This window comes from Pseudovibrio sp. SCP20, assembly GCF_057774105.1.
In genome coordinates, this window is record NZ_JBYMDH010000001.1 from 975,460 (window position 1) to 1,436,832 (window position 461,373).

Here is a 461,373-nt window from a genome sequence, read left to right on the forward strand (position 1 = left end):
GGTGGCCAACGCCAGCGTGTCATGATTGCCATGGCATTGGCTAATGAGCCGGACCTTCTGATTGCAGATGAGCCAACCACGGCGCTGGATGTTACTGTACAGGCCGAAATCCTGAAGCTCTTGAAAGAGCTGCAGCAACGCCACAACATGGCAATCATCCTCATTACCCACGACCTCAATGTGGTGCGTCAGGTGAGTGATCGTGTCTGCGTTATGCGGGCAGGGAAACTGGTGGAGACCGGAACGACCAAAGAGGTCTTTGAAACGCCATCCCACCCGTACACCCGGCACCTGATCGCCAGTGAGCCAACAGGCTCGCCGGATGAGTTGGAAGAGGGGCTGTATGACCTGCTGCAGGCAGATAAAGTGCGGGTCACGTTCAAGTCCAAGCACGGCAGCTTCTTCAGCCGCAAGACCAAGGAACTGGTGGCGGTCAATGACATCTCCCTTAAAATCAAATCAGGTGAAACGCTTGGGATCGTAGGGGAGTCTGGATCAGGCAAATCCACTTTGGGCATGTCGATCCTACAGCTTCTTAAAGCTGATGCAGGGGCCATCACCTTTGATGGGGATCGGATCGATAACCTGACTAAGAAGGAACTGAAGCCGCTCAGAACAGACCTGCAAGTGGTGTTTCAGGACCCGTTCTCTTCGCTCAACCCGCGTATGGTTGTCGGTGAGATCGTGGGCGAGGGGCTGAAGGTCAATGGCATCGGCGGCAGTCATAAAGAGCGGCAGTCCATGGTCGCAGAAGCTCTGGATGCCGTGCAGATGCCGCGCAGCACCATGGATCGTTTTCCCCATGAGTTCTCCGGCGGACAGCGCCAGAGGATCGCCATTGCGCGCTCCATCGTTTTAAAGCCCAAGTTCATCTTGCTGGATGAGCCAACGTCTGCTCTGGATTTGTCCATTCAGGCGCAAATCATCGACCTGCTGAAAGACCTGCGCGACAAGCTGAAGCTGAGCTATCTCTTCATCAGTCATGATCTCAAGGTCGTTAAAGCCTTGTGCCATAACGTGATGGTTATGCAGCACGGCAATGTGGTGGAAGCTGGCAAAACACTGGATGTACTTCACAGACCGCAAACAGAGTACACGCAGCGGCTGGTTTCTGCGGCTTATCTCTAACAGTTCCGATGGCGGCGGTCATCGTCGCCATCACTGTCCCTTCAGTGCGCTGCTTTGAGTTTTCTCAGGAAGTACCAAAGCACTCCAACCACCAATGGCACAGATGCAGCCATGCCCACAGCGGGATCAATCGGCGACCCAAACGTCTTGGCACCTTTCAGCGCATACCCAATCAGACTGATCACATAATACGAGATCGCCGCGATGGAGAGACCTTCCACGGTCTGCTGCAAGCGCAACTGATACTTGGCACGCTGATCCATCGAGCTCAACAGATCCCGGTTCTGCCGTTCCAGTTCCACATCCACCCGGGCCCGTAGCAAACCCACTGCGCGTGTTAACTTGCGAGACAGATTGGCTTGTCGTTCTTCAATGGCCCGGCACGTCTGCATGGCAGGGGCGAGCCGCCGGTTCAAGAAACGCCCGATCATGTCGTAACCGGAAACGCTGGCCTCTCCCAGTGTCTCAAGTCGGCGCCTGACAATGTCAGAATAAGCCCGCGTCGCACCAAACCGGAAAAGGCTTTCCATGGCAGAGGCCTCCAGATCAGCGGCCAGCGAGGAAAGATCTGACAAAAGCTCTTCGTTTTGAGCCAATGACTGTGGTTTGCCGCTACCAGAGTTGCGAAGCTGTGAAGTGATCTGCACCAAATCACTCTCAATCCGGCTGACGATGACCTGCTGCTTGCGCGCTTCATAAAGCCCTAGCAGAGAGAGTGTCTTGTAGGTCTCCAACTCCAACACTCGTCGCACCGTTGCTCCGAGCTCCAATGGAGAGAGCCCATGATCCAGCAGCAGAAAAGAAACAATGCCCTCATCGTTGGCCTGAAAGTCAGTCACCAACGTCGCGCGCCCTTCAATCACCTCAGAGACAGTGAGACTTGCTGCGTCAAACTCTTCAAGCAGTTCTTCTGAGAGTGGAGAGACTGCGGTTTTTACGGTGAGCTGAACGGCAGCAATCAGCTCGCCGGGAGGAGAGAGTTTGCCACTGGCGAACAAAGAGGAGCTGATAGACTGATCATAACTGAGAGCTGCTTTCAGAGGCTTTTCAATGGCATAGGTGGAGAACTCGCTGTGTTGCTCCCAACGCAGTGAGTAGCCCTCAAAGGCATGATGCAAATAATGCTCTGAAGCCTCATCAGAATGCTCACCAGTAAAGGTGGAAAGCGCTTGTCGCTCTGCGTGTTTCCGGTCCTGATCCACCATGAAGGCATACTGCAAAATCTGCCATTCACCTTGGATCGGCACAAAGGGGCGTGCATGGACTTCCGCAAGAATAGCTTGCCGAAGCGGGTGTTCAGCAAATGGCTGAGCTTCAGGTGTCGCTTCCAACAGATCGTCTAGTTCACTCAATGCGCCCCTCATGATCTTCATGCCCGAAAGGTTGAGTGTGAAGCAGACTGCATTTGTGATCTACATAAAACTACGTATTGCGCGCGATTGTCGCAGGGTGGTCGTTGCAATCAATGCGAAATCTAAGTCGAATTCTCAGGGTTCATCACAGTGAACTCTAAGACTTGTAAACTAAACACAGCGCCCAAAACATCACCTGTTGAGGGCTGAATATGAGAGTGCCACTTGCTGCGGTCCTGTTGACCTGTTCCACCGCTCTGGCTTGGGCAGAGCCTGATTTTCCTCAAAAAAACAATCGATGGTTTGAAGCTGCGGAAGCTGAAATCCAGAATAAGCTGGCTCAACAACCCATCACAAAGCCTGCCAAAAACATCATCCTGATGATCGCGGATGGCAATGGCATCGCAACCAACTACGCCACGCGCATCTTTCAGGGCCAGCAAAACGGATTGCTGGGGGAGGAAAACGTTCTGCCTCAGGAGGCCTTTCCTCACAGCGCCTTGGTCAAGACCTACAACGTCAATGCGCAAACACCAGATTCTGCAGGAACCGGCACGGCTTTTCACTCAGGGGTCAAAACCAAATCCGGTGTGCTGGGTGTCGATGAAACAGTGAACTTTGCCGATTGCTCGGCAGTGAAAGCGGGCAGTGTCGCGACAATTGCAGAGGTTCTGGCTGCCCAAGGCAAAGCTGTCGGCATCATCACAACAGCCAGCCTGACAGACGCAACACCAGCCTCCGCTTACGCTCACGTGGCCTCAAGGCGCTATGAGGATGATGCCAGCGTGCCGGACGGCTGTGATGTTCCGGATATCGCTGTACAGCTGCTGGATCAGATCAAAAACAGCACCATCGACATTGCTATGGGAGGAGGGCGTCGCCACATGCTCCCTGAAACGGCGACAGACAAAGACAGCAAAGACCGAAACCGAAGGGATGGCCGTAATCTCATTGACGAAGCCAAAGAGTTTGGCGCCACCTATGTGTGGGATGAGAAATCCTTCAGCGAACTTGATCCGTCCGCAGGCAAGCCAGTGCTTGGTGTGTTCAGTTCAGGTCACATGGATTACGACTATGACCGAAAAGACCAGCCATCCCTCGCAGAAATGGTGAAACTGACCATTGAATCGCTTCAGACTAATGAAAACGGCTTCTATATGCTGGTGGAAGGAGGTCGTGTTGACCACGCCAACCATGCCGGAAACTTGTTCCGTGCCCTGACGGATGGCGTTGCATTTGCTGAAGCTGTCGCCATGGCAGAGCAGATGACCAGTGATCAGGATACGCTGATCATCGTGACAGCAGACCACGCCCACACGCTCTCTTTTAATGGCTATTGTGGTCGCGGGTCACCCATCAACGGCCTGTGCATGGGCATCGACAACAACGGCGTCAAACACACTGATGAAATGCTTCTGGGGCTGGATGGCAAGCCCTTCACTGTTGCAGGTTACTTGAACGGCACAGGCTCCATTCTGACAGAAGAAAACAACTGGTTTGGCACACGTCCTGTTGTCTCTCAGGAAGAAGCGCTGGATCCGGACTACAAACAGCAATCGCTGCTTCCGCTGGACAAGGAAACGCATGCGGGAACGGATGTTGCTGTCTATGCCAAAGGCCCATGGGCGCACCTGTTTGATGGCACGATTGAGCAGAACTACATCTTCAACGTCATGAACTACGCCGCCAACGCCAAAGAAGAGGAGTAATGGCGCTTGGTACCTTGTTGTATCATACGCAAAAACGACTTTGGCGTTTCTCGGACCTCGTGAAAATTTGTCGGGGGATCAGGCCAGTTTAGCCTCGAAATGCACACTGACCTGACGTAGGTTTCGGGCTCATTTTGCAAAAGTGAGTTCCGATGATTGATTTCGAAAAGAAGTTGGAAGCCGCGCTGAAAGCGCATGATCAGAGCGATGATGCCAGTCATGACCTCTACCACGCCCGCCGCGTAAAATTGGCTGCGCTGGATATTGCCACCCGTCGCGGTGAAGGGGATGAGGAAGTACTTGTCGCTGCTGCCTATTTGCATGATCTGGTCAACGTTCCCAAGAACTCCCCGGACCGCGCAAAAGCCTCCAAGCTCTCTGCAGATGCAGCTGAACCGATCCTACAGGAACTTGGTGTTTCTGCGGATAAAATCGAGCGCATCAAACACGCCATTGAAGCGCACAGCTTCTCAGCTGAAATCGAGCCACAAACCATCGAAGCCAAGATCCTGCAGGATGCAGATCGTCTGGAATCCCTCGGTGCTATTGGTATTGCCCGCACGTTCTACATCGCCAAAACCATGAACTCTAACCTGTTCCATGGTGGTGACTTGTTCGCCAGCGAGCGTGAGCTTGATGACAAAGCCTTCGGTGTCGATCACTTCGCTCTGAAGCTATTGAAACTGCACAAAACTATGCAGACCAAGGAAGGCCGTGAAGTCGCCCGCGAACGCACCGACTACATGATAGGCTTCCTGAAGCAACTGGCCGCTGAAACAGGCTTCACCTATCCAGAACATCACGATCTCTGGATCGAAGAAGAAGCGCCGAAAGTCGCCTCCTGAACCTCAGTCCTGAAAGGACTTGAGAGACGGGAAAGTGATATCCGGATCCTGGATGGTCTGCTCAAATGGGCCATCCGGATGTTCCATGGTTTTCAGCAGATTAGTACCCAGCAGAACGCCAGCCTCTTGAATGTCTTCACTGATATTGTCGATATGCGGATCAATCTGATGCAGCGTCTGCGAACTTGATTTCACCACTGCATCAAAATCCAGCCCACGCGCTTTTCCAGCCTGACGGTAGCCGTTTGCAATCGCAAGGAAAGATGTTTCACCCGGACAGATGAACCCATCCGGTGCTTCTGGTGAGCTGGCGATGTTTTTCGCCCATTCAAACACCTCCGGCATATCCGAATCCAGACTGATACCACCCGGAATATAGCTCTGCAGCCCTTCCTGACGAATGGCGCGCATATAGCCGTAGTTCAGATGCTGGTGGAATGTGAACTGGTTAGGAGGCAGGATAATGCAAATCCGTCGCCGCCCTTTCTGCATCAATCGCAGCACAGACTCGTAGGCAAACTTCTCGTTGTCATAGTCAACGTAGGAGTGCTGATAGCCGAACTCCGTCCGCCCATGGGTGGTGAACGGAAAGCTGCGCTCCCTCAGGAAACGTACCCGCTCATCAAAAGGCCTTGTCCGCGAGAAGATGATTCCGTCCGCCAGTTTATTGCGCACGATGTACTGAACCGGCTCAATCGGATCACCACCAAGAAACTGCGGTGTCACGTTCAAATGATAATCCGTCCCCGCCAAAGCATGGGCCACACCGGTGATCAGGGAGTTTCCAAACCCAAGGATTTCGTTGTGTGGATCGAGAATCAACGAAACAACTTTGGTCTTGCCCGTACGCAACCTTTGAGCGGCACGGTCAGGAACATAGCCGATTTCTTCAGCAACTTTACTTACGCGCAGGCGGGTTGCCTGTGCAATCTTTTCATCCCCCTGAAGCGCCCGCGAGACAGTTGTCACCGCAAGACCGGTGATTTCCGCAATTGTCTTCTGCGTCGGTTTTGAAGCGGAGTGAGAGGAGGAAATTGTTGGTTTTTTCGTCGGCATATGAAACCAGTTTACCTCCCGTAAGTCAGTCAGATCTTCATTATAACGATGCAACAAATTCAGTGAGTAGCATTTGATACAAAAAAGATCATTCAAGTCAATGGCTTCACTTTTGGCATTGACAGATCCGATATTTGTAACGTTATAAGTACTATGTTAGTCGTATTTTTGTGTAGAAATTTTAAGTTGTGATCGGGAGGCAACACATGCACAAACTACTAGTGAAAACCACATCCGCTCTGGCACTGCTGGCTGCAACAGCAACCACATCCGTAGCGGCAGACGTGGAAGTTCTGCACTGGTGGACTTCAGGCGGTGAAGCGGCTGCGCTGAACGTACTGAAGAAAGACTTGGAATCTCAGGGCATCGGTTGGGCTGATATGCCTGTAGCAGGCGGCGGCGGTGAATCCGCAATGACCGTTCTGCGTGCACGCGTAACAGCTGGCAACGCGCCAACTGCAGTTCAGATGCTCGGTTTCGACATCCAGGACTGGGCGAAAGAAGGCGCTCTGGCTGACCTGAACGCAGTTGCTGCAAAAGAAGGCTGGGACAAAGTTGTTCCTGCTGCTCTTCAGCGTTTTGCGAAGTACGATGGCAAGTGGATCTCCGCGCCAGTAAACGTACACTCCACCAACTGGGTATGGGCAAACAAAGCAGTGCTGGACAAGCACGGCATTGCAGCTCCAACCACTTGGGAAGAGTTCACCGCAGCGCTTGATAAGCTGAAAGCAGCTGGCGTAACACCACTCGCACACGGCGGTCAGGCTTGGCAGGACGCAACCCTGTTCGACGCAATCGTCATGAGCACCGGTGGCGCAGACTTCTATAAAGCTGCATTCATCGATCTGGACGAAGCTGCTCTTGGTTCTGACACCATGAAAGAAGCGTTTGACCGCATGGCAGTCCTGCGCGCAAACGTTGACGAAAACTTCTCCGGTCGTGACTGGAACCTTGCAACTGCAATGGTCATCAACGGCGAAGCTGGTTTCCAGATGATGGGTGACTGGGCAAAAGGTGAGTTCCTCGGCGCTGGCAAAAAGCCAGGCGAAGACTTCCTCTGCTTCCGCTTCCCAGGCACGCAGAACCAGGTCACCTTCAACGCTGACCAGTTCGCAATGTTCGATCAGGGCGGTGAAGTGTCCAAAGAGCAAGCTGCTCTGGCAAGCGCGATCCTTTCTCCAACCTTCCAGTCTGCGTTCAACGTAGTGAAGGGTTCTGTTCCTGCACGTACCGACGTTTCCGACGAAGCGTTTGATGCATGTGCAAAGCAGGGCATGAAAGATCTGGCAGCAGCTGCAGCAAGCGGCAACCTCTTCGGTTCCATGGCGCATGGCCACTCTGCACCAGCATCCGTGAAAAACGCCATTTATGACGTTGTAACTGCACACTTTAACGGTGAGTACGACTCCGCTACCGCTGTTGAAGAGCTGGTAGACGCTGTCTCCATCGCGAAGTAATTTTAAGTGGGGCCGATGCGTCGGCCCCATTTTTCCCAAAACAACATAAAATCTGGGGGCAGGGATCATGGTCGACCAGACCACTTCATCCGTTGCCATGGCCGCTGACTATCAAGCGCCAACGGCAGTAAAACCGGACCTGCGGACAAGACTCCAAAATCTCATTCCAAAACTGGTGCTATCACCCTCCTTGGCTCTGATCTTGGTCTTTGTCTATGGATTTATCATTTTCTCCGTATATCTCTCCTTTACAGGAAGCCGCATCCTGCCGGTTTATGACTGGGTAGGGCTGGAGAACTATGAAAAGCTATTCCGGCTGCGGCATTGGTCCATTGCCATCAAAAACCTCGGCATCTTCGCCGGTCTGTACATCGCAATCTGTACAGCTATCGGCTTGAGCCTTGCGATTTTTCTGGACCAGAAGATCCGCGGCGAAGGCTTCTTGCGTCCAATCTTCCTGTATCCGATGGCGCTCAGCTTCATCGTGACAGGTACAGCATGGAAATGGTTCCTCGATCCGGGCATCGGCCTTGAGCACACCATGCACCTGTGGGGCTGGGAAAGCTTTGAGTTTGACTGGATCAAAAACCGCGACTTTGCAATCTACACCGTTGTGATTGCTGCGGTCTGGCAAACATCTGGCTTCGTAATGGCCATGTTCCTTGCTGGTCTGCGCGGCATCGATAATGAGATTCTCAAAGCAGCTCAGATCGACGGTGCGTCCAACTGGAACATGTACCGCCGCATCATCATTCCGCAGCTGCGTCCGGCATTCCTGTCAGCCTTCGTGATCCTGTCGCACCTCGCCATCAAGTCCTACGACCTTGTCGTGGCATTGACTGGTGGTGGACCGGGCCGCGCTACTGAGGTGCCAGCGACCTTCATGTACTCGTACACCTTCACGCGCAACCAGATGGGTATTGGTGCCAGTTCCGCTGTTATCATGCTCATGACCATTGCCGCGATCATGGTGCCGTATCTTTATGCCGAACTGCGGGAGAAGAAGTAATGTCCGTAGCCTCGACAGATAATGCCATCAACACAGGGCGCATCACGCGCGCGTTCATCTACCTGATGTTGATCCTGTTCGCCACGTTCTACCTGCTGCCATTTGGCATTATGGTCATCAACTCCGTGAAGCCGCTCTCTGAAATCACAGGCGGCAACATGATGGCGCTGCCTCAGGTCTTCACGCTGGAACCATGGCTGAAAGCCTGGAACAGCGCGCAGATCGGCGTTGAGCCAACAGGTCTGAAGCCGTACTTCTGGAATTCCCTGAAAATGGTGTTCCCGGCTGTTGCGATCTCAACCGTTCTGGGTGCTTTGAATGGTTACGTGCTGACCAAGTGGCGCTTTAAGGGTGATACCATCCTGTTCGGTCTGATGCTGTTTGCCTGCTTCATTCCGTTCCAGATCGTGCTGATCCCAATGGCGCGTGTACTTGGTTTTCTCGGCATTGCGGGCTCTACACCGGGTCTTGTTCTGGTGCATGTGGTTTACGGCCTTGGCTTCACCACGCTGTACTTCAGAAACTACTATCAGGTGTTCCCAACAGAGCTGATCCGCGCAGCGCAGATTGATGGGGCAGGGTTCTTCCGTATCTTCTGGCGCATCATGCTGCCAAGTTCAGGTCCAATCATCGTGGTTTCCGTCATCTGGCAGTTCACCAACATCTGGAATGACTTCCTGTTTGGTGCGTCCTTTGCGGATCTTGATAGTCAGCCAATGACCGTGGCTCTGAACAACCTCGTCAGCTCTTCAACGGGCGTCAAAGAATATAACGTTCATTTTGCCGGAGCGATCCTCGCCGCATTACCGACACTGCTCGTGTACATCGTGGCTGGCCGCTACTTCGTAAGAGGCCTGATGGCCGGATCGGTGAAGGGATAAGTACTATGAGCTTTCTGAAAATCAACAATGCGACCAAGTCTTACGGCTCTACAAAGGTGCTTCACAACATCGATATCGACGTAGAAGAAGGGGAGTTCCTCGTTCTCGTCGGGCCGTCTGGTTGCGGTAAGTCTACTCTGCTCAACATGATCGCGGGTCTAGAGGACATCACCTCCGGCACCATCGACATCAAAGGGCAGACCATGAACGGGGTCCACCCGTCCAAGCGTAACATCGCCATGGTGTTCCAGTCCTACGCGCTGTATCCAAACATGACCGTAGGCCAGAACATCACGTTCGGTCTGGAAATGCACGGCGTTGCCAAGGCTGAGCGCGACAAGTCCATGAACGAAGTCGCTGAGATGCTGCAGATCAAGCAGTTGCTGAACCGCAAGCCGGGACAGCTCTCAGGTGGTCAGCGTCAGCGTGTGGCCATGGGCCGTGCGCTTGTGCGTGACCCGGATGTGTTCCTGTTCGATGAGCCGCTCTCCAACCTTGATGCAAAGCTGCGTGTGGACATGCGCACTGAGATCAAGAAGCTGCACCAGAAGCTTGGCACCACAATCGTTTACGTGACACACGACCAGATCGAAGCAATGACGCTGTCCACGCGCATTGCTGTGATGAACGGCGGTTACGTGCAGCAGTTGGGCACGCCAAAAGAGATCTATGACACGCCTGCGAACCTGTTTGTGGCAAGCTTCATGGGTTCTCCAAGCATGAACCTGGTGCCTGCAAAGGTTGTTGCCAACGGCGATGGTATCTTCGCGCAGCTGCCAACCGGATTGAGCGATCAGGTGAACCTCAAGTTCTCCAACCCGACAGAAGCTTTGAAAGGCTTTGATCAGAAGGAAATCGTACTGGGCATCCGTCCGGAAGCGATCACCGATCCTGAAGGGGCGGACCGCAAGGCTAAGCACATTGAGCAGATCACCAACCGTGTCATCGTCACTGAGCCAGCAGGCTCAGACACCTACGTGATGTCTTCTCTGGGGGGCAAAGACTGCAACGCACGTATGCGGGCTGATGCGCAGGTAACTGCTGGTCAGGACGTCCCGTTTGCGATCAACATGGATAAAGCAATCCCGTTTGATCCATCCTCTGAAATGCGCATCGCGTAATTTCAAAGATAAGAGCACTTTCAAAAGCCGGAGTGGTTCACTCCGGCTTTTTTTATTAATCCAAGATCTCCCAGATTTTCTCATCTATCAGGTCGTGCCATTCAGACTGTGTGACCTCAACGATCTCATAGTGGCCCATGGCAACGCTGCAAAGGATCACATCCACGGGCAGCTCTCTCAGTCTGCGCAATGTTGCCACCAGTTCTTGCCTGTTTCCCCCATCACTGGTCATCACCAGCGTTTTGAAACGGCCATTATCCAGATAGATCGTATCGCCGGTAAACAGGTAGTTCCTTCCAGTGGGAGAGGCATAATAGAAGCACAGATTGTTGTCCGTATGCCCCGGCGTATAAAGCGCCTGAAATCCGTCGTCTCCGGCAAATGGCCCGTTGCCTTTAAGAAGTCGATCTGGAGCGACATCACCAGAAAAGAACTTGGCAATGTTTTCATGCCCGATGAGCTTTGAGCCAAGCACGAAACGCAATTCTCCCAGACTCTCTGAGATTTCGTGATTGTGAGTCAGATACTGCTCATCAACGCCGCCCATCTCACGTAACTGATGTGCGACATCCTGATTTTCAAAATGTGAAATCAGGATGTTCCGATCCGGTGTTTTCAGAAAATATGCATGGGAGAGCAATGTCGTAAATCGCTTCTCCAGAGGGACCTGCCACAGATCATCGTAAATCTTCTTCATCAGTTATTCCTTATTGGCTCTTGATTACTGCCATGATCTCTTCTAATTCCTCAAGTAATGTTGAGGTCAAGGCATAAAAATGAAGGAATGACAATGGTCTCCTTGCAAGGGCTAACCGTCGGGCAGGTCGCTGAGCGCAGCGGCATCGCCGTCTCAGCGGTACATTTTTACGAAGAAAAAGGGCTCATCAGCTCCTGGCGCAACAATGCGAACCACAGAAGATACTCCGCTGCCGTCCTGCGCAAGATCGCAGTGATCAAGGCCGCGCAGAAGCTGGGCGTACCGCTTAAGGAGATCAAAGCGGCCATGGATCAGCTGCCCAACGAGAAGAAGATCTCAGCGGGTGACTGGGCCAAACTTTCCACGTGGTGGCAGGATGATCTAGATAAGCGCATTGCTGAACTGCAAGACCTGCGCGAAGGCCTCAACGAGTGCATTGGCTGCGGCTGCCTCTCCATGACAGACTGCCATCTCCTCAACCCGGAAGATAAAATGAAAAGCCAGGGGGCAGGCGCACACCTGCTGGGATGGCGCAGAAAGCCATACACTGAGAACGCCTGACTCAGCGGAATCAAACAGCTACACGCATGACCTGAATCTGATTCAGAACTTTAAGTGAGACGCTTAGAGCAGAGCTGTCCCCACGCTCATCCCGCCACAGACAAACAGCGTCTGCCCGGTGATGAAGCTGGACTTGGGATCTGCAAAGAACATAAAGGCATTGGTGATGTCTTCCACCGTACCAATGCGGCCAACCGGAATACCATCAGCCAGCTTCTGCTCTTGCTCGCTACCTTTAGGAATAATGCCCCAGAAGTTGTCGGTCTTCACCGGACCGGGCGCAACCACATTCACCGTAATCTGATGCTGCGCCAGCTCCAGTGCCCATGTCCGCGCCATACCAATCATACCCGCTTTGGAAGCACTGTAGGCCGTCCGCGTCTTGGCCCCCAAAGCCGCACGAGAACCATTAAACAAAACCCGCCCAAACTGCCGCTCTTTCATGCTCGGCAAGAAAGCCTTGAGCAGCGTCAGAGCTGAGCCCAGATGAAGCTGGGCCAGACCCGAAATGTCATCCGCTTCAGCCTCTTCAATCAGGTTGGGAAAGATCAGCCCTGCATTGTGAATGAGATGTGTCACCTCATGCTCAACCGCAATTGCCTCAGCTGCTGTGCTCACTTGGCCCTGATCCAGCAGGTCTGTCTGATGGAAGTGGAGCTTTGGGTGCTCAAACTCAGGCGCCCGGCGCGACAGGCAAATCACCGTATAGCCAGCCTCCAGCATCTCCTTCGCCAAAGCCGCACCAATGCCCTTGTTGCCGCCAGTGATGACCGCAGTGAACTGTTCAGACATCAACGTCTCTCCTTTGGCACAAGCGCCAGCACGCGCAAGGGGCTGCCAGTCCCGCCCTTAATCTTCAGAGGTGCACATAGGATCATGGCACCTGTTGCTGGCAGTTGATCCAGATTGCACATGCACTGCAGTCCATATTTGCCAGCGCCATGCAGATAAAAGTGAGCCGGATAGGGCGGCGTATAATGCGCACCTTGGCCAGCATCCGTCCCCACAGTCTCTGTGCCAAAGCCGCGGATACCGCGCTCATCAATCAGAAACCGGATCGCCTCTGGCGTTGGTCCCGGTGAATGCGGCCCGTCATCACGCATATTCAGGTAAGCCGCCCCACTGCGCTTACTCCAGTCCGTGCGCATGAACACCCAGCTGTCCGCTGGAATACGCCCGTGCTCAGCCTCCCATGCCGCAATGATCTCTGGCGTCAGCTCAAAGTCATCATCCTGCGCAGATCCTTGCGAGCAATCGATCACCACAACCGGCCCAACAAAGTGCTCAGGCGGAATGGAATCCACCGTGTTGTTGGGCAGATCCTTGCCGGAAATCCAATGGATCGGTGCATCAAAGTGCGTGCCTGTATGCTCCGAGCAGGTGAAGGTGTTCCATTTCCACGCCGGACCGCGATGATCATAGGCAGAAATCTCTTCCATCCGAAAGCGCGCGCACTGTCCAAACTCGGGCGGCAGGATGATCACCGGAAAGTCCGGATCAAGCGTGTGCGTTAGGTCCACCACCTCGACGTCACCGGAGAGCAAAGCAGAGCTAAGCAACTCGACCGGATTTGCCAGTTTTTCTTTCAAGGCTTCCATGGTCACAGCGCCTCCAGACTTGTCATTTCTTTTTCAAGCACCTTCGGGCTTTCCATGAATTTGCGACGGATGTCCTTGGCAATGTCGCCCACATACACATCCTCCAGCCCCGCTTGCAGCGCCTTCACTAACTCCCGTGCCAGCGTGGCTTCTGGCACCTTGGGCGGCGGCAAAGGCTGATGCCACTCATCCTCAGTCGGCCCGCAATACACATTCACCACCCGCACACCAGACGCCGCCATCTCTGCCCGCAGGCACTGCGAGAGGGAATGCGCGGCGGCATTGGAGGCGGAGAAACTGCCGAAGCCAGGATTGCTCACAAACGAGTAAACTGAGAGCACATTCACCCACGCCACCGCACTGTTCACCCCATCTGCACTGCGTCCTGCCATCGCTGGAGCAAAGGCCTGCGCCAGACGCATCATGCCGAAATAGTTGACCTGCATCTCGTCCATAGCAAAGCCCACATCCCCGCGACCCTGAATGCCACCGGGGCGCACAAAGCGGGCGTTGTTGATCAGGATATCGACCTTGCCGCCAAACTCGCCTGCAAGTTCCTGAACGGAGGACGTGTCAGTCACATCTAAAGAAACCAGCTCAACACCTTGAAGAGACTCCAGTTTGGAGCGGTCAGGGTAGGGACGCCAACTCTCAGCCTCTCCAACAAATACCGCAGAAGCTCCAGCCTCCAGCAGGCTCTTTGCCAATGCATAGGCATTTGGATTGCGTGCGTCCGTAATCAGAATGCGTCGGAACTTCGGATCACAGGTAAGCTCACGAAGCTGCATATCATCCTCCTGCAAAGGGGCTTTCTCCATTGACAAAGCAAGCAAAACGCTTTGCCCGGATTTATCCAGCCGATTGATTAGCTGAACCTCATCACCAACCGCCACTTCGCTGTGCAGATGGCACATAACGGAAGGCCCAATATCCAGATGCACTGTCCCCAGCCGCCACGGCGTACGTTCGCGGAAATAGGTGTTCGTGCTCGTGCGCACCGTGGATGTCGCAATCAGCTTCCCGCGCGGCGAAACATCCTGCCAGACCAGCTTCTCCGATAAACAACAGGCACAAGCATCTCGTGCAGGGTATTGAACGGATTCACAATCTGGCTCCGCACAGACCTGCAGCATAAACCGGCCCTCAGCAGCGGCTGCGGCCATAAACAGAGCAGATCTGCTGCGATAATGGGAAGGCAACGTCGGCACGCGGGTGCGCACCTGCGGGTTCTTTTTCGGCGGTTTTTGAAGCGGTATCACCATCAGCTCGCACCCTCCAGAAGTGCCGCACTGGTGCAAACGCCGCGGTCGTAGTTGATCACCCCAAAGCCAGAGACCAGCGCGCGCTTGGCATCCGCAACTTGTGTCGCCCCAGCCGTGCCCGTCACCTGCCTTATCGCTTCCACTAAACCGATAAACCCACCAGCAGCCCCGGCCTGACCAGCTGAAAGCTGCCCGCCGGAGGTGTTGTGCGGAAAGTCGCCGGAAACCGTCAGGTCTTTGTCTGCGATGAACCGCGCCGCTTCGCCTTTTGCGCAAAAGCCAAGGTCTTCCATCTGCATCATCACGATGACCGGATAATCATCATAGGTCTGCAATAGATCGACGCTTTCAGGACCATGCCCCGCCATGCCATAAAACTCATCAACATCCATCGCCCAGCCACCGCGCATCTGGATCGGGTCTTCAGGAAACGCATTGTGCCGTTCAATGGTTGCGCTGATGTGGGCGTAAGGAATGCCAGCAGCTACTGCATCTTCCTCCCGCATCACCAAAAACGCCTCGGCCCCAGCCACCGGCATCACGCAATCAAACAGGGTGATCGGATCACTGATCTCACGGCCCGCCAAATAGGCGTCCATAGTCAGTGGCTTCTTCATCACCGCATTCTCATTGCGCAAAGCATTGTCCCGCTGAGAAACGCAGATCCGCCCAAAGTCCTCGCGGCTTACCCCAAACTCGCGCATGTAATAGTCGGTCAGCAGCGCAAAGCAGGCATTCGGCCCGCCAGAGCCATAAGGGTAGGAGGCATCCTGCGCGAACCGCGAAAAGCTGGAAAGCATACGGCGGAAACTGTCCACGTGATTGGTATCGCCCGCAACGCACGCCACCACAGAGGCATCCCCACATTGTACTGCTCGGGCAGCCCGGCGCAGCGCACTCGGCCCACTGGCACCGCCCTGCGGAATGTGATCCAACCACCGCGGAACCAGCCCCAGATGCTGGGTTAGCCCCACAGCGGTATCCGGAAACAGTGAAAAGCTGGCGACAGAAAATCCATCAATATCGCGCGGTGTTAATCCGGCAGTTTTAATGGATTGCCGCAGCGCCTTGGCAATCCACCAATGAGCCGTTTCAGTAGAATAGCGCTCATAAGGCGTGCTGGCTGGTGCCGCCACCACAACCCCGTCATACCCCATGCGTTTGCGTGGCTTGATCATGAAACCAACTGCCTCCGCTTCAGGTGGATGGTGTCGAATGCCTCAGATTTCTCCAGCAACTCCAATGCCATCTGCTTTTGTGCAGCCCGCTGGATTTTCTGCGTCCCCGTCAGCTTCAGTGAGCTGCAAAACGCGATGTAGCCGGGCACTTTGTAATAAGCCATGCGCTCCAGCCCCCAGCGCACAATCGCTTCTGCAGCGTCCTTGGTTTGATCACCACGCCAGACGATGGAGGCGAACACCTCATCACCGCGAATGGCATCCGGCACCGGACAAACAGCCACCGCTTCAATGTCCGGATGCTGCATAAGAACGGACTCCACATCCACCGCAGCAATGTTCTCACCACTGCGCCGGATCACGTTCTTTTTGCGGTCCACAAAAAAGAAGTCACCATCTTCATCCCGGCGAACAATATCACCCGTATGGAACCAGCCGCCGTCCCATGCCTCATTCGTGGCAGCATCATCCTTAAAGTAATGGGAGAAGAACCCAACCTGTGGATCATCTCCCTTGCGGCGCACCAGCAACTCTCCGGGCTCGGTGCCTTCAATCGGCACACCATCATCACCCATGATGCACACATCCATCTTTGGGCCGGGCTTGCCAAGGCAGTTCATGCCACGCTTGCGCGGCTCCTGATTGGCGGCAATCACAGAGCCAGCACCCGTTTCTGTCATGGCCCAGGCTTCCACCAGAGGAATGCCGAAGCGCTCTTCAAACGGAATGTGCAGCTTGGCATCAATGCCAGCGCCAAAGCCAAAACGAGCGGAATGAATCTTATCTTCCGGCGCTTCCGGCAAGCTCATCAGAATAGACGGCATCACACCCAGATAATGCAGGCAAGTTGCATGGCTATCGCGCACATTCTGCCACCAGGATCGTGGATGGAAACGGTCCAGAACTGTCAGGCAACCACCAACCGCCACCATAGCCATAGCTGAGTACGCCATCGCATTCATATGAAAGATCGGCAGCGGCGTTATCATCCGCTCACCATCTTCTTTCAGCATGCACGTGCCGCCTGCTTTGGCGTACCAGTGACCCGCCTCCAGAAAATACCGATTAGCCAACACGCACCCCTTTGGGCTGCCCGTTGTGCCCGAAGTGTAAAGCATTGCCGCTGGATCATCCTGCGCAGCCGAATAGCTTGCAGTGTCAGGAGCGCGCAGAACGGGCAGGGCATCTGCCAGTGTCACGCAGGCAAAGCCTTGCCCACTGTCGCGCGCAGCCTGTTCCATATCAGCTTTACGTTCAGGCGTAGAGACCGCCAGAACGGGCTCAGCATGTCTGCCGATATACTCAAGCTCAGAGCTTTGCAGATCCGGATTGATCGGCACGATCACCACGCCGAGCGCATTAAGCGCCAGCCAATGCAGGAAGAAGGCAGGGCGGTTCTCAAGCAACACCAGTACCCTGTCACCAGCCTGCAAACCAGCTTGCCGATAACGCTCCTGAGATTCCCGCGCCTGCGCCAACGCCTCAGCGTAAGACGTTTCACCCGATGCAATGCCGTAGACCTTTGCGGTTTCCGGCAAAACATTCAAAAAAGGTCGCTCCTGCCACTTTTCAGCAGCGGCACGAAACGCGCCGAAAACAGATTTATGCTCAATCATTCAAAAAACCTGTTTTCTTAAATGAACAGCTGAATGTTGCCAAAGGCAGCATCGCAGTTGAGCAGATCAACCCGCTTCAGTTTGATCTTCAGCTCATCCTCAACCATCTCAAAATGATGGTGAACGGTCGCTGCCAGCAAAAACTGGTCATCCAGCCGCGTCTCCACATAATGAACGGCTGTACGGGTCACGAACTCCCCCGCCTTTGGATCAAATGCCTCAACACTCGGGCGGTTGAGAACATGAGAACAGCGGCTCTTTGGTTTTTGAGAGAAGGTGCGCAGGCCCTTGAGGCGCTCAACACGAAGCTTCCGCAAAAACGCATCCTCATACATAAGAGAGGTCATGTTTTTCGGGTCTTCCTGCTGATAATCCAGCGGCATCCAGTAGTAGCTGTCCGCAGCCCACAGCTCCAGCCACTCGTCAAAGCGGCCTTCATCAATCACTCGGGCTTCATGGTAGACAAGGTCGATCAAATCATCACGCGTCGGCAAGGTCACGAGCTTCGGCCTCCATGCTTTCAACGGTAAACTTCTTCCAGGCGTGGAACTGATTGCGCATCTGCCGTTCCGTGGTGCCGTTCTCTACGGCCTCAAGGTCGAGGTCTTCGCCTTCCTCATAAAGGCGCTGCACATTCACCCATTCAAGCTCCTGACAATGCAGGCCTTCCTGCGCGCGCTCATACATCTCCAGATCATCGTGCCCCACAATGGAGGTCGGCGCGTTGATCAGGCGGTTGTACATGGCCGTGCGCTCCAGCAGCATGTCCGGAGCGCCAACAAGACGGAAGATATAGCTCTCAACCAGCGTCTTGTTGGCAGCCAGCGGAATGAACACACGTAGCTGCTGGATAGGGCCTTTGATCATGATGTTTGGGAAATAAACCGTGTTGTGCCGGTTCTCACCCAAAATGGCCTTGGCCCGTTTTTTGCCATAAGCTTCTTCCATCATCTCCAGATAACCCGGAATAGCGGAGTAATCTGAGTGAATGGAGTGATGCACACCCGTATGACCGTGTCCATTCGGCCAGGTGCGAATACCCATATCTTCAAAAAACTCATAGGGAGACATGAATGGCGCAATCACCTCCATCGCCATGGGCGTTTTGGTGTTCTCGTCCTTCTCTAGGGATTCCCAGATTTCAACGGCAGTACCCGCTGAGCTTTCATGAGCAACCATTGGGTGGCAAGTGTCCGTCTGGTTGTCGACCAGCATCTTCCAGTTACAGTTGTGCATGTAGCGCAGTGGCGGGCCTGCCACCTCAAGCTTTCCAACCGGAGAGCGGTCAATCATGTTATCGAGTGAGGAGAGGGAGCCGCCGAAGAAGTCTTCGAAGCTGATGCCGTCCTGCTTCATGCGTACAAAGATAAAGCCGCGATAGTTCTTCACCGCACCGACAGGCGGCAGACCGCTTTGTCCAGCCTCACTCTGCTCAAAACCGGTGTCTTTGTAGCCCTTCTTCAAAGGGATCGCGAGCAGCTTGCCATTGGTACGGAACGACCACGCATGATACGGGCAGCGGAAAAACTTGCCCGTGTTGCCAGCACGATCAATGACGATCTTGGTACCTTTGTGCGGGCAGCGATTGTGCAGAACATACACCTCGCCATCCGTGTGACGCGCCAACAAAATAGGCTGAGCAGCCACTTCAGTCGCAAAGTAATCACCCGTATTCGGCACCTGACTTTCATGCCCCACATAAACCCACGTGGAGGCAAACAGGTGCTTCATTTCAAGGTCAAAAACTTCATCGTCAATATAAAGGTCACGATGAACCTCAGCAGGGCGCACAAGATCGGCCACCGCCTGCGGGTTATCTTTGTATTTCATGGTCATAAGCTTCCCTCCCAAAAAGCTTAAATCACAGACCCCAGAGCTAAAATCGCGTCCCACCAGAGCCTGCGAGAATAAAGGCCTTCTATAAATCCAGCACCAATCGTTTGGACTTGGCCCGCGACACGCAAATATGCATCACGTCACCAGCCGCTTTTTCATCATCTGTCAGCACTACATCCCGGTGGTCCGGCTCACCTTCCAGCACATCCACCTGACAAATCCCGCAGTCCCCGCGCTGACAATCGTAGACAAGGTCAACCCCGCCATCCTCCAGCACGTCCACAATGGATTTATCCTGCGGCACCCAGAAAACCTCACCAGAGGACTTCACCTCCACCTCAAACCCATCTCCACCATCATCACCGGAAGGGGCAGGGCTTGCAAACAGCTCAAAGTGGATCTGTTCTTTGCCAAACCCGGCGCTCAGGGCTTGCTCGCGTACTGCTTCAATCATGCCTTTAGGGCCACACACATATATACGGCTGGAAGTATCGAGCGTTGGAATGAGAGCGCCAAGGTCAAGGCAACGTGCAGGATCATCATCGTGGTGGAGCGTCAAAGCCTTACCGCACAGCTCGGAGAGTTCCTCCTTAAACGCCATGGTTTCAAGCGAGCGGCCAGAGTAGTGCAGGGCGTAAGGTTTGCCCGCGCGCTTCAGCGCTGCTGCCATGCTGACGATCGGCGTTACACCAATACCGCCTGCCATCAGAACAACCGGTCTGTCGTCCTTAATCAACGGAAAATCGTTCTTTGGGGCCTCCACCTGAATCGCATCGCCCACCTGCAAAGAGTGCATGAAAGCCGAACCGCCACTTCCGTCTTGCTCCAAAAGTATACCAAGAGTGTATCGTTGATTCTCGTAGGGTAAGTTTTCACCAAAATCGATCAGCGAATATTGGCGTGAGGAGCCATCCTTAAGTTGAACTGCGATATGTGCACCAGCTTCAAATTGTATGAGCGGCCCATTATCTTCGGCTTTTAAATCAAATCTTTTGATTTTCGGGGCGACCGTCCGAACCCCCTCAATAATAAGTGTTTTCATGCTTTTTGGCATCCTCCCTCAGAGCCAAAACAAGGAGAGTCTCCTCTCGCATAAATGATAAATATAATATGCGATATCATATAAAACGATGTCAATGCATGAATCGGAATTAGTTTCCATTTCATATTTGTGCTTGATTAACGTACGGTATGTGTGCACATTTTTCTCATTCATCCTGTATTCTCTGGGGAGGGAGAACATGAATAAGAAGTTCAAGATATTTGCAGCTGCAACTATTGCCGCGCTCTCCGTCAGCGCATCTGCCATGGCGCAGGAAACCGTATTGCGTATGTCCAGCTGGCTGCCGCCGGCACACCCAATCGTAAAAGGCATGATGGTGCCTTGGGCTGCCAAAGTAAAGGAAGTGACAGAGGGGCGCGTCTCTGTTCAGATCCTCGACGCACCGCTTGGCCCGCCACCAGCTCACTTTGATCTTGCCGCCAATGGCATTGCAGATCTCACTTACGGCGTGCACGGCTACACACCGGGCCGCTTCAAGCTCACACAGATTGCCGAGCTGCCATTCCTCGCAAAAGATGCCACCAGCCTGTCCGTGGCATACTGGCGTCTCTATGAGAGTACGCTGGCAAAAGCCAATGAGCACCGTGGTGCGAAAGTGCTGGGCGTCTTCACCCATGGCCCGGGCCTGCTGTACACCACTGATCGTGCCGTCTCACCTCTGAGTGAGCTGAAAGGCGCAAAAATCCGCGTGGCGGGCAGCATCACCAACCAACTTGTGCAAGCCATGAACATGGTCGCCATTCAGGCACCAGCGCCGCAGTCCTATGAGATCCTCTCAGGCGGCATTGCGGACGGTATCGTGTTCCCGACAGAATCCATCCCGTTCTTCAAGCTGGATGGCCTGCTCAGCAACGGCCTGCGCGTTGACGGTGGCCTGTACAACGTCTCCTTCTTCTTCATCGCCAACAACGCCAAGTTCTCCAGCCTATCTGAGGCAGACCAGAAGGCCATCGAGGCCATCTCTGGTGAAGCATTCTCCCGCCTAGCTGGCGCGGCCTGGGATGCAGCAGATGCATGGGGTCTTGAGCAGATGCAGGGCAAAGTGACCATTCACGACGCCACCGCAGAAGAGCGTGCTCAGTTGGAAGAAGCCACCCGTCCAATGTTTGACGGTGTTGCCAAATCCTACGGCGAAAAAGGCATCGACTTCGAAGTTGCCATGGACATGCTCCAGAAAGAAGTTGCAGCGGTTGCCTCTGAAAAATGAGTGGGAATCTGGTTGATATAGCAGCGCGCGCCCGGCGAAAACTTCGCTCGGGCGCCTCTGTTCTCTGCGGACTACTGCTTCTGGCGCTGGTTGCTGTAACAGTGGTCGACGTAATCGGTCGGTACCTGTTTGCAAGCCCATTGCCCGGAGCGCCGGAATACACCGAGCTGCTGCTCATGGCGGTGATCTTCACCGGACTGCCTGCGGTTTGTCTGGATGACGGTCACATCACAGTGGACCTGTTCACCTCCAAGTTCAGAGGCGGCCTGGCCTCTCTGCAGCTGTTCTTCTCCCGCATCTTCGTTGCCATCGTGCTAGCGGTGGTGGCGTGGGAGCTGTGGAAGCATGGAAACCAGCTGTCGAGCTATCAGGAAGTCACAGTCTATCTGCGCGTGCCGCTGGCACCGTTTTCCAAAGCAGCCGGTGTCATCAGTGCCTTTTGCGCATTCATCACATTTGTGCTGGCAGTTCTAAGAATTCCAAGAGGTGTTGGGGGCGGTTCCTGATGGAATGGTATTTGGGTCTTGCCATCCTGATGGCATTGATTTTTGTGGGTGTGCCCATTGCCTTTGCAATGGCAGCCGTTGGTTTCTTCGGAGTGGCCTCCATTATTGGCCTTCCTCCGGCATTTCACCTTGTCGGGCAGGTCTATTTTGACAGTGGCCGTAGCTACACCTTGTCTGTGGTGCCGCTGTTCCTGCTCATGGGCAATCTCATCGTACAGTCCGGCATTGCCAGCGACATGTATACGGCAGCGAACGCGTGGCTGCGTCACCGCAAAGGCGGTCTGGCCATGGCAACAATCGTGGCCTGTGGTGGCTTTTCATCCGTTTGCGGATCATCTTTGGCAACCACCGCGACCATGGCCCGCGTCTCGCTGCCCGCCATGCGCCGCTTCGGCTACTCTGACCGTCTGGCTGCTTCGTCAATCGCAGCAGGTGGAACACTGGGTATTCTGATCCCGCCTTCCGTCATTCTCGTCATCTACGGCATTCTCACACAGCAAAACATCGGCGCGTTGTTCCTGGCAGGCATCCTGCCGGGCCTTGTCGGTGTCATCGGCTACATGCTTGCCGTGCGCCTGTCCCTTGTCATGTACAAGGAAGAGCTGGAGGTTCAGAGCAAACTGCCATTGATAGAACGCATCATCGCACTGCGTGGCGTCTCCTGGGCTCTGCTGCTGTTCATCTGTGTGCTTGGTGGTATCTATCTGGGTGTCTTTACCGCAACCGAAGCTGCTGGCATCGGAGCAGGGGGCGCACTGGTGCTTACCGCTGCGCGAGGCAAGCTGACATATCGTGACACGCTCAACACCCTGTTTGAGACAGCAAAAACCACCGCAGTGATGTTCTTCATTCTGTTTGGAGCGCTGTACTTCCTCAACTACGTCAACATTTCCGGCCTCACCACCGATCTGCGGGGCTGGGTTAATGCGTTGGGTGTGGGGCCATATGCCATTATCACCATGATCGTGCTGATCTATCTGGTGCTGGGGTGCCTGCTGGAAAGCCTGTCTATGGTGACACTCACCGTGCCGATTCTCTTTCCAATCGTGACAGGGCTGGGGTTTGACCCGATCTGGTTCGGCATCTTTGTCATCATCGTTACGGAAATGAGCTTCATCACCCCGCCAATTGGCATGAATGTCTTCGTTATGCGCTCAGTTGCCCCTGAAGTGCCGGTCGAAAAGATATTTGTCGGTGTAGTTCCATTTGTAGCTATGGATGTTGTGCGCTTGATCCTGCTAATTGCAGTTCCGGGACTCGCACTTATTATTCCGTACTCAATGTAGCGCGGCGCAAAAACAAAAGAAGAGGTAGGCCGGTGGACGCAGACCTGAAAGAGATCGAAGCTCACGAAAAGGAGCCCGGCTTTGTTGATGGATACCTTTTGTATCTGTTGGCATCTGCAAGCCATCTGGCTTCCGGGCAATTTCATGAAGAACTCCGGGGCGCAGGCATACGCGTCCCGGAATGGCGTGTACTGGCCTGTCTGCGGGACGAAGACGGGCAGATGGTCACCCAGCTCGCACGCTTTGCTCTGATGGAGCAATCTCACCTGACCAAAACCATTGATCAGATGACGGAGCGCGGACTGGTCACAAGACGCTCTGATGAGGTGGACCGCCGCCGCGTGCGCATCTTCCTCAGTGATAAGGGCAGGGAGCTGGCCAACGGGCTGGTGTCACAGGCCAAGGCCCATGAGGACCGGTTGGTCCGGCAACTGGGTGCCAGCGACATTGCTCAGATCAAAAGTTTTCTCTCTCATATGGTTGAGACTCTCGAAAACAATGAATGATCACATATTTAAGCTATAATCTACAGGATTGCAGTTGCTATAAATATGTAAATGCATATAATCACTTTCAGGCTTCATGAAACAGATGGAGCTTGTTCAAAAAAGAAAGAGTGCACCTCATGAACGAGATTCTCGGTGATCAAGCTCCCGAAACTGAACAGGACGGACAGCACGCAAAACCGGTAACTGCGCCAAGAACTCTGGGCGAGGTCGGGCTCAATCATTTTGCGCCTTATCTGATGAACCGGATCATGGGCAGGTACAATGAGAGTTTGCGTGAAAAACTGACACGATCAGGGTTGTCGGTCGCCAAAATGAGAGCCTTGGCTGTGTTGTCAGTAGTGGACGGACTGATGATCAACGAGCTCTCTGTCTATTCGGTGATTGAGCAATCAACCCTGAGCCGGACACTGGATGCCATGGAAAAGGAAGGCCTGATCCATCGCAAAGCCAGTGAGCAGGACAACCGCGTGCGCCATATCTTCCTGACGGAAGCTGGACGCGCTGCGTTTGCGCAGATGTGGCCGCATATGCGCGACGAGTACACCGCAATGTTCGAGGGCGTCTCGCAAGCCGAGCATGATGCCTTTCTGATGACACTGCGCAAGGTACTGACAAACATTCGAAAGCACGACTTCTAGGGCGCTGAACTCCTAACAAAGTTCGCGTTCACGGGATTTGTCATGCTTTCACGGGAGGGAGTATGGCAGAAAGATCCTTTGTAAAAGAGGTCGAGAAACTTCGCGCAGGCGAGGGCGAAGTATTCCGCGGTGAGGGCATTCTGGCCATCACCAAAGCACTGCTGGAAAATGGCGTAGGCTATGTGGGCGGCTATCAGGGCTCTCCCATCAGTCACCTTATGGATGTTCTGGCCGACGCGCAGGATATTCTGGGCGAGCTCGGCGTGCATTATGAAGCCAGCGCCAGTGAAGCGGCTGCGGCTGCCATGCTGGCCGCCTCGGTTCATTATCCCATCCGCGGCGCCGTCACTTTCAAATCAACAGTTGGCACCAATGTGGCTTCCGATGCTTTGGCCAACCTTTCATCAGGCGGCGTCACCGGCGGTTCGCTTGTGATTGTGGGTGAGGACTACGGCGAAGGCTCCTCCATCATGCAGGAGCGCAGCCACGCTTTTGCCATGAAAAGCCAGATCTGGCTGCTCGATCCGCGCCCCAACCTGCCATCCATCGTGAAAGCCGTGGGCGATGGGTTTGAACTCTCCGAAGCCTCAAACACCCCCGTCATGCTTCAGGTCCGCATCCGCAGCTGCCATGTGCATGGGGAGTTCACCACCAAAGACAATGTGCGCCCATCCATGACAGTGGCTGACGCACTGGAAAATCCGCGACGTGACCTCAATCGTATCGTCTTGCCACCAGCTTCCTTCCTTCATGAGCAGGAGAAGGTGACCAAACGCCTGCCAGCAGCGCTGAACTACATTCAAAAGCACAAGCTGAATGAACTCTTCGGGCCTCAAGACCGTAAGGTTGGCATTGTGCTGCAAGGCGGCATGTACAATGGCGTGATCCGCGCCCTGCAACGCCTTGGGCTGGCAGACATCAACGGCGAAACCCAGATCCCGCTTTACGTCATGAACGTGACCTATCCGCTGGTTCCCGCAGAACTCATGGATTTCTGCAAGGGCAAAGATGCGGTGCTTGTGGTGGAAGAGGGTTATCCGGATTATCTGGAACAAGCTGTCGGTGCCATGCTGCAAAAAGAGGGTCTCAGCACCAAACTGGAAGGCAAAGGCCCATTCCCGGAAGCTGGAGAGTATACAGGGCAGGTGATGCTGGACAGCATCCAGAGCTTCCTTGCCACTCATTCAGATTCACTGCCCGGCAAAGGTCGCGCCCCAAACACGCCGGGACCGCTGCCAGATGTGGAACAGCTGAAAGAAGTCGTCCCCATGCGTCCGCCGGGGTTCTGCGTCGGATGCCCGGAACGCCCAATCTTCGCCGCCACGAAACTGGTGGAAGAGGAACTTGGCCCGCATCACATCGCCTCTGATATTGGCTGCCACCTGTTCTCTATCATGCCGCCGTTTGGCATCGGCTCAACGACCATGGGGTACGGATTGGGGCCAGCGTCTGCCTCAGCCTTCAATATCGATGAAACAGATCGCCGCTCCATTTCCTTCATCGGTGACGGCGGTTTCTGGCACAACGGCCTGACCACCTCCATCGGCAATGCGGTCTTCAACCAGAATGATGGCGTGATTGTTGTCGTCGATAACTACTACTCCGCAGCCACCGGCGGGCAGGACATCCTGTCTTCACGGGCTAACAACAAGAGCAAATCCACCAAGCATCCAATCACAGAAGCGGTGAAAGGCATTGGCGTCAAATGGGTCCGCCAGATAGATCGTACCTACGATGTCACTCAGATGCAGTCTGTTCTGAAAGAGGCACTGACCACGGACGTCAAAGGCCCGAAGGTGATCGTTGCTTCCTCTGAATGTATGCTCAACCGTCAGCGCCGCGAGAAGCCGATCATCAATCAGGCCGTCAAAGAGCAAAAACGCGTGGTGAAAACCCGCTTCGGCGTCGATGAAGACGTCTGTACCGGCGACCATGCCTGTATGCGCCTGTCCGGTTGCCCATCTCTGACCGTCAAAGAGCTGGATGACCCGCTACGCGATGATCCGGTCGCCCACATCGACCAGAACTGTGTCGGCTGCGGCAACTGCGGGGAGGTGGCAGACGCCGCCATCCTTTGCCCTTCGTTCTATCAGGCCGACACCATCCATAACCCGAGCAGTTCTGAGCGGTTCTTCCGCAAGATACGCGACCGTATCATCAGCTCGCTGCAAAACTGGCGCGAACGCCGTACCCTGATCATTGAGGAGGTAAACTGATGGAAATCGACACTCAATGGCAGGCCTTGGGCACAGGCGAAGACGCAACCCGCACCATCACCAAGGTCGCCATCTTCGCCGTCGGTGGACAGGGCGGCGGTGTGCTCACAGACTGGATAGTCAATCTGGCCGAAGCCAACGGCTACAAAGCCCAGTCCACCTCCGTCGCAGGGGTCGCCCAGCGCACCGGGGCCACCATCTACTACGTGGAAATGACACCTGATAACAGCAAAGCACCGGTCTTCTCTCTCAGCCCGTCACAAGGCGATGTCGACATCGTCATCTGCGCAGAACTCATGGAAGCAGGCCGCGCTGTCATCCGTGGTTTCGTGACCGCTGACAAGACAACACTCATCGCGTCTTCCCATCGTATCCTCGCGGTGTCAGAAAAGATCGTGCCGGGCAAAGGCGAGCAGGACAGCAACGCCGTTCTCTCCCGTCTTAGCAGCGCCTCACAAAAGCTGGTCGCCTTCAACATGGAAGACGTCGCCGCAGAAAACGGCAGCGTCATTTCCTCCAGCCTCTTCGGCGCACTCGCTGGTTCAGGCGCACTGCCGTTCCCAAAAAGCACTTATGAAGAAACAATCCGCAAAGGTGGCAAAGGCGTCAACGCCAGCCTAACCTCTTTCAACGCCAGTTTCGATCATGCTCAATCTGCTGGAGCTGCCGGATCGCCTGTTACCAAGAAACCAGAACAATCAAAGCCAGCAACTTCGCTCACGGCACGCGGACCAGCTCGAAAACTGGCAGCCTGGCAACTGCTTTTATCCCGCATCGAAGCGCTTCCGGAACAGACCCGCGACATGGCTCTGGCCGGTCTGCGCAAGACGGTTGAGTTTCAGGATCTGGAGTACGGCGAAGAGTATCTCAACCACCTCGAAATCATGCTCGCCAGTGATACTGAAAATGAGAGTTGGGAACTGACCCGAACAGCAGCCAAGTATATCGCAAATGCTATGTGTTATGACGACACAATCCGGGTCGCCGACATAAAAACGCAAAAAACACGCTTTCAACGCGTTCATCGGGAAGTGGGCCCAGCGGCGGGTAGTCAACTGGAGCTGACTGAGTATCTTCACCCCCGCATGGAGGAAATCTGCGGCACACTGCCAACACGGCTTGGCAGATGGATCGAAGCGCGGCCCGCAGTCTTCAATTGGCTGGACAGGCGCGTCAACAAAGGCCGGCGTATCAGGACCCGATCCATTCGCGGGTTCCTAAGTCTTTGGCTCATCAGCAGCTTAAAGCCGTGGCGACGTAGCTTTCTGCGACATCAGATTGAGACAGCCCACCTGCAAAGCTGGCGCGATCTTGCGCTCAAAACAGTCCATTCAGACTACCAGCTTGCCGTAGAAATCCTCAAATGCCGCCGTCTCATCAAGGGGTATTCAGATACACATATCCGCGGTCACTCCAAATTTGACCGGGTTTTATCCTCTCTTGCCCTGCTCAAAGGGCGAAAAGACGCTTCAGACTGGCTCAGACGCCTTCGGGAAGCTGCTTTGCTGGATGAAAAAGGGGATGCTTTGGAAGGTGCATTGAAGACAGTTCAAACCCTCTGATTGAAATCAGGGGGAAAGAATGACGCATTTGAAATTTTTCCTCCGATTATAATTAATGTATGCATTTGTGTGCCTTAGCGAATTTTGACGATTTTGCCGAGCGCACAAAATGCGCATGCAAGAGGCATATTGTCGTCATTTGAAGGAAAGTAAGCGCGCTCGTTTAAAGCATACAGCAGCATGCAATACTACGTAGTTTCAATACTACAGATGCCTTAAAGTACCTCTAGGTCAGTGATATACCGTTGTGAAACAGTATGTTGACTGCATATATTAGCGGAGCGTCATGTTTAAGTAATGTGAAGTCTTCGGTGACGCAAACGGCAATTAATAGGGTTTCCCTGAAAAATACTATTTAATCGCGTGATTTACGCGTCCGCGGCAGATTGTTGCACACTTCGTGGTGCTACGCGCTATTAAACGGAAGTCGTATCTTGTATCGCTGCGTTATTATGGCGCGCATGATGTGTATTTAAACGTATGGTCTTAAAATTTTAACATAAGTATATCAGGTCCCCGTCCTAGAGAGACTGGGAAATTCTCCTAGGGCACATGAGTGGCACATGGGGATATAAAAGAAATGTCAAGCATTAATGCGACCGAAGTCGAAGTCGCCCCTAAAGAAACGGTAAAATTTACAAAAGAAGATCTTACCTGGTCTTTGTCCATGTTCGGTACTGCAGTAGGTGCCGGCGTACTGTTTCTTCCAATCCGTGCAGGTCTTGAAGGCTTCTGGCCACTGATCCTGATCGCAGCTCTCGTAGGTCCAATGACCTACTTCTCTCACCGCGCACTGGCTCGCTTTGTTCTCTCCTCCAAGAACAAAGACGCAGACATCACTGATGTGGTTGAAGAGCACTTCGGTAAAACAGCAGGTCTGCTGATTACCTTCTTCTATTTCTTCGCGATTTACCCAATCGTGTTGATCTACGGTAACGCGATTACCAACACCATCGACAGCTTCATCGTCAACCAGCTCGCAATGCCTGCAATCCCACGCTGGCTCCTGTCTGGTATTCTTGTTGCAATGATGATGGGCGTGATGATCCTGGGCCGTCGTCTGATGCTCGTAGCAACTGAGCTTCTGGTATACCCACTGGTTCTCATCCTGTTCGGTATGTCCGTTTACCTGATCCCATCCTGGTCTTTTGAAGCAATGAGCTTCGACAACATTCCAGAAGTTGGAACTCTGCTGACTGTGGTGTACCTCACCATTCCAATGCTTATCTTCTCCTTCAACCACAGCCCAGCCGTTTCCTCCATGGCTCTGGCTCAGCGTGAAGCACATGGTGATAATGCAGTTGCAAAGTCCGACATCATCCTGAAGCGCGCTTCTGTGATGCTCCTTGGCTTCGTTATGTTCTTCGTATTCAGCTGCGTTCTCGCACTGTCTCCTGAACAGCTAATGGAAGCAAAACAGCAGAACCTCCCAGTCCTGTCTTACCTTGCAAACGTGTTTGACAGCCCACTGATCTCCTTCATGGGTCCACTGGTTGCGTTCCTGGCAATCTTCTCTTCCTTCTTCGGCCACTACCTCGGTGCAAAAGAAGGTCTTGCAGGTATTGCGAAAAAAGCTGCTCCAAAGGCTGTTGAAGGCCTCGGCGAAAAGAAGTTCAACACTCTCCTCGTTGCATTCTTCTTCTTCTCCGTCTGGGGTGTTGCAATCATCAACCCATCCGTTCTTGGCATGATTGAATCTCTGGGTGCTCCGTTCATCGCAGCAATCCTGTTCCTGATGCCAATGTACGCAATCAAAAAAGTCCCAAGCATGAAGAAGTACGATGGTGCGCTGTCCAACATCTTCATCACCGTAATGGGCGTCATCGCAATCTCCGCGATCGTAAAAGGCCTCTTCTAAGAAGGTCGACCAACAAAATTGAACCGGTGTCTTCGGACACCGGTTTTTCTCTCCCACTGAGGTTCACGTTATGTTCAGCGTTTTTGACATCTTCAAAATCGGTGTAGGTCCATCCAGCTCCCACACAGTCGGGCCTATGAAAGCGGCAAAGCAGTTCATTGATAGTCTGCGTGCTCAGGATAAACTACGTGATGTGACGCGTATTGCAGTCGACATTTATGGCTCGCTGTCTTTGACAGGTAAAGGTCACCATACAGACACAGCAATCATTATGGGACTTGGTGGAAACTCTCCCGAAACCGTTGATATTGACAGTATTCCAGAGTTCATCCAGCGCGTAGAACAGACAGGACGCCTTCCGGTTGGCATGCATTGCCACGTGGTTGACTTCCCAAATGATGCAATCACATTCCACCGTCCAGCGCTGGAACTGCACGAAAACGGCATGCGCATTCATGCCTTTGCAGGTGGAGAAAAGATCTTCTCCAAAACTTACTATTCCATCGGCGGTGGCTTCATTGTTGATGAAGAGAATTTCGGCAAGGAAGCAACCAACGAAGTTGCTGTCCCTTACCCTTACAAGTACGCGGCTGAATTGCTTGACCACTGCCGCCAGAACGGCATGAGCATCTCTGCTCTGGTTCTGGAAAACGAAAAGGCATTTCGCAGCGAAACAGAACTGCGTGAAAGCTTCGGTCGTGTCTGGAACGTCATGCGCGATGGCATCGAGCGCGGCAGCAACACGGAAGGTCTTCTGGCAGGCCCTCTCAAGGTACCACGCCGCGCCGCTGCATTGCGCCGTCAGCTCACAGCGACAGAGCGCAGCAGCAACGACCCAATGGCGACTGTCGACTGGGTCAACATGTTCGCATTGGCTGTGTCTGAAGAAAACGCTGCCGGTGGCCGTGTTGTAACAGCCCCAACCAACGGCGCAGCAGGTATCATTCCTGCGGTTCTCGCGTACTATGACAAGTTTATCGAACGCCTTGAGCCAGAGCACTATACAAAGTTCTTCCTCGCTGCTGGCGCTATTGGAGCGCTGTACAAGACCAATGCCTCCATCTCTGGTGCTGAAGTCGGCTGTCAGGGTGAAGTTGGCGTTGCCTGTTCCATGGCAGCAGCAGGCCTTGCAGAGCTTCTGGGTGCAAGCCCGGCGCAGGTCTGCATCGCAGCTGAAATCGGCATGGAACACAATCTGGGCCTCACATGTGACCCGGTTCTGGGGCAGGTGCAGGTGCCATGTATTGAGCGCAATGCAATCGCCTCGGTCAAAGCGATCAACGCGACCCGCATGGCAATGCGCAGAAACTCTGACCCATGCGTCTCCCTCGATAAGGTCATCGCGACCATGTACGAAACCGGCAAGGACATGCTGGCCAAGTACCGCGAAACCTCGCAGGGCGGTCTGGCACTGAAAGTGGTGCCGATTGCAGCCGAGTAAACACGGCAGTCAAACCTATGAAGAAAGCTGGCCCTCGGGTCAGCTTTTTTGTGTCTGAGCCTTCAAATTCCTGAAACATTTAAAACTGCACGGGCACTCGGAACCGGCCACTAACTCCTGTTTGGTACTCCCAAAAGAAAAAAGGGAGAAACCCATGAAATCCTTGTTACTGGGCGCAACGATCCTGGGGCTGGCGATGCCGGCAGCTTATGCCCAAGACAAACCCGTCACGGTCGTCAGCTACAATGTCCAAAATCTCTTCGACACGATCGATGACGAGAACAACCCACAAGATGACACTTATCTCTCCAAGGAAGAGAAAGAAGCTCGTGGCAAGGAACATGAGGAAGCTTGTGAAAGCTATAATGAAAAGGGCTCCCACTATTACAAACAATGCATCGAGCTAAACTGGGGTGAAGAGAGCTACTCAAAAAAACTGATGACACTTGGTGAAGTTATCCGCTCGTTCCCGGAAACGCCTGATATTCTCGTTTTACCTGAAACAGAAAACAAACAAGTGCTGAATGATCTGGTCAATAAGGCTCTTTCGGGATTGGACTACAAGTCCGTCATTCAGCTCGACACCTCCAACAACGAGCATAACCGCGGAATCGATGTCGGCATCATCTCTCGTCTTCCGCTGAAGGGAGAACCGGAAACCATCACCGTGTTTGGGGAGGGGGATGAGAACACTCATGATTGTAAGCCAACCCGAGACATCGTGAAGGCAGAGTTTGAAATGCCGGACGGTGAAAGCATGTATGTCTTCGGTGTCCACTTCCCATCTGGTGCTGCTTATCAATGCCGCAAAGATGCGATGGAAGTGCTCAACAAAGAGCGTGCAAAGCTTCCTGAAGATGCCAATGTGGTGGCAGCAGGTGATTTCAACTTCAACTGTACTGATGTGCAAAATGGTGAGTTTCAAGCCTTGGCGCGGGAAGGGCACTGGAGTTACCCGCCTGAGATCGTAGGCTGTGCAGCACCCGGCAGTGCGTTCTACTACAGGGACCAGAGCTGGTCATTCCTGGACATGATCCTCGTCTCCAGCGCTTTGCGTCCTGATCAGGACAGCAACAGCACATGGTTTGCAGATCTGGGTAGCTTCCACACAGTCGTTACCCACCCAAGCCAATATGCGCAGGATGCCCGCAATAAGGTGCGTCCTAAGCGTTTCGATGCCGACAACAATCAAGGTGCCAGCGACCACTGGCCAGTCCTCATGCGGTTCCTGAGGCGCTTCTGAAAGTGTCTCTCAATCGATACAGACAAAAAAGAACCGGCCTGAAAGTTCAGGCCGGTTTTTACATGCCAAGTTTTTGAGTTCTATGCGGTGCTATAGAGCTTCAGATCAGCAGTGATCTCACGGTGCACCAGCTCAATCTGTGCTGACATCGCATCCACAACAGCTTCCATCTCTGAATGGCGCTCACCAGCAGTCCATTTCTCGACCTTCGGATCAGTAGGTTTATCAGCCACAGGTGAGTAAGCATCCAGGGCCTTCTTCAGATTTTCCAGTTCGGTGTCCACCTGAGTGGCATACTCAACAACAGCCTTCATGCCATCAGGCTTACTGAGCTGCTCATCACGCACTTCTGGGTACTTGAATGGATCGCCATTACAAAGCTTGTGAAGCTCTTTGATGGACCGGTCGATGTTTGGTGTCAGACAGCTGTCCCGTGACATCCGCGGATAAGCCCGCACTGTCGCTGCTTTCTTGAACAGGAACCAGGACTTCAGTGTCAGGTCCGGCGTGCAAGGATGCCAGTTTTCGACCTTTGGAACACGGCGTAGGACCACAGGGTCATCGCTGTAAAGTGTCTCAAAATACCGGACAACAGCGGAGCAAACATCAGTGCTGGAGACCAGAACCTCTGGTGTCAGACCGCAGTTACGGCCAACCTGCCGGGCGATTGGGTCTTTTTCCTCCACGATGCCATAGGCGAGCACACACTTGGCGAGGGTAGAGTTACCAGCAATCGCGGCACGGGCTGCCTTACGGTTGGCAGGGTCTTTGCGGGCTTCCTGATACTTCTTCCAACCATAAATGATCTTCGCGCGGCCATAAGTCTTGTAGCCGAAGTCAGAAAGTGCACGGCCCATGTTCATACCGGCAGAAATACCGGCTGAAGCTTGTGTCGCGTCAGCCAGACGCGCGATCTCGGCAGCCACACCAACAACAGAGAAGAACGTATTGAGCGTCTTTTGGCTCACCTGAATGGCCGCCTGCGTGTGGCGTTCTTTGATCGCATGGTAGTAAACCGAGTTACTGGCTTCCGCGAGATTGACGTTCTTCCGCCATTTCTCAACTTCTGCTGACTTTTTAGCCAGTGCAATCGCATCCATGGTCAGCTTGCGAATGGCCTCTGCAAGACCTGTGACCGGGAAGATGGTCGTGACCGCTTTCACACCGCCATTGGCAATGGTCTCGATCATTTTCATCTTCATCTGAGAAGCCTTGATATCTGCAAGCAGAATATCGATAGCTTTCAGAGATTTCTCGACGGCCTTCGCATCATTGGGATCTTCAGGAGACGAAGCTTCTTCGATTAGCTGTTGAAGCGCTTTATGCTCTTCTTCCGCTTCCTTCTCGATCTTATCCATATACTCTTTGCGTTCTTTTGGATCAGCGAGTTTCGTCTTCAGGTCAGCAAGAGCGTTGCCTGTCTTTTGTTCTTCGATCTTTTTCAGCGCAGCAGCCGTATTCTTTTTGACGATCTCTGCGTCTTTCTCATCGCGGCCCGGCTTCTGCAACTTGCCGATACCGCCAGTCAGCAGGGCATTGACGTTTGCCATGATGTCATCGTCAGAAAGCAGCGCCATGCTCTTTTCAACGCTCTGAACACCGGCACTTGGACCTGCCAACTTCAGCTTTTTCTCAAGAATTTGCTGTGGGGTCAGACCTTCAGTCTCCGCTTCACCTTCTTCTGTCAGCTCACCTTGATCGGGCTGGATTTTCCCTGAGATCGCATCACCGATCGCATCAGACCCAGTTGCACTGGCAAGGTTCGCAAGACCACCCGTCAGCGCCTCGGCAAAGGCCTGATAGTCACCATCAATCAATGCTTTCGTCGCTGCTCCGGCATCCGTCGTGGCAATCATCGCGGCTTTAAGAGCCTCACCAACAATCTCAGGTGTTGAGGATTCTGTTCCACTCAATTGGGCACCGGATGAAATTGTCGTGCTCAAGGAATCTGCTAGTGTTCCAATAATGGACATAACAGCTTCCTGCGCACCTTCCTTATCCGGTGCCTGAGTGGCTTGCAGGATCTTTTCAGATACACGGCCACCAGCCATTGCAACGTCAATCAGGCCGGAAACGCCTTCAAAAATGTTGCCGTGATCGTCTTCGCCTTTTCTGTCTGAGGCAGATTTGTCAAAGGCAGCACCTGCAGAAAGAACATTCTTGATCTGCTCACCAATCAGCTCTCCCGCTTCATTGGCAAAGCTCAGCTTATCCGCCGCGGTCTTACCTTTCTGTTCGGAAAACACGATGCCTTTCTCAGCTGCTGCCAGACCTGTATCAAGCAGAGTGGTTGTTGCAGTGAACAGGGCACGTTGCTCGGCGACCCAGTTGGCGTCTTTGGAAAGGTTATCACTTAGCGAATTCAAGGCATTGTCGATATTGGAAACCTTCTGAAGCTGATCTCCGTAAGATCCGGCTTCCTTCGCAGCCTTTAACACATCTTCCGAACTCGCATTCGCATCCATATTGAGCGACTTGCGCAGGTCTCCGGTCACCTGACCTTTCTGATTGTTCAGAACTTCCTGCTTGGCAGAAATCTGGTCTTTATCTGGTGCACCTTCTGCCACTGTGTTCAGGTTGGCCAGAGTGATGGCATTGGAGCCGATGGCTGTCGCAAGGGTAACCACATCACGCGCAAATCCGATTGCCTCGAGCGCATTCTCATGTTTGGAGGCTGTCTCACTATGCTCTTCAAGCTTTTGCTCGTAGATCTTGGAGCCGCCTTTGAACATCTTCTCAAACTGGCTGTATCTGGAAGGAACCAGATTGGACGGAATAATCCCTTCACGTACGAGGGGGGTCCAAAGCTCTCGTGTAATGTCCTCTTCAGAGAACATATCGTTACCGTCTTTGTCTTTTGCGGCGATCATCTCAGCCTGACGAGCCAGAATGCGCTCGAAAGCGGCATTCAGCTTCTTCAGTGTTTCAGCATTGATTTCACCGCTGTCAGCGCGAATGTCAGCACGGGTATCGATTTCCGTCTGCATATCCCCGGTCATCCAAGGCATTTTGGTGCCAGAGCCGGGAAGCTTGAACCACTTCTCATTTCGCGCCAGCGTGACTTCAAAATTCTGGGCCTCGCGAATGGTTTCCTTATCCCCATCCAGCTTGGTCATAATGTCATTCAATCGGCCTGCTTTGGCGGCAACACGCTCAGAGTTTTGTTCAAACTCGCCGGCGCCTTGTTGCGCTGTTTTGAGCCAATCAAGCTGCTTTGAGGTAAAAGTCATGACAAACTCCAAATCACAGAGGAGAACGGGTTAAGCTGTGTAGGTTTTCAGATCTGAATTCACATCTCGAAGGATTAACGTTGCCTGCGCTTTCAAAGCATCAGCAACTTCCGACATTTCGACATGCAATTTTCCACCTTGCCACGCCTGAGTTTTAGGATCTTTCGGCTCAGCGTTGACCGGCCGGAATCCTTTGAACTCTTTCTCAAGGGTTTCCAGATGCTTTTTCACGTTGGTGGCCAAAGTGACGATCTTTGCCTGCCACGCTTCATCGGACATCAGATCATCACGTACGGATGGATAATTGAAAGGGTCACCACCACACAGCGTGTGAAGTCCCTTCAGGGCCTGATCAATGGCCGGTGTCTTACAAGAAGCCTTCGCCATCAGCGGGTAAGCCTTTGTGGAGGCCGCACGCTTGAAGCTGAACCAGCTCTTGAGGGTAAGATCAGGCGTACCTGGATGCCAATTGGTGACCTTCGGAACACGGCGAAGAACAACAGGGTCTTCGCTATAAAGTGTCTCGAAGTAGCGGACCACCGCCGCACAAACATCCGAGTTGGAAACCAATACTTCAGGCGTCAGGCCGCAGTTCCGACCAACCTGTTGTGCAATCGGATCGCGCTCCTCAACAATGCCATAGGCCAGCACGCACTTGGCAAGCGTGGAGTTCCACGCAATAGCTTCACGAGCCTTCTTGCGGTTCTCAGGGTTTTTGCGCGCATCAAGATACTTCCGCCAACCAAAGACAATCTTTGCACGACCATAGGTCTTGTAACCGAAGTCAGAAAGAGCCTGACCCATGTTCTTGACCATGGACATACCGGTGGCGGCCTGTGTTGAGTCAGCAAGACGAGCAGCTTCAGTTGCAACACCAATCATGGACAAGAACGTATTGATCGTCTTCTGGCTCACCTGAACAGCTGCTTGCGTATGGCGTTCTTTACAAGCGTGGTAGTAGGGTGAGTTTGAGGTTTGTGCCATCTTCACATTGCGGCGCCATTTCTCAACCTCAGCCGCCTTCTTACCAAGGGCGATTGCATCAAAAGCAAGCTTTCTACAAGCCTCGACCATCCCTGTAGCTGGCACAACGCGCACAAGCACTTGAACGCCGCCCTTGGCGATCTTCTCAATCAGCTTGTACTGCATCTCAGAAGCTTTGATGTCTGCAATCAGCTTCTCAACGGCTTCCATCGATTTGGCAAGCGCCTCGCCATCCTTCGGATCGGGTGGAGGAGAGGCTTGTTCGATCAGGTTCTTGAGAGCCTTGGTTTCGGCTTCTACGTCCGCTTCGAGTTGCGCCATAAACTCTTCACGGTCTTTCTTTTTTGATTGTTTCTTTTTGAAGTCAGCAAGAGCATCCCATGATTTCTTGGCTTCAAGTTTCTGGATTGCGGCATTGGTGCGCTTCAGCGTTTCCGCATCCATCTTCTTCTTTTCATTCGCCTCGCGAAAAGCGTCCTGCATCTCACGCATATTGTTGGTGATTGTGTGCAGGTAGCTTGGATCCTGAAATCCATCGAGAAACTTTTCTCGCTCCGTTCGCACAAAGGCACAGCCAGACCGATCCAGTTTCCGTGCCATCAGTTCACGGGGAGTGAGATTGCCGAGCTCTTCTTTTTCTTCTTCAGTGTTAAGCGCAAGGTCAGGCTTAGCCATAGCGGCGAGGGGGCCTGTAGTCGCAGATGAGGCTGCTTGCATGAGCCCCAGAACAAGAGATTCTCCGAAGGCTTTGTAATCTTTATCTTTTATCGCCTTGACGGCTGTGCCGACATTAACGCCTGCTACAAAAAATGCCTTGATTGAAACACCGATAAGCTCGGTCTGGTCAGCTGCATTTCCAGGACCTGGACCGGCATCGGGATCACCATAGGCGAAAGTCTTACTCTCATCTTTGAGAGTGTTTTTGGAATCTTCTTTGCCGGTGTCGACGTATCCCTGAACATCACCTGCTGCAAAAAGCGCTTCAGCGATTGTATCGGCAACTGAACCAGCAATCTGCAAAACAGCATTTTCTATTTCCTTAGTGGTTTTTGCTTGTGTTGCTAATACAATTTTCCGCGCAACCTGATTGGCCTCAATAGCTGCAGTGATAGCACCAGATGCGTAAGACAGGTTCTGGAGCGTTTCCTTATCAGCTGTGCCTGCAAACTCAATTTTGTCTGTTGTTTGATGTTCCTCGTGCTCATAGGTCTTGCTGGTTGCTTCCAACGCAAGTTTCACCTGACTGGCAACGACGTCTGCCGCATCTTGTGCAAATGCAAGAGTGTTCCTTGCATTCTTTTCCCTATCTGCGAACTTGATTCCTTTCTCAGCCATCGCCAGACCACCATCCAATAATGAGGTGGACATGGTCAGCAAAGCCTTCTCTTCTTCGAAGAGCTTGGTTTGCCCCATCAGCTGTTCAACCAGCTGTGTTTGAGCGAGTTCAACATTCTTATAGCTTTGGATTTCACAGGCGTACTTGCCATCTGGGGCCGCTGCAGCAGCATCCAGGACTTCTCCGTCTGTCGTATTCGGTCCAAGTTTCAGTTTAGTGCGAAGATCACCTGCGATCTGATCCTGCTTGCTTTTGAGAACCTGACGCTTGGCGGCAATCTCGCGCTTTTCTGCCAATGACTGAGATTGGTCCTCAAAGTTTGCAATTGTAATCGCAGTGCTGCCAACGGTACCGGCCAGTGAGACCACATCCCGCGCAAAGCCAATGGCCTCGAGGGTATTTTCATATCTGGAAGCTGTTTCACTGTGCTGTTCAAGCTTGTTCTCGTAAATCTCCGAAGCGCCCTGAAACATCTGCACAAACTGGCTGTACTTATCCGGAACCAGGTTGGAAGGAATGATCCCTTGACGAACCAAAGGAGTCCAAAGTTCACGGGTGATGTCCTCATCCGTGAAAAGTCGTGTTTTTCCATCCTTCTTTTTGGCAGCAAGCATTTCTGCCTGCCTCTGAAGGATTTTGTCGAATGCTATGTTTAGTGCATCAACATTTTCGGCAGGGATCAGGGGTGTTTCGGAGGTCACATCGGCATAGGAGTCGACCTCTGTCTGCATGTCACCCGTCATAAAATCCATTTTGGTTTTCTGCAGCTTCCGCTTGAAGAAACCAGGATCACGAGCCAGTTCAATCTGGAAATCCTGAGCCTTTTGGATGACTGCTTTGTCTGCATCCAATTTGGCTAAAATATTGGTCAGTTCCGCAGATTTCTTCTCGTCGTTTTCACTATCTGCTTCGAAGCTTTCAACACCGCCCTGGGCTTGAGAAAGCCATTCGATCTGGGAGGGAGTTAAAGACATAACAAACTCCACGATGGGGTCGTTTTCGACCCTTCTTGGTTATATTTTAGCCGCCAAGCGACAGAAGTTTTACTTCAAGCTGAACCAGCTCAGGACGCAGAATGTTCAGATCATTCGGGAGGTCACTGAACGGATGCCGCATATAGAGCTGTATAGCCTTACTGTTATCGAGCTGCGCAATCAGTGGACGAACCTGCCTAAGGGCGTTCTCACGCGCCTTTTTGCGTTCTTTCAGATCTTTTGACTTGTCTGCGATCACTGCAACATTCTTAGGTAGTTCAGCAAGGGCCAGAGGCTGAGAGATGCTTGAGGCGAACTTACGCAAAGCCGCCACATCCACGGCTTCTTCACCTGCATCCTGCTTGTCCTTCACCGCATTCACAAATGTGCCGTCGATGTATTTCTTGGCCTTATCAAGACGCGCGAGACAGTTGTCTGAGAACTTGGAAATGTCCTTGGCAATGTCTTCACGGAAACCGGTGATTTCACCGCGCATTGCATCCAGAGCACTTTCCAGCTCTTTCAGCTTGGCAAGGTTCTCTTTATGCGAATGAGATGCATCTGAGTTCTCTTCAAGATCCGCAATTTCGAGCCGAAGTTCCTTCAGCCGTGAGGTATCGAACTTGCTGGGATCAACACGTTCAACACCCTTGTAGTAAGCAAGGATACGCTTGATGGAGATGTCTTTCGACGTCATCATGTCCAGCTCGTCTTTGAGCGGGCCAGACTTGGCGAGGAAGGCTTCCTTCGCTTCCTTCTGCTCTTTCTTGCGGGCAACACCCTTCTTGTAATCGTCTTCCAGTTTCTTGAAGTGTTTCAACTCTTCAGCGCTGAAACGATCTGCATCGGTGATCTTTTCACCTTTGGCTTCCATTTCGGCAAGCTTATGCAGGTGGCTCAACTGGCCTTCCAACTCAAGCACGAAACGGTCAACACGGAAGATTAGGCGGTTTGCAAGATCCAGTGAGTGAGCGAGTTCATCGTTCGTGGTTGCGTTATAAGCAAGGTCTTTCGCCTGATCGAAGAAAAGATCCAGTTCACCGTGATACTGCTTGACCTCATCAGGGGCGAAGAGGGAACCAATCATCTTGGCCAGCTTAGGATCAGCCTTGCCCATCTGAGCCAGAAGCTTAGGGATCTCCGTAAACTGGTTCTCGATAATCTTGACCTTTGTATCGAACAGCTCGCGGTTCTTCACGGCTTTCCGAACACCTTCCTCAAGTGGATGAAGCTGCTTGGTTTCCATTTCGGTACAAGCCGTCAAAGCCTTTTCAATGTTCATGGAAAGGGCTTCATCCTCCAGCTCGTCGATGTCATCTTTCAGGCGCAGGCGTTCCTCAATGTAGTAGGCGCCTTCTTTGCCTTTCGAGATTTTGTCGATCTTTTCGCGAAGCTTATCGAGGTTTTTCGTGAGCTTCTTGTAGCCGCCAGGATCTTTCTGAATGCCAGAAAGTATGGCCTCAGCTCTCAAAAACTCCTCAACGGCGATGTCTTCCACACCGGTAACGCCAGAGGCTTTCAGCTCATCCAGGAAGTCAAAGGTTTCAAGCAGACTATCAATGGTCTTGCGAGGAATTTCCTTGGCATCTTTGGGCCGGCGCGGGATCTGGATCATCACATCCTTATCCAGACCGGGCACATCACCCGCCCGCTTAACTGCGCGGCGCTCATCCGGTTTCGTGACGAGATTGCCGTCCTTGTCGTAAAGAACCAACTTCTTCAGGTCATCACGGAACCGTTCAGTCCGTTCGCTCAGTTGGGCCGCATCCCACTTTTCTTCCTTCCGCATGCTGTTTTTGTGTGCTGCAGAAGCTTTGAGGGACGTCAACAGACTACGAATAGTTGGAACTGTATGCGCAGAGTCAGCCATGTACTTGTCGAGGTCAGACTCAACATTCCCCGCGGCATCCGTCAAACCTGAGTTTCTCAAGCTGGTCGAAAGCTTCTGAATATGAGTTTTAAGCTGATTGAACTCAACAACAGCTGCAACCGCCATCTCTGTCTCATAAAGCAAGATTTCCCATGCAGGGTCATCTTTTCCGAGTTGGGCAGCTCTCACATCCTTCAGGGTCTTGCCCAGTCGTTCTGCCGGACCGGAAAAGCCGATAGCGGTCATGGCCTTGATGCCATGGCCAACTTCCATCACATTTTGCTTCAGCTCTGCTGGAACTGGCGGCTCTGTAGGCTGGCTCTTGGCAGCTGCGACGACGCCTTGCCAGAGCGTCTGCATGTCATCAATGGTAGATTCTGCATCCAGCAGGCTGTTGTGCGCACCATCTGTATCTTTGGTTTTGATTTCCAAAGCAGCAGTCTGGATAAGTGCTTTAGCGTTCTCATAGCTCTTATCAAATGCAATCGCTTCACTTGGATACTTCTCAAAATCCTTCTTATGTCCATAAACAGAGTTCAGTCGTTCTAGAAGCTGCTTGCTTTGAGTTGCAAGCGCCGCCATTGCGTCTGAATCTGTGTCTTCATTCTCATGGACAAAGTGATCTTTGACGTCTGCTTTCAGGTCGGTGAGCTGAGCCGTAACGTCTTTGAGTTTTTCGTCACTCTCTTGCTTAATGCGTTCAGCAGTTGCTTCAGTAACTGCTGCGCCAATCTTCTTGTCGTCTTCAGCTTTGGTTTTGGCAGTGGCCTGTGCAATCTCTTTTTCTTCTTTTTCTTTGATTGCGGCAGCTGTCTCACGTTCAGCCTCTTCCTTTTCCTTAAAGGTCCAGCCAAGAGCTTTATAAACCGCTTGCACCCATTGGAGTTGTTCGGGTGTTAGTTGATCGTCAGACATTCGAGGCTCCACTTAGTATTGTTATTTTAGAGAACCACTTAACCCGGTGTTCTATGCGTCGAGCTCCTTGGGGCAGGTGAAATTCTGAAGTAGCCTTGCGGAGAATGGATTGTTCACGCTGTTCGCGATGAGATTGAAGGTGGCAAAACGATTTCCAAGCGAAAATCTCACCTTGTATTGATCTGGTATCTCAGTCTTCGTTACGCGTGCCTTTTCCAATAATCTAAAGAGGGACCAGGGTCCGCTGAGATTGATGGAGTTAGCTTCTCCGGCAACCTCAGGAAAAAATGCCAGGCTAGCAGAGGGGACGCCATCGCCGGGCCAACTCAGTTCAACGGGGCGAGACGGGCCATGTGCATAGCTTACTGTCGTCCCATCCACGGTGAGCGCGACACGGGTAGATCCGATATCCAGATCCAGTGGGGTCATCGTGAATGCAACAGATGGTTTATCCCCCCCATTTGCGAAATATGCGTTGCGAATATCGTTAGCTTTTTCGAAGACTTGAAGGCTGTCTTTGGAGACCCCAATCCGTGCGTTCTCGCCATCTCTCCATTTCCATGGTGTGCTGGATGTATCGACGAAGGATTTGATGTTGGTATTGAAAAACGCTTCAATCTTACCGCCGGGTTTAAACAGGGTCGAAAAGTCATCAAGCATGACAGATGCTTTTTGCCCATCAGCCACCGGATACCGATTGGTCAATGCAGTGCTGCAAAGTGGCAAAACCTCAGAATCCCAGGCTGCGTTGATTGCTTTTTGCGCATCGTTGGAAGTCACCTGAGATGAAAACTGAAGCATCTCCTGTATCCAGCTCTGCAACGGCATCGGCAGGTTTGGAGCCTCGTCCTTAAGCGTCTTAACCGCATCACTACCGCCACCAAGAATGTAGCTAAGCGCATCCTGCTGACTGTTGTTGGCAAGCAGAATTCGGTTCAATTCACGATAAAGATCAGTGACCTGCATCAACAAGGCATCCAGAGGTGTCGTGCCACTGCCACTGCCCAATGTGTAGTTATCAAGCGCCTCAAAACGGGCCTGAACGGATGATCCGGGAGGTGCCGTTCTCGGACCACCTTCACTAGTCGGAACAGCTTCACCAAGTACTTCAACCAGCTGCTGCTGCCTCAGGTTGGTTGTTGCACGGGCTTCTTCCTGTGCAATACGCGCAGCACCACCAGCCACGTTTTGAGCAATGCCAGTCGCACTGGAGGGGGCTTCAGTACGAGTCAGCTGAGTTTGCTCTGCAACAGAAACAAGCATGTTTCGGATTGGGGAATTGGGACCTGAGGCGGTGTTAATGACGTCAGTGGCTTGTGCCAAACTACCGAATTTTACGATCCGCAGGTCTGCCAGCATCGCATCCCACATACGGGCGTAGTCATCCAGATAAAGCCCAAGGACACCGCGTTCGATCCGAGTAACCGTCTCTTCTTTGTTCTCAAGCTGGCCATTGGGACCCAGCACCCAGCTTTCTCGAACGAAGCTCTGAATGCTGTCCACCAGTTGAGGCAGGAAGACACCGTGGAAGCCATCGTAGGTGTAAAGCCCAGGTATTCCTTCGGTTAACGGTTTCCCGGAGGAGCGGGTAAAGACGCGCGTCGTGGCGGAACCGCCAGCTTCATCAGGCCGCCATTCAGGCAAGTTCTGAGCAGCTTGACCGGCCTTGATAAAAGAATAGGCAAGTTCTGCAATTGGCTGCGCGTTCAGGATTTCCCGAACTTGGCTAACCAATTGTGTGTTCACATCAATCCGAACCTTGAAAGGTTGTTGAAGTAATGCGGCAAGGTGGTTGGAGAGTTGCTCACGTTCTGTGACCTGGCGTGGATCACTGTAGAGCGTTTGCCAGTCTGTTTCTTCCCAACGTTGAATGATCTCAGGTTCAATCGGTCCTTTATCAGCAAGCTCAAGATAGATGCGCAAAGCCTCGAACAGGAACTCAGGGTTATCGATGTTCGCAACCATCTGCTGCTCAAGACGCAACATCATGCGAGGACGGAGATAGCGTTCCAGCCCATTGTGATAGAGCGCATCAGCATCCTCAGCAACAATCGGAATCTGGTTAAGACCCCAACGCTCATTCTGAGGTGGTTTCTCCTGCTGATCAGAGTATCCCCCGGGCAGATCACGAAGATAGTTCAGCAATGGCAACACAGCCAGATAGTTCGCATCATTCACACGCACCGCATCAATACGATCTGCAAATTTTGGAAACTCTTTCAGGTCCGCATTCGCGCGATTGATGATGTTTTCCTGATTAAGCTCATAGCTGATAACCCAGACGGTCGTCAGGAATGCCAGAGCTATAAAACAAGCGGCCAGTGAAAGACGTTTCCTGATCTTTTGCTTGCGCATCACCTGCTTGCTTTCGCCTGCAAGGTTGCCCTCACCAAAGATCAGGTCAAAGAATAAACGCTCAAGAAAGTAAGCATGCCGCTCATATGGGGCGGAGGGAAGGGCTTGCCGGCCAACCCCATAAGCCTGCGCAATAGAACCCGCCAACAGATCGACAGGCTGCCCTTCTTGAGTTGCTGAGGTGAAGTATACACCACGCAGGAAACTACGGTCCTCATAGCGATTAGGCCGGAACATCTCAGTAAGGAAATCGTTCAGCACCGTCTGCAAAGATGCCATCTGCTGCGGGAAGCTGAAGATGAGGCTTCTGTGCTGAATGTCGGTTTCTTTATTGAGATAGTCGTACACACGCGAGTTAAGCTGCTCCATAAGCAGCTCGTATTCCTCGTCAAAGTGACTGATCGCATTCTCTGAGGACTTGCCGTCATCAACAGGGAAGGTCATACCCCAAACCTGATGCCGTTCATCACGCCCAAGGATCTGGAAGTAATCCGTAAAGCCAGCGATCAAGTCCAGCTTGGTGAACATCACATAGATCGGAAATCTAAGCCCCAGCTGTTTCTCAGCTTCTTTGACGCGTTGTTTGACTGTCCGGGCCATATCAAGACGCTGGTCGGACCTCAACGTCACCAGTTTGGCAAGATTGATCGCAATGATCATGCCGTTGAGTGGCTGGCGACGACGATTTTTCTTGATTAAAGTGAGAAGAGTATTCCAGCCAGAAGCATCAATGATCTCGTCCTGATCCTGCATCGTGTAACGACCAGCACTGTCTACGATGATCGCGTTGTTGCTGAACCAGTACTCACATTCTGCCGTCGGCTCCACGGTCGCAGCATCCACTTTCTGACCCAGCTTGTGAGCCAATGGAAACTTCATGCCAGAGCGGAGCAGGGCAGTGGTCTTGCCGGATTCTTCCGGACCAATCATCAGATACCAAGGAAGCTGGTAGATAACGCGGCGCCCGAGCTTCCCATCAACACTGGCTGTTTTAAGAATGTTTAGGCTCTTTTCTACCTTGGTGGTGACAAGAGCAGCCTCGTTCTTTGCCAGCTCGTCTGGGTCGACCTCAGGCTCTTCTTCCTCTTCTTCCTCTTCGTTTTTCGCCTCAGCTTCCCGCGCGCGGCGAGATAAGCGCGCAATATTGATGGCCGCCCAAATCATGAGCAGACCCATCACGACCAGCATACGCACTACAGCCATTGCAAATGGCTTGGCGCCGAAAATGGAAAGGCTTGGACCATAGATCCAAACAACTGCACACAGGATCAGTGTGATGAGGAGCGTAACGAACCAGAAGGGGAAAAAGCGTTTGAGTCTACTCATTGCTGACCTCCCTGGCCAGTGCTAGGGATCAGCGTAATATCAATGCGCCTGTTCTGCGCACGCCCTTCAGCCGTTGCATTGGAAGCAATTGGATCAGCAGAACCTCTACCTATGGCTCTCACACGGTTCTTGTCAGTCAGACGAACCTTGATCAGATCAGCCACGGTCTGCGCGCGCGCTTTGGAAAGCGCCACATTATTTCTGAACTGGGCGTTCCGGATCGGGATGTTGTCAGAGTATCCAACCACATTGATCCTGCCTGGGCGTGTATTCAGCGCCTCTGCCACACGGTTTACAACTGGAATAAACCGAGCTGTCAACGTATCGCGTGCTGTCGCAAACATGCCTGAACCTGTCAGGCGGATAACAACATTCCCGTTGGCATTCATCACGACCACCAGGCCCTGCTGGATCTCTGTGGCAAGGAAGGCACTGATTTGCTGATACGCCGTTGAACTGCGAACAACCTGTGGTGATGAAGGACTACCCGGCGCGCCGGGAGTGACCTGCTGTTGAGGCAGATTAGGCAATGCTGCGCGTGGTGGTGCCGGTTGATGCGTCAGATCGATCGGGCTGGTGTTGATGAGAGATTCATATTGAAATGCAATACGCTCACTCTTCTCACCAAGCCAGAACAACAATATGCCGTAAATCAGCAGTCCGAGAACAGCAGCACCGAAGAAGATACCCCAGACTGGAATAGACCACTTCAGCGGCCTGTAGGCGTCCTCTACACCGCGCCAATGCGGGGAAAGATCTGTTTCCTGATCACCACGTAAGGAGCGAATAAGACGAGAGATACCATAGCGCAACCGCGACATGGTGTTGGTGCCTTGCGGCATGATCCGCAAGCGACCTTCAAACCCGAGTGAAATACAAAGATACAACAATTCCAGAAGATCTTTGTCACGACTTGGATTGGCCTGCGTCTTCCTCAATAGATCATAAAATCTGTCACCACCGGACACGTCCTTATGGAAGTTGCTCACAAGGCTCTGCGTTGCCCAGATACTGCGGCTCCCCCAGGGAGTGTTGAGAATGATGTCATCAAGCGTGGCACAGAGAACGTAGCGTGCAATGCGAATGGTCTTGGACGAGAGGCCACCCAGCATCGAGTTATGTTCAAAAGCACGAATTTCAGAGATAACGTGAGACCGAAGAGCATTCACATCCCGGTGCTGTGCGTGGTTCCGCAGACGTGCAGCAAGCGCAAGCAAACTGCTTGCCGCTTTCACGAGAGCATTGTTGCCAAGGGGCACGAACTGAATGTCATCCGCGCCAAGGAACCAGTAGCCCGCAGGCGTTTGAGCCGGAAGGTTGGTGGCACCCGGCTCCATATGATCCGGATTAGGGGCATCAGTAGAGATGACAGTGTCGATCGAATCCACCGAAAGGGCAGTGAAATCCTTCTTTGCCATAATCTCAGCTCCTCTGTCCGTTCATCGCCTACTGCTCTCTGATCGCCCAGAGTTCCATCACAAGTTTCGGGAAGTCGCCCGCAACATGCAGCGCAAGGCCGCCTGAGACGCGGATTTCGTCCCAATGTGATGAGGCCGGATCCAGTTCGAAATATGCTGTGCCCGTGTGATACGGGATCTGTCGTGGTGCGACTGGCAACTGCTTCACCGCAATGCCTGCCAGCGCCGAGTTCACAAAGTCGCGGATTTGCTCCACTGAGCCGATCGTGATCTGACCCGGGAAGTGACGATTGATCACCTCAGATGGCAGATCAGCACTAACAGCAAGCACAAAGCGCGCTGACTTGATCAGGCTGCGATCGAGTAACATACCAACCCGCACACCGTACTTGCGCTCCTCCAGTGGGATAGGAACAGCTGTCTGCTCCAGAACCGCTGAAAGATGTTGCCTCAAATGGGCAATAACCGGCGCAAACGACTCTGTCAGAGCCTCATGGCGATAGGGTTGAAGCGTTGAAGGTCGCCGTGCCGCTGCCGTGAATGTTGCTAGTTCACCCACCAGCTGAATGGAGATGCGATAGAGCGCTTCCGGATGAAGAGAGGGCGTCTGTGCAAAGTGTGCGTAGAGAGGCTCATACCGGTTGACCGTCTGCAAAAGCAGGAAGTCTGAAATCTCTGCGACGCCCTTGCTGCCAGAGTTTGAAACACGGCCCGCCAAAGCATCTGCACGGTGGCTCAACATGCCCCAGATTTCGCGAATATAGCCATAAAGCACTGAAGAGGAATGCGAGGCGAGGCAAGTGGAGATGTACTCGTCATCCAAAATCACTTGCTTATCAGCCCGCACCTCAATCACACGTGCAATTGGCAGGCAGATCCAGCCATCCAGATCCTCAAAGTCAAACTTGAACGTGAAGCGCAGACGTCCGGTTTCCATCTGCACGCTGGCATCACTGCCAGTAATGGCATCCCGCGCTTCAGATTCATGCACCACATAACGCGCTGCAGTTTCTTGAACGCCCGGATACTCGTACTCATAAGCGCCGGGTTGCCGAATGGGCAGAGCCAAGTAGATGACAGAGTTTTTAACGCTCTCAGGTACTGGAATGGACGCAGGAGCGTCACATTCCTGTGGCATCTTAAAGGGAGTTCCATCCGGCATGACACCGCTGGCGAAATTGAGAGCAAATTGTCCTAGTTTTAGAGCTTCCTGATTGATTTTCAGCTCTGTATGCCCCCATGGGTGAGGGCGAATGCTCGAGATACTGTCACTGACCAGCTGTTCCAGATAGCGATCATGCTGCTGGAAATGCTGCGGCTGTAGAAACAGGCCTTCTGACCAGACAACTTTGTTATGAGTGGTCATTAATAGAACCATCCTTCTTTTACTGTCTTGTCGGGCAGCAGAGTAATTTCAAGCTTGCTTAAATAGGCGATGAGGCTCGATGGTTTGTTGTTTGGAACCGTAATCACCGAGCTCCAGGTCCCTGTATCCACTTTCCGAAAGGCACCAAGCACAGCAACGAAAGCCACACTTGGATCAACCTTGACTGCTACCTTCATGATCTTTCCGGGAGCTATGAAAACTTCCTTCATATCCAGCAGGTTTTTGCCGAGAACCTGGTCTCCTTTTTCAAACAGAGTGAAAAAGTCATGAGTTTTAAACTCGGCATCAGAAGTAAGATAAAAGATCTTGACCTGAACAGGTGTCGACATGCCTTCTGCGTTCTGGTTCAGTTCCTTGTCCGCGATGACGGTTGTCGTGATCATGACAGGCATCGGCATCTCGGCGGAGCAGGAAGCCAGGCCGATACTCAAAAGCAAAATGTACGCAATGCGTTTGATGTGGCTAATCGTCATGTGGTTTACGAGCTTTGTTCTCAATGTCTTTTTTCGGTTCTACATCCCAGTCCTCCGGAATGGTCTGGTGATGCGTTCGAGGTAATTTAAACGCGTCAGATTCAGTACGATTGTGGTCCCAGGCACTTGCACCTTCTTCACTGGAAATGCCGCTGTCGCTTTCAAAAGGTACAGAGCTTGAGTACTTGTAACCTTCAAAGCCATAACTCACTGGTGGAATTGGTTCTTTTCCTTCGCTGGCAGGATAGGAATCCAGCGTTTCAGTGGCTTTGCGAAGGATGGACTCAGGAGACTCAAGCGGGTCATTTAGAACTTCAGAGAGTTCGTCTTCAGAAGAAACGATCTGGTCATCAACCCAGTCATCATCTTCACTCTCAAGTTCTTTGGGAAGCAGGTCTGCAAGCGGATCAGGATTTTCTGGAGCATCCAGGAAGTCATCGGTCTTCAGCCGTGCATCGGCACCTTCGGGCAGAAACTGGGTGCTGATGTAATAGCCGCCTATGCGGATGATATCGCCTTCTTCCAAACCACAAGCCTCGCCGTTCGGAATAGGCTCATCCCAGTCATTGACGAAGGTTCCGTTGGAGCTGGTGTCAACAACGCGATACCCGCCTTCATGCCATTCAACAATGCAATGACGGCGTGATAATTGGTTTGCAGGATCGGGAAGTATCCAATCCGCAGTACTGCCACGTCCTATAACGCAGCGTTCCTGTCGCAATATGCGCGTGCATTTCCCTGTATCGACCAACTCATGCCCCTTGGTCAAAATGAGTACTAAAACGATGCTCGTGTTATCAGCCATATCCTCAGCCCCCGATAAGTACTGTGGGCCAGCCAAGGATGATGGTGCCGCCATGGGCAGTGACATCCAGCATACGCGCCGCCGGCAATCCGACGATCAAAGTGGTGACACTGCCTTTCATTATCGTGTCTGGAGGCCCAACGCAGACGCACATATCCGACATGCGTGCTGCCGGAAGATTCCCGATTAAGACGGTTGGCGCTCCTAGGGATATCGGGCCTCCAACGTGAGGAACGATACCGTTCACCATTGGACAGACATGCATGTCTGTCATACGTGCTGCCGGGAAACTCATAGGGCCTCTATTTCATTATCTGCGAGTGCTCGTCCCAACTTGAAAGCTTTGACTAAGAACTCTTTGGGGTCCTCCACGTTGCTGTCATATACAGACAAAACTATAGATGACCCTACGGCAATACTAGTTAGGTTTTCTGGGGGAGGCGCAGGATCAAACTCGGGGGAACCCATACTTCCACCGCTCCATCCCGCTGCAGCAGCAGCCAGACAAGCGGCAGTTTTATATCCTCCATCATCAGCAATTTTCATTGCTGCACGACGCAGGTCTTCTTCAGGCTTACGGACCCAGTCTTCCGCAGCTTTCAGCGCTATTTCCTCATCATCCGTAGGCACAGTGCCTTCCGGAAAGGACGCTCTGCTGACTTGACTGGCCCACCACACTGCACGTGGTTTACTCAGAGCGTGAGCAAGTACCTTTACGGCATCTGACAGGAGTTCTGCATCCGCCAGGGTATCCACAACTTCGATAGAAGATTTGTTATCTTCTACAAGTGGTGTTGCCTCATCTCCAAGTTCTAAAGGTCTCTTTTCGAGTAGTTCCTTGTAGGAATTGAGGAGCAATGTAGTATTTGTCACGCTATTTTCCATAATGCGCCTCAATTAATCTTGACGAGGGCACCTTGTACCGTCGTGATGCCAGCACCTTTCAAGGTGGTCAGAGTCCCGTCGACGGTCGCCTGAACATCACCCTTAACGGTCACCATCAAACCTTTCAGCTCTGCCTGAGCTGCTTCCAGTTTGAGAGAGCTTGGGCCAGCTGTCAGAGTGATCGACATGGGATCCATTTTGATTGAGCTGCCGCCGCACGTCAGTTCGATGGCCTGTGTGCCAGACACTTTGACCGAACCAGCTGAAGCATCGACCTTCACATCGCCTGTTTGCGAGGTGACACCGATGTCTTTCATTGCTTCAACGGTCTGCGCGCCTTGCTTCATGGAGATCGACTGATCGCCGCTCTCAACCGTGATGGTGTGATTGCCGGATTTGACGGACAGGGCGTCATCTTTTTCAACCGTGGTCGTACGGCCACCGGTCTTGATGGTGTAGGTCTCGTCACCTTGATCAACGGTCAGACTACGGTTGTTGTAGACCTCAATGGTCTGATCACCATCTTCCTGCTTGTCGAACCCTATCTTGACCGTCTCGTTGTTCTTGACGGTTCGCTCGTAGTCCTTCTCGGCAGTAAGCTGCACGAGTTCCTCGTCCTTCTTGTCTTCAAACAGGAACTCGTTGTTACCGCCACCTTCTTTGGAGGTTTCACTTTTGATGGTGGATTTGGTTGCTTCACTAGGCAGATCATAGGGAACAGTCTGCTCGCCATTGTAGACGCTACCGACAACAATAGGCCGATCGGGATTGCCATCGAGGAAGTCGATAAGCACTTCCTGTCCAACGCGTGGAATATGCAATCCGCCCCAGCTCTTACCGGCCCACATTTGAGCGACGCGTACCCAGCAGGATGACTTGTCGTCTTTCTGTCCGTCGCGGTCCCAGTGGAATTGCACCTTGATCCGGCCATACTCATCGGTCCAGATCTCTTCACCATCGGCGCCTGTAACAACAGCAGACTGCAGGCCGCTCATGTTCGGCCAGGGTGTCGTTGAGGCTCTGCGGTACTGAACACTGGAGTCAATCGCTTCAATCTCGTAGGTGATCGCGTCGTAGAACTCTTGTTCCTCATCGCGCGCGACCTCAATGGAGATCTCGCAGACCGCTTTGGTGATCAGGTATTCTTTTTCCTGACTTGGATCATCCGGGAACTGGTCCAGCTTGAAGAGATAGCCGGGGCGCATGCCTCGCACGTTGCCGCGCGCATAAACCTTGGCGTAGGCGGCTGATGCTTCTTCCACGCGGATTTTCGCCCGCTTTTCACCAACGCTGACTTCTTCATAAATGCCGGGATACATGTAGCGTGTGCGACCAGAAAGCTGATGTGATTTCTTATCACTTGCATTGGCTTTCAGGTCACTGGTTGGCTTGGTGAAGTCATAATCGTTGATCTCGACTTCATCCGTCTGAATCTCTTCATTATGCCGCCAATCCCAAAGGTGGTCTGCTGCACGGCGGAAGTGATCTTCCTCTGAGTAGAACGGAAGACTGGATTCTCCCTTGATGTTCTCGTGAGCACTATAAGCATCCGCAAGAACCATGGTGTGCTGGCCGTCCTCATGTTCGAAGTAGTAGTAAATCCCTTCCTGCTCCATGAGGCGGCAGACAAAATTGAAATCACTCTCCTGAAACTGCACGCAGTAAGGGCGAGGATCGTAACTGTCGCTCAGTTTGTTCTTGAAGTCAGTAAACCCAGCCTCCTGGAACACTTCCTTCAAGATATCGGGTGTCGATTTTTCCTGAAAAATTCGGCAGTTGCTGGTCAGCGTCAAAAACCACAGCCAGGGACGCACGATGAGACGATACGTCGAGTATCCGTGATCCTGACCCGTATAGATCGCTTTGGTCACAAATCCGTTCAGATACTGATCAGAAGACAAACTGGTGCCAGAGACCTTTTTCATCTCCAAAGTGAGGGACTGCCCGAGCATTTTGTCGAGGGGCAGGTCGTGCTCAAATGATCGGCAATCGACGACCATTTCATAAAGCTCACTCATTTCGCTGGTCATTTTCATCTTCCAAAGATGGAAGCTGTCATCTCCGCCATCGAAATTGATCGTGAACAGCCGGTTCTCAGTTACTTTGCTTGCACACATTCCAGGACCTGCCTATCTCAAAATCGGGTTACAGTCGGGTCTCAGGCGTTGAAGCTGTCTGAGGTCAGTTTGCGATTGTCACGTTCCATCCGTTCAACGATGCCCGGATTAAGAATCCAGGGCATGGAGCCGCCGGAGTTCTCCCAGTTCAGGAGAACTTCGTCCCAGGTTTTGACGGATTTGATCAGCACGGGGAAACCCAATGGCTCTTTGCCAAACAGGATCTGATCCAGATACTGGGCACCACGTACAAGGTAGTAGTTGCCGCCGAATTCCATGACGTAAATTTCAGGAAGATTATCTATTTCAACGACTTCAGCCATCTCGAACTCCAATATTTATTGTTATAGGTCGGCAAGCAGCGCTTCGAGCTCTGGGTCCATACCTTCTTCGTCCGCCTCTTCCTCATCATCTGCAGAAAGATCAGCTAGAAGGTTGTCCAGCTCAGATGTGTCATGGGCAGGTTCAGGTGGAGCAGCCGCTGCTGCAGGTTTTGGTGCAGGAGCCGAAGCTGCTTCTTCGACGTCTTCGTCCTCGTCTTCTGCAGCCGCGGGTTCTGTAACTTGAGGTTCAGGTGTTTCTGTTTCGATCCTGAAGACGGTTTCCGGGGTCTTTTTAGGATCTACGATGGTTTCAACAACCACAGCACCCTTCGTTGCCTGAATGGCAGGGTTATAGCCGTCACCGCCAGCAATGCTGACGCGCGCACCAGCACTTGCGCTCGGGGTTTCTGCTGCTTTGGAAACAGCAATCTGATCACACCAGCGACCGGAAACAATATCTCCGGCAAGGCCGCTCAGAGAGGCGATCCGGACTTCCGGCTGTCCCTTCATGGAAACAATCGGCATGAACCTCTGTCGCATCAAAGGTTCAACGCTACGGTGACTGATCATACGGTCAGTACAGGGCAGGGCGACTTGATCACCGTACTGGTCATGCACGTAGTGGAACGGCATATCGTTGATCGTCAGGATCGAACCTGGCCGCATGCCGCCGCCATTGGTCTCGTAGTCTTTTGCGAGCACAAGGCCAACTAGTGCTGCCGGGTTACCCCACAACATGGCTTTCAGGCCAATTTTCTCGTCAAACTCTTCAAAGTCGAATGCATCAATCGGATCGGTTTTCGCTCCATAGGGCATCCGAAGCATGAAGCGTGGCAAACTCAGACCAATGTAATTGCTCTCTGGCATAGCTTTAAGACTCTGCCACGTCTTTTCGGTAATCTTAGGAAGCTCATCAAATTTTCTATTTGCGTTGTTGCGATCCAGAGACGTTAGGAACGGAGCATGAGCATGCGCACAGATTTTGGACATGCGACCAAGCAGCTCTGCATGCGGTGGTGTCATGTCGAATGTGTAAAGGCCCACGATAGCACTTGGCGTGCCAACCCCTTCATCCTGCAACGCATTTTCCACGAATAGGCGATACAGGCCTGTTTCTTCCAGCTTGTTGGTCGCGCTCAGGTCACGAGCAAAATCTTCCGCAGAAATGTCGTAGAGCGTGATCTTTAAGGATGTGGAAGTCTCAATCCGGCGTGACAACATATCAATGACCCGCCAGACACTCTCAAGTGCCTGAAAATCCGCATTTTGCAGGATCTTGCGAAGCGTCGTCGTCATCACTTCCTCGACGATCTCAAGATAGTCGTCGAGCTGCGGATTGTCGGCAGGCTTGATGTAAGGCGAGACCATCTTGCCAATAAGCTCAGAAAGATCGTCTGCTTCTTCATGTTCTTCGACCGGTCGATCGATCAGAGCAGAGAAATCACTCAGTTTCTTATCAACGGCAATCACAGAACCGCGCGAATTCCGCTGAGAAACAGGTTTCTCACCTTTGTTTTCCAACCATTCATCAATGGTGGCAGCTGCACCGCTGAAAGTGCCAGGGTTCTTCAGGGAAGACCGCAGCGCTTTCAGTTCATCAAAGATTTCAAACTCCTCGACGATCTCATCGGGATGGAAGTCTTCAATGCAGCGTGGCTCAAACCGGATGACCTTGTCGTCACCAGCTAGGTCCAATTCAATGTTTATCTTGAAACGGGCAGGGAGATCTTCAGCCGTGTCAACATCAACATTATGGCCCTTAAGCACAGCAAGCTCATCTGCCGTGTAAAGTGCCATCCGATTGGCACGGCCTGAGAAATCGCCGATGACCGCCAGATGGAAGGGGCTCTCTAGAGTAATGTCCAGCTTCGGCGCTTCACAGTCGATCTCGCCAAAATCTGGTTCAAACACGCTGGCAGAAGCACTCTCGGCACTTCCACCTTCGGCAGGGGCGTCACTTTCCTCGATGATGTCGTTAAGCAGCGAGTCAAGGTCATCGTCTTTTTCAGCGTCACTCATCACGATCTCTCTTGTTATTTTCTATTTGTTCTTCAAGACGTTCGAGGGTTTTGATCACTTGCAGCTGAGCAGCCTCCAGCTGGTGGGCAATCGCGCGGTTTTCTGCGGAAACGAGGAGGCGAAGACGTTCAACATCTTCGCTGTGTTCTTCCTGATAGATGCCCTGCATGGAGCTGACGATCAGACCGATGAAAAGGTTGAGCACCGCGAAGGCTGTCAGGAAGATGAAGGGTATGAACAGGGCCCAAGCATATGGGTAGATCTTCATCACCGGTCGCACGATCCCCATGGACCAGCTCTCCAGTGTCATGATCTGGAAGAGCGAGTAGAGCGACCGGCCAATATCGCCAAACCAATCCGGGAAGCTTGCCCCAAATAAGCCTGTCGCCATCACGGCAAACACGTAATAAATCAGCGCCAGTACGATCATTACGGAGAACATGCCGGGCAGAGCATCAAGCAGCGCCTGCATCACCTGCCGGTACTGCGGCAGGAAGGAAAGCACGCGCATGGCCCGCATGACACGAAGGGCACGCAATACGCTCAGGTAGCCGGATTGTGGGAGGAGCGAGAAACTGACAACCGAAATGTCGAAAATGTTCCACCAGCTTTTGAAGAAGCGAACGCCAAAAGCCATGATCTTCAGGACAAACTCCAGAATGAAGAGCCCGATGATCACGTCATCAAAGATCACCTGACCATCACCAGTGATCCGGCGCACAGAAGGGGAGGTTGCCAAGCCAAGACTGATCGCATTGACAATAATCAGGAAGAGAAAAGTGTACTGAAATGCATCAGAACGAACAATACGGCGCAGAGTGAGGCGCCACGCAGGAATGCGCGTCGACCGTCTCCTCGCCGATTGCTTGACTTTCTGCATCGTTGGACTCCTCGTCACTTGGAAAAGTAGTTCCGACGTGTTTTGTTTCAGTTAGTTTCTGTGGTAAAAAAACTGATAAGCCTATGTTCCTATTTTTCTTTTAGGTTTATTAGGTTTGTCAGGTCAGGCTCTTACTTCTTCTTATGCTTATCCTTTTTCGCCACAGGTGATTTCTTGAACTTGTAGTCAAAGGCATCGCCATCTGTATGCACTTTGAGTTCTGTGATCTTCTTGTCTTCGCTCATGTTCTTGAGGAACTCGGTGCTGATATCAGGCAGCAGCGTGTTGGTCAGGATCGCATCAATCATGCGGCCACCACTCTCAATCTCAGCACATCTGCTCTCAATCAGTTTCACAACAGAGTCATCCCAAGTGAACTTCACATTGTGGTTCTCAAGAATACGATCACCAATGCGGCCAAGCTGCAGGTTGATGATCTTATGAATAACTGGTGAGCTGAGTGGGTAGTAAGGCACAGTCACAAGACGACCGAGCAGTGCGGCTGGAAAGGCCTTCAGAAGCGGTGGTCTCAAAGCCTTAGCAATGCCATCCGGATCCGGTACCAGATCTTCGTCAGCACACATATCCAGTATGAGGTCACTGCCCACGTTCGCGGTGAGAAGGATCAGAGTGTTCTTGAAGTTGATCTTCCGCCCTTCACCATCTTCCATCATGCCTTTGTCAAAGACCTGGAAGAACAGCTCATGCACGTCTGGGTGAGCCTTCTCAACCTCATCAAGCAGCACGATGCTATAAGGTCTGCGGCGCACAGCTTCAGTCAGAACGCCGCCTTCACCATACCCCACATAACCCGGAGGTGAGCCCTTTAGGGTCGAGACCGTGTGGCTCTCCTGAAACTCACTCATGTTGATTGTAATGAGGTTCTGTTCTCCGCCATAGAGCGTTTCGGCCAGCGCCAGAGCGGTTTCTGTCTTACCGACACCACTTGGGCCCACAAGCAGGAAAACACCAATTGGGCGGCTTGGGTTATCCAGATTGGCGCGTGAAGTCTTCACACGGCGGGCAATCACTTCCATCGCATGGTCCTGACCAATAATTCGCTTGCGCAGAATATCGCTCAGATGAAGGACTGTGTTGATTTCATTGGAAACCATCCGACCTGTTGGAATGCCAGTCCAGTCAGAAACAATGGTGGCGACCGCCTGAGCGTCTACCTCTGGCAAAATGAGCGGATGCTCGCCTTGAAGCTCCGTCAGCTCTTCCAGTTTCTCGTCGAGCTCTTTCTTAACTGGCGCAGTATCGGCATTCTCATCGCCATTGGTTTGGCGGAATACCTCACGCAGTTTCAGAATGTCCCCAACGAGCGTTTGCTCTTTGATCCACTCAGCTTCTAGACCTTCGCGTTCTTTCTCAAGTTCGGTCAGTTTCTTTTTAACGTCGGTGAGCTTCTCACCTACATCAAAACCAGATTGAGACTCGCGTTCCAGAATGTCTCGCTCTGTCTCCACCATCACTTGCCTCTTCCGGCAGTCATCCACTGCTGCAGGTGTGGCGTGTTGGGAAAGGGCAACGCGGGCACAGGCCGTATCAATCAAACTGATCGCTTTGTCGGGCAGTTGCCGAGCCGGAATAAAGCGCATGGAGAGATGAACTGCAGCTTCCAATGCTTCATCAAGGATCTGCACCTGATGGTGCTTTTCAAGCATGGCTGCCACACCGCGCATAATGGCAACAGCTTTATCCGGATCTGGCTCTTCAACCAGAATGTTCTGGAACCGCCGGGCAAGAGCAGGGTCTTTCTCAATATGCTTCTTGTACTCTGACCATGTGGTGGCCGCGATCGTCCGCAACTCACCACGTGCCAGAGCTGGTTTAAGCAGGTTCGCGGCATCACCGGTACCAGCGGCGCCACCAGCACCAATCAGTGTATGGGCTTCGTCGATGAACAGAATAATCGGCTGTACAGAGGAGCGAACCGCATCCAAAATCTTGCGCAGACGATCTTCAAACTCGCCTTTAACTCCAGCACCGGCCTGCAGCAGACCTACATCCAGCAGCAGAACCCGTACGTCTTTGATGGACGGTGGCACATCACCTTCAGCAATGCGGATCGCCAGACCTTCAACAACAGCGGTCTTACCAACTCCGGCTTCACCCGTCAGGATAGGGTTGTTCTGGCGGCGGCGCATCAAGGTATCAATGATCTGACGGATTTCTTCTTCGCGGCCGATCACAGGATCTAACTGACCTTCTTTTGCTTTGGCTGTCACATCCGTGCAGTAAGCATCAAGAGCTTCATCTGCAGTCTTTAATCCAGGGGCTGCAGCATGCTGTTCACCTGCATCCAGCTGCGTGCCATCCTTGGCTTTACCTTCTTCAGGAGAGCCTTCCGTAATCTTCTTGTAACGGGCCGCAGTATCGTCTGCGGAAATGTTCTCGAACAATCGGGAGATGCCAAAGAGCGTGTTGCGCAGGCCAGGGGTCTTGAGAATACCAATCAAGAGATAGCCACTGCGTATGGCGTTATCACCAAACATCAGCGTGGCATAAACCCAGCCACGTTCAACCGCTTCCTCCACATGTTGGGAAAGGTCGCTAACGGAACTTGCGCCGCGAGGGAGTTTGTCCAGAGCCTTGGTGAGATCCGACGCAAGTCGGGCCTCGTCGATACCCGCATCACGAATGATACGGTGTAAATCTGAATCCTGCGCACTCAGCAGCTGCTGGAACCAATGTTCCAACTCCACATAGGGATTGCCGCGCATCTTACAAAAAGTCGTAGCGCTGTCGATTGCCTGATAACAGGTCGGATTTAATTTACCGAAGAGGGACGCTCGTTTGATATCACTCATGGGAACTCCTAGGCAGCCTTCGCACTACCGTTGCTATGAACAGACGCTTTTTTTGATTTTTCAGTGACTTGACGGGGGCGCAAATTAAGATCTCGAACCGGGCCGCCCTGTTTCTTGGGCGAGAGCCACGTGGTCCAACCAAGTTTTCCGTATTGTCCCAGACGAGTTGTGGGCACCTGGTTACGCTTCAGCACCAAAGCCACATCCCATTCCAGCTCATCACCACAATAGGCACGAACAGCAGAAAGCAGCCGCGGCATGGAAATGCCATCAGGCAACAAACCCTCATAATCGCGCAGAGAAAGCGGTCCAAATGCAACGCGGAACTTGGTGTCGCTGGACCAGACACGACCACCCAAAGCTGCACCAACTCCAAGAAGGCCAGCGTTGCGGAAACCATTGAGCGCAGTCACCTGCTTCTTAGGCAAGTAGAGCCACTCACCAATAAACTCTTCAAGCTCAACGGGGAGGTTGAAGTAACAGCTGAGGATCGCCAATAGGCCATCTGCACCACGTGTTTGAAGGGCGAGCCGTCCCGCAAAATGGTACTTCACCACGTCTGGCAAATCATCTCGATGCCGGAACTCTGTCGGCCCAAAGCCAGCCAATGCTCCCGTATAGATTGAGTATCGATCTTGCTCAGGTCGATCAAAGCTAAAGGCAGGTTCACCAGTGATCGCGGCCCGATAAAACAAACTGAGAATGCGATGATGGAACACATCCGCAAACGCCCGCATGGTCGTATCGCGGTGCTGATGCTCTCGCTTGAACGCGTACTCGGTCAGATGGAGGGGCATTGGTCCATTCGGGCCAAAGAGACCGAGAAAACGGCTGGTCATTCGACTTGGATTTGTGCCGACGCCCTGCTTAAAAGCAGTGATCGTCGAAGCTTCAAACTGCAAATGCGGCTCATGAGAGAACCGGACAGGATCATCCTGACATCGGCGGGATGTCCCGATGCGAGGCATATTGGGATTGGCACATTCAATAAGCCGGACCAGAGGCAAAAACTCGTAGTCGAGAAAGTCTTTCTCAGCCGAACGCAAACGCCCCCTCCAGCGCGCTTCCTGTGTTGGAGGCTGCTGTGTAACCGCAGGGGCCTTGTTTGCACCATTGGAAGGTGTCGGTTTTGGCGGCGGACCAATAGAGGGAGGAGGTGTCTGGGAACCGGTCATAGCCTATGACGCCTCCCAATCTGACATGGCCAGCGCATCACTTCACCGCGAACGTTCGATCTCACAACAGTCTCGGTGAAGCTGTTGATCGATACGTAGCGCGCAAAGAACTCGTTGAGCACGGCGCCCAGCAGGAACACACCCGTGCCTTCAAATGCGGCTTCATCGAGCGTTATATTCAGCTCCAGACCACGGGCAACTGAAGAGAGGCCACGCCCAGGAAGACGCCGCACTGCTCGGGTCGATTTGATTGATCGAACACCATCAATCTGTTGCGTCGTAGAGGTATCTCCCAGCGGCGCATAAAGGTGCAGAATGGATCGCAGGGCCTGCGCACCATCGGTATCGTTGTTATCCGCAATGCTGAGGTAGTTCAGTGACAAATGGTTGATGAACCGCCACGCCGTTTCACCAAAGATGTTGGAGGGGCGAGGGCGGCTTGGTCCGTCAATGCACTTCACCGCGTTGACTGGACCACCTTCTGGAAGTGAAAAGTCAGACTTGCCCGCACCAATCGGCATCATCAATGGCAGATCGCGGTTCGTGCAAAGTGCACGAATGCCCAGCTGATTGAGTGACAGATTATACGGCGCATCTTTCGCATCTACGAGACTGATGAAGATCTCGGTGCCCAGGTAGTTACTGCGACCACCCGTAATTTTCCGCTTTGCCGTCGCTAAGCGTTGCTTGCGATGAACTGTGTAATAGGCGCTCTCACTGCGAATATCCTGAGAACTTGAGAGGCTGTAAAACGGTTTGAAGATCTGCGGTGCATCACCTTGAGAACTGAACCCTTCCACTTCCTCTAGCTGATAGATCTCATAGTCCAGCGGTTTGGAACGATCCGGTACCACATGGTGATCGCTGCGTCTGTCGTTGATGTGTAAGCGATCCAGCCGCGTCGAGAACAGATTGATGGCTGGCGTACAAAACAACGCAATATTAGCGCGATCAACGGCGCGCTCCAGATCCCTGTCAACCCGATTGAAGAGCAGGAAAACATCCATCTCATCGGTTTCACATTGGCGAACAGCTGGTTGTAGGTTCGTCAGTTCGGCAAACAGGAATCTATGGGGGAAAGCAAAGTACTCCTGCAGCAAACGATACCCGCTGAAGGATTGCGGGCCGTAGGGGAGCAGAGCATCCTCATCTCCATAACCGCGTGTGTTCACGATCTCAGAGGGGAGATTGATTTCCCATGGCGTCGGCAGGCTTGTCGGACGAATAGCGACGCCCGCACAGTTACCAATGATCTGCTCGTAGAGCTTCACCGGCTGAGAACCGCCGCCTCGCAAATAGAGAGGGAGCTCATCCAGCGCCAACTCATTGAAGGGAATATTGCCAACGGTCTTCAGCCGTATGCGAAGTCCAGCCTTCGCGCCATTGCGAACTTCAACCTTTTGTGCGGCCAGCTCACTCGGGCTTGCAAGATAGTCGACAGCTTCTACGCTAACGGGCCATAAGGTCGTGTCGTGAGCAGTCTTGTAGGTACAAGGCGTTGCCCCGCGTGCACTTTTCCGGCTCCGCAATTGAGTTCCACGAGGAACCAGATAGCCTTCCTTCAGTGAGCCCTGTGTCATGTCCGGTTCAAGGTTGGCAATCAACATGGACGGCACGGGCGCAAGAAAATGCGGGTACACCATCTCCAAAAGATGCTGCGTGAATTGAGGAAACTGGGCATCCAGTTTGTACTGAACACGCGCTGTCAAAAACGCGAAGCCCTCTAGTAACCGCTCCACGTAAGGGTCTGCGCAGTCAAAGCCACTCAACCCGAGGCGGCCTGCAACCTTGGGATATGCCTCTGCAAATTCTGAGGCACTTTCGCGTATGTGCTGTAATTCTCTGTTGTAATAAGGAAGCAGCCAAGGCTTCATGTCAGGAACCTCGCTGGCGCGGTTTAGCTATCTGCACTGCATGCACATCAAGATCGAACTCAGTGCGCAGATACAAAGCTTGTGGCAAAGGTTGAGACCACAGCTGCCCTTCAATCTGAAAATCCAGACGGTTGGAACGACGTGGTTTATTTGGTTCAACGATCGAAACCAGCAGACTTTCTTCGATAACGCGGGGCTCGAAGTTGACGATGGCTTCGTGCAGGATGTCTTCAATTTCCTCGGCGCTTTTAGTTGTCATCGCACCAAGGTCTGGAATTCCAAAGTTTAAGACGGAGGATTGGACTTCAGGGTAAGGTGTAAGATCGATGTCAGAGCCAAGCCGTGTTGTGTTAAAAAGCCACTCCAAATCACGCTGAATGGAATACCGAAGATTAACCGAGCTGGTGACGCGGGCTTCACGGGGCTCTACCTGCTGAAACGGGTTGTCATCTGTTAGACGGTCCAGCAAAGACGGGACCAACCGATCAGCAAGTGGCCGTTCAGCCATGGCCGCCCTCCGTTGAAGTAGTAGTATCGCCGCTACCCACGACAGGACCAATGTCCTTGTGAACGTCTACTTGAGTGTCAAAGTTGATTGAACGGACCTCAAGAAGGGGGATTTCGGATGTTTCATGCGCAAACATGCGCTGCCCAATTGGTCTGTCTCCGTCCCATGAGGTAAGGCGAGAAAGTTTCAGATTGGCATCATCGGAATGCACGGTTTCCACGTAACGTGTTGGAATGAAACCATTTGCAGGTCCGCCGTTGACCCAAAGGAGATTGACTGGTGTCCAGCACATATCTCTTAAGTCACGTGGCTCTGGAATTCGGATGGATTTGATGGCTGAGTAGGGAACCCAATAATAGGCATTGCTCATCATGAGCTCTAAAACTGGACCTAAACGGGGATCGGCGTCAGCGAGCCATTCAAACTTCTCGCCATTGATGGTCCCTGAGATCGCTTCTGCTTCCTCAAAAGCCTGATCACGAAGCTCTACGGCGGCTTGTTCGTTCTTTTCAACGTCGAATTTCAGCGCCTGGATAAGAAAGGAAAGCCACTCTTTGGGTTCGCCAAACAGAAGAGGGGTCTTTACACCTGCAAAGACTTCCTCACGCAGTTGCTCCATATCAAGCAAGCGAGAATATGTCTCCACCATGGGAATGGCGCCATCATCAAACTGTCGAATGATTGGAAGTTGCTTCTTGGCTTTCAACCAGTCTCCATTCACACAATAGAGCTGGAAGAGGAGGATACGCTCTTTAACGTCCTCAGGATTTTTTCGCACTTGCTCCTGAGTGATTTCGAGTGCTTCTTTCAGGTTACCTGTGGCTAGATGTTCCTTCGCAGGCATACGGGATCACTCCGGACTAGGGCGCATTGAAAGTTTGCCGGGGGAGCCCCGGCAAACACACACAGGGGGGGAAGAAAAATACTCGGTTTATTTGACGACCAAATCGCGAGTATTCTTGATGCGGCTCCACTTTTCGGTAAGTGTTTTGCCCATCGCACCAGTGGTATCCATCATGGTGTAATCAATCTGAACTGCACCATATTCCATCTGGATGGATTCTTTACATTCTTCGTCGTTGCCTTCCCAGCTGATTTCTTTGATAGCAACCAGCTTCATGGTGAAGGTGAGGAAGATCACACCCGCTTTGCCAGATGCACCACCTGAGCGGCGTAGTAAGAGCGTCACTGTTTCGTAAATACCGCCGTTACAACAAGCAAGGAAGAGGCCTGGTGAACCACGGTCACTCTTCTTTTCAATCTGGAACTCTTTAAACTTCACGCGGCCGGCACCAGAACCGCCACGCATGGAACCGATGTCCATGGTGTTTTCAGCACCCATGCTGAAAGTCGCGATTTCGAAGGCTTTTTTCGCTGCCATTTCATCATCTTGTGTTTCGCCTTCAATGGCGATAGCACCGGCACCGGGCCCCTCGAAGATTACATATGCATCAATTGCCATGACGCTTGCTCCACTTTAGGTTTCTTTTTTGTTGTGGCACTAAACGGCTTGCCGCATGAGGCGTAGTGCCGATGAACAGCGTTTTGGATGGGTACTTTGAAAAACGCTGTCGTCCTTCGCGTCAGCCTAGGACTTAGCCTCCCTTGGCTGACGGAAGTTTTGAAACCAGTCGCAAGGACACAGTCAGTCCCTCCAGCTGGTAATGCGGACGCAGGAAGAACTTCGCGCTGTAGTAGCCTGGGTTTGAATCGTCTGCTTCAACGACTACTTCAGCCGAGGCCAAGGGTTTTTCTGCCTTGGTCTGTTCACTGGAACCAGCAGGATCGCCATCTACGTAACGCATGATCCAATCCTGAAGCCAGTTCTGCAAATCCTGACGTTCTTTGAACGAGCCAATCTTGTCTCGAACAATACATTTTAGATAGTGAGCGAACCGACAACTTGCAAATAAGTAAGGTAACCTAGCTGCAAGGTTGGCGTTTGCTGTCGCATCCGGGTCTGTATACTCAGCAGGTTTCTGCAAAGACTGTGCTCCAATAAAGGCAGCCAGATCCGAATTCTTGCGGTGTAACAATGGCATCATGCCATTCTTTGCAAGCTCTGCTTCGCGCCGGTCGGTGATCGCAATCTCGGTCGGACACTTCATGTCCACGCCGCCATCATCCGTTGGGAAGGTGTGAGCAGGCAGTCCTTCAACAGCACCACCAGATTCAACACCGCGGATACGGGAACACCAGCCATACATCTTGAAGGAACGGGTGATGTTAGTCGCCATCGCAAACGCTGAGTTGGACCAGACGTATTTCTTTGAATCGGCACCTGAGGTGTCTTCTTCAAAGTCGAACTCTTCCACTGGCTCCGTGTTAGGACCATAAGGCAAACGAGCTAGGAAGCGCGGCATTGCGAGACCAATATAGCGGGAGTCTTCTGCTTCACGCAGGGACCGCCATGCTGCATATTCTGGTGTCTGGAAGATTTTGGTGAGATCGCGAGGGTTGGAAAGTTCTTGCCAAGATTCCATCTGGAAGAGAGTAGGGCTAGCACCCGCAATGAAGGGAGCATGTGCCGCCGCAGCAATCTCTGCCATCTCGTTGAGAAGAGCTACATCCGGTGGGGTATGATCGAAGTAGTAATCACCGATCAGCACACCATAGGGTTCGCCACCAAACTGGCCATATTCTTCTTCGTAGATCTTCTTGAAGACCGGGCTCTGATCCCAAGCAGTACCCTTATACTTCTTCAGGGTTTTGCTGAGGTCTTTCTTAGAGATGTTCATCACCCGGATCTTCAGCATCTCGTCGGTTTCAGTGTTGTTGACGAGATAATGCAGACCACGCCATGTACCTTCCAGACTCTGGAAATCTTCGTGGTGGAGGATCTGCTGCATCTGCTCGGAGAGTTTCTTGTCAATCTCAGCAACGATTGCCTCAATCGACTTAAGCGTATCATCCGAAATCAGGGTCGTGTTTGCCAAAGCCTGTTCGGCGAGTGTTGCCACTGCACCTTCTACTGCTTCTTTTGCACTGTCTGATTTTGGCTTGAATTCTTGTTTGAGAAGAGATTCAAAGTTATTGGGATCAATAGCTTCAACCTGCGCCTCTTCGGCTTCGACTTCCGGTTGTTTTTCAGCTTCAGCCATTATTCTCGTCCTTCTCTTCAGCAGCAGCATCACCTTCCTTCGGTGCGGCAGCTAGTGTTTGCAAAAGGGCAGGATCATTCAAAACCTTGCCGATCAATTCCTCGGCGCCGGACTTGCCGTCCATGTAGGTCATCAGGTTTGCGAGCTGGGTGCGGGCTTCTAGCAAGGTGCGTAGGGCATCAACCTTGCGGGCAACCGCTGCAGGCGAGAAATCGTCCATGCTCTCGAATGTCAGATCAACGCTGAGGTTGCCTTCACCTGTAAGTGTGTTGGGAACACGGAACGCAACACGCGGCTTCATAGACTTCATGCGTTCATCAAAATTGTCGACGTCAATTTCGAGAGCTTTTCGATCTCCTACAGGAGGAAGCGGATCCTCTGGCTTGCCTGAAAGGTCAGCCATAACACCAGCCACAAATGGAAGCTGGATTGTTTTTTCCGCGCCATACAGTTCAACATCGTATTCAATCTGAACTCGAGGGGCTCTGTTCCTCGCTATAAATTTCTGACTACTTTGTTTTGCCATGTGATCGTGTTCCCGGTACTTTTGTTCTTATTCGGACCTGGGTTAGTCGATTGAACCGTGTTCGTCATCGTCCTCGGGGCGTGACCCTCGGATATTCAAAACTTGTGCCTCCCCATCAGGAGCGAGGTCCTTGATGATGGAATAGAAGTCGAGATCAACGAGACGTCGGGCCCGACCCAGTAGAAGAGGAACCGGACTTGAAGGTTCACTACGCTTGTAATACGCACAAACTTCATCAAGAGCCCTTAACACGTCAGTTCGGTTTATAACTGTTCCGGTAAAACTTGCGCTTTTCTTGCCGGAACGGGCTTTAACTGCACCTTCTTCCTCAGAGGAATCCTCTTCCTCTTCTTCGTCTTCCTCCTCTTCCAACTCCAAGGCTGGAGCCAATAAAAACTGGGCCTGCCGCAGTTCGCGAAGCAGATCATCAAGGATCAGGCCACCATGTTGGGCAAAGAAGTCGCGAACGTGCTCGGATGTTTTGATCGCGGTTTCGATTGCATTAACGACCTCTGCAATGTTTTCGCGATCTGTCTCCCTGAGGGCTGCATCGTAGGAAGCGATGTCTGGTCGGTCGCGACCTTCAGGCAGTTCTGCCTCACCGCGGGCGATAGCAATCTCGTTGAGAGACCATGCTCCGAAGATGCGCGACTGCACCAGGGCAGTGTTTCGGAGCAAGGTGAGGGTAGTGCGTCTGTCATTGAGAGCGGACAAGACATTGGCACGCATGATGGGGTCATGCCCCTCTGCCGGATCCAGTTCCGGGTGCAGAGTATCCCAGAAGGTGTCCAGCATTTGTGCAATGAATTCCAGGCCTTTGGTGAAACCTGGAAAGCCTTCAATTGCAATCAGTGCTTGTGCATGGATTATGGCAACCCGAAGATCATAGGTTCTTGTGAGAAGCTGTGTTGAAAGGCGGAGAGCTTCCTTCCAGTCGGGTTCTTCACCCTTGATAATGGCTTCCCCGATCTGGTGATCTTGGGTGCCACTGGCAGCAGTTTCCATCGTCAGGAAGTCAGGATCGTACTCAAGATCCGGCCCGCAAGGTGCGTTCTCCTCAATAGGTTGAAGGGAAGCCGTTGGATCCATTCGAAATCTATCCCGCTCTGCTACTGCTTAATGGGACTGGAAGTCCTAAAACTACCAAGTATTTGCGCATAATATTGGTAGAGGTTGCCAAAAGAGTGGTTAGCCCACTCCAGATGAAATCATAATATTCCGCAAGGTCATTTCATTGTGTGTACGGCATCGGAGGAACTGGTAATATCGTTATTAACTGGTTGACTTGATGGAGAAAAATAATCCTGCAACCAGAAGGTCTTGAGGCATAAGAGGATATCGTGAACGAGCCTGCAAAGCGCACATCAACCAGCACTGTCAGGTTTTACAAGTGTCCCACGTCAAATCGCATGTTGGCGGAAAAGAAACTCATCTCAAAAACGGCGCCACAGCAACTTTTAATGCGTGAAGCAAAGGCGTTACAGCACCTCGCCGGCTCGATTGCACCAACGTTTGTTGAGCTAAAAGAAGAGGGGGGTGAAATCAGTCTGATCATGGAGAAGATAGAAGGTGAAACCTTGTCCCATGTGCTGAAGGAAGCATCACTTTCTTCTGGCGAGATGGCCAGACTTTGTCGCTGCCTGATCAAGACAATCAATCAGCTTCACAAGAATGGAGTTGCGCATCTGGATCTGGCTCCGAACAACATCTTACTCAGCAACCAGAGCGCGTATGGTATCGTTCTCTTGGATTTTGCCTACTGCGCTTTCGCTGAGGAGCTGCCTTTCATGCGCCCATGCAGCAGCTTTGCCGGTCATTTGAACTATGCCGCACCGGAGCAGCTGGGATTAGGGTCCAACATGATTTCTGATAAGGCTGATCTGTATGCTTTGGGTCTGATCATTCGAGAAATCTTCGGATATCAGAACCACGTAAAAGACAATTACGATGATGCAATCGAGTTTCGCCGGAGCCGCCCTGATCTCAGCAAATTGCCGCCTGACTGGCGGCAAATGGTTACTCAGCTACTGAAATTTGCACCAGGTGAACGCGTCAGAATATTAACGCACAGCGACTACAGCACCGGGTCGTCGGCTTAATGTTAAGGGCAGCTGAAAGGGCATAGGCAAGTCCGATTGCGGCCTCTGTTTTGGCAAACAGTCCGGCATTCAACCGAGCGGACGCCCGCAGTGATGCGCGTGCGGATGCTCTGACAGAAATGCGGTTAGCATTTCGCAACCAGTCTGCCTGACCGATGTTCAGATCCAGATCACTCAAGTCAACTTTCGCGGTTGGAAGTTTCAGGTTGAGCTGAGGAAGCAATCTGGAGAAGAGGGCCAGTTTTGCGGTGATGCGTGCCCAAGCCTTGACGTTTCCTGAGAAAAGACTTTCACCAAATGCCAGCTGAAGAAGGCCGATAATGTTTAGTGCTGCCAGAATTTTGAAAGCGGCTTTCAGATCGAACTTGAAACCAAGATTCCAACGACCAAAATCTGCGAGCATCTTGGCAAGAGCTTTCACATCAGCCTGAGCGTGCATGTTCAGGTTCTGCTTCAGCCCAAGATCAACGAGCCCAAGCAGTGGCAAGTTTATCCGAGCTTTCGGAAGAATGAGGTTCAGCCGCCCAAGGTTCAGATTGAACGGGTTCAGTCCCAGTCCTTTGATCTGCAAAATAAGCTGAGCAGCAAGCCCTAGTCTTGCAAGGATGTGCCCAGGCAGCTTTCCAAGCTGCAAAGCAAGCGGGAGTGCAAATTTCGCAGTCGTCTGTGCTAGCTTTTTTAGCTTTATCTTGGCCGCGGGCAGAGTAGCAGATTCAGTAACACGAAGCGCCAGATCAGCTGCAGCAGTCAGGCGATGATTAATGCTAGCGTTCAGGGCCAGTAACTGCGCAAGGCTGAGGAAGTTGAAGGGGCGAAACCGCATGAAGAGATGAGCGGGAGTAACGCGAAGGGAGGGCCCTTTGATACGAGGGAGCGCTGTTGCCTCACCTGCTTTCAAGACCAGCGGCAGCAACAGGTTTAGATTTATGTCTGGAATAATGTCTGGGCAAAAACAGAAGCAAGGCAATGGGGTGTGCTCCTTCAGCTTGTTCCCGAAAACAAAGGTCGCCCCATGTCACATGACTTGCAACATGGGGCTGTTTATTAGACAGACATTTTCTGTTCGATATCTTTGAGAGCAGCTTCAATAGGTTTCTTGATTGAAACTGAGACCCCAAGAGGGTTCTTCTCAAGCAAATCGATCAGCTTGTCTGAGTTCATGTGATTGTTGAGCGTTGCGATACTTGCAGAGAGCTTCTTGGCGATAGCATCTTTCTGCTTTGCATCAGCTGCACCCCATTCCTTCAGGTTCCCAATTACTGAGTCCAGGTTCCCTTGCAGGACACTGGCAGCACCGGTGAGGGCCTGAGATGGGCCTTTTGCTTTGATGAGACGCATGCGCGGATCGTCATGAGCTCCCAGTTTTGCAAGAAGACTACCGATTTCCGCTTCAACATTCGCACGTTGAACTGTAAAGGCTTTGATCGCAGCAAACACTTCTTGCTGGTCAACCTTAGGTGCTTTGGGCGCCTGTGCCAGCAGTGTCAGAACGGCCTTCACTCCAGCCTGTGTACCTGGATCATCTAGTGCTTTGACTGATGCCTGAACGGCAGCAAGTTGCTGTTTCAGGTTGTTGTCGTACTCTTCGTCCACACCAAGAGCGCGCTCAACCTTGTGGGTGAGTGCTGCCAGAATGGCCGTGAGCTTGTCGCGAAGAATTTCTTCCTGAGCTGCATCTTCAGCCGCGGCTGCCGCTGCATCTTCTGCAGAAGTATCCTCATCGTCTTCGGTATCTTCCAGATTTTCGCCACTGGCAGCCAGCTCTTCATCGGTGAAGGCTTCATCACTGCCTGTATCTTGAACCTCATCTGTTTCATGAGAGAAAGTATCCAGCAGATGATCTGGGGTCTCCGCACCTTCTTCCTCAGCATAATCATTATGAACCGTATTGCCGTCTTCATCCTTCACGTGGATTTTGAAGTTCAGCTTCTGGCTGATAAGGAACTTACGCATCATCTTGATAAGGCCTTGGGTTGGCGGCTTACCAATACATTCGATGGTCATTTCCTTACTTTTAATGGTCACAACCCCACACATACTCTTGGGGTTCTGAGTTTGCTTCTTCACCGCGACCAAAAGCATCTTTGGCTTTTTGCGCGGATGAATAATCAATGCATCGTCTTCCTTTGGATTCTTGTTTGGAGAATACGCAAAGTTGACTTCTTGCTTGCGAGCCTTCTGAATGCCTGCTTTGAGCTGTTGTAGTTCTTTAGCGTCCATTGGGTGACCTCGGTGTTTGACCTTCCGACCTACTTACTAAACTTCCTTTTGTGTACTTTACATAAAACTGGTCTCGACGGTTTTAAATAAAGAGTACTGTCCGGACGTACTTCATCTGTATTGACCGTTTCAAAATCAAACATACTACACAATCTCGCGATTACTTTGATGCCCAGGAAGGTGACGTAGCTGGCACCCGTACACATCCTTGGACCTAATCCGAACGGAAAATAACTTCCCAGTGTCGCCTTCGCTTCTCCGCGAGAAAAGCGATCGGGATCAAACATATCCGGGTTTTCCCAGAAGGAGCGGTGGCGATGGACAACCCATGGACTGATAATCACCATGGATTCCTTAGGGATGAGTGTGTCCCCTAGCGTGGTGTCTTCGCGAGCGATACGTGAGAGATACAGAACAGGCGGATAAAGACGCAGAACCTCTTTAAACACATCACGTGTGAAACGAAGGCGCGGCAAATGCTCGTAGGAGATGCGACCACAAGCGGTTACCAGCTGCACTTCGGTTCGGATGCGCTCCACAATCTCCGGACATTGCGCAAGAATATAAACTGACCAACACAGCGCAGCGGACGTTGTTTCGTGGCTGGAGAGGAAAATGCTCGCGACCTGATCAACAAGTTGTGACTTCGTAAAACGCTTACCAGTGGAAGGAACACGTGCTTCTTGGAAGATCTGAAAGAAGTTTTGAGTGTTGGGCGGCTTGTTGTACATGTGCTCGTCGATGATCTGAGAAATCACCGCACGAACGTTCTCAGCAGTCTTCAAAGCAGCCTCAGTAAAGGCCGGCTGACCACCGCCAGAAAAGCGTTTCAGATCCAACGCAGTCCCTGCAACTTCCTCCTCATACTTCATTATGGAATTGAAGCACTGATGCTCCAGCTGAATCTCAATGGGCTTGGAGAACACGCAGCGAAAATTGACGTCAGCCACGAGGAAATTGATTTCTTCAGCCAGTTTGATGGTTTGGCCGGTTTCAGAATAAGTCAGGAGCCGTTCCACAAAGGAACTCAGGGCTTCCTGCAAATAGCCAAATGAAATCCGAACGCTGGAGTTGGAGAAAATCGGCGCAACCATCTCATGCTGATCCTGCCAGTCAACACCTTCAGCTGAAACAAGACCGTTATGCAGGATAGGCTTCAAAAGCTCAGCAATTCCGCCGCCTTTTGGGAAAATAGCTTGTTGTTCTTCTAAAACTCTGGACAGCAGCTTAGGCTCGTTCACAAGGAACTTGCGTGGATCATCATCATCGAACTGAAAAATCGCGCACTCGTAGAGCTCCTTAGGAATGACGCCAAGAGGGTCTGAGCTCAAATAATTGCTGAAGTTTCTCCAGCCTTCTGCGGCTTCTCCCGGATAGGGTGCTGGTGGTCGATATAATGAAATCTTGTTTTCCATTATCTACATTCATGTTGCGGCGGAAATTGGAATACTTCCGCACATTTCCCAACATCATCAGCGCGAGCCGACAGGAGAAGTAGGTGAGAACCCATGCGCAATAGTGCTTTGCGGGAATATAGAACAGCCCCCTTAGAGATTTGCTTTCGGGACTCTGCAAATTTTGTTTGATTACTAATCAAGAGAAAATACTCTGAGTAACCAATGGGTTTGGCCCTCTGAGCTGCACCCGTAAAAGCAAGCACCATAGGGCTTTAGCACTGTTGGAAAGAGCACGAATGAACAGTGAAAACCGCTCGTAGGTGACGCTAGGAAATGTCTTGTAGCCTTACCTGAATCTAAAAGCAGGCAGCAAAAGCACTGGGTTACTCGGAATATGCAGGGTTTGGAGCTGCGGTGCTATTCCGTAAAATCAGACGGCAGCCGAGCTCGACGCGCCGCGCACTTCGCTCCCCATCTGGTAGGGTCAGAGCTTCTTCCAGAAGGTTTAGCGCGACGTGTCCGATCTCTTCCATAGGTACATGGATGGTTGAAAGAGATGGGCTTGAAAGCTCTCCGAACAACGCGTTGTCAAAGCCCATAACAGACACATCATTGGGAATGGAATACCCAAGGTTCTGTAAGGCCTTCATCGCCCCAAGCGCAACGTTATCAGCTGAACAAAAGAAGGCAGAGTAGGGGGCTGGGCCTTTGTGTTCACTCAGCCAACGGCTGAAGTTTTCTTCCACCACATCCTGCTGATAATCGCCCACATCAATGATGTCTGAAAGGGGGGCTTCAAGCCCGGCCTGACGGTAAGCGTCCAGAAATCCTTCCATACGCTGCTTGGCTACACGCCGGTTGCCCCAGGTCAGCAAAGCAATCCGTTTGTGACCCAGCTGAAGCAGATGATCTGTAGCAAGCTTAGCGCCAAAGCGGTTGCTTGGTGCCACAGTGTCCACGCGCATAGACTGGTCCTGACCACTAAGGATCACGGCAGCTGATGGCAGTTTGTACAGCATATCGATCAGGCACTGCCGGTCATCCTGCATCACTGCGATGCCTTGAGGTCTGTGCTTGGCGACAGCCTGAACAATGTTGTCCGGATTGATCTCATCCTCTTCTTCAATCTGAGGAATAAGCCGAATGCCGCGGCTTTGGCACTCCTTCCTGAACGCGTTCAGCATGGTCCAGGCCACGAAGTTGCGGTCAGATTTTGGGAAAGCCTTTTTGGTCCCCACAAGCAGAACGGTTGAGAGCAGGGAGATGGAAGCTTTGCGTCGTCTCTTCGCCAGATATCCTGTCTCACGAGCAATGCTCAGCACACGTTCCTGCACCTCACTGCCAATGGGAGCAGAGGCGTTTAAAACATGAGACACAGTGCTGATTGAGACGTTTGCGAGTTTCGCAATCTGCTTGATACCCGTTGTCACGAGACTTCCACCATACATCAATAGGACGGGCAATTATTGAATGAAAAACTTTTCATGTGCAACGCCTACGTGCGCGCTGTTGTGTATCACTGACACCAAGCAATTGATGAATCTGCCTTATCCAATAAATCAATTTTGGCTCAGAACTGAAGTGATATCACGACCTGTTAAGTCATAACTAATTGAAAATAAAAAATATAAATACGATTAATCTACTTTGTGCTGAGGTTGAGGCAGATTGGGCTATCACCTAAATGCAGTCACGAGAGCTAATCATGAAAAAATTTTCATAAAGTCGTCTTGTTGTCAAACGGCGCTCCTGTCATCTTCGCCGGGTAACTGATTGTCAACAAAGGCTGTATTCGGGCTGCCAAGCGCAGTGGTGCGGGCTTGTTGCATATATGGAAGTAACTCGTTTTGCCAGGGAGGATCTGGGAAGGCGAGTTGGGGGAGAATTTGATGAAGAGCGTTACACTCACGTCGATTGCTGCTTTGACGCTGCCGTTTCTGGCCGCCAATGGTTGGGCCTATAATGAGGCGCCAATGCTTAAGCAGCTGGTCGAAGCCGGTCAATTACCACCGGTTGAAGAGCGCCTGCCGAAAAATCCACGCGTCATCCCGGTCTACGACAGCATCGGCACCTATGGTGGTGTCCTGAAGCGCGCCTTCAAAGGCCCAAGCGACCGTTGGGGACCAACCAAGCTCATGGAAGAGCGTGTGGTTGAAACCTACATGGACGGCGAGAAGAACCTGTCTCTGGTTCCGGGTTGGATCGGTGAGTATTCCGTGAGTGAAGACGCCCGCGAGTTCACCTTCACAATCCGCGAAGGCCTGCGCTGGTCTGATGGGGCTCCTGTCACTACCCGTGACGTGCGTTTCTGGTATGAGGATGTGTTCCTCAACGAAGACCTGATGCCATCAATCAAGGCGCTGTACACCTCCAACGGTGTGCCAATGAAGTTGTCTTTCGCCGACGATTACACCTTCACCGTTTCCTTTGAAAAACCATATCCGCTGTTCCTGACCGTTCTGGCCAAAGAAAGCACCGGTCGTCCGGGCCTCGATCGTCCAGGCTTCATCGAGCCATTCCATTACCTCAAAGACTATCACCTAACTTATGCTGATCCAGCTAAGCTGGAGGCGGCTATTGCCAAACATGGCGCCAAGAAATGGACTGATCTCTGGGATTCCAAAGGCCAGATCCAGGCATGGTGGTTCAACCCTGATATGCCAGTGCTAACTGCATGGCGCGTGAAAACACCGCCACCATCCGACACCGTGGTCATGGAGCGTAACCCTTACTATTACGGCGTGGACGCGGAAGGAAACCAGCTTCCTTATATCGACCAGATCGAGCACCGCTTGTTCCAGGACCCGGAAGCCATCAACTTCATGGCGATCCAAGGCGAAATCGACCTGCAGAACCGTCACATCAACGTGGCCGACTTCACACTCCTGAAAGAGAACGAAGCCAAGGGCGATTACACCATTGAGAAATGGACTAAAGCGCTCACATGGTCGATCATCCCGAACCTCAACTCCGCCGATAAGGTGAAGCAAGCACTGTTCGAGGATATCCGTTTCCGTGAAGCTCTGAACATCTCCGTAGATCGTGAAACCATCAACGAACTGGCGTTCTCAGGTCTTGGTGAATCTCGGCAGGCTTCCCCAATTTCTGGCTCACCGTTCTACGATGAAGAAGCGGAGACACGCTGGACTGAGTACGATCCGGATAAAGCCGCTGAACTTCTTGACGCAATCGGTCTCACAGAACGTGACGATGATGGGTTCCGCTTAATGTCTGATGGTCGCCGTCTCAGCCTCGTACTGGAAACGCGCTGGGACATTCAGGGCGAGCTTTTGGAAGTGGTTCGCACTTACTGGCAGGACGTTGGTATCGAAGTGCTGGTGCGCATCATTGACCGCACGCTCTACCAGCAGCACGTTGATACCGCTGACTTCGACATGGTGCTCGACACGTTCGATCGCTCTTCTGTCATCACCGCTGATCCGCTTCGCTTCCTTGGTCGTTATGGCTTCGCACCAAGCTACTTCAACTGGTGGAGCACCAACGGCAAATCAGGTGAGGAGCCACCAAAAGATCACCCGATCCGTGATGTCTGGAAAGCATGGGAGAATGCACAGACCGCGCACAGCCTGGAAGAGGCAAATGCCTACGCTCAGGAGATGGTGACCTTGCATAAACAGTACGGCTGGCATGTGGGACTCGTGGGTGAAACCCCAGCGGTCTACGTGCGCAAGAACAGCTTGAAAAACTTCCCTGCGGGGTTCGTCCACGACGACGCGTTACGCGGCGTTGGCCTCGCATATCCGCAGCAGCTCTATTTCTCCCAAGATTAAACTGCCTTGCGGTTGAGTTGGTGGCGGCGCTCCCGATGCCGCCACCGGCTCAATACTTCAAAGCTTCCTTGCAAGTACAACAAAACGGAAAAGGGAAATGGCAGGTTATATTGCGCATCGCCTTTTGTGGTCGATCCCGACATTGATCGTTATTACGATTGCCACATTCGTTATCATTCAGCTTCCACCTGGAGATTATGTAACGGCATACATTGCTGAACTGGTGGAAACTGGCGAAGTTATTGATGCGGAAACAGCTGCTCACATTCGTCATGAGTTTGGTCTGGATCGCCCAATGTACGAGCAGTTCCTGACCTGGATTGGCGGTATTCTGCTCCATGGTGACTTCGGACTGTCTCTTGACTGGAAACTCCCGGTTTCCGAACTGATCTGGGACCGTATCGGCCTCACACTGATGATCTCCGTGCTTTCATTGCTGATGACATGGGCGATCGCTATTCCGATCGGCGTCTATTCTGCAACCCGTCAGTACTCTTTCTTTGATCACCTCTTCACGGTTCTCGGCTTCCTTGGTCGCGGTATTCCGGACTTCCTGCTGGCCTTGGTGCTGATGTGGATGGGCTTCCTCTACTTCAACTTCCATGTCGGTGGCTTGTTCTCTCCGGAGTTTGAAAACGCCCCGTGGTCTATCGCCAAGTTTGTTGATCTGCTCTCCCACCTCTGGGTGCCGGTTCTGGTGCTCTCCACCGGTGGTGCTGCTGGCCTGCTGCGTATCATGCGCGCCAACATGCTCGAAGAGCTCGGCAAACCTTACGTTGAAACCGCCTATGCGCAGGGCCTCAGCGAGCGACAGGTTGTCTGGCGCTATCCGGTTCGTGTTGCGCTCAACCCGTTCATCTCAACCGTTGGCTGGGCATTGCCAGCACTCATTTCCGGCGATGTGATCACCGCTGTGGTGCTGAACCTGCCGACAACTGGTCCACTTCTTCTGCGTTCTTTGCAGAACCAGGACATGTATCTGGCCGGTGGCTTCATTCTCATACTTAGCGTCTTCACCATCATTGGCACGTTGCTTTCAGACATCCTGCTGGTGCTGACCGATCCACGCATTCGTCATTCGTGAGGCACTATGTCAGAGCAAACTCTTAGCGATACCGCTTTTGAACCTACTGTAGAGGTGAAGGAAAATTCCTCTTACACCGCCAAGCCGCTGACGTTGATGTGGTGGCGCTTCAAAAAGCACAAACTGGCCCTGTGGTCTCTGGGTGTCATCATCGTGCTGTATCTGGTCGCCGCATTTGCAGGCTTCCTGGCACCGTATGATCCATTCAAGCACAACCGACTGCATCCGTTCGTTCCACCGCAGTCCATCCACTTCTTCAGTGAAGATGGCACGTTTCAGGGCCCGTTTGTTTATGGCCTCAAGCGTCAGCGCGATCCGAACACCGCTCGTCTGTCCTTTGAGGAGGACACCAGCAAGATCAACCGCATCCGCTTCTTCGTGGAAGGTGATAAGTATAACTTCTGGGGCTTCATCCCAACCAAGCGGCACTTGTTTGGCGTAGAAGGGAAGCGCAATCGCATCTACATCCTTGGCACGGACAAGCTTGGACGTGATCTGTTCTCCCGTCTGGTCTACGGTGCACGTGTCACGCTTTCTGTTGGTCTGATCGGTGTATTCTTCTCCTTCGTGATCGGCATTACGCTTGGCAGTCTTGCAGGTCTCATTGGCGGAACTGTCGACACCATCATCCAGCGCATGGCAGAGCTTGTCCGCTCTATCCCAACCATCCCGCTCTGGCTTGGTCTGGCTGCTGCGCTGCCTGTGAACTGGGATCCGATCCTCGTCTACCTGCTCATTACGGTCATTCTGGCGCTGATCGGTTGGACCAACCTGGCGCGTGTTGTCCGCGGTCACTTCATGACTATCCGCAATCAGGACTTCGTGCTGGCGGCCCGCCTATCTGGCGCAACCAAAACTCGCATCGTGACCCGTCACATGCTGCCATCCATGACATCCTATGTGATCGCAGCGATCTCTCTGGCGATCCCTGAGATGATCCTGGGTGAGACAGCCCTAAGCTTCCTTGGTCTGGGTCTGCGTCCTCCAGTCATCAGTTGGGGTGTGTTGCTTCAGGATGCTCAAAACCTGCGCTCAATCGCACTGGCTCCGTGGCTCCTCATTCCGGGCGTGGCGATTGTTGTGACAATCCTTGCTTTCAACTTCCTTGGCGATGGCTTGCGTGATGCTGCCGATCCCTACCAAAAATAAGGAGAACGGATCATGCAGGATGAAACCATTCTCGAAATCAATGATCTCAATATCTGCTTTGAGATGCGTGAGGGAACCGTCAATGCCGTTAATGGCGTCACCTTCTCGGTAAAACCGGGTGAAGTGCTTGGCATCGTTGGTGAAAGTGGCAGTGGCAAGTCTTTGAGTGCACGCTCCATCATGAACCTGCTGCCCCGCAACGCAACGGTCACCAACGGTTCCGTGAAGTTCCGCAAAAATGATGGCGAAGTCGTTGATATTCTTGCGGAGAAGCGCGAAAGCCGCAAAATGCGTGAGCTGCGTGGCGGTCACATAGGTATGATTTTTCAGGAGCCTATGACAGCCCTCAGCCCGGTGCATTCCATCGGCAAGCAGATCATGACAACGCTGAACCTGCACACTGACCTTTCTAAGAAAGCGCAAGTGGAACGGGCAGCAGAACTGCTGGCTATGGTGCAGATGCCAAAGCCAATGGAGATGCTGAAGAAGTACCCACACCAGCTCTCTGGCGGCATGCGTCAGCGTGCCATGATTGCCATGGCGCTCTCCTGTAATCCTAGCCTGCTGCTGGCGGATGAGCCTACGACAGCGCTGGATGTAACCACAGAAGCGCAGATCCTCGATCTCATCATGTCCTTGCAGGATGAGCTGAATATGGCGGTGATCTTCATCACCCATAACTTCGGTGTGGTGGCAGAAATCGCAGATCGCGTCTCGGTTATGTATCTGGGCAATGCGGTGGAAACGGCAGCCGTGGATGACATCTTCTATCATCCGAAGCACCCATACACCCGTGCGCTACTGCAATCCATTCCGCGTCTGGATGGGCAAAAACGCCGCCGTCTGCAAACCATCGAAGGCATGGTGCCCGATCCGTTCAACCTGCCAACAGGCTGCGTGTTCCATACCCGCTGCGCTGAGAAAATGGCAGGCAAATGCACAAGCCAGATCCCTGAGTTGACGCATTTCGAAAACGATCAGATGGCCCGCTGTCATCTCCATCAGGCATAAGAGCGATACTCCCATGACTAATTTTCATATACCTGATGATGCTCTGATCAGCGTTGAAAAGCTGCAGATGCACTTTCCTATCAAAAAGGGCTTTCTGGGCCGTGAGCTGGGCGCTGTCAAAGCCGTTGATGATGTGTCGTTTTACATCAGAAAAGGCGAGACCCTGGGCATCGTGGGCGAAAGTGGCTCCGGCAAATCCACCACGGCACGCGCCTTGCTACGAGCCTACGAGCCAACCGGCGGCACAATCCGCTTCAAGGACCCTGAAGGAAATTGGCATGACCTGACCCACAAGAGTGAAGCAGAAATGCGCCAGCTCCGTCAGTACATGCAGATGATCTTTCAGGATCCGTACGCCTCACTCAATCCGCGCATGACGCTGTTGCAGCTGGTCAGTGAACCGCTGGTCAACAACGGCATCACCAATAAGAGTGAGCTGGAAGATCGCGTTGCCGACTTGCTCATCAAAGTGGGCCTGCGTCCGGAAAATATGACCCGTTATCCGCACGCGTTCAGTGGCGGTCAGCGTCAGCGTATCGGTATTGCCCGTGCTTTGGCTCTGAACCCAACCTTCATCGCGGCAGATGAGTCTGTATCCGCGCTGGATGTATCCATCGCCGCGCAAACCATAAACCTGCTGCAGGATCTGCAAGAGCAGATGGGACTGACCTATCTCTTTATCACCCACGATTTGAGTATGGTGGAGCACATCAGTGATCGCATCGGCGTGATGTATGCAGGACGATTGGTGGAAGTGGCAGATACCGCCAGCTTCTTTGAGCAGCCATTGCATCCATACTCTGAAGCGCTATTGTCTGCGATCCCGATCCCTGACCCAAAACGCGCCCGCGCCAAGAAGCGTGGTCTCGTCAAAGGGGAGGTGGCCGATCCGGCAAACCTGCCAGTGGGCTGCGCATTTGCAAGCCGGTGTCCGCACGAATCTGAGCTCTGCCACATGTCCAATCCGGAATTGACTGAAACAGCAGAAGGCCGGTTCGTCCGCTGCCATCACTCTGCTGACCTGAAGCTACAAGGGGCCAACTATGACCAATAAAAACGGAAGCCTCATTGCCTTGAGGCAGGGTCTTCAGGAAACTGACGAACTCAAACTTGCGCGTAAGTTTGCACCTGTCCTGCGACTGGACAGATCCGAACCATGGCGTCCAACCGCGATAGGCTTCACTGTTTTCGCTGAAGCGGGCAAATCCCCAAGTAGCAAGTTCGAAATTGCACCCAAAGCTGACCGCGTCATCGAGTATGCGATCTTCTGGGACTACGACATCCAGCATTTGTATGATCTAGAGCACGTCTGGGTTCATCTGAACGCAGAAGATCAGGTTATCTCTGTTGAAGCATCTCAGCACGGCAAGCGTGTTGAAATGAAAAACGGTGATGCTTTGCCGCTTGAAAATGGCCGCGTCACGCTATGGGCAGAACCTGGCAAACACGCCCATTTTGCATCCCGTGATACCATGAAGGAACGTGAAGCACACACCCGTTACGAGTGCTCGTTGGGGGCGGGGTTACATGGTGTTCATATGGGGAATCCGTTCTCGCAGGAGTTTGGTGAGGTCACTCCATATGAACACCGCCTCGCACGCCTGCAAATGCAGCGCTTGGTGCTGGAACCATCCTACGGTGAAACACTGCGCTGGGATTGTGCTGAAGGCGATCTGCTGCCGTGGGCTCGTGTTGAAAGCTGGATTCCCGAGCGTGTAAAGCACCTCATCAGCGATCTGCGTGAAACCCTTCCGCACTTCAAAGCGATCTTCCTGGATTGCGGTGATACCCTCATCGATGAAGGCACTGAAATCAAAAAGGAAGGCAGCGATGTCGCTTATGGTGCTGAGCTGTTGCCACATGCTCGCGAAGCGCTGAATACGTTAGTCTCACGCGGCTATCGCCTAGCCCTCGTGGCAGATGGCCCACGAGCAACCTTCGAGAACATTCTGGGACAGCACGACCTTTGGGATCACTTCGAAAGCCACACCATTTCAGGTGATGTAGGTGTGCTGAAGCCTGATTTTAAAATGTTTGGAACAGCAATGACATCACTCGGACTGAGTGAAGCTGATGCGCCGAACATCGTCATGGTGGGCAACAACCTTGAGCGCGACATCAAAGGTGCGAACGGAGCAGGCCACAAGAGCATCTTCCACAAGTGGACGCAGCGCCGCAACGTTGTGCCGGCGGATGCCAGTGAAGAGCCAACACGCACCATCGCCTCCCTTCATGAGTTGGTGAGCTGTATCGAGCAGATCGAACTGTCGCTCTCCTGAAATCCTGAGAAATACCCCATTTACAAGGAGTGGTTTTGTGCCAAAGACACAATTCCCCTGGCAAATCAAAAAGGGTGAGCCCTTAAGCTATTGGGAGGTCTCTGGACTGACGGAGACACCCTTTGCTGGTGAGGCAGATACCCTGCCGGATAAGGTGAACTACACCTACATCAATGGCTTTACGGATGTGGGCGATCTGCCATGCCGTATTGCCTTCTGGAATGACATGAAGGGCAGGGAAGTGCCATGCCCGGTGGGTGTTGAACTCACTGAAACCCGCATTCAGCCTTCCCAATCCGTACTGGATTTCAGCGGCTTCTGGTTCTGCCCAACCCACCTGCAACGTGTTTTGCGCTGTGTGATCAATGCCCCGGTTGCGGGCAACTATCAGTTCCGCGTCCGCACCGCTGGTGGTGCGCGTGTCTGGGCCAATGGGAAGCTCGGCTTCGCGTTTGAGCCTTTGGTGCGCAACAAGCCGCGGGAGAGTATCGAAGCGCTGACCCTGTCTGAAGGTGCTAACGAGATCCTCGTGCATCTGGAAGACATCGCTGAGCGCGATACCGTCTACTCCCTGGAGCTTATCTATGAAGGCTCTGAGGCAACAGAAGCTGACCTTCAGGTCGGTCTCAGCGCCTCCTATGATGCAAAGGCGCTCAAAGCAGCAGAAGCGTTCATCTCCAGCGTCCAGCCGGATAAGCTCTACTACTCTCAAGGCCACGTGGAGCTTCAGTTTGACGGCGCCTTGCCGGAAGACGCACAGATCCACGTTGAAACGTTGCCACTGCTCAAGCCAACGCTGGCCGGAAGCAAGAACGCCTATACCCTGCTAAAAGGCTCCAATCGCCTGATTGGTCCAAGCGTTGATGAGCTGGCTCCAGCCACCAACCTGGTGCGGGTGACTCTTGTCACGCAAGGGCTTGGCGTTGCCCGTGAGGTCGGCGTTGTCTGTCTGAAAGATCTACAGCAAGGCTCTGGTGCAACGCTGGAAGAACGCCGTGCAGGGCTCTTGGCCTCCAGCGCCCAGACAGGGGAAAGCCATCTCTCCCACGCTCTGTCAAAGCTGCATATGGGTACTGATCTGGCAACCTCTGAGAGACTGCTTTTAGAAGCTCTGAGCAAGATCTCCCGCCGTGAAGATTGTGCTGATTTTGCCTTCCTGCCACTGCTATGGATCTGGAAAGACCATGCTTGGACAAAGCTTTCAGAGCAAACCTGGCGCCGTGTCCGCTCCACCATCCTTGGCTTCCGCTATTGGTTCGATGAGCCGGGCAATGATGCCATGTGGTTCTGGAGTGAAAACCATACACTCTGCTTCCACGCATCTCAGTATCTGGCGGGATCAATATTCCCGGAAGATCTGTTCCTCTGCTCCGGTCGCAAAGGCCAGCAACAAAAGCAAGTTGGCTATGAGCGTCTGTTGAAGTGGTTTGAAACCGTTGAGCGGGATGGTTTGGCGGAATGGAACTCCATTCCATACTACCCAATCGACTTCATCGGTCTGACAGCCCTGTATCATCTGGCACCAGATGCCGACATTCGTGATCGCTCCAAAGCACTGATGGATTCCATCTTCCAGATGATGGCACTGCACACCCAGTCCGGTCTGCCAGCCGGCACCATGGGGCGGTGTTACGACAAGGATATCTTTGCCGGTCCAGCCAGTGAACTGGCCACGCTCTGCCACTTTGCGTGGGGCAACGGTTTTGTCTCCTCCGGCAACTTCGCCTCAACCATGATTGCGTTGAGCGATTATACGCCGCCGGAAGAAACAAGCGCCTACGCATCTGTTCCGCAAGGCCGCGCGCTGGAAACCAGCTACACGCAGGGCCATGAACATGCAGGCAAGCTGAAGCTCTACAAAACGTCAGAGGCGCAGCTTTCAACCGTGGTGGATCACAAAACCGGTCAGCACGGCCATCAGCAACATGTTCAAGATGTGATGCTCGCAGGCAATCCGTATGCGCGGTTCTGGGTTAATCACCCCGGAGAAACGCAAGTTTGGGGCAGCGGGCGTCCGTCTTACTGGTCTGGCAACGGAACGCTTCCGCGCGCCGATCAATCAGGCCCGGCTGGTCTAATGATTTTCAACGGAGCTGAAGAAGAGGCGGACTTCACCCACCTCTATGCACCATTGCATGTATGTGATGAGCATGAACTCACTGGCAACTGGCTCTTTGCCCGCGTCAAAGACGGCTTCATCGCCTTCTTCGTCGCAAACGGTATTGAACCACTGCAAACCGGCTGTTTCGCAGGTGTCGAGTTCCGCAGTGATGGCCGCCGCAACGCGTGGCTGACCGTAACCGGCTCAGCACAAACAGAGACCTTCACAGAGTTCAAGGCTCGTCTGATTGCCAGTAAAATCAGCTGGAATGCAGAGGCTTTGACCCTGAGCGCTGAGATCGAAGGACAAGGCTCTCTTTCGCTTAACTGGGAAGGGGATCTGAAAGCCAACGGTGAGTGCATTAGCTTCGAAAACCTCAGCCCCGTTCCTCGTATCGGCCTCAAACGATTGGATCAATCTTGCTCAACTCAGGAGGCAGCTCATGTTTGAAGCATCCAGACTTGAAGAAGCGCTGGCCCTGACAGCAGATGGGTTCCGCAGCCTGAAGGGCATCAATGATGCGCCTTCAGAGCTTGATGGCGATGGATCCATTCATTTCGATGAGTGGGACTGGGAAGTCGGCGTTGGCCTCTACGGCTTTTATAAGCACGCCTGCAAAACAGGTGATGAGCGCATGAAGCGCAATTTGGCCAACTGGTACGACATGCAGATCGCACGCGGCCTGCCACCGCGCCAGATCAACTCCACAGCGCCCATGTTGTGCCTGGCCTTGCTGGCACGGGAAACCAACAACGAACGCTGGAAGCAGATCGTGACCGACTGGGCCGAATGGCTGGTCAACGATATGCCGAAGACCGTTGATGAGGGCTTCCAGCATCTGGTCAAGGAACGTGAAAACGACGGTCAGCTCTGGGATGACACGCTCTTCATGGCAGGTCTGTTTATGGGCGTGGCTGGGGATTGGTTGGATCGCCCGGACTGGGTGGAAGAAGCCTACTACCAGTTTCTGGTCCATGGCCGGTATCTGTCAGATCCGGTGAGTGGCCTCTGGTATCATGGTTGGACGTTCCTCGGAAACCACAACTATGCCGAAGCCTTTTGGGCGCGCGGCAATGCGTGGATCACCATCGCTGTGCCGGAACTGTTTGAGCTCGTCGGCGAACGCTACGGCCCGGCAGCTCGACAGATTAAAGCGCTCTATCGCCGTCAGGTGGAAGCTCTGCTGCCGCTTCAGCTGGAAGATGGCATGTGGCCAACTCTGCTGGATCAGCCAGACTCTCCACCGGAAACATCCGCAACTGCAGGCTTTGCCTATGGTCTGCTGCGCGGCATGAGAACGGGAATTCTGCCAGAAAGCTATCTGCAACCTGCGCTCAAAGCAGCTTCTGCCGTGCTGGAGCGGATTGATGGGACTGGGATTGTTCAGGAAGTCTCTGACGGGACGGCCATGGGGCATGATTTTGAGTTCTACCGGAACATTCCGAACACCCCCACACCATACGGACAGGCTCTGGCAAGCCTTCTTTTGATTGAACTTCTTGCTGCTAAGGAAATTTTGCAAGATGTCGCTTAATACACACCATGTCACTGTCACAGACGGCGAAAAAGACATAACGCAGGCCGTCCAGCAAGCGATTGACGCAGTTCATGCTGCTGGTGGTGGTCAAGTTGTGCTGCCAAGAGGGCAGTGGGTCTCAAAGGCCTTAAAACTCAAGTCCTTTGTCGATCTGCACCTGCCAACCGGCTGCGAACTTTCCTGTTCAACCGACTACGCAGACTATGAAGCTGGTAAGGTCTCCGTCATTGCGGAAGATTCTGACCGTGCTTTCATCACAGCGCGTGACCAGCAAGGCATCTCCATTTCCGGCAGCGGAACCATCCACGGTCACAGCGATAAATGGTGTGGTCGTGACGGCCTCTTTGAAGGCACGTTCTGGCCGAAGATGCTACGCCCGCGTATCGTCGTCTTCGAAAACTGCAAAGACATCAGCCTTTCCGGCATTTCCATTGTAGAAGCGCCCATGTGGACCATCCACCTGATCGCCTGCCATCAGGTGAAGGTGGAAAGCCTGCGCATTCTCAATGATATGCGCATGCCAAACACCGACGGCGTCAACTTTGACAGCTGCACCGATGCCTCCATCTTCAATTGTGTGATCCGCGCCGCAGATGATGCGGTCTGCGTGAAAACCTGCCGCAAGGAAGATGAGAGCCTCAACGGTCCGGCAGAGCGGATCATTGTCAGCAACTCCATCCTGTCCTCCAAGTCCTGCGCCCTGAAAATCGGCACAGAAACCTATCAGGATGTGCGCGACGTTCTGTTCACCACCTGCACAATCACAGAATCCAACCGTGCATTCGGTATCTTCTCCCGCGATGGTGGTGATATCGAACGCATCCGCTTCTCCAACTGCACAGTCCAGTGTGAGCAAACGCCGGATGGGTTCTGGGGCAGTGGTGAAGCAATCACCATCAACGCTCTGCCACGCGTGGCGGGTGATGTGCCGGGCTATGTGCGCGATGTAGCAGCAGACGGCATCACAGGCCGCGCGCAAGGGGCGATCAACATTGTTGGACACGAAACCCAGCAGATTGAGAACGTCACACTCAGCAACATCCAGCTTTCATTAGAAGCAGGCAAGTTCCCGGATGCTTACTATCTGGATCTGCGCCCAAGCCCTCATGACGTAAACCTGCTTGATAACCCGGAGCAGGGGCGCCGTAACGCGTGGGTCAAAAACGAAGCTGGTCAGATCCTCGGCCTGGAGCCGTACCCGAATGGATTGCCGGGTCTCTGGCTGGATCAGGCCAACAACATCACGTGCAACGATGTTGTGATCCATCGGCCTGCAACGCTGCCGAAAGGCTGGTCTGAACAGGAGACCGAGCTCGGCCACGTAACCAACGTTTGCTTCAGCAAACCTGCAAGTTCTCTTAGTGCTGTTTAGGAATAAGACATATGCTGAATCAGTTTGATTTGAATGGAAAAACTGCAATCGTAACGGGCTGTGACACTGGCTTGGGTCAGGCGATGGCCGTTGGGCTCGCCAAAGCTGGCTGCGATATCGTTGGCGTTAATGTGGTAGAGCCCGTAGACACCATCGCCGTCATGGCTGATACAGGCCGCAAGTTCTTTGATCTGCGCGCAGACCTGAGCAATAAAGAGGCTCTTCCGGGTGTTGTCGCTGACGCTGTTGCAGCCACAGGTAAGGTCGATATTCTGGTCAACAACGCTGGCATTATCCGCCGTGAAGATGCACTGGACTTCTCTGAGGACGACTGGGATGCGGTGATGAACCTCAATATCCGTTCGCTCTTCTTCCTCTCCCAGCTGGTGGCAAAGCAGTTCGTTAAGCAGGGCAACGGCGGCAAAATCATCAACGTGGCTTCCATGCTCTCATATCAGGGCGGCATTCGCGTTCCATCTTACACCGCCTCCAAAAGCGCTGTTCTGGGCCTGACCCGTGCGCTGGCAAACGAGTGGGCAAAGCACGGCATCAACGTCAATGCGATTGCACCGGGCTACATGGCAACCAACAACACCGCAGCGCTGCGTGCCGATGCCGACCGCAATCAGGCCATTCTGGAACGTATTCCAGCAGAACGTTGGGGTGAACCTGGTGACGTGGCTGGCCCGTGCGTCTTTCTGGCCTCTGAAGCGGCGTCCTACGTCAACGGCTTCACACTGGCTGTCGATGGTGGCTGGCTCGCCCGCTAACTGAACTACAAAACCAAAAACGAAGAACGCGCAGTTGAACAACTGGGCGCACGGAGATCTGCGCCCAATCGCCGAATTTTAGGAGATTATCATGGAAGTCAGACAGGCAATTCACAGCGAGCATGCCAAGACACTGGACACAGAAGGCCTGCGCCGCGAGTTCCTCATCGAAAGCATTTTTGCTGCCGATGAAATCACCATGACCTACAGCCACGTAGACCGCATCATTGTAGGCGGTGTCATGCCGGTGAACACGGAAGTGGTACTGGAAGCAGACTACGGCAAGAAACTGGGTGTTTCCTACTTCCTGGAACGCCGTGAAATTGGCTTCATCAACGTAGGTGGCCCCGCTGTCATCACCGTTGATGGTGAAAGCTATGAAGTCGCTCAGGAAGAGGCACTTTACGTCGGCATGGGCGCTAAAGACGTCTCCTTTAAGAGCGTCGATAAGCAGAACCCGGCCAAGCTTTACTACAACTGCGCTCCAGCTCACAAAACCTACCCAAACAAGAAGGTGACACTGGCAGAAGCTTCTCCGGTCACTCTGGGTGATGCTGAAAACTGCAATGAGCGCACCATCAACAAGTACTTCGTGCCGGATGTGCTACCAACCTGCCAGCTGCTTATGGGCATGACCAAATTGCATCAGGGGTCCATCTGGAACACCATGCCGGCCCACACTCATGATCGTCGTATGGAGGTGTATTTCTACTTCAACATGAACGACGATGCAGCCGTTGTGCACCTGATGGGGGAACCGCAGGAAACCCGCCATCTGTTCGTTCACAACGAGCAGGCCGTGATTTCTCCAAGCTGGTCCATTCATAGCGGTGTTGGTACCCAGTCCTACACCTTCATCTGGGGCATGACCGGCGAAAATCAGGAGTTCACCGACATGGATCACATCGCGGTGCCTGACCTGAAGTAATCATCGCCAGATCCGATGAAAACCAGTGAGCCTCGCTTCAAAAGAAGCGGGGCTTTTTGCTGTGTGGGCAGGTGAGGGACCACATATCCCCAAAAACTCAGAGTGATAAAACAGGCGCAAATTGTCTCAGTGGTACATCTGAGAGCTGCCGTCACAGTCATCTGCAGACCGAAATCTGATCCGCAATAAATCCATATAACCTCTGATATTTTTACTACTCGAGCTGAACGGGCAGGGCGCCCATGCATTCAGTATGCCTGAAATGAGCTGGAATAATTCCAGAAAATGACTCACGCAAACGTTTGCGCAAACGGTTGCGTAACTCATGCGCGCCTGTTAACGTCTCTTCAATCGAGACAACGCGGAGGACTTGCTGCAATGAAGAAGGGCGTACTTTTAAACGCTCCGGTCTCTAGCATTATCTCTCATATGGGCCATGGGGATGGTCTTTGTGTTGGAGATGCCGGGCTCCCAATTTCCAAGGATGTCGAGCGCATCGACCTTGCAATTACAAAGGGCCTGCCGGGCATGCTGGAAACAGCAAGCGCGATCACAGCTGAAATGCAGGTGGAGCGGGTAGTAATTGCTGAAGAGCTGATCGAACAGCAACCAGCCTATCATTTGCGTTTGCGCTCACTGATTGCCGAAATCGCTAAATGTCAGGGCACCAACGTAGAGACCACAACTGTCTCTCATGAGGAATTTAAGGCATTAACGGGCAAATGCCGGGCAGTGGTGCGCACGGGAGAATGCACACCCTACGCCAATGTGATTTTCTATTCAGGCGTGACGTTCTGAGGAAAGTCTACAAAACCATTCGGGCTTTGGGAGAGGACACCCAGTGACAACCCTTCTTCAACTTCAGGGAATTGAAAAATCCTTCTCCGGGATCAACGTGCTCAAATCCGTTGATCTGACCATCCGTGCCGGGCGTGTTGTGGCTCTGGCAGGTGAAAACGGTGCGGGCAAATCAACCCTGATGAAAATCATATCGGGCATCTATCAGCGCGATGCGGGTAAAGTGGTCTACAAGGGCAAGGAAGTAGAGTTCACCACCGCGCGTCAGTCCATGGATGCCGGAATTGGCATTATCCACCAAGAACTTAATCTGCTTCCTGAACTCTCCGTCGCTGAGAATATCTATCTGGGCCGCGAACCGACCAAACTGGGCAAGATCCAGTGGGATGTGATTGAACGGGAAAGCAAAAAATACCTCGCACAGCTGAAGCAGGATATTGATCCCAAAACCCCGTTGGGTAGACTTTCTATCGCGCAGCAGCAGATGGTTGAGATCGCAAAAGCGCTCTCGCTGAATGCTGAAGTGATCATCATGGATGAGCCGACCGATGCTCTCACCGATGTTGAGACAGCAATCCTGTTCGAAGTCGTCGATGAGCTGCGCGCCCAGGGAAAAGGCCTCGTCTTCATCTCACACCGTCTGGGCGAAATCTTCCAGATGTGTGACGACATCGCAATTCTGCGCGACGGTGAAATGGTCCATCAGGGCCCGGTCTCTGAAATCACCGAGGACGACCTGATCCGCCACATGGTGGGCCGCGAGCTTTCTGATCAGTATCCATTCGTACCCGCTGTTCCAGGCGATGTGCGCATTGAAGTTGAAAAGCTCACCGCACACGGCGCCAAGGAAATCTCGTTCACAGCCCATGCCGGTGAAGTGGTTGGTTTTGCTGGCCTCGTCGGGGCAGGGCGAACAGAGCTGGCAAAGGCCATTTTTGGCGCCAACCCGATTAAAAGCGGTGCAGTCAAAATCGACGGTAAGGAGATCCGCCTCAGATCTCCGCAGGACGGCGTGAAAGCACAGATCGGCTACGTCACCGAAGACCGCAAGCAGGAAGGCCTTGTTCAATCTCAGGAGCTGGGCACCAACATGTCCCTCACAGGACTGGACCGTTTTTGCAACGCATTCGGTTTCGTCAACAAAGCCTCTGAAGCGGTCACCATCAGCGAATACATCGAAGCCTTCGCCATCAAGACCAGAGATGCAAACACCATCATCTCCAACCTGTCCGGTGGCAACCAGCAGAAGGTCTCCATCGCCAAGTCCCTGGTGCCGGAGCCAAAGGTTCTCATCCTCGATGAACCAACTCGCGGGGTGGATGTTGGCGCAAAGCGCGAAATCTACACGCTGATCAACAAGCTGAAGGCAGAGGGCCTTTGCATCCTGCTGATCTCCTCCGACATGCCAGAGCTTCTGGGCATCTCTGATCGCATCCTCGTCTTGTCCAGTGGCAAGCTGACCGGATCGTTCGACAGAGACGAAGCCACACAAGAAAACATTATGCGCTGCGCCGTTGCAGGCCAAACAAACGGGTAAAACAGATGAAGCTCAACGACTTTATCAGTGAAAATAAGTCTCTGATTGGCCTGATTATCCTGATGGCCGCAGTGTCCTTCGCCAACGCCAACTTCCTCGGCGTTGACAACATGCTCAACATCCTGCGTCAAACCTCGATCAACGCCGTCATCGCCATGGGCATGACCTTCGTGATCCTGACAGCGGGTATCGATCTGGCGGTCGGCTCCATTCTGGCCTTTGCAGGCGCGATCTGCGCAAGCCTTATCGGTATGGATACACCACTTGTCATCGCGCTGTTCATCACCATCATGGTGGGTGCAGGTCTCGGTGCCACCAGCGGCGTGATTATCAGTTATTTCAACGTCCAGCCATTCATAGCAACTCTGGTCGGCATGACCATGATCCGCGGCGCGACGCTGGTCTACACACAAGGCCGCCCGATCTCCACCGGTTACTTTGATGTGGCTGAAAGCTTCTACCAGTTTGGCGGCGGTTACATCTTCGGCATTCCGAACCCGGTGATCCTGATGGTCGTTATCTTCGCGATCTGCTGGTTCATCCTCAGCCAGACCCGTTTCGGTCGTTACGTTTACGCCATTGGCGGCAACGAGAACGTGGCGCGCCTGTCCGGCATCAACGTCAAAAAAGTCAAAATTCTTGTCTACGCCCTCAGCGGTGCGCTCGCAGCACTGGCAGGCATCATCCTGACAGCACGTCTTGAATCTGCACAGCCAACAGCTGGTCTTGGTTACGAGCTCGACGCGATTGCAGCGGTGGTTCTTGGTGGCACCAGCCTCGCTGGCGGCAAAGGCCGGATTTTCGGCACCATTATTGGTGCCCTTATCATCGGTGTGTTGAATAACGCACTGAATATTATGGATGTTTCATCCTACTACCAGATGATCGCAAAAGGTGCGGTTATCCTTCTGGCGGTTGTCGTCGACAGCCGTGGCAAATCAAACGCGTGAGCAAACAAACTGAACCTCGGGAGGTTTCTATGAAAAAACTAGTGAGTTTGGCAGCAGGTGCTGCTCTTCTTCTCGGCTCCACAGCAGTTTCCATGGCACAGGACACATTGGCTCTGGTCGTGTCCACACTGAACAATCCGTTCTTTGTGACCCTGAAAGAAGGTGCAGAAGCTCGCGCAAATGAGCTTGGCTACAAAATCGTTGTTCTCGACAGCCAGAACGATCCGGCTAAAGAGCTGGCAAACGTGGAAGATGTTCTCAGCAAAAACGTTGCTCTGCTGATGATCAACCCAACTGACTCCGACGCAGTTTCCAGCTCCATCCGCGCTGCAAACCGCAAGGACGTTCCGGTTGTTACCCTCGACCGTGGTGCAGCACGCGGCAAAGTGGTTTCCCACGTTGCGTCTGACAACATCCTCGGCGGTGAAATGGCTGGTGAGCTGATCGTTGAAACCCTGCGCGGCAGCGGCAAAATCGTTGAGCTGGAAGGTGTTCCAGGCACTTCCGCAGCGCGTGACCGTGGCACAGGCTTCAAAAAAGCAATGCACGGCGCATCCGGCATCGAACTGGTTGCAGTTCAGCCAGCTGACTTTGACCGCACCAAAGGCCTGAACGTGATGGAAAATATCCTGCAGGCACAGCCAGAAATCGATGCAGTGTTCGCACACAACGATGAAATGGCTCTGGGTGCAATCAAGGCAATTGAAGCTGCAAACCGCGACATCATCGTCGTTGGCTTCGACGGCACCGACGACGGCGTAAAAGCTGTTGAAGAAGGCGCAATGCTGGCAACTGTTGCTCAGCAGGCTGGCATGATCGGTTCCATCGGCGTAGACACTGCGGATAAAGTCCTTAAAGGTGAAAAAGTCGACGCGTACACTCCAGTTGCGCTGAAACTTGTAACCAAGTAAGTGCAAGTAATCTGAATAAAATCGGGTTTGGCGCAAGCGCCAGACCCGACTCTTTGAACCGGAGCGGAAATGGTCAGTATCAAGGATGTTGCACAAGCTGCGGGGGTCTCCGCATCTACAGTGTCTCACGTGATCAACGAGACACGCCATGTTGCTCCCCTGACCAAGCAAAAAGTGGAGGAAGCCATCCAGTCCCTTGGTTTCCAGCCAAGTATGATGGCCCGCGCGCTCAAGGTTAAACGCACCAACATCATCGGCATGTTGGTCTCCAGCAGCTCCAACCCATTCTTCGCAGACGTTGTTCGCGGCGTGGAAGAGGGCTGCTACCAACACAATTTCAGTCTCATCCTGTGTAACTCAGGGCATCAGTCCGACAGGCAGCTGGCAAATCTCAACACCTTGCTTCAGCGCCGCATTGATGCCCTCATGGTGATGACCACCAAAACAGACCCGGCGCTTTACGAGCAGCTCAGCAAGCTGGGCAAACTGCCAAAAGCCATTCTGGATTCCGCCCCGCATCCAAACGCCTGCACCCTGCAGGATGACTCCGTTCTGGGCGGCAGGCTGGCAACAGAACACCTGATCAATCGTGGCCTGACCAAAATCGGCTGCCTCATGGGCCCGCAGGATCATCCGCGTTCTATTGAACGTTACAAAGGCTACAAAACGGCTATGGAAGCTGCGGGCTTGCCCGTGGAAGAAAAGTGGCAATCTGCCGGTCTTCTCACCGCATCCGGCGGTTATGAAGGCATGAAGCAAATTCTGGAAGCGGACAGCCAGCCAGAAGCGATCTTCGCCTTCAACGACCTCATGGCCATGGGCGCCTACCGGGCCATTCAGGAGCGCGGCCTGCGCATTCCCGAAGACATCTCCGTTATCGGATACGATGACGTGGAGTATGCCTCCTACATGGCGCCTACGCTGACAACCATCAAACAGCCCAGCTTTGAGCTTGGGCTAAGCGCTGCAGAAGCGCTGATCAATCATCTGGAAGAGAAGACAGAGATGCCACCCGTGATCAAACTGGTGCCAGAACTCGTCGTCCGCAGCTCCGTTATTAACTAGGAATAACTCATGTCCATCGCCATTGTCGGTTCCATCAATGTTGATATCACAACCCGTTCTGACCGCTTGCCTCAGCCGGGCGAAACGCTGCATGGACAAAGCTATGCCATCAACCTGGGCGGAAAGGGCTGCAATCAGGCCGTTGCCGCTTCTAAACTGGGTGGTGACGCAAAGCTGGTCGGCCGCATCGGCAAGGATGGCTTTGGTGACATCGCAGCCCAGCATCTGGCAGATATGGGCGTTTCAACCGAGCATGTTCATCTGGATGAAACCCACGGCACCGGCATCGCCGTCATCGGCGTAGACGCAAACTCTGAAAACAGCATCATTGTCATCGGCGGTGCAAACCTGGCCGTTGATGAAAGCGATCTGGAACGCTCTGCAGAAGTGCTGGAAACCGCCAAGATCATGCTCATGCAGCTGGAGATCCCGGTTGAAACCTGCCTGAGCGCAGCGAAGAAAGTCCGTGCCTCTGGCGGTAAGGTGATCTTCGATCCAGCCCCAGCACCAGTCCATGGTCTGCCGGAAGGCTTCCTGCAAAACGTGGATGTTGTCACACCAAACGAGACTGAAACCGAAATCCTCACAGGCTTCCGCCCAACCAACGCAGAAGAAGCAGCCCATGCTGCGAACCTGCTGAGAGAGCAGGGCGTTGCTGCGGCTGTCGTGAAACTGGGTGCACGCGGCGTCTACTTTAAAGATGAGACAAGCGAAGGGTTCGTAGAGCCGTTCAAAGTGAATGCGATTGACACTGTGGCAGCCGGAGATTGCTTCAACGGCGGTCTGGCCTATGCGTTGGCTGGCGGTAAAACTCTGGCAGAAGCTGTCCGCTTCGCTGCTGCTTGCGGCGCGCTCTCCACCACCAAACACGGCGCAGCCACATCTGCACCAACACTAGCTGAAGTCGAAGCCCTGATGGGCGCCTAAGGCTGATCAGAACAAGCAAAGTTGGGGTTGGCAGCCTTTTCGCAACCCCAACTGATACTGCATGCGGCGCCTCGTTAGATAAGAAGACGCCGCAAAATAATGCTTAGCCGCGGCCACGATAGGTCGGCACGCCCTGTTCTGGAATCCAGACGCCTTTTGGCTCTTCACCGGTCTGGTAGAACACATCAATCGGAATACCACCACGCGGATACCAGTAACCGCCAATGCGCAGCCAGATCGGGTTCAGCGTGTCCACCAGACGCTTGCCAATGGAAACGGTGCAGTCTTCGTGGAACGCACCGTGGTTGCGGAAGGATGTCAGGAACAGTTTCAGAGACTTGCTCTCAACCAGCCACTGGTCTGGGACATAATCAATCACCAGATGCGCAAAGTCAGGCTGGTTGGTGATCGGGCACAGTGAGGTGAACTCCGGCGCAGTAAAGCGGATCGCATAAGGCGTACCCTGCTGAGGGTTTGGAACCTTCTCCAGAACAGCTTCTTCAGGGGACTGCGGCTGAACAGTGTCACCGCCCAGCATGGTCAGATTTTTATAGATATCGTCTTTGCTCATTGCTCTCTCGAACTCATTTGTCGGTTCAAAGGATTATGCGTTAAACGCCGCGCTTGTTGCCCCACAGCAGCACATGCAGCTGCGGCAGAATGCGTGGCTTGAACCATTGATCGGAAACAGTTTTGTCCACCAGCCAGTGCATACGGTCCATGATGCCGTCCATGTCGATGGCCGCATCATCATCCTCAGGCGGAGGAGGGGTGTGGTTGCCCGGCTGCAGGTACATCGGCAGATAAGGGTAGCGCTCGCTAACGTCTTTGGCCCAGTCGTAGTCCACATCATCAAACACCACCACTTTGATCACACAGGTGGCGGTGTTGAGCGCAGCATCCAGACAAGCGTCAAACTTGTCCCAGTTCACGACCTCACCAGAAGAAGGTGGCTTAGGGCTCAGCACCAGCGTATCCAGATCCGCAAACCAGTCCCGTGCAACAGAGCCTTGCGTCTCGATCGCGAACTTGTAGCCTTTGGCTTTGCCAAGCGCGATCAGCTTTGAGAAGTCCTGAATGGCAGGATTGCCGCCGGATAGAGAAACGGTGATCGGCTGTCCGCAGGAAAGCTCCTCAACCTTCTTCCAAACGTCCTCACTGTCCATCTGGTCCCAGGTATGACGATAGGCACTGTCCACCGCATGCAAGGTGTCACACCAGCTGCATCGGTAGTCACAGCCACCAGCCCGCACAAAAACGGTCGGCTCGCCAATCAAAGCACCTTCGCCCTGGATGGTTGGCCCAAAGATCTCGCTGATACTGAGTTTGCTCATGGTCGGTATTCCGCCCATGTTTTTGGAGTTTCACTCACACGTACCGCGCAGGTCTCCACCCAGTGGCCTTTACAGAACTCGTAAATGGTCTTGGCCAGAAATTCGGAAGTGACCTGATCATGCCCAAACACCTCGTTCAGGTGCCGGTGGTCCAGCTCATCATCAATGAAACGCTTGAGCGGTTTCAGCTCGGTGAAGTCCACCACGAAGCCGTATTCATTGAGAAACTCGCTGGCGAGCTCAACCACCACGATGTAGTTGTGCCCATGCAGACGCGCGCAAGGATGTCCCTCCGGCATTTCGCAGAGTTGGTGCGAAGCCGAGAAGTGAAATTCCTTTGTGATTTTGTACATTATGGTTCCGCTCGTTCCACCGCGGATTTCCAGTAGTCCGGATCCGCGTATTCCGTTGGGTCCTCAACACCCGCAATATCAAAGGCTTCACGCCGTTCAACACAGGTGCCGCACCGCCCGCAGTGTTTCTCTCCGCCTTTGTAGCAAGACCATGTGTCCTCAAACGGCACGTTGATCCGGGCACCTTCTGCAACGATGGCACCTTTGGAAATTTCTACAAATGGTGTGTAAAGGCTCACGTTGGCATAGCCGTCCAAAGCCAGCTTCTGCATGGCTTCAAAGCTTTTGATAAAGCCAGGGCGACAGTCCGGGTAGATGAAGTGATCACCCCCGTGCACCGCCGCAGCCACAGCATCGGCCTGCTGCGCAGCCGCAATGCCAAAGCCGATGGACAGCATGATTGCGTTTCGGTTGGGAACCACAGTGACCTTCATGTTCTCTTCGGCATAGTGCCCGTCAGGAACATCAACATCATCTGTAAGAGCGGAGCCGCTCAAATGCGCTCCAATCTGGCTCATGTCCAGAATATGATGCGGCACGCCCAGCTGTTTTGCAGCATGCGCCGCATAATCCAGCTCTTTCTTGTGCCGCTGACCGTAGTCAAAAGAGACGAGGCCGAGCAATTCGTGTTCACGCGCAACCTTGTAGGCAAGCGTGACCGAATCCAATCCGCCGGAGCAGATTACGATAGTCTTCATAAGGTTTAGTCCTTGTTTTCGCTGTTGCCGGGTAGGCTGCGACCGGCACTCATTGCTGAGCAAGCCGGTACCTAGCAGACTAAATGGGCAAGGAAAAGGACTATTTCGCACTCAGCATATATCTCATGGATAACCTGCTGAGTATAAATGCAAATAACACTTCAGGGTTGTGGGTGCGTGCTTCTGCGACCTCATCCAGAGGCCGCAAAAGCAGTGCGTGTCTATGCTGCCAGCGTCAGCAGTTTAACTTCCAGCTGCACCAGAACAGGTCGCAAGACATTGACGTCATTATCCAAACCGAATGGATGGCGGCGGTACAGCTTGATCGCCTTGTCCCCATCCAGACGCGCCAGCAAAGGCCGTACAATGCGCAAAGCCTCTTCTCGTGCTTTCTTACGTTCCTCAAGCGACTTCTTTTTATCGCCAATGATCTGCGCTTGAGCCCGCAAGTCGCCAGGTATGATCGGCTTGGTAACGCACGCAGCGAACCGCTTCAAAGTGCTGGTATCCACGATGTTTTCACCAGCGTCCTGCTTGCCAGCCACACCGGTGATAAAACCACCTTCAGCAAAGGTCTTTGCTGTCTCCATGCGGGCAATGGCCTTTTCTGTGGCTTTCACAACATCCTTGGCGATGTCTTCCCGGAAGCCAGTCAGCTCACCGCGCATGGCGTCGTACATGCCTTTCAGCTCGTTCAGTCGGCCCATGTTCTCTTCATAGGAAGAGTTCACCGCACATTCCTGTTCCAGCAGCTTCACTTCCGCCAGCAGATCCTTGAAACGGGTCGGATCATAGTTGGCCGTATCAATGCGGGGGAAGCCTTTTAGAGCTGCCTTGGCACCTTTCCAGCTCTTGGCTTTCGCCGTGAGCATTTCCAACTCATCCTTCATCGGACCAGACGTTTCATTAAACTTGCCTTTGGCGAGCTTCCGGTCAATCTCCAGCTGAACACCCTCTTTGTAGTCCGCCTCGATCTTGGCGAAAAACTCATCCTGGTCAGGTGTGGTGTGAGGTCCATCTGTTTCTTCCGCGAATATATAAGCGCGGGCTTTGAGCTCCTCCAGGTATTTGTCAGCCTTTACTTTGACTTCATTCACCTGAGAAATTGCTTCTTTCAGGTCTTCAATGGTCGCAGCGTTATGGGCAGTCACTTTGGCTTGTTTCAGCTCCATTTCCAGCTGACCGTGATAGACCTTCTCCTGCTTGGGCTGCAAAAGACGCTTGAACTTTTTGGCAAGCTCGGGACGGGCTGCACCCAGTTTGGCGAGTAATGGGGGAATCTGCTTGAAAATCTTTTCGATCGGTTCAAGCTTCATATCAAAGACTGTTCTGAAACCGACGGCCTCATCAAGTTGCCTCAAAAGAGGCTGCAAACGCGCACCGTTCAACTTGCTGCACCGACCTAAAGCCTTGTTGATGTTCATCTCCGGCGCTTGCTCGCGCAAAAGTCGAACATCTTCCTCAAGGTTCATCTTGGCTTCAACGTAATAGATTGCCTTCTTACCCGTCTTCGTGTCAGCGACTTTATCGAGGATCTTTTGGGTGTTTGTCTGGAGATCGTCATAACCCGTTGGATTTGAGTTGATGCCTTCCAGAATGTCTTCCGTCTTGATGAACTCCTCAAGGGCAATGGATTCCATGCCGGTGACGCCAGAAGAGCGCAACTCATCCAAAAATTCCAAAGACTCCAAAAGCTTGTTGATCGTTGCACGAGGAACGGCTTTCACATCCTTACCACCGGGGCGCTTCGGAATCTGAGCCATCACATCTTTGTCCAGCCCTGCAGTATCAACGGCACGGGCACGCGCTTCAGACTTACTCTCTTTGGTCACCACCTGATGGTCTGCGTCGAACACAACAAACTTTTCAAGCTGCTTTCGATAGTCCTGAGTACGCGAGTCCAGATTTTTGCTCGCCCATTCGTCTTGCTTGATCCACCGTTCACGGCGTTCAGCCTTCGCACTTAAACTGGCGATGACGCGTTTGGTTGCGGTCAGATCGCGTGAGCTGTCACTTTGATACTCACGAAGTTCGTCAAGCGTGTCTGAAGCAGCAGTCGTTGGTCCTGCCGTTGTCATGCTCTCGCACAGTGTTTCAATATATTTGGCTGTCTTACTCAGTTCAGGAATGGCTTTTTTGCAGGCGTCTGCATCGGACAAAACTTCCGTCCAGCGAGGGTCCTCTGCACGTGAGATAACCGCCTGATATTGGTTCATTTCAAAAAGCAGACCATTCCCCAAACCAGAAAAATTGGCATCTTGAAGTTCAAGGATAATTTCCTTGATCCTCTTGATATCCTGAGCGATCAGAACCTGTTCTTCGCCAATGACATAGGTTGCTGGATGGATTTGCGCATCCATCAGCAGTTTTTTCATGTCTTTGAGCTTGTTGTCCACTTCATCAAGTGTCACCTCGCAAGCTGCGAAGTTGTAAACGCTGCTTTGCTTGTGTGCTTTATCTAAAAGCAGCCCCACCAAGTCGTTAGCATTTGTGAATGCCTGACTTTCTTCTTCTAGGCCAGTTAAGAGACGTACATCCAGAAAAAGCTGTTCTTTTCTCAGTTTCAAAGCGGCGATTTGCTCGGCAAGTACTTTGCCGTAACTTGGATCTGGTGCATCAGGCATATCAATCGCATCAGTTGAACTATCTTCCGTGAGCCTTAGCTCGTCTTGGAGTTCATACAGCCGCTGGCTGTCGTAAAAGAACATCGTTGAGGCAGCATCACGGCGGGCATCTTTTTCGGCCTGAACACGGTCATGTTCACTCATACGGGCAGTGGCTTCTGCAAGTTCTCTCTGTTCTCGTTCCCGTTCCGCTTCATAAAGTACGGTGAAAGCCTGTTCCATACTAGGAACCGTTTGACCAAGCAGCTTATACATCTGCTGAAGCCAGGTTTCCTCCGTCGGGGTCGTTTGGGTTTCAGTCGTTGTAACAATGGTTTCAGTCGGTGTACTGGTGGTTTCTGGTTCAGGCATCGGAGGTTTCACTCAGCTATCGTATGTGAGACATCAAACAGGAAAACCCACGTTCAGACGCATCCGGCATCTCCGCGGGGCTCCACTCCAACAAACATCGCGCACACGCGCACCAGACCGTTATGACGGACCTTCATGAAATATGCGTTGTAATAAATGGTTCGGTTTTCTCTTATTATTGATCTATTTTCGAGCGTCTCGGCACGCCAAAAGTAACCCCACTCAGATCGCAGGATTCTCATGAGCCAAGACCGTGTAATCTGCTCTCAATCATTGCCATGAGCGAAAAGGAGAATGCCGCGTGAAAGCCATGGTCCTGACCGAGATTGGAAAACCGCTCACTCTGCAACAGCGCGATGCCTCACCCGCACCGCAAGCTGGCGAAATCCTTGTTGAGATAGAAGCCTGCGCCGTATGCCGGACAGACCTGCATGTGGTTGATGGGGATCTCAAACACCCCAAGCTTCCGCTGATCCCCGGCCACGAAATCGTTGGCAGAGTGAAAGCCTGTGGGGCAGATGTCAGTGATCTGAAACCGGGAGTGAGAGTAGGTATTCCGTGGCTCGGGCACACCTGCGGCTGCTGCTCATATTGCCAAAACCATCAGGAGAACCTCTGCGATCATCCCATCTTCACTGGTTACACAAGAGACGGTGGCTTTGCCACGCACACCATCGCCGATCGACATTATGCATTTGAACTGGATGAGGACGCTGACCCGGTTGCGCTCGCACCTTTGCTATGTGCCGGATTGATCGGCTGGAGGTCACTGAAGAAAGCAGGCGAGGGCAGGACAATCGGCATCTACGGCTTTGGCGCCGCCGCCCATATCATCGCGCAAATCTGCATCTGGCAGGGCCGGGAGGTCTACGCCTTCACCAGAAGCGGCGATACACATGCTCAGGCCTTTGCCCGGGAACTAGGCGCCACATGGGCTGGAAGCTCTGAAGAAGACCCACCCACAAAGCTGGATGCCGCGATCATCTTCGCCCCGGTCGGAGCGCTCGTTCCAGCGGCGCTCAAAGCGCTGCGTAAAGGTGGGCGGATCGTCTGTGGTGGCATTCACATGAGCGACATCCCGCAAATGCCTTACTCATTGCTATGGGAAGAACGCGAAGTTGTCTCCGTTGCCAACCTCACCAGAGAAGATGCACTGGAGTTCTTCCCCATCGCCAAACAAGCAGGCGTGAAAACCCACTGCATTCCTTACAAATTGGAGGACGCCAACACGGCGCTGGAAGATCTGCGCCACGGCAGATTATCCGGTGCAGCCGTCCTCATCCCATGAGCCCTAACTGCACCAGTCTCGTCAGGTTCGGTTAGGCCTTGTGCCCACCCGCATATCCACTGCGTTTGGCAGGTGACCAACCTTTTAGTGATCCCTCTGCTGGCTTGAAGATCTCCACCAGAAGTGGGTAGCACGGCGTCTTGTCATCGGAATGGCTGCTGCCACAGTCCCCACCCGGACAGGTGGAAAGCGCACCCAACAGATCGATCTCAGCAAAGAACTCGATAAAGTCACCCGGACGCACCGGGCTCGCCTTCATGAAATACTGGTGCGTGTCACGGGTGAAGCCGGTGCACATGAACACATTCATCACATCATGCACATGCGGCTCAGCGCCATCCAGTGACAATCCGCGGGCATCGGCCAATGCACGGGTCAGATTGGAATGACAGCAGTGGTTGTAATCCACGTTCTTGAGCATGTGGTTGGTATAAGGATCACAGCGCGTACCAATCACATCATGAACGCCAGCACCATCCTCATCCCAGCCATACCAGTCCAGCGTATCCTGCGTGATCGTCGCCATCGGGCGCAGATAAGGCATGTTGCTCCACAGACGGTCACCAGTGGAAAGGTGAGAGGCATGCAGTTGGCGTGTTTTGCCGCTGAAGAAGCGCTCGTTCAGGTCGTTGGCATTCCAGAGGTTCAGATCTCCCACCTGCGGGCCTTCAACACTCACAATGCGGAAGAAATGCCCAGCTGGCACATGAAAATGGCCCCCATCACGCGGTGGCACAACAACCTCATCCACCTTCTCTAGGCTCTCCTTAGCCTGCTGATAAAGCTCGGCATCAAAAGCGGGCAGGTGGTCCACTTCGTAACAGACAATCGGATTTTTTGACCGGCGGTCATCAGATGGGGCAGGAACATCTGTAGAGATCGAGCGGGAGGCAAGTTTTGTCATAAGCCAATGTCCTAAAAACGAGTAGGAATTATTGGTCTGATTGAACCCTCCGGAGCTCAATTAATATATTGATTTAATTTCATTGATCCCTTCAGTCCTAAACCTTTCGAAGGGGGGGCGGCACCACAAAAAAAGATAGCTGCACCGGCAGACAGTGCAGCTATCCTCTAGGATGGCCAAGTTTACTTGGCCGGGGCGAACTTTCCAGAATACTGAGTGAGGCGCTCAAACAGAAATCTGAAAAGCTTTCGAAAACCAAGGCCGGAGCGCATCTGAAACTCCTCGTAATGGAATTGGCGCAACGGGTACTTCAGCGCTTTCAGATCGCGCATCAGGGTCTTGCGCATCACTTCCGGCCCACAGAACGCAATCGGCATCACATCGAAATAACTACCCTGCAGAATTTTCAGCAACCGCCCGTCGATGTACTCACCCATATCCGACTCAAACCACTGGATGTGCAGGTTCGGCAGACGGTTTTGCAGCTCTTCCAGTTCTTCCTCAAACGGGCTCTCAAGCCGGTTGCGAACACCGTAGTAAAGGTAGATCTGGCCGGTCTCTTCGCCTGTCAGCGTCTGTGCCCAGGCAAGGAATGGGGTGATGCCTACGCCACCAGCAATCCAGATCTGATCTCGGTTTGATGCCATCTTACGGAACCCGCCATACCCTTTGCTGAGCTGCGCTTTGGTGCCAACCTGAAGCTGGTGAACACGGGAGGTGTAATCGCCCAGCGCGGAGATGCAGAACCGGATCTTGCCATCTTCGCGCGGTGCAGAGGCAATCGTGTATGGGTGCACTTCGCCCATGCTAGCCTGATCAAAGGAAACGTAGGCAAACTGTCCTGCATCGTGAGAGATTGGTTTGCCTTCCGGCTTCAGGGTCACACTGGTGATGCGTCCGTAAATCTGAACATCTTCCACCTCATAGGTCTTGGTGCGACCGACCATGCCTTTGTAGGTCAGGTAAGCGAAGGACGCGATGCCGGCAAAACAGAAGCCAGCCACATAAAGCCCAACCGGGTCACTCCACGAAAACACATTCGGGATCATCAGGTAGTGTGCAGCAGCAAGGGCAAAGAAGATGCCGATCAGACGGTGTGTCCAGCGCCAGATGTTATAGGGAATAAACGTCGCCAGAGAACCAAGGCCCAGGATCAGAATGCCGTAAAAGCCAATCTCACCCAGCTCCTTGGCCAATCCATCCGTTTCACCACCTTTGGAAATCGCATCTGCATCAATGCTGTCATGAAGAAAAGCAGCTGCAATTGCTAAGATAGCCAGCCATTTGTGCAGCACATAAACCCGGTCGAGCGGCCCAAACACAGCCTCAACACCTTTCATGCGTGTGGCCATCACCTGCAAAAGCCCCATGAAAATCAGGGAGACCATGCCAAGGTATTGGCTCAGCAAAACACCATACTCAACCTGTCCGCCAAACTGAGAGAAGATCATCAGGGGAGGCAGGATACTGGCAAAGATGAAGAAGAGGCCAAAGGGTTTCATTCGGGTACGCTCGATCTGTATTGACGATGCGCACTCAGAAGAAACGAGCTATGAAAGATGACTGATATCGTTGGGGGACATCACGCACCTTTCATAGCCCAAAAACTCCGCCGTTGTTTGTAAACGCAGCCTCGGAGTAGGTTTCTTTCTGAGTGCACCCCCTAAAATCACTAGGAAGCTGAAACCTACCTGAAGTTTGCGACACTACTTTTTCAGCTTGAGCACAAAACGTGCTCCGCCAAGGCGTTCACTCTTGCCGAGGGAGATCTCGATCCCATTGCGGCGACACAGAGTTTGCGTAATAGACAAGCCAAGACCGGCCCCAGAGCTGGATTGCCCCGGCATGCGGAAGAACCGCTCAAACACCTTCTCACGATAGTCTTCAGGAACGCCCGGCCCACTGTCTTCCACACTCAGTTGAATATGGTCTTCCGTGCGGTCCAACACCACAATCACTTGCCCGTCACTTGGCGTATGGCGGATGGCATTGCCGATCAGGTTGTTCAGCACAGCCGCCAGATCCTCAGGGTCAACCACAGCCTCCACATGTTCAGACTGAAGCAGCTGAAGCTCCACGTTCTTGTCATGGGCAGCATGGGCCTGCTGGGCAAGGCTTTCCTGCAGCACCGGCAGCAGATCTTGTTCTTTCAGCTCCTTCGCGTCCTGACCCGCCCGTGCATGCTCCAACAGCTTGGCCGCCAGATGGGTGGCACGGTCAACACCCTCAATGATGTTGTCAAAACGCAGCTTGGTCGGTTCATCCAGCTTGTCCCGCTCAATCACCTGACACTGCGCTTTCACCACCGTCAGCGGTGTTCGGATCTCATGGGCCGCATCATCAATGAACCGCTGTTCCCGGGCCAGATACTCTTCAATCCGGTCAAACAGCATGTTCAGGGAATCCACAATCGGCACAAGCTCATCCGCCTGCTTCTTCGTGGTGATTTTGCCGAGGTTCTCCGGCTCGCGTTCCGAGAGAGTTTCGGAGAGTGCGGTGAGGGGGCGTAGACCGCGTTTGACGATAAACACCGTCGCAATAATGGAAAAAACCAGCACCAGTGCCAGCGGAATGGAAACCGTGGCCACCGTCTGGTCTGCCAGCTCAAGGGCCTCATCAAACACGACGCCGATAATGTACTGCTTGTCGCTCTTGAGTCCGGGAAAACTCCAGACCACCCAGCTGTCACCATCGTACTCGATTTCCTGCCCACCGGGCCTCAGGTACTTGGGCAACTCTACTTTGTCGGATGATCTGTAAATGTCGTTGCCGTCTCCATCGCGGATGATCACGAAGTAATCATTCAGTTCATGATGATCATCCAGAAGATTAGGAGATATGGCGTCTCCCTCCAGCTGCGCAATCGCGCTGACAAGCTGAAAGGCCTGTGCATCATGGGTCTCGTAAAGCTCTTCCTCTGTCAAATTATAGACAATGGCGGAAAAGACGCCCCAGACCACAAACAAAAGCGGGATCAGAAAGACGAGGATGCGACTGCGGATGGAGGAAAGTTTCATGCCGGTATGTCCTCATCAACGATATAGCCCACACCGCGGATCGTCCGGATCAACTTGGACGTGGTTTTGCGGCGGATCTGCGAGACATAAACCTCAAGCACATTGCTCTCCGCATTCTCTTCCCAGCCATAAAGCTTTTCCATGAGATCAGACTTGGAAACAACGCGGCCCCGCCGTTCCAAAAGGATGGTCAGCAGGCGAAAGGCGAGGGGCTGCAGCACCACCTCAGTCCCGTTGTAACAGGCTTTCTTCTGGTCCAGATCCAACGTCAACGCACCATGCTGCAACAACATGCGCGTACGACCCACAGAACGGCGCACCAGCGCACGGCAGCGGGCCAGAAGCTCTTCCATATCAAAAGGCTTGGTCAGATAATCATCGGCACCCAGATTGAGGCCATCAATACGGTTTTTAGTGGTCTCACGAGCGGACAGGATCAAGATCGGCACGTCAGCCTTGTCATCGCGCACAGCGCGCAAAAACTCCAGTCCATCCTGACCGGGCAATCCCAGATCCAGAATAACCAGGTCGAACTCTCCGGTTCTCAGAGCGTCTTCTGCCAAAAGACCATCATCGACCCAGTCCACTATAAATTCATGACGTTCCAGAAACGCTTTGATTGCGTCGGCGATCAGCCGCTCGTCCTCAACCAGCAATACGCGCATGTGTTCCTTCCAGCACGGTAATGTGCACCCTGTAATTGCCTCAACTCTTTCACATCTACAAAAAACATGAAACTGAATTGTGCCTGAAGAAACCGCATAGGCTGTTACAATGCCAAGGTAATGGAGAAGTGCCGCTGAGCTGACGTGAGTCAGACGCTAAACACTCAAAGCTGACTGTGCGCACAACACTTCCCGGATGAACCGGTCTATGCCCCGCGGCGGGTGCCCGCACATCTGCTCTACCGTGTCCGTGGTGAAATCACCCCAGCCACTGCGATAGGCCTGCGCATAATCCCGTGAGATCCCGGCGATCCACTCATCCCACCCGGCACTAACAATACCCTCGTAAACATCCTGCGGTGAAACCGGAACATAAGAAATGGTGCGGTTCAGCTCCGCACTTAACGCCTGTGCCACATCAAAGTAGGAGAGGCTTTGAGGCCCCGTCACTTCATAGATAGCCCCATCAAACTGATCACTGAGAACACACTGCGCCGCACATTCAGCCACATCACGGGTATCAACCATCCCCATCTGAGCACCGCCCGTTCCAAAGAAGAAGCTATCTTGCTCGGATATGGTTTGAGCGGCCAGAAACATGTTCTGCATGAAAAGGTTAGGCCGCAGGATCACATAGTCCAGACCAGAACTGATGATCTCCTGTTCAGTTTCCCCGTGAAGCACCGTGTTGGCCGTCGGTCCATCAGGAGCCGCTTTGATTGCCGAAACACGCACCACCTTGCGCACACCGCAATCCTTGGCCACCCGCAAGGCATTGGATGCCTGTACCGCTGCATCAGGATTGGCTGAGGTGATCAGCACCAGCGTATCCACGCCCGTCATGGCCTCACCAAGAGAAGCCTGATCCATAAAGTCACCGTAAAAGGCCTGCGCCCCCAGCGAGGTGACCAGACGTTCATTCTCAGCACTGCGAATGAGCGCCCGCACGTCCCATGGGGCGGACCGCAACACTCTGAGCAGATGTGTGCCAATGGTACCATTGGCGCCTGTGACTAAAACGCTGTTGCTCATGACGACGCCTCCGTCCAAACGGCCAGTTCATTGCCATTGGGGTCAGCAAAGTGAAAGCGCTGCCCACCGGGGAAGGAATAGATCTCTTGTAAGATCTTTCCGCCAGCCTCGCGTACCGTTGCCAAAGTGCCAGCAAGATCCTTTGCATACAGCACCACAAGCACACCGGGCGCTTGAACTGGAGTGCCGCTTTCGCCATTAAACCCGCCTTCAACACCAGCACCTGAAAAGCTGATGTAGTTCGGTCCCCAATCCTCAAAGAACCAGCCAAACACTGAGCCATAGAAGCTCTTGGTCTCCTCACTCTTGAGCAGAGGAAACTCGATGTAATTGATGGATTTGTCCTGATGTTCCATCTCATAAGTCCTTTCATCCTGTGAGTGGACCTATTCTATTATTCTTGGCCATTTGGTAGTATCGCCCCAATTGGAAAGCATATTTTCAAATGTGGGAATATAATGCAGGATCTGAACGCCATCGCCATCTTTGCAGAAGTCGCCAAAGCAGGCAGCTTTTCTGCCGCTGCAAAGAACTTGCACGTGCCCCTTTCTACGGTCAGTCGCAAAGTCTCAGAGCTGGAGGCGCAGCTTGGCACCAAGCTGCTGGAACGCACCACGCGCCGCATGCGCCTGACCGAAATTGGCGAGCAGTTCTATAAAACCTGCCTGCCGGGTCTGGAGGCTTTCAAGGCTGCTGACAGAGTGGTCGAGCAACGCCAGACCGCTTTGTCCGGTGATCTTAAGGTGACGATCCCACCCAATCTGGCTGAAGCGCTCTTCATCCCCGTCATCGGCCAGTTCCGCCTGCAATATCCTGATGTCCGCGTGCAGATGATTGTCTCAGAGCGCAATCTCGATTTCATTGAGGATGATGTGGATCTGTCGTTCCGCGTTGGACCCAAACCGGATTCTGGTCTCACCCTTACCAAACTGGCCACCTACCGCCATGTGCTGGTAGCATCACCCACCTACATCGCAGAGCATGGCGTGCCAGATCATCCCGATAAGCTGCCGGAACACGCGCTGATCGGGTTTGGCTTCTGGCAAAAGCCTGAAGTTTCCTGGAGTCTGAGCCGCAAAAATGAGGAACGGGTGATCAGGTTCACCCCGGAAATCGGCATCAACGATTACGCAGCCATGCAATCCGCCATCAAGGCAGGTTTGGGTATAGGGGAGCTGCCATCCATCCTCTGTCAGGACGCCTTGGCAAAACGTGCGCTGGTTGAAGTACTGCCAGATTGGACATTCCCGGAAATCGACCTGCACGCCATGCATACCGGCAAAGAAAACCAGTCTCGCATCGCCCGCCTGTTTCTGGAAGCCTGCATCAACAGGATCCGGCCTAAACTGCGGCAGTTCTCTTAGGAATAGACCCTAGTATGAGCCGTAGCGCACCAGCTGGCTGAAGGCTTCGACAATCTCATCAACGCTGTCATCGACGGGTTTTTCAAAGGTATCAATCACAAGCCGATGTTTCTTCCAAGGCTCATAGCGCCGCCGCTTCACCGCATCCCAGGTGGGCAAGGTCATCGCAGAAATATCGTTGGGCCGGTTCTCTACGCGCTTCTTGTGTTCCGCGTCATCAGAGCAGATCACCTCGATGTTCATGGCTTTCACTCTGGCGCCCAGCGCAGCTTCCATCCAGATGTTGCGGGTGATCTCAATCGGGTTCACCGCATCCGCAATCACGTTGTTGCCAAGGAGCAGATTGTCTTTGGCAATGGCCGCTGCCACCACGTACCCAGCGTCTTCCGCAGGCGAAATGGCGAGAACCGAGGTCTTGAGCGCAGCCTCAATGGAATCGATACGAAGATGAACAGCCTGCAGGCGGGGTGCCAGAGCCTTTGCCAGTGTTGTCTTTCCAACGCCCGGCAGCCCTGAAAATACGAATAAGATAGCCATGGCAGGCTCTTAACAGCCTAAGGTTTCACGAGGCTTTCCTCATAACCCCTGTGCGGATTGGCCTCAGGCGATCCCGCGCACCTCCATCGGCGTCTTGCCCGTCCAGCTCTGAAACGCCCGGAAAAATGAGCCTGTATCCTTGTACCCCAGCAGATAGGAGATCTCCGGAATACTCAGATCACTGCGCACCAGATAGTGCTGGGAAAGCTCGGAACGAGTCTCGCTCAGGATATCCTGAAAGCTCTTGCCTTCTTCCTTCAGCTTACGCTGCAACGTCCGCTTGCTGGCATTCAGGCGCTGACTGATCACCTCAATGGTGTTTTGCCCCGCAGGCAAACTTTCCAGCAGCGCATTCTTCACACGGCGGGACATCTCATCAGAAGAACCGGAGCTTTTCAGCTTCTGACGCAAGCCGTCCTCAAACGTATCCCACATACCTTCCATCTGTGTGATCAGCGGGCGGGTCGCGTCCTCCAGCGAAAGGGTGATGTGAGCCACGGGAGCAGGGGTGGCTTTCACGCCGCACTCCGCCTCAACCGCAGACCAGTCCAACTTACCCACCGGACCACCCACACTCAGCGGCACAATAGGCTCGCCGGTAAAGGTACGGCTGCAATTGGTGAAGTAGATAATCTCAAACTGCGCCAGAATTTCAGGAAACGGCTCGCTCGGATCGCTGGAGGTGAACAGAATGGAGACCGTACTGTCCGTCCGCTCAACCTCCAATCGGATAGGCGCAATCAGCGGTTTGAACAGCGCCAGACGCTTGACGCCTTCCTCAATGTTGGGGCTGCAGGAAAACGCAAACAGGTGCGGCACAAACGAGCCTTGCTTGACCGTGCTGCCCAGCTTTACTGCAAGATCATTGCCACCATATTCCTGATAAAGGGCCTCCCAAAGCGCGAAATACTGCGCCTGCGTGATGCCCTTGGCCGTCGGGCCAAGCTGCTCAATGGAAACGCCGGCACGACGCATCACCCGGTCCACAGGCAGATCAAGATATTGGATCACTTGCGCCATCATGGCAGCGCCAGGGTAGAGGTGTGCGTATTTCGTCATGTTCGGCTCGGTCTTATTGATTGTTGCCACTCTTTCATCTCGAAATTTTGCTAGCTAGGCCAGTGCTAAATTCAATAGTGGCGCGAAATGGCAGTACTTTGGCGTGATTTGGCACTATTTTGGCGTGATCCGCTAATGAAAGCCAACAGAGCCGATGCTAGGGATTAATACCGATCATTCGTTTCAGGCGTAAAAAGCAGAAAAAGCGCACGCGCACATAACACTGCCCCATTCAAAAAGTGCCTGAGATTATTGCTGAACCCAGCCAACCGCTACGGATCAAAAAAGGAAATTTTTTGATGGCAATTTCTTTAAAACTCAATGGCCAGACTCATAGTGTTGAAGCCGAACCGGGCACCCCGCTTCTTTGGGTGATCCGCGACGAACTCAAGCTCACCGGCACAAAATTCGGGTGTGGTGTTGCCTCCTGTGGGGCGTGCACCGTTCACATGGATGGCGAACCGGTTCGCTCCTGCCAAACCTTTATTGAAGATGTTGAAGACGCAGAGATCACCACAATCGAGGGCCTGAAGTCCACCCCGGCGCAGGCAGTGCAGCAGGCCTGGACGGAACTTGATGTGGTTCAGTGCGGTTACTGCCAATCCGGCCAGATCATGTCCGCCGTTGGTCTTCTCAGCGAAAACGCCAAGCCGACCTTGGAAGAAATTGACGATTACATGGATGGCAACGCCTGCCGCTGCGCTACTTACCAGCGCATCCGTGCTGCCATCGTTCGTGCATCAGAAATCATGGAGGCTTGATATGAGCGTTTTGACCTCTCGTCGTGGCTTCCTCAAAGGCGCAGCAGCGTCTACTGCCGCCGTTCTCGTCATCGGTGTTGCACCATCCGGCGCCATGGCCGCTGGCAGTGCAGCTGACACCACCATGCTCAACCCGTTCGTGAAGATTGCAGCTGACGGCACCGTCACCGCCATCGTCAAGCACTTCGAAAAAGGGCAGGGACCGGCAACCGGCCTCACCACCCTGATTGCCGAAGAGCTAGGCGTCAGCATGGATGCGATTCACTATGAGTTCGCGCCGTCCAACCCAAAGCTTTACAACAACACCGCGTTTGGACCTATTCAGGGCACTGGCGGTTCCACCGCCATGTTCAACAGCTTCCAGCAGTACCGCAAAGCAGGCGCAGCCGCCCGTGAAGTTCTGCTTCAGGCAGCCTCCCACGCATGGGATGTGCCGGTTGCTCAGCTGAAGCTGGAAGATGGTGTGGTCTCTGGGGCAGGCAACAAAGCGCCGATTGGTGAGTTCGTTGCGGCAGCAAGCACGCTGACAGCGCCTGAAGAACCACGCCTGAAAGATCCATCCGAATTCAAGCTGATTGGCAACGCCAATGTCCGTCGCAAGGATACGCCGCCAAAGATCAACGGCACGGCCATGTACGCCATGGACATGCAGCTCGACAATCAGATGGTCGTGGTCATCAAGCGCCCAACCCGCCGCGGTGGTACGGTTGCCTCCTTTGATGACAGCGCAGCCAAGGACGTCAAAGGCTTCATCCGCGCAGCCACTCTGCCAAACAAAGCAGGTGTAGCGGTTTATGCCGAAAATACATGGGCAGCTCTGCAGGCCCGTGAAGCGCTGGACGTCACCTTCGACAACGCCGCCGCTGAGCGCCGCAGTTCTGAAGACGTCTACAAAGAGCTGATGGCCGCAGTAAACACGGTGCCGGAATACAACCTGACCAAAAACGATCAGGCAGAAGTTGCCGGTGCCATCGACAAAGCCGACAAGGTGGTGGAAGAGACCTTCTACTTCCCACTTTTGGCTCATGCTCCAATGGAACCGCTGACCTGTACCATTGAAGCAACGGAAGATGGTGGTGTGATCCTGCACGATGGCGCGCAGATGCCAACATCACCGCACGCAGCACTGGCTCAGATCTTCCAGCTGCCGATGGAAAAAGTGCAGATCAAAACCATGTTCGCAGGTGGCTCCTTCGGTCGCCGCGCAACACCAACGGTTGACTATCAGGTGGAAGCCGCGCTGGCCTTCGTCATGACCGATCGCACCCGTCCGGTGAAACTGGTCTGGTCTCGCGAAGATGACATCACCGGCGGCTACTACCGCCCAGCCTTCGCACACAAGGTCCGTGTGGGTCTGGATGCTGACGGCAACATCGTCGGCTGGGATCACCGCGTTGCAGGCCAGTCCATCTCCAAGGGTACACCGTTTGAGGCGTTCTCCGTTCATGATGGCGTCGATCATCTCTCCGTAGAGGGTGTCACACCAACGCCGTACTCTATCCCGGGCATGTTCGCCGGTCTGACAGACAACAAACCAGCAACAACCGTGCTCTGGTGGCGCTCCGTGGGTCACACCCACACCGCCTATGTGATGGAAAGCATGATGGATGCTGCAGCCGTTGCCGCTGGCCGTGATCCAGTCGAGTTCCGCCTCGCTCATCTGGCGGGCGACACAGCAGATCAAAAACGCCTGACTGGCGTTCTGAAACTGGCTGCTGAAAAAGCGGGCTGGGGCAAGGCAGCTGATGGACGTGCTCAAGGCGTCGCGGTACACAAATCCTTTGGTAGCTATGTAGCAGAAGTGGTCGAGATTTCCGGCGATACTGAAAACGGTGTGAAGATCGAAAAAGTCACCTGCGCTGTCGATTGCGGCATCCCGGTCAACCCTGACGTGATCAAGGCACAGATGGAAGGCGGCATCGGCTACGGCCTCGGCCACGCCATGCGCGATGAGATCACGCTGGAGGACGGAGAAGTTATCCAACAAAACTTCCCGGACTACGAGCCGCTCCGCATCGGGGATATCGGTGAGATCGAAACGCACATTGTTCTCTCTACTGAGGCCCCAACCGGCGTCGGTGAACCGGGCACACCACCATCCGCTCCGGCACTGGCAAACGCCATCGCTGCAAAGGGCCCACGTGTGACCGAGTTACCAATGAACAAGGCTGGCGTCACCTTCGCTTAAAAGCCAAAACAATCAGGAAAGGCGGGCTCAAAGTGTTTGGGCCCGCCTTTTGCATTTCAGCGCAGAAAAAACGAAAAAAACGCAGATCAACGCAAGTTGCGCACATAGCAACGCAAACGCCAGCCTGATCATTTTTCACCTCACAAAATCAAAAATGTGAGCTGTGCATCTGTTGATCCCGTTTCTTCAAATAAATCAGCGCCCATTCATTTTGTGAGAAATGATTTTGCCCAACCCATGAAACCTCTTCAGCTCACACTGTGAACCATCAATTGTCCCAGTTTGAAAGCTGACCGCGCTCTATGTTCCCCTTAAACGCGTGGGGCAATGCTCCCGATTTCTGTCCTTAACACTGTAATGGACAAGGCTTTTGGGAGCTGCGCAATGGACTTCGAACAACAGGCCTGCAAGAGCCTCTATCTGGCGCCAAATACGGGCGATAATGCCGGTGGTTTCGCATTTGTCGTCAGTAAGATAGCTCCCCGTAAAGCGAAACTTCCCAAACGTATCTCACTAAAAGACGCACTCACCAATAAAGCTTACTCAGGTTCATTCATCTACTGCCCTGACTCATTGGACTGCGATCATAAAAAAGATCAGCAGCAAACACTGGTTTCCAGTTTGCATGAATACCTTGAAGCTATGCGCGTCCCACGCGGTTTCATGTGGCTGCCCAAAGCCACAACACCGCTCCCCATTCCTGAAGACTATCAGCACCAACGCCCAGCGTTTTTCTCCATCAACACCACTGGTACCGAGACAACAAGCAGCCTCTCTTACCCACTCGCCCCAAACCTCACCATCGAGTTCTACTCCGCCGCCTATATCAAGGTCTCCGAGGATGAAGAGAACTTGCAGCTCTCAGAAGCCGCCATTCAGTTAGGGGGATATCTAAGCCCCGACACAGGCTCCGTAAGCAAGGCCGACATACGCTGCTCCGGCCCAGATCGCGGGGCCATCGTCTTTGATGCTGATTTTGATCGCGATGCGCTACACGACCAATGGAACTTTGGATTTCAATGGGTTGCAAGCGATCCCAACACCAAAACCGGCCTCAATGGCCAGCGTTTTGCTCTGGGAACAGGCGACAACGGCACACGCGAACCACTCCCCATGCGGCTGGTGGTGGATGTCACCGATGCGTTGAACAACTGTCCTACCCATAACCGCAGCGATCCCAACCGCTGCGCCTTCTACTTCCGCCCGGAAGCAGAAACGGGCCATGGCCCAACCCTAAACAGCTTCTATAGAAGCACCTATGGCGCCACCGTCGCCCTGATGGCGATCACCGGGGATAGCCTTGAAAGCACAGGCCATCCGGCAGGTATTATCCTCACACCCAGCTATGAAGATCCTTCGACACTTCATAGTTTTATCGCCAGCCCACTGGGAGATTTCCTCATCTGTGCTCCAGCCGGTGAGGGGACAACCAAAGCCCGCATCATGTGCGGCCTCGGCGGAACCGAGTTTCTGGAAGTGCCGGGGAATGATGAAGACCTTGCATCTGCCGCACGCCTGCGTTTCATCCCAAACCAGCCCGCTTATGCTCCTGTTTTCCCACTGCCCAAATCCTCCCCAACTGGCCGCCCAGCCCCCAGAGGGGCTCCTCTGAAGGGAAGCTACAAAACATCCTACGTGGAGGTCTTCCCAGCAGGTTCTGCTGTAGAGAGTTCAGGGGAACCTATCACATACGTCGCCCAGCCCCACGGCAGTGCACTGCATGGGTATGATGACGAAATCTGGCAGGAAAACAAAAGCTTGCTGGGCACTGTCAGCCCTGCCTACACCTTGCCTCCAGATGATACGCAAGCATTTCCCATGTTCCCTTACAGCGGCACGGATGAGGGTGATCCAACTTACTCCCAATGCGATGTAGCGCTCTTTGAAAAGAGCATCATTGCCCCTACAAGGCGAAAGGTGATCGCTGCACTTACCAACGGCCAATCCAACACCAGCGCATCGGAGGCACAAGGCACAGAGACTGAAGCCACCTTAACGACCCCGCTCGGCGTCATTGCAACGCTGCAATCACCAACAGATGCAAACCACTGGAAAGAGGTCAAACTCGCTCAGATCAAAACGCCTGTAAGTTCTGAGTTTGCATTCAAAGAGCTCAGCCCAAAGTTGATTGAAGCCCTTCAAACCAATCAGCTTTTTCTGGTTGCCGCAAATCCGTCAGAGTTGGGAGAGGCGGGGACAACGTTCCTCAATACCCTCAACATTGAAGACTGGCAGATCGAAGCCGACGTCGGCAACTCTCCTGACTTCGGAGACTACGCCAACATATTGATCATTAAAGGCATTCGCGGCCCGCTCTACGATCCAAAGGGTGATCCCAAAGACAACCTGATCTCCAACCCACAAAAATGGACCCAAAAGGAAACCTTCGCCGCCCCAACGACAAAACGAGACGCAACACTAAACCCAGCCCAGCTGGTCAACGTCTCCTCCTGGCTGCAGGACTACTTCAAAGCCGCTCAGGATAACCCCGCCACAGAGTACTTTGAGGACTTCAACCAACTTGCTGCCGATCCCAACTGGACCGGTGTGCTTATGCTACGCGCGCGTATCAAATCGCCACCTGAACAGCTTGCTGGTATCGTCGCTGGTGTGCGGGATCCGGCAAAGTTTTATGCCCACCACCTCGCCATTCGCATCAACCAGATCAAGGCTGGGACGGACGGTGAGAAGATCGCAATAAAGAAGCAAAGCTCAGTGTTTGGTTTGATTTACTACGAGGACCCCGACCTCGTCGTGCCAAAGGGGGCAGCAAGCCCGGAGCCAGTTGTTCCCTCTGCAACGCGTACCTATGACTTCATCCTGCTCTCGCTGAAAGTGCTTTTTGAGAACTCTGCCATCAAAAAGTTCTCCTCCTTCGCTCAGCTCTCACTGAACAAGGTGTTCGGCAGTGAGGTCATCAGCTCGCAGCCGGTTATCCCCGCAGGCAAAGCCAAGCCCAAGGGCAGTCAGTACAAATCCCTGATCATGAAAGCCAGCTATCAGGACAACAACGGCCACCCATCCTACACCATGGCCGCCCCACAGCCTTACCGCTTCAAAGTCGACAACAATATCCTCCAGCAAACCGAGTTCACTTCCGCCAGAATGAACACCATCACTGGCCACGATAAGGAGCAGGAAACCCAAACCGAACCGCTTATCCGCTTCGCATTTACTGGATTTCTAGACTTTGCGATCTTGAAAATCGATAAAAATCAGCAAGTTGATCTATTTTCCTATGGAGTGGAGGGCGGCCAGCAATCAACGCAGACAGGCCTCGGCTTTGGCAATCTGGCCCTGCAAATGAGCTTTGCACAAACCAATCCCTATGAAAGCCAAAAAATCATCTGGGTCAGCGACCAACTGACGTTCGACACCAAAAACAGCACCCCGCGCAGCCGCAGTCTGGTTGAGACTATGCCATTGCAATTGAAAGGTTTTGTCAGCTCAACCAATGCAGACAAAACGCCTGCGTCTCTTGGTTATCTGGATGTGATCACCAACGCAAACCAGCAAGGCCTTTCAAAAGAATGGAACGCTTTGCAGTTCGAAGTCAGCCTCGGCACCGCAGGCGACCTTGCCGGAAAACTGGGCCTTTCTGCAGATTTCCTGCTCGCTTGGTCACCCGACTCCACAGGCGACACCTACAAATCCCAGAGCGCCATCCATATGCCGGGCTCTTCCAACGGCGCGTCGCTCATCAGCCTGCAGAACGTTCTGTCCATGTCCTACGGCCCAATCCAGCTGCTTTATACGAACAAACCCAAGGAACATGAGAGCGATCGCGACAAGCAATATATGTTTGTTCTCAACGAGATCGCCCTGAAGTTCCTCGGCCTCGCCAAAATCCCACCTAGCGGTGCCACGTCCTTCTATCTGTTCTCTGAATCTGATGAGAACAGCAAGAGCTCTGATGAGAACAGCAAGAGCTCCGATGAGACCACAGGTCTGGCCTGGTACGCGGTCTACAACAACGAGCCGCCCGAAAACTGCAAAACACCCGCAGAGAAATAGCCTGAAACGTCAATCATCAGTGGTGCAGGAAGATGAATGAGCACAGCCCAATCGAACCCTTCGAGCCCGCCGTCCTGCCGCAGGACGAAGCCCTGTCTTCCGATCTCACCAGCCTGATCCAGCAGTTCATGTCGGCCGCCGATGACCTGAACACCTCACTTTCCAGCAATATCATCAGCAAACTCATAGGAGTTCTGAAGGGCAAGAAGCTACGATATTTCGTATGGCAGGATGAGAGATCCGGCAGCGTCGCAAACACAATCAACATGCTACGCTCAATGATTTCCCTTGGATTTCAAATGGATGTCGAGCTGATCTACAACAGCGCCCAGAAAACACTGCTGCAAGAACTTGCCGAACTGCTCCCTGGTTTTGACCCTGCAACCCGCGCCCCCTACACATTAAACGGCATCACAATCACATTCTTCGCCTATGAAGAAACAACCGTCGGTGAGATCACCCATCGCCAGGTGCGCGGCCTGACCGGCAAAATGCCTCTCTGCCTGTGCGGCGGAGGTGACATTCCCAACATAGACAACACCAGCATCGCAACAGCCGTAAAATGCGACTACTTCGTCCTGCTGCAACCCTATCTCTGGACAGCCGAAAACAGCGCAAGCAACTCAAAAATCATCCTTCCGGGCCTGAAACGCTCCATAAATCTGGATGACCAGCTCGTCCTACAAGGCGATCAGTTCGCTTATCGCAGTTTCAAACAGGATCTGTCTGCCAAACCCAACTGGACAGTACTTCAGAAAATCCCGAATGCCAACAAAAAGGCCTTAAGTGCTGCTCAGAACATCGCAAATGCCATTGGGAAGTCTGCACAAAGCGGCATTGAGTTTTTCCCAGTCGCAAGTTTGCCCAGCTCCTCAAGAGATAAAACCTCTCTAGTTGGCAGCGCAGAAGGGATCGCGTTTGAGCTCATCGCTGCCGCGACTTTACTGCAAAAGCAAAAGGCATTTTCTAAAAAGCCAGTTGTCATCGCCATTCTGGATGATCTCTCCAGCTCCACATGGCAAACACTGGTGCGATACTTTCCGGAAAAAAGCACGTCCAATCAAAGCACAACGAGCAAAACCGATGAGCTGACAAAGAATGTGAGTGCTTACTGCAAAGCGCAACAACTCTTCAAAAATACCTCAGGCTCAGGCACCGGGATCTATTTGAACAAGGATCTATCCGGCGCAGCTGGTAAAGCGTTCCTGAGCAAGTTGAAGCCCGGTTCTACTGTCGTCACCACGCTGCAAGGCTTGCCGCCGGAAGCGCTCAATCATCTGTATGCCGTAGCCACTTTGCCCGGCGTTTTGCAGGGTACCAAGACTGCCAACCTTGCAGTAAATCTGGGCAAGCCTTTCTTCAAGCTGACTGGTTTCGCTGTAAACCCGTACCCTAGCACCTTCGGAAACGGCAGCGGAAAAGCAGCCAGCAGCACCACACCAACCACTGCAGCGCTACTCGATATCTCTAAGAACCAGATCGCCCTGGGACTTTCTGCGTTTCAGGAGGGCTTCAAAGCCTCCATGCCGCCAAACGAGCTCGCCCAATCGATTGCTGAGATCACCACACAGTTCAGATCCGGAAAAGGCGCGTATTTCGAATACTTTGGCGGCCTCAAACAGTACTATATCGCGCCGCAAAATGATAAGCTGCTGCAAGCACTTGGCTTTCTTACTGCCAGAATTGCGCTCATAAAAATGAAAGAGAGCATCTTCTCCGATCTGAGCCAGCTGAAAGAAACTCTTCATGAGGCTACGAAGGACGGCAAGCTATCGCTCATCCCTGACGTTGTGAAAGAGGGCCCATTTCACCAGTTCCTCATGAGCATCTTAGGGGGAGGCGCTCTCAATATAGGCTCTGCAAAAGATCCGGTCTCCATAAAACCGGTCTATCGGGCAAAAAAGCTCAGCCAAATCATCGTCACAGGAAAGACCTCCGATTTTCTCGGCACAGAACTCACAGTCAGGCTCACCGTCTCCAGCGTAGGCCGTGCCACGAAGAAAGCTGGCCAAAACTACAAGGTCCGCCTGGAAGTCGACCTGCAAAAACTCTCGCTGCCCGGTGTGGAATGGTTCGCGCTGGAAAATACAGGCTTGTTCGCGGAGTTCTCAAGCAATGGTGCAAGACTGACTGGCGGCGTGCAAACATCTGTAGAACTTGGTGAAACGCTGGTTCCGTTCCAGATGAACTTCCCAAGCTCAGCCAGCAACAAGATGGTGGTGCAGGGGGCGTTCGCCAACGAAGCCGCACCATCTTTGAATGCTGTGTTCACTCTCATTGGGGGCATGAACTTTGCTAACTCAATCCCGTCAGAACTCGCCGATCTGAACCAGCTAAACATCGACGGACTGCGGTTCAACTACGATTCAACCAAGAAGACCATCGAGAGTTTCCAGATTTCTCTGAAAGATAACAAGGAATGGGACTTGTTTGGTGGGCTGAGCATCAAGGATCTGAGCTTTGATGTGACCGCACAGCAACCGACAGGAAGTCGCAAGGTCAGTTGGGGCGCCTCTACACAAGCCGTGATTGGAACAAGCAAGAACCCGCCAACGCTCAATGTTTCCGCCACCTATCCGCAAACCACAGTCACTGCAACATTGAATCCGGAGGGGCCAAGCTTACCGGTCGAAGATCTTGTCGATGCACTGCTGCCGAAAGGCTATCACCTCAACGTGGGGGCGGATATCGCGAACCTGTCTCTGGAGTACACCCCGGGACAAAGCAAAAGCAGCAGCACATACGCGGTACAGGTTGGGGTGGATCTGGAAAGCTGGAAGATCTCTCTGGCCCCGGCAAACTTTCAGCTGAAGGACATCTATATTGATGTCAAAGGCATCGGAAACAACTCCACAGGCACCATAAAAGCCTCCACAATGCTGTTTGAGGGGCTGTCAGGCGTAAAGCCAGTGCCGGTGAGTGTCTCAGCAACCTTCGATACGCAAAACCATCTCTGGACCTTTACAGGAGAGCAGGGCGACACATCCATAAAGGTCAGCCAGATCATTGCAGCCTATCTCGGTAGTGGCTGGGCAACCGATAAGTTCGATCTGGATGTTACTGGCCTGAATGTTACGTTCTCAACGGGTAGCGGAAAAACTGCTTCCAGCTACGAGTTTGGCGGCACAGTCAACTTTTTAAATAAAGGCAAGAAAAAAGTCAGTTGGCTGCCTGAAAACGTCACTTTCACCGCAAAGATCGGCAACTCTGGTGGTAATGAACTATCGCTAGCCGTCAACAAAGCTCGCATTCCTGTGTTGAACGAACAGGATGAGATCGTTTTTCTGGAATCTGCTCGTTCACTAGCCTGCTTCGAAAAAACCTCCAACGACAATCAGTATGCCTTGCTGACAGCTGATATTGTCTGGAACAAAATCGACCTGACAGCCTTCTACCAGTACGGAAAAAAGAAGTCCTCCTTTGGCATTCAATGGGGCGCCTTGAGGGCTGAGGTCAACGAGCAGCAGATTGCCAAGATTAAGTTCACGCAGGCAACCACTCTTGGTGGCATTATTGAAACCTTTGTCGAATGGATGACAGGCGCCAGATTTGGCCTTGCCGCACCGTTTGACCTGCTCAATGACGTAAAACTCTCTGACCTTGAACTCACCTGGGATCTCAAGAACGAGAAAGTGTGCTTCAAGATTGATATCGGACCTATCGATCTGGTATTTGCCTCAGTTAAAGGTATCTCTCTGAGTTATAATAGGAATTCTGGTGTCTGGGTCGAGTTGGATGGTGATTTCCTTTGGTCGGTTCACAGTTTGGAAAAAAGTGCGAAACCTAAGTGGCGCGCCGACCAACCCTCAACAACCCCAAGCCCCGGCGGAGCAGGAAACAAGTATCTGGATCTGAGGCTTCTGGCAGGTGGTCAGCATATGAATGTCAAAGGGCTGCAGCAGGTCAATACGGTGCAGCAAGCTGTTGATATTCTTGGCTGCCTTCCTGAACCATCTGCAGACAAGGTCCCGGATATTGGCTTTGACGGCAATATCAACTGGCTGTTCGCCACGGACTTTGGTGTTTTACGTATCGACTCCAGCAAAGAGCTTGGGCAGGAGCATTGGGGAGAGTTGGAGAAGGGCGGTGCTCAGTATGCGTTCACGCTGCAAGTTGTCCTGACTGACCCTAGTCTCTACGCCTTGCGTATCGCGTGCAGCGGCAAAGCAGCCAAAGTGTTCTCTGGCCTCGACTTTCAGGTGATCTACAAGAAGGTCTCAGAAGGGCTTGGCAAGTTCTCTGCCTCCATCGAACTGCCGGAGATTATGCGCCGCATTGATGTGGGGGCCGTCACCATCACGCTGCCCACGTTTGGCATTGAAGTCTACACCAACGGAGACTTCCAGATCGATGTGGGCTTTCCGTGGAACAACAATTTCTCGCAGTCTTTTTCCGTTGAGGCCATCGTGCCTCCGGGCATCCCGGTCAAAGGCGGTGGTGGGTTCTATTTCGGTAAGCTGCCAGCCGCCTCCGTGAAAGGCTTGCCTGTATCGAAAAATGGATTTTTCAATCCCAATCTGGTCTTCGGTTTCGGAGCACAGCTGGGGCTCGGGAAGTCCTTCGAGATGGGCATTTTGAAAGCAGGTTTCAGTCTCACTGCTTTCGGCATTCTGCAAGGCATTCTGGCCAAATGGAATGCGTATGATGACAAACACACCGACAGCAGCAACGCATTGTCCTTGCAGGGGGAGTACTTCTTCTCGCTCACCGGTACCTTTGGCATTATCGGCAAACTCTACGGTTCCATTGACTTCGCCGTCATCAAAGCCTCTGTGAACATCAGGATTGAGGTCAGCGCGCAGATCAAGCTTGCGTCCTACGAGCCAATCCCGATCACCGTCGCAGCTAAAGTGGACGTTAGTGCCTCTGCAAGCATCGATCTCGGCCTGTTCACCATCAAAGTAAGCTTCAGCTTCTCCGCCCATGTGCACACCACCTTCACATTAGGCGCACTTCAGAACCCAAAAGACGCACCGTGGCTGGATCATTCAGAAAGCCACGAAGGTCTGTTAGCATCACCGCTGGCAGAGCGTCTGGCTCTTTACAGTCGCTTCCCGATGCTACCAGCTGGCTATGAAGCCGTACCCATAGAGTTCAATTGGTCCAATCTGAGAGCAGCCTCAGATCCTTCAAAGAACCCTCTGGAGATCCATCTGGGCTACGGTTTGACGCTGGCCAAAGATGAAAACTGGTCGTCAGCAGAGCAAGGTCGCCCACCACAACTGCCATGCTACGTGGCCAATCTGTTCATTGAAGCGCCAGCACCAGCAAAACCACAGGACACCGAGCTCTTTGAGAAAGCCTCTGGTGCGCAGCCCGATACGGCCTTTGAAGCTCTGGCAAAGATGACCACGCGGTGGCTGATCGCAGCCACGATGGGTGATGAAGAGGTGACGGCAAAAGAGGTCGATAGTCACCCCATCAGCGCGGTTGAGATCAACTTTATTCTGGATGGCCTGAGCACTCTGGAAACCTCATCTGATGCGCTCACCGAAAGCGATATCTCGAAGTTCCTTCAGCAACAGTTCCAGTTGGATATTGCGGTGCCAGCAAGGACTGGTGAGGCACAGGCCACTTATTTCCCGATGGTGCCGGACCTCAGTCTTGCTCTGAAAGTGGGCGACAAAACCACGCTCTCTTACAGCTTTGCCGAGTTCAACAAAATCAGCCCCAACTATCTGCAGGACTTAACAAATTACTTTAACCAATTAGCCGTTCAGGTGGAGAAAGAGAGCCGGAAAGATCCTTCTGAAACCAAATCAGAAAACGTGCAAATATCAATTGCATCATACATTTATCAGAACTACTTCATGCTGCTCATGAAGCAGATGATGCAAAGTCTTCTGGATGGTTTGCGCGACTTCAACTATCCGCTTGCTTCAGGCGAAACACCAGACGGCATCGTGGCTTGGGTGAAAGGCAAAAGTGGAAGCGGTTACACGCTTGCGGATCTTTTCAAGACCAACGGAACCCACCCGCTGACAAGCAATGTTGAGCTTACAATCCCAACCGCATCATTGGTGGTGCCTGCAGGCAAAACCCTCAAAGAGCTTGCTGAAAAGAACCAGCTGAACGCGGTGGTCAAAATCGCTGACCTCATCTGTAAAAACAAAAAAGTCGCTGGTCTGCTGATCAATGGTGAGAAGATCACCTACACTGCATCTGATGGCACCAAAACCACCCACACAACCTCAGGCGCTGAAACCTTCTGTTCAGTTGCCAAGGCTCTGGGAATTTCACTGGAAGAGCTGAGCACCAACAGCTCAATCCCCACCCAGCAGAACCTGCTTGTGGCTGGCACAACATTGCAACTGCCTGAGTTCACGCATAAGACAGGCGACGCCGATACGCTCTCTTCAGTCGCTCAGAAGTTTGAGACAAAGGCCGAAGCACTCGCTCTGCCAGCAAATGGAACCATCACAGACCTGTTCGTCGTACCTTCTAGTGGCTCTTCAAGCAGCCTCAGCATCGCGCATCTGCCGCAGTTCTGTGTGGGCGAACTCATCAAGGAAGTGCAGCGCACAGGCGGCATAACCCATCTATCGGGAATGGCTTCGCGCTATTACTTCCACGGCATGCGTCTGCCCACAAAAAACATCGCATCGCTAAAAGAAGGCATCACACCACTGACAGAAGGCATGTGGGTTCAAATGGATAAGGCCGGAAAACTCACCCTGCCTGCAGAAGCTGGTTTGTTTGCCCTTTCAGGGCAGCAGATCCCCATCCCAACACCGCTCACCACCTCATTCTCCATGCTGCTCGGCAAGCCTGAGGATGCCGATTGGATCACACTCGGCAACGATACAAACCCGCTGAAGTATCCGGTGGTAGTGCCGAAGGATGAAGAAAAACCCAGCAAAGACTATGAGCGCATTGAAGCGATAATCAAATGCGGTGCAAAAGGGTATCTGCCAGCAGGACCCTGTCAGCTTTCTCTGCTTGCAAGTGTTGATCAGCAGCCAAGCGCATTCCCAATCCCGCATTACATCAACTGGCAGAGCGCAGAGCCAATCCCGGTTCCTTCCAGCTCCAGCACACAGAAATCCAACTCCCAGTACCTACGCCTCTGGACACTCTCAGGAGCATTGACAGCACTGGGAGCGCAGGATGGTGATGCGCTACCACCGCGCATGATCGTCGAGCAGGCCGCTCAGGATGCGGCCACTGGTAAGACAATCAAAACACCACTGGTGAACTTCGGCTGGACATCAACCATCGAGTTCTCCATCAAAAAACTGCCTCAACAGCACAAGAAGTCGGGCAATGAAGCTAACGGGGCATCAGACAATGCGCTGAAAACAACCTATGAACTGAACGGTGTCAGCTCATCTGGCACTGTAGTGCTGGAGCGCATGCTGCAATCGCTGCCTGATGACCACAGCTTCACCTCCATCACCCTCGGCTACACCACAGGCTCTCAAAGCAGCGGAACACATTTTGTCGGCGAGGGCGGCAGCAACGTCACCTTTGGCGTCTCGAAGACGAACCTTTCAACTGTCACAAACCCGGGCGGCGAGCTTTTCCTCCAAGAGAGCAGGCAAACCACAGGCCCAACGCTGCTCAACACACCCATGAACCTTGTAAAACTGCTGTGGGAAGCAGGCATCACCAACTCAGGCGGGTTCTACCTCTACTACACCGCTGATGATGGAGAGTCGGGCCTCCCGTCAAGCATCTTCAACGAAAAGGGCGAGGCCACGCTAACGCTCGTGATCATTCACGAGGACCAGCAACACCTGCATCCGTACATCAACGGCCTGGCAACAGCACAGCCGCTGGCTAGTTCTGAGGCTTCACTGACAGCTTCGGCCAAAGGGGAACTGGTTGAACATACCGTGCAACAGGGCGATACACTGGCAAGCATCGTTCGGCTCTACCACTCCAACCTCAATTCACTCATCGCCAATTCTCTATCGTCAGAAAGCGCTGAGATTAAGCTAGTCCAAGGCAAAACAATCCTCATAGAGCAGGGCACTTACATGGTCCCGCAAAGCACCAGTGCGCCCGGAGTCTCCTTTGCCAGCATTGCCCTGCGCTTTGGCACAACCGTCGATCAACTCAAGCAAATCAACCTGAGCCTGAAAGACGAAAATCTACTCGCAGGCACACCTTTGCGACTGCCCGCCATTGAACTGACCATTGCCGCGAAAACCCTCAGCAACGATCTGATCAAACTGACAGACCTAAAGAAAATCGCAAAATACTTTGGCACAGAGCCAATTGTGATTGCCGTCAGCAATGCAGAGCAGAAAGATCTTCTGGTAACAGGCCAAACCCTCACCACCCGTGCGGGCCCACTGTCGGTGCAGCCGGGCGAGCATCCCGGTGTTCAGTCCCTCAACGCAAAGCGAGCCAAACCGCAGCCAATCCCATCAGGTGACACCGGCTCGGACTACGCCAAGGCTCTGCTCCTCAACAACTACAGCCTGCTGGCTTATCGGGTGACAGAAAATCAGGACTTTAAATCGAGCAATATGGGACTTCCCATCGGTGCCTCTGGCAAGTCCACATCACCGGATGAAAACAAAGTCAGGTGTGTACTGGAAGCATCAACTGGCGATGCAGAACAGTATCATGGCGCAATTTCTTATCTAGGGCTTGTGAAAGATAAAGGAAAGGACAAGCCGCTCAATCCCTACATTGCAAACGGCAGACTGCTGCAAACCAAACTTGGCTGGAACGATTATTACGGCAACACCATCCTTTCCACCCTAGATGATTACGCCGATCCAGCCGGAAAGCTCAGCAACAAGCCCGCTCTGCAAGGCTACACAGATCAGATCATCCCGCTCTCCCAATGGCCTTCCACATCTGCCAGTTGGACTGTTGCCGTGAGCAAAGATCCTGAAAAGACCTTCACGCTCATGGTCTCTTTCAGCTTCGATACCAGCCCCTTCATTCCACACAAGGGTCAGAACCCTTCCATTGCCCAGCAACGTGCACGCTCAGCTCTGATCATCGTGGAAGATTTGCTGGCTCAGTTTGAAGACCCCAACGGGTTTGAAGTGGAGGTCGACACGTCACTGGTAAGCGAAACTTATGCGCTGACAGCCAGCGAACTGAAGCAACTCATAGGCTGGTGGCAGCATATTCAAAAGTTCCTTCAGGAACACAGTGCTGCGGAAGGGAGCGAAGCAGACCCCAAACCAATCATTCCATCTTTGAAACTTCCGGTCACAATGGCGCTTGCGGATGTCCGTACTGATCAGGTTTTCGAGCTGGTGACAAAGCTCATATTCAAACGCACCCATGGCATCGCGGTTGGAGACTATGCAGCGGACCCGCTGGCGCGTTCAGTGGCTAACACAATCGCCATTAAAACCAATGTCTCCGCGCCCAAACGGTCTGATACAGAGCCGAAGAAACCCAAACCGGATATCCTTGCAGAGTTCGCAGAATGTGTTGCAAAAGCTATTCAGGGGTCAGGCTTCCAGATGATGGTCGCGTCCGGCATCAACCGCTACGCCCCGTCTGCGGGCCTGTCTTCCAACGTCACATGGGCGGTCAGAGTAGGGCGTCAGGAGGGTGATCCAATCTCATTCCGGATCACTGATGAGTGCCAGCCTGAACTCTACGCGCCACTGCCAGTCAGCAACACACTGATCTCCCGCAGTGCCACCGTCTATCCGTACACCGGCCTTGATGACTTTGATCACGAAACCGGCAAGTTTACAGGCACGCCAGTCAAAAGCACATTCTCCAACGTGGAAATGGATGTATGGCTCAAGCAATACTTCGACTTCTTCGACGGTCTGCTCTCGCCAAAGTATTCATCCTCCATCCTGTTCATCGACCATCATCTGCAGTCTCAGGCCGTAAAAGATGGAACGTCGAAGCCCGCTGGCTTTATGGAGCAACTGGCAGAACAGAAGGAAAGCCTTGCCGGGATCACGGCCAACATGCTCGCGCCGATCTATCAGGACGGAGCGAGTACTCGCCTGATCTCAGCGCAAGAAACCTTCCGCCAGTCCTTGTTAAATGAGCTTTCCAATCTCTACACAACACAGGCAGCCATCTCTTTTGGTGCGGATGTGAACGCGAGCATCCCATTGCAAGGAAATGAGGAAACACCGCAGCTTTACGGCAACATAAACCTCAACAGCATCAAAAACTGCCCGCCGCAAGATGAGGAAAAAGCAAGCCCTGCAACCAGCAAGACACTCTCCAGCCTGATCTCCATGACCTCGCCAAAACTGAAGCTTCAGCATGGCGAGGAACAGCCCCTCACATTCCTGCTGGAAGCCTCTGAGAAACTGGGGGAGACCACAGAGTGCCTCTGTCTGGATCTTTGCTACAAGGTCACGGCTCTGGAACACCAGATCAGCCCGGTCAAAAACATCGAGGGTTATAAGGCGTCCAGTTGGTTGTCGCCAATCACAGCCGAAGACACGCCGGTGCTGGAAAAGTCTCTGGGCACCTTCAAACTGCCAATCCTGCTGCGCAGCTTCCCCGAAACCCCGCGCATGGTCTCCCAAGCTGGTCCGGCCTTCGATAAAAAGGCCACGCAGCTGAGCAAAATCACCAGATGGGATTATGAGTACACCTACGGTCTGAACTTCCACTATTTGCAGGACAAAGCCCACGGTCAGATCCAGTTCAACATCAAAGATAAACCCGCAAACGAACTCGCCGGTTTCCTCGATGCATTTGCGCAGCTGGCCCAGTTCATTTCCGTTGCAAACAATCTCTACGCCATACTGGACCAGTACGTGCCCGTCATCAGCGCGGCAAAGCAGGACGACGCGGCCATTGAGGACGCAGCAAGCGTCCTATCCGCGATCATCAAGCTCAACGAGGACATCATAGATGCAGCCTCAGCCGCTGGAAACTTGAGCATGCTGGCAGCCCCGGTAACAAAGGAAGGGGCTGAGAGCTACAAGTTCAGCATTCTGGAGGAAAATCAGGCCTACACCTCAAACAACGAAGACACAGCAGAGCGATGGGTGGTCAAACTCATTCTGGAAGACTGCAACAGCCTCAAAGGCCTCACCGGAGAGCTTTCCGTTGAAATCCCCGAATGGACCAGCCATCTGGCCTCGAAAGCCTGCGAAAAGGGCAAGAAAACCTACACCTACTATTACACGCAGGAGAAAAAGAAGAAGACCACCTACCTGACGCAGGACATCGCCCAGTCCATCAATGACCGGCAGGTGATCCTACCGGGGATGCAGGTGCTGGCGCGACAGGATGCCATCGCCTCCATGTACATGACCCGAAACAACAACATTTATGGCAAGATCAACGAGAGCTTTGTCTTCAGAACGCCGACAGCTACTTTCAAAAACCCGTTCCACCCAACTCTCTCCAGCTATCAGCCGCTTAACATCGCGTGGCTGGATGAGCCGAAGGGAGAGCCGAGCAAATGCAGCCTGACAGAGCATCTGAACAATCTGTTCTGCAAGCTGTTCAAAGGTGAGTTCGTCGGGGATGTCACCCTACAGCTCAACATCGGCTATGCCTATCACCTGGCTGAGGGACTGACTGAAGAGCCGATTGATCTGCCAATCGCACTCCTGCCACCAACCCCGATCACCATAACCACGAAAGGCAAGCCGAAAGGGAACATCATCAAGAACCTTGCCAAATCCATTACAACCTGGGCAGAGATACACAAACCGTCCTGCAACAATGCCAGACTAACCTTCGTGCTCAACATCATGTCCAACCTGACGGAAAACCCGATGCCCTTGCTCAACCTGCAGGATCTTTACCTCTGCACCGATGACATCGAACCGCCACTCCCGTCCTATGAAGATCAGTTGGAAGAGGCTAGATGAAGCCGGGAAAGGCCATGCGATGGGATGTGGCGTGCACCATGCTCGCAAGGGTGATGATGTCAAACACGGGCCGCTTGACCTTCGCCTGCAGCTGATGCGCATAGGGTGGCAGGTCTGTACATTCCAGCACGATCGCACCAATCTCCGGTGAGCGTTCCACCATGCTTTCGGCAGCAGCCAACAACTCGCCCGTCACTTTGCCTAGATCCATCTGCGTGCGTTCACCGCGTAGGATTACAGAGGAGAACTCCGGCGCCTCATCCAGACCTTGCACCACAATCGGCACATCAGAGGCACCAACACCTTCCAGATGCTTGTCTGTCAAAGAAGAAGCCGAGGCCGTGATAACGCCAACAGGGGCCTTGGTCATGTGATAGGCCAGAGGCACCTGAATGAGAGATGACACAAACACGGGGATGGAAACCGCTTCAGCTATCTCTTTTTGAAAGATCGCCAGAAACCCGCAGGAGCCGGTGATCGCATGGACACCCTGATCCTCCAACCGCTTCGCCGCGCTGATAATCGGTTCCAGCAGCTCAGGAGAGGGATCAGCCAGCAGCTTCTGCACGGTCAAACCATGAAGGATCTCATAGGTCGTCGTAAACGGCAGGCTGGAGGGATTCTTGATATGTCCCGGAGGTTTCGGAAAATAGCTCTCTAAGGAAAGAACGCCAATTGAAACGCCGCAGATGTTTTGGCCGCCACTATGAATGGTCATAGATTTTCCTTCAGTAGCGCGTCACGCGATAAGGTGACATGTCGATGTTTGGAGTAAGTCCGGCAATCAGGTCCGCAACCAGACCTCCGGTTTTAGGGGCCATCATCAGGCCGTAATGGCTGTGCCCGAAGGCGCCAATGAGGTTCTGAAAACCATCAATCTGTCCGATGCACGGCAAACTGTCTGGCAGGCTGGGCCGCTGACCGGACCATGTGCTGATCTGTGTTGTGTTCAGATCAGGCAGCAGCTTGCTCGCCAGGGTAACCAAGGCATCCAATCGCTTTTGGTTGATCGGCGCATCCAGTCCGGCAAACTCAGCCGTTCCCGCAACTCGGATGGCCTCTTCCATGGATGAGGCGACGAATTTCATGTCCATGTCCATCACGGAATGGCTCAGAAAAACGCCGGGATTATCGAATGAAACGTGATACCCGCGTTCTGCTTCCATGGGAATCTTAATCCCGAGGGGCTTCAAAAGCTCCGCAGACCAAACCCCCATGGAAAGCACAAGCTTGGGCGTGGATTGCTCGCCTTGCTCAGTCACATAGGTCCAGCTGCCGTCCTCTTGCGGACTGATTTTAAGCACCTTGGCCTGCTCAATGGTTCCACCCATCGATAGAAGCTTTTCTGCTAGCACTTCGCCAATCTTGCCGGGAGAAATAGCCCGTGCTTGCCCCTTGATCAAAACCGCAGCTTCGAAGTCGTGAGTGAGGGCTGGCTCCAGCTCACGCAGATCAGAAGCGCCAATCTGCTCAATCTCCGCCCCAACCGCCTTGCGCATGGCAAAATCAGGCGACGACAGGTTGACCTGAGAAGCATCGCGGAACGCATGCACATACCAACTGTCCTGTAGCAGATGCTCATGGCCAGTGCCCGCCAGATGATGCCGGTAAAGCTCAACGCAGTCATGATTGAGCGCATACATGGCATCGCTGATGGGCTGAATGCGATCCTGTCGACCCTCATAAAGAAACCTCAGACCCCAGGCCGCCACACGGGGCAGATAGCTGGGCTTGATGCTCACCGGCCCTTGTGGGTCCAGCAACCAGCCAGGCACCTTCTTCCAGATACCCGGCATGGATTGAGGCACCACGGACCACGGTGAGATTATGCCCGCATTTCCCGCAGAGGTGGCCTGACCGGGAGCATCCCGGTCAACCATATGCACGCGAAAGCCTTTTTCAGCCAGCGACAGTGCAGAGCAGATGCCGACAAGGCCGGCACCCAGAACAGTTACATTAGGTGCTGTCATTGCGTGGCTTCCTGCAAAGTGCGTTGGCTGGCAAACTGTTGGATCAACACCGGCGCGATCACCAGAAGGGAGGCCATGTCGGAGCCCAGGCTCGGCGCTACCAGCATCAGACCACCAATTGCCATCAGGACACGCCAGATGCCATTGAGCGGAGCAATGAAGTAACCCGAAACCGCAGTGGCAATGGCAAACACACCCAGCGCGCAGGTCAGTGTCACTTGCAGGAATGACATCAACGTGAAGTACTCCGGCAGTACGATGAGCATGGTCGGTGCATAAACAAACACCATCGGCACCATCAGCTTGCCCAATCCCAGCGTGAACGCATTCACACCGGTCCGGAACGGATTAGCGCCCGCAATCCCAGCCGCCGCGTAGGCCGAGGCGCACACTGGTGGTGTGATCTCCGAGATAACGCCGTAATAGAGCACGAACATATGCGTGGCGAGGGCAGGTACGCCGAGCTGCGCTAGCGCAGGTTGCGCCACCGCCACCAGCATGATGTAAAGCGCTGTCGTTGGCAGTCCGGCACCCATCAGGATGCAGGCAATGGCAATCAGCACCAGCGACAGGAACTGCTGAATGGAAGACTGCTCGAACACCTCAAGAGAGGTCCAGTCCAGCAGCGGCGCCAGAGAAGCGGCCATGTCAGCAGCCCCGTTGGTGACCATGAAGCCCAGACGGAACCCAACGCCGGTGGTGTTGATCACACCAACCACAATCCCAACCGCGGCAGAGGCCGCGCCAACGGCCAGAGCGTACTGAACACCCACGTGACAGCTGTCGAACAGGTCCTTGAAGCTCTGACGCTCATTGCGATGCAGACATCCCAGCAGGGTCAGAGCACCCAAAACGCCAGCCATGGTCGGGGAGAACCCTTCGCCGGAGTAAGGCGAAGCCTTCCAGAAGATAAACCCAAGCAGCATCAACGGCACAGCCAAGGACAGCGGTTTATCGATTGCGCAAAAGCCCACCACGATACACAGCGAGATGCCGATGAATGCTGCCATGTTGGGCGAGTAGCCTGAGAACAGCACCACCAGAAGCCCGATCAGCGGCAGAACCGTGAACCAACCCTCACGCCAGACCTGAATAAACTGCGGAATCTGATCCTTAGGATAGGCTTCCAGCCCAAGGCGTTTTGCAGTGAAGTGCACGATGGAAATGACGCCGATATAGTGCATCAGGGCAGGGACAATCGCAGCAATCACGATTGTTGTGTAAGGAACCTCCAGATACTCCGCCATCAGGAAGCTCGCAGCGCCCATGATCGGAGGCGTAATCTGCCCACCCGCACTGGCCGCTGCTTCCACACCACCCGCAAAATGGCCCGGATAACCCAGCTTCTTCATGTTCGGGATGGTGAGAGAGCCAGTTGAAACCGTATTGGCGATGGAAGAGCCGGAAATCGTGCCAAAGAAGGCAGAGGAAACAACGGAAACCTTCGCCGGACCGCCGGTGTAACGGCCGGCAAGGATCATGGCATTGTCGACAAAGAACTGCCCAAGCCCCATGCGCTGCGCCACAACACCAAACAGAACGAAGTGGAAGACAACAGTGGAGACGACCCAGAGCGTCACCCCAAAGATGCCTTCAAATGGGAAGTACATGTTGTTGACGAACTGGCGCCAATCCACACCCGGGTGTTTCAGGATCTGGATCGGAATGTAAGGCCCGAGCAGTGCGTAGCCAATAAACACCAGAATGATCAGCGGCAACACGATGCCGATAGTCCGCCGCGCGATCTCCAGAACCGACAGGATTATGATCGTCCCGAAGAAGATGTCTGGCCCGGCAGGATTGCCCTGTCGCAAAGCCTGCTCGGACACATTGAAGCCAAACAAGTCAAACCCGCGCCAGCTGAACCACAGATAGAGCGATCCCATCATGGCGAAAACCATGATCACCCAATCAAACAGCGGCACATTGCCAAAGCTCAGAAACTTGCCAGGCATATTGGCATAGGCCCTATCTGATTTGAGAAACGGAAAGGCGAGGAAGATAAAGAAATAGAGCCCGGCAAGGTGAATGCCCATGTGAACGTAGTCAACCGGCGTGCCGAACCCAGCAGTCCAGAAGTGATAGAGCGCATACGCAATGGTCGCCCAATAAACCACTTTGGTCAGGAAAGGTCCGTTGTCACGGGTGTGCAGAGCCGAGTCGTACTTTTTCTCCAGCTCTTCCAGAGCCTTGTTATCAAGGTGCGATTGCAGGGGCATGAAACCCTCCGGGATATGGGGATGTGTCATGCGGTGGCACATGGCAGGCAGCGCTCAACTGCTCAAAAGCAAAAGGCGCGCATCAAAGCCATAGGAAGACCCACCGGTGGCAACAAACAACAGCGGAAGAAAGCTCCCGCTGCTGCTCAGAGTATTGCTGCTGTTAGTCGAGCAGACCAACTTCCTTGTAGAAGCGCTCAGCGCCCGGATGCAGCGGCACACCAATGCCATCAATGCCGTCCAGAGCGGTCTTCATGGTGATCACTTTGCCCTTTGGATGGCCGTTATCCAGCAGCTTGCGAGCTGTTTTGGACCACAGCGCCTTGGTGATCTCGTAGACCAGCTCTTCATCAATATTGGCATTGGTCACAAACATGCCGCTCACCGCCACCGTGTTGGTGTCATGCGTCACGCCCGGATAGGTGCCAGCCGGAATAGTGGACGGAATGTAGTAGGGAACAGTCTTGTTGGCCTGCGCGACCTCTTCATCGGTAAAGGAATAAAGGTCCATGCCCTTGGTGTTGTCCAATTGGATCATCGCTGCAACCGGAGTACCCGCTGCATAAAAATATGCATCCAGCTGACCATCAGCCGTTCGTTCTGCACTTTGTGCATTGTTCAGCTCGGCTTCATCAATATTGTCACGGTTGACGCCGTGGTCTGCAAGGATCAGCTCAACAGCAATCTGAGTGCCGGACCCAGCCTGCGCAATACCAACGCGTTTGCCCTTCAGGTCCGCAAGGCTCGCCAGTTCACCGCCTTTAGGCAGCACAAGATGCAGATCCTCAGGATAAAGGTTTGCAATCACGCGCAGGTCTGGCTTGGCATTGCCCTCATATTTGCCGCTGCCGTGATAAGCAAAGTGCAGGGTCGCAGCACCCGTCAGACCAGCTTCCATCTGACCCGCTTGAATTGCATTCACATTGTGCGCTGATGCGTTGGTGGACTGAGCAATCGCCACCAGATTTGGCACACCGCAGTTACCGCCTTGATCACACGGACGAGAACCCGGTGGGTTGGAAATGGCGTTGGCAATGATGCCGCCAATCGGGAAGTAGGTGCCGCCAGCACCGCCCGTGCCGATGCGGAAAAACTTGATGTCCTGCGCAACCGCAGCCCCACTCATCATTGTGCAGGCCAGTGCTACGCCCGCGAACTTACTGAAAAATCCCATGATATCCCCCCTCTAACAAATGTAGATGTTCCCAAATAAAGATGATCCGTATTTCTGATTATTTGTGTCATGGTGGGATAGCCTTATGCATAAAAGCAAATTCGAAATATTATGGTTATGATAGATTTTGTTTATATATTGAGGGGCGCATGAATCTGCAGCAATTGGCGGTTTTCCGCGAGATTATGAAAACGGGTTCCGTCAGCCATGCCGCGCGCAACCTACACCGCACCCAGCCCGCGGTGAGTGCCTCGCTCAAAGCACTGGAAGATGATCTGGATATGCCGCTGTTCATCCGCGAAGGCCGGCGACTGATTCCTGTGCCCGAAGCTCACTATCTTCTCTCAGAAGCCTCCGGCATTCTCGACCGCCTTAAAACCGTCGAACAGAACCTCGGCAACATGCGAGATCAGATGCAGGGTTCTCTGGGCATCGTCGCCATGCCGGGCCCATCCTCTTATCTGCTGCCAGAGTTCATCAGCCAGTTCACTGCAGACAAGCCGCAGGTAAAAGTCACACTCGCGACCCGCAGCTCACCGCAGATTCTCAACCTCATCGCCGCCCAAAGCTTTCAAGTCGGCTTCTGCGATGCCGCTGTCGGCTCAGAGCAGGAAAAGCTGTTCCACAACACCACAATCCCGTGTACCTGTGTCTGCGCTGTTCCCAAATCATCTCCTCTGGCAGAGAAAAAAGTCATTCAGGCCAAGGATCTGGACGGCATGCCTATGGGTGTGCTGCAGCCAAGCCATTCCACTTATGAAGCCACAAAGGTAGCGTTTCAGGCGCAGGGCGCACGCCTCAACATCCGCATCGACACCCAATACTTCCTACCCCTCTTTCATTTCGTCGAGGCAGGACAGATCTGCTCCATCGTCGATGTGCTTAGCGCCGTCAGTTACCAGCGCAGCCGGGGAGATGCCTCAAAAATCGTCTTCCTGCCGTTTGAGCCCGCAGTCCCGTTCGGATATTCCATCGTGGTGCCGCACCAGCGCCCGCTCTCACGCCTTGCCAGCTCCTTTGTCAGTTCCTGGCAAAGCTGGGTAGAAGAGACCATTGCCCAGCCCATCAAATAGCCGAGACATCACACTGTTAGCGCTCGGACAAGGAAGACAGCTGCAAATCATTCTAAGCTGCAGAAAACTGGAATTTCCGCTGGAAGGGTGTAATGGACGAGATCTGCCAGAACGAAGAAGAGAGCACGGAGCGGGTCTACCGCCAGCCAGTCTCTCCATGGGCACTAGAAAACCTGCCGGGCGATCCCATGATGTGGATCCTGATTGTCAGCGAAATCCTCGTGTTCGGCGGCGCGCTCTGGGCATTTGCGGGCAATGAACTGCTCAATGTCGAGATCTACCGCGAGGCTCGCACCCACCTGAATGTGCCACTGGCAACCCTCAACACCATCATCCTGCTCACCTCCGGCCTGTTTGCAGCCATTGCGGTTCGCTTTGGCAAGGTCAAAGAGGTGGCAAAGGCACGCCTGTCTCTGCTGGCTGCAGGGGCTTTAGGCGTCGTGTTCATGGCGCTCAAGATCTATGAGTATAAAGAAAAGCTCGCCCTCGGCCTCAATGTTGAGACCAACACTTTCTACACGCTCTACTATCTGGTCACAGGGTTCCACTTGGCCCATGTCATCTTCGGCCTGATCATCCTTGGCATAATTGCCTTGTGGCCCACGGAAGACAATCTGGAATCGGGCACGGCCTTCTGGCACATGGTGGATCTGATCTGGGTGATCATCTTCCCAATCTTCTATCTCATGGGGCAGGGAGTGTAATCATGCAGAATGAGAAAACCACATCCCGCAGTGTTCCCATGAACGATCTCTTCAAAGCATGGGTCGTGCTGGTCGCTCTCACAGTGCTGGGATATGTCCTGAGCCTGATCAACAACGAGCTGCTGGTTTATGTCGGCCCGCTCATCATCGCCACGCTGATCCTGTTCAAGGCCCGCATCATCCTCACCCAATATCTGGGCCTGACCAGATGCCCCGCATGGCTTTCCATGCTCTCCAGCATGATCGTCGCCATAACAGTCATCTGTGCCGGATTGCTCACCTTTGTTTCAGCTGGCCTGATGCAATAGAGCGTATCTCCGAAAAGTGGGAACCGGTTTTCGGAGATACGCATAAATAGGAGCTCATAGGCATATAAAAAAGAAAACCCTCACGGCCTGAGCGGGCAGCGAGGGTTTCTTTCAAAGCCTCTCTCCAAACCGTGGGTTCTGGTTCTAGGAAAGAGAGAGGCCTCGGGGGTAATCGTTAGCTCGGCAGGAACTCCTTGCCCCAGCCGGTGCCCGCAATGCGGCGCTCGATCATGTCGCTCACCTGCTCATCACTGTAACCAACGCTGGTCAGCACTTCGCGGGTGGAGTTGCCGTAAGCCTCTGTGCTTGGCAATGCCTTGATCGCTGCTTCTTCCGGACGGATGGAGTAGTGATCAATCAGCGTCACACGGTGTCCGCTTGGATGGTCCTCATAAGTGGAGAACGCATAGCTGCCGCGATCAATACCAACAGTGCCATCGGCAGTGCGTGTGTAAGAACCACGCAAGTGTTCGATGCCAAGTGGTTGGGCCGCAGCAATATCCGCAGCTCTCAATTTCTCACACCAGCTCTCTGCGGTGTCCTGCGCAAAGGCAACGCGAAGGAACTCAGCGGTGTCATTGGCTTCATCAACACCAGCAAGACCTTCCACACCTGCCAACTTGGCAAGCTCATGCTCTTCAGCATCCATGAACAGCCAGCCATCAGAGGCTTTGTAGAAGTGAGAAAGCGCGTGGTTGCCAAGTGCATCACGGCCAGAGGCTTCGTCAAATGCAGCGCGACCTTCATAATCAAACGCAAACTTCACCTGCGCCAAATTGGTTACGGCAGACAGAGACGTACGGGCACGAGAGGTCTCGCCAGTCTTGTGCTTGTGGTAAAGCGCCAGCGCCATACCCAGACCAGCTGCAAAGCCACAGTTCACGTCCAGCGTACCAAGGTGTGCGTGCTCTTCTGGTGTATCCGGACCACCGAAACGGCTCATGATACCGCTGTTCGCCTGAATGATGTCATCATAACCAATGTAATTGGTCTTTGGACCCGGCTTAGGGCCACCCAGACAGTCAAGGCGGCAGAACAGAACGCCCGGATTGATCGCCTGCAGGCTGTCATGATCCAGCCCAAGCGGCTTCATCTGACGGTCCGGCGCGTTGATCACCACAAGGTCTACGGATTTCACGAGACGCTCAAACGCTTCACGGCCTTCGCCGGTGGTGATGTCCACCAGAGCGCTCTTCTTGCCGATGTTAGTCTGGAAGGTGAAGAGCGTACCGATCAGCGGATCATAAAGCGGTGTCACTGGATCCAGCTTCACCACCTCAGCACCAAAACGGCCAAGGAATGCGGTGGAATGCGGGCCTGCAATCACGTTGGTCAGGTCCAGAATGCGCAGGTCTTTCAACCAGCCAGCTTTATCGGCAGACTGAGCGGAAGGGGCTGGCAGATTATCATTGTTGCCAACAGCTTTCAGCGCAGCAAGTGCCTCATCATAGCTCACGTTCTCACGGGCTTTTGGGGTGAGGAGATAATCAGCAATCTCTTCAAACCAAACGATTGGACCCGGCTGCTTCATCACACCGTATTCCGGATCGTTCACTTCCACGATCAGACCGGAGGTGTTGGTGTGCTCGCTGTTCACCCATTCCTGTGTGGTGCGGTGTGGTGCACCCGGAATCTGGCCTTCACCAAAGATCACGCCCCATTCTTCAGAAGTTTTGGTCAGGAACACCTTCTTCATTTTGGCTGAAATGATATCCGCCCACTTCTTCGGCAGCGGATAAACGCCAATGGAGGTTTCACCGTCCCACTCTTTGATTGGCAGGTGCAGATCGTTCACCTCAGGCAGACCTTCTGCCAGCAGCTCCTCATAGATGCCAAGCGCCTGCAGACAGCGGCGGGCATGGTTTCTGTGAGACGGGCAAACCGCATAGAAGTAACGGCCATCCGCACACTCATAGGTGCGGTAGAACGGATCAAGATATTCCTGCAGATCCTCGTAGGACAGGTCCATCTCGATGTCATTGTCGCGGCGATGGGAAATTTCGTGCTCGCGCATGGTCATATAGCGCTCTGGCATGCCTTCAATCACAACAGAGTTGTAAGAAAGGCCTTCCATCAGAGCAGCTGCAATCGGCACCTCAATGGTGTCACCACGGCCAGTCTTTTCGCGGGCAAGCAGTGCCATAACCACAGAGCTCGCGGCCATAGTGGTGGCGTAGGAAGAACCGAGCGGGAGCGGGGAGAAGCTAGGGTTCAGCCCCATCAGTACACGGTTGAAGCCCATATCGGTAAATGCACCGGATGTGGCCGCAACAATCGCTTCAGTTGCTTTCCATTCACGGCGCAGCTCGTCATTGCTGGCAAAACCCGGCACAGAAAGGGTCACCAGTTCAGGGCGCTCAGCACGCAGCGCAGCGAAATCAACGCCGAGTGCTTTCATTTTGCCTGGGCGGAAGCTTTCCACCACCACATCAGCGTTGGCGATCAGCTCAAAAGCCTGCTGCAAACCATCCTCAGACTTCAGGTCCAGCCGGATGCATTTCTTATTGCGGTTCAAAATCGCATTAGCTGGATGATCCCATTGTGGCCCCTGAGGCGGATCAACGTGAATAACGGTTGCGCCCATATCCGCAAGGATCATGGCAACAGCCGGACCTGCAATTTGCTGACCGAAGTCGACAACTCTGACACCTTCAAGGGGAAGTCTTTTTTCCATGCAACATCATCCTCAGAAACCGTCCATCAACGGATCTCAGTTTATTCCAGACATAATTCGTCTTTTATTTCAGATTGTTATGAGTGAAATGGTTCGCAGCTGCGGGTCATTTCATTGAAAAAACAATAGGCAGGCACATACGTAGAAACCAGCAATTTAAATTTCGGTGCAGACATAAAATTATTTGTAGCTCGACTAATTCTGAACTGACTGCACGGGTCTTGGAAGGGCTGGTGGAAGATGAATTTCCTTCCACCATTCCCGAAAATTGATCTTTGGATTGAAATAGGCCGCTACCGGCAAAAAGGCTGTTTAGTCTTCATGTATCTCGTTCAAAATCCAGTTTCTGAAGGCCACCGCATGGGGGTGCTCAAGACTGTTGTTGGAGTAAACAAGGTAAAACGCTTCTTCTGTCGGAACCCTTTGTTCCAATGGCGCAACCAGCTGCCCGGACTTGAGTGCATTTTCCACAAGGCTGGTTCTCCCCAGCGCAACGCCTTCTCCCAGAGCGGCCATTTCCAATGCAGTTACAAGGGTATCAAACTGATAGCTCTGGCCCAACTCCAGATCGCTATGCTTGGTCTGCTTCAGCCAGTAGCCCCAACCTTCCTGATAACCGATCACATGCAAAATCGTGTGGTCTGGCAGATCCTTAGGTGAGGTGAGTGGCCCGTTCTCTTCCAGGTAACACGGGCTGCAGACAGGAAACAGTTCATCTCGTGTCAACCGATCACACTGCAGGGACGGCCACTTGCCCCGGCCATACCGCACCTCCATATCGCAATCGCCGGAGCTTTCCTTGTTGTCCAGCCAGATGTTGGAGGTGATGCGCAGGTTGATCTTCGGATGCAAACGGCGGAACTCCTTCATACGCGGCGCAAGCCAGCGCATGAAGAACACCATATTGATCTTCACTGTCAGCAGATTGTTTTGCCCCTGACCGAAGATTTCTTCGGTCGCCGCCTTCAAGCGCTCAACGGACTCATGAACCGCAGGAAGATAGGCAGCCCCGGCGTCTGTCAACTCCAACCCACGTGGCAGACGCTTAAACAATACACACCCCAGCTGACACTCCAGTCCCTTGATCTGGTGACTGATCGCAGCCTGCGTAAGGTTGAGCTCGGTTGAGGCATGCGTGAAGCTCAAATGTCGCGCGGACGCTTCAAATGCCCTGAGCCAATTGAGCGGGGGTAAATTCTTCTTCATTTGGTTCTCCCATTCGTATGGGTAGAATTCCATATTATACGTAAAACTATTCATAAATATTTTTATATCATTGGGTCTTTTTTTGTTGATTGATAACAATTTAACCCTCCGGCAAAAATTCAAGCTTCAATCAGGACAGCAAAAATAAAGCTTGAGGGGGACAAATGTATAATAACAGCAATACTGGAAGAAGGACGGGGGAGGGCCTGTTTACAGGTGTTAATCCTGTTATGGCCGTCGGGTCTACTGTACTCGTTGTTGCGTTTGTTTTGTTTACTGTAATGGTTCCTGAGACCGCTAGCTCGATTTACAATTCAGCTAAAGGTTTCATCGCGGATAATCTATCTTGGTACTACATCGGCCTGGTCAGCTTTTTCCTGTTCCTAGCCTTTGCAATGACCATGAGCCGCTATGGCAACATCCGCTTGGGGAAGGATGACGAGAAGCCGGAATACAGCTTCTTTTCTTGGTTTTCGATGCTTTTTGGAGCAGGCATCGGCATCGGTATCCTGTTCTGGAGTATCGCAGAACCAATTTACCACTTCCAAAGTAATCCGTTCATTGCAGAAGGGCAGGAAAGTTCCGTAGAGGCAGCCCAGATCGCAATGCGTATTAGTATTTTCCACTGGGGACTGCATGGTTGGGCACTGTTTGCACTCTCTGGTCTGGGTCTCGCTTATTTCCACTATCGCAAGGGCCTGCCGCTGTCCGTTCGTTCAGGGCTCTACCCGATTTTTGGTGATAAGATTTATGGCCCAATCGGTCATGCTGCTGACTTGCTTGCAGTTTTCGGCACCGTCTTCGGTATTGCTACATCTCTTGGTTTGGGAGCCCAGCAGATGAATACCGGCCTGAACTACCTGTTCGGTATTGAAGTCAGCACCACCAGCAAAATCGTCATCATCGCAATCATCTCCGTTCTGGCAACCATGTCCGTTCTGAGTGGCGTAAACAAGGGCATTAAGCTGCTGAGTGAGTTCAACATGCACCTGACCATGGTCATGCTTGTGTTCTTCCTCATCTTTGGCCCAACCGTTTACATTCTTGGCTCTTTCGCAACCAACCTGGGTGACTACCTGACCAATGCCATCCCACTTGGCTTCTGGGTGGAAACTGATCCAAACAACAGCTGGCAGGGTGGCTGGACCATCTTCTACTGGGGCTGGTGGATTGCGTGGGCACCATTCGTAGGCATCTTCATTGCTCGCATCTCCAGAGGCCGCACCGTAAAAGAGTTCCTGCTTGGCGTTCTTCTGGCACCAACACTGCTCTCCGCATTCTGGATCACCACCTTCGGCAACACCGCAATGTTCCTGGAACTGTTCGGCGCTGGCGGTGTAACGGAAGCAGTGAACAAGGACATCACGTCAGCTCTCTACACCACCATCGAGCTGATGAACCTGGGCACCACGCTCACCATCCTTGGTGCAGCCATGTGTACCGTCCTGCTGGTGACCTACTTCGTCACCTCTGCAGACTCCGCAACACTCGTCATCTGTACCCTTCTGTCCATGGGTGATGAGAACCCTGCAAACCGCTACCGCATCTTCTGGGGCCTTTCCATTGGCGCAGTTTCCGCGGTGCTGTTGTTCGCAGGTGGCCTGCGAGCCTTGCAGACAGCCTCAATCGTTGCAGCACTTCCGTATTCCTTCGTGTTGATCCTCACCACGTGGGGCCTGCTGAAGTCTCTGCACCTTGAGGTCTCTGAAATCATCTCCACCGTCGATGATGAAGAGCATTCCTACTCCGCAGACGGCGCAGCCTCCGCTGCAACTCCGGCTGAGTAAGAAGCTCGCCCCCTAAGTCATCTGGGATGTTCCCGGCATCCCAGATGACAACCACAACTAAAGGTTCATTCTAATGACATCTCAGATCATTCTGCCGCGCATCATGCAAGTTGGTGCGGGAGCCAGCCTCCAATTGCCTGCAGTTCTGGCAAAAATCGGCTGCAAAAAGCCTCTCATCGTCACAGACCCAATGATGGTTCAGCTGGGATACTCCGAATCTATTCAGGACAGCCTCAAGGCTGAGGGCATCGAAAGTGATGTTTTTGCTGATACCCTGCCTGAACCAACAGTTGCCTCCATCCTTCCGGGTGTGGAAAAGGCAACTGCTGACAGCTATGACTGCATCGTGGCTCTCGGCGGTGGCAGCCCGATCGACAGCGCAAAGGCAATTTCGATTCTGGCAAAGTTCGGCGGCGAAATGCGGGACTATCGTTTCCCAAGAGACGTCACAGAGCAGGGCCTGCCAGTCATCGCAGTGCCAACCACAGCCGGCACCGGCACCGAAGTCACCCGCTTCACCATCATCACTGATGAAGAGCGCGGCGAGAAGATGCTGTGCGTTGGCATCGGCTTCATGCCTGTCGCGGCGCTGGTGGACTACAAACTCACCATGAGCCTGCCACCACGCATCACCGCAGACACCGGCATCGATGCCATGACCCACGCACTGGAAGCCTACGTCAGCAAGAAGGCAAATCCGTACAGCGACAGTCAGGCTCTGGCAGCGCTCAAGCTGATCGGCCCGAACCTGCGTGAGGTCTACCACAACGGCACAAACGAAAAGGCCCGTGAAGAAATGATGCTCGGCTCAACGCTAGCCGGTGTCGCATTCTCCGCCGCTTCTGTTGCGCTCGTTCATGGCATGAGCCGCCCGATTGGCGCGTTCTTCCATGTGCCGCATGGCCTGTCCAACGCCATGCTGCTGCCGGATGTCACAGCCTTCTCAATTCCAGCGGCACCTGAGCGTTACGCCCAAGCGGCTCGCGCGCTTGGTTTCGCTTCTGAGCAAGATGATGATGCCATGGCAAACCGCAAGCTCCTGATCGAGCTGCGCGCACTCAATGATGAGCTCTCCGTACCGACACCGGAAGAGTTTGGCATTGAACGTCAGGTCTTCATGGATCGCTGCGAGACTATGGCTGAACAGGCGCTGGCCTCTGGGTCTCCGGGCAACAACCCGATCACCCCAACCATCGCGGAAATGGTCGAAATCTATCAGGGCCTGTGGGATGCCCGTGGCTCTGACAGCGAGTCAGTCACAGCTGAATAAGCTGAAATTCCCGCTCTCCCGAGAGGCCAGCTCGCGACCAATGCCGTGAGCTGGCTTTTTTGTTGGATAAACAGGCTAGGAGTGGGCTAGTCGCCCAGCTCCAGTACAAAGCGAGCGCAGAAATCACCTTCCCACCACATCGGGAAGTTGGTGCCCCACTTGTTGTTGTAGATGTTAAACCGCAGGCCCTCACCATAAGCCGATGCCTGATGCTGGAATGGCATAAACGGCAACTCAGCAGGCGCCACAAGCGGTGTATCCAGCGGTGCAATGCGGATCTCCTGATCAGCGATAGCCCTCGCACCAAAGATCGCCTGCAACTGACCACCACTCATGTCCGGCACGTCATGAGCATCCACCCAGAAGCCGGTTTTGTTGAACTGCCAGGTCTTGGCACCATCTGGTGCAAACCGCAGGAAACCCGCCTCCGGCATCCGGTTTGCAATCTTGCCGTAAAGCCGAAGCGTTATCTCAAGCTTGTCGCTTTCCCCGTTCAGAACCAGCTGAATGTTATGGATCGCACCGGGAATGTCAGAGGCCATCACATAGGACAGAATGGCCCGATCATCCGCAATCGCCAGCCCTTCAAACATCGGGCGATGGCTCTTGGAAACAGCTGTCGCTGCCTTATTCAGCCCCGGCTTGATGTGATCCAGAATAGCCCACTCTTCCTCATGGGTGAGGTAAGCATCCATATGCGCTTTCACATCCGCCGCATCATAGGTCTCATGAGCAAACGAGATCAGATTGTCATCCAACCCAAACAGCTCTTTGCCATCTGGCGATTTGAGGTGTTTGATCGCGCCGCTGTCCCGGTCAATCTTGATGGACCAACCGCCAAACTCAGCTTCGCTGTCGATCTCAAACGGCCCCACATGGGGAAGCGGACAGCAGATTTCAGAAAGCGCTGCCTTGGCAACAGCCTGATCATCCCCGTCAAGGGCGGCAACCGCATCATCACAATAAGCGCGCTGCTCCTGCCAGGAGGCTTCTGCGTACTGGAAGCGAGGATCGTTCTCACGCGCCGCTTCAAAGTCATCCCGGTTCCACGCCTGCTCATCGCGCAAGTATGTTTTGATATCCACTCCGCACGTATGCTCAGCCACCATGGAAAGCTTGCGGCCAAAGGAAAGGCGGGACGGCGTGATTTTATCTTCAGCGAAACGATCATAAACCCGCTGCAAAGCACGATATCGCGCGGACTTTACTGGATCCGTAGCAGAGCCATGGATCCAGCTGTCGCCAATCTCCTGCGTCACAATCGGGAAGCTCTCGCGATGTGGCCACAGCACCTCAGCAAACTCATCCAGTGTTGCTGCCTTGATCCGATAATCCGGATACTGCCGCTCCATGGCGCGGTAGACGTTTACGGTCTGGCCGGTGTTCTGCGGGCCAATATTGTCTTCCGTATGCGCAAAGCTCAGGCCATCCGCCACACCCGGAATGAACTGCGTCGCACCATAGGAGTTCTGATAGAGCACCAGAATCTCTTCACCTGTTGGCGCCTGCCAGCGGAACACCTCCGGCAGCTTCGGCGTTGGAGAGGCGGTGTTCACACCAAGATGCAGGAACTTGATGCCCGCTTTCGCCATCAACGGCACGATACCCAAAGTGTGACCTGGAACATCCGTCATCTTGGCTGCAATAGTCTGCACCCCAAACCGCTCATCCAGCTCTTTGGAATAAGATAGACCCGCCTCAAACAGAGCCGGAGACATCAGTTCAGAATGCGTGGTGAATGGCAGGCCATGCCAGCGGATCAGGCCCTTTTCAATGGCAGCTTCCAGACGTTTGACGTCGTCTGCGCCAGCCTCATTCAGATAGTCCCAGATCAACCATGCACCCGTGGTCCAGCGAAACTTGGGATCCTGCGGATTTTCAAAGTAGAAATGCTCTGCCGTATCAAGCGCCTGCGGCAGGAAGTACTTGTGATAGCGTTGGCGAACCTTTTCTGCATGATCAGTGAAACCGATATCCAGATGGGTTTTGAAAATCAGGTGAATAGTATTTGGGGACATATTTCTTTGCTTATTTATGAGCCCACAGTACCGCGCACAATCAGGCGGGTCTGCAGTGTCTCGATCATGGCAGGGGCATTGGGGTCTTTCAGGCGCCGCAAAATCAGGCGCACAAGCGCACGCACACGGTCTTCCAGATCAATCTTCACGGTGGTGAGGTTGTAGCTCAGCCAACCGGACTGAGCGATGTCATCGAAGCCGACCACTTTCACATCTTCCGGTACCCGCAGGCCCAGCTTGAAGCGAAGTGCATCAATCACCCCGAAGGCGCCAACGTCGTTGGCTGAAAAGATGCCGTCAACACCTTCACCAACCTGAAACAGATCAAGCGTGGAGGCGAGGGCGCTCTCATAGGTATAATCGCCTTGCAGCACCAGCGGTTCCGGCAAGCCGCGCTCGTTCATCACGCATTTGAAGGCGCGCTCACGCTCTGTGTTTGCAAGGGAAGTTGTTGTGCCGCCCAGATAGGCAAATCGTTTGCAGCCATAAGCCTGCATCAAAGCAACCGCCTGATCGATCCCGTTTTTCTGATCCACGATCAATCGGTCAAACACAGACGTGGACTTCGGCTGGTTCGGCAGGCTGCCATCTTCAGAATAGCTCACATAAATCGGCACCGCACGGCCAAGGGAATGGGCGAGGGTGTCCGGTGTCACGTTCTCCGCAAAGGCGATGATGCTGTCCAGATTGAAGCCCTTCATATAGGTCAGCAACCGCTCATCCATGCTCTGATCAGTACGGGTTTTGAAGAGCAGTGTCGCAAATCCTTCCGCCTGCAGGGCGGTGGTCAGCGCATCAATCTCCTGCGATTCCCAGGGGCTGCACACATCCGGCACAATCACGCCCACCAGATGCGAGCGCCGTGTCACCAATGCGCGGGCCGCCATGTCCGGCGTGTAGCCCACATCCTTCGCGATTTTGAGAATCAGTTCGCGCTTTTCCTTTTTCAAAGAGGCATGCGGGTTGAAGGCGCGTGAAACAGCGACTCGCGAAACACCGGCAAGCTTGGCAACTGTATCTGCCGTAGCGCGTTCCGGGCGTTTTACCTCTTGGATGCTTGATTGATCAGACACTCAAAATTACTCGATAAGTGAAAACGTGTTCACTATTAATGCCGTATCTAACCCTAGGATGTCAATCGAACAATCTTTATGCACGACGAAAATATGACAGTTTTGTGCCGTTTATATAATATATCTGCTCTCAGCCATTTTCAGAATCCTCTTGATTTTTTCAATAGTATTGACGGATAGTGAAAACGTGTTCATTCTAATTTCACTGATCGATTTCTCATGATTAGTGACAAGGCACACCAACACAGGATGCCCTGGGGGGATTTTTTAGATGAGTAAATTGCGTAGTTATGCATTGGGTCTTGCAGCTGCCACAGCGCTTGCTGGGCCAGCGATGGCAACCGACGTAACCATCACTTGCCGTTGTGTGGAAGGCGGCGTGAACAGTGCAGCCGCTGTCTGGCTGAAAACAAGCGTCATTCCTGGCTTCGAAAAGATGATGAAAGCCACCGGCAAGGACGTAACAGTGAACTTCAAGGAGTTCGCAGGCAAAGATGAGCAGCTGACCCAGCAGCTCGCATTGGACTTCTCAACCGGGGCAGGTGCAGACGTTTCCTCGTTTGACGGCTTCCTCATTCCAAACTTTGTGGACGCAGGTCTTCTGAAGCCATTGGAAGATGTTGCAGGCGCAGAAGTGAACAACTGGGAAGGGTGGTCCCACATTTCTGAGGGCTCCAAGGAGCTGATGTCTTACGGCGGCAAAGCCTACGGCATTGCACTGGGCACCGACAGCCGCATGATCTTCGTGCGCAAAGACATCTTCGCACAGGCCGGTCTTGATGCAGACACATGGCAGCCAACGTCATGGGAAGACGTTCTGGATGCTGCGCGTACCATCAAAAAAGCGATGCCAAAGTCCGCACCACTTCAGCTGAACGCTGGTGTGTCCATGGGCGAAGCAACCACCATGCAGGGCTACTGGATGGCGATCCTCGGCACCGGCGAAGGCATGCTGGACGACAATGGCAAGTGGATCGTGTCCTCACAAGGCATTCTGGATACGCTGAACCTGTACAAGACCATCTACATTGACGAAAAGCTTGGCGACAAACGCGCTCAGCTGCTCGGTGATGGCCGCAACCGCACCTTTGCGAACTTCCGTGATGGCAAAACAGCCATGTTGGTGGAAGGCGACTGGTTCTATCGCTCAGTTACCAAGCCGGGCGCAGAGTTTGAAGTCAAAGACCGTGACGTCAACATGACATGGAAGAAGATGCCAGCTCAGGAACCGGGCAAGGGCTTCCGCGGTCAGGACTTCGTGACCATGTCTGGCGGTACTGGTTTTGTGATCAATCCAAACACCAAAGCTCCAAAAGAGTCTTGGGCACTTCTGTCCTACATGAACTCCAAAGAGCAGTTGGATGCCTTCCAGGCGATCAACCCACGCGTTCGTATTCGTGACGATGTCTGGATTCCAAACTCTGACTTCCTGACAGAGACCTCACAGACACTTCTGCCTCTGACCACAGCGCGTCCAAACAACGCTCACTACAACAAAGTCTCTGTTGCAGTTCAGCGTATGACCGAAGCGGTTGTTTCCGGTGAACAGACACCTGAAGAAGCAATGGCACAGTACAAGTCTGACGTGACCGCCATCGTTGGCGAAGAAAACACAGTCAGCAAGCTGTAATCAGCCGAAAAAAGGACAACAGAGCATCCATCGCTCTGTTGTATCCGGGAGGGCGCGCTCCTGCGCCCTCTGATCTTCCAATAAGAAGAATGTTTCCCTCCCGGGAAGGTGTAATTTGAAGAACTTCTCATTGTTGTCTGCGCGCGCGGGAGCGCTGTTTTTCTCCCCTGCAGCAGCCCTTGTCGGAGCGTTTGTGATTGTCCCGTTTTTCTGGGTCATCTTTGTCTCCTTCACCAACAGAACTCTGCTCGGAAAAACGGCTCTCAATCCTGAATTTGTCGGGTTTGATAACTACATAGCCCTGTTCAACATGAGCACGTTCTTCACTCGTGGTCAGTTTGGCTTCTCCCTCATCCTGACCATCCAGTTCGTGCTGCTCTCCGCTCTTGTCGGTCAGGCGCTGCTCGGCATGGTGCTCGCATGGCTGCTCCAGTCCACGCCTAAATATGTGAAGGTCTTCTCAGAATCCGCCGTAATCGTTGCCTGGATCCTGCCGGAAGTGGTCATCGGCTTTGCGTGGTTCGCCTTCCTTGATTACGACAACGGCACGCTCAATATGCTGGTCACGTCGCTAGGGTTGGAACCCGGAGACTGGCTGCTGGAAAATCCGTTCTGGGTGATCGTCTTCTTCAACACCTGGCGCGGTGCAGCGTTCTCCATGATGCTGTTCAACTCCGCGTTCTCCTCCATTCCGCCAAGCTATTTCCAGGCCGCAGATGTTGCAGGCGCAACCTCCTTCCAGAAGTTCAAGGACATCGCGCTGCCGCTGATCAAAGGCCATGTGGTTACCGATCTGATCCTGATCACCATGTGGACCTTCAACGTGTTCACACCGTTCCTGCTCACCAACGGTGGCCCGTCCTACCGTACAGAGTTGCTGTCCATCTACACTTACCGCGTGGCCTTTAAAGACTTCGAGTTCGGTAAAGGTGCAGCCGTGGGCGTGGTGATCATGCTGATCAATCTGGCCTTTGCGCTTGTTTATCTGCGCATTGCTAAGCAGAAGAACAAAGGAACAGCATAATGACACTCTCATTCCATCAAATGCTGTCCCGCATCAGCTTCTCTGTTCTCACCGCCATCATCGGCATCGCCTTCGCTTTGCCTCTGCTGTGGTTCCTGTTTGCACCATTCAATGCGCGTGCAGAGCTTGGTCTTGAGATCCCGGCGGCCTTCACGCTGCAGAACTTCTATACGGTGTTTGAAAACAAATTCGCCATGCGCGGACTGCTCAACTCCTTCATTCAGAGTGTGGGCGGCGTGGTTCTTGTCGGCATCTCCGCAACGCTGGCTGCATATGCGCTGTCACGTTCTGACGTGCCGGGTAAGAAGAGCATCACCTACATCCTCCTGTTGTTCTCCTCCGTGGTGTCCGGCAGTGCGGCCATGGTGCCGATCTTCCTGATCATCTCCAGCCTCGGCCTGATTGACACCCACATCGCCGTTATTCTGGTGTTTGCAGGTGGCCTTCTGCCAACCGCCATGTTCATCCTGCGCGATTTCATCGATGGTATCCCGAAATCCTACGAGGAAAGCGCCATGGTCGCCGGAGCCTCCTCCATGCAGGCCTTCCGCGATGTGGCATTGCCAGTCATCCGTCCGGGCATCGTGGTTGTGGTGGTCTGGGCCTTCGTGAACATCTGGGGCAGCTTCCTGATCCCGTTCATCCTGCTGCGCTCTGATGAGCTGATGCCAGCCTCTGTCGCGATCTACTCCTTCTACTCAGAAGCAGGCACCCCAATCGTGACGCTGCTTGCAGCTTATGCGCTGATCTACTCGTTCCCGGTCATCTCTCTCTATCTGTTCGTAAACTGGAAGTTCGGTTTCCGGTTCTTTGGCGGCATCAAGGCATAATCGAAAGAACAAAAATGGCTTCTATTTCATTCCAAAACGTCACCAAATCTTTCGGCGACTTCAATGCTGTCTCCAACGCGTCATTTGAGATCAACGACGGCGAGTTCATCTGCCTGCTCGGCCCATCCGGTTGCGGTAAAACCACCAGCCTGCGCATGATCGCCGGTCTGGAAACCCCAACCTCAGGCCGCATTTATATCGGCGACAGAGACGTCACAGCCCTGCATCCCCGTGATCGTAAGATCTCCATGGTGTTTCAGGACTATGCCCTCTATCCGCACATGAACATCTCCGACAACATCTCGTACCCACTCAAAGTGCGCGGTGAAAACGAGGCAACGCGTGGCGAACGCGCACAGGAAGTGGCAGATGTGCTGAAAATCGGCCACCTGCTGGATCGCCTGCCAGCCCAGATCTCCGGTGGTCAGCAGCAGCGTACCTCTCTGGCACGCGCACTGGTCAACCCTAGCCAGGTCTACCTGTTTGACGAGCCGCTCTCCAACCTGGACGCCAAACTGCGTCTGGAAGCTCGTGGCTTCCTGCATCACCTGCAGCACAGCATGGGCATGACCTCCGTCTACGTGACCCACGATCAGGCCGAAGCCATGGCGCTGGCAACCCGTGTGGCCGTGATGGATCAGGGTCGTATCGTGCAGTTTGCCACCCCGATGGAGATTTACCGCAAACCAGCAACCACCTTCGTGGCAAACTTCGTCGGCAACCCGCCCATGAACCTGCTGCCAGTAGAAGCAATGGTTGCTGACAATGTGCTCAAAGTCCGCGCAGACGGTCTGGAAGTTGCTGACATTCCAATGCAGCGCTCCTTCGCAGAAGCCGTCGCAGTCAATCCGAAAATCACCATGGGCGTGCGTCCGGAGCACCTGCGTGCAACGGCAGAAGCGGAAAACGTGGTGCGCGGCAAGCTGTTTGCCAACGAGAACATGGGCGCTGAAAAGCTCGTCACCATCGAGCGTCCTGATGCAGCTCGCTTCACCGCACGCATCTTCACAGATGACGACATCATTCTGACCGAAGACGTCGCGCTTGGCTTCTCAAGCAAGCACATCACCCTGTTTGATGCAGACGGAAACAGACTGGCGCTTGATGATGAGTGAAACGCTGGACCACCTCAAGCTCCACAAGCACATCACGAAGGCGGATCAGGCAGCTGATCCGTACTTCTATCTGGATTTTGAGGTGCCCGAAGGCGCGACACGCTTTGACGTGTCACTGGAATATCCCAAGGCTGAAGATTGCATCATTGATCTTGGATGCCTTGACCCTGACATCACGCCGTTTCCGGCAAGCTTGGGGTTTCGTGGCTGGAGCGGGGGCGCCCGCGACAGCTTCTTTATTGCGCTGGATGATGCCACGCCGGGCTATGTGCATGGCAAGATAGAGCCGGGCACCTGGCAAATCATCCTAGGCCTCTACAAACTGCCGGAAACCGGCGCGGATGTAGACCTCACCATTTCCTTTGATCAGACACCCAGAAAGATTGCGCCACAACCCGTCACGCCAAATCCGGTGCGGCAAGGGGCAGGGTGGTACAAGGGAGATCTGCACTGTCATACCTTCCATTCCGATGCACGCGGCGGACCTGAGCTGCTCCATGCAGCTGCTAAACAGGCGGGATTGGATTTTCTGGCAGTTGCAGATCACAACACCACGACCCAGCGCAGATACTTCCATCCGCACTCCTCTGAGGATCTGGTGTTCGTACGCGGCATGGAAGTCACCACAGCCGTTGGCCATGCCAATGTGTTCGGCATAGATGACTGGCTCGACTTCCGCATGACGCAGCCAGACCACGCCCATATCGTCGCCAAAGCGGCCCACGATCGCGGTGGTCTGTTCTCCATCAATCATGACAAGCCGCCCATCGACTGGACCTATGAGCTGCCGGAAACCGATTGCATGGAAGTCTGGCAATCTGCATGGCTCATGTACAACTGGGTGTCTCTGGCTCGCTACCAAAAACGCCTGAGCGACGGCCACCGCATCTCGCTGATTGGTGGCAGCGACTTCCACCAGCCAGACAGACTGCTGCCAGAAGGCCCGCTGGTGCTGGCTCGCCCGACAACAGTGCTCTGGCTGGAAGAACTCAGCGAGAAAGCTGTGCTGAATGCCATGAAAACTGGCCTCGGCTACGTGACAGAAGGCCCGGATGGCCCGCACCTGTCTCTCACCTCCGGCATGGCCCGCATGGGCGAGGAGGTCCCGGTAGACACGGCAAACTTCTCCGTTCATGTGGAAGGCGCCAATGGCGATCTGCTGCGTTGGGTGGATGCGAGCGGATGCCGTCAGGAAGTACTCATTTCCGGCGATACAGCGCAGCTCTCTTTCAATGAACCGGTAACAGGGTTCCTGCGCGCCGAGATCATCGCCAGAGCGAGCCATCAGGGTTTACTTGAAGAGTTTCTGGGCGCCTTCAAAGGCAAGAAACTTCCTCTGGGATTGTCTGAGGAAGAGATACGGGAACAGCCCATCATCCGGGCTCTTTCCAATCCAATATACATAAAAACGGAATAGGACAGCACGGCATGTTGATTGGGAATGCACCGTGTTCATGGGGAATTTGCTACCCGACTGGCAACGCATACACGCCGGATGAATATTTAGATCAGGTCGCAAGCGCGGGTTACCGAGGGACCGAACTCGGGCCATTGGGATACCTGCCAAAGGAAGCAGACCAGCTGAAGACCATGCTGGCAAAGCGCAACCTGACCCTGATCGGTGCCACCCACGTGCACACGTTCTCTCTAATTGAGACCAGTGACAAGTTCCATGCGGATATGCAAGCGCAGGGCGAGCTTCTGGCATCACTGGGTGCCAAGCATCTTGTGGTGATGGACGAAAGCAACGTCTACTCATCTGGCCAACTGGGCATGATCACATCTGACGCGCGTCAGCAGATGTATGCAGACCTCACTAAATCCCACGCCATGTTGGCTGAAGACTTCGGCATCGCACTGAGCTTCCACCCACACATCGGCACATGCGTTGAGCTGGAAGCACAGATCGACGACCTGCTCAAAAACACGCCGCTGAACCTGTGCCTCGACACCGGCCATCATGCGTTCTGGGATCAGGATCCTCTGGCCTACATGCAACGTGTCTGGGATCGCATCGACTACATGCATCTGAAGAACGTAGACCCAAATGTATGTGCCCGCGTTCTTTCCGGCGAAATCAGCGTTCAGGAGTCTCTGGCCGCTGGCGTCATGTGCCCGCTTGCAGAAGGGGTCGTTGAAATAGCGGCAGTTATGGATTTCCTACGGGCAAGGGATTTTCAGGGGCCAGTTGTTGTGGAGCAAGACGTTGCAGAGGATGCAACGGAAACACCGCTGGAACTGGCCCGCCGCAATTACTCCTATATCGCTGCAATGAGCCAAGCCTAAGGAAAACAACAATGTCACTGTCCGTTGGAATTATTGGGCTGGGCGAAGTCGCTCAGCTGATGCACCTGCCATTGCTGGCTGACGATCAACGCTTCACCATTGCAGCCATCAGCGATGTTTCTGAGGAGCTGATGGAGTATGTGGGCCAGCGCTACAACGTCGAGAAACGCTACGTTACCGCCTCTGATCTGATCGCCGATCCGTCACTGGATGTGGTTTTCATCCTGACGCCCGATCACCTGCACGCAGACCTGCTGACCGAAGCGATGAAAGCTGGCAAGCACGTCTTCATTGAAAAGCCGGTCTGCCTCAACAAGCATCAGATCCCGGCACTGCTGGAAGAGCAGAAGCAGTGCAGCAGCGTCGTGTTCGTTGGCTACATGCGCCGTTACTCCCGCAGCTTCCTGGCTCTGAAAGAGCGCATGCCAGACCTGGAGAACATTCGCCACGTCCGCATCCGCGACATCATCCGCGAAGCGCCATACTTCACCCGCCAGACACGACCTGTGGTCCGAGGCAAGGACGTGCCGCAAGAGGTGATTGCGGACGGCCAGCACCGCACCACAGCCATGCTCCGCGAGATAATGGGAGAGGACGCCACAAAGGATCAGCTCCGCGCCTATCAGGTGCTCACCGGCCTGTCCTCCCACAGCTTCTCCGCCATGCGCGAGTTGCTCGGCCTGCCAAAGTCCGTCAGCTACGCCAAGCAGCACGGCGGCGAGACGGTTATGGTCCTGTTTGACTACGGTCACTTCACAGCAATGTACGAAGCTGTCATTTCCGACATAGCTGAATTTGATGCAGGGATCGAAGTACTCACACAGAGTGAGCGGTACCACGCCACCTATGACACGCCGTACATCCGTAACCTGCCGACACAGCTCAGTATCACCCGCTCATCCGATGAGCAGACCACCACAGAGGTGATAGGCCCATCCTATGAGGATCCATTCCGCATTGAGCTGGATGCCTTCTACAAAGCAGTCACGGATGGAGCGTCTTACAAAACAACGCTAACCGACGCATCAAACGACCTGAACCTTTTTGCTCAAGTTGGGCAAAAATTCTTAGGTGCAGATTGAATATATAAGGCGCTATATCAATGAGTTATATGACATTCCTGATTCAATTTATCAGGAATGTCAGCTCTTCTCTGGAGCGAAGCATTCACATTTCAACGCAAACCAACGCAAACTCATTTTTCTATCAGTTTCTGATGTAAATCATGACACGATCTGCGTATTTAAATCTTGCCTCAAATACAGATTCACACTGGATCTAAACTTACCTTAACTTAATCAAGTATCAGCAACGCATTTTTCAGCGAAAGACTTGAATTTTCCCATATCCGAAGTGCAGCAACGCATAATTATGCGCAGCGCGACTAGAGTGTGAAACAGCAGTTTCCCCGAACTTCGGAGTTTCCAAATGCCTGAGAATGATCTCCCTCAAGAGCACGAAAACTGGGCACATGAAGTCCTGAAAGCAATCAAAGTTGGATACAATGTCGAGTTTGATGTGCCCGAAGACGAGCAGGTATCAGACAGCGAAAACGGGCACGACAAAACCGCTGCCCCCGAATCTCAGGAAACCCCTCCAAAGGCTGCTGCAGAGCAGCCGGATCTAAAAGATCTTGCAGTACAAAAAGCGCTTCACCAGAAGGAATTGTCTAAAGCAAGCAGGAACTTGAAGTCACTTGCTAAAGCAGTGCATATAGCTGGCAAGCGCAGTGACGTGTTCATTGAAGACATCACCAAAAAAGTCCTTGATGACGCCAAACAGCTGGCGCAAGCCAACATCAGGCAAGCCAATGAGATCATGAACAAGCCGAGCAAAAAAGGCTTCGTCGATCTCGATAAAATGCAGGCCTTCATGGATCGCGGAGAAGAGTACCTCCGGATCATGCAGACCAACTTCAAAGAAGGTCAGGAGATCAGCGTTGAAGGCATGAAGGGACTATCTGCTGAACTGCAGAAGAAAGCAGATGACCTGCACAAGCAGCGTACACCGGTAGAAGCCTGGGGTGTCGATCTAGCAAGGTTGGACACTGTCCATGAGCAAACCTGTGACCGCTTAACAGAGCTGAACAAGGCACTGAATGGCGGCAGCGTCGCGACCGCGAAGCAAAATATGCTTGCTGCCTCCAACAATCTTGCAATCCTCAGAGAGGTGCTCGCCAAAGCGCAAACGCAGGCCGAAACAGCGAAAAAGGACGTCGAAGACAGGGTTCAGGCGACAGAAACTGCAACTGCCGAACTCAGTGCGCGCAAAGTTGAAATCGAACATGATCCCAAAGTGTTGGCCGACTTTGAAAAAGAGTATGACGCTGTAGTGGCGGACTGTAAGCAGGCTTCTGCCGCGGCCTCTGCTGGCAAGGGTATTGAGGCTGTAAAAGCCATTGAAAGCGCTGAGGCGCACTTCAGTGCGCTCCAACAGGTTATGCTACAAAGCTTGGCATCCTCACCTGAAACCTCTCAGGATGAAGGCGGCAACCAAAGTGAAGTGAAGGTGCTTTTGGGGGATGCCATTGAGCTGACCAGAAAAGCAGATGAACTGCTCACTCAGGAAGACCTCATCAAGGGAAGCAATGGCCTGCTGCCGCAGTTTAAAGACGCGGATAAGTCTACTCGTGCCGCCATTGCAGAAGCGCAAAATGATCTCCTTACAGGAGATGTCACGGCGGCTGAAACCAAGCTCATACGCGCCCAACATAACCTCTCTGCCATGCGTGGTCTTACCATAGAGGCCCAGTCTGCCATTGATATCGCAGCAGAACAGCTTTCCCTCCTGCAAAGACAAGTGGCACCCATGATTGCCCGCCGTCAGGAGTATGTGAAACTCGCTGAGACAGATGACAGAAACATTCGGTATTTGGAGAAGTTTGATCTGGTCGTCGGTGAGGTGGAAAATCACATCAGTCAGGCGGAAACGGCCATCGGAAAGGAAAACCTGAGCGAAGCCAATCAGGAAATCGCCTATGGGCAGGCAGCTGTGCCCGAGCTGCAGAGAGAAGTGAAGAAACTTCAATACCTTAATACGGTCAAAACCGCTGCCACCAAGGAAGAAAACGCAGAGCTGTTCGCCCAGACACTGGACAAGCTGCGCGAAGATATCGCCTACTTTAATAATCGCGATGACGTCTTTAAGGACAAAGAAGAAGAAGCAATTTTCGATAATCTATACGAAAAAGCAGCCAACTACGCCAATCAGGCCGAAATCCTCTTCAAACGTAAGAAATTTGAGGAAGCTGATGATGCGATCGACAACTCCAACATCGCCCTGAGCGGTCTCGAAATAGCCTACGAAAGAGGCGTTCAAACCGCAGCAAAAGTTGAGCAGCTTAAGCTGGAGGTAAAAGAGGCAGCTGATAAGGTCCAATCCTTTGAAAACGTTGCCAAAGCTATCGTAAATGAAGAGCTCCGCGGGGAGTTCCTCAGCTACAAAATGGTGGCCACAGACTACGTAAACGAAGCGCTGGATTACATCAATCAAGGCCGCATCACCAATGCCTTAAGTGCGCTTGCCGACCTGAAGCAAGCCATGACCAACCTCAACGGCTTCCTCACCAACCCACCACAACCAATGCAGGCAGAAGGCACAGAGCTAGATGAATCTGAATGGGTAATCATCGAGGACAACCCCACCGAAGAGCAACTGGCGAAAAAGCAGGATCACGAAGATCTTGTGTTGTTTGCCAGTGAGTTGAAGTTGCTGCTCGATGAAATCAAGCAGATGAAAACCGCGGTTAAGGAGGGGCATAAAGTTTGGGAACGCTTCTGCACCGGCGACTACCTGCAACGCTTCCAGACCGCTTTTGAACAAGCCAATTCCAGCCTCAGCAACGCAACCGACTGGACACTCAACGCAGGCAAGATGACAACACCTGGTCCGAAAATGAGAGAAAACCAGGAACTCTTCCTCGCCAGCGCAAGAGAACCTCTCTCAGAAGCCAAAAAAGCCTACCGGGAAATGCAAAACGCTTTTGATGTCAGCAAGCAAATCATGACATCCGAGCTCTCCGGTCTTTCAGCAGGTGCCAAATACTATCTTGCTGCAGTTGAAGGCATTTACAAAATCCACGAGTACGTCCGCGGATGGGATGTTGATCTCACCACCTTTGATGCCGCTTACCTTGCAGCAATGGATAACATCGCTGAACTTAAGGTTGCCATTGAAAGTCAAGATGTTGCGACCGGTCGAGAGTGTCTGGATAAAGCCGAAACCTATCGTCAGGACTTCCTCAAGAGTGGAGATCTGGCGTTGACCCAAAGGGAAATCGAGCACAACGCACTCGTACTTCTATATGCAGATGTTCAATCCGATTATATGAGCGCGTCCAATAAAAGGGAAAATGTAGCAAACTTCCCGGATCTGAAGAAACTCTATGATGGCTTAGAGGCTGATATCCTCAACAGATTCAAGACAGTCGATGAACTTGTCAAATCAGAAGCCGGCAAAGCTGCGACAGCTGAACTCTTAATAATCAGGGAGGTCAACAACAAGCTGTTAGATGTTCTTGCCGATGCAGGCATCGCTCTGGCCAACGCAGAACTGGAAGATCAAGCACAAGGTCTTGCCGAGATGACTGTTTTCCAGATGCGAAGGGATAAGATTTTAGAGGACGCCGACAAACTAGCCAAAGTTGCTCCCGCATCCTACGAAAAATGGCTTCCTTTCTGTAGGGGGGAATATGAGGACATATTCAACCAGTATTTTGAAGGCTTAAAGCAAAGCGTAGAAGAGTTACACAAGATCCCCAAAGGCGTGGACCGCGCGGATATCGAAGCGGTCACTGAAAAGATGAGGGCGCTGCTAACGGAGGCGCAGAATTACTATAAGTCAATGGAGGGGATCCGTACTGTCAGTGAGCAGCTCATCAATTCTCAGCTGAAGGGCCTGAACCAAAGGGCCGATTTGCATGAGAAGCGCATCGATAACTTGAGTCTCAGCCTTGACAAATATGCAGATTGGGGCCTGGATTTTGCCGATTTCGACACAAGCTACAATGAAGCTAAGGGTTTGATTGAGCAAATGAGAGGAGCTCTTCAAAGAAAAGATCACCTCGAAGCTCGGGACCTCAACGTTTTGGTAGGCACCGCAGTGAAAGCGGTTGAAGACGAGCAGGAACGTTACGCTGGCTTGTTTGAAGATGCGAAAGCTAGCTTTGCAGAGGGATTTGAACTCTATCGACAGCAGATTGCAGAGACTGTGAAGCGGCGCCCGGAACTGGAGAACATCAAACATCTTGCCGCAGATTTTGATGACTGTGAGCGTTCAGCAATTCAGGCGATCGAACGAGCACTTGATCTTATAAATCTAGGTGATCGTTTCGGACCTGATAAGGAAAGTGCATACATTCTGCGACAGCAGGATCGTTTGCTTGAACTCCTTCAGGAGGCTGTCCCTCTATCTAAGGATCCTGAAAAACTTGGCACTGCAGTCAAGCAGAACAAGGAAAAACTGGCCGAGTTTGAGGCCATGAAAGAAGACATCAAGGACGGCATGGACAAGGAAGTCTTTGCTGCCATGCAAGTGCGGGGCGAAGAACACGCCGAAGCAGCACAGCGGTTGATGGACGAGGGTGACTACGAAAAAGCCGAGTTTGAGTTGTTTGCTCTTCGGGTTATCAACGATGCTCTGCAGACAAGGCATGATTCCGGTGTAGCGATCGCAGATCAAGTTCCTGAGCTTGAACAGGAAGTTGAGGATGTCACGACTGACCTCGCCGATATGGAAAAACTGCGCGATACCATCAAAAATGAAGAGGATGCCGCAAACTACGGCAAGTATCATTCCATTGGTATTCGGACCGCTTTGGAAGCGAAAGACTTCCTTCTCAAAGGTGAAATCAGACGCGCTCAGGCCTCACTGAACGCGCTGCAATACTTCCTTGATAAGATGGAGGAAATTCTCGACAAACAAGGCGCAAAAGGACCGAAGCGTAAGTCCGGAAAGAAAAAGTCTGGCCCTGAAAACGAAGCGGGCAACGCAGGTGAAGTGACCGTCAAGCCATCAGAAGAGCTGGAGCTGGAACGTGAGAACAGCTTTGATCCGACCGATGATGAAGAGCGTAAAGACAAGCTTGAGGAAGCCATTGCGATTACTGATGGTCTTCTGGAGACAGCCAAAGCCAATGTGAAGGACATACTTGATGTCTCTGAGGTTGAGTATTACGGCCTGATCCTCCAAAAAGCAGAGGAGCATGCAGCCGCTGCGAAGGACCATCTCGAAAACAATAAGCTTGACGAAGGCGAAGAAAGCATTGAGTTGCTTAAGATGGCCTTGGACACACTACAGGACGCTCACAAGGTAGGTGTGGCGACGTCGAAAAAAGCGCCGGACTATCAGAAAGAGATTGATGAAATCGGACAGACACTCATCCTGCTCAATCTCAAACGCAACACAATTGGCGATGCAAGTGAGCAGAACGAGTTCGATACCGTCCGCAATGCAGCAAGCGCTTCAGTGTACCAGATTGTCCGCATGCTGAACGAAAAGAATATCCGTAAAGTCAAATACGAAATGGACACTCTGCGGTCTCACGTAGGCAACCTGGAAAAAATCCTAGGCCGCCACGTCTCCAGACGCCAGAAACTGAAGGACATGCTGAAGCGGAAGAAGAAGTAAGCTGGATTGAGTTAGAAACGCAGCTTGTCTCTAGTAATTATCAGGCTGCTCAATTCTGGCTTCAGCGGTCAGGCAATCCAGATCTGGCGACGTCAAACTTCGCAAAAACGCCTCAAGATCTGTTCTCTCAACACCCGTCAGCTTGAGAGGACGTATCCGTGGATCCTGTCCGGGCAGGCCTGATCCGCCTTGGTCGTAAAACCTGATGACCTCAGTCAGTGTACTGAAGTGCCCATCATGCATGTAAGGTGGGGTGATGGTGAGGTTGCGCAGAGTAGGGGTGCGGAACTTCCAACGGTCTGATGGGACTTCAGTGACTTCATAACGTCCCAGATCCGCCTCCCGCTTTGCACTAACGGAAAGCACCTTAGAAAAGTCCATCTGATGCACAACGCCCGGTGCAACCTGTACAGGGATGCTTGATGGTGGGTTTTGCCGCTCATTTTCGCGCATTTGGCCATAGCCGGTGTCGTGAAACTGATCATCTGTGAAAAGCGCGTGCTCCTCCTCAATCAAATGACAACCGCTGCAGCCGCCTTTGCCTTTAAAAATTTCGTAGCCGCGTTTAGCTGCGTCAGATACAGCTGCCTCGTTTCCTCCAAAGTGCCATTGGTCAAAGGGACTGTTTCCGGCCATTACAGACCGCTGGTAGGCCCCAAGAGCCATTCCAATGCGGTCGAGAGAAGCATGTGCGCCAAAGGCGTCATCAAACAACGACTGATACTCAGGCAAGCTGTTTAGCAGCGAGACCACATGACCTGCCGATGGGTTGGCCATTTCATTTCGTGCCGTAAGAGGGCCGATGAACTGAGTTTCCAGCGAAGGATCTCGTCCGTCATGGAAGAGGGTGCTGAGATACCCAACATTGAGAATACTGGGTGAATTTCGCTTGATGCTGCGCCCTTCAACGCCGATCGCCGTGCTCAGTTCCCAGTTGGTGAACCCTTGCTCGGGCACATGGCACATGGCGCAGGACATGGTACGGTTGATGGATAAACGCCGGTCAAAAAACAACTTCCGGCCCAGCTCAATCTTCGTGCGCGTGGGTGGATTGTCTGCCGGATGAGGAATGGGCGGAAGTCCGAGCGGAGTGGAGAGAGACCGTTGTAAAGCGGCCTCAGACCAGCTTTCCGGGTCAGTCTCACAGCTCGGTTGCGCGATTACCTCACTCGAGGAAATCAGAAAACCAAGCATGATGCATGAAAATGAGAAGCGCCGCATCAGGACCTGCTTTCTTCCATCATGAGAGTCTCAACGTCCGTGATCAGCAGGCGTGGATCAATCGTCCCCAATCCATAAACGTTGCGGATGTTCCCTTGGCGATCAACCAGATACATCCGCAGCAAATGATTGATCACATCCTGATCGTTAGAACGGTCAACCACCTGACCATATCCATCCAGAATAGGCTGCAAGGCTTCCATGCCAGATGTCGTCAACACATGCCAGGGGAGCTTTTTCTTTGCGTGTTCATCAATCTGCATGGGGTAGGCGAAGGAGTTGATCGCCTCCACCGTATCGCGTGAGGGATCAAAGCTAATTGTCAGCAGTTGAACATCCTCGCGAAGGCTTGGAAGCTTCTCGCTGGTCTCGTAAATCTCAAAGAGCGTCGACATGGCAATCGGGCAACCGTTGACATCACCGCACATGAGATAAACGAAACTCACCAGACTGATCTTGCCACCCGTGAGCTCACTCAGGTTCTTGGATGCTCCATGAACATCGAGCACTTGTCCATCAGGAGCAGCTTTGAATGTGTTCAGGCGATAAGAGCCCGGTGCAGGTGGTTCAAACTGGAATTCTTCACTGGCACTGAAGGCCGCTGCGAAGGGGCGTGAGGCAGCTGCCTGACTAGTCACCATCGCATACCAAAGCACAGGCACAACCGCAGCAAGACAACTCACTGCAAGGATTTTCTTGAGTAAACGCATATCACCGACCAGCTTCATGAAACAAACACGGGACAGCAATCAAGCCGCCCCGTGCTGAACCGGATTTAGCTTGAGTAAAGCTCTGAGCTGCCAAAACGCATGATGTGCGCGCGCCCAAGGCCAAGCTTGTAAAAGTCGATGTTGAAGTCTTCGACAAGCTCTTTGCCATCCCAGCTAAAGGCCCGCAGATACTGGACGTCATCATCACCTTTCTTGTCCCAGTTGGCGAGCAGAGAGGATGAGAAGTAAACGCGTTTGCCGTCCCAGCTCTGGCTGACCATGTTGACCTGCCGATCGATGGTTTTCTCGTAAATCTGAAAAGGCTTATGCGGATCTGAGATATCAAAGAGGCGGGTCTTGCCATCCATGAAACTGTTGACCCAAAGCGTCTGGTCATCCGCTGCGATGGAAATGTCGACCGGCAGTGGAATGTCTGCGGGATTGCCAATATCCGCCACATCCTTGGCCTGCCACTCGCCATCCTCGTCCTCGTAGATCAGCCAGAGTTTGGAGGTCAGCGCTGTGGTTGAGAAGGCATAGTTCGCGTTCGGTCCCCACGGGAAACGGATCTCCAATGGAGCTCCCGGCACATTGAATACTTTGCGTGGCTGGCGTGTATGTAAGTCCCACTGCACGATGGTGTTCCCAAACCGCTTCATGGCATCTGCATCCTGCAGCATTTGGCCAAAGTCCATCATGTAGTTGGACCAGCCAGTGAAAGAGGAGGTCAGCATGACGTTCTTGCGGATCAGCGCGCGGATGTCATACCCATACCCATCAGCAACAGCATCCCCAACGGCAACCGCTCCCTGCATGTTGGCTGTCGTCGGCATCCAGTAGGTCGCCACATAGTCGCCAGCATCATTGTACTCTACCAGCGCCGTACGCCCTCCATGATCATCATCATTGGAAAGTCCGGTGATCATCATACTGCCGGGCAGGGCGAAGAAGGTATGTGGGCCAACAACACCGCCAGAATCCTTAACGAACGTCTCAATGGTCTTGTGCAGGGTCGGTTTTGAAGGATCTGTATGCACATCGAAGATAAAGATGCGGTTGGTGTCCAGCCCACCTGTCCAGAAGTAACGACGGTCCGCTGAAAACCCTCCATGATGTGCTTCATTGCGACCGCCAACAGACAGGCTGTTGATCACCTGACCACGCGTTGGCGAGTCCGGGCGCAAGTCAACTGTGACCAGTTTATCTTGTTCATCGCCCATACCTTCCACGCCCAGTGTCCAGACATAAACGAACTCTTCCTGACCCGTAATCTTTGGCATGTACGGAGACTGGCAGGTCTCATCCGCAAAGGCTCTGAATGGAGCCGTCATGGCCGCAGAAGCTGCAACCAACGCAACAAATTCTCGTCTATTCATAATATCCTCCCCAAAATCAATAAATGAGTATTCCGTTGTGCCTCCGGTTAGTTTGCAATAGCTTCTGAATGCACTCTTTCTGCATCTACAATTGAACAATGTTGTATTGCTGCCGCCGCCCGGATGTTCTCTTCCATCAAAATCGGCAGAGTACGGCTGTGAAGGTGCGTTTTGATCCGGTTTGTCGGGCCCACAACACCCATGCTGAAGATGGACCCAAGCCGGTCCACATTGATGGGAACGGCAACGCTGGTAACACCTTCCTCGATCTCACCATCGCACAGCGCATACCCTGAGCGCCGGACGCGCTCCAGTTCAGCTGCGATTTGAGAGGCGTCTATCAACGTGTTTGCGGTAAAACCGTGTGGCTCGCCAGCCAACAACTCCTCGCGCAGCTCTGGCAATATGAAAGCTGCAATGGCTTTGGCTGAGGAGCACGCATGGGCTGGCCTGATGCCAAGGCCCGGATAGATGTAGGGGATTGCTGGATCGCTCGGCGTTTCAATGTGAATGAGATCAACCCGGCCTCCGCGATAACGGGCCAGAAAGGCTGTCTCGCCAATATCAATGACCAGCCGATGGATCATAGCCATCACAGCTTTGATAACATGAGAATCCGATTTGCCGGTCAGGGCGATTTTGACAAAGCGGATGCCAAGAACATACCGCTTGCCATCCTCCACTTCATCCAGAAAACCACAGTCCAGCAGGGACGAGAGATTCCGATAAATCGTTGCTCGTGGCAGCTTCGTCATCTGCGCAAGGTCATTCGCACTGACAGGCTTGGCAGACCCCGCGACAGATTCCAGAAGCTGTATCAATCGTTCCTGCATAGAAATCTCACAATTCGGACGCTTTGAGCGTAATCTGAGAAAACTTTTTGCAGCAATCCATAAGAAATAATGGGTCCAGTTCGCTCGCACTAGGCGAGGGAAGCTGGAGGTCACGTGAAACGATGTTTCAATTGCGCGCAGCTTCAACTGGCAGATAAGCTGGAAAAATCTGAGGAGCTAGTCTGTAAGCGTGGGGAGTAATCTGCATGTCATTTCGCTCAGCGATTAAATCCAGAATTGCGGAATACATTACAAGTGAAACCAGATTACGCCGAAAACGTGAGGCCTTTGAGAAGCAGCGAAAGCGTCTGGGGCGTTCTCATGAAGTTCATTACTTCCATCATGTGTCTGACCCATACTCACATCTGACACTTCAAAAACTGTCAGGGTTCCAACAGAATTATGCGGTCAAACTGACGTTCCACCTTATCTCAGGTCCTCCTGCATGGGCAACGCCAGATCGGACCGGCTTGGATGCATATGCGCTTAAGGATGCCAACCAGCTCGCGGTGCATTTGGGATTATCTGGAGTCTCTCAAAAAACGCCCAGTACGGAACGTATCGCCCAAGCTGAAGCTGCAATGGCAGCTTACCTCAATGCGGGCATGGATATCGGGAAGCTGCAGGACATCAGTAACGCGTTGTGGTCAAACAAAGAAATTGCACCGGTCTCTGAAGTGAATGTAGAAGCTGTAAAGGCGCAGGGAGATGCCTTGCTTGAAAAACTCGGCCATTACCTCGGCGCCACATTCTATTATGGAGGAGAATGGTACTGGGGCGTTGATCGACTCCATTATCTGGAAGAGCGCCTGCAACAGCTCGGCTTAGGGCCAGCGCCTTCCAGTGACCGAAGAAACGGTCCGGATCAAGGCGTGAGTGATACCAGGGTTTCCTGCGGTGAAACCGACCTCTTTCTGTCCTTCCGAAGCCCATACTCTTATCTCGCCTTCAACAGAACATGCGAACTCAGCGATCGGTTGGGCGTCAAACTCAACATCCGCCCCGTACTGCCCATGGTCATGCGTGGCCTGCCAGTACCACCGGCCAAACGAAAGTACATCCTTATGGATGCTGCACGCGAAGCCCGTTACCACAGCATCCCGTTCGGTCGAATATGCGATCCGTTAGGACGCCCGATCGAACGCGGATACTCTCTGTTGCAGTATGCTGAAGAAGAGGGACGCCTCAGAGAATATTGTGGTGCCTTCATGACAAGTGTTTGGTCCAAAGGAGTGGATGCGAGCACAGACAACGGACTAGCGAAGATTGTTGAAGCTGCTGGACTGGATTGGAGCAAAGCCCGCACAATTGTCGACAACGGTGACTGGCGTGTGCAGATAGAAAAGAACCGGGAAGATCTGACCGCTCTCGGCCTCTGGGGCGTGCCGAGCTATCGTTTCGGCACCACCGCAATATGGGGGCAAGATCGCCTGTGGGCAGTCGAGGCCGCCTTGCAGCACACCACGACACCCATCATTAGCTAATTGACTTAGCTGAGGTAATCCTTGAACGCATTGATGCGTACGGCAAGATCACGTGGATTTGCAGAGTGTTGGCTCAACTTAGCAAGCAGCTCCACGACCGTCTCACAACGCGTGCGCAGTGCTTTGTCTTCTACAGTGGGCTCGTAGCCATCTAGCTTCTCATTTTCCTGCAAAGCAGAAACAGCATGTTCTGTGCGGGCGATTGCTTGCGCCAGAACCTTATCCAGGATCACCTGTGCCCGACCTTCAAATTCTTTCTGCTCAGTCATGTTCGAAAGGTGAGGGCACATGAAGGTGATGTCCTCAGTAATAGCGCTCTTCATCGCAAATGAAACACGCTTCAAAGCTTTGGAAACCACCGGAGGCATGCGCCCGACAGAGATATCATATCCCGCCATCAGCAGTGAGTTTGGCAGGTTCTCAGAGTACTGCATCAATGCAAGGTAAAAGAAACCTGAGCACTGGAACAAATCAATTGCAGCGCCTTGCACCGCATCGGTTTTCTCGCTCTCACCGTTCAGCAAAACAGTCAGCTCACTCAGCGCATTAAAGCGCTCTTCAATAAGCTTCCGCGCTTCATCCAACCCATTCGCAAATGCTTTAGGAGACCCACTCGCCACTGGCAAAAGCGGGCTGGAAGTATCAAAAAGATCAGCCAGCGTCCTGGCAGCGATTTCGATTTGTTCAGACAAGGTGCGTTTCCTGATCATAAGAGCCGAGCATGCCGCTTCCTACCCTACGATCAACCGCTGACGCAATGCGCAACATCGCACAGGTGCTCAGGATCGCTGAGTAACGCACTGATAAATCGACACCCCAAAATGAAAAAGCCTCCATGATCATTCTCAGGAAGATCATGGAGGCATCTCTCAAAAATCAAGGCTTACCGAACTATCACTTGTAATAGCCATACCCATAGGAAGCCTGATGCTTGTTGAGCCGTGCTTTGCTGACGTCAAAGTTGTTTAACACCACGCCGAGCGTCTTACCCGGTGTCTGATCAAGCAACTCCTTCGCCTGCTCAACAAGCCCACCATCCGTGTGGTTCCACGAAGCAACCAGAACAGTGCCGTCGACAACATGAGACAATACGCGGCTGTCGATGAGCGGGATGACGGGCGGGCTATCAATCACAATGAGGTCAAAGCTCTTACGAGCACCTTCCAAAAGTGTTTTCATCGCTTGAGAGGATAGAAGCTCAGCTGTTTCCCAAAGCTCGCGGTGATTTGGAGCTGGAAGGGCGTAGAAGTTTGACCCTTCCTCGTGTTTTACGGCATCCGCAATAGTCACTTTGCCTGTCAGTACATCAGCCAGATTCTTCTCGTTGGAATCTCCCTGAGTTTCGGAGGCCAGCTGTCTGCGCATATCTGCATCAATAAACAGCACCCGTTCTCCAGCTTTTGCCGCGTAGTGAGCCAGATTGCGGGAGATCGTAGACTTTCCTTCACCCGGGATCGCTGAGGTGATCAGCAGTGTCTTGATAGGATCATCCATCCTCGCAAACTTAACAGAGGATCGCAGAGCGCGAATTGACTCAGCGTAGTGGCTCAAAGGGTTTGCAGAAGCGAATTGCGCAACTTCAGACCGCGTGGCGTCATCATTACCGGTAGTTTTTGATCTCACCAAACCTTTTCCAAACAGCAATCCGAAAAATGATCGGAGCGATGAAGTCGACGCATAACCTTCAATCAGCGGCACCTGAGAGTAGAGAGGAAGGCCGAGACGGCGTTCGACATCTCTTTTAGATTTCAGTGTGTTGTCAAACTGCTCGATCAGAAGGGCAAGAGCGGTCCCCAGAATGAGGCCCACAACAGCAGAGACCAGCAGGAAAAGTTTCTTGTTCGGGAAGCTTGCAATGCTTGGAACCTCAGCCGGGCTGAGCACGCGGCTGCTGACAGAGTTCATTTTCTCAAACTCTTGGGTTTCCTTCAGACGTGCTAGGAAGGATTCATAAAGAGTTCTGTTCGCATGGGCTTCACGGATCAACTCGCGCAGGTAAACCTGAGCATGGTTCTCTGAGTTGGTAACATCACGCAGCTGCTCAAGACTGTCAGAAATAGAGGCTTCACGTCGTTTAGCAACAGCCAGCTCATTCTGCGCCGTATCAACAATACGCTGGAGCTCTTTTTCGATTTGATCTCGAAGGTCCTTCAGCTGCGAGCGGACGCTGACCACAGATGGATGCTTATGGCTGTATTTCACTGTCAGCGCTGCTTCCTTCCGTTCAACTTCAGAAGCTTTTGCGCGCAGTTGTGTAATAACGGCTGACTGAGCTGCATCGGCAAAGGAAGAGGTGGAACCGCCACGCACCAGCACTTTGTCAATTTGATCAACTCGTGCCTGTGCTTCGGCAGTTTTTGTTCGGGCAAAGACGAGTTGCTGGTTCAATGCAGCAATCTGTTTTTCGTTGATAGTGCCGCCGCCTGCAACCTGAAGGTTAAATTCATTTCTGAACTGCTCAACGGCCTGTTCAGAGCTGCGAACCTTAACACCCAGCTCGGACAAACGAATGCTAAGCCATTCACTGGCCTGACGAATGGCATCGTATTTGGTAGCAAGACGATCCGCCAGGTAAGCTTCAGCAAACGCGTTGGCAAGCTGAGCGGCCATCTCTGGAGAATGTGCCCGGTAGGAAAGATCAACCACGGTTGTATTACGGTTCAAAGTCACGTGAAGACCATCAAGTACACGCTGTTCAAGACTGACCGTAGCTGGCGGCTCGCCTGTCACTTTCGTAAAGACTTCCGACAACAAAGAAGGCTTTGATTGGAAGGCAGGGGAGTTTTCAAGATCGTTTTCTGCAATCACACGCTTGGCAACCGCATTCGATCCGATAATCTCAATCTGGCTTTGCAGCAACTTGTTGTCAGAGCCAAAGCCGCTAAGAACAGCTTTCACGTCAACCACATTAGACGCGCGCGTTTCGATGTAAACGGAGGTCACAGCTGTATACTTAGGCGCTGCAAGAAACGCAAAGGTGAGGCCGAGCACTGTCACAAACCCGGTAACACCAAGGATCAGTGACCAATACTTGCGTACATACTGAAAGGCCAGGCGAAGATTGATAATATCTTCTGTCGGGGCATTCGATGCCAGGGAGTTTTGCATGACTCTCAATACTCTACTTTTGCGGTTATCCCTATCAGATGCCGGTCGTAGCTGTTGTCAGCTTCAGATGACTTGCGTGTTTCAAAGTCATAGTAGGCACCGAATTTCAGGTTGCGATTGATAAGATGTTTTGCTTCCAGTCGTGCACGGAAGGTGTTGTCGCGGCGATCCGAGCCGGCGTAATCTTCGCGTTTGAAGGAAAGAAACGGTGAAAGGATGAGGTTGCGACGGAGTTCGTAATCCAATGACAGCCTGGCATTCGAAGTGAGCTTGCTAACCTGTCCATCAAGTGAGCTTTCTTCGACGGCTTGTCTCCCTTTGACTTTTACAACCAAAAGCGGAGAGGGCATCCACTGCATGTCCACATTGAAGGAGTAGGTGGAGATATCTCCGCGGCTACCCAACTGATAATTTTGATTGAGATACCCAATACCTGCAGCGCCATGGAAATTGCCGCGCTTATCAACTTCTAGCCCTGCCAGAACCTCAAAACCGCTTGAATCTCGATTATCTTCCCCAGAAGCTTTCCAGTTGCGTGCGTTGTATTCCGCACTCACAAAAGTGCTCAGTCCGGGCGAGAAAGCGTAGTTCACTTTGCCAATCAGACTATATCGCGTGCCATCGCGCGTATCCTGATCAATGCTGCTGCCGTCTCTTGCTTCAACGTCATGATAATTAAAGTGACTGACAGTACCTCCGCCGATGAACCTCAGCCGATTGAAAACTTTGGATATACGAGCCGTCGCAGAGTAAGCTTCCCGTCGAATGCCGTGTTTGGCATCCGAAGACGTATCGGCTTCGCCCAGTTCATACTGCCTGGCTTCCATGCCTGCGCCCAGATCCAACGTAAAGTCTCTGAGAACTTCCAATCTTGCACCTGTAGAGACGCGGCCAGACAAGGTGGAGGCGTTCGGTTTTGAAAAAGCATGCTTTTTCTGGCCGGATAGGTTTACACGAAACCGATGACGGGAGATCTCTGAACTGATGGACAGCGAAGGAGCAAATAGACCAACCATGCTGCTATCCGCAGAACTTCTGGTCTTATAGAGATTGCTGTCAAAGTAGAGGCCGGAGGTGAGGGAGGGCAAAAAAATCCAGTTGGCGTGCCGAATGCCTTTGGCGTTGTATTCTGGATGAGACTTAAGGCCATATCCTCCGGCGTTTTGCAGCAAAGCCTCCGAAAGGTCCGAAGCGGTTGCCGGCTCGAAAGCAGAACCGACCATGCAAGTTGCCAAAATGAACTTTAAGCTGCGCATTGGGAGAAACTCATTTTCCGTGACTGTTTCAAACTCTGTGTCAAAAGGGAGGAACGCAGTCTTGACTGTCGTGCTCAGGAAGTTTGATGCTTGAGAGATTGCTGAATGTCTTGAGAACTTCGAAAATGGTTTGCTGCCATCTACACAATGTGCAGTGGCAGCATCTCTCGGTTTTCGAACAGCTCTGCTTCAGCTCATGCGTCGAAGCCTAGTCCTTTTGCTGCACTGAGAGTTGGCTTCCTCGAAACTCTGGCATGGTCGCATGCCCCGCAGCGCTGATGCCTTCGCGCTTTAGAACGATGACCATAGTCATGAAGATGATTTTCATATCGAGCCAGAAGCTCTTGTTCTCCACGTACCAGACATCCAGTTCAAAGCGAGAATCCCAGTCGATGCTGTTACGTCCATTCACTTGAGCCCAGCCGGTGATGCCTGGCTTCACAAAATGACGCATCATCTGACGCTTGGAATAATGCTTCAGAAAACCAGCATGCTGTGGGCGAGGACCAACAACAGACATCTCACCTTTGAGAACATTCAAGAAACCTGGCAACTCATCGACACTTGTCGCCCGCAAAATGCGTCCAAATGTTGTGAGGCGTTGATCGTCTGGCAGAAGGTTTCCATGTGCATCGCGCGCATCGGACATGCTGCGAAACTTGTAGATCTGGAACACGTCGCCGTTCAGCCCTGCACGGTCTTGCTTGAAGATAATAGGGCTTCCTAGTCTCGTGCGCACCAAAATAGCTGCGATAATCATCAGAGGTGATACAAGCAGCAAGACAGCAAAACTAAAGACTATATCGAATATTCTAATCATGGTGCATTTCAACTACTGTCACTCACGGCGCGAGTTACTTCGCTCCGTCATGGTCTCAATTTGAGCAAGCCCTCAACACCCTCAGAAGAGCCACCTCACGAACAGGTTGCGAACTAACGCAACAGAAATCCTATGTGGCAGTGTATTGATTAGATTTTTCATAGAAATCTCACCAATGCCAATCTGATTTCAGTTGGGCTAGGTATTTGATTCCAAGTAATAAAGTCAATGAAATAAATATAGATAGTCACATAACTTAATTTATAAAACTACATATAATAGTTTAGCTATCTTAATTCGGGATTATATGAATATTTTAACTAATATATACTTTAATGAAAGCGCGTAGTGTTTCATTAAAATTCACTAAAATTATTTATATCTATAACTGTCTATTATTGGCTGATTTCTGCCAATAATGGCTTTGAGAAATTTGATTTCTCAACTTGACTTTGGGGAGAGATGGCTGTGCAGCTGAAGTTTTAGTTGATGTGTAGTTGCATGTAGTTAACTTGAATTTGCATTGCTGATGGTATTTATAGATATGAAATTGAATATAATTATAATGAAATAGTAATGGCAATTTATTAAGTTAGATATAAATTCCAATAATCCTCATAATACTTATTATTTTTGCTTTATTGATTTGACTTGCTTGTGTGTGTCGAAATATTACGCTTCGGGTTGCTTTGAATGTTAGATGGTCACTGGGGTAAGTGAGTAAAAGTTTAAACTAAAGGCAACAATAGCGGAGGCTGTTCACCAGTCTCAATTGGATCACGTCTCATTGCTGTGAGAGAGGCCGCTGACTCGAGAGAGTGCGGTATTATGGCAATTGAGTTCGATCACCATATCTAGTTTACTTGATCGACCAAGACAAATGCGAATACTTCTTGTTGCTAATAGTAGCTTTAAACTAATCAACTTCCGGCGTTCATTACTTCAACAACTACAGCGAGAAGGGCATGAGCTTGTCGCTGCCACTCCGCGCGATGAGTACACGCCTGAATTTCAAAAAATGGGAGTGACCTATGTTGAGCTTCCTATGGATGCCACAGGGACTTCTGTTGTTGCAGAGCTAAAGTTGTTGCTGCGGATTTTTGAAATTACAAGAAAGCATAAGCCTGATGCTGCGCTTGGCTTCACGATTAAGCCGAACATCTATGGCGCAATGTCTTCTCGTTTGCTTGGTGTGCCCTTCATTCCCAATATTACGGGAATGGGTAGTGTTTTCGATCGTGATGACTTGTTCGCGCGTCTGATCAAGACACTTTACAAAACCGCCTTCCGGCGCTGCCCTCGTGTTTTCCTTCAAAACCCTGAGGACTTGGCTTACTTCGTGAGAAGCGGTCTCATTACAGAGCAACAAGCCTGCCTGTTACCCGGTTCCGGTGTGGATCTCACAAACTTCCAGATCACAGCATTGCCTGGCACCGGCAGTCAAAGAACGTTCACCCTTGTCGCTAGAATGTTGAAAGAGAAGGGGGTCTTGGAGTTTGTTGAAGCTGCACGTGCGTTAGCGCCCAACTTCCCAGACGCCCGTTTCGTCCTGCTAGGTCCGTCAGGTTCCGGTAAGGCAGGTGGATTAGATGAAGCTGACATAAAGAGGCTAACAGCCGATGGCGTAGTTGAGTATCGCGGGCCAGTTAAAGATGTGCGGCCTGTTGTGGCCGACGCTGATTGTGTGGTGCTACCCTCCTATTATCGGGAAGGCACTCCCAGGTCATTGCTTGAAGCTGCTGCAATGGGACGCCCGATCATAACCACAACCATGCCGGGATGTAAGGATGTGGTCGATGAGGGAGAAAACGGTTTTCTTTGCAAGCCAAGAAGCGGCCAGTCAATTGAAACCGCCATGCGGCAATTTCTTCTGATGAGTGAAGCCGCTGTGAATGAAATGGGCACGGCCTCACGAAGAAAAGCTGAGCAAACGTTTGATGAGCGGATCGTTATCAATCACTACACCTCGGTTCTGCAGCAAGCCTCATAAAGCAGGCTGAACTGTACAGGGTCAGATCACATAGAAAATTCATAGAGTTACTCTTCACAAAATGCGTTGATCGCACGTTCGATGATCACTTCAGTGAAGAAGGATGGGACAAAAGAAAAGGGAAATGGCGTGAAGCAAAAATGGCTCAATGGCTTAACAAGTCTCTTTATCCTCGGTCTCTTGCAGGGATGCGCTTCAGGTGAGTTTGCAGGGCAGGAGGCGCAAAACCAGATAACTTCCGACCGCATCTTTTCTCAGCCCGAAGCTTATCGCCTTGGCCCAAGTGACAAGTTACGCGTCATGGTGTTTGGGGAGCCAGACCTGTCAGGTGAGTTTGTGGTTGATGATCAGGGCAAACTCGATCTGCCACTCATCGGCGACATTTCGGCCAATAACAGCAGTGTGAAAGAGCTGGAAAGCCGCATCGTAGCCGCCCTTAAGGATGGATATCTCAAAGAGCCGCGTGTGAGCCTGGAGGTGCTGAGTTCCCGTCCGTTCTTTATCCAGGGTGAGGTGGCTCGCCCGGGTGAATACTCCTACAAAAACGGACTAACACTACAAGATGCAATTGCTGTTGCTGGCGGCTACTCCTACCGCGCAAATACATCGAGCATTTTCATCCGTCCGGTGGGAAGCAATTACGAGGTTCCCGTAAAGCTAACGGGTGCCCGCCTTTACCTGCGTCCAGGTGATAGCATCCGCATTCCAGAGAGATACTTCTAGTTTCGTGCAAGCTTCAATGAACTATCAGAAAAGCCGTAAAGGGATGTATCTATGATTTCGCGTCTGCTCAGACATGCTGCTGGCATTAAAGTACTCGTTCTTAAAGGAACTGAGGCACTGGCAGGCGCGGCCATGACGATCTATCTAGCGCGTATTCTTGGGCCCGCAGAGTTTGGCGTGTTCGCCTTTGGTTTGGCAACAATCATGTTATTGGCGATTCCGATTAAGAATGGCGCTTCAACATTGATCACCAAACACGTGGCAATCGCTCGGGAAGGTAATGGGGCAGAAAAAGCCTCACCACTCTTGAAGACAGGCATACGCCTATCATTGATCTACGCATCTGCAATCATCATGGCTCTTTGGGGTGCCGTGATGATGAGCGATAGCGAGAACGTGTTTATTGCGAGCGTTGCAGTATTCTCTTTGGTACTGCCATTCCTGTGCGTGACAGGCCTGATGGAAGGTGTTTTACGCGGTAGTTTTCGCCCAAATGCAGCTATCCTTGTCGGCACTGTTCTCGTGCCGCTCTTGGTACTCGGTGTCGCGTTTCTATTAACAGAGCAAATGCGCGCTGAGGGATGGGCCTACGCTGTATATCTTTACATCGGAGCCGGTGCAGCAATCACTGTTTTGAGCATCACACTCGCATGGCCTTACCTTCGCTCTCTGTTCTCTCAGCACGACGGTTCATCAATGAATGGCACCGAATGGCTCAGCCTTGTTGCACCATTTGCCGTTGTAAGCGGACTTCTGATCTTCAACCGGCAAATCGACACCATCCTTCTGGGAACGCTTGCTGGCGAAACGGAAGCCGGTATCTACCGCATAGCAGCTCAAGCCTCAGTGCTCGTCACATTTGGGGTACAAGCGATTGGTCACCTCTATGCTCCGTACTTAGCTACAGCTGACAAAACGACAGCTACCCCGCAGATCTCGGGATACCTGCGCAAAAGCGTGATCTTTTCATTAGGATTTGGAGTGTTGTCTTTAGTCCTGCTGGCTATCGGGGGGGAGCAAATTATCAGGTTACTGGCGGGCCTGGAGTACCTGCCAGCCTATCCGGTAATGCTGATTTTATGCTCTGCAAATCTGGTGGTCGCAGCAAATGGAGCGACTATGCAGGCGCTTTACATGCAGGGTCACCAAAAGCAAACCGCCTGGATCTTTTTTTGTGCCGGTATTTTCTCAGTTGCAGCAAACTCAGCATTGATCCCATATCTGGGCATAACTGGAGCGGCAATCGCGTCATTCACCGCAATTCTGACGTGGTCCTTGGGCTTGCGTTGGTTAGCTTGCCGAGTATGGCAGCTTTCGTTTCTAACACTTTTACCTCGCGGCCAGGAGTGAAATTCATGAAGTTACAAAACTTCCTTCCAACCGGACATTTCTGGGACAACGCCTTATCAGTTTTGAACGCACGCAAGCGACTGGGTTACTTCCCGAATCCACGTAACCCGCGCAGCTTTAACGAGCACATCCTCGCGCAGAAATGGGCGTTTAGAGGTGATTTGTCGTTGGCTACACGAGTTACCGACAAGGCTGAGGTTAAGGCGTGGCTTTCTGAAATCGGGATGGATCACCTCATAGTTCCATCTCTCGGTGTTTTTGAAAACACTTGGGAAATAGAGGCATTTCATTTTTCTGGTGAACTCATCGCCAAATCGACACATGGTAGTGGTGAAGCGCTGATCCGAACTGCGAAGGATGGCCGGGCATTCTCTTTGGAAGATTTGGAGATCTTTCGTAGCTGGTTCTCTGAAGACTATTACAAGCGTAGCCGGGAGCCCAATTACAAAGGACTGCGTAAGCGCATAATTGTAGAGCCATTACTACGGGATGAAACGGGTAATCCTCCGAAAGATTTCAAATTTTTTTGTGCGGATGGTGAGCCATTCGCCATTCAGGTAGATCATGGTCGGTACACACGTCACACACGTCAGCTTTACGATACCGATTGGCAACTTCTGCCATACTCAATGTGCTACGAGCGTAACCCGTCGCCGATGACAAAACCTGCTCTGATGGACGAAGCGTTAGAAGCAGCACGACAGCTTTCAAAAGGTTTTGGTTTCGTGAGGGTTGATTTCTACTTCATGCCATCGGGCTTAAAGCTTGGGGAGATGACGTTCTTTCCGGGTAATGGTGCCGAAAAATTCTCCCCACTGGAGGGAGACGCTGAGATGGGTAGGCGAATTAGGAATATTCGCGGTGGCGGCACCATGCAGGCAGGACGGCTTGCTCAAGGGACGTAGAACCAATGTTGCCATATGTTATCATCAGTGGTGTTGTCTACTCGGGAAGCATGTTGTCTGTATTTGACAGGCGCACTTCTTTTATGAGTTGGACAGTTCTGGCATCCTTCGCCATTGCCTTGAGTGTGTTCATCGGTTTTCGTTTTGAAGTTGGGAAAGACTGGTTACAGTATAACTACATCTTCAAGTTGATCACTGAGATGCCTTTCATCAACGCAATGGCTTTTACTGATGCGGGCTATGGCTTTCTGAATTGGCTTTCGTTTCAGCTTGGGTTCGGGATATCAGCTGTCTTCTTCTTTTGTGCTGTGATCCTAGTAGTTGGGCTGGTGATGTTTGCCGCCTTAACACCTTATCCTTGGCTGGCTATGGCAGTTGCAATGCCGCACATTGTGACAATCATGGCCATGGACCATGTCAGGCAAACGACCGCTTTGGGTTTTATCCTGATCGGTCTCGCACTTCTGGCGCATAACCGGGTCAGAATGTTCCTGGTTTGCATTTTACTTGGGGCACTGTTTCACCGAACTGCAATTTTATGCCTGATATTTTGGCTTGTACTCACCCAAAAAAACCGTCTCCTACTATACCCGGCAATCCTTGGGATTTGTGCGCTTTTGGTGGAGTTTCTGCTTGCAGATCGCATTGGTGTTTACGTGTTGCGCTATGTGGAGACCTCCGCAGGATCAAGAGGAGCACTGGTCAGACTAACATTCAACGCTTTACCTGCCATTGGTTTCCTGATTTACGGGAAGCACGCAAATCTTCCTGAGCGGCTCTATAAAGTTATGAGGATGATGGCATGGGCCGCGGTATTTTCTTTGATCCTTCTGCCACTGCTTCCGTCTGCTGTCATCATTGATCGCATCGGAAAATACTTCCTCCCGGTTCAAATCCTGTTCTTTCCTCTGATTGTATCGGTGTTTAGAGGGTACGCCCTTCGCTTTGTGACAACGTCGCTAATATGTGCCTATTTGTTCCTCACGCAGTTTTATTGGCTCTATACAAGTGAACTGGCGGACTACTGGGTGCCTTATAAAATGACACAGTTTTGAGGACGGCTCCGAATCCAACAAATAACCCGGCCCAAACCGGCAAAATCTGTTGCGCCGCGGGTGAGGTGATATAGGTTTCCTCAAAACACTTTGAGCAGATGCTCGGGTTTGGGAAGGATGTTTTTATGTTGGATGCAGCTGTTAAGGCTCTGACGGAGGATCAGCTGGAGGAACTTACGAAGGTTCGCCAGACGTTGCATATGTCGCCGGAAGCCTCTGGGGAAGAAGAGCAGACGGCGCGGTTTGTGGTGGAGCAGCTGGAGCAGATTGGTGCTGACCGTGTTGTCAGCGGGATTGGCGGCTTTGGTGTCATTGCCGAATATCAAGGGGCTGCAGACGGGCCAACGGTGATGATCCGGTGTGAGCTGGATGGCCTGCCGATCGAGGAGATCTCTGAGGTTCCTTATCGGTCGCAAGTTCCGGGTAGGGGGCATCTATGCGGTCATGATGGGCATATGGTGATGGTACTGGGCGTCGCGTATATGCTGGCAAAATATCCACCGCAAAAGGGACGTGTGCTGCTCATGTTCCAGCCAGCGGAAGAAACCGGGGCAGGTGCGCCAGCCGTCATTGCGGATCCAAAGTTCGCAGAGTTCCGCCCAGATTTTGCATTCTCATTACATAACCTGCCGGGCCGCCCGATGGGAGAGGTGAGCATATGCCGTGAATATGCCAACTGTGCCTCTCGCGGCATGCAGATCAACCTGCGTGGCAAGAGTTCTCACGCGGCAGCGCCGGAAGATGGCCTGTCTCCAGCTGCTGCAATGGCGACACTCATGGGTGAGCTGGCTGCACTGGGTGCTGGCAGGGAAATGAATGATCAGTTTGCGCTCAGCACCTTAACCCATGCTCGTTTGGGAGAACCGACCTTTGGCATTGCGCCGGGCTTTGGCGAGCTGCGCGTCACGCTGCGCTCCATTAGTGATGCTTTGATGGATGATATGGTCGCGAGGGCAGAGCAAGCTGTTGCGAGTGTAACGAAAGATCTGGAAGTCTCCATCTCCTGGCACGACATCTTTCTGGCTTGCGTCAACCATCCTGAAAGCCGCGATCACATCATTAAAGCTGCAATGCACAATGGTGCGGTGCTGAAGGAGCTGGATTTTCCAATGCGATGGTCGGAAGATTTTGGTCGGTTCGGATTGGATGGAGCCAAATCAGCCATGTTCTTTTTAGGCTCAGGCGAAAACCAACCTCAGCTGCATAATCCGGACTATGACTTCCCGGATGAGCTGACCCCAATAGGTACTGCAATGTTCACCACATTGATCGACCAGCTGCTTGGGTTAAATGATTGATCTTTAAAGCTCATGCCCGCCGAGGTTTAGCGCGGCGGGCATGAAAATTCATATCAGTGGCGTGGTGACAAATGCAGTCCCGCAATCGTGCAGCGCACGGAACCTCCGGCCAGTTCCAGTGTCGGAATAGCGAGCGGCAGCAATGTTGCAGAAGCTGAGATCCGCTCTCGTTGCTCTTCGGTGAGAACATCATATGCGGTCTGCGAAAGTGCAAGCAGTGGGCCGTCCTTGCCCATCAGCTCGATTGCATTGCCTGCAAAAGAGGACACCTGCGCATTGCTCAGCTCAATCACGTCACGTCCAGTCGATTGCAGACGAGAAACTACTTCAGCTCGCCGTGCAGTGTCCGTGATCATCTCGGTGCCGATAAGCGCAAAGTTGGTTCCAACACACATCAAAACATTGGTGTGGTAGATGGAGGTGCCTTTGTCGTCTTCCGCCGCGAACACCATTGGTTCGAAGTTGAAGTGCGTGCAAAAACGCTCCAGTGCAATCGGGTTGGTCCGGTCACTTTCAACCGCATAGGCCACACGGTCGATATGATCGAGCACCATGGCACCGGTGCCTTCAAGGAAAAGACCATCCTGCTCAAGGCCGGAGTAATCAATCACATCCTGCACACGGTAGTTGCTCTTGAGCATCTCAAGAATGTCCTGACGACGCTCCAGACGGCGGTTTTCTGCCTTCATCGGAAAGATGGCCACATGCCCGCCCGCATGGGTAGAAAACCAGTTGTTCGGGAAAACGCAATCCGGGAGCCCCGGATTGTCGCCCTCAAACACATGCACCCGAACTCCATGAGCTTCCAGCCGCGCAATCATGGCAGAGTGCTCTTCGTAAGCCTGCTTGGCATGGTCCGCATCTGTTGTGATCTCAGCCTGAAAGGCGTTGTCTACAGCAGTTTCAGCGTTGACTGAGAAGTGATGGGGCCGAACCATCACAACGGCACCCGGGGCCTGAACTGAGGTGCGGTTCATACAGTCTCTCCACCTTCAGGATTGGCGCGCATCACCATTCCAAAAAGGTCGCGCGGATCATCCGGATCTGCCAGCATGTCCAGATCGTGGTAGAGGCCAGTGCCTTCCAGCTGATCGCGAACGTAACGCAGAGCGGAGAAGTCTTCTGTCGCAAAGCCAACGCCATCGAACAGTGTAATCTGCCGGTCGCTGGTGCGGCCCTCTGCCTGTCCGGTGATGACCTTCCACATTTCAGTAACCGGGAAGTCTTCTGGCATCTGCTGAATTTCACCTTCAACGCGGGTCTGTGGTGGATATTCAACAAACACGTCAGAGCGGGAGAGGATGCCGCTGGCAAGCTCGGTTTTGCCCGGGCAGTCGCCACCAATCGCGTTGATGTGCACACCGGTGCCGACCATATTGTCGGAAAGAACGGTCGCATTCTGCTTGTCAGCCGTACAGGTGGTAATGATCTGTGCGCCAAGAGCAGCTTCTTCTGGGCTCTTGCATGGCTGCAAGGTCAAACCACGACCTTCCAGATTGCGCATCAGTTTTTCTGTCGCCTTCGGATCAATGTCATAAAGGCGCAAGGTTTTGATACCGCAGATTTCCTTCATGGCCAGCGCCTGAAACTCGGACTGAGCTCCGTTGCCGATCATGGCCATGGTGTGGGCATCCTTTGGAGCCAGATGCTTGGCTACAACAGCGGAAGTCGCGGCAGTGCGCAGCGCGGTGAGAACGGTCATCTCGGTCAGCAGCACCGGGTAGCCGGTGTAAACATCAGCCAGAAGACCAAAGGCAGTTACAGTCTGCAGACCTTCCTTGGTGTTCTTTGGGTGACCGTTCACATACTTGAAGCCGTAGGTCACACCGTCAGAGGTTGGCATCAGCTCGATAACGCCTTCCTTGGAGTGGGAGGCCACACGAGGGGTCTTGTCAAACAACTCCCAGCGACGGAAGTCCTCTTCCACATACTCGGCAATGCCGGAGAGCATGGTTTCAACGCCAATGCGGTGAACCAGTTTCATCATGTTGTCGACGCTGACGAATGGAACGAATGCACGTTCTGACGGGGCTGGGGCTGACATGAGCTTTCCTCAAGTAATTACAGTTTCCCTAGTATCAACTGTACAAATTGCAAAAAACATATCAATCTTGCTAAGTATGCAAGATAGTTTTTGACAGATTGCTATGTGATTTTTATATTATTGTTAAACTCATGGGTTGAGGCGGGGTATGAAGCAAAACCAGATTGCGAAACACATATATGACGACCTTGACAGGCAACTGATCGGCCTGTTGCGTCAGGACGGGCGTGCTCCGGTTTCAAAACTTTCTCAGATTATGGGTGTCTCAAGGGCGACCGTGCAGGCGCGGATGGATCGCCTTCTGGAGACGGGGGCACTTCTTGGGTTTACTGCCCGAGTGCGCGAAGATTATGACAGCGGCGAAATTAGAGCAGTCATGATGATCGAGGTGATGGGGCGCAACACCTCGCAAGTCATTCAAAAGCTTCGCGGTTTGCCAGAGCTTCAGGTGCTGCACACCACAAGTGGAAAGTGGGATCTGGTCACAGATATCCGCGTCGAAAACCTCTCGGAGTTCGACCGCGTGCTGCGTGAAGTACGCCTGATTGAAGGCGTCATGAACAGCGAAACCAGCATCCTCCTCTCAAGCGTCTAAATCACCCCTTCCTGCAGCAAGGCCTTGATGAACCATTCCACCGCCTGTCTGTGAGACTGGGATTTGCGAGAGGCGACATAAAATTCTGAGGTCCACGTCAGGTTAGGGTGCTCCAGCAAACGCATATTGCCGGTTTCAACCCACTGCGTAGCATAATGATCTGGCAAAACGCCCAGAAACTTACCGCTCAGAATAAGCGCAGCGGCAGCTTCCATGTTGGTCACTATTGCTTTGGGCTCAGGTGTTTTGGCATCGCGTGCAACAATCATATCGTAGGAACGCTGGCACACAGCGTGATTACTCAGGATCTCCGGCGAGATCTCATCCTTGTCCGCATCAAACAGCTCATGCTCGCGGCCACAGTAGAGAAAGTGGTTTTCGCTGCAGACCTTGATGTATTCCAGCTCATCCCGCTTACGCTTAAAGGGCGCCAACGCAATATGCAGACTGCCGGTGATCAGACCCTCTTTCAGGTCATTGGGTGAGGCAACAACGATCTCCAGATTGACATCGTTTTCCTTTGAAAAGAACCGCTGCAGCGCAGGCACAAGCGGAAAGCCCGGCAGGCTGATCACCGTATCCACGATACCAATGCGCAACTGTCCGGTGATGGTGCCACGTAGCTCCAGAAGCTCCGCATCAAAGTCCTCAACCATCCGGATGATCTCGCAGGCTTTCTCATAGGCGATCTTGCCGCGCTCGGTCAGCTGAAAGCCACTGCGCCCGCGCTCACACACGCGATATCCCAGCGCTATTTCCAGATCTCTGATCCGGCAACTGATAGCGGATTGAGAGATCCCCAACCGGAACTGAGCCTCTGAAAAACCACCACATTCCACCACAGCACAAAATGCTTCCAGGAGATTGTTTCTGAGAAGTTTCATCTAATGTTCTTTCTGTTCTCAGATAATTTAATTACATTGATATATTTCATGTAAACATAACTTATTTGATATTTTTTCTCAGTTCAACATCGAGTGTGCTGGTGGCGAGGAAGGAAGAGCGAGTTCTGTGGGAGGATCAAATGAGCTCAATTCTTAAGTCGCTAAAAGCAATGACTGCTGCAATGGTTCTGAGTGCTGCACCGCTCAGCGCCCATGCGGAAGACTGGAAGTTCGCTATTGAGGAAATTCCAGGCTCCATCATGGATGCGTATGCGCAGGAGTTTAAAAAACGTATTGAAGCCAAAACCAACGGGGATGTGACCATCACAATCTTCCCGATGGGCACACTTGGCACACCAACAGACACGGTTGAACAGGCAACGGACGGGCTGATCCAGTTCACCAATGTTTCCATCGGCAATCTGGGTACCATTGTCCCGGAAAGTCAGATATTCCTGCTGCCTTATCTGTTCCCCTCTGATGCCAAGGCAGTCTCTGACATTCTGAACAACTCCAAGACCATCTACGGTGATCTGAATGATGATTTCCGAAAGCGTGGTCTGGAAGTACTGACCATGTACTCCGAAGGACCGCAGGTCTGGACGACGAACAAGGAAATCAGAAACCCGGATGATTTCTCCAACTTCAAGATGCGCGTGATGGTCTCTCCAATCCTGCTGGAGACCTACAAGAACATGGGCGCTAGCCCGACACCGCTGCCATTTGGTGAAGTGTTCGGCGCATTGCAGCTCGGTGCCGTTGATGGACAGGTCAATCCAGTCCCGACCATCGAGGAAATGAAGTTCTATGAAGTGACCGATTACCTCATCTGGGCAGGGGAGCAAGAGCTGGTGACCACAGTTGTTGCCGGCACAGACTGGTTCGACACACTTTCACCAGATCGTCAGAAACTGGTCCGGGAAACCATGGCCAGCATGTCTGGCTTCATCGATGGCGTTGTCACGGATTTCAACCAGAAACGTCTCGATATCATCAAGTCCAGCAAGCCGGATATCAATCTCGTTGTTCTGTCGGAAGAAGAGCGTGATGTCTTCCGCGCCCGCAGCGAAGCAACTGAAAGCGCGTATGTGGAAGCGGCAGGTGATCGCGGCAAAGTTCTGCTCGACGCTCTGAGAACTGAGATCGCGTCAACTCATCAATAAAGGAATACCCACACTCCAGCGAATAGCATGGGGTGTGGGCTCACTGGAGGAGGGAACCGATGGAACCCCGTTCTGTCCCCTTTAAGCTCCTCGGGAAAGTTGACGGCATAATCTGCAAGATTGAGGTCTTTATCCTCAGTTGGGGCATCATCGCCATGGCCGTAAACACCATCGCGAATGTGTTCGGGCGCTATGTCTTTCATCAGTCGATCTACTTCTCAGAGGAACTCAACGAGTTCTTGATCGTCATCATCACGTTCATGGGACTGGGCTATGCCACGCGAAAGGGCATCCACATTCGCATGTCCGCAATCTACGACGCATTACCGAAAAAGGTGCGCAAGATCCTGATGATCCTGATCACGATCATGACCGCAACAATGATGGCCATCCTCACTTGGTACGCCGTTGAATATGTTGCCAAAGTTGCCAGCCGTGGCCGGGTCACACCTGCGCTGCAAGTGCCGCTTTATCTCACCTACATCTGGGTGGTGATCGGCCTCGCTCTGGCAACCCTGCAATATCTCCTGACAGCTCTACGAAACCTCAATCTGGCTGAGGAGGAGATCTACGTCTCCTATCTGGAGGTGGACAGCTACGAAGACCCGGAAACAGCCGCTGCTGTGGCGCGCTTCGTAGAAAAAGAAGAGGGGGCTGCGAAATGACAGAACTCATGCTCACGGTCATGATCGCCCTGCTGCTCTTCGGCTTTCCCATGAAGATGCCGCTGATCTCGGCAGCTTTCATCGGCTTTCTGATCTACTTTCCAAACTTCAGCCCGCAAATCCTGATCCAGCAGATGATCGGCGGCGTCAAGCCATCCGCCTTGGTGGCGGTGCCCATGTTCATCTTGGCGGCGGATGTTATCACACGAGGCCATTCAGCCGATCGTCTGATTGATGTGGTGATGCGGTTCATGGGGCACATCAAAGGCGGTCTGGCCATATCGGTCACCAGCGCTTGTGCGTTGTTCGGAGCGGTCTGCGGCTCAACGCAGGCCACCGTGGTGGCGGTTGGTGGCGCCATGCGTCCACGCATGCTCAAGTCCGGCTATTCAGACAGCTTCACCATCGGCCTCATCGTCAATGCCGCTGATCTCGCCTACCTGATCCCGCCATCCATCGGCATGATCATCTACGGGGTCGTCTCAGGCACCTCGATCTCTCAGCTCTTCATTGCCGGGATCGTACCTGGGCTGATCATCGTGGCATTCTTTTCTGCCTACTGCATGTGGCATGCCTATAAGCACGACATTCCGGTGCTGGAACGCTCAGACTGGGGCGAGCGACTGACGGCCGTCAGACGTGCCGTCTGGCCTATGGGCTTCCCGGTTATCATCGTCGGTGGCATCTATGGCGGTGTCTTCTCGCCAACAGAAGCAGCGGCCATCTGCGTGCTCTATGCGGTTGTTCTGGAAGCCTTGATCTTCAGGTCCATCCGCCTGCGAGACCTACCGGACATCGCTCTCTCAACGGGCGCAATCACCTCCGTGGTGTTCATCCTGATTGCAGCAGGCGCGGCGTTCTCGTGGACCCTGTCTTTTGCGCAGGTGCCACAAACCATCATCAGCTCACTGGGCCTCAACGAAGCCGGTCCAATGCTCACGCTGACCGCGATCATTCTGGCCTTCTTCATCGGCTGTATGTTTGTCGATTCAATCGTAGTGATTTTGATCCTGGTGCCAATCTTCGCACCGCTCATCAAATCCACAGGGCTGGATCCGGTTCTGGTCGGTGTTCTCATTACATTGCAGGTCGCCATTGGGGCAGCCACACCACCATTCGGCTGCAACCTGTTCACGGCCATCGCTGTGTTCCGCAGACCGTTCGTGGATGTTGTACGCGGCGTACCGCCATTCCTGCTGATCCTGCTGCTGACCACAGCGCTGGTGATGGCGTTCCCACAAATTGCGTTGTTCCTCCCGGAACTCGCCTACAGATAATCAAGTAACGGAGAAAAATATGTCTGAACATGGATATGCGTCCGGGCGTTTGAACCTGCCATTTGTCGGCATCTCAACCTTTGGCAAAAAAGAGTATGTGTGGGATTGGGATGCCATTGATGCAGACGTAGCAGTCCTCGGTGCACCATTTGATTTCGGCGCACAGTGGCGCTCAGGTGCACGCTTTGGCCCACGTGCTGTCCGCGAAGCATCCACGCTGTTTTCCTTCGGTCACGCAGGGGCTTACGACCATGAGGATGATGCAACCTATCTGGGCGGCGATGTTCGCATCGTTGACATTGGAGATGCAGACATCATTCATACGAAAACCGAAGAAAGCCACGCAAACATTCAGGTGGGCGTCAAAAAGATTCTGGACGCAGGCGCTCTGCCTGTGGTGATTGGCGGAGACCACTCCATCAACATCCCATGCATTCGTGCGTTTGAGGAAGACTGCGCCAAGAACGGTCCAATCCACGTCATTCAGATCGATGCACACCTCGATTTCGTAGATGAGCGCCACGGCGTCACGGAAGGCCACGGCAACCCGATGCGCCGCGCGATTGAGAAAGACTACGTCTCCGGAATGACCCAGCTCGGCATCCGCAACGTGTCCTCAACCGCCAAAGAAGGCTACGACGATGCCCGAGCAAGGGGCTCTGACATCCTGTCCGTCCGTCAGGTGCGTGAACTGGGGCCGGAAGCAGTGCTCAGCCGCATTCCGGAAGGTGCACGTTATTACGTGACCATCGATATCGACGCCTTCTGCCCATCCATCGCATCCGGCACAGGCACCCCAAGCCATGGCGGTTTCCAGTACTATGACGTTCTGGAAATCCTGCAGGGCCTCAGTAAACGCGGCGATGTGGTTGGCATGGACCTGGTGGAAGTTGCCCCAGCATACGACCCATCAGATTCAACCCAAATCCTAGCCGCCCAACTCCTCCTCAACTTCATCGGCTTCATCTTCCATAACAAGAAAAGCTGATTGAGCTTAAAGCGCTTAAAACCAAAAGAAATCCCGGGTCACAGCCCGGGATTTTCATCTTGAGGAGTTGGAGTTGAGAACCGCAAATCAGCTTCGTGGTTTCAGGTTCTCCGGGTCATAAAGCGGAGCGTAGCCGATGCCAACAACTTCAACCGGGTACACCTCGTCGAAGTAAGAAACTTCAAGCTTGCGGCCTTCCTCGCAATACTCTTTGGGCAGGTAGGCCAGAGCGATGTTTTTGCCGATGCTCGGGCCGTAGGCAATGGACGTTGTGTAGGAACGCCGGCCCAGTTCATCCATCAAAGTTTCACCCGTCTCTGGATGCATCACAGGCAGGTTGCCAACCGGGAAGCGGGCCACACCGTCCTTGTCGATGTTGTCTGTCATCACCAAAGTGCAGAGCATTGCTGGCTGAGCCTCACGGGCACGATATGCAACATGCTTCTCCTTGCCCCGGAAGTCAGCAGCCTTCACCTTCGGGCGAGCCAGGTCAGCCTCAAACAGATTGTACTGCGTATGCAGATCAGCATTTTGCAGGCGCAGGGATTTTTCAAGACGGCGCGAGTTTGCGTAGGTCTCAACACCAACCGCGATCACTCCAATCTCACGAAGGGCATCCCAAACGGCAAGACCATCCTCATAGCGCATATGCAGCTCCCAGCCTTGCTCCCCCACATAGGAGATGCGGAAAGCGGAAACCGTTTTGCCTGCAATAGTAATCTCTCGGATAGCTGCAAACGGGAAGTTCTCCACGCTCAAAGCGTCAGGATCATCAACCACCTTCTGCAGGTTCTCACGGGCATTCGGGCCCCAGATGCCAATAGTGGTGTAATCCTCAGTCACATCAGTGATGGTCACGTCCCAGCCGTTATCATCTGCAACGCGCTGCATATAAACAAGATCACGCGGCCCTGCATCAGCGCCATTCACCAGCCGGCAGCGGTCTTCCATGCGGAACACGGTAAAGTCTGCACGCACATTGCCATCATCATCCAGCATGTGGGTGTAAATGCCTTTGCCGATGTTGTTGTCACCGCCAATCTTGGCAGCACACAACCACTCCATAAGCGTGACATGGTCCGGGCCGGAAATATCCGTGATGTGGAAGTGTGAGAGGTTGATGATGCCGCAATCCTCACTCATCTCCAGATGCTCGGCATTGGAAACCCGCCAGAAATGTCGGTTGTCCCACTCGTTCTCGCGCTCAGGCACCCGGTTGCCGTGCTTGACCAGCAAATGCTCGTTGGCCGCATACCCATGGGCACGTTCCCAACCACCCAATTCCATGAAATATCCGCCCAGCTCAACCTCACGCTCATAAAACGGCGAGCGCCGAATGCCGCGCGCATTGGCAAAGGGCTCACGCGGATGAACCGGTGGGTTATAGATCTTCTTCGCTGTTTCCCAGCAGCGATCATGAATGTACTGCTCGTTCAGCTGGAACTCGTTGAACCGGGAAAAATCAACGGAGTTGTGGTCGATATGGGTCTTGCCATGGGTCATCCAGTCAGCAATCAACTTGCCCATACCCGGACCATCTTTGATCCAGATGCCAACCGCATACCAAAGCCCGCGCAGCTTGCGGCTTTCACCCATGGACGGGCCGCCATCGATGGACGTTTGCAACAGGCCGTTGAAGGAATGGCTTTCGTTGAACCCAAGCTCTGCCAGAACCGGCGTTAGCTCCATAGCCTTCTCAAGCGGCTCAATCACATCTTCAAGCACCAGATCCCGCTGAGATGGCGACAGACGGGCCTGATCCTTCTCCAGGATCTCACGTGGGTGAACAAGGCGAGGGTTTTCCTCGTAATAGTAACCCCATTCGATTTGACCACCCTCAGTGCTCTTCGGATCGCCTGTATCTCGCATATAGGCTGAGTTGCCCTGATCTCTCAAAAGCGGCATGCCGATCTCGGCGCCGGTGCCTTCAAACTCGTTGTAAGGACCAAAAAAGGTGAGGGGGTGATCCACCGGCATAACGGGTAGGTCTTCTCCCGCCATCTCTGCAATCAGGCGGCCCCACAGCCCTGCACACACCACCACGTGATCCGCATGGATCGTGCCACGCTCTGTCACCACGCCGGTGATGCGGCCATCTTCTGTCACCAGTTCCAGCGCGGAGGTGTTTGCGAAAATCTTTAAGTTGCCGCTATCAACACCCTGATCAATCAGCTTGCCCGCGACGGTCTGCGAGCGCGGCACCACAAGGCCAGCGTCCGGATCCCACATGGCGCCCTGGATCTGATCTTCTTCCAGAAGCGGGAACTTCTCTTTTGCTTCTGCTGCACTGATGATCTTCACATTGGTGCCAAACGCCTTGCCGGAATCCACGCGTCGCTTCAACTCCGCCATGCGTTCGTCATCACCCACACGGGCCACTTCCAAACCACCGATGCGCGCGTAGTGGCCCATTTTCTCATAAAAATCCATGGAATACATGGTGGTCCAACAGGTCAGCAGATCGTGGCTGGTGGCATAGCAAAAGTCAGAGGCGTGCGCCGTGGACCCGATATCTGTCGGAATGCCAGACTTGTCGATGCCGACAATGTCGTCCCAGCCGTTCTCAATGAGGTGATGAATGACCGAGGCTCCAACAATGCCGCCAGCGCCAACAATCACAACTTTCGCTTTGCTTGGAAATGCGGACATGATCTCGATCCTTTACTTCAGTAGAGCACTCGCTGGTGTGGGGGAGCATTTATGAGGTGAAGACGACGGTGCTGTTTTCGTTGAGCATGACACGGCCTTCCAGATGGTATTTGACCGCCCGGGCCAGCACGCGCGATTCAATATCGCGGCCTGTTGCCACGAAATCCTCGGCTGTCATACCGTGGTTCACACGCTCGGTTTCCTGTTCAATAATCGGCCCTTCATCCAGATCAGGCGTAACGTAATGCGCCGTCGCGCCGATCAGCTTCACACCGCGGTCATGGGCCTGATGGTAGGGCTTCGCGCCTTTGAAGCTTGGCAGGAACGAGTGGTGAATGTTGATGATCATGCCGAAGAACTTGCTCGACATCTCATCCGTCAGCACCTGCATGTAACGCGCCAGAACCACAAGCTCAGCATTGGTGCTTTCAATCAGTTCCGACAGCTTGGCTTCCTGCTCAAGCTTGTTCTGCTTGGTGATCGGCCAATGGTGGAACGGAATACCTTCATGATCTGCAACGCCCTGACTGTCCGCATGGTTGGAGACAATCGCCACAACCTCCGCATCCAGCCAACCCACTTTGATCTGATAGAGCAGATGCAGCAGGGCATGATCAAATCTGGAGACCATGATGATGATCTTGGGCCGCCGCGAGAAATCCTCCACCTTCAGCCGCATCTTGAACCGATCAACGGCAGGCGACATGGCCAACTCCAGCGCGGCCTTGTCTATGTTTTCAGGCACACGCACGGCAACGCGCAGGAAGAACTGGTTGGTCTTGCGATCGCAGAACTGGTTCGCTTCAACAATATTCGCGCCGCGGGACGCCAAAGCAGAGGTCACTGTCGAAACAATGCCCGGCTGATCAACACAGGTGAAGCGGAGGATGAAGGTGGTCTCACTCACTGGAATTGTCTCTCCCAATCAAATTCCCAAATGAAACAAGGCGTTTTGCAGCGACCTTGGCATCATCAAACCATCAATTTGGCGAGATTTACTGCCTGGAAATAGGAGATTTGCGTCACAATGGGATTACCCAGACGACATTTGCCGCCTCAAACACTCCCCATCTCACACCTGATCAATTTTCACGGCAAAGCAAATTCAATGCATAGCCAACCAGACTCAAATTAAGTATAAATACTGCATGACTTAGACGCGTTTGCTGCATCTCTTCTGATTGGCAGTGCCACGATCAAACAGGCAGTCAACAGAAAGGGAAACGGCAATCGCAGATCAAGTCGGAATGGTCAGAGCAACAGGATATTTGTGCCACTGAAGACAGGTTGAAACTGACCGGGATCGCATGGACCCGGAGCAAGAATGCCCATGGAGACATAGGCTGAGACCGCTCCGCATTTTGGGAGAGCATCTTGTATGATACAAGCGACCTCGCAACCGACCACCGCGCCTCGCAAACCTGTTGCCAGGCAGGAGAAAACCCGCTTGTCCGTGGGCTTCATCCTCGCCAAACGCTTCACCCTCTGCGCCTTTGCCAACTTCGTGGATGTGCTGCGCCTTGCTGCTGATGAAGGCGACCGCAGCCGTCCGATCCTGTGCAACTGGACGGTTCTCTCCGACACCATGGACCCGATCCCGTCAAGCAGCGGCATCTCCGTACATCCAAAGGAACGACTGGGAGATCCACGAAGGTTCAACTATATCGTTGTCGTTGGTGGCCTGATTGAAGACGGCACAGATCTGAGCGCGGGCTATCAGAACTTCTTGCAGGAAGCCGCTGCTGCCGGAGTGCCTCTCGTGGGCGTTTGCACCGGCGCATTCCTCCTGCACCGCGCCGGATTACTGGATGGATACCGCAGCTGCGTCAGCTGGTTCAGCCACTCCGATTTCAAGGAACAGTTCGACGGGCTTGATCCGGTGACTGATCAGATCTTCGTGGTCGACAGAGATCGTCTCACCTGTGCTGGCGGCGTCAGCTCTGCGCATCTGGCTGCCTATCTGGTGGACAAACATGTAGGCACGGCACATGCCAACAAAAGCCTGCACATCATGATCATCGATGATGCTCATCAGGCAGAAAAGCCCCAACCGGGAATCCCGCTGGACCTGAAAACACAAAATCCCATCGTGCAACGTGCGCTGCACATCATGCAGCAGAACATTGACGCCCCGATCTCCATTCAGGAAATTGCGCAGCGCATGGGCAAGAGCAAACGCCAGATTGAGCGCTACTTCCGCCTGTCCTTGGAAACCTCACCGCAAGTTGCGTTCCTCAACATCCGGCTGGACCTTGCCCGCCATCTCGTTCTCACCAGCCAGAAGTCCGTCGCCCAAATTGCGGTCGACTGCGGGTTCTGCGATTCATCCCACCTCAGCCGCATGTTCCGCCGCCGGTATGGCTGCACGCCGCAGGTTTTGCGCGGTCTGCCTGCGCCTCAGGAACAGGTCGCCTGACACAAAAATGCCGCCGAGGCCTAAACCTCAGCGGCATCTTCATTCGCAAAATCAGTCAGTTCTATCGAGGTTCGCTCGCCAGACCGCGCCAAATCGCAACGCACATGATAAGCAGCACGATTGTGAACGGCAGACCGGTTGAAATCACCATGGATTGCAGCGACTTCAGGCCGCCTGCAGAAAGCAGCAGCACAATCGCAATCAGACCCTCAAACAGACACCAGAACACGCGCTGTGGCGCAGGCGCATCCACTTTACCGCCAGCAGCAATAGTATCGATCACCAGAGAGCCGGAGTCGGAGGAGGTGACGAAGAACACGATCACCAGAACGATGCCCACAAAGCTTGTGATGGAGGCCCATGGCATGGCGTCCAGCATGGTGAACAGCTGAACCGGCAGAGCAGCTTGCTGAACGGCGGTGTAACCGTCATTGACGATCTGGCTGATTGCAGCACCGCCAAAGATGGACATCCAAAGCACGCACACCAGAGATGGGATCAGCAGCACACTGACAAGGAACTCACGAACCGTACGTCCACGGCTCACACGTGCAATGAACATGCCCACAAATGGTGACCAGGAGATCCACCAGGCCCAGTAGAACGAGGTCCAGCCTTGCATGAAGTTTACATCTTCACGGCCAACCGGACTGGAAAGGGCAGGCAGATACTGCAGGTAAGCGCCGAGGTAGTTCAGAACATCCGGCAGCAGGATCATGCTTGGGCCAGCGATAACAACGAACATAACCAACAGAACGGCAAGGCCCATGTTGATCTCAGAAAGCAGCTTCACACCTGCTTCCAGACCGCGCACAACAGAAACCAGAGCAACTGCGGTGATGCCAGTAATCAGAATAACCTGCCACGTGCTGTCAATCGGCATGCCAAACAGCTTGTTAAAGCCAGAGTTTGCCTGCACGGCACCAAGGCCAAGAGAGGTTGCCAGACCGAACAGGGTCGCGAATACCGCCAGAATATCAATGATATGACCCGGCCAACCCCACACGCGTTCACCGAAGATCGGATAAAAAGCAGAACGGATGGTGAGTGGCAGACCTCGGTTATAGCTGAAGAACGCAAGGCTCAAACCAACCACAGCGTAGATCGCCCATGGATGCAGCCCCCAGTGGAAGATGGAGGCCGCCATACCCAGACGGATCGCTTCTTCCTGCGTCGCTGCTGCACCAAGGGGAGCCCAGTCAGTGCGCACGCCATCAGCTCCAACGGTGGTGCCGCCAAGAGCGGAGGAAAAGTGGCTGATTGGCTCAGAAACGCCGTAGAACATCAGGCCGATGCCCATACCAGCGGCAAACAGCATCGAAAACCAGCTCATGTAGCTGAAATCAGGTGTCGCTTCCTTACCGCCAAGGCGGATCTTGCCATAAGGGCTGACCACGAGAACCAGACACAAAATAACGAAGATATCGGCAGAGCCGATGAAGAACCAGTCAAAGCCTTTGGTCACTGTCGAAAACAGCAGGCTGAAAACGGAGTTTGCCTGTTCTGGCAAAAAGAGGGTGTAAGCAACAAAAGCAACAACAGTCAGCGCTGAGATCGCAAATACCGGATTGTGAATGTCAAAGCCGATTGGCCCAAGTTTTCCTTCAATATTGTCTTGGCCAAGACTGTAATCCGAGTCTGCCAGTTCGTCCGATGGACTATCTAAAACCCCCGCCGGGGGGCGGTCGGTATTGCGTAAATCAGTCATGCAGCTTCTCCTGTGTTGGACCTTCTATTTTGTGGTCAGGAGAGATCCTTCGGCTGGACCTTTCTTATCGTTCTTGTTGATCGGATACCCGTTTTTTGTGTTTGTTTTCAATGGTTGGGGGAGCGTCTGACACTAAAGGTCTACTTCAATGTCAGAAAGTGGTGTCGTGCAGCAGATCAGAATCTTACCCTGATCGATCTCCCGTTTGCGAATGCCGCCGCCATGCTGCATGTCGGTTTCACCCGAAACGAGTTGAGATTTACATGTCCCGCAAATACCGCGCTGACAGGATGCCATCGGCAAAATGCCAGCCTCGCGGGCTGCGGAAAGGATCGTCATACCCGGACCACACTCCACCACATGGCCGGTCTTGGTAAAGCTGACACGGTAGGTCTGATCGCTGATTTCCGGTGCAGCAACCTGTTCTTCAAACGTGCCGGCTGTTTCAGCGCCAAAATCAAAGCTCTCTTCATGGTAGTTGGCCATGTCGAAGCCTGCTTCCTGCAGCATGTTCTGCACGCCTTCCATAAAGCGGGCAGGGCCACAGCACAGGATCTTCCTGTCTTTGAAGTCCGGTGACATCAGCGAAAGCATTTGCAGGCTCAGCCGTCCCTCAAACCCACTCCAGCTGTTATGACCGGATGTAGTACTGCACGTGAAGGACAGCTTGAAGCTAGGGTTCTGTGCTGCCAGCAACTCCAGTTCATTCTTAAAAATGATATCCGCCGGAGTGCGTGCTGCATGAATAAAATGCAGATCAGTGGGCGCACAAAGATCACAGGCCGTGCGTGTCATGGACATCATCGGCGTAATGCCACTGCCAGCAGAAATGAAAAGCAACTTCTCTTCCTGCGTGGCATCCGTGGTGAAGTCACCAGCTGGGCCGGAAACGTTCACTTCCTTGCCTGGCACCATATTGTCCAGCAGCCAATTTGAACCCGGACCACCCGGCACCCGTTTGACTGTAATTTCAATGCGGTAAGGCCGCGCAGCACTGGCTGAAATCGTATAGCTGCGCATGATCATGCCTTCGACAGGAAGCTCAAAGGTCATGTGCTGGCCGGGATAAAATCTGAAAACACGGGGCTCACGCGCAGAAAACAGGAATGTTTTCACATCATGCGTTTCCTGCCGAACCTGCCGGCAGACCAGAACATCATCCACCTCCGGATCCCACATGGGGATCCGGGTTGCTTCGGTGAAGTGCTCTTCATCGTAGTCCGTGACGGTTTTCAGATCATCAAAAGTTACATTCTGGGTCATGCATCCGCCATTTCAATAGTATCGGCAGGCATGTGCGCTTTATGGCGCTCAATGTACCATTCACACAGTGCCTCAACATGCGGCTCCGTGTATTCAGAATAAGGCCCTTGCTCATAAGCCGGGTCTTCACTGCCCAGCTGCGCCAACCGCACAAGATCCGCATCCTGCTGGTTGGTCATCATCCAGACCTGCTTAAGATTGTCGAGATTGTAATCCTCTCCCTCAATCGCATCTTTGTGCACCAGCCACGTGGTCCGCACCAGTGTGCGATCCGGCGACAACGGGAAGGACGCAAACGTCACGATATGATCGCTCATGAAGTGGTGCCACGAGTTGGGGTTGTGCCAGAAGCTCAGGCCACCCAGCTTGGCGTCTTTGAAATCACCAAGAAGCTTCTTACAGGCAATCTTGGTGTCCAGCGTGTGAGACTCACCTTCACCCATCAAAGGCAGACGAATGCAGCGGAAACTGGTGGTATTGGAAAGCTTGTCCACCTCAGCAGACGGCAAGCCCGCAGCCTCCCAGCGCTTATGCTCGCTCTCGAGCAGAGACAGGTACTTGTTAACGTCCGCAGTGCGCCGTTCATCCATCTCATCAGGGGAGAAGCCAAAGCCGAACTCGGAAAGCGGCACGGTCAGCTGCGGATGCGTCCCTTCGCAGTGATAGCATTCGCGGTTGTTCTCAAGTGTCAGCTTCCAGTTGCCTTCCTCCACCAGATCAGCGGTATAGGCCACCTTGCAGTTGGCAATATCATGAGGCGCAATATACCGCTCCATGGTCTGCGCCATCTCCTCGATGTCTTCCGGCGGGTTCTTGGCAAGGCAAATGAAGAGCAGGCCAGCAATGGAGCGCACATGTACGGTCTTCAGACCATGGCAGGTCTTGTCAAAGTCCTTGCCCATATGCTCGGCCAGAATGAGCTCACCATCCTCATTGTACGTCCATCCATGATAACGGCAGACAATGTTGCCGATGGTCGCTTCAGGCTCATCAATGAGCTTCGCACCGCGATGTCGGCAGATATTGTGAAAACCACGGATCTCCATGTCATCACCGCGCAAAAGCAGAACAGATGTCTTGCCAATCTCTACGGTGATGCAATCACCTGGTTCGGGAAGTTGAGGTTCAACAGCCACGAAAATCCAGTGCTTGCGAAAAAACACTTCCATGTCCAGATCAAGAATGTCGGGAGCACTGTAGAAGGGGGCTCTGAGGCTTTTGCCCTTTTCGCGGTGAGCTATAAGATCTTTGATATAAGACGGAACGCTCATGTTCAGATACCTCGGCTAAAATGGTGCCTGGGGAGTTGACCGGTGCAGGTTGCTGAGATGACCAGGTTTGATGCCTGATCGCGACAAACGAGTGAGTTGAGGGGCGAATCTGACTCCAGGGAAAACGAGCACAGATTCCTCTTGGGATTTAGATGCTTGGGGCATCTGCTTAAAGTGACAAGTGAAAGGCGTCGGGAGACTTTATTGTAGCTCTGCCGAACCTGAGGGGGACAATGATCAGCGACCATCATTGGCTCAGCACAGAAGAGCCTTTGGTCTGCTTGCAATCCGGAAGACTTGAGCGGAGCACAAGCCCTGAAAAATGCTGACTGATACACTTTAAGCCTCCCTCTTATAGTGCGGCAGCTCTCCTAATTTTCAGGTGCCGTATCTTTGCGTCACGCATCCGAAAATCGAGAGTAATCAGGAAATCTAGTTCGAATTAATCTCACACTGGCAGGAAGTTTGAGGCATTTTGCCAGTAAAAATGCGACGCCTGAACACTGTGATTGGTGTAATCATGACAAGCGCTCAACTGCACGCAGCAACGCCTTGCCAAATCAGCGGATGCTGATGCAGCCCATGTCGCAATACTTCTGGTGGAATCTGTTGGAAGTCGTGGGTCACTCAAGGGGAACGCCATAAAAAATGCGGCCCTAAAGGCCGCATTCAAACTCTTTTGTCGCTACCGTCAGCAGCCCCATCACATGGGGCACAAACGATCGCCAGACATCCAGCCGAAATTGGTTCTGTTCTTCCCGCGTCAGGATCACCTGCACACTATCAAAAACAGTCCGCACCCCACGCCCAACAGTCAGCTCCTTTAGGTTACGCGGACACGACGTGGATAACAGCTCCTCAGCTTCTGGTCCGGAAATCCGGATACTCACTTCACGGCTGGAAACCTCCGTCAGACTATGAATAGCATCTGCATAAACTGCCGCCAGAGGTTCTTTGATCTTCGCTCGCTCATCCATCGGGCAGGTCAGCATCCATTCATCCGGCCCCAACTTGAGAGCCGTCACGTTGCCCGACTGAACCATCTCGCTGATGGACGAAGGCAGCTCAAATCCGAGGGCTTTTGACATAGCAACGGTGTTTTCGCGTTTACAACGCAAACTAAAACGGCCCATCGCTGGCAAAGTTTCGACTGTGGTGTTGAAAGCCATTTGCGCCGCTCCTTTAAAGATTTATCCGCTCGCCATCAGGATCGTAAAACACGGTCCCGGTAACGGTTGCACGATGGGTTTGTCCCGGCATCGGAATGTCAATCGACTTCCCACCCCGCTCAAAACCACCTTCAATCAAGGCCATAGCAATGGAACGACCCAAAGCTTCACTCCAGTAGGAAGATGTCACATGTCCCAGCATCTTAGCCGGAATGGAGGTATCCCCAGACTCCACAATCTGCGCGCCTTCTTCCAGCACAACACTCGGGTCTTCCGTCAATAGCCCGACCAGCTGTTTCCGATTTGCGAGCAACATGTCAGGCCGCGTCAAAGACCGCTTGCCGACAAAGTCTGGCTTCTTCTTACCAATCGCCCAGGTCAGCCCCGCATCAGCAGGTGTTACTGTCCCATCCGTGTCTTGGCCGACGATGATGTAACCCTTTTCTGCGCGTAAAACATGCATGGTTTCAGTACCGTAGACACACATGTCATACTTCTTGCCTTCCTGATAAAGCATCTCCCAAAGCGCCCGACCATGCTCAGATGGAACGTTCACTTCAAAACCCAGCTCCCCAGTAAAGCTAACCCGGAACAACCGCGCCTCAAATCCACCAACTGTACACTCCCGCAGCGCCATATGCGGAAACGCTTCGGCAGACAAATCGGTGCCTTCTACGAATGGTTCCAATACCTTACGGGCGTTCGGGCCATTGAGCGCTATGGTGGACCACTGCTCAGTTGTTGACGTCAACCATACATCCAGATCCGGCCATTCGGTCTGCAAAAAGTGCTCCATCATGGTCAAAACTCGTGCAGCACCGCCAGTTGTCGTCGTCACATGGAACCGATCCTGACTTATCCTCCCAATCACACCATCATCACGAATGAACCCATCTTCACCCAGCAGAAGTCCATAACGGCACCGACCCGGCACTAGCTTGGTCCAAGGATTGGTGTACATCCGGTTCATGAACTCGGCTGCATCTGGTCCCACCACCTCGATTTTGCCGAGAGTAGAAGCATCGAACATGCCCACGGAAGCACGGGTTTCTCTGCATTCTCGCGCAACAGCCGCGTGTATATCTTCGCCAGCCTTTGGGTAGTACCATGCACGGCGCCAGAGGGAGACAGGCTCAAAAACGGCACCGTTTTCTTCTGCCCAACTGTCAATGTTGGTCTTGCGCGTTACCTCAAACAGCTCATCCTTGTGGTAACCCGCAAAGGTGCCAAAGGTGGTCGGCGTGTAAGGCGGACGGAAGGTTGTTAAACCAACCTTTGGGGCAGGGCGTCCCAGCTCGTCAGCTGCGATCTTCAGCCCGTTCATGTTGGACATCTTGCCTTGATCGGTCGCCATGCCATTGGTTGTAAAGCGCTTTACGTGCTCAATGGAGAGCATACCTTCACGCACGGCAAGACGAATGTCCTTTGCTGTCACGTCATTCTGGAAGTCCACAAATGCCCGGCGAGCTAACTTATCATCGTTGCTCGGCAGCTCTTCCATCACGATGCCAGACCCGGCCCGGTCTCCATCCACATCAACCGAAATGGTTTTCGCAGTCTGTCCCAAAGAGGTCAGTGCTTGCTCCGCTGCATGCACACCATCATCAAACGCTGCCTGCTGGCTCCACAAACCGCGACCACCACCCGCAATATGGCAGCGCTCTGTCTTCTCACCGGGAAGGAAAACCTCATTCTCCTCATCCCAATGCAAGCTGCCTTTGGTGTGAGAGAACAAATGCAGCGACGGGGTCCAGCCACCACTCATCAACACTGTATCGCAGGAAACAGACGTAATATCAGAGACTTTCCCGTCACCCGTTACCCTGCCAACCTGAACGCCAGAAACGCGTTTTTTTCCCGCAACACTCGTAACGGTGTGACCTGTCTTGACAGTTATGCCCCGCGCTTGCGCCTCAGAAAGCAGATGATCGCCAACGGAAGAACGCACATCAACCAGAGCAGAGATCCTCACACCCGCATCAGCCAAATCAAACGCCGCATACCAGGCGGAGTCGTGCGAAGTCATAACAACAGCAGCGTTGCCAACCTTCACCCCATAGCGGTTGAGGTAAGTCTGCGCAGCACTCGCCATCATCACGCCCGGGCGATCATTGCCATCAAACACCAAAGGCCGCTCTAGCGCCCCTTGCGTCAGAATGACTTCCTTAGCCCGAATACGCCACATCCGCTCTCGCGGTGCACCTGCTGGCGGATATGCCAGGTGGTCCGTCAGCTTCTCAGCTACGCCCACCATGTTCTCATGGTAGTACCCAATCGCAACAGACCGTGTCATGATGCGTACATTCGAAAGCGCACTAAGCTCTTCAATAGTTTCAGAAAGCCACGCTTCAACAGGCTTACCATCAATGTTCGCAGGTGCTTCAGAAAGTAGGGAGCCACCCAATTCCCGGTTCTCATCCACCAGCACCACGTCCGTACCATTGTGTGCCGCAGTGAGCGCTGCAGCAAGCCCTGCAGGGCCAGCGCCAACAATCAGCAGTTCAGCGTACAAATAGCGCGAAGCATAGGTGTCTGCATCCGGCTCGCTTGGTGAAACACCCAAACCAGCAGAAGCACGAATGACCGGCTCGTAAACCTTGTCCCAAAAGCTCTTCGGCCACATGAAGGTTTTGTAGTAAAAGCCTGCCGCAAAAAGCTTATGCAGCTTGTCGTTGATCGCACCAACGTCGAAGTTCAGGCTCGGCCACTTATTCTGGCTGACAGTTGTCAGTCCTTCATAGATCTCCTGAACCGTGGCGCGCGTATTCGGCTCAAACCGCCCAGCACCTCCGCGAGACGTCCCGATTAGAGCATTGGGCTCTTCTGATCCCGCAGTCACCGGTCCACGAGGGCGATGATACTTGAACGAACGCCCCATAAGATGCACGCCATTCGCCAGCAGGGCAGAAGCGACCGTATCGCCCTCAAACCCTTCATAGGAAACGCCATCAAAGGTGAAGCGAATGCGCTTGTCGCGATTGATGCGACCTTTGCCCTCAACTCTCAAGTTGCTCATTGCTCTCTTCACCTTCTTCAGAACCAGTCGGACGAGGCTGCCCAATCTCATAGGTCGCGATAAACTTGTCGCTCACGGTGTTGCGCAAAGCATTGAAATAACGCCCACATCCATGCGCATGGCGCCATTGCTCAGCGTGATCACCACGCACATTGGAACGAATGAACAAGTAGTCCCGCCACTCAGCATCACTCTGCTCAGCAGGGTTCAGTGGGCGAGCAATATGCGCTTGTCCTGCATACTCAAACTCAAGTTCGGGTAGTTTTTCCTTGCAATAAGGACAGTGAATTAAAAGCATCGGCTGCCTCCTTAATGCGCAACAGCAGCAGCGGCTGCTTCGTCGATCAGACGTCCGGTTTCAAAACGCTCAAGCGTGAATGGTGCGTTGATCGGGTGAGGTTCATCTTGTGCGATTGTATGTGCAAACACATGCGCAGATCCCGGCGTAGCCTTGAAGCCACCCGTGCCCCAACCACAGTTGAGGTAAAGCCCTTGCACCGGCGTTTTGCCAAGGATTGGAGAACGATCCGGCGTCACATCAACGACACCGCCCCACTTGCGCAGCATCCGCATGCGTCGGAAGATCGGGAACACTTCACAAATCGCAGCAAGCGTATGCTCAATCAGTGGAAGCCCGCCGCGTTGGGAGTAAGACACATACTGGTCAGTCCCGGATCCAATCACCAGCTCACCCTTGTCAGACTGGCTGATATAAGCGTGCACGGTGTTCGACATCACCACCTGCGGGAAGATCGGCTTCACGGGTTCTGAGACAAGCGCCTGCAAGGGATAGCTTTCCAGCGGAAGACGAACCCCAGCCGTATCCATAACAACAGATGTGCCACCCGCTGCTGACACCGCGATCTTCTTCGCTTTCACAAAACCACGCGTCGTTTGCAAACCACTCACGGCCCCATCAGGTCCGCGCTCAATGGAAAGAACGGGACAGTTCTGAATGATATCAACACCACGCGCTGCAGCAGCGCGCGCATAGCCCCAGGCCACTGCATCATGCCGCGCTGTACCACCACGCTGCTGGAAGGCGGCACCCATCACTGGATAACGTGCGTTTGGCGAGATGTTGAGTGGTGGGCACTTCTCTTTTGCCTGCTCAGGTGTGAGCCACACATTGTCGACGCCGTTTAGCCGGTTAGCATGGATATGGCGCTTAAAGCTCTGCACATCATGAACATTATGCGCCAGCATCATCACGCCGCGCTGCGAAAACATGACGTTGTAATTGAGGTCCTGGCTAAGCCCATCCCACAGGTCCACCGCATGGTCGTATAGACGTGCGCTTTCGTCATAAAGGTAGTTGGAGCGGATGATGGTGGTGTTGCGACCCGTATTACCGCCGCCAAGCCATCCCTTGTCAATCACCGCTACATTGGTGATGCCATGTTCCTTGGCCAGATAATAGGCAGCACCAAGACCATGCCCACCGGCACCTACGATGATGACGTCATACTCGCTCTTAAGCTCAGCATCAGGCCATTGCGACTCAACATTCTTATAACCCGTAAGTGCGCCCTTCAGGAGCGATACTGCGGAAAATTTTGACAAGGCTACCTCCTTGGAATTCAAGCAAGTTTGCCCACTAAGTAAAATCGTGTATGGTACTCTTGCGAAGAATTTGGAGTATTTTTGCGCAAGGGGTGCAGATGGCAAATACCGTTAGTCCTTCACGGAAATCTCGACCCGCACTCAATGTTGGCTTCATTCTTGCCAACCGTTTCACGCTTTCTGCCTTCGCCAGTTTCATCGACGTCCTGCGCCTTTCTGCAGACGAAGGGGACAGCAGTCGTCCAATCCTTTGTAACTGGAGTGTTATTGCACCCGACATGAAGCCCATCCGGGCCAGTTGTGGCGTGCGCATTCATCCTGATACCGGTTTGGCTGACCCATCCAGCTTTGATTATCTGGTTGTTGTTGGCGGTCTGATTGAACACATAGAGCGACTGGATCGCCGTTATGTAGACTACCTGCAAAGCGCTGTGGCTAAGAATGTTCCGCTGATTGGCCTGTGTACCGGCAGCTTCATCCTGCACCGGGCAGGTCTTATGAACGGATACAAATGCTGCGTTAGCTGGTTCCACCGCACTGATTTTCTGGAACAGTTTGATGGCTTGGAGCCAGTCTCGGACCGGATCTTCGTAGTGGATCGGGACAGAATCTCCGGTTCTGGCGGAACAAGCGCTGTTCATGTGGCGGCCTATCTGGTGGAACGACATGTCGGTCTGCGCCAGGCGCGCAAAAGCCTGAACATCCTCATGGTTGATGAAGCGCAGGATGACAGTAAAGCTCAGCCGTTCCTGCCCACATCACTGAAAACTAAGAATAATTTAGTCCAGCGCGCAGTCCTCATGATGCAGCAGGAGACCGAAAACCTGCGCAGCATTGAGCAACTCTGCAAAATGCTGGGAGTAGGGCGCCGCAGTCTGGAAATGAAGTTCAAAGCGGATCTGGGGAAGTCACCCGCCGAAGCCCTCAGTCACATTCGTGTAGAAGAAGCCAAACGCTTGCTGGATGAAACAGACGCCACCATAACAGACGTAGCAATTCGCTCCGGCTTCTTCGATGCATCCCACTTCAACAAGGTCTTCCAAAAACACACCGGCCAAACCGCCAGCACCTATCGCAAATCCTTGACTACTTAGCTGCGCAGTTTCTTAATCCCAAAACCAACCAGCCCAAACACAGTCGCCCAGAATGCGACTGAGAGCACTGTTGACCACACAAGCAGCAGTGCCGACATGTCTCCTAATGGGATACCTGAGGACCAACTGACAATGATGAAGGGCAGCAGAAGTATATTCGCCAACACAGGCGAAACCTGCAGACCAACAAAAAAGCCCAGAGGGACAGCGATAATCCCGAAGAGAGCTCCGGCGATGATAAAGATGTTTGTCATAATCCAACCAGAAGCGCAAAACTAAGGCAATTCTCAAGCTGTCTTCCAACTTACGGCTTCTCTGTAAACAAGAAAATAAGCTCTGAATCGACGCAACCAACATGCGCGCAGGGAAACCGTTTCAGTTTATCGACCTGAAGAACAGAAAAGGGTTCTCCGAGGTTCTTGCGTTTCTCGAAGAGCAGGGTGGTTATGAGGTCAAACAGACTTCGTAGATTATGCTTTCACACGTAACATCTTTGGATCATATAGCGGCGCAAGGTATACTTCGCAGGGGACTCGTTCTGTGGCGACTTCAAGTTCGTAGTGGCCGCCCAGAACGAAATCTGTATCGACACCGTCGCTGTTTCGGACATATCCAAGACCAATGGATTTTTGGAGTGTGTGTCCAAAACCACCTGAGGACAGCCAGCCGACACGAACCCCATCGCGATAGATTGTCTCGCGGCCTGAGAGGATGATGTCGCTATCTGTCACAAAGGTCGCGAGCATCTTTTTTACGCCGTGGGTCCTTTGCTGTTCGATCGCGTCGCGCCCTTTAAAGGCAATGTTCTTTTTCAGCTTCACAGCCCACCCAAGACCTGCTTCTTCCGGCGTATGGTCAGGCCCGATGTCGCTGCCCCATGCACGATACCCTTTTTCCAGGCGCAGCGTTTCAATGGCTCGGTAACCCGCATTTCGGAGGCCAAACTCTTTGCCAGCTTCATGGAGAGCCGCATATACACTGGTGGCATACTCCACTGGCAAATGAAGTTCCCAGCCGAGTTCCCCTACATAGGTCACTCTCAGAGCGTGGACCGGGCAACCTGAAATGCCGATCTTGCGCGCTTGACCGAAACAGAAACTCTCATTGCTCACATCATCTCGCGTCACCCGCTCCAGGATGTCGCGTGACTTTGGCCCCATGAGGGAGAGCACCGAATAAGCAGAGGTGACATCGATCAGCTGAACATTCATCCCCACGGGAATGTTGCGCGAAATCCAGTCAAAGTCATGGGTCGCAAACCCAGTTCCAGTGACGATGTAGTACTCGTCCTCCGCAACGCGAACACAGGTCAGATCGCACTCGATACCGCCGTGATCATTCAGCATTTGGGTATAGATCAATGTGCCAATTGGCTTGTCGACATCGTTGGCAGCGATCCAGCTGAGCGCATCAACCGCATCAGGGCCTTTCAGAGTAAACTTGGCAAAGGACGTCTGGTCAAAAAGAACGGCAGCAGACCGCGCTGCCTCGTGTTCCCGGCCCACAGGTTCGTGCCAGTTTGGCCGTGAGAACGTGTAGATGTCTTTCTGCTGCTCACCGTTCTTGATATCTGCATACCAGTTGGGCCGCTCCCAGCCCAGCTTCTCACCAAATACAGCACCGTCTGCTTTCAGATGTTCGTAAAGAGGTGACTTGCGGCAAGGGCGACCACTTTCATGCTCTTCATTGGGCCATGCCATTGTGTAGTGTTTGGCGTAGGCTTCTTTGGTGCGTGTTCTGATCCAGTCACTGTCAAAATGCGGGCGGCCAAAGCGGCGGATATCAACGGGCCATAAATCAAACGGCGGTTCACCTTTGGCGATCCATTCAGCCAGAGCCATGCCAGCTCCACCACCAGCAGCAATACCAAAGGCGTTAAAGCCTGCATTGACGTAAAAGTTTTTCAGCTCCGGTGCTTCCCCCATGATGAAGTTCCCGTCGGGAGTGAAACTTTCTGGTCCATTGATCAACTCTTTGATCCCGGCAGTCTCCAGCGCTGGCACACGGCCAAGGGAAAGTTCCATTAAAGGCTCAAAGTGGCCAAAGTCGCTGTCGAGCAAGGTGTAGTGGAAGCCTTTTGGAATACCGTCCTCTGCCCAGCTCAGCGGATTGGCTTCATATCCACCCATCACAAGGCCGCCGACCTCTTCTTTGTAATAGGTCAGTCTGTCCGGATCCCTCAATGTTGGCAGGTCTCTGGGAACACCGGGAATGGGTTCAGTCACGAGATACTGATGCTGCATCGGAACCAACGGTACATTCACACCAACGCTTTTTGCAAAGTCTCGTGTCCATTGCCCGCAGCACGCCACCACAACAGAACAGTCGATCCGACCACGGGAAGTCTCAACACCCTTGATCACACCCTTTTCAACGTCGACGCTCAGCACCTTGGTATCTTCAAAGATCTGCGCGCCAGCCATTCGCGCACCTTTGGCAAGAGAGAGAGTAATATCGGATGGATTTGCCTGACCGTCACTCGGCAAAAAGGTCGCTCCAACCACATCGTCCACCTGCATCAGTGGCCACAACTCCTGCGCTTCCTTCGGCGTCAGCAACTGCATATCAAGCCCGAAAGAATGAGCAGTCGTTGCTTGTCGTTGAACCTCTGTCCAGCGCTCATGATTGCAGGCTAGCCGCAGCCCGCCATTCATCTTCCAGCCCGTCGCTTGCCCGGTTTCCTCTTCGAGGCGCTTGTAAAGATCTACGGAGTAGCCGAGCAACTGAGTGATGTTTGCATTGGACCGCAGCTGCCCCACCAAACCGGCAGCGTGAAAGGTCGTACCAGAGGTCAGCTTCTTCCGCTCCAGCAACACAACGTCCCAGCCCAGTTTGGCAAGGTGATACGCTGTTGAGCATCCAACAATGCCGCCACCAACGATCACAGCTTTGGCCGTTTTCGGTAATTCCTTCATTGCAACCTCATTTTAACTGGAGCTCAGCATAAGCACGTTCAAACCGGAGCAGGTTTTCTCTGGTGTATTCTGCGTAATCAAACTGGATCTTGGATGTCTGTTCGGAAACCATGCTCCACATGCTTTCACGCAGCAAAGATGCACATTTCATCGCGTTGTATCTCTCCCACAACTCATCTGAAACGGGCGTGTCGAAATACGTTTCCAGAAGCATTGTCTGCATGCTTTCTGAAAGGTTGGCGTTGGTGGCAAGCCCTCCAAGGTCAAACAAGGGAGAGTTCATGCCGGCATATTCCCAATCCACCAGCCAAAGCCGACCATTCTCATTCAAAATATTGGCAGGAAGCAAGTCGTTATGGCACAGCACCAGTTGCACCTTGCCAACAATAGCCTCAAGCTTTTGTGCTTTTTGCATCAGGTCATCCAGCTTGGGTATGTGATCGGAATCGAGCAAGCGCAGGGTTTCTGTGTAATCCCTCAGGATATGAAACACCCAGAAAGCCAAAACTGGGCCCCGGATCAACTGGGTTGCGTCTCTGTGTACTTTTCCAAGCAGAGCAACGATCAACTCAAGCATCTCTGGCTGCTGTATTTCTTCCTCACTGAGCGGATCAGCTGGAATGTAATCCTGAACAAGCGCGCCTTTTTGAAAGTATCGAACGGCAGGGGCAACTCCAGCCGCGTGAGCGGCCCGGCAGGCCGAAAGCTCGTTAAATCGCATCACCCCATGTTCAACGATATCTTCCCCCAGCCGAACAACATATGTGCGGCCTTCATCGGTGATCTTCACGTTGAAGTTCGTAATGCCACCGCCCAATATCTCGGCATTGCTGGGTGCTTTCCAGAATGGCAGTTCAAGTGCTTTGGTTACGGCTAATTCCTTCGTCAACGTCTCAGTCATGTCACCAGCCCCAATCTTGCTTGAGAGGATTTAGCGAGCGCGGATAAAATACGGTCTGCAATGATAGCAATCAAAGCAACAGCAAGACCCGCCACGATGCCTTGCCCGGTGTTTGCTTTGGTAAGAGCAATGTAAACTTCCTGGCCCAGGTCGCGCGTTCCAACCAATGCGGTAATCACAAGCATGGAAAGGGCCAGCATGATGGTCTGGTTCAATCCCAGAAGAAGGGAAGGGACCGCCAAGGGCAGTTTGATACGCCAGAGCAACTGCCAGCGCGTGCATCCTGAAACTTTGCCAGCCTCGATAACCTGCGGATTGATCTCGCGTATGCCATGTGCGGCATACCGTAAAGCGGGTGCCATGGCGTAAAGCACGATCGCCACCATGGCGGAAAATTCACCAACCCTGAACAGCATGACAACCGGAATGAGATAAACGAAGCTTGGGAGCGTCTGCAGCGTATCAACCAGTGTGCCAAGAACGCGGTTCGCCCTTTCAGACTGCCCCGCCCAAACCCCAAGTGGCATTCCTATTGCAGCAGCCAGTAAGACCGATACGCCGCAAAGATAAACGGTGATCATCGCGTCCCGCCAGAGGCCGTTTACCGCGATGAACCCAGCAAGAGAGGCGCAGAGCAAGCCAAGCTTAAGGCCACCAACACGCCACCCTACAAGCCCCAGAGCCACAATGCCCCATGCCCACGGGATGCCAACAAAAAAGCGCTTAATCGGTAACAGAAGATAGGTCAGCAGCGTGGTCTTGAGCGCTTCAAACACCTCAAAGAAGTTGATGTTGATCCACTTGATAGCCTCATCCCAAAAGGAACCGGTCGTGAGCGTCAATGTCTCCGGATAGCTTTGCAGAAATGGAAACAACTTGCCCAGCAATGCCAGCACAACAATGCTGAGGAGGGCAATCCCAACCAGAGGCGCCGGCTTGATACGATCAATACCGAGCCCGTCACTTTGTCCGTGGTCTGGCTGAGAAAACGCCTGGCTCAACCGGTCCAATGCAATTGCGATGACAACGATTGCCAATCCAGCTTCGATGCCTCCGCCAATATCCAATCGCCGCAGGGCTGCCAACACGTCATAACCCAACCCACCGGCGCCAATGATTGATGCAATGATGACCATGTTCAGGGAGAGCATGATGACCTGATTGACTCCAACCATGAGTGTTGGCAGAGCCGAAGGCAGCAGAACCTTCCACATCATCTGTTGAGACGTACACCCGGCCATTTGCCCGGCTTCATGTAACTGTGTTGGCACAGATTGAAGAGCAACCAACACAACACGTACCATCGGTGGCATGGCATAGATGATAGTTGCGACCAGCGCGGAAACCGGCCCAAAACCAAACAGGAAGAGGATCGGCACCAGATAAGCGAAGATGGGAACGGTCTGCATAAGATCCAGAACCGGACGCAAAAGGCGTTCAAAACCCGCAGACTTGTAAGCCAGAATGCCAAGCACAAGCCCACCAATCACACCAAATGGCACCGCAATAGCAATTGAAGCCAACGTCACCATCGCGCTTTGCCATTGTCCAAAGGCTGCGAGATAAAAGAAGCAGCCAGCGACCAACAGCGCCAAACGCCTGCCACCAACACGAAGTGCCACTAGTGTCAGCAGCAGCGTAACTGCAATCCAGCTTAAGGACGGCAGAACTTCAACAGCCTGCTGACCCACACCGGAGTTAAAGCCATCCGCTAATAAGGCTCTCACTGCATCATAGGGAAGTTCAATCAACGCAGAAAAGAAACGTGTAAGCTCACGAAACGTGAAAAGCCCAAAACTGGCATCTTCAACCAACCACGACATGAAACTGCTGATCCGGTTGTCCAACTTCCATTCCCACGCACCGGGAAACTTAATGATCCATCGCGCCCCAAAGGCTTTGTACAGCTGAAACGAATAGCTGGAGAGCAACCAGGTTGCAGCAAAAAGAACGCCCCAAAACAGAGCAGGGCTGCGAAAGCGTTCCGAGAGTTGGTTGATCATTCCACCAACTCCTGTTCCAGCAGCAGGCTAACAATCTTATCGCGATCTATGGTTCCAATCGGTTCATCATCATCATTCATCACACGAAATGGACGGTTTGACTTTCCAACTTGAACCGCCACATCCGCGACCTTCAGATGCGCACTCAGATCTCCGGTATACGATCCTGCTGAGCATCCTTGCTCCATGATTGTTGCAAGCTGAATGACTTTGGTCTTGGGAATATGCTGCGTAAATTCTTCCACGTAATCTGTTGCAGGATGAGTGACCAGCTGTTCCGGCGTTGCAATCTGGACGATTTCACCATCCTTCATCACGGCAATTCTGTCTGCTAACCGAATAGCCTCCTCAAAGTCATGGGTGATGAAGATGATCGTCTTGTGAAGCTTGCTTTGAAGTCGCAAAAACTCATTCTGCATTTCTCGCCGGATCAAGGGGTCCAGCGCAGAGAAGGGCTCATCAAGAAACCAGAGATGGGGATCACCAACGAGCGATCGCGCAATTCCAACCCGCTGCTGTTGCCCACCAGAAAGCTCCCGAGGATAGGCGTTTTCACGCCCCGTCAGGCCAACGGTGTTAATCATCTCCTGTGCGCGCGCCTCGCGTTCTGCGCGGCGCACACCCTGCACATCCAATGGAAAGGCGACGTTTTGAAGGACGGTCAGATGCGGCAGCAAGGCAAACTGCTGAAACACCATACCCATCTTCTTGCGCCGGACCTCAATAAGCTCACGCTCAGACATGCTGAGCAGGTCTTGCCCTTCAAAACGTATCGAACCTGCGGTAGGTTCCACCAAACGGGAAAGGCAGCGCACCAAAGTTGATTTACCGGAACCGGAAAGGCCCATGATTACGAAGATTTCGCCCTTCATAATCTGCAGATTGGCAGCACGAACAGCACCCGTCAGCCCAGCAGCATCCAGTGCTGCGAGGTCAGGCCTGGATGGTCTGTCATGCAGAATAGCCTCTGCGTTAGACCCATAGATCTTCCAAAGATCCTGGCAATCCAAAAGGACAGACTGGTTCATGAAACATCCCCACAAGCGCTGATCGTCAACTGGAAGCAAAGGAAGATCTGGCCTCGTATCAAGGCTAGATCCGGGGCAGAGTTATTTTAACCAGCCCTGCCATCTTTCTTCATTTGCAGAGAGCCATTCACTGACAACCGCATCAACGGCTTGCCCCTCCAGATCCACTTTGGAGATCATGGCGCTCATTTCAGCATTGCTGACGTGGAAGTTGGAGATTGCCTGCGCAGCGCCTGGCCATTTTTGACCTAGACCCGCCCAGGCAACCTTCCAGATGGGGCCAGTGGGTTTGCCACAATCATAGGCTGCACCGGGGTTAACTCCCGTTGTCGCATCCTGATAGCAGGCGGCAGAGTAGGGCGGAAACTCAATGAACTTACCGTCATACTTTGCAGGCGCCCAATGCGGCTCATAAAGCCAGAGAATGATGGGCGCCTTGCGTTGATAGGCAGACTCCAACTCTGCAAACAACGCAGCATCGGTACCGGCATGGACAACTTCAAAATCCAGCTCCAGAGCCACGACGCGCTCTTCATCAAACCCGCCCCAGGTGACCGGACCACCTAAATAACGCCCTAATGGTGCAGTCTCAGCAGTTGAAAATGCTTCGGCGCAGTCTTTGAGGGCTTCCCAGTTCGGCAAGCCGGGACAAACGTCCTCCATGTACGATGGATACCACCATTCCTCGATGGCGATCATGCCGCTTTCACCCAGGCTCACCACATTCCCGGTTTCAATGGCTTCATCCATCGCTTCCCGGCCTGTGGTTTCCCAAATCTCCATGGCGACGTGAAGGTCGCCGGTCTTGAGGCCAGCAAACTGAGCAATATAATCGGCTTGTACATACTCGATGTTATAGCCAGCCCGTTTCAGAACTTCCCCCATGATGGTGGTGGTGATGATCTGACCAGACCAGTCATGCGTTGTGATTTTGATTGGATCGAGAGATTCAACGTCGGCCTTGGCTGCACTGATGCTCAAAGCCATGATCAAAGCAACTGATGGAATTCCAGAGTATTTCATCCTGTCCCCTCCTGCAGATGATTTTCCTCATCTCAACGCTGCAAGAATTGAAACCCAGCCCCCGAACAACTCTATCAGCGTGCACTTAGCTTACGTTGAGGTATTTGAGGAAATCAACATAATCCCACAGATATAATTCTAAAATAATGTACCGATGTGTGGGTTAATGTGGCTATTTGAGGCATTTTGTGTTTTGAATAACGGGACTTAACACTGGCATATGCAAAGCTGTTGTGGAGCGGATTTCATGGAAAACATCAATAATCAAACCCAAAGTGAAATCCTGGAAGCGGTCAGAAAGGCAGGAGGAACGAGCCGAATCGTAAGCCTTGCCAGGCACCTTGCAGTCTCAGAAGAAACCATCCGCCGCAACGTGAAGTCACTCGCAAAAGAAGGGTTTCTTGAGAAAGTCCATGGGGGTGTGCGACTGCTTCATGAAGACAATGAGGAAAGCGACTTTCACGCACGAATGCTTGAGCGCCCGGCAGCAAAAAGAAAGATTGCTGCAACTGTCGCAAACATGATTGAAGACGAAAGCTCTCTCTTTTTGGATGTGGGCAGCACCACCGCTTTTATCGCCGATGCGCTTAAAGACCATAAGCGCCTGATGGTCGTCACCAACTCGGTCGCCGTTGCCTACAAACTCGCCACACGAAATGAAAACCGCGTCTTCATGGCAGGTGGAGAACTACGTGCCCATGATGGTGGTGCATTTGGCGCCACAGCAGCAAGCTTCTTCGAGAATTTTCAAACAGACTACGCGATCTTATCTGCTGCTGCCATAAGCTCAAGCAAAGGCATCATGCTGTTTGACCTTGAAGAAGCTCAAATCTCCAGAACAGTCATGCAACATGCCAACTGTAAAATCGTGGCCGCAGATTCCAGAAAGTTCACCCGAACAGCCCCAATCAATGTTTGCGATCCAACTTTGATTGACACCCTTGTCACAGAGCAGAAACCAACCGATACGTTCTATCAGTCAGCAGAGAGTTGGAATGCCAGAGTCATCGTGGCGGACTAACTCGATTAGAAGGCATTATCCGACATCATTACACGACGATATTCCAAACTAACCTTAATCCCAACTGCAGCACGCGTCATCCAATCGACAGGCAACATCGCTGGCAGCTTTGAGACTTCTATGAAGCTCAACCGCCACACTCAGCCATAACGAACAAGTCGGATCAGTTTATCCGCAGCAGCCGCTTCAGCTTTGTTTGGAAACCACCACGCTTTTCCTTCCGTGCCAGCTCTTCCTCTGAAATCAGAAAGGTTGTTTGCACCACGTATCGCTCACCCTTGAAGGATGGGTGTCCATGCCAGCTTGTTTCTGAGCGTTTGAAGGCGAAAACATTGCCAGCAAGAGGAGATACCTCTTCGGCATAGTCATCCATGTCCTTGTCACCGTTCAGTGCGCGAATAGCTCCGCCTTCTGCGTTGTCCCAATCATCATTGAGGTAGATGAGCATGGTGCAGATTTTGGACTTGGAATCGTTGTGTATCCGGCCATCTCCATGTTTGGAGAGGCGGCGCACGGTGATCATCCGTGGTTTGTCTATGAGGTCCAGATCCAGCTTGTCAGAAAGGATCTCTGCAAGTTCAGGCTTCTGTAAATCCTCAATCAAGCTCTGAAAGGCACCAGTCGCCTCCAACTTGGACAGAGGCAAGTAGCCAGTCTGTTTGATCTCAGGATAATCACGACGAATGTCAGCAGCTTGTTCTTTGGTAAGAACATTCTCTCCAACCATGTATTGGAAAGGACTTGTGCGAGTGTTGGAGGCCCTGAGAGCATCGAAATTAATCATTTTCTGACTTCCCTGAAAGCGCTGCTGCCGCGTCGTTAAACTTATATGAATGCAAGCTGTAACACGCTGCGAAAGCTTCCAAAATTGTCAGTTCTCAGTGCAGAATATTCACGTTTGGATTTTAAATGAGAAGAAGTCAGCGGCCTAATCCCACCGCTCTAGGGGAACGAGACGCATGCTGAAACTGTGAAGGCTCCAGCATGCTGTTTGGTGGCTCAGATCAGCTCTGCCTGAGAGAGATGCAGATACTGCATGAAGCGTTCGTATTGAGTCACCACATCCGCGATCAGCTGTTCTTCTGTATAGCCAAGAACATCATACTCCTGACCACCTTGAGCCAAAAACACCTCGACGCGGTAGTAGTTTGTGCCTTCATCATCGCTTTCCTCTTCACCGTCTTCATCATCAATCAGATGACCGGGACCAATCGCCAAAGCCGTGGTGAAGTAGCGTTTTCGCAGGCCGTAAACGAAGATGGTTTCCTCCGATTGCTCTATGGTCAGGCGGTAGTTCCTAGACCCGGTCAGCGTGGTGGTGAAACCGCGTTTCTCGAACTCTTCCTGAACCTTCTCCAGCGCAGGCTTGCCCACGGTCTGCATAAACTGCCGGGCATCCTGCAGTGTCGCATTCTCGGTTAAAGTTCCAATGCGCTGGCGCCAATCCACCGTGCTTTTGGTGTATTGAACCGTGGTGTGGTGCATCTGAAGGTTTTTGGTGCGCAAGGCATCGTCCTGCAAAGCTTTGTAAAGCCCAAAACACATCAACAGCATCACAATGAGGAAGGGCAAGGCACTGGCAATTGTCGCCGTCTGAAGAGCTCCCAGACCACCGGCGTACAATAGGATGATAGCCACAAGACCCTGCAAGACTGCCCAGAACACACGCTGCCATACTGGCGAGTTGATGTCGCCGCCGGATGTGAGGCTATCGATCACCAATGAACCAGAGTCAGAAGAGGTTACAAAGAACACAACCACCAAAACAATGCCAAGCATGGACAGTACGGATGAAAACGGCATGTACTCAAAGAATTTGAAGAGAGCCAGTGAAACATCCGATGAGACAGCCTCAGCCAGATTGTGCGCGCCGCCATGAAGGATCAGATCGATACCGGTGTTCCCGAAAATCGTGAACCAGATCAGACTGAAACCGGTTGGTACAAACAGCAAGCCCACGAGGAACTCGCGAATGGAACGCCCACGCGACACACGGGCGATGAATGTGCCCACAAACGGAGACCATGAAATCCACCAGCCCCAGTAAAGCAGGGTCCAACCACCCAGCCATTCGTCTTTTCTGTCATAGGCATAAAGATTGAATGTCTTATGGATCAGGTCTCCCAGATACGCACCGGCATTTTGAACCGCTGTCTGCAACAACGTAACCGTTGGCCCCACGATCAACACCAGCAACATGATGCAAACTGCAAGAATGAGGTTCGTCTCTGAAAGCCGCTTCACACCTCTGTCGAGGCCAGAAAAGACTGATGCTGTCGCCATGCTGGAGATCAACACGATCAGGACAATCTGAGAGGTCGTCGAAACCGGAACATCAAACAGATAGTTGAGCCCTGAGTTTACCTGAAATGCGCCGTACCCAAGCGACGTAGAAACACCAAACAACGTCCCAAGCACCGCGAATGTATCCACCGCATGACCAATCGGCCCGTAGATGCGCTCTCCGATAAGCGGATAGAGCGCCGAGCGAGGCAGCAACGGCAGCTGATGGCGATAGGTGAAGTAGGCCAGCGATAGGGCAACCACGCCGTAGATCGCCCAGGCATGCAGACCCCAATGGAACATGGTGATCTTCATGGCTTCGCGGGCAGCTTCAATCGTGTAGCCTTCCATCCCCGGAGGAGACATGAAGTGCATGATTGGCTCAGCCACACCAAAGAACACAAGTCCGATCCCCATGCCTGCCGAAAACAGCATGGCAAACCAGCTTTTGTAGCTATAGTCCGGTTCTGCATGGTCGGGCCCCAGTTTGATGTCCCCAAACCGGCTCACCATAATGAACAGGATGAACAGCAGAAAGATCGCAACGGCAAGAATGTAAAGCCACCCGGTATTGGTTTCGATCCAGTCCTGAATGCTGGTGTAAAACTCCTGAGACCCCTTCGGCCAGATCACCGCAGTGAGCAGCAGCAGGAAGATCAGCGAGATCGAACTGATAAAGACGGGGGGATTGAACTTATGTTTTATTGTCATGGCGTGCTTCAACAAGCGCCGAAAAATGCAAAAAGACGCACGAGTGACGAGACCTGCATTTTTTATGGTCAAACTAACTTGGTTGTGTAGACGGTCCCTTAAAACAACCAGTCCAACTCTGGCTTGTTCTGATTGAACTCAAAGCAGAACAGCAAAAGCGGGGCGCTGGAGATACGCCCACTCCATCTGCCAGGCAAATGCTTTTGTGTCGCAGTCCGCATTACCTATTACTCGGTTATTTTTCGCAGTTTGAGCTTACTTTAAAGTAATGCGCTTGGATGAAATGGTATTCACGACGCAAAGGGCTAAGAAATGGCCTGCTTAACACGTTAATCATCTAAAAATGGCACTCAAAAACTCTTCTCAGAGTGTTTTGGTGCAACCAATCCTGAAAAAGCCTGATTTAGCGCCTGTATGGTGTTGACCGTTCAAATCCAAAAAGGTTAGCTGCGGCATTACAACTGTTTCTCGCGTGGGCTGTGCCATAGGGGCACGAACCACCAGACAAAGAAAAACACCATGTTCGTGCAGCACCAACATGCGCGCGAAGTGGTTTACCATTGTTAAACTCCTTGGAAGATCTTGATGAACACATCCAGACCGCTCGAAAAAATCAGTCACAACACCCTGTTCCGGGAAGGTGATATCTTCGTTCTGTTCGGCGAGCTTTTTGGACGCGGCTATGCCACTGGCCTGCTGGAGCAAGCCAAAGCTGCAGGCATGGACGTCATCGGCATCACCGTTGGTCGCCGCGACGCTGACAACACACTGCGTGCGCTGACAGACGAAGAGCTGGCAGAAGCTGAAGCGAACCTTGGCGGCAAAATCATCAACGTGCCTCTGATGGCTGGCTTTGATCAGGATGCGCCAGAAGGCACACCAACGCCAACCGAACTGGTCAACGAAATGACCATGGACACCTGGCAGGAGCACAAGCTCGACTGGGATCATCTGGCAAAATGCCGTGAGCTGGGCACACAGCGTTTTAAAGCGTCCCTGGCAAAGATCATGGAACAGCTGAATGGCATGATCCCGGCAGGCAAGAACGTGTTCTTCGCCCACACCATGGCTGGCGGCATTCCACGTGCAAAAGTCTTCATGGCAATCGCAAACCGCATCTATAAAGGCCGCGGCGCACGTCATATGCCATCTCAGAACCTGATCGACAGCGATCTGGGCAAGCTGATCCTGCAGAACTTCGACGAAGTGACCGCAAACAGCTTCGGTCATCTGCTGGAAGCAAGTAAATCCATCCGCGAGCGCATTGAAGCAGACGGTGGTCAGGTGCGTTACACCGCTTACGGTTACCACGGCACTCGCGTTCTGATTGATGGCGAGTACAAATGGCAGACCTACACCAGCTACACGCAGGGCTTTGCCAAAATGAACCTGGAAAACTTTGCGAAAGCGGCTTGGGATAATGGCGTGAAGGCAACCGTCTTCAACTGTCCTGAAATCCGCACCAACTCTTCTGATGTTTTCGCAGGTATTGAGCTGTCTCTTTTGCCTCTGCTTGCAGCCTTAAAAAAAGAAGGTGGCGGCGCATGGGTGGATGGTATCTGGCAGAAGTGTCAGGACCTGCTGAAAGACGACGCCACCGTGGAAGACATGCTGCAGAAAGTCTCTGACTATCAGCAGGATGATGCCATGCAGCCGTTCTACAATTTCGAAGCATGGCCAATGCAGAACTCTGCAGCGCAGGTCGACAAGACCGTTGGCACCTCTCAGGAAATCGTAGACCTGCACAAAAACCGCAAAGAGCTGATCAGCGATGAGCTGAGCCAGCACGTGGTCGCAGCAACCGGCGCGCTCATCTTCGGCGAAGCCAGCGAACCAGCAGCTCCAGTCCTCTGGCTCGACCACGACATGGTCGCCCAAAGCCTCATTCAGTCCAACTGAACCTAAGCAGTAAAAGCGAAACATTTTGAAAAACGGCCCTTCATTTGGAGGGCCGTTTTTATTGCAAACACAGATTGTCTTGGTAATTGATGCAAAACCTTGCGGTGAGGGCTGAGCTGCGTTTATGCTGAGAAACTGACAGACAGCAAGAACAATGGATTAATCGGAAATTTGCGGTGGACTCCGGTTGTCTGGTGGCAAGCGGTTACCTATATGGATAATTCCTTAGCACAGCTCGGAACCAAGTTTGGCTCACAAGAGCGTGCTGGAAGGCAAACATAGCCGCGGAGCTAGGAGAATTCTCAGGTGACATTCAAAGGAATTTGCGAAATCGATTCCATCGGGCATCCGCAAATTTAGGACAATCGTCCTTTCACGAACGTCACATTCTTCCCATAATCGAAAATTCAAATTGCATTGCCAAAAACAGAGAGCTTTGAGGAGCTTACTTCGCTATGACACTTAATCGAATTCTTGCTGCAATCGGCATGACCGGAGCCCTCACAGTTGCGGCTCACGCTGAAATCGTTGTTTCTTCCAAAATTGATACAGAAGGTGGCCTCCTCGGAAACATCATCGCTCTAGCACTTGAAGATGCTGGTCTGCCTGTTGAGCGTCGTCTGCAGCTCGGCGGCACGCAAGTGGTGCGTGAAGCGCTGCTGGCGGATCAGATTGATATCTATCCAGAATACACCGGCAACGCCGCTTACTTCCACAATGAAGCGGACAGCAATGTCTGGAAAGATGCAAAGGCTGGCTATGCCCGCGCAGCTGAGCTGGATGGCGAAAAGAACAGCTTGGTATGGCTGCAGCCAGCCCCGGCGAACAACACCTGGGCAATTGCTGTAACTGGCGCTCTGGCAAGCCAGAACAACCTTGCAACCATGTCAGATTTTGGCGCATGGGTTGCAAAAGGTGGTGACGTCAAACTGGCGGCTTCAACAGAGTTCGTGTCCTCACCAGCTGTTCTGCCGGCAATGCAGGAAGCTTACGGCTTCAAACTTTCTCCAGACCAGACAGTTGTTCTTTCTGGCGGTGATACAGCAGCAACCATTCAGGCAGCAGCTCGTGGAACTTCCGGCGTAAATGCAGCCATGGCCTATGGCACCGATGGCGGCGTTGCAGCGACAGGTCTTGTTGTGATGACCGACGACAAGGGCGTTCAGCCGGTTTATGAGCCAGCGCCGGTTATTCGCAGCGAAACCCTGAAAGAGTATCCGCAGGTTGCTGAAGTTCTGAACCCAATCTTTGCTGGTCTGGATCTGGCAACGCTTCAGGAACTCAATGGCCGCATTCAGGTTGGCGGTGAGCCAGCAGCTGCTGTTGCGAAGGACTACCTGACCAAGACTGGTGTTCTGGACTAATTACCCACGTTATGCCTAGCAGGATCAAATCGTCGGTCTCAGGGCCCGGACTTTTGTTCGCGGTTCTGGGGCTTTTTGCCTTGTTCGCGCCTTTTCTGACGCTCGCAGCCAACCGGATCGTGGCGGGTGAGGGTATCCCTGTCTGGGCAGTTGCTGCACCGGAAGTGACTGGTCCAGGGCTTTTTTTCATAGCCCTGAGCCTTGTTCTGGGCCTGCCAGCCGCTCTCCCTAAACTGAGGCTGGTAGGTGCAGCCTTGGGCATTGCTGCTTTGGTCTGGCTGCTCATGCATGGCAGTGAAACGCTCCTGCAAGGGGCAGGGACGTATGCAAGGGTGTCTTTAGGAAGCGGGTTCTGGTTCCTCTTTGCGATCCTGCTCTTGCTCGCAGCTGATGCGCTATCGTATCTCGCTCCCGGTCCGCTCACGCGCGGTGCGCTCTTGATTGGAACGATAGTGGCTTTTGTCCTGATCCTGTGGTCAGGGGCTTTGACTGACCTTTCCATCTTCAAAGAATACGCCAGCAGACAGGATGCCTTCTTTGATGCTGCAGGACGGCATTTAGGATTAGCCTTTGGTTCTTTAGCTATTGCAGCAGCCATTGGCTTCCCGCTTGGTGTTTTAAGCCACCGAAATGAGACTCTGCGAAGTGCGGTGCTGCCGATACTCAGTTTCCTCCAGACAATTCCGTCACTTGCCATGTTCGGCATCATGATCCCGATCTTGGCATGGGTTGGCACAACAGTGCCCGGCGCGCGGGAACTGGGCGTTGCCGGGATTGGATTTCTTCCGGCTTTTCTGGCGCTTGTCATCTACTCTTTGCTGCCAGTTGTTGCCAACACCGTTGCAGGGCTGGAGGCCGCACCACCAGCGGCAATGGATGCAGCGCGCGGTATGGGGATGACACGCAATCAACGATTGTTTCAAGTCCAGCTGCCGCTTGGTCTGCCTGTCATGCTCGCAGGCATCCGCATTGTTCTGGTGCAGAACATCGGTCTTGCAGTCATTGCTGGGCTGATTGGCGGCGGTGGCTTTGGAACCTTTGTTTTCCAGGGTCTCAATCAAACCGCAACAGATTTGATCCTGCTCGGAGCCTTGCCAACGGTGGCACTGGCTCTGGTCTCTGCGATCACAATGGACATTCTGGTCGAACTCGCCCAGCCAAACACAATGAGGCATCAATGATTGAGATCGACAACATCACGAAGATCTACGAGGGGCGCTCTGCTGTTGATGCCGTTTCTATGACCATTGAGAGCGCAACGATCACCGCTATTGTCGGCACCTCCGGCTCCGGCAAAAGCACGCTGCTGCGTATGATCAACCGCCTTGTTGAACCAACTTCAGGCGAAGTGCGGATCAATGGAGAGCCAACAACAGGCATGGCGAAGAACGCGCTGCGCAGACGGATCGGCTACGCCATTCAGGGACACGGCCTCTTTCCGCACCACACCGTTGCCCGCAACATTGGCGCTGTTCCAAGGCTGCTGGGATGGGACAAGGCAAAGATACAGGATCGGGTCGACGAACTCCTCGATCTGTTCTCTATGCCACCTGAAGAGTTTCGCAGCCGCTATCCGGCAGAACTCTCAGGTGGACAGCAGCAACGCGTCGGTGTGGCTCGCGCTCTAGCATCCCGCCCAGACCTTCTGCTCATGGACGAACCTTTCGGGGCGCTCGATCCCATCATTCGCACAAGAGCCCAGGCAGACCTGCACCGTATCCAGCGCACGCTTGGCTCGACAATCCTTCTTGTCACCCATGACATGGAAGAGGCCATCCAGTTGGGGGATCAGGTCGCGGTTATGGATCAGGGGCGTCTGGTCCAGCACGGAACCCCGGCAGAGATCATCAGCAACCCAGCAACGGACTTTGTTGCGGAGATGGTTGGCGGTGTTGATCGCCCACTCCGCTTGCTGTCCTTGCTATCCATCTCTGACATTCTGGAGGATGGTGCTGTTGAGGGTGAGCCAATAGATGAGAAGGCGAACCTGCGAGAGGCTTTGTCTGCGTGTCTGTGGAGCGGAAGAGATGCTGTCCCGGTGGAACGGAATGGCGAACTAGTCGGCCACGTGACCTTGGAAGCAATCCGGTCAAGAGCGGAGGGCACCCATGAGCTGGGCTAACCTCCTGAGAGCCATTGTTTGTGCCTTGATGCTCGCGCTGGTTCTGCGTCCTGAATGGTTTGAACCCATGTTCGCACCATTTGCACCACAGGGCACCGCAATCATCTATAATCGCGCATCACTTCTGTCGCTCTCGTTGAGCCACCTCGGTATCGTCGCTGCTGCCTCAGTGGCTGCGATCATTGTTGCAGTATTGCTGGCCATCCTTGTGACACGACCATCGGGCAAAGCCTTTCTGCCACTCTCCCGCACAATCGCGAATATGGGCCAGACGTTCCCACCTATTGCCGTGCTTGCTCTGGCTGTCCCCATGCTGGGATTTGGCTCAGGGCCAACGTTGGTCGCCTTGTTCCTCTATGGCATCCTGCCCATCTTTGAAAACACCATGACCGGCCTTTCAACCCTGCCACCAGCCACAATGGAAGCGGCCCGAGGAATAGGCCTCAGCCGCCGGCAGCGCCTGTTTCAGGTCGAACTCCCGCTGGCACTCCCGTTGATCCTCACCGGCATTCGACTATCGGTCGTCATTGCCATAGGCACCGCCACAATCGGCTCAACCGTTGCTGCGCGTACACTGGGGGAGGTCATCATTGCAGGCCTGCTCACCAACAACACCGCCTACGTCCTGCAAGGTGGCCTCATTGTCGGCCTGTTCGCCGTCCTGATCTACGATGCACTCACCCAGCTGGAAACCTTCTTCCAAAAACGCCTTGGATTGGCCCACTAAGGGTTAAATCAAGCAGGTCTTTGCGGCCAGTTCATCAATCAGAACCCGTTGATTTTCGCTGTAATCAACGGGGACGTCCACCAGATGTACGCCGCCAGCTTCAAAGGCCTTCTCGAATGTCGGAACAAGATCCTCCGTACGCGTAATACGATGACCGGTGGCGCCATAACTGTTGGCATAGGCAACAAAATCCGGATTGCCGAATTGCAGGCCCCAGTCAGGGAAACCGGCATGGGCCTGCTTCCAGCGGATCATGCCGTATGAACTGTCATCAAGCACAACGACCACCAGATTGAGCTTTTCCCGAACAGCAGTCTCCATCTCCTGACTGTTCATCATGAAGCCGCCATCTCCACAAATCGCCATGACCCGCTTTTCCGGATTGAGCTTGGCAGCCATCATGGCAGACGCCAGACCTGCACCCATCGTCGCCAGTGCGTTGTCCAGAAGAATGGTGTTGGGCTTGTGAGCCTTGTAGTTGCGGGCATACCAGATTTTGTAGATGCCATTATCCAGCGCGATAATGTCATCATCTCCCATCACCTTTCGGGTATCTGCCACCAATCGCTGCGGGATTACTGGGAAGCGGGAGACATCGGACCCTTCAGAGGTGTGCAAATCTGTTTCCTTTTTGATGCGCTCAAAGTAACTGCGATCAAACTCCAGCGGTCCGCCAAGGATATCTCCCAGACGTGTGATGGACTTTGCAAGATCACCAACCACTTCAACCTGAGGGAAATATACCTGATCCACCTGCGCGGCCTTATAGTTCAGGTGAATGACCTTGGTGCCGCCGGGCTCCATCAGGAAAGGCGGTTTCTCAACCACATCATGGCCTACATTGATAATCAGATCCGCCCGTGCGATTGCGCAGTGGATGTAATCGCCATCAGACAGTGCTGCCGTTCCCAAAAACAGATCGGAGCGCTCATCGATCACCCCTTTGCCCATCTGGGTATTGAAGAACGGGATCTGCGTTTTTTCAGCAAATGCACTCAGCGCAGCGTGCGCATCCTTCCGGTTTGCGCCAGCCCCCAGAAGAAGCAGTGGCATCTTAGCGTCGCGGATCATCTCAGCCGCTTCATCAAGCACCGTATCGCCAGCAATGGCATAGTACCGTGGGTGAGGCAGCAGCAGTGGCTCATCAGTCTCTTCGATTGCAATGTCTTCCGGTAACTCCAGAAGCACGGTGCCGGGGCGTTCTTCTTCCGCGACCCGAAAGGCTTCACGAACGAGGGCAGGGATGGTGTTCCCGTTGATAATAGCCTTCGACATCTTGGTGATCGGCTCATAAAGGCTCACGATATCAACGATCTGAAACTGTCCTTGTTTGGATTGCTTGATCGGTTTTTGACCTGTGATCATGATCAGCGGCATCCCGCCAAGATAGGCGTAGGCTGCCGGTGTCGCCAGATTGGTGGCGCCAGGCCCAAGCGTTGCCATGCACACACCGGCCTTGCCTGTCAGGCGCCCATAGGTTGCTGCCATAAAGCCTGCGCCTTGCTCATGCCGGTTGAGTACCAACTCAATCGATGATGTGCGCAGCGATTCAACGATATCGAGGTTTTCTTCGCCGGGAACGGCAAAAACGTACTCTACCCCTTCCGCCTCCAGTGCCGCCACAAGAAGATCAGAAGCTTTCATCGGCGCTTTGGGTGCAGTCTCAGGCATAAGAAGGCCTCCATTCAGTCAAGGCTTGGTTTTGGCGGGGCAGGTGGAAAACCTGACACTCACAGCCAGCCTAAAGTGAACAGTTCGCGCCCACAATCTTGGGAAATAGAGGGAAGTAGCAGATAGTAAATCATCTGCCATTTCTCAACTCACTTGTTTGATTAAAGAGATAGGCACTTTCCTGTCTTTCAAGGCACCCAGATCGCGCTCTACCCCTACATAAAAGGCTCAGCACCTACAAAGCTAGATATGCTTCAGAATCGACACATCTAAGGAACCTACCAGTTCGCACTGGCGGCAAATTGCGCAAACGATTGTGGTGGCGTTCCTGTTATCGTGTTTACATCATTAAACACACGAGCCATGATGCCTTCCCGGGTCAAATGATAGAGCCCGCCAAACATTTCAACGGAAGCCTCTGGCATGCCTTGCGCACGTGCTGCGGCCAGCATCTCTTCCTCGCTCAAAGCGTGGTACTGGATGGACCTACCAGTTTTCTTGGAGATGATCCGAGCAACATCTGAGTGACTGATAGCTTCAGGACCGCTCAAATTAAACTCTCCATCGTACAGCATTTCGTCAAAAGCGACCGCTGCACAAGCACCAATGTCTTTGCAGGCTACAAAACTGGTCTTTGCTTCATCTGCGGCCAGAAAAATGCCACCCTCTGCGATCATTGGCGCAATAAAGCCGCTCGTAAAGTTCTCCATGATGAAGTTGGGCCGGAAGATGGTGTAGTTTACTCCGCAGGCCATCAAATACTTTTCTGTTATGCGCAAAGCGTCATCCTCCTCAAACTCAACTCCGAAAGACGAGTTAAGGATGATGTGGTTCACTCCGGCCTTTTTAGCAGCATCAATGAAGGGAATAAGAACCCTTTGAACAAACGGATCCATAGGTGGTGCTATCAGGTAAACGCCATTTATCCCTTCAAGGGCTGCCTTAACGGTTTCTGTTTCACTATAAACAAGTTTCACTTTTTCAACGCGGTCATCGTATTGGGCGGTCTCTGGACGCGTCGAGCCTGCTTGTACATTCATTCCTTTGGCGAGAAGCGCACTCACAACAGCACCGCCTATGTTTCCCGTTGCACCTGTCACCAGGAATTTTGCTTTATTTGTCATCATCTCTCTCAATCATTTCACGAGACTAAGATTGACTTGGCCAAGACGGGGGCTAACGTAGGCCTACTGGTGCCAGTAGTTAAGTACGCACCTTTTGGTAACTATAAATTTGTGAGGGATATGATGAGCATTAAGCTGCCTGCTAACCCATATGGCGCGGAGTGTCCCTCTCGGCAACTTCTTGAAATTATTGGCGGTAAGTGGTCTTTGCTGATCCTGCCAGCGCTGTTGGATGGTCCAAAGAGAAACAGCGAGCTTATGAGGAAGATAGAAGGCATTTCTCAGAAAATGCTCTCGCAAACTTTGAGATCTTTAGAAGATGCCAAGCTTGTTCATCGGCATGATTATGGCGAAGTACCACCGCGAGTAGACTATCGCCTGACTGAGCATGGAAAGTCTTTGGTCGGTATCGTCGCGCAGCTGGATCAATGGGTCATTGATCATTATGAAACCGTTATTCAGCGTGAGCAAAATTAGAGCAAACGCCAGCATCTGACGTTTCAGCATGAGATCAATAAAAAAGGCCCTGAACCGAAGCTCAGGGCCTTTTTTGTAATCAGGTGTCAAAGATCAGCGGAGTTATCTCGCGCTGATCTCAAGTTCCAATTAGCTACAGCCGCTTGTGGAGCCGCAGGTGTCGCATTTCAGGCAGGTACCGTTGCGGACCATGGTGAAGTTGCCGCATTCTGCGCAGCTTTCGCCTTCATAGCCCTTCATGCGCGCCTGAGCGACCTGGCTGGCAACGGATGGCTGTGCAGCAGCTGGAGTTGCTGTGCCAACAGTTGCTGTTGCGGTTGCTTCGCCGCCACGCTGGAACGCGGTTGCAATGGCATCAGACTGAGCTGTGATCGCACCGGCCAGCTGAACAGCTGGATCACCACCTGGAACCAGACGGAACTTTTCGGTCTGACCACGAACAAGGCCGTGAGACACGATCGCCGGTCCACCTTCATCACCTTGACCTTCAGCAGAAGAGCGGGAGGTGGAGGTTGCGCTGTCCAGCGCTTCCGGCGGAACGTGTGCCAGATCGTTACGACCCAGATAGGATACAGCGAGCTCACGGAAGATGTAGTCAAGAATGGATGTTGCATTCTTGATCGCATCGTTACCCATCACCATGCCAGCAGGCTCAAAACGGGTGAAGGTGAATGCGTCTACGTATTCTTCAAGCGGCACGCCGTACTGCAGACCAAGAGAGATCGCGATTGCGAAGTTGTTCATCAACGAGCGGAACGCAGCGCCTTCCTTGTGCATGTCGATGAAGATCTCGCCGATGCGGCCATCTTCGTATTCGCCGGTTGTCAGGTACACTTTGTGGCCACCAACGGAAGCCTTCTGAGTGTAGCCTTTGCGGCGGTTCGGCAGCTTTTCACGGTTGCGAACAGCACGCTCAACGATGCGCTCAACAACACGCTCTGCAACAGCTTCCGCCCGAGCAGCCTGTGGCTGTGCGAGGATGTCATCAACGGTATCTTCTGCATCATCCTCATCGTCTTCCAGCAGCTGAGCGTTCAGCGGCTGAGACAGCTTGGAACCATCGCGGTAAAGCGCGTTAGCTTTAAGGCCAAGCTTCCAGGAGAGCATGTAAGCGTCTTTACAATCCTCAACGCTGGCAGTGTTTGCCATGTTGATGGTCTTGGAGATCGCACCGGAGATGAACGGCTGAGCCGCTGCCATCATCTTGATGTGGCTGTCCACGGACAGGAAGCGCTTACCAATGCGGCCGCATGGGTTCGCACAGTCAAACACTGGGTAATGCTCTTCCTTCAGGTGCGGTGCACCTTCCAGGGTCATAGCACCACAAACGTGGGTGTTTGCTGCTTCAATGTCTGCTTTGCTGAAGCCCATGTGGGACAGGAGATCAAACTCCATGTCTTCCAGTTGCTCAGCAGAAACGCCCAGCTTGCCGGTCAGCAGTTCGTCACCAAGGGTCCAACGGTTGAACACGAACTTGATGTCGAAGGCAGAGCCAAGGGCGCCAGCCAGTTTCTCAAGCGCTTCATCATCAAAGCCTTTTGCTTTTAGGCTGGCCTCATTAATGGCTGGAGCCTGAGCAATGGAACCGTGACCAACAGCGTAGGCTTCGATCTCGCCAATTTCAGCTTCAGAGTAACCCAGAGCGCGAAGAGCTTCAGGCACAGCGCGGTTGATGATCTTGAAGTAACCGCCACCAGCAAGCTTCTTGAACTTCACCAGCGCAAAGTCAGGCTCAATACCAGTGGTGTCACAGTCCATCACCAGACCGATAGTACCGGTTGGCGCGATAACAGTGGTCTGCGCGTTGCGGTAACCGTGCTTTTCACCCAGTTCCAGTGCCTTGTCCCATGCCAGACGGGCACGTTCAACAAGGTCAGACTGCGGGCAGTTGGCAGCGTCTAGAGGAACAGGCAGGGTGCTGAGTTTCTCATAACCCTGCGTATCGCTGTGGGCAGCGCGGCGGTGGTTACGGATCACGCGCAGCATGTCCTTCGCGTTTTCCTCATAACGAGGGAACGCACCCAGCTCACCAGCCATCTCAGCGGAAGTGGCGTAACACACACCGGTCATGATTGCGGTGATCGCACCACACAGCGCACGGCCTTCGTCACTATCATATGCAATACCGGAGGTCATCAGCAGGCCGCCGATGTTGGCGTAGCCCAGACCCGTGGTGCGGTATTCGTAGGACAGCTCTGCAATCTGCTTGGAAGGGAACTGCGCCATCATGACGGAGATCTCAAGCACGATCTGCCAGAGGCGGGTCGCATGCTCAAACTTGTCAAAGTCGAACTGACCGTCATCCTGACGGAACTGCAGCAGGTTCAGGGAGGCAAGGTTACAAGCCGTGTCATCCAGGAACATGTACTCAGAACATGGGTTGGATGCGCGGATCTCGCCGCCCTGCGGGCAGGTGTGCCACTCATTGATGGTGGTGTGGTACTGCAGGCCTGGGTCAGCAGAAGCCCATGCCGCGTAACCAATCTGCTCCCAAAGCTCTGCAGCTTTGATGGTCTTCTTGGTTTCACCGTCGATACGGCCAATCAGATCCCACTCGCCATCAGCAGTAACAGCTTTCAAGAAGCCATCAGTTACGCGAACGGAGTTGTTGGAGTTCTGGCCGGAAACGGTCAGATATGCCTCAGAATCCCAGTCTGTGTTGTAGGTTGGGAATTCAATGGTCTTGTAGCCCTGACGTGCGAACTGAACCACACGCTGGATGTAGTTTTCAGGAACCATTGCCTTCTTGGCAGCGCGCATTTCGCGCTTCAGGGCAGGGTTCTTTTTCGGATCAAAGCAATCGTCGCCGCTGCCTTCGCAGTTGACGCAAGCTTTCATCACAGCCTGAAGGTGCTTCTGACACACTTTGGAACCAGTTACGATCGCCGCAACCTTCTGTTCCTCATGCACCTTCCAGGTCACGAATTCTTCGATATCCGGATGGTCGATGTCGACCACAACCATCTTCGCCGCACGGCGGGTGGTGCCGCCGGACTTGATCGCGCCCGCTGCACGGTCGCCGATCTTCAGGAAGCTCATCAGGCCGGAGGACTTACCACCGCCTGCCAGACGCTCACCGCTTGCACGCAGAGAAGAGAAGTTGGTGCCGGTGCCGGAACCGTATTTGAACAGACGCGCTTCACGAACCCACAGGTCCATGATGCCGTTCTCATTCACAAGATCATCATCAACGGACTGAATGAAGCAAGCATGCGGCTGCGGATGCTCATAGGCGGTCGCAGAGCGTGTCAGCTTGCCGGTTTCAAAGTCAACGTAATGGTGACCTTGGCTTGGGCCATCAATGCCGTAAGCCCAATGTAGACCGGTGTTGAACCACTGCGGGGAGTTTGGCGCGACTTTCTGAGTGGCGAGCATGTACCGCAGTTCGTCATAGAACGCCTGCGCATCAGCTTCGCTGTCAAAGTATCCGCCTTTCCAGCCCCAGTATGTCCAAGTGCCTGCCAGACGATCAAAGACCTGACGGCTGTCGGTTTCAGAACCGAAGCGCTTGTCTTTAGGCAGCTTGTTCAGCGCCTTGTCGTCTGCAGTTTTGCGCCACAGCCAGGAAGGGATCGTGTTTTCTTCAACGGCCTTCAGCTTTGCAGGCACACCTGCCTTACGGAAATACTTCTGAGCAAGAATGTCTGAGGCAACCTGAGAGAATTGCTTTGGAACCTGAATGTTCTCAAGGCGAAACACAACGGACCCGTCTGGGTTACGGATCTCACTTGTGGCATTGCAGAATTCAATATCTGCGTAGGGGGATTGTCCTTCCGCAGTATATCGGCGCTCAATTCTCATATTTAGCCCCTTATCGCACCCGGTGAAGATCACCGCGGCGCATCTCGGTTTTGAGAGATCAGATAGCTAAGATTTTAATCAAAAATCCGCCGCCGGTTTCGACTAATCCGCCATCTGGTATTTATACTAGTTAACGCAGGCAAAGTGGTACGCAATCTGATGCTATCACAATATCTAGTGTGTCGATAATATATTAACACAATATTTAGCTTGCAATTGGCAAAAAAAAGCGACCGCCGGAACTGAAAATAAATCCAACTCCTAGCACTCGAAGCTACTTAAATTTGGTGAACTCCCGGCCGAGGCCGCACTATCCTGAACACGTCTTGATTTCGACCTCAAACTAGATTGAATCGGAAACCATCGTCAAGGTCGATCTGTCCACTGCTTGTGTGCATAAGAGGGATCGGAACACCAAATATTGTAATCTGTGTGGATTGTGTGGAGCTTCAAGTATGTCCGAAATGGGGCACAGGCAGCAGAACCCTGCCATTTCCGCAAAGCCAAGCGAAAAAGCAAACTCAACCTCATTTTTTCTGGGGGATATTTTTCGGAAAAATTATTCAGTGGATCACAAAAAATCGCAGGTAAAAAAGTCTGTGCACCCCACGCAATTTTACGCAGTAGTTGTATGGAGAGATCATATATAGTTTCTCAATTACCTTCAGTATCTGGTTAGGTTAAATTAGCGAGCAGATATGCATCACACCTCCTTCGGCAAGGACATTTCTCAGTTAGATGTGGTTCTTGTGGAACAGTCAAAACCCACCCAAGCAATCCTAAGGGGCATATTAGGTACCCTGAAGCTGGGGCGCGTACGTGTCTATGACAGTCCCAAGGATGCATTGCCGATGCTTATCTCGGACCCACCAGATATAGTGTTGTCCGGATGGGAGATGAAACCGGTCAGTGGCTTCCAGCTTTTAAAGCTGATGCGCTCAGGCCGAATCCCTGAACTCATCAACGTTCCGCTCGTCTTCATCACCGCTTACGGCACCCGCGCGCTCGTAACCCGCGCCATGGAAGCAGGGGCCCACCATCTGTTGGTGACACCTATTTCCTCTGCTGTGCTGAAGAAGTCGCTGGAATCAATCTGTAAGGATCGCCGTCAGTTCGTGCGCAATGAGGATGGTGGTTTCATTATTGATGGCACGGCAAGACGTCTGGAACAGAATCAGGCCAAGTTTGCGGCGCTCAACAAAGCGCGCGAATACCAGAAGGACGAAAACGTTCCCGCGCCCGAATCTGAACCGGCACCGCCGCCGCGCATACAGCGGGGCAGGGACGACAATGAACCGCTTTCCCTCAAGGATCTGGAAGTCGGCAACATTTCACCGGCAGACAAATTCAGTCAAAACCCGTACTTGCCGCGCAGAGCCAAGAAGTGAAGACGCAAAATGAGGGGCAGAATTGGGAAATTGATAACTGACCCTAGGATATTTTAAGCGACTTCCGGTGAATAGTTGAAACTACGGTACTCAAAGACTGGACAGGCAGGCCAACACTCGTCATATTCCAGCAAAATTTACAAGCCAGCGATCTGGAAAGGCCAGACACATGAAACACCTTCTGCTTACGTTCTTCACATGGTGGAACAGTGACACGTGGGGCACTCGCTTCTTCACTTGGAGAAAGGGTGAGTTCGTCGGTACCGATGAGTTTGGCAACAAGTACTATAGAGAGCGTGGCGGCAAGCGTCGCTGGGTGATCTATAAGAACCTCGCAGAAGCCTCCCTGATCCCTGCCGGTTGGCACGGTTGGATGCACTACCGCACTGACACGCCTCCAACAGAGATGGAATACGTCAAGCGCGACTGGGAAGCAGATCACCAGCCAAACCTGACAGGCACACCAAACGCCTACCGTCCAAAAGGCTCCATCCTGACCCCGGAAAAACGTCCGGAAGTGACCGGAGATTACCACGCCTGGACACCTGGCGAATAAGTCAGAACATCAGTTACAAAAAAGCCCGGTCAGATGACCGGGCTTTTTTTATTCGGAAAATCTGCGCTGATTACATCGCGTCTTCACCGATCAAACCGAGACGGCGATCGAGATAACCGGCACAGTTATCAATCAGGCCATCAACGTGGTTCTCGAAGAAGTGGTTCGCGCCAGGCATTTCCTGGTGATCGATGATGATACCCTTCTGGGTCTTCAGCTTGTCGACCAGAGCCTGAACGTCTTTCTGCGGAACAACCTTATCCTGCTCACCATGAATAATGAGACCGGAAGACGGGCAAGGCGCAAGGAAGGAGAAGTCATGCAGGTTTGCTGGTGGAGCAACGGAAATGAAGCCTTCCACTTCTGGACGACGCATCAGAAGCTGCATACCAATCCACGCACCAAACGAGAAGCCTGCAATCCAGCACGCGCGTGCATCCGGATGAACAGTCTGCACCCAGTCCAGCGCTGCTGCTGCATCAGACAACTCGCCCTGTCCATGATCGAACTGGCCTTGTGAACGACCGACACCGCGGAAGTTGAAGCGCAGAACCGCAAAGCCACGTTTCGCAAACATGTAATACATCTGATAGATGATCTGGTTGTTCATCGTCCCGCCGAACTGCGGATGCAGATGAAGCACCAATGCGATTGGAGCATTGCGTTTTTTAGCTGGATGGAAACGGCCTTCTAGCCGCCCTGCAGGGCCATTGAAGATCACCTCAGGCATATACTGCAAAATCCTTTTGTTTTGGTCGGCAGCAAATGACCGCCGATTTTTTGGTACACTGGATCAATGTCGATTAAACTTGACTGCGAAGGGCAAGTTTACTAGAACCAGTTTAGAATTATTCTACGGTGAATCTCAAGGACTACACTGAAAATCGACCTCTATTGGAGAAAGGTATATCCAACTCGGCGCACTCACGTTATAGACCTCAACGAATTCAAAGGGAACTCACTAACCCTTATCGTAAGCACCGTGGAAAATATCAAGGTTTCCATTTCCATAGAGACCCAATTAGGGCACTAAAGAACCCCATTTTCTGTGTTAAACTATGACAACGAACCGCGAACTGACATATTTAGACTATAACGCCAGCGCTCCGTTGAGGGAAGAATCTCTTTTAGCTCTTCAGGAAGCATATAAAGCCGCTGGCAATGCGTCCTCTATTCACAGCAGCGGTCGGCGCGCCCGGGCGATCATCGAAGATGCAAGGCACAAAATTGCAGATCTGGTAGATGGCAATCCGGCGAACATTATTTTTACAAGTGGTGCTTCTGAGGCGAATGTAACGGCATTATCGCCCACTTGGTTGAAAAATGGCGAGCCCTATATTCTGACCCAGGTTTTTGTGAGCGCAATCGAGCATCCCTCCGTTATCGCAGGTGGCCGATTTGCAGCTCAGAACGTACAGAGCATTCCGGTTGACGAAGAAGGCCGTGTCATTGTCGGCGAACTTTCCAATATGTTGGATGCTCTGGGTGAAGATGAAACAGTTCTTATTTCCGTGATGGCCGCAAACAGCGAAACTGGTGTTTTGCAGCCGCTGCAGGAAATAGGCGTACTGGTAGAAGATAAAGGTCACATCTTCCATGTGGATGCAGTCCAGATGGCGGGTAAGGAACCAATTTCCATGGCCATGATTGGCTGTAACTCCATGTCGATCTCCTCCCATAAAATCGGAGGTCCGCAAGGGGTAGGCGCTCTTATCTTAGATAAGGGGGACTTCAGGCCAATCCCGCTGCTCACCGGTGGCGGACAAGAGTCGTGGAGAAGAGCAGGCACAGAGAACACAGCAGGGATTGCAGGATTTGCAGTTGCGGCAGCGCAATCAACTGATCCTGATGAACATGCTAGAATTTTGCGCCTGCGAAACCATATGGAGGAGAGAGTGAAACAAATCTCTCCTGATGCGATCATCTTTGGTAAAGATGTCGCGCGTCTTGGCAACACGACGTGTTTCGCAGTTGAAGGGATTTCAGCTGAAACCGCGCTCATCAACTTTGATTTGTTTGGTGTGGCAGTTTCATCTGGATCAGCTTGTTCTTCCGGCAAAGTAGGCGCATCCCATGTGCTTCTTGCGATGGGGGTGCCGGAATCACTGGCGCGGGGCGCAATCCGGGTAAGCCTGGGTTGGGCAACGACCGAAGACGACGTCGAGCGCTTTTTAGGCGCTTGGACGAAAATTTATAAACGAATGAAGCCCACACAGAAGGGGTGAGCGCCAAATATAAAAATAAACGAGGACAAAACCCTCGTATAAATAAGGATGCACTGTGTTGCGACAGCGCATCTGTTAGATAGGGCAAAAGGGTCCAATAAGGTGTACCCAATGCGGCTTTGAACCGCGTATGGAGACAAAGCATGGCGGCAGTCCAGGAAACAATTGATCAGGTCAAAGCAATTGACGTTGATCAGTATAAATATGGCTTTGTAACGGATATCGAAAGTGAGCTTGCTCCCAAAGGGCTCAACGAAGATATCATTGCGTTCATCTCAGCCAAAAAAGAAGAACCGGAATGGATGCTAAACTGGCGTCTGGAGGCGTTTCGTCGTTGGAAAACGATGGAAGAGCCAACATGGGCGCGTGTTGAATATCCGAAGATCGACTTCGAAGACCTTCACTATTACGCAGCACCAAAGAACACTGAAGGGCCCAAGTCCCTTGATGAAGTGGATCCTGAACTGCTGGAAACCTACAAGAAGCTAGGTATTCCGCTGTCCGAACAGGAAATCCTCGCCGGTGTCGCACCTGAAAACCGCGTCGCAGTTGACGCCGTGTTCGACAGTGTGTCCGTTGCAACCACCTTTAAGGAAGAGCTTGCCAAAGCTGGCGTGATTTTCTGCCCGATCTCCGAAGCGGTTCGTGAGCATCCGGAACTGGTGCAGAAGTATCTTGGCTCAGTCGTGCCGGTCTCCGACAACTTCTACGCAACTCTGAACTCCGCAGTCTTCTCTGACGGCTCGTTCGTGTACGTACCACCAGGCGTTCGCTGCCCAATGGAACTGTCCACGTACTTCCGTATCAACGAGAAGAACACCGGTCAGTTCGAGCGTACACTCATTATTGCAGATAAAGGCTCTTACGTCTCTTATCTGGAAGGCTGTACAGCTCCTCAGCGCGATGAAAACCAGCTTCACGCAGCTGTTGTTGAGCTCGTTGCGCTCGAAGATGCAGAAATCAAATACTCCACCGTTCAGAACTGGTATCCAGGCGATTCTGAAGGCAAGGGTGGTATTTACAACTTCGTGACCAAGCGTGGCGATTGCCGCGAAAAGAACTCCAAGATCTCTTGGACACAGGTTGAAACTGGTTCTGCTATCACTTGGAAATACCCAAGCTGCATTCTGCGCGGTGATAACTCCCAAGGTGAGTTCTACTCCATTGCGATCTCCAATGGTCACCAGCAGATCGACAGCGGTACCAAGATGATCCACCTGGGCAAGAACACGGCCAGCCGGATTATCTCCAAGGGAATCTCAGCAGGTGTTTCTCAAAACACCTATCGCGGGCAGGTTTCCGCGCATCGCAAGGCATCTAACGCACGTAACTTCACCCAGTGTGACTCGCTTCTCATTGGCGATAAGTGCGGTGCCCACACCGTCCCATACATCGAAAGCAAGAACTCCTCAGCGGTGTTCGAGCACGAGGCGACAACCTCCAAGATCTCTGATGATCAGATGTTCTACTGTCAGGCCCGTGGCCTTGATGAGGAAGAAGCTGTCGCGCTGATCGTGAATGGTTTCGTACGGGACGTAATCCAGCAACTGCCAATGGAATTTGCAGTTGAAGCTCAAAAACTGATTTCCATCAGCCTTGAAGGAAGTGTGGGCTAAAACGCGGACAGATCCCGCGTTTGCCTCGTACCTATTGAAGAATTGAAAAGACGAGAACGATAGATGCTTGAGATTAAAAACCTGCACGCCGAAGTTGATGGCAACAAAATCCTTCGCGGCATTGACCTGACTGTTCGCCCGGGCGAAGTCCACGCAATCATGGGTCCAAACGGTTCTGGTAAGTCCACCCTGTCTTATGTTCTGGCAGGCAAAGAAGACTACGAGATCACCGAGGGTTCCATCACCTACAACGGTGTGGACTGGTCTGAGCTTGGCGCTGATGAGCGCGCAGCAGCTGGCATGTTCCTGGCATTCCAGTACCCGATCGAAATTCCGGGTGTTGCAACCATGACCTTCCTGAAGACGGCTTTGAACGCACAGCGCAAAGCACGTGGTGAAGACGAAATCTCCACCCCGGACTTCATGAAGCTCGTACGCGAGAAATCCAAAGAGCTCAAAGTCACACCTGACATGCTGAAGCGTCCGCTCAACGTTGGTTTCTCCGGCGGTGAAAAGAAGCGCGCTGAAATCCTGCAGATGTCTCTGCTTGAGCCAACACTGTGCGTTTTGGATGAAACAGATTCAGGTCTGGACATCGATGCACTGCGCATCGTTTCCGAAGGCGTCAACCAGCTTCGCTCCCCAGAGCGCTCCATGATCGTGATCACTCACTATCAGCGTCTGCTCGATCACATTGTACCGGACGTCGTGCACGTTCTGTCCAAAGGTAAGATCGTAAAGACCGGCGGCAAAGAGCTTGCTCTTGAGCTGGAGAAAAACGGCTACGCTGACTACGTCGACGAAGAAGCTGCTTGAGCTGGAGGGTAACCGATGAATGCTCCGGCAAAAATTCAAGAGACAAAAGCAGAGCAGAGCCTGAACGCTCAGTTCGACGCAACTCTCGCGCAAACAACGCAAGATAACGCAAACCAACGCAAACAGGCGTGGGACGCTTTCAAAGCAAAAGGCATCCCGCACCGCCGCGTTGAAGAGTGGCACTACACTGACCTGCGCACCAAGATGACCGATGCGTTTGCATTGGCATCCAAGACGTCACCAAAGGCTGACGCTCTGAAGGGCGCTGGTGGCGATCTGGAGACCTACCGCATTGCGATCGTCAACGGTCGTTATGTACCGGAACTGTCTTCAAATCAGACACTTGTAGGTCTTACTGTATCCGAGGCTGATGGCTTCCTGGCCGCTCAGCTTGGCACAGACGATGCCATGGCGCACCTCAATCAGGCTCTGGTTCAGGGCGGCATAACCATCAAGATTGATGCAGATGCAACCATTGAAACGCCAATTGAGATCGTGCGTTACACCGACGGCACAGAAGTCAGCTCCTACGCAGGCACCTCTGTTGAGATTGGCTCCGGCGCAAAAGCGCTCATCATCGAAAGCTTCGAAGGTGACGCGGAAGCCGCTTACCAGTCCAACGCTCTGACAGAAGTGAAAGTGGGCGATAAAGCCAACATTCACTGGCTGAAATTGCAGGTGGAAAGCGAAAAAGCGCAGCACATTGAGACGCTTAGCATTGAGCTGGGTGCGGAAACCAATTTCCAGCACTTCATCTACAATGAAGGCTCAGCTCTGTCCCGTGCACAGCTCTTCCTGGAGTTCAAAGGCGAGGGCACCCACGCAGGTCTGCGCGGTACATGCCTGCTCAAAGACAGCCAACATGCTGATATTACACTGTTTGTGAACCATGCAGTGCCAGAATGTGAAAGCCGCGAATACTACCGCGCCGTCGTAGACGACAAAGCCCGCGCAGTCTTCCAAGGCAAGATCATTGTGGAGCCAGGCGCCCAGAAGACAGACGGTCAGATGATGATCAAGTCACTTCTTTTGAGCGATACTGCTGAAATCAATGCCAAACCTGAGCTGGAAATCTTCGCAGACGACGTTCAGTGTGCCCACGGTTCTACCACCGGCGACATTGACGAAGACCTGCTGTTCTACCTCATGGCACGTGGTATTCCGGAAGCACAGGCGCGTAAAATCCTCGTTCTCGCATTCCTCTCTGAAGCTATTGAGGAATTTGAAGAGGAGCGCTCTGTAGAATTGCTGGAAGCAATGACACGCAAGTGGCTCCACGCCGACGAGATGGTGAGCGAATGACCAAGGTCGACAACACGGCTTTCACAGCTCCATATGACGTAGAGAAGGTTCGGAAAGATTTTCCGATCCTCTCCACGCAGGTCTATGGCAAGCCGTTGGTGTACCTGGATAATGGCGCTTCGGCCCAGAAACCGCAGGCAGTGATTGATGCAATCACCAAAGCCTACAGCCAGGAATACGCCAATGTGCACCGTGGCTTACACTATCTGTCGAATACAGCCACTGAAAACTTTGAGGCGGCACGCGAGGTTGTGCGCCGCTTCCTGAATGCTCCAAGCGTGGATGAGGTGATCTTCACCAAGTCAACCACGGAAGCAATCAACCTTGTGTCCTACGGTCTGGAAGAAGACATTCAGGAAGGCGATGAAATCATCATCTCCATTCTGGAGCACCATTCCAACATCGTCCCTTGGAACTTCCTGCGGGAACGCAAAGGCGCGGTCATCAAATGGGCACCGATTGCAGAAGACGGTACGTTCCTAATTGAGGAATTTGAAAAGCTCCTGACGGATCGCACCAAAATCGTTGCAATCACCCACATGTCCAACGTCACCGGAACAGTTGTTCCTGTGAAGGAAGTGACACGTCTTGCGCACGAACATGGTGCAAAAGTCCTGATCGACGGCTCACAGGCTGCAGTTCATATGCCTGTAGACGTTCAGGATATCGGCTGTGACTTCTATGCGGTCACCGGGCATAAGCTGTATGGTCCAAGCGGCATCGGCGTGCTCTACGGCAAGAAAGAACTTCTCAACCAGATGCGCCCGTTCCAGGGCGGTGGTGAGATGATCAAGGACGTGACCGAGTGTCTCGTCACTTATGCCGAAGCACCGCATCGCTTCGAAGCTGGTACCCCGCCAATCGTCCAGGCTATTGGATTAGGGGCCGCACTTGACTATATGGATAGTCTGGGGCGCGAAAATATCGCATTGCATGAAGCGTCCCTACGTGATTATGCAGAGCAGCGCTTAAAGGAAGTCAATTCCCTCAAAATCTTTGGCAATGCCAAGGATAAGGGATCTATCTTCTCCTTCGAGATTGAAGGGGTGCATGCCCACGATATCTCAATGGTGATTGATAGAGCAGGCGTTGCAGTTCGGGCAGGGACGCATTGTGCGCAGCCGCTATTGGCTCGCTATGGTGTGACCAGTACATGCCGTGCAAGTTTTGGCCTGTACAACACCCACGAAGAAGTCGACCTTCTGGTAGAAGCCTTGCGTAAAGCGCAGATGATGTTTGGTTAGGACCTATGACAGACAACACACAAACAAGCGAGTTCTCTGACGGACCTTTGACAACTCCGGAAATCAACCAGAGTTCTGCGATTCCTGCAGAAGAACTGGAACGTTTGACCGGTGATATCATTGCTGCGATGAAGACCGTTTTCGATCCGGAAATCCCGGTCGATATCTACGAACTCGGTTTGATCTACAAGGTTGATATCGAGGACGATCGCACGGTTAAAATCGACATGACCTTGACCGCTCCAGGCTGCCCGGTTGCTGGCGAAATGCCGATCTGGGTAGAAAACGCAGTAAGTTCAGTACCTGGCGTTGGTGCTGTGCAGGTAGACATGACCTTTGATCCTCCATGGGATCCAAGCCGCATGTCTGACGAAGCTCGCGTCGCATTGAACTTCTTCTAAGGTTCGAACAGCGCTTACAATGTATGGCACCTCGACTGTGTTGAGGTGCCCATGGAGGGTGCAAAATGGCCTCAGGTTTTCAGGTATTACAGCTGACAGAGGAAGCAGCTGAGCACATCCGCACACTGCTTGATGCAAGTGACGCTGATCCACTTGGATTGCGCGTTTCCATCAAGTCCGGTGGCTGTGCTGGTATGGAATACGAACTGGATCTGGTAACAGAAACAAAGTCTGGTGACGATGTGGTGGAAGACAAAGGCGTGAAGGTCTTTGTTGATCCGGCTGCAACGCTTTATCTGCTTGGAACGGAAATGGGTTTTGAATCCACCAAGTTCCGCTCTGGCTTTACCTTCAAAAATCCAAATGAAGTATCTGCTTGCGGCTGCGGTGAATCCGTAGAGTTGCAGGCGGCTGACCTTTCAAAGTTCGCTCAGAAAAACTAATAGTGCTCCTTTAAGAGCAGCTATGGCAATAGGTGGGGTGCCATGTCTCTTTTTAATTCATTGAAAAACGATAATCTCGAGACGTGGCATTCCTACACAAAACATGAGTTTGTCCAGGGCCTTGGCGACGGAACGCTGCCGATTGAGGCCTTCAAAAAGTATCTGGTTCAGGACTATCTTTTCCTCATCGAGTTTGCCCGTGCCTATGCGCTTGGCATGTACAAGTCCACTGATCTGACCCAGATGAGAAAGTGCCTTTCCTCCGCTAAAGGCATTCTGGAAGTAGAGATGGGTCTTCACATCCGCCTTTGCGAAAGCTGGGGGCTTTCAGAAGCTGAAATCGTGGCAACGCCGGAAGAGCCAGCCAATCTGGCCTACACCCGATATGTTCTCGACACTGCGATGAAAGGCGACATGCTTGACCTTAAAGTCGCACTTGCACCATGTGCAATTGGATATGGCGAAATCGGAGCGGAACTTGCAAAGCAGGATGGTGCACTGGATCCAAGCAATCCGTATGCGGAGTGGATTAAAGAGTACTCCAGCGATGAGTATCAGGAACTCGCAGCTGATGCTGTGAAAGAGATCGATGATCTCGGCGAACTCTACGCCACAGACGCCCGCTACGCCAAATTGTCTAGAATATTTAGAGAGGCCACTAGACTTGAGGCCAATTTCTGGCAAATGGGCCTCGAGCTATAATCATTCAAAAGATCACATCACATTTCTGTGAGTGGATGAAGTAGGCAATATTCTTGTCGGTGTTTGACTGAATATTGCAAGCTTTCGGTATATTTATTTCTTTTGGTGATAGCTTATGTCTTTGTCCGCATTTTTTCTATCTGATAAACGCCCGTTATTTCTAAAGAATATCCGCTGCCGCCCCATGTTTGGCGGTCACGGATACTATGCAAACGGCAAAATGTTCGCGCTTGTGCGTGAAAAGTCTTTGTACCTTAAGGCAGGTTCCGGCAACGTTGCTGACTTCCTTCTGACCGGTCAGTTGCCCTACATCCATCAGTGTTTTGGCGAGTACTTCCCGACAAACTTCTATTCAGTTCCGCTGGATGTTGTTGAGGACGAGGACCAGCTGACCAAGTGGATTGCAAAGGCAATCCGGCAGCTGGAACAAGCCGAGAAAACAGCTAAGGTATCTGTCACATTGGACAGCCGACAAAAAAAGACGGCAACCATACGATCTGCCGTCCCGAACCCGTTCTTCTTTTAAAGTTAGTCGTTTAAATCAGGCAACCTGTGTCACGCTGGGGATTTTTTTCTCTTCCTCAGCTTTCACTAGGTTGCGGCCAGCCTTCTTCGCTGCATAAAGCGCAAGGTCAGCACGAGAAACCATGCTCTCCGCACTGTCGCCCGGACGGAAGGTGGAGATGCCAATGGAAATTGTGATACGGCCAAGGTTCTCACCCGTGGAGCGTTTCACCAGTTCCTTTGCGACAACGTTCTTACGGATCTTCTCCGCAATCACTTTCGCATCTTCAATGGTGGTACGCGGCAGAATAATGCCAAACTCTTCACCGCCATAACGACACGCGATGTCGTTGTTTTTCACATTCTGCTTCACAGCCAGTGCAACAAGACGAAGAACCTGGTCACCGGTCTGGTGGCCGTAGTTGTCGTTGAACTGCTTGAAGTGGTCGATATCTGAAATCAGCAAGGAGAGGGGCGCATGGCTCTCTTCTGCTTCCTTCACCGCGCGCACCAGGCTCTGATCGAAGTGCTTGCGGTTGTTCAGCGTGGTCAGCTCATCGGTGAGCGACTCATAACGGATCGCTTCCAAACCTTCCTGCAGAACGCCAATCTGGCGACGGGAATCAACCAGCTGTTCGCGAAGCTCCTGATTGCTTTCAGCAGTCTCAGTGGTCAGCTTGGCAAGATGGATCACAAGTTTGGAAAGTTGAGAACGATCACTCACGTTCTCCAGAGCACTCAAAGTACGCGCAAGCTCTTCACCGTATTCGGTGGTCTTCAACGTGCCTTTATCAAGAGCAGAAATCAGCTCCCGGACTTCCTCGGAGATCTTGTCGCCAACTTCGTCAATGCGTTCGCCCAAACGGTTTGGCGACAAAAAACGGTTGTAGATCTTCTGAGTTTCTTCAGGAGAGATTTTGCCGTCACGGGCAAGAATCTTATTGATGGTCCGGTTGAGAGCCCGGTTAAATCCGGATGCGTAAGAATACCACAGCTCATAGTTGCGTGGAAACGCTGGAAGCTTATTCGTTTTGATGTAATCGAGCGCACTGTCTGCATAAACAATAGTACGCTTGAACTCGTCTTCTTGACTCATGATTGCATCACCGCGTCACGGATAGGGCTACCCCATAGTTAATAAGCTAATTTAACATTAGCTTATTTAATGGGATATACCTAACCAGTGGTTAACCTCAGGAAAATGGGCTATCGGCTTTGAACTTTGGAACGAGTTTCCCGCAGCAGGAACGCCGGAATGTGGCTTGCATTACGGAAAATCGCTTCATCCTTAGGTTGGTTAGCGCGGCGACCACCTCGTGCACGTGCTGGAGCACGGCGTTCGGTGTGCATTGGAACCATAGGTTGCTCTTCCAAACCAGCTGGAACAGAATCAGCTTCCTGAACTGGAGCCTCCTGTGCTTCTGTTTTGGACTTACGTGAGCGATTTTTATCTTTCTGACCACGGGTAGAGCGGCGGCGAGATTTCTTTTCTTCGACAGGCGCTGAGAAGTCGACAGGTTCGCCAACCCATTCCAGTTCCTTGCCAATGGTCTCGTTGATCGCTTGCAATGCTTTCTCGTCCTTACCCGTCACAATGGAGATTGCGGTGCCGTCACGGCCTGCACGTCCTGTCCGGCCAATCCGGTGGACGTAATCTTCGGCCTGAATCGGCAGATCGAAGTTGAATACGTGACTTACGCTCGGAATATCCAGACCGCGTGCTGCAACATCACTGGCAACAAGGATCTTGATGTTACCTTTTTTGAAGTTGTCCAGCATGGTCATGCGGGAGCGCTGGTCCATATCGCCGTGCAAGGCGCCAACGGAAAACTCGTGACGAACAAGCGAGCGGAAGAGGGTGGCTACATCGCGCTTACGGTTACAGAACACGATCGCGTTCTGAAGATCTTCAGCACTTTCGATCAGCTCACGCAGCTTAGCGCGCTTCTCGTAATCTTCCGGCTCTGCTGCAGCAATACGCTGTGTCACCGTTTCAGCCGTAGTGGAAGCTTTAGCCACTTCAACCTTGGCAGGATTCTGCAAGAATGTATCGGTCAGACGTTGAATTTCGCTCGGCATTGTTGCGGAGAAGAACAGGGTCTGACGTGTAAACGGGATAAGCTTACAGATGCGCTCAATGTCCGGAATGAAGCCCATGTCCAGCATGCGGTCGGCTTCATCAATCACGAGGATATCAACGCCCTGCAAAAGCAGTTTGCCGCGCTCGAAGTGATCCAGCAGGCGGCCAGGTGTCGCGATCAGAACATCCGCGCCACGCTCCAGCTTGCGATCCTGCTCAGCGAAGGAAACACCGCCGATCAGCAGAGCCACGTTCAGCTTGTGATTGACACCATAACGGTTGAAATTGTCTTCCACCTGCGCAGCAAGCTCACGGGTTGGCTCAAGAATAAGAGTTCTTGGCATCCGGGCGCGCGCACGGCCTTTTTCCAGAAGAGTAATCATCGGCAAAGTAAAGCTTGCCGTTTTCCCGGTTCCGGTTTGAGCAATGCCGAGGACATCTCTGCGTTCTAAAACGTAAGGGATGGCGCCTGCCTGAATGGCAGTCGGCTCTGTGTAACCAGAGGCTTCAACAGCGGCGAGAACTTTCTCACTAAGTCCGAGAGTGGAAAACGACATATGGCATGTTCTTTACGATAATTAAGGAGAGAAGCTGGAATCCGTATGATTTACAGGTTTCTCCAACCAGTTTGGCGGAACACTACATTTCTAAGCAGCGTTGTCAATAAATTCTGCGGCATAACCGATATATTCCTTCAAGTTATGCCAAGGTTGCTGAGTTCTAACCTACGTAAAACTCAGCAACTATTCAGAATTAAGGCTCTTTTAAATATCCAGATCAGTCGCGAACTCCGCGCGCTCCTGAATGAAGTTGAAGCGAGCCTCAGGTTTGTTGCCCATCAGCTGCTCAACAGCGCTGCGGGTCTCAATCACTTCATCTTCGCCAACAACCACTTTCAAAAGAGTGCGGCGTTTCGGGTCCATGGTGGTTTCTTTCAGCTGCGCTGGCAGCATCTCACCCAGACCTTTAAAGCGACCAATTTCAATCTTGCCGTTCTTTTTGAAGGAGGTCTTCAGCAGCTGCTCACGGTGCTCATCATCACGGGCATACAGCGTCTTGCCGCCCTGACTGATGCGATAAAGCGGAGGAACAGCCAGATAAAGGTGCCCGTTGTTGATCAGATCAGGCATCTCTTTATAGAAGAAGGTAATCAGCAGCGCCGCAATGTGCGCACCATCAACGTCCGCATCGGTCATGATCACGATGCGCTCATAACGCAGATCTTTATCGTCGTAGTTGGAACGAGTGCCACAACCCAATGCCTGAATAAGATCAGAGAGAAGCTGGTTGGCTACAAGCTTGTCACGACCAGCGTTTGCAACGTTCAGGATCTTACCACGCAGCGGTAGAACAGCTTGTGTTGAGCGATTACGGGCCTGCTTTGCAGATCCACCCGCTGAGTCACCTTCCACGATGAACAGTTCAGTACCATCAGACTTACTGGTAGAACAATCTGCCAGTTTACCCGGCAAACGCAGACGGCGAACAGCGGTCTTACGAGCAACGTCTTTTTCCTGACGACGCTTCAGGCGCTCTTCCGCACGATCAATAACCCATTCCAGCAACTTGTTGGCTTGGTTCGGGGAAGCAGTCAGCCAGTGGTCAAAGGCGTCACGAACAGCATTTTCTGCAATACGTGTCGCTTCGTTGGTTGCGAGCTTGTCTTTAGTCTGACCAACAAACTCCGGCTCACGCACAAATACGGAAAGCATACCAGCAGCGGACGTCAGAACATCGTCGCCAGTAATAATAGAAGCTTTCTTGTTGCCGATCAGCTCACCATAAGCCTTCAGGCCACGGAGCAGGGCATAACGCAGCCCGGTCTCGTGCGTACCGCCTTCCGGGGTTGGAACGGTGTTACAATAAGAATTGACGAACCCATCGCCTGCAAACCAGGCAACAGCCCACTCAACAGCACCGTGCTTGCCGGTTGCTTGTGTGCGACCTGCAAAGACCTCATCAGTCACGCGGCGTTCTTTGCCCAACGCCTCTTCCAGATAATCCTTCAGACCACCCGGGAAATGGAAGGTTGCACTTTCAGGAACACCATTGGCTTCATCTGCCAGAGACTTGGCGCAGCGCCAGCGAATCTCAACACCGCCAAACAGATAAGCCTTGGAACGGGCCATCTTCATTAGCCGGGCAGGCTTGAACTTCAGTGTTTTGCCAAAGATTTCCGCATCCGGCTTGAAGCGCACCATGGTGCCGCGGCGGTTGTGAACATCGCCAACCAGTTCCAGCCCACCGTCAGCAAGGCCGCGGCGGAACGTCTGGCGATAAAGTTTCCGGTTACGGGCAACCTCAACCACCAGCTCTTCAGAGAGCGCGTTCACAACGGAAATACCCACGCCGTGCAAACCACCGGAGGTCTCGTAGACTTTACTGTCAAACTTACCGCCAGCGTGCAGGGTCGTCATAATGACTTCCAGCGCAGACTTGTCTTTATATTTTGGGTGCGGATCAATCGGGATCCCGCGACCGTTATCTGTGATGGTCAGATAGCCATCGTCACTCAAGGAGACATCAATCCAGCTGGCGTGGCCGGCGACGGCCTCATCCATGGAGTTGTCAATCACTTCAGCAAATAGATGGTGCAGCGCTTTTTCATCCGTACCGCCAATATACATACCCGGACGGCGACGGACTGGCTCCAGCCCTTCAAGCACCTCAATGTCGGCAGCAGTATATTCCGCATCACCCGCAGCCGCAGGAGGAGGAGTCCGGCCTGCGCTGGATGATTTGGCAGGGGAGGACGGTGCGCTTGCTGCTGGTGCTTGTTTCTTCTCAGTGCTGCCAGAAGAGGATGTTAGCTCATCCATGCTTTTGGTAACATCTGCAAACAGATCATCAGGCGTGCTCATCGTACCTCTTTGGTCTTGCGCTCAGTAGTCTCGAATCAAACGGCAGTTTTGCAGGACTGAGAGAAAAGGGCAAAGATCTGCCGGAGTTCTACTCTTGTTCCTTGTGGGTAAGCGCCAGATATACGCTTTTTCGCTTACCTGAATGTGCCGAGCCCCACCTTTAGTGGGCATCTGACAGCCATATGCGCCATTCGCGGCGAAAATACAAATGGCATTTCTGATTACCCTATGGCCTGTGGTCAAAACTTTACACCGCGCATACACAATGCAGTAGCGTCATGTGCTGTAGATTGTTGCGAGCTTGCAACATGAAATTACGCTGACCCGAATGGTCGAAACTGACACTGGTTCGGTAAAGGCAAATTGGATAGTTTGCCTTGTCCATGTTTGAGAGGTGGTCGAACTGTGTAGGTTTTTTGTCAATCAGATTGAAAGCTAGGCATTTGTAAGATCATTTGTGACAATTTGAAGATATGTCGCCTTTGGAAACAAAATTGACATTTTTTCCTTTCATAGCCTGAACCTACAACGACGGCATGAAAACATGAGAAGTCAGAACCGTTGATCATTCGATAGCGGTCAAGTGAGGCACTTTGAAAAAAGCATTGTTTAAAGATGGAATGGTGACGCACCGCGCTGCGTTTACGCGTCTTATAACAAGCTTGAGCTGTGTCTCGGTTCTCACGTTCGCTGCAGTTGGAAATGTTTACGCATTCGATTCAAATAAGAGTGCCGACGCAATGGCCGCCGTCAACCAGATGGCAAATGTCACACCTCAGCAGGCTCTGAAAGAAGGGGCCCGCGCTTACTACTCCGGTGAAAAAGACAAGGCACTTTCTCCGCTCCGCTATGCCGCTGAAAACGGGCAGGCCATGGCCGCCTGGAAACTCGGCAGAATGTACGCGCAAGGAGATGGTGTGCCAGAAGATGACCTTCAGGCGTTCCAGTATTTTTCTCAGGTCGTGCGTGAATACTCTTCTGATGGTCCCAACGCGCGCTCCGCTCCTTTCGTGGCAAGCGCACTCGTTGAACTGGGCCGTTACTTCCTGACAGGCATTGGCGATACCCCAGTCAAGCAGAACACCTATAAGGCACGTGAGGTCTTCACCTACGCCGCGTCTTACTTCGGTGATGCAGACGCCCAGTACAATCTCGGCCTTATGTATCTGGACGACAAGCTTCCCGATCATGACCGCCGCCTCGCAGCACGCTGGCTCAAACTGGCTGCTGTAAAAGGACATGTGGGCGCTCAAGCCAAGTTTGGCGAACTTCTTTACTTTACAGAAGAACTTACCACAGCCCGCATAACCGGTCTGAAATGGATGACTTTGGCGCGCAGGCAGATTGTCGGTGGTGCGAATGATACCTGGATCGTCACGCTGCACGAGAAAGCATTTTCTCTGGCCTCTGAAAAAGAGCGCCGCAAATCCGCTGAATGGGCTGATGAATGGCTCGCAAAACGCGGTCACGTGGTTGCTTCCAGCAACTAATCCACGTCCTTCCTGTATTTTCTTCTAAATATGACTTGACCACTCAGGTTATTTCTGCGATTTAAATCATGAGTTCAATATTCAAGTTTTGTTATTGACCTCTGTTTGGCGATTGTAGACCCCGATGCGGGTCTCTGGAATGTACTTGGGGTGAGTCTTTTGGCTCACCCTCTTTTTTTGCCTGAACCCCGCAGAAAAGCTAAAATTTTCACAGTCTTCACGCATATTGTTTAAGCCCCTGAAATTTCAGCCTTTTCAACAGCTGGAAGCTGATTTCTCATTTTTCACGCATGATTTGGGAAAAACTACAAAACGCTATTGCCAAGCTTTAAAACTCTGCCTATATACCTGCCTCAACAAGACGCCGCGGGGCGTCACGTTGATGAGTAACGGAGCATAGCGCAGCCTGGTAGCGCATCTGGTTTGGGACCAGAGGGTCGCAGGTTCGAATCCTGCTGCTCCGACCATTCATCAACCCGAGATAGATCGGAGCATAGCGCAGCCTGGTAGCGCATCTGGTTTGGGACCAGAGGGTCGCAGGTTCGAATCCTGCTGCTCCGACCATCTATCGACCCGAAGATTAGTTCGGAGCATAGCGCAGCCTGGTAGCGCATCTGGTTTGGGACCAGAGGGTCGCAGGTTCGAATCCTGCTGCTCCGACCATCTTCTCTTTCTCTCTTAAAATTTAAGACTGAAATAGCACGGATCATCTCCGTGTTTTTTTGTGTTGCGCCATGCTCTCAATAGACATGGGCCCATCAGGCAAGCCGAAACTTTCTCGTACGATCAAGACCTTTATGCTGGAGCGGTAGCCTACTCGCAGGCCCTCTAGTTGCGTTTGTAGGTCCATACGCAAAGGCTGTACGAAAGACGCCTAGTGGGCTCTGCAGGCATTCCTATGCGCCTCATAAAGAGCATCCAGCTTTGCCATGAGGGAAGGGCGCGGGCGCAACAAAAAAGCCCAGAGGCGTAAACCTCCGGGCTTTTGAAATCTTGTGTTGTTTGGCTCTTCTTAGAAGATGAAGAGGTCCACGACGAAGAACATGCAAGCAGACAGGATCGCCGCCAGCGGCACAGTGATAACCCATGCAGCAATGATGGTCATGAAGTGCGAGCGGCGAACCAGCATGCGGCGCTTCTCGTCTTCCTTGACGCGATTCTGCTTGAAGGTCTCCATGCCAGTGCTCTGCTTCACGAAAGCAATGCGACGCTTGGACTTCATGGTGTACCATTCACGGAAGAAACCAACACCGAAGATCGCACCCACAGCAATGTGGGTGGAGCTCACAGGCAGGCCGAGCCAGCTTGCAAAGATCACGGTGATCGCAGCGGACAGGGACACACAGTAAGCGCGCATTGGGTTCAGCTTGGTGATCTTCTCGCCAACCATGCGGATCAGCTTAGGGCCAAACAGCATCAGGCCGAAGGAAATACCAAACGCACCGATCAGCATCACCCACAGAGGGATCGCAACAGCTTTCGCAATGCCACCTTCCTGAATGGTGTGCACGATTGCAGAGAGTGGACCAATCGCGTTCGCAACGTCGTTTGCACCATGCGCAAATGAGAGAAGCGCAGCAGAGAAAATCAGAGGCCAGCGGAACAGCGTACGCAGAGACTGGTTACGGTTCTCCATGCCTTCAGACTGCTTGCGGATCAGTGGGCGACAAACCAGCAGTGCGATAACAAATGCAGCTGCACCAATCAGAAGAGCGATCTCGATGTCGATCTTGACGATCTTCTTAAGGCCCTTCATCGCCAGGTAGGTTGCAAATGCGCCTGCCATAATCGCAATCAGCAACGGCACCCAGCGGCGCGCCGCAGCGATTTTATCGTGCTGATAGATGATGAAGCTTTTGATGAAAGCCAGGAACAGTGCAGCAATGATGCCGCCCAGAACCGGAGAGATAACCCAGCTAGCCGCGATGCCGGCCATGGTGCCCCAGCTTACAGAGCTGAAACCAGCAGCAGCAATGCCGCCACCCATCACGCCCCCAACAATGGAGTGAGTGGTGGAAACAGGTGCGCCGATCCAGGTCGCAAGGTTCAGCCAGATTGCAGCGGAAATCAGCGCTGCCAGCATCAGCTTTACGAAGTCGGTGTAATCACCAACCTGACTTGCGTCGATAATGCCCTTGGAAACCGTTTTAACAACGTCACCACCGGCAATCAAAGCGCCAGCACTCTCAAAGATAGCAGCCAGCAGCAAGGCGCCGCCGATTGTGAGAGCTTTGGAGCCCACGGAAGGGCCCACATTGTTTGCTACATCGTTTGCGCCGATGTTGATCGCCAGATAGGCGCCAATACCAGCTGCAGCAACAATAATAATAGCGTTTGGTTGGTCAGAGACATAAAAACCAGCCATCGCCATAGCGAACATTAGAAAAACAAATGCGACCGCAGGAGCAACCAATGGCCGTGCCATTGCGTTGCCGGCCAGCTCTAGCCTGGAAAACTTTTCTAAGTCTTTGTCTAGAGTCGGCTTTTTTCTAAGGTTAGACATGCTGTATACTTTTTTCGCCGCGTCTTCTTCGCGTAGTTTCTCATGCACCGCGCAGCAAGCATCATACCCACTGCAATTTGGCACCCAACCCCTCATCATCCGATAAGGACAGGTGAGTGCATGTCATTTAGTGTGGCATCTTTGCCTTCAAATGAGCCTGCGCCGGAAACATTTCTCGAGGAACTTTGTGTATTAAAGCTACCTGCAAGCGCTTTTATTTCCGGTGAACGCTCAGTTCGCGCGCAAACTAGTTTTTGCGCCGGTATATTTCAAGTTAAAAATACCTATAAACTTTGGAGAAGTAACTAGTCACAGATATTTCACGAAAACTTCGCACTACCTTCACTCAAAATGGCTCAGCGTCAAGTCCAATAATACTGAAGTCAAAACCGCAAATATTGCACCTATGAGCGCAATTATTGCACTTACTGCCGCAATGAGTGCATCTATAGTTATTTACTAAGAGAAATCGGTATAGGTTTACCAAGTGCATTGACACCAATGGCATAATTGGAGAAGAAACAGGAAAACTGGTATTTCGCCTTGGAAAACGTGTTTCCGATTCCGATGCGAGCAAGAGAGGTGACATGGTAGCTAGAATCTACAATCCAGCCAAAACGGCCATGCAGTCCGGAACCGCCAAGACCAACAACTGGGTGCTGGAGTTTGATCCGCAGTCTCCAAAGTCCATTGATCCGCTCATGGGCTACACATCTTCCGGCGACATGAAGCAGCAGGTGAAGCTGAAATTCTCCTCCAAGGAAGAAGCGGTCGCATATGCCAGCCGCAACAACATTCAGTACCGTGTTGACGAAGAGGCAAAGCGCAAGCACCGCCGCGCATCTTATTCAGATAATTTCCGTTTTGACAGATTATCTCCGTGGACACATTAAGTTTCGGCATTGAGATTATTCTCTAACGGCCTTATGAAACATCTCACGCAAGGGGCGAGCTGATCGCCCCGAGCCAAAGCGGTCCCTTAGCTCAGCTGGATAGAGCACCGGCCTTCTAAGCCGACGGTCGCAGGTTCGAATCCTGCAGGGATCGCCACTTTTCTCTCCCTAAATTTCAAGCAGCAGCGGCACACATTGCCATCAATGGCGATGTTGAAACCGCTTTCTCCGTTTTTGCACCTAAAGAGTAAATTCGTCTCATCAGTTGAGCGGTGCAGCTTTGTATTCCACGATTGCGAAGCTCTTTGAAATCTGCAGTTTTGAACCTCTCAAAACCCCAGTAAAACTGAAGGGATATAAGGTGTTCAATCCGCCGCAGTTTTAATAAATTCCTCTAATAGATCATTGTGCATGCCACATTTTTGCTGTATTTGACGGCAAAACACGCCCTAGGGGAAATCAACGAGTTGAACTGCGTGCAAAATTCATCAGAAATCCGTACTAACTGGACACGTGAAGAGGCTGAAGCCCTTTACAACCTGCCGTTTAATGACCTGCTGTTTAAAGCTCATTGCGTTCATCGCGAGCATTTTGACCCCAATGAGGTCCAGCAGAGCCAGCTCTTGAGCATCAAGACAGGCGGTTGCCCGGAAGATTGTGCTTATTGCAGTCAGTCCGCTCGCAACAACACCGAGCTTTCCGCCTCAAAGATGCTTGAAGTGCAGATGGTGCTTGAAGAAGCCAAGAAGGCAAAGGAAAGCGGTGCAACCCGTTATTGCATGGGTGCTGCCTGGCGTTCTCCAAAAGACCGCGACATGCGCGCCATCGAAATGATGGTGGAAGGCGTTAAAGAGCTCGGCATGGAAAGCTGCATGACACTTGGCATGCTGACCCCTGAGCAAATCCTGCGCCTGAAAGATGCCGGGTTAGACTATTACAACCACAATATCGACACCTCTGAGCGCTACTACAGCGAGATCATTACAACACGTAAGTTCTCCGACCGTATCGACACCCTCAATCTGGTGAAGGAAGCGGGCATCAAGGTATGTTCCGGCGGCATCGTCGGCATGGGCGAGAAAGACATGGATCGCCTCGACATGCTGGTCTCCCTGGCCACATTGGATGAGCATCCGGACAGCGTGCCGATCAACATGCTTATCCCGATTGAGGGTACACCGCTTCAGGATGCTGAGCCAGTTGATCCGATCGACTTCGTTCGTCTGATCGCTGTTACCCGCATCATGATGCCAAAATCCCACGTGCGCCTGTCCGCAGGCCGTACGGAAATGTCTGATGAAACGCAGGCGATGAGCTTCTTTGCGGGTGCAAACTCCATCTTCAAAGGCGACACGCTGCTCACCACAGACAACCCTGAAGACTCCAAGGACGCAGCTCTGTTCAAACGCCTTGGCATCCGCCCAATGGGGCTGAAGAGCTGTGCGGCTGCCCATGAGCCTGCTGAATAAGCATCAGGGTGCGCTGGAGCGTCTGGCGGAACGGGGCAGATCCCGTTCCCTGCTCAAAGCGCATGGCTGCGATTTCTCATCCAACGACTATCTGGCGCTGACAACAGCGCCAGAATTGCGTTTGGCAGCAGAAAATGCACTGCAACGTGGCGTTGGCATGGGGGCAGGCGGCTCCCGTCTGCTGCGCGGCAATGATCCTGAACATGAGGCACTGGAGGAAGAAGCTGCCAAGCTCTTTGGCGCTGAACGCACCTTATTCTTCGGTGGCGGCTATAACGCCAATCTGGCCATGTTCTCCACGCTTCCTCAAAATGGCGATCTGGTGCTTCACGACAGCCTGATCCACGCCAGTGCCCACGACGGCATCAAGCTGGGTTCAGCGCAGTCCATGGCCTTCCGCCACAATCAGTTGGAAGACGCGCAGGACCGTATCAGGCAGTGGCGCGAGCAGGGTGGCACGGGCCGCATCTGGCTGGCCTGCGAAAGCCTTTACAGCATGGATGGCGATCAGGCGTCGATCAAGGAACTGCTAGAGCTTGCTGATCAGCACGATGCCTTCCTGCTGGTTGATGAAGCGCATGCAACCGGCGTTCTGGGCGAGGGCGGCAGAGGTTTGGCGGCTGAGTTTGAAGGCCGTGAAAACGTCATTTCACTGCACACCTGTGGCAAAGCACTGGGCGCATCCGGCGCTCTTGTGTGCGGTCCATCGGTCATGATCGATTATCTCATTAACCGTGCCCGCGCATTCATCTACGCAACGGCGCCATCTCCACTGGTCGCCGCCATTGTCCGCGCGTCTTTGCAACTGGTGCGGAACCAGCCGCAGCGCCGGGAGCAACTGGCAGATTTGGTGGCCCACGCAAACGCGGAAATGGAGCGTCTGTGCGGTCAAAAGGGCAGCGGAACGCATATTCTGCCGTTCCTGATTGGCGATGACAAACGCACCATGCGCATTGCGAAGGCCCTGCAGGAAACCGGTTACGACATCCGCGGCATTCGCCCACCAACCGTTCCGCGTGGCACCTCCCGTCTACGTATTGCTTTGACCTTGCACGCCAGCAAGGCTGATGTATCCAGCATGTTTGAAGTGCTTGCAGAAGAAATGGATCTGGTTCCGTCATGACACAACCAATCATTGTTACCGGTACAGACACCGGCATCGGCAAAACAATCTTCTCTGCTGCGCTGACACAGGCACTGTCTGCTACCTACTGGAAACCAGTCCAGTCTGGCCTGGAAGAAGAAACAGATACGCTGGCCGTCACGCGCCTCACAGGCTGCACCGCTTTGCCAGAAACATATCGCCTGCAAATCCCGGCATCTCCGCACTTTTCTGCAGAGGAAGAAGGCGTTCTGATTGATGTCGAGAACTTGACCCTGCCTGAGGTTGATGGTCCTCTGGTGGTTGAAGGGGCAGGTGGCCTTATGGTCCCGCTCACCCGCGAGACGCTCTACATCGACCTTTTCAAAAAATGGCAGGCGCCCATTGTGCTGTGTGCGCGCACAGGTCTTGGCACCATCAATCACAGCCTGCTTTCAATTGAAGCACTGCGAGCCCGTGGTTGCAATCTGCTTGGTATCGTATTCATTGGCGATGAAGTGGCAGATTCTGAGCGCACCATTGCAGAGTACGCGGGCGTTAAAAAGCTTGGCCGCTTACCGCTGCTGAAAGAAATCACCCCAGAAACAATAAGAACAGCGTTTGCTGAGAACTTCCGTCTGGAAGATTTTCACACGCAAACCGGGGAGACCGCCTAATGTCCAAGAGCTCACCAATCTGGCATCCGTTCACCCAGCACGCCGTGCTGCAGGAAATGACCAAGATTACCGGCGGTTCCGGTGCTTACCTGACCAAGGCTGACGGCGAAAAGCTGCTCGACGCCATCGCATCCTGGTGGGTCGTCACCCATGGTCACTGCCATCCGCACGTCATCGGCGCCATCAAAGAGCAGGCCGATAAGCTGGATCAGGTGATCTTTGCAGGCCACACCCACGAACCGGCTGAACGTCTGGCCCGGCAGCTGCTGAACTGCACGCCAGATGGGCTGGATTACGTGTTCTTCTCCGATAGCGGTTCCACCAGTGTGGAAGTAGCGCTGAAGATGGCCCTCGGCTATTGGCATCATCTGGGCGAGAACCGCCAGCGCATCATCGTGATGGAAAACAGCTATCACGGCGACACCATCGGCACCATGTCCGTCGGTGAGCGCGGAGTGTTCAACCAGCCCTATAACCCGCTGCTGTTTGATGTGGCTAAAGTGCCGTTCCCGTCTGCGGGCAACGAGCAAGCCACAATTGATGAGCTGGAAAAGCTCTGCGCTCAAGGCGATGTTGCCGCCTTTATTGTCGAACCGCTGGTTCTGGGCGCGGGGGGCATGCTTATGTACTCCGCAGAAACGCTGCGGGCGCTCTATGAGACCTGCAAAAAGCACAATACCCTGTTCATCGCTGATGAAGTGATGACCGGCTGGGGCCGCACCGGCAAGCTGTTCGCCTGTGAGCATGCCCAAATCACACCAGACATTGCCTGCTATTCCAAGGGCCTGACCGGTGGGTCTCTGCCACTTGCGATTACCATGTGCTCCTCAAAGATCTATGATGAGCATTATTCGACAGACAGAAGCAAAACCTTCTTCCATTCCAGCTCCTACACGGCCAACCCGATCGCGTGCGCTGCAGCAGTTGCCAATCTGGAGATCTGGGAGAACGAACCTGTCTACGAGCGCATTGAAAAGCTCATAGAAATGCAGGCAGCAGGTCTGGCGCGCTTTAAGGATGACGACCGCTTCACCAACATCCGTCAGACCGGCACCATCGCCGCAATGGATATCAACGTGAAGGATCACGGCTATCTGTCCGATGTTGGTCCGCGCCTCTATGAGTTCTTCAAAACTAAGAACCTGCTGCTGCGCCCACTGGGCAACACACTCTATTCCATGCCGCCTTACTGCGTAACGCAAGAAGACATCAACCAGATCTACGATGCAATTGCCGAGGCTGCTGATGAACTCCTGTAAGGATCGCGGCGGACTGATCGGTTTTGGGCACTATGCCCCGCAAAGACGTGTAGCAAACGCAGAAATCGAGCAGGATCTGGGCCTTGAAGAAGGCTGGATTGAGCGCCGTACAGGCATCCGCGCACGTCGCTATGTAGCTCCAGATCAGGCGCTGACAGATATTGCTCTGCCAGCTGCACAAATGGCCATCGAAGATTCCGGCATCGATCCGTCCAAGATCGGCCTGACACTGCTGGCCACCAGCACACCAGACCACCTGCTGCCGCCATCCGCACCGCTGCTGGTGCACAAGCTCGGGCTGCCGAACTCCGGCGGCATCGATATGGCAGGCGCATGCGCCGGGTTCCTATACGCACTCGCTATGGCCGATGCCTATGCCAAAACGCAGGGCATTGCGGTTCTGGTGGTCGCAGCCAACATCCTGAGCCGACGCATCAATCCGGAAGAGCGTGCCAGCCGCGTGCTGTTTGCTGATGCAGCAGGTGCAGTTGTGGTGACACCGCCAACGCAGGACGGGCAAGGCATCCTTGCTTCCGACCTCGCCTCAGATGGAGCTTACTACGATCTCATCAAGATCTCCGGTGGCGGCAGCCGCAATCCGTATCGACCGGATATGGACCCCAACGAATACCTGATGAGCTTGAAAGGCGGTCAGACCGTATTCGCCAAAGCGGTGAACACCCTCACAGACTCTGCCATGAAGATACTGGACAAGGCCGGGCTGAAACCATCTGATGTGAACCACTGGGCACCCCATCAGGCCAACGCACGGATCATTCAGGCCGTCGGAACCAATCTTGGAATAAACACCGACAAGACTCTGATGACTCTGGGGGAGTACGGCAACAGCTCTGCGGCAACGATCCCATTCAGCCTGTCTAAATGCCGTGAAGAGCGCAGCTATAAGCCCGGTGACAAGCTTTTACTGTCTGCCATCGGCGCCGGTTTCGTCAGCGGTTCCTTGCTGATCGGCATGTAACAAGGGGCGCCCACTCGCGGTGGAAAAACGAGCGGGCGCTGGCGCATCAAACCGCAGTTATTTTGATGCGCTGTCCAGATAAGCCAGCAGGTTCTCAATATCTGCTGGCTTCTTCAGGCCTGCAAAGGCCATACGGTTCTTCGGAATAAACTTCTTTGGCTTGGCGAGGAACTCAGTCAGGTTCTCTGCATCCCACGTTACATCCGCGCTCGCCATGGCTTTGGAATATTTGAAGCCCTCAACAGCACCAGCTTGGCTGCCAATCACGCCATAAAGGCTCGGGCCAACTTTGTTCTGGCCTTCCTTCACGCTGTGGCAGGCCTTGCACTTCTTAAAAACCTTCTTGCCCGCCTTCACATCACCAGCCAGCGCCACCTGAACCGGGGCCGCTACGGGCGCAGGTGCGGCAGCTGCCTGCTTGCCATCAGCATTCAAAACAAGGCGCAGGGTCACCGGCACTGTGCGCGTAATGCCGTTCAGCTTGGCAAGCACTTTCAACTGATCAACGCCAGCGTTCACACCAGCTTCCTCTGTCCCTAAAAACAGCATGTCATTGGTGGTCGCCAGAACCTTGCCTTCAGAAATCCGGGCCACAAACACTTCCGTCTCCAGCGGAACTTCGGTTCCAAGCAAGTTTAGCGTGGCTTCAAGATCAACAACGGTCGTCTCACCTACTCCAAGCTTAGTCAGCTCATCCATATCCAGCTGCGCTGTCAGATCAGCCGCACCAATGCTTTGAAACACAATCTGGCGCATACGTTCGTTGCGGATATCGATGTTGGTTTCAACTGAGCCCAGATCAATGGTCAGTTGCAGCTTGCCATCCTCAGAAACGGTGCCGGTAAGCTTCTCAAAGCTGTTCACCTCGCCAACGGAGTTCTTCTTGATTGTGCCGTAGGAAAGGCGCGAGCTGTCGCTGTCAACTGTCCAGCTCTGTGCAAGAGCGCTGCCGGACAACAGTAAAAGCATCGCAGAGGTGCGGAAAAAGGTTTTTACCATAGGTATGTCGCCTTCGTGATTTGATGTGATTGACGATTTTTGGTTGCTATCAAATGGGAAACACACGACAGCTGGCTTTTATTCGATGCATTTTGGAAAAAAATATCCGAAGCGTTTTCAAAGTGATCTGATCACAGTGATGCCAAGGCTCTGGCGCTTTGCGCTATCGCTGGCCGGGCAAAAGGATCTGGCCGACGATTTGGTGCAGGCCACATGCCTGCGTGCACTGGAAAGAGAAAGCCAGTTTAAGGCCGGCTCAAACTTCGCCGCCTGGACCATGACCATCTGCCGGTCCATCTGGCTCAACGAAATGCGCAGCCAGCACCTCAGAAAGACCGGACAGCTTGATGCCGCCGTGGAATCTGGCCTTATTGACCCGTCGCCATCTCCAGAAACGAATATTTTTGCCGCTGAAGTGTTTAAGCAAGTGATGCAGCTGCCAGAAGGTCAGCGTTCTGTGGTGGAACTTGTTTTTGTAGAGCAATTCACCTATCGCGAAGCAGCCGCAATTTTGGGTATTCCTATTGGGACGGTCATGAGTCGATTATCTGCTGCCCGCAAAACACTGGCACCTTTGCAACAGGATCACGCCAACCAGATGAAGAAAGGAGAGCTGGCATGACATACACTGATGCACAACTGCGTTCCTATCTCGCTGGTTCAGCAGAAGCCTCTCTGGCCCAGCAGATCGAGGCTGATCTGGAAAACGACCCGATCCTTGAACAACGCCTTCTGGCTCTGGAAGGCCTGATTCCAGTCGTCCAGCACGGCTTTGCAGATCAACCAGCTCCAGAACACCTGGAGGAACTGGAAGAGAAGATCTTTGAAGATCCCACCAGTAAGGAAGTCCTGGCCACACCGTTCTATCGCCAATGGGGCGCCCGCGCGGCAACGCTTGCAGCTGGTCTTGTGATCGGCGCTGGCCTGATGATCTGGGCGGATGATGCACCTGACTGGCGTCAGGAAGTCGCCAGCTATCAGGCCCTTTACGTCAAAGACACCATCGCCTCTCTCAACCGCTCAGAAGACGAACTGAAACAGGAGCTTGCCATAGCCTCTGCCGCAGTGGGCCAGCAGCTTAACCTGAGCGATTTGACGGACCTGCAAGGCCTGAAACTGCTCAGAACCCAGATCCTCGGCCATGAAGGGGCTCCGCTGATCCAGATCGTCTTCGCGGATCCAAATGGCGCTCCCATCGCATTCTGCATTCTGAAAGACACCGGCGCATCAGACACCGCCATGCACTCCGATAATCTGAAAGGCATGGCCGCCGCCGACTGGACCGGCAATGGCTACCGCTATCTGGTCATAGGCGGCGATAACCAGAACCGCATCGACACCGTGGCCCAGCAAATCCACTCCCGCGTTCTGTAGGTCATCTAAGCACTTATCTTTCTGTCAGTATCTTCAAGAGCCCCTGCATTGCCACGGGTTCTTATGATAAGTCTTCGGGATTGCCGATCAGGATGTTGTTTTATGAAGACTTACAATGAGATTGAAGCGGAAAATCAGGAAGAACTGGCCAGTCGTGCCTGGTTTCACCTGATGCGGGCTCATCGCTACCTCTACCCAAGATTTGAGCGGAGCTTGCGTGACTACGGCATTGATAATCCGGTCTGGTACGAGATCATGCTGGAGATTGAACGGGCAGGAGAGCAGGGCGCAAAGGCCGCTGATTTGCAGGACAAGCTCTACATGGCCCAGTTCACCATGTCGCGCCATATCTCACGGATGGAAAAGAAGGGCTTGGTGGAGCGTCACCCCGATAAAGAAGATGGCCGCGCACATCTGATCTTCCTGACGAAGAAGGGAGCAGACGTCAACAAAGAGCTCTGGCCCCATTACTTCCGCACTATTCAAAAGGAAGTCGGCGCCCATCTCAGTAAGGATGAGGCCTTTACGCTCTTCAAACTGCTGACAAAGATCTATTCATAAAAAAGGGCCGCTCAGGAGCGGCCCAAATTCCGTTTAAAATCTGTAGTTTGCCGTCAGGCTGAAGGACCGGCCTGGTTCTTTCAAGGTGTGCACTGTCTGATAATCACCACCATAAGTGCCACGGTCTGAGTAATCTTCATCGAAGATATTGTTCGCTTCAAAGCGCAGCTTCAAGCCGTCAATCTGTTCAGGTTGATACTCTGCGAACAACCCAACAACCGCGTAACCGTCTATCGTTCTGTTGGAGTCGCTAGATCCGGTGTCATAATCCAATGCAGCCTGAATATCGCCGCCAACGGTCAGATCATAGTTTTCCAGTTTATGGGAGACATTGAATGCGATGACTTGTCCAAGTGGTGCGGCAAAGTCCTGTGCAATGTAGGAGGCAGCTGCATCACCATCAACTTCCACACGTGTGTTGGAATAGGTGATTTTTGCTGCACCTGAGCCCCATTTGTAGCCCGCAGCTAAATTAAAGCCTTCAGTAAGAACGTCGACATTATCGTCTCCTGATCGAGCATCACTAATGTCAGTCCTGAAAACTTCACCTGAAAGCAAGAAGCCGGATCGTTCAAACTCAAAACCAGTGGTCACGTTGTGAGAACGTGATGGTTTTATGCCGGAATAATCCCAGGATGGGTTGAAAACATAATTGTCTTCCAGTGCGATCCCACCAAAAACAGTGGCATAACCGGCTTTAAGTTTGAGCCCCTCCAAGACTTCATAGGATGCAGACCCATTACCGCTGAGCCCTGTTACAGAAGTATCAAAATCTCCAAGACCTTCAAACCGCTGATGATCCAGACGCAGGCCTGCTGAGAGCTTTAATGCCGACAAAGGTGTCCAACGTACTTGTCCGAAACCACCGAAATTAGTCGCAACCTCTTCTAAATCAGAGGACGGATCTTCATAATTCGCCGTCTTTCTGTAAAAATCGAAGCCCGTTGTGAAACCAATATCTTCACTAAAATGGAAAGTGTTTGCGACTTTGCCGTTTAGTGTATTGGAAGTGCCCTTACTTTTATGAGGTACAGGTACGTCAATGTTATTCTCGCTGAAGCCCAAAACCACCTCAGGATCGTAAAGATCAGTTGGTTCCAGATGATCATAACGGAATGAGAAGCTTTTACGTGTGGTGTCATACAACCGTATTGTGTCATTAGGTTTTGAGGTTAAGAAGCCAATATTCCCGCGATGTGGCCGCTCTTCCTTGTCCTTCAACATCATACCGGAAACCTCAAACCGGTGTCCGGTGTCTGAAGTGTAACCACCTTTGAGAAGGCCGGTTTGCAGGTTTGCGCCGGTACCTGGGATCTCCCAGTCTCCGCCCGAGGTGTAATCCTGTCCTTTGGCGTTCTTGGCAAAGGCGAGAATATCAAAACCGTTGTGTTCAGCAAAACCCGTCAGGGCTTGAGAGAACGTGTTGCCGTTTGTGTCAAAGCTCAGCGTGGCTTTGCCGCCCATGGTCTCACCGTCTTCCAGCAGGTCCAGCGCATCGATCAGCTGAAAGGCGATAGAGCCGCCCAGTGCATTTGGACCAGAATCTGCAGCCGCGATACCGGCGTCCACACGCACGGCACGCAACAAAGCTGGATCAATGGCATTGGCTGTCACATGGTGGAAGGCACGGTTGTTTTGCATCGCCCCTTCGATGGTCATGTTCAGGTTGAGCGCGTCCACACCATTTACGAAGATCTTTTGGGCAATCGGAATACCGCCACCAACAGTCACTGAGGCGTCTTCAGCAAATACATCCCGCAGAGTGCCCATCTCCGCTGCTTCAATCGCCTGTCTGGAAACGTAGATTGAGGTGTTTCTGTCTGCAGCCACCGCAAAGCGGTCGTTGTTGAAACTGTAAACAACAACAGGATCCAGCTCCTCGCTGGCATCCACACTATCTTGCGCCGCAGCCCCGGTAGAAAAATAAGCACCGTTTAAAACACAAACGGAAACAAGCAAACGCCACCGAAGTTTCTTCATTATGGTCCCCACCCACATATTGGCCGTATTACCTACGGCGAATCAAATATGAGAAAATCACTCATGTTTATTCGCGTGGGTATATGGGAAGGAAATTATAGATGCAAGTGCATCTAAATAGGCAAAATGGCACTGCAGATGGAGACAATCTCTCTTCTTTATTTATATCAATATGTTAGTGGGCATTTTACGCTGAATTGCACCTGTGTGTATTTGGTAATTTTTACAGATACGAGCCGTAGCAGGCAGGCCAAAGACACAAAAAAAGCCCCCACCAATCGCTTGGCAGGGGCTCATAAAAACAAAAAGGGTTAAGCCTGACGCTGACCCATCTGATCGTCGAGTGTCAGCAGGTGCCAACGGTCATCACCAGCTGCTTTGACCTGGTCAAGAACGCGGCGGAACAGATCTTCTTCTTCAATCTGTTCTTCCAGGAACCAATGCAGCATGTTCTGAGTGCCGTACTCTTTTTCCTCATGGGCAAGATCGAACAGAGCGTGGATCTGCTCTGTCACTTTCACTTCCATTTTCATGGCCAACTCAATAGCAGCCTGTGCTGAGTCAAATTCAACGGTTGGAGCGGAAATGCCTTCCAGCGTTACGCGAGAATCGCGCTTGACGATGAAGTCATAGATACGCATGGCGTGCTCGGTTTCTTCCTTGGAATGAAGGCGGAACCACTTTGCAAAACCTGGCAGTTCGCAAGAGTCAAAATAAGCAGCCACAGCGAGATAAACGTAGGATGCGCTCAGCTCAGCATTGATCTGCTGGTTCAGGGCGTCAGCAACTTTTGTGTTCAGTTTCATCATAATCTCCAATCAAAATTCGTGGAGACAGATTTGAAAAGCTACAAACTAATCGCCTTGACCAAAGTCAATTGCAACAGAATTATCTTAGCAATTGCAAGTGATTAGCAATTTCACAAATGCACTTGTGGCGCATATTTTCGTGCTCATGCCCGCCAGTTTTTCGGAGCAGAGCCATAGACCCGTTTAAACGCATTACTGAAGCTGGACGGGCTGTTATAGCCAGCCATATACGCTGCTTCCGCGACCGTAATGCCGCCCTTATTGATCGCTTGTCTTGCTTTTTCCAGACGCTGTTTGCGGATGAAATCGGAGACCGTCAGATTATACTTTTCTTTGAAATGCCGCTGAATGCTGCGCTTGCTGAGGCCCGTCTCTTTGGAAATCCGTTCAATAGAGAGGTCTTCTCCCAAATGCTCCATCAGGTACTCGCGAACCTTCAAGCCTTTGATCCGCAGTTTCGTGTCATCTTCCTGCGCTTCTGCTTGCACAGCCCCGCGTAAATGCGCGCAAGTTTGCGCCAGAAGCCCCAAAGCTTCCGCCTAGCGCTGCAAACCGCCAATCTCATCACAGTTCTCAGAGCTCATGGAAAGAACCCGAGCAGCACACTCCACCATCTGCTCATCCGGTTGCCAGATGAAGTAGTTCAAATGCCCGTTCATGAAGCTGCGCAGTTCCTCAGAAAGAGCAGGGGATTCCAGTCCGAGAGACCCAAACCAGTCCGGTTGTGCCGCTATGCCAACTTTGCGCAAAGAATGCCCAGCTTCACACGGTCTCAAACGTAGATTGGCACTCTTTTTCAGATTGAAGAGCAGCGCCTGAGGTTTGGGCGCATCTCGACTGCCCGCATCTAGATCAAAATAGACATCATCAATATAAAACTGCTGCTGTCCTTCCAGATAAATGAAAATCTGAAAAATGGGTGAGAGCTCCACCAGACTATCATGCGCATGATGCCCCATGGTCTCATCCAGAACTTTGACTCGAATCTGCTGCGCAATCTGCACCGAAAATGCCCCCTGACTTTTCATTGGCGCGCATGAAGATGTTTTTGGCGCACACGCCAATGCATTTCCAATCGACGAACACCTCCTCATAAATATATTATGAGTTTTGAAGTCAAGTTTAAAACTTCGTATGATTGAAGTTAGTCCAGCGCGACCTCCCAGCTAACCAACATCTCTGAATGAGGTGCCCAAAGTGCTTGTTATCCCCGCAGGCGCTCATGGTGCTGTGCTGCCGTGCGGACAGGATTGGAGAATGTCTCGATGACCAGCCGCGGCGTTGAAAAAGCACTTAAGAACGGCCTTTTCTGCAAAAAAACGCAAACCAACGCACTAAATCTCTTATTGGTGTCAACGGCGCTGACCTGCTCAACAGCGGCTGTCGCGCAAGAGAATAACTTGCTGGATGAGGTGGTCGTCACGGCCTCGGCTTCTGAAGTGACCTACAAGAATGCTCCGGCCAGCATCTCGGTTATCACCGCAGAAGAGCTGGAAAATCAGGGCGCAAAGGATGTTCGTTCCCTGCTGGAAAGTGTGGAGGGCCTCACATTCAACAGAGCAGGCAACCAGAGCAAAGTTCAGATCCGCGGCCTCAACGAGAATTACACGCTCTTCCTGATTGACGGAAAACGCGTCACCTCCGCCCCAAACGCTTTCCGCGGCAACGACTACGATTCCGGCTGGGTCCCACTGGAAGCCGTCGAACGCATTGAAATCGTTCGCGGTCCCATGTCCTCGCTCTACGGTTCCGACGCCATTGGCGGTGTGGTCAACATCATCACCAAGAAGGAAACGGAAGAATGGCACGGCTCACTTACCACCGAATATACCCTTCAGGAAAACCGCAAATCCGGTGACTATGGCCGCACAGGCTTCAATCTCTCCGGCCCGTTGCTGAAGGACAAACTCTTCATGCGCACCTACGGCAGCTGGGATTTCCGCCGTCAAGATTCCGGCAGTCTGAACCCGGATAGCCCAAGCGGGCGAGCCAACGCAGGGTTTGCCAAGAGTGATAACAAGTATATCGACACAACTGTGACCTGGGATGTGAACGAAGAAAATTCTTTCGATTTTAATGCAGGTTACAGCAAACGCACTCATGATAAGACGACTCTGGACCGGATTTCCGGGGGCATAACGCACCATGGCTCCTACGAGTTTGGTGAGACCGAGCTGCGTGCTTTCGGGGATCGGATCGAGAACTCCTATGGCCACGGCAACGCCGCTGGTGAAGACATGCCGAACACTGCCTACAACTTCACAGGGGATGGTAAAGTCAGTTTTGACGCTAATCTGCTCGTGCCAAACTATCTCACTGTAGGTGCTGCTTATCAACATCAATCCCTCGAAGACAAGTATGTGCTGACAGGTGAGGGCGGCTCTGACAGCTCCATCTGGCAAGCCGCAGCCTTCATCGAAGATCGCCTTGAAATCACAGATAGTTTCGAGCTCACCCTCGGCGGTCGCCTCGACAAGCACGAAAAATTCGGCTGGAACGCCAGCCCCCGTATTTACGGCGTCTACCACTTCACCGACGCCCTCACATTCAAAGGCGGCTGGTCCTCTTCCTTCAAAGCCCCAACACTTCTGCAGCTGTCTCCAAATTGGAAACAGGTCTCCTGCGGCGGGGATTGTTTTCTGGAGGGCGCTGAAGATCTGAACCCGGAAGTGGGCAGCAGCTTCGAGGTCGGCTTTAAATATGATCAGGCAAAGTGGAGTGCAGGCCTGACAGGTTTCCATAACACAATCAAAGACATGATCCAGTTCCCACCCGCCAGAACCGCTGATGTGGCAGTAGCTCAGACCTACTCCAACTACGTTGGACTGACCTCTGATGGGAAGCCAATCTTCAAGTTTGAGAACATTGAAGAAGCCCGCACAATGGGGATAGAGGCGAACCTGACTGTCCGTCCAATCGATGAGCTGACAGTCTCCGCCAACTACACCTATCTGGATGCTAAAAACACCAGCGCCAATGATGCTCCACTGGCGTTCCAGCCAGAACACTCTGCCAACATCAAGCTGGACTACGCCTTTAACGAAAAGCTGAGTTTTGCTTTGTCTGCCAACTATGTAGGCGAACAGTACACCTCAGTACCTGCCAATGGAGACATGACTTACGCCCGCAAAGTTAATGGTTATGTCACCGCAGATTTCACAGGCCGGTATGATGTGAACGAGAACTTCACTCTCCGGGCAGGCGTTCTGAACATTGCAAATAATCAGATCCTCAAAACGGACTGGGATGAGTTCAACGTTGATGGCCGCCGCTATTTCATCTCCGGCACCACACGTTTCTAACGAGTTGGACACTGAAACGGGAAGGTGGGTACAGCCCACCTTTTCGCGTAAAGGCATACCATCATGTTTTCATTCAAGAAAACTCTTCTAGGCCTGTTGGTTCTTATGATTTCACAAAGTGTCGTGCCGAGCAGTGCAGCACGTTCCCTTAGCTCCGAAACAGCAGTAGAAGCTGTGTCTCTTCAACAAGGCCAGGAGCTGTTGTTTGAGTTGCAGGCAGATCCGGGGGATTACATCCATCTCGGCTGGTCCGCCCCATCCGGAAGTTTTCATCTGGACAGCATTGAAAGAGCAACCGGCAAACACATACGCCGGTTCGTATCCGAGAACATCGGCCGAGCTCCATTTCTGTTGGTTGCCGGAGAGCAACCGATCAATCTTAAAGTCTCAGCAGTTCAGACAGGCCAGTTCACGCTTTCTGTTTTGAGAAAGGTAGCTGTGAGCGAGCAAGTTTCCTCACAAAAAGAACACCTTAGCCCACGCATTGCAAAACTGGCAGAGCATCTGAAAACTGGCGGAACCTCCGATGATTTCTGGTCGGAAGTGGCGGCAACTGGCACACCACTCATTGAAGATCAAGGGGATGGTAACAGCATCCTGACGTTTCTGGCCAAAGGTGCGAAAAACGCCGTTCGTTTGCTAGGCGCCCCAACCAGCAATCACGAAGAGCTGGAAAGACTTGGCATCAGCGATGTCAGGTTCAAGTCATTTGTCGTGCCCAACACAACCCGATTGTCTTATCAGTTGGCAAAAGACGTTCCTCAGATTACTGGCTCATGGATGGAACGCCGCAGAGCAATCTTTGCAACTTTGTCAGCTGACCCATTCAACAAACATCCATGGCCTTTAGACGCAATTGATCCATATAATCAACACTCTACGGTTCTTTTGCCCAAAGCCGACAAAGGCCGTTTTCTGCAGAATCATGGTGCTGCCAAAGGCTCTCTGACCAAACATGTGATAGAGAGCCGGATCCTTGAAAACAAGCGCAACATCTGGATCTACCGCTCAGTAGGCTATGAGGTGTCAAAAGAAACTGCTCCGCTTCTGCTGATGTTTGACGCAGAGCACTACAATGGTCGCATCTCAGTCCCAGTCATTCTGGATAACATGGTTACGAAGGGCGTTGTCCCGCCACTCGCTGCGGTTTTTATCTCTCATATTGATGGCAAAACCCGGTCTAGTGAACTGCCGAACAATGCGGATTTTGCTCAGTTTATGGCCAAAACTCTGCTTCCGTTTGTGGAAGAGCAGTTAGGGACGTCTTCATCACCGGGCAGAACCATTTTAGCTGGCTCCAGCTATGGCGGTCTTGCTTCAAGCACTGTTGCCCTTCGCTATCCGCAGCAGTTTGGAAACGTCCTCTCCATGTCCGGCTCCTATTGGTATTCAGAGGAAGGGGATGAGAACTATGTTGCCAAACTCATTGCAAGCAAGCCAAAGCAGGACATCGCATTCTTCCTGAGTGCAGGGCTGTTTGAGAAGGGAGTTGGGGGTAGAGACCGAGGTATCCTCTATTCCAATCAACATCTTAGAGATGTCCTGATAGCAAAAGGCTATCCAGTTAAGATGAGAACATACGCAGCTGGACATGACCTGTTTTCATGGCAAACCATCCTCAGCGATGGCCTCATTCATCTGCTTGGAAGCACCACTCAGAAGTAGCTACACATCACAAATAGATGCATCTGCATAAAATTCTGAGTGTAACCTTCAGGTATTATTGGACAACTTTCAGTTTTGATTTTAGATAGGGACAAAGCTCAACAGCCAGGCTGCGGCCAAGCCATGAGACATCTATCCAACGGAGTTAGACATGTTTCATCGTGTAAAAAGGTCTGTAGCTGCATTGGCTTGCCTCGCAATAGCCGCGTCTCCAGCCCTTGCTGATCAGGTAGAAATAACCACCGCAACAGGCAAAACCAACGTCACTGTCACACCAAAAAATCTTGTCGTGTTTGATATTGGCGCAGTGGACAACCTGAACGCCTTGGGCGTGCAGCCTGCAGGCGTGGTCAACAAAATGTACGTTGATTATCTGGATGGCGTGCAATCCAATGCTGAAGTCATTGGCACTCTTTTTGAGCCGGATTTCGAAGCCATCAATGCTCTGGAACCAGAGCTGATCATCGTTGGCGGCCGTTCCAGCAAGCAGGCGAAACCACTCTCCGAGCTTGCACCAACCATCGATATGACCCCGAGCGCCTCCGAGGTGTCCCAGACGCTGCTTGCTCATCTGGAAGCATATGGCAAGGTCTTCAATAAGCAGAAAGAAGCTGCTGAACTTACCAGCAAATACAATGAGTTGCTGAGTGAAGTGAAAGCAGCGGTTAAAGGCAAGGGTAAGGCGCTCTTTGTTCTAACCAACGGTCCAAAGGTTTCTGTTTTTGGTCCGGGATCACGTTTCGGCTGGTTCCACGATGAACTGGAAATTGAGCCAGCAATGGCCGAAGTTGCAGTAGCTTCCCACGGTGAAGCCGTTTCCTTCGAATACATCCAGAAGGCAAACCCTGACTGGCTGCTGGTTATGGACCGCGCAACCGCAATCGGCAGTGATGCTGAAAATGCGCATCAGGTTCTGGACAATGAACTGGTGACCTCCACAACAGCTTGGAAGAAGGGGCAGGTGATCTATCTTGATCCAGCTGCAACCTACATTGCTCAAGGCGGCTATCAGGCCACCACACGCATCTTCGAGCAGCTGATCGAAGCCTTTAATAAATAACAACTATAGCCAGGAGCTGGGCAAACGTTGCTCAGCTCTAGCCTTTCTCTCGGTGCCCCATGAAAAACATCGGCGTTGCCATCGTCGCTCTGTTCGCTCTTTGCTGCTTCAGCCTGTTTGTAGGTGTTCAGGAAGTCTCCATCACAGATTGGTGGCAAGACCCACAAAATACCGACCTCTTTCTCATCAGCCGAATCCCACGGACACTGGCCGTGGTTTTGACTGGCGCATCGCTTGCGGTCTCAGGCGCCGTCATGCAAATGCTTGCACGCAACAGCTTTGTTGAGCCATCCAGCGTCGGAACGGCTCAAAGTGCAGCTCTCGGTATCTTATTGGTCACATTGCTTTATCCGGCGAGCCCTCTAATCGTAAAGATGATTGTGGCTGCTGCAACTGCCATGATCGGAATGGCAGTTTTTCTGTCAATGATCTCCCGACTACCTGTGACGTCGCCTCTGCTTGTGCCGCTTGTTGGATTGATCTTCGCCGGCATTGTGGAGGCCTTGACCGTCTTTATCGCCTTCCAGACAGATATGCTCCAGTTTCAGGGCACATGGATGAGCGGCGAGTTCTCAGGCATCCTGCGCGGCCGCTATGAACTGCTTTGGCTCTGCGGGGTTCTGGCAATACTGACCTACATCGTTGCCGACCAGTTCACCATCATCGGCATGGGCAAAGACGCCAGCATCAATCTGGGTCTTAACTACAAACAAGTGGTTATCCTTGGTCTGTTTATTCTGGCGCTTTCAACGTCTCTGATCGTCGTAACTGTCGGCATGATCCCGTTTGTTGGGCTGGTCGTGCCCAACATTGCAAGGCGCATGATGGGAGATAACCTACGCGCAAGTTTGCCTTGGGTGGCCGTTCTTGGTGCAATACTCGTGCTGACTTGCGATCTGATTGGCCGACTTGTTCATTTCCCCTATGAGATCCCCGTAGGCACAGTCCTGGGCGTGATTGGCTCCTTTGTCTTCCTGTATCTGCTGTATGCGAGACCAGCCCATGCACGCTAAAAAGCTCATCATTATGAACGTGTTGCTTGCATTGGCCTGCATCGCGTTCATGACCATTGGCGCCAAGGGCAGCTGGAGCTTCCTACTGGTGTTCCGTGGAACCAAACTGTTGGCGCTATTACTGGTTTCGGTTGCCATTTCCGTTGCAACACTTCTGTTCCAAACCATTAGCGGAAACCGCATCCTGACCCCATCCATCATGGGGTTCGATGCTCTTTACTTACTCGTTCAAACACTGCTGGTCTTCACGCTTGGCGGCTTTACCTACGTGGCTTTGGATGGACAGCTGAAATTTCTTGCAGAAGTGGGTGTCATGCTCTTTGCGGCAACACTTCTCTTCACAACAATCATGGGTAAAGGAAAGCAGGACCTCCACCGCATGGTGTTGGTCGGCATCATCTTTGGAGTGCTTTTCCGCAGTCTTTCAGGCTTTATTCAGCGCATTATCGACCCTAACGACTTTGCCATCCTGCAAGGCGCTAGTTTCGCCCAGTTCTCCAGTGTTGATAAGGAACTATTGGGCGTCAGCATTCTGCTGGTATCTGGTTGCTGCATCGTGATCTGGCGTCTCAGATACGTTCTCGATGTGATCGCACTGGGGCGTAACAATGCCATCAATCTTGGTGTCAACTATGAGCGGACAAGCTTTATCGTGCTTGTTTTGGTCGCAACGCTTGTATCAGTCTCAACCGCTCTGGTTGGGCCCGTCGCATTCTTTGGATTGCTGGTCACAAGCTTGGCGCATTTCATTATGAACACGCACCGCCACAGCATTCTTTTGCCCGCATCAATTCTGATCGCAGCGATCATTCTTGTGACTGGCCAAACTGCCTTTGAACGCATTCTGAAGAGCCAATCCACGCTCAGCGTAACCGTAGAGTTCTTTGGCGGTCTTCTCTTCCTGCTGCTTCTTTTCCGAGGGAAAATGAAATGATTGAAATAACTGGCGTTTCTCATAGGTATGGAAAGAGCAAGATCCTGACCGACATTTCGCTCACCATTCAGGACAGCGGCATTACAGCTCTGATTGGTCCAAACGGGGCAGGGAAGTCAACGCTGCTTTCCCTCATGGCCCGCCTCCAACCACTTCAAACCGGCTCAATCTCCTTTGACGGACAATCAGTCACCCAAACACCAACCAGAGAGCTTGCCAAAACACTCGCAATCCTGCGGCAAGACAATGCCTTGAGCAGCCGTATGTCTCTGAGGGATCTGGTCGGTTTTGGTCGCTACCCTCACCACAAAGGACGGCCAACTGCAAAAGATCACAAAGCCGTAGACGAAGCCCTCGACTATTTTGATCTTCAGGATATCGCGGACAGGTTCATTGATGAAGTTTCTGGCGGTCAAAAGCAGCGCGCGCTCGTGGCCATGGCATTCTGTCAGGAAACCAAGTACCTGCTGCTCGACGAGCCCCTGAACAATCTCGACATGTACTACGCTCGCAGCCTCATGAAACGCCTGCGAGAAATTGCCGACGCCCGCCAACGCTCCTTCGTCATCGTCCTCCACGACATCAACTACGCCGGCGCCTACGCCAACGAAATCATAGCCCTAAAAAACGGCTCTCTCGCCATCCATGGAACTCCACAAGATGTTCTGGAGACCCGCGTCCTGAAGTCGCTTTACTCCATGGAAATCACGGTAACCCAACATGAGGGCCAACTCGTCGCGCTGCATCATTTGTAGGGAGCGAGAGCTATCTACGCTCGACATTTCTAGAAACGCAAAAAAACCAATTTGGCGCTTTGATCTGTTAAATCTTTTTGTATACCATGAAGTTAAATGGTGAACCTGCATGGGTTCGAACCGTGGACCAACTGAATTAATGGTGCGTCTCTAGATCATAAAATCCGGGAACGACACAGCCAAGCACTTACCAAAGGATATTGCAAAGCGGAGTTCTTTACTGCATATGTCTGCTCCTTTGCACCGGTGCGCGCTTGAACGATATTGCCCCCAGAAATGGAAGCATATTGATTTTGAACTGGCCACGATTGCTCTGCCTTCAAGAAAAGGAGATAAACGTAAACTTCTTCCGGCTGAGATCTCACGTGTGTATGGTTCACCTTATGTTTTACCTAGCTGTAAAGATCTGACACAACCTACTTCGATTGAAGTAATTGAGAATGCATGCCAACGCATCCGCATCCAGGTGCTGTCAGAAAGAGTAAGAAAACGGATTGAGGCGTTTTGAGGTTATGATTTGGATACTTGCGAGCACTGCATGAAGCTCTTGATCAATTGCAGACATTCATGAATATCGCTGACTGTGTCCACAATTGAGACTCTGCAACTAACAGTATGGTGTGTTGACAATAAGGGCGATGTTCAAGATACGTGATAACGTGTACACCCTCAATGCATTTTAAGGAACCTCGGCCATGACAGGATTGCTGGATCACGGGAGCCTCAAGTTCCTTGACCTGCTCACCCCAAAGGTCGAGGCCGCTTTTGCAACTATTGAGCAGCGCCACACCTATCAGGACGGTCGCACGATCTTCTCGACTGGTGATGAGGGTGATCGCCTGCTCATTGTGCGTTCAGGTGCAGTTAGAATGGGGCGTTTTAGCCCCAGTGGCCGAGAAACAATTCTTGCAGTGCTTGGCGAGGGTCACTTCATTGGCATTATAGGCGTGCTGACCGGCCGTAAGCGGACGCAAAATGCTGTTGCAGTCGGTAAAACGACGATTGGTTATGTTCACAAAGCTGATTTTCTGACGCTAATGGACGCTCATCCTGAAATCGCCCGCGCAGCTTTGCCAGCTACGTTGAGCCGTTTGAATGTGGCGCTGAATATGCTGGACGATCTGCGTTTGCTGCCTTTGCCTGCTTATACAGCAGTGTTTTTGCAGAACATGCTCGAAGCTTCAGAAGTGCCTGGGATGCTCAACTGGAACCAGTCTGAGTTGGCTATCGCTGTGGGCACCTCACGTGTTTCTATGGGTAAAGCGCTCAAACAGCTGGAAAAAAATGGCCTGATCGTACTGAAGTATGGCGCAATTTCCGTGCCGGACGAGCAAGCCCTGTCAGACTGGATTGATGCCGCCAGAGCCGAGCATTTGTCCCTCTGAGGTCTGACCGCTCATGCTGTGTGCACAAATCTGATTAAACAGCCAGATTGCTAAGTTCTTAGCATTCTTTGCGTTACCGACTACGTATAATCCCTCTGTATTTTCATCCCATTGATATTCAAGTGTCAGCATTTTGACCGCTGCCGCCTGAATATCAGAGCGTCGTCTGGCGAGTGACTGGGGAGAGAGCTTTAGCGACTACGCTTAGGGGACATTCTATGTATGCGGTCAAACACATTTGAGAGCGCTCCAGAGGCAGCATTTTGGGGCGTTGGTTCAAAGCTCAGATTCAGTCCTCCGCGAGTTGCCATCAAGCGCCCCCCCCTGTTTGCATCTCTGCTCCGCTGGTTGGTGGTGTTGGTGCTGCTGACTGCGGGAGTGTTCTTCGCTGGATTAAGTGCACGAGCACAAATCATCCTCACCGTCTCACCGCTTGGCGTTCTGTATGTAGGGCTAAACATGGTCCATTCCTTCAATGCTGAAGATTGAAGCTCCCCGTTTTTCGCTGCGCAACGACAACATTACAAATACATAAAAGCCGAGGAAATGAATGTTCCTGAATAGTTTTGGTTCACCTACAAGACGAAAGCAAAAAACCGTTATTGCAGCATTGCGAGTCCCGGTGATTGCACTCATTGCTCTGGACTTGGTAGTCGCCAGTCGGTCTGCTCGTGCAGAGGACATTGATGGGTCTTCTTCTCTAACAGTTGATAATGATCCAACCGTTTCGGACCATCCTAGTCCATGGGATGTGGATGGCTCCCTGAATATTGGGGTGACAGTTGGGCTCGATGCCAAGCTTACCATTCAAAATGGTGGTGAAGTCACGAATACTGGTGGAACTATCGGCGTAAACTTCGGTTCTTACCGCGCCGTAACGGTGAGCGGATCGGGATCCCAGTGGCAGGCCTCCGGGGAGTTCAAGGTTGGCAGTGCTGGAACGAGCGCTTTGAACATTGCCGATGGCAGAATCCCTGGTGGGGTGCGCACGATCAACGGTCCAACAACAATCACGAACGGCACCGTCGCTGCTGGAAACAGTCCCGATACGCTGACAATTGATGACGACCTCGATCTTACCTCCGCCTCAGCAATGGATTTAGAGCTTGGCTCTCCATCCGGAACAGCGGGCTTAGACAGCGCTCTGATCCCTCTAAGGTTTTGCTTTTCCGATTTTTCTTACGCTAGGGATAAACGCAGATGCAACGCTTGATCTTTGCATTCAAAAACACATCAGCCTTAGTTTCGCATAGGCTTGCCATGTTAATCATTGCAGGCGCGTTGACGGCAACTCCCCAGATTAGTCAGGCAGATGTTGTTTTTACTGGCAATAACTACGGCTCTTTTAGCGGTAGTTATATGAGCATTGGTGACGGGGGGATTGGCACGCTCACAGTTTCTGGCGTGGATAAACATGGCGTCAGAGAAGATAAAACTATTGTCGGCGATTTGCATCTTGGCCGCCGTGATTCAGTTGGTAGCGGTATCGCCCGTGGTGAGCTTTACGTGCTTGACGGTGCGCGCTTGACTGTGAACAAAGATATTAATGCTGGCTTTTACTTCGATGGCTCTCCAGCACCGACAGAAGGAGCCCAAATACTGGTTTCCGGCGAAGGGTCTGTACTATCAACTTTAAGTAGGCTGGGTTTCGGATATGGAAACAGCGCACTCACTGTTGCGAATGGCGGTACTTTTTCTGCACCCTATTGGATCAGACTTGGAGATAATAGAGACGCCCGGTTTGCCGTCAATATCGGTGCCGCGAAAGGTGAAGCTGCGCAGGCCCCGGGCATACTGGATATTCCAAGCATCTATTTTCGGTATGCCACGAGCGAGCTCAATTTCAATCACACGGATGATGCTTATATTTTTGATGTCGACATCGGATCGGTATTAGCCTCTGAGGGACCTAACCACACAATCAATCATTTAGCGGGCACAACGATCTGGACCGGCGGTGTGGGTGTATTCTTTGGCAGTAACAAGAGATTTGCTGGGACGACGAATATCACTGACGGTGCGTTGATCGTCAATGGCGAGTTGCCTGGGCAGATCAAATTGACGGGTGGCACGCTGGGGGGCGCGGGCACTGTCGGCAATGTCGAGGCGACAGATGGTACGCTCTCTCCAGGCTCCAACGGGAGCGGCACATTGAAGATCGGCGGCAACCTTGTGTTGGGTGAAAGCGCGAAGCTCGATTTTGGCCTTGGTGCCCCCGATGGCACAGCAGGCGTGAACAGCGACCTCATCACCGTTGGTGGCAACCTGAGGTTGGATGGCACACTTGATGTAAGCGATGCCGGCGCGTTTGGTGCAGGTGTATATACGTTAATCACCTATGGCGGCGCCCTGACAGATAACGGGCTAACAATCGGGCTTTCCCCGGTTGGCTACGACTATGCCCTGAGCACCACTGCAACGCCTGGCACGGTGTCGCTATTGGCCTCGACGCGGAATCTATTGTTTTGGAACGGTACTTCGACTGCCGACGGCACCGTGCATGGCGGCGCAGGCACATGGAATACAACAAGCCAGAACTGGACCAATTCCGCCAGCTTCACAGATCTGGCCTATGCCCCCAACAGCTCACTTGTTTTCCAAGGCACTGCGGGCACTGTCACGGTTGCTGGTACAGGTGTCTCGGTCTCATCTGGCCTTCAGTTTGCAACCGATGGCTATCAGGTCAAAGGTGGCGATATTAAGCTCAACGGCGCAACGTCGGTCCGTGTTGGTGATGGTACGAATACTGGTGCAGACTTCACTGCGACCATCGCTTCTGCCATTACAGGGCCCGGATCTCTGAACAAAACCGACCTAGGCACACTTATTCTAGAGGGCAATAACAGCTATGCAGGTGGCACAACCCTGACAGCGGGTAAGCTGGTTGTTAATGGCACCGTGGGTGATGTTACAGTCAATGGCGGTAGCCTTGGTGGTTCGGGGACTGTCGGGGCCGTTGCCTTCAATTCAGGTGCTGTGATCGCTCCGGGAAACTCTATCGGGACTTTGAATGCGACTTCTCTTGTTTTCAATAGTGGTTCAGCCTTTGAGGTTGAGGTGAACGATGGGGGCAATGCGGCAGGCATCAACAACGATCTGCTGGCTGCCAGCGGTACCGTGACGATCAATGGTGGCACCGTGCATGTGAAGCCGGAAAACGGAACCGACGATGGTTCAACCTACGCTGCAAATACGGTCTATACGATTATGAGCGCTGTAGGGGGCGTCTCCGGAACGTTTGATTCATCCACCCCAACAGATGACTTCGCATTCCTTGATTTCGCTCTGTCATACGATGCCAACAATGTTTATCTGGGTTCCCAAATGGCATCCAGCACGTTCTGCATTCCTGGGATGAGTGCTAATCAGTGCGCTACAGGTGAAGGTACGTTCTCACTTGGCAGTGGAGATTTGTTCAATTCAGTCTTGAACCTGTCCAACTCAGAGGCACCAGAAACACTCGATCAGCTTTCAGGAGAAGCCCACGCCTCAATAAAAACAGCGCTGATTGAGGATAGCCGCTTTACTCGCGAGGCAGCTCTCAGTCGTGTGCGTGCTGCAATGGATTCCGTTGCTGCGGATGGACAAGAGCAGGTAGAAAAGCGCGTTGGCGAGAGCCTCGCGTTCTGGGGGCAAGGTTTTAGCTCCTGGGGACGCTGGAATGGAAACAGCAATGCCGCAGCGCTTGATCGATCAATCGGCGGTTTCCTTCTGGGTGGAGATGCTCAGATCGGTGAGAACTCCCGTCTTGGCTTCTTCGGAGGCTATGACAACAGCAGTTTCAAGGTAAATGGCAGAACGTTTTCTGCGACAGCAGAAACCCTGCACCTTGGTGCTTATGGAGGCACAGAATTTGGGCATTTGGGAGTGCGCGTAGGTGCTAGCTATGCATGGCATGATATCGACACGACCCGTTCGGTTGCCTTCACTGGTTTTGCTGAGAACCTGTCAGGATCTTATACAGCGCAAACCGCGCAGATCTTTGGTGAAGCGGGGTATCGTTTTGATTATGCTGTAACCAGTCTGGAGCCTTTTGCCAATATATCCTATGTCCAGCTGTCCAGTGATGGGTATTCCGAAGCAGGTGGATCTGCTGCGCTGAAGGCTGGTCGCCAGGCAATGGACAGAACCTTCACCAATATCGGGCTGCGTGCAGCGACAGAGACAAATCTTGGCCAATTCACCGCGAAGCTGTCCGCTCAAGCAGCATGGCAGCATGCGTTTGGCGATGTCACACCTGTTGTCAATCACGCCTTTGCCGGAAGCGAGGACTTCTCCGTTGCCGGTATCCCGATTGCCAGAGATGTCCTGCTGCTGAATCTGGGAGCATCGGTGGATCTGGGGCAAAACACGACCTTAGGTCTTGCATATGATGGCCAGTTTGGTTCCGGCTTCACCGATCAGGGGCTCAAAGCAAACATTGCTCTGAAGTTTTGAGCGTACTCCTGTCTGTGCAAGGCACATGCCCAACATAAACCCGCTCGCCACCTGAAAACTTAAGTGGCGGGCAAGTGCTCTCTAACTATCAAAAATTCCTATCCACCAATCCCGCTACTTTATCCCCGTAACCTTTACATAGGAAACAGAAATAGTCTTGGGAACTCTAATAGTCTGCCTCAACTTCAGCTAGAATCAAACCCACGTCAGCTTAAGGCTAAAACCTCCATCACTTTCGCCTCTGTAAAGCAGCTAATACTTAGTTTGTCTACTGTGTTGCAGCTCACAGACAATGTGAGCCGAGACAACAAATCGCATCATTAGATAAGGTGATACAGGTGTTTCAAAGAGGTATCGCTGACACGATGAGAAGCCAGCATTATGCAATCTTAAGATTGAGAGAGCTCTGCCGGTACCCGCGATAGCGCGCATACCCTAATAACTTCAGGGCTAGGCACTACACTATTCCAATATCTAATTTTGCCTAGGTATTCTTAAAGATAGCTGAAGTGTGAAAGCTTGCGCATTAAGTATATGTAAGATGAATTCATTTTTCTCATTGTAATTTTTCATTACTTACTACTGTGCAAATTTAGAAAATATTAATTTATTGTTAATTTATTTGATAAAACTCGTGTTTTGCGATGAATTTATTTGTCGCTCTTCTAGAATGATGGCTGATGAATCGTAATGAATGGACAGTAAATGGTGTTCTTGCGCTTTCGACAGTCAGTTTTAGTACTAGGATTATTGGTATGGTTCCATCCTGACGTTTATGCGCAGGCCGTGATTGATGATGATAATCCCTTGGGCCCAAACCAAACGGTTGGCGGGCCCGGCTCCACACATGGAGATACCTGGAATGTTGGTGGCACTCTCGTCGTTGGTGATAACGGTGCTGGCACTTTAACAGTTCAACAAGGTGGAGAGCTAACCAGTGGCTTAAGTACGTTAGGCACAAATGGCTCATCAGGAACCGTTACAGTTACCGGCAGCGGCTCGAATTGGACTGCAAGCAGTGGTATTCGCGTCGGGCGCGGTGGGACTGGTATCTTCAATATTGAAGATGGTGCCACTGTTGTAAGTACACAGGGCCGTGTTGGGGTGCTTGGGTCTCAAGGCACAGCTACTATTACCGGAGATGGATCTGCATGGACCATCAATACGGACTTGATTGTTGGAAATGGTGGAACGGGCGACCTTATCGTCGAGCAAGGCGGAACGCTCATTTCTGGCGAGACCTCCGTTGGCGAGAACAATGGTGGTAGCGGTACAGGCGTTGTTACCATTCGCGATGAGGGATCAACGTGGACACTGAGTGATCGCTTGCGGGTTGGTATCGCAGGCACCGGGACCGTAAATATTGAAAATGGCGCTAGCGTTACAAGTACAGAGGGGCAGCTCGGCGTATCGAACAACTTAGGTACGGTAAATGTAACTGGAGCGGGATCTACCTGGGACATTTCTGATGAGCTTGTCGTTGGAGCGACTGGGGCTGCTGGCGGCAACTTGAACATCTCTGATGGTGGCTCAGTAACCTCGCAGGGCGCCATTGTTTCTGAGTTTGCAACCAGCAATGGAGCGGTGACAATCACTGGTTCAGATTCAATTTGGACTGTTTCCGGAAACATAATCATTGGCCGTCAGGAAGATGCAGTTGTTACCGTTTCCGATGGTGGGACGCTTGATACCCGTGGGAGCAATACAATTGGCCTCTTTAACGGTACGGGTTCTGTTGTTGTTACGGGTGCAGGTTCGAATTGGACGGCTGCAAACAATATTGTGGCAGGCCGTTCTGCCAGTGCGGTGATCACACTTTCTGAAGGTGGAGTGCTTGAAATTACCGGCGGAAATCGCAGGCTGGTCCTCGGTCAAGAGGCTGGAGCTCGTGGGACGCTGAACATTGGTGCCGCAACTGGTGAAGCAGCAGCTGCTGCTGGCACATTCATTGGCAGCCAAGTGCGCCTGACCGCTGGCCGGGATGTGATTGTCTTCAATCACACGAGTACAGATTACACGTTTAGTGCTGGGCTTTTTGGGGATGGTGATGTTTTCATTGAGAACGGCACAACCACGTTGACGGGGAACAATAGCTCGTATTCAGGAACCAACACGATCACAGGTGGCACGCTTCGCGTTACAGATATCGACCAACTGGATGATAGCTCTACTGTCCTTAATGGCGGGAGATTTTTATATGCCGACACATCAAATGGCTCATACTCTGCACTAACGATTGGCAGTAGTGCCGGAATAATTGAGGTCTCAGAGAGCTCTGCCACTTTTACAGTCTCAAGCGGGCTGACAGGAACAGGAAGCATTACCAAGGACGGAGCCGGCATACTTCGTTTAACTGGCACAAATGATTTTAGCGGCGGCACAACCATAACTGACGGAAGTGTGCAGGTTGATGATATCAGCAGTTTGGGCACGGGCACGACGACTGTTAATGGTGGAACGCTGAGCTACAGCGGAACAGCGAGTGCAACTTACTCCAATCTTGTCTTGAGTGCTGCAGGCGGCGCCTTGGAAGTTACTGAGAGTTCGGGAGTTCTTGAGGTTAGCAGCAGTCTTTCGGGGACGGGAAGCCTAACCAAAGATGGAAGCGGAACGCTGGTGCTTTCTGGAACGAACACCTATAGCGGTGGAACATTTATTACAGGTGGAGTACTTCAAGTCGATGATCTGGACCGCCTGGGAACGGGAGCAACCACACTCAACGGTGGATCCCTCAATTATACAGGAACAGGCGCTGCCACGCTCTCTGATTTGGTTTTAGGTGGCGCTGACAACACGCTTGATGTCAGCAATAGTGCGGCGAGTATGACGGTTTCGAGCGGTCTTTCGGGTACGGGCAGCTTAACCAAGAGTGGAGCCGGTACTCTCATCCTTACCGGGACCAATAGCTATAGTGGCGGAACAACTGTTTCAGCAGGTACACTGCAAGGTGATAGCTCTAACATTCAGGGAGATATGTCGGTTGCCAGTGGGGCTACTGTGGCTCTTACTCAAGCGACTAACGGAACCTATAGCGGAGACCTGTCCGGTTCTGGTGCTCTGACTAAGACCGGATCTGGTATTTTGACCCTATCAGGTAATAACTCCGGTTACTCCGGCGTGATCACCGTCAATGGCGGCGGGCTGTCGATCTCGGCTGCCAACCAGTTGGGTACTGGGACCACTCTGCTTAATGGAACATCACTGAGCTATACCGCAGGCACCGACGCTACTCTAACCACCGTAGCTTTGGGAGCTGGTGCCAGCACACTCGAGGTGGCCAATGCTGCAGCGGCTGTGACGCTTTCAAGGGATCTATCGGGCACGGGCAGTTTAACCAAGATCGGGGCGGGTACACTTATCATATCCGGCACCAATACCTATAGCGGTGGGACGACTGTTTCTGCGGGGACATTGCAAGTTTCACAGGTTGCGAACTTGGGAACAGGAACCACCACTCTTAATGGGGCAACGCTGGCCTATAGCGGTGTGGGAACAGACAGCTATGGCGCGCTCATAGTTGGAACGGCTGGAGCTACTGTCGAAGTGCTGGATCGCAGTGGAGCTCTGCAGTTTACGAACACTGTGACCAGTACAGGAACCTTCACCAAAACTGGCGTCGGATCTCTCGCCTTCAATAGTTCTAGTAACTCATTTGTGGCAGGTCTGACAGTTCAGGAAGGAACGTTGCTGATTGGCGATGCAACGGACTTTGGCACTGCATCTGTTGAGTCAACTTTTACAATTGATACAGACGCTCGCCTTGGTGGGCACGGAACTGCTGACGGAAGTGTTACACTTGACGGGGGCATCATCGCTCCCGGCGCTTCCTTTGGTACCATCACGCTCGGCAGTCTGGACGCAACAGGCGCTGGGGGTGCGCTGGAAATGGAGATCGGGTCAGATCCAGTATCTGGAACGGTAAATACAGATCAGATCCAGATACTTGCGGGCGGAAGCGTGGATCTGAATGGCATTGCGCTTAATCTTGTTAATGTAATGGGTCCTACACCGGTCAAGATCGGTGATGAGTTCGTTATTATTGACAATCTATCCACGCCTGGAACAGAGCCTCCGACTGGCACATTCAGTTCAGTCAACCACGACATGTTCATGCTCGATGTCAACGTCATCTATGGCATCCCAGGAGACGCAAATGATGTCGCGATCCAGTTCATCCGAAGCTCCAACAACTTCAATTTTCTCGCAGATACGCGCAACGAACATGCTGTCGCGCAGGCACTAGATACTATCAATGAGAGTGGCGACCTGTTCACACAGCTAGCTCCGATGAACAACGCGCAAATTAAAGCTCTTCTCGACCCACTTGCCGGCGAAATCAACGCCTCCACCCGCGCTATCCTCCTTGCTGATAGCCGGTTCCTGCGGCAGGCCGTAAATGATCGTCTCTATAAGGCACACAGTGCTTTTGCATCAAAAGTAGATGATGACATGGTTTCCCGGACGGTTGGCGACTTTGAAATGTGGGGACAAGCCTATGGCAGCTGGGGGGAATTCTTCTCAGACGGCAATGCCCGGACCACCGGCAGAAGTGTGGGCGGTGTTCTGGTTGGCGTTGATGCGACCTACTTTAACATGGTGCAGCTCGGTGTGGTTGCGGGCTTCGGCAGAACCTCCATCGACATCAGCTCAATCGATGCGTCTTCGGACAGCGACAGCTACAGCGTGGGCGGGTACGCCAGCGCCAATCCGATTGACAATGTCAAACTGCGCGGAGGTGTTGCCGGCACGTGGTACAACATCGCAACTGACCGCAATGTTGCTCTCTTTCCGGAAGAAACACTTTCAGCTGACCAGTTTGCTGGCTCCGTACAGGTTTTCGGTGAACTCGGCTACACGCTGGAAAGCACCTACGGAAATCTAGAGCCCTTCGCCGGTATCGCCTACGCTTATCTCTCCGGTCCTGGCTTCAACGAAACCGGTGGTGCGGCGGCTCTCAAAGCAGATGGACAGTCCAACGGCCTTACTTTCCTGACACTGGGAACACGCGGTGAGTTTGATCTATCCAACTATCTATATGGCGAAACAAGCTTTGTCGGCCTCGCAGCCTGGCAATACTCTTCCGCCGATACACTGGACTACACTCAAAGCTTCATCGACAGCGGCAACCCGTTCACTGTTGCCAGTGTTCCAATCGCCCGCAACGTGGCCATTATCGAGGCTGGCCTTCAGTCTAGCCTCAGCGACCACATCCAACTCAACATAAACTACTATGGCCTCCTTGCCGGTGAAGCTGTGGACCACGGTGTCAATGTAAGGCTGTTTGTGCAGTTCTAAGTTGAAAAAAGAAGTGCGCTCGGAAGTATGGGCTTGTGTTTTAAGCTACTGATTTGCTTGCCACTTTGAGTTTAGATCAAGGTCCGCCTTTTATGTATCCGCTTGACTGCATGACTGTAAGAAGAAAATAAGTTAGCGTTTTAATAGAAAAACATCTCCGCTTTACTTCAAGCTGATATGATTTTTGTCGAATATTTTGATTGTGACCTGATGATTTTGACAGTTTTCCTAGAATTAATTTGAAAGAATACTTGCAGGAAGTAAGAGAGTTGAAATTGGGATTTCAAGCGCTCTCATTTACTTACATAGTGGTGACCCAAAGCGGCAAGCAGATAGTTTTTGACCTGTGACAGTTCGGATGTTGTTTTACATAGGTCTCCAAATCCCCCTAAGGGTCATCACAAGCTGTAAGGCTATCAGAAACAACGGTAATCTGTAACGTATTTCAACTGGTATTTTCGTATGTGCGGTGGCTCTAGTCAGAAGCTATTAGCGGGAGAGATGCTTCTTTGCCAAACATAACGAAGCGAAAGGTGGATGCGGCAAATCCAGCACGCAAAAAACAAATCTTCTAAGATAGCAAACTTATAATTTTTGGCCTTCAAGTGATGCCAAGCGGTGCAAAATCATTCACAGTGCAATATCGCACACATGAAGGCCGCTCCCGTCGGATAAGCCCTAGGAGATATGGTGAGTTGACACCGGATCAAGTCAGAGGCTTGGCGACCAATGCGTTGGCAACAGTCCGTAATGGAGATGATCCTCTCCTAAAGCGGGAAAGCAAACGAGCTGCTCCCATCGTGAATATGCTTCTTGATCTCTACATGAATAGACATGTGCTGGTTCACAATTGGGGCAAATGAAACTCAACTTCGCAAGGCAGCGGGATACTGCAAAGCTGCACCATTCGTTGTGAGCAACACTTCGTCGAGTCAGTCGAATTCTGGCGGTCTCATCCAAGGCATTCAATCTCGCTGAAGTATGGTGCCTACGGCCAGAGCACAGAAACCCGGTTCGGTTGGTCAAGCGTTACAAAGAAAACAAACGTGTTCGCTTTCTGCCAGAGGAAGAGTTGCAAAGACTGGGCGGTTTCTTGAACTGGCAGACCAAGAAGGTCTTCCCTAGACTATAAAAGCCGAGAAGGACACGGCCAAGCACTTGCCTAAAGATATTGCAAAGCAGACAACACCTGTAAATCCGATAGCTCTTTATTGCTTACATTTGCTCCTTTACACCGGTGCGCGCTTGTGTGAGATCGAAATCCTAGCATGGAAACATATTGATTTTAAGTTGGTTACGATTGCACTACCTTCAATCAATGGGGATGAACGTAAACCTCAACTGGTAAGTCGTAGTGCCATAGAAATCCTCTCCGATGTTTCAAGAGCGAATGGTTCAGCTTATGTGTTGCCTGATAAATATCCGACATAACCTATTCAATTGAGGTAATTGAGAATGTATGGCAGTGCATCCGCATCCATGCCAATATTCCTGAGGTTCATCTTCATGAACAGTGCCGCATCAGTCACCTCCTGCTCCGCCGCAACCTGACCATCACCTATAGTTATGTGAACCATGATGCCCACACAATCCGGATGTTGTCAGAGACGATTAGTGAACGGATTGAGGGAGGTTAGGAAGGAGTGGCGTGACCAACACCGGACATTTGCCTTAGTGCAGGGTACTCACTAGTTTTGCGTTCTTGCTAATTTTGATCGGGTTCTATTTCAAACGTTCTCACGTAGGTATCTAACTCACATAATCGTGGTCCTATATACCTAGAGTAGACGTAACTGACCTTTGTTGCAGATATGAAAACAAGTTAGTGATCATCAGTGGATTTTAAGCAGAGACTAAATTGACACTACTCTTGAGAGATAGGCCGGCTAAGTAGTGTCAAATTTTAGTGGCTTCTGATTTATGTAACCGTAAATTGCCCCATCATTCCCATATCTTCATGCTCGAGGATGTGGCAATGGTACATATAAGGATATTGCTTTGAGGCTTCGTGATTAAAGCGAAGCAAGATTTTGGCTTGCCCTCTAGGATTTATTGTATCTTTCCACCCACGATCTTCGGGCGCAGGAGCTTTGCCGTTGATAGACAAAATCTGAAAAGATGTTCCATGCATATGGAATGGATGACGCCCAGAATCGATAGTCCAGATCTCCAGCTCCCCTAGTTTTACTTGCTCGTTGATAACTTCAGGATCCATTTTTACGCCGTTGATTGCCATATCCTCGAGATCAAAACTGCGGGAAATCAAGGCATCATCCTCATTGAAAGGTTGGATGTGATTGAGAGTATACGGGACTGTAGTGTTCTGTTTTTCTAGTTTAGAACTTGTCTTTAATCTCAGCATTTGCTGAGTAGGAGCTATCATGGTGTTCAAACTAGTGTACTTTTTCGCTAGGAAAACCGCCTTCAAGTCCACCTCATCCATTGCTGACATATCAATGATGACTTCATTGCGCTCACCTGGAGACATTTTGATAGACTCTAGCTTCACCGCTTGTTCAAGCAGGCCGCCCTCTGTTGCAATTTTGATGAGGGGACCTCCATCTGATCGATAGATCTCGAAAGCACGTGCATTTGCTCCGTTGAGTAGCCTCAAACGTATCAGGCTCGGTGGGACTTCCAAGACAGGGTTCAAAGTACCATTGACGATGATTGTATCTTCGCGCAAATCATCTGGAGGACTGGTTGGGTACGGCGTCATGACGCCATTCTTAAATGTTCGATCCTGTATTGCGATTGGGATGTCATCCAGTCCGTAGGTGTTAGGTAGGCCAAGGAGCTGAGAGTTCTCATCCTCGATTAAATAAAAACCTGCCAAGCCAGAGTGAACTTGCTTGGCTGTTGTTCCCATTAAATGAGGGTGATACCAGTTTGTGGAGGCCTCTTGAACGATTGGCAACGTAACGTCCCAAGTCTCTCCCGGCTCGATACGTAACTGCGGGCCACCGTCCACCTCGCCGGGCACATGGAGACCGTGCCCATGAACTGTGGTGGGCTCTTTCATGAGATTGGTGAAACGAATGTGTGTGTCTTCCCCTTGGTACATCCGAATAGTTGGACCCAAGTAAGATCCATTGTATCCAAGAGTGGGTGTTGTGCGACCAGCAACAAACTCATGCTGCCCATTTTGAATGGAGACATCTATTGGCCCGTTATGAGTGCGACTGTCAATCAGTTCCGGAATAAAGAGAGGGTTGAAGCCTACTATGTCATCTTGAGAGGCCAGAAATGCATGAGAGTTCTTGGGGCTGAAGGTGGCTGTCACTACAGCTGTTGCAACACCGGCACAAAATTGCCTACGACTGATAGTTGGAATCTTACTCATAGCAAACCTTTTATGATCATGGTCTTCTGTGAACCGTCTTGAGGGCATGCTGGATTTCGCGCATGGGAGTGAGCTGCGGTTCGCAAAAGCATTTGCTTGAGCGTCTTTAAGGCAGTTTTAAATGAGAGTGTTACGTGAGAGCACTCGTTTGAGTGCACCTGCAGCCAAACAGAAATGTCGCTGTGCATAACACAATAAATTCAAAATCATAGACGACAGCCAACAGCTTAAGCCTGCCTTAATCTTCAGCTGTACCTATGCCACAGAACTAGAAGCTCTTTGAACGATATGAGACTTGAATGCGTATATTGGTGCTCGAAGATGAAACCCGGATTGCTGAGCAGATTGAAAAAGCCCTCGTTACGGCGGCCTACTCTGTAGATCGGTGTTGCTGTATTGAAGATGCCGTTTTATTGACGAAAACCGAAGTGTTTGACGCAATTATCGCAGACAGAATGTTGCCTGATGGCGATGCCATTCAATTTGTCGCCTCCCTTCGAAGTAAGGGGAGTGATATACCAATCCTCATGCTTACAGCACGTGATGCGATTGAAGACCGTATTGATGGGTTGGAATCTGGTGCGGATGATTATCTGATCAAGCCTTTCGCCTTGTCAGAGTTGGTTGCAAGAATGCGTGCACTCTTGCGCCGACCAGGTTCTGCTTTTGGAAAACTGGAAACAGTCGGACAACTGACTTTTGATTATAATGCTCGTACAGCAACTGTGAATGGCGTTCCACTTCCCCTTCCACGACATGAGCTTCTGGTTCTGGAAAATCTCATTCGGAACCGTGGACATGTGGTTACCAAAGAAGATTTACTGGACAAAGTCTATGGATTAGAGATCCCTGAATCCAACACAATACCAGTTCATATCCATAACCTTCGGCGTAAATTTAAACAGCTGAACGCGGGACTGGAAGTTCATACATTTCGTGGCTTGGGCTACATGTTGGAGAGCCTATGAAGTACTCACACTCCTTAGAACTGAAACTCATAATACGCCTTAGTGCAGTATTGGTTCTGTCATTTTTTGTGATGGTCATATGGTTGTGGGTTCATTTATTTATTATGCATGATCCGGCGCAGACAAGTACACATCAGCGGGCTTTTCTGGAGTTCTTCTCAAATGTTGGTTGGGTCATTCCGGCTATGATGCTCACGTCTTTAGGAGTGATCGCTCTTACATTGAGGCGCAGTTTGCTTCCACTCCGTCAGATTTCATCACTCGCCGCCCAAATTCGCCCGAAATCCCTTCATCAGCGTCTTCCAACAGCTGATTTACCCTCAGAGATCTCCCCCTTGGTCGGAGCAATAAACAACATGCTTTCTAGCATCGAAGAAGGTTTCATAGAACAACGTCATTTTACAGAGAACGTGGCTCACGAGTTGAGAACACCACTTCAAGTGCTGGGGGCTGGACTTGAGGAACTGGAGCAAACACCACGGATTTTGATTTTAAGAGCTGACCTGGAGCGTATGGCTAGATCGGTAGATCAAATACTCGCAATCTCTCGGTTGGAAACTCGTTTTCAAGAACATCAAGTTTACACTGAATTAAACGAGGTTGCTGTCTCAGTGCTTTCATACATTGCGCCTCTAGCAACCCGCAAGAATGTATCTGTTTCCCTTGAAAAAAGCTCTGAGCCTGTCATCGTTCATGGTGAGCAAGCCCTTATCAGTGATCTGCTACGGAACCTGGTAGAGAATGCCCTTGCCGTGAGCCACTCCAATACTGGTATTTGCGTTCGCGTTAAGGCAAGTGGCAGTCTGGAAGTGGTTGACCAAGGGCCAGGTATTCCCAACCATTACAAAGATAAAGTTTTTCAACGTTTCTGGCGTCTTCCGGAAAGTACAACGCAAGGTACAGGGTTAGGATTAGCGATCGTTAAAGACATCACAACACGATGTGGAGCAGAAATTTCGATCCTCGACAATCTGTCTGGTGGATCCGTGTTTCATGTCGATTTTGTTTTAAAGCAGAAGGGATTTTCGAGTTAATAGTCCCAATATACATTCGTAAACTTCATTTAAAACCCTCTTAAAATTCAGCTCATAGAGCCTTCAGTTCAGGAATGTGCGGTCAGGAACACCGCCAAATGGAACTGGAGATCATATGTGGTTTGTAAACTGTCCGTTATGTGGTGAGCACAAAGGTGAACTAATAAGTTCTAAAGACAGACACGGTGCTCCATTAGAGACCTATTGCTGTCGATCATGTGGGATGGTTTTTAACTATCCATTGCCGACAAATGCTGAAACACAAACCTTCTACAGTCATGAGTATCGCCGCTCCTACAAAAACACGGATATCCCAAAGAGACGCCATCATTATCGCTACTCGCGACGAATAATCGAGCAAATTTCTTGTTTCCCAGCGGTGTACCAACAAGCTGCAACAGTTCTTGATGTGGGAGCTGGAAGTGGAGAGTTTTGTGCGCTCATGGCTAGGCTGAACAAGGAAGTCATCGCGGTGGAACCTACACAGACTTACGCGAAGTATGTGCGCCAGATGTTTGGCATCCCAGTCATCACTGGGCAGCTTGAAGATTTTGAAACTACTCAGAAATTTGATTTTATTCGTCTGAACCATGTTCTTGAGCACATGGCGCATCCAGTTCAGGAGCTAGCACGTGTACGCAACATGATGCATGACGGTTCAGTCCTTCATATTGAAGTTCCGAACTTTCAAGAGTACTGCCGCTCCAAGTCACCCGGGAACATTTTTCACTTCGGCCATATCTATAACTTTGACGGCCACACCTTGAGGGCAACAGCTGCCAAAGCAGGGTTAATGCCTGTTTATGCAACTTCTGACACTAGCATTTACTTTACCAAATGCGCGCCTTTCATAATTGAGCCAAATGAAAGCAACGCCCAATATAACTTTGATGCTTTCAGTCTCAATCTTCAGGGCTCAAACACATCGGCACAAAATCGCATTGTAAAGTTACTGAGAAACGGAAGCTCAATTCTCAAAGAGCAACTTGCCATTCTCAAGTTTGGCAATCGTCGAGCCATTATAGAAAACCAAGCAAATCAACTCAGAAGATTACTGGGTGTTTAAGCAATAAAGCAGCCTTCAACAGCAGCGCCTAGATACAGATTTGTGAGCGGATGCGGCTGCAAATCTCGAATGCGTTTTCTCTTCACCCAAAAAGAAAATCTAAAATTGAGAATATAATCATGAAAAGACAAGCTCTATTTACCCTGTTACTTGCCCTCTCTACTCTGGCTTGTTCTATAGGTGTTTCATTTGCAGGGACAGTTCATGTGGTGGAAATGGATCGGAATTTTTTTCAATCCGGCATATTTGGAAATTGAGGTAGGCGATACAGTTCGATTTGTGAATGTGAGTGGTAAACACAATACAGAATCTATAGCTGACATGTTGCCTGAAGGAGCTCTACCCTGGCGCAGTAAGCTAAAAGAAACCTACGACCTTACGCTGACTGTGAAGGGTGTATACGGTTATAAATGCCTCCCGCATTTTGGGAAAGGAATAGTGGGCCTGATTGTTGTTGGAGATCAGCCTACCAATCTTCAGCAGGCAAAAAACTCACGAGTTCCTGCCGCAGCAGAAGATGTTTTCGACAGCCTCTTTGCGCAGATCCCATAAAAGTAAACTCGTTAGCTGCATTTAAATCTGCCTTAAAGTGAGAAAAATACTTGTGCTTCAAGTGAGGTGTTTTGGAAACCGTCAGTCTAATAGATCTTCCTGATGCCTCACGACGCCTATTTTCAACACAGAAAAACGTTGAGGTTGAGCATGAAAGTAAAATCATTTCTTGGTATATCTACTCTTACACTCCTCATAATGGCATCCGGTAGCGTCTATTCTTCAAACTATCAAGAACACTCGAAAAATGTCGAAGACTGGAGAAAAACAGGGACCTCCGAAGAACAACTAAAAGCCTTGGTCAAGGTAACACCGGGAACACACCACTGGATGCCAGAAATCGCTTATCGCTTGCAGAGTATGTATTGGGCAGGCAAGCAACAGAAGTGGGAGTTTGCAGAGTATCAAATTGATTCCATGGAGAAGATGATTGGCCGAGTAGCAAATGCGCGTCCAAAGCGTGGACCCTCTATTGATACCTTTAAAGCAAACGTTTTCGGAGAACTATACAAGGCAGTCAAAACAAAAGATTTCGAAGTATTTGCAGAAGCTGTTGCCATCACAAGCACAGAATGTACAGCATGTCATGCCAAGGAAGGGTTTGACTATATCGCCATTCCTGCTGTTCCCCCAAAACCAAATAATATCGTACTTGATTAACGTACATGCTTTGAGCGAAGTCAGCCAATTGCTTTGCTCAAAGCAAACCAATTGATGCCCAGTAGAGTACTCGAAACGCCATCATGCAGAAAACATCAACCTCGCTAGAACTGCTTGAAAGTCCGCTTGTGGCCCAGATATCATCACGGTTTCAGTCAGCAAGAAACTTTACAGGAAAACAAACGATACCTTTCGACTGGCTTACCCAAAGTCATTAGCTCCGCTTCAGACAGAGTTCAGCTTGGTGTGTTTCCTGGCCTTCAAGAAGAAGAGAGGAAGACAACATGAAAACAAGCATGAAGCTATCTATTATTGCAGCAACAACTGCTGTGACCCTCGTAAGCCCGTTTGCAGTTATGGCGGATGATTATCGCAGTGAGTATGGTGACAGCAATGAAAGGGCTGCAATTCAGTACACCGGACCGGTAGCTGTTGCGAAAGTTTCCACGCTATCTACCAACTTGAACCCTTTTAAAGACGACAGTGTCGTTCTTGAAGGCAAGCTTACTCGACAGATTGACGACAGTTCATTTGTCTTTGATGATGGTTCTGGCGTAATCACACTACATGTCGATGATCATGAACGGCAAAACCCTCTAACCGTTTCAGCATCAGACATGGTTCGCGTCTTTGGCGAAGTTGAAGGCTGGATCGGGACCCCAAGCATACGCGCCCACAGCATCCAGATTGTCCAGTAGGTTTGCATAGTCAAAGCACTAGCCCCAATTTTAAAGGCCCGCTCAACCAAGCGGGCCTCATCCAGAACATCCTTTGAGAAACAGCCGTACCACATGTGGGAGCCTTATCGGTGTCAACTGCCTCGGGCTTTTCCAAGTTTTTGGAGTCACGATAGCTGATGCCATATCTGTAATACCAGCGAACCGCCGTACCACCGGTTCATCACTGAAATAACGGCCTCTGAAAGCACCAGACCAAGCTTAAATGATGTCTCATCGATGCTGCTGACAATTTTGGCAGCAGAGCCCTCTATACACCTCAACCTATATTCCTACTCCTTTCCTCAACTTTTCAATTGAAGCTCACTACAAGGAAATGTAAATGAGACGCAGTCGCAAAATGAGTTCATAGAATGCGTAGTTTCTATCAAAAATCGGGCTTTGCCCTGCTTAGCCTTGCTGGTTGCCTCGTAATTTCAGCGAGTTATGCGCAGGACGCCGACGTTTCATCAAAAAACCTTTCACAGCTGGAAAACCTCGGCAATCAGTTATTCTTTGACTTCAACCTGTCAAAGAACCGCACCATGTCTTGCGCTACATGCCACACACCAGAGACTGGTTTTGCGGACCCAAGAGATAACGGCTTCGACGCGCCAGTCAGCACGGCTGTTTCCTTAGGCGATGATGGAGAATCTATTGGTGACCGCAATGCGCCATCAGCCGGATATGCCGCATTCAGCCCCAACTTCCATAAAACCAAAGAGGGTAAGTTCGTCGGCGGCCAGTTCTGGGATGGTCGGGAGAAAGACCTTGAAGGTCAGGCTGGCGGACCACCGCTGAACCCAATCGAAATGGGCATGCCAAGCAAAGCTTCTGTTGTCGAGCGTATCAAGGAAAACGACGATTACATAGCAACCTTCAAGCAGCTCTTTGGCGAAAGCATTTTCGAAAGCGACGAAGAAGCTTATGTCGCCATGACCAAAGCAATCGCAGCCTTTGAGCGTACTGAGACTTTCGCGCCGTTTGATTCCAAGTATGACCGCTTCCTGCGTGGTGAGATAGAGCTAAGCCCACAAGAAGAACTGGGACGCATTCTGTTCTTCTCTCCTCAGTTCACCAACTGTAATGTCTGCCACCAGCTCAAGAAGGTGCCGGGCTCTGAAGGGGAAACCTTCACCAACTACCAGTACTTCAACATTGGTGTGCCGGTGAACAAAGCTGTGCGCGCAGCCAATGGTTCTCCAGCTGGTACGGTTGACCACGGCTTGCTGGCAAATCCAGCTGTTGATGACAAGTTCTGGGATGGTAAGTTTAAAACTTCTACCTTGCGCAACGTGGCAGTTACAGGGCCTTACATGCACAACGGCGTGTTCAAGGATCTCAAAACGGTTGTTCAGTTCTATAACCGCTACAATTCGCGAAAGAAATCTGCTCAGATCAACCCGGAAACAGGCAAGCCATGGGGTGCACCTGAAGTGCCAGCAACGCTGGACGTGAAGGAACTGACCACCGGTCCTGCACTGGATGACAAACGCATCAACGCACTGGTTGCTTTCATGAAAACGCTCACAGATGAACGTTACGAGCATCTACTGGAAAAAGAGTAAGACGAAACTTCATTTTTTCTTCATAGGCCTCGCAATCACTTGCGGGGCTTTTTTATTGCCATCGTGCACACATCCTCGCAGTAACCGCCAATCTTAAAAAGAGTTCTCAGTCTATGATCTGTATTTTGAACTGTCAGTCTCTTGTTTGTTTTGCAAGCGACGGATGGCGATTTTTCGTATTGAGGAAGAAGAGTAGAACAGGTGTAAGGAGCTTTATGGAATTTTGATCAGAACCTTTGAGGTGATTAAATCATGCATTTAAATCTTGACTATTATATTCATATTAAAGATATTCCGGTTGTTAAATTATCCAGTACTCGCAAAAGTAACGGCACCGGTTAGTGACCAAATCACAACAACGCGTCCAGGTTCATATCAAAAGCTATGAGATATTGGTCCGGTATGCGGCATCGATTACCAAAGATTGGGCACTAAGTGAGGATATTGTGCAGGAAGCGTTTTTGCGTTTCGATGCCAAGTCTCCCAATAACGCAGAGAGTTATTTGCGTCGGATTGTTCATAATCTCTCCATCGATCATTTACGCAAGCAACAACGCGAGCTTCAACGTTTTGATCACGAAACACCGGTCGCTTCATTTGTGGAACAGAACCCCACTCAAGAGAGTGCTTTGGCCCAAAAGCAAGAACTTGAGCTGGTGTTGACCGCTCTTGCGGAGCTGCCGGAAATCACGCGAAGAGTTGTCGAGATGCATCGGTTAGAAGGGCTCAAACTGAGAGAGATTGCGAGTAGCTTAAATCTTTCTGTGACACAGACACATGATCATTTGCACCGAGGTATCAAGCATTGCATGAGGGTCCTCAATGCAAAGAAGTAGGATCTTTAATGAGGTAAAGTACACAAGTTATTGCGCAAAACATATTTGGTTCAAAATTGATTTTTTTGCGAAAAAGACTGTCCTTCAAACGTCTCTTCTCAAGATGAACAGCATCATAGCCGTCCCGAACTCAGCGACTACTTCAGGATTAAGCCAATGACACTTGCAGATTTCAGAAAAGAAATATCGTCTTCCGTTGAAGATGCTGCAATCAGTTGGTTCATCCTTTTGGAAGAGTATCCTGAGGATTTGAAGCTTTGGGAAGAGTTTGATGACTGGTTTCTTCAAGATCCAACTCATCAGGAGGCATGGCTTAAGGTTAGTCAAACATCCGAAGTACTGGGGCAGCTTGAACTTAGCAGTACTGAACAGGGCTCGAAGCAGGGGATTGATGTCGAGCCAGCCTTTGCCTTTCAGAATTTCTTTGCACGCTCAAAAATGTTTTTTGCTGCTGGCTTCTCTTTTCTTCTGCTGCTCTACATAGGTCTGACCGTTCCTCAACATTTGACGGTTTGGCTCTATGCAGATCATAAAACTGAAGTGGCACAGACAAAGGAAGTTGAACTTGAAGATGGTTCGACAATCTACCTTTCAGCCTACTCAGCGATTAATTTGGATTTTACAGATGAAGAGCGAAAAGTGAGCCTTCTGAGAGGGGAAGCTCTCTTTGATGTGGCCCGAGATGAGGAACGGCCATTTGTTGTCACAGCTGGCGATACGACAACAAAAGTGCTTGGCACACGCTTTAATGTAAACAAAGGCCTTTCTGCCGTGTCTGTCGGCGTCGAACATGGGCATGTACAGGTTGCCGGAAGCTCTGATGTGAATGAAGTCATAGAGTTAAGAGATGCAGATTGGGCCAGGATGCATGAGGATAGGCATCCTGATATTCGATCACAGAATGCGGAATACATCGCTGCGTGGCAAAGAGGTAAGCTTTATGTCGATGACCAGAGCTTTGAAGAAGTTCTGTTTAAGCTGCGCCGTTTCATGAAGACGCCGGTTTTGGTGCTCGATCCTCGTATCAACAGCAAACGTGTGACAGGGGTATTTGACTTGAGTAAACCCCGACAAAGTCTGGATGCCATCGTCGCAGCTCATACGGTTAAGCTGAGAGATTTTGATTTCTTTATCACAATCTCAAAGATATAACATGTTGATAATAGTGCGTTATTTGTGTTTTTGTCATCTGCCTGCAAAAATATGAGTATTTTTCTCAGAAAATAAAGTTCTCCGGATCGTCTCCTAAAAGAAGTTGGGACTGCAGGTTCTATCTACTGACAAATTGATGACGACTTGGAAGTGATTTAAGAATGGATATGGGGAACCAAGTGGGGTTGCGCTTAGGGGGGCGTCCCACAAAAAGACTAGCGAGCTTATTACTTGTAGCACTGTTTCAAACGACGTGTTTGACGTTGCCAGCAGCTTATGCGCAATCAGAAGCAAGTCGATCTGAGCTTTCAAAACAAGTTGCGTTCAATATACCTGCCGGGTCTTTATCTGCTGCTCTTTTGCAGGTTGGACAACAGGCAGGCATACGGCTTTCAGTGAACGCGCAGAACATAAAAGGCATCAACGTATCTGGCTTTAAAGAACTGATGACAGCTCAAGGTGCGCTGGATGTTCTGCTGGATGGTACGGGGTTGGTTTATGAGATTGATCCATCCGGCATCATTATCATCTCCTCTCTGCAGAATACAGTTTCAGCTGGTGATGGTGACCCATCCTTGCTGCCTGTAATTGTGACTGCCTCCTCAGGAGATGCCGCAGGGTGGCAGGGGGCACCTGAGTGGGTTTATGAAACACCACGGGCCATTAGCGTTGTCGGGCGCGATGAAATTAAAAACTCCAATGCTCGCGGCGCTGCTGATCTATTTGTAGGCGTCCCGGGAGTAAACGTAGCGGATAATCCGCAGGATCCGGGTATTAGCATTAACATTCGTGGTCTTCAGGATCAGAACCGAGTGAACGTCATGATTGATGGTGCTCGTCAGAACTTCCAGAAAGCTGGGCACGACGAGGTTGGACGTTTTTACATTGATCCAACTTTTGTAAAACAAGTTGAGATTGAAAAAAGTGCCATATCCGGTGTTGGCGGTGCAGGGGCCATGGGTGGTGTCGTTAACTTCCGCACCATTGAAGCATCTGATTTGATAAAGTCTGGCAAGTCCTATGGCATTGAAGGAAAACTGGCTGCGGGCACAAATGCTTATAATTTTAGCGGCAATCTTGCAGCTGGCGTAAAACTGACAGAAAACATCAGCTTTGCTGCCGGTATAAGTAAGAAAAATCTGGGTAAGTACGACTCTGGTAGCAATGGTAGCCTGACTTACAGCTCTGCCGGGCAACCGATTGTTTTTACTGGTTCTGAAACATTATCCTGGCTCTCAAAGTTGAACCTCAGTTTGGGAGATGATCACGAAGTCGTACTGGGTGCACTTGGTTTTCATGATGCATTCACCAACAGTACGATTGGTGGTGATTTCCAAAATGACAGCGACATCTCCAATATCACGGGTACAGCAACTTACACCTGGCAACCAGATGACAACTGGTTTGATCTGGAGGCTAAGGTTTGGGCAAACCGCACTCAAAATGACCAGTACCGTTTACCGCGAACGGCAGGTGCAGGGGGCTTTGATAATGATCATGCGCTCAACACATTTGGAGGGAGCCTCCAAAACACAAGCGAATTTGATCTATCTAAGCTAACGATATCCTGGAATTACGGCGTTGAAGCCTTTCGTGATGTGGGTAAGTCAACAACTGTACCCGACAATCCAGCTGATGATCCAAATGGGTTATGGATAGGAGCTGACCCAAGCGGTGAACGAAGTGTTTTCAGCGCATTTAACCAGTTTGCACTGTCTTATAATGATCTGATCAAGCTAGATATCGGATTACGTTATGATCAGTTTCATCTGAAGGGGAGTTCTAGGGCGCTGGAGTATGACCTCACTGGTGTTCCATCGGTTGTTGATCAATCTATCTCAAACTCAGGAAACAGGTTCTCTCCAACCTTTGGGCTTTCTATATCGCCAATTGAAAATCTGCAGTTCTTTGGCAGATACTCGGAGGGATATCGTGTGCCGACAGTAATGGAGACCTTCCTGGGTGGGGAACATACCGGCGGTGGTTTGCCATATCTGCCAAATGGATCGCTAAATGCAGAGCTAGCCAAAACTTGGGAAGGAGGCGCGAACATTCAGCTTGATGATCAGTTTATTGAAAATGACAGGCTTCGACTCAAGCTCTCTTACTTTAACCGTGAAGTAGAAAACTACATAGCACTAGCAAGTGTGGCTGGCGTGACATTTGATCTTGGTGGGTTTCAATACCAGATACCTTACTACCAGTACGCTAACCTGTATGAGCCACTTAAAACGCAGGGTTTTGAACTGGAGGCACTTTACGATGCTGGTCGGTTCTTCGCTGGAATTGCTTTCAATCGCAGTTATATTGATCTACCTGACACATTCTCATTCGATAACCCCTACACAATGTTTGGAGACGCGAAGGATCGGGTCATTTTGCTCAATGTTGCTCCCAAAACGAAGCTAAGTGCAAATGCCGGTCTTCGGTTTTGGGATGAGAGGCTGACATTGGGTGGGCGTGTCACACATGTTGAACCTGATGGTCAGTTCGGTTTCTTTGCTAGCGGTTATGAAACAGATGATTATACCATCGTTGATCTCTATGGTTCCTATGAGTTCAATGAGAATGCAACGCTTCGGGTTGACGTAAACAATCTGGGTGATATTGCATATGTAGATGCGCTCACTGCGGGTGGATTTCCATCACCGGGCCTTACCATCACGGCTGCTTTAAACTTCACTTTTTAACTTCTTAGCCAGCCAGCTTTCTGCCAGCCAGCCTGACCGATCGCATCTGCGATCCCTCTCAACGTTCTGTAAAGAACAAACAACCATCTGATGAGGATATCATGGCTGTAACTATCAATTTGAGCGATGCAAACAATGACGGTACCGGCATCAACATGCCTGCTTACTTTGCGGACTTTAATCAAAACTTTGATCGCTCAGGTTGGGGACACTTCTCCTCAAACCCATTCGACTTTAATGGCAATAATTATGCTGCAACAAATGGATCCGCGCTGCTTCCATTCGTGAGCGATGATGCCCAATCCTTCATTGTAGACTCCGGATCTGCAGGCGATATCTCCTATAGCCTGATCAACCATGTACTCAGTGGAACACTTGATAGCGTTTCCTTCGGACATGGTCTGGATTACAATTCATCTTCTGACTCCTTTGTACACACCACAAACGATATCAGTATTTCTGGCTTAGGATTGTCAGGCTCTGGTTCCGGTAATCCGGTTCATAATGTCGTCTACGGTCTTATGAGCAACAACACCACTGCGCTGGAAGCTCAACTTGACGCCAATGATCTGATCATCAATGGCAGCTCTGGTGCTGACACCATCCAAAGCTATACGGGGGATGACACTCTGACTGGTAATGCCGGCAATGATACCTTTGTCTTCAGCTCAGGTTCCGGCACTGATGTCATCACGGACCTTGCAGCAGGGGATGTTATTGATGTGCTTGGCAATTGGAACGGTGTCGGTGAGTTTGATGATCTGATCATCGATTACGCTTCCGACCCTGGGAATGCTGTCATTTCCGCTGCTGGTACAACGGATACGATCACAGTAGAAGGCTTCACCTCAGGTCTGGACGAAAGCTTCTTCATCTAGGCCCTTTTGCATAGGCTCAAATGCAGCCTCACTGAACTGATCTTGAGATCGAGAAGCAGTTCAGTGGGGCATTTTTTGTGGCTTTGCTTGTTGCATGAACCGATTAAGGGCCTGCTTGGGTTTCTAACTGAGCTGATGAAAAGGTATTTGCAGGAGCAAAGAGGAGGGAAAATGGGAATTCAAACGCTCTCATTTGCTTACATAGTGCTGACACAAGGCACAAAAGCAAAAAGCTCCCGAAAGGAGCTTTGCTAAACCTCTTTATATACCATGAGGTTAAATGGTGAGCCCGCACGGGTTCGAACCGTGGACCTACTGATTAAAAGTCAGTTGCTCTACCAGCTGAGCTACGGGCTCTTGGGCGGTGACCGCTGGGTCGCTGCCTGTGAGGGGTCTTCTAAGGATTGCAGGGGCTTAGCGCAAGAGCTTTTTTTCATTTTCCACACAGTGCATGAAAAATCCTTTTGACGCTCCTGAGAGCAATCGCCACAAACACAAAGAGGGCTGGCATTCGTTGCAGTATCAAAGAGATCTTTAAATATGAATGATGTAGCCATTACAAAAGTGAAAACTCATTCAACTCACGGAATCGCCCTGAACACACCAATCAGACGATTGAGAGCAGATCAGCTTCAAAGCATTCCTCATCGCGACTTTCTCCCTATGTCAAATTGTCCCGATTCCTACGCATAAATACAACCAAACACCTGATTACCTACGTATATTCACTGCATTTATTGTAATCTCAACCCATGACAACGCATCTTGATGTCTAAAATAATACCAAATAAAAACAATGAATTAAGCGGATAAATCACACCAAGTAGTGCGACACATATCTGCAAAATCAATCAAAAGTTGTGAAATATCTAAATACTGTGGAGATGACGGTTTTCATCAATGAGGGCAAAACGCTTTTTGATTTTTCGCAAAGAACTCCATCCCGAATAAGCGCACCTACTTAATATATATTTTTCATGCGAGATAAGGTGTCTCGGAAATGCGAGCTCTCAGGTTGCGCACTGTCTTCCTTCTTATTTTTACGTTCTTTCTCAGTGCGTCGAACTATGCGATAGCTGCGTCGGACTCTTCAAATCGTGTCCTCAATTTCTCTAAGAAAGTTGAAGTCACCAAATTCTTCCCAAAAGCCGACAGATATGGGGAACTGCGCGAGGACATCGCGGTTCTACCTGCAATGGCTGGGGAGGAAGTGCTGGGCTGGGTCTTTCTGACCACCGATCTGGTCTCCACCACAGGATATTCTGGTAAGCCAATCGACACATTGGTTGGCATTGATCCAGATGGCATGCTCACCAGCGTGCAGCTGGTAAAACACGCAGAACCAATCGTTCTTATCGGTATCCCTGATAGCGAGATCAAGCAAGTCACCGAGAACTACGCTGGCCTCGATATTAAGAAAGAAGCGGAGCAGGGTGGTTCTGCTCACGAGCTCGACATTATTTCTGGTGCAACCGTCACCATCATGGTGATCGACGATTCTGTTGTGAGAGCGAGCTTGAAAGTAGCACGCACCCTTGGTATCGGCGGCCTTAAAGGCGCTGAGGCAGACACTGGTCCAAAGTTTGTCATTGACCCGGACAAGACTGCTGCCTCAGATTGGATGACACTAACGGGTGATGGTTCACTCCGCCGCCTCACGCTTGATGTGGGTCAGATCAATGCTGCCTTTGTTGAGCAAGGCAATCCGAAGGCCATCAAACGCCCTGCAAAAGGTCCTGACACTGACCCTTATGTTGATATGTATATGGGCCTTGCTGACGTCCCGGTTATTGGTCGCACCATCCTGGGAGACGCAGAGTACGCCAACCTCAAAAAACGCATGAAGGAAGGTGACCACGCCATAGTGGTGCTTGGTCGTGGTCGGTATTCCTTCAAAGGCACTGGGTATGTTCGTGGTGGTATCTTCGATCGTATTCAGTTGATCCAGAACGATATTTCTGTCCGTTTCAAAGATCGTCAACATAAGCGTTTGAATGTTATTGATGCTGGTGATGCTCCAACATTCAAAGAACTGGACATCTTCACAATTCCGGCAGATTCAGGTTTTGATCCAAGCAAGCCGTTCCGTCTGCAGCTTTTGGTTCACCGCGAAATTGGCGCGATTGAAAAGACCTTCCTGACCTTTGATCTGGGCTACCAGTTGCCGCAGCAATACCTGAAGAAGGTGGAAGTTGCGCCTGTAGCAGCAGAAGGTACAGGTGAGGGTGCGGCTGCAGCTCCTGCTGAAGAACAGCGCGTTGAGTTGTGGCAACGTATCTGGAATGACCGTCAGGTGGATATTGCGATCCTCGGTGTCGCTCTGACAATCCTAACCGGCGTCTTCTTCTTCCAGATGCAGGTCGCCAAGTCTGAAAAATTCACCTTCTGGTTCCGCATCGGCTTCCTGACCTTTGTTTTGGTCTGGCTCGGCTGGATGGAAAATGCGCAGCTCTCTGTTGTGAATGTTCTGGCGCTCTTCTCAGCGCTGACCACAGAGTTCAGCTGGAGCGCATTCCTGATGGATCCGTTGGTCTTCCTACTTTGGTTTGCAGTTGCAGCAGCTCTCATCTTCTGGGGTCGCGGCGCATATTGTGGCTGGCTCTGCCCATTTGGCGCCCTGCAGGAACTGTCTAACCGGATCGCGAAGTTCTTCAAAGTGCCACAGGTTACCTTGCCATGGGGGCTCCATGAGCGCCTGTGGGCTCTGAAGTACATGATCTTCTTGGGACTGTTTGGTCTCTCTCTCTACTCACTGGCAGTGGCTGAGCATTATGCTGAAGTCGAACCATTCAAAACCGCCATTATCCTGAAGTTCCAGCGCGGGTGGCCATATGTGCTCTTTGCAGTAGCACTTCTGGCAGCTGGTCTCTTCATCGAGCGGTTCTACTGCCGTTACCTCTGTCCTTTGGGAGCAGCTCTCGCCATTCCGGCACGCCTACGCATGTTCGATTGGCTCAAGCGTTACAAGGAATGCGGCAACCCATGCGCTCGCTGTGAAAAAGAATGCATGGTCGGAGCTATCCACCCTGAAGGTCACATCAATCCAAACGAATGCCTGAACTGCCTGCACTGTCAGGTTCTGTATCAGAGCGACGATAAATGTCCGGTCTGCATCAAGAAGCTTGCACGACGCAAGAAATTCGAAGCGCAGACGGGTATTTCAAAGACGGAAAAGGGCACTTCCGTCAAACAACCGGCTTAAGCCAAATCAACTCGAAAGTATCAAGGGAGACTTTCATGACTGATAAAAAAGAAACAGGCCTTTCACGCCGCGCACTGCTTGGTGGTACCGCAAAGACCGCTGCAGTAGCTGGTTTGGGTGCCGTTGCAGCAGCAGGCGCTGGTGGTTTCGCACCAGCTCGCGCTGCTGAAGGCGGCCTCAAGTACCATGTAGGTCCAGGTGAACTGGACGAGTACTACGGCTTCTGGTCATCAGGTCAGACCGGCGAACTGCGCATTATGGGTCTGCCATCCATGCGCGAACTGATGCGTATTCCTGTATTCAACCGTTGTTCTGCAACCGGTTGGGGTCAGACCAACGAATCTAAGAAGATTCTGCAGGAAAACATGCTGCCAGAAACCAAAGAGTTCTTGGCTGCACATGGCATGGAACACTACGACAACGGTGACCTTCACCACCCACATATGTCCTTCACAGAAGGTACATATGACGGTCGTTACCTGTTCATGAACGACAAAGCGAACACCCGTGTTGCACGTGTACGCTGTGACGTTATGAAATGTGACAAGATCACTGAAATTCCAAACGCACACGACATTCACGGCCTGCGTCCTCAGAAGTACCCACGTACTGGCTACGTCTTCGCAAACGGCGAGCATGAAGCTCCACTCGTAAACGACGGCACAATCCTGGATGAGCCAGATAAGTACAGCTGCATCTTCACTGCACTCGATGGTGATACCATGGAAGTTGCATGGCAGGTCATCGTAACCGGTAACCTGGACAACTGTGACGCTGACTATCAGGGTAAATATGCATTTTCTACCAGCTACAACTCAGAAATGGGTACAAACCTGGCAGAAATGACAGCCTCTGAAATGGACCACTGCGTGGTATTCAACATCAAACGCATCGAAGAAGGCGTCAAAAACGGCGACTACCAGATGCTGAACGGTGTTCCAGTTCTTGATGGCCGTAAAGGCTCCAAGTACACCGCGTACATCCCTGTACCAAACAGCCCACACGGCTGTAATACCTGCCCAGACAAAAAACACCTGATGATCAACGGTAAACTGTCTCCAACAGTTTCTGTTATCGACGTGACCAAACTGGACGCAGTATTCGACGGTGCAGATCCACGCTCCGCAGTTGTTGCTGAACCAGAGCTGGGTCTTGGCCCACTCCACACTGCATTCGATAACCGCGGCTTCGCTTACACCACTCTGTTCCTCGACAGCCAGATGGTTAAGTGGGACATCGACAAAGCGATCCGTCAGTATGCAGGCGAAGACGTCGATCCAATTCACTCAAAAATTGATGTGGCATACCAGCCAGGTCACAACCACACCTCTATGGGTGAAACATCAGAAGCAGACGGCAAGTGGCTTGTATCTCTGAACAAGTTCTCTAAAGACCGCTTCCTGAACGTTGGTCCTCTGAAACCAGAAAACGAACAGCTGATCGACATTTCTGGCGATGAAATGAAAATTGTTCACGATGGTCCTACCTTTGCAGAACCGCACGACGTCATCATCGTACACAACTCCGTTGTGAACCCAGCATCTGTCTGGCAGCGTGACGACCCAATGTTCGCTGATGCTGTAGCACAAGCTAAAGCTGACGGTGTGGATCTGGAAGAAGCAGAACACGTCATCCGCGACGGCAACAAAGTTCGTGTTTACATGCACTCTGCTGCACCAACCTTCTCTCTTGAGAAGTTCACAGTTAAGCAGGGCGACGAAGTTACCGTTTATGTCACCAACATTGATGACATCGATGACCTGACACACGGCTTCTGTATTTCCAACTACAATGTAGCAATGGAAATTGGGCCTCAGGCAACTGCTTCCGTAACCTTTATCGCAGAGCGTCCAGGTGTTCACTGGTTCTATTGCCAGTGGTTCTGTCATGCACTGCACATGGAAATGCGCGGTCGTATGTTCGTTGAGCCACGCGACGCATAAGGGAGTTGCGGGCATGACAAGGTCCTTCTGGCAATTGCTGCTAGGTGCGACGGCTTTGGTTGGCGTGAGCGTTTCTGCTCACGCTGCTGAAATCATTGTACCGGCACAGCCTGATGCCTTAGCCCGCGCCTTGAGAGAGGCGCAGGACGGAGACGTTTTGCGCCTGTCTGCTGGAGTTCATCAGGGACCGGTCGTCATCGATCGGTCTTTGGTGCTTAAAGGAGAGCCAGGCGCAGAGCTTAAAGGCAATGGCAAAGGCTCAGTAATAACTGTCGAAGCACCAGATGTGGTCGTCGATGGACTGGTCATCACCGGTTCAGGTCTTTCCAACCAAACAATCGATTCAGGCGTGAAGCTGACAAAAAAAGCAGATCGTGCCCGAATTACAGGTAACAAGTTCCTCAACAATCTGGTTGGTGTCGATGCACACGGACCGGATGATGCTTACATAGCCGACAACCTGATTGAAGGTCGTCGCGATCTGCGCCCTAACGAGCGCGGAAATGGCATCTATGTCTGGAACTCGCCAAGACTTTTGGTGGAATACAACACCATCAAATATGGTCGGGACGGCGTTTTCGTAAACACCAGCCCGAACGATACTTTCAAAAACAACTATTTCGAAAAAACCCGCTTTGCAGTGCATTACATGTACGGCAATAAGGGCACTATCTCCAACAACGTGTCAGTCGGCAATCACATCGGTTATGCGCTGATGTTCTCAGACAAACTCACGATTACGGGCAACATCTCTAAAGATGACCGTGACCATGGCTTGATGCTGAACTACGCCAACAATGCCGTGATTACCGGAAACTATGTGAAAGCTTCTCCTGAGAAGTGCTTATTCATGTACAACGCCAACAAAAACATTGTTGACGGCAACAAGTTTGAGCGCTGTGACATCGGGGTTCACTTCACTGCAGGTTCTGCAAAAAACAAATTTTCCAACAATGCCTTCATTGGAAACAAGACACAGGTGAAGTACGTGGGCACACGCCACCTGGAATGGACATACGAAGGTCGCGGAAACTTCTGGAGTGATCATTCAGCCTTTGACATGAATGGAGATGGAGTAGCTGACACCGCCTACCGGCCAAACGACATGGTCGATCAAATTCTCTGGACACAGCCTGCCGCAAAGCTGCTCACCGGAAGTCCTGCAGTCCAGCTCCTCAGCTGGACCCAATCGCAGTTTCCGGCACTTTTGCCAGGTGGCATCGTAGATACCAAACCTCTGATGCACGCTCCGGAAATAGCAATGCCGAAGGTAGGAGCAAGAAGATGAATAATACAGTTCTTCGAGCTGAAAACGTCCGCAAGACCTTCGATGGACGGGATGCTGTTAAAGATCTTTCCTTTGAACTGGGAGGCGCAGAGAGGGTAGCGCTGCTCGGTCATAACGGTGCAGGTAAGACGACATTCTTCAAAATGTCACTTGGCTTCCTGACACCATCTGCTGGACGGATTGAAGTTTTGGGCGCAGAGCCTGGTAGTGATAAAGCGCGCTCTTCCACCGCGTTTCTGCCAGAATCTGTTGCCTTCCAAAGGACTTTGACAGGTGTTGAAGTTCTCAAATACTACGCCAAGCTAAAAGGCGAAGACCCGAAGAAAGCAGTCGGACTGCTCGAACGCGTTGGTCTTGCAGAAGCTGGTACACGCCGGGTTGGCACCTACTCAAAAGGTATGCGGCAGCGTCTTGGCCTCGCACAAGCCTTAATCGGCACACCCAAACTGGTGTTGCTCGATGAGCCAACCAGTGGTCTGGATCCGATTTCACGCCAGAACTTCTACGATCTCGTAACAGAGATTTCTGGAAACGGCGCAACCGTACTTCTGTCATCTCATGCACTGACAGAAATGGAAGCTCGCACAGATCGCATCTTGATCATGTCTAAAGGCAAACTTGTTGCCAATGACACTCTGGAACACCTGCGCACAGCAGCCCGTCTGCCAATTCGCCTGAAGGTGAAAGCCAAGGACGAACCAGCTGAGCAGCTGGCAAACCGTCTTGGTGGCACTCCAGTTAACTGCCGCAGTGTAGAGATCATGTGCGCACATGAAGACAAGATCGCGAGAATTGCGGCTGTTACCAGCTTGGGTGCCATGATCGAGGATATCGATGTGCATCTGCCAACACTGGACGACGTCTATAAGCACTTCTCCGAAAAGGCGAATGCCGAAGATAGTGCAGGGGAGGCTTGAGTCATGTTTCAGCGTATCCTAACAGTAGCTGGCCAAGAGTTCCGTATCGGTCTGCGTAACCGCTGGATCCTGCTGTCCGTTGTTATTCTGGCAGCATTTTCCATGGCGCTCGCACTACTTGGTTCTGCACCAGCTGGTACACTCGACGTGAGCCGCATGACCATCACCGTGGCATCACTCTCCAGCTTATCAGTCTATCTGGTTCCCTTGATCGCACTATTGCTGGCTTTTGATGCAGTTGCCGGCGAGATCGAACGCGGTACATTGCTCTTGATCTTCTCCTCTCCAATGACGCGAAGTGAGTTCCTCATTGGTAAGGCAGTCGGTCACATCTGCGTCCTATTGCTGGCTCTGACATTAGGTTATGGAGCAACAGCAGGTATGCTGGCAGCAACAGGTGGTGGAGATACAAGCGGTTTCATCGATTTCGCACGATTGATCGGTACCTCTGCGATCCTCGGCTTTGCATTCCTCGCACTTGGTTACATTGTCAGTGCATTGGTGCGTCAGGTCACAACTGCAGCCGCAATGGCGATTGGTATCTGGCTTGTTCTGATCGTTCTCTATGATCTGGCTTTGCTCGGTGCACTCGTTGCAGATAGCGAAGGTTTCTTTGCATCCACCGTCTTCCCGTTTGCACTCCTGGCAAACCCGGCAGACGCTTTCCGTCTCTTCAACCTGTCAGCATTGAATGCAAACGCAATGGTTGGCGGCATGGCGGGCGTTGCAGAAAGTCTTCCATTCCCACCAGCAGCAGCACTTGCCTCCATCTTCGTGTTCGCTGGCGCTGCCATGTCTGGTGCTATCCTACTGCTTAAGAGGGTCTCCCCATGATGACGAAACTGTTTGCAGTCGTTGGTGTCACGTTGCTTCTGGCAGCCTGTCAGGAAGAGCAGCAAATCGCGAAACCAGCTGCTATGGAGCTGAGTGCTGAAGCTGCAGGTCACTACTGCCAGATGACCATATTGGACCACGAAGGACCAAAGGCACAGATCCACCTTGCGGGTAATCCATTCCCGCTTTGGTTCTCTCAGATACGTGACGCTGTCGCATTCACGCGTCTCCCGGAAGAATCTAAAGACTATGTAGCTATCTATGTAAATGACATGGATAAAGCAGAAAGCTGGGAGCAGCCAGGTAACAACAACTGGATCGATGCAGATGCCGCTTTCTTTGTGATTGAGAGTTCGCAGATAGGCGGAATGGGAGCCCCAGAGGCAATCCCATTTGGCACCAAAGCAGGCGCAGAAAAATTCTCAGCTGAGAATGGAGGTAAGATTGTTAAACTTGCCGAAATCCCTAGCGAGTATGTGCTCAAACCAGTTGAGTTTACACTCAGCGATGCTTCTGACAACTAGTCGTTGATCAAGCTCTAAAAAACAAAACGCTCCAGAAATGGAGCGTTTTTTGTTTGCTATGTCTGTGCTGATTAATCACTGCCTCGATCAGTTTTTACAGTGAACTGGATAGCCAACCCGAAGTTTTGGATCGCCAACTACTATCAGCTCATCCGGATCACAGGTTACGCTCTCAGTTGGGGCACTATCAAAGGGCCTAAACTTGAATGCACGAAGCCCGGACAGCATCGTCGTCTCACCGCACACAAATCCAACTTCCTCTGTATCTCTGTGCTTTACAATAGAACCCAGCTCGGGTTCACAAAGTGAGATGTCTGAACCGAACATGTTCAGAAAATCGATATCAGATCCGGTTTCGGAACCATGTGCAGTTGCTGATTTCAGAAGTTCATCAAAAACATCTTGCCGCGCAGTTGAGTGCTTATTTTCCACTTCATTAGAATGATCAGCGCGATTTAAGTCGATGGGCATAAGAGCTCTTTCAACTAGAGAACTAAAAGCAAAATCAAAAAGTACCAATCAAGACAAACCGTCCAAATAGGTCTCCAATCCCCAAAGCTATTCCCTGCAAAATGGGACAGGGCATACAAATCAAAGTTGAATTGGATAATAAATCCATATCTTAGATTTAAGATGGTGGAAAGGTAAATAAACTCAAGCTTTAAACAACATGCATCATGCATTTAATTAATATGTAGATTCTTAAACAAACCTCATTCGAAATTATTTAGAAAATACAGACGTGTAGGCTTCCATCAACGACATTGGATAAGTTGTCGAACTGATGAATACACAAAACATATTCCAAAGAAAATATCTCGGATAACTCGCAAAAAGAGTTTGCTTCTCATTCTACCCAATAGGTGGAAACCCCCTATAAGGTTTAACTGAGATCACGAACGGAGGACTAAATAGGATTTATGAAGCTTCTGGTCAGGGAGGCTAAGCTACTTCCACTACATCGATTTTCAATAAGTTATTGAACACTCATGAAATCCGACCTATCAGAGTTCAGCTGAACTCCTTTAACAGACAAACCTGCATTAGTTAGTGCTCATTACGCTTCAACATCTCTTGGTAGATACGCGCAAACATCATCGATACAAAATTCGTAGGAGCTTTGCTGCCGGGGCCATACACTTGAGATTCAATCTCGAGCGCTTGTTTCCAGGCACTATCAATCAGATCAAGGTCAGTCTGGCTCGTATTTTCGTCCAACTCAGCCAAAATCTGCGCATCATCAAGATACTTTGCGTCTCCAACTCCATGCAGACCAAAACGAAGAAACTGTTCATTTACACCAAGCGCTTCTGCCAGCTTTCCAAGCGTGTCCCCACGCGGATTCTCGATGAGACCTTTTTCGATCTTGTAAAGATTGTCATAACCAACGTTTGCACGCCTTGCCAAATCTTTAACTGTAAGGTCATTCTGCTTGCGAAGTTTTTGAAGTCGCTCTTGCCAAGTCATGGTTGCTCTGCAGTCGCTAAAAACAAAGTCTCATGGAGAAGTAATCCGGTTAGTGCAATTAATCTATCCCCCGATTGCTCGCAAATAAATAACCAAGAAAGATATCCGCAAAAAATCAGGGGGACATCCTACTGATGTCTTCAGCTGGCCTACACCTTTTTGAAAACTACTCATTTTTCGGCATCACTAAAATCTCAGGTTGTAGATTTAATTTCCGCAAAAAATGATTTGTGCACCTGTTCTGTCCGCTCTGATGTTTAGAACGCTAAGATTGGGCTTGTCAGATGGATACACCATGAGTAAATGGGGCAAAATCAATTCTGGAAGGGGATAAATGGTTGCCAAATAATCAAGGTACTGCTCATGCCATTTACGGCATGGGGCGCTGGGGTAAAGATCTTCTCTCTGTGCTGCCGAACGGCGATATTGCACTAAGTAATCCTTTGATGCCGGACGCTCCGAAAGTGAGTCTTCCGGAGATCGTTCACGACCTTGAACAACGTGGTATCCATTCTCCACTTTTGCTGCGCGTCAGTTCGTTTCTGCAAAACGAAATCGCACACATCAATAATTCCATGGCAGACGCGATCAAGCGTGTTGGCTACAAAGGGAAATATCGCGGTGTTTTCCCGATTAAGGTGAACCAACAGGCACAGGTCGTTGATCGTATTGTTGAGTTTGGTCGCCCTTACTCCTACGGCTTGGAAGCTGGTTCAAAACCTGAGCTAGTCATTGCACTTGCACACCGTTTGCCAAAAGACGCCTTGATTGTTTGTAATGGGGTAAAAGACGAAGAGTTTATCCGCCTTGCAATCCTGTCGCGCAAGCTCGGCTTCAACACCATTATCGTTCTGGAAAGCCCAAAAGAGCTTGAAACAGTCATCGATGTGGTGGAAGAGCTCGGTGAAGAGCCACTTCTCGGCGTGCGTGTTAAGCTAACCAACCAGATTGGCGGCAAATGGGAAGAAAGCTCCGGTGATCGTTCCACATTTGGGATGAACACCGACCAGCTTGTCTCTGTGATCGATAAGCTACGCGAAGCGAAACTTCTGCACTGCCTGAAACTTCAGCATTCCCACCTCGGCTCCCAGGTGCCGGACGTCAATGATGTCCGCCGCGCTGTGGGTGAAGCCTGTCGCTACTTCGTTGAGCTGACAAGGGAAGGAGCTGAGCTGACCCATCTTGATCTGGGCGGCGGTCTCGGCGTCGACTATACCGGTGAGAAAAAGGCAATTGAAAACTCCACCAACTACTCCGTTGAAGAGTACTGTGCCAACGTTGTGGAAACTGTTGCCTATGCAATGGACGAAGCTGAGCTCACGCATCCTACACTGATTACGGAAAGTGGCCGTGCCGTTGTTGCAACATCCTCAATGCTGCTCTTCAACGTTCTTGAAGCGACATTGTTTGATGCGCCAACCGCACCAAAGCCTGAAGAAGACGACCACCATTTGGTCGCAGACCTTGCAGCCGTTGAAGGCTATCTCAACGCAGAGCGTCTTCAGGAGTGTTTGAACGACGCCAACTTCTATCGCAACGAACTGCGCGCATTATTCCGTCGTGGCTACATCAACTTGCGTCAGATGGGCCGTGCAGAACGCATCTATCTGCATCTGATGTCCAAGATCAAAGAACTTGCGCCACCAGCGGGTACAGCGCCGGAGATTGATGAGCAGCTGGAAAAAGTTGCTGATATCTATCACTGCAACTTCTCTCTCTTCCAATCTCTGCCAGACGTCTGGGCTATTGATCAGCTGCATCCAATTGTTCCACTGCAGCGCCTGAACGAAGTTCCTGATCGCCGTGCAGTACTCTCTGACATCACCTGCGATAGTGATGGCAAAGTTGACAAGTTCATCCTCTCAGATGGTATCTCACCATCTCTGCCGGTGCATACGCTTGAAGAAGGCAAACCATACTATCTTGGCGTCTTTTTTGTTGGGGCCTATCAGGAAACATTGGGCGATCTGCACAACCTGTTCGGCGACACCAATGTCGCAACCATTGACCTGAGAGCAGATGGCGGATTTGATCTGCTTCAGGAAGTTGAAGGCGATACAATCTCGCAGGTTCTCTCTTATGTAGAGTATGATCCTCGCGATTGCGTAGATGCATTCCGCAAGCTCATTGATGAGGCGGTCTCCGCCGGCACACTCAAGAATGCTGACCGACGCACGTTGGTTGCTGCCTATCGTGACAGCATCAACGGCTACACTTATTACGAATAATCCAAGGACCGGGGAATAGACATGGGTAAAACTCTGGTAATCGGCGCTGGTGGTGTTTCCTCCGCTGCCGTACACAAAATGGCAATAAACTCGGATATCTTCTCCGAAATCACGCTGGCATCCCGTCGCAAGTTCAAGTGTGACGACATCGCAAAAAGCGTTAAAGAGAAAACCGGCGTTGAGATCAAGACTGCTGAAGTAGACGCAATGGATGTCGCAGCAGTTGTTGCTCTCATCAAAGAAAGTGGCGCTGAGTTGCTGGTGAACCTGGCATTGCCGTATCAGGATCTCAAGCTGATGGACGCATGTCTGGAAGCTGGCATCAACTATCTGGATACCGCAAATTACGAGCCAGAAGACGAAGCAAAATTCGAGTACCACTGGCAGTGGGCTTATCAGGAGCGCTTCAAAGAAGCTGGCCTGACCGCAATTCTCGGCTCTGGCTTCGATCCGGGCGTAACCTCCGTATTCGCAACTTGGCTGAAGAAGCACAAGCTCGAAAACATCCGTCAGATCGACATCCTCGATTGTAACGGTGGTGACAACGGCAAAGCATTTGCGACCAACTTCAACCCGGAAATCAACATCCGTGAAGTAACCGCAGACGCTCGCCACTGGGAAAAAGGCGACTGGGTAACCAGCCCAGCAATGACCCACAAAGTGGCATTCGACTTCCCGGGCGTTGGCGAGAAAAACATGTACCTCATGTACCATGAGGAACTGGAAAGCCTGAAAACCCACTTCACCGAAATTGAGCGTGCGCGTTTCTGGATGACCTTCGGTGATGCTTACATCAACCACGTCCGCGTGCTTGAAGGTATCGGCATGACCTCTATCGAGCCAGTCATGCACGAAGGCCACGAAATTATCCCGCTGCAGTTCCTTAAATCCGTTCTGCCAGACCCAAGCGGTCTGGGTGAGCTGACCAAAGGCAAAACTTGTATTGGTGATATCGCAACTGGTCAGGCAAAAGACGGTTCCGGCGAGAAAACCTACTACATCTACAACATCTGTGACCACGAAGAGTGCTACGCAGAAGTAGGCTCTCAGGCGGTTTCCTACACCACTGGCGTTCCTGCGATGATCGGTGCAGCACAGATCCTGAAAGGGAACTGGAAAGAGCCGGGCGTGTGGAACATGGAACAGCTGGACCCAGACAACTTCATGGACATGCTGAACGAGCACGGCCTGCCATGGCAGGTTAAAGAACTCGACGGTCCGGTTCAGTTCTAAGCTGATGGCTGAGTTTATGCAGACACAGGCTGGTGATGCGGGAGCGTTCAAATCTTTTGATCTCTCCCGAGTGCCAAGTCCCTGTTTCGTTGTTGATGAGGTTGCGGTCCGCCGCAACCTCTCTATGCTTAAAGACGTTGCTGACCGTTCCGGCGCGCATGTTCTTGCTGCCCTAAAAGCCTTCTCAATGTTCGCATTGGCCCCAGTGGTGCGCGAGTATCTGGAAGGAACCTGTGCTTCTGGCCTGTATGAAGCACGCTTGGGCCGCGAGAAGTATGGTGGTGAAGTCGCTACATTCTGCGCGGGCTATAAGGCCAGTGAGATTGATGAGATCATCGGTTACACCGATCACATGATCTTCAACTCAGCTGCTCAAAAGGACCGCTTTCTGCCAAATGTGCGGGCCGCGAAACACAATGTGGATGTGGGGCTGCGCATCAATCCGGAACATTCCGAAGGTGAATTGGAAAAATACGATCCCTGCGCTCCATGCTCACGGCTCGGTTTTCCGGTTTCCCAACTGAGTGCAGAAGTTCTGACAGGCGTTGACGGCATCCATATGCACACGCTCTGTGAGCAGGAGTTCGAGCCTCTCCAGCGTACATGGAACGCGGTCAAAGATAAGCTCGCACCGTATTTCGGCCAGCTGAAGTGGATCAACTTCGGCGGTGGTCATCATATCACTCGTGAGGATTACGACCGCGAAGCCCTTATCGCCTTCATCAAAGATGTGCGCGCAGAAACGGGCCTGGAAGTCTATTTGGAGCCAGGTGAAGCTGTTGCTCTGGATGCAGGCATCCTGATTGGCGAAGTTTTGGACCTGCCAAAGAACGGCATGGATCTGGCAATCGTGGACATTTCCGCAACCTGTCATATGCCGGACGTCATCGAGGCACCATATCGTCCGGCCATGCTGGATGAAGCGGAAGAGGGGCATACATACCGCTTCGGCGGTCCATCTTGCCTTGCGGGCGATGTCATCGGGGATTACACCCGGGCAGAGCCACTCCAGATTGGCGACCGTTTCGCGTTTCTTGACCAGGCGCACTATTCGATGGTGAAAACCAACACCTTCAATGGTGTTCCTCTACCAACAATCGCCCTTTGGAACTCTGAGAGCGACGAACTCAAGATTATTCGCGAGTTCTCCTACGATGATTTCCTGAACCGTCTTTCCTAAAGGTACAAAATGTCTGTTTTTCTCGACAGTGAGCTAACTGAAGCAGAACGCAAGGCAGAAGGCGCACTCTTCACCATCATTCCGATGCCCCTGGAGCGCACTGTTTCTTATGGCTCGGGCACCGTCAAGGGGCCGGAAGCTATTATCGAAGCAAGCAACGAGCTCGAACGCGGCAGTAATGGCGTTGAACCATGCTCTTCCGGCATCTCTACGCAAGAGCCAGTCGTGTGCGATGGACCTCTTCCTGAGGTGATGGAACGTCTGGCACAGCGCACGGAAGCTGCGGTCAAAGCTGGCAAGATCCCGGTTACGCTCGGCGGCGAACACTCTATATCCTACGGCGCTGTGACCGGTGTCGCTCGCGCGCTTGGTAAGCCGGTAGGGATCGTGCAGGTAGATGCACACGCAGACCTGCGCATTGCGTATCAAGGTGAAAAGCATTCTCACGCCTCTGTCATGAACCTTCTGGTGGAAGAGGGGAACTCCCTCGCTCAGTTCGGCGTACGCGCACTCTGCCAGCAGGAAATGGATAGTCGCTCAGAGAACAAGGTGTTCTTTGTCGATGCGGAAGAGCTGGTGACCAAAGGCTTGCATGCTGTTGATTTGCCGGAAGACTTCCCAGAGGACATCTACATTTCCTTTGATGTCGACGGCCTTGATCCATCCCAAATGCCAGCCACCGGCACACCGGTTCCAGGAGGCCTTGGCTACTATCAGGCCATTCATCTTGTGGAACATGCCCTCAAAGACCGCAAGTGCGTCGGTCTTGATATAGTCGAACTGGCACCTGACGGTAATGCCGCATGGGACTTCACCGCCGCTCAGATCACCTACCGTCTCATGGCTGCCGCGCTGTCCTCACAGGGCTGATCGCTAAGTTAATCAATCAAAACGGAGGGCTGCGATCAATTGATTGCAGCTCTTTTCATTTATGCTCCCATTTGCCCTAAATCTGCACCTTTGACTTACTTACCTAGCAGATTGAGTTCTTTTGCCCGCTCACGGATCTGAATGCACACGACACCACTTGCATCCTCATGAGCATCTTCCAGCGTATGCTGAACCTCACCCGCCAAGCTGATACTTTGCTGAACAAGGATGATGTAGTTTGGCGTAGTTTTGAGTTTATTTTCCCTGATGTAATCCAGTGTCCGCTCGTGCACGATGCCGAGCTCACAGAAGTTATCCATCGTGTCGATCAGAAAAATCTCTTTGATCATATCTTTGGGCACTTGCGCCAAAGCAGGCACAGCGAGCGAACAGGAGAGGCCGGCAGCCAAAACTAAGCGTTTCATCGAAAATCCCCGTGAAGAAAGTGCCAGTGTGACTACGCCGCTTCCGACTGTCTATCTTGCAATTTCCTCAAAGGCATTCTGAAGGACTGAGTTCAATTTCCGGATACAGCGGCCCAGACGGCTGCCAACACTCACTCTCTTTTTCCGGGAACTCAGGCTATTTTGCTTTAGCCCAGAAAGCAAAAAACCCACCGCGAAGGTGGGTTCTTTTTTGCCTTATCTATCACTAAGATAGATGGCGGAGAGGGTGGGATTCGAACCCACGAGACGCTTCCACGCCCGCCGGTTTTCAAGACCGGTGCATTCAACCACTCTGCCACCTCTCCGGCGCTGTGTGGTGTGGGCTCTATTTCGTTCATGCGGCCCTCAAAGTCAAGCGCGCGTAAAACTTGTTCCACAGCATGAATTTATTTTTTTCACAGTGAAATCAATCAGTCCTATCAAAACCGCCATTTCCCCTAAGGAAGTTAGCTTAGGCAAAAATCTCTCTTTCTTGTGGAGACATTTTGATCGGATTCAGTTAAGGTTTATCGGCTATCTTTTTAATATTGGTTCAGTTTGTAGTGAGCTCGGGTATTTCTGCTCAACCAATCTGAAATCCGTCAGTGCCGAACATGTAGTGAGTAACAACGGTATGACTTCTTTACTGAATTGGGGCTATTCGGTGAAAGCACCTGCTCCCGAAACGATCAAACGCGTAGCAACCAGCATATCTGTGGTTGCCCTGTGCGCAGGCATTGCAGCCTGCGGTGGCGGCATGGATAAAGTGAAGTTCAGTGAAAAGAAATACGGCGTAGCTGCAAGTCCTCGTGTGGTGAAAGGCTCTAAACCTGTTCCCAAAGGAGGAGGGCGCGCTGTTGTTGGCAAACCGTATAAAGTGGCCGGCAAGTGGTACTATCCCAAAAGGGACGACAACTACAAGAAAACCGGTAAGGCATCATGGTATGGCCCAACTTTCCATGGCCGCAAAACTGCTAACGGTGAAATCTTCGATCGTAACGCACTGACTGCAGCGCATCCAACCATGCCGCTACCAAGCTATGCCAAAGTGACAAATCTTCAGAACGGCAAGTCCATGGTTGTGCGTGTGAATGACCGCGGTCCGTTCCATGACAATCGTATCATCGACTTGTCAGAACGCGTTGCTGGCATGCTCGGCACCAAATCCAGCGGTGTTGCAAAAGTTCGCGTGGAGTACGTCGGTCGTGCGCCACTCCATGGGCGGGATGAGAAAAAGCTTCTAGCGTCCTATTCCGGCAATGGTGGAAACTGGAATGGTGGCAGCTCTGCGCCGCGCACCATGTTCGCCTTTGCAAATCCTGTGAACCGTATCTCTGGCCCAGCACCAATGCCAAAAAGCAGGCCATACGACACACCTATTCTGGCAGCGGAGAACGTTCTGGCGTTCAATGCCAACCAGCTTGATCCAGCAGTGGTTTACGAACGTAACCTGAGCACAACACAGGTTGCGTCCATCAGCAGCTTTAAAAACCGGATCAACAGCGCATTGTCCACCGGCGCAAATCCAAACGCTCCGAAACCAGCCATTGCTGCACAGCCTGTTTCGACTTCCTTTGGAACATCTCTGCTGCCACCACCAAGCTCTGGGGTCTACAAAACGCCTACCAGCACTGCGCCAACCTTCCAGACTGGCAATGCAATTTCATCTTATGCATCTGAGCACAGGCTCAACAGTGCGCATGATGCATTCAAGTCTGTTTCTGGTGGCTCAGGCCTGAAAGAGCTACTGCTATCTCATACTGGTCAAAATCACTAAGTCATTTAGTTCTAAACGGCTTTACCCAGTCAGCACACCTGCGTTAGTGTTTGTTTTAAAGGATGGGGCGTAGCATAGCCCCACCAAAATCAATCAGGGAGACGCAGGCGTGCAAGTTGGGTGGCAGAAGTGCAAACAGCATAAATCTCAAGACAACTGCAAGTACTGGACATCTCCTAAAAACTGGAGAGCATCAGCCATAGCTGCATTGGCGTTCTGCAGCATACTCGCAGCCCCAACGGCTCAAGCTGTCGAAATCAAAGCCAAAGCTGCAACGCTCTACGATTTCACAAACAAGTCGCTCGTTTTCTCCAAAAACTCTCAGGTTCTGATGGCTCCGGCCAACCTGACAAAGCTGATGACTGCCGTGACCGTTCAGCAGGCCATCCATGCTGGTGACATCACGCCACAAACCATGTTCAAGGTTAGTGAGCATGCTTGGCGCACTGGCGGTGCACCAGCACGCGTCACAACAATGTTTGCGCGACTGAACTCATCGGTGTCTGTCAATGATCTGATGTATGGACTGATAGTACACAGCGCAAACGATGCCGCAATCATTTTGGCTGAGGGGCTTGCTGGTAGTGAAGAAAACTTTGCCCAGGAAATGAACAAGCTGGCCAAGTCCATTGGTATGGAGAACTCAAACTTCACCAACCCAACTGGCTTTCCCGATGAAAACCACAAGACCACACTCGAAGATCTGACTCTTCTCGCAGCGTATGTTCTGGAACATGAGCCGGAGTTGCATTCCGTCTTTGCCATGGACCGCTTCACCTGGAACAAGATCACCCAGCGCAACAAAAACCCGCTCATACGTGACATCGAAGGCCTTGATGGGTTTGGTGCAGGGTTCTCTGAGCGAGAGGGCTTCGCGGCACTCGGAACGCTGGATAGCAACGGTCACCGCTATGTTGCAGCAATTGCAGCCTCTCCAACGCTTCAAGATCGCGTGCAGGATATGAAAACCCTGCTGCTGCCCACGTTTTCCGGCTTGAAGCTGCAACAGTTCTTTCGCAAAGGCGAACTTGTTAGTGATGCACGAGTCTACGGTGGCAAGAAAACCACTGTATCTTTGAAGACAAATGATGCTGTCGCCACGCTCATCAACCCGAATGAGAAAGACAAGTATAAGCTCCGTGTCGTCTACAATGGCCCCATTCCAGCACCTATTGAAAAAGGAATGGAAGTGGGAGAACTGCAAGTTCTTTCCAAAAATGACGTGATTTATCGGGCAACACTGGTTACAGGAGAGGATGTAGCCATTGGAGACCTTCAGGGCCGCGCATGGGATGCCCTTGGAGAGTTCTTCTACCAGTTGTTTTAGCACCGGGTTTCAGCACTATTGAATTCCGAAGGTCTTGGAGGCCTGTTCGACGTTGTCGGGTATTTTTATCAGTTTTGAAGGCGGTGAAGGCGCCGGTAAGTCGACTCAAATCCAGCGCTTACGCGACAAACTCGCGGCCAAAGGAATTGAAGCTGTCACCACACGCGAACCCGGCGGTTCACAAGGCGCTGAGCTCGTTCGCGAAGTGCTCCTGTCAGGCGCAGCAAAAGACTACGGTGTCACTGCCGAAGCCGTTCTGTTTGCAGCAGCCCGTGCTGACCACATCGACACACTCATCAAACCGGCGCTCGAGGACGGCAAATGGGTTCTGTGTGACCGCTTTGCAGACTCATCCCGCGTTTATCAGGGTGAATCTGGCGTACCCACACCAACTGTAGAAGCTCTGCAGCAAGTTGCTATCGCTGGTCACAAGCCGGATATGACGTTGCTCATTAACGTAACGCCCGAAGTTGGCTTGGCCCGCGTCTCAAAGCGCACAGCTCCAGTTGAGTTTGATGGACCAGATCGGTTTGAAACAGATACATTGGATACGCACCGCCGCCGACAAGAGCTGTTTCTGGAAATGGCCCGCAATGAGCCAGATCGCATCGTGGTGATTGACGGCGACCAGCCTCAGGATAAGGTAACCGATGACATCTGGCAGGCAGTACAGGACCGCTTCGCTGAGCAGATCCTGCAGGAAACAGGCGAACCTGACGCAAACAGGGAAGGGTGAGTATGGCCAAAGCTCCCATAATCGAAGAAGTCCCTGAATTTGACGAGGTCGACGGCCTGCCGCTCCCACGCGAGCAAACACGTCTTTACGGCCATGAATTGGCTGAGACAGAACTGCTTGACGCCTATAGATCGCAGCGGTTTCATCATGCTTGGATTCTCGGTGGCCCCAAAGGCATCGGTAAAGCCACGCTTGCATTTCGTTTCGTACGCTTCATCCTTGAACATCCTGATCGCTTTTCAACGCCTGTTATGGCAGCCAACAGCCTGTACGTTCCACCAGAAAGCCATAATGCACAAATGGTTGCCGCAGGTTCCCATGCAGACCTTCTGCATTTACGCCGTCCGTGGGATTTGAAAGGCAAACGATTCAAACGAGATCTTCCGGTCGATGAAGTGCGTAGGACGACAGGTTTCTTCGGCTCTACGGCAGCTGGTGGTAACTGGCGTATCTGTATTGTTGATTCTGCCGATGATATGAACCAATCCGCTGCAAACGCGCTCCTCAAAATCCTTGAAGAGCCGCCAAAACAGTCCTTGTTCATTCTGCTCTCCCACAATCCAGGTCGGTTGCTGCCAACAATCCGTTCCAGATGCCGCAAACTCACCATGCGCAAATTGGAAGAGCCGATGATTGAGCATGCCCTTACAGAAATGGGATGTGGTCCATCCGGCAACACAGATGCCCTTCACACGCTGGCTGATGGGAGCTTACGTCAGGCAGCACTGGCTGCAAACGGCGGTGCGCTGGATATAGCGCAAGAGTTCACCGGGCTGGTTGAAACCATCACAAATCTGGACATGATCCGTGCGCATGGCTTTGCAGATAAGATTGCAGCACGCGGTGCAGAGGATGCCTGGAACACATTTTTGGAGCTTGCGCGCACATTCTTGAGCAATCAACTGCGTAAAGATGCAAGCACAAAGCCGGATGCGCTTGTCAGGTGGGCTGACTTGTGGGAAAAGGTTGGCCGCGCTGCTTCAACGGCAGATGCTTTAAACCTCGATCGGAAGCAAGTTGTGTTGACTTTCCTCGTTGACCTGCGGAAAGCAAGCTCTAGCTGACGTACGACTGTTATCTTTGAGCCAACACTCAAAGAACTTTCCAGATTTAGATCCCGGATCAAGAGATCACCTTAGGATATGACAGAAAAATCGCCTTTCTATATTACAACGGCAATTTCCTACCCAAATGGTGAGCCGCATATCGGCCACGCCTACGAGGCAATTGCAACTGACGTGCTGGCCCGTTTCCAGAGACTGGATGGCCGTGAAGTACACTTCCTGACTGGTACGGACGTACACGGCCAGAAGATGCTTCAGACCGCCGTCAAGGAAGGCATGTCACCATCAGATCTTGCTGACAAGAACTCCAAACTCTTCCGCGAAATGGTGGAGATGCTTGGCTGTTCCAACGACGATTTCATTCAGACCAACGAAGAGCGTCATTACAAATCCTGTCAGGCAATCTGGCAGAAAATGGCTGACGCTGGCGACATCTACAAAGACAGCTACGCCGGTTGGTACTCCGTTCGCGACGAAGCCTACTATCAGGAAGGCGAGACGGAAGTTCGTGAAGACGGTGTTCGCTATGGCCCTCAGGGTACACCTGTTGAATGGGTTGAAGAGGAAAGCTATTTCTTCCGTCTCTCAGCTTACGAAGACAAGCTGATTGAGCTTTACGAGAAAAACCCTGACTTTATCGGTCCAAACGCACGCCGCAACGAAGTGATGAGCTTCGTAAAAGGTGGCTTGAAAGACCTTTCTATCTCTCGCACCACCTTCGACTGGGGCATCCCGGTTCCAGGTGATGAAAAGCACGTTATGTACGTTTGGGTCGATGCACTGACCAACTACATCACCGCGCTTGGCTATCCTGATATGGACGGCGATATGGCTAAGTTCTGGCCTGCAAACGCTCATATCATCGGTAAGGATATCATCCGCTTCCACGCAGTGTACTGGCCAGCATTTCTGATGTCTGCTGGTGTTCCATTGCCTGAGCGCGTGTTTGCGCACGGTTTCCTCTTCAACTCCGGTGAGAAGATGTCCAAGTCTCTGGGCAACGTGATCGCACCGCGTGATCTGGTGGAAACCTACGGTCTGGATCAGATCCGCTATTTCTTCCTACGTGAAGTTCCATTCGGTCAGGATGGCAACTACAACCACGAAGCAATGGTGAACCGCATCAACGCTGACCTTGCCAACGATATTGGCAACCTGGCTCAGCGGTCGCTCTCCATGATCTTCAAGAACTGTGAAGGCAAATTGCCGGTTCCTGGCGAATTCTCCGCTGATGATATGGCGATCTTGCAGCAGGCTGATGAGATGCTTGAAAAGTGCCGTGGCTTCATGGCTAAGCAAGAAATCCATCACGCTCTGGCGTGCGTCTGGTCAACCGTTGGCGAAGCAAACCGTTACTTCGCTTCTCAGGAGCCGTGGGCACTGAAGAAGACCGATCCAGAACGCATGGCCACAGTGCTTTACACCACCGCAGAGATCATCCGTCAGGTTGGTATTTTGGCGCAGCCAGTCATGCCGACTTCTGCAGGTAAACTGCTGGATCTGCTGGTGCTTTCCGACGATGAACGGTCATTTGCGCAGCTGGGTGAAGCTGGCCGTCTGCAAGGCGGTCGTGAACTGCCGAAGCCACAGGGCGTGTTCCCACGCTATGTTGAGCCGGAAACTGCAGAATAAAACGCCAATCTATCTGGCTTGAAGGGGAGGCGCATGAGCCTCCCTTTTTTATGAGGGAGATGCACTGGCATTTCCCGCGAGGGATATCACAAGAGGTCGGTAAGGCCTATTGACAGAATCGCGCTGGAGGCGCTCTTGCTGTGACCATGTTAGTTGATAGTCATTGTCATCTGGATTTTCCGGATTTCGCAGAAGAACGCGACCAGATCATCGAGCGCGCCCACAAAGCAGGCGTCAAGCTGATGGTCACCATCTGTACGCGCGTCCGCAAGTTCGAGCAGATCAAAGAGATCGCAGAAGCCTACGACAGCGTTTATTGCTCCGTTGGAACTCACCCGCATCAGGCAGGGGAAGAGACCGACGTGACTGCAGAAGAACTGATCGAACTTTCCAAACACCCCAAAGTGGTCGCAATCGGTGAAGCTGGTCTGGACTATTTCTATGACAACGCATCCCCGGAAGATCAGGAAAAGGTCCTGCGCACGCACATCAAAGCAGCGCGTGAAACCCAGTTGCCGTTGGTAATTCATAGCCGCGATGCTGACGACGATATGATGCGTATCTTGGAAGAAGAAATGAAAGTAGGAGCCTTTCCAGCACTGCTTCACTGCTTCTCCTCTGGCAAAGAACTGGCAATGAAGGGCCTTGAGCTTGGCCTTTACGTGTCCTTCTCCGGCATTCTCACATTCAAGCGTTCCACAGAGCTGCGTGAGATCGCAGCGGAACTGCCAATAGATCGCCTTCTTGTTGAAACAGACGCACCGTATCTTGCTCCGCAACCATGGCGCGGAAAGCGCAATGAGCCAGCTTATGTGGCACACACCAACAAGGTACTGGCAGAAGCTCTCGGTGTTTCAGAAGAAGAGATGGCTGAAGCCACGACACAAAACTTCCTGCGCCTGTTTTCCAAGGTGCCACAGCCAGCGTGATTGGCTAGACTGACGCGGATCGTATTGCCACTATTCTTTGAGAGGACCAATGACCAGCAATTTTAAGGTCACCATTCTGGGCTGCGGCTCATCGACCGGCGTGCCACGGATTGGCGGAGATTGGGGTGTCTGCGATCCCAATGAGCCCAAAAACCGCCGCCGTAGATGTGCACTGCTGGTCCAGAGGTTCTCCGAGACCGGCACCACCACCATTGTCGTTGATACCGGCCCAGACTTACGCGAGCAAATGCTGGCTGCTGGTGTTACGCATGTTGACGCTGTCCTGTACACTCATGCCCATGCAGACCACTTGCACGGCATCGATGATCTGCGCTTTTTTGCACTCATGCAGCGCGCCAAAGTACCTGTCTACATGGATGAGTTCACGTCAAAGCGCGTCCGGTCAGCCTTTGACTATTGCTTCGTGACACCACCAGGCTCCGGCTATCCACCAATCTTGAGTGAGAACCGGCTGACCGACGGAACACCGGTTACCATTGACGGAGCAGGGGGACCAATCACTGCTCTGCCATTTCTCGTTCATCATGGTGATATTGATGCCCTTGGCTTCCGTTTTCAGGATCTGGCCTACACGCCAGATGTCAACGACATCCCGGAAAGCAGCTTTCATGCATTGAAGGGGCTGGACACATGGATCATCGATGCACTGCGTGAGAAACCGCACCAAAGCCACTTCTGCGTTAATGATGCGCTGGAGTGGATTGAGCGGATGAAACCGGCAAACAGCATCCTCACCAACTTGCACTGTGATTTGGATTATCAGCGATTGAAATCACAGTTGCCTGAGAACGTGTCTCCCGCTTTTGATGGCCGGGCAGTCGAATTTCCTGCACATGCGACGGTTTAAAGCCGTCGCATTTTTTATGATACCTACACAGAATCATTACTTGCCACGGCTCCGCTTTTTGTGCTGATATAGATATATCAGTGGCGCGTGCGTGATAAATATATTTTTCAAGCCGGTTTAGTCGGCTCACTCAACATCAGACATAAACTTATAAAATACAACAGGTTACAGACATTTTCTGTAGCATCACATATATTTTATGCTTAGATATTTTATGTTTGAAATAATTCAAAAAACCTGTCACGCTTGTCCCAAGTTGAAATTAGGCGCTTGCAGCCTGAGGGGGAGAGAGCAATGAAAGTCGCATGTCTTGGAGGCGGCCCGGCAGGTCTTTATTTCGCAATCAGTATGAAACTCCGTGATCCTCAACATGAGGTCACAGTCATTGAGCGGAATAAGTTTGACGACACCTTTGGATGGGGTGTTGTTCTTTCAGATGAGACGCTGGACAACTTCAAGGCTAACGACGAAAAGAGCGCAGAAGCCATTCGCGCTCACTTTGCCTACTGGGATGATATCGCAGTCCACTACAGAGACACCTGCCATGTCTCTAGTGGTCACGGCTTCTGCGGCATTGGCCGCAAGCAGCTGCTTCTGCTCCTTCAGGACCGGGCGCGCGAACTTGGCGTGAACATGGAGTTTGAGCGGAACTACACCAGCGCCAAAGAGTTCATGGGCGACTACGATCTCGTTGTTGCAGCAGATGGTCTGAACTCCACCAGCCGCACCGAGTTTGCTGAACACTTCAAACCAGACATCGACACCCGCAAATGTAAGTTCGTCTGGCTCGGCACGCACCAAAAGTTCGACGATGCCTTCACCTTTATCTTTGAAGAAACAGAGCACGGATGGATTTGGGCACACGCCTATCAGTTTGACGATGATACCGCGACCTTCATCGTAGAGTGTACCGAAGAGACCTACGAAGCATTCGGCTTCGCAAACATGAGCCAGGCAGAATCCTGCCGAACCTGCGAAAAGATCTTCGAAAAGCATCTCGGCGGCAATGAGTTGATGACCAACGCGAACCACATCCGCGGTTCCGCATGGATCAACTTCCCACGTGTTCTTTGCGAAAAGTGGTCTCACGAGAACCTCGTTCTGATGGGCGACGCTGCTGCAACCGCGCACTTCTCCATCGGCTCAGGCTCAAAGCTTGCCATGGAAAGTGCAATCGCACTGGCAGACTACCTACACAGCGAAAAGTCCGTTCAGGATGCTTTCCAGAAATACGAGGACGAGCGCCGCTTGGAAGTGTTGAAACTCCAGTCCGCAGCACGTAACTCTCTCGAATGGTTTGAGAACGTTGAACGCTATCTGCATCTGGATCCCGTCCAGTTCAACTACTCACTTCTAACCCGCTCTCAGCGTATCTCTCACGAGAACCTTCGCGAGCGCGATGCGGAGTGGTTGGGAACTGCAGAAGGCTGGTTCCAAAATCAGGCTGGTGTATCTGACACCGACAATGCACCGCGCCCGCCAATGTTTGCGCCGTTCAAACTGCGCGAGATGGAACTGAATAACCGCGTGGTTGTTTCTCCAATGGCGCAGTATAAAGCGGAAAACGGAACTGTTTCTGATTGGCATCTGGCCCACTACGGCGAACGCGCCAAAGGCGGTGCTGGTATGGTGGTCGTGGAAATGACCTGTGTGAGCGCAGATGGTCGTATCACCCCAGGCTGTCCGGGCCTTTATGCGCCGGAACATGAGAAGGCGTGGAAACGCATCACAGGTTTTGTCCATGAACACAGCCACGCAAAAATCTGCTGCCAGCTCGGCCATGCGGGACCAAAAGGGTCAACTCAACTCGGTTGGGAAGAGATGGACGCACCTTTGAAAGACGGCAACTGGTCTCTGCTCGCAGCTTCTCCAGTTGCTTGGTCTGAACGCAACCAGACACCAAAGCAGATGGATCGTGCGGACATGGACCGCGTGAAAGACGAGTTCGTGAACGCAGCCAAAATGGCAGATGCCTCAGGTTTCGACATGATCGAAGTCCACTGCGCCCACGGCTATCTGCTGTCGTCCTTCATCTCACCGCTCACCAACAAGCGCGAAGATGAGTATGGCGGTTCTCTCGAAAACCGTATGAGATACCCACTGGAAGTCATCAAAGCCCTGCGTGAAGCATGGCCACAGGACAAACCAATGTCTGTGCGTATCTCCGCAACAGACTGGGTCGAGGACGAAGGACTTACTCCGGAAGAAGCCGTTGAAATCGCACGCATGCTCGATGCAGTTGACGTTGATATCTGTGACGTATCCGCAGGCCAGACCAGCACACGTGCACAGCCCGTGTATGGCCGCATGTTCCAGGTGCCGTTCTCAGACCGCATCCGCAACGATGCCGGCATGAAAACCATGGCAGTAGGCAACATCTACGAGCCAGACCACGTGAACTCGATCCTAATGGCAGGTCGCGCAGATCTTGTCTGCCTGGCACGTCCACACCTGTCAGATCCGTATTGGACCCTGCACGCAGCGGCAGAACTTGGTGACAAAGGCGTTTACTGGCCAGAACCATATCATGCAGGTCGTGACCAGTTGTACCGTCTGGCAGAACGCGCCGAGACCATGAAAGTTCGCGTGTAAGGAAGAGCAGTTTGGAAAAGCATGCAGTCATAACAGGTGGTGGGACAGGCGTTGGGGCCGAAATTGCCCGCCACCTCGCGGGGGCCGGAGTAAAGGTCACCGTGGCAGGACGCAGACGCGAGCCGCTTGATCTGGTCGCAAGCGCTAACAGCCGCATTAAGGCGGTGACAGCAGACATCACAGATGTGGTGTCCGTTGCCCAACTGTTCGAAAAGGCTGTTGAGGCAAACGGTCCAGTCAACATCGTGATTGCCAATGCGGGCGCAGCTGAATCTGCACCATTTGGCAAGATTGACCGGGACGGTTTCCAACGCATGCTCGACATCAACCTGACTGGTACATTTCTGACCTTCCAGAAGGGGCTGGAGCATCTGAAAGGGCAGGAGTTCGGACGCTTGATAGCAATCGCTTCAACAGCAGGTCTGCGTGGGTATTCCTACGTCTCTCATTATGCCGCTGCCAAGCATGGGGTTGTCGGCATGGTCAGATCACTTGCTCTTGAACTTGCCAGCAAGCCTTTTACGGTCAATGCTGTGTGTCCTGGATTCACAGAGACCCCAATGTTGCAACGCTCAATTGAAAACATCATGCAGAAAACCGGAATGAACGAAGAGCAGGCCCGCGCTGCGCTCTATAAGGACAACCCGCAGCAGCGTTTTATCCAGCCGGATGAAGTCGCCGCAACGGTTGCTTGGCTCATCAGCGACGGCGCCCGTTCAGTCACCGGACAATCCATTTCGGTATCAGGAGGCGAGACCCAATGACAGCCTCTCAGGAAATGCTCAAAGCAAACAACGCAACCGATGACAAATCCCGTGTTCGCCTCTGGCTGAGGCTACTTCGTGCCTCTCGCGCAATTGAAAGCGAACTGCGGGAACGGCTGCGCACCACATATAACGTAACTCTGCCGCGCTTTGATGTGATGGCAGCACTGTACCGGGAGCCAGAGGGCATGCTCATGTCTCAGCTCTCAAAATACCTGATGGTATCCAACGGCAACGTTACCGGCCTCATAGATCGCCTGACCACGGACGGGTTAGTTCAGCGCACATTGAGAGACGGCGACCGCAGAACCTCGGTTGTTCTGCTCACCAAAGCTGGCAGAGAAAATTTCGAGCAAATGGCCGCAAGTCATCGTGAATGGATCAACGAGCTTCTCTCGCACTTTTCTCCGGAAGAAGCTGAAACACTTGCCGAGACCCTGAAGGTATTCGCCAGCGATTGGGAGGGGGAGGCCCGATAATGCTAACAACCTACAAAATGGCGGATCTGCAGCCAAAACATTTCCTCTGGCGCATGGAAGGCGACGTCGCAATCATCCAGCTTGACCGCCCGGACCGCAAAAACCCGCTGACTTTTGAGAGCTATGCCGAACTGCGCGATACATTTCGCGATCTGGTTTATGCCGATGACGTCAACGCAGTGGTGATTGCCTCCAATGAGGGCAACTACTGCTCTGGTGGCGATGTCCATGACATCATCGGACCGCTTGTCTCCATGGACATGAAGGATCTGCTGAAGTTCACCCGCATGACCGGTGATCTGGTCAAAGCCATGATCAACTGCACCAAGCCAATCATTTCAGCTGTAGACGGTATCAGCGTGGGTGCAGGTGCTATCATGGCAATGGCTTCTGATCTGCGCATTGGCACACCTGATGCCAAAACCGCCTTCCTGTTCACCCGCGTTGGCCTTGCTGGCTGTGACATGGGCGCATGCGCCATTCTTCCACGCATCATCGGACAAGGCCGTGCAGCCGAGCTGCTCTATACAGGCCGTTCGATGAGCGCAGAAGAGGGCTACACTTGGGGCTACTTCAACTCCATGTCCACCTCTGAAGCCTTGGAAGCCGATGCCATTCGCATGGCGCAGCGCATCACCGCCGGTCCAAACTTTGCCCATGGCATCACCAAGACCCAGCTCAATCAGGAATGGAACATGGGTCTGGATCAGGCCATTGAGGCTGAAGCACAGGCACAAGCCATCTGCATGCAGACCAAAGACTTTGAAACTGCCTACAAGGCTTTCGTAGCAAAAGAAAAACCGGTTTTCGAGGGAGCGTAAATGGCTGACACCACCTTCCTCACATGGCCGTTTTTTGAAGAAAAACACCGAGAGCTGGCCGAAGCTATTGAAACTTGGTGCTGCGAGAACCTTCCCGCAGACCACTCTGACACGGATGCTGCCTGTATCAAGCTCGTAAATGATCTTGGTACCGCAGGCTTCCTCAAGCTCACTGCCGTTGATCCAGCAGATCCCAAACCGCTGGATGTCCGCAGCCTGTGCATCATGCGCGAAACTCTGGCCCGTCATGACGGCCTGGGAGACTTCGCCTTTGCCATGCAGGGCCTTGGGACAGGCGCTATCAGTCTGTTTGGCACCCCGGAGCAGCAGCAGTGGCTCAACAAGACCAGAGCAGGTCAGACACTTTCTGCCTTTGCTCTGACAGAACCAGATTCCGGCTCTGACGTTGCAAACATAGTGCTATCAGCCATCCGCGATGGCGATGATTATGTGCTCAACGGTGAAAAGACCTGGATTTCCAACGGTGGCATTGCTGGCCTTTACGTTGTCTTCGCAAGGACGGGCGAAGCACCGGGCGCTAAAGGCATCAGCGCCTTTATCGTACCAGCAGATACACCGGGCCTGACCATTGAAGAACGGCTCGATGTCATGGCACCACATCCGCTGGCGCGGTTGGGCTTTAAGCAACTGCGCATTCCTGCTGCAAACCGCATTGGAGGTGCTGGAGAGGGCTTCAAGATTTCAATGTCGGTTCTGGATGTCTTCCGCTGCACTGTTGGCGCTGCCGCTTTGGGCTTTGCCCGCCGCGCATTGGAAGAAGCTGTTGCCCGCGCAACAACCCGCAAACTGGGTAGCGGCGTTCTGGCAGATATGCAGATGGTGCAGGGTCATTTGGCGGAAATGGCCATCGATATTGATGCATCCGCACTCCTGATCTACCGCGCAGCCTGGACGAAGGATATGGGCGCTGCACGGGTGTCCCGCGAAGCGGCCATGGCAAAGCAGTTCGCAACAGATCAGGCACAACAAATTATTGATAAGGCAGTACAAATCCACGGAGGCGAGGGCGTCCGTTCGGGCAATACTGTCGAAAAACTTTATCGCGAAATCAGAGCCCTTCGCATTTACGAAGGTGCCTCCGATGTTCAAAAAATAATAGTAGCAAGGCAATTGCTTTCTCAGGAGGGGAGAAATGCTGGGACCAAGCGCACACAAGGACACCTTCACAAGGGACAGGCTGCCACCAGTTGATCAGCAGCCAGTTTTTCAGCTGGAGGGGTTTGAGTACCCAGACTACATCAACGCCGCAGTAGAGCTGACCGACAAAATGGTCGAGCGCGGATTTGGTGACAACATTGCTCTCATCGGCAATGGCAGGAAACGCACTTATAAGGAGCTTGCGGACTGGACGAACCGCATCGCCCGCGCCCTGCAGGAAGATTACGGTATCGAACCGGGTAACCGCGTTCTGATCCGTTCAGCCAACAACCCGGCCATGGTCGCCTGTTGGCTTGCTGCCACAAAAGCTGGCGCAGTGGTGGTCAACACCATGCCCATGCTGCGTGCTGGCGAACTGAGCCAGATCGTCGACAAGGCCGAAATCAAACTCGCCATGTGCGATCTGCGCCTCATGGAAGAGATGGAACTCTGCCTTAAGCAGAACGACCACCTGACCAAGATCGTCAGCTTTGATGGCACTGCCAACTTCGCTGGAGAGCTAGACAAGGCTGCTCTGTCAAAACCAGTACAGTTTGATGCCGTTAAGACGGGTAGGGACGATGTCTGCCTCCTGGGCTTTACATCCGGTACTACCGGTCAGCCCAAGGCAACCATGCACTTCCACCGCGATCTGCTGATCATCGCAGATGCCTACGCCAAGGAAGTGCTGGACGTGCAGCCAACAGACATTTTCGTCGGCAGTCCACCTCTGGCATTCACGTTCGGTCTTGGTGGTCTGGCGATCTTCCCGCTGCGCTTTGGTGCAACTGCAACCCTGCTGGAAACGGCTGGCCCGAAGCAGCTCATTGAAATTATTGAGACCTACAAGGCGACCATTTCCTTCACGGCTCCAACAGCTTACCGCGCCATGATGGCCGCCATGGAGGAGGGCGCAGACCTGTCCTCGCTGCGTATCGCGGTTTCAGCGGGTGAAACACTGCCTGCCCCTGTTTTCGAACAATGGAAGTCTAAAACCGGCATTCCAATGCTGGACGGAATTGGCGCAACGGAAATGTTGCACATCTTTATTTCCAATCACTTGGAAGACGCCAAACCGGCCACTACTGGCCGCGTAATCAAAGGCTACTCTGCAAAGGTGGTGGATGAGGAGATGAAGGAGGTTCCACGCGGTACAGTTGGCAAACTGGCTGTAAGAGGACCGACAGGCTGCCGGTACATGCAGGATGACCGACAGCAGAAATATGTGCGTGAGGGCTGGAATTTAACAGGAGATGCCTTTTATCAGGACGAAAAAGGCTACTTCCACTTCGCAGCTCGCGCAGACGACATGATCATCACGTCCGGTTACAACGTTGCCGGGCCTGAGGTCGAGGCTGCTTTGCTAAGCAGCCCGGAAGTGTCCGAGTGTGCAGTTATAGGCGTGCCTGATGAGGATCGGGGACAGATTGTCGAAGCACATGTGGTGCTGGTGGAGGACCACCCACAAGATGCAGAAGTCATCAAACGTCTTCAGGACTATGTAAAATCTACTATAGCGCCTTATAAATACCCTCGTTCACTTAAACTGGTAGATTCGCTACCAAAAACCGCGACTGGGAAAATTCAAAGATTCCGCCTGAAGGAACAACCGGTCGAGGATAAATCAGGGGAACTTATATGAAAAAACTCGTTTCAGCCGGAGTAGCCGCCCTTCTGTGTTGTACAGCTGGCGTGGCGCAAGCCGAAGTCAAAATCGGCATGATCACCACCTTGTCAGGCGGTGGCTCCACACTCGGTATCGACGTCCGCGATGGCTTTGAGCTCGCTCTCAAACAGGCAGGCGCTTCCGATGTTAAGCTGCTGGTAGAAGATGACGCCCGCAAGCCGGACGTTGCCAAAAAATTGGCAGACAAGTTCATTCAAAAAGACAAGGTTGATATTCTGACCGGCATTATCTGGTCTAACCTTGCCATGGCGGTTGTTCCATCAGCCACCCGCAAAGGAACTCTTTACGTCAGCCCGAATGCAGGCCCATCTGCACTGGCGGGTAAAGCATGCCACGAGAACTACTTCAACGTGGCTTGGCAGAACGACAACCTCCACGAAGCAATGGGGTCGCACGCCAACAAAGCTGGCTACAAAAAGACCTTCATTCTGGCACCAAACTACCCAGCTGGTACAGACGCTCTGAAGGGCTTCAAGCGTATGTACAAGGGTGAGCTGGCAGGTGAGCTCTTCACCAAGCTCGGTCAGGACGATTACGCTGCAGAAATCGCACAGATCCGCGCGTCCGGTGCTGACAGTGTGTTCTTCTTCCTGCCAGGCGGCATGGGCATTGCGTTCATGAAGCAGTACGCCCAGTCCGGCGTTGATGTGCCTGTCATGGGTCCGGCCTTCTCCTTCTCGCAGGACATTCTGCCTGCGATCGGCGATGCAGCCCTTGGCGTAGCAAATTCCTCGCAGTGGGGTAAGGACATCGAGAGCGAAGTAAACGCCAAGTTCGTCAAAGGCTTCAAGGAAGCTTATGGCCGCTTGCCATCACTTTACGCATCTCAGGGCTACGACGCTGCAAACCTGATCCTCTCTGCAATGGCGAAAGCTGATGTGAACGACAAGGACGACTTCCGCGCAGCACTGAAAGAGGCAGACTTTGCTTCCGTACGCGGTGATTTCAAGTTCGGCAACAACAACCACCCAATTCAGGACATTTACGTCCGTGAGGTGATTAAAGAAGACGGCCAGATCACCAACAAAATCGTTGGAGTCGCAATCAAAGGCCATCAGGATGCTTACGCATCCAAGTGCCGCATGAAGTAAGTCAACTTATTGAACTAACAATATTAATCAGCGGGGAATCCCAATTCTTCTCCGCTGATCCCCTCATACTGATCTGATAATGAAAAAGAAGCCTCGGGAATATCATAAATGACGGCAGCTTTGATTTTTGAGCAGATATTGAACGGGCTGCAATTCGGTCTCACTTTGTTTCTGATGGCAGCTGGCCTCACGCTGGTGTTCGGCGTGATGGGCCTGATCAACCTCGCTCATGGCTCGCTTTATATGATCGGTGCCTTTTGTTGCGCTTGGATCACTCAGCAGACCGGCTCTTTCTGGCTGGGTCTGGGCGGTGGTGTCCTTGGAGCAGCAGCAGCAGGCGCTCTCATCGAAATGCTTGTCATCCGCAGGCTTTATGACCGCGATCACCTGGATCAGGTGCTCGCAACCTTCGCACTCATTCTCATTTTCTCCGAAGGCACCCGTATGGTGTTCGGCTCCATGCCGCTTTACCTCAACATCCCTGAGGCAATGAGCGGAACCGTAGCCTTGCCGGGCGTGGAAGCCTATCCGGTCTACCGCCTGTTTATCATTCTGGCGGCACTGGCCGTTGCTGTGCTCCTATACATGCTCATTTCCAAAACACGCCTTGGCATGCGGATCCGCGCCGGTGAAAGCGACCGCGAGATGATCGCAGCCCTCGGTGTTGATATCAAAACGCTTTACACCATTGTCTTCGCTCTGGGTGCTGCGATCGCTGGCCTTTCTGGAACGCTCGTCGGCGCACTACGCTCTGTTCAGGTTGGCATGGGCGAGCCTGTTCTCATTCTGGCTTTCGTGGTCATCGTCATTGGCGGCATTGGCTCCATCAAAGGCGCCTTGATCGGCTCTATCCTGATTGGTCTGGTCGACACGCTTGGCCGCATTTTCCTGCCGGTTATTCTGAAGTTCTTCATGGAAAACGCCAGCGCGAACAGCGTTGGAGCAGCTCTGTCGTCTATGCTCATCTACCTGATGATGGCTGGCATTCTGGCAGTAAAACCAAAGGGGCTCTTCAATGCAGCAAACTGATACAGCTCCTCAATCTGTCACCATGCCTAAGTTCAACCGTGAAACCATCGTCAACATCGCCGTTATGGCAATCCTGCTGGCGCTGCCTCTGTGGGCGTCGTCCATTGGCGAGGACTACTACGTCAATCTGGCAAGCCTGATCACCATCTTCGCCATCGCTGGCGTAGGCCTCAACTTTGCCATCGGGCAGGGCGGCATGGTCAGCTTCGGCCACGCAGCATTCTTTGGGATTGGCGGCTACACCACTGGCATTGCAGCCTTTCACAGCTTTGAAGAAACGCTCTTCATGGCCATGCCTTTCGCCATTTCCGGCACCAATCAGATGCTCCTCATTTGGATTGTCGCTATGGTGCTCTGTGGCCTAGCTGCACTTGCAATTGGCGCAATTTCCTTGCGTACCGAAGGCGTCTACTTCATCATGATCACTCTGGCATTTGCCCAGATGATCTACTATTTCGCCATCTCCTGGCCCACCTACGGCGGTGAAGACGGCCTGTCCATCTACCTGCGCAACGAGCTGCCTATGGTGGATGCAGAAAACGCTCTGACGTTCTTCCTTATCTGCTTCATTCTGCTGCTTGGCTCCATCTTTGTCTCCGCTCGCTTATCAGGCTCCCGCTTCGGCGCAGCCCTTGGCACGGCGCGGATGAACGAGACCCGACTGGCGACATCCGGCATCGATCCATTCCCGATCAAACTCACAGGCTTTGTCATCTCCGCGATGATCACCGGCCTAGCTGGCGCACTGTTTGCCGAGCTGAACGGCTTTGTAGGCCCTTCAATGCTCTCCTGGCACCGTTCCGGCGAGATCATGGTGTTTGTCATCCTCGGCGGCGTAGGGCGCCTCTACGGCCCTGTTATCGGCGCTGCGCTTTTCGTGCTGCTGGAAACCTACATCGGCGAATGGACAGAACACTGGCAGCTGCTGCTCGGCTTCGCCTTGCTCGGTGTCGTTCTCTTCGCCCGAGGTGGTGTGATGGGCTTGATTGCAGGGAGGGCGCGCCATGACTAAACCTGTTCTTGAAGTCAAAGGCCTACATAAAAACTTTGGCGCTCTTCAGGCCACGAAAAACGTCAGCCTGGACCTGAAACCTAATGAGTTTCATGCTCTTATCGGTCCAAATGGTGCAGGTAAGTCAACACTCATCGGACAGATTGCAGGCTGGATCACACCAGATGCTGGCAGCATCTATCTGGATGGAGAAGACGTAACTACCGAGACAGTCGCCAGCCGCTCCCGCAAGGGGTTGGGACGCAGCTTTCAGGTCTCTTCACTGGCAATGGAAGTAAGTGCACGCCGCAATGTGATGCTCTCTGTGCAGGCCAGTCAGGGCTCCAGCTTCCGGTTCTGGAAGCAGACCAAATCCGATCAGGAACTGAGGGAAACCGCGGGAAACTGGCTGAAAAAGGTCGGCCTTGGCGGACGTGAGGATATCGCGGTCTCTGAACTGTCTCACGGCGAGCGCCGTCAGGTGGAAGTGGCTTGTGCTTTGGCTCTGAAGCCCAAAGCGCTGTTGCTGGACGAGCCTATGGCAGGTCTCGGCCCGACTGGCTCAGTACAGCTCACTGAATTCCTTGAGGAAATCCGCCCGGAGATCCCGATCCTGCTCATTGAGCACGACATGGATGCTGTCTTCCGTCTGGCTGACCGTATCACGGTTCTGGTCGGCGGTGCAGCTATTCTGTCAGGTTCCGTCGACGAGATCCGTGCTAGTGCGTTGGTCAGAGAAGCCTATCTCGGGGAGGAAGCTTGATGCTGTTAGAAGTCAAAGGCTTGGAAGCCCATTATGGCGCGGCACAAGCGCTATTCGGCGTAAACCTCACCGTCAACGAAGGTGAGATGGTGGCGATGCTTGGCCGCAACGGCATGGGCAAGTCGACTACGATCAGCTCGATTTGTCAGATGGTTACACCAACCAAAGGCACCATCGAGTTCCGCGGCCAAAGCCTGAACCGCATGTCCAGCCACAAGGCTGCTCGATTGGGCTTGGGGCTGGTGCCGGAAGGGCGCCGCTGCTTCCCAAACCTGTCCGTTCTGGAAAACCTCACTGCCGCTGCACGCAAAGGCGAGTGGATACTAGACCGCGTTTACGACCTGTTTCCGCGGCTCAAGGAGAGGAAAAACCAGAGTGCCAACACCCTTTCTGGCGGTGAGCAGCAAATGCTCGCTATCTCCAGAGCCCTGATGACAAACCCGAAACTGCTGATCCTTGATGAAGCAACGGAAGGTCTGGCGCCGGTGGTCCGCGGGGAAATCTGGCAGGCCATCGCCAAGCTGAAGAAGGAAGGACTGTCCATCCTCATCGTCGATAAGACCTTGAAGGAGCTCCTGCCACTGGCGGATCAGGCCGTCATTTTGGAAAAGGGCGAGTCCGTCTGGGCGGGACGTCCGGATACGCTCACCGAGGAAATGAAGGACAGATACCTTGGTCTTTGAACGCACGATAAAAGTGGCATTCCAGCACTGCGATCCAGCTGGAATTGTCTTCTATCCCCGCTACTACGAGATGATCAATCAGGTCACCGAGGAGTGGTTCGAGCAATCGCTCGGGGCGTCGTTCGTAGACATCCATATAAATCAAGGGGATGCAGTCCCCACCGCAAAGATCGAAACAGAGTTCAAAAAGCCGAGCAAGCTTGGCGACACACTCTTATTCACGCTTCAGGTGACAAAGCTGGGCCGTTCCAGCGTCCACCTGGAGTTCACGGTGACATGCGAGGACGAGCTTCGTCTCACCAGCCGCTCGGTCATTGTCCACGTCAAAGGCGAAGACAAAAAGCCAGTGAGTTGGCCGCAAACCATTAGAAAACAAATGGAATTTTTCCTGAAGGAAGAGGGACCTTCATGACAACACAACAAGCACTGTTCAAACATCTCCAGCCAGAAGGTTGGAAACCAGCCTCTGGTTATGCCAATGGCATCATGGCGGAAGGCACTCCGATCTTTCTAGGCGGACAAATCGGCTGGAACGCACAGCAAGTATTCGAGAGCGATGACCTCGTCGATCAGATCAAGCAAACACTTGAGAACATTCGCGAAATCCTCGCCGTTGCAGGCGCGAGACCAGAGCATGTGGTGCGTCTGACATGGTATGTGGTCGACAAGAAGGACTACACCGCGCGTCTGCGCGAAGTCGGCGAAGCCTATCGCTCTGTGTTTGGGCGTCATTTCCCGTCCATGACCATGATCCAGGTGGCTGATCTGGTGGAAGATCAGGCCAAGGTGGAAATTGAAGCAACAGCAGTGCTGCCAAAAGCGGGATAACGTAATGCGGGATTGGAACGCGGCCTACCATAACTCCGGCGTAGTGCCGAACGCGCAAGAGCTGTTCGATCAATGGGTTGAGCGCTCCAAAGCGTTTCGCGAGACATCAAACAACCAGCTGGATATCGCCTACGGAAGCGGGGAAAGAGAAAAGCTCGATCTCTTCTTCCCCAAAGCTCCCGAGGCATCCAAAGGGCTCGTCATGATCGTCCATGGCGGGTACTGGAAGGCCTTCGACAAGTCCGCATTCAGCCATCTGGCAAAGGGGGCAACGGAGATGGGTTACACCGTTGCGGTGCCATCCTATGACCTTTGCCCAGATACGGAAATAACTAATATTACCAAGCAGATGCAACGAGCTCTTGAAGTTGCGGCTGAACAAGTTAAAGGACCGATTCATCTGACCGGTCACTCCGCTGGTGGTCACTTGGTAGCGCGGCTTGGCTGTAAGAACGCAGTGATACCAGATAGTATCACTGGCAGGATCAAGCATATCCTCGGCATCAGTGGCGTCTACGATCTGCGGCCGATCCGCAGGACGGCGATGAACGACACGTTGCATATCGACGAGGCGGAGGCGCTGGCGGAAAGTCCAGTGCTGCACGAACCTCTTGATAACCTACGCTTTACCGGTTGGGTTGGGGCAGAAGAGCTTGCCGAGTTCCGTCGTCAGAATGCGGCCCACTGTGCCATGTGGGGCGGTTTTGAAACGCAGGTCACGGCCTATGAGGACCCGGGCAAGAACCATTTTACCGTGGTAGAGGCATTGGAACAGGCAGATAGCCTTCTCCTCACAACCATGTTGAATACATAGTTGCATCATACTGTAATATATAGATCTTTCTAAACCGTGCGATTTTGCGTTCTTATGTGCGTTCATTTGCGTGGTTTAAGAGATTCATGCGTTACTTTAAGTTGCTATGCTGCCCGCCAGATGAACGCGTTTCATCATCAAGCCTCATCGGGCTGCACCTCCTCAAACTCCCAGCCCCCACAATCCCTCTTAACCTAATGGATAAGCTATTCACCAAATGGAGAGTTGTGGAGCCACCCTCAGCCACTTTAAGGTTGATCCAAGAAAGCGAGCCGGAGTTATCCGCCCAGCGCAGAAGTCGGGTAGACTGAGTACTCAAATCTGCATTGAGCAAAAACAGCTCCGGCAATGAGCGCTCACCAAGGGCACTCATGCACGCAGAACTTGGCTGACTGGGGAGGCATACGTGACAGCAGCAAAAGCAGGACCACTTTCAGGACTTCAGGTGGTGGAGATGGCAGGCCTTGGCCCAGCGCCCATGGCTGGACAGTTGCTTGCCGATCTTGGGGCTGATGTCATCGTCATAGACAGGCGCACCGGCGAGCGCATCGACAAGGATGTGAACCGCCGCGGCAAGAAATCTATCGCGCTCAACATGAAGAGCGAAGGCGCCGTCAACGTGTTCTTCTCCCTGATTGAGAAAGCCGACATCCTGATTGAAGGCTTCCGCCCGGGTGTGATGGAGCGCCTTGGTCTGGGGCCGGACGAATGCCTCGCAAGAAATCCCGGCCTGATTTATGGCCGCATGACCGGTTGGGGGCAGGACGGCCCACTGGCCCATGCTGCAGGCCACGATCTCAACTACCTCGCCATGACAGGCATGCTCCATGCCATTGGCGAAGAAGGCCGCCCACCTGTGCCACCTCTCAATATGGCCGCAGACTATGGCGGTGGCTCCATGTTCCTCCTGCTGGGTGTGCTCTCAGCCCTGTTTGAGCGCTCCAGAAGCGGCAAGGGGCAGGTGATTGACGCGGCCATGGTCGATGGCGTTCCAGCCATGATGGGCCTGATCTACTCCTTGATGGGCCGTGGCCTGTGGCAAGACAAGCGCCAGGCCAACCTGCTGGATGGCGGCGCACCATTCTACCGCTGCTATGAAACCTCCGATGGCCGCTATCTGTCAGTGGGCTCTCTGGAACCTCAGTTCTTCGCATTGCTGCTGAAAGGGCTGGACCTGCCGCCAGAGCTCTCCAAGATCCAGATGAACATGAAGGAATGGCCGAAACTGGAAGAACAGATCGGCGCGGCCATCAAAGCCAACACGCTCGATCACTGGACTGGCGTTTTTGCCGGAACAGATGCCTGCGTCGCGCCTGTGCTTTCCATAGAAGAGGCCAACGCAGCTGCTCTCAACACAGAACGCGCCAACCGCATCCGCCTGGGCGGTGTCACACAGGCAGCACCAGCACCACGCTTCAGCCGCACTGTTCCGCAAACGCCTGAACCAGCTGGAAGAACCGGAGACCATACTTCACAGGTTTTACAGGAGCTTGGTTTTTCTGAAAGCGACATCGATGAGATGCAGCAGAGCAAAACTTTGGCCTGAATCTGCGGTAATTAACGATGCGAAACAAACGGAGAAAGGAGGGGACCTCAGCACTCCCTCCCACGTTATAACTGCCTCCGCCCAATCCTCTGAGAACATCCCATGACTGAGGGCATTCTCCCGAATCTCCTAGGGTAACTTTGATCAGTTACTGCGAAAGAGGTCTACCGGAGAATGCTGGTAACAGATGCTTTTGTCTTGTTGTTTCTTGTTACCCAGGGCCTCTTCCTCGTCGCCTCCTATGTCTTTGCGGTGTCGGGCGCGGATGACCTGTTTGTTGACACGCTCTACTACTTCTTCGTCGCCTGGTATCGCGGTCCGCTTGTAGGGCGTACAGAAGAACGCCTGTTTGACGAAACCGGCCATGTGCCACCAAGACCGCTCGCCATCATGCTGCCCGCGTGGGATGAAGCAGCCATCCTCTATCCCGCTGTCACCGGCATCATGCGCAAGCTGGATTATCCATCCTACTGGATCTTCATCGGCGTCTATCCCAATGACGAGGCTACTCAGAAAGCTGCAAACCGGCTCGCGGCAGAGCATGAGAACCTGCGGGTCGTTGTCACCAATAATCCCGGCCCAACCTGCAAGGCCGATTGCGTCAACACCATCATTGCGGAAATAGAAAAATTCGAACAGGAGCAGAACATCTCCTTTGCAGGCATCGTCATGCAAGATGCCGAAGACATCCTCAACCCAAACGCTCTGCACATCTTCAACGCCAGTCTGGAACTGGCCGATGTAGTCCAGCTGCCTGTTCTGTCCCTGCCACGCCGCCGACGAGACCTCACAGCAGGCCACTATATGGACGAGTTCGCTGAGTTCCACTCCAAGGAAGTGCTTGTCAGAGGGTTCCTGACCGGAACCGTCCCCGGTGCAGGCGTTGGCACCTGTTATTCCAAGAAGACAATTGAGACCGCCAAGTCCATATCCGGAACAGATGACAACGGCATACCGGAGGTCTTCAACACCGGCTCACTCACAGAAGACTATGATCTGGCCATGCGGCTCACAGGGAAGGGGCTCACTCACCGCCTACTCTGGGTCCATCCATCCCAAAAGAGCGATCACACGGACTTTGCAGTCACTCAGGAGCTGTTTCCCTCTGGCTTCTGGCAGAGCGTGCGCCAGAAAACCCGTTGGACCATCGGCATAGCCTTTCAGGGCTGGGCGCAGCTGGGGTGGAAAGGAGGGCTCGCCGATAAGTACTTTTATTGGCGCGACAGGAAGATGGTGTTCTTCAGCCACGCCATCATCATCGGCTATATTTCATTGATCTTCTACTGGTGCCTGCGCCTTTATGAGCACCTCGCACCAGATGCCTACCACTTGCCGCCATTGCTGCCGGAAAACAGCCCGTTCTGGTACGTGATCTGGTTCAACGTGCTTCTGCTGGCCCACCGTCTTCTCCAACGCCATATCTGGACCGGCTATCACTACGGTTTGCGTGCACTCGCACCTGTCACACTGCGCTATTTCGTTTCCATCATCATCAATTACATCGCCATGATGCGCGCCATCAAAACGTGGATCCGCCATCTGGGCACAGGTGAGGTGATCGGATGGGACAAAACGGCCCACGACTACCCGGATGACGACAGCCTCCATAACATCCCGGTAAAACAGGAAGCGCCCACATGACCCGCTTCCGCTCATCCCACAACGCACGAAAGGAGGCGAACCGGAACTCGGCATTCTATTTGCTGTGGGTGGTTATGTTTGCGTTGGGCCTGTCCATTCCAACCCAGTCCCAGAACCCAGCTCCTCAGCCAGAACCCAGCGAAATCGCTGGCAACACGCCATACACCAATGCCCAAAAGGATGCCTATTACATCAGCTTGCTGAAGGACCGTCAGGACAGCCAGTCACTCCTGCAAAGCAAATGGCGCGACTACCGCTCATACCCCTTGCTGGATCTGGCCTACCGGCTACTGGCAGAAGGCAGAACAGAAGATGCCTTGCGCGAACTGGATGAGCTGCTCAAGCAAGATCCCGATCATCTGGTCGCCCGCTGGCAAAAGGTCCAGCTCCTGATTGGTCTCAACCGTCCACTGGCAGCCATCGACCAACTGGAAACCCTGCAAACCCTTGCTCCCGCCTTCAGCCGTGGCTATCTCTCCCTCGGCCACCTGCAAATGCTCACGGGTGAATATGCCGAGGCTTTTGATGATTTCCGCCTCGCCATCGAAACCGGCAAACTGCTGCCGAGCGATCGGGAGGAAGCCTTGGCTGGTGCTGCAGAAGCCGCCATCAAGCTCGGCAAAACCAAGGAAGCCCTCCACGCCCTCAACATCCTGCGGGAGCTGGGCGCCGCCACCCCAAGACAGCGCCTCATCAGGGCCGACCTCCTGCGCAACTTCAATCAACTGGAAGAAGCCCGCAGCGAATGGGATGAACTCTCCAAACTGGACAACGCCCCAAGAACCCAGCGCACAGCCATCCTCAATGAAGCTTTCCTGCTTTTGGAGCAAGGCAAAGACGAAGACGCCTACCGCTTGCTGCTCCGGGGCGAAATGAATGGCCTCTTCACAGGGCGCCAGTCTTCCGCATTGGAACAACGCACCTTCGCAAGAGCCCTATCAGCCGCCGCGCTCAACTCCGGTCATCTGGACGAGCTGCTGGCCTTCCTCCTTCCCGGTCGCGTTGACCTTCTAGGATTATCGACACGGGTACAGCTCGCCTATGCCTTAGTGAAGAAAGGCTCCAGCGCTGAAGCTGAAATGGCGCTGCTGACCGCAGATGGCAGAATTCTGGACACCAAGGCCTCAGGACCGGAAGAAGCCGCCAACTACTATCTGGCGCTGGCAGACATCGCCATTCGCGCCGGAGATGATGCCAGAGCCGTCACCGCAGGCCGGTTGCTGATCAAACTCACCCGCAGCCCGGAATACGGCCTCCAGCTCAGCAAAGTCGCGCTCGCCAACGGCTGGGAAACGCAGGCCATCAACGCACTTGTGGAACTACGAGCCATCACCCAGTTCACAGACCGGCAAAAATCACCGGAAGCATGGGTGGAACTGCTGCAAACACTCTCAGATCTGGCGCGAAGAGCAGGGGATCTGGATCTCGCCAACGAAGTGCTGAAGGAAGCTGAAGCCTTGATGCCCAACTGGCGCATCACGGCAAAGCGCGGGCAGGTCGCCCTTCTCTCCAACAAACACCGCATTGCCTCTGCCGTGCTTCAGGATGCTCTGGCCCGTGCCAAACGAGCCCGTGCTGCCGGTGCCTTTAATGAGAACGACAAGAAAGCCTACGCACGGCTGCTGTTCGATCTGGCCGCCGTTTCCGCCACCAATGAGGACTGGACAAGCACGCTGGACTATCTGATCGCGGACTGGAAGCTTCAGCCCGATCCCACGCTCGTCCTGCCAGCCTACCTCATGCTCAAGGAAAGCACGGCCAAGGACGTCACAGCCGACATGTGGCTCAACTACGTTTTCGCCTACACCAACACGGCGAACCTGACGATTGAGAGCAAAGAGATGTACGCCGCGTCTTTCCTCTCGCTGGCACGTCTCCTGAAAACAGAAGACCAGCCGGAAGAAGCGCAAAGGATGTACCGCCAGTCTCTGCGGCTGAACCCGGCAGTCGAAACACGACTGGAAGCAGCTTATCTGGCCCTGCAGCTCAATCACCCCAGACGCGCGCTCATGCTGGTCCAGAAGCTCGACCAGACCAAGAACATCGACGCCATCATGGCCATCAAGTGCGAAGCCTATCGCTCTTTGGGCCGCAATCTGGAAGCGCTGGCCTGTGCTCAGGAAGAAGCACTGGCCCAACCCGCAAGCGCTGATAAACACCTGACACTGGCAAGCCTCTATTTGCGTCTGGGAGACAGAGACAAGGCCCGTCAGCAGCTTCAGCAAGCCTACGAGCTGAGCCCAAGCCTTACCACAGCCAATCAGCTGGGCTTCCTCTATCAGCAACTGGGTGAAATTGAAGAGGCTGAAGAATGGTTTGAAGAGAGCTTTGAAGAACACGACGACCAGACCGCCGGTATGGCGCTGCTTTTCATCAACCTGCGCCAGATGGATTATGCGCAAGCAGAAAAGCTTCTGGCCGAACTCGACCCCACGAAGCTCTCACAGGAGCAAATGGCAGGCTTCTACGCCGCCAGAGCCCAGCTCACCCTCCACAAAGGCGATCAATCCTACGAGGCGCTGGAAAGCGCTCTGGACGACTTCCGCAGAGCACGTGCCATATCCTCAACGCCTGACAACCGCTTCTCCGTGGTTCAGGTTCTGTTCCAGTTGGATCAATTGCAGGAAGCTGAGGCCGAATATGAGCAGTTGCCGCCCTCAGACAAAAACAACCCAGCCACTCTGGCCCTCGGCGGCTATCTGGCGCGGGCACAAGGCGATTACGACCTCGCCATCACGCGCTTTGAGCTCTCCCTGCATGAAAAGCCGGATCAGGCCAATCTGGAGGAAGACCTCGCATACACCTATCTGGCAGCCTATGAGAACAAGAAGGCTGCTAAAATGTTTCGTAAGCGAATCCATGCCCTGAACCAGCAACATCTCGACATCTACGAGCAAGACAAGCTGGAGCGCTTCCAGCGCCAGCTCCGCATCCTTGAAATCCCGATCAGCTTCCTGTTCTTCGACGGCGCCAGCCCATCGCGGCAGGACGAAGAGGACTTCGCAGGCGCCATCCTCGGCATTCCCTCCAGCAGCCCGTTTGGCTCTTTGGAAGTGGCATGGCGACCGCCTGTGATCGGCTACCGGAATGGCCGCGTCTTCGAGATCATCGCCCGCGCCCAATGGCTCAATGAGCGCTACAGCTTCCGCCCCAATCCGGACACCTACCAAACCATCGTCGGCCTGCGCTTCAAGCCCTTTATGACACAGAACCTCAAGATCGGTCTGGAACGTTTCTTCAAGGGCGGCAGCATCACCGAAGACAACTGGCTGGGGAGGGTGCTTTGGTCCTTCACCAGTGGCAACGACTTCCTGCCCCTTTACGATATGTACTCCGGCGAGCCCATCGACAAAGAGCCTTACGTTAGCCTCTACCTGGAAGGAGGCCGTTTCTTCGAAAACGAAAAAACCATTCTGTTCTATGGAGATGGCCGACTTGGTTACACTTTTAGGCTCGATCCTAACCTGATTTTGTCGCCCTTTGCGTATTCCATAGGCAGCGGAAACTGGAACTCCCAAACCAGCGCTGTCGCCATAGAAGCAGGGCTGGGAGCATCTTTGAAGTGGAGAGGGTGGTACACCGAAACCTACGGTGACCTGCTTCAGCTGGAAGTGTTCGGGCGAGTAGGACATGAAGTACTGAACACCGATGACAGCCAAACCAGCCGGGTTCTTCTCGGCCTACAAGCAAACTTTTAAGCACTTGATTGTTGGGCTGTCCTGCCTCTCTTTCCTCACATTCATAGCACCACATAAAACCCTTGCGCGACAAGATTCGGGCGCGCCGGAATGTATTCCTATCCAAATGAGTTTTATCCAGCCGTGGGGTGATGAATATTTTCCTAATCCTAGATTATGGCGCAGTGAACTCCTTTCACATCAAAGACTTGGCATAGATGAGGTGGTTCTGCAGTGGACCTTGTGGGGCACGGATGTCAGCCAACCAGTCAAACTTCCCATGTGGGTGGAAGCAGCGATCCGCGGTGCAGATGAATCCGGCGCCAAGATCTGGTTCGGCCTGCGCTACGATCCGTCCTTCATCGAAAAGCTGAAACAGAACGGCAGCACCTATCTGCATCAACGCCTTCAGGAAACCAGCAAGCTCGCCAAAGCACTGAAATCACAAATCCTCTATGTCTCATCCGAGCCCAATAAGATTTTCGCGGGCTGGTATATCTCAGATGAAATCGACGGCGAACTGCTGTTGGATAGCAACCTCAGAAAGCTCGTCACCAGGTACACCACCCAGACCAGAGCAATTCTGAAAAGCATCTTGCCAGGCCCGGTGGCCATATCTGGATATACCGATTTGAAAAGCAAACCGAAGAAACTGGCCGGTCACTGGGATAAGCTGATGAGCAAATCCTCCATGGACATCTTGCTTTTGCAGGATGGGCTAGGGGCCAAGCTTATGGAACCGTACTCCAGCCGCAGCCTACACAATGCGGTCAGCACAGCGTTTCGCCAGCAAAAACATACAGTTATTCCAGTGGTAGAGATCTTTGAGATTGATCCACGCACCGCAGATTTCAAAACAATCCCAACCACCGTTGGCACCATGAAAAGCCGTCTGAAAAACGTACGCTTTACCTCAGAAAATCCGGTGGCTTTATTCTCATTATCCAGTCACGTACTCAAGTTCGATAACAAGCACAGCCGGGACATTGAGACGTTTTTGAAGCAAAACGCCAAGGTTTGCAATGGCATAGAGCTGGAAACCGCCGACACGTCAACGCCGCAATAAAGGACAGAAGCACATAGGATGAAGGAACCAGAGATCATCGGATCGGGCGCGGCGAAAGTCCTGTGTGTCATTGGCACACGCCCGGAAGCTATCAAGATGGCGCCGGTCATCTCTGCCATCGCAAACTGCCCAAGTCTTCATGCCCATGTTCTCATGACAGGCCAACACCGCGAAATCGCATCAGAAGCGCTAAAGTCCTTTGACATCACCCAGATCAACTGGCTCGATGTATCCAGCTCTAGCCACAAACTGGCCGACCAGGCCGGTGAGCTGCTCAAAGGCATCAACGCCTACATGGCCGTGCATCATCCCAAATACGCTTTGGTTCATGGCGACACCACAACAGGTTTTGTCGGTGCACTTGCCAGTTTCTATAGTGCCGTGCCAGTTGGCCATGTGGAAGCTGGTCTGCGCAGCGGTGAGCTGACGGACCCGTTTCCTGAAGAAGCCAACCGGCGGCTGGCGGATCAACTGTGTCACAGACTGTTCGCACCAACATCCATCGCCAAAGACAACTTGCTACGCGAAGGCCTGAGCGAAGACAAAATCCTCACCACCGGAAACACGGTGGTCGACGCCGTGCGCCATCTGGCTCAGAAGATCAAACCAGCACGAGAGCTCCATGAGCTAAAGAACGTACTGGGGCCTGAAAAGCGACTGGCACTGGTCACCACACACCGACGTGAAAATTGGGGCGATCCCATGCGCCGCATTTGCCAGGCCATAAAACACATGGTCGACACCCATGATGATCTGCAGGTGGTTTTGCCGGTGCATCCAAATCCAGTGGTCAGAGACGTTGTTGAGGATGTGCTGAAAAACGTCAAGCGCGTCCATCTGGTCAAGCCGCTATCCTATGAAGCGCTCGTGGCACTGGAACGTGATGCAGACCTGATCCTGACAGACAGCGGCGGCATACAGGAAGAAGCACCTGAGTTCGGAACGCCGCTGCTGATCCTGCGCAAGACAACCGAACGACCGGAAGCTCTGACCAGCGGACTTGCAAAACTGGTCGGCACATGCGAGCAAACAATCGCAGACGAAGCTGCACATATTCTGAAATGCGAGCGCACAAAGATCGACCGCAAAAACCCGTTTGGCGACGGCCACGCATCACAGCGCATCGCAGCTGCCGTCGAAAACCATATAAAGTCAGTCCACTAATCAGAAACTGACCTTTTATCATTTAGTTCCATAATCTACCTTATGCGTATTAGTGATATAGACGCCCCATAGCACGGTTTGTGGTGCTGGCAAGCTCGGAACTGGCTTCAAACGCGTCTCATCAAACCATCTATAGACAAGCCAATGCCGCAGACACGTGTATGTCTGCGGCATCACAATACTCAAATCAGGCTTTTACATATCCATCACGATACGACCATCAATCTTGCCATTGCGCATGCGATCGAAGATGTCGTTGATGTTGTCCAGCGGCTCTGTGGTGTAATGCGCTGCGACCTGGCCATCGCCAGCAAACTCCAAAGACTCGCGCAGATCATTCCGCGTGCCCACAATGGAACCACGCAGTGTTTTCCGGTTCAGCACCATATCAAATATGTTCAGCGGAAAATCTTCTGGTGGCAGCCCCACAAGGCTCATCGTGCCACCACGGGCCAGCATGCCAACACCTTGCTGGAAGCTCTTGCCAGCCACAGCTGTCACCAACACGCCCTCAGCACCGCCGCCAGCTTGCACTTCTGCCACCGGATCACACTTGAAGGCATTGAGCGTCATGTCAGCGCCCAGAGACTTTGCAAGCTCCAGCTTGTCCTCTGCAATATCAACCGCAATCACATGCAAGCCCATGGCTTTGGCATACTGAACAGCCAGATGGCCCAGACCGCCAATGCCCGAAATCACCACGGTTTGCCCCGGTTTTGTCTCGGTTTCCTTCAATCCCTTGTAAACTGTCACACCTGCACACAGGATTGGCGCCGCTGGCGCAAACTCAAGCTCTTTTGGCAAATGAGCCACAAAATTCGGATCCGCCACAGCATATTCTGCAAAGCTGCCATTGACGCTGTAACCTGAATTCTGCTGGTTTTCGCAAAGGGTTTCCCAGCCATCTACGCAGTGCCGACAACACCGACAAGCCGTGTGGAGCCAGGGAATTCCGACACGATCCCCCTCCTTCACTGAGGTCACATTGCGGCCTTTCTCAACCACAATCCCAACGCCTTCATGGCCGGGAATAAAGGCTGGCGTCGGCTTGACCGGCCAATCACCTTCAGCAGCATGAAGGTCTGTATGGCACACGCCTGTGGCTTCAATCTTCACCACAACTGTGTCGTCAGTTACTGTAGGTTTTTCAACTTCACACACGTCCAGCGGCGCACCAAATTCACGCACAACCGCTGCTCTCATCATAGACATGACGGGCTCCTAAACCTGTTCGGGCCAGAGCGGCCCCAAAGCATACAGGGACAGCTAAATTTTCCAAATGCGAGCACAAAATACCTGCATTTACAGCAAGCCTAACAAACCTTCTGGTAAGTATAAAAGAGATGATATTTCAAGGATACTTCTGCGGTTAACAGCGTTTCAGCAGGGTCATTCAAAGTTAAAAAAGCTTGTTCTTTCAAACCTAAATCACATCCCTAAAAATCATGTATTCAAGGACATACATTTCCGTAAAGTGAAATGAATTCAGTATCTTAGTCTTTCTACGTAAAAGAAAATACGAGGATACGCGGAACGCCCGAGTCTCTCTCAGTTGCCAGTCCACTCTTCGGAAAACACCCCTCATCTAGACCACTGACCGAAAGCAAAACCAAACCCACAAACCAACTTATACTTAAAACGACCCCTTTCCTCGTGAATTATCGCCAAACATGCATAAGGTAGATTATGGAATTACTCACAATTATGCGCCAATTTATTATATTATACTATAACTATACATAAATCAACATTTATCCAGACAAGCAAACACATGGCGGCGCAGAGATAGACATTTGCTTGAAAGAACAGAGAGTGCAGGACTGCACGTAACCGCTCAAAACCTCATGGATGAGCATCACTGTCAGTCAATCCCAGCACACGACGGGCGCGTAAGATGACCGGCGCATCCACCATTTTGCCATCGACAACAAAGGCACCCTGACCTGCAAAGTTTTTCTGCTGCTCAAGTACATTCAGCGCCCACTGAACCTCTTCGTCGCTTGGCTCAAAGCAGGTGTTGATCACACTGACCTGAGAGGGGTGAATGGCAAACTTTCCGTTGTAGCCCATGTCACGAGCATTCTGAGCTTCATCCTCAAGCCCTTCAGGATCATTGAAGTCTAGAAACACACCATCAATCGCCCAAAGATGGTTCTGAACTGCAGCATTCAGCAGCTGCCCACGTGGCCATACAAGACTGTTCCACCCCATGGTGCCGCCCGTCTCTGCCGTATAGTCCGCGTAGCCAAAGGCCAAGGCGTGCAACGGTGCATGTGTAGACGCAATCGCCTCCGCGTTGGAAAGCCCGGCAGGCGTTTCCAGCAGCGCACAGATCCGCGTCATTTCCTTACTGGGATGGGCCTGTAGCAAATGGTCCAGCTGCTCCAGATCCCGCGGACTTTCACATTTAGGCAGGAACACCCAGTCCGGCAGATGGGTCAGCTCCATCAACCGCAGCATATCCTGTAAGCCATCCGGTGTGCCCAGTGAGGAGATCCGGATGCCGATCTCACACCCCTCCTGCTCGCGTATCTGATCCTGCAATCCACGCAGAAGATCTCGCGCAGCGGGCTTCTGCGTTTCAGCAACCCCATCCTCCAGATCAAGCACCACGCACCCTGCTCCCGATGCTGTTGCCTTTGAAAAAAGATGGGCTTTATCTGCAGGTAAGAATAACAGGCTCTTCACACCGGAACTCCAACTTAATCCATTGATGCCGCTAAGGCAGAACGTAGCTCAGTAACAATTAATTTCCTGAGAATAGATAGGATCAAGCTGGTCCAAACCTAGCAAATCCCGGAAAGAGCCTCATGCCAGTCGCCAACTATGATCAGCTGTATCATCAGAAACTGATGAGCCCCGATGAGGCCATCAAAACGCTGGCACGAGACACACACCTGATCACCTTCGGTTGCTATTGCGGCACCCCTCCGCGCCTCACCCGCGCGTTCTGTGAAGCTGCCGCTTCCGACTACTTCACCGACACGCCGGATGTCTACCTGCTGCGCTCAGGTAAAGAGGTCGTCGATCAATACATCAACGTGGAGGTACTCAAACGCATCCGCCTGCTCTGCCCGTTTTTGGGCGGCAGCGTACGCCAACTGGCTGACCGGGCCCAGGAAATGAGCGAGAGCCATCCGGACCTGATCATCCCGCATTATCTGCCGGAACACTTCAGCCTCTACGCCAGAGGCGTGCTGGCCCGCCGCGGCAAGCCGGACGTGCACCTCTTTCAGGTCTCTCCCATGGACGAGCACGGCTACTTCAGCTTTGGGGTAGATGGCAGCATGTCCATTCCGCTCGCCTTTGCCGCTGAAAAGCTCATCATAGAAGTAAATCCCAACATGCCCCGCACCTTCGGCCCCGGCGTCATCCACGTCTCACAGGTCTCCACCATCATCGAACACACCAGCGATCTCACCATTGTTCCTGAAAAGGCCGAGAGCCCGGAAGACAGCAAAATCGCCGATTTCGTTTCAGACCTAGTGCCAGACCATGCCTGTGTGCAGCTGGGTATCGGCGCCGTGCCCAATGAGGTTGGCAAACGCCTGAAACATAAGAACGACCTTGGCGTGCATACCGAAGTGCTTGGCGACACCATGATAGAGCTGATACAGGCCGGTAACGTCTCCAACCGCTACAAACAGCTGGATGTGGGCCACTCCGTCTTCAACGTCGCCCTGTTTTCCAACCGCGACTACTACGATTTCATGGACAACAACCCCACCATGGCGTGCCATCCGGCCCACTACGTCAACAACCCGCACATCATCGCGCAGAACGACCGCATGGTCTCCGTCAACTCCTTCGTCGAGATCGACCTCTTTGGGCAGGTCGCCTCAGAATCCGTCAACTGGCGCCAGATTTCCGGCAGCGGCGGTCAGCTGGACTTCGTGCGTGGCGCCTTCCGCTCTAAAGAAGGAATCGCCGTGCTGGCAGCCCATGCAACGGCGAAAAACGGCACAGTCTCCAAGATCGTCCCGCGCCTGCAAAACATCGTCACCACCCCGCGCAACGATGTCAGCTTCGTTGTCACGGAATACGGCTGCACCAACCTGTTCGGCATGTCCACCTCAGAACGCGCCCACGCCCTCATTGAGCTCGCTGCCCCGCAATTCCGCGATGAGCTGCGCGAAGAAGCCAGGAAACTGACCATCTACTAGGCTGAAAGGAGCCCGCTATGTACTCAGCCTACGCACAAATCTCCGAAACACGGTTTCTGGAGATCTACGGCCTGAACTTCGAAGAATTTGCAGAAGGTCAGGTGTTTCATCATCGCCCCGGTATGACGGTTTCTCAGCAGGAAAATGCAGAGGAAGCGTTTGACACCTTCAACTGCGCAATGCTGCATTATGACGAGCACTACGCTGCACAGACCGAGTTCAAAAAGCCACTGGTCGTCTCCACGCTCACCTTGCAAAAGATCTTCGGCATGAGCTGGAAGACCTTCGCCCGCAAGGACCGCATCACAGCATTTGAGAATATCTCCATGACCGCCCCCATCTTCGGCGGCGATACCCTCTACTGCACCAGCCAGATCATAAAGACCGACGACACCAGCGGCAAAACGGGAGATGTCACCGTAAAAGCCTCCTGCACCAACCAGAATGGCGTCGAGGTTGCCAATCTGACGTACACGGTCAGCATCTTCAAAAAGGGCCAGCATCCGGTCTGGAGTAATCAGCCCAACACCTGCAGTAATCCATGGTTTTTAGCGTATCACCAGCGCGAGGACGGCTCCCTACAGGAAGCTACCGGCATCTTCTTCGAAGGCTTTGCCAAGGGTCAGATCTTCGAGCACAGCCCGGAAATCACCCTGCACCCCTCCTCCATGCTCCGCCACGCTGTCCAGACCATGCAGTGGCATCCAGTCTATAACGACAGAGAGTTCGCCCGTGACATTTACGGCAGAGACCGCCTGCCCGCCTCCGAGCTCCACGTGCTCTCCCTCGTCACTGCTGCCACCACCTCCACCTTTGGCCGTGTGGTTGCCAATCTGGGCTGGACCGATACAAAACTGTCTCGCCACTTTTACGCAGAAGACCGCTTCAAAGTTACAAGCGAAGTCCTGGCGACGCGCGAAAGCCGCTCCAGACCAGATCAGGGCATTTTGACCGTAACAACCGTCGCCCATGACCAAACCGCCCAGGAAGCCCTCTCCTACACCCGAACCCTCCTCGTCTACCGAGAAGGCAAAGGCCCCTATGCGGCGGCTGGATATTGATCACCACACACTTTCACTTATGATGCACGTTCCAATCAGCTAGGTGAGCAACAGCACGTGCAAACGAAGACGGACGAAACGATACGGCAGCAAGAGGCTGCTGATAACAATGCGGATCTTTACAGGCATATGTTTGAGGCACATGGAGTTTCGTTTGAGTGGTCTTCAGAGCTGTTTCTCACGTCAGAGCAACCCTTGCCGTTCTATTCGAGCGTTGTGACGTTGAAACCAGTAGTGCCGCTGCAGACCATCAGCGAACTCACTGCAAACGCATCATTTTCCGTTTTCATCAAGGATAGCTTCGCAGATCTGTCTCTGGAAACATTAGGGTTCAGCACACTCTTTGAAGCTAACTGGTTTTATCTGGATGCACGGGTTCAGGCAGACACCTCAGGCTGGCAGTTGATCTCCACTCCAAAGCAGTTGGAGAGTTGGGAGACCCGCTGGAAGAAGGCCGGGAACCAGACGGATCGTGCGATGTTCCCACCAAAACTGCTGGACAATCCCGATTTTGCATTCTGGGGTTATTTTGAAGGATCTGAAATCACCAAAGGCTTCATCGGCAATCATTCCGGCACCTCGGTAGGCCTGTCAAACTTCTTTGCAGAAGACCTTTCACCTCACACCTTCAGGCAAATGGCTGCGCTGCTGCAACGGTGGAAGCCGGAGAAGCCAGTGACTGGTTATGCCCGGGGGGACGCACTACTACACGCCCAAGCGGCTGGATTTGAAACATCCGGCAAGCTGAAGGTCTGGCACAAACCATATTCTGGCAGCTAAGCGCATTTTTCGCGCAACAGCAATGAACCACTCAAAATCTCATCAAACATAGGCAGAAACTGAAACAATATGTGAGGCGTAAACTATTGTTTCCAGTGTTGTATTTCGTCATGTCCTGAACAGAAATTTGGTCACATTTCGCGCCTATTTCTCCCGGTCTCAAAAGTGTTTCAGGAGAAACGTCATGGCCGTCGAGGTTTGGCTGACTTACGTGATCGCCTGTATCATCCTGCTTATCATCCCCGGTCCAACCGTCCTCATGGTCTCCAGCTATGGCATCAGTCAGGGCCTGCGAGCCGTCATCGCCTCCGCACTTGGGGTGAGCTTGGGAAGCATCCTTCTTATCTCTGTCGCTCTGGCCGGTCTGGGCGCCGTCATTTCCACCTCAGCCCTTCTCTATGATCTGCTCCAATATGCAGGCGCCACCTATCTCATCTATCTGGGCATCAGCATGTGGCGCAGAAAGTCAGTGGTCAAAGGCCAACTCGAAATCACCGCAACCTCCCGTTTTCATATCTTCAGAGACACCTTCCTCGTCTCTGCCTTCAATCCCAAAGACATGCTGTTCTTCGTCGCCTTTCTCCCCCAGTTCGTGGATGACACCGTCCCAGTCATCCCTCAGTTTGTGCTGCTGGGTGTGACCTTCGTTGTTCTGGGTGGCATCAACACCATGTTCTGGACTTCCATGGCCGGCAGTTGCAGGACCATGCTCATGGGCGGAAAAAGCGCAAGACGGCTCAACAGAATTGGCGGCACCGGTTTGCTCAGTGCCGGCCTATTCATCGCTCTGTCCGGCAAGTTCCCGTAAAAGAGCAAGTGCTGTTAGCTCAAACTCACTCCAGATTTTCTCAAAACAGCCCCACTACCCAAACGCGCGCTCCGTGGGTAAGCTCATAATCAATACACCTCTTTCAGTCCTGCTCTGGACTTCTCGGAGTTTCCTTATGGCATTTGAAACTTGGCTTGCGTTTGCCGCCGCTAGCATGCTGCTGCTGATCATTCCTGGCCCAACCGTATTGATGGTCATCAGTTACAGCCTCAGTCAGGGCAAGCGCGCGGCTGTTGCCTCAGTCACCGGTGTGATGCTGGGCGATATGTTCGCCATCACCGCTGCATTGGCTGGCCTTGGCGCGGTTCTGGCAACCTCTGCCATGCTCTTTCAGATCATGAAGTACATTGGCGCAGCTTACCTCATCTACATCGGCATCAAGATGTGGCGCACCAACTCCGGCGTGGCAGCGCAAGTGGAAATGCCCGTGGTCCCGGCCAAACAGATTTTCCGTGATACGCTGCTGGTCACCACCTTCAACCCCAAAGGCATGCTGTTCTTCGTAGCGTTCTTGCCTCAGTTCGTGGATCAAACCCAGCCAGTACTGACCCAGTTCTTCATTCTGGGTCTGACCTTCGTCACCCTCGGTGGCATCAACACTCTGTTCTGGGTCTCCATGGCCGGTGGTTTGCGCAAAGTGGTCAACGGCCCAAGCACATTGAAGCGCCTGAACAAGGTCGGCGGCACAGGCCTATTGGGAGCGGGCATCTTCACGGCCCTATCTGGCCGCGTCAGCTAACAAAAAAGCCCGGATCATCCGGGCTTTTCTCATCTATCGAAGAAGTGTCTTCAAGGCATCCGCCACAATAATCGTTGCGGCCTTCAGATCCGATAATTGCAGATGCTCATCGGCCCCATGGGCGTTTGCCTCCACAATCGTGCGCGGCCCGGCACCATAAAGCACAGTTGGAATGCCAGCCTCTGCATAGTGGCGAGCATCTGTATAAAGCGGTGCGCCAGTCGCTTTCAGCTCAATGCCCAAAACCTCTTTGGCAGGCCATTTCAACGCTTCAATCAGCTTCTTGGCACCCGGCAGCTCGCGAAGCGGTTCGGCAATCATGATACGCCGACATTCTACTTCAACCCCGCAGTCCTCCGGCACCACAGACTCGATCAGCTCAATCAGCTGCTCTTCCACCTGTTCGCCGTTTTCTTCCGGAATCAAACGCCGGTCCACGCGCAGAGAAACCCGATCCGGCACCACATTGGTGTTGATGCCACCGGAAATGAGGCCCACGGTGATCTGAGGAGACCCAATACCGTCCTGCTCGCTTTCAATGGACATCAGCCGCTCCCGCTCAGCATAGATCGCAGCAAGAACCGGTGTGGCAGCCTGCAACGCATCTGCGCCGGTTTCGGGCATGGCCGCATGGGCCTGACGACCACGGAAGATCACTTCCATGTGCAAACAGCCGTTGTGTGCCGTCGTTGCGGCATAGGAAAAGCCTGCGGAGATGGCATAGTCCGGCTGGGTCAGCTCTTGCTCCAGCAGCCATTTCGGACCAACAAACCCACCTGCTTCCTCGTCATAGGTCAGGTGCAGCTCAACGGAGCCTTCCAGCTCGTCGGCATACTCACGCAGTGCCAACAGCGCAAAGGCGTAAGTGGCAAAGTCTCCCTTGGAAACAGCCGCCCCGCGCCCATAAAGCGCATCATCCTCAATCTCAGCACCATAAGGCTCTTTGGACCAGCCTTCCCCCGGAGGCACCACATCGCCATGGGCGTTCAGCGCAATCACAGGGCCAAGGCCACTGCCAAATTTTTCGCGCACAATCAGGTTGGTGACAGACACCATGCCGTTCTGGCGCACAAATGGTTCTGGAACAGGATGTTTTTCAACGGTAAAGCCAAGGCCTTCAAGCAGCTCAGCAGTCCGCATTGCGTGGCGCTCCGTATCCCCCGGCGGGTTATCGCTTGGCACCCTGACCAATTCGCGCAGGAACTCAACCTGCTCCGCAAACCGGCTTTCTACTGCGGCCTTCATGAACGCTCCCCTTGAATTTCATAGTCTCGCTAATCCAAAGGATAACGATGAAGGTTGCAAGCCTCTTATTTTGCGCACCCTCATGTTCCAGTGGATTACTGCCCATTACGTAACTGTAGGAAAGGCAGGTTTAATCGGATCAGGGGCTGACGGCGCTCTGCTCATCTGAAACCAGATCCTCCAGACGGAACCGGAAAATACGGCAAATCTGATGCAGTGCCTCCACAAACTCATCTTCCGCAGAGTTTTGCAGGCGCAACTCAAAAGCCTCCAGAATCTGGTGCTTGGTTGCGCCTTTCACAGCAAAAATGAAGGGAAAGCCATAACTGGCTTTGTAGGCATCGTTAAGCTGGGTGAACTGCTCATACTCAGCATCCGTCAACTGATCCAGACCAGCCCCGGCCTGCTCATTCACGGAGGCCTCAGCCATTTTTCCAGCCCGTGCAGCTTTGCCCGCCAAATCCGGATGGGCGCGGATCAGAGCCAGCTGCGCATCTTCCTCAGCTCCTTGCAAGGAACTGGCAAACGCTTCAATCAGAGCCTCACGAGACCCATATGGCGCCTCCCGATGCGCAACCACAGCCACCCAGGGGGAATGCTCAGCCACATTGCCAAACACCTCGGTAAAGGTGTCCAGCGTGAACTGGTTCACCTCCTCCAGAGAATATGTCGTCATCCCCACCACCTCAGTGCGCTTGCAGCCAGGCACCAAGCAGCTCACGCTCATGCTTGGTCATGCCGGTCTCATTACCCAAAGGCATGGCATTGGAGCGAACCGCTTGCGCCATGATCAAAGTGTCATAGCGGCGCAAATCAGCAACGCTATCCAGCTCAATGTTCTTGGGCGCTTCGGTAAAGGCCTCGTTGGTCGGCACCGCACTATGACAGCTTGCACAGTGAGCCTGCGCAATTTGCAGTGCCTGTGTATCTGAGACAGCAACATCACCACCCAGCTTGGCCGGCGTTGTTACAATCACCGCAGCAATCAGGCTAACGGCTGCTGCAGGCAGTGCCCACCAGAAATTGGCGAAGTTATCATGAGCATCGTGACGGTTGATGAAGTGGCGCACCATACCGCCCATCACCAGGATCAGCGCCACCACCAGCACCGGCTGGCTGTGCCCTGTCAGCAATGGGTAGTGGTTGGAAACCATCATCAGAAGAACAGGCAGGGTCAGGTAATTGTTGTGAACCGAGCGCTGCTTGCCAATCAAGCCAAGCGCAGCATCAGGCTCACGCCCTGCCAGCAAGTCTGCTGTGATCTTCTTCTGGTTCGGAATGATCACCATGAACACGTTGAAGGCCATAAACGTGCCGATCAACGCACCAACATGAATGAGAACTCCGCGGCCAGAAAAGACCTGAGAATAACCATAGGTCGCGCCCAGAATGATCACCAGCAGGCACGCAGCCAGCAGTGGTGTGTTCTTTCCAATCGGGGACCGGCACAGGCGGTCATACACCACCCAGCCAAATGCCAGAGACGCGATGGAGATTGCAACAGCCTCAGACGGCAGAAGCTTCATGACTTCCGGATCAATGAGGTAAACCGTTGCGTTGAAGTAGTATTGAACCGTTAAAAGAGCAAAACCTGACACCCAGGTCAGATAGGCATCCCATTTGTACCAGATCAGGTCTTTGGGCAGTTCTTTTGGCGCAACCATGTATTTCTCAACATGGTAGAACCCGCCGCCATGGACTTCCCATGCGCTGCCAAAGATGCCCTGTGCCTGCCCTTCCCGTTTGCGCAAGGAAAGGTCGAGAGCGATGAAGTAAAACGATGTCCCAATCCAGGCTACGCCCACTATCAAGTGAAACCAGCGGAAAAGCAGATTGAGCCATTCACTAAGGAACGTGGCTGTCATTGTCTTGTTCTTTTAAGTTCAATTGAAATGCGTAGGCAGTGGGAGCTTGCCCCCACTGCGAAAATCGTAGGAGAGCACCATGAAAAAAGTGCGGCGCTCTCCGAATATTTAAGCGCTGGGCTTACTTAGGCAGCTGGTCGTCGATGCCCTTCACGTAGAAGTTCATGGAAAGCAGCGCGCCATCATCAGCGGTTTCGCCAGCTTTCAGGAACTCAGAACCATCCTGCTTGGTGATTGGGCCGGTAAATGGCTTCAGCTCACCAGACTTGATAGCTGCAAGAGTTTTTGCTGCTTCATCTGCAACATCCTGCGGGATGTTGGTGAACGGAGCCATGTGAACCATGTCTGCATCCAGACCACCCCAGGTGTCCTGACCTTTCCAGTTACCATCCATAACCGCCTGAACGCGGGAGATGTAGTAAGCGGACCAGTCATCGATGATCGCAGTTGCCTGAGCCTTAGGCGCAAACTTGATCATGTCGGAAGCCTGACCAAAGCCCATGATGCCACGCTCTTCAGCAACCTGCAGAGGCGCTGGGGAGTCAGTGTGCTGAACCATGATGTCAACGCCTTGGTCGATCAGTGCTTTCGCAGCATCTGCTTCACGGCCCGGATCGTACCAGGAGTTCACCCAGATGGTTTTGATCTTGAAGTCTGGATTAACAGACTGCGCACCCAGCATGAAGGAGTTGATGCCGCGCACAACTTCAGGGATCGGGAAGGAACCGATGTAACCAGCAGTGCCGGACTTGGAGATCTTTGCAGCGATCTGACCCAGTACATAACGGCCTTCATAGAAGCGAGCGCCGTAAGAAGAAACGTTCTTCGCCTGCTTGTAGCCAGTTGCGTGCTCAAACTTCACTTTCGGGAACTTACGCGCAACCTTCAGGGTTGGGTTCATGTAACCGAAAGACGTGGTGAAGATCAGCTCGTGACCAGAGCGAGCCAGACGCTCAATCGCGCGCTCAGCATCCGCACCTTCTGGCACGCTCTCGATGTAGGTGGTTTCAACTTTGTCGCCAAAGTGCTTTTCAATCGCCTGACGACCCTGATCGTGCTGGTAGGACCAGCCATGGTCAGAAACAGGACCAACGTAAATGAAGCCCACTTTCAGTGGATCAGCAGCATTTGAAGCCCCAGCGGAAAGACCAAGTGCAACTGCAGCTGTCGCTGCAAGTTTGAAGATACTGCGCATTGTGCGCTCCCCTTTATAGGTTAACCTGCATTCCAGCCACGCAACACCCTAATAAGCGCGGTGAAATGCACCAGAGAACTATGTGAACGACGGCGCCAAGCAAACACGATAGGAACAAACCCGAAGGTCGTTCTGCGCATTTGTGCGCTATCAAGTTGTTTCCTGCTTTGTTGTATCTCGCATGTAGATGCGATCTTTTATTCGAGTGCGGGCAGGTTTCCGCGATCTGTGCAACGGTGAGCCGTGTTATTTGCACTCAGAGATCAAGGTCTCTGTTATCTTCGTTCTCTCGCCCTCATGTATACGAAGGTCGAAATATTGGCAATTTGACCAATGTCTACTATGAGCACATTGGTCAAATCAGGTTTTTCTTAGCGATCAGGCACAAAAGGCTTTCCAAGACATGCAGGTGTATTAACCTTAGCAAGTGTCTTGTTACGCGAAATCATGATCAGCACGATGATGGTCGCCAGATACGGCAGAGCAGACATGAACTGCGTCGGCAATCCGATACCAGCCGCCTGTGCGTGGAACTGCAAAATGGAAACCGCACCAAACAGGTAAGCCCCCACCAGCACCCGCGCCGGACGCCAGCTTGCAAACACCACCAGAGCCAGCGCGATCCAGCCACGACCAGCAGTCATGCCCTCAACCCACTGCGGTGTATAGATCAGCGATAGGTAAGCCCCAGCCAGACCGGAACACGCCCCGCCAAACATCACCGCCAGATACCGCACCTTGATTACAGAGTAACCAAGAGAGTGCGCAGAGCCGTGGTTATCGCCAACAGCACGGATGATCAGACCGGTACGGGACTTGAACAGCACAAAGTAAACCGCAATCACCAGACCGTATGAGGCGTAAACCAGAATATCCTGGTTAAACAGCAGCGGCCCGATAAACGGAATGGCGGAAAGGCCCGGAATAGCAATCGGCTTCAGGCTGATGCCCGGTTGCCCGATAAACGCTTCCCCGATCATGCCCGAAAGCCCAAGGCCCAGAATGGTCAATGCAAGGCCGGTCGCCACCTGATTGGTCATCAGGTTCAGCGTCAGGAAGCCGAACAGAACGCTCATGGCAACACCGGAGATCATCGCAGCGAGAATACCGATGTAAGGAGATCCGGTCGCCTGCGTGGCCGCAAAGCCCATCACAGCACCAACGATCATCATGCCTTCAACGCCAAGGTTCAGCACACCGGAGCGTTCCACCACCAACTCACCAATCGCAGCAAGCAGCAGCGGTGTGGAGGCAGTGATGATTGTCAGAAGAACAGCTTCAATCATGGAAAGATCAGACATTGGCTGCCTCCTTCACGCCCTTCGCGTTGGAAACAAACTTGAACTTGTAAAGGATGAGCGTGTCACACGCGAGCACGAAGAACAGCAACATGCCCTGGAACACGCGGGTCACCTTATCGGTCAAGCCCAAACTCACCTGCGCAGACTCGCCGCCGATATAGGAAAGCCCCAGCAGCAAACCAGCAAACAGAATACCGATCGGGTTCAAACGTCCAAGAAACGCCACGATAATCGCCGTAAAGCCGTAGCCCGGAGAGATAACAGGTGTCAGCTGCTCAATGGAGCCGGAAACTTCCGCCATACCCGCAAGTCCAGCCAGACCACCAGAAACGAGGAATCCAAACCACACAACACCGTTGCCGGAAAAACCAGCAAAACGGCCGGCGCGTGGGGTTTCACCCATCACCTTGATCTCAAAGCCCTTCAGCGTGCGGGAAAGCATCCACCAGACAACAAGAACAGCAACAACGGCAAAGATCATACCGATGTGCAAACGCCCCTCACCGATCTTCGGCAACACGTGTGCAGCGTCAAAAATACGGCTTTCCGGGAAGTTGAAGCCCTCAGGGTCACGCCATGGACCACGCACAAGGAAGTCGAGAATGTACTGAGCGATATACACCAGCATCAGGCTGGTGAGGATCTCGTTGGTGCCAAAGCGAACCTTCAGGAATGCCGGAATAGACGCCCAGGCCATACCACCCAGAATGCCCATCAGCACCATCAGCGGCAGCGCCAGCGGACTGGTGAAGTCATAAAACAGCACCGGAATGATGGACCCAGCCAGCGCACCCATAGTGAACTGGCCTTCTGCACCAATGTTCCAGGAGTTGGACAGGAAGCAGACGGACAACCCAACCGCGATCAGAACCAGCGGCCCAGCTTTTACCAACAGCTCTTCAATGGACCAGCTGGTTGTCAACGGCTCAATAAAGTATGCATAAAGCGCTTCAACCGGATTGTAACCCATGCTGACGAACAGGATGGAGCCACACACAAGCGTAAGACCAATCGCAATCAGCGGCGAAACTACGGTCATCAGCTGAGAGTGTTCAGCGCGTTTTTCAAGCTCAATGCGCATGGGTTTCTCCCGCCTTTTCCTGGGAAGAGGAAGGCTTTCCTTCACCCATACCAGCCATCAGAAGACCGATCTTCTCTCGTGTCATCTCGGCAGAAGGCTCCGCCGGAGAAAGTTCACCACGGGAGATAACAGCAATGCGATCCGCAACCTCATAGATCTCATCCAGATCCTGAGAGATCACCAGAACAGCAGAACCACCCCGAGCCAGATCAATGATTGCCTGACGGATCAGTGCCGCTGCACCTGCATCAACACCCCAGGTTGGTTGGTTGATCACAAGTACTTTCGGCACCCGGTCCAACTCACGGCCAACCACAAACTTCTGCAGGTTACCGCCAGAGAGCGACCGCGCCTCCGGGTTATCATGGGACATACGCACATCGTAGGAAACCGTGATGCGCTTTTCCATTTCACCTGCAAGCTTCTGATTGAGCATGCCATGCTTGATGAGCTCAGGATCAGACTTGTAGCGGGTCAGCAGGATGTTGTCGGAAAGAACAAAGCCCGGCACCGCGCCATGTCCCAAACGCTCTTCAGGAACGAAAGCGGAGCCCAGCAGGCGGCGGTCGTTGATCTTGCGCTTGCCAACCGGCACACCGCAGATCTCGACGGCATAAGCATCTTTCACCTGCGTCTCACCGGAGATCGCATCAAACAGCTCACTCTGGCCGTTCGCCGCGATACCAGCAATGGCAACAATCTCACCACCGCGCAGATCCATATTGACGTTCTTCAGCTCAATGCCAAATGCACCATCCGATGGAATAGACAGATTGCGCAGCTTAAGCATCACATCACCCGGCTGAGCTTCGGTAGCACCAGCAGTGATATCATGTACGTCACCACCCACCATCATGCGAGCAAGGCTGGCTGGTGTTTCCTCTGCAGGATCACATCCACCCACCACACGGCCATGACGCATGATCGTGGCGTTGTGACAGATCTTCTTCACCTCTTCCAAACGGTGAGAGATGTAAAGGATCGCACAACCTTCAGAGGCTAGACGCTGGAGTGTGATGAAAAGCTGATCCGCTTCTTGCGGCGTCAGAACGGATGTCGGCTCATCCATGATAATGAGGCTGGGGTTCTGCAAAAGGCAACGTACAATTTCAATACGCTGACGGATGCCAACCGGCAGATCTGCAACCAGTGCTGCAGGATCAAGAGGCAGGCCATACTTTTGGGAAACCTCAGTGATACGCTTGGAAAGGGCCTCGATTTTTTCGCCTTTAGGCAAGGCCAGCGCGATATTCTCAACCACACTCAGCGCTTCAAACAGCGAGAAGTGCTGGAACACCATACCAACACCCAGTTTGCGGGCAGCGGCAGGATTTGAGATTGAAACGCGTTTCCCCTTCCAGAGGATCTCTCCCGCACCCGGTTCAAGGGCGCCGTAGAGTATTTTCACGAGCGTGGACTTGCCCGCTCCGTTTTCGCCAAGCAACGCATGGATTTCACCTTGCTTGATGACGAGATCGACATTGTCGTTCGCTAGAATATCACCAAATCGCTTAGTAATACCCTTGGCTTCTATGAGATCCTCGCCCCCTGTCACCGGGCCGGACCTCTGCTCATTTTCCATCGTGTTACCCGTTCCCCCAACATAAAAATCAGATCAAGACGTTCTCCTTGAACCTAAGAAGCAAAACGATAACCTCCCTGAGCATTGCTGGCTTGTTCTTCCTTTACCACTAGGAGTTGAGCGGCAATGGAAATTGCAATATCAGACGGCTTTTTGCTTTTAATCTCAGTAATTCCGACCGGACAAACAAGCTGTTTGCTGTGCGCCTCCGATATTCCGGAGTCTTTGAACCGTTTAAGTGTTCGCGCGCGCTTAGTTGCACTGCCTATCAATCCAATAAATGCCAGATCGGTTCTACGAACAGCGGCATCTACTATAGCATGATCACGCTTGTGATCATGGGTCATTACGATGACATAGTTTCCCGGCTCAAGGTTCTTTACGATGACTTGAGGCTCATTTAGATGAATGCAGCGAATATTGGAAGGCACATATTTGGGAAAAATTTCGCGCCGTTCATCGATCCAGGTGATCTTGAAGCCCAAAGGTGCCATCGCAAGCACCAAAGCCTTACCCACATGGCCAGCTCCAAACAGATACAGATGTGGTCTATCCTCCCCGAACCTCTCCGTCAATTTGCCTTGATTTAAAACAATTTCAGCGGAATTCGGGTCATCCATAGCAGGGGGTAATACGTGCCTTTCAAGGGGGGCAGAACTGCAAGTATTTGCAGTCGTTGAAAAAATTCCCACCCCTTCTTGTGTGGAAAAATCTTGTGCACGACCACGATAATTGAGATCAAATTGCTCAAATGCGATTTCAACGCGCCCACCACAGCACTGCCCAAGGTCGGGACCAAGTGCATAAGAGCGCGTCTGGAAGGCCGGGCCGCCATTCTTCATCAATGAAACTGCTTCATGCAAAACATCGTATTCAAGACGACCACCACCAATGGTGCCCTTGAACGACATATCCGGACGCACAACCATGCGTGCACCGGCTTCACGGGGAGATGACCCGGCAACTTTGATGATGCTCACCAGTACACATTGACCAGCGGCATCCAGAGCAGACAGAACTTCACCCCAGACCAGCATTTAGCCCTCCTCTCCGGCCTTGATCGCTTTGACAGCTTTCAAGATCGCTTCAGGCGTTGCAGGGGCGTCCAGTTTAGGCAGAACGCCCTTGTTCAGGCTTGCAATAGCATCATTGATCGCGCAGAAAACCGAGATCGGCAGCATCAAAGGCGGCTCACCAACGGCCTTGGACCGAAAAATCGTCGGCTCCGGATTTCCCTCACTCTCATAAAGAGAAACGTTGAACTCCTCCGGCACATCTGAGGCGGTTGGAATTTTGTAGGTAGACGGCGCGTGGGTTCGCAGGCGTCCAGCATCATCAAACCACAGCTCTTCCGTGGTCAGCCAGCCCATGCCCTGTACAAACCCGCCTTCAATCTGGCCGATATCCAACGCCGGGTTGAGCGACTTGCCAACATCATGCAGCACATCAACACGCTCAACTTTCATTTCACCGGTCAGTGTATCAATCACCACTTCAGAGCAAGAGGCACCATAAGCAAAGTACAGGAACGGACGCCCCTTCACCCGCTCACGGTCCCAGATGATCTTCGGTGTTTTATAAAAACCGGAGGAGGACAGATGGATACGATGCTCATAAGCCAGTTGCGCCAGCTGCTTGATGGAAAGCTTCGGCTTGCCGTTGATCAGCATCTGATCATCAACCAGTTCAACATCTTCCTCTGACACCTCAAAGTGCTGCGCCACAAAGGTTTTCAGCCGCCCAACAATCTCCCGGCACGCAATCGCCGCCGCCATGCCATTCAGATCTGTGCCCGATGAAGCTGCCGTCGGAGACGTATTGGCCACCTTGGAGGTGTTAGTGGCAGTAATCTTCACCTTTTCAAGGCTCACGCCCATCTCAGTGGCCGCAATCTGGGCAACCTTCTGATAAAGACCCTGCCCCATTTCGGTGCCGCCATGGTTCAGATGTACGGAGCCATCCCGATAAAGATGCACAAGCGCCCCAGCCTGATTGAGATGGGTCAGTGTGAACGAAATACCGAACTTCACTGGCGTCAGCGCGATCCCTTTTTTCAGGATCGTGTTCTTGGCATTGAACGCCTCTACCGCTTTCCGGCGAGCGCGATATTCTGAGCTTTCCTCCAGCTGATCCACCAGTTTGGCCAGCACATCATGCTCATCAACAGATTGCCCGAAAGGGGTGGTGTTCTGACCATCGCGGTAGAAGTTCGCCTTGCGCACATCAAGCGGGTCCTGCCCCATCTTGATCGCAATCGCATCCATCAACCGTTCAGCGGCAAACATCCCTTGCGGGCCACCAAAACCACGGAATGCAGTGTTGGAAACCGTGTTTGTTTTCAAACGCTTGGAACCAATCCGAACTTCAGGATAGAAGTAGCTGTTATCCGCGTGGAACATAGCGCGGTCGTTGATGCCAAGCGACAAGTCCGCCGAGTGTCCGCAGCGGGAATTCAAAGAGATCTCAACCGCTTCTATCTTGCCAGAGGCATCACACCCGGCAGCCACATCCACCAGAAAATCGTGACGTTTACCCGTCAGGATCATATCATCATCACGATCCAACCGGCACTTACATGGACGCCCCGTAGCATTGGCAGCCAGAGCCGCTAGAGCAGCCCATTGGTTGGCCTGAGACTCCTTACCGCCAAACGCACCGCCCATGCGGCGCACTTCAATGGTCACCGCAGCCTCGTCCACTCCAAGCACCTTGGCCACGGTGTGCTGCACCTCAGTTGGATGCTGGGTAGACGAGTAAACCGTCATGTCCCCATCTTCACCGGGAAAGGCAAAAGCAATCTGGCCTTCAAGGTAAAAATGCTCCTGTCCGCCAAGCGCAAAGCTGCTCTTCACCTGCTGCGCAGATCGTTCCATCGTCTGTTCAGGCGTTCCACGGCGGAACTCATAGTCCGGTAGGACGGTCTGATCAGCCTTCAGTGCATCAGCAACGCTCACCAGAGGTGTTTCCGCCTCAACCTCGATCTCAGCCAGCTTCACCGCCTTGCGGGCTTGCAGGCGCGTCTCAGCTACAACAAGGAACACCAACTGCCCATGGAACACGATCTTATCGGCCACCAGCACCGGATCATCACCCATGGCTGGTGAACAGTCATTCACACCGGGAATATCAGCGGCCTCCAAGACAGCAACAACACCCGGAGCAGCCCGGACGGCACTCAGGTCAATCTTCGTAATCCGGCCACACGTTGCACCCGGCGCATAACCCGGCGCCACATGAAGCGTACCGCGAGGCTCGATCATATCATCGATATAGGTCGCCTTACCCGCCACATGCTTCAGCGCACTGTCATGTTTGTACGACTTTCCAACCACCTGTGATTGAGAGGTCCGGCTCTTTGATTTTACCAGAAGATCAGTTGACATGAGCACCTCCCGCAGCAAGTTCTCGCTGCCCGTGGACCCGTGTTTGATGGGAAGATGCCTCCGAAATCTCTAAAAGTGCCTTTTCCAGCAAACCACGCGCCACATCACGCCGGTAAGAACTGGACGCCCGCATATCGCTCATTGGGATAAAATCACTATCAATGGCATTCAAGGCATCCTGCCAGGAGGCTGGATCAGCCAGCGAAGCACCAAGCAGAGCAGCTTCTGCACCACTGGCACGCTTGGGAATACCTGCCATACCGCCAAAAGCCATCCGTGCGGCTTCAAAAACACCATCTGTCACCGTCAGACAAAACGCAGCCATCACAGCAGAAATATCCTGATCGAACCTCTTGGAGATCTTATAGGCTCTGAATTGCTGCTCTTCACTCATCCGCGGCACGCTGATAGATGTCAGCACTTCATTCTCGGCAATGTCTTGCTTGCCGTAGTCGATAAAGAAGCTTTCCAGAGGCAACGTCCGTCGGCCACGATTGCTCTGCAGTTCAATCTCAGCGCCAAGAGCAATCAACATCGGCGGCATGTCACCAATCGGCGAGCCGTTCGCGATATTGCCCCCAACTGTACCAGAGGCGCGAACCTGCTTTGATCCGATCCGGCTAATCACCAGCTTAAGGTCAGGATCAATCGCCGTCAGAAACTGCTCAGCAACCGCATAGGATGCTCCGGCACCAAGCCGAATACCTTGCTCATCCTCGTAACAAGTGCTCAGTCCGTTCACGCGTCCCAGATAAATCACCTTCGGCAAATCTCGCAGATGCTTGGTGACCCACAGCCCCACATCCGTAGAACCGGACACCAACGTCGCATCAGGATGCTCTCCGTATGTCTCCAGAAGGCTCTGAAAGCTGTTCGGGGCAAAGAAGAACTGTTCCCCATCCCCAACACGCACATCCTGCCCATCCTGAAGCACAGCCAGTTTGCTTTCCGTCTCAACTGCACGATCTGCAAACGCATCGTTCAGACCATTCCGGCAAGCCTCAAGCGCAGCATCTACGATAGGACGATATCCGGTGCATCGGCACAAGTTACCAGCAATCCAGGTGTTCACATCCTGACGAGTCAGCCCCGGTGTTTTGGTGTGGTAGAGCGTAAACAGGTTCATCACGAACCCGGGCGTACAGAACCCGCACTGCGAACCATGAAGATCAACCAGCGCCTGTTGGACAGGGTGTAATCCATCAGGCCCTTCCAGATCTTCCACGGTCACAAGCTCACAGCCATCAATCTGCCCAAGCAGCAGAATGCAGCTGTTCACGGGCTCATACACCAGCTTGCCATCACGCAAACGTCCAAGCGCGATGGTACAGGCACCGCAATCCCCTTCACCGCAGCCTTCTTTGGTGCCGGTCGCATGTTCGCTCAGGCGCAGATATTCAAGGAGAGTGGTCGTCGGCTCAAAACGATCCAACTCAACAACTTGACCTTTTCGGAGGAAGCGGATTGCCGTGCGCATCACTCAGCTCCCTCTGTAGGTGGTGTAACCAAACGGAGAAAGCAGCAGCGGCACGTGATAATGGCCGCTGACATCCGCTATACCAAAGCGGATCGGAACAACATCAAGGAAAGCTGGTTCTGGAAGCGCAATACCTTCCCCACGCAAGTAATCACCTGCATGGAACTGCAGCTCATATGTTCCTGCAGTCAGGCTCTCACCTTCCAGCAAAGGCCCATCAACACGCCCGTCACTGTTGGTGGAAAATTCTCCAAGTTTGGAAAAGCTGTCCCCATCAACACGAACAAGCTCAACCCGCAGCCCCGCCGCAGGTTTCCCCTGAGCACTGTCCAGAACGTGGGTGGTCAATCGCCCCATAGTTTCCTCGTCTATCAAATGGCATCTGCAATAGATGTCAGATTCTAAGTGAAACTACAGGGTGCACCCATTCCCATGATAACAAAAGAACAAAAAAGAGCGCTTATTGATGCCATTTAGGCATCAGATGACGGAAGCATCTTTTCCAATCTTGCAACAGCCTGCTCCAGAAAGATCGCCGGAGCCAGAGCAAGACCGCGCAAAGACGAGGTAATGATACAGAAATGTCCGCGTGTCAGCTGCTCATCGGCAAGCGGTTTAAACAACAAACGTTCATTGGCAAGCTCCTCTTCAAGCCCCACAACAGTCTGAAACGCCACCATTTCACCAGAGCGCACTAGATGCTTCATGAAACGCAACGAGTTTGCCTCTACACTGCTTTGTCCATCAGCGGAGCTATGAGACAGCGCCACATCCAAACGCGCGCGAATGGAAATACCCGGAGCAGGCATGGCAACCGGATGCTCAAAGCACCGTGCCAGATTCAACTGCTCTTCACTTGCCAAAGGATGCGAAGGAGCGACAATCGCCCCAATCTCAAGCGCTTTTTTGTAGGTGATCTTGAGCGCATCTGTATCCGGCGGTTCAAACGTGAAGCCGACATCCACCTCAGCCTTCTCAACGGCCTCAGCGACCCGCTCGGCGCCCATCACCTGCACGTCCACGTGAATACCGCTGTAGTCCTTGTGAAACTTCGCAATCACCTCAGGCAACAAGGCTTCCGTAACACTCTCAACCGTTGCAATAGAAACCACACCACGGCGCAATCCTTTCAGCGCATCCAGTTCGGCACCAGTTGCCTCCAAATCAGACAGTGTACGCCGGATATGAGCAAGCAGAATTTCACCAGCTGAAGACAGGCGGATCGTGCGGCCCACCCGTTCAAACAGCTCCATCCCAAGCTGTTTTTCCAGCGTCAGGATTTGCCGGTTCACGGCAGATGACGCTACATTAAGTTTGCGGGCCGCCGCCCGGATAGAGCTTTCCTCTGCTGCCGCCGCAAAGTAGCGCAGCGCTGGGCCGTAAAGATACCGCGATCGATCCATCAATGTCCTGATCCCCCAGCCATCAAGGGATGATCACAGTGGCACCAGTGGTCTTGCGCCCTTCCAGATCAGAATGTGCCTGCGCAATGTCTTTCAGGCTATAACGCTGGTTGATCTGAATATTGATGGTGCCATCCGCCACAGCAGCAAACAGATCACCCGCCGTCTCTTCCAGTTCCCACCGCTCAGCAATATAGTTGAACAGCGTCGGACGTGTTGCGAACAGCGAGCCTTTTTGCGAGAGGATCGCCATATTGAACTCAGGCAGCGGACCAGAAGACTGGCCAAACGAACACCACAGCCCACGAGGCCGTAAACAATCCAGTGAGGCCGGAAATGTATCCTTGCCCACGCTGTCATAAACCACATCACATCCGCGCCCATCGGTGATCTGCCGCACACGAGAAACCCAGTCCTCGGTCTTGTAGTTGATCACGTATTCATAGCCATTGTCAGACGCCAACCGCGCCTTCTCTTCAGAACTCACAGTACCAATGACAGTGGCACCAAGCGCAGACGCCCACTGGCCAACGATAAGGCCAACACCACCAGCCGCTGCGTGGTAAAGCAGCGTCGTATCTGCATCCACCTTGAAGGTTTCACGCAGCAGATAGCGCGCAGTCATGCCTTTCAGCATCAGCGCAGCCGCCTGCTCATCACTCACACCTTCCGGAATTTTCACAAGAACACTGGCCGGAATGTTCCGCTCTTCCGCATAAGCCCCCAGCGGACCGGCATAGGCAACACGGTCTCCAAGTGCAAAATCCGTCACACCCTCTCCGAGCGCAACAACAATGCCAGCTCCTTCGTTGCCGGGTACAAACGGCAAACCATTGGGTGCCGGATAGAGGCCGGAACGGAAATATGTATCGATAAAGTTGAGCCCAATGGCCGTATGCCGGATCCTGACTTCACCAATCCCCAGCTCAGGCAGGTCCACATCCACGTGTGTCAGAACGGATGGATCACCAGTTTTTTCAACGCGAACAGCATAGACCATATGGAATTCCCCTTATAAACGGCTGGATGCGGAGTTTGGACAGATTGCCGTTAAGTTGCAAGCGTCTTTGGTGAAACTCTATTCCACAGAGGAAAACCTGATCAGCAAAACAAAAAAGCCCGACCAAATGGCCGGGCTTTTAAAACTCATCAAGATCGAGAATCACATCTTGCGGAACACCTGGTGCAAAGCACCAACGCAGAAGAGGTAAAGGCTCGTCGCTGTAATAAGCGCAAACAGCCAGGTCTCGATTACAAAATCCTGATAAAGCGCCATGGCAAGTGCTGCACTCCAGACCATGAGAATGCTCAGGGTCAGTGGGCGCCATTTCACGGTACGTACAGGATGAACAAATTCAACCGGTGCAAAGGTCAGCACAGAACACAGAACCACCATGCCAATGATGATCCATGGCGGAGACTGCAGCGCAACAAGCACGACAATCACCATGTTCCAGACACCAGGGAAGCCCAGGAACCCGCCGCTTTCAGTCTTCATGTTGCCGTCAGCGAAGTAGATCGCGCCGGTAAACACAATGATCGCACCAGACAGAAGGCCCCAGAATTCTGAGAGAAGTCCGCTCTGATAAAGCGCAAAAGCTGGCAGGAAAACGTAGGTTGCGTAATCGATAACCAGATCCAGAATAACGCCGCTCCAGCGTGGCAGACGATTCTGAATGTCATATTTACGTGCTAAAGGACCATCCAGCCCGTCGACAACAAGTGCGACCCAGAGCCAGAAAAACATCATAGGCAGGTTGCCGTTCGCTCCTGCGACAAGCGCAAGCAACGCAATGGGCGCACCCAATGCGGTAAGAAGGTGAATGAGGAACAGCCGGGAGTTGGTCTGACCGGTCAACTTGGGGTCCTTTGTTATTCTTTAAGTGCAGGTACCACTTAGAACAATCTATCACCCAAAGCTTCAAAAAGAGGTAAGTCCGCCCGAGCGAAATAGATGTTTGCACCGCCCCATAGCAGAAGCGCGATACCTATTCCATAGCTTGTAAACGGTGTTTTGCTCTTTTTTTCAAGTGTCATTATGAGACCAAGCAGCGCGATCCAGATAATATTCATGATTCCCACTGCAAACATGAGCACCATTAGTGCCCAACAGCACCCCAGACAGTACAAACCTTGTTCGATTCCAAACTGGAAGGCGTTCTGCTTTTGCTCGCCGGAGTGTACGGCCAAAGCAACATTTGGCGTCCGGCACCGGTCCAGACAGGCCTGCTTGGCAGGCGTAAACTGATAAATTGCTGCTGCAATTACAGTGGTGATGGTCAGGCTGGAAAACACAGGCATCATCATTGGGCTCATCACGCCCAACTCATGAAGCAGCCCCTGCGCCACGGTTGCGACTACGGAAAACGCAGTCCAGACGGCCAGATAACCACCAGCAACAACATAGATCGCCTTACCGCCCCGCGCTTCGTGGTAGGTCTGCAGCATTGGCATGGCTGTCGGCAACATCATGGCGAGCACCATCATGAACCACATCACAAACAGCAGAAAATAGTCATAGAGGCCCATATTTACGAGGCCCGGCATACCAAAAGCTTCCTGTGCCAATGGCAGACACAGCGAGGCGAGCTGCACGCGCACATGCTCCGGCAGGCCTTTGAACATGTTGAACTGATTGAACAGTTCCATACCGGGGCCCATTTCGCCCATATCCATACGGCTGATCATATCGATCACCATAGCCGCCAGATAAACCCAGCCCAGCACCACAGCTCCGCCCAGCACAATGTAAGGGAGCCGATAGGACAACTGAAAATCTGTCTTCGGACTGGTAAGCGACATAACCGACCTCGAAATCATTCAGGACATCCAAAACCCATCGGTTTCGGAACCAGCGCAATGTATGCAGCTTCTCTAATAGACCAGTAATAGTCCCAATGCGACATTGATTTAGTTCAAATCTAAACTAGGCCCTGCGACATGGTGAAGCTGGCGCAGCGATAGTTACGCTCTTTTCATTAGGGGACTATACGCCTGCGCTACCTTGAAACCGATAGGTTTTATCCCCTAGATACTCAAGGATAGAACGCAAACAAAATGCGGAATGAAAAAATGGCAGCCAATCTTGCATCTGACAGCACCAAAGGCCAAAGCAAAAACAACACGCCTTCGCAGGAAAAGAGCTATGATTGCGCTGTTATAGGCACAGGTCCCGCAGGCATGATTGCCGCGCTGGCACTAGCCAGCAACGGACTTGAAACTGTTCTCATTGGCCCGCCAGTCAATCTGAATGATGCCCGCACCACGGCTCTCATGGACGCTTCCCGCCAGTTTCTGGACAACATCGGCATCTGGAAAGACCTGCGTGCATCCTTCACGCCGCTGGAAAAGATGCGCCTGATTGATGGCACAGATCGTCTTATTCGCGCACCGGAAACAACATTTGCAGCCTCTGAGCTCGACCTGCCAGCGTTCGGCTACAACATCCTCAACAAAGATCTGAATCGTGTTCTGTTTGATCTGGTCAATGCAAACGAGCTCATCGAGCTCGTGGAAGACACCATCAAGAACGTGAGCAGCAACGACCACAAGGCAACCATTGAGCTGAACAACACGCAGGACCTGACTTGTCAGGTGGTGATTGGCGCCGATGGCCGAAACTCAGTGGTTCGCCGCGCTGCAGGCATTGAGACAAAGAACTGGAAGTACCCACAAGCAGCGCTCGTTCTCAACCTCAAACACGACCTACCGCACTACAATATCTCAACCGAGTTCCACCGCAACACTGGCCCGTTCACCATGGTACCGCTACCAGGCAAGTCATCCTCACTTGTCTATGTGGAGACACCGGAACGCGCTGAAGAGCTGAACATCTACAAAGACGAAGCGCTTGAGGCCGAGCTGGAAAAGCTCAGCAAGTTCGTCCTCGGTTCTTTGAAATTGGCAAGCCCGCGTCAGGTCTATCCACTCTCTGGCCTGACCGCCGTTCACATGAGTGGCAATCGCTCTTTGCTGATGGGCGAAGCCGCTCATGCCTTCCCGCCAATCGGCGCACAAGGTCTCAACCTGTCTCTGCGTGATGTGGCCGTTGCGACCGAATTGCTTGCAAACGCCAAGCACACAAGGGCTGATATGGGATCAGCAGAACTGCTGCAGAAGTACGACCGCAGCCGCAAAGCAGATGTCATCAGCCGCACAACAGCCGTAGACCTGCTCAACAGATCCTTGCTGACAGATGCCCTGCCCGTGCAAATGTTACGTTCCATGGGGCTTTACACAGCCTCCAGAATCCCACTCGTCCGCCGCCTGCTCATGCGCGAAGGCATTGCACCATCCTGGAGCCTGCCAACACTGATGCGCGCGCAGAACAATTAAGGCACGAGTATTCCGGACTGAATGAGATAGATGAGCGTTGGCAGAGTAATAACTGAAGCCAACGTTCCATAAAGAACAGCAGTCGACGCCCGCTCCACATAAGCGGAATAATGCTGCGCCAGCACATAAACATTTGCTGCTGGCGGCAGCGCTGCCATCAAAACTGCCGTTGAAATCCAAAGGCTGTCAAAGCCTCCAATCCATTCCAGCAGAACAAACACAAGAACCGGATGCACGACCAGCTTGATCAGTAGCAGGATCGGCAGTTCCTTTGCAGTTCTGCGGCTCGGCTGCAAAGCGATGGTCACGCCCATAGCAAACAACGCACAGGGCGCTGCGGCCTGACGCAGGAACGAAATCGTCTGGTCAATCGCCACCGGTGGTTTGAACTCAATCGCTGCCGCCAGAATGCCCGCAAACACCGCCAGAATGAACGGATGCGTGACGATCTTCTTGAAGATCTCAAAGGCCAGCGGACCCACTTTGATGTTCTGAGACCCACCGATGGACATCATCATCGGCACCAGAATAAACAGCAGGATCGTGTCAAAACACAGGATCAAAGCCGTCGGCACAGCAGCGCCAGCACCCAGTACAGCCAGCGTCACACCTGGGCCCATGTAACCGATATTGGAATAAGACCCCACCAGCGCCTGAACAGTCGCCTCACCGATGCTTCCTCGCAGAATAAACCGCGCAAAAGAATAAGCCACAGCGAACATGGCAAAGGTTGAAAATGTGGTCGCAGCGACAAAATCAAAGGTGGCCAACTCTTCCAGCGGAGTTTCGGAAAGCAGCTGAAAAAACAAGGCCGGTAGCGCCAGATAAACCACAAAAAAGTTCATCCACGCCAAACCATCGCGCGAAAGCTTCGCACCACGGCCAGAAACAAACCCTAAGAAGATGAGAAGGAAAAATGGCATTGCCAAATTCACAACATTGAGCATCGAAACCATTTCCCCATGCAATTCTTTGGTGTTCTCCGCTTCCGACTGGAGAATGAGTTGCTTTTGAAAGACTGATTGGCTAATCACCATGACCGAGTTGAGCGTATATAGCCATTCTACAGAGGTTGGCATACCGGCAACTACGACACTATAGTATGCGAGTAAACGGAACTGGAAAGCTCCATCCGCCCAAAGGCCAATATGAAAGCTAAAAAATCCCGTCGCCCCCTTACAAGTCGTGAGAAGCTCAGCTACCGAGCTGAATGGCTGGCGCTTAGATTTATCGGCGGAATTCTGCGCTCTCTGCCACTGGATTGGTCCTCCGCATTCATGGGAAATGTCTGGCGCATCGTCGCGCCAATGACCCATCGGCATGCACGCGCCAAAGCCCACATCATGGCCGCCTACCCGGAAATGACGCTCAACGAAGCAGACAAAATTATCCGGGATATGTGGGAAAATCTGGGTCGCGTCTCCGCCGAGACCGTTTTGCTCTCCAAAATCCACAAGGATAGGAGCCGCGTTACCTATGCAAATCCAGAGGTCTTTGCACCGTCCGTCGGCGAAGGTGCCGTTCTGGTCACCATGCACTCTGGCAACTGGGAAGTGGTTTCCGATAAGGCTGAAGAACTGGGCTTGCCGCTCGCAGGTGTCTACCAGAAGCTCAAGAACCCCTACTCCGAATCCTACCTGATCGAGCGACGTAACTTTCTTTATAAGCTCGGCCTGTACTGCAAAGGTCACGACACCGGCGCAAAAATCATTTCAATCCTGCGCAAAAAGGGTTCTGTAGCTTTTGTTGCAGACGTTCGGGATCGCCGCGGCGTGAAGATTGACTTCTTCAAGCAACCCTCGGCCGCAACGCACATCCCTGCAGCGTTGGCTCGCACCATGAATAAACGGCTCATTGCTGTGGTTGCCCGCCGCAAAAAAGGCGCCCGCTTCGAGATTCTCGCAAAAGAAATCCCGGTGGCCCGCACCAAAGACCGCGTTCAGGACGCCATCACGACCACGCAGGCAATGCACGACCAGTTCGAAGAATGGATCCGCGAAGAACCATCCCAGTGGATGTGGATCATGAAGAAGTGGATTTAATCAGGCCATTTCAACGCTAAGTGTGAAATGACGAGCAATCGCCTAAGCCGCTCAAACCACTCTACCTAAATGCAAATGTCTTCAGGACTTAGCCCAAAGAGCTGATTTTGCACCGCACAATTATCTGTATACTCTCTCCCTGAATTTCCATTTCGGCTTGGGAGGGAGCTAGCCAGATGAAAACCTATCGTTCCTTTTATAAACCTCTGGCCATTGGTGCTCCGACACCGTTTGCTGAGCCACCAGTCGCGCTGGAACGCATGATCCACTTCGTGCCTCCGCACATCGAGAAGATGCGCGCAAAGATCCCGCAGATAATTTCTCAGGTAGATGTTATTCTCGGCAATCTGGAAGATGCCATTCCAGCCGATGAAAAGCTGAATGCCCGCGAAGGCTTCATCCAGATGGCCAACGAAAACGACTTTGGTTCAACCAAACTCTGGACGCGCATCAACTCACTGGAAAGCCCGTGGGTTCTAGACGACCTCACCGAAATCGTCACCCGTTGCGGCAACAAGTTGGACGTGATCATGCTGCCGAAAGTCAACGGCCCATGGGATATCCATTATCTGGATCAGCTGCTCGCACAACTGGAAGCCAAAGCAGGTGTAACCAAACCGATCCAGATCCATGCCATTCTGGAGACGGCAGAAGGCGTCAACAACGTGGAAGCCATCGCCACAGCCAGCCCACGCATGCACGGTATGAGCCTTGGCCCAGCAGACCTTGCAGCCTCCCGCGGCATGAAAACAACCCGCGTTGGTGGAGGACATCCAGATTATCAGGTTCTGGCCGACGCTGATGGCGACGCACCACGCACCCGCTATCAGCAGGATCTCTGGCACTACACCGTTGCTAAAATGGTCGACGCATGTCTTGCCGCAGGCATCAAACCATTCTACGGTCCATTCGGCGACTTCAGCGATCCAGCCGCCTGCGAAGCACAGTTCCGCAACTCCTTCCTCATGGGCTGCCTGGGCACATGGACCTTACACCCAAGCCAGATCGGCATTGCAAAATCCGTGTTCTCACCTGAACCGGAAGAGGTAAAATTCGCCCGCAGAATTCTGGAGGCAATGCCAGACGGAACCGGTGCCGTCATGCTGGATGGAAAGATGCAGGACGACGCAACCTGGAAACAGGCAAAAGTGATTTGTGACCTGGCAGATCTGGTAATCTCCAAAGACCCGGATTTGGCAGAAGCCTACACATAATCAATCCTGAAGAGTGGTCAGCACCACTCTTCAACCCTCCGGATGTGCATATCAATGAAATGTGAGGAGCTATTCATCCCCAAACGTCACATTTTGATCGGTTTGTGCTGCCTCTCGCCTCTTTGCTGCGCTATATAACTTGACAATAAGCGCGCAACATGACCTTTAAGGCGCCCTGACAAGATACAGTATCTTCGAAAGCTTGGTGGATTATGGAGACAATTAGAACCGCGAAATTCAGAATTGGACAGGTCGTTCGTCACCGCCTGTACCCGTTCCGTGGCATAGTCTTCGACGTGGACCCAACATTCGACAACACTGAAGAATGGTGGGAGTCAATTCCCGAAGAAGCACGTCCAAGCAAGGACCAGCCTTTTTATCACCTTCTCGCTGAAAACGCTGAAAGTGAATACATCGCCTACGTCTCGGAACAAAATCTGGAAAAAGACGACAGTGGCGAACCTGTGCGACATCCGCAGGTCGAAGAATTTTTTGATGAAACAACCGATGGCGACTACATCGTCAAGGATGTAGAGATCCATTAAGGCTTATTGCTGAACGCCGCTCATAGGAACAGCAGTCATCGTGATCAAGAGATCAATAAAAAACCCGAAGGAAATCTCCTTCGGGTTTTTTGATGCCTAAAGCGCGCAAACCAGATTACTGGTTTGCCTGACGCTGCTGCTCAATCAGCTTCTGACGAGCGGCTTCTGCACGCTTCTGAAGTTCAGACTGCAGGCGTTCCTGCTTTGCCTGGAGTTCTTCAGGCTTGATCGCTTCACCATCATAAATACGGGTGAACCCTTTCAAGGTCAGGTCGAATGGACGAGCCTTACCCTGCTGGTTCAAAGTGGTGATGATCAGCTTGCCACCCTTTTTCAGGCTACCGATAAAGGTGTCATCAATAACCATTTCGGCAATACAAGCGTTTGGAAAACAAATTGTATATTTCGCTTCAGACTGTTTGCCACCATCTACCTGAACACGCAGACCCGGCTGGATCAGCATTCCAGGAGGAACAGCAAGGTGCAGCAGTTTGCGGCTTTCGCCGGTCACTTCACGCACAACAGCCTGTGCAAGGAACTGGCCAGTGTCCGTGCGCAGTTCTTGTGTAATAAGGCAGAATTCCTTCTTGGATTTTGGATCAGTATTACACACTTTCACCCAAGCATCTTCTGCTTGTGCATTCTGTGCAACACTGGTGCCAGCAAAGCCAACTGCGGCCATTGCTGCAATAATCCCACCAGTCAGAACGCCCTTGAAATTAACGGCCATCCCAAATTTCCTCAAAGTTTGATCCGGTGCAAAAAGATGCCTCCGGCAATTACGCAGCAACCAATTTCTAGGTTCAACAGTGTTTTGACTGCTTGTTCGGCGCCAAGCATACTCAGAACAGAGCTGAAAAAAAGGCAACGCACCTGTTAAATGCTACTTATGTACTTCTTTAAACACCTCGAAGCCATTTTTCCACCTATAGATTGGGGTGGTTACTGTCCTTTTCCAAAGCCTCGTAGGCTGAATTTTCCTCAGAATCGTATTATTGCTAGTTTCTGCGGACGCCCTAGGAGAAATTCGAATGTCTCATTTCCGATCCTATGTGAATGGAATAAATAAATTTGCGAAGGGTCTTGTTGTCCTTTCCGGTGTGGCAACATTAGCTTACTCAACCGCCATTGCTCAGGATACGGTGCCATGGAGCCATGGTATTGCAATGCATGGCAAACCTGCTCTGCCAGCAGATTACACCCACCTGCCCTATGCCAATCCTGAAGCACCTAAAGGTGGTCGTCTCTCTCTCGGCGTTCAAGGTACTTTTGATAGTCTGAATTCCTTTGCCCTCAAAGGGGCATGGACCTCTGCGCGCGGCATGAAAGAGCGCCAGATGGGCAACTACATTCTGGAAAGCCTGCTTCTGCGCAGCAACGATGAAGCATTCACATTGTATGCACACCTTGCAGAAGCCGTGCGTATGCCGGAAGAGCGCAATTGGATCGAGTTTCGCTTAAATCCAAATGCGAAGTTCTCCAACGGAGACCCGTTAACCGTTGAAGATATTATCTTTTCTCTGGAAACCATTCGTGACCATGGCCGCCCGCCATATGCGCGTTGGTACGGAAAAGTCGTCAACTTCGAAAAAACCGGGGAGCGCTCCGTAAAGCTGCACTTTAAAGATGGCAGTGACCGTGAGCTGCCACTCCTCATCGCACTGGCTCCGATTTTCAACAGTCGGACAACTGACCCAAAGACCTTTGGCAACACCACGCTGACACCACCAGTCGGCACTGGTCCTTATATTTTCTCTGAGATCAATCCGGGCCGTCGTACAACCTACACGCGCCGTGACAATTACTGGGCCAAAGATCTGCCGCAGAAAATCGGTTTCGATAACTTCAACGAAGTCACCGTCGACTACTTCCGCGATTACAACGCCTTGCAGGAAGCCTTCCGCAAAGGTGACACTGAAGCTCTGATCTACGCGAACCCAAGCCTTTGGGAGAGCGCGGGCAACTTCCCTGCGTTTGAAGAAGGCAAGGTCGTAAAAGACGTATTTGAACGCGGCACGCCTCCAGCCATGACTGGGATCGCGTTCAACACCCGCCGCGCGCAATTTGCAGATAAGCGTGTGCGTCAGGCTCTCGGAATGCTGCTCGACTTCAAGTGGATCAACAGAACCCTGTTCAACGGTTTGTACCAGCGTACGGACGGTTACTGGGACAACTCAGAGCTTTCCTCCATCGGTCGCCCTGCGAGCGAGATGGAAAAGAAACTGCTCGAGCCATTCCCAAATATTGTGACTGATGATGTCCTCGCTGGCACATGGCGTCCATCAGAAGCTGATGGCTCCGGACGCGACCGAAAGGTGCTCCGGGATGCATTGAACCTGTTCAAACAAGCAGGTTACAAACTGGATCAGGGCAAACTGGTGAACGCTGAAACCGGCGAGCCGTTTGCATTCGAAATCCTCGTACGAGTTCAGGACGAAGAGAAAGTCGCTCTGGCCGTGCAACGAACTGCGAAGCTTCTGGGCATCGATCTTGAAGTGCGCATGGTAGATGCAGCACAGTTTGAAGAACGTCGCGCCTCTTTCGAATTCGACGCCCTCTTCAACACCTGGTTCGCTTCACTGTCTCCGGGCGGCGAGCAGTACGCCCGTTGGTCATCGCAGGCAGCTGATACCAAAAGCTCCAGAAACATCGTTGGCGCAAAAGAACCTGCCATTGATGCTTTGATTGATGCCATGGTCGCCGCTCGCAGCCGCGAAGAATTCGTTGCCACAGTGCGCGCGTTCGACCGTGTTCTGATCTCCGGTTTCTATGCAATCCCGCTCTATCACGCCCCGGCTGAATGGGTCGCGCGCTGGACCACAGTGGAGCATCCGGAGAAGACACCGCTATACGGCATGCAGTACGACAACTGGTGGGATGCACCTAAAGAGTAGATAAACACATAAAAATTGGGCTGCGTTCTTGATGAAGGCAGCCTACTCAACAAAAGTGTCTATTAACCAACTTGCCGAATCTCGAATTTCTCAGTCGCTTAGCGGACTTACCTTAAATGATACTGTCAAATACCGATGCCATTGCAAACCACAGCACAACAGGAGTTTGGGGCAACATCACCCTTGATATGCTGTTCAGACGTGCGGCGCAAAAACATCCAAACCGCTTGGCACTGGTAGATGCACCCGACAGAGAAAAATGGACAGGCGGCAAACCGCGCCATCTGACCTACGCCGAGGCGGAACAGGAAATCAGCCGGATTGCTGGCTTCTTCGCTGCTGTTGGCATGGAGCCAGACCATATTCTTGGCCTGCAATCCCCAAACACAGTTGATAATGTTCTCTGTATTCTCGGTGCGTTACGTGCTGGTCTGATCGTCTCCCCCTTCCCGCTGCACTGGCGCCATTCTGAGATCCTACGCGCACTCAGCACGGTAGACGCCAAAGCGTTGATCACCGCAGATCGCGTTGAAACACGCATGCTTGGCGAAGAAGCACGGGATGCGGCAGCCGACTTCTTCTCTCTGCGTTTCGTTTTCGGCCTCGGCAGTGACATTCCTGACGGCCTCATTGATATGGCGCCGATGCTGGCCGAAAACGGAGATGCCTTCGCCGAACCAGTCATTGAGCGCGAAGGCGCACCAGCCAATCACGTGGCAACGCTCACATGGGTTCACTCAGGCGCGGAAATCAGTCCAATCCCGCGCAGTCATAACCACTGGGTCTCCACAGGCCTGATGCCGTTTCTGGAGACAAGACTGGAGCCCGGCGCTCGCATTCTGCTGCCCTACATTCTCTGCGGAATTACAGGGATTGGTGCCGGTTTGGTGCCATGGCTGCTGAGCGAAGGAACGCTCCATCTCCATCATCCACACGCTTTATCCACATTGACGGACCACGCGCGCTCCATCGAGGCAAATTATATTTTGACCCCTGGACCGCTAGCATCCCACATCGATGGAGCGCTGGAAGGCTGGAGCACAAACACCGTTGCCACATGGTCCATCACCTCACCAAAGCCTGCAAAATACCAGGCAAAAGGTGTCGTCACAGATCTCCATGTGCTCGATGAATATGCAATGGTGGCACATCTGCGTGGAACCTCGGATCAGCCTGTGCCATTAATCCCAGGCAATCAATTTGCCCCAAGCACATCCACCCATGGACCGTGCTTAATTAATATTGATCCAATTGAAATTAATGAGGAATTCTCACAGGAATCCGCGAAGTCGGAAACCGGATACCACCTCAAACTCAAGGGTGCGATGGTCCCGGATGCAGACTGGCCATCCAATGACTCGCACCTCACTTTCTTCAGCAACGAACAGGGCGAGCACGGCCTGATTACCGAAATCCCTGTTGGCGTACATGAAGTTACAGGAGCCATTCACGGCTTCGGCACACCTGGTCAAAGAGCCCCCGGATTGCTCGAGCTGGAACGTCTCGACGAGATATACAGTGAATTCTCGGGGGTAAAAGAAGCGGCTGCTTTTCTGGTAGAAGATGAATTAATGGGTGCACGCCTAATGGTCGCGGTGGTACCGTCAGAAGGTCTTCTCGTTGATGTAGAAGCCTTTTACGCCTACCTCGACGCATCACGCGTGAGCCTGACAATGATGCCACACAGAATTCTGTCGCTGCGCGCACTGCCAATGACGGAAGATGGCCGCGTAGACAGACAGAAATTGACCAGACGCTCCCAGCCCAAACCGGTGGAAGCGGTTGCCTGAGAGGATGAATGGCCGAGCATAGCCAACCATTAGAGACTGAGACGCACGATTCCAGCTGGGGTAAAATCCTGCTGATAGCTCCAGTGCACAATCATGTCTTTGATATGTTGGAGCCTTTGACCGTTCTGTCTGACCGCCTCGTTGCGATCAGAACAAGCCAGCAGCTTATGGAAGAGCTGGAAGGCGCAAGCGTTCTCCCAATCTGCATCCTCCTGCCATGGCAAGAGCAAAACCCACCAGAGCTGGATGAACTCACTCAGACCATTGAGCGTTTCCGAAAAGGCCCAGGCGTTGAAGTCCCATTGCTCGTCATCACCAATGGCAACGCCCCTGTCCCGCTGGAGCTCAAACCTAGCGCAACTGTCAGCGACGCTATTCCGCCAGATGTGCTTCTGCCACGTATTGCCGGCCTGAGGCGTCTTGCGAACAGAGCAGAAGAAGCCCGCTTGCGCCGCGGCCTGTTTGGACCTCTCCCAGAATACAAAACAGAGTTCGGTCCGCTGAAATCCGCAGGCTTACTCGTAGCAGGTTTCGGTAAGCACTTTGGCCGCACACAAGCTCTTCTGGATATGCCCGTCGAAATCGTTGGTGGCTTCACCTCTGACATGACAGAGGACTACCTCACCGCTCGCCGGTTTGAGGCCGTGCTGATCGATATGCCAGCGTGGCAAGCCTGTGAGGAAATCGAAAGGCTTCGCGCAGATCCGCGTTATTTCAACCTGCCGATCCTCGCTCACAGTGTGGACGAAGAATCCGCTCACCTACTCTATTCGGCAGGCGCAACAGATGTTCTTCTGGGTGACGTGACAGATAAAGCTCTCACAGGCCACATCATCAGCGCCTTGCGCGGAGGCCGCCGCCAGCGCTTGACTGATGCGATCCTCACAGTCTCCAGCCAATGGCTCGCCCGGCAGGATGATGAAGATTACCTGTCAGAGCAGACCTACCGCAGCTATCTGACACTTCTTGAAGAATCCACCAAGCGCCGCGGTGAATCCATCTACGAGCTCAACCTGCTGGAACTCATAGAACGTTTCACAGGCAGCAACCCACAGGCCTTCGCCCAGCATCAGATGTATTGGAGCGGCACCGTTCTCTCTATCGCCATGGCTGTCTGCCGTGATGAGGATTTTGTCGCCAACATCGAAGGCCGTGGTCCCGTTGCTGTTCTGCGCAGTAAAAAAGGGATGGAGCAACTCTCCAACCGCGTTCTTGTGATGGTGCGTACCACAGGCTTGGGCAACGGATAAGCCCTTCAGCAACCTCACGAAACTGTGAGAGATTTCCAGAGCAACTATCGGATTTTCCTGATAGGCTACAGAGCAAACGCGAATACACCCATAACTGAGAATTCAGATGTCTACTACTGCCCCAATTGTCATTGATGTGATCTCCGATGTCATGTGCCCATGGTGCTTCATCGGCAAACGCCGACTGGAAAAAGCCCTCATGATGTTGCCGGAAAGCACTGTCAAAGTTCAATGGCACCCCTATCAGCTGGATGCGACCCTGCCGAAAGAAGGTAAGGATCGCAAAAAGTATCTGGAAGACAAGTTCGGCGGACCTGAACGAGCAGAACAGGCCTACTCCCACGTACGCAATGCTGGTGCAGCTGAAGATATCAACTTTCAATTCGAAGCCATTAAGAAATCACCCAACACCATCGACAGCCACCGCCTGATCCGTTGGGCACGCTCAGAAGGCATGCAGGATGCGATGGTCGAAGAGCTGTTCAAACTCTACTTCACCGAAGGCGCAGATCTGACGGACAAGCAAGTTCTTGTCGACGCGGCAGAACGGGCTGGCCTCAACAGTAAACTCGTTTCAGATCTTCTGGACACTGATCAGGATGTCAAAGAAGTGGAAGCCGACGTATTCCGCGCCCATGAAATCGGTGTCACTGGCGTCCCATTCTTCGTCATCGACGGTCGTTTCGCTGTCGCAGGAGCTGAAAACCCGGAAACACTGGCCGCAGCCATCCGCCACGCAGAAGAAACAAAAACTGGCGAGTAAGCACGAGCTGAAGATCTCCGCTCTTCAGTCTTCAATAACATATTTCGAAAACGGCGACGACAAAACCACTTAGTCTACTGGTGGATTTCAATAATAGCTCTGTTTTGCTTGCAAGTGTAACCTTGCAAGCATGAGCTTTAGAACCTTCATTACGCTACTACTCATACCTATCGGCGTCTGGTTTTTAAGTATAACTGCGCTTTTCATAATCAGTTCAACAACTGAGTGTTCATTTTCCTCTCAAGGCGTAAGTCCCTGCATCATTTATGGAATAGACTTCGGGGGATCTTTATATGATCTCGGCCTGTTAGCCGCATGGGGGATTCTGGCCGTTCCTTACATGTGGGGTTATTTATTTGCAGGCTGGCTCATATTCAAAATTGGAAGCTTTCTATACGGCATTTTCAGCAGGATGTAGAAAGCAAAAAAGCCGGCCCAACGGACCGGCTTTCTTAATTTCATGCAGATGCTGAAAGGTCTTATCCGCGCAGGATAGAACGACCAGCAAACACGCCCTGAACACCCAGCTCTTCTTCGATACGGATAAGCTGGTTGTACTTAGCCATACGGTCAGAACGAGACAGCGAACCTGTTTTGATCTGGCCACAGTTGAATGCAACTGCCAGGTCAGCAATGGTGTTGTCTTCAGTTTCACCGGAACGGTGAGACATAACAGAGGTGTAGTTTGCACGGTGTGCCATATCGACAGCTTCCATGGTCTCGGTCAGGGAACCGATCTGGTTCACTTTAACGAGGATGGAGTTTGCAGTGTCGTTTTTGATGCCGCGAGCAAGACGCTCAGAGTTGGTCACGAACAGGTCGTCACCTACCAACTGACACTTATTGCCGATTGCCTGGGTCAGGGACTTCCAGCCATCCCAGTCTTCTTCAGCCATACCGTCTTCGATGGAGAACACTGGGTACTTGGAAACCAGATCTTCAAGGTAGCGAACCATCTCGTCGGAACCAAGGATCTTGCCTTCGCCCTTGAGGTTGTACTTGCCGTCCTTGTAGAACTCAGTGGAAGCCGCATCAAATGCAAGCATCACGTCGTCACCAGGGGTGTAACCAGCTTTTTCGATCGCGTTCAGAACGAAACCGATAGCCTCATCAGTAGAACCGATACCAGGCGCAAAACCACCTTCATCACCAACATTGGTGTTGTGGCCAGCAGCGGAAAGGCCCTTCTTCAGGGTGTGGAAGATTTCCGCGCCCATACGAACAGATTCACGCAGGGAGCTTGCGCCCACTGGCATGATCATGAATTCTTGGAAGTCGATTGGGTTGTCAGCGTGCTCACCGCCATTGATGATGTTCATCATCGGAACTGGCAGAGTGCGAGCACCGAAACCGCCAACGTAGCGGTAAAGCGGCATTGCAGCAGCTTCTGCAGCAGCTTTGGCAACAGCAAGGGAAACGCCCAGGATAGCGTTTGCACCAAGACGGCCTTTGTTGTCGGTGCCGTCAAGTTCAATCATTGCACGGTCAATTTTGATCTGATCTTCAGCGTCCATGCCGCCTATTGCATCAAAGATCTCACCGTTTACAGCTTCAACAGCGTCCTCAACACCTTTGCCGAGGTAACGCTCACCGCCATCGCGGCGTTCAACAGCTTCAAACGCGCCAGTGGAGGCGCCGGACGGAACAGCAGCCCGACCGAAGGAGCCGTCTTCCAAAAGCACATCAACTTCAACAGTTGGGTTGCCGCGGCTGTCAAGAATTTCGCGACCGATAATGTCGATGATAGCAGTCATCTAAGAGTACTCCAATGTACTTGTAGAGTGTGGAATTTTGGCTCTAAGAGCTTTTACCTGAGGTGCTGCCCCCAAGGAAGAGAAGAGACCGTACTCCTCTGTAAATCCTTGGGAATAAACGAATGTATTTTGTCGCACCTCTACGTAAAAACGCAGTATTTTGTCACTTACCTTAGGTGCCGTGAAATATCTAAAGCGTAAAACTTCCGTTTTTCGCGATCCGGTCAAACTCCTGCAGCCACTTCAGCAGGTCTTTGAGTCGGTTCAGTGGGATCATATTCGGACCATCAGATGACGTTGTGTTGTCAGGATCGTCATGTGTCTCCACAAACAGCCCTGCAATGCCCACTGCAATAGCAGCACGGGCAAGCGTCGCAACAAACTCACGCTGACCACCAGAAGATCCACCAAGGCCACCTGGCTGCTGTACGGAGTGCGTTGCATCAAACACAACAGGTGCGCCCATCTCAGCCATGATTGGCAGCGCGCGCATATCTGAAACAAGAGTGTTGTAACCAAATGTTGCGCCACGCTCGCACAACATAACGTTGGAGTTGCCGCTCTCAACGACCTTGGTCATGACGTTTTTCATGTCCCACGGTGCGAGAAACTGCCCCTTCTTCACATTCAGCGCTCTGCCGGTTTTTGCAGCAGCGACAAGAAGGTCAGTTTGGCGACACAGATAAGCTGGAATCTGCAATACATCGCAAACTTCACCAACCGGAGCACAATGGCTTGGCTCGTGCACATCGGTGATGACAGGCAGGCCATAGGTCTCTTTGATTTCCGCAAAGACCTCAAGACCACCCTTCATGCCCATGCCGCGGCTGGCAGAAAGGCTTGTCCGGTTTGCTTTGTCATAGCTCGCCTTGAAAACCAAACCAATGTTCAACTCTTCTGCAATTTCCTTGACCGCATGCGCCATCTCCAAGGCATGCGCCCGGCTCTCCATCTGGCACGGGCCAGCGATCAGAGAGAACGGTTTATCATTTGAAAAGACAGCGTTTCCGACGGAAACTTCTGAGTTCGGTTGAGACACGAAGAGATCTCCTTAAAGGCGTGAATATAATCCAAAAGTTGATTAGGCGCTTTGGCACCAAATTACAAGAGCGTGAACGCCCTGTTGTGCGTCTGAAGAGGGTTTTAGGGGGCGTCACCTTCGGAAGCTCAAAGCTCACCTTGCAGACTTGCAAGTTATCACCCTTCCCTTCATCTGCGTTGATTGAGAAGTTTTTGCTTCAAGGCGAGCGCTCTCAGCGACCTCTCCTGCTTCGGGACCGGATCCGGATTTTTGTAGCTCTTTTTCCTGCGCACATTCTCATTGCAAAGAATGACGGAGCATACACTCCCACCAACTCGTATAACGAGGCACTCATCTGTTCTTGTAACGCTGACCTGCAACGACTCTAATGTTCGTCTCTTCTGTTTCCTTAGGCGCTGCCTGCTTTGGCTGATCTCCTGCCCTTGGATTTTCGATGCCTGCAGTTTTTCCTCCAACAACTCGCATTGTCTGGCAGTTACTTCATATTCACTCTGCAAAGCTTGATATCTGGCGGAAACAGCACCGTTGTTGTTCTTCTCCAGCCACATCAGTTTCTTTGAGAGTTGTCGACACACATCTTCAGCAGCAGCAAGTTCTTGATCAACCTCTGCCGCTTCCATCTCTCCCAGTTCCATCAGATCGCCGAGTTCATAGTCCTCATTTTCAGAGGACTGCCATGGCCTCAAAGCATCCGGATCGGCAAGGATAGCCTTATACTGAGCAAGAGCCTCTTTGCTTAGATCCCAATCTCCAACAACCCGTGCTCCCCACTTGTGGAAGTGATCAACGCTCTTAAAATGTCGTGTAACTGTGATCATGGTGAGCTCTATCACATGAAGAACATCATAATTCTGGAAGCGAAGCCTTAGGCCAACTCCGCTTCAACATGAAGGTTTGCCAGAAAAGTACTCTCACTTTCTGCTATGCATCAACTGGCTTATCCGATGATCATCGAGTATTCCGCACTCTTTCCCATAAGCACGATCAGGCTTTTTGCGTCGGTCGTGAGAGTGACCCCATAGCTCTTTGCGATCTTGTCTTTCTCTTTGTCGTAAACATCCAAAAGCTGCTCAAATTGCTTTTGAAGAGCCGCTCTTTGAGCAATCTTCTTTTCCGCAGCGGCATAACTCTTGTTCGCAGCATCCAGGTGTTGACGAAGCTGCTGGTACTTATCATTCCCCAGAAGCTGTTTTGTGTCTCCCCTGACAGATTTTTCCAAGGTTTTCATACCTTTGTTGATTTGCTCAACTGTATTATGCGCTTTGATGTACTCATCCTGTGCCTTTAACAGGCTTTTGACGGCTTTTTCTGCTCTATCAATGTCACTGGAGATTTTCTTCAGCTTAGGATCTTCTTCAACAAGCGACATATACTTCTTCTCAATGCCGGCCTTATCACTTGTCAGCTTGCCGTACTTATCAATGTCCTTGGCTGGTAGTTTATGCTTCTTTTCCATTTCCTTTTTGAAGGCAGGCACACCGCTAAGGAACTCTTTGACATTCTTATATTTTTTAAGCGCTTTCGGCATCTGATCCTCCCATAGCCTCAAAATGAGATCAGTTGAGTTAGGCCGAAACCTAGCGGAACTCGCTTCCTCAAAAAATTACGGGGTGTTTGTTTGGTAAAAAAACATCTCAGAAAATAGCCAGATTTATCGCAGTTCCTATGTGAGCAGATACAAAAAAGCCGGGAACTTTCGCCCCCGGCTTTGAACAGCAGTTACTTTTCGGTTTAGATGACCCAGGTATTGTCCGAGCCAATAAAGCCATCAGCAAGCAAGCGATCTACAATCTCATCAGCAAGAGACTCAACGGTCCGGCCTTGCGTCTTCAGATGTAATTCCGGTGCTTCCGGCGCTTCATAAGCACTGTCGATGCCGGTGAAGTTGGTGATCTCTCCTTTACGCGCTTTCGCATAAAGGCCTTTGGGATCACGCGCTTCACAATCCTCAAGCGAGGTATCGACGAAGATCTCGTAGAACTCGTCATTCTCCAGAAGGTCACGCGCAAGCTGGCGCTCGGCTTTGAAAGGCGAGATAAACGAAACCAGAGTGATCAGACCTGCATCGACAAACAGCTTGGACGTCTCAGCAACGCGGCGGATGTTCTCCACCCGGTCAGCATCAGTGAACCCAAGATCCTTGTTGAGGCCATGGCGAATATTGTCACCATCGAGCAAGTAGGTATGGCGACCCAAGCTTAGCAGTTTCTGCTCAACCGCATTTGCAATGGTTGATTTGCCCGAACCAGACAGACCTGTGAACCAAAGAACCGCAGGTTTCTGTCCTTTCAGACCACCACGAGCCTTCTTGTTCACATCCAGAGCCTGACGATGAACGTTTGTTGCACGACGCAGCCCAAACCAAATCAAACCAGCAGCAACCGTCTCATTGGTCATGCGATCAATCAGGATGAAACTACCGGTGTCACGGTTTGCTTCATAGGGATCAAAAGCAATCGCCTCAGACAGCGCCAGATTACAGAACGCAATTTCGTTGAGAGACAGCTCCTTGGCCGCATGATGATCAAACGTATTCACATCAACCTTGTGCTTAATCTCTGTCACGCTCGCACCAACAGTCTTGGTACCGCATTTCAGAAGATATGGTCGCCCAGGAAGCATGGCATTTTCAGACATCCAGATCAGATGCGCAGCAAACTGGTCGCTCACATCAGGGCGGGAATGTACAGGAGCCAGAACATCGCCACGGGAAATGTCGATTTCATCAGTCAGGGTCAGAGTAACAGACTGACCATCGTCAGCACGCGCCTGATCCCCATCCATGGTGACAATTTTCTCAACACGGCTGGTTTTGCCAGACTGAGCAACAACGACTTCATCGCCAACATTCACAGAACCACCACGGACCGTACCGCTATAGCCGCGGAAATCCAGATTTGGACGGTTCACCCACTGAACAGGGAAACGGAACGCAGCCTCACTGTGCTCATGGCCCAGTTCAACATTTTCAAGATGCTCAAGCAGCGTTGGACCAGTGAACCAGCTCAGTTTGTCGCTGCTGGTGGTAACGTTGTCCCCAAAGCGCGCTGAAAGCGGGATAACTTCGCAACTGTCAAAATCAAAACCGGATGAGAAGCTCTCAAACTCAGCCTTGATTTCATCAAAACGTGTTTGGTCATAATCAACCAGATCGATCTTGTTGACGGCTAACACCACGTGACGCACACCAAGCAGCGAAGCGATAAACGCATGGCGACGTGTCTGCGTCAGCAGACCATTGCGCGCATCAACCAGCAAGATAGCGAGATCCGCTGTGGAAGCGCCTGTCGCCATGTTACGGGTGTACTGCTCGTGACCCGGCGTATCAGCAACGATGAATTTGCGCTTCTCGGTAGAAAAGAAGCGATAGGCCACATCAATCGTGATACCCTGCTCACGTTCAGCTTCCAGACCATCTACCAGCAAAGCCAGATCGATATCATCCGCAACAGTCCCGTGTTTACGGCTGTCTTTTTCAAGCGCGGCCAACTGATCTTCAAAAATCAGCTTGGTGTCATAAAGCAAGCGTCCGATCAGCGTGGACTTACCATCATCCACGCTACCGCAGGTCAGAAAACGCAAGAAGCTCTTAGATTCCTGGGAGTTGATGTAGTTGGACAGATCAAAAGCTTCTGCCACTGGCGTGATCTTATTCATTAGAAATACCCCTCACGCTTCTTCTTCTCCATGGAACCAGAGCTGTCGTGATCAATCAGGCGGCCACTGCGCTCGGAAGTCCGCGCAATCAGCATTTCACTCACAATGTCTTCTAGAGTATCTGCGGTGGATTCAACTGCTCCGGTCAGCGGATAACAGCCAAGAGTTCTGAAGCGAACATCACGATGTTCAACCTTCTCACCCGGCTCCAGCTGAAAACGATCATCATCCAACATCAACAGCGTGCCATCACGCTCAACAACCGGACGTTTTGCAGAGAAGTAGAGAGGCACGATATCGATGCCTTCAGCAAGGATATATTGCCAGATGTCCAACTCGGTCCAGTTGGAAAGCGGGAACGCACGAATGGACTCACCCTTGGCAATACGGCCATTGTAAAGAGACCATAGTTCTGGGCGCTGGTTTTTCGGATCCCAACCGTGGCTCGCAGAACGGAACGAAAAAACGCGTTCTTTTGCGCGAGATTTCTCTTCATCGCGTCGTGCACCGCCAAAAGCCGCATCAAACTTGTATTTCGTCAGCGCTTCTTTGAGCGCTTCCGTCTTCATGATGTGCGTGTAGTTGGAGCTGCCGTGATCAAACGGGTTGATATTGTTTTTGACGCCCTCTTCGTTCGTATGAACAATGAGATCCAACCCGTACTTCTCAACCGTGTGGTCACGAAAGGAAATCATCTCCTTGAACTTCCACGTGGTATCCACGTGCAGAAGCGGGAACGGAGGCTTGGAAGGATAGAAGGCCTTAAGAGCAAGGTGCAGCATCACTGCGCTGTCTTTACCAATGGAGTAAAGCATCACAGGGTTATCAAACTCTGCTGCCACCTCGCGAATAATATGAATGCTCTCGTTCTCTAGTCGTCGCAGATGCGACTGGCTATCAATGCCCATCACGGTCTCCAAAGGACGTGTCGTTAAGTCTTGAGCCAGAGTTTAACGGTTGAGCATTGCTGAGCCGAAGCTTACCAACCCGACCTTAAGCCATAATGGGAAATAATTTTTTCGTCCGCGACCGCTAAAAAGCACGGATTTGCGAAGGGCTTGTCCTGAGGCGTTTTTAGCTTGCCATATTCAAGTGGCCCACCACCTTCCACAACAACAGAACCGCCAGCTGCACAAAGAATCGCCTGACCTGCAGCCGTATCCCACTCCATTGTCGGCTCCATGCGCGGATATAAGTCAGCTTTTCCTTCAGCCAAACGACAGAATTTCAAAGAAGACCCAGCCGCGACGATAGAAGAGTTGTCCAGCTTCTCTAATAAGGCATTGGTGCGTTCGCTGCGATGAGACCGGCTGGCAAGCACACGCAACTCTTCAGAAAACGCAGAGCAGCTCATCTGCGTGGCCTCGCCAAGCTCAAGCCCACTAGCCTCAGCACGATACGCTCCCTGCCCGACTTCGCCCCAGAACAGCTCTCCCGTCACAGGAGCATAAATGACGCCTTTGGTTGGGGTTCCATCTTCAATAAGAGCAATATTGACAGTGAACTCGCCATTGCGGCTGATGAACTCACGCGTTCCATCCAATGGATCAACAAGAATAAAGCGAGACCCGATTTCCGGCATGATGCCGGCAGCCATAGCCTCTTCCGCAATCACGGGCACATCTGGGCAAAATGTTGAGAGGTGATTGAGGATAATTTCTTCCGCTTGCTGGTCAGCAATCGTGACAGGAGATCCATCACCTTTTGTCTCAGACTGAAAGCCTTCCTCATAAATCCCCAGAATTCGTTGCCCGGCTTCTAACGCCGCAAGCTTAAAACCTTCAATCACAACTATACCCCTGATAGCTTTCTGTTCATCTGGGAGTAACTTTTAAAGCAGCATGTTCTGGAGAAACAAGAGAGCTTCACAATTTCGCGATAATTGACTGCGAATGAACATCTCTGAAGAATGAGTAATTCAAATTTCGGGCAATCGAAGCATTATGTCCTAGGACAAATTCATTTGATACCATTGACGAGCCTAACACGCTGCCGATAAGTGCTTTCAAAATGACTGTTTCGATCTCCTTGACCTAAGGAATTCAAATATATGACACGTGCAATACGAAAAGCTGTTCTCCCGGTTGCTGGTCTGGGCACCCGCTTCCTGCCCGCGACAAAAGCCGTTCCAAAAGAGATGCTCACTATTTTGGATCGTCCCATCATCCAATACGTGGTTGATGAAGCACGGGCTGCTGGGATCGAGCACATCGTATTCGTAACTGGCCGCAACAAGCAGGTAATCGAAGATCATTTCGACATTGCTTATGAGCTGGAAGAAACACTGCGCCGCCGCAATAAAGAACACGCGCTGGAGCTGCTTGAAAAAATCCGCCCTTCTGCAGGTACGACAAGCTTCACCCGTCAGCAGGAGCCACTGGGTCTAGGCCACGCAATCTGGTGTGCTCGCGACATCATCGGCAACGAACCATTCGCAATTTTGCTGCCAGACATGCTGATGAAAGCGCCAAAAGGCTGCCTATCTCAGATGGTCGAAGCCTATGAAAACCACGGTGGTAACATCATCTCTGTTGAGGAAGTGCCGTGGGATCAGACGCATAAGTACGGCATTGTTGAACGTGACGCTCCTCGCACGGATGAAACTTTCGCCATTACAGGTATGGTCGAGAAACCAGAGCCAGGCACGGCTCCTTCCAACCTCTACATCAATGGCCGCTACATCCTTCAGCCGGAGATCTTTGGCCTGCTGGAAAACCAGAGCACAGGTGCTGGTGGAGAAATTCAGCTCACAGATGCCATGCTCACTCTCATGGGACAGCAGGACTTCCACGGCGTTGAATTCCGTGGAGAAACTTATGACTGTGGTTCTCGCTCAGGGTTCTTGTCCGCAAATGTCGCTTACGCATTGGACGATTCGGAGCTTGCAGCCCAGCTGCGTCCGATGCTGGACAAACTACTTGTAAAAACCAGCTGAGTATCGGGAAACGTGAAATGGAAAAAGTACTTGTAACAGGCACTGCCGGCTTTATCGGCAATGCTGTGGCCCTCCGTCTGTTGCAAGATGGTTATCATGTCATCGGACTTGATTGCGTCACCGACTACTATGATGTGACACTCAAGGAAGAGCGCCTGAAACGCCTCACAGCCTCAAACCATTTCACTGAAGAACGGATCAGGCTTGAAGATGCAGAAGCCGTTATGCGCATCTTCAAGCAGCACGCGCCATCAAAAGTCATTCACCTCGCCGCTCAGGCAGGTGTGCGCTACTCCTTAGAAAGCCCTCAGTCATATGTAGACGCGAACGTCACAGGCTTCTTGTCCATTCTGGAAGGCGCTCGCGCCCACTCTGTAAAGCATCTGGTCTATGCGTCCACCAGTTCCGTTTATGGTCTGGACGAAACAATGCCGCTGTCGACACATCGCGGTGGCAACCATCCGGTTTCCTTCTACGCAGCAACCAAAAAAGCCAATGAGGCGATGGCGCATTCCTATGCGCACCTCTTTGACATCCCCTGCACTGGCCTCCGGTTCTTCACCGTTTATGGTCCTTGGGGGCGTCCGGACATGGCCCTCTTCAAGTTCACAAAGGCCATCCTTGAAGGGGAACCTGTTCCGCTGTTCAACCACGGCAATATGATCCGCGACTTCACCTATGTGGATGACATCGTCGAAGGCATCGTTCGCATTGCAGATCTTCCGCCACAGCGTTCAGATGACTGGGATGGCAAAAACGCGGACCCTGCAACCTCCAGCGCGCCCTATCAGGTCTTCAACATTGGCAACAGCGATCCTGTTCAGCTGATGGATTACCTTGCCGCAATCGAAGAAGCGTTGGGCATGGAAGCAAAGAAAGAGTTTCTTCCGTTTCAGGCAGGAGACGTCGCCGCAACCTTCGCAGATGTAACAGATCTGATTGAGACAACAGGCTTCAAGCCGCAAACCTCCGTAAAGGCGGGGGTTGCAAACTTCGTCAAATGGTATCGGGATTACTACAATGTATAGGACGTCCCAAGGTGCCATTTTATGGAAGAAATCGTCTCAGTTGTCGGGCTTGGTTACGTAGGTCTGCCCGTTGCTTGTGCACTGGCCCACGCCGGTATCAAAACAATTGGTTACGACATCGATCGTCACCGGGTTCAGGAACTCCTTGAAGGGAAAGACCGAACCTCATCCGTCACCAAGACGGCTCTTTCTTCCAAAAATCTAACACTAACCTATTCTGCGCCTGACATCAGACAGGCGCGGATCCACATTGTGGCAGTTCCCACCCCTATCAACATCTCCAAACGCCCCGACCTGGGACCGATCAAAAAGGCTTCCAAGATTGTTGGCGCGTTCATGAAACCCAACGACATCGTTGTCTTTGAGTCCACAGTCTACCCAGGCGCTACAGAAGAAATCGCCGTGCCACTTCTCCAACGAGAATCCGGCCTGAGGTTCCCCAGAGACTTCCAGATTGGCTATTCGCCCGAACGGATCAATCCCGGTGACAAGAAACACACGCTCTCCAACCTCCTCAAAATCGTTTCAGCAAGCTCCGACGAAGCCTTGGAAACACTGGCAGAGCTTTACGGTAAGATCGTCAAAGCTGGTATCTACAAAGCCTCATCCATCAAGGTGGCAGAAGCAGCAAAGGTCATCGAGAACACCCAGCGCGACCTTAATATCGCACTCATGAACGAACTCTCTATGTTGTTCCATGCCATGGAAATCGATACGCGAGATGTGCTGGAAGGAGCGTCTACAAAGTGGAACTTTCTACCATTTCATCCCGGCTTGGTCGGAGGCCACTGCATCGGGGTCGATCCTTATTATCTGACCGATAAAGCACACCAGCTGGGATTCTCTCCACAAGTGATCCTTGCCGGACGGGGCACGAATGAGAGCATGAGCCGTTTCATTGCAACGGAAGTCATACAAGGCTGCGTTAAACTCGCTCGCCCTATGCCCCCTCGGATCGCGGTCTTAGGCATAACCTACAAAGCAGACGTGCCGGACACCCGAAACTCCAAAGTGATTGATTTGATCCGGGAACTGGAGCGTTTCGGCGCACATATCTTTGCCGTCGATCCTTTGGCAGATCCGCAACACACCAAAGACAACTTTGATATTGAACTTTACGAAGACTCTCCCCCCGGAGATTGCGATGCTGTTATCCTCGCAGTTCCACATCACGCCTTCTTCGAAAGTGAAGAACCATGGCATGTCATGGAACGTTATTTAAGCGCTGAAAGAGTGTTCGTGGCCGACCTACATGGCCTACTGGAACGAGAAAAGACACCAGAGCACGTAAAATTGTGGCGCCTATAAAAAAGGCTTGGATGCAATTACATCCAAGCCTTCTTGTTGTTCAATGAGATACAGTCTTATGACCAAACATAAGGCTCAATATCGCCGCGGGCCCAGTCTTCTTTGGTCTTCTGGCGGAACTCTTCAAAGCGGCCTTCATCGATAGCATCGCGGATGCCCTGCATGAGGTACTGGTAGTACGCAAGGTTGTTCCAGGTCAGGAGCATCGCTGCCAGACCTTCATTCACGCGCACCAGATGATGCAGGTAAGCGCGGGAGTATTTGGAAGTTGCTTCGCAGTTGGACAGCTCATCCAACGGGCGTGGATCTTCTGCATGACGGGCGTTCTTCAGGTTCACCTTACCAAAACGGGTGTAAGCCAGACCGTGGCGGCCAGCGCGAGTTGGCATGACGCAGTCAAACTGATCGATACCACGCGCAACACTTTCCAGAATATCTTCAGGCGTACCAACGCCCATCAGGTAGCGCGGCTTGTCTTTTGGCATCGCTGGCGTGGTGATTTCCAGCATCTTCAGCATCACAGCCTGAGGCTCACCGACCGCCAATCCACCAACTGAGTACCCTTCCATAGGAAGTTCACCGAGACGTTGAGCAGATTCAATGCGCAGATCAGGTACATCACCACCCTGAACAATACCGTAGAGGCCCTGCCCCTTTTGCGGTCCACCCATTTTCTCAAACTGAGCACGGGAGCGCTCGGCCCAACGCAGAGACAGCTGCATGGCGCGCTCAACTTCATCACGCTCAGCAGGAAGCGCGATACACTCATCGAGCTGCATCTGAATATCGGAACCCAGAAGGCCCTGGATTTCAACGGAGCGCTCTGGGCTCATGAAGTGCTTGGAGCCATCGTGATGTGAGGAGAAGGTCACACCTTCTTCGGTCATCTTGCGCAGGCCAGACAAGGACATCACCTGGAATCCACCAGAGTCGGTCAAGATTGTGTGATCCCAGCCCATGAACTTGTGCAGGCCGCCCAGCTTGGCGATACGCTCAGCCGTTGGGCGCAGCATCAGGTGGTAGGTATTGCCTAGAACGACATCAGCGCCCAGATCACGCACCTGTTGTGGGTACATGGCTTTTACGGTCGCTTGCGTACCAACTGGCATAAACGCTGGCGTGCGCACCTTGCCGTGTGGGGTTGTGATTTCACCACGGCGGGCCATGCCATCGGTCTTCAGCAGCTTGAAGGAAAACGGCTTGGCGTCCTGCTGTGTATCGATAGTCGTTTCGGTCATTTTGAAGCCTTCTTGAACAGCAGCGAGCTGTCTCCATAACTGTAAAAACGGTAGCCAGAGCTGATGGCGTGTTCATACGCGGCACGCATTTCTTCCATACCACTCAACGCACTTACCAGCATGAACAGCGTGGAGCGCGGCAGGTGGAAGTTGGTCATCAGCGCATCGATGGCTTTGAATTGGTAGCCCGGCGTAATAAAGATGTCGGTGCTTTGAGAGATCGGGTTGATGATCCCTTCTTCCGTCACCGCACTTTCCAAAATGCGCAGAGAAGTCGTGCCAACAGAAACGATCTTATTGCCACGTGCACGTACAGCGTTGAGCGCAGCAGCAGTCTCTTCGCTGATTTCACCATACTCAAAGTGCATCTTGTGATCTTCGGTCTTGTCAGCTTTCACTGGCAAAAACGTACCTGCACCAACATGAAGCGTCACAAAGTGCTTTTCTACGCCGCGCTCTTCCAAAGCTGCAAACAAGCGATCTGTAAAGTGCAGGCCAGCGGTTGGCGCAGCAACAGCGCCTTCATGCTTTGCGTAGATGGTCTGATAGTCTTTACGGTCCTGATCATCTTCTGCTCGCTTGGCCGCGATATACGGCGGCAGCGGAATGTGACCGACCTGCGCAATCGCAGCGTCTAGGTCACCTGCGGAGCGATCAAACTCAAACAGGATATCTCCTGCTTCGGACTTCTCAGTCACAACTGCAGAAAGTTCAGCCGCATCTTTGCTTTCTTCATCAAAAGCAAAGCGAACGGTATCGCCCACTTTTAGCTTTTTTGCTGGGCGCACAAAGGCACGCCACTCTTTTACACTTGCGCGTTGGTGTAGCGTCACACCAACTTTAGCCGTCACGCCATCACGGGTGCGGAAGCCAAGGAGCTGCGCGGGAATTACTTTTGTATCATTGAAGACCAGAGCATCGCCCGGCTCCAGCAGATCAGGCAGAGACAGCACCTGATCATCTGTTAGTAGTTGCTCGCCATCTGGGCGCACCACCAACAGGCGTGAACTGTCACGCGGAACTGCCGGGCGGAGCGCAATGTTTTCCGGCGGCAGGTCAAAATCAAAATCATCAACCAGCATAGGGTACCCAGCTTTACAAAACAGCATCTCAGCGCCGCACAAAATGTGGTCGCCTTTTATCCGCTGTCTTATTGGAATTACGGCTCAAACGCTGGTCACCTGCAGGCCTTACTGTCACCTATCCCGCAGCCAAACGCTTGAAGCCACTGGGGGATACCCTTTAGTGCGATTAAGGTCAACCTGTTTAGACTTGCCGCGTCCATTTGCATGCAGGCAAAGAAAAGGCCCGGCAAATTGCCGAGCCTTTTCAAAAATCGCAATGCGCTCAAAATTAAGCGTCTGCTGCAACCTTCAAAGAAACGATCTTGTCTGGGTCTACAACTGGCTCACCGCGCTTGATCTTGTCGATGTTGTCCATGCCTTCAACAACCTGACCCCAAACAGTGTACTGGCCGTCGAGCCAGTTTGCTTCGCCGAAGCAGATGAAGAACTGGCTGTCACCGGAGTTCGGGTCCATGGAGCGAGCCATGGAGCAAGTGCCGCGAACGTGTTTCGCATCGTTGAACTCAGCTTTCAGCTTCTTGCCAGAACCGCCGGTACCTGTACCCTGTGGGCAGCCGGTCTGAGCCATGAAGCCGTCAATCACACGGTGGAACACGATGCCGTTGTAAAATCCTTCACGTACCAGCTCTTTAATGCGAGCAACGTGGTTAGGTGCCAAGTCAGGACGCAGTTCAATAACAACGTTACCCTGAGTGGTTTCCAGCAGCAGTGTGTTTTCTGGATCTTTGATATCAGCCACGGGACTGTCCTTTATCTTAGAATAAGTCTGAGTGCAGACATAGCCTTTACTTGGCGTCTGCCGCAACCTGCATTTTGATGATCTTATCAGGGTTACGAACAGGTTCGCCGCGTTTGATCTTGTCTACAGCGTCCATTCCGGAAACCACTTCACCAAATACGGTGTACTGACCGTTCAGCCAGGACCCTTCATTGAACATAATGAAGAACTGGGAGTTCGCGCTGTGCGGGCTGCGGGAGCGAGCCATACCAAGGGTACCGCGCTTGAAAGGTGCCTTGGAGAACTCAGCCTTCAGATCAGGCAGTTCAGAACCACCCATGCCAGTGCCAGTTGGGTCACCCGTCTGCGCCATGAAGCCATCAATCACACGGTGGAAGACGATGCCATCATAAAAACCTTCGCGGGTCAGCTGCTTAATGCGCTTGACGTGCTCAGGAGCAAGATCAGGACGCAGCGCGATTTCAACGCGGCCATCTTTCAGGTCCAGATAAATCGTGTTTTCAAGATCTTTGGCGCTGGCAGTAAAAGGCATCATAAATGCGCCCAGAACCATCGCACATGCTGTCAGGATACGTAGCAAGATTTCTGTCCTTGTCTTAACCAAAGCGCACCGCCCTAAGCCCCAATCGACTTGAAGTGCAGGATACGCATACAAAACATTAATTAGCGGTGATGCGTGATTGCACATAAACGCGACGCGCTAAAAAAGTCTAACCCTATCAAATAGGCAGTCTTTCCTGTTGCGTTGTTTTTAAGCAATCTCAAAGCGCTTTTTCAGCGCAGCCTCAACACACTTGGGGACAAACGAACTGTAATCTCCCCCCATCTTTGCAATCTGGCGCACCAGTGTAGCCGTAATTGGGCGCATCACAGGCGAACTTGGAAAAAAGACAGTCTTGATGTCCGGCGCCATGGCACCGTTCATACCAGCCATCTGCATTTCGTAGTTGAGATCTGTCGAGTCGCGAAGCCCGCGCACCAGGATGTTAGAGCCATGCTCCCGAGCCGCATCAACAACAAGCCCGGTGAAGGAAACAGTGCGAATGCGCGCTGCATTTTCCTTGCCAAACTGTTCTTCGCAAGCAAGGCGGATCAGCTCCACCCGTTCCTCAAAAGAAAACAACGGAGCTTTGGAAGCCTGAATACCGATGGCAACGACCACCTCATCAGCCAGAACCAACGACTGCTCCAGAATATCCAGATGGCCGTGTGTCATAGGATCAAAAGAGCCAGGATAAAGTGCAATGCGCTTCATATAATATCTCGCGTCACTAGATACCCCCCATAAGCATCGAAGATGACGCTTACCTCTCGGGCGTTTGCGCGATTGAACCTATTTTTACTAAGTGTTTCAAGCTGTTTCTGGCCATTTAGAGTAGGCAGAATGTTGCATCATCACATTAAGATGACCGATGTAGGAAAAGATGGAAGATTTGACGAGCTTTTTCGATGCTAATTCCACTTTGCTGATCACGTATCAACTCATGGTCTCCATTGTGCAGCAAAACATCGGGCCGCAAGTTGTAATTCCTGAGTTCAACATTGGCAGGTAGTCCATAAGTCTCATTATAAAAAGGCAAGTTGTTTGCCAAATACCCGAAGTACCCCCTCTCCTCTACATTCACATTTGAATCCAAAGAATAGTCTCGAAAACTCTTTTCGCTGACAGAGACCCAAATGCCCCACAGAAACGTTTCGTTCAGCCCATGTACAGGAACGTCCATTGTTGCTCTGATGAAGAAGTGATCTCCAGCTTCATCTTTGTAAACACATCGATTTTCATCCAAGTTCCCGGCGTCCTGAACTTCTTTATCCTGCGACAAAAATGGAAGGGGAGCATCATACGCTACACTTGGAGCATCGTCATGCACTTGCCCACAGCAGTCACAACGATACTTGAAGCTCAACGTTTTTGGTTTTCGCCAGAACAAATCTTCGATCCAAGTCAATAAAAAATGGGCAGAGATTTCTCTCTGCCCATCTGAACTCTCAAATCATTCAGCGCTTGGCGTCTCGTCGCCGTCACTCTCAGGTGCTGGTGGAACTGCTCCAGCCTCGCCGTTATCGGCTTCGCCTTCAGCTGCAACTTCCGCTTCCACGTTTTCGTCGTCATCAGCTTCGCTAATACGCTCCACTGCAACAACTTTTTCATCCGCAGACGTATTGAAGACGATCACGCCCTGCGTAGAACGACCAGCAACACGGATACCGTGAACAGGACAACGGATCAGCTGACCACCGTTGGTCACCAACATGATCTCATCACTCTCTTCACTTCGGAAGGAAGCAACCAGACGACCGTTTCGATCGTTCACAGTCATTGCAGCAATACCTTTACCGCCACGACCAGTGGTGCGGTACTCGTAAGAGCTGGTGCGCTTGCCGTAACCGTTTTCAGAAACAGTAAGAATGACTTCTGCATTCTCGTCCATTGCCTCAAAACGCTCTTTGGTCATGCCAGCATCTTCAAAGGATACGCTCTCAGCACCCTCTTCACCACTCATCGCACGGGAAAGCTTCAGGTAAGCGGTACGCTCATCTGAATCACAGTCGAAGTGGCGCAGGATGGTCATGGAGATAACGTGATCACCCTCAGCAAGGTTGATACCACGCACACCAACGGAGTTACGTCCGGAGAACACACGCACATCTGTCGTTGGGAAGCGAATACACATGCCCGCAGATGTCGTCAGAAGCACATCATCGTCTTCGGTTGACGTCATCACGTTCACGATGCCATCGCCCTCTTCCAGCTTCATCGCGATTTTGCCGTTCTTGTTGATCTGCGCAAAATCAGAGAGCTTGTTCCGACGAATGGTGCCACGCTTGGTCGCAAACAACACATCCAGCTCTGCCCATGTCTCCTCATTTTCAGGAAGCGGCAGAATAGATGTGATGCGCTCGCCTTGCTCCAGAGGAAGCATGTTCACCAATGCATTACCACGAGCCTGAGGACCAGCCAGCGGCAAACGCCAAACTTTCATTTTGTAGGCGATGCCACGGGAAGAGAAGAACAGAACCGGCGTATGCGTGTTGGCAACGAACAGACGCGTTACGAAATCCTCGTTCTTCGTCTGCATGCCGGAACGGCCCTTACCACCACGACGCTGTGCACGGTAAGTATCCAGAGGAACACGCTTGATGTAGCCAGAGTGAGAGACGGTCACGACCATATCTTCACGCTGGATGAGATCTTCATCATCCAGATCGCCACCACCGTCGGTGATCTCGGTCCGTCGCGGTGTCGCAAACTCATCACGAACTTCTTCAAGCTCAGTACGAACGATCTCAAGGATGCGCTCACGGCTCTTCAGAATATCCAGATAGTCTTTGATTTCCGCAGCAAGCTTATCCAGCTCGTCGCCAATTTCGTCACGACCCAGAGCGGTCAGACGCTGCAGGCGAAGATCCAGAATAGCGCGTGCCTGATCTTCAGATAGCTTGAATGTGCCATCTTCCTGAATTGCATAACGCGGATCATCGATCAACTGAATCAGAGGCTCAATGTCTTTTGCGGGCCAGTTGCGCTCCATCAACTGACGACGCGCAGTCGCAGGATCCGGCGCAGTACGGATCAGATGAATAACATCATCAATGTTCGCAGTCGCAACAGCCAGACCGACCAACACATGCGCACGATCACGTGCTTTTGCCAGCAGGAAGCGTGTACGGCGCCCAACAACTTCTTCACGGAACGCGATGAAGGCCTTGAGCATGTCTTTCAGAGCAAGCTGCTCAGGACGACCACCATTCAGCGCCACCATGTTACAGCCGAAGCTCTGCTGCAGCTGAGAGTAGCGATAGAGCTGGTTCACGATGACATCTGGAACCGCATCCTTCTTCAGCTCAATAACAACGCGCATGCCCTGACGGTCAGACTCATCGCGAATATCGGAGATACCTTCGATACGCTTCTCGCGAACAAGTTCTGCAATCTTTTCGATCATTGCAGACTTGTTGACCTGATAAGGGATCTCGGAGACGATAATCGCCATACGGCCGGCACGGATCTCTTCCGTGTCCACCTTACTGCGCATGATGACGGAGCCGCGGCCATTCTCGTAAGCCGCTTTGATACCCGCGCGGCCAAGAATAATGCCGCCAGTCGGGAAGTCTGGGCCCGGAATGATTTCCATCAGCTCGGGCAGAGTGATTTCAGGGCGCTCGATCATTGCGATCGTGCCGTCAATCACCTCACCCATGTTGTGCGGTGGAATATTGGTCGCCATACCAACCGCAATACCGCCAGCACCATTGACCAGCAGGTTCGGATAGCGAGCCGGAAGAACTTCAGGCTCCTGCTCGGAACCATCGTAGTTCTCATGGAAGTTGACCGTATCTTTGTCGATATCGGAAAGCTGAGTGTGAGCAACTTTTTCGAGGCGACATTCGGTGTAACGCATCGCCGCAGCGCGGTCACCGTCAATCGAGCCAAAGTTACCCTGCCCGTTAATGAGCGGCAGACGCATGGAGAAATCCTGCGCCATACGAACAAGAGCATCATAAATCGCACTATCACCGTGTGGGTGATACTTACCCATAACGTCACCAACGACGCGGGCGGATTTACGGTAGGGCTTGTTCCACTCATATCCGTTTTCATGCATGGAATACAGAATACGGCGGTGAACCGGCTTCAAACCATCACGAACATCGGGAAGCGCACGGCTTACGATCACGCTCATCGCATAATCGAGATAGCTGCGCTTCATTTCATCTGTGATAGAGACGGGCCGAATGTCGCTGGGTAGGCCACCTGGTGGTGTACTTAAGTCCTGATCTGCCAAGGATTATTCTCATCAATTTAAGTCAGAATTCCGCACCTTTATAGCCGATTCAAACCGCAGAACCAAACGCCACAAGCCCTGAAAAGACACCTAATAACAACTACCTTACCCCACGGCCTGATCCGCGGCAGGTCCCTAGGCCTTTCTACGCAGTTTCGTTGCTTAAAAGCCTCGCTCTTCCTCATAAAAATACTAAGCTCAGTTCAGGTAGTGCAAAAACCTATCAAACTCTTGCCAAATACAACATTGTCTGTTAGCGCCCTCTCAAGAACCGCAGAATTGCGGGTAAAAACGCCCGAAGTCGGGCCCACCCCACATACAAGGTAAAGCGCAATGCTCATTGAATTTCTGATCAATGCATTTGCCATGCTGTTTGTCACCATTGACCCTATTGGTCTGGCACCGATTTTTCTGGCCGTAACCGCCGGGGCAAGCAGTGTTGAGCGCCGTCAGATCGCGATCAAAGCCGTGATCATCTCTGGCGTCACGCTCCTGGCATTCTTCTTTGCCGGACGCCAGCTTCTGGAAGTTCTCGGCATCTCTCAAGCGGCCTTTAAGGTTGCGGGCGGCCTTCTGCTCTTCATCATTGCAACTGAGATGGTGTTCGAACATCGCCAGAAGCGTAAAGCTGAAAGCGCCGAAAAAGTGGTTGAGCAGGAAGACCTATCTCAAACGGCAGTGTTCCCGCTGGCTATTCCTCTCATTGCAGGTCCGGCAACCATCTCTGCCATCATCCTGCTTGCGGGCCAGGCACCGGGCTTCACAGGCCAGATGAGCCTGATCGCAGTCCTCCTTTCCGTGCTTGCACTAAGCTTCTTCGTATTCCTGCTGGCAGCGCGCATCGACAAACTGCTCGGCTCAACTGTTCAGCTGATCATCACCCGTCTCTTCGGCGTGATCCTTGCGGCCCTGTCCGTTCAGTTCGTCGCAGACGGCATCTTCTCGCTGATCGAGATGCACTCTTAAAACAGCTTTGCGCCCGCAGCACTTGTGGGCGCACCCTTCCCGAAAATGAGATAGGACTTGAAGTCCAAAATCCCCTTCGTAAAGTCACCCTTGTATTTTATGGAGGATTCGAATGGCTGCCCACGGCTCCAAGAAAGTCATTTTCGCCGCCCTTGCTGGCAACACACTCATTTCAATCACCAAGTTTGGCGCCGCAGCTTACACCGGCTCAGCCGCAATGCTGTCCGAAGGCATCCACTCCCTTGTCGACACAGGCAATCAAGGCCTCTTGCTGCTTGGCATGAAGCGCGCAGAAAAGCCCGCTGACGAAAAACACCCATTTGGCTACGGCTCCGAAATCTACTTCTGGGCTTTCGTTGTCGCCATCATGATCTTCGCGGTCGGCGCTGGCATCTCGCTTTACGAAGGCATCCAGAAGATCATCCATCCGCATCCACTCGAATCCGCATTTGTCGCTTATGTGGTTCTGGGCCTTGCCATCATCTTCGAAGGCTGGGCCTGGATGGTCGCGTTCAAAGAATTCCAAAAAACCAAGGGCAAACGCCCGTTCATGACAGCGGTGCGCGACAGCAAAGACCCAACCGTCTTCACCGTTCTGTTTGAAGACACCGCCGCAATGTTGGGCCTTCTTGTTGCCCTTGGCGGCATCTGGGGCGCTCAAACTTTTGGTATCATTTGGCTAGACGGTGCAGCATCAGTCATCATCGGGCTTATCCTTGCAGGCACAGCCTTCGTGCTCGCCCTTGAAACCAAAGGCCTCCTCATCGGCGAAAGCGCCTCTGACGAGCTCGTAGCATCCGTTCGCGAGATCCTGAACGCACCATCAGCCATCAGAGGTGTCAACGAAATCCGCACATTGCACCTTGGCCCGAATGACGTTCTTCTTGCAGCATCTCTGGACTTTGAAGACGCTCTGACGGCAGGCGCCGTTGAGGAAGTCATCTTCTCGCTGGAAGACACAATCAAACGCGCGCACCCCGTGATCGGACGCGTCTTTCTGGAAGTACAGGCCGCACGTGACCATCAGATTCTTGAGGGCGAATAATCAAGACCAATTCTTTTGCATAGAGATCCGGCAGGAAGCACTCTATGAAACACACCTATTTTGAGAGTCTTGGAGCAGACAATGACCATACTTGTAACAGGCGGCTGCGGATATATTGGAAGCCATATGACGTGGTGCCTTCACGATGCCAAAGAGGACTTCGTTGTCATCGACAACCTGTCCACTGGCTTTGACTGGGCAATACCGCAGAGCGCTAAGCTTTACGAAGGTGAGATCACAGATCTTGATCTGCTCCAGACGATTTTCCGCAATCATGATATCACGGCAGTTATTCACTTCGCCGGCTCAATTATTGTACCAGAATCCGTCTCTAACCCATTGAAATACTATAACAATAACACAGCTGCTTCACGCACACTGATTGAAGCGTGCGTGAAGAATGACATCAAGCACTTCATCTTCTCTTCTACAGCTGCTGTTTATGGGGATCCGGAAGTTATTCCGGTTTCTGAAGATGCCCCCCTAACCCCCTTAAGCCCTTACGGCACTTCAAAGCTTATGACAGAGCTCATGCTGCGCGACACCGCCGCCGCGCATGACTTCAAATACACCGCATTGCGCTACTTCAACGTGGCAGGAGCCGACCCTGAAGGCCGTACAGGCCAATCAACCAAAAACGCCACCCATTTGATCAAGGTTGCCTGCGAAGCAGCGCTTGGCAAGCGCACTCATCTCGGCATTTTTGGCGATGATTTCGACACTCCCGACGGCACCGGTGTGCGTGACTACATCCACGTGTCCGACCTCGCAAGCGCGCACTATCTCGCCCTCAAGCGCCTGCGTGATGGCGGCGACAGCATCGTCATGAACGCTGGCTATGGCGACGGCTATTCCGTACTGCAGGTGATTGATGCTGTGAAAGCTGTCTCCGACGTCAACTTTGAAGTCAAACAAGAGCCACGCCGCGCCGGCGACTCTCCAAAAGTGGTGGCCGACAACTCCCGGATTATGAGCAACTTGGATTGGAAGCCACAGTTCGATGATCTGCCGACAATCGTGAAGCACGCGCTGGACTGGGAAAAGAAGCTCCAATTCAGAAACAGCCTCTAACAAAAATGCCGACTGAAACTCTCAGTCGGCACCCCTTCTATTTCAGAAAACCCAGGCATCCTTATGGAATGCGAACAACCCGATCTCCGGGCTTAATCCCAAGCTCAGCAGCACGACCTGCCAGAACCTCCAGAACATATTTTGCAGGCAATCCAGAAGGGATAATCTCCTCAGAGAACGGAACCGTGTTCGCTGCGATGCTCTTAATCTTGTAATCAGAGCCAATAAAAATGATATCGAGCGAAGTCGGTGTGTTTTTCATCCAGAAGTATTGAAGACCCGATTGCGGAAAAATAAACAACATTCCCTGATCCGGCTTCAGATCAGTCCGCCCCATCAGTCCCTGCGCTCTGTCATCAGCCGTCTCGGCCACCTCAACCTGAAACTCATGTGTCCCGTTATCGCTACGAACCTCAACCGTTTCAGTTCGCATACCTGCTGAAAACGCTGTTGTCACACCCATTAATAATACTAGAAAAGCTAATCGAAGAACCGTCATACCGCTCGCTCTGAACCTCTTTTCTTTAAGCTTTGAGGCAAAGAAAAACCCTTGGCAAGTCACCAAGGGCTTGAAATCGGCAAATCTCAATATTGTGATCTGATCAAACAGATCTCTTTAGTGCGATGCTGGAATATGTGTGCCATTTCCAACAGGGCGAACCTCTGCAGCCATCTTGCCTTTTGGACCATCCCCAAAGCGCACCTGAACCTTCTGGCCTGGACGCAACTCAGTGATACCAAAGCGGCGCAGAGTTTCCATATGAATAAAGATATCTTCCGTGCCTTCACCGCGTGTCAGGAAGCCAAAGCCTTTGACACGGTTAAACCACTTCACCTCAGCCTCAACAAAGCTACCCTCTGGCGTGACCTGAACATGAGTGCGGGATGGCGGCAGCTGTGACGGATGAACCGCATAGCTTTCATCCATGGAAAGAATGCGCATCGCCTGCAAACCACGTGGACGATTTAAGACCTCACAAACAACGCGAGCCCCCTCATAGGCAGTCTGATACCCGTCTCTGCGCAAGCATGTAACATGCAGCAAGACGTCAGGCAGATCGTCTTCCGGCTCTACAAAACCATAGCCTTTCCCAATATCAAACCACTTGATTGTTCCTGCTACCTGAAGAACATCTAAGGCTGTATCGTCAACCAGGTCCTCGACAGAGCCTACCTGAGGCGCCGTTTTTACCACCATGATGAATGCCCCGAAATTTGCCGCATCTGAAATGTAGCGTCCATTTCGAACCGAACGCCACTTGATTCCACGAAAAGAATATCATCACGCCCGACGCCAAGAAGGTAAAAAATTAACAAAGAGCTAAATGATCCCCCATTGATTTGGTTAGTGTTGTCCTATCAACACCATTTACCTGAAGTTTGGAGGGGGTATAGCTAACACTACTGAAGATTTTATCCCATGAAACCCCGTGTTACTTTCGAAAGCCCACCACTTCATCGGATACACACTACTGCGAAGCGTACCTTGTATATTCCCAAATCAGAAATACTAGGCACCCTTTCCCTTTATCATTTTTCACGCTAGCTTCGCTCAACTTCAACCTCCGCTGGCTCCTGTTCTGAGAGCCACCCCTATAAGAAAGAGTTCGACATGCGTTATCTGCACACCATGGTCCGGGTCAAAGATCTGGATGAGTCACTTAACTTCTACTGCACCATTTTCGGACTGGAAGAAGTACGCCGCCACGAAAGTGAGGCAGGCCGTTTCACATTGGTGTTCCTTGCTGCACCTGAAGATAAAGAAGCCTTCAACGCTTCTTCTGCTCCTGCGCTGGAACTGACTTATAACTGGGACCCGGAGGAATACACCGGCGGCCGCAACTTCGGCCACCTCGCCTATGAAGTCGATAACATCTATGAGACCTGCGAAAAACTGCAGGCGGCTGGCATCACCATCAACCGCCCACCACGTGACGGCCGCATGGCATTCATCGTTTCTCCAGATGGCATTTCCATCGAACTGCTACAAAAAGGCGGAAATCTTGAGCCAGCCGAACCATGGCTCTCCATGGGCAACACCGGAAGCTGGTAATCCCAGAGGATCTGATGCAGCGCCTCAATCAGCATTGAGGCGCTGAAATCAAAGCATAATTAAGAAAAGTATATGCCATCCTCATATTTGTGGATTGTTTGAATTATAAAATTTTAAGCACTAGACATTATCCTAGTGAAAACCTATAAGCCTCCTCACACAGCGCGCCGCACGGCGAAAACGCTGTAGAGTGCGCCCATCGTCTAGCGGTTAGGACGCCGCCCTTTCACGGCGGAAACAGGGGTTCGATTCCCCTTGGGCGTGCCATTTCTCTTCCTTACATTGTGATAAGATCTGCAAGCAAATGGCTTCGTCTGCATAAATGCATACAAAGCGTCTCTGCTCTAGCGACCTCCTACCCTGCAAGTCTAACTCTATCAGCTCCCAAGCTGAGAGAAGCTGCGCACTCTCATAAACTGCGGCTAACAAAAAAGCCCGGCAATGAGCTCGCACTCACACCGGGCCTTAAAGAATATCGCGCTTGGCTTAGAACGGGATTTCGTCGTCCATTCCGCCGCCGAAACCGCCGGATGGAGCCTGTCCACCGCCGCCGCTTCCGCCGAAGCCACCGCCCTGGTTGCCACCGCCACCAAAGCCACCGCCCTGGTCGTAGCCACCACCGCCGCCGCCAAAGCCGCCGCCGGACTGACCACCCTGGCCACCCATACCGCCGCCTTCACCGCGACCATCAAGCATGGTCAGCGTAGAATTGAAGCCCTGCAGAACAATCTCGGTAGAATACTTGTCCTGACCGCTTTGGTCCTGCCATTTGCGGGTCTGCAGCTGACCTTCGATGTAAACCTTGGAACCTTTGCGCAGGTATTGCTCAGCAACCTTTGCAAGGCCTTCATTAAACACAACAACGCGGTGCCATTCAGTACGTTCACGACGCTCGCCGCTGTTGCGATCACGCCAGCTTTCGGAAGTCGCGATGCGCAAGTTGACGATCGGACGACCATCCTGCGTACGGCGAATTTCCGGATCTGCGCCCAAGTTTCCAACCAAAATGACTTTATTGACGCTACCGGCCATTGAATTACTCCTAAATCTGAACCAACTCATAGCTGAGCAGGTTAAGTTGGCAAGTAACCTATGCTCCGCGCTCTACAAATCAAACAGGCTTTCGCAAAAGCGGCCTCGGTTGTCCACATTTCCGAGGCTTTCCCTTTGAATATCAGGCGTCAGGAAGCAAGGCTCTCCACTCGTTCTATATTTGTTCCAGTACAATGCCTTGTGAAACCGCCAAGTTCAACTCTCAATTTTTCTAAAGGACAATTTTCCGAGAGCGAACTCAAAAAGGCTTGCTCCTTAAAATTGTTCCGTTTATGTTCCACCTGATTTCCAGCGCACATTCTCCTTCATTTTGAGGATCGCGCCTTGACCTGTTTTGCTTTTTATATGCGAACTCGGCATCCGTGATAAAGGACAGTTCCATGGCGAAGTCGCCAACACATGACATCGAAAACAATTCCACGCGCGCTGATCTAATGAAGCAGATTACTGTACGCGGCGCACGCGAACATAACTTGAAAAATGTGGATCTGGACCTTCCACGCGATAGCCTGATCGTCATGACCGGCCTGTCCGGCTCAGGCAAATCCTCCCTCGCCTTTGACACCATCTACGCTGAAGGGCAGCGCCGCTACGTTGAAAGCCTGAGCGCTTACGCCCGCCAGTTCCTTGAAATGATGCAGAAACCGGATGTTGATCAGATCGACGGCCTGTCTCCAGCCATCTCCATCGAGCAGAAGACGACCTCCAAAAACCCACGCTCCACCGTGGGCACGGTGACTGAGATCTACGATTACATGCGCCTTCTGTTTGCGCGTGTTGGCATCCCATACTCCCCGGCAACCGGTCTTCCGATTGAAAGCCAGACCGTCTCTCAGATGGTCGATCGCGTCTTGATGCTGGACGAAGGCACACGCCTTTACCTGCTGGCCCCAATCGTGCGTGGCCGCAAAGGGGAGTATAGAAAAGAGCTCGCCGAGCTCATGAAAAAGGGCTTTCAGCGCGTCAAAATTGATGGCGAGTACTACGAAATCGCTGATGCGCCAGCACTGGATAAGAAATTCAAGCACGACATTGATGTGGTCGTTGACCGTGTTGTCGTGCGTGAAGACATGACTGGCCGCCTCGCAGATTCTCTGGAAACAGCTCTGGAACTGGCCGAAGGCCTGGCAACAATTGAGTTTGCCGATCAGAAGGACGAAAAAGGCAAAGCCAAGCAAATCGTCTTTTCAGAAAAGTTCGCCTGCCCGGTCTCCGGCTTTACGATTCCTGAGATTGAACCGCGTCTGTTCTCATTCAACAACCCGTTCGGCGCCTGTCCGACCTGTGACGGTCTGGGCACCAAACTGGCGTTTGAAGCTGAACTTGTTGTGCCGGATCAGTCCTTGTCTTTGCGCGGCGGCGCAATCCTGCCGTGGTCCAAAACCGGTTCCACCTCTCCTTATTACACCCAGACCTTGGAAGCGCTGGCCAAGCACTACAAACAGCCAATGACCAAAGCCTGGAAGGAACTGCCAGAAGATTTCCGCAATGCGGTCCTGTTTGGCACAGGCAAAACCAAAGTGCAGTTCGTCTATGATGACGGCACCCGTTCCTACAAAACAGAAAAGCCGTTTGAAGGCGTCGTCGGCAACATCGAACGCCGCTGGCGTGAAACCGATTCCCAAATGGTGCGCGATGAGCTGTCCCGTTACCAATCCGACCACGCCTGTGACGCCTGCAATGGCTACCGCCTAAAACCAGAAGCGCTGTGCGTGAAGATTGCAGACCGCCACATTGGCGAGATCACCGCACTCTCCATCAAAACAGCACACGACTGGTTCTCCAGCATCGAAGAGAAGCTCTCAGACAAACAGAACGAGATCGCCTATCGCATCCTGAAGGAAATCCGTGAGCGCCTGAAGTTCCTCAATGACGTTGGTCTTGAGTATCTCTCCATGGACCGCTCCTCCGGCACCCTATCAGGTGGCGAAAGCCAGCGTATCCGTCTTGCATCTCAGATTGGTTCCGGCCTCACCGGCGTTCTTTATGTTTTGGACGAACCATCCATCGGCCTCCACCAGCGCGACAACGCACGTCTGCTGGAAACGCTGAAACACCTGCGTAATCTGGGCAACACCGTCATCGTGGTTGAACACGACGAAGACGCCGTTCTCACAGCTGACCATGTGGTGGATGTGGGACCGGGCGCTGGTATTCATGGCGGCCAGGTGGTTGCACAAGGTACACCAGAAGAAGTGATGGCCAACCCTGCCTCTCTCACTGGTAAGTACCTTTCCGGCAAAATGAGCATCCCGCAGCCGGATGAGCCACGCAAGATTGACAAGAACCGTCAGATCAAGGTCTTCGGCGCCCGCGGCAACAACCTGAAAGAAGTCGACGCAAGCATCCCGCTTGGTACATTCAGCTGTGTGACAGGTGTGTCCGGCGGTGGCAAATCCACCTTCCTGATCGATACCGTCTACAAGGCAACCGCTCGTCGCCTCAACGGTGCGCGCGACAACCCTGCTCCGCATGACCGTATCGAAGGTCTGGAGCGACTGGATAAAGTCATCGACATCGACCAGTCTCCAATTGGCAGAACCCCACGCTCTAACCCGGCCACCTACACCGGCGCCTTCACGCCGATCCGCGAGTGGTTCGCAGGCATGCCGGAAGCAAAAGCACGTGGTTATGCGCCAGGCCGCTTCTCCTTCAACGTGAAAGGCGGACGCTGTGAGGCATGTCAGGGTGACGGTGTCATCAAGATTGAAATGCACTTCCTGCCGGATGTGTACGTCACGTGTGATGTCTGTAAAGGCAAACGCTACAATCGCGAGACGCTGGAAGTTCAGTTCAAAGGAAAATCCATTGCAGATGTTCTGGATATGACTGTTGAGGAAGCAGCTGGCTTCTTCTCCGCCGTGCCATCCATCCGCGATAAAATGGAAACCCTCGCCCGCGTTGGCCTCGGCTACATCAAGGTTGGCCAACAGGCAACCACTTTGTCTGGCGGTGAAGCGCAGCGCGTGAAACTGGCAAAAGAGCTTTCCAAGCGCTCCACAGGCCGCACGCTTTACATTCTGGATGAGCCAACAACCGGCCTGCACTTCCATGATGTCGCCAAACTGCTCGATGTTCTTCACGAACTCGTAGATCAGGGCAACACGGTGCTTGTGATTGAACACAATCTGGAAGTGATCCGTACTGCCGACTGGATTCTCGACCTTGGTCCAGAAGGCGGCGATGGTGGCGGCACCATCGTGGCAACCGGTCGCCCAAGGGACGTTGCAGAGGTGCCGGAAAGCTATACCGGTCAGTTCCTCAAAGAACTGTTTGATCGACGAAGCGCCAACAAACTGGACGCAGCAGAATAGTTATCCAAAGGCCGGGCACTGTCCCGGCCTTTTCTTTTGCACATTTTGCGCACGCAGAGCCGCTCACCTCACTCCAATGGCATAAGTTGCCAATGCACGCACCTTTGTCTGCGACATCGGCTCAAAGCGCCTTACTCCTTGAAATATGATTAAATTTTTAGCTCTAAGTGCCTGAAAACCGGCCTTTCAGCTTTTCAGGTATGCAGATTTGTGCCGCAGATCACAAAATTGCTGCGACGCACAATCGCACTTCTTGGCATTTATGTCGTTTTGAGGAGTGTTAGCGCCATCATTCGCCACAATGCCATGCATTTTTTGCATATCGGACATGCGAAATGATGTGATGCACAATCGGAAAGTCTTTTGTATAAATCAACTCAAGGCCGCTGAGGAACTCCTCCCAATCAAACCTCGGCAGCCTAACATACAATCCTCAAGTGGCACCTCCTCCCAAGCCGCTTGATGGTTTCAAAACAGAGATTTCCTCCCAGTTCTCTGTTTACTAGCTTCGCCCGTCGTTCCTCCCATCGACGGGCGTTAGCTGTTTTAGGGCCCTGTTTTTCACTGATCGCCCAGACGACTTCCCAATCAGCACACAATAAAGAAAAAGCGCACCAGCTGTGCTGATACGCTCTCATTCTTTTGCTCTCAGTTTTGAGAGTGAACCAGACTTACTTGGTCACTGGCTTCACCAGATCCGCACTGGTCATCGTCAACCATCTGGACATGTGCAAAATGTCCGGCGGTTCACCGTTACTCAAACGCCAGCTGTCCACCACCCATGGAATATCTGTTGTCGTGTCAACAACAACAGCAGACGCATGCGGGTATTTGCCATCAAAGAAGAAGCCACGGGAAGCCGGACGCGCCACGCGGTGGTACTTCAACCACCCTTGTGAACCTGCATAAGCCAGCAGGCTGGTGGTGTTGGTCGCCTCATCAATGCAATCCATCTGCCCGCGGACATTGCCGTTGCTCATGTCCAGCCCGCCAATATCGTTGGAAGAGCCAACCACGGGGCCCACACGCTTTTCCTGCCACTGCACTGCCTTGGAAATTGCCGCGCGCTCTGCTTCAGGACTACGACTGCCCCGCTTCAGGATGGCGCGAAGGCGGCGCTGGTCTTTCTGGCTAAAGGTGACAGCAGTTCGATACTCGCATCCAAACCCATGGCAGATGTAAAGTGTGTCACCCTTATTTTCGATACCGCCCATCTGGGCATACCAGGTGCTCGTCGGCCGATTAATCTGGCTCATGCAGGCACTTAGCCCAACTGCAGCAATTGCAAGCACTAAGCCCCGAGAAACCTTCTTGAATTTCTTATTTGAAAAATACATGTGTTTATGTGAATCACTTTGCACAACCATGGAAGATTGATGGCCTAAATGATTGAACTGAGCAAGTTCAGAGGCTAAGCAATTCGCAAGCGATAAACACTTAGGCTTCCATGGACGCTTTAGCGCAACAGAAGCCCAGTCGATTGGATAGGAAATGACGAAGCAACCCATACACGTGGTTGGTGGCGGCCTGGCAGGCTCCGAAGCAGCATGGCAGATTGCAGAAAAAGGCCTCAAGGTCGTTCTGCACGAAATGCGCCCGACCCGTGAGACCGACGCTCACAAAACAGACGGCCTGGCAGAACTGGTGTGCTCCAACTCATTCCGTTCTGACGATGCCGAAAACAACGCCGTTGGCCTGCTCCATGCAGAACTGCGCGCAGCTGGCTCTTTGATCATGAAATCAGCAGATGCCAACAAGGTACCTGCGGGCGGCGCTCTGGCCGTGGATCGTGATGGTTTCTCCGAAGCAGTCCAGGCTGCACTGGAAGGCCACGAGAACGTCGAGATCATCCGCGAAGAAGTGACTGAGATCCCGTCAGCTGACAACGGTCAGGTTATCCTGGCAACCGGCCCGCTGACCTCCCCAGCACTGTCCGAGCAGATCCTGAAAGCAACCGGCGAAGACTCCCTCGCCTTCTTTGATGCGATCGCACCTATCATCCACACTGAGTCCATCAACATGGACAAGGCGTGGTACCAGTCGCGTTACGACAAAGTTGGTCCGGGCGGCACTGGCAAAGACTACATCAACTGCCCGATGGACAAAGAGCAGTATGAAGCCTTCATCGACGCGCTGATCGGCGGCGAGAAAACATCTTTTAAAGAATGGGAAGAAAACACCCCATACTTCGACGGCTGCCTGCCAATTGAAGTCATGGCAGAACGTGGTCGCGAAACTCTGCGCCATGGCCCAATGAAGCCAATGGGTCTGACCAACGCGCACCAGCCAGACATCAAGGCCTACGCTGTTGTTCAGCTGCGTCAGGATAATGCTCTGGGCACGCTTTACAACATGGTTGGTTTTCAGACCAAGCTGAAGTACGGCGCGCAGTCCGAAATCTTCCGCATGATCCCAGGCCTGGAAGATGCTCAGTTCGCCCGCCTTGGCGGCCTGCACCGCAACACCTTCCTCAACTCACCACGTCTGCTGGATGAGCAAATGCGCCTCAAGGCTCTGCCACATGTGCGCTTTGCAGGTCAGATCACTGGGTGTGAAGGTTATGTTGAATCCACCGCTGTTGGCTGCATGACTGGCCTGTTCGCAGCCCATCAGGCTCTTGGCACGGACATCGCACCACCACCTGCAACAACCGCTTGCGGCGCGATCATCAACCACATCACCGGTGGCCACATCGATCGTGAAGATGGTTCAGGCCCACGGTCTTTCCAGCCGATGAACATCAACTTCGGCCTACTGCCTCCTCTGGACGAAATGCCAAAGCATCCGGAAGGCAAGCGTCTGCGCGGTAAGGAAAAGACCCGCCTGAAAAAGCAGGTCATGGCCAAACGTGGTCTGGATGACTTCAAAGCTTGGGTTGCGACCGTTTAAAGAGCAAGCACCTAGCACAAGATACAAAGAAGGCCGGAAATTCCGGCCTTTTTCTATTTGCGGGACAATCTGGCAAGACGGCGCGATGTGCGCCACATATGCCACATCCGCCGAATATGCGGTGCGCCACCACAAACCTGCAGCGGTTCAAAGCTGTCCTTGTCCGCCTCATTGAAGAATAGTTCCACCTGAAACACCGGCAAAAACGCTGGCAGAACAGACTTATCGATCCCCTCAAGAGCCTCTTCACAGTCATCCAGATGCTTCCGGCTCAGCTCCACCATTTCCTCAAACACAGCCCAGACACCATCATCAGACCGATTGCCTTTCAAAGCACTCGGATCCACATCGTGCCGCTCCAGAACTTCCTTCGGAATGAACTGCTGCTGGCGGGAGGCCTGCCATGCCAATGTCTGCATCAGGCCAGACATGGCATAAGCCACACCGCCGTGCCCACACGCATCAGAGACCTGACGATCCGCCGGCTTCCCACTCAGGATCATGGAGGCAAGCAGAACCAGCGCAGAACTGGTCTCACCGCAATACCCTTCCAGATCATTCACTGTTGGCATCGGGTCAGAGTAAAGATCAAACCGGCGCGCTGAGATCAGATTAAGGAACGGCTCGCGCGGCAGTTTATGATGTTCGATGGTCTCGATGATCGCCTGCGCCACCGGATTATGCATCACATCACCGTGGTCCGTGCCACTCAACGCATCATGCCACCATTGTAGCCGGATCTCACCGGGCATCGGCTCATTCACCAGCTCACGGATCCGCGCAATCTCACAGGCAAACGCATAAAGCGCAATCAGACTCGGGCGCGCAGTGATCGGCGCATAAAGCGTGCTCAGATACCGCTCATAAGAGAAGCGTTTTACGAAGTCATTGCAGTAGTTATAGGCCTGGCTCATAGCTGGGTCCCATGCTCATTCAGGTATTTTCAACGGCAATAAAAACAGCGGCCACGGCCCGGTCTTCATTAAGAAGCACATTGTAAGTGCGCACAGCTGCACCGGTGGACATGCTGTCGACCATGATGCCTTTCTCGCGGAATGGCGCTTTACGGGCTTCCGGGAACGGCTTCAACTCATCACCAGCACCAATCAGCAGCACTTCAATGCCATCAGATTCCTGAAGCACCTGCTCCAAGGCTTCGTCGGTGATTTCTTCAAAGGTCTTAGGTTCCCAGCCATACACGCCAGAAGGCACGCACATCAAAGAACCACGATGGGACATATCGGCAAATCGAAACCCGCCATTTCCGTAGGCATCGATCTGAACCATGCTCGGATAATGCGCATCCCGCACTTCCAAAGGCTCACCGCGTTTTCCCATAATGACCTCCGATGGGCTGTTTTAGCCCAGTATACGCGCTAAATGATAGCCTTCTGTTTAATTACACGCGAAAGAATGTCCAATAGAAAATGGGGCTGACCACAACTGTAGTCAGCCCCATCTAAAACTCTAGCTGTTTCCGCAGGTTAAGCGGATTTTGCAGGAGATGTCTCGTCGTCTTTCTTGTCAAACACGCTGGTGCGAAGCTTCATGAGCATCAGCAGCGGAGAGGCAAGGAAGATGGAAGAGTAAGTACCAATCACGATACCGAAGATCATCGCCAGCACGAAGGACTGGATCACTTCACCGCCCAGGAAGTACAACGCAAACAGTGCCAGCAAGGTGGTGACAGATGTCATTGTTGTACGGGACAGGGTCTCGTTGATGGACTTATCAAGCAGCTCTTCCAGAGAAAGACGCTTGTAGCGACGCAGGTTCTCACGAATACGGTCATAAACAACCACCGTATCGTTGAGCGAGTAACCGATAATCGTCAGCACCGCCGCGATGCTGGACAGCGTAAAGTCCAGCTGCAGTATCGCAAACAAACCAACCGTCAGCAGAATATCGTTGAACGTTGTGATGATCGCGCCAACTGCGAACTGCCATTCAAAGCGGAACCAGATGTAGAACATGATCATCAGCAGCGCAGAACCAACCGCCAGCGTGCCTGCATACGCAAGCTCACCGGAAACACGTGGCCCAACCACCTCAGTTCTGCGGAACTCATATCCATCAGTGAAAGCACTGCGAACATTTTCAACCACATCCTGCTGTGCACTTTCACCTTCGCCCTGAGATTCAATGCGGATCAGAACTTCGGTAGGACTACCGAATTCCTGTACCTGAACATCACCCAGATTGAGACCACCAAGGGTCCGGCGAATTTCAGAAAGGTTAGCAGGACCGTTCGTGGACTGCAGCTCAATCAGTGTACCGCCCTTAAAGTCGATGCCGTAGTTCAGGCCGACTGTCAGGAACAGAACGATGGAAAGAACTGCTGTAATTCCAGAAAACGGGAAGCTCAACACCCGCCAATGCATAAAGCGGAAGTTGGTCTGCTCCGGAACAAGTCTAAGAAGTTTCATAAAGCATGCTCCGAGTTAGATTGGCAGTTTGGATGGACGCTTACGCTTCACCCATACGGAGATGAGGAAACGAGACACGGTAAATGCAGAGAACACTGTGGTGAAGATACCGATCATCAGGGTCACGGCGAAGCCTTTTACAGGACCGGAACCGATGAAGAACAGGATCACAGCCACAATAAGCGTTGTGATGTTCGCATCCAAGATTGTGCCAAGTGCACGGCTAAAGCCTGCATCGATAGAACCGATAGCAGAACGACCTGCGCGTGCTTCTTCACGAATGCGCTCATAGATCAGCACGTTCGCATCAACCGCCATACCGATGGTCAGAACGACACCCGCAATACCTGGCAGCGTCAGCGTGGCCTGCAGTGTGGTCAGCACACCGAAGATCAGGAACACGTTGGAAGCCAGTGCAAGGTTCGCAATCACACCAAACTGGCCGTAAGCCAGCAGCATGAAGATGACAACCGCAGCAGCTGCGACGATAGACGCGATCTTACCGCTATCAATGGAATCCTGACCAAGGCCCGGACCAACGGAACGCTCTTCAACAACGTCCAGACGCGCAGGAAGCGCACCGGCACGCAGCAGAACAGCCAGATCGTTTGCACCATCAACGGTAAAGTTACCGGAAATCTGGCCGGAACCACCTGTAATTGGCTGACGGATAACCGGCGCAGTGATCACCTCGTTATCCAGCACAATTGCGAACGGACGGCCAACATTTGCACGGGTCACATCCGCGAAGACGCGGGCACCGGCAGTGTTGAAACGGAAGTTCACAACAGGCTCATTGGTCTGCTGGTCAAACGCAACAGAAGCGTCCTGCAGCTCTTCACCAGTCAGCAGTGGTGTTTCATCCAGCAGGTATGGCTGGCCGTCATTGCCTTCAACAACCATCGTACCATTCGGTGGACGGCCCTGAAGTGCCTGAGACGCGCTCATTTCCTGACTGACAAGGTGGAAAGTCAGCTGAGCAGTTGCACCAATGATATCCTTCAGGCGCTGTGGGTTGGATTCACCCGGCGCTTCAACAAGGATACGGTCAGTGCCCTGACGCTGAATGGAAGGTTCAGTCGTGCCGAGTTCATCAACACGGCGACGGATCACCTCAATGGACTGTCTCACAACAGAAGCAAGACGCATGTCCAGACCTTCCTGAGAGAAGGCCATGCGGAACAGGCCGTCACCTTGAGGCTCAAGAACAAATTCGTTAACCGCTGCGCCGCCGAAAACGCCGGAATTAAGCGGGTTTACCAGTTCTGCAAGGCGTCGTTCAGCTTCGTCGTAACGTGCTGCATCACGGATGCGCACCTGAACGCCGTCTCCCTGAATGCCCAGACCGGTGTAACCGATACGTGGGTTTTCGCGCAGGGCCCGGCGGATGTTTCCAACCAGCTGACGGAACTGTTTTTCTTTGTAATCTTCCTTATCAACCTCATAGAGCAGATAAGCACCGCCCTGAAGGTCAAGACCGAGAACAATCTGGCGCTTAGGCATGAAATCCGGCCAGGATTGAACAGTGCTTGCCGGGAAGAAGTTCGGCAATGTTGTAAGTATACCGCCCAGCACCACAACGATAATCAGGGCGATTTTCCAACGCGCGAAATGAAGCATGAGTATATGCCCGGTCCTAGTATAGGCAGACCGCCTTCCGCAAGGCCTGTGCCTCAGCAGGAAAGCGGCCTGAAACTACAAGCATCAAGGCGCGATTATTCGCCGTCCTTGACAGGTTCACCTTTGGAGCGAACCTCCTGGATCATTGCGCGAGCAATACGCACACGCGTACCTTCCGCGATGTCCACCTGCAGCTCAGCTTCATCAACAACCTTGGCAACTTTACCAATCAGACCACCGGAGGTCACAACAGTATCGCCACGACGCAGATTGTTCACCATTTCCTGGTGAGATTTCATGCGCTGACGCTGAGGGCGAATGATCAGGAACCACATGATCACGAAGATCAGAACGAATGGCACGATGGACATGATTACGTCCGGTGCACCACCTGCGGCCTGTGCATAGGCAGGGGTAATAAGCATTAGTTTCTCCTTACCACAAATTCCAATGGAACCTGATGGCGTTCATTAAACAATTGGCGAGGCGAGCCTCTCCAAAATTGACCTTGGCCCGATAGAACAAGGATTTTGGGCTGGACTATACAGTCCACTCCAGTGTTTTCAAGGCATTGACATGCTAACTGGGACTTTCCCCAAGAGTATTGGGCATGATACAGCTGTAAATAGGGATACTTGGCCGCAGATCAAATAGCAGAACCGCCGCTGAGACAATTTTTCACCTAGTTCATTTTGCGTAAAGCCCACACCAGCGCACCTGAGTTAATCACGTAGATACACATGACCACCAAAGAAAATACCTCTGAAGTCGCCCTTCTTACATCAAAGCTGGACGAGATTGTCAGCCTGCTGGCAGGCTCCCTACCCAAGCCTCCGGTTCCCGTCAATTTCGACGAAGCCGATGCGTTCGTGTTTCATCCCTCTCCGTTTGAGCTCGCGCCTGTTGCAAAAGTCAATCGCGTCGATATTAGCCTGCTCAAGGGCGTCGATCACTCCAAGAAAATGCTGATGGAGAACACCAGCCGCTTCGCAAAAGGCTTCCCCGCCAACAATGTGCTGCTGTGGGGCGCAAGAGGCATGGGCAAGTCTTCTTTGGTGAAATCTGCTCATGCAGCTATCAATATCGAGCACGGCACCTCTGAGGGCTACCGAAAGCTGATCCTCATCGAAATCCATCGTGAGGACATTGAAGCGCTCCCTGCTCTCATGAACGAGCTGCGCAGCGCACCCTACAACTTCATCATCTTCTGTGACGACCTATCCTTCGATGGCGACGACACCAGCTACAAGAGCCTTAAAGCCGCTCTGGACGGCGGCATTGAGGGTCGCCCGAGCAATGTCCTGTTCTACGCCACATCCAACCGCAGACACCTTCTGCCGCGCGATATGATGGAGAACGAGCGCTCCACCGCGATCCACGCCAGTGAAGCGGTCGAAGAGAAAGTCTCCCTCTCTGATCGATTCGGCCTTTGGATCGGCTTCCACAAGTGCAATCAGGACGAATATTTGGACATGATCTACGGCTACACCGAGCACTTCAATCTGAAGATCGATCAGGAACAACTGCGCGCTGAGGCTCTGGAATGGTCCACCACCCGCGGTGCCCGTTCCGGCCGTGTTGCCTGGCAGTTCATTCAGGACCTGGCAGGTCGCCTCGGTCAGACATTGAGCTAAAACGCAAGAACCCGCCGTGTGAAGGTCAACATCACGGCGGGTTCTGACTTTGAAAAGGTCTCCGTTAAGGAGCCCTCCCCCTTTATGAGCGCGGCAGGAAACTCATCGGATCTACCGGCTTGTTATCTTTACGAAGCTCAAAATGCAGCTGAGGCTGGGTCACTGACCCGGTCGCACCCGCCATGGCAATCGTCTGCCCACGGCGCACAACATCACCCCGGCGCACCTTCAGCTCCTTGTTGTGAGCGTAAGCTGACACCCAGCCGTTGTCGTGACGGATCAGAACCAGATTCCCAAAGCCTTTCAACTCGTTACCAGCGTAAACGATTGTCCCGTCTTCAGCTGCCTTGATGTCCGTTCCAGACGGAACAGCAAGGTTGATACCGTCGTTGCGAGACCCACCCGGCTTCACACCAAAGTCCGAAATAATCCGGCCACGAACCGGCCAACGGAAGGTGGTCTCCTCAGCAACAGCCGCTGCTTTGGGCGCACTGGCAACCTTCACTGGCTGCACTGGAGCTGGCTTGGAAACCTCTGTCGGCTGCAAACGCACCATATCAGTTTCAGCCTCCCGCACAACAGGCACGATCGGAGCCTGCGGCTTCTGCACGTTGGCCGTATGAACTGGCGCAGGCGCTAAAGAATTGGCAAGCGTACGCTGCGTTGTTGGCGCAGGCGCAACCGGCAATGGCTGAGCACTAGCAAGAGCAATCCGCTTCGGTTTTGGCACTGCACTCGCAGTCGAAGCCTTAGCAACAGCAACCGGACGCTGAGCCACATAAGCCTGCGGCTTGCTCTTCGGCACTGCAGAAACGCGCAGTGGAGCAGCAGTGCTGCGAGCGGCCTGCCCTGTGACCGGCACACCATAAGCAGGCTGTGCACTTGCTGGCTGAGGCGGCACAATCGGTGTCAGAGATTGACTGCGATAGGTTGTTGTTGGCTGTTGAGGCGCACGATAAACCTGCGCTGGTGCTGGCTGCTGGATAGGCTCCAGAGAGGACGCTGGAACCGCAGCAACAGGCGCACGGCGCTGAACCGGATAAGCTGGTGGCGGTGCATCACTGTAAACAGGACGCGATCTCTCACCCACATTGCCCGGAGGGATCAACGCAGCAGCAATCTTGGTCGCAAACTCATCACGTGACTGTTTGCTCGCTGCAGACTGACCATTGGCGTTGAGTGGCGTCACGTATTGCGCTGGAATGGAAGCCGTTGTCACTGGCTGCGTGCTGCTTGATGGCAGCACACGCGCGCTTGCCCGCGGCTCACGGTTTGGCTTGCGCACCATCTTCACCGGGATCACAACAGAATCGCCCGGCTGCAACGCAGAGCTGACAGTCACACGGTTCGCATGAAGAATCTCAGTAACTGGCACACGATACTGCCAGGAAAGGCTCTCAACACTCTCATTGCGCTTCAGCGTCACAACGCGTCCACCCACGGCAGTCCAGCCAAGCGTGCCGTCGTTTGGCGCTTTGGCAAGAGAGGCAGGCACCAGAGCACTCGCGCGCTTGCGCTGGCTCACCGGAACGGGCTGCTTGGAAAATGTTGGTTGCCATGTCTGCTTCGGATACGCAGTGGCCTGCGTGGATCCGGTCACAATAGGCGCATCACTCGATGTTGGCGCTGGCAGCATAACACCGCGCTGAACAACAGATTTCGAGCTGCTTGATGGAAGTCCGGGCGTAACTACAACGGCAGTTTGTGCCGGAGATGTTGGTTCATCAACATATTCTGATTGACCAAATCGGTCCACATTGCCACTGCAACCTGCAAGACCTGCCGACAGCAAAAACAATGCGACACCGCGCCGTAATCTGGCTTTCTCACGGGAATGAAACTGCATAATCGCCCTACCCAATACAAATAAAAGGCTAACTGGCGTAAGTTTACTGACAACAGAGTTGATAAAGACTTAATCAAAGTCTCGTTTGGTTACAGTTTTGCAGCAATTCCCGGCGTCAGGGAAAGATAGCGGAACCGGCCCAGTTCCGTTTCATCAAGTCCGCGCCCACCCTTGTCATACTGAATAAGCCGGCAAAGCCCGCTTTCATGCTTGATTGGCGCCAAAAGACGGCCACCAGGCGCAAGGCGATCAAACAAAAAGCCTGGCACACGCTCCAGCGCACCATTCAAAATAATCCGGTCAAATGGTCCGCCGTCATCCTCTTCATCCACAGGCGCAACAAGTCCGTCTGCATGAATCACATCCACATTATGGATCTTGCAGGACCGCAAACGCTCACGCGCCAGATCAGCCAGCGTGCGATACCGCTCCAGAGACACAATACGATCACAAATCTTGGAAAGAACCGCGCACTGATAGCCCGAGCCACTGCCGATCTCCAGCAAGGAGTGATCCGGCTTCATCTGCAGGAAGTCCGCCACTTTACCAATCAAGGACGGTTGAGTGCTCATCTGCCCGCAATCAATGGGAAACGCACGATCTTCATAGGCCAGAAATTGCTGGCTCGCTGATAAAAATAACTTACGAGGAATAGCTTCCAGCGCGCCCAGAACCTCAAGGTTCTGCACACCCTCAGACCGCAGCTTCATCACCCATGCCGCTTGTTTGGCAAGGTTCTCAGCAGAACGACCATCTTCATCAGCAAATAGACTGTCTTCCATTTTAAACACTCCGTCTATCTGCAGTGCGGAGCTTGCCAGAAGCTGACAAGCCCCAATCAATCAAGTCAGGACTTTTCGAGCGTCTTTTCCAACTGACCCATCAGCTCATCCGCTGTCAGGTTCAGGTGCAAAGGCGTGACCGAAATGTAACCTTCCTTCAAAGCCCCGATATCTGTGCCTTCACGAGCACTTGGAATACGGTTGTGGAACGCAAGCCAGTGGTATGGATTGCCACGACCATCCTTACGGCTTTCAATATACAGTGAACCTGCATCACGCTTGCCCTGACGCACAACCTTAACACCTTTTACCATGTCAGGCGCATCTTTCGGGAAGTTTACGTTCAGCAGCGTATCAGACGGCAGGTTGAACTCCAGCAGACTGCGGATCACACCAACAGCATGTGCTTCAGCCGTGTCATAGTTCGGGCCAAACTCAGAACCAAACGCATACGCCTGAGACAACGCGATGGAGCGAACCCCCATCAGCGTGCCTTCCATCGCCGCAGCAATGGTACCGGAGTACGTCACATCATCAGCAATGTTGGCACCGCGATTGATACCGGAAAGAACCAGATCTGGCGGCGTATCCAAAATGGAACGCACCGCCATGATCACACAGTCAGTAGGTGTACCGCGCACTGCGAAATGACGGCTGTCGATTTCACGAACACGCAAAGGATCATTCAGAGAAAGAGAGTGCGCCACACCGCTCTGGTCGGTTTCCGGCGCCACAACCCAAACATCATCTGAAATCTGCCGCGCGATGCGCTCCAAAACCTCAAGACCCTCAGCGTGGATCCCATCATCGTTGGTTAGTAAGATACGCATATCGCAGCAATTCCTTATAAACGTCGCGCCGTCGTGCGGAAGGACATGACTGCCCTCCCATCAAAACAACGCTTACACCAAATTTTTAAGCACCAATGACTTCAAGGCCATTCATGTATGGGCGAAGTGCCTCAGGAACAGTGATGGTTCCATCTGCATTCTGGTAGTTCTCCATCACTGCAATCAGGCAGCGACCGACAGCAAGACCAGAACCATTCAGGGTATGAACGAACTTCAGCGCCTTCTCACCTTCCACACGGTAACGTGCGTTCATGCGGCGGCCCTGGAAGTCACCACAGACAGAACAGGAAGAGATTTCGCGGTAAGCGTCCTGACCTGGAAGCCAAACTTCGATGTCGTAGGTCTTACGCGCACCAAAGCCCATATCACCACTACACAAAGTCACCACACGGTAGTGAAGACCTAAAAGCTTTAGAACCTTCTCCGCAGACTCGCGCATCCGCTCCAGCTCATCCAAAGAGCTATTTTCGTCGGTGACAGATACAAGCTCACACTTCTGGAACTGGTGCTGACGCAGCATGCCAGCCGTATCACGTCCAGCAGAACCAGCTTCAGAACGGAAGCAGTAAGTCAGCGCAGTCACACGGATCGGCAGATCAGCCTCAGCAAGCGTTTCACCGGAAACCATGTTGGTCAGCGGAACTTCAGCGGTTGGGATCATCCAGTGACCCGTATCCTGATCGCGGAACTGATCTTCACCGAACTTCGGCAGCTGGCCAGTGCCATAAAGCGCGGTATCACGCACCAGTAGTGGTGGAGAAACTTCTGTGTAGCCATGCTCACGGGTGTGCAGGTCGATCATGAACTGACCGAGCGCACGCTCCAGACGGGCAATCTGGCTCTTCAGAATAACAAAGCGGGAACCGGACATCTTGGCAGCAGTTTCAAAGTCCATACCACCCAGTTTTTCGCCTAGCTCGTAGTGCTCTTTCGGCTCAAAATCCAGCTCAGGCTTCTCGCCATGCGTGTGCAGCAGAACGTTGTCAGCCTCGTCCTCACCCACTGGCACTTCATCCAGCGGAATGTTGGGGATAACAGCCAGAGCATCCTCAAGCGCAGCGTTCAGCTTGCGCTGTTCGTCTTCGCCGTTCTGAATAAAGCTTTTGATTTCGGCAACTTCAGCCTTCAGGGCCTCTGCTTTTTCCTTGTCGCCCTGGCCCATGGCCATGCCGATTTCTTTGGATGCGGAGTTACGGCGCTGCTGCGCCTCCTGAAGCTTGGTGGTGTGGGAACGGCGCGCGTCGTCCAGTTCAACGAGCTGCGCAGCGCGTGGCTCTTGGCCGCGTTTTGCGAGAGCCGCATCAAGGCTCTCCTGATTTTCACGAATCCACTTGATATCAAGCATAACTTAGTAACCCCGGCAGGTTTGCCTTCTAAATAACCCGCCGGGAATAAACGTTAGAGCTGGAAGAGAGCTTACTCCTCTTCTTCCTTTTCCTTCTCTTCGCGCTTTTTCTCGACGAGCCTTACACAATAGATGGAGACTTCGTAGAGAAGCAGAGTGGGAAGTGCAAGACCGATCTGCGAAATCGGATCAGGAGGTGTTAAAATTGCCGCAGCTGCAAACGACGCCACAATTGCGTACTTACGCTTAGATTTCAGGGAATCTGCAGTCGTAAGGCCCGCGCGACCCAGAAGCGTCAAAACAACCGGAAGCTGAAAAACCAGACCGAACGCAAAGATAAGAACCATCACAAAGCTCAGGTACTCACTCACGCGCGGCAACATCTCAATGGATGCCTCTTCACCAACACCAAGCTGCTGCATGGCAAGGAAGAAACTCATTGCCATTGGCATCACAAGGTAGAACACCAGAGCAGCACCAATCACAAACAGAATTGGCGTCGCGACCAGATAAGGCGCAAACGCACGGCGTTCATGCTTGTAAAGGCCAGGAGCCATAAACATGTAGACTTGGCTGGCAATCACAGGGAAAGCGATAAACAACGCACCGAACAAGGCCAGCTTCATCTGCGTGAAGAACCATTCTTGCGGAGCTGTGTAAATCAACTTCACTTCCATACTTTCCCCAGCAGCCTCAGAATAAGGTCTGATCAGGAAGTTGAAGATGTCGTTAGAGAAGTAGAAGCAGACCACAAAGGCAATAGCGATCGCGATCACCGACTTCATCAGACGAGAACGCAATTCGATCAGGTGCTCAATCAGCGGCGCACGTGAATCTTCAATTTCGTTATCACTCATAAAATAGCCGCCCTAGCTTTCATCTTTGCTGGAAGGAGTGCTTGCGGCACTTTCTTTAGCTTTTTGCGTGGAAGCCAGCTCAGCAGAAGAGACAACTTTCTGCTCAGGCACTTCAGCCTTTACAGGCGCTGCCTCTGGAGCAGCTTCTGGCTTGGCCTCAGCAGAGCCCTCACCGTTCAGCGAGCTTTTCACATCGCTGGTCGCCTGGTTCATGCTGGTTTCAAGCTTCTTCTTCTCTTCCTCAAGGCTCTTTTTTAAATCACCAAGTGGATTGAAGTTCTGCGCAGCATCAGCCTGCTTCCGCATTTCATCAATGCCGGCCTGCTTCTCCGCTTCTTTGACAGCGTCATTCAAAGTGGACTGAAATTCGCCTGCCATCTTGCGCACGCTGCCGATTGCGCGCCCGATTGTGCGCAACATGCCCGGCAGTTCTTTCGGGCCAACCACCAAAATGGCAACCACAGCGACAAGCAGCAGCTCTGTCCATGCGATATCGAACATAAAGAAGCCGTTTCGTTATTGTCTCAATGACAGCCCGTTTCCAGGCTTTCATCGATGACGTGTCGTGCCGTAAACGGCACATCCACTAGGGAAAGGCGTAGGTTTCAAACTCTAGGTCAGAATAGACCGACTTTCCCTAAACAATTTGCATAGACTACCGATAAAGGAGACTTAGTCCTTTTTTGCGGTGTCTTCAGCTTTTGTCTGCGCGTTTACGCTTTCGCCTGGAGCATGATCGATAACCTTCGGATCTTCAGCCTTTTCTTTGGCTTCCGCGGTATCTTCATTCAGCCCCTTCTTGAAGCTGTTGATGCCCTTTGCAACATCACCCATCAACTCGGAAATCTTTCCGCGACCAAACAGCAGAACTACGACAACCGCGATGATGACGATTTGCCAAATACCAATTGAGCCCATCAACCAAACTCCTTAAGAACTCTGAACCGTGTTTTGAGAGACACTACATCCCCTAGATACTAATAGGTAGTATCCAGAAGAATTACCCACTATGATTTACTGCCGTCTCTCGCCCAAAAACCAAAACATTCTCTGCATTTATACACAAGTCTATGACATTTTCTGGGTAGAATTGTAATACATCCCTCGTACGAATACGTAGAGGCTGCACTATTCCATCAACTTGTACGTCCAGAAGATCTGTCTCACCTGCCATTGCGCGAGAAATGACCTTGCCTTTGAACTGCCCCTCACCATGACATACCTTTAAGTGATGTGGTCTTACACATAAGGTCGCATGAGCCCCTTCTTCAAGGCCATTGGAGGAAAAATTCCCGATAGGCGTGACCACGCGGCCACCAACAACTTTTCCGGGTATCTCATTGAGATCTGAAAAGAATTTGGCAGCAAACAAACTATTCGGGCGGAAGTAGATATCCTCTGGCGTATCCAGCTGAACCACTTCCCCGTTGCGCATCAGCGCAATTCTGTCGCCCACCCGCAAGGCTTCTTCCGGGTCGTGTGTCACCACAACTGCTGTCGCGCCCTGCATCTTGATCATCTCCAGCGTCTGCGTGCGCACATCATCGCGCAAACGACTGTCCAGACCTGAAAATGGCTCATCCATCAGCAGTGTATGAGGCCGCGGCGCCATCGCACGCGCCAGCGCAGCACGCTGCTGTTCACCACCAGATAGTCCGTGCGGATAGTCATCCACATACTGACCCAGCCCAACCATCTGCAGCGCATCGCGCGCACGGCGTTCTGCAACATCAGCTGCCAGATCGGACAGGCCAAACTTCACATTTTCAAGAATCGTTAAGTGCGGAAACAGCGCATAGTCCTGGAACATAAGCCCAACACCGCGCTTTTCAGGCGGCAGGAAATTCCGCTCGTCTGCAACCACAGAACCATTGATACGGACACTACCCTGCTGCTGACGCACAACCCCTGCCGCAATACGCAGGAGCGTGGTTTTTCCGCAACCGGAATGGCCCAGCAAACACAGTACTTCCCCGCTCTTCAAAGAAAGCGAAACACCGCGAACCGCAGGTAACCCCCCATAATGATGGCAGATATTGTCAAACACCAGTCGTTCTGATGCTGCAACCTTCCCTGGTTCCATTAGTCCCTCTTCAAACTCGCAAGGTGGTCGACCAAATCATCGACTCTCCTGCATGTGTTTATTTTTCTCCGGCGTCTTCTTCAAGTGCGCCAGTTGCAAACATTTCACTTTCATCCAGAGGATCTTCATCCTCCGTCAGGTCAATACTGTCGTCCGGAGCCGGCACATGGAAGCTGGCCGGGATTGCGCTGTCCAGCAGCCCTGCCCCTTTCAACTCCTCAAGACCCGGCAGGTCCTTGATGGTTTCCAGACCAAAATGATCAAGAAAATCAAAGGTGGTTCCGTAAGTCACAGGACGGCCCGGCGTCCGCCGCCGACCGCGCATACGCACCCAACCCGTTTCCAGCAGCACATCCAATGTGCCCTTAGATGTAGAAACGCCGCGGATATCTTCAATCTCCGCACGGGTCACAGGTTGGTGAAAAGCAATAATCGCAAGGGTTTCCAGCGCAGCACGCGAAAGGCGCCGCTGCTCCACCGCCTCGCGGTGCAATATGAACGAAAGATCTTCAGCCGTGCGGAACGACCACCTGTCTTCACTGGAACGCAGCTGCACGCCGCGCTTGCGATAAAACGCGCGCAAACGGTTCAGCGCCCCGCGAATGTCCCGATCCCCCGGAATACGCTTGGAGAGCTCTGTAAAGCTCAACGGCTCCGCACTAGCAAAGATCAGAGCCTCAACCATGCGATCGGTCTCCAACAATTCACCAGCATCAGCCACCTCAAGGGCCTCATCCTGTGAGACTGCGTCGAGAAGATCAGGTGTTTCACTCATGACAACTCAACCTCTTTCTCTTCGCGCTCATCCATTGGCTCACCCGCACCGATCTCTTCCGGCGTACGCTGCGAGGCGCGCACATAAATCGTCTCAAACGGGCCGGACTGCTGAATATCAATCACCCCTTCCCGCACCAGCTCTAGACTGGCCGAGAACGCAGACGCCATCGCTGTCGCTCGTTCCTGCGGGTCTTCCAGATAAGCTGTCAAAAAACGCTCAATGGGCGTCCAAACAGCCACCTGCCCCACAAGACGAGTCAGAATATCCCGCGCATCCTGCAAAGACCAAACCTGCCGCTTCTTCACGTGCACAGACGTCACCGAATGACGCTGGCGCTGCGAAGCATAGGCCATCAGCAGATCATAAAGCGTGGCAGTCCAAACACTGCGCCGTTCAACCGACACAGTCTCAGGAGCACCACGCGCAAACACATCCCGGCCCAGACGCGACCGGTTCATCAACTTGGCAGAAGCATCCCGCATGGCTTCCAACCGTTGCAGACGAAACGCCAGAGCGGCTGCCAGCTCTTCACCAGTCGGCTCATCCGTTTCTTTCTGCTGCGGAATAAGCAGGCGCGACTTCAGATAAGCCAGCCACGCCGCCATCACCAGATAATCCGCCGCCAGCTCCAGCCGCAACCGGCGCGCTTCACGCACAAACTCCAGATATTGCTCTGTCAGCGCCAGAATGGAAATCTTGGTGATATCAACCTTCTGGCTGCGGGCCAGCGTGAGCAACAGATCGAGCGGGCCTTCAAACCCATCCACATCCACAAGCAGGTTCGGTTCGCCAGTCGCAGGCTGCTCCGGAGCCGCCGCGCCTGCCAACGCTTCTTCTACCTGTTCAGTGGCCTCACTGTCGCTCAAGCATCAATCCCTTTGGCTTTTGCGGTTAGCTCATCAAACTCCGCCCGCAGCGCATGTACATCCCCATCAAACACTTGGGTATTTCGCTGCATGGCCGTTTCTAGCCGCTCCGCCTGCTTGCCATCCACCTCTGGCACAGCAGAGGCAACAACTTTCATTTCATCCAGCTCACCATTGCAATGCAGAACCAGATCACAGCCAGCGGCGACAATCTTCTCCACCCGTTCCTTCAGTTCACCGCCAAGGGCTTTCATGGAGATATCATCACTCATCAAAACGCCATCAAATCCGATCGCTTCCCGGATAACCCTCTGAATAGCATAGGAAGATTGCGTAACAGGATGATCTCCATCAATCTCTTTAAAGACGATGTGGGCTGTCATCCCCATAGGGCAATCATTCAAGAGCTTGAACGGCATAAAGTCTCTTGCCTCAAGCTCAGCAAAACTGACATCCACTTCCGGCAACGCAAGATGAGTATCAACCAGCGCACGTCCATGTCCTGGCATATGCTTCATCACCGGCATCACACCAGCCGCCAGACAGCCATCCATAGCCGCCCGCCCCATATCGCTCACCAACCGCACATCGGAACCGTAGGCGCGCAAACCGATAATGTTGCTAGCACCCTCAATCGGCATATCAAGGCACGGAATACAGTTGCCAGTCAGCCCAAGATCGCGCAGATCAAGCCCGATCAACAGCGCGTGCAAGTACGCCGCCCGCTTTGCCGCTTCCGGATCCTGCCCGTAAAGTTGCCCAAGCGTTCCGGCAGCCGGGTAGATTGGCACATGCGGTGCGCCAAAGCGCTGCACACGACCACCTTCCTGATCAATGAAAACAGGCGCATCTGCACGCCCGACAGCCTCACGAAAATCCGCGCAAAGACGACGGATCTGCTCAGGCGTTTCCATGTTGCGTGCAAAAAGGATCAGACCAACAGGTTGCTGATCACGAAAAAAGGCTTTGTCCTCAGCACTAAGCTCAGGTCCAAGGCATCCGGAAATGAACGATTTTAAAAACATGAGTAAAGCTGGTAGCTTGACGCAATGACTGCGTCAAGCTCCAAAGCGTATTCCCAAAAGCGGGAAACTCGTTTTAGTTACGGCGCACGTAACAGTCACCACCTGCAGATTTGAACTCACCGCAGAAGGTGTTCGCACTGGTCGGCCCGTCAAACGGAACCTGAATGCGGTAGTAAATGCCTTTGTCGCCAAGGTCCGCACGGGTGATCACCGGGGTCACCAGCGCCATCAGATTTGGATAGCGACTGTTGTAACGGCGGATCTGACCGCGAGCATCCTCAACAGTGCGCACAGACGCCACCTGCACAATGTAAGTGCCAGCAGGAATCTCACCAACAACACCTTCACCCGGTGTTGGAGTTGGCGCAATCGCCTGAGGGTTCACAGCAGCGGTCTGCGTGTTCTGGTTACCTGTCAGGTTCAGCGGCGCATTGCTCGCACGAGACGTTGTCTGCGGCTGCAGCGGCGTCAGTGTGCTGGAGCGAACGGTGTTGCTGCCAGTGTTTGCAGAAGCCACCACAAACGGCTTGGACTGAGGCACAACACTCACGCCCAGAAGCGTGTTGCGCTGTTCCGTCGGCGTTGCCACAGGCGCATTTGCAAACGCATCCTGAAGGCTTGTTGTGGTGTTTGCAGCCTGCTGGTTCGCACTCTGGTTTTCACCCGGCAGCGGATCCCACTGGCCAGTGCTTGCAGGTTGCGTAGCAGGCACAACACTTGCAGTGTTCTGCGGATTGGTGTTGCGAACAGTGCTGGTCACAATGCGTGGCTGCGCAGGTGCAGGCGCCGCAGAAGCAGTACCCTCCCGCTGAACGATGGTTCCGTCCGGACGCACAATCACAGTGCGCACCTTCTTGGTCGGATTCACATCAAACACGCTGGACTTGGCCGTATCTGTCTCGCTCGCTGCTGGTGGCAGCGGAGCCACAGGTGCATCTTCACGCTGAACCATCTTCTCGCCAGTCGCTGGCTGAGACGCTTCTTCAGGAGTAAAGATTTTGGCCTGATCGTTGTTCTTCGGCTGCGCAGACGGAGATGGCATCTCTTTCATTGGAGAAGCATCTGCCCGGATAATTGGTGGAGGCACGGCATCGCCGCCTGTTCCACCGAAGTCGAACATGAACAGACCAGCACCACCGATCACAACAACACCGCCGATGAGCGAAGCAGCCAACAGGCCCTTGCGTAGACCACCACTGCGGCCAGTCTCTTCTTCAACCGGAACATCAACAGAAACGCGCGGCACAGCTTGCGGAAGCACGCCGCCATCAAGGCTTGGGTCTTCCTTGCGCATCGCCTGAGCAACAGCGTCAAGATCATACCCACCCGGAGGCGGTGTCTGATCTTCACTCTGTTTCTTCGCGGCGCTCAAAGCTTCCTGATGAGCCGCCTCGGTCTGCGCCAGCTTTTCAGCAGCAGCAGGCCAGGACATTTCATCCAGGGACGTATCATTGGTCACGCTCTCATCCAGCTGCCAGGCTTCATCAGCCTCATTGGCAAACGGATCGATTTCCTGAGCAGCCTGCTCAAATCCGGCGCTCATGCGCTCAAATTCGTTCAGTTCAGCAGCTACTTCCGGCTCCAGCTCTGGTTCCGGCTCTGGCTCAGGTTCCTGCGCAATTTCATCTGCAAAGATGTCATCAACGCTCTCTTCAATCTGTTGAGCAATGTCCCGCTCTGGCTGAGGCGCCACTGGCTCGGCAACCACGGTCGGCTGCTCTTCCCCTTCCAGACTGAACTCAGCCATCAACGCATCTTCAAGATGCCCTGCTGGAATAACTGTTTCCTGTGCAGGCGCTTCAGCAGCCGTAATGTGCTCGCCTTCCAGCTCTGCACCGGTATCTGCCGCAAACGCAGCCATATCAGGCTCAAACGAGATGTTTTCAGCCGCTGGCGCCACATCATCATGAGTGCCACGCAGCTGCGGCTCAACAGGAGCAGCCTCAACCTTAGGCTCTGGTGCAGGCGCTGCCTGAACAGCAGCAGCGGCGGCAGTTGCCCGCTCTGCAGCACGCTCCGCACGCCAGCTGTCATAATCGCTCTGAGAAAGCTCATTGAGCGCACGCGGCTCAGCAGAAGGCGCAGCCGCAGCTGGCTCCGCAGGACGCGGCGTTGTCACCGGACGCGGCTCAGCATTGCGGCGCTCAAGACGCTCACGCAAAGTCTGCTCAGGACGCACATCACGCGTACCAACAGCATCCAGCGTTGGTGTCGCACGGCTAACAGTGCGCTGAGGACGTGCAGTCTGCTCACGCTCCACCTGCGACTGATTGAGAGAAGCCACAAGGCTTTCTTCCAGATCACGGGACAGAACATCATCCATTTCTGGCTCAGCAGTAAAATCAGCGGCAGTCACCGGCTGGCGCACAGGTGCAGGCTCAGCAGGAACATCACCGGAAACAGGCGCAGGGGCAGGAAGCGGCTTAGGCTCCGGCACAGACTTTGCCTTAGGAACTGGTGGCAGATCACTCACATAATCAACCGCATCACCTGAGGCGCCGGATGTCAGCGCAGCAGAGCTCAGATCCGCGAACGGATCCGCATGCCCGGTAGATGCAGATGGTTTTGGAGATGCAAACACGGCATCAAGAGCCGCAAATGAATCTTGAGTGGATGCAGGCTCATTCGTTTCAGCTGCACCCACTGAATAATCATCGACCTGAGGAGCGGATGGCTCAACAGGCGCACTTGCACTGCGCTCATCACTTTTGGGGAACAGCGGACGTTCAGATACTTGGCTTTCGACGCGAGAACTCGGACGGTACTGAGCTGTGCTCTCACCGACAATTCTGGCAAGTTCTACGAGCGGATCCTGATCGCCTGCCCACTGTTGCGGTTCATCGCCTGCCGTTTGCCTAGCAGAAACCTCACCCGGTCCCGGATACTTGGAGCGATTAGTCATTGCAGCGGTGTTTTCCCTTAAATAAGAGGCTCGCAATCCCCACCGCGAACCTCCAGTACTCTATAACTGTGCTCAGGCACTAGCGCATTTCATTCGGTGCTGTGACACCCAAAACATTGAGGCCAGAAGCAATTACCTGTGAAACTGCATAGACTAACGCGAGTCGAGCTTTGGTTAATTCTGGCGTTTTATCATTAATAAAGCGTAATTGCGGCTTTTCCTTGCCTCTGGACCAGTGTCCATGCAGGGCGCTTGCAAGCTCATACAGATAGAACGCAATACGGTGCGGCTCGTGGTTTTCTGCGGCTCCGTCAACAATTCGAGGCCATTGAGCCATCTTGGCAATCAGTGCCAATTCGCCCTCGTCCTCAAGTTGTGCAAAATCTGCAGACTGCAACTCTTCAGCTGTGTTGGAGAACCAATCCAGTTCCTCAGCAGCCTGACGCAGCACAGAATGGCACCGAGCATGACCGTATTGAACATAAAACACTGGATTGTCTTTTGACTGCTCTTTCACCTTGTCAAAATCGAAGTCCAGCTGCGCATCGTTCTTACGATAGAGCATCATAAAGCGTACCGCATCCACGCCCACTTCATCAACCACATCGCGAAGGGTGATGAAATTACCAGAGCGCTTGGACATTTTGAACTCCGCACCGCCCTTGAACAGCTTCACCAGCTGACAAAGACGAACGATAACATCCACATCGCCGCCGGAGATCGCGTTACCGATCGCTTCCAGACGCTTCACGTAGCCCGCATGGTCTGCACCAAGCACAAAGATGATCTCTTTGAAGCCACGCTCAATCTTGTCGCGCATGTAAGCAACGTCAGCCGCAAAGTAAGTGTAGCTGCCATCAGACTTCACCAGCGCACGGTCACTGTCATCACCGTAGTTGGAGGAACGGAACAAGGTCTGCTCGCGGTCTTCCCAGTCCTCTGGCACTTCACCTTTTGGTGGTGGCAGAGTGCCGTTGTAAACCAGATCTCGCTTACGCAGCGCATCAAGTGTCAGATCAATAGCGTTGCCCTGACCATGCATGGTCTTTTCAGAGAAAAACACATCATGCTTGACGTTCAGCGCACCAAGATCCCCGCGGATCATGTCCATCATCTTGTCAACGGTATAACCCTTCAGCAGAGCAAGACGCTCAGCCGGAGCCATATCCTTCAGGCTCTCACCATACTCTTCTGCCAGAGATTTACCGACAGGAATGAGGTATTCACCCGGATAATAACCCTCAGGGATCTGACCGATGTCTTCACCCAGCGCTTCGCGGTAGCGCAAGAATGCAGAGTTCGCCAGCGTATCAATCTGAGAGCCCGCATCGTTGATCACGTATTCACGTGTCACGTCGTAACCGGCAAACTGCAGCAGGCTCGCCAGCGCGTCACCAACCACGGCGCCACGGGTATGACCCACATGCATCGGGCCAGTCGGGTTCGCGGAAACGTACTCCACGTTCACCTTCAGGCCATCACCACGTGCGGACGCGCCAAACTTGTCGCCCTTGGCAACAACGTCGCCAATCACACGCTCCCACAAGGTTTTGCTGACGCGGATGTTGATGAAGCCAGGTCCGGCAACATCAACAGCTTCAACTTCACTGTCGGCGCGCAGGCCCTCCGCAATCATTTCAGCAAGATCACGCGGCTTCATCTTCAGCTGTTTAGCCAGCACCATGGCAGCATTGGTTGCCAGATCGCCATGCGCAGCATCCCGAGGAGGTTCAACAGTCACACGTCGGAGATCCAACTCCGGCGCGTCAGCAGCAAGGTCGAGACCCTTGACTACACTGTTTACCCTTTCGGCGAAGTCTGCAAAGATGTTCATTTTTAATAGCCTAGTTTTGACAGCTCACAGGGTTTTGCAAAGCCGTAGCCCCACATAAACTCCGTGAATTAATAGTGTTTGAATTGGCGCATTACCCCAGTTCAGGGGTATCGTCAAATAATCGTCGATGTTCGTCTATGGCATAACGATCTGTCATGCCTGCAATGAAGTCACAGACCCTGCGAGCCACCACCTCATCACTCTCGCCATTCAATCCTGTACACCACGGTTCTGGCATTCTTTCCGGTGCCTTAAAGTAGGCATGGAATAAATCCCGCACCACCTTGGCCACCTGCTTGCGAACAGCCAGAACACTTTCGTGCCGGTAAAGATTGGCGAACAAAAACTCTTTCAACTCGCGCTCTTCTCGCGCCATTTCAGTTGAAAAGGCAATAACAGGACCATTTGCATCACGAATATCCCCGCATTTCTTGGGAGAAAGTTGATTAATTCGGGAAATACTCTCCGCAATCACGTCCTCCACCATGCCGGTGATACATCTGCGCCCGATCTCGTGAATGCGCCGTGCATCCTCAAGGCCGGGATATTTCCCGTCCACCTCGTCCAGAATGCGCTTCAGATAAGGCACATCTTTCATGGCCTCAAAGCTGAGCAGCCCTGCCCGCAATCCATCGTCCAGATCATGCGCGTCATAGGCGATATCATCTGCAAGTGCTGCCACCTGCGCTTCCGCACTTGGCCACGACCACAGCAGCAAATCCTGATGCTTGGCATATTCACTCACAGCAAACGGCAAGCCCTTGCCTGAAAGCTTGCCACACGCCGCGCCAGAACGATCCGTCAGCGGCCCATTGTGCTTGACCAGCCCCTCCAGCGTCTCCCACGCCAGATTGAGTCCGTCGAACTCCGCATAGCGGCGCTCCAGATCCGTCACGATGCGCAGGGACTGGGCGTTATGGTCAAACCCGCCATAATCCGCCATGCACTCATGCATCACGTCCTCACCCTCATGCCCGAACGGCGTATGCCCAAGGTCATGGGCCAGCGCCAGACATTCGGCCAAATCCTCATCCAGCCGCAGTGCACGGGCCAGCGAACGGGCAATCTGGGAAACCTCAATGGTATGGGTCAGCCGCGTGCGGAAATGATCGCCCTCATGATACACAAAAACCTGCGTCTTGTGCTTCAAACGGCGGAAAGCAGCTGAATGGATAATGCGGTCACGATCCCGCTGGAACGGCGTGCGTGTCGGGCTGTCAGATTCAGGATAAAGCCGTCCGCGGCTCAACTCCGGATCAACAGCATATTCGGCGCGCGGCTGAGCCCCGTATCCTAACGTCTTGACCATTCCTTATCCCCCACCCGCTATCATGAGAAAACCACAGAGCCATACCCGCTGATTTTCTTATCACAGCAATGACATAACAGATGTAAAGGCCCTGTAAACAATCGCTTTCCCAAGCCAAATGCAATTTAGCAACAAAATACTATGGAAATTAGCGTGTAGACCACCTAAATTACAAATCAAAGAAAGTACAAGCCCCCAGGCAAGACCCGATTATGACCCAGACCCCAGAAAATACCGTTGGTTTAACGGACAAGGCCGCAAAACGCGTAGCCCAGATTCTTGAAAAAGAAGCAGACGGCAGCATGCTCCGCATTTCTGTCGAAGGTGGCGGCTGTTCCGGCTTTCAATACAAGTACGACATCGTTGAAGAACAGGAAGACGACGACCTCGTCCTCGCCAAACTCGGCGCCACCGTTCTCATCGACAGCATTTCCCTGCAGTACATGGCAGGCTCAGAAATTGACTTCGTGACAGATCTCATGGGCCAGTCCTTCCAGATCACAAACCCGCAAGCCGCCGCCGGCTGCGGATGCGGCACAAGCTTCTCCATCTAATCTAGCACCTGCCGGTCTTGAGGGAATAACTTCAGCTCATTTCATCTGATCGCGAGCCCACACGGCGAGGCCCACCGCCTCGCCCACACAAAAAACGCAAGTTTCCCCCTTTCCTTTCAAACCAACGCACATTTCAACGCAAAGCAGTTATTCCCCTCTCGCCTACGATTTATCCTCTCTCAGCCTACGATTTATCCTCTCTCAGCCTACTCTGATATGAGATCAGATCGCGCTCTTTGCTCCAATTCAAAGCAAAATGACCGGTTCAACGTGTTGATAGCGCCGACTCAAGTTATGACTAGGCAGGTATTACGATCTAAACATTGCTGGGGGCGCGATTATGGAACTCAACATCGACTACATCCACGAGCAGGTTCAACGCCACTATTCCAGCGACAATTGCTTCGCCAAACTCTCCTGGCCCTACCATGGCTTCTATTTGGTCATCAGGGGAGGCAACTCAACTCCAAGTGCAAATCTCGCACCTTTGAGCGCGATGACAGGCATTCGGATGGTTACTGCTGACGTTTGGCGGGATGCTATTTTGCGCCCAAACATATTCTCAATCAGCTGTCAAACTGAGGAAGATGCTCGCAAATACCTTAGCGAAGGTGAACGCAAAACCTATGTCAAAAGCTATTGCAACAGTGCATTCTTCTTCAACATTCAGTCGCAGTTGATAATTAAATCAAACGAATCCGTCACTTACCAGTTCCAGAAACATCTTGTAAGAAACATGGGGTTCCCAGAATTTCAGTTTATAAGAGAGCAAAGACAACTGACGGATTCATCCGGCTTTTATCCAGAAGAGCTCATCGCCCTTGGTCTCATGAGCCGGTTCTATTGGAACTGCACCACAGAGAGGCTATCAGAACTATTCCAAGTCAGAGTATTTCCATCTTCCCGAGGTATTGCTCCTGAACACCTGAAGAACCTCACAAAAGATCAGGCCATTCTGGATCGTGTCATTGCAAACTTCAAAAAAGCACGTTTCCTAAACAGCAACAACGGGGCCTTCATGTCAGGCTGGCTTACGGAGCAGTCATTTACGACTAGACCTAGACCAATAGAAATTCCCGCTTGACCATCCACACACACTTTTCCTGCTTACCTTGCCCTCCTGCGGGACCGTGCTAGAACAAATACAGGACATACACAAAGCAAGCAGCCAAAGCTCTGCTGCTTTCTCGAAGGGAGACCCGATGAAAATCGCAAGCTGGAACATCAATGGCGTCAAAGCGCGGTTAGAAACGGTTCTCAAATGGCTCGAAGAAGAGCAGCCAGATGTCGCCTGTTTTCAGGAAATTAAATCGGTTGATGAGAACTTCCCGCGCGCTCCGTTTGAAGAGCTCGGCTACAATCTGGAAACCCACGGCCAGAAAGGCTTCAACGGCGTAGCCATCCTGTCCAAACGCCCGTTTGAAGAGGTTAACCGCCGCCTTCCGGGCGATGAGGAAGACGAGCAGGCCCGTTATATCGAAGCCGTCATTGCTGGCGACAACGAGCCAATCCGCGTCGGCTGCCTTTACCTGCCAAACGGCAACCCGGTAGAGACCGAAAAGTTCCCGTACAAACTGCGCTGGATGGACCGTCTCCACAAACACGCTGAAAAGCAGCTGGAGAAGGAAGAAGCCTTTCTTCTGGTCGGTGACTACAACGTCATCCCTGAGCCGGAAGATGCAAAGAAGCCAGATGCATGGGTTGGCGATGCGCTCTTCCGCCCGGAAAGCCGCCAACGCTTCCGCGCCCTGCTCAACCTCGGCTTCACAGAGGCTGTGCGCGCCACCAACAGCCAAGCTGGAACTTACACATTCTGGGATTATCAGGCAGGCGCATGGCAACGCGACAACGGCATCCGTATTGATCACCTGTTGCTCTCGCCAGAAGCTGCCCGCATCATGCAAGGCGTAGGCATCGACAAACACGTCCGCGGCTGGGAAAAGCCATCGGACCACGTCCCGGTCTGGGTTGAGCTCTCTGCCTGATCGCAGCTCACCAACCGGACACACTCTCTCAAGAACTCTGGTGGCGGCCTCGCCATCAGCCCTCCTCATTATTCCATGAAAACACAAATATACAGAAGTCTGGGAGGACATCTGATGGCTTGGCAACCAGCTGACAATCGTTATGACACCATGAAGTACAACCGCTGCGGGAAGAGTGGCCTCAAGCTACCTGCTATTTCCCTCGGTCTCTGGCACAACTTCGGTGAAACCACCCCACACCAGACCAAACGCGAAATGTGCCGCACCGCGTTCGATCTGGGCATCACCCACTTCGATCTGGCCAACAACTACGGCCCACCTCCAGGCAGCGCGGAAACCGCCTTTGGCGAGATCCTGCGCACCGATTTTGCCGGTTATCGCGACGAGCTCATCATCTCCTCTAAAGCTGGCTATGACATGTGGCCGGGACCATACGGTGAATGGGGCAGCCGCAAGTATCTCATCGCCAGCTGTGATCAGTCTCTGAAACGCATGGGACTGGACTACGTCGACATCTTTTATTCCCACCGCTTCGACCCGGACACACCACTGGAAGAGACCATGATGGCGCTTGACCAGATCGTCCGTCAGGGCAAAGCGCTTTACGTCGGCATCTCCTCCTACAACTCCAAGCGCACCAAGGAAGCGGCGAAAATCCTGAAGGAACTGGGCACTCCATGCCTGATCCATCAGCCAAGCTATTCCATGCTCAACCGTTGGGTTGAAGAAGATGGCCTGCTCGATACGCTGGAAGAAGAAGGCATCGGCTCCATCGTCTTTTCCCCGCTCGCACAGGGCATGCTGACCAACAAGTACCTGAACGGCGTGCCAGATGACAGCCGCGCAGGCAAACACGTGGGCTCCTTCCAGGAAAGCTTCCTCAATGAGACCACGCTGAACCACATCCGCTCCCTGAACGAGATCGCCCAGAACCGCGGCCAGACACTGGCACAGATGGCTCTGGCATGGGTCCTGCGCAAAGGCCGCGTCACCTCCGCCCTGATCGGCGCCAGCCGCAAGGAACAGGTGATCGACTGCGCAGCCACCATCAACAATCTGGAGTTCACGGAAGAAGAACTGACCGCCATCGATCAGTACGCCACAGAGGCCAACATCAACCTCTGGGCCCAATCCGCCGAACGCGAAGGCCCTTCCCGTCCAGCGAAGAAAAAGTAAGAATTAAGGGCGCGGGGCTCTGCTCCGCGCCTCTTTAGGCAGCTTAATCAGCAGGTCGCAGCCCGGCGCAACTTGAACTTCTCAGGTGCTTTACATTTCTGAAGCACATATGGCGCCTCTTTAGAGCGGCTAAGCCCGTATGGATCTCCCTTCAAGGAAGCAACAACACCCTTCGCGGAGAACTCACGAGGCGAACAGCTCCACTTTCCACCACGCTTATTGGTGACAGGATTATAGGTGTTCGAGCCATACTGGTAGCAAACAAACTTTCCATCCACTTTCCATCGGCCCGGCAGAACAACCTTGTTTCCCGGATACCAAAGGAAGTTTGTTTTGTTCGCCCCGAAATACTCCACCTGGAAGCCGTGCAAACGGTTGAAACTCAAATAGGTTCGGCCCGCGCGCGGGTACTCAGGAAACAAGTTCTCCTGATACATGATGCGGCTAAACTCCTTCTGAGATGAAACCCCGGAGTTACAGCCAGCCAGAAGAGCCAATGCTCCGACAGCAAGCGAACACTTCAGTAAAGTCCTCATGCAAACCTCTAATCATATGCAGCAATCACGCAAATGAGGTAGCAGTCAGCAACAGAACTCAAAAGTGCATTTTCAGCTTTCCCAGCACATATCAAAAGCTTTCAATACAATCTATATAATTGATATTAATAGTGAATTTCTTTTTTATTAAACCTAGCGAAAAGTGAGCACTACACCCACTCCCGCCACTATCTGATCAAGACCGAGGATCCAGTCCCTTTTCCTCAAAGTACGCAAGTGCAGTGTTTAGGCCATTCAAGGCCGCTGGAACGCCAGCATAAACCGCCATTTGCCAGATGATCTCAAGGATCTCGGAAGGACGTGCGCCTGCATTCAGCGTGTGCTCGATGTTCATGGCCAGCTGCGGTCCCGTGTGCCCACCCATCGCAGTGAGAGCGGCAATACTGCAAAGCTGGCGGGTTTTCAGATCAACCCCTTCACGGCCATAATGCATACCATAAGCCCAGTCCACGACACTCTCAGACATGCCGGGCACCGCCGCATCATATTTGGCAGCAAGCTTCTTTTGCAGTTCGGGATTTAAAATGCTCAGGACGTCCTCAGCTTTCATAGGCCAGTCTCCTCAGGTTACAAACAACCGCTGATCAGACCTGCCTATCTGCCTCCTCTTGATAATCAGTGAGTTTACCCGCGAGAAGTTGAGCTGTTTGGCAAACAACACGCGCTGAGAGCTCCAGCTGCATCAGAATTTATTGCGCCTGAAACACCCCGCCTAATCGACCGAAACAGTGCAGAAACTTGCCATTCGCACAATTCCAGCAGGGCCTACTGTTTATTCCAGAGCAGATCTGATAGGCATTTCTACGAGGAATACCAGATGATTGCGGAGCCCCTGAATGCTTGAAGACCTTCAAACCCCTTGCCTCTTGCTCGATGAAGCTGCGATGAACCGAAATATCAAAGGCATGGCAGACAGATTCAAGCAGATCGGAGTGCCGCTCCGCCCGCATCTGAAAACAGCCAAATCCATCGATGTCGCCCGCATCCTGCAAGACCACGGCGCAGACCGTTGGACCGTCTCCACGCTTAAGGAAGCTGAGTACTTTTCCTCCTTTGGCCTCAAAGATATTCTCTATGCCGTCTCCATCGTCCCACAGAAGATGGAACGCATCATGAAGCTCAACCGCGCCGGCGCTCAAATGTCCATCTGCCTGGACAGTACCGAGATGGCAACACACCTTTCTACCATGATACTGGATGGCCCTAAGCCACGGGTCTATCTGGAGGTCGACGTCGACGGTCACCGCACCGGTGTGAAGGCAGACCAGCAGCGCGCAGTTGATGTGGCAAGAATACTTGCAAACGCATCTAATCTGGAGTTCGCAGGCGTCATGGCCCATGGCGGCGGCGTCAGTTATGCAGCAAACGGGCAGCAGGAACTGGAAGCCGCAGCCGAACAAGAGCGCACCTGTACCCTCGCAGTAAAGGACGCCATCCTTGCAGCTGGCCTCCCATGCCCGCAAGTCAGCATCGGCTCCACGCCAACAGCCTTGTTCGGAACGTCATTTGAGGGCGTTTCTGATGTCCGCGCAGGGGTTTACGTCTTTCAGGATGTGTTTCAGGCAAACCTTGGCATGTGCGCCACGGAAGATGTGGCAGCCACCGTGCTCACCAGCGTCATCAGCCACGCCCCGCACCTCAACCGCATCGTCGTAGATGCCGGAGGCCTCGCACTCTCCAAGGACCGCTCCTGTGCAAGCCAAAGCAACGACTGCGGTTTCGGCCTCCTCAGTGATGTCGACGGACATGTAGATCCGCTGCTTTACGTGCAAGGTGTGAGCCAGGAGCATGGCTACATCACCACCAGAGATGGCAGCCCACTACCCTTCGAGCTCTACCCACTTGGATCACAGCTTCGTGTTCTGCCCAACCATTCTTGCATGACTGTAGCAGCCTATGAGGGGTACCATATGATCAATGGTGACCATGAGGGAGAGTGGTGGCCGCGCTGTAACAGATGGTAGGTCAACCCTTTCCATCAAGAACGCCTTTCACATCTCACTGAGGTGTACAGTTTGTCGCACTAGGAAATTGATTGGCAAAAGTTTTTTCCGGTTTAAGAACTCAAACTCTCCTGTGCATATCACCGTTTACCAATAAAGAAGTGTGGCCGAATTGAGTCTTTTTGGCCACCTCCACACCCCCGCCAGAAGCCCAAAAGTCGATTTTCCACCTCGCGCACTAATATTTCAAACTTCGCATGGCAGCTATGCAGATTTGAGATACCTACATTATACTTACTATAATGTACTTAGTTCGCACCTAAGTGGAAATGCGGGCGCCCTATTTAAGGGTTTCGCAAATGCACAAAATCAACACCTTCAAAGTCGCAATTTAGCAAGTAAATTCATAGGATTAGAACCATTCCAGACCCCATTGCAACGCACACAACCTGAGCGAGCTATATCACCACTTGCAATTGGTCGACCAATATCCAAAATGTATGCATTTGTATAATTCTGCCTTGCATTTTTTGCAGGTCTGCTGGCCATTTCAGAATTGACATAGATCAAGATGCGGCCCCACTCGGGGAGTACAGTCAACGTCAACAAGCACTGGATGCAAGAAAGCGTAACACTCTGCAAGCCTTTGGAATTTACTTGTAGCGCCACGCTGATTTGCTCAAATGATGAAGGACCTAAAAATGGGCGTTCACCAGAACATCGATAAGGCTAATGCCGACACTCTTCCTTTTCTGAAAGAGGACGGACCCAAGGCTTACGCAGGTTTCAAAAAGGGCGACTGGAACAAAGAAATTGACGTGCGCAATTTCATCCAGCTCAACTACACCCCTTATGAAGGTGCTGACGACTTCCTCGCTGGCCCGACAGAAGCAACCACCAAACTCTGGGACGCTGTTCTTGAGTTGATGAAAGAAGAAAACAAGAAAGGTGTTCTCGACGCAGACACCGAAGTTGTTTCTTCCATTGTTTCTCACGCTCCAGGCTACATCAACAAAGATCTCGAAAAGATCGTTGGTCTGCAGACCGATGCTCCATTGAAGCGCGCACTGATGCCTTATGGCGGCCTGAAAATGGCAGTCGCAGCTCTGGAAAGCAACGGCTACAAGCTTTCTGAGAAAACCGCTGAAATCTTCCAGAAGCACCGCAAGACCCACAACGATGGCGTTTTCGATGTCTACACTCCGGAAATCCGCCGCGCTCGTTCTGCTGGCATCGTAACCGGTCTTCCTGATGCATATGGCCGTGGCCGTATCATCGGTGACTACCGCCGCGTTGCGCTGTACGGCATCGACAAGCTGATGGAAGACAAGAAAGCACAGCATGCTTCTCTGGACGGCAACGTTCTGAACGAAGAAACACTGCGCCTTCGTGAAGAAATCTCCGAACAGTACCGTTCCCTCGCTGAACTGAAGGAAATGGGCGCTGCACACGGCTTCGACATCGGTCGCCCTGCAGAAAACGCTCAGGAAGCAATCCAGTGGCTCTACCTCGGCTACCTTGCAGCGATCAAGGAGCAGAACGGTGCAGCTATGTCTCTGGGCCGGACAACCACCTTCCTCGACATCTACATCCAGCGCGATCTGGACAAAGGCGTCATCACGGAAGCTGAAGCTCAGGAACTGATGGACCACTTCGTCATGAAGCTCCGCATGGTCCGCTTCATGCGCACTCCAGACTACAACGCACTGTTCTCTGGCGATCCTGTATGGGTTACTGAATCCATCGGCGGTATGGGCATCGATGGCCGTACACTGGTCACCAAGAGCTCCTTCCGCGTTCTGCAGACCCTGATCAACCTCGGCCCTGCACCAGAACCAAACCTGACCGTTCTGTGGTCTGAGCACATGCCTAAGGGCTTCAAAGACTACTGCTCTAAAGTTTCTATCGAAACATCTTCCGTGCAGTACGAAAATGATGACCTGATGCGTCGTTACTGGGGTGATGACTACGGTATCGCTTGCTGTGTATCTGCAATGCGTATCGGTAAACAGATGCAGTTCTTCGGTGCACGTGCCAACCTTGCAAAAGCGATGCTTTACGCAATCAACGGCGGCATCGACGAAAAGACTGGCAAACAGGTTGGTCCAAAAGCACACCCAATCACCGGCGACGTGCTGGAATGGGAAGAGCTGGAACCACTTTACGACCAGATGCTCGACTGGATTGCAAAGGTTTACGTTCAGGCACTGAACTGCATTCACTTCAGCCACGACAAGTACAACTACGAGCGCGTTGAAATGGCGCTGCATGATCGCGACATCCTGCGCACCATGGCGTGTGGTATTGCTGGTCTGTCTGTTGTTGCTGACAGTATCTCCGCGATCAAAAACGCGAAGGTCAAGATCATCCGTAACGACGAAGGTCTGGCAGTTGATTACGAAGTGGAAGGCGACTTCCCTTGCTTCGGTAACAACGACGACAGCGTTGACGTGATTGCAGAAGACATCATGAAGAAATTCATGGGCAAGATCCGCAATCAGCCAATGTACCGCAATGCGACACCAACTCAGTCTGTTCTGACCATCACATCCAACGTGGTGTACGGTAAGAAAACTGGCTCAACTCCAGACGGACGTAAAGCAGGTGAACCATTCGCGCCGGGTGCAAACCCAATGCATGGCCGTGACCAGAAGGGCGCAGTAGCTTCCATGAAGTCTCTCTGCAAACTTCCATACGAAGACAGCCAGGACGGTATCTCTTACACCTTCTCCATCATCCCAGGCGCACTGGGCAAGGACGAAGCTGAACGGATCGACAACCTGTCCCACCTGCTCGACGGTTACATGCACGACATGGGTCACCACATCAACGTGAACGTGTTCGACCGCAAGACCCTGGAAGACGCAATGGAACATCCTGAACTGTACCCACAGCTCACCGTTCGTGTCTCCGGTTACGCAGTGAACTTCATCAAGCTGACCAAAGAACAGCAGCTTGACGTGATCAACCGCACTTTCCACGGCCAGCGCTAAGAAAGCTAAGGCCAACGGTCAGCGTCAACAACGCTGACCACTCAAACTCCAAGACAAGGCGTGGGGCTCAGTCCCGCGCCTTCTTTGTTGCGACATATTCGTCATTCCCGTGCGACAGGAGCGCACATGCACCGAAAATGAATGGCTGAGTTGCACAAATTCATCTTTAAAAACAAGGCTAAAGACCTTATTTTATAAGCATTAAAGAAAAGCAGAAGCGGCCCGAGGAAAAATCCTCACTCCCTATCAGAAAAAGGCCGCTCGCAAGCGACGATAAAGGACGCCAGCCATGCAAGACACCATGGGCTATGTTCACTCAGTAGAAACAGGCGGCACCGTTGACGGTCCGGGCCTGCGCTACATTGTGTTCACCTCTGGCTGTCCGCTGCGCTGCCTTTATTGCCACAACCCGGATACGCTCAAGCTGAAAGCCGGCAAACAGTCTTCCGCCTACGAACTACTAAAAGACATCTCCACTTACCGCTCTTACTTTGAGACCGGTGGCGGCGGCCTGACCGTGAGTGGAGGCGAACCAATGGCACAAAAAGAGTTCCTCAAAACTCTGCTGTGGGGCTGCAACCAGATGGGCGTTCACACCACCGTGGACACCTCCGGCTACCTGCATGCCAACCTCGATGATGAAACAATCGATATGGCGGACCTGTACCTGCTCGACATCAAGTCCTGGGTGCCGGAAACCTATAAGAAGGTCACAGGCGTAGAAGTTGGCCCTACCCTTGAGTTCGCAAAACGTCTGGAACGGATGGAAAAAGACGTCTGGATCCGCTTCGTGCTCGTTCCTGGCCTCACAGACGCACCTGAGAACGTGGAAGGCGTAGCCAAGTTCGTTTCCGAACTCGGTAATGTAAAACGCGTTGACGTTCTGCCATTCCACAAAATGGGCGAACACAAGTGGCAGTCCATGGGCAAGTCCTATCAGCTCAAAGACACCCGCGAACCAACTGCTGAAGAAACAGAAGCCGCTAAGGACACCTTCCGCAAGTACGGACTGGACGTGCACTAAGCTCAGGCGCTCTAAGAGTGCCACGCTTCAGCCACAGGCGCCGCAAAGATACCTGTCGATTACATAGGTTCTCCTGAATTTCAGGAAAAAGTCGCCACAATACCTTCCCAGACTAGCCCTCGAAAACACGGGGGCTTTTTCATGAAACAACGAGTTATCCTCGGTGGGCTGCTTATGCTCGCCGCCAGCGCATCAGTTGCAAATGCAGGCTTTAACCAAAGCCGCGCTGAAAAGTTTGCAAAGAAAAACGAAGAACACATCACCTGCTACTACCTCTACGGACTGACGGAACAAAGCGGTAAACAGGACATCGCCAGAGGCATCATCACCGCCATGGCGTATGCGAAGGGCATGAACAAGCAGGAAGCCGTCTACGCCCTCGGCTACGGCTCCGGCAAAATCGCCGCACTCCTGGAAGCGGACCCAGACCACCGCGAAGACCTCATTCAGGAACACAGCAAAGACTGCAAGTAACAAAAAAGGCTGCCATCACATCGATAGCAGCCTTTAAAATTCTCAATATAAACAGCAGACTACTGCGGCTTACCAAGCACTTTCAGCACGTCATCCTTGGAAACAGCGCCTTCATATCCCATTTCACCACGGATATGAGAGACAACCTGAATGCGCTCCGCATTGTCCTTTGCCAGCTTACCAGAACCATGCCAAAGGCTGTTCTCAAAGCCAATACGCGCATGTCCACCATGTCCAAAGGCCAGTGCACCACACGCCGTTTCAGCACGACCAAACGCGCAGAGCATGAACGGATTGTCCTGCACAATGTGCTCAGCAGCATCGCGGGCAGCAAGGAAACCAAGCAGGTCCCGCGGATCGCTCTCCTGATCCTTTGCATAGCGACCCAGCACATAAAGCTGGCTACCATACCCGGCAGGGACAATGCCCTCACCCATCAGCAGATCAAGACGAGCCACATCTTCAGGCGCATACAGGATATGCTGAACCGCACGTCCTGCTTCCTGAGCCTCAAAGTAAAACCGACGCGCCAGATCCATGTCACCGCCTTCAGGCGCCATTTCACGCATGGCAACAGAGACTGCTTCCGGTTCTACGGCTGCAACAACATCATACTGTTCCTGCGCACTATAGCGTCCCACAGCCTCAGTCGTGATCTGAACCGCAAGATCAGGACACTTGGCCGTCACTTCAAGCAGAAGCTCTTTGTAAAGGCCTGCATCCAGAACATGCTGTCCATCCGCATCACGAACGTGCGCATGGAGGGCATCAGCGCCCTCCGCTTCCACGCTCACTGCACACGCGGCGACTTCTTCAACCGTTACCGGCAGTTGCGGATGATCTGCTTTGCCACGACGCGCCCCGTTAGGAGCGCTCATGATGAGCCGTTTTGTCATCAGACAGAAACTCCGACCTGAGTGAAACTTTCCTTCATAGCAAGGCTTAGCTTCTCAACGATCTCAGCGATATGACTGTCATCAATGATGAACGGAGGCGCCAGCAGAATGTGGTCGCCAGTTTTGCCATCAACAGTACCACCCATCGGATAGCACATCAGACCAGCCTTCATGGCGTTCTGCTTCACTTTTGCATGAAGCTTGAAGGACGGGTCCAGAGGCGCTTTCGTACCACGGTCACTCACCAGCTCAAGCGCACGGAACAGACCACGACCACGAATGTCACCAACATATGGATGCTGACCAAACTCATCATGCAGAGCTACAGAGAGCTTCTCACCCATAGCACGCACGTGTTCCATACGGCCCGGCTCAGTGAGCTGATCCATAACAGCAGAACCAGCGGCAGCTGCCAAAGAGTGGCCCATGTAGGTATGACCATGCTGGAAGAAGCCGGAGCCTTCAGCAATGGTGTCGTAGATTTCTTTAGAGCACAGCATCGCGCCAAGCGGCTGATAACCAGCACCGATCCCCTTCGCAACAGCAACGATGTCCGGACGAACCTCATCTTCGTTACATGCGAAAATATGACCGGTACGGCCCATGCCACACATCACTTCGTCAAGCACAAGCAGAATGCCGTACTTGTCACAGATCTCGCGAATACGCTTCAGATAGCCCTTAACAGCTGGAACCGCACCCATGGTCGCGCCCACAACAGGCTCAGCAAAGAACGCAGCAACCTTTTCAGGACCAACACGCAGGATCTCATCTTCCAGAAGGTTCGCAGCACGCAGACCGTACTCTTCTTCCGCTTCACCTTCCTGCATGTAGCGGTAGGTGTAGCACGGGTCGATGTGAGACATTTCAATCAGCAGCGGACCGAACATTTCGCGGCGCCACTTGTTACCACCAGCAGAAAGCGCTCCCAGCGTGTTTCCGTGATAGCTCTGCCAACGCGCAATCATATGCGAGCGTTGGGTTTCTCCCTTTTCAACAAAGTACTGCCGAACCAATTTTACAGCAGACTCCATTGCCTCCGATCCACCTGAAACCAGATAGACACGGTCAATGCCTTCAGGAGCTTGGGCCACCAGCTTATTTGCCAGTTCCTCCGCCGGCTCACTGCCAAAAAAGCCAGTGTGAGCAAACGAAAACTTATCCAGCTGGTCCTTAATCGCGTCGATCACTTTTTCATTGGAGTGACCAAGACAGGAAACCGCGGCGCCTCCACAGGCATCAAGGTATCTCTTACCAGTAGAATCAATGAGGTAGCACCCGTCGCCTTTTGCAGCTGTTGGTAGTGTGACACGGGTATTTCTAGGAAAGATGTGGCTCATTATACAGCCTCCGGGCTGTAGCTCTGTTGTTCGAATGACCGTCCATAGACACGCAAAACTACGCGTGACAATTTGCACAGGCACCACATTGCCTACGTCAAAGTACTTGTCCATAAAAAACTATGAAATATCTCCAGATTGTGATCAGGAACACCCGCACAAAAGAGAGACAGGATATTTTACTACAAATTCCGGCAATAAAATTAGACAGGGCCTTGCTTATGTAAGCAAAACCCCGTGCGCCTTACGTTAAAGTTACTTCGCCGCCAAAAGACTCACTCAGTAAAATCTGAATGATCTAGGCAGCACCGGAGGCTGTCCGCCGCGACTGCCAAAGTATCCAGTGCGGTTTTTTCTGCGAGAACATCAAAAGCGTCATGCCAAGCGTCAGCGCTTCAGCAACTGGCAGCGCATAGAACACGCTCATTGGGCCAATGAAGAACCACAGTGCCACAATCAGCACCAGTGGCATCACCAGTGAACGCGACATGGCGATCAGTGCCGATTGGGTCGCACAATGCATACCGGTAAAGTAACCGGAAAACGCAATATTGACGCCGTTGAACAGGAACACTGGCCAGATCACACCAATAATCTCGAGAGTGAGCTTCAAGGTGGCATCATCCGCATCACCAACAAAGGCACTCGCCAGCAACATAGGCTGAAAGATCAGCAGACTTGCCAGCAACAACCCGACAAACAGATTGGTGCCCACTCCAAGCGATAGGAACTGATAGATCCGCCGAGGCTTTCGCGCGCCGAAGTTGACACTCACCAGAGGACCAAGCCCCTCACTCACACCGTAAAACACCATGATGCCGGTGAAGAACAGATAGTTCACGATGGTGAAAGCCGCCACGCCCTGCGCCCCGACTTCGGTGATCAGGATCCAGTTGAATAGAAACGCCACGATACCGCCGGAGCTTTCATTGATGAACTCAGACAAACCGTTATAGGCCGCTGTGTACATCGCTCTCCAGGAGCCATAGGGTTTCAGGAAACGCAGCTTGGCTTTCTTGTTAGCAAAGTGCAGCAGCAAAAACAGCATCCCTGCCTGACTGGCAAGGCCGGTCGCCAGTGCAGCGCCCCAAACGCCCCAGCCCAGATACCCGATCATCCAGGCATCGAGCACAATATTGACCACAGTGATCATCACCATGCCCGCCAGAGAAAAGTTGGGCCGCCCGTCAACACGAACGAAATGCGACAGTGCAACAGCGAGGCTCAGGCCGGGAAAGAACCACGCCACCGTGAAGATGTAAGTCTCCACCATCTCCGCAGTTTCTGCATTAGCACCAAGAATGCGCGCAGCAGCAGCAGTAAACGTCAGCAACAAAAACGCAAATACAATGGAAAACACGAGAACACTGATCAGGGCCTTCATGAAGATGTTGGAAGCATCCCGCTCCCGCTTCTCGCCAATGAACTTGCCCGCCATGACAGCAGCGCCCACCGTCAGCATCACCACGACGCCGAAGTAGAGCGCAAACATAGGCGTAATCAGACTGATGGCTGCCAGGGCTGTTGAGCCAACAAAATTGCCGACAAAGATGCCGTCGACAATACTGGCTGAGGCTATGGAGATCATGCCAAGCACAGCTGGGACCGCAAACCGGAAAAATTCTTTCGCCGGATGTCCCTTAGTCATCTTTTCATCTGCCATAGCCACTGACATGGTTTCACCTTTACGTCCGAGAGCACTCTCCCGCGTTTCCATCAAAATTGAGAAGAAATAGAAATTGAACAATTGATCAACTTGGACATACGCTCAAATTCATGATATGTCAAGAATGACAGATCTGAAGACGCGAAACGGAACGCTATATGGCCTATCTGGCGAAAGAAGAACGCCGCAAAGCAATCATTCTGGCAACGCTGGAGGTTGTGAAGGAAAAAGGGTTCGCCGGCATCACCACCCGCGCTGTGGCCAAGCAGCTTGGCGCAGCAACCGGCATTCTTCACCACCACTTCAAGTCCCTGACAGATCTGAAATGCGAAGCCTTGCGCTACCTTTCACAAAAGAATGGCGACAATTGCATCTCCATCGCGAAAGACCTGACGCCAACACAAGCCCTGCTCCGCCTCATCAGCTTCAACGCCACATCGGAAGAAAAAGCCGAAACCACCATCTGGATCAGCGCGGCAGATGAGGCCACCAGAGATCCCGAACTCGCACGCGTCTACGCAGAAGAAACCAACAAAAGCCACCAATGGCTCTGCAGCAATCTGCGGGAAGGCGCAAAGACTGGCGAGTACACCCTCACCCTACCCGTTGAGCTTGCCGCATGGAAACTCATGTCCCTTGCGTTCAATCTCTATGATGTGTCCAACCTGCCGGAAACTGAGCTGACACCAGACATGGCCGTGCAGATCCTTAAGGAAGAACTGAAGTCTACCCTCGGCCTCGACAGCAAAGACCTTGCGTCTCAGCTGCTTTCAAGCCATTAAGGTGAGACACGATCACCGCACAACTTCAGAGAGCTTTTATGAAGAAGATCCTCATCCTCAATGGACCGAACCTGAACCTGCTTGGAATGCGCCAGCCGGAAGTTTACGGCTCCACCACTTTGGCTGAGATCGAGGATCAGTGTCGTGCCCACGCTAAGCAGCTGGGTGTGGAGGTAGAGTGCAAGCAATCCAACCATGAGGGTGAGCTGATCGACTGGATCCACGAAACCCGCCAGTCTCGCACAGCAATTGTCCTCAATGCAGGTGCCTACACACACACCTCCATCGCCATCATGGACGCGATCGCCAGCGTTGAGCGCCCGGTCATCGAACTCCACCTCTCAAACATCCATCAGCGGGAAGAATTCCGTCACACCTCTTACATCTCCAAGGTCGCAAAAGGCATGATCTGCGGCCTCGGCGCCCACGGCTACACACTCGCCATGGACGCGGCCTTGCGCATTCTGGAAGAAGAAGACTAAACAGCCGGACTACCAGATAGCCACAACAGCAGAGCAGTTGAGCCTCTTAAGAAAACAAGAGGCTTAAGCTCATGCGCCTTTGTATTCAGCAACAACAACAAGTCCCTGAACCGGCTCTCCATTTTCAAAGCGCGGCGTCACTTCTTCAATCTCAATCAGCGTAAAGCCACTGGCCTCAAGCAACTCACGCAGATAGTGGGCAGAATGAGCAAACCGTCCGCGGCTGCCCATCACATAAGGTTTTTCCGTAAAAGACTCATCTGCTGCAGTCTCTGTTGTGAAGATGACTTTGCCGTTCGGTTCTATGTTTTTCGCAAGGCCGGCAACCGCATGCTCCAGAGCACCAAGGTACGGAAAAGTGTCTCCGGCAATGACCAGATCCCAACGAGGCTCCCAGTCATTATCCAGGAACTCCGTGACATCCTTCAAGTAAAGATCATCATAAAGCTGCTTCTCATCAGCCTGAATGAGCATACCTTCAGAAAGGTCCACACCGGTCTTGTGTAAGGCACGATCACCGATTGCTTCAGCACACAGGCCAGTACCACACCCCAAATCCAGAAGCCGCTTAAACTGGCCCTCTGGAAACTTGCTGATCTTTCCCTGGATGATCTCCGGCACCGCATAATGAAGCTTCTTAGTAAGGTGCTGATCAAAATTGTCTGCATACTTATCGAAAGTCGTGCTCACACACTGCTCAGGCACTGTGTCCGGCGTGAAATTCTCATCATTTGAACCGGATGCGAGCTGCTCTTGCTCAATAACATTTAAGTCCAGATCTGCATGTTTTAGGGCAAGCTGCTCAGCTTCTTCGAACTTACCGGCCTCTTTAAGGTCTTGTATCTGGCTGTCGATCAGGAATTTCTTGAGCGCGGCATGAATGGGATTGTCTTCATCGTCTGAATTGAAATTGATATTCATCATCGCGATGGGCCTCTGCCTTAAGCAAACAGTTTGATTTTCATAAAGTTTCTAGATCAAAAAGCATGCTGAAGACTTACGATACCTGATAAATATCTCTTTGTATTTTTGTTAGGTAATCTATGCAGATCCGCACCTTAGTCAAAGTTTTTGGAACTGCGCAGTTTCTTGATGTTCCCACGCTGCTTCTTGCCTTCCACCCGCCGGCGCTTGGAGGCAAGCGTTGGCCGCGTGGCTTTGCGCGTCTTCGGCACATAAGCTGCTTTACGAATAAGCTCCAACAAACGCTCCAGAGCATCCTCCCGGTTGCGCTCCTGCGTTCGGAAGCGATCAGCTGTCAGAACAATCTCTCCCTTCAGCGTCAAACGTGAGCCCGCAATCTTGCGCAAACGACTCTTCAGGTCGTCCGGAAGAGTCGCATTTCCATCCAGATTGAATCGCAATTGCACGGCAGAAGACACTTTATTCACGTTTTGACCGCCCGGCCCCGATGCCCGGATGAAATCTTCTTTGATGTCGCGTTCCTCGATCGAGAAGCGCTCGTTCACCTTTATTTTTTTGCGCTCACTCATCTTGCCCGCCCGTAGCATCACTCATGCATAGCATTGATTGAAATAGGAAATTTTACTCTTTGGTCAAAAAACAACCTTCAAAGCAACACAGCACGCTATAATACCAGGCCCTCAGTTTTGCAAAGTTTTAGCCAACAAAACCGCGCGCCACCACAGGTATAGGCGAACGTATAATGCACGTATATGTTTGATATCGCTTGATTTAGTCAGGTCTTCTACCTAGTCTCGATCCCATATCCTACCAGAGGGTAAAATAATTACGGCACTCAGCCGACCAAGCAATATTCGTCTCAAGCGTTATCGGAGGGGAAATGACAGAGGCTAACACATTGGCGCGGGACGAGATCGAACAGATCACCGGCCTGACCACAAACAACCTTGATGCCTACTGGATGCCTTTCACGGCAAACCGGCAGTTCAAGAAAGACCCACGCCTTCTCGTGAAGGCAAAGGACATGCACTACACCTCCGCCGATGGCCGCCAGATCCTGGACGGCACAGCAGGCCTGTGGTGTTGCAACGCTGGCCATGGTCGCCAGAAGATCGTGGAAGCCGTGCAGCAGCAGGTTGCGGAGCTGGACTACGCACCAGCCTTCCAGATGGCACATCCAAAGTCGTTCGAGCTCGCAGCCCGTCTCGCAGCGCTGATGCCAGACCCGTTGAACCATGTGTTTTACACCAACTCCGGCTCCGAGAGTGTTGAGACAGCCCTTAAGATGGCGCTCGCTTACCACAAAGCCAGAGGCGAAGGCTCCCGCACCCGTCTAATCGGTCGCGAGCGTGGCTATCACGGCGTGAATTTCGGCGGTGTTTCCGTTGGCGGCATGGTTGCCAACCGCAAACAGTTCGGCGCAATGCTCGCTGGCGTGGACCACATGCGTCACACCCACGGCATCGCAGGCAACGAGTTCAGCAAAGGCGTTCCGAAAAACGGCATCGAGTACGCTGAAGACCTCATGCGCCTCATTCAGCTTCACGACCCATCCACTATCGCAGCCGTGATCGTGGAACCGGTTGCTGGCTCTGCTGGCGTGATCCTGCCGCCAGAAGGCTACCTGAAGCGCCTGCGCGAAATCTGTGACGAACATGGCATCCTGCTGATCTTCGACGAAGTCATCACCGGCTTTGGTCGTCTCGGCACCCCGTTCGGCGTGGACTACTTCGACGTCATTCCAGACCTCGTCACCACCGCAAAGGGCCTCACCAGCGGCGTCGTGCCAATGGGTGCAGTGTTTGCAAGCTCCAAAGTCTATGACGCGTTCATGACCGGCCCGGATCATCTCATCGAGCTGTTCCATGGCTACACCTACTCAGCACATCCACTTGCCTGTGCAGCAGCACTGGCGACGCTGGACGTTTACGCTGAAGAGGAACTGCTAACGCGCGGTGCCAAGATGGCTGAGTACTGGCAGGAAGCACTCCACTCCCTGCGCGATTGCCCACATGTGATCGACATCCGCAACATCGGCCTCATTGGCGCAGTCGAGCTGGAACCGATTGCTGGCGAGCCAACCAAGCGTGCGTTCACCGCCTTCCTCAAGGCCTACGAGAAGAACATTCTCATCCGCACCACCGGCGATACCATCGCAATGTCACCACCGCTCATCATCTCCGAGAGCGAGATCGATACACTGGTCGGCACTCTGCGGGACGTGCTCAAAAGCCTGGACTAGCAGTCTAAAACACGAAACAGAAAGGGCGCCATCAGCGCCCTTTTTTTATTGTAAAAACAAACCATTAAACAAGAAACATAAATCATTTCATGATGCACTTCACCCATAACTGCACGCTGAGTGAGCGTCAGCCCTAAGCAGGCCTGCGCAGCACTTTAGAGCTTCCCGCCAACAAAGCCGTCACCAGAAGCGCAATCGTCACCGGCAACCCAAGTTGTCGCTCCACTTCTGAGGATGTGGCAGCATTCCCAACCACGCTGAGCGTGCAGATAACAATCACAAGCCAATAACTCCATGCCGGCCATCTGAACGCAACCACTTCGCCGCGCTTCAAGACAGAACAAGCCATGAAGACAGCAATAAAAGCTTGAAGCAAAGACAATGCCCTCATAGGCAACGGAAGGCTACCTTCAACGAAACCTCCCATCGTCAAAGCACCCCAAGGCATTCCAATGACCAGAGCCATATGAAAGAACACCAAATAGACCGCGATGCAGGAAAACAACACGGCTGAAACCTTCGCAATCATCTCAGATCACCCACCCAAATATCGATTAAGTCCGCCATCCTTCGCAAATTCCTGAAACACAGTAATGCAACAAAGCCCCCAAACGCAACACGACCTCTCAATACTAAAATTATAAAAATCAATATGTTACATACATTTATTGAAGTTAAAAATTATTAACTTTAACCAGCACCTCAACCTAGGCAAATACAGGTGAGAACAGTCACGCAAAATCCCTCGCCATCCCTGCACCGCCCTGATAATGTGCCGCCAAATTCAGGCATTACTCATCAGGACACACATGCTTCCTTCCCAAGACATCGCCCGCCTCATCGAGATCATGAAGGCCCTGCGGACACCAGAGACTGGCTGCCCATGGGATCTGGAACAGAACTTCAAAACCATTTCGCCTTACACAATCGAAGAGGCCTATGAAGTCGCTGATGCCATCGAGCGTGAGGACCTGCACGACCTGAAAGAAGAGCTGGGAGACCTCCTTCTGCAAGTCGTCTATCACTCTCGCATGGCCGAGGAAGAAGACGCCTTTGCCTTTGGCGATGTGGTGGAAGCGATCACGAAAAAGATGATCCGCCGCCACCCACACGTGTTTGGTGATGAGGACGAAAAAGCTGCAGGCTTTCCAAAAGGCACCTGGGACCGCATCAAGGAAGAAGAAAAGCAGGAACGCAAACAGCAGCGCGCCCAAATGGGCCTGACGGAAAAGCTACCCCGCTTTTTGGACGAAGTTCCATCCGCATTCCCGGCATTAACAGAAGCCGAGAAACTCCAGCATCGCGCCTCAAAAGTCGGCTTCGATTGGGGAGCAGCCGAGCCTGTTCTGGACAAAATCAAAGAGGAAGTGGAAGAGCTCACTGACGAAGTAAAAGCAGATACGCCGGACCGCGCGAAGATTGAAGATGAACTGGGCGACGTTCTCTTCGCCATCGCCAACCTTGCCCGTCATCTGGAGATCCAGCCGGAAGCCGCCCTCAAACGCACCAACGCCAAGTTCCGCCGCCGCTTCGCCCACATCGAAGACGCCGCCCAAGCCGAAAACCGCCCCCTGGCAGACTTGACCCTCGATGAAATGGAAACCCACTGGCAAGCCGCTAAGAAATTTGATCCGACTGGGTAAGCGGAGGCAACATAGCACCTCACGGGCTTCAGACACCCACTACAATTTCTAGCTGTATGAAACTGACCGGCACGATATAGTTGGCGGGTCAGAAGGACTTCACCTTCGGCAAAAAAGAAAGGAAGGTGAGACGCATATGAAAATCCGGAAGGCGGGTTTTAAAATCAGGTTCCTCGGTGTGACAATCGAATTCACCCTGATTTTCAAAGCCTAAGCTAACGGGGTAAGGGCGAAAGCCCTTCCCCACCGGATCAAGAAAAGCGTCTTACCTTCCTTCTCTGACCTGAGAATACCACAGATAACCCGAGATTTTCAACAAAGCGCACTCAGTCAATTATCGGGCAAGTCTCCGGATTGAGCTCACGCACATACCCTGCCTTGAGATAGGGTTGTATCTTGCCCCACTCATCCAACACTTCACACGCGAACTCCGGATGCAAAGGCCAATCAGCGACTGAAACCGGGTATTTATTGGCAGGCGCAAGCATCTTAGTAACCTCGGGCCAATAACGTTCCAACGTCATGAGATAGCGACGGGAGGCACTTACGCTACCAACAGCAATTACCGACTGGATGGCATCATAAATGCCGAGCTCTTTCAAAAGCTCCATAGAGAACACCACATTCTCACCCGTGTTGGTTGCCCGCGTTTCCAGAATAATATGAGACTTGGGAACACCTAGCGCAACCAAAGCCTCACCCATATCGTGAGCCTCACACTGACCGGCCTCCGTACACTCCCCACCACTGACCAGAACCCGTTCAACCAGCCCGTCACGCCACAGCCGCGCAGCCACCTGAACCCGCGCGTCCGCACTTTTGTGCGACCCGAACAGCAAACACAGATCAGCCTTGCGGATCTCGGTCCTGACAAGCAGATACCGATTAATCTCAGCGATCAGTTGAGGTGTAAGTTTTGGGGGCGAATTAGCGGCGCAGGTCATCACCCATTCAGTTTAATACCCATGCGAAGCTAAGTCACGGAAGCAAGGTTTCTTGTAAATATTCAATAATCTCACTACCAAGTGCCCCAGCGTAGCGCACATCATAGTTATTCATAATTTTATAGATGACAGCATATTCCGCAGGAGGCTCTGGACTAGAGATATCTCCTCTAGCGTGCGCCTCTTGATGACGACGCTTTCCTTCTCTTAAAGCCTCAATTGCAGTTTCACTTCCCCTTACCTCTTCCGCAATCTGCAAAAGAGTGTCTCTATCAATCTTAATCTGAACTCGTTTTCCAGACGGCATCTCAATCATAAAATTGGAAGTTAGCAAGAAAGCTCCACTTAAAGGTTGAGTTTCATACACTCTATCTCAACCAGTAAAATGCTGATACCCACAGTTCTTAAGGCTAGCCACCCAACAAAAAGCCCCACTCACCAGAGCGGGGCTTTTGCATAGTATCAGTCGGTTAGACCAGATCAGATTGGCGAATAACCGCTATCATCCGCATCATCATCTTCTTCCGACACCGGCTCATCAGGCAGCTCAAGACCAGTCACGAAGTACTTGGCAAAGCGCTCGCGCACACGAGAACGATGAGCATCCGGAACGCGCACAGCAAGACGAATACCGTCTTCCACGTCATCACGTGAGAGGATCTCGCAGTGCTGATAGAGCCATGCATGCCCCTGTCCGTCGCTGTGCGGCAGAACCATTGTCACCGTGTCCAGCTGCTCGGCCAAACGAGCTTCGATGCGGGCCAGCAAGTCAGGAATGCCATCACCGCTGATCGCAGAAACCGAAATCGGCCCCTCATCAACACTGTTGCTTTCCAGCAGCTTTTCGCGGTGCGCCTCATCCAGCTTGTCGATCTTGTTGTAGACCTCGATGACACGATCACTCTCAGACACTTTAAGACCAAGCATCTCAAGGGTTTCGTTCACGTCCAGAGACTGCGCCTTGGTGTCTTCATGAGCAATATCGCGCACATGCAGCACAATATCAGCCTGAATAACCTCTTCCAGCGTCGCGCGGAACGCAGCCACCAGATTATGCGGCAGCTCAGAAATGAAGCCCACGGTGTCAGACAGGATCACCTCACGGCCATGCGGCAGCTTCAATCGGCGAAGCGTTGGATCCAGCGTCGCGAACAGCAAGTCCTTGGCAAACACCTCCGCATTGGTCATGCGGTTAAACAGCGTGGATTTGCCCGCGTTGGTGTAGCCCACAAAGGCAATAACCGGATGCGGCACTTTCTTACGCTGTTTGCGGTGCAGCTTACGGGTCCGCTGAACCTGTTCCAGCTGCCCCTTCAGCAAGGTGATGCGATCCTGAATGATACGCCGGTCAGCCTCGATCTGCGTTTCACCCGGACCACCAACGAAGCCCAGACCACCGCGCTGACGCTCAAGGTGCGTCCACGAGCGAACCAGGCGGGATTTCTGCCAGGTCAGGTGAGCAAGCTCCACCTGCAGGCGCCCTTCCTTGGTCTGCGCACGTTCACCGAAGATCTCTAAAATGAGACCCGTCCGGTCGATGACCTTGGTGTTCCAGTCTCGTTCCAGATTTCGCTGCTGGATAGGAGTAAGTGGATGATCGACAACAACCAGCTCAATCTCTTCGATTTCAATCTGGCCGCGGATTTCCTCCACTTTACCAGAACCGAACAGACTACCCGGCTTTACATTTGCCAATCTCACCAGACTTGAGGAGACAATCTCCAACTCGATTGCAGCTGCAAGTCCGACAGCTTCTTCCAGTCTGGCTTGAGGGCTACGCTCAGCACCAAAGGGGCGCTCAGGAGCACCTTTACCTCTTGCCAGAGCTCTGCTTGAAATGATCGGTACGATGACGAGTGACCGGGTTCCCCGGGTCACCTCGTCTTCGCCGGCCTCAACATTCGCATCGCGTTGCTTGCGGTTCAGACCGGCCTCTTTCTTAGATTGGGGCTTCATCAGCCTCCTGCTTTTTCGCCTTCTTCTTCAGCTGGTTCAAACAGCTGTATAGGGCTATTTGGCATGATTGTTGAGATAGCGTGCTTGTAAACGAGCTGGGAGTGCCCGTCACGACGCAATAATACGCAGAAATTATCAAACCAAGTAACTACACCTTGCAGTTTTACACCATTGATCAAAAAGATTGTCAGTGGCGTCTTCTGCTTCCTGACATGATTTAAAAATGTATCTTGAAGATTTTGAGCGCGGTCAGCCATAACTATTTTTTTCCTGTTCTCAGTGGACACGGCCGCGGCATCCACCATTTACTGTTCCCATCCTCGAAACGGCCAAGTGACACTCACAAACACAAGAGAGATGCCCCAACACTAAGGTGCGCCGTCCTTCGTAAGTTCCCTTCAGCAAACACCGGAGGCACTTAACCCCCGGCAACCTCCAGTTTAATCAACTCTGACGCTTCATGGAATGATTTTCTTAAGTCTTGAACGATTGGACCTGGTCGCCCATCACCAAGAATTGTTTCGTTTATTTTCACGACAGGCATGACAAGCCCGGAAGCACTTGTTAAAAATGCCTCTTGCGCACTTTTTGCCTCTTCCAGAGAGAAACCGCGTTCTTCTACGGAAAATCCTTTCATTTCCGCCAATTTTAGAACGCCCGCTCTGGTAATTCCTTTTAGAATTCCGTGAGTAGCAGGTCGCGTAACCAAAGTGCCGTTCTTTAGAATTATCCAAGCATTGGTTGAACCGCCTTCAGTTATAAGGCCATTTTTATCCACAAACCATGCTTCGCGAGCCCCGGCCTCCTTAGCCTTTTGTTTAGCAAGAACATTAGGCAAAAGACCAACAGTCTTGATATCAACACGGTCCCAACGATTCTCTTCAACCGTAATAACGCCAACACCCTGCGCCGCAACCTTGTCCATTTTGCCCGCCGGCACGGACTTTGCGGTCATAACCACAGAAGGCAATGTTCCCGCTGGTGGAAAATAGTGATCACGAGGTGCCACACCGCGCGAGACCTGCATGTAGATCAGACCATTTTTGACGCGGTTCAGAGAGATCACTTCTTTCATCACCTGCACCAGAGCAGCACGGGACATGGGTGAAGCAATCTGAAGTTCGCTCAAGGACCGGTCCAGCCGGTCAAGATGCGCAGTCATATCAACGATCTGCCCCCGCCAGACCTCGCAGACCTCATAAACACCGTCAGAGAACTGGTAGCCCCGATCCTCAACGTGCACGGCTGCATGTGAATGCGGCACATATTGTCCATTTACGTAGGCAACACGGCTCATCAGCCTCTCCATTCCCCGAAATATTCAACAAATTACATCTAAGGGCATTTACTGAATACTATCAAGTGCCTACCGCACCATAAAACTGGATATTTCCGGTTTGGATCACTGAGAAAACCTGAGCAACACGAAGACAGATCATCACGACGTCCACCACTCAGGCGTTTATCATCATCTGCACCCACCATCTCAGGTTTCAGCGCTGTGCCGTACGACACACTCAGCGCAAAATAAAAGAAAAGCCTGACACGATCCCGCATCAGGCTCCAAATCATTTCGGCTATGATGGTTCAGACCTCAAGAACCAAAATTATTTCAGTAATTCGTCCTAGAAGAACTCCAGAGATACGCGGAACATCTGCTCCACTTGGCGAACCTTGTCCGCAACAGCGAAGATGACCACGCGGTCATGTGCCTGAATGCGCTCATCACCGCAAGGTGTGATCACTTTTCCATCACGCAAAATACCGCCGATACGGATACCTTCTGCCAACTCAACCTCTCGCAAAGGACGCCCAACAAGCGGCGACGTATCAAGCGCTTCCGCTTCAATCACCTCGGCAGCACCATTCTGCAAGGCATGCACCGCACGGATACGGCCACGACGCACATGCTGAAGGATCTTGGAGATTGTCACCTGACGTGGGTTCACAAAGGCATCAATGCCCAAAGCATGCGCAAAGGCTGGGTAACTGGTGTTGTTCAGCAGCGAAAGGTTACGCTCGCAGCCCATCTTCTTGGCCATCACGCAGGACAGGATGTTCACCTCATCCTCGTTGGTCAGCGCCACCATCATATCGGAGTCTTCAACGTCCGCTTCCTGCAGCATGACCTGATCCAAAGCACTGCCATGCAAAACCACAGTTCTGCGCAGCTCATCAGCAATACGAATAGCCCGATCGCGGGAATGTTCGATAATCTTTACTTTGGTTCTGCTCTGCTTGCCTTCAAGACGGCGCGCAACATAAGCACCAATATTACCGCCACCAGCGATAAGAACACGCTTTGCCTCTGGTTCTTCATGACCAAAGATACTCAGCGTACGGCGCACCTGCCCGCGCTCACAGCACACATAAACCAGATCGCCTTCGCGCATCATGTCGGAGCTGTGCGGAACAAAGACCTTGCCATCACGGGCAATGCCAACCACCACAGCAGACAGATCCGGAAACAGCTCAGTCAGCTGACGCAGTGGCGTATCCAGCACCGGGCAGTCACCACCACAATCAATACCAACGATAATCATGTTGTCGTCGGCAAAGCGCACGGTTTCCATAGCACCCGGCAGCGACAAGCGCCGCAGGATCATCTCACCCACCTCAATTTCAGGCGAAATGATCACGTCAATCGGCATGTTATCGCGGGAAAACAGGTTGCGATAATGAGATTGCAAATAGCTTTGCGCACGAACACGCGAAACCTTGATCGGCACGTTGAACAGCGAGTGTGCCACCTGACACGCGACCATGTTGATCTCGTCATACAAGGTCACGGCGATGATCATGTCAGCCTGGTCAGCACCTGCCTGTGCCAGCACATCCGGATGCGCACCATGGCCAATAAAGCCGCGCACATCCAGCGTGTCTCGAATGGCATGAACCAGCTGCGGGCTGGTATCAATCACAGAAACATCGTTCTGTTCCGCAGCAAGCTTTTCGGCAATGCCGTACCCAACCTGTCCGGCGCCACAAATAACAACCTTCATAATTCCAGTCCTTTGCTCTGCCTCTTAACTGTCACCGATCAGGTGAGACCAAGAGACTTGAGCTTTCGGTGCAATGCTGACCGTTCCATACCAATATATTCGGAGGTACGCGAGATATTACCGCCAAAACGCTTAACCTGTGCTTGCAGATATTCACGTTCAAACTGCTCACGCGCTTCACGAAGCGGCAAGGACATCAGCTCTTCACCACCGGAAGACCCCGGCATGCTTGGCACGGTAGAAGCCACTTCCGCAGGCAGAAGATCAGCTGTAATCACAGCATCCGGATCCGCCCGGGTCAGGATCATCAAACGCTCAACATTGTTGCGCAATTGGCGCAGGTTGCCCGGCCAGTCATGGGTCTGCAACACCGCCATGGCATCTTCACCAATCCGGCGCATTGGCAGGCCAGTGGAGTTGGAAATCTGCTTCATGAAGAAGTGGATCAGCTGAGGAATATCCTCGCGTCGCTCCTCAAGAGCCGGCACCCGCAGCGGCACAACGGCCAGACGGTGATACAGATCCTCACGGAACAGCCCTTCCGCAATGCGGTTTTCCAGATTGTAGGCACTGGAAGACAGAAGGCGCACATCCACCTTCACCTTGTTGTGGCCACCCAGACGGGTAAAGGTCTGGTCCACCAGAACACGCAGGATCTTGTTCTGCGTTTCCAGCGGCATGTCCGCAATCTCATCCAGATAGATCGTGCCACCATGCGCTTCTTCCAAAGCACCAACCTTACGCGGCGTGGTTTCTGTCTCTTCAATACCGAAGAGCTCTTCTTCCATACGCTCTGGCGTAATATTTGCAGCAGAAAGCACAACAAACGGAGACTTGGACCGCGGCGATGCCTCATGGATCGTTCGCGCAACAGTCTCCTTACCTGAACCGGACGGCCCCGTGATCATCACACGGCTGTTGGTCAGGCAAATACGCTCAATGGTCAAACGCAGGTTATTGATGGACGAGGAACTGCCCACCAGATTGGAAACGTCACCAGCACGCTGCTTCAGTTCCTTGATCTCGCGCTTCATGGAAGAAGCTTCCAGAGCACGCTCGGTGATCAGAACCAGCTTATCCGCCTTGAACGGCTTCTCAATGTAATCGTAAGCACCCTTCTTGATCGCAGAAACCGCTGTTTCCACGTTGCCGTGACCCGAAATGATCACGACTGGCAGGTCTGGGTTTTCTTTCTTGATCACTTCAAGAACTTCCAGCCCGTCAAGCTTGCTGCCCATCAGCCAGATATCGAGGATGATCAGAGACGGCCTGCGGTCTGCAATAGCAGCCAGCGCTGCATCGCTATCACCAGCGGTCCTCGTATTGTAGCCGTCATCCTCCAAAATACCGGCGATCAGCTCACGAATATCTGCTTCATCATCAACAATCAGAATGTCACTTGCCACGGCTTATCACCACCATTCTTAAGTTTCATCTTTGGGAGAGGAAGGATCATCGAAACTGCGCAGTGTCAGTCGAACCATGGCGCCATGCCCGCCCTCGGCAACAGATGGCGCATCCAGCAGTTCAATACCGCCCCCATGATCTTCCATAATTTTCCGCACAATCGCGAGCCCCAGTCCCGTCCCCTTTTCGCGGGTGGTCATATAAGGCTCCAAAAGCCGTGTGCGGTGTTCGGTTGGAAGGCCAATCCCGTTGTCGATCACATCAATCGTGTGAACCGGCCCTTCCGAGTAAAGCTTCACCAGAACAGAGCCCTGCTCCGGGTTTTCTTCTTTCGCCAGATAAGCCTCAACAGCCTCCGACGCATTCTTGATCACATTGCCGACAGCCTGTCCCACAAGGCGACTGTCAAACGTCGCCCGAACAGCCTCGCTCGGCACGTCCGTCTCAAAGTGGATCTGCGAGTTGGCAACGGAAACCATGAAGGTGGACTCGCGCACCACAGAACGCAGATCAGCAGATTCCATCTTCGGCTTCGGCATGCGCGCAAACGAGGAGAACTCATCCACCATGCGTCCGATATCACCCACCTGACGAATGATCGTATCCACGCACTGGTCAAACACCTTGCGGTCATCATCTTCAATGCGCTTGCCATATCGGCGGCGAATACGCTCTGCAGAAAGCTGGATCGGTGTCAGCGGATTCTTGATCTCATGCGCAATCCGGCGCGCCACATCAGCCCAGGCTGAGTTACGCTGCGCAGCCACAAGATCCGTAATATCGTCCAGCGTCACCACAAATCCATGCTCAGAGCGCGTTGCTTCCTCGGTCGTCACACGCACATTCACTGTGCGCTCACGCCCTTTGCGCATGATAGCAACCTGAGCCACCTGAGCACTATCCTTGCTTTCCTCAAGCGCCTTGGAAACAACCTCCTGAACCTCAGGGATCGTCTCATAAATTGGCTTTTCAAGAAGCTCTTCTTCTTCCTGACTAAGAAGGCGCTTGGCGGACCGGTTGACCATGGTCACATCGCCTTCATCATCAATCCCGATAACGCCGGAAGACACACCTGCCAGTACAGCCTCACTGAAGCGGCGGCGGCGATCGATCTGATCATTCGCTGCCAAGAGCGCATCACGTTGCCCACGTAGCTGACCAGTCATGTTGTTGAAGGTCCGGCCAAGGTTCTCAAGGTCACCACTGGCTTTTGCAGCTTCAACTTCAACATAGTAGTTGCCTTTGGAGACCTGATCCGCAGCACCAATCAGATTGCGGATCGGCAGCACCAGCTGGTTCGCAAAACCAAAGCCAACCCAGATGGAAGACAGAAGCAAAACAAGCGCCACGCCCACATAAACAAGCGCAAAGGCCAGCTGCACCCCAAAGCGCCGCTGCTCCAGCTCTGCATACTCATTGACCCCGGCTTCCGCCAGTCGCTGATACTCAACCACACGTGGATCAAGCGCGCGGGTCACATACAGATACAGATCCTCATAGGCAGATAGCTTCATCACACCGCCCACAAGGTTGGAAACTCCCGGCGCAATCAGAACCGGCGCCCCGTCTTCTGCCTGGTTCATCGCCACCTG

370 protein-coding genes and 7 tRNA genes (2 of these 377 cut by a window edge) are annotated in these 461,373 nt (G+C 52.5%); 197 read left to right on the forward strand and 180 right to left on the reverse strand.

Annotation, left to right across the window (positions count from 1 at the left end):
* Nucleotides 1–1,128 carry the 3' portion of an ABC transporter ATP-binding protein gene (locus AC3CB2_RS04450; RefSeq protein ID WP_425328934.1) on the forward strand. The gene continues 534 nt to the left of window position 1, outside the view, so 1,128 of the gene's 1,662 nt are visible here — the last part of the coding sequence; its start codon lies off the left edge, out of view; it ends in the stop codon at nucleotides 1,126–1,128.
* 41 nt (nucleotides 1,129–1,169) lie between these two features.
* Here the strand turns inward: AC3CB2_RS04450 and AC3CB2_RS04455 are convergent, their stop codons facing one another.
* On the reverse strand, nucleotides 1,170–2,480 hold the full coding sequence (locus tag AC3CB2_RS04455) for a DUF3422 family protein (protein ID WP_352930592.1): 1,311 nt from the start codon (nucleotides 2,478–2,480) through the stop codon (nucleotides 1,170–1,172).
* Nucleotides 2,481–2,692: 212 nt separating this feature from the next.
* On the opposite strand from AC3CB2_RS04455, the gene AC3CB2_RS04460 reads away from it, so the two are divergent.
* Entirely contained in the window at nucleotides 2,693–4,189 is a 1,497-nt protein-coding gene (locus tag AC3CB2_RS04460) for an alkaline phosphatase (protein ID WP_352930590.1), read from the forward strand.
* A gap of 152 nt (nucleotides 4,190–4,341) precedes the next feature.
* Nucleotides 4,342–5,034, forward strand: a complete 693-nt coding sequence (locus AC3CB2_RS04465; protein ID WP_352930588.1) for an HD domain-containing protein — start codon at nucleotides 4,342–4,344, stop codon at nucleotides 5,032–5,034.
* 3 nt (nucleotides 5,035–5,037) lie between these two features.
* Here the strand turns inward: AC3CB2_RS04465 and AC3CB2_RS04470 are convergent, their stop codons facing one another.
* On the reverse strand, nucleotides 5,038–6,090 hold the full coding sequence (locus tag AC3CB2_RS04470) for a LacI family transcriptional regulator (protein ID WP_352930586.1): 1,053 nt from the start codon (nucleotides 6,088–6,090) through the stop codon (nucleotides 5,038–5,040).
* A 206-nt stretch (nucleotides 6,091–6,296) separates the two neighbouring features.
* Between AC3CB2_RS04470 and AC3CB2_RS04475 the strand changes: the two genes are divergently transcribed.
* The 4 genes from AC3CB2_RS04475 to AC3CB2_RS04490 all read left to right on the forward strand — a co-directional run bounded on the left by AC3CB2_RS04475 (nucleotide 6,297) and on the right by AC3CB2_RS04490 (nucleotide 10,558).
* The gene (locus tag AC3CB2_RS04475) at nucleotides 6,297–7,547 is read left to right on the forward strand and encodes an ABC transporter substrate-binding protein (protein ID WP_008546428.1); all 1,251 of its coding nucleotides are present in this window, start codon (nucleotides 6,297–6,299) and stop codon (nucleotides 7,545–7,547) included.
* Nucleotides 7,548–7,611: 64 nt separating this feature from the next.
* Nucleotides 7,612–8,556, forward strand: a complete 945-nt coding sequence (locus AC3CB2_RS04480) for a carbohydrate ABC transporter permease (protein WP_371260879.1) — start codon at nucleotides 7,612–7,614, stop codon at nucleotides 8,554–8,556.
* A complete protein-coding gene (locus AC3CB2_RS04485) occupies nucleotides 8,556–9,437 on the forward strand; it encodes a carbohydrate ABC transporter permease (RefSeq protein ID WP_014285408.1) in 882 nt (293 codons plus the stop codon). The genes AC3CB2_RS04480 and AC3CB2_RS04485 overlap by 1 nt, the downstream gene beginning before the upstream one ends.
* Before the next feature lie 5 nt (nucleotides 9,438–9,442).
* The gene (locus AC3CB2_RS04490; RefSeq protein ID WP_054782571.1) at nucleotides 9,443–10,558 is read left to right on the forward strand and encodes an ABC transporter ATP-binding protein; all 1,116 of its coding nucleotides are present in this window, start codon (nucleotides 9,443–9,445) and stop codon (nucleotides 10,556–10,558) included.
* 55 nt (nucleotides 10,559–10,613) lie between these two features.
* Here the strand turns inward: AC3CB2_RS04490 and AC3CB2_RS04495 are convergent, their stop codons facing one another.
* Complete coding sequence (locus tag AC3CB2_RS04495) at nucleotides 10,614–11,255, reverse strand: MBL fold metallo-hydrolase (protein WP_352930584.1); 642 nt, start codon at nucleotides 11,253–11,255, stop codon at nucleotides 10,614–10,616.
* 93 nt (nucleotides 11,256–11,348) lie between these two features.
* On the opposite strand from AC3CB2_RS04495, the gene soxR reads away from it, so the two are divergent.
* The gene (gene soxR, locus AC3CB2_RS04500) at nucleotides 11,349–11,816 is read left to right on the forward strand and encodes a redox-sensitive transcriptional activator SoxR (RefSeq protein ID WP_352930582.1); all 468 of its coding nucleotides are present in this window, start codon (nucleotides 11,349–11,351) and stop codon (nucleotides 11,814–11,816) included.
* 63 nt (nucleotides 11,817–11,879) lie between these two features.
* On the opposite strand, the gene AC3CB2_RS04505 is transcribed toward soxR, so the two are convergent.
* The 8 genes from AC3CB2_RS04505 to AC3CB2_RS04540 form a co-directional block, all read right to left on the reverse strand.
* Nucleotides 11,880–12,608, reverse strand: coding sequence for an SDR family NAD(P)-dependent oxidoreductase (locus AC3CB2_RS04505; RefSeq protein ID WP_352930580.1), 729 nt, complete (start codon nucleotides 12,606–12,608; stop codon nucleotides 11,880–11,882).
* The gene (locus AC3CB2_RS04510; RefSeq protein WP_352930578.1) at nucleotides 12,608–13,414 is read right to left on the reverse strand and encodes a cyclase family protein; all 807 of its coding nucleotides are present in this window, start codon (nucleotides 13,412–13,414) and stop codon (nucleotides 12,608–12,610) included. Before AC3CB2_RS04510 ends, AC3CB2_RS04505 begins: the two co-directional genes overlap by 1 nt.
* A 2-nt stretch (nucleotides 13,415–13,416) precedes the next feature.
* Nucleotides 13,417–14,676 (reverse strand): SDR family NAD(P)-dependent oxidoreductase, encoded by a 1,260-nt coding sequence (locus AC3CB2_RS04515; RefSeq protein WP_352930576.1) that lies wholly within the window; start codon nucleotides 14,674–14,676, stop codon nucleotides 13,417–13,419.
* The gene (locus AC3CB2_RS04520) at nucleotides 14,676–15,854 is read right to left on the reverse strand and encodes a thiolase family protein (RefSeq protein ID WP_352930574.1); all 1,179 of its coding nucleotides are present in this window, start codon (nucleotides 15,852–15,854) and stop codon (nucleotides 14,676–14,678) included. The genes AC3CB2_RS04515 and AC3CB2_RS04520 overlap by 1 nt, the downstream gene beginning before the upstream one ends.
* Nucleotides 15,851–17,470 (reverse strand): AMP-binding protein, encoded by a 1,620-nt coding sequence (locus AC3CB2_RS04525; RefSeq protein WP_352930572.1) that lies wholly within the window; start codon nucleotides 17,468–17,470, stop codon nucleotides 15,851–15,853. The genes AC3CB2_RS04520 and AC3CB2_RS04525 overlap by 4 nt, the downstream gene beginning before the upstream one ends.
* A gap of 17 nt (nucleotides 17,471–17,487) precedes the next feature.
* Nucleotides 17,488–17,970: an aromatic-ring-hydroxylating dioxygenase subunit beta gene (locus AC3CB2_RS04530; RefSeq protein WP_008546673.1), complete on the reverse strand. Its 483-nt coding sequence runs from the start codon at nucleotides 17,968–17,970 to the stop codon at nucleotides 17,488–17,490.
* The gene (locus tag AC3CB2_RS04535) at nucleotides 17,951–19,306 is read right to left on the reverse strand and encodes an aromatic ring-hydroxylating dioxygenase subunit alpha (RefSeq protein WP_352930570.1); all 1,356 of its coding nucleotides are present in this window, start codon (nucleotides 19,304–19,306) and stop codon (nucleotides 17,951–17,953) included. The genes AC3CB2_RS04530 and AC3CB2_RS04535 overlap by 20 nt, the downstream gene beginning before the upstream one ends.
* 82 nt (nucleotides 19,307–19,388) lie before the next feature.
* Nucleotides 19,389–20,102, reverse strand: coding sequence for a PDR/VanB family oxidoreductase (locus AC3CB2_RS04540; RefSeq protein ID WP_488393233.1), 714 nt, complete (start codon nucleotides 20,100–20,102; stop codon nucleotides 19,389–19,391).
* A 445-nt stretch (nucleotides 20,103–20,547) separates the two neighbouring features.
* Between AC3CB2_RS04540 and AC3CB2_RS04545 the strand changes: the two genes are divergently transcribed.
* The 10 genes from AC3CB2_RS04545 (at nucleotide 20,548) to AC3CB2_RS04590 (ending at nucleotide 32,835) form a co-directional block, all read left to right on the forward strand.
* The gene (locus AC3CB2_RS04545) at nucleotides 20,548–21,576 is read left to right on the forward strand and encodes a TRAP transporter substrate-binding protein (RefSeq protein ID WP_083416459.1); all 1,029 of its coding nucleotides are present in this window, start codon (nucleotides 20,548–20,550) and stop codon (nucleotides 21,574–21,576) included.
* The gene (locus tag AC3CB2_RS04550) at nucleotides 21,573–22,082 is read left to right on the forward strand and encodes a TRAP transporter small permease (RefSeq protein ID WP_352930566.1); all 510 of its coding nucleotides are present in this window, start codon (nucleotides 21,573–21,575) and stop codon (nucleotides 22,080–22,082) included. The genes AC3CB2_RS04545 and AC3CB2_RS04550 overlap by 4 nt, the downstream gene beginning before the upstream one ends.
* On the forward strand, nucleotides 22,082–23,368 hold the full coding sequence (locus AC3CB2_RS04555) for a TRAP transporter large permease (RefSeq protein ID WP_008546800.1): 1,287 nt from the start codon (nucleotides 22,082–22,084) through the stop codon (nucleotides 23,366–23,368). The genes AC3CB2_RS04550 and AC3CB2_RS04555 overlap by 1 nt, the downstream gene beginning before the upstream one ends.
* 32 nt (nucleotides 23,369–23,400) lie before the next feature.
* Nucleotides 23,401–23,874: a MarR family winged helix-turn-helix transcriptional regulator gene (locus tag AC3CB2_RS04560; RefSeq protein ID WP_352930564.1), complete on the forward strand. Its 474-nt coding sequence runs from the start codon at nucleotides 23,401–23,403 to the stop codon at nucleotides 23,872–23,874.
* A 119-nt stretch (nucleotides 23,875–23,993) separates the two neighbouring features.
* Entirely contained in the window at nucleotides 23,994–24,515 is a 522-nt protein-coding gene (locus AC3CB2_RS04565; protein ID WP_008546380.1) for a MarR family winged helix-turn-helix transcriptional regulator, read from the forward strand.
* Nucleotides 24,516–24,577: 62 nt separating this feature from the next.
* Complete coding sequence (locus tag AC3CB2_RS04570) at nucleotides 24,578–26,731, forward strand: thiamine pyrophosphate-dependent enzyme (protein WP_352930562.1); 2,154 nt, start codon at nucleotides 24,578–24,580, stop codon at nucleotides 26,729–26,731.
* Entirely contained in the window at nucleotides 26,731–28,293 is a 1,563-nt protein-coding gene (locus tag AC3CB2_RS04575; RefSeq protein WP_352930560.1) for an indolepyruvate oxidoreductase subunit beta family protein, read from the forward strand. Before AC3CB2_RS04570 ends, AC3CB2_RS04575 begins: the two co-directional genes overlap by 1 nt.
* Nucleotides 28,294–28,873: 580 nt before the next feature.
* On the forward strand, nucleotides 28,874–30,151 hold the full coding sequence (locus AC3CB2_RS04580; RefSeq protein ID WP_014285424.1) for an aromatic amino acid transport family protein: 1,278 nt from the start codon (nucleotides 28,874–28,876) through the stop codon (nucleotides 30,149–30,151).
* A gap of 70 nt (nucleotides 30,152–30,221) precedes the next feature.
* Nucleotides 30,222–31,592 (forward strand): L-serine ammonia-lyase, encoded by a 1,371-nt coding sequence (locus tag AC3CB2_RS04585; RefSeq protein ID WP_014285425.1) that lies wholly within the window; start codon nucleotides 30,222–30,224, stop codon nucleotides 31,590–31,592.
* A 154-nt stretch (nucleotides 31,593–31,746) separates the two neighbouring features.
* Nucleotides 31,747–32,835: an endonuclease/exonuclease/phosphatase family protein gene (locus AC3CB2_RS04590; RefSeq protein ID WP_352930558.1), complete on the forward strand. Its 1,089-nt coding sequence runs from the start codon at nucleotides 31,747–31,749 to the stop codon at nucleotides 32,833–32,835.
* Between the two features lie 80 nt (nucleotides 32,836–32,915).
* On the opposite strand, the gene AC3CB2_RS04595 is transcribed toward AC3CB2_RS04590, so the two are convergent.
* The 23 genes from AC3CB2_RS04595 to tssA all read right to left on the reverse strand — a co-directional run bounded on the left by AC3CB2_RS04595 (nucleotide 32,916) and on the right by tssA (nucleotide 67,218).
* Entirely contained in the window at nucleotides 32,916–36,065 is a 3,150-nt protein-coding gene (locus tag AC3CB2_RS04595) for a hypothetical protein (protein WP_352930556.1), read from the reverse strand.
* Nucleotides 36,066–36,095: 30 nt separating this feature from the next.
* Entirely contained in the window at nucleotides 36,096–39,359 is a 3,264-nt protein-coding gene (locus AC3CB2_RS04600; RefSeq protein WP_352930554.1) for a hypothetical protein, read from the reverse strand.
* Between the two features lie 46 nt (nucleotides 39,360–39,405).
* A complete protein-coding gene (locus AC3CB2_RS04605) occupies nucleotides 39,406–42,144 on the reverse strand; it encodes a hypothetical protein (RefSeq protein ID WP_352930552.1) in 2,739 nt (912 codons plus the stop codon).
* A gap of 51 nt (nucleotides 42,145–42,195) precedes the next feature.
* The gene (tssM, locus tag AC3CB2_RS04610; protein ID WP_352930551.1) at nucleotides 42,196–45,825 is read right to left on the reverse strand and encodes a type VI secretion system membrane subunit TssM; all 3,630 of its coding nucleotides are present in this window, start codon (nucleotides 45,823–45,825) and stop codon (nucleotides 42,196–42,198) included.
* Nucleotides 45,822–47,243 carry a type IVB secretion system protein IcmH/DotU gene (gene icmH, locus AC3CB2_RS04615; protein ID WP_352930549.1) on the reverse strand — a complete coding sequence of 474 codons (1,422 nt, stop codon included), beginning with the start codon at nucleotides 47,241–47,243 and terminating at the stop codon, nucleotides 45,822–45,824. Before icmH ends, tssM begins: the two co-directional genes overlap by 4 nt.
* 28 nt (nucleotides 47,244–47,271) lie before the next feature.
* Nucleotides 47,272–48,609, reverse strand: a complete 1,338-nt coding sequence (gene tssK / locus AC3CB2_RS04620) for a type VI secretion system baseplate subunit TssK (protein ID WP_054782554.1) — start codon at nucleotides 48,607–48,609, stop codon at nucleotides 47,272–47,274.
* On the reverse strand, nucleotides 48,609–49,103 hold the full coding sequence (tssJ, locus tag AC3CB2_RS04625) for a type VI secretion system lipoprotein TssJ (protein WP_352930547.1): 495 nt from the start codon (nucleotides 49,101–49,103) through the stop codon (nucleotides 48,609–48,611). Before tssJ ends, tssK begins: the two co-directional genes overlap by 1 nt.
* On the reverse strand, nucleotides 49,093–49,908 hold the full coding sequence (locus tag AC3CB2_RS04630) for an FHA domain-containing protein (protein WP_208982128.1): 816 nt from the start codon (nucleotides 49,906–49,908) through the stop codon (nucleotides 49,093–49,095). Before AC3CB2_RS04630 ends, tssJ begins: the two co-directional genes overlap by 11 nt.
* A 4-nt stretch (nucleotides 49,909–49,912) precedes the next feature.
* The gene (locus tag AC3CB2_RS04635) at nucleotides 49,913–50,203 is read right to left on the reverse strand and encodes a PAAR domain-containing protein (RefSeq protein ID WP_037035904.1); all 291 of its coding nucleotides are present in this window, start codon (nucleotides 50,201–50,203) and stop codon (nucleotides 49,913–49,915) included.
* Nucleotides 50,200–50,793, reverse strand: a complete 594-nt coding sequence (locus tag AC3CB2_RS04640) for a DUF6931 family protein (protein WP_008546483.1) — start codon at nucleotides 50,791–50,793, stop codon at nucleotides 50,200–50,202. Before AC3CB2_RS04640 ends, AC3CB2_RS04635 begins: the two co-directional genes overlap by 4 nt.
* 8 nt (nucleotides 50,794–50,801) lie before the next feature.
* Complete coding sequence (locus AC3CB2_RS04645; protein WP_352930544.1) at nucleotides 50,802–52,910, reverse strand: type VI secretion system Vgr family protein; 2,109 nt, start codon at nucleotides 52,908–52,910, stop codon at nucleotides 50,802–50,804.
* Between the two features lie 41 nt (nucleotides 52,911–52,951).
* Nucleotides 52,952–53,233 carry a hypothetical protein gene (locus tag AC3CB2_RS04650; protein WP_008546758.1) on the reverse strand — a complete coding sequence of 94 codons (282 nt, stop codon included), beginning with the start codon at nucleotides 53,231–53,233 and terminating at the stop codon, nucleotides 52,952–52,954.
* A gap of 21 nt (nucleotides 53,234–53,254) precedes the next feature.
* Nucleotides 53,255–55,252, reverse strand: coding sequence for a type VI secretion system contractile sheath domain-containing protein (locus AC3CB2_RS04655; RefSeq protein ID WP_352930542.1), 1,998 nt, complete (start codon nucleotides 55,250–55,252; stop codon nucleotides 53,255–53,257).
* Nucleotides 55,245–56,132, reverse strand: coding sequence for an ion transporter (locus tag AC3CB2_RS04660; protein ID WP_008547162.1), 888 nt, complete (start codon nucleotides 56,130–56,132; stop codon nucleotides 55,245–55,247). The genes AC3CB2_RS04655 and AC3CB2_RS04660 overlap by 8 nt, the downstream gene beginning before the upstream one ends.
* 131 nt (nucleotides 56,133–56,263) lie before the next feature.
* Entirely contained in the window at nucleotides 56,264–58,945 is a 2,682-nt protein-coding gene (tssH, locus tag AC3CB2_RS04665; protein ID WP_041768501.1) for a type VI secretion system ATPase TssH, read from the reverse strand.
* An 8-nt stretch (nucleotides 58,946–58,953) separates the two neighbouring features.
* Nucleotides 58,954–60,120, reverse strand: coding sequence for a type VI secretion system baseplate subunit TssG (gene tssG, locus AC3CB2_RS04670; RefSeq protein ID WP_352930540.1), 1,167 nt, complete (start codon nucleotides 60,118–60,120; stop codon nucleotides 58,954–58,956).
* Nucleotides 60,117–61,994, reverse strand: a complete 1,878-nt coding sequence (gene tssF, locus AC3CB2_RS04675; RefSeq protein WP_352930538.1) for a type VI secretion system baseplate subunit TssF — start codon at nucleotides 61,992–61,994, stop codon at nucleotides 60,117–60,119. Before tssF ends, tssG begins: the two co-directional genes overlap by 4 nt.
* 1 nt (nucleotide 61,995) lies before the next feature.
* Nucleotides 61,996–62,502 (reverse strand): type VI secretion system baseplate subunit TssE, encoded by a 507-nt coding sequence (gene tssE, locus AC3CB2_RS04680; protein ID WP_008547231.1) that lies wholly within the window; start codon nucleotides 62,500–62,502, stop codon nucleotides 61,996–61,998.
* Nucleotides 62,495–63,346 (reverse strand): type VI secretion system accessory protein TagJ, encoded by an 852-nt coding sequence (locus tag AC3CB2_RS04685; protein ID WP_054782548.1) that lies wholly within the window; start codon nucleotides 63,344–63,346, stop codon nucleotides 62,495–62,497. The genes tssE and AC3CB2_RS04685 overlap by 8 nt, the downstream gene beginning before the upstream one ends.
* 87 nt (nucleotides 63,347–63,433) lie before the next feature.
* Complete coding sequence (locus tag AC3CB2_RS04690; protein WP_008546218.1) at nucleotides 63,434–63,964, reverse strand: Hcp family type VI secretion system effector; 531 nt, start codon at nucleotides 63,962–63,964, stop codon at nucleotides 63,434–63,436.
* Between the two features lie 133 nt (nucleotides 63,965–64,097).
* Entirely contained in the window at nucleotides 64,098–65,603 is a 1,506-nt protein-coding gene (tssC, locus tag AC3CB2_RS04695; protein ID WP_008546363.1) for a type VI secretion system contractile sheath large subunit, read from the reverse strand.
* The gene (gene tssB, locus AC3CB2_RS04700) at nucleotides 65,596–66,129 is read right to left on the reverse strand and encodes a type VI secretion system contractile sheath small subunit (protein ID WP_037035899.1); all 534 of its coding nucleotides are present in this window, start codon (nucleotides 66,127–66,129) and stop codon (nucleotides 65,596–65,598) included. The genes tssC and tssB overlap by 8 nt, the downstream gene beginning before the upstream one ends.
* A gap of 42 nt (nucleotides 66,130–66,171) precedes the next feature.
* Nucleotides 66,172–67,218: a type VI secretion system protein TssA gene (gene tssA / locus AC3CB2_RS04705; RefSeq protein ID WP_352930535.1), complete on the reverse strand. Its 1,047-nt coding sequence runs from the start codon at nucleotides 67,216–67,218 to the stop codon at nucleotides 66,172–66,174.
* A 251-nt stretch (nucleotides 67,219–67,469) separates the two neighbouring features.
* Between tssA and AC3CB2_RS04710 the strand changes: the two genes are divergently transcribed.
* On the forward strand, nucleotides 67,470–68,228 hold the full coding sequence (locus tag AC3CB2_RS04710) for a protein kinase domain-containing protein (RefSeq protein WP_352930534.1): 759 nt from the start codon (nucleotides 67,470–67,472) through the stop codon (nucleotides 68,226–68,228).
* Here the strand turns inward: AC3CB2_RS04710 and AC3CB2_RS04715 are convergent.
* The 4 genes from AC3CB2_RS04715 to AC3CB2_RS04730 all read right to left on the reverse strand — a co-directional run bounded on the left by AC3CB2_RS04715 (nucleotide 68,182) and on the right by AC3CB2_RS04730 (nucleotide 73,275).
* Nucleotides 68,182–69,051 (reverse strand): hypothetical protein, encoded by an 870-nt coding sequence (locus AC3CB2_RS04715; protein ID WP_050773832.1) that lies wholly within the window; start codon nucleotides 69,049–69,051, stop codon nucleotides 68,182–68,184. The genes AC3CB2_RS04710 and AC3CB2_RS04715 overlap by 47 nt on opposite strands.
* A gap of 221 nt (nucleotides 69,052–69,272) precedes the next feature.
* Nucleotides 69,273–70,448, reverse strand: a complete 1,176-nt coding sequence (locus tag AC3CB2_RS04720; protein WP_352930532.1) for a hypothetical protein — start codon at nucleotides 70,446–70,448, stop codon at nucleotides 69,273–69,275.
* 29 nt (nucleotides 70,449–70,477) lie between these two features.
* Nucleotides 70,478–71,863, reverse strand: a complete 1,386-nt coding sequence (locus tag AC3CB2_RS04725) for a cytochrome P450 (RefSeq protein WP_008547119.1) — start codon at nucleotides 71,861–71,863, stop codon at nucleotides 70,478–70,480.
* Between the two features lie 365 nt (nucleotides 71,864–72,228).
* Nucleotides 72,229–73,275, reverse strand: a complete 1,047-nt coding sequence (locus AC3CB2_RS04730) for a LacI family DNA-binding transcriptional regulator (protein WP_208608687.1) — start codon at nucleotides 73,273–73,275, stop codon at nucleotides 72,229–72,231.
* 459 nt (nucleotides 73,276–73,734) lie between these two features.
* Here AC3CB2_RS04730 and AC3CB2_RS04735 point away from each other — a divergent pair, with 459 nt between their 5' ends.
* The 17 genes from AC3CB2_RS04735 to rbsK all read left to right on the forward strand — a co-directional run bounded on the left by AC3CB2_RS04735 (nucleotide 73,735) and on the right by rbsK (nucleotide 94,055).
* A complete protein-coding gene (locus AC3CB2_RS04735; RefSeq protein ID WP_352930530.1) occupies nucleotides 73,735–75,636 on the forward strand; it encodes an ABC transporter substrate-binding protein in 1,902 nt (633 codons plus the stop codon).
* Nucleotides 75,637–75,733: 97 nt separating this feature from the next.
* Nucleotides 75,734–76,720: an ABC transporter permease gene (locus AC3CB2_RS04740; RefSeq protein WP_008546926.1), complete on the forward strand. Its 987-nt coding sequence runs from the start codon at nucleotides 75,734–75,736 to the stop codon at nucleotides 76,718–76,720.
* A 6-nt stretch (nucleotides 76,721–76,726) separates the two neighbouring features.
* Nucleotides 76,727–77,869, forward strand: a complete 1,143-nt coding sequence (locus tag AC3CB2_RS04745; protein ID WP_352930528.1) for an ABC transporter permease — start codon at nucleotides 76,727–76,729, stop codon at nucleotides 77,867–77,869.
* A gap of 12 nt (nucleotides 77,870–77,881) precedes the next feature.
* Nucleotides 77,882–78,880: an ABC transporter ATP-binding protein gene (locus AC3CB2_RS04750; protein ID WP_352930526.1), complete on the forward strand. Its 999-nt coding sequence runs from the start codon at nucleotides 77,882–77,884 to the stop codon at nucleotides 78,878–78,880.
* A 13-nt stretch (nucleotides 78,881–78,893) separates the two neighbouring features.
* The gene (locus AC3CB2_RS04755; protein WP_352930524.1) at nucleotides 78,894–79,934 is read left to right on the forward strand and encodes an ABC transporter ATP-binding protein; all 1,041 of its coding nucleotides are present in this window, start codon (nucleotides 78,894–78,896) and stop codon (nucleotides 79,932–79,934) included.
* A complete protein-coding gene (locus tag AC3CB2_RS04760; protein WP_352930522.1) occupies nucleotides 79,924–81,159 on the forward strand; it encodes an HAD family hydrolase in 1,236 nt (411 codons plus the stop codon). Before AC3CB2_RS04755 ends, AC3CB2_RS04760 begins: the two co-directional genes overlap by 11 nt.
* 37 nt (nucleotides 81,160–81,196) lie before the next feature.
* Complete coding sequence (locus tag AC3CB2_RS04765; protein ID WP_352930521.1) at nucleotides 81,197–83,710, forward strand: hypothetical protein; 2,514 nt, start codon at nucleotides 81,197–81,199, stop codon at nucleotides 83,708–83,710.
* Nucleotides 83,703–84,794 (forward strand): beta-galactosidase BglB, encoded by a 1,092-nt coding sequence (gene bglB / locus AC3CB2_RS04770; protein WP_352930519.1) that lies wholly within the window; start codon nucleotides 83,703–83,705, stop codon nucleotides 84,792–84,794. Before AC3CB2_RS04765 ends, bglB begins: the two co-directional genes overlap by 8 nt.
* Nucleotides 84,784–86,169, forward strand: coding sequence for a glycoside hydrolase family 28 protein (locus tag AC3CB2_RS04775; RefSeq protein WP_352930517.1), 1,386 nt, complete (start codon nucleotides 84,784–84,786; stop codon nucleotides 86,167–86,169). The genes bglB and AC3CB2_RS04775 overlap by 11 nt, the downstream gene beginning before the upstream one ends.
* Nucleotides 86,170–86,180: 11 nt before the next feature.
* On the forward strand, nucleotides 86,181–86,939 hold the full coding sequence (gene kduD / locus AC3CB2_RS04780; RefSeq protein WP_352930515.1) for a 2-dehydro-3-deoxy-D-gluconate 5-dehydrogenase KduD: 759 nt from the start codon (nucleotides 86,181–86,183) through the stop codon (nucleotides 86,937–86,939).
* A gap of 91 nt (nucleotides 86,940–87,030) precedes the next feature.
* The gene (kduI, locus tag AC3CB2_RS04785) at nucleotides 87,031–87,867 is read left to right on the forward strand and encodes a 5-dehydro-4-deoxy-D-glucuronate isomerase (protein ID WP_352930513.1); all 837 of its coding nucleotides are present in this window, start codon (nucleotides 87,031–87,033) and stop codon (nucleotides 87,865–87,867) included.
* Nucleotides 87,868–88,245: 378 nt separating this feature from the next.
* Nucleotides 88,246–88,665 (forward strand): D-ribose pyranase, encoded by a 420-nt coding sequence (gene rbsD / locus AC3CB2_RS04790; protein ID WP_008546674.1) that lies wholly within the window; start codon nucleotides 88,246–88,248, stop codon nucleotides 88,663–88,665.
* 43 nt (nucleotides 88,666–88,708) lie between these two features.
* Nucleotides 88,709–90,202, forward strand: coding sequence for a sugar ABC transporter ATP-binding protein (locus AC3CB2_RS04795; protein ID WP_352930511.1), 1,494 nt, complete (start codon nucleotides 88,709–88,711; stop codon nucleotides 90,200–90,202).
* 5 nt (nucleotides 90,203–90,207) lie between these two features.
* Nucleotides 90,208–91,152, forward strand: a complete 945-nt coding sequence (gene rbsC, locus AC3CB2_RS04800; protein ID WP_008546773.1) for a ribose ABC transporter permease — start codon at nucleotides 90,208–90,210, stop codon at nucleotides 91,150–91,152.
* A 29-nt stretch (nucleotides 91,153–91,181) separates the two neighbouring features.
* A complete protein-coding gene (gene rbsB / locus AC3CB2_RS04805) occupies nucleotides 91,182–92,063 on the forward strand; it encodes a ribose ABC transporter substrate-binding protein RbsB (protein WP_008546486.1) in 882 nt (293 codons plus the stop codon).
* 69 nt (nucleotides 92,064–92,132) lie between these two features.
* Complete coding sequence (locus AC3CB2_RS04810) at nucleotides 92,133–93,128, forward strand: LacI family DNA-binding transcriptional regulator (protein WP_352930509.1); 996 nt, start codon at nucleotides 92,133–92,135, stop codon at nucleotides 93,126–93,128.
* Nucleotides 93,129–93,137: 9 nt separating this feature from the next.
* The gene (rbsK, locus tag AC3CB2_RS04815; RefSeq protein ID WP_352930507.1) at nucleotides 93,138–94,055 is read left to right on the forward strand and encodes a ribokinase; all 918 of its coding nucleotides are present in this window, start codon (nucleotides 93,138–93,140) and stop codon (nucleotides 94,053–94,055) included.
* 103 nt (nucleotides 94,056–94,158) lie between these two features.
* On the opposite strand, the gene queF is transcribed toward rbsK, so the two are convergent.
* The 5 genes from queF to AC3CB2_RS04840 form a co-directional block, all read right to left on the reverse strand.
* Entirely contained in the window at nucleotides 94,159–94,626 is a 468-nt protein-coding gene (queF, locus tag AC3CB2_RS04820) for a preQ(1) synthase (RefSeq protein WP_008547062.1), read from the reverse strand.
* A gap of 40 nt (nucleotides 94,627–94,666) precedes the next feature.
* The gene (gene queE, locus AC3CB2_RS04825; protein WP_352930505.1) at nucleotides 94,667–95,407 is read right to left on the reverse strand and encodes a 7-carboxy-7-deazaguanine synthase QueE; all 741 of its coding nucleotides are present in this window, start codon (nucleotides 95,405–95,407) and stop codon (nucleotides 94,667–94,669) included.
* A complete protein-coding gene (queD, locus tag AC3CB2_RS04830) occupies nucleotides 95,386–95,742 on the reverse strand; it encodes a 6-carboxytetrahydropterin synthase QueD (RefSeq protein ID WP_352930503.1) in 357 nt (118 codons plus the stop codon). Before queD ends, queE begins: the two co-directional genes overlap by 22 nt.
* Complete coding sequence (gene queC / locus AC3CB2_RS04835; RefSeq protein ID WP_014285466.1) at nucleotides 95,742–96,440, reverse strand: 7-cyano-7-deazaguanine synthase QueC; 699 nt, start codon at nucleotides 96,438–96,440, stop codon at nucleotides 95,742–95,744. The genes queD and queC overlap by 1 nt, the downstream gene beginning before the upstream one ends.
* 221 nt (nucleotides 96,441–96,661) lie before the next feature.
* Nucleotides 96,662–99,415 carry a hypothetical protein gene (locus tag AC3CB2_RS04840; RefSeq protein ID WP_352930501.1) on the reverse strand — a complete coding sequence of 918 codons (2,754 nt, stop codon included), beginning with the start codon at nucleotides 99,413–99,415 and terminating at the stop codon, nucleotides 96,662–96,664.
* A 301-nt stretch (nucleotides 99,416–99,716) separates the two neighbouring features.
* Here AC3CB2_RS04840 and AC3CB2_RS04845 point away from each other — a divergent pair, with 301 nt between their 5' ends.
* Nucleotides 99,717–100,703, forward strand: coding sequence for a zinc-dependent alcohol dehydrogenase family protein (locus AC3CB2_RS04845; RefSeq protein ID WP_352930499.1), 987 nt, complete (start codon nucleotides 99,717–99,719; stop codon nucleotides 100,701–100,703).
* A gap of 31 nt (nucleotides 100,704–100,734) precedes the next feature.
* Here the strand turns inward: AC3CB2_RS04845 and AC3CB2_RS04850 are convergent, their stop codons facing one another.
* From AC3CB2_RS04850 to AC3CB2_RS04875, 6 genes are all read right to left on the reverse strand, one after another.
* Nucleotides 100,735–101,607, reverse strand: a complete 873-nt coding sequence (locus AC3CB2_RS04850; RefSeq protein ID WP_352930497.1) for an urea carboxylase-associated family protein — start codon at nucleotides 101,605–101,607, stop codon at nucleotides 100,735–100,737.
* Between the two features lie 182 nt (nucleotides 101,608–101,789).
* Nucleotides 101,790–103,109 carry a ferredoxin reductase family protein gene (locus AC3CB2_RS04855; protein WP_352930495.1) on the reverse strand — a complete coding sequence of 440 codons (1,320 nt, stop codon included), beginning with the start codon at nucleotides 103,107–103,109 and terminating at the stop codon, nucleotides 101,790–101,792.
* A gap of 204 nt (nucleotides 103,110–103,313) precedes the next feature.
* Nucleotides 103,314–104,624, reverse strand: a complete 1,311-nt coding sequence (locus AC3CB2_RS04860; RefSeq protein ID WP_352930493.1) for an ATP-binding protein — start codon at nucleotides 104,622–104,624, stop codon at nucleotides 103,314–103,316.
* On the reverse strand, nucleotides 104,621–105,289 hold the full coding sequence (locus tag AC3CB2_RS04865) for a response regulator transcription factor (RefSeq protein WP_352930491.1): 669 nt from the start codon (nucleotides 105,287–105,289) through the stop codon (nucleotides 104,621–104,623). Before AC3CB2_RS04865 ends, AC3CB2_RS04860 begins: the two co-directional genes overlap by 4 nt.
* Before the next feature lie 156 nt (nucleotides 105,290–105,445).
* Entirely contained in the window at nucleotides 105,446–106,321 is an 876-nt protein-coding gene (locus tag AC3CB2_RS04870) for an SDR family oxidoreductase (RefSeq protein ID WP_352930489.1), read from the reverse strand.
* Nucleotides 106,318–106,677 carry a VOC family protein gene (locus AC3CB2_RS04875; protein WP_352930487.1) on the reverse strand — a complete coding sequence of 120 codons (360 nt, stop codon included), beginning with the start codon at nucleotides 106,675–106,677 and terminating at the stop codon, nucleotides 106,318–106,320. The genes AC3CB2_RS04870 and AC3CB2_RS04875 overlap by 4 nt, the downstream gene beginning before the upstream one ends.
* Nucleotides 106,678–106,779: 102 nt before the next feature.
* On the opposite strand from AC3CB2_RS04875, the gene AC3CB2_RS04880 reads away from it, so the two are divergent.
* Complete coding sequence (locus AC3CB2_RS04880; RefSeq protein WP_352930485.1) at nucleotides 106,780–107,685, forward strand: LysR family transcriptional regulator; 906 nt, start codon at nucleotides 106,780–106,782, stop codon at nucleotides 107,683–107,685.
* A gap of 9 nt (nucleotides 107,686–107,694) precedes the next feature.
* Here the strand turns inward: AC3CB2_RS04880 and AC3CB2_RS04885 are convergent, their stop codons facing one another.
* Both AC3CB2_RS04885 and AC3CB2_RS04890 read right to left on the reverse strand, forming a co-directional pair.
* Nucleotides 107,695–108,222 carry a P-loop nucleotide/nucleoside kinase family protein gene (locus AC3CB2_RS04885; RefSeq protein WP_352930483.1) on the reverse strand — a complete coding sequence of 176 codons (528 nt, stop codon included), beginning with the start codon at nucleotides 108,220–108,222 and terminating at the stop codon, nucleotides 107,695–107,697.
* 63 nt (nucleotides 108,223–108,285) lie between these two features.
* Nucleotides 108,286–109,311, reverse strand: a complete 1,026-nt coding sequence (locus AC3CB2_RS04890; RefSeq protein ID WP_352930481.1) for an AraC family transcriptional regulator — start codon at nucleotides 109,309–109,311, stop codon at nucleotides 108,286–108,288.
* A 269-nt stretch (nucleotides 109,312–109,580) separates the two neighbouring features.
* Here AC3CB2_RS04890 and AC3CB2_RS04895 point away from each other — a divergent pair, with 269 nt between their 5' ends.
* The 4 genes from AC3CB2_RS04895 (at nucleotide 109,581) to AC3CB2_RS04910 (ending at nucleotide 128,021) form a co-directional block, all read left to right on the forward strand.
* A complete protein-coding gene (locus AC3CB2_RS04895) occupies nucleotides 109,581–110,042 on the forward strand; it encodes a (2Fe-2S)-binding protein (RefSeq protein ID WP_008546695.1) in 462 nt (153 codons plus the stop codon).
* 1 nt (nucleotide 110,043) lies between these two features.
* On the forward strand, nucleotides 110,044–112,230 hold the full coding sequence (locus tag AC3CB2_RS04900) for a xanthine dehydrogenase family protein molybdopterin-binding subunit (protein WP_352930479.1): 2,187 nt from the start codon (nucleotides 110,044–110,046) through the stop codon (nucleotides 112,228–112,230).
* A gap of 384 nt (nucleotides 112,231–112,614) precedes the next feature.
* Nucleotides 112,615–116,244 (forward strand): hypothetical protein, encoded by a 3,630-nt coding sequence (locus AC3CB2_RS04905; protein ID WP_352930477.1) that lies wholly within the window; start codon nucleotides 112,615–112,617, stop codon nucleotides 116,242–116,244.
* Nucleotides 116,245–116,276: 32 nt separating this feature from the next.
* Nucleotides 116,277–128,021 carry a LysM peptidoglycan-binding domain-containing protein gene (locus AC3CB2_RS04910; protein ID WP_352930475.1) on the forward strand — a complete coding sequence of 3,915 codons (11,745 nt, stop codon included), beginning with the start codon at nucleotides 116,277–116,279 and terminating at the stop codon, nucleotides 128,019–128,021.
* On the opposite strand, the gene AC3CB2_RS04915 is transcribed toward AC3CB2_RS04910, so the two are convergent.
* From AC3CB2_RS04915 to AC3CB2_RS04930, 4 genes are all read right to left on the reverse strand, one after another.
* A complete protein-coding gene (locus AC3CB2_RS04915) occupies nucleotides 128,014–128,739 on the reverse strand; it encodes an aspartate/glutamate racemase family protein (RefSeq protein ID WP_352930473.1) in 726 nt (241 codons plus the stop codon). The two genes, AC3CB2_RS04910 and AC3CB2_RS04915, sit on opposite strands and share 8 nt — an antisense overlap.
* A 10-nt stretch (nucleotides 128,740–128,749) precedes the next feature.
* Nucleotides 128,750–129,991, reverse strand: coding sequence for an NAD(P)/FAD-dependent oxidoreductase (locus AC3CB2_RS04920; protein ID WP_352930471.1), 1,242 nt, complete (start codon nucleotides 129,989–129,991; stop codon nucleotides 128,750–128,752).
* Nucleotides 129,988–132,210, reverse strand: a complete 2,223-nt coding sequence (locus AC3CB2_RS04925; protein WP_352930469.1) for a TRAP transporter permease — start codon at nucleotides 132,208–132,210, stop codon at nucleotides 129,988–129,990. Before AC3CB2_RS04925 ends, AC3CB2_RS04920 begins: the two co-directional genes overlap by 4 nt.
* A 163-nt stretch (nucleotides 132,211–132,373) precedes the next feature.
* Nucleotides 132,374–133,384: a TAXI family TRAP transporter solute-binding subunit gene (locus tag AC3CB2_RS04930; RefSeq protein WP_008546398.1), complete on the reverse strand. Its 1,011-nt coding sequence runs from the start codon at nucleotides 133,382–133,384 to the stop codon at nucleotides 132,374–132,376.
* 149 nt (nucleotides 133,385–133,533) lie between these two features.
* Here AC3CB2_RS04930 and AC3CB2_RS04935 point away from each other — a divergent pair, with 149 nt between their 5' ends.
* The 3 genes from AC3CB2_RS04935 to AC3CB2_RS04945 all read left to right on the forward strand — a co-directional run bounded on the left by AC3CB2_RS04935 (nucleotide 133,534) and on the right by AC3CB2_RS04945 (nucleotide 135,469).
* A complete protein-coding gene (locus AC3CB2_RS04935) occupies nucleotides 133,534–134,457 on the forward strand; it encodes a LysR family transcriptional regulator (protein WP_352930467.1) in 924 nt (307 codons plus the stop codon).
* Nucleotides 134,458–134,549: 92 nt separating this feature from the next.
* On the forward strand, nucleotides 134,550–135,161 hold the full coding sequence (locus tag AC3CB2_RS04940) for a cytochrome c oxidase subunit 3 (RefSeq protein WP_352930465.1): 612 nt from the start codon (nucleotides 134,550–134,552) through the stop codon (nucleotides 135,159–135,161).
* A gap of 2 nt (nucleotides 135,162–135,163) precedes the next feature.
* Nucleotides 135,164–135,469 (forward strand): hypothetical protein, encoded by a 306-nt coding sequence (locus tag AC3CB2_RS04945; protein WP_352930463.1) that lies wholly within the window; start codon nucleotides 135,164–135,166, stop codon nucleotides 135,467–135,469.
* 175 nt (nucleotides 135,470–135,644) lie between these two features.
* On the opposite strand, the gene AC3CB2_RS04950 is transcribed toward AC3CB2_RS04945, so the two are convergent.
* Together AC3CB2_RS04950 and gcvA are read right to left on the reverse strand one after the other, a co-directional pair.
* Nucleotides 135,645–138,143 carry a CoA transferase gene (locus AC3CB2_RS04950; protein ID WP_352930461.1) on the reverse strand — a complete coding sequence of 833 codons (2,499 nt, stop codon included), beginning with the start codon at nucleotides 138,141–138,143 and terminating at the stop codon, nucleotides 135,645–135,647.
* A 312-nt stretch (nucleotides 138,144–138,455) separates the two neighbouring features.
* Nucleotides 138,456–139,349 (reverse strand): transcriptional regulator GcvA, encoded by an 894-nt coding sequence (gcvA, locus tag AC3CB2_RS04955; protein WP_352930459.1) that lies wholly within the window; start codon nucleotides 139,347–139,349, stop codon nucleotides 138,456–138,458.
* 164 nt (nucleotides 139,350–139,513) lie between these two features.
* Here gcvA and AC3CB2_RS04960 point away from each other — a divergent pair, with 164 nt between their 5' ends.
* Together AC3CB2_RS04960 and AC3CB2_RS04965 are read left to right on the forward strand one after the other, a co-directional pair.
* A complete protein-coding gene (locus tag AC3CB2_RS04960; RefSeq protein ID WP_352930457.1) occupies nucleotides 139,514–141,136 on the forward strand; it encodes a BCCT family transporter in 1,623 nt (540 codons plus the stop codon).
* Between the two features lie 73 nt (nucleotides 141,137–141,209).
* A complete protein-coding gene (locus tag AC3CB2_RS04965; RefSeq protein ID WP_352930455.1) occupies nucleotides 141,210–142,406 on the forward strand; it encodes an iron-containing alcohol dehydrogenase in 1,197 nt (398 codons plus the stop codon).
* Between the two features lie 86 nt (nucleotides 142,407–142,492).
* Here AC3CB2_RS04965 and AC3CB2_RS04970 read toward each other — a convergent pair whose 3' ends face one another.
* Together AC3CB2_RS04970 and AC3CB2_RS04975 are read right to left on the reverse strand one after the other, a co-directional pair.
* Nucleotides 142,493–144,424 carry a DUF5054 domain-containing protein gene (locus AC3CB2_RS04970; RefSeq protein WP_352930453.1) on the reverse strand — a complete coding sequence of 644 codons (1,932 nt, stop codon included), beginning with the start codon at nucleotides 144,422–144,424 and terminating at the stop codon, nucleotides 142,493–142,495.
* Between the two features lie 14 nt (nucleotides 144,425–144,438).
* Nucleotides 144,439–145,497: a LacI family DNA-binding transcriptional regulator gene (locus AC3CB2_RS04975; RefSeq protein WP_008546259.1), complete on the reverse strand. Its 1,059-nt coding sequence runs from the start codon at nucleotides 145,495–145,497 to the stop codon at nucleotides 144,439–144,441.
* A gap of 271 nt (nucleotides 145,498–145,768) precedes the next feature.
* Between AC3CB2_RS04975 and AC3CB2_RS04980 the strand changes: the two genes are divergently transcribed.
* The 8 genes from AC3CB2_RS04980 to AC3CB2_RS05015 all read left to right on the forward strand — a co-directional run bounded on the left by AC3CB2_RS04980 (nucleotide 145,769) and on the right by AC3CB2_RS05015 (nucleotide 159,009).
* Nucleotides 145,769–147,127, forward strand: a complete 1,359-nt coding sequence (locus AC3CB2_RS04980; RefSeq protein ID WP_352930451.1) for an extracellular solute-binding protein — start codon at nucleotides 145,769–145,771, stop codon at nucleotides 147,125–147,127.
* 115 nt (nucleotides 147,128–147,242) lie between these two features.
* On the forward strand, nucleotides 147,243–148,151 hold the full coding sequence (locus AC3CB2_RS04985) for a carbohydrate ABC transporter permease (RefSeq protein ID WP_008546241.1): 909 nt from the start codon (nucleotides 147,243–147,245) through the stop codon (nucleotides 148,149–148,151).
* Entirely contained in the window at nucleotides 148,151–148,981 is an 831-nt protein-coding gene (locus AC3CB2_RS04990; RefSeq protein ID WP_352930449.1) for a carbohydrate ABC transporter permease, read from the forward strand. The genes AC3CB2_RS04985 and AC3CB2_RS04990 overlap by 1 nt, the downstream gene beginning before the upstream one ends.
* A 14-nt stretch (nucleotides 148,982–148,995) precedes the next feature.
* Entirely contained in the window at nucleotides 148,996–150,096 is a 1,101-nt protein-coding gene (locus tag AC3CB2_RS04995; protein WP_352930447.1) for an ABC transporter ATP-binding protein, read from the forward strand.
* Nucleotides 150,059–151,513, forward strand: coding sequence for a CehA/McbA family metallohydrolase (locus AC3CB2_RS05000; protein ID WP_352930445.1), 1,455 nt, complete (start codon nucleotides 150,059–150,061; stop codon nucleotides 151,511–151,513). Before AC3CB2_RS04995 ends, AC3CB2_RS05000 begins: the two co-directional genes overlap by 38 nt.
* An 11-nt stretch (nucleotides 151,514–151,524) precedes the next feature.
* On the forward strand, nucleotides 151,525–152,382 hold the full coding sequence (locus AC3CB2_RS05005) for a sugar phosphate isomerase/epimerase family protein (protein WP_352930443.1): 858 nt from the start codon (nucleotides 151,525–151,527) through the stop codon (nucleotides 152,380–152,382).
* A gap of 11 nt (nucleotides 152,383–152,393) precedes the next feature.
* The gene (locus tag AC3CB2_RS05010; RefSeq protein WP_352930441.1) at nucleotides 152,394–153,464 is read left to right on the forward strand and encodes a Gfo/Idh/MocA family protein; all 1,071 of its coding nucleotides are present in this window, start codon (nucleotides 152,394–152,396) and stop codon (nucleotides 153,462–153,464) included.
* Between the two features lie 346 nt (nucleotides 153,465–153,810).
* The gene (locus tag AC3CB2_RS05015) at nucleotides 153,811–159,009 is read left to right on the forward strand and encodes a hypothetical protein (protein ID WP_352930439.1); all 5,199 of its coding nucleotides are present in this window, start codon (nucleotides 153,811–153,813) and stop codon (nucleotides 159,007–159,009) included.
* Nucleotides 159,010–159,039: 30 nt separating this feature from the next.
* On the opposite strand, the gene AC3CB2_RS05020 is transcribed toward AC3CB2_RS05015, so the two are convergent.
* The 4 genes from AC3CB2_RS05020 to AC3CB2_RS05035 all read right to left on the reverse strand — a co-directional run bounded on the left by AC3CB2_RS05020 (nucleotide 159,040) and on the right by AC3CB2_RS05035 (nucleotide 163,149).
* Nucleotides 159,040–160,230, reverse strand: a complete 1,191-nt coding sequence (locus AC3CB2_RS05020; RefSeq protein WP_352930437.1) for a cytochrome-c peroxidase — start codon at nucleotides 160,228–160,230, stop codon at nucleotides 159,040–159,042.
* A complete protein-coding gene (locus tag AC3CB2_RS05025; RefSeq protein ID WP_488393234.1) occupies nucleotides 160,230–160,940 on the reverse strand; it encodes an SCO family protein in 711 nt (236 codons plus the stop codon). Before AC3CB2_RS05025 ends, AC3CB2_RS05020 begins: the two co-directional genes overlap by 1 nt.
* A 65-nt stretch (nucleotides 160,941–161,005) precedes the next feature.
* Nucleotides 161,006–162,316, reverse strand: coding sequence for a methanethiol oxidase (gene mtoX / locus AC3CB2_RS05030; RefSeq protein ID WP_352930434.1), 1,311 nt, complete (start codon nucleotides 162,314–162,316; stop codon nucleotides 161,006–161,008).
* Nucleotides 162,317–162,363: 47 nt separating this feature from the next.
* Complete coding sequence (locus AC3CB2_RS05035) at nucleotides 162,364–163,149, reverse strand: IclR family transcriptional regulator (RefSeq protein WP_352930432.1); 786 nt, start codon at nucleotides 163,147–163,149, stop codon at nucleotides 162,364–162,366.
* A gap of 206 nt (nucleotides 163,150–163,355) precedes the next feature.
* Here AC3CB2_RS05035 and AC3CB2_RS05040 point away from each other — a divergent pair, with 206 nt between their 5' ends.
* A complete protein-coding gene (locus AC3CB2_RS05040) occupies nucleotides 163,356–164,633 on the forward strand; it encodes a DsbA family protein (RefSeq protein ID WP_352930430.1) in 1,278 nt (425 codons plus the stop codon).
* A gap of 5 nt (nucleotides 164,634–164,638) precedes the next feature.
* Here the strand turns inward: AC3CB2_RS05040 and AC3CB2_RS05045 are convergent, their stop codons facing one another.
* The 5 genes from AC3CB2_RS05045 to AC3CB2_RS05065 form a co-directional block, all read right to left on the reverse strand.
* The gene (locus AC3CB2_RS05045) at nucleotides 164,639–165,325 is read right to left on the reverse strand and encodes a hypothetical protein (RefSeq protein ID WP_352930428.1); all 687 of its coding nucleotides are present in this window, start codon (nucleotides 165,323–165,325) and stop codon (nucleotides 164,639–164,641) included.
* Nucleotides 165,318–165,491, reverse strand: a complete 174-nt coding sequence (locus tag AC3CB2_RS05050; protein WP_352930426.1) for a hypothetical protein — start codon at nucleotides 165,489–165,491, stop codon at nucleotides 165,318–165,320. The genes AC3CB2_RS05045 and AC3CB2_RS05050 overlap by 8 nt, the downstream gene beginning before the upstream one ends.
* A 36-nt stretch (nucleotides 165,492–165,527) precedes the next feature.
* Nucleotides 165,528–167,741: a GumC family protein gene (locus AC3CB2_RS05055; RefSeq protein WP_352930424.1), complete on the reverse strand. Its 2,214-nt coding sequence runs from the start codon at nucleotides 167,739–167,741 to the stop codon at nucleotides 165,528–165,530.
* 5 nt (nucleotides 167,742–167,746) lie between these two features.
* The gene (locus AC3CB2_RS05060; protein WP_352930422.1) at nucleotides 167,747–168,964 is read right to left on the reverse strand and encodes an outer membrane beta-barrel protein; all 1,218 of its coding nucleotides are present in this window, start codon (nucleotides 168,962–168,964) and stop codon (nucleotides 167,747–167,749) included.
* Between the two features lie 241 nt (nucleotides 168,965–169,205).
* Nucleotides 169,206–169,817 (reverse strand): sugar transferase, encoded by a 612-nt coding sequence (locus AC3CB2_RS05065; RefSeq protein ID WP_008546424.1) that lies wholly within the window; start codon nucleotides 169,815–169,817, stop codon nucleotides 169,206–169,208.
* An 880-nt stretch (nucleotides 169,818–170,697) separates the two neighbouring features.
* Here AC3CB2_RS05065 and AC3CB2_RS05070 point away from each other — a divergent pair.
* From AC3CB2_RS05070 to AC3CB2_RS05095, 6 genes are all read left to right on the forward strand, one after another.
* On the forward strand, nucleotides 170,698–171,807 hold the full coding sequence (locus AC3CB2_RS05070) for a glycosyltransferase family 4 protein (protein ID WP_352930421.1): 1,110 nt from the start codon (nucleotides 170,698–170,700) through the stop codon (nucleotides 171,805–171,807).
* A 129-nt stretch (nucleotides 171,808–171,936) separates the two neighbouring features.
* Nucleotides 171,937–172,530, forward strand: a complete 594-nt coding sequence (locus AC3CB2_RS05075; RefSeq protein ID WP_208608683.1) for a polysaccharide biosynthesis/export family protein — start codon at nucleotides 171,937–171,939, stop codon at nucleotides 172,528–172,530.
* Between the two features lie 51 nt (nucleotides 172,531–172,581).
* Nucleotides 172,582–173,880 (forward strand): oligosaccharide flippase family protein, encoded by a 1,299-nt coding sequence (locus AC3CB2_RS05080; protein WP_352930418.1) that lies wholly within the window; start codon nucleotides 172,582–172,584, stop codon nucleotides 173,878–173,880.
* A 5-nt stretch (nucleotides 173,881–173,885) separates the two neighbouring features.
* Complete coding sequence (locus AC3CB2_RS05085) at nucleotides 173,886–174,785, forward strand: ATP-grasp fold amidoligase family protein (protein WP_352930417.1); 900 nt, start codon at nucleotides 173,886–173,888, stop codon at nucleotides 174,783–174,785.
* 83 nt (nucleotides 174,786–174,868) lie between these two features.
* Nucleotides 174,869–175,840, forward strand: coding sequence for an EpsG family protein (locus AC3CB2_RS05090; RefSeq protein WP_352930416.1), 972 nt, complete (start codon nucleotides 174,869–174,871; stop codon nucleotides 175,838–175,840).
* A gap of 125 nt (nucleotides 175,841–175,965) precedes the next feature.
* Complete coding sequence (locus tag AC3CB2_RS05095) at nucleotides 175,966–177,138, forward strand: amidohydrolase (RefSeq protein ID WP_352930415.1); 1,173 nt, start codon at nucleotides 175,966–175,968, stop codon at nucleotides 177,136–177,138.
* Between the two features lie 53 nt (nucleotides 177,139–177,191).
* Here the strand turns inward: AC3CB2_RS05095 and ctlX are convergent, their stop codons facing one another.
* Nucleotides 177,192–178,115: a citrulline utilization hydrolase CtlX gene (ctlX, locus tag AC3CB2_RS05100; RefSeq protein ID WP_352930414.1), complete on the reverse strand. Its 924-nt coding sequence runs from the start codon at nucleotides 178,113–178,115 to the stop codon at nucleotides 177,192–177,194.
* Nucleotides 178,112–179,182, reverse strand: a complete 1,071-nt coding sequence (ocd, locus tag AC3CB2_RS05105; RefSeq protein ID WP_352930412.1) for an ornithine cyclodeaminase — start codon at nucleotides 179,180–179,182, stop codon at nucleotides 178,112–178,114. The genes ctlX and ocd overlap by 4 nt, the downstream gene beginning before the upstream one ends.
* A gap of 148 nt (nucleotides 179,183–179,330) precedes the next feature.
* On the opposite strand from ocd, the gene AC3CB2_RS05110 reads away from it, so the two are divergent.
* The gene (locus AC3CB2_RS05110) at nucleotides 179,331–179,777 is read left to right on the forward strand and encodes an Lrp/AsnC family transcriptional regulator (protein WP_075697437.1); all 447 of its coding nucleotides are present in this window, start codon (nucleotides 179,331–179,333) and stop codon (nucleotides 179,775–179,777) included.
* On the opposite strand, the gene AC3CB2_RS05115 is transcribed toward AC3CB2_RS05110, so the two are convergent.
* Nucleotides 179,774–180,661 (reverse strand): LysR family transcriptional regulator, encoded by an 888-nt coding sequence (locus tag AC3CB2_RS05115; protein WP_352930410.1) that lies wholly within the window; start codon nucleotides 180,659–180,661, stop codon nucleotides 179,774–179,776. The genes AC3CB2_RS05110 and AC3CB2_RS05115 overlap by 4 nt on opposite strands.
* Nucleotides 180,662–180,801: 140 nt before the next feature.
* Between AC3CB2_RS05115 and AC3CB2_RS05120 the strand changes: the two genes are divergently transcribed.
* Genes AC3CB2_RS05120 through speB (AC3CB2_RS05135) form a run of 4 tightly spaced genes read left to right on the forward strand, consistent with a single transcriptional unit; the run spans nucleotide 180,802 to nucleotide 184,754 of the window.
* A complete protein-coding gene (locus AC3CB2_RS05120) occupies nucleotides 180,802–181,824 on the forward strand; it encodes a TRAP transporter substrate-binding protein (protein ID WP_041768521.1) in 1,023 nt (340 codons plus the stop codon).
* Between the two features lie 59 nt (nucleotides 181,825–181,883).
* Nucleotides 181,884–182,489: a TRAP transporter small permease gene (locus tag AC3CB2_RS05125; protein ID WP_352930408.1), complete on the forward strand. Its 606-nt coding sequence runs from the start codon at nucleotides 181,884–181,886 to the stop codon at nucleotides 182,487–182,489.
* Nucleotides 182,486–183,766 (forward strand): TRAP transporter large permease, encoded by a 1,281-nt coding sequence (locus tag AC3CB2_RS05130; protein WP_008546870.1) that lies wholly within the window; start codon nucleotides 182,486–182,488, stop codon nucleotides 183,764–183,766. The genes AC3CB2_RS05125 and AC3CB2_RS05130 overlap by 4 nt, the downstream gene beginning before the upstream one ends.
* Nucleotides 183,767–183,785: 19 nt before the next feature.
* A complete protein-coding gene (gene speB, locus AC3CB2_RS05135) occupies nucleotides 183,786–184,754 on the forward strand; it encodes an agmatinase (RefSeq protein ID WP_008546342.1) in 969 nt (322 codons plus the stop codon).
* A gap of 87 nt (nucleotides 184,755–184,841) precedes the next feature.
* On the opposite strand, the gene AC3CB2_RS05140 is transcribed toward speB (AC3CB2_RS05135), so the two are convergent.
* Together AC3CB2_RS05140 and purU are read right to left on the reverse strand one after the other, a co-directional pair.
* Entirely contained in the window at nucleotides 184,842–187,403 is a 2,562-nt protein-coding gene (locus AC3CB2_RS05140) for a GcvT family protein (RefSeq protein ID WP_352930407.1), read from the reverse strand.
* 49 nt (nucleotides 187,404–187,452) lie between these two features.
* Nucleotides 187,453–188,310: a formyltetrahydrofolate deformylase gene (gene purU / locus AC3CB2_RS05145; RefSeq protein ID WP_014285525.1), complete on the reverse strand. Its 858-nt coding sequence runs from the start codon at nucleotides 188,308–188,310 to the stop codon at nucleotides 187,453–187,455.
* A gap of 471 nt (nucleotides 188,311–188,781) precedes the next feature.
* On the opposite strand from purU, the gene AC3CB2_RS05150 reads away from it, so the two are divergent.
* Entirely contained in the window at nucleotides 188,782–189,819 is a 1,038-nt protein-coding gene (locus AC3CB2_RS05150) for a GlxA family transcriptional regulator (protein ID WP_352930405.1), read from the forward strand.
* 61 nt (nucleotides 189,820–189,880) lie between these two features.
* Here the strand turns inward: AC3CB2_RS05150 and AC3CB2_RS05155 are convergent, their stop codons facing one another.
* The 7 genes from AC3CB2_RS05155 to AC3CB2_RS05185 form a co-directional block, all read right to left on the reverse strand.
* The gene (locus AC3CB2_RS05155) at nucleotides 189,881–191,527 is read right to left on the reverse strand and encodes a BCCT family transporter (protein WP_352930403.1); all 1,647 of its coding nucleotides are present in this window, start codon (nucleotides 191,525–191,527) and stop codon (nucleotides 189,881–189,883) included.
* 132 nt (nucleotides 191,528–191,659) lie between these two features.
* Nucleotides 191,660–192,790: an FAD-binding oxidoreductase gene (locus AC3CB2_RS05160; RefSeq protein ID WP_352930401.1), complete on the reverse strand. Its 1,131-nt coding sequence runs from the start codon at nucleotides 192,788–192,790 to the stop codon at nucleotides 191,660–191,662.
* Entirely contained in the window at nucleotides 192,787–194,061 is a 1,275-nt protein-coding gene (locus tag AC3CB2_RS05165) for an aromatic ring-hydroxylating oxygenase subunit alpha (RefSeq protein WP_008547298.1), read from the reverse strand. Before AC3CB2_RS05165 ends, AC3CB2_RS05160 begins: the two co-directional genes overlap by 4 nt.
* 656 nt (nucleotides 194,062–194,717) lie before the next feature.
* Nucleotides 194,718–195,230: a sarcosine oxidase subunit gamma gene (locus AC3CB2_RS05170; RefSeq protein WP_352930399.1), complete on the reverse strand. Its 513-nt coding sequence runs from the start codon at nucleotides 195,228–195,230 to the stop codon at nucleotides 194,718–194,720.
* Nucleotides 195,231–195,243: 13 nt separating this feature from the next.
* Nucleotides 195,244–198,246 (reverse strand): sarcosine oxidase subunit alpha, encoded by a 3,003-nt coding sequence (locus AC3CB2_RS05175; protein WP_352930398.1) that lies wholly within the window; start codon nucleotides 198,244–198,246, stop codon nucleotides 195,244–195,246.
* On the reverse strand, nucleotides 198,227–198,544 hold the full coding sequence (locus tag AC3CB2_RS05180; RefSeq protein WP_352930396.1) for a sarcosine oxidase subunit delta: 318 nt from the start codon (nucleotides 198,542–198,544) through the stop codon (nucleotides 198,227–198,229). Before AC3CB2_RS05180 ends, AC3CB2_RS05175 begins: the two co-directional genes overlap by 20 nt.
* An 11-nt stretch (nucleotides 198,545–198,555) precedes the next feature.
* On the reverse strand, nucleotides 198,556–199,809 hold the full coding sequence (locus tag AC3CB2_RS05185) for a sarcosine oxidase subunit beta family protein (RefSeq protein ID WP_352930394.1): 1,254 nt from the start codon (nucleotides 199,807–199,809) through the stop codon (nucleotides 198,556–198,558).
* Nucleotides 199,810–199,907: 98 nt separating this feature from the next.
* On the opposite strand from AC3CB2_RS05185, the gene AC3CB2_RS05190 reads away from it, so the two are divergent.
* Complete coding sequence (locus tag AC3CB2_RS05190; RefSeq protein ID WP_352930392.1) at nucleotides 199,908–200,903, forward strand: GlxA family transcriptional regulator; 996 nt, start codon at nucleotides 199,908–199,910, stop codon at nucleotides 200,901–200,903.
* Here the strand turns inward: AC3CB2_RS05190 and AC3CB2_RS05195 are convergent.
* The 6 genes from AC3CB2_RS05195 to AC3CB2_RS05220 form a co-directional block, all read right to left on the reverse strand.
* Entirely contained in the window at nucleotides 200,900–201,157 is a 258-nt protein-coding gene (locus AC3CB2_RS05195) for a hypothetical protein (RefSeq protein WP_352930390.1), read from the reverse strand. The two genes, AC3CB2_RS05190 and AC3CB2_RS05195, sit on opposite strands and share 4 nt — an antisense overlap.
* A 216-nt stretch (nucleotides 201,158–201,373) precedes the next feature.
* Entirely contained in the window at nucleotides 201,374–203,818 is a 2,445-nt protein-coding gene (locus tag AC3CB2_RS05200) for a GcvT family protein (protein ID WP_352930388.1), read from the reverse strand.
* A 7-nt stretch (nucleotides 203,819–203,825) separates the two neighbouring features.
* Nucleotides 203,826–204,719 (reverse strand): choline/ethanolamine kinase family protein, encoded by an 894-nt coding sequence (locus AC3CB2_RS05205; protein ID WP_352930387.1) that lies wholly within the window; start codon nucleotides 204,717–204,719, stop codon nucleotides 203,826–203,828.
* Nucleotides 204,716–206,722 carry an ABC transporter permease gene (locus tag AC3CB2_RS05210; RefSeq protein WP_352930385.1) on the reverse strand — a complete coding sequence of 669 codons (2,007 nt, stop codon included), beginning with the start codon at nucleotides 206,720–206,722 and terminating at the stop codon, nucleotides 204,716–204,718. Before AC3CB2_RS05210 ends, AC3CB2_RS05205 begins: the two co-directional genes overlap by 4 nt.
* A complete protein-coding gene (locus AC3CB2_RS05215) occupies nucleotides 206,719–207,750 on the reverse strand; it encodes a quaternary amine ABC transporter ATP-binding protein (protein WP_352930383.1) in 1,032 nt (343 codons plus the stop codon). The genes AC3CB2_RS05210 and AC3CB2_RS05215 overlap by 4 nt, the downstream gene beginning before the upstream one ends.
* 81 nt (nucleotides 207,751–207,831) lie before the next feature.
* Nucleotides 207,832–208,773: an ABC transporter substrate-binding protein gene (locus AC3CB2_RS05220; protein ID WP_352930382.1), complete on the reverse strand. Its 942-nt coding sequence runs from the start codon at nucleotides 208,771–208,773 to the stop codon at nucleotides 207,832–207,834.
* A 247-nt stretch (nucleotides 208,774–209,020) separates the two neighbouring features.
* Here AC3CB2_RS05220 and AC3CB2_RS05225 point away from each other — a divergent pair, with 247 nt between their 5' ends.
* A complete protein-coding gene (locus tag AC3CB2_RS05225; protein ID WP_352930380.1) occupies nucleotides 209,021–209,794 on the forward strand; it encodes a DeoR/GlpR family DNA-binding transcription regulator in 774 nt (257 codons plus the stop codon).
* A gap of 163 nt (nucleotides 209,795–209,957) precedes the next feature.
* Here the strand turns inward: AC3CB2_RS05225 and AC3CB2_RS05230 are convergent, their stop codons facing one another.
* Nucleotides 209,958–210,578: a 2OG-Fe(II) oxygenase gene (locus tag AC3CB2_RS05230; RefSeq protein WP_352930378.1), complete on the reverse strand. Its 621-nt coding sequence runs from the start codon at nucleotides 210,576–210,578 to the stop codon at nucleotides 209,958–209,960.
* Between the two features lie 215 nt (nucleotides 210,579–210,793).
* A complete protein-coding gene (locus AC3CB2_RS05235; protein WP_352930376.1) occupies nucleotides 210,794–212,788 on the reverse strand; it encodes a BCCT family transporter in 1,995 nt (664 codons plus the stop codon).
* Nucleotides 212,789–213,373: 585 nt separating this feature from the next.
* Here AC3CB2_RS05235 and AC3CB2_RS05240 point away from each other — a divergent pair.
* The 5 genes from AC3CB2_RS05240 (at nucleotide 213,374) to AC3CB2_RS05260 (ending at nucleotide 218,900) form a co-directional block, all read left to right on the forward strand.
* On the forward strand, nucleotides 213,374–214,687 hold the full coding sequence (locus tag AC3CB2_RS05240; RefSeq protein ID WP_352930374.1) for an enoyl ACP reductase FabMG family protein: 1,314 nt from the start codon (nucleotides 213,374–213,376) through the stop codon (nucleotides 214,685–214,687).
* Between the two features lie 455 nt (nucleotides 214,688–215,142).
* Nucleotides 215,143–216,051 (forward strand): glycine betaine ABC transporter substrate-binding protein OsmF, encoded by a 909-nt coding sequence (osmF, locus tag AC3CB2_RS05245; protein WP_352930372.1) that lies wholly within the window; start codon nucleotides 215,143–215,145, stop codon nucleotides 216,049–216,051.
* Between the two features lie 11 nt (nucleotides 216,052–216,062).
* Nucleotides 216,063–217,232, forward strand: a complete 1,170-nt coding sequence (locus tag AC3CB2_RS05250; protein ID WP_425328928.1) for an ABC transporter permease — start codon at nucleotides 216,063–216,065, stop codon at nucleotides 217,230–217,232.
* On the forward strand, nucleotides 217,229–218,173 hold the full coding sequence (locus tag AC3CB2_RS05255) for an ABC transporter ATP-binding protein (RefSeq protein ID WP_352930368.1): 945 nt from the start codon (nucleotides 217,229–217,231) through the stop codon (nucleotides 218,171–218,173). Before AC3CB2_RS05250 ends, AC3CB2_RS05255 begins: the two co-directional genes overlap by 4 nt.
* Before the next feature lie 28 nt (nucleotides 218,174–218,201).
* The gene (locus AC3CB2_RS05260; RefSeq protein WP_352931749.1) at nucleotides 218,202–218,900 is read left to right on the forward strand and encodes an ABC transporter permease; all 699 of its coding nucleotides are present in this window, start codon (nucleotides 218,202–218,204) and stop codon (nucleotides 218,898–218,900) included.
* A gap of 3 nt (nucleotides 218,901–218,903) precedes the next feature.
* Here AC3CB2_RS05260 and AC3CB2_RS05265 read toward each other — a convergent pair whose 3' ends face one another.
* Both AC3CB2_RS05265 and AC3CB2_RS05270 read right to left on the reverse strand, forming a co-directional pair.
* Nucleotides 218,904–220,571 carry an acetolactate synthase large subunit gene (locus tag AC3CB2_RS05265; protein WP_352930366.1) on the reverse strand — a complete coding sequence of 556 codons (1,668 nt, stop codon included), beginning with the start codon at nucleotides 220,569–220,571 and terminating at the stop codon, nucleotides 218,904–218,906.
* Between the two features lie 278 nt (nucleotides 220,572–220,849).
* Complete coding sequence (locus AC3CB2_RS05270) at nucleotides 220,850–221,698, reverse strand: NmrA family NAD(P)-binding protein (protein ID WP_352931747.1); 849 nt, start codon at nucleotides 221,696–221,698, stop codon at nucleotides 220,850–220,852.
* Nucleotides 221,699–221,818: 120 nt separating this feature from the next.
* On the opposite strand from AC3CB2_RS05270, the gene AC3CB2_RS05275 reads away from it, so the two are divergent.
* A complete protein-coding gene (locus AC3CB2_RS05275; RefSeq protein ID WP_352930364.1) occupies nucleotides 221,819–222,172 on the forward strand; it encodes a winged helix-turn-helix transcriptional regulator in 354 nt (117 codons plus the stop codon).
* Nucleotides 222,173–222,301: 129 nt separating this feature from the next.
* On the opposite strand, the gene AC3CB2_RS05280 is transcribed toward AC3CB2_RS05275, so the two are convergent.
* The gene (locus AC3CB2_RS05280; RefSeq protein WP_352930362.1) at nucleotides 222,302–225,973 is read right to left on the reverse strand and encodes a vitamin B12-dependent ribonucleotide reductase; all 3,672 of its coding nucleotides are present in this window, start codon (nucleotides 225,971–225,973) and stop codon (nucleotides 222,302–222,304) included.
* A gap of 698 nt (nucleotides 225,974–226,671) precedes the next feature.
* Here AC3CB2_RS05280 and AC3CB2_RS05285 point away from each other — a divergent pair.
* Entirely contained in the window at nucleotides 226,672–227,361 is a 690-nt protein-coding gene (locus AC3CB2_RS05285; RefSeq protein WP_352930360.1) for a response regulator, read from the forward strand.
* A gap of 169 nt (nucleotides 227,362–227,530) precedes the next feature.
* Nucleotides 227,531–227,917, forward strand: a complete 387-nt coding sequence (locus AC3CB2_RS05290) for an NADH:ubiquinone oxidoreductase subunit NDUFA12 (protein WP_352930358.1) — start codon at nucleotides 227,531–227,533, stop codon at nucleotides 227,915–227,917.
* A gap of 70 nt (nucleotides 227,918–227,987) precedes the next feature.
* Here the strand turns inward: AC3CB2_RS05290 and AC3CB2_RS05295 are convergent, their stop codons facing one another.
* A complete protein-coding gene (locus AC3CB2_RS05295) occupies nucleotides 227,988–228,647 on the reverse strand; it encodes an alpha/beta hydrolase (RefSeq protein WP_008547038.1) in 660 nt (219 codons plus the stop codon).
* 328 nt (nucleotides 228,648–228,975) lie between these two features.
* Here AC3CB2_RS05295 and AC3CB2_RS05300 point away from each other — a divergent pair, with 328 nt between their 5' ends.
* From AC3CB2_RS05300 to AC3CB2_RS05340, 9 genes are all read left to right on the forward strand, one after another.
* Nucleotides 228,976–230,142 (forward strand): cysteine desulfurase family protein, encoded by a 1,167-nt coding sequence (locus AC3CB2_RS05300; RefSeq protein WP_352930356.1) that lies wholly within the window; start codon nucleotides 228,976–228,978, stop codon nucleotides 230,140–230,142.
* Nucleotides 230,143–230,285: 143 nt separating this feature from the next.
* The gene (gene sufB / locus AC3CB2_RS05305; RefSeq protein ID WP_008546371.1) at nucleotides 230,286–231,758 is read left to right on the forward strand and encodes a Fe-S cluster assembly protein SufB; all 1,473 of its coding nucleotides are present in this window, start codon (nucleotides 230,286–230,288) and stop codon (nucleotides 231,756–231,758) included.
* 63 nt (nucleotides 231,759–231,821) lie between these two features.
* Nucleotides 231,822–232,574, forward strand: a complete 753-nt coding sequence (gene sufC, locus AC3CB2_RS05310) for a Fe-S cluster assembly ATPase SufC (RefSeq protein ID WP_014285569.1) — start codon at nucleotides 231,822–231,824, stop codon at nucleotides 232,572–232,574.
* A gap of 15 nt (nucleotides 232,575–232,589) precedes the next feature.
* Nucleotides 232,590–233,876 carry a Fe-S cluster assembly protein SufD gene (gene sufD / locus AC3CB2_RS05315; RefSeq protein WP_352930354.1) on the forward strand — a complete coding sequence of 429 codons (1,287 nt, stop codon included), beginning with the start codon at nucleotides 232,590–232,592 and terminating at the stop codon, nucleotides 233,874–233,876.
* Nucleotides 233,873–235,120 carry a cysteine desulfurase gene (locus AC3CB2_RS05320; RefSeq protein ID WP_352930352.1) on the forward strand — a complete coding sequence of 416 codons (1,248 nt, stop codon included), beginning with the start codon at nucleotides 233,873–233,875 and terminating at the stop codon, nucleotides 235,118–235,120. The genes sufD and AC3CB2_RS05320 overlap by 4 nt, the downstream gene beginning before the upstream one ends.
* Nucleotides 235,121–235,125: 5 nt before the next feature.
* Nucleotides 235,126–235,521, forward strand: coding sequence for an SUF system Fe-S cluster assembly protein (locus tag AC3CB2_RS05325; protein ID WP_008546804.1), 396 nt, complete (start codon nucleotides 235,126–235,128; stop codon nucleotides 235,519–235,521).
* A 65-nt stretch (nucleotides 235,522–235,586) separates the two neighbouring features.
* Nucleotides 235,587–235,964, forward strand: a complete 378-nt coding sequence (locus AC3CB2_RS05330) for a HesB/IscA family protein (RefSeq protein WP_352930350.1) — start codon at nucleotides 235,587–235,589, stop codon at nucleotides 235,962–235,964.
* Between the two features lie 42 nt (nucleotides 235,965–236,006).
* Entirely contained in the window at nucleotides 236,007–236,666 is a 660-nt protein-coding gene (gene tenA, locus AC3CB2_RS05335; protein WP_008546838.1) for a thiaminase II, read from the forward strand.
* Nucleotides 236,667–236,781: 115 nt separating this feature from the next.
* Nucleotides 236,782–237,192 carry a TfoX/Sxy family protein gene (locus tag AC3CB2_RS05340; RefSeq protein WP_352930348.1) on the forward strand — a complete coding sequence of 137 codons (411 nt, stop codon included), beginning with the start codon at nucleotides 236,782–236,784 and terminating at the stop codon, nucleotides 237,190–237,192.
* A gap of 15 nt (nucleotides 237,193–237,207) precedes the next feature.
* On the opposite strand, the gene AC3CB2_RS05345 is transcribed toward AC3CB2_RS05340, so the two are convergent.
* The 3 genes from AC3CB2_RS05345 to parE form a co-directional block, all read right to left on the reverse strand.
* Nucleotides 237,208–238,266, reverse strand: a complete 1,059-nt coding sequence (locus AC3CB2_RS05345) for a GGDEF domain-containing protein (protein WP_008547239.1) — start codon at nucleotides 238,264–238,266, stop codon at nucleotides 237,208–237,210.
* Between the two features lie 110 nt (nucleotides 238,267–238,376).
* A complete protein-coding gene (locus AC3CB2_RS05350; protein WP_352930346.1) occupies nucleotides 238,377–239,807 on the reverse strand; it encodes a DEAD/DEAH box helicase in 1,431 nt (476 codons plus the stop codon).
* Between the two features lie 207 nt (nucleotides 239,808–240,014).
* Entirely contained in the window at nucleotides 240,015–242,111 is a 2,097-nt protein-coding gene (gene parE, locus AC3CB2_RS05355) for a DNA topoisomerase IV subunit B (RefSeq protein ID WP_352930344.1), read from the reverse strand.
* Nucleotides 242,112–242,851: 740 nt separating this feature from the next.
* Between parE and AC3CB2_RS05360 the strand changes: the two genes are divergently transcribed.
* The 4 genes from AC3CB2_RS05360 (at nucleotide 242,852) to AC3CB2_RS05375 (ending at nucleotide 244,264) form a co-directional block, all read left to right on the forward strand.
* Nucleotides 242,852–243,601 (forward strand): tetratricopeptide repeat protein, encoded by a 750-nt coding sequence (locus tag AC3CB2_RS05360; RefSeq protein WP_008546711.1) that lies wholly within the window; start codon nucleotides 242,852–242,854, stop codon nucleotides 243,599–243,601.
* 390 nt (nucleotides 243,602–243,991) lie between these two features.
* A tRNA-Pro gene (locus AC3CB2_RS05365) sits at nucleotides 243,992–244,068 on the forward strand.
* 20 nt (nucleotides 244,069–244,088) lie between these two features.
* A tRNA-Pro gene (locus AC3CB2_RS05370) sits at nucleotides 244,089–244,165 on the forward strand.
* Between the two features lie 22 nt (nucleotides 244,166–244,187).
* Nucleotides 244,188–244,264, forward strand: a tRNA-Pro gene (locus tag AC3CB2_RS05375).
* A 349-nt stretch (nucleotides 244,265–244,613) separates the two neighbouring features.
* On the opposite strand, the gene AC3CB2_RS05380 is transcribed toward AC3CB2_RS05375, so the two are convergent.
* Nucleotides 244,614–246,104 (reverse strand): inorganic phosphate transporter, encoded by a 1,491-nt coding sequence (locus tag AC3CB2_RS05380; protein ID WP_174519212.1) that lies wholly within the window; start codon nucleotides 246,102–246,104, stop codon nucleotides 244,614–244,616.
* Nucleotides 246,105–246,691: 587 nt separating this feature from the next.
* Between AC3CB2_RS05380 and AC3CB2_RS05385 the strand changes: the two genes are divergently transcribed.
* The 7 genes from AC3CB2_RS05385 to AC3CB2_RS05415 all read left to right on the forward strand — a co-directional run bounded on the left by AC3CB2_RS05385 (nucleotide 246,692) and on the right by AC3CB2_RS05415 (nucleotide 252,462).
* Nucleotides 246,692–246,997: an ETC complex I subunit gene (locus tag AC3CB2_RS05385; protein WP_008546405.1), complete on the forward strand. Its 306-nt coding sequence runs from the start codon at nucleotides 246,692–246,694 to the stop codon at nucleotides 246,995–246,997.
* Between the two features lie 80 nt (nucleotides 246,998–247,077).
* Nucleotides 247,078–247,154: transfer RNA gene (locus tag AC3CB2_RS05390), tRNA-Arg, on the forward strand.
* A gap of 310 nt (nucleotides 247,155–247,464) precedes the next feature.
* Nucleotides 247,465–248,466: a biotin synthase BioB gene (gene bioB, locus AC3CB2_RS05395; RefSeq protein WP_352930341.1), complete on the forward strand. Its 1,002-nt coding sequence runs from the start codon at nucleotides 247,465–247,467 to the stop codon at nucleotides 248,464–248,466.
* The gene (locus tag AC3CB2_RS05400) at nucleotides 248,450–249,589 is read left to right on the forward strand and encodes an 8-amino-7-oxononanoate synthase (RefSeq protein ID WP_352930340.1); all 1,140 of its coding nucleotides are present in this window, start codon (nucleotides 248,450–248,452) and stop codon (nucleotides 249,587–249,589) included. Before bioB ends, AC3CB2_RS05400 begins: the two co-directional genes overlap by 17 nt.
* Complete coding sequence (bioD, locus tag AC3CB2_RS05405) at nucleotides 249,586–250,224, forward strand: dethiobiotin synthase (protein ID WP_352930338.1); 639 nt, start codon at nucleotides 249,586–249,588, stop codon at nucleotides 250,222–250,224. The genes AC3CB2_RS05400 and bioD overlap by 4 nt, the downstream gene beginning before the upstream one ends.
* Nucleotides 250,224–251,483 (forward strand): adenosylmethionine--8-amino-7-oxononanoate transaminase, encoded by a 1,260-nt coding sequence (locus AC3CB2_RS05410; RefSeq protein WP_352930336.1) that lies wholly within the window; start codon nucleotides 250,224–250,226, stop codon nucleotides 251,481–251,483. The genes bioD and AC3CB2_RS05410 overlap by 1 nt, the downstream gene beginning before the upstream one ends.
* Complete coding sequence (locus AC3CB2_RS05415) at nucleotides 251,470–252,462, forward strand: beta-ketoacyl-ACP synthase III (protein WP_352930334.1); 993 nt, start codon at nucleotides 251,470–251,472, stop codon at nucleotides 252,460–252,462. Before AC3CB2_RS05410 ends, AC3CB2_RS05415 begins: the two co-directional genes overlap by 14 nt.
* A 57-nt stretch (nucleotides 252,463–252,519) precedes the next feature.
* Here the strand turns inward: AC3CB2_RS05415 and AC3CB2_RS05420 are convergent, their stop codons facing one another.
* Nucleotides 252,520–253,461 (reverse strand): c-type cytochrome, encoded by a 942-nt coding sequence (locus AC3CB2_RS05420; RefSeq protein ID WP_352930332.1) that lies wholly within the window; start codon nucleotides 253,459–253,461, stop codon nucleotides 252,520–252,522.
* 25 nt (nucleotides 253,462–253,486) lie between these two features.
* Between AC3CB2_RS05420 and AC3CB2_RS05425 the strand changes: the two genes are divergently transcribed.
* The 3 genes from AC3CB2_RS05425 (at nucleotide 253,487) to AC3CB2_RS05435 (ending at nucleotide 255,396) form a co-directional block, all read left to right on the forward strand.
* Nucleotides 253,487–254,083, forward strand: a complete 597-nt coding sequence (locus AC3CB2_RS05425; RefSeq protein WP_352930330.1) for an RNA polymerase sigma factor — start codon at nucleotides 253,487–253,489, stop codon at nucleotides 254,081–254,083.
* Nucleotides 254,080–254,835: an anti-sigma factor gene (locus AC3CB2_RS05430; protein WP_352930328.1), complete on the forward strand. Its 756-nt coding sequence runs from the start codon at nucleotides 254,080–254,082 to the stop codon at nucleotides 254,833–254,835. The genes AC3CB2_RS05425 and AC3CB2_RS05430 overlap by 4 nt, the downstream gene beginning before the upstream one ends.
* A gap of 102 nt (nucleotides 254,836–254,937) precedes the next feature.
* On the forward strand, nucleotides 254,938–255,396 hold the full coding sequence (locus tag AC3CB2_RS05435; RefSeq protein ID WP_008547118.1) for a MarR family winged helix-turn-helix transcriptional regulator: 459 nt from the start codon (nucleotides 254,938–254,940) through the stop codon (nucleotides 255,394–255,396).
* Nucleotides 255,397–255,429: 33 nt separating this feature from the next.
* Here AC3CB2_RS05435 and AC3CB2_RS05440 read toward each other — a convergent pair whose 3' ends face one another.
* The 4 genes from AC3CB2_RS05440 to AC3CB2_RS05455 form a co-directional block, all read right to left on the reverse strand.
* Nucleotides 255,430–257,376 (reverse strand): TonB-dependent receptor domain-containing protein, encoded by a 1,947-nt coding sequence (locus AC3CB2_RS05440; RefSeq protein ID WP_352930326.1) that lies wholly within the window; start codon nucleotides 257,374–257,376, stop codon nucleotides 255,430–255,432.
* A gap of 311 nt (nucleotides 257,377–257,687) precedes the next feature.
* Entirely contained in the window at nucleotides 257,688–258,182 is a 495-nt protein-coding gene (locus AC3CB2_RS05445) for a ferritin (protein WP_008547124.1), read from the reverse strand.
* 146 nt (nucleotides 258,183–258,328) lie between these two features.
* Complete coding sequence (locus AC3CB2_RS05450) at nucleotides 258,329–258,673, reverse strand: helix-turn-helix domain-containing protein (protein WP_352930324.1); 345 nt, start codon at nucleotides 258,671–258,673, stop codon at nucleotides 258,329–258,331.
* A gap of 51 nt (nucleotides 258,674–258,724) precedes the next feature.
* Nucleotides 258,725–259,189, reverse strand: a complete 465-nt coding sequence (locus AC3CB2_RS05455; RefSeq protein WP_352930322.1) for a hypothetical protein — start codon at nucleotides 259,187–259,189, stop codon at nucleotides 258,725–258,727.
* Between the two features lie 261 nt (nucleotides 259,190–259,450).
* On the opposite strand from AC3CB2_RS05455, the gene AC3CB2_RS05460 reads away from it, so the two are divergent.
* From AC3CB2_RS05460 to AC3CB2_RS05520, 13 genes are all read left to right on the forward strand, one after another.
* Entirely contained in the window at nucleotides 259,451–261,487 is a 2,037-nt protein-coding gene (locus AC3CB2_RS05460) for a TonB-dependent receptor domain-containing protein (protein WP_352930320.1), read from the forward strand.
* A 63-nt stretch (nucleotides 261,488–261,550) separates the two neighbouring features.
* Complete coding sequence (locus AC3CB2_RS05465; RefSeq protein WP_352930318.1) at nucleotides 261,551–263,152, forward strand: alpha/beta hydrolase-fold protein; 1,602 nt, start codon at nucleotides 261,551–261,553, stop codon at nucleotides 263,150–263,152.
* Between the two features lie 151 nt (nucleotides 263,153–263,303).
* Nucleotides 263,304–264,212 carry a siderophore ABC transporter substrate-binding protein gene (locus AC3CB2_RS05470; protein WP_352930316.1) on the forward strand — a complete coding sequence of 303 codons (909 nt, stop codon included), beginning with the start codon at nucleotides 263,304–263,306 and terminating at the stop codon, nucleotides 264,210–264,212.
* A 59-nt stretch (nucleotides 264,213–264,271) separates the two neighbouring features.
* Entirely contained in the window at nucleotides 264,272–265,225 is a 954-nt protein-coding gene (locus tag AC3CB2_RS05475) for an ABC transporter permease (protein ID WP_352930314.1), read from the forward strand.
* Nucleotides 265,215–266,159, forward strand: coding sequence for an iron chelate uptake ABC transporter family permease subunit (locus AC3CB2_RS05480; protein WP_488389868.1), 945 nt, complete (start codon nucleotides 265,215–265,217; stop codon nucleotides 266,157–266,159). The genes AC3CB2_RS05475 and AC3CB2_RS05480 overlap by 11 nt, the downstream gene beginning before the upstream one ends.
* A complete protein-coding gene (locus AC3CB2_RS05485) occupies nucleotides 266,156–266,914 on the forward strand; it encodes an iron ABC transporter ATP-binding protein (protein WP_352930310.1) in 759 nt (252 codons plus the stop codon). Before AC3CB2_RS05480 ends, AC3CB2_RS05485 begins: the two co-directional genes overlap by 4 nt.
* 695 nt (nucleotides 266,915–267,609) lie before the next feature.
* Entirely contained in the window at nucleotides 267,610–268,299 is a 690-nt protein-coding gene (locus AC3CB2_RS05490; RefSeq protein ID WP_352930308.1) for a Crp/Fnr family transcriptional regulator, read from the forward strand.
* Nucleotides 268,300–268,521: 222 nt separating this feature from the next.
* A complete protein-coding gene (locus AC3CB2_RS05495; protein WP_352930306.1) occupies nucleotides 268,522–268,788 on the forward strand; it encodes a hypothetical protein in 267 nt (88 codons plus the stop codon).
* Nucleotides 268,789–268,921: 133 nt separating this feature from the next.
* The gene (locus AC3CB2_RS05500; protein ID WP_352930304.1) at nucleotides 268,922–269,512 is read left to right on the forward strand and encodes a hypothetical protein; all 591 of its coding nucleotides are present in this window, start codon (nucleotides 268,922–268,924) and stop codon (nucleotides 269,510–269,512) included.
* 47 nt (nucleotides 269,513–269,559) lie between these two features.
* Nucleotides 269,560–272,736, forward strand: coding sequence for an autotransporter outer membrane beta-barrel domain-containing protein (locus tag AC3CB2_RS05505; RefSeq protein WP_488389867.1), 3,177 nt, complete (start codon nucleotides 269,560–269,562; stop codon nucleotides 272,734–272,736).
* 807 nt (nucleotides 272,737–273,543) lie between these two features.
* Complete coding sequence (locus tag AC3CB2_RS05510) at nucleotides 273,544–278,031, forward strand: autotransporter domain-containing protein (protein WP_352930300.1); 4,488 nt, start codon at nucleotides 273,544–273,546, stop codon at nucleotides 278,029–278,031.
* A gap of 605 nt (nucleotides 278,032–278,636) precedes the next feature.
* Nucleotides 278,637–278,894, forward strand: coding sequence for an Arm DNA-binding domain-containing protein (locus AC3CB2_RS05515; protein ID WP_352930298.1), 258 nt, complete (start codon nucleotides 278,637–278,639; stop codon nucleotides 278,892–278,894).
* A 295-nt stretch (nucleotides 278,895–279,189) separates the two neighbouring features.
* Entirely contained in the window at nucleotides 279,190–279,462 is a 273-nt protein-coding gene (locus tag AC3CB2_RS05520) for a site-specific integrase (RefSeq protein WP_352930296.1), read from the forward strand.
* A gap of 5 nt (nucleotides 279,463–279,467) precedes the next feature.
* On the opposite strand, the gene AC3CB2_RS05525 is transcribed toward AC3CB2_RS05520, so the two are convergent.
* Entirely contained in the window at nucleotides 279,468–279,608 is a 141-nt protein-coding gene (locus tag AC3CB2_RS05525) for a hypothetical protein (protein ID WP_352930294.1), read from the reverse strand.
* Nucleotides 279,609–279,949: 341 nt separating this feature from the next.
* Nucleotides 279,950–281,374, reverse strand: a complete 1,425-nt coding sequence (locus tag AC3CB2_RS05530) for a multicopper oxidase family protein (RefSeq protein ID WP_352930292.1) — start codon at nucleotides 281,372–281,374, stop codon at nucleotides 279,950–279,952.
* Nucleotides 281,375–281,673: 299 nt separating this feature from the next.
* Here AC3CB2_RS05530 and AC3CB2_RS05535 point away from each other — a divergent pair, with 299 nt between their 5' ends.
* The 11 genes from AC3CB2_RS05535 (at nucleotide 281,674) to AC3CB2_RS05585 (ending at nucleotide 293,494) form a co-directional block, all read left to right on the forward strand.
* Complete coding sequence (locus AC3CB2_RS05535) at nucleotides 281,674–282,342, forward strand: response regulator transcription factor (RefSeq protein WP_352930290.1); 669 nt, start codon at nucleotides 281,674–281,676, stop codon at nucleotides 282,340–282,342.
* Entirely contained in the window at nucleotides 282,339–283,376 is a 1,038-nt protein-coding gene (locus AC3CB2_RS05540; RefSeq protein ID WP_352930288.1) for a sensor histidine kinase, read from the forward strand. Before AC3CB2_RS05535 ends, AC3CB2_RS05540 begins: the two co-directional genes overlap by 4 nt.
* A 223-nt stretch (nucleotides 283,377–283,599) precedes the next feature.
* On the forward strand, nucleotides 283,600–284,442 hold the full coding sequence (locus AC3CB2_RS05545; protein WP_352930286.1) for a class I SAM-dependent methyltransferase: 843 nt from the start codon (nucleotides 283,600–283,602) through the stop codon (nucleotides 284,440–284,442).
* Between the two features lie 204 nt (nucleotides 284,443–284,646).
* On the forward strand, nucleotides 284,647–284,994 hold the full coding sequence (locus tag AC3CB2_RS05550) for a pseudoazurin (protein WP_352930284.1): 348 nt from the start codon (nucleotides 284,647–284,649) through the stop codon (nucleotides 284,992–284,994).
* A 150-nt stretch (nucleotides 284,995–285,144) separates the two neighbouring features.
* Nucleotides 285,145–285,654 (forward strand): hypothetical protein, encoded by a 510-nt coding sequence (locus AC3CB2_RS05555; protein WP_352930282.1) that lies wholly within the window; start codon nucleotides 285,145–285,147, stop codon nucleotides 285,652–285,654.
* 284 nt (nucleotides 285,655–285,938) lie between these two features.
* Entirely contained in the window at nucleotides 285,939–286,352 is a 414-nt protein-coding gene (locus AC3CB2_RS05560; RefSeq protein WP_352930280.1) for a YgiW/YdeI family stress tolerance OB fold protein, read from the forward strand.
* A 392-nt stretch (nucleotides 286,353–286,744) separates the two neighbouring features.
* A complete protein-coding gene (locus AC3CB2_RS05565) occupies nucleotides 286,745–287,938 on the forward strand; it encodes a cytochrome-c peroxidase (RefSeq protein ID WP_352930278.1) in 1,194 nt (397 codons plus the stop codon).
* A gap of 341 nt (nucleotides 287,939–288,279) precedes the next feature.
* Nucleotides 288,280–288,774 carry an RNA polymerase sigma factor gene (locus AC3CB2_RS05570; protein WP_352930276.1) on the forward strand — a complete coding sequence of 165 codons (495 nt, stop codon included), beginning with the start codon at nucleotides 288,280–288,282 and terminating at the stop codon, nucleotides 288,772–288,774.
* Between the two features lie 156 nt (nucleotides 288,775–288,930).
* Nucleotides 288,931–289,926 (forward strand): FecR family protein, encoded by a 996-nt coding sequence (locus AC3CB2_RS05575; protein ID WP_352930274.1) that lies wholly within the window; start codon nucleotides 288,931–288,933, stop codon nucleotides 289,924–289,926.
* 161 nt (nucleotides 289,927–290,087) lie between these two features.
* Nucleotides 290,088–292,616: a TonB-dependent receptor gene (locus AC3CB2_RS05580; protein ID WP_352930272.1), complete on the forward strand. Its 2,529-nt coding sequence runs from the start codon at nucleotides 290,088–290,090 to the stop codon at nucleotides 292,614–292,616.
* A gap of 101 nt (nucleotides 292,617–292,717) precedes the next feature.
* A complete protein-coding gene (locus AC3CB2_RS05585; RefSeq protein ID WP_352930270.1) occupies nucleotides 292,718–293,494 on the forward strand; it encodes a heme acquisition protein HasA in 777 nt (258 codons plus the stop codon).
* A 281-nt stretch (nucleotides 293,495–293,775) separates the two neighbouring features.
* Here the strand turns inward: AC3CB2_RS05585 and AC3CB2_RS05590 are convergent.
* A tRNA-Lys gene (locus AC3CB2_RS05590) sits at nucleotides 293,776–293,851 on the reverse strand.
* Between the two features lie 643 nt (nucleotides 293,852–294,494).
* On the opposite strand from AC3CB2_RS05590, the gene AC3CB2_RS05595 reads away from it, so the two are divergent.
* The 6 genes from AC3CB2_RS05595 to AC3CB2_RS05620 are packed head-to-tail and all read left to right on the forward strand — an operon-like array spanning nucleotide 294,495 to nucleotide 302,202.
* Nucleotides 294,495–296,696, forward strand: coding sequence for a NosR/NirI family protein (locus tag AC3CB2_RS05595; protein ID WP_008546509.1), 2,202 nt, complete (start codon nucleotides 294,495–294,497; stop codon nucleotides 296,694–296,696).
* A 35-nt stretch (nucleotides 296,697–296,731) separates the two neighbouring features.
* Complete coding sequence (nosZ, locus tag AC3CB2_RS05600; RefSeq protein ID WP_008546345.1) at nucleotides 296,732–298,639, forward strand: TAT-dependent nitrous-oxide reductase; 1,908 nt, start codon at nucleotides 296,732–296,734, stop codon at nucleotides 298,637–298,639.
* Between the two features lie 13 nt (nucleotides 298,640–298,652).
* Nucleotides 298,653–299,927: a nitrous oxide reductase family maturation protein NosD gene (locus AC3CB2_RS05605; RefSeq protein ID WP_008546637.1), complete on the forward strand. Its 1,275-nt coding sequence runs from the start codon at nucleotides 298,653–298,655 to the stop codon at nucleotides 299,925–299,927.
* The gene (locus AC3CB2_RS05610; protein ID WP_054785000.1) at nucleotides 299,924–300,844 is read left to right on the forward strand and encodes an ABC transporter ATP-binding protein; all 921 of its coding nucleotides are present in this window, start codon (nucleotides 299,924–299,926) and stop codon (nucleotides 300,842–300,844) included. Before AC3CB2_RS05605 ends, AC3CB2_RS05610 begins: the two co-directional genes overlap by 4 nt.
* Before the next feature lie 3 nt (nucleotides 300,845–300,847).
* Nucleotides 300,848–301,678 carry an ABC transporter permease gene (locus AC3CB2_RS05615; RefSeq protein WP_014285692.1) on the forward strand — a complete coding sequence of 277 codons (831 nt, stop codon included), beginning with the start codon at nucleotides 300,848–300,850 and terminating at the stop codon, nucleotides 301,676–301,678.
* Nucleotides 301,675–302,202, forward strand: a complete 528-nt coding sequence (locus AC3CB2_RS05620) for a nitrous oxide reductase accessory protein NosL (protein WP_352930267.1) — start codon at nucleotides 301,675–301,677, stop codon at nucleotides 302,200–302,202. The genes AC3CB2_RS05615 and AC3CB2_RS05620 overlap by 4 nt, the downstream gene beginning before the upstream one ends.
* A gap of 87 nt (nucleotides 302,203–302,289) precedes the next feature.
* Here AC3CB2_RS05620 and AC3CB2_RS05625 read toward each other — a convergent pair whose 3' ends face one another.
* On the reverse strand, nucleotides 302,290–302,721 hold the full coding sequence (locus tag AC3CB2_RS05625) for a hypothetical protein (protein WP_352930265.1): 432 nt from the start codon (nucleotides 302,719–302,721) through the stop codon (nucleotides 302,290–302,292).
* Nucleotides 302,722–303,249: 528 nt separating this feature from the next.
* On the reverse strand, nucleotides 303,250–303,669 hold the full coding sequence (locus AC3CB2_RS05630; protein WP_352930263.1) for a helix-turn-helix domain-containing protein: 420 nt from the start codon (nucleotides 303,667–303,669) through the stop codon (nucleotides 303,250–303,252).
* 338 nt (nucleotides 303,670–304,007) lie between these two features.
* Here AC3CB2_RS05630 and speA point away from each other — a divergent pair, with 338 nt between their 5' ends.
* Genes speA through speB (AC3CB2_RS05650) form a run of 4 tightly spaced genes read left to right on the forward strand, consistent with a single transcriptional unit; the run spans nucleotide 304,008 to nucleotide 309,180 of the window.
* Nucleotides 304,008–305,897 carry a biosynthetic arginine decarboxylase gene (speA, locus tag AC3CB2_RS05635; protein ID WP_352930261.1) on the forward strand — a complete coding sequence of 630 codons (1,890 nt, stop codon included), beginning with the start codon at nucleotides 304,008–304,010 and terminating at the stop codon, nucleotides 305,895–305,897.
* 21 nt (nucleotides 305,898–305,918) lie between these two features.
* Entirely contained in the window at nucleotides 305,919–307,130 is a 1,212-nt protein-coding gene (locus AC3CB2_RS05640; RefSeq protein WP_352930259.1) for a saccharopine dehydrogenase family protein, read from the forward strand.
* A 4-nt stretch (nucleotides 307,131–307,134) separates the two neighbouring features.
* Nucleotides 307,135–308,310, forward strand: a complete 1,176-nt coding sequence (gene nspC, locus AC3CB2_RS05645) for a carboxynorspermidine decarboxylase (protein ID WP_352930257.1) — start codon at nucleotides 307,135–307,137, stop codon at nucleotides 308,308–308,310.
* Between the two features lie 9 nt (nucleotides 308,311–308,319).
* A complete protein-coding gene (gene speB, locus AC3CB2_RS05650; RefSeq protein WP_352930255.1) occupies nucleotides 308,320–309,180 on the forward strand; it encodes an agmatinase in 861 nt (286 codons plus the stop codon).
* Between the two features lie 95 nt (nucleotides 309,181–309,275).
* On the opposite strand, the gene AC3CB2_RS05655 is transcribed toward speB (AC3CB2_RS05650), so the two are convergent.
* Together AC3CB2_RS05655 and AC3CB2_RS05660 are read right to left on the reverse strand one after the other, a co-directional pair.
* Nucleotides 309,276–309,605 carry a hypothetical protein gene (locus AC3CB2_RS05655; protein WP_352930252.1) on the reverse strand — a complete coding sequence of 110 codons (330 nt, stop codon included), beginning with the start codon at nucleotides 309,603–309,605 and terminating at the stop codon, nucleotides 309,276–309,278.
* 236 nt (nucleotides 309,606–309,841) lie between these two features.
* Nucleotides 309,842–309,931 (reverse strand) — tRNA-Ser (locus AC3CB2_RS05660).
* A 308-nt stretch (nucleotides 309,932–310,239) separates the two neighbouring features.
* Between AC3CB2_RS05660 and AC3CB2_RS05665 the strand changes: the two genes are divergently transcribed.
* The 26 genes from AC3CB2_RS05665 (at nucleotide 310,240) to wecB (ending at nucleotide 340,732) form a co-directional block, all read left to right on the forward strand.
* Entirely contained in the window at nucleotides 310,240–311,382 is a 1,143-nt protein-coding gene (locus AC3CB2_RS05665) for a septal ring lytic transglycosylase RlpA family protein (RefSeq protein ID WP_352930250.1), read from the forward strand.
* Nucleotides 311,383–311,491: 109 nt separating this feature from the next.
* Complete coding sequence (locus tag AC3CB2_RS05670) at nucleotides 311,492–312,709, forward strand: D-alanyl-D-alanine carboxypeptidase family protein (RefSeq protein WP_352930247.1); 1,218 nt, start codon at nucleotides 311,492–311,494, stop codon at nucleotides 312,707–312,709.
* Between the two features lie 52 nt (nucleotides 312,710–312,761).
* A complete protein-coding gene (gene tmk / locus AC3CB2_RS05675; protein WP_352930244.1) occupies nucleotides 312,762–313,445 on the forward strand; it encodes a dTMP kinase in 684 nt (227 codons plus the stop codon).
* A 2-nt stretch (nucleotides 313,446–313,447) separates the two neighbouring features.
* Nucleotides 313,448–314,509 carry a DNA polymerase III subunit delta' gene (locus AC3CB2_RS05680; protein WP_352930241.1) on the forward strand — a complete coding sequence of 354 codons (1,062 nt, stop codon included), beginning with the start codon at nucleotides 313,448–313,450 and terminating at the stop codon, nucleotides 314,507–314,509.
* A gap of 78 nt (nucleotides 314,510–314,587) precedes the next feature.
* Nucleotides 314,588–316,141, forward strand: a complete 1,554-nt coding sequence (gene metG, locus AC3CB2_RS05685; protein ID WP_352930238.1) for a methionine--tRNA ligase — start codon at nucleotides 314,588–314,590, stop codon at nucleotides 316,139–316,141.
* A 146-nt stretch (nucleotides 316,142–316,287) separates the two neighbouring features.
* Nucleotides 316,288–317,070 carry a TatD family hydrolase gene (locus tag AC3CB2_RS05690; protein ID WP_352931745.1) on the forward strand — a complete coding sequence of 261 codons (783 nt, stop codon included), beginning with the start codon at nucleotides 316,288–316,290 and terminating at the stop codon, nucleotides 317,068–317,070.
* Nucleotides 317,071–317,119: 49 nt separating this feature from the next.
* Complete coding sequence (locus AC3CB2_RS05695) at nucleotides 317,120–317,938, forward strand: MBL fold metallo-hydrolase (RefSeq protein ID WP_352930235.1); 819 nt, start codon at nucleotides 317,120–317,122, stop codon at nucleotides 317,936–317,938.
* 294 nt (nucleotides 317,939–318,232) lie between these two features.
* A complete protein-coding gene (locus AC3CB2_RS05700) occupies nucleotides 318,233–320,530 on the forward strand; it encodes a bifunctional salicylyl-CoA 5-hydroxylase/oxidoreductase (RefSeq protein ID WP_352930232.1) in 2,298 nt (765 codons plus the stop codon).
* Between the two features lie 11 nt (nucleotides 320,531–320,541).
* Nucleotides 320,542–321,294: an SDR family NAD(P)-dependent oxidoreductase gene (locus AC3CB2_RS05705; RefSeq protein ID WP_352930229.1), complete on the forward strand. Its 753-nt coding sequence runs from the start codon at nucleotides 320,542–320,544 to the stop codon at nucleotides 321,292–321,294.
* Nucleotides 321,291–321,773, forward strand: coding sequence for a MarR family winged helix-turn-helix transcriptional regulator (locus AC3CB2_RS05710; RefSeq protein WP_008546910.1), 483 nt, complete (start codon nucleotides 321,291–321,293; stop codon nucleotides 321,771–321,773). The genes AC3CB2_RS05705 and AC3CB2_RS05710 overlap by 4 nt, the downstream gene beginning before the upstream one ends.
* Complete coding sequence (locus AC3CB2_RS05715; RefSeq protein ID WP_014285710.1) at nucleotides 321,773–322,594, forward strand: enoyl-CoA hydratase family protein; 822 nt, start codon at nucleotides 321,773–321,775, stop codon at nucleotides 322,592–322,594. Before AC3CB2_RS05710 ends, AC3CB2_RS05715 begins: the two co-directional genes overlap by 1 nt.
* Nucleotides 322,595–323,806: an acyl-CoA dehydrogenase family protein gene (locus AC3CB2_RS05720; protein WP_352930225.1), complete on the forward strand. Its 1,212-nt coding sequence runs from the start codon at nucleotides 322,595–322,597 to the stop codon at nucleotides 323,804–323,806. It abuts the gene before it with no gap.
* Nucleotides 323,748–325,394: an AMP-binding protein gene (locus AC3CB2_RS05725; protein WP_352930222.1), complete on the forward strand. Its 1,647-nt coding sequence runs from the start codon at nucleotides 323,748–323,750 to the stop codon at nucleotides 325,392–325,394. Before AC3CB2_RS05720 ends, AC3CB2_RS05725 begins: the two co-directional genes overlap by 59 nt.
* The gene (locus AC3CB2_RS05730) at nucleotides 325,391–326,530 is read left to right on the forward strand and encodes an ABC transporter substrate-binding protein (RefSeq protein ID WP_352930219.1); all 1,140 of its coding nucleotides are present in this window, start codon (nucleotides 325,391–325,393) and stop codon (nucleotides 326,528–326,530) included. The genes AC3CB2_RS05725 and AC3CB2_RS05730 overlap by 4 nt, the downstream gene beginning before the upstream one ends.
* A 108-nt stretch (nucleotides 326,531–326,638) precedes the next feature.
* Nucleotides 326,639–327,559 (forward strand): branched-chain amino acid ABC transporter permease, encoded by a 921-nt coding sequence (locus AC3CB2_RS05735; RefSeq protein WP_352930217.1) that lies wholly within the window; start codon nucleotides 326,639–326,641, stop codon nucleotides 327,557–327,559.
* Nucleotides 327,546–328,571, forward strand: coding sequence for a branched-chain amino acid ABC transporter permease (locus tag AC3CB2_RS05740; RefSeq protein ID WP_352930214.1), 1,026 nt, complete (start codon nucleotides 327,546–327,548; stop codon nucleotides 328,569–328,571). Before AC3CB2_RS05735 ends, AC3CB2_RS05740 begins: the two co-directional genes overlap by 14 nt.
* Complete coding sequence (locus AC3CB2_RS05745; protein ID WP_352930211.1) at nucleotides 328,564–329,313, forward strand: ABC transporter ATP-binding protein; 750 nt, start codon at nucleotides 328,564–328,566, stop codon at nucleotides 329,311–329,313. The genes AC3CB2_RS05740 and AC3CB2_RS05745 overlap by 8 nt, the downstream gene beginning before the upstream one ends.
* Nucleotides 329,313–329,996, forward strand: coding sequence for an ABC transporter ATP-binding protein (locus AC3CB2_RS05750; RefSeq protein ID WP_352930208.1), 684 nt, complete (start codon nucleotides 329,313–329,315; stop codon nucleotides 329,994–329,996). The genes AC3CB2_RS05745 and AC3CB2_RS05750 overlap by 1 nt, the downstream gene beginning before the upstream one ends.
* The gene (locus AC3CB2_RS05755) at nucleotides 329,986–330,408 is read left to right on the forward strand and encodes an acyl-CoA thioesterase (protein WP_352930205.1); all 423 of its coding nucleotides are present in this window, start codon (nucleotides 329,986–329,988) and stop codon (nucleotides 330,406–330,408) included. Before AC3CB2_RS05750 ends, AC3CB2_RS05755 begins: the two co-directional genes overlap by 11 nt.
* Nucleotides 330,405–330,824, forward strand: a complete 420-nt coding sequence (locus tag AC3CB2_RS05760) for a RidA family protein (RefSeq protein ID WP_352930202.1) — start codon at nucleotides 330,405–330,407, stop codon at nucleotides 330,822–330,824. Before AC3CB2_RS05755 ends, AC3CB2_RS05760 begins: the two co-directional genes overlap by 4 nt.
* A gap of 4 nt (nucleotides 330,825–330,828) precedes the next feature.
* A complete protein-coding gene (locus tag AC3CB2_RS05765; protein ID WP_352930199.1) occupies nucleotides 330,829–331,638 on the forward strand; it encodes an alpha/beta hydrolase in 810 nt (269 codons plus the stop codon).
* Between the two features lie 406 nt (nucleotides 331,639–332,044).
* Nucleotides 332,045–333,184: a CaiB/BaiF CoA transferase family protein gene (locus AC3CB2_RS05770; RefSeq protein ID WP_352930196.1), complete on the forward strand. Its 1,140-nt coding sequence runs from the start codon at nucleotides 332,045–332,047 to the stop codon at nucleotides 333,182–333,184.
* Between the two features lie 174 nt (nucleotides 333,185–333,358).
* The gene (locus AC3CB2_RS05775; RefSeq protein ID WP_352930193.1) at nucleotides 333,359–334,825 is read left to right on the forward strand and encodes a glycosyltransferase; all 1,467 of its coding nucleotides are present in this window, start codon (nucleotides 333,359–333,361) and stop codon (nucleotides 334,823–334,825) included.
* Nucleotides 334,822–338,523 carry an NfrA family protein gene (locus AC3CB2_RS05780; protein ID WP_352930190.1) on the forward strand — a complete coding sequence of 1,234 codons (3,702 nt, stop codon included), beginning with the start codon at nucleotides 334,822–334,824 and terminating at the stop codon, nucleotides 338,521–338,523. The genes AC3CB2_RS05775 and AC3CB2_RS05780 overlap by 4 nt, the downstream gene beginning before the upstream one ends.
* Nucleotides 338,474–339,568 (forward strand): DUF4434 domain-containing protein, encoded by a 1,095-nt coding sequence (locus tag AC3CB2_RS05785; RefSeq protein WP_352930187.1) that lies wholly within the window; start codon nucleotides 338,474–338,476, stop codon nucleotides 339,566–339,568. The genes AC3CB2_RS05780 and AC3CB2_RS05785 overlap by 50 nt, the downstream gene beginning before the upstream one ends.
* Nucleotides 339,569–339,586: 18 nt before the next feature.
* Complete coding sequence (wecB, locus tag AC3CB2_RS05790) at nucleotides 339,587–340,732, forward strand: non-hydrolyzing UDP-N-acetylglucosamine 2-epimerase (RefSeq protein ID WP_352930184.1); 1,146 nt, start codon at nucleotides 339,587–339,589, stop codon at nucleotides 340,730–340,732.
* Nucleotides 340,733–340,927: 195 nt separating this feature from the next.
* Here the strand turns inward: wecB and adhP are convergent, their stop codons facing one another.
* Together adhP and AC3CB2_RS05800 are read right to left on the reverse strand one after the other, a co-directional pair.
* The gene (adhP, locus tag AC3CB2_RS05795) at nucleotides 340,928–341,944 is read right to left on the reverse strand and encodes an alcohol dehydrogenase AdhP (RefSeq protein ID WP_008547091.1); all 1,017 of its coding nucleotides are present in this window, start codon (nucleotides 341,942–341,944) and stop codon (nucleotides 340,928–340,930) included.
* A 630-nt stretch (nucleotides 341,945–342,574) separates the two neighbouring features.
* The gene (locus AC3CB2_RS05800; RefSeq protein WP_352930181.1) at nucleotides 342,575–343,420 is read right to left on the reverse strand and encodes an HpcH/HpaI aldolase/citrate lyase family protein; all 846 of its coding nucleotides are present in this window, start codon (nucleotides 343,418–343,420) and stop codon (nucleotides 342,575–342,577) included.
* A 122-nt stretch (nucleotides 343,421–343,542) separates the two neighbouring features.
* Between AC3CB2_RS05800 and AC3CB2_RS05805 the strand changes: the two genes are divergently transcribed.
* The 5 genes from AC3CB2_RS05805 (at nucleotide 343,543) to AC3CB2_RS05825 (ending at nucleotide 348,304) form a co-directional block, all read left to right on the forward strand.
* Nucleotides 343,543–344,895: an acetyl-CoA hydrolase/transferase family protein gene (locus AC3CB2_RS05805; protein ID WP_352930178.1), complete on the forward strand. Its 1,353-nt coding sequence runs from the start codon at nucleotides 343,543–343,545 to the stop codon at nucleotides 344,893–344,895.
* Nucleotides 344,896–344,912: 17 nt separating this feature from the next.
* Complete coding sequence (locus AC3CB2_RS05810; RefSeq protein ID WP_352930175.1) at nucleotides 344,913–345,956, forward strand: MaoC family dehydratase; 1,044 nt, start codon at nucleotides 344,913–344,915, stop codon at nucleotides 345,954–345,956.
* 57 nt (nucleotides 345,957–346,013) lie between these two features.
* Entirely contained in the window at nucleotides 346,014–346,736 is a 723-nt protein-coding gene (locus AC3CB2_RS05815) for a hypothetical protein (RefSeq protein ID WP_352930172.1), read from the forward strand.
* A gap of 184 nt (nucleotides 346,737–346,920) precedes the next feature.
* Nucleotides 346,921–347,544, forward strand: a complete 624-nt coding sequence (locus AC3CB2_RS05820) for a LysE family translocator (RefSeq protein WP_008546548.1) — start codon at nucleotides 346,921–346,923, stop codon at nucleotides 347,542–347,544.
* A gap of 136 nt (nucleotides 347,545–347,680) precedes the next feature.
* Complete coding sequence (locus tag AC3CB2_RS05825; protein WP_352930169.1) at nucleotides 347,681–348,304, forward strand: LysE family translocator; 624 nt, start codon at nucleotides 347,681–347,683, stop codon at nucleotides 348,302–348,304.
* Between the two features lie 33 nt (nucleotides 348,305–348,337).
* On the opposite strand, the gene AC3CB2_RS05830 is transcribed toward AC3CB2_RS05825, so the two are convergent.
* The 15 genes from AC3CB2_RS05830 to AC3CB2_RS05900 form a co-directional block, all read right to left on the reverse strand.
* Complete coding sequence (locus AC3CB2_RS05830; protein ID WP_352930166.1) at nucleotides 348,338–349,549, reverse strand: ArgE/DapE family deacylase; 1,212 nt, start codon at nucleotides 349,547–349,549, stop codon at nucleotides 348,338–348,340.
* 139 nt (nucleotides 349,550–349,688) lie between these two features.
* Nucleotides 349,689–350,225, reverse strand: coding sequence for a 2-oxo-4-hydroxy-4-carboxy-5-ureidoimidazoline decarboxylase (gene uraD, locus AC3CB2_RS05835; RefSeq protein WP_352930163.1), 537 nt, complete (start codon nucleotides 350,223–350,225; stop codon nucleotides 349,689–349,691).
* Between the two features lie 10 nt (nucleotides 350,226–350,235).
* On the reverse strand, nucleotides 350,236–351,414 hold the full coding sequence (locus AC3CB2_RS05840; RefSeq protein ID WP_352930160.1) for a urate hydroxylase PuuD: 1,179 nt from the start codon (nucleotides 351,412–351,414) through the stop codon (nucleotides 350,236–350,238).
* Between the two features lie 121 nt (nucleotides 351,415–351,535).
* Nucleotides 351,536–352,609 carry a BMP family ABC transporter substrate-binding protein gene (locus tag AC3CB2_RS05845; protein WP_008547088.1) on the reverse strand — a complete coding sequence of 358 codons (1,074 nt, stop codon included), beginning with the start codon at nucleotides 352,607–352,609 and terminating at the stop codon, nucleotides 351,536–351,538.
* 371 nt (nucleotides 352,610–352,980) lie between these two features.
* Nucleotides 352,981–353,910, reverse strand: coding sequence for an ABC transporter permease (locus AC3CB2_RS05850; RefSeq protein WP_014285735.1), 930 nt, complete (start codon nucleotides 353,908–353,910; stop codon nucleotides 352,981–352,983).
* Nucleotides 353,903–354,991 carry an ABC transporter permease gene (locus AC3CB2_RS05855; protein ID WP_352930156.1) on the reverse strand — a complete coding sequence of 363 codons (1,089 nt, stop codon included), beginning with the start codon at nucleotides 354,989–354,991 and terminating at the stop codon, nucleotides 353,903–353,905. The genes AC3CB2_RS05850 and AC3CB2_RS05855 overlap by 8 nt, the downstream gene beginning before the upstream one ends.
* Nucleotides 354,981–356,573 (reverse strand): ABC transporter ATP-binding protein, encoded by a 1,593-nt coding sequence (locus AC3CB2_RS05860; RefSeq protein ID WP_352930153.1) that lies wholly within the window; start codon nucleotides 356,571–356,573, stop codon nucleotides 354,981–354,983. The genes AC3CB2_RS05855 and AC3CB2_RS05860 overlap by 11 nt, the downstream gene beginning before the upstream one ends.
* 53 nt (nucleotides 356,574–356,626) lie before the next feature.
* A complete protein-coding gene (xdhC, locus tag AC3CB2_RS05865; RefSeq protein WP_352930150.1) occupies nucleotides 356,627–357,610 on the reverse strand; it encodes a xanthine dehydrogenase accessory protein XdhC in 984 nt (327 codons plus the stop codon).
* Nucleotides 357,611–359,956 carry a xanthine dehydrogenase molybdopterin binding subunit gene (xdhB, locus tag AC3CB2_RS05870; protein WP_352930147.1) on the reverse strand — a complete coding sequence of 782 codons (2,346 nt, stop codon included), beginning with the start codon at nucleotides 359,954–359,956 and terminating at the stop codon, nucleotides 357,611–357,613. It abuts the gene before it with no gap.
* Nucleotides 359,946–361,433 carry a xanthine dehydrogenase small subunit gene (xdhA, locus tag AC3CB2_RS05875; RefSeq protein WP_352930145.1) on the reverse strand — a complete coding sequence of 496 codons (1,488 nt, stop codon included), beginning with the start codon at nucleotides 361,431–361,433 and terminating at the stop codon, nucleotides 359,946–359,948. Before xdhA ends, xdhB begins: the two co-directional genes overlap by 11 nt.
* A gap of 3 nt (nucleotides 361,434–361,436) precedes the next feature.
* A complete protein-coding gene (gene uraH / locus AC3CB2_RS05880) occupies nucleotides 361,437–361,790 on the reverse strand; it encodes a hydroxyisourate hydrolase (RefSeq protein WP_352930143.1) in 354 nt (117 codons plus the stop codon).
* A gap of 116 nt (nucleotides 361,791–361,906) precedes the next feature.
* Entirely contained in the window at nucleotides 361,907–362,836 is a 930-nt protein-coding gene (locus AC3CB2_RS05885; RefSeq protein WP_352930141.1) for a LysR family transcriptional regulator, read from the reverse strand.
* 22 nt (nucleotides 362,837–362,858) lie between these two features.
* On the reverse strand, nucleotides 362,859–363,836 hold the full coding sequence (locus tag AC3CB2_RS05890; RefSeq protein ID WP_352930138.1) for a quinone oxidoreductase family protein: 978 nt from the start codon (nucleotides 363,834–363,836) through the stop codon (nucleotides 362,859–362,861).
* Between the two features lie 162 nt (nucleotides 363,837–363,998).
* Complete coding sequence (locus tag AC3CB2_RS05895) at nucleotides 363,999–364,694, reverse strand: CDP-alcohol phosphatidyltransferase family protein (RefSeq protein ID WP_008547159.1); 696 nt, start codon at nucleotides 364,692–364,694, stop codon at nucleotides 363,999–364,001.
* A gap of 38 nt (nucleotides 364,695–364,732) precedes the next feature.
* Complete coding sequence (locus AC3CB2_RS05900) at nucleotides 364,733–365,638, reverse strand: DUF2182 domain-containing protein (RefSeq protein ID WP_352930135.1); 906 nt, start codon at nucleotides 365,636–365,638, stop codon at nucleotides 364,733–364,735.
* Nucleotides 365,639–365,908: 270 nt separating this feature from the next.
* Between AC3CB2_RS05900 and AC3CB2_RS05905 the strand changes: the two genes are divergently transcribed.
* A complete protein-coding gene (locus tag AC3CB2_RS05905) occupies nucleotides 365,909–367,171 on the forward strand; it encodes a UbiH/UbiF family hydroxylase (RefSeq protein ID WP_352930132.1) in 1,263 nt (420 codons plus the stop codon).
* Here the strand turns inward: AC3CB2_RS05905 and AC3CB2_RS05910 are convergent.
* Nucleotides 367,168–368,118: an AEC family transporter gene (locus AC3CB2_RS05910; RefSeq protein ID WP_054784971.1), complete on the reverse strand. Its 951-nt coding sequence runs from the start codon at nucleotides 368,116–368,118 to the stop codon at nucleotides 367,168–367,170. The two genes, AC3CB2_RS05905 and AC3CB2_RS05910, sit on opposite strands and share 4 nt — an antisense overlap.
* A gap of 201 nt (nucleotides 368,119–368,319) precedes the next feature.
* Between AC3CB2_RS05910 and AC3CB2_RS05915 the strand changes: the two genes are divergently transcribed.
* The 3 genes from AC3CB2_RS05915 (at nucleotide 368,320) to hspQ (ending at nucleotide 370,972) form a co-directional block, all read left to right on the forward strand.
* Nucleotides 368,320–369,213 (forward strand): lysophospholipid acyltransferase family protein, encoded by an 894-nt coding sequence (locus tag AC3CB2_RS05915; protein ID WP_352930129.1) that lies wholly within the window; start codon nucleotides 368,320–368,322, stop codon nucleotides 369,211–369,213.
* Nucleotides 369,214–369,389: 176 nt separating this feature from the next.
* A complete protein-coding gene (locus tag AC3CB2_RS05920) occupies nucleotides 369,390–370,427 on the forward strand; it encodes an HpcH/HpaI aldolase/citrate lyase family protein (protein ID WP_352930126.1) in 1,038 nt (345 codons plus the stop codon).
* A 212-nt stretch (nucleotides 370,428–370,639) separates the two neighbouring features.
* The gene (hspQ, locus tag AC3CB2_RS05925) at nucleotides 370,640–370,972 is read left to right on the forward strand and encodes a heat shock protein HspQ (RefSeq protein WP_008546550.1); all 333 of its coding nucleotides are present in this window, start codon (nucleotides 370,640–370,642) and stop codon (nucleotides 370,970–370,972) included.
* Nucleotides 370,973–371,087: 115 nt separating this feature from the next.
* Here the strand turns inward: hspQ and AC3CB2_RS05930 are convergent, their stop codons facing one another.
* Nucleotides 371,088–371,702 carry an invasion associated locus B family protein gene (locus AC3CB2_RS05930; RefSeq protein ID WP_008546562.1) on the reverse strand — a complete coding sequence of 205 codons (615 nt, stop codon included), beginning with the start codon at nucleotides 371,700–371,702 and terminating at the stop codon, nucleotides 371,088–371,090.
* Between the two features lie 301 nt (nucleotides 371,703–372,003).
* On the opposite strand from AC3CB2_RS05930, the gene AC3CB2_RS05935 reads away from it, so the two are divergent.
* From AC3CB2_RS05935 to AC3CB2_RS05950, 4 genes are all read left to right on the forward strand, one after another.
* Nucleotides 372,004–373,866 (forward strand): extracellular solute-binding protein, encoded by a 1,863-nt coding sequence (locus AC3CB2_RS05935; RefSeq protein ID WP_352930122.1) that lies wholly within the window; start codon nucleotides 372,004–372,006, stop codon nucleotides 373,864–373,866.
* 116 nt (nucleotides 373,867–373,982) lie between these two features.
* The gene (locus AC3CB2_RS05940; RefSeq protein WP_352930119.1) at nucleotides 373,983–375,656 is read left to right on the forward strand and encodes an AMP-binding protein; all 1,674 of its coding nucleotides are present in this window, start codon (nucleotides 373,983–373,985) and stop codon (nucleotides 375,654–375,656) included.
* A gap of 8 nt (nucleotides 375,657–375,664) precedes the next feature.
* Nucleotides 375,665–376,906 (forward strand): DNA-binding response regulator, encoded by a 1,242-nt coding sequence (locus AC3CB2_RS05945; protein ID WP_352930116.1) that lies wholly within the window; start codon nucleotides 375,665–375,667, stop codon nucleotides 376,904–376,906.
* A 106-nt stretch (nucleotides 376,907–377,012) separates the two neighbouring features.
* Nucleotides 377,013–377,669, forward strand: a complete 657-nt coding sequence (locus AC3CB2_RS05950) for a DsbA family oxidoreductase (protein WP_352930114.1) — start codon at nucleotides 377,013–377,015, stop codon at nucleotides 377,667–377,669.
* Between the two features lie 479 nt (nucleotides 377,670–378,148).
* Here the strand turns inward: AC3CB2_RS05950 and eno are convergent, their stop codons facing one another.
* From eno to cysQ, 7 genes are all read right to left on the reverse strand, one after another.
* On the reverse strand, nucleotides 378,149–379,423 hold the full coding sequence (eno, locus tag AC3CB2_RS05955; RefSeq protein WP_014285757.1) for a phosphopyruvate hydratase: 1,275 nt from the start codon (nucleotides 379,421–379,423) through the stop codon (nucleotides 378,149–378,151).
* Nucleotides 379,424–379,613: 190 nt separating this feature from the next.
* Nucleotides 379,614–380,462: a 3-deoxy-8-phosphooctulonate synthase gene (kdsA, locus tag AC3CB2_RS05960; RefSeq protein ID WP_008547281.1), complete on the reverse strand. Its 849-nt coding sequence runs from the start codon at nucleotides 380,460–380,462 to the stop codon at nucleotides 379,614–379,616.
* A gap of 170 nt (nucleotides 380,463–380,632) precedes the next feature.
* Nucleotides 380,633–381,298, reverse strand: coding sequence for a hypothetical protein (locus tag AC3CB2_RS05965; RefSeq protein ID WP_488393235.1), 666 nt, complete (start codon nucleotides 381,296–381,298; stop codon nucleotides 380,633–380,635).
* Between the two features lie 104 nt (nucleotides 381,299–381,402).
* Nucleotides 381,403–381,993 carry a hypothetical protein gene (locus AC3CB2_RS05970; RefSeq protein WP_352930108.1) on the reverse strand — a complete coding sequence of 197 codons (591 nt, stop codon included), beginning with the start codon at nucleotides 381,991–381,993 and terminating at the stop codon, nucleotides 381,403–381,405.
* A gap of 203 nt (nucleotides 381,994–382,196) precedes the next feature.
* Nucleotides 382,197–384,122, reverse strand: a complete 1,926-nt coding sequence (cysN, locus tag AC3CB2_RS05975) for a sulfate adenylyltransferase subunit CysN (protein ID WP_352930105.1) — start codon at nucleotides 384,120–384,122, stop codon at nucleotides 382,197–382,199.
* Nucleotides 384,122–385,030 (reverse strand): sulfate adenylyltransferase subunit CysD, encoded by a 909-nt coding sequence (cysD, locus tag AC3CB2_RS05980; protein ID WP_352930103.1) that lies wholly within the window; start codon nucleotides 385,028–385,030, stop codon nucleotides 384,122–384,124. The genes cysN and cysD overlap by 1 nt, the downstream gene beginning before the upstream one ends.
* Before the next feature lie 71 nt (nucleotides 385,031–385,101).
* Nucleotides 385,102–385,911, reverse strand: a complete 810-nt coding sequence (cysQ, locus tag AC3CB2_RS05985; protein ID WP_352930100.1) for a 3'(2'),5'-bisphosphate nucleotidase CysQ — start codon at nucleotides 385,909–385,911, stop codon at nucleotides 385,102–385,104.
* Between the two features lie 261 nt (nucleotides 385,912–386,172).
* Between cysQ and galU the strand changes: the two genes are divergently transcribed.
* From galU to AC3CB2_RS06000, 3 genes are read left to right on the forward strand one after another with little or no spacing between them, the layout of a single operon-like run.
* Nucleotides 386,173–387,057: a UTP--glucose-1-phosphate uridylyltransferase GalU gene (gene galU, locus AC3CB2_RS05990; RefSeq protein WP_352930098.1), complete on the forward strand. Its 885-nt coding sequence runs from the start codon at nucleotides 386,173–386,175 to the stop codon at nucleotides 387,055–387,057.
* A gap of 17 nt (nucleotides 387,058–387,074) precedes the next feature.
* Entirely contained in the window at nucleotides 387,075–388,085 is a 1,011-nt protein-coding gene (locus AC3CB2_RS05995; RefSeq protein ID WP_352930095.1) for an NAD-dependent epimerase, read from the forward strand.
* A 21-nt stretch (nucleotides 388,086–388,106) separates the two neighbouring features.
* Nucleotides 388,107–389,393 carry a nucleotide sugar dehydrogenase gene (locus AC3CB2_RS06000; RefSeq protein WP_352930093.1) on the forward strand — a complete coding sequence of 429 codons (1,287 nt, stop codon included), beginning with the start codon at nucleotides 388,107–388,109 and terminating at the stop codon, nucleotides 389,391–389,393.
* A gap of 56 nt (nucleotides 389,394–389,449) precedes the next feature.
* Here the strand turns inward: AC3CB2_RS06000 and tgt are convergent, their stop codons facing one another.
* The 7 genes from tgt to gyrA form a co-directional block, all read right to left on the reverse strand.
* On the reverse strand, nucleotides 389,450–390,631 hold the full coding sequence (tgt, locus tag AC3CB2_RS06005; protein WP_352930090.1) for a tRNA guanosine(34) transglycosylase Tgt: 1,182 nt from the start codon (nucleotides 390,629–390,631) through the stop codon (nucleotides 389,450–389,452).
* Nucleotides 390,628–391,713 carry a tRNA preQ1(34) S-adenosylmethionine ribosyltransferase-isomerase QueA gene (queA, locus tag AC3CB2_RS06010; protein ID WP_352930087.1) on the reverse strand — a complete coding sequence of 362 codons (1,086 nt, stop codon included), beginning with the start codon at nucleotides 391,711–391,713 and terminating at the stop codon, nucleotides 390,628–390,630. Before queA ends, tgt begins: the two co-directional genes overlap by 4 nt.
* A 271-nt stretch (nucleotides 391,714–391,984) precedes the next feature.
* Complete coding sequence (locus tag AC3CB2_RS06015; RefSeq protein ID WP_086003620.1) at nucleotides 391,985–392,446, reverse strand: peptidylprolyl isomerase; 462 nt, start codon at nucleotides 392,444–392,446, stop codon at nucleotides 391,985–391,987.
* A 55-nt stretch (nucleotides 392,447–392,501) separates the two neighbouring features.
* The gene (locus tag AC3CB2_RS06020; protein ID WP_014285766.1) at nucleotides 392,502–393,008 is read right to left on the reverse strand and encodes a peptidylprolyl isomerase; all 507 of its coding nucleotides are present in this window, start codon (nucleotides 393,006–393,008) and stop codon (nucleotides 392,502–392,504) included.
* A 198-nt stretch (nucleotides 393,009–393,206) separates the two neighbouring features.
* A complete protein-coding gene (gene coaD, locus AC3CB2_RS06025; RefSeq protein WP_352930084.1) occupies nucleotides 393,207–393,710 on the reverse strand; it encodes a pantetheine-phosphate adenylyltransferase in 504 nt (167 codons plus the stop codon).
* Nucleotides 393,711–393,855: 145 nt separating this feature from the next.
* The gene (locus AC3CB2_RS06030; protein ID WP_488390220.1) at nucleotides 393,856–394,404 is read right to left on the reverse strand and encodes a DUF2199 domain-containing protein; all 549 of its coding nucleotides are present in this window, start codon (nucleotides 394,402–394,404) and stop codon (nucleotides 393,856–393,858) included.
* A gap of 45 nt (nucleotides 394,405–394,449) precedes the next feature.
* Nucleotides 394,450–397,167 carry a DNA gyrase subunit A gene (gene gyrA / locus AC3CB2_RS06035; RefSeq protein ID WP_425328933.1) on the reverse strand — a complete coding sequence of 906 codons (2,718 nt, stop codon included), beginning with the start codon at nucleotides 397,165–397,167 and terminating at the stop codon, nucleotides 394,450–394,452.
* 408 nt (nucleotides 397,168–397,575) lie between these two features.
* On the opposite strand from gyrA, the gene AC3CB2_RS06040 reads away from it, so the two are divergent.
* From AC3CB2_RS06040 to galE, 3 genes are all read left to right on the forward strand, one after another.
* The gene (locus tag AC3CB2_RS06040) at nucleotides 397,576–398,208 is read left to right on the forward strand and encodes a MarC family protein (protein ID WP_008546602.1); all 633 of its coding nucleotides are present in this window, start codon (nucleotides 397,576–397,578) and stop codon (nucleotides 398,206–398,208) included.
* A 112-nt stretch (nucleotides 398,209–398,320) separates the two neighbouring features.
* Nucleotides 398,321–399,253, forward strand: a complete 933-nt coding sequence (locus AC3CB2_RS06045; RefSeq protein WP_352930077.1) for a cation diffusion facilitator family transporter — start codon at nucleotides 398,321–398,323, stop codon at nucleotides 399,251–399,253.
* An 81-nt stretch (nucleotides 399,254–399,334) separates the two neighbouring features.
* Nucleotides 399,335–400,324: a UDP-glucose 4-epimerase GalE gene (gene galE / locus AC3CB2_RS06050; protein WP_352930074.1), complete on the forward strand. Its 990-nt coding sequence runs from the start codon at nucleotides 399,335–399,337 to the stop codon at nucleotides 400,322–400,324.
* Between the two features lie 61 nt (nucleotides 400,325–400,385).
* On the opposite strand, the gene AC3CB2_RS06055 is transcribed toward galE, so the two are convergent.
* Nucleotides 400,386–400,787: a DUF192 domain-containing protein gene (locus tag AC3CB2_RS06055; protein WP_352930071.1), complete on the reverse strand. Its 402-nt coding sequence runs from the start codon at nucleotides 400,785–400,787 to the stop codon at nucleotides 400,386–400,388.
* Nucleotides 400,788–400,940: 153 nt separating this feature from the next.
* The gene (locus tag AC3CB2_RS06060; protein WP_008546686.1) at nucleotides 400,941–401,522 is read right to left on the reverse strand and encodes a cold-shock protein; all 582 of its coding nucleotides are present in this window, start codon (nucleotides 401,520–401,522) and stop codon (nucleotides 400,941–400,943) included.
* Between the two features lie 414 nt (nucleotides 401,523–401,936).
* On the opposite strand from AC3CB2_RS06060, the gene AC3CB2_RS06065 reads away from it, so the two are divergent.
* Nucleotides 401,937–402,377, forward strand: coding sequence for a VOC family protein (locus tag AC3CB2_RS06065; protein ID WP_352930068.1), 441 nt, complete (start codon nucleotides 401,937–401,939; stop codon nucleotides 402,375–402,377).
* A gap of 192 nt (nucleotides 402,378–402,569) precedes the next feature.
* Nucleotides 402,570–402,644, forward strand: a tRNA-Glu gene (locus AC3CB2_RS06070).
* 219 nt (nucleotides 402,645–402,863) lie between these two features.
* Here AC3CB2_RS06070 and AC3CB2_RS06075 read toward each other — a convergent pair.
* Nucleotides 402,864–403,409 (reverse strand): single-stranded DNA-binding protein, encoded by a 546-nt coding sequence (locus AC3CB2_RS06075; protein ID WP_014285775.1) that lies wholly within the window; start codon nucleotides 403,407–403,409, stop codon nucleotides 402,864–402,866.
* A 401-nt stretch (nucleotides 403,410–403,810) separates the two neighbouring features.
* On the opposite strand from AC3CB2_RS06075, the gene uvrA reads away from it, so the two are divergent.
* Nucleotides 403,811–406,744, forward strand: a complete 2,934-nt coding sequence (gene uvrA / locus AC3CB2_RS06080; RefSeq protein ID WP_352930063.1) for an excinuclease ABC subunit UvrA — start codon at nucleotides 403,811–403,813, stop codon at nucleotides 406,742–406,744.
* 671 nt (nucleotides 406,745–407,415) lie between these two features.
* Here the strand turns inward: uvrA and AC3CB2_RS06085 are convergent.
* Entirely contained in the window at nucleotides 407,416–408,000 is a 585-nt protein-coding gene (locus AC3CB2_RS06085) for a hypothetical protein (RefSeq protein WP_352930060.1), read from the reverse strand.
* Nucleotides 408,001–408,235: 235 nt separating this feature from the next.
* Here AC3CB2_RS06085 and trmFO point away from each other — a divergent pair, with 235 nt between their 5' ends.
* Entirely contained in the window at nucleotides 408,236–409,633 is a 1,398-nt protein-coding gene (gene trmFO, locus AC3CB2_RS06090) for a methylenetetrahydrofolate--tRNA-(uracil(54)-C(5))-methyltransferase (FADH(2)-oxidizing) TrmFO (RefSeq protein ID WP_352930058.1), read from the forward strand.
* A gap of 53 nt (nucleotides 409,634–409,686) precedes the next feature.
* On the opposite strand, the gene AC3CB2_RS06095 is transcribed toward trmFO, so the two are convergent.
* The 5 genes from AC3CB2_RS06095 to yajC all read right to left on the reverse strand — a co-directional run bounded on the left by AC3CB2_RS06095 (nucleotide 409,687) and on the right by yajC (nucleotide 414,104).
* Nucleotides 409,687–410,547 carry a phytoene/squalene synthase family protein gene (locus tag AC3CB2_RS06095; RefSeq protein WP_352930056.1) on the reverse strand — a complete coding sequence of 287 codons (861 nt, stop codon included), beginning with the start codon at nucleotides 410,545–410,547 and terminating at the stop codon, nucleotides 409,687–409,689.
* 19 nt (nucleotides 410,548–410,566) lie between these two features.
* Entirely contained in the window at nucleotides 410,567–410,971 is a 405-nt protein-coding gene (locus tag AC3CB2_RS06100; RefSeq protein ID WP_014285781.1) for an Mth938-like domain-containing protein, read from the reverse strand.
* Between the two features lie 146 nt (nucleotides 410,972–411,117).
* On the reverse strand, nucleotides 411,118–412,059 hold the full coding sequence (gene secF, locus AC3CB2_RS06105; RefSeq protein ID WP_008546498.1) for a protein translocase subunit SecF: 942 nt from the start codon (nucleotides 412,057–412,059) through the stop codon (nucleotides 411,118–411,120).
* Between the two features lie 15 nt (nucleotides 412,060–412,074).
* Nucleotides 412,075–413,679, reverse strand: coding sequence for a protein translocase subunit SecD (gene secD / locus AC3CB2_RS06110; protein WP_014285782.1), 1,605 nt, complete (start codon nucleotides 413,677–413,679; stop codon nucleotides 412,075–412,077).
* Between the two features lie 95 nt (nucleotides 413,680–413,774).
* A complete protein-coding gene (yajC, locus tag AC3CB2_RS06115) occupies nucleotides 413,775–414,104 on the reverse strand; it encodes a preprotein translocase subunit YajC (RefSeq protein WP_008546278.1) in 330 nt (109 codons plus the stop codon).
* Nucleotides 414,105–414,419: 315 nt separating this feature from the next.
* Between yajC and AC3CB2_RS06120 the strand changes: the two genes are divergently transcribed.
* The gene (locus AC3CB2_RS06120; protein ID WP_014285783.1) at nucleotides 414,420–415,313 is read left to right on the forward strand and encodes an ATP-binding protein; all 894 of its coding nucleotides are present in this window, start codon (nucleotides 414,420–414,422) and stop codon (nucleotides 415,311–415,313) included.
* Nucleotides 415,314–415,395: 82 nt separating this feature from the next.
* Here the strand turns inward: AC3CB2_RS06120 and AC3CB2_RS06125 are convergent, their stop codons facing one another.
* The 14 genes from AC3CB2_RS06125 to AC3CB2_RS06190 form a co-directional block, all read right to left on the reverse strand.
* Entirely contained in the window at nucleotides 415,396–417,159 is a 1,764-nt protein-coding gene (locus tag AC3CB2_RS06125) for a M23 family metallopeptidase (RefSeq protein WP_352930051.1), read from the reverse strand.
* Nucleotides 417,160–417,248: 89 nt separating this feature from the next.
* Nucleotides 417,249–417,941: a protein-L-isoaspartate O-methyltransferase family protein gene (locus tag AC3CB2_RS06130; RefSeq protein WP_008546737.1), complete on the reverse strand. Its 693-nt coding sequence runs from the start codon at nucleotides 417,939–417,941 to the stop codon at nucleotides 417,249–417,251.
* A gap of 65 nt (nucleotides 417,942–418,006) precedes the next feature.
* Nucleotides 418,007–418,771, reverse strand: a complete 765-nt coding sequence (surE, locus tag AC3CB2_RS06135) for a 5'/3'-nucleotidase SurE (protein WP_008547068.1) — start codon at nucleotides 418,769–418,771, stop codon at nucleotides 418,007–418,009.
* A gap of 85 nt (nucleotides 418,772–418,856) precedes the next feature.
* A complete protein-coding gene (gene serS / locus AC3CB2_RS06140; RefSeq protein ID WP_352930048.1) occupies nucleotides 418,857–420,137 on the reverse strand; it encodes a serine--tRNA ligase in 1,281 nt (426 codons plus the stop codon).
* Nucleotides 420,138–420,208: 71 nt separating this feature from the next.
* Entirely contained in the window at nucleotides 420,209–420,994 is a 786-nt protein-coding gene (gene tatC, locus AC3CB2_RS06145; RefSeq protein WP_008547224.1) for a twin-arginine translocase subunit TatC, read from the reverse strand.
* A gap of 12 nt (nucleotides 420,995–421,006) precedes the next feature.
* Nucleotides 421,007–421,495: a Sec-independent protein translocase protein TatB gene (tatB, locus tag AC3CB2_RS06150; RefSeq protein WP_008546621.1), complete on the reverse strand. Its 489-nt coding sequence runs from the start codon at nucleotides 421,493–421,495 to the stop codon at nucleotides 421,007–421,009.
* A 171-nt stretch (nucleotides 421,496–421,666) separates the two neighbouring features.
* Nucleotides 421,667–421,912 (reverse strand): twin-arginine translocase TatA/TatE family subunit, encoded by a 246-nt coding sequence (locus tag AC3CB2_RS06155; protein WP_014285787.1) that lies wholly within the window; start codon nucleotides 421,910–421,912, stop codon nucleotides 421,667–421,669.
* A gap of 82 nt (nucleotides 421,913–421,994) precedes the next feature.
* Nucleotides 421,995–423,077, reverse strand: a complete 1,083-nt coding sequence (locus AC3CB2_RS06160; RefSeq protein ID WP_014285788.1) for an ABC transporter ATP-binding protein — start codon at nucleotides 423,075–423,077, stop codon at nucleotides 421,995–421,997.
* A 58-nt stretch (nucleotides 423,078–423,135) separates the two neighbouring features.
* Nucleotides 423,136–423,852 (reverse strand): SMC-Scp complex subunit ScpB, encoded by a 717-nt coding sequence (gene scpB / locus AC3CB2_RS06165; RefSeq protein WP_008547077.1) that lies wholly within the window; start codon nucleotides 423,850–423,852, stop codon nucleotides 423,136–423,138.
* Nucleotides 423,849–424,721, reverse strand: a complete 873-nt coding sequence (locus AC3CB2_RS06170; protein WP_425328927.1) for a segregation and condensation protein A — start codon at nucleotides 424,719–424,721, stop codon at nucleotides 423,849–423,851. Before AC3CB2_RS06170 ends, scpB begins: the two co-directional genes overlap by 4 nt.
* Nucleotides 424,718–425,746, reverse strand: a complete 1,029-nt coding sequence (gene nagZ / locus AC3CB2_RS06175; protein ID WP_352930042.1) for a beta-N-acetylhexosaminidase — start codon at nucleotides 425,744–425,746, stop codon at nucleotides 424,718–424,720. The genes AC3CB2_RS06170 and nagZ overlap by 4 nt, the downstream gene beginning before the upstream one ends.
* 73 nt (nucleotides 425,747–425,819) lie before the next feature.
* On the reverse strand, nucleotides 425,820–428,648 hold the full coding sequence (locus AC3CB2_RS06180) for an SPOR domain-containing protein (RefSeq protein WP_352930039.1): 2,829 nt from the start codon (nucleotides 428,646–428,648) through the stop codon (nucleotides 425,820–425,822).
* A gap of 79 nt (nucleotides 428,649–428,727) precedes the next feature.
* Nucleotides 428,728–430,482 carry an arginine--tRNA ligase gene (gene argS / locus AC3CB2_RS06185; protein ID WP_352930036.1) on the reverse strand — a complete coding sequence of 585 codons (1,755 nt, stop codon included), beginning with the start codon at nucleotides 430,480–430,482 and terminating at the stop codon, nucleotides 428,728–428,730.
* Between the two features lie 91 nt (nucleotides 430,483–430,573).
* Nucleotides 430,574–431,791 (reverse strand): deoxyguanosinetriphosphate triphosphohydrolase, encoded by a 1,218-nt coding sequence (locus tag AC3CB2_RS06190; protein ID WP_352930033.1) that lies wholly within the window; start codon nucleotides 431,789–431,791, stop codon nucleotides 430,574–430,576.
* A gap of 212 nt (nucleotides 431,792–432,003) precedes the next feature.
* On the opposite strand from AC3CB2_RS06190, the gene erpA reads away from it, so the two are divergent.
* The 4 genes from erpA to mgrA all read left to right on the forward strand — a co-directional run bounded on the left by erpA (nucleotide 432,004) and on the right by mgrA (nucleotide 435,506).
* Nucleotides 432,004–432,345 (forward strand): iron-sulfur cluster insertion protein ErpA, encoded by a 342-nt coding sequence (erpA, locus tag AC3CB2_RS06195; RefSeq protein WP_008546796.1) that lies wholly within the window; start codon nucleotides 432,004–432,006, stop codon nucleotides 432,343–432,345.
* Between the two features lie 340 nt (nucleotides 432,346–432,685).
* Entirely contained in the window at nucleotides 432,686–433,429 is a 744-nt protein-coding gene (locus AC3CB2_RS06200) for a hypothetical protein (protein WP_352930030.1), read from the forward strand.
* A gap of 118 nt (nucleotides 433,430–433,547) precedes the next feature.
* The gene (gene xth, locus AC3CB2_RS06205; RefSeq protein WP_352930027.1) at nucleotides 433,548–434,330 is read left to right on the forward strand and encodes an exodeoxyribonuclease III; all 783 of its coding nucleotides are present in this window, start codon (nucleotides 433,548–433,550) and stop codon (nucleotides 434,328–434,330) included.
* 114 nt (nucleotides 434,331–434,444) lie between these two features.
* Nucleotides 434,445–435,506: an L-glyceraldehyde 3-phosphate reductase gene (gene mgrA / locus AC3CB2_RS06210; protein ID WP_352930024.1), complete on the forward strand. Its 1,062-nt coding sequence runs from the start codon at nucleotides 434,445–434,447 to the stop codon at nucleotides 435,504–435,506.
* Between the two features lie 47 nt (nucleotides 435,507–435,553).
* Here mgrA and AC3CB2_RS06215 read toward each other — a convergent pair whose 3' ends face one another.
* Complete coding sequence (locus tag AC3CB2_RS06215; RefSeq protein WP_352930021.1) at nucleotides 435,554–436,042, reverse strand: hypothetical protein; 489 nt, start codon at nucleotides 436,040–436,042, stop codon at nucleotides 435,554–435,556.
* A 196-nt stretch (nucleotides 436,043–436,238) separates the two neighbouring features.
* Nucleotides 436,239–436,613: a carboxymuconolactone decarboxylase family protein gene (locus tag AC3CB2_RS06220; protein WP_352930018.1), complete on the reverse strand. Its 375-nt coding sequence runs from the start codon at nucleotides 436,611–436,613 to the stop codon at nucleotides 436,239–436,241.
* 286 nt (nucleotides 436,614–436,899) lie between these two features.
* Between AC3CB2_RS06220 and AC3CB2_RS06225 the strand changes: the two genes are divergently transcribed.
* The 4 genes from AC3CB2_RS06225 (at nucleotide 436,900) to AC3CB2_RS06240 (ending at nucleotide 442,497) form a co-directional block, all read left to right on the forward strand.
* A complete protein-coding gene (locus tag AC3CB2_RS06225) occupies nucleotides 436,900–438,027 on the forward strand; it encodes an alanine racemase (protein ID WP_352930015.1) in 1,128 nt (375 codons plus the stop codon).
* Between the two features lie 662 nt (nucleotides 438,028–438,689).
* A complete protein-coding gene (gene pflB / locus AC3CB2_RS06230; protein ID WP_014285799.1) occupies nucleotides 438,690–440,999 on the forward strand; it encodes a formate C-acetyltransferase in 2,310 nt (769 codons plus the stop codon).
* A gap of 289 nt (nucleotides 441,000–441,288) precedes the next feature.
* The gene (pflA, locus tag AC3CB2_RS06235; protein WP_352930011.1) at nucleotides 441,289–442,023 is read left to right on the forward strand and encodes a pyruvate formate-lyase-activating protein; all 735 of its coding nucleotides are present in this window, start codon (nucleotides 441,289–441,291) and stop codon (nucleotides 442,021–442,023) included.
* 141 nt (nucleotides 442,024–442,164) lie between these two features.
* On the forward strand, nucleotides 442,165–442,497 hold the full coding sequence (locus AC3CB2_RS06240; protein ID WP_008547020.1) for a hypothetical protein: 333 nt from the start codon (nucleotides 442,165–442,167) through the stop codon (nucleotides 442,495–442,497).
* 59 nt (nucleotides 442,498–442,556) lie between these two features.
* Here the strand turns inward: AC3CB2_RS06240 and AC3CB2_RS06245 are convergent, their stop codons facing one another.
* From AC3CB2_RS06245 to AC3CB2_RS06255, 3 genes are all read right to left on the reverse strand, one after another.
* Nucleotides 442,557–443,393 (reverse strand): beta-keto acid cleavage family enzyme, encoded by an 837-nt coding sequence (locus AC3CB2_RS06245; protein ID WP_352930007.1) that lies wholly within the window; start codon nucleotides 443,391–443,393, stop codon nucleotides 442,557–442,559.
* The gene (locus AC3CB2_RS06250) at nucleotides 443,393–444,733 is read right to left on the reverse strand and encodes an aspartate aminotransferase family protein (RefSeq protein ID WP_352930004.1); all 1,341 of its coding nucleotides are present in this window, start codon (nucleotides 444,731–444,733) and stop codon (nucleotides 443,393–443,395) included. The genes AC3CB2_RS06245 and AC3CB2_RS06250 overlap by 1 nt, the downstream gene beginning before the upstream one ends.
* Before the next feature lie 298 nt (nucleotides 444,734–445,031).
* Nucleotides 445,032–446,408, reverse strand: a complete 1,377-nt coding sequence (locus AC3CB2_RS06255) for an MATE family efflux transporter (protein WP_352930001.1) — start codon at nucleotides 446,406–446,408, stop codon at nucleotides 445,032–445,034.
* Nucleotides 446,409–446,557: 149 nt separating this feature from the next.
* Between AC3CB2_RS06255 and AC3CB2_RS06260 the strand changes: the two genes are divergently transcribed.
* Nucleotides 446,558–447,181 carry a TetR family transcriptional regulator C-terminal domain-containing protein gene (locus AC3CB2_RS06260; protein WP_352929998.1) on the forward strand — a complete coding sequence of 208 codons (624 nt, stop codon included), beginning with the start codon at nucleotides 446,558–446,560 and terminating at the stop codon, nucleotides 447,179–447,181.
* A 38-nt stretch (nucleotides 447,182–447,219) separates the two neighbouring features.
* On the forward strand, nucleotides 447,220–447,663 hold the full coding sequence (aroQ, locus tag AC3CB2_RS06265; protein ID WP_014285805.1) for a type II 3-dehydroquinate dehydratase: 444 nt from the start codon (nucleotides 447,220–447,222) through the stop codon (nucleotides 447,661–447,663).
* Between the two features lie 69 nt (nucleotides 447,664–447,732).
* Here aroQ and AC3CB2_RS06270 read toward each other — a convergent pair whose 3' ends face one another.
* Entirely contained in the window at nucleotides 447,733–448,587 is an 855-nt protein-coding gene (locus tag AC3CB2_RS06270; RefSeq protein WP_352929995.1) for a class I SAM-dependent DNA methyltransferase, read from the reverse strand.
* 134 nt (nucleotides 448,588–448,721) lie between these two features.
* The gene (gene arfB, locus AC3CB2_RS06275; protein ID WP_352929992.1) at nucleotides 448,722–449,156 is read right to left on the reverse strand and encodes an alternative ribosome rescue aminoacyl-tRNA hydrolase ArfB; all 435 of its coding nucleotides are present in this window, start codon (nucleotides 449,154–449,156) and stop codon (nucleotides 448,722–448,724) included.
* Nucleotides 449,157–449,467: 311 nt separating this feature from the next.
* On the opposite strand from arfB, the gene aptA reads away from it, so the two are divergent.
* Nucleotides 449,468–450,829, forward strand: coding sequence for an omega-aminotransferase AptA (gene aptA, locus AC3CB2_RS06280; protein ID WP_352929989.1), 1,362 nt, complete (start codon nucleotides 449,468–449,470; stop codon nucleotides 450,827–450,829).
* 133 nt (nucleotides 450,830–450,962) lie between these two features.
* On the opposite strand, the gene AC3CB2_RS06285 is transcribed toward aptA, so the two are convergent.
* Nucleotides 450,963–451,358, reverse strand: a complete 396-nt coding sequence (locus AC3CB2_RS06285) for a hypothetical protein (RefSeq protein ID WP_352929986.1) — start codon at nucleotides 451,356–451,358, stop codon at nucleotides 450,963–450,965.
* Between the two features lie 280 nt (nucleotides 451,359–451,638).
* On the opposite strand from AC3CB2_RS06285, the gene mazG reads away from it, so the two are divergent.
* Nucleotides 451,639–452,472: a nucleoside triphosphate pyrophosphohydrolase gene (gene mazG / locus AC3CB2_RS06290; protein ID WP_352929983.1), complete on the forward strand. Its 834-nt coding sequence runs from the start codon at nucleotides 451,639–451,641 to the stop codon at nucleotides 452,470–452,472.
* 326 nt (nucleotides 452,473–452,798) lie between these two features.
* Here the strand turns inward: mazG and AC3CB2_RS06295 are convergent, their stop codons facing one another.
* The 8 genes from AC3CB2_RS06295 to AC3CB2_RS06330 form a co-directional block, all read right to left on the reverse strand.
* Complete coding sequence (locus AC3CB2_RS06295) at nucleotides 452,799–453,416, reverse strand: YdcF family protein (protein ID WP_352929980.1); 618 nt, start codon at nucleotides 453,414–453,416, stop codon at nucleotides 452,799–452,801.
* A gap of 34 nt (nucleotides 453,417–453,450) precedes the next feature.
* A complete protein-coding gene (locus AC3CB2_RS06300) occupies nucleotides 453,451–453,783 on the reverse strand; it encodes a hypothetical protein (protein WP_352929977.1) in 333 nt (110 codons plus the stop codon).
* Nucleotides 453,784–453,896: 113 nt separating this feature from the next.
* The gene (gene hflX, locus AC3CB2_RS06305) at nucleotides 453,897–455,372 is read right to left on the reverse strand and encodes a GTPase HflX (RefSeq protein ID WP_083416386.1); all 1,476 of its coding nucleotides are present in this window, start codon (nucleotides 455,370–455,372) and stop codon (nucleotides 453,897–453,899) included.
* Nucleotides 455,372–455,629 (reverse strand): RNA chaperone Hfq, encoded by a 258-nt coding sequence (gene hfq, locus AC3CB2_RS06310; protein ID WP_008546823.1) that lies wholly within the window; start codon nucleotides 455,627–455,629, stop codon nucleotides 455,372–455,374. The genes hflX and hfq overlap by 1 nt, the downstream gene beginning before the upstream one ends.
* Before the next feature lie 161 nt (nucleotides 455,630–455,790).
* Entirely contained in the window at nucleotides 455,791–456,669 is an 879-nt protein-coding gene (locus AC3CB2_RS06315; RefSeq protein WP_008547130.1) for a D-amino-acid transaminase, read from the reverse strand.
* Between the two features lie 328 nt (nucleotides 456,670–456,997).
* The gene (gene trkA / locus AC3CB2_RS06320) at nucleotides 456,998–458,374 is read right to left on the reverse strand and encodes a Trk system potassium transporter TrkA (protein ID WP_008546938.1); all 1,377 of its coding nucleotides are present in this window, start codon (nucleotides 458,372–458,374) and stop codon (nucleotides 456,998–457,000) included.
* Nucleotides 458,375–458,412: 38 nt separating this feature from the next.
* Entirely contained in the window at nucleotides 458,413–459,780 is a 1,368-nt protein-coding gene (ntrX, locus tag AC3CB2_RS06325; RefSeq protein WP_008546581.1) for a nitrogen assimilation response regulator NtrX, read from the reverse strand.
* Nucleotides 459,781–459,798: 18 nt separating this feature from the next.
* Nucleotides 459,799–461,373, reverse strand: partial view of a sensor histidine kinase NtrY-like gene (locus tag AC3CB2_RS06330; protein ID WP_352929971.1) — the 3' portion only. 597 nt of this gene lie beyond the right edge of the window; the window shows 1,575 of its 2,172 coding nt (coding positions 598–2,172); its start codon lies beyond the right edge, outside the window — the gene reads right to left on this strand; it ends in the stop codon at nucleotides 459,799–459,801.

What these genes read in the sequence shown, in the direction of transcription:
- AC3CB2_RS04460 (WP_352930590.1), top strand. Translation starts at nt 2,693, where the DNA reads ATGAGAGTGCCACTTGCTGCGGTCCTGTTGACCTGTTCCACCGCTCTG.
- AC3CB2_RS04465 (WP_352930588.1), top strand. Translation starts at nt 4,342, where the DNA reads ATGATTGATTTCGAAAAGAAGTTGGAAGCCGCGCTGAAAGCGCATGAT.
- AC3CB2_RS04470 (WP_352930586.1), bottom strand. Translation starts at nt 6,090, where the DNA reads ATGCCGACGAAAAAACCAACAATTTCCTCCTCTCACTCCGCTTCAAAA.
- AC3CB2_RS04475 (WP_008546428.1), top strand. Translation starts at nt 6,297, where the DNA reads ATGCACAAACTACTAGTGAAAACCACATCCGCTCTGGCACTGCTGGCT.
- AC3CB2_RS04485 (WP_014285408.1), top strand. Translation starts at nt 8,556, where the DNA reads ATGTCCGTAGCCTCGACAGATAATGCCATCAACACAGGGCGCATCACG.
- AC3CB2_RS04490 (WP_054782571.1), top strand. Translation starts at nt 9,443, where the DNA reads ATGAGCTTTCTGAAAATCAACAATGCGACCAAGTCTTACGGCTCTACA.
- AC3CB2_RS04495 (WP_352930584.1), bottom strand. Translation starts at nt 11,255, where the DNA reads ATGAAGAAGATTTACGATGATCTGTGGCAGGTCCCTCTGGAGAAGCGA.
- soxR (WP_352930582.1), top strand. Translation starts at nt 11,349, where the DNA reads ATGGTCTCCTTGCAAGGGCTAACCGTCGGGCAGGTCGCTGAGCGCAGC.
- AC3CB2_RS04505 (WP_352930580.1), bottom strand. Translation starts at nt 12,608, where the DNA reads ATGTCTGAACAGTTCACTGCGGTCATCACTGGCGGCAACAAGGGCATT.
- AC3CB2_RS04510 (WP_352930578.1), bottom strand. Translation starts at nt 13,414, where the DNA reads ATGGAAGCCTTGAAAGAAAAACTGGCAAATCCGGTCGAGTTGCTTAGC.
- AC3CB2_RS04515 (WP_352930576.1), bottom strand. Translation starts at nt 14,676, where the DNA reads ATGGTGATACCGCTTCAAAAACCGCCGAAAAAGAACCCGCAGGTGCGC.
- AC3CB2_RS04520 (WP_352930574.1), bottom strand. Translation starts at nt 15,854, where the DNA reads ATGATCAAGCCACGCAAACGCATGGGGTATGACGGGGTTGTGGTGGCG.
- AC3CB2_RS04525 (WP_352930572.1), bottom strand. Translation starts at nt 17,470, where the DNA reads ATGATTGAGCATAAATCTGTTTTCGGCGCGTTTCGTGCCGCTGCTGAA.
- AC3CB2_RS04535 (WP_352930570.1), bottom strand. Translation starts at nt 19,306, where the DNA reads ATGACCATGAAATACAAAGATAACCCGCAGGCGGTGGCCGATCTTGTG.
- AC3CB2_RS04540 (WP_488393233.1), bottom strand. Translation starts at nt 20,102, where the DNA reads ATGCACTCTTTGCAGGTGGGCGATGCGATTCAGGTGGAGGCCCCAAAG.
- AC3CB2_RS04545 (WP_083416459.1), top strand. Translation starts at nt 20,548, where the DNA reads ATGAATAAGAAGTTCAAGATATTTGCAGCTGCAACTATTGCCGCGCTC.
- AC3CB2_RS04550 (WP_352930566.1), top strand. Translation starts at nt 21,573, where the DNA reads ATGAGTGGGAATCTGGTTGATATAGCAGCGCGCGCCCGGCGAAAACTT.
- AC3CB2_RS04555 (WP_008546800.1), top strand. Translation starts at nt 22,082, where the DNA reads ATGGAATGGTATTTGGGTCTTGCCATCCTGATGGCATTGATTTTTGTG.
- AC3CB2_RS04565 (WP_008546380.1), top strand. Translation starts at nt 23,994, where the DNA reads ATGAACGAGATTCTCGGTGATCAAGCTCCCGAAACTGAACAGGACGGA.
- AC3CB2_RS04570 (WP_352930562.1), top strand. Translation starts at nt 24,578, where the DNA reads ATGGCAGAAAGATCCTTTGTAAAAGAGGTCGAGAAACTTCGCGCAGGC.
- AC3CB2_RS04575 (WP_352930560.1), top strand. Translation starts at nt 26,731, where the DNA reads ATGGAAATCGACACTCAATGGCAGGCCTTGGGCACAGGCGAAGACGCA.
- AC3CB2_RS04580 (WP_014285424.1), top strand. Translation starts at nt 28,874, where the DNA reads ATGTCAAGCATTAATGCGACCGAAGTCGAAGTCGCCCCTAAAGAAACG.
- AC3CB2_RS04585 (WP_014285425.1), top strand. Translation starts at nt 30,222, where the DNA reads ATGTTCAGCGTTTTTGACATCTTCAAAATCGGTGTAGGTCCATCCAGC.
- AC3CB2_RS04590 (WP_352930558.1), top strand. Translation starts at nt 31,747, where the DNA reads ATGAAATCCTTGTTACTGGGCGCAACGATCCTGGGGCTGGCGATGCCG.
- AC3CB2_RS04595 (WP_352930556.1), bottom strand. Translation starts at nt 36,065, where the DNA reads ATGACTTTTACCTCAAAGCAGCTTGATTGGCTCAAAACAGCGCAACAA.
- AC3CB2_RS04600 (WP_352930554.1), bottom strand. Translation starts at nt 39,359, where the DNA reads ATGTCTTTAACTCCCTCCCAGATCGAATGGCTTTCTCAAGCCCAGGGC.
- AC3CB2_RS04605 (WP_352930552.1), bottom strand. Translation starts at nt 42,144, where the DNA reads ATGTCTGACGATCAACTAACACCCGAACAACTCCAATGGGTGCAAGCG.
- tssM (WP_352930551.1), bottom strand. Translation starts at nt 45,825, where the DNA reads ATGAGTAGACTCAAACGCTTTTTCCCCTTCTGGTTCGTTACGCTCCTC.
- icmH (WP_352930549.1), bottom strand. Translation starts at nt 47,243, where the DNA reads ATGGCAAAGAAGGATTTCACTGCCCTTTCGGTGGATTCGATCGACACT.
- tssK (WP_054782554.1), bottom strand. Translation starts at nt 48,609, where the DNA reads ATGACCACTCATAACAAAGTTGTCTGGTCAGAAGGCCTGTTTCTACAG.
- tssJ (WP_352930547.1), bottom strand. Translation starts at nt 49,103, where the DNA reads ATGACGATTAGCCACATCAAACGCATTGCGTACATTTTGCTTTTGAGT.
- AC3CB2_RS04630 (WP_208982128.1), bottom strand. Translation starts at nt 49,908, where the DNA reads ATGGCTGATAACACGAGCATCGTTTTAGTACTCATTTTGACCAAGGGG.
- AC3CB2_RS04635 (WP_037035904.1), bottom strand. Translation starts at nt 50,203, where the DNA reads ATGAGTTTCCCGGCAGCACGTATGACAGACATGCATGTCTGTCCAATG.
- AC3CB2_RS04640 (WP_008546483.1), bottom strand. Translation starts at nt 50,793, where the DNA reads ATGGAAAATAGCGTGACAAATACTACATTGCTCCTCAATTCCTACAAG.
- AC3CB2_RS04645 (WP_352930544.1), bottom strand. Translation starts at nt 52,910, where the DNA reads ATGTGTGCAAGCAAAGTAACTGAGAACCGGCTGTTCACGATCAATTTC.
- AC3CB2_RS04650 (WP_008546758.1), bottom strand. Translation starts at nt 53,233, where the DNA reads ATGGCTGAAGTCGTTGAAATAGATAATCTTCCTGAAATTTACGTCATG.
- AC3CB2_RS04655 (WP_352930542.1), bottom strand. Translation starts at nt 55,252, where the DNA reads ATGAGTGACGCTGAAAAAGACGATGACCTTGACTCGCTGCTTAACGAC.
- AC3CB2_RS04660 (WP_008547162.1), bottom strand. Translation starts at nt 56,132, where the DNA reads ATGCAGAAAGTCAAGCAATCGGCGAGGAGACGGTCGACGCGCATTCCT.
- tssH (WP_041768501.1), bottom strand. Translation starts at nt 58,945, where the DNA reads ATGAGTGATATCAAACGAGCGTCCCTCTTCGGTAAATTAAATCCGACC.
- tssG (WP_352930540.1), bottom strand. Translation starts at nt 60,120, where the DNA reads ATGACCGGTTCCCAGACACCTCCTCCCTCTATTGGTCCGCCGCCAAAA.
- tssF (WP_352930538.1), bottom strand. Translation starts at nt 61,994, where the DNA reads ATGAAGCCTTGGCTGCTTCCTTATTACAACAGAGAATTACAGCACATA.
- tssE (WP_008547231.1), bottom strand. Translation starts at nt 62,502, where the DNA reads ATGGCTGAACGGCCACTTGCTGATCGGTTGGTCCCGTCTTTGCTGGAC.
- AC3CB2_RS04685 (WP_054782548.1), bottom strand. Translation starts at nt 63,346, where the DNA reads ATGCCTGCGAAGGAACATCTAGCCACAGGTAACCTGAAAGAAGCACTC.
- AC3CB2_RS04690 (WP_008546218.1), bottom strand. Translation starts at nt 63,964, where the DNA reads ATGGCAATTGATGCATATGTAATCTTCGAGGGGCCCGGTGCCGGTGCT.
- tssC (WP_008546363.1), bottom strand. Translation starts at nt 65,603, where the DNA reads ATGGCTGAAGCTGAAAAACAACCGGAAGTCGAAGCCGAAGAGGCGCAG.
- tssB (WP_037035899.1), bottom strand. Translation starts at nt 66,129, where the DNA reads ATGGCAAAACAAAGTAGTCAGAAATTTATAGCGAGGAACAGAGCCCCT.
- tssA (WP_352930535.1), bottom strand. Translation starts at nt 67,218, where the DNA reads ATGGATCCAACGGCTTCCCTTCAACCTATTGAGGAGAACGCACCTTGC.
- AC3CB2_RS04715 (WP_050773832.1), bottom strand. Translation starts at nt 69,051, where the DNA reads ATGCGGTTTCGCCCCTTCAACTTCCTCAGCCTTGCGCAGTTACTGGCC.
- AC3CB2_RS04720 (WP_352930532.1), bottom strand. Translation starts at nt 70,448, where the DNA reads ATGGACGCTAAAGAACTACAACAGCTCAAAGCAGGCATTCAGAAGGCT.
- AC3CB2_RS04725 (WP_008547119.1), bottom strand. Translation starts at nt 71,863, where the DNA reads ATGGAAAACAAGATTTCATTATATCGACCACCAGCACCCTATCCGGGA.
- AC3CB2_RS04735 (WP_352930530.1), top strand. Translation starts at nt 73,735, where the DNA reads ATGAAGAGCGTTACACTCACGTCGATTGCTGCTTTGACGCTGCCGTTT.
- AC3CB2_RS04740 (WP_008546926.1), top strand. Translation starts at nt 75,734, where the DNA reads ATGGCAGGTTATATTGCGCATCGCCTTTTGTGGTCGATCCCGACATTG.
- AC3CB2_RS04745 (WP_352930528.1), top strand. Translation starts at nt 76,727, where the DNA reads ATGTCAGAGCAAACTCTTAGCGATACCGCTTTTGAACCTACTGTAGAG.
- AC3CB2_RS04750 (WP_352930526.1), top strand. Translation starts at nt 77,882, where the DNA reads ATGCAGGATGAAACCATTCTCGAAATCAATGATCTCAATATCTGCTTT.
- AC3CB2_RS04755 (WP_352930524.1), top strand. Translation starts at nt 78,894, where the DNA reads ATGACTAATTTTCATATACCTGATGATGCTCTGATCAGCGTTGAAAAG.
- AC3CB2_RS04760 (WP_352930522.1), top strand. Translation starts at nt 79,924, where the DNA reads ATGACCAATAAAAACGGAAGCCTCATTGCCTTGAGGCAGGGTCTTCAG.
- bglB (WP_352930519.1), top strand. Translation starts at nt 83,703, where the DNA reads ATGTTTGAAGCATCCAGACTTGAAGAAGCGCTGGCCCTGACAGCAGAT.
- AC3CB2_RS04775 (WP_352930517.1), top strand. Translation starts at nt 84,784, where the DNA reads ATGTCGCTTAATACACACCATGTCACTGTCACAGACGGCGAAAAAGAC.
- kduD (WP_352930515.1), top strand. Translation starts at nt 86,181, where the DNA reads ATGCTGAATCAGTTTGATTTGAATGGAAAAACTGCAATCGTAACGGGC.
- kduI (WP_352930513.1), top strand. Translation starts at nt 87,031, where the DNA reads ATGGAAGTCAGACAGGCAATTCACAGCGAGCATGCCAAGACACTGGAC.
- rbsD (WP_008546674.1), top strand. Translation starts at nt 88,246, where the DNA reads ATGAAGAAGGGCGTACTTTTAAACGCTCCGGTCTCTAGCATTATCTCT.
- rbsC (WP_008546773.1), top strand. Translation starts at nt 90,208, where the DNA reads ATGAAGCTCAACGACTTTATCAGTGAAAATAAGTCTCTGATTGGCCTG.
- rbsB (WP_008546486.1), top strand. Translation starts at nt 91,182, where the DNA reads ATGAAAAAACTAGTGAGTTTGGCAGCAGGTGCTGCTCTTCTTCTCGGC.
- AC3CB2_RS04810 (WP_352930509.1), top strand. Translation starts at nt 92,133, where the DNA reads ATGGTCAGTATCAAGGATGTTGCACAAGCTGCGGGGGTCTCCGCATCT.
- rbsK (WP_352930507.1), top strand. Translation starts at nt 93,138, where the DNA reads ATGTCCATCGCCATTGTCGGTTCCATCAATGTTGATATCACAACCCGT.
- queF (WP_008547062.1), bottom strand. Translation starts at nt 94,626, where the DNA reads ATGAGCAAAGACGATATCTATAAAAATCTGACCATGCTGGGCGGTGAC.
- queE (WP_352930505.1), bottom strand. Translation starts at nt 95,407, where the DNA reads ATGGGCGGAATACCGACCATGAGCAAACTCAGTATCAGCGAGATCTTT.
- queD (WP_352930503.1), bottom strand. Translation starts at nt 95,742, where the DNA reads ATGTACAAAATCACAAAGGAATTTCACTTCTCGGCTTCGCACCAACTC.
- queC (WP_014285466.1), bottom strand. Translation starts at nt 96,440, where the DNA reads ATGAAGACTATCGTAATCTGCTCCGGCGGATTGGATTCGGTCACGCTT.
- AC3CB2_RS04840 (WP_352930501.1), bottom strand. Translation starts at nt 99,415, where the DNA reads ATGCCTGAACCAGAAACCACCAGTACACCGACTGAAACCATTGTTACA.
- AC3CB2_RS04850 (WP_352930497.1), bottom strand. Translation starts at nt 101,607, where the DNA reads ATGACAAAACTTGCCTCCCGCTCGATCTCTACAGATGTTCCTGCCCCA.
- AC3CB2_RS04855 (WP_352930495.1), bottom strand. Translation starts at nt 103,109, where the DNA reads ATGAAACCCTTTGGCCTCTTCTTCATCTTTGCCAGTATCCTGCCTCCC.
- AC3CB2_RS04860 (WP_352930493.1), bottom strand. Translation starts at nt 104,624, where the DNA reads ATGAAACTTTCCTCCATCCGCAGTCGCATCCTCGTCTTTCTGATCCCG.
- AC3CB2_RS04865 (WP_352930491.1), bottom strand. Translation starts at nt 105,289, where the DNA reads ATGCGCGTATTGCTGGTTGAGGACGAGCGGCTGATCGCCGACGCAATC.
- AC3CB2_RS04870 (WP_352930489.1), bottom strand. Translation starts at nt 106,321, where the DNA reads ATGAGCAACAGCGTTTTAGTCACAGGCGCCAATGGTACCATTGGCACA.
- AC3CB2_RS04875 (WP_352930487.1), bottom strand. Translation starts at nt 106,677, where the DNA reads ATGGAACATCAGGACAAATCCATCAATTACATCGAGTTTCCTCTGCTC.
- AC3CB2_RS04880 (WP_352930485.1), top strand. Translation starts at nt 106,780, where the DNA reads ATGCAGGATCTGAACGCCATCGCCATCTTTGCAGAAGTCGCCAAAGCA.
- AC3CB2_RS04885 (WP_352930483.1), bottom strand. Translation starts at nt 108,222, where the DNA reads ATGGCTATCTTATTCGTATTTTCAGGGCTGCCGGGCGTTGGAAAGACA.
- AC3CB2_RS04895 (WP_008546695.1), top strand. Translation starts at nt 109,581, where the DNA reads ATGGCAATTTCTTTAAAACTCAATGGCCAGACTCATAGTGTTGAAGCC.
- AC3CB2_RS04900 (WP_352930479.1), top strand. Translation starts at nt 110,044, where the DNA reads ATGAGCGTTTTGACCTCTCGTCGTGGCTTCCTCAAAGGCGCAGCAGCG.
- AC3CB2_RS04905 (WP_352930477.1), top strand. Translation starts at nt 112,615, where the DNA reads ATGGACTTCGAACAACAGGCCTGCAAGAGCCTCTATCTGGCGCCAAAT.
- AC3CB2_RS04910 (WP_352930475.1), top strand. Translation starts at nt 116,277, where the DNA reads ATGAATGAGCACAGCCCAATCGAACCCTTCGAGCCCGCCGTCCTGCCG.
- AC3CB2_RS04915 (WP_352930473.1), bottom strand. Translation starts at nt 128,739, where the DNA reads ATGACCATTCATAGTGGCGGCCAAAACATCTGCGGCGTTTCAATTGGC.
- AC3CB2_RS04920 (WP_352930471.1), bottom strand. Translation starts at nt 129,991, where the DNA reads ATGACAGCACCTAATGTAACTGTTCTGGGTGCCGGCCTTGTCGGCATC.
- AC3CB2_RS04925 (WP_352930469.1), bottom strand. Translation starts at nt 132,210, where the DNA reads ATGCCCCTGCAATCGCACCTTGATAACAAGGCTCTGGAAGAGCTGGAG.
- AC3CB2_RS04930 (WP_008546398.1), bottom strand. Translation starts at nt 133,384, where the DNA reads ATGGGATTTTTCAGTAAGTTCGCGGGCGTAGCACTGGCCTGCACAATG.
- AC3CB2_RS04935 (WP_352930467.1), top strand. Translation starts at nt 133,534, where the DNA reads ATGAATCTGCAGCAATTGGCGGTTTTCCGCGAGATTATGAAAACGGGT.
- AC3CB2_RS04940 (WP_352930465.1), top strand. Translation starts at nt 134,550, where the DNA reads ATGGACGAGATCTGCCAGAACGAAGAAGAGAGCACGGAGCGGGTCTAC.
- AC3CB2_RS04945 (WP_352930463.1), top strand. Translation starts at nt 135,164, where the DNA reads ATGCAGAATGAGAAAACCACATCCCGCAGTGTTCCCATGAACGATCTC.
- AC3CB2_RS04950 (WP_352930461.1), bottom strand. Translation starts at nt 138,143, where the DNA reads ATGGAAAAAAGACTTCCCCTTGAAGGTGTCAGAGTTGTCGACTTCGGT.
- gcvA (WP_352930459.1), bottom strand. Translation starts at nt 139,349, where the DNA reads ATGAAGAAGAATTTACCCCCGCTCAATTGGCTCAGGGCATTTGAAGCG.
- AC3CB2_RS04960 (WP_352930457.1), top strand. Translation starts at nt 139,514, where the DNA reads ATGTATAATAACAGCAATACTGGAAGAAGGACGGGGGAGGGCCTGTTT.
- AC3CB2_RS04965 (WP_352930455.1), top strand. Translation starts at nt 141,210, where the DNA reads ATGACATCTCAGATCATTCTGCCGCGCATCATGCAAGTTGGTGCGGGA.
- AC3CB2_RS04970 (WP_352930453.1), bottom strand. Translation starts at nt 144,424, where the DNA reads ATGTCCCCAAATACTATTCACCTGATTTTCAAAACCCATCTGGATATC.
- AC3CB2_RS04980 (WP_352930451.1), top strand. Translation starts at nt 145,769, where the DNA reads ATGAGTAAATTGCGTAGTTATGCATTGGGTCTTGCAGCTGCCACAGCG.
- AC3CB2_RS04990 (WP_352930449.1), top strand. Translation starts at nt 148,151, where the DNA reads ATGACACTCTCATTCCATCAAATGCTGTCCCGCATCAGCTTCTCTGTT.
- AC3CB2_RS04995 (WP_352930447.1), top strand. Translation starts at nt 148,996, where the DNA reads ATGGCTTCTATTTCATTCCAAAACGTCACCAAATCTTTCGGCGACTTC.
- AC3CB2_RS05000 (WP_352930445.1), top strand. Translation starts at nt 150,059, where the DNA reads ATGCAGACGGAAACAGACTGGCGCTTGATGATGAGTGAAACGCTGGAC.
- AC3CB2_RS05005 (WP_352930443.1), top strand. Translation starts at nt 151,525, where the DNA reads ATGTTGATTGGGAATGCACCGTGTTCATGGGGAATTTGCTACCCGACT.
- AC3CB2_RS05010 (WP_352930441.1), top strand. Translation starts at nt 152,394, where the DNA reads ATGTCACTGTCCGTTGGAATTATTGGGCTGGGCGAAGTCGCTCAGCTG.
- AC3CB2_RS05015 (WP_352930439.1), top strand. Translation starts at nt 153,811, where the DNA reads ATGCCTGAGAATGATCTCCCTCAAGAGCACGAAAACTGGGCACATGAA.
- AC3CB2_RS05020 (WP_352930437.1), bottom strand. Translation starts at nt 160,230, where the DNA reads ATGCGGCGCTTCTCATTTTCATGCATCATGCTTGGTTTTCTGATTTCC.
- AC3CB2_RS05025 (WP_488393234.1), bottom strand. Translation starts at nt 160,940, where the DNA reads ATGCGTTTACTCAAGAAAATCCTTGCAGTGAGTTGTCTTGCTGCGGTT.
- mtoX (WP_352930434.1), bottom strand. Translation starts at nt 162,316, where the DNA reads ATGAATAGACGAGAATTTGTTGCGTTGGTTGCAGCTTCTGCGGCCATG.
- AC3CB2_RS05035 (WP_352930432.1), bottom strand. Translation starts at nt 163,149, where the DNA reads ATGCAGGAACGATTGATACAGCTTCTGGAATCTGTCGCGGGGTCTGCC.
- AC3CB2_RS05040 (WP_352930430.1), top strand. Translation starts at nt 163,356, where the DNA reads ATGTCATTTCGCTCAGCGATTAAATCCAGAATTGCGGAATACATTACA.
- AC3CB2_RS05050 (WP_352930426.1), bottom strand. Translation starts at nt 165,491, where the DNA reads ATGATCTTCCTGAGAATGATCATGGAGGCTTTTTCATTTTGGGGTGTC.
- AC3CB2_RS05055 (WP_352930424.1), bottom strand. Translation starts at nt 167,741, where the DNA reads ATGCAAAACTCCCTGGCATCGAATGCCCCGACAGAAGATATTATCAAT.
- AC3CB2_RS05060 (WP_352930422.1), bottom strand. Translation starts at nt 168,964, where the DNA reads ATGGTCGGTTCTGCTTTCGAGCCGGCAACCGCTTCGGACCTTTCGGAG.
- AC3CB2_RS05065 (WP_008546424.1), bottom strand. Translation starts at nt 169,817, where the DNA reads ATGATTAGAATATTCGATATAGTCTTTAGTTTTGCTGTCTTGCTGCTT.
- AC3CB2_RS05070 (WP_352930421.1), top strand. Translation starts at nt 170,698, where the DNA reads ATGCGAATACTTCTTGTTGCTAATAGTAGCTTTAAACTAATCAACTTC.
- AC3CB2_RS05080 (WP_352930418.1), top strand. Translation starts at nt 172,582, where the DNA reads ATGATTTCGCGTCTGCTCAGACATGCTGCTGGCATTAAAGTACTCGTT.
- AC3CB2_RS05085 (WP_352930417.1), top strand. Translation starts at nt 173,886, where the DNA reads ATGAAGTTACAAAACTTCCTTCCAACCGGACATTTCTGGGACAACGCC.
- AC3CB2_RS05090 (WP_352930416.1), top strand. Translation starts at nt 174,869, where the DNA reads ATGAGTTGGACAGTTCTGGCATCCTTCGCCATTGCCTTGAGTGTGTTC.
- AC3CB2_RS05095 (WP_352930415.1), top strand. Translation starts at nt 175,966, where the DNA reads ATGTTGGATGCAGCTGTTAAGGCTCTGACGGAGGATCAGCTGGAGGAA.
- ctlX (WP_352930414.1), bottom strand. Translation starts at nt 178,115, where the DNA reads ATGAACCGCACCTCAGTTCAGGCCCCGGGTGCCGTTGTGATGGTTCGG.
- ocd (WP_352930412.1), bottom strand. Translation starts at nt 179,182, where the DNA reads ATGTCAGCCCCAGCCCCGTCAGAACGTGCATTCGTTCCATTCGTCAGC.
- AC3CB2_RS05110 (WP_075697437.1), top strand. Translation starts at nt 179,331, where the DNA reads ATGAAGCAAAACCAGATTGCGAAACACATATATGACGACCTTGACAGG.
- AC3CB2_RS05115 (WP_352930410.1), bottom strand. Translation starts at nt 180,661, where the DNA reads ATGAAACTTCTCAGAAACAATCTCCTGGAAGCATTTTGTGCTGTGGTG.
- AC3CB2_RS05120 (WP_041768521.1), top strand. Translation starts at nt 180,802, where the DNA reads ATGAGCTCAATTCTTAAGTCGCTAAAAGCAATGACTGCTGCAATGGTT.
- AC3CB2_RS05125 (WP_352930408.1), top strand. Translation starts at nt 181,884, where the DNA reads ATGGAACCCCGTTCTGTCCCCTTTAAGCTCCTCGGGAAAGTTGACGGC.
- AC3CB2_RS05130 (WP_008546870.1), top strand. Translation starts at nt 182,486, where the DNA reads ATGACAGAACTCATGCTCACGGTCATGATCGCCCTGCTGCTCTTCGGC.
- speB (WP_008546342.1), top strand. Translation starts at nt 183,786, where the DNA reads ATGTCTGAACATGGATATGCGTCCGGGCGTTTGAACCTGCCATTTGTC.
- AC3CB2_RS05140 (WP_352930407.1), bottom strand. Translation starts at nt 187,403, where the DNA reads ATGTCCGCATTTCCAAGCAAAGCGAAAGTTGTGATTGTTGGCGCTGGC.
- AC3CB2_RS05150 (WP_352930405.1), top strand. Translation starts at nt 188,782, where the DNA reads ATGATACAAGCGACCTCGCAACCGACCACCGCGCCTCGCAAACCTGTT.
- AC3CB2_RS05155 (WP_352930403.1), bottom strand. Translation starts at nt 191,527, where the DNA reads ATGACTGATTTACGCAATACCGACCGCCCCCCGGCGGGGGTTTTAGAT.
- AC3CB2_RS05160 (WP_352930401.1), bottom strand. Translation starts at nt 192,790, where the DNA reads ATGACCCAGAATGTAACTTTTGATGATCTGAAAACCGTCACGGACTAC.
- AC3CB2_RS05165 (WP_008547298.1), bottom strand. Translation starts at nt 194,061, where the DNA reads ATGAGCGTTCCGTCTTATATCAAAGATCTTATAGCTCACCGCGAAAAG.
- AC3CB2_RS05170 (WP_352930399.1), bottom strand. Translation starts at nt 195,230, where the DNA reads ATGGCTTTCAACACCACAGTCGAAACTTTGCCAGCGATGGGCCGTTTT.
- AC3CB2_RS05175 (WP_352930398.1), bottom strand. Translation starts at nt 198,246, where the DNA reads ATGAGCAACTTGAGAGTTGAGGGCAAAGGTCGCATCAATCGCGACAAG.
- AC3CB2_RS05180 (WP_352930396.1), bottom strand. Translation starts at nt 198,544, where the DNA reads ATGCTTTTAATTCACTGTCCTTATTGCAAGGAAAAACTACCCGAACTT.
- AC3CB2_RS05190 (WP_352930392.1), top strand. Translation starts at nt 199,908, where the DNA reads ATGGCAAATACCGTTAGTCCTTCACGGAAATCTCGACCCGCACTCAAT.
- AC3CB2_RS05195 (WP_352930390.1), bottom strand. Translation starts at nt 201,157, where the DNA reads ATGACAAACATCTTTATCATCGCCGGAGCTCTCTTCGGGATTATCGCT.
- AC3CB2_RS05200 (WP_352930388.1), bottom strand. Translation starts at nt 203,818, where the DNA reads ATGAAGGAATTACCGAAAACGGCCAAAGCTGTGATCGTTGGTGGCGGC.
- AC3CB2_RS05205 (WP_352930387.1), bottom strand. Translation starts at nt 204,719, where the DNA reads ATGACTGAGACGTTGACGAAGGAATTAGCCGTAACCAAAGCACTTGAA.
- AC3CB2_RS05210 (WP_352930385.1), bottom strand. Translation starts at nt 206,722, where the DNA reads ATGATCAACCAACTCTCGGAACGCTTTCGCAGCCCTGCTCTGTTTTGG.
- AC3CB2_RS05215 (WP_352930383.1), bottom strand. Translation starts at nt 207,750, where the DNA reads ATGAACCAGTCTGTCCTTTTGGATTGCCAGGATCTTTGGAAGATCTAT.
- AC3CB2_RS05220 (WP_352930382.1), bottom strand. Translation starts at nt 208,773, where the DNA reads ATGAAATACTCTGGAATTCCATCAGTTGCTTTGATCATGGCTTTGAGC.
- AC3CB2_RS05225 (WP_352930380.1), top strand. Translation starts at nt 209,021, where the DNA reads ATGGAAAACATCAATAATCAAACCCAAAGTGAAATCCTGGAAGCGGTC.
- AC3CB2_RS05230 (WP_352930378.1), bottom strand. Translation starts at nt 210,578, where the DNA reads ATGATTAATTTCGATGCTCTCAGGGCCTCCAACACTCGCACAAGTCCT.
- AC3CB2_RS05235 (WP_352930376.1), bottom strand. Translation starts at nt 212,788, where the DNA reads ATGACAATAAAACATAAGTTCAATCCCCCCGTCTTTATCAGTTCGATC.
- AC3CB2_RS05240 (WP_352930374.1), top strand. Translation starts at nt 213,374, where the DNA reads ATGAACACATCCAGACCGCTCGAAAAAATCAGTCACAACACCCTGTTC.
- osmF (WP_352930372.1), top strand. Translation starts at nt 215,143, where the DNA reads ATGACACTTAATCGAATTCTTGCTGCAATCGGCATGACCGGAGCCCTC.
- AC3CB2_RS05250 (WP_425328928.1), top strand. Translation starts at nt 216,063, where the DNA reads ATGCCTAGCAGGATCAAATCGTCGGTCTCAGGGCCCGGACTTTTGTTC.
- AC3CB2_RS05255 (WP_352930368.1), top strand. Translation starts at nt 217,229, where the DNA reads ATGATTGAGATCGACAACATCACGAAGATCTACGAGGGGCGCTCTGCT.
- AC3CB2_RS05260 (WP_352931749.1), top strand. Translation starts at nt 218,202, where the DNA reads ATGCTCGCGCTGGTTCTGCGTCCTGAATGGTTTGAACCCATGTTCGCA.
- AC3CB2_RS05265 (WP_352930366.1), bottom strand. Translation starts at nt 220,571, where the DNA reads ATGCCTGAGACTGCACCCAAAGCGCCGATGAAAGCTTCTGATCTTCTT.
- AC3CB2_RS05270 (WP_352931747.1), bottom strand. Translation starts at nt 221,698, where the DNA reads ATGATGACAAATAAAGCAAAATTCCTGGTGACAGGTGCAACGGGAAAC.
- AC3CB2_RS05275 (WP_352930364.1), top strand. Translation starts at nt 221,819, where the DNA reads ATGAGCATTAAGCTGCCTGCTAACCCATATGGCGCGGAGTGTCCCTCT.
- AC3CB2_RS05280 (WP_352930362.1), bottom strand. Translation starts at nt 225,973, where the DNA reads ATGAGAATTGAGCGCCGATATACTGCGGAAGGACAATCCCCCTACGCA.
- AC3CB2_RS05285 (WP_352930360.1), top strand. Translation starts at nt 226,672, where the DNA reads ATGCATCACACCTCCTTCGGCAAGGACATTTCTCAGTTAGATGTGGTT.
- AC3CB2_RS05290 (WP_352930358.1), top strand. Translation starts at nt 227,531, where the DNA reads ATGAAACACCTTCTGCTTACGTTCTTCACATGGTGGAACAGTGACACG.
- AC3CB2_RS05295 (WP_008547038.1), bottom strand. Translation starts at nt 228,647, where the DNA reads ATGCCTGAGGTGATCTTCAATGGCCCTGCAGGGCGGCTAGAAGGCCGT.
- AC3CB2_RS05300 (WP_352930356.1), top strand. Translation starts at nt 228,976, where the DNA reads ATGACAACGAACCGCGAACTGACATATTTAGACTATAACGCCAGCGCT.
- sufB (WP_008546371.1), top strand. Translation starts at nt 230,286, where the DNA reads ATGGCGGCAGTCCAGGAAACAATTGATCAGGTCAAAGCAATTGACGTT.
- sufC (WP_014285569.1), top strand. Translation starts at nt 231,822, where the DNA reads ATGCTTGAGATTAAAAACCTGCACGCCGAAGTTGATGGCAACAAAATC.
- sufD (WP_352930354.1), top strand. Translation starts at nt 232,590, where the DNA reads ATGAATGCTCCGGCAAAAATTCAAGAGACAAAAGCAGAGCAGAGCCTG.
- AC3CB2_RS05320 (WP_352930352.1), top strand. Translation starts at nt 233,873, where the DNA reads ATGACCAAGGTCGACAACACGGCTTTCACAGCTCCATATGACGTAGAG.
- AC3CB2_RS05325 (WP_008546804.1), top strand. Translation starts at nt 235,126, where the DNA reads ATGACAGACAACACACAAACAAGCGAGTTCTCTGACGGACCTTTGACA.
- AC3CB2_RS05330 (WP_352930350.1), top strand. Translation starts at nt 235,587, where the DNA reads ATGGCCTCAGGTTTTCAGGTATTACAGCTGACAGAGGAAGCAGCTGAG.
- tenA (WP_008546838.1), top strand. Translation starts at nt 236,007, where the DNA reads ATGTCTCTTTTTAATTCATTGAAAAACGATAATCTCGAGACGTGGCAT.
- AC3CB2_RS05340 (WP_352930348.1), top strand. Translation starts at nt 236,782, where the DNA reads ATGTCTTTGTCCGCATTTTTTCTATCTGATAAACGCCCGTTATTTCTA.
- AC3CB2_RS05345 (WP_008547239.1), bottom strand. Translation starts at nt 238,266, where the DNA reads ATGAGTCAAGAAGACGAGTTCAAGCGTACTATTGTTTATGCAGACAGT.
- AC3CB2_RS05350 (WP_352930346.1), bottom strand. Translation starts at nt 239,807, where the DNA reads ATGTCGTTTTCCACTCTCGGACTTAGTGAGAAAGTTCTCGCCGCTGTT.
- parE (WP_352930344.1), bottom strand. Translation starts at nt 242,111, where the DNA reads ATGAGCACGCCTGATGATCTGTTTGCAGATGTTACCAAAAGCATGGAT.
- AC3CB2_RS05360 (WP_008546711.1), top strand. Translation starts at nt 242,852, where the DNA reads ATGGCCGCCGTCAACCAGATGGCAAATGTCACACCTCAGCAGGCTCTG.
- AC3CB2_RS05380 (WP_174519212.1), bottom strand. Translation starts at nt 246,104, where the DNA reads ATGTCTAACCTTAGAAAAAAGCCGACTCTAGACAAAGACTTAGAAAAG.
- AC3CB2_RS05385 (WP_008546405.1), top strand. Translation starts at nt 246,692, where the DNA reads ATGGTAGCTAGAATCTACAATCCAGCCAAAACGGCCATGCAGTCCGGA.
- AC3CB2_RS05400 (WP_352930340.1), top strand. Translation starts at nt 248,450, where the DNA reads ATGAGCCTGCTGAATAAGCATCAGGGTGCGCTGGAGCGTCTGGCGGAA.
- bioD (WP_352930338.1), top strand. Translation starts at nt 249,586, where the DNA reads ATGACACAACCAATCATTGTTACCGGTACAGACACCGGCATCGGCAAA.
- AC3CB2_RS05410 (WP_352930336.1), top strand. Translation starts at nt 250,224, where the DNA reads ATGTCCAAGAGCTCACCAATCTGGCATCCGTTCACCCAGCACGCCGTG.
- AC3CB2_RS05415 (WP_352930334.1), top strand. Translation starts at nt 251,470, where the DNA reads ATGAACTCCTGTAAGGATCGCGGCGGACTGATCGGTTTTGGGCACTAT.
- AC3CB2_RS05420 (WP_352930332.1), bottom strand. Translation starts at nt 253,461, where the DNA reads ATGGTAAAAACCTTTTTCCGCACCTCTGCGATGCTTTTACTGTTGTCC.
- AC3CB2_RS05430 (WP_352930328.1), top strand. Translation starts at nt 254,080, where the DNA reads ATGACATACACTGATGCACAACTGCGTTCCTATCTCGCTGGTTCAGCA.
- AC3CB2_RS05435 (WP_008547118.1), top strand. Translation starts at nt 254,938, where the DNA reads ATGAAGACTTACAATGAGATTGAAGCGGAAAATCAGGAAGAACTGGCC.
- AC3CB2_RS05440 (WP_352930326.1), bottom strand. Translation starts at nt 257,376, where the DNA reads ATGAAGAAACTTCGGTGGCGTTTGCTTGTTTCCGTTTGTGTTTTAAAC.
- AC3CB2_RS05445 (WP_008547124.1), bottom strand. Translation starts at nt 258,182, where the DNA reads ATGAAACTGAACACAAAAGTTGCTGACGCCCTGAACCAGCAGATCAAT.
- AC3CB2_RS05460 (WP_352930320.1), top strand. Translation starts at nt 259,451, where the DNA reads ATGACCAGCCGCGGCGTTGAAAAAGCACTTAAGAACGGCCTTTTCTGC.
- AC3CB2_RS05465 (WP_352930318.1), top strand. Translation starts at nt 261,551, where the DNA reads ATGTTTTCATTCAAGAAAACTCTTCTAGGCCTGTTGGTTCTTATGATT.
- AC3CB2_RS05470 (WP_352930316.1), top strand. Translation starts at nt 263,304, where the DNA reads ATGTTTCATCGTGTAAAAAGGTCTGTAGCTGCATTGGCTTGCCTCGCA.
- AC3CB2_RS05475 (WP_352930314.1), top strand. Translation starts at nt 264,272, where the DNA reads ATGAAAAACATCGGCGTTGCCATCGTCGCTCTGTTCGCTCTTTGCTGC.
- AC3CB2_RS05480 (WP_488389868.1), top strand. Translation starts at nt 265,215, where the DNA reads ATGCACGCTAAAAAGCTCATCATTATGAACGTGTTGCTTGCATTGGCC.
- AC3CB2_RS05485 (WP_352930310.1), top strand. Translation starts at nt 266,156, where the DNA reads ATGATTGAAATAACTGGCGTTTCTCATAGGTATGGAAAGAGCAAGATC.
- AC3CB2_RS05490 (WP_352930308.1), top strand. Translation starts at nt 267,610, where the DNA reads ATGACAGGATTGCTGGATCACGGGAGCCTCAAGTTCCTTGACCTGCTC.
- AC3CB2_RS05495 (WP_352930306.1), top strand. Translation starts at nt 268,522, where the DNA reads ATGCGGTCAAACACATTTGAGAGCGCTCCAGAGGCAGCATTTTGGGGC.
- AC3CB2_RS05505 (WP_488389867.1), top strand. Translation starts at nt 269,560, where the DNA reads ATGTTAATCATTGCAGGCGCGTTGACGGCAACTCCCCAGATTAGTCAG.
- AC3CB2_RS05525 (WP_352930294.1), bottom strand. Translation starts at nt 279,608, where the DNA reads ATGGTTCACATAACTATAGGTGATGGTCAGGTTGCGGCGGAGCAGGAG.
- AC3CB2_RS05530 (WP_352930292.1), bottom strand. Translation starts at nt 281,374, where the DNA reads ATGAGTAAGATTCCAACTATCAGTCGTAGGCAATTTTGTGCCGGTGTT.
- AC3CB2_RS05535 (WP_352930290.1), top strand. Translation starts at nt 281,674, where the DNA reads ATGCGTATATTGGTGCTCGAAGATGAAACCCGGATTGCTGAGCAGATT.
- AC3CB2_RS05540 (WP_352930288.1), top strand. Translation starts at nt 282,339, where the DNA reads ATGAAGTACTCACACTCCTTAGAACTGAAACTCATAATACGCCTTAGT.
- AC3CB2_RS05545 (WP_352930286.1), top strand. Translation starts at nt 283,600, where the DNA reads ATGGTTTTTAACTATCCATTGCCGACAAATGCTGAAACACAAACCTTC.
- AC3CB2_RS05550 (WP_352930284.1), top strand. Translation starts at nt 284,647, where the DNA reads ATGTGGTGGAAATGGATCGGAATTTTTTTCAATCCGGCATATTTGGAA.
- AC3CB2_RS05555 (WP_352930282.1), top strand. Translation starts at nt 285,145, where the DNA reads ATGAAAGTAAAATCATTTCTTGGTATATCTACTCTTACACTCCTCATA.
- AC3CB2_RS05560 (WP_352930280.1), top strand. Translation starts at nt 285,939, where the DNA reads ATGAAAACAAGCATGAAGCTATCTATTATTGCAGCAACAACTGCTGTG.
- AC3CB2_RS05565 (WP_352930278.1), top strand. Translation starts at nt 286,745, where the DNA reads ATGCGTAGTTTCTATCAAAAATCGGGCTTTGCCCTGCTTAGCCTTGCT.
- AC3CB2_RS05575 (WP_352930274.1), top strand. Translation starts at nt 288,931, where the DNA reads ATGACACTTGCAGATTTCAGAAAAGAAATATCGTCTTCCGTTGAAGAT.
- AC3CB2_RS05580 (WP_352930272.1), top strand. Translation starts at nt 290,088, where the DNA reads ATGGATATGGGGAACCAAGTGGGGTTGCGCTTAGGGGGGCGTCCCACA.
- AC3CB2_RS05585 (WP_352930270.1), top strand. Translation starts at nt 292,718, where the DNA reads ATGGCTGTAACTATCAATTTGAGCGATGCAAACAATGACGGTACCGGC.
- AC3CB2_RS05595 (WP_008546509.1), top strand. Translation starts at nt 294,495, where the DNA reads ATGCGAGCTCTCAGGTTGCGCACTGTCTTCCTTCTTATTTTTACGTTC.
- nosZ (WP_008546345.1), top strand. Translation starts at nt 296,732, where the DNA reads ATGACTGATAAAAAAGAAACAGGCCTTTCACGCCGCGCACTGCTTGGT.
- AC3CB2_RS05605 (WP_008546637.1), top strand. Translation starts at nt 298,653, where the DNA reads ATGACAAGGTCCTTCTGGCAATTGCTGCTAGGTGCGACGGCTTTGGTT.
- AC3CB2_RS05610 (WP_054785000.1), top strand. Translation starts at nt 299,924, where the DNA reads ATGAATAATACAGTTCTTCGAGCTGAAAACGTCCGCAAGACCTTCGAT.
- AC3CB2_RS05615 (WP_014285692.1), top strand. Translation starts at nt 300,848, where the DNA reads ATGTTTCAGCGTATCCTAACAGTAGCTGGCCAAGAGTTCCGTATCGGT.
- AC3CB2_RS05620 (WP_352930267.1), top strand. Translation starts at nt 301,675, where the DNA reads ATGATGACGAAACTGTTTGCAGTCGTTGGTGTCACGTTGCTTCTGGCA.
- AC3CB2_RS05630 (WP_352930263.1), bottom strand. Translation starts at nt 303,669, where the DNA reads ATGACTTGGCAAGAGCGACTTCAAAAACTTCGCAAGCAGAATGACCTT.
- AC3CB2_RS05640 (WP_352930259.1), top strand. Translation starts at nt 305,919, where the DNA reads ATGGGTAAAACTCTGGTAATCGGCGCTGGTGGTGTTTCCTCCGCTGCC.
- nspC (WP_352930257.1), top strand. Translation starts at nt 307,135, where the DNA reads ATGGCTGAGTTTATGCAGACACAGGCTGGTGATGCGGGAGCGTTCAAA.
- speB (WP_352930255.1), top strand. Translation starts at nt 308,320, where the DNA reads ATGTCTGTTTTTCTCGACAGTGAGCTAACTGAAGCAGAACGCAAGGCA.
- AC3CB2_RS05655 (WP_352930252.1), bottom strand. Translation starts at nt 309,605, where the DNA reads ATGAAACGCTTAGTTTTGGCTGCCGGCCTCTCCTGTTCGCTCGCTGTG.
- AC3CB2_RS05665 (WP_352930250.1), top strand. Translation starts at nt 310,240, where the DNA reads ATGACTTCTTTACTGAATTGGGGCTATTCGGTGAAAGCACCTGCTCCC.
- AC3CB2_RS05680 (WP_352930241.1), top strand. Translation starts at nt 313,448, where the DNA reads ATGGCCAAAGCTCCCATAATCGAAGAAGTCCCTGAATTTGACGAGGTC.
- metG (WP_352930238.1), top strand. Translation starts at nt 314,588, where the DNA reads ATGACAGAAAAATCGCCTTTCTATATTACAACGGCAATTTCCTACCCA.
- AC3CB2_RS05690 (WP_352931745.1), top strand. Translation starts at nt 316,288, where the DNA reads ATGTTAGTTGATAGTCATTGTCATCTGGATTTTCCGGATTTCGCAGAA.
- AC3CB2_RS05695 (WP_352930235.1), top strand. Translation starts at nt 317,120, where the DNA reads ATGACCAGCAATTTTAAGGTCACCATTCTGGGCTGCGGCTCATCGACC.
- AC3CB2_RS05700 (WP_352930232.1), top strand. Translation starts at nt 318,233, where the DNA reads ATGAAAGTCGCATGTCTTGGAGGCGGCCCGGCAGGTCTTTATTTCGCA.
- AC3CB2_RS05710 (WP_008546910.1), top strand. Translation starts at nt 321,291, where the DNA reads ATGACAGCCTCTCAGGAAATGCTCAAAGCAAACAACGCAACCGATGAC.
- AC3CB2_RS05715 (WP_014285710.1), top strand. Translation starts at nt 321,773, where the DNA reads ATGCTAACAACCTACAAAATGGCGGATCTGCAGCCAAAACATTTCCTC.
- AC3CB2_RS05720 (WP_352930225.1), top strand. Translation starts at nt 322,595, where the DNA reads ATGGCTGACACCACCTTCCTCACATGGCCGTTTTTTGAAGAAAAACAC.
- AC3CB2_RS05725 (WP_352930222.1), top strand. Translation starts at nt 323,748, where the DNA reads ATGCTGGGACCAAGCGCACACAAGGACACCTTCACAAGGGACAGGCTG.
- AC3CB2_RS05730 (WP_352930219.1), top strand. Translation starts at nt 325,391, where the DNA reads ATGAAAAAACTCGTTTCAGCCGGAGTAGCCGCCCTTCTGTGTTGTACA.
- AC3CB2_RS05735 (WP_352930217.1), top strand. Translation starts at nt 326,639, where the DNA reads ATGACGGCAGCTTTGATTTTTGAGCAGATATTGAACGGGCTGCAATTC.
- AC3CB2_RS05740 (WP_352930214.1), top strand. Translation starts at nt 327,546, where the DNA reads ATGCAGCAAACTGATACAGCTCCTCAATCTGTCACCATGCCTAAGTTC.
- AC3CB2_RS05745 (WP_352930211.1), top strand. Translation starts at nt 328,564, where the DNA reads ATGACTAAACCTGTTCTTGAAGTCAAAGGCCTACATAAAAACTTTGGC.
- AC3CB2_RS05750 (WP_352930208.1), top strand. Translation starts at nt 329,313, where the DNA reads ATGCTGTTAGAAGTCAAAGGCTTGGAAGCCCATTATGGCGCGGCACAA.
- AC3CB2_RS05760 (WP_352930202.1), top strand. Translation starts at nt 330,405, where the DNA reads ATGACAACACAACAAGCACTGTTCAAACATCTCCAGCCAGAAGGTTGG.
- AC3CB2_RS05765 (WP_352930199.1), top strand. Translation starts at nt 330,829, where the DNA reads ATGCGGGATTGGAACGCGGCCTACCATAACTCCGGCGTAGTGCCGAAC.
- AC3CB2_RS05775 (WP_352930193.1), top strand. Translation starts at nt 333,359, where the DNA reads ATGCTGGTAACAGATGCTTTTGTCTTGTTGTTTCTTGTTACCCAGGGC.
- AC3CB2_RS05780 (WP_352930190.1), top strand. Translation starts at nt 334,822, where the DNA reads ATGACCCGCTTCCGCTCATCCCACAACGCACGAAAGGAGGCGAACCGG.
- AC3CB2_RS05785 (WP_352930187.1), top strand. Translation starts at nt 338,474, where the DNA reads ATGACAGCCAAACCAGCCGGGTTCTTCTCGGCCTACAAGCAAACTTTT.
- wecB (WP_352930184.1), top strand. Translation starts at nt 339,587, where the DNA reads ATGAAGGAACCAGAGATCATCGGATCGGGCGCGGCGAAAGTCCTGTGT.
- adhP (WP_008547091.1), bottom strand. Translation starts at nt 341,944, where the DNA reads ATGTCTATGATGAGAGCAGCGGTTGTGCGTGAATTTGGTGCGCCGCTG.
- AC3CB2_RS05805 (WP_352930178.1), top strand. Translation starts at nt 343,543, where the DNA reads ATGCCAGTCGCCAACTATGATCAGCTGTATCATCAGAAACTGATGAGC.
- AC3CB2_RS05810 (WP_352930175.1), top strand. Translation starts at nt 344,913, where the DNA reads ATGTACTCAGCCTACGCACAAATCTCCGAAACACGGTTTCTGGAGATC.
- AC3CB2_RS05820 (WP_008546548.1), top strand. Translation starts at nt 346,921, where the DNA reads ATGGCCGTCGAGGTTTGGCTGACTTACGTGATCGCCTGTATCATCCTG.
- AC3CB2_RS05825 (WP_352930169.1), top strand. Translation starts at nt 347,681, where the DNA reads ATGGCATTTGAAACTTGGCTTGCGTTTGCCGCCGCTAGCATGCTGCTG.
- AC3CB2_RS05830 (WP_352930166.1), bottom strand. Translation starts at nt 349,549, where the DNA reads ATGAAGGCCGCAGTAGAAAGCCGGTTTGCGGAGCAGGTTGAGTTCCTG.
- uraD (WP_352930163.1), bottom strand. Translation starts at nt 350,225, where the DNA reads ATGACGACATATTCTCTGGAGGAGGTGAACCAGTTCACGCTGGACACC.
- AC3CB2_RS05840 (WP_352930160.1), bottom strand. Translation starts at nt 351,414, where the DNA reads ATGACAGCCACGTTCCTTAGTGAATGGCTCAATCTGCTTTTCCGCTGG.
- AC3CB2_RS05845 (WP_008547088.1), bottom strand. Translation starts at nt 352,609, where the DNA reads ATGCGCAGTATCTTCAAACTTGCAGCGACAGCTGCAGTTGCACTTGGT.
- AC3CB2_RS05850 (WP_014285735.1), bottom strand. Translation starts at nt 353,910, where the DNA reads ATGTCTGATCTTTCCATGATTGAAGCTGTTCTTCTGACAATCATCACT.
- AC3CB2_RS05855 (WP_352930156.1), bottom strand. Translation starts at nt 354,991, where the DNA reads ATGCGCATTGAGCTTGAAAAACGCGCTGAACACTCTCAGCTGATGACC.
- AC3CB2_RS05860 (WP_352930153.1), bottom strand. Translation starts at nt 356,573, where the DNA reads ATGGAAAATGAGCAGAGGTCCGGCCCGGTGACAGGGGGCGAGGATCTC.
- xdhC (WP_352930150.1), bottom strand. Translation starts at nt 357,610, where the DNA reads ATGCTGGTCTGGGGTGAAGTTCTGTCTGCTCTGGATGCCGCTGGTCAA.
- xdhB (WP_352930147.1), bottom strand. Translation starts at nt 359,956, where the DNA reads ATGTCAACTGATCTTCTGGTAAAATCAAAGAGCCGGACCTCTCAATCA.
- xdhA (WP_352930145.1), bottom strand. Translation starts at nt 361,433, where the DNA reads ATGCGCACGGCAATCCGCTTCCTCCGAAAAGGTCAAGTTGTTGAGTTG.
- uraH (WP_352930143.1), bottom strand. Translation starts at nt 361,790, where the DNA reads ATGGGGCGATTGACCACCCACGTTCTGGACAGTGCTCAGGGGAAACCT.
- AC3CB2_RS05885 (WP_352930141.1), bottom strand. Translation starts at nt 362,836, where the DNA reads ATGGATCGATCGCGGTATCTTTACGGCCCAGCGCTGCGCTACTTTGCG.
- AC3CB2_RS05890 (WP_352930138.1), bottom strand. Translation starts at nt 363,836, where the DNA reads ATGGTCTATGCTGTTCGCGTTGAAAAAACTGGTGATCCATCCGTTCTG.
- AC3CB2_RS05900 (WP_352930135.1), bottom strand. Translation starts at nt 365,638, where the DNA reads ATGTCGCTTACCAGTCCGAAGACAGATTTTCAGTTGTCCTATCGGCTC.
- AC3CB2_RS05905 (WP_352930132.1), top strand. Translation starts at nt 365,909, where the DNA reads ATGGCAGCCAATCTTGCATCTGACAGCACCAAAGGCCAAAGCAAAAAC.
- AC3CB2_RS05910 (WP_054784971.1), bottom strand. Translation starts at nt 368,118, where the DNA reads ATGCTCAATGTTGTGAATTTGGCAATGCCATTTTTCCTTCTCATCTTC.
- AC3CB2_RS05915 (WP_352930129.1), top strand. Translation starts at nt 368,320, where the DNA reads ATGAAAGCTAAAAAATCCCGTCGCCCCCTTACAAGTCGTGAGAAGCTC.
- AC3CB2_RS05920 (WP_352930126.1), top strand. Translation starts at nt 369,390, where the DNA reads ATGAAAACCTATCGTTCCTTTTATAAACCTCTGGCCATTGGTGCTCCG.
- hspQ (WP_008546550.1), top strand. Translation starts at nt 370,640, where the DNA reads ATGGAGACAATTAGAACCGCGAAATTCAGAATTGGACAGGTCGTTCGT.
- AC3CB2_RS05930 (WP_008546562.1), bottom strand. Translation starts at nt 371,702, where the DNA reads ATGGCCGTTAATTTCAAGGGCGTTCTGACTGGTGGGATTATTGCAGCA.
- AC3CB2_RS05935 (WP_352930122.1), top strand. Translation starts at nt 372,004, where the DNA reads ATGTCTCATTTCCGATCCTATGTGAATGGAATAAATAAATTTGCGAAG.
- AC3CB2_RS05940 (WP_352930119.1), top strand. Translation starts at nt 373,983, where the DNA reads ATGATACTGTCAAATACCGATGCCATTGCAAACCACAGCACAACAGGA.
- AC3CB2_RS05945 (WP_352930116.1), top strand. Translation starts at nt 375,665, where the DNA reads ATGGCCGAGCATAGCCAACCATTAGAGACTGAGACGCACGATTCCAGC.
- AC3CB2_RS05950 (WP_352930114.1), top strand. Translation starts at nt 377,013, where the DNA reads ATGTCTACTACTGCCCCAATTGTCATTGATGTGATCTCCGATGTCATG.
- eno (WP_014285757.1), bottom strand. Translation starts at nt 379,423, where the DNA reads ATGACTGCTATCATCGACATTATCGGTCGCGAAATTCTTGACAGCCGC.
- AC3CB2_RS05970 (WP_352930108.1), bottom strand. Translation starts at nt 381,993, where the DNA reads ATGCCGAAAGCGCTTAAAAAATATAAGAATGTCAAAGAGTTCCTTAGC.
- cysN (WP_352930105.1), bottom strand. Translation starts at nt 384,122, where the DNA reads ATGAATAAGATCACGCCAGTGGCAGAAGCTTTTGATCTGTCCAACTAC.
- cysD (WP_352930103.1), bottom strand. Translation starts at nt 385,030, where the DNA reads ATGGGCATTGATAGCCAGTCGCATCTGCGACGACTAGAGAACGAGAGC.
- galU (WP_352930098.1), top strand. Translation starts at nt 386,173, where the DNA reads ATGACACGTGCAATACGAAAAGCTGTTCTCCCGGTTGCTGGTCTGGGC.
- AC3CB2_RS05995 (WP_352930095.1), top strand. Translation starts at nt 387,075, where the DNA reads ATGGAAAAAGTACTTGTAACAGGCACTGCCGGCTTTATCGGCAATGCT.
- AC3CB2_RS06000 (WP_352930093.1), top strand. Translation starts at nt 388,107, where the DNA reads ATGGAAGAAATCGTCTCAGTTGTCGGGCTTGGTTACGTAGGTCTGCCC.
- tgt (WP_352930090.1), bottom strand. Translation starts at nt 390,631, where the DNA reads ATGACCGAAACGACTATCGATACACAGCAGGACGCCAAGCCGTTTTCC.
- queA (WP_352930087.1), bottom strand. Translation starts at nt 391,713, where the DNA reads ATGCTGGTTGATGATTTTGATTTTGACCTGCCGCCGGAAAACATTGCG.
- AC3CB2_RS06020 (WP_014285766.1), bottom strand. Translation starts at nt 393,008, where the DNA reads ATGGTTCTGGGCGCATTTATGATGCCTTTTACTGCCAGCGCCAAAGAT.
- coaD (WP_352930084.1), bottom strand. Translation starts at nt 393,710, where the DNA reads ATGAAGCGCATTGCACTTTATCCTGGCTCTTTTGATCCTATGACACAC.
- gyrA (WP_425328933.1), bottom strand. Translation starts at nt 397,167, where the DNA reads ATGAAGCGCAGCTATCTCGATTATGCGATGAGCGTGATCGTAAGCCGT.
- AC3CB2_RS06040 (WP_008546602.1), top strand. Translation starts at nt 397,576, where the DNA reads ATGCTCATTGAATTTCTGATCAATGCATTTGCCATGCTGTTTGTCACC.
- AC3CB2_RS06045 (WP_352930077.1), top strand. Translation starts at nt 398,321, where the DNA reads ATGGCTGCCCACGGCTCCAAGAAAGTCATTTTCGCCGCCCTTGCTGGC.
- galE (WP_352930074.1), top strand. Translation starts at nt 399,335, where the DNA reads ATGACCATACTTGTAACAGGCGGCTGCGGATATATTGGAAGCCATATG.
- AC3CB2_RS06055 (WP_352930071.1), bottom strand. Translation starts at nt 400,787, where the DNA reads ATGGGTGTGACAACAGCGTTTTCAGCAGGTATGCGAACTGAAACGGTT.
- AC3CB2_RS06060 (WP_008546686.1), bottom strand. Translation starts at nt 401,522, where the DNA reads ATGGTGGTAAAAACGGCGCCTCAGGTAGGCTCTGTCGAGGACCTGGTT.
- AC3CB2_RS06065 (WP_352930068.1), top strand. Translation starts at nt 401,937, where the DNA reads ATGCGTTATCTGCACACCATGGTCCGGGTCAAAGATCTGGATGAGTCA.
- AC3CB2_RS06075 (WP_014285775.1), bottom strand. Translation starts at nt 403,409, where the DNA reads ATGGCCGGTAGCGTCAATAAAGTCATTTTGGTTGGAAACTTGGGCGCA.
- uvrA (WP_352930063.1), top strand. Translation starts at nt 403,811, where the DNA reads ATGGCGAAGTCGCCAACACATGACATCGAAAACAATTCCACGCGCGCT.
- AC3CB2_RS06085 (WP_352930060.1), bottom strand. Translation starts at nt 408,000, where the DNA reads ATGAGCCAGATTAATCGGCCGACGAGCACCTGGTATGCCCAGATGGGC.
- trmFO (WP_352930058.1), top strand. Translation starts at nt 408,236, where the DNA reads ATGACGAAGCAACCCATACACGTGGTTGGTGGCGGCCTGGCAGGCTCC.
- AC3CB2_RS06095 (WP_352930056.1), bottom strand. Translation starts at nt 410,547, where the DNA reads ATGAGCCAGGCCTATAACTACTGCAATGACTTCGTAAAACGCTTCTCT.
- AC3CB2_RS06100 (WP_014285781.1), bottom strand. Translation starts at nt 410,971, where the DNA reads ATGGGAAAACGCGGTGAGCCTTTGGAAGTGCGGGATGCGCATTATCCG.
- secF (WP_008546498.1), bottom strand. Translation starts at nt 412,059, where the DNA reads ATGAAACTTCTTAGACTTGTTCCGGAGCAGACCAACTTCCGCTTTATG.
- secD (WP_014285782.1), bottom strand. Translation starts at nt 413,679, where the DNA reads ATGCTTCATTTCGCGCGTTGGAAAATCGCCCTGATTATCGTTGTGGTG.
- yajC (WP_008546278.1), bottom strand. Translation starts at nt 414,104, where the DNA reads ATGCTTATTACCCCTGCCTATGCACAGGCCGCAGGTGGTGCACCGGAC.
- AC3CB2_RS06120 (WP_014285783.1), top strand. Translation starts at nt 414,420, where the DNA reads ATGACCACCAAAGAAAATACCTCTGAAGTCGCCCTTCTTACATCAAAG.
- AC3CB2_RS06125 (WP_352930051.1), bottom strand. Translation starts at nt 417,159, where the DNA reads ATGCAGTTTCATTCCCGTGAGAAAGCCAGATTACGGCGCGGTGTCGCA.
- AC3CB2_RS06130 (WP_008546737.1), bottom strand. Translation starts at nt 417,941, where the DNA reads ATGGAAGACAGTCTATTTGCTGATGAAGATGGTCGTTCTGCTGAGAAC.
- surE (WP_008547068.1), bottom strand. Translation starts at nt 418,771, where the DNA reads ATGCGTATCTTACTAACCAACGATGATGGGATCCACGCTGAGGGTCTT.
- serS (WP_352930048.1), bottom strand. Translation starts at nt 420,137, where the DNA reads ATGCTTGATATCAAGTGGATTCGTGAAAATCAGGAGAGCCTTGATGCG.
- tatC (WP_008547224.1), bottom strand. Translation starts at nt 420,994, where the DNA reads ATGAGTGATAACGAAATTGAAGATTCACGTGCGCCGCTGATTGAGCAC.
- tatB (WP_008546621.1), bottom strand. Translation starts at nt 421,495, where the DNA reads ATGTTCGATATCGCATGGACAGAGCTGCTGCTTGTCGCTGTGGTTGCC.
- AC3CB2_RS06155 (WP_014285787.1), bottom strand. Translation starts at nt 421,912, where the DNA reads ATGGGCTCAATTGGTATTTGGCAAATCGTCATCATCGCGGTTGTCGTA.
- AC3CB2_RS06160 (WP_014285788.1), bottom strand. Translation starts at nt 423,077, where the DNA reads ATGGAACCAGGGAAGGTTGCAGCATCAGAACGACTGGTGTTTGACAAT.
- scpB (WP_008547077.1), bottom strand. Translation starts at nt 423,852, where the DNA reads ATGAGTGAAACACCTGATCTTCTCGACGCAGTCTCACAGGATGAGGCC.
- nagZ (WP_352930042.1), bottom strand. Translation starts at nt 425,746, where the DNA reads ATGTTTTTAAAATCGTTCATTTCCGGATGCCTTGGACCTGAGCTTAGT.
- AC3CB2_RS06180 (WP_352930039.1), bottom strand. Translation starts at nt 428,648, where the DNA reads ATGACTAATCGCTCCAAGTATCCGGGACCGGGTGAGGTTTCTGCTAGG.
- argS (WP_352930036.1), bottom strand. Translation starts at nt 430,482, where the DNA reads ATGAACATCTTTGCAGACTTCGCCGAAAGGGTAAACAGTGTAGTCAAG.
- AC3CB2_RS06190 (WP_352930033.1), bottom strand. Translation starts at nt 431,791, where the DNA reads ATGGTCAAGACGTTAGGATACGGGGCTCAGCCGCGCGCCGAATATGCT.
- erpA (WP_008546796.1), top strand. Translation starts at nt 432,004, where the DNA reads ATGACCCAGACCCCAGAAAATACCGTTGGTTTAACGGACAAGGCCGCA.
- AC3CB2_RS06200 (WP_352930030.1), top strand. Translation starts at nt 432,686, where the DNA reads ATGGAACTCAACATCGACTACATCCACGAGCAGGTTCAACGCCACTAT.
- xth (WP_352930027.1), top strand. Translation starts at nt 433,548, where the DNA reads ATGAAAATCGCAAGCTGGAACATCAATGGCGTCAAAGCGCGGTTAGAA.
- mgrA (WP_352930024.1), top strand. Translation starts at nt 434,445, where the DNA reads ATGGCTTGGCAACCAGCTGACAATCGTTATGACACCATGAAGTACAAC.
- AC3CB2_RS06215 (WP_352930021.1), bottom strand. Translation starts at nt 436,042, where the DNA reads ATGAGGACTTTACTGAAGTGTTCGCTTGCTGTCGGAGCATTGGCTCTT.
- AC3CB2_RS06220 (WP_352930018.1), bottom strand. Translation starts at nt 436,613, where the DNA reads ATGAAAGCTGAGGACGTCCTGAGCATTTTAAATCCCGAACTGCAAAAG.
- AC3CB2_RS06225 (WP_352930015.1), top strand. Translation starts at nt 436,900, where the DNA reads ATGCTTGAAGACCTTCAAACCCCTTGCCTCTTGCTCGATGAAGCTGCG.
- pflB (WP_014285799.1), top strand. Translation starts at nt 438,690, where the DNA reads ATGATGAAGGACCTAAAAATGGGCGTTCACCAGAACATCGATAAGGCT.
- pflA (WP_352930011.1), top strand. Translation starts at nt 441,289, where the DNA reads ATGCAAGACACCATGGGCTATGTTCACTCAGTAGAAACAGGCGGCACC.
- AC3CB2_RS06240 (WP_008547020.1), top strand. Translation starts at nt 442,165, where the DNA reads ATGAAACAACGAGTTATCCTCGGTGGGCTGCTTATGCTCGCCGCCAGC.
- AC3CB2_RS06245 (WP_352930007.1), bottom strand. Translation starts at nt 443,393, where the DNA reads ATGACAAAACGGCTCATCATGAGCGCTCCTAACGGGGCGCGTCGTGGC.
- AC3CB2_RS06250 (WP_352930004.1), bottom strand. Translation starts at nt 444,733, where the DNA reads ATGAGCCACATCTTTCCTAGAAATACCCGTGTCACACTACCAACAGCT.
- AC3CB2_RS06255 (WP_352930001.1), bottom strand. Translation starts at nt 446,408, where the DNA reads ATGTCAGTGGCTATGGCAGATGAAAAGATGACTAAGGGACATCCGGCG.
- AC3CB2_RS06260 (WP_352929998.1), top strand. Translation starts at nt 446,558, where the DNA reads ATGGCCTATCTGGCGAAAGAAGAACGCCGCAAAGCAATCATTCTGGCA.
- aroQ (WP_014285805.1), top strand. Translation starts at nt 447,220, where the DNA reads ATGAAGAAGATCCTCATCCTCAATGGACCGAACCTGAACCTGCTTGGA.
- AC3CB2_RS06270 (WP_352929995.1), bottom strand. Translation starts at nt 448,587, where the DNA reads ATGATGAATATCAATTTCAATTCAGACGATGAAGACAATCCCATTCAT.
- arfB (WP_352929992.1), bottom strand. Translation starts at nt 449,156, where the DNA reads ATGAGTGAGCGCAAAAAAATAAAGGTGAACGAGCGCTTCTCGATCGAG.
- aptA (WP_352929989.1), top strand. Translation starts at nt 449,468, where the DNA reads ATGACAGAGGCTAACACATTGGCGCGGGACGAGATCGAACAGATCACC.
- AC3CB2_RS06285 (WP_352929986.1), bottom strand. Translation starts at nt 451,358, where the DNA reads ATGATTGCGAAGGTTTCAGCCGTGTTGTTTTCCTGCATCGCGGTCTAT.
- mazG (WP_352929983.1), top strand. Translation starts at nt 451,639, where the DNA reads ATGCTTCCTTCCCAAGACATCGCCCGCCTCATCGAGATCATGAAGGCC.
- AC3CB2_RS06295 (WP_352929980.1), bottom strand. Translation starts at nt 453,416, where the DNA reads ATGACCTGCGCCGCTAATTCGCCCCCAAAACTTACACCTCAACTGATC.
- hflX (WP_083416386.1), bottom strand. Translation starts at nt 455,372, where the DNA reads ATGAAGCCCCAATCTAAGAAAGAGGCCGGTCTGAACCGCAAGCAACGC.
- hfq (WP_008546823.1), bottom strand. Translation starts at nt 455,629, where the DNA reads ATGGCTGACCGCGCTCAAAATCTTCAAGATACATTTTTAAATCATGTC.
- AC3CB2_RS06315 (WP_008547130.1), bottom strand. Translation starts at nt 456,669, where the DNA reads ATGAGCCGTGTTGCCTACGTAAATGGACAATATGTGCCGCATTCACAT.
- trkA (WP_008546938.1), bottom strand. Translation starts at nt 458,374, where the DNA reads ATGAAGGTTGTTATTTGTGGCGCCGGACAGGTTGGGTACGGCATTGCC.